Raw genomic sequence first — 461,373 nt, 5'->3', positions numbered from 1 at the left:
CGGTCCTGTGGTAGTCGACTTACCCAAAGATATTGTTAACGTTCAAGATTCACATCCTTACGTGTTTCCTACCGATGTGACGATGCGTTCGTATAACCCAACGCTTAAAGGGCATAACAAACAAATTAAGAAAGCCGTGAGTACTTTGCTTGAAGCGAAGCGCCCGGTCATCTATGTAGGTGGCGGTACGATCATTGCTGAAGCCTGTGATCTTGTGACTAAAATTGCTGAAAAGCTACAGGCACCTGTAACCTCTACGTTGATGGGCCTAGGAGCCTTCTCCAGTGTTCACGAGCAATTTGTTGGTATGCTTGGTATGCACGGACGCTTAGAAGCGAACAAGGTCATGCACAACGCCGATTGTATTCTTGCCCTAGGTGCACGTTTTGACGACCGTGTGACCAACAATGTCGAAAAATTCTGTCCATATGCCACCATCATTCATGTAGACATTGATCCTGCTTCTATTTCGAAAACGGTAGCGGTGCATATTCCCGTGGTCGGCAGTGTCGACAAAGTCGCAGAACAATTACTTGAAAATATGGGCAAAGTCGACAGCAAAGCACAAAAAGCTAAGTTAGCTGATTGGTGGGAACAAATTGAACAATGGCGCAGCCGTGAATGTTTGGCCTATAAAAAAGATGACAAACTGATCAAACCGCAAGAAGTAATTGAAGCGTTGTACAAACATACCAATGGCGATGCTTATGTCAGCTCTGATGTGGGTCAACACCAAATGTTTGCAGCCTTGTATTATCCTTTTGCTAAACCTCGTCGCTGGATAAATTCAGGCGGTCTGGGCACCATGGGATTCGGTTTACCTGCTGCTATGGGCGTGCAAATGGCGCATCCAGAATCTACCTCTGTGGTAGTGACTGGTGATGGCAGTATTCAAATGAATATTCAAGAATTAGCCACGTGTTTGCAATACAACTTGCCTATCAAAATTATTTCTTTGAATAACCGTGCACTCGGTATGGTTAGACAATGGCAAGATATGATCTACAAAGGTCGGCATTCTCATTCTTACATGGACTCGATGCCTGACTTTATTAAGTTAGCTGAGGCCTATGGTCATGTCGGGATTCGGGTCACTGATCCTGCTGACTTAGATGATGCCATGGCACGTTGTTTTGCCATGAAAGATCGTTTGGTATTTATGGATATCGAAGTGGATCAAAATGAACACGTTTACCCCATGCAAATTAAATATGGTGCAATGGATGATATGAGACTTAGCAAAACGGAGCGTACCTAATGAAACGTATTTTATCAGTTTTGATGGAGAATGCTCCCGGGGCTTTATCACGTATCGTTGGGGTATTCTCGCAACGTGGCTATAACGTTGACTCTTTGTGCGTCGCGCCAACCGATGATAAAAGTTTGTCACGATTGACGATTACCACACAGGCCGACGATAAAGTGATTGAGCAAATTACCAAACAAGTTAACAAGCTCATCGATGTACTCAAGGTGGTTGAATTAACAGATGGTACTCATGTTGAACGTGAATTAATGTTGATCAAAGTGGCAACTCGTAGTGAGGTTGTGCGCTCTGAAATTCATCGTAATGTGGATATTTTTCGCGCTCAGATCGTTGATGTAGATAGCAATAATTACACCATTCAAGTGACGGGAACGAGTGATAAGCTTGACGCTTTTGCCCATACTTTAGGTCAAAGCACTGAAATTATCGAAGCGTCCCGTACGGGTATTTGTGGCTTAGCTCGCGGTGACAAGGCCTTGCGTCCTTAAATTGGAAGCTAAAGCACCAAACTAAAAAGGCGCCACTGTTGGCGCCTTTTTGCTATGGTATTTTTACGACCACACAAGCTCTCTGAAGTGCTTGCGGCACATTGATTCATAGCGGTCATTTCCACCCACTTCAACTTGTTCGCCTTCTTTGGCGGCTTGGCCATTTTCATCAATACGCACCACAAAATTGGCTTTTCGTCCACAGTGGCAAACTGTTTTAAGCTCAATTAACTTATCTGCCCAGGCTAACAGATAACGGCTACCTTCAAATGTTTCACCTAAAAAGTCAGTGCGAAGGCCATAGGCAAGCACCGGAATATCCAGCTCGTCAACCACGGCAATCAACTGCTGGACTTGTTGTTTATTAAGAAATTGTGCTTCGTCGATAAATAGACAATGAATGGGATTTTGATTGTGTAGTTCTTGTATTTCATCCCACAGTTGGGTCTGCGAGTTAAACAAATGGGCGGTGGCTTTTAAACCAATACGTGAGGCCACTTGACCTTCACCAAAGCGGTTATCAAGGGCTGCCGTATAAATTTCAGCGTTCATACCTCTTTCGGCATAGTTATAGGCAGATTGCAGCAGTGATGTCGATTTGCCCGCATTCATTGCTGAATAATAAAAGTAGAGTTGTGCCATAAGGTATCCAAAGTGTAAACGTTAGCCTGCCAGCAGGTTTGGTAATCAGTCTAAGCGGGATTGTTTTATTAGTTTAAAAAGCTCGAAATGGGGTTTTGCCACACAATTAAATCTTCATTTTTCATGGGCTTGGCAAAATAGTAACCTTGTAAAAAGTCAACGCCCATGGCCGCGAGTGCGATGGCTTGCTCTTTGGTTTCAACACCTTCGGCGACGGTAAGGCAGTTTAGCTCGCGAGCAATAAATAAGGTTGCGCGAATAATCGCATCGCCTTTACCTTCGATATTATCTACAAAAGCTTTATCAATTTTGACGTAGTTAACAGGCAACGTTTGTAACTGTGACAACGACGAATAACCCGTACCAAAGTCATCGATAGAAACATGAATATTGCGCGATTGAATCTGTTCTAACTGCGTGCGTATTTTCTTTTCGTTATCAACAAAAGTTGACTCTGTGATTTCTAAATGTAAACGTTCGGGCGGCAGACCACTACTGCGTAGAATATTATCTAACAAGCGGATAAAACCATCATCCATCAGTTGTATCACTGATACATTTACCGATACTGCAGCGGTTTGGTTAAACTGCCAGTGTTTAGCATCCATACAGGCTCTATTCAATACCCAAGCACCTATCTCTTTTATTAAGCCAGATTTTTCAGCTAAAGGAATAAAAATATCAGGACCAATAAATTTGCCATTAAAATTCCAGCGTAAGAGCGCTTCAAATGACCATGAGGTGTTTTCTTTGGCACACTGAATAGGTTGGTAACACAAGTACAATTCTTTTTTCTCTAAGGCGTGTTGTAGACCTTCAAGGATCAGTTGCGAGGCTTCAATTTTACCTTTTAATTCGGTCGAAAAAACGCGCGGTTTACGCTGCCCAGATTGCTTTTGTTCACACATGGTCAGGTCGGCTAATTGGATTAAATCTTCGGCACTTAAACTATGCACTGGCGCAAGAGCAATTCCGATTGATGCGGTAAGATAGAGCTCATTACCGCTGACAATGATAGGTTGAGCGATACTGGTCATCATGGCGCTCGCAATAGACATGGCAGTGCCTTGGTCACTGTAGGGCAGGGCAACTAAAAATTCGTCGCCGCCCCAACGTCCTGTGCGCTCTCGATCAGAAAAAGCCGACAGACGATTGGCTACTTCTATAAGCGTGTGGTCTCCGACCCGATGCCCCATGGTGTCGTTAATCTTTTTAAAGCCATCTAAGTCAATGAATAACAGCGCGACGGGATTGCCGCTGGCAACGGCTTTTTCGATTAAATTATCCAATTGCAATGTGAACGCTTTGCGGTTTTTTAGGCCGGTTAAGCTGTCTAAATTGCTCAGTTGGAATATCTTTTCGGTACGTTTTTGCACTTCCAATTCTAAGTTGTGATTGATTTCGTTAAGCTGCTTCGTTGCCTGCTTTAACTCAGTATTCACATTAGAAAATTGATTGCCTTTACTGGTGACTTCGTCACGAAGTGCTAAATTTTGATTTTTAGTGCGTATGGCCTCGCGCGTAAAACGCGCCGTTTTTAAACCGGTGATTGACATAATTACGCAAAAAACCAGCCCCAAAAAACCGAGTAGATTTCGATATTCCTCGTCGTCTAACACTCCTATGATGGAAAAGGGCAAAAGTAAAATAACCGAATAAACAAGTGCTAAATAACGGCCTCCTGCCAGCACTGAAGAGCCGCCCCCGGCCATAGCTGCAATGATGATAACAGTGGTTGAAAATTCAATGACGTCCATTTGCTGGTTAAACAGAATGACATAGCTACACCAGCCTAATGCGGTCAGCACACAACCGATAGAAAACCGCCAAATACCAGCAAGGCCATCCACCTCTGGTGCTTTTTCACACTGGCGATACCATAAAAATATGTCAAAAGAGCGCACTAAAATGATAAAAAACATCACGGCCCACCAAATGACTTTCTTATCAGCCGACACGTCAGTGATAAAGCCAAAAGCGAGAACCGAAATGGTGAGGATATTAGTCAACATACCCGAGATGCCATTGCTGTATAACAGCTTGGCTGAATCTATGTAGAGTAATTGATTGAGATTATGTTCGGTTTTGATCTCTCACTACCTTAACTTAACAGGGTCTACAACATTATGAGATGGCGGAGAGTGTAACTTTTAGCTCCGTTGTGACTCAAATTGTAACCAAATTTATCAATTAAGCTAGCAATTTTAGTTACGCAGTCCACGTTGGTGGACAGCCTGTTACGCTTAGTATGATGTAAAGCATTATAGCGAATTTGCTGTTAACCCAAAACTACCTCGCTTTTAACAGGCTTTTACATTGCTTATTAAAGATTGATGTCTGACGCCGGTCTAATTCAACCAATGACGACAAAACTCACCCTGGGCATCATAGCGTTCTGCTTGCGAGACCACGTTGAAATGTCTAGGACCGTTCGGAGATTTTATGCCTGCAATGTACTGCCAATTGCCTACGTTGCTGGCGAAATCAAAATCGATAAGCTGTTGTTCAAACCAAGCAGCGCCAAAACGCCAATCAATATTGAGCTCATTAATTAAATAGGAAGCCACATTTTGTCTTCCTCGGTTGCTCATAAAACCAGTCAGTAACAACTCACGCATGTTTGCGTCAATAAAGCGATTACCTGTTCGGCCGATGCACCAACTGTTGAATGTCTGCTGTTGATGAGGCTGTAGGGGCTGCGCTGACGTTTCAGCAACGCCCAAGTTTGTTTCGTCACGCTGTGCGGTAAAGGCAAAATAATCGCGCCACAATAATTCAAAAATCAACCAGTACGTGGAGTCATTTGCGCCGTGCCGGTCTTCGAACAGTTTAACCTGAGCATAAATGTATTTTGCTGATAAGCAGCCTGTCGCTAACCAGGGTGAAAACTTGCTTGAGTAGTCTTCGCCGAGCAACTGATTACGAGTTTGTTTATACGAGGCAATGGCCTTGGTCTGCCAGATGTAATGTTCGAGTCGCTTTTTTGCTTGCGATTCGCCACCGATAAAATTTATCGCCGGCCTTACTTCAGATGAATGCGCTTCTGGCAATGGACTGCTCTGTAACGTGTTAAGTGTCATGTGAGGTTTTGGCGGTAATATTAACGGGTTACTCAGGGGGCTAATGCGTGGCCAGTGTTTTTCTACTTTGTTTCTAAAGTGGGTAAATACCTTGGGTAGTGCAGCAAGAGCAAAAGGCAAATCGCTTGGGTCGAGTAGGGTACTGCCGGGCAATAATTGACAAGGTACTTGCGCGGACAGTCTCTTTAACTGCTGATATTCTCTGCTGTCGCTGGGCGTTTGCGCATAAAGATACAGCTCAGGGAGCTGTTGCTGAATCTGTGTGATAACCGAGCACAGTTCGCCTTTTACAATATAAAGGGTCTGCCCTAAAGTCTGTAAAGTGGCTTGCAGGTCTTGCAAACTTTGCCACAAAAACTCGGCTCGAAATGGCCCGCACTGATTCAGTCCAAAAGATGTGTCAAATTGCCAATCATCATAACAATATAGGCAGATTAATGTTTCATGTTTGGCTGCTGCAACAAGAGCTGGATTGTCATGCAGGCGCAAATTATGTTGAAACAGTACAACCGCGCTTGAATTCGTAGTTATCTCAGTGTTCAAAATAAACTCATTTGTTTGTGGTTAATAGCAGGTTTACGTTGAGCCGGTGTTCGCTTTCGAGTTGCCCGACTGGCATGTACTTGAACAACGCGGGCCGTTTCAGTTTTTTCAACGTGATTTTTATAATATTCAAACAAGGTGTTGCGGGCTAACCGAGCCGCCTGCATGGGCTCCAGTTTCGGCACGGGATAGTTAGCGCGCTTTGTTTGCGTGGTTAGCCAAGGTTGATGAATATAGGCATCACTTATTTGCGCCAACTCTGGTACCCAGCGCCGAATAAATTCTCCTTTAGGATCAAAACGCTCACCTTGCTTTACGGGGTTGTAAATACGAAAAGGGTTGATACCCGTAGTACCCGATTGCATCTGTATTTGTGGGTAATGAATGCCTGGCTCATAGTCGGTAAACAATTGAGCAAGATGTTGTGCTGGTTGTTGCCAAGGCAACCAAAGCTGGTAGCTAGAAAATGAAATTAACATGGCGCGCATGCGAAAGTTTATCCAGCCATAGTGCTGTAACATACGCATACAAGCATCAACAAAGGGTACCCCAGTCAGCCCTGCTTTGTAGGCATCAAAAGCGGCTTGCTCAAAACTCTCCGATCGTAAACTTCGCAAACTACTGTGCAAAGCGTGTTTTTCAAGTTGCGGTTCGGTTTCCATTTTTTGAATAAAATGGCAATGCCAGTGCAGACGTGATTTAAATGCCGTTAACGCACGCTTGTGACTTGTGGTCGGCAATGCAGCAATAGTGGTGTGGATCACTTCACGCAGACTGAGGTTGCCATAAGCCAGATAGCAGCTTAAGCGACTGCTATTTTGTTGGCCCTTTATGGGGCTTGATACGGACATCAGGTAGGCTTTGTGGCGCTCTTGTATAAAACTGTTCAGCACCCGATTTGCAGCCAAACTGCCCGCGCGTTGGGGTTGTATGCAACTTAAGGTGTCGTTACCCGGATAGCGTATTTTTTCCGGTTCGAGCACCATTGTTGGCAGCTCATTTACTGCTAACTCAGTCCTTGAAAACTGAGTCGCTGGCTGGGGCAAAGCACGATGCAAATCAGGCAGCGCTAAGGTAGGCTGCGACATAAATTGCTGCCACAAATTATCCCAGTTATCGCGGTTGAGCTTGCCTCGTTTCACCGCAAATTGTGGCCATTCTTGCCATTTTATCTCCTGTGCGGCGCACCACTGCAAAACTCTTTTGTCTCTGTGATAAGTCCAATCATTGCCCGTTTCTTGGTGGCTGAAAATATGTTTGATGGTAAAGCGCTGGTGGATTTGACTAAAACAGTGCTCAACCTCTCCTAGCATTATCCATACATCACCACCTAAGCGTTGGGCGTGAGCTTTGAGTTCCAGCAGACTTTGATGCACAAACTGCCACTGTCTGGCGCTGGTGTCAGGCAAGTGCCAATAAGTGGATTCGATTACATAAACAATGGCAAAGGGCAGCTCATGTTGCACGGCTTGCCACAAAGGTTGATGGTCAGTGAGCCTCAAATCTCGTTTTAACCACACGACATTAATCACGCTTTGTCCAATTTCTCTATCAAGGTGGCGGCCCATTGCGTGATGGCAAGTTGGTCAGCGCTGCTTTTCTTTTGCCACTGTTTCACCATTAGCGCCATTCGCGGATTTTTCGCAAAGCGCTCTTGGTGGCGCTGAATAAAGTCCCAGTACAAAGCGTTAAAAGGACACGCTTTAACACCAGTGACCAACTTGGGGTTATAGCGACATGAGCTACAATGATTCCCCATTTTGTTGATGTAATTGGCACTGGCAGCGTAAGGCTTGCTGGCTAGCTTGCCATTGTCTGCATATAACGCCATGCCCAATGTATTAGGAAGTTCAACCCACTCAAAGGCATCGATATAAACTGCTAGGTACCAATCACAGACCTCAGTGACATTCAAACCTGCTATTAATGAAAAATTACCGATGATCATCAGGCGCTGAATATGGTGTGCGTAAGCATCATCTAAGGAGTGGCCAATGGCTTTTTGCATGCAGCGCATGTTGGTTTTGCCATCCCAAAACCAATTGGGTAGCGGGGTTTGTGCGTTTAAGGCATTGTGCTTTTTGTACGACTCTCCCTCATACCAATACAAACCTCGTACATATTCACGCCACCCTAAAATTTGCCTTACAAACCCTTCGACCGCATTCAGCGGTGCGTTCTGTGCTTGATAAGCCTCTATGGCAGCTTCACACACCTCCTGTGGGAGCAGCAGTCCAATATTTATATAGCTGGCGAGTAAACTATGAAAAAGGGTGTTGTTATTGTCTGCTAAGGCGTCTTGAAAACGGCCAAAATCTGCAAGTTTGTGTTTGATAAAATGGTGTAAGGCCGCAAGCGCTTGCTCTCGATTTACTGCAAAATTAAAGTGCACTAGTTTACCGGGAAAGTCAGTAAACTCTTGTTCGACTAAGGTCAACACTTGCTTAGTAATGTCATCCTGCTCATGTTTCAACATGGGCGGTAAAGGGGTGTCAGATTGCCACGCGTTACGGTTTTCTTTATCAAAATTAAATCGACCGCCAATGGGCTTGCCGGTTTCCATTAACAGACCTGTCTGCTTTCTGGCAAACTGGTAAAAATGCTCCATTCGCGGCTCTTTGCGTTCACTAAACCAATCGTGCATTTGCGCAAGAGTAAAATAAAAGCGATTGTCTGATTTGATGATGACATCAACAGCCAATTCTTGTTGCCAACGTTTCATTTCGTTCAGAACCCTATATTCCCCAGGTTCCGTGCAAATCACTTGTTGGTAGCTGTGTTGACTGAGTTGAGCTCTGAGTACATCAGTAAAACTTTGATGGTGGTCTTTCGTGGCGGTGAAGTCGTAGTAGTCTACATGGAAACCCTCGTCTCGTAGTTGCTTGGCAAAATGGCGCATCGCCGAAAACAGTAAGGCGATTTTCAGTTTGTTATGTTTTACGTAGTGGGTTTCTGTGTAGAGTTCTGCCAGCATGATATGATCGCTGTGCTTATCTAACGCCTGCAAGGCATCCAAAGAAAGACTTAATTGGTCGCCCAATATCAGGCAGAGTTTTGTCATAAGGTGATAACAGTTTTATTTAAATGCATGGGTACTATTCTGCTATCAGGCTGAATTGGATCACCCTGTAGGTAAAAACTTCTGTCATACAAATCGATGTAAGCCTGTGAAAATAACCTTGAGGTTCAATCAATGAAAAACGAAATAGACAGTAAATTTATTCTCAAAGTGTTCGAAACGATTCGTTTAAAAGGTAAAAAGAAAGATGAGGCCTATTTTCTTGAGGGCGTAGAGGCAAGTACTGATTTTGACGGCTACACCTTATTTATGAAAGATGCCTTGGTTGAGTTAAGTTTTGGCTTTCACAACCAGTACCATTTTAATTATGAAAAAGAAGAGCACGCAGAGCAGTTTATTCGTAAGTTACAAGCTATTGCAGCCCTGTAGCCGAATCGCCAAATGTGCGGCTGGTCAGGGTGGTTTTATAAAGCCATTAGATTAGAATAGCCAAAATTTTAATTGTGAGGATAAGGTTTGCGAGATAAAAAGGTGAAGGCACCTAAATTGAGTTGGTCTTTTTTATTACCTAATTATTGGTTGACGTGGGTAAGTGTTGCACTGCTGTACACCATATCATGGCTACCTTATCGCTTGCAGTTGTGGTTGGGTAAGGGGCTCGGTAAGTTAATAAAATTATTGGCGCCCAAACGTTACCAAATCGCTAAACGAAACCTTGAGCTATGTTTTCCTGACTACACCGACGCGCAACGTGAAGCCCTGTTAGCCGCCAACGTTGATAATGCAGGTATGGCGGTGCTTGAAACCAGCATGGGCTGGTGGTGGCCAACATGGCGGGTGGCCAGAAAAGCCGAATTTGAAGGTTATGAACATGTTGAGGCCATACTTGCTAAAGGTAAAGGGGCATTGGTGTACGCCATTCATAATATGAATCTTGAGTTTTCTGTGCGTGTCGCGGGTTTAAAAAAACCCTCAGTGGCCTTTTATCGCAAGCACAACAATAAGCTCATGGATTACATGCAATACCATGGGCGTAATCGTTCTAACAAATACATGGTGAATAAAAAAGACGTTCGGGGTTTGATATCTGCCTTAAATGATAAAGAGGTGTGTTTCTATTTGCCCGACCAAGATTATGGACGGAATAAATGTGAATTTACCCCATTTTTTGCTGTGCCAGAAGTTGCCACTACGACCGGTTCGTTGTTGTTTGCCAAGCAGGCTAATTGTGAAACTCTATTTTTAGCGTCAGTACGCACCAAAACAGGGTACAAAATTAAAATCGTTCCTGGACTTGAGAATTTCCCCAGTGGAGACGATAACTATGATGTAGCCAGAATGAATAAAAAGATTGAAGAAATGATACTGATCGCGCCAGAACAATACCTGTGGATGCATAAACGCTTCAAAACGCGCCCTGATCCAAACGGCCCTTCTTTGTATGGCTAGCGCTAATCAACAGAAAAAGGTTGCGGCCAACAGAAAAAAAATGGCCAAGATGGGCAATTCAGGCTTGGGTGTGCCCAATCATTCTGAATCCGTCTTTTGGGCCAAACATGTGGCTTTAGCGCTATTAATCATTGTTGTCGGTGGCATTGTGATTTTCTTGCAACAACGCAATGAATCCAAACCCACGCCTGAGGGTGAGGTTAAATCAAAGTCTATTTCAGACAATATGAGCAAGTTTTATTCTGAATATCGGTTGTCTTCGCGCCATCCTCGAGAAGATGGTTTAGGTGATTTTGTCTTAGAAGTAAAAGAATCTGATGTGCCATTGAACGAACGTCTGCAAAAAATGGAAAGTATTCAAAAGCCGATATCCGGGCGTTGGGTGGGTGAGTATAAACATCGGACCTTTAAGGCTGGTACCACTTTGCGAAGTGCTATTACGAATTACGCGCAAGCAGAAGGTATGCAGGTTATCTGGGAGCTAGATCAAGATTTCATCGTAAAACACCAGTTTCAAATGGAAGACACCATCTTAGGTAGCTTGCAGAGTATATCTAACGCCATTGATTCAAACTTTGATGGCAAGGTAAAAGCCTACGTGTGCCCCAAACAGCGCTCCTTAGTGATTACCCAAAAAAAATCAGAATATCTAAACCAAGAATGTGTTGAAGCTAGAATGTAGGGGGTTAAGACATAATGCGCCGCCAAATGTCGCTTACCTGTGATTTATGTTGCTGTAACTCTGCGGTGTAAGATGCGTAACTTCTATTTTGTAAGCTTAAACGATGATTTTGGTTACGATAGCTTAAATAGGCATTTTTTAATTGTTGAGCATCATCCGAGCTAATCGAGCCCGTTTCTACTAATGACTCCAACACCCGAACATTATCTGTCCACGTAGCAATTGAATGCGCTTCATGACAATACGCTAGGGTTAAATATTGCACTATAAATTCAATGTCAGCGATACCACCACTGTCTTGTTTCAGATCAAATAATTCTGCTGTTCCTTTGGCTAAGTGTTGGCGCATTTTTTCGCGCATCTCTACCACTTGTGTACGTAACTCTGACGGTTCGCGCTGACGTGAGAGTATGCTTAAACGTAGTGTGTTAAAGTCGCTGAATAATTGTTTATCACCGTAAATAAACCGTGCGCGACACAGTGCCTGATGTTCCCAAGTCCAGGCTTCTGTTTCTTGATAGGTAACAAAGCCATTGAAATGACACACTAATAAACCTGATTGACCCGCAGGGCGCAAACGCATATCAATGTCATACAACATACCTAGGCCTGTTTTAGTGGTAAAAATATGTAAGATGCGTTGCGCTAATTTAAAATAAAATTGACTACTTTCAATCGGTTTAACTCCGCTGGTCAGTTGATTTCCTTCACAGTTATGAATAAAAACCAAATCCAAGTCCGAACCATAACCTAGCTCCCAGCCACCTAATTTACCAAAACCTAAAACCGCAAAACTTTTGTTTTGTAAGTCCCGTGGTCCTGCGTTTTCACAGTGAGGCTCTCCGTGTTTTTCGGCCAGCTGTTGCCAAGCGATGTCAATAACATGGGCAACGATAGCCTCTGCCAAAAATGTGAGATGATCGCTGATTTTCATGATGGGTAAGGCGCCCGCAATATCGGCAGCGGCGATTTTAAGTTGCTGACTCAATTTAAATTGGCGTAAGGTTTCCATTTGTAATTCAAGATCATCGGCTTCTACCCGCAACAAAGCACGGCGCAGCTCACTAGGGTACTCGCGCAGTTCAGTGGGATTATACAAGGTTGCGGGATTAATCAGCTCGTCCAGTAGCAGCGGAAAACGAGATAGCTGTTCAGTAACCCACGGACTCGCACTACACAGATTCACTAGCTGTTTTAGCGCGCCCTGATTCGCCAATAATAATTCTAAGTAAGCCGTACGTCCCAATATAGCTTTGAACACCTGTAATACCCGTTGCAAACGCTCTAAAGCGGGGAGTTCGGTGCAATTCAACACATTAACAATTAGCAGGGGCATTAGGCTATTTAGGGTGTTATAACCCCGTTGGCCGATTCTGCTGGTTTTTAGGCTTTTACTAAAATCAATGAGCTGCTCACGAAACTTACTCGCATCTTCGGGCGCCAGCCATTGAGCCAACAGGTTTTGGCACTCTGGTTCATCTAAATCAAGTTGCCATAAGTCAATCGCAGCTTGCTCGGTAGCGCTAATGGGTTCGTCTTCTTTTGCGCTGTCGTCACCGATAAGAAGTAAAAACTGGCTATGAATAAAGTCACAACAATTTTGCAGTTCAGCTAAAAACTCTGGGTAAGTGCTAAAGCCCATGACGTATTGTAAGCGCAATTTATCTTGATCGTTGTCGGGCAAGACTTGCGTTTGTTTATCAGCAAATTGTTGCAAGCAATGTTCGACTTTGCGCAGCCATAAATAATTCACTATCAGTTTATTTCCCTCATTTTCGGGCAATATCTCTAGGCTAATAAGCTGTTTGACCGCTGCCAACAAACTGTAGAGTTGCAAGCTGAGTTCTCGTCCACCGCGGATGAGTTGCAAACTTTGCACGATGAATTCTGCTTCACGAATACCACCTTGACCCAGCTTAATGTTGTCTACTAAGCCTCGGCGCCTCACCTCTTGTTGAATGAGGGCCTTCATATTGCGTAGCGATTCAATTGCGCTGAAGTCAAGATAGCGGCGATAAATAAAGGGTTTTAGGATGTGTTGCAGTTCATCGCTATAAGCGCAAGGTGGATTGAGTATACGGCCTTTTAATAAGGCATAACGTTCCCAGTCTCGGCCTTGCTCTTGGTAATAATCTTCAAACGCGCCAAATTGCATGACCAAAGGACCGCTATCGCCCAGCGGACGCAAACGCATATCAACGCGATACACTTGGCCATCGGCAGTAATGTTATGTAAGGAGTTTATTAAGCTTTGCGCTAGCTTTGTAAAAAACTGCTGATGCTCAATGCTTTGGCGCCCGCCCGAGGTTTCGCCTTGTTCAGGATACGTAAAAATAAGATCGATATCGGATGAAAAGTTAAGTTCGCGTCCACCTAACTTACCCATACCAATAATAAGAAGAGGTTGAGGGCCAAATTCACCTTGCGGCACGCCATATCGCTCGGTTAATTTTTTGTAGAGCCAATCATTGGCTTGCACGATAAGCTGATTAGCTAACTCAGAAACCTGCAACAATGACTGCTCGATCTGCTGCAAATTAAGCAAGTCTCGCCATGCGATAATGGCCATTTGTTTGTTACGAAACTGGCGCAAACAGCGATTTAACTCTACTTCACTTGTTACGGCGCTTATCTCATCTGTGAGTAAGCGGCAGTAATCGACGTTGGCTGAGTTGTGATCTTTTATTAAATTATCGACTAGCTTAGGGTATTTTAAAATTTGCTGGTAAATAAAATCACTGAGGGCAAAACCGTGTTTTATCGTGGATTGATGTGCATGCCATGCGGGGTTAAATTCTGCTAATTGGCTTAATTCGTCCCAGCGTTTTTGACCCAAAGCATCAAGAGAAGTAGCAAGAACGGAAGACGATGGCATGATAGATTCCTTAACATAAGTCAGCAATAAAAGAGGGCGGTTGGCGTTCGTGGGCGTTTGGATAAACGAGCATGTCGGCGACTAAATGTAATTTGTCTGCTTTAGTTAGTTTTTTTATCCATATTTCCATTTTTAAGGCAGCAGAGTGATCACTCATTCGACAACAATAACGTAAGGTTAATGGGCCTTTACCTTTTAAGGCTTTTGCGCATTTTGGTCCGCTGGAGTTGTGCTCGTTAAAACGCCGAGCCATGTCTTTGCAGATCCCAGTATAAAAGTGGCCAAATTTATTTTCTATAATGTAAACAAACCACATTGCATGAACAGCTTAGTTGGCTAAAACCGGTAAGTTACCAGATTGCCTGCAGATGTTAAGTGTAAATGATAACAATTGTTGGTGAATACAAGGACTGGTTAAGAGTAACAACATGAAGCACTCTGTCATACTTCAGTATACATGTGTACGCTCAAAATATATGATTGTTATTCTCCTTCATTCAAGAATTTTTTATGAACCAAAGTAACAGTAACAGACCCTATTCTGTGATTGAAGAATGGTTAAATGCTAGCACCCACGCCTTAGGATTTTTTGCTGCCATCGCCGCTTTAGTCGCCCTGTTGGTGAAGGCACAAGATTTATATGCGCAGGTGGTCGTGACGGTTTATGCCCTTTCGATGCTGCTGATGTTTTTATCTTCAACCCTTTATCACTCGGTCTCTCAACCTAATTTAAAGTTAATATTAAAGGTCATAGACCATAGCGCTATATATCTGTTGATAGCAGGTACTTACACTCCTTTCATGTTACTCAGTGTGGGTGATGGGATTGGCTTAGGTGCCACTATCATGATTTGGGTGATAGCTTTAAGCGGTATTGTGTTTAAATGTTTTGTAAAAGGCCGGTTTCAAAAACTATCGGTAGCCCTGTATGTGGTCATGGGTTGGTTAGCGCTTTTCTTTATCTATCCCCTTTATCAAGCCCTACCTAGCGGTGGTTTATGGTTGTTAGTATGCGGCGGACTAAGCTACACCATTGGGGTATTGTTCTATGTTGCTAAAAAAGTGCAATACACTCACGCTATATGGCACGGCTTTGTTGTGGCCGGATGCATGTGCCATTTTTTCGCAATTTATTATTATGTTTTATAAAGCTGCATAATCAGACTACAAAGCTATGGTATAAAGGGAGTCAGTGAACTCAACTTAGTGCTCAAACCATTAAGCATGAGTTGTAATATATTGCCTAGTTTTTGCCAAATGGCTTAAGCTAGCTTTATTTTTAGCCAGTTATTTGGAGCAAGTGATCATTAATTATGTATGAGAATTATTACGGACTAACTTCTAAGCCATTTCAACTAACGCCCGACCCCAGCTTTTTCTTCGGCAGCAAATGGCATAAACGGGCCATGTCTTATCTACAATATGGCTTATCTCAGGCAGAGGGATTTATTGTTATTACTGGTGATATTGGTACCGGTAAAACCACTATTGCCAATAGTTTACTTGATCAAATGCAAGCCGATATTGTGGCGGCGCAGATAGTGACGCCAAAACTAACACCAGATGAACTGGTAAAAATGGTGGCAAGTAAATTTCATATTAATGTACAAGGCAGCACAAAAGCCGATATTTTGAATGATTTAGAAGCCTTTTTAATGAGTTTACACAAGCAAGGAAAGCGCGCTTTATTGCTAGTTGACGAAGCACAAAACTTACCGCTAGAAACCATTGAAGAGCTCCGTATGTTGTCTAACTTTCAGGCCGCGGGAAAGCCGCTTTTGCAAAGCTTTTTGCTGGGGCAAGAGGAGTTGCAACCCATTTTGCGCGCACCCAATATGGAACAATTCAGGCAACGTATTGTGGCATCTTGCCATTTGGCCCCCCTTACTGATAGCGAGTGTCAGGGTTATATCGAATACCGCATGCAACATGCAGGTTGGGCGGGTGGTAAGCTATTTTCAGAAGGCGCTTACGACAGAATTTTTCAGTTCACCCACGGCGTACCGCGAAAAATCAATACCCTGATGGATCGTATATTGTTGTACGGATTTTTAGAAGAATTAGAAACACTTGATGAAAACGCTGTTGAAAACGTGATCAAAGAAGTGACTGAAGAAATGTTTTTACCGGAGAAAAAAGCTCAAAGTTCTGCCGAGCCAGCTAGCATTTTGGATGCCCCTATAGAAGAAGGTCAGGTAAAAGATGTTGAATATTATAAAACCATGTTAGCTGAATTAGTTGAAGCACTGGATAATGCCATCAGTCAAAAAATTAAGTTAACGCGCTACATCGATCGCCTACTAAAAAAGAAATATAAAACGTATATCCGATTAAAATCTGACGATTAAGCGATCTGTTTAGCAAAATTGTTCATATAAACGCCAAGTAGTTAAAAGGTTAAGTATTTGTTACAAATTGTCGATACTAACATTGAACTAATAGGTTAGTATCTTATCCAATCTGTGCAATACTTAATTTAGCAATCAATTATTTGGAGGGGGTTATGAAACGGTCGAGGTTTGATAAAACAAGTTACGGGGATGTAGTAGATTTTCATGCAATGAAGGATCGTCGTAAAGCGTATTATCATGGCAAATATAATAAAGAAATTTTTTCAATTGTAGTTGTTGCCGCAGGTGTAGCAATGTTTATGCTACGCCAAGGTGCCTAGTTAGCGTTTCTGTCCTTTGCAGACACCAACCACCTGTGAGACTTATTCTAAGCCCAGGTGGTTTTTTGTCTCTCCTGTAGTCATTTCTTGGTTTATCCTGCCAATCGAGATTGAATGAACTCTGCTAGTTTAGCGCTGGCTTGGGGATGTTCAGAGTCTTTATGAAACAAGCATATTTTAATTCTACCCAATTGCGGCAAATTAGCGTGCTCAATAATATCTAATTGTGCTGGCACGCTGCTTCTGGCCAGCGCACTAATGCCTAGTCCTTGTTTAATGGCTGCGGTAATGCCCGTTAAGTCAGCATTGGTATAGCTAATTCGCCATGTTAGGGTTTGCATTTTTAACTTACTGATCACGCGGCTGCGGTAAACGCAACCATCAGGGGCCAGCACCAACGATAAACTGTCTTGCGCCATCGGCCGGTTTTTATCACCCACCCACACTAAATCGTCGTTGAGTATCAGTTGCCCATCGGTATTCGTATCGGGATCTATCAGAGCCATAACTAAATCAAAGCCGAGATTATCTTTGCTTAATAAGGATTTGCTTAATGCTGACGTGACCTCTAAGGAGACATTGGGATAGAGCTGACTAAACTCGCCGATAATATTTGGCAGTAAAGTGGTGGCAAATTCGCTTGGTATACCAAGGCGTAAACGCCCTTTTAACGACACAGGTTGAAACTGGTTGAACACCTCATCGTTGAGAGCTAAAAGTTGCTGAGCACTTTTATATAATTTTAAGCCATCGTGATTAACTAAATGACGTTGCCCGACTTTATCAAAGAGCCGAACATCAAGCTGCTCCTCAAGTTTTTTTATTTGCAAACTGATGGCAGGTTGTGAACGCCCCAGTTTTTCACCCGCTTTGGCATATCCCCCTAAATCGATGACCGTCACAAACGTACGTAAATTGTCCAATGAAAGCTGTTTCATAACTAAAATAGCGATTATTTATCAATAAGGTTAGTTAATCATTATTGATAGATACATAAGTTTTGTAAATGTAAATATTAATATTATCAATTTGTTGTGCACAGGAGTGCTGCCTATACTCGAGGCACTTAATTCACTTAACAGTCGCAATTATCATGTCTAATAAAACCGTTCTCTTTGCAAAACATATCGAATCTGGCGCCAAAATGGTTGACTTTCACGGCTGGGAAATGCCCATCAATTACGGCTCTCAAATTGAAGAGCACCATGCTGTGCGTAAAGACGCAGGCATGTTTGATGTGTCTCACATGACTATTGTTGATGTGGTTGGCGCTCAAGCGAAAGACTACTTGCGTTACTTATTAGCCAATGACGTTGAAAAATTACAAGACAAAGGTAAAGCCCTATATAGCGGCATGTTAAATGAAACTGGCGGTGTAGTAGACGACCTTATCGTTTACTATTTTGACGTGACTAATTACCGCTTAGTGGTTAACTCAGCCACCCGTGAAAAAGACATGGCTTGGCTGACCTCTAATGCTGAAGGCTTTGCTGTAGACATCATCGAACGCCCTGAGTTTGCCATGATTGCCGTGCAAGGCCCTAATGCCAAACAAAAAGCCCAGAGTGTGTTTTCAGCGGCGCAAATTGAAGCTGTTAACGGCATGAAAGTCTTTTATGGTGTGCAAGCTGAAGACTTGTTTATTGCTACTACCGGGTATACAGGTGAGGCAGGCTACGAAATTATCGTGCCCAATGACGAAGCCCCTGCATTATGGCAAAAGCTGCTTGACGCTGGTGTTGCACCATGTGGTTTAGGCGCCCGAGATACCTTGCGTTTAGAAGCCGGTATGAACTTGTACGGTCTAGATATGGACGAAACGATATCGCCCCTTGCAGCCAATATGGGCTGGACAATTACGTGGGAGCCACAAGAACGTAACTTTATTGGCCGTCATGCCCTGGAACAGCAAAAAGCAGCCGGCACAGACAAGTTGGTTGGTTTAGTCATGACTGAAAAAGGCGTATTGCGCTCCGGCTTAAAAATCATGGCTGATGGGGCAGAGGGCGTCATTACCTCAGGTACGTTTTCTCCAACTCTTGGACACAGTATTGCCATGGCCAGAGTACCTGCTGCGGTCGGTGCAACTGTTGAGGTGGAAATGCGCAAAAAGTGGGTTACAGTAAACGTGGTTAAACCCAGTTTTGTCAGAAATGGCAAAAGCACCTTATAAACAACAAACTAATCAAACAACTTCGCATAAACATATTTAGGAAACGTTATGAGCAATATACCAACCGATTTACGCTTTGCTTCAACTCACGAATGGGTACGACACGAAGGTGGCAATATTTATACAGTGGGCATCAGTGACCACGCTCAAGAATTGTTGGGCGACATGGTGTTTGTTGAATTACCTGACGTAGGTGCCGTTGTTGGTGCTGGTGACGATGTTGCTGTTGCCGAATCAGTAAAAGCAGCATCTGACGTGTATGCGCCTATTGGCGGCGAAATCTTGGAAATCAACGAAGAGCTTGAGCATTCACCAGAGCTTGTTAACAGCGATCCTTATGGTGAAGGTTGGATGTTTAAGATTAAAGCAGAAGATCCAGAAGAAGTTGAAGGCTTATTCGACGCTGAAGGTTACGAAAATAGCATCGACGAAGAGTAAGTAGCAGACAAAGCGAGACCAGTATTGGTTTCGTTTCGTGCCGGGTTTTTAATTCAATTACTTTGTAGATAAATGTCAGTTTATCTACGAAGCATCTTATTAGGAAATTGTAGTCCGTTATGTCATTAGCAAATTTTTCACTATCACAACTTGAGCAAAGCAAAGACTTTATTCGCCGCCATATTGGTCCTAGCGAGTCAGAGATTGCCTCTATGTTAGACACAGTGGGCGCCAAAAGCCTCGACGACCTAATTCAGCAAACTGTGCCAAGTAGTATCTTGTCTCCATCCCCCCTCAAAGTAGGTGAAGCGCAAACTGAAGTACAAGCGCTGGCTTACTTAAAAAGTGTGGCAAGTAAAAATAAGCTAAATAAATCATTTATTGGGATGGGCTATTATGACACCCTCACGCCCAATGTTATTTTACGTAACGTACTTGAAAACCCGGGTTGGTATACCGCTTACACGCCTTACCAGCCAGAGATAGCTCAAGGTCGCCTTGAAGCCTTATTGAATTTTCAACAAGCCACTATTGACTTAACCGGTATGGAGCTCGCTTCTGCCTCGTTATTAGACGAAGCAACCGCAGCAGCTGAAGCCATGGGCTTGGCCAAGCGTGTGTCTAAAAACAATAAAGCCAATGCCTTCTTTGTGGCTGATGATGTGCACCCACAAACCTTAGATGTGGTATCAACTCGTGCCGCCATGTTTGGTTTTGATATTATTGTGGGCAAAGCCGAAGAGGCCAGCCAACACGATATATTTGGCGCACTTTTACAGTATCCAGGCACCAGTGGTGCCGTCGTTGATTTAACCGAGATCATTGACGCCGTGCATGCCAAAAAAGGCATTGTTGCCGTCGCCGCTGACCTACTCAGTTTAATGTTACTTAAGCCACCGGCTGAAATGGGCGCTGATGTCGTACTTGGTTCAGCCCAACGTTTTGGTGTACCTATGGGCTATGGTGGCCCACACGCGGCGTTTTTTGCGACCCGTGACGATTATAAACGCTCATTACCTGGCCGTATTATCGGTGTATCAAAAGATACCCGCGGTCGCCCAGCCTTGCGCATGGCCTTACAAACTCGCGAGCAACATATTCGTCGCGAAAAAGCCAACTCAAACATCTGTACAGCTCAGGTATTGTTGGCCAATATGGCCTCATTTTATGCGGTCTATCATGGTCCAGAGGGCCTGCGTACTATTGCATCACGTATCCACCGGTTTGCAGACATTCTTGCCGCCGGTTTACACAAAGCGGGTTTCGAATTAGTTAACTCAACGTGGTTTGATACCCTTGCCGTGAAAGTAGGCAACAATAAAGACGCCATCGTAGCCAAAGCCTTAACTTCTGGCATCAACTTACGCACTGACATTGACGGCGTATTGGCTATCAGTTTAGATGAAGCCACTACACGCGCTGATTTACAGGCTGTGTACAGCGTGTTTACTGGCGCAAATGTAGAACTGGATATTCAGGCTTTTGATAAAGAAATTATCGCCTTGGGCAGTCAGTCAATTCCTGCCAACTTAATGCGTGAATCAAAAGTACTTACTCACCCTGTTTTCAACAGCTATCAGTCAGAAACTGAAATGCTGCGTTACATCAAGTCATTAGAAGATAAAGACTTGGCACTTAACCATTCAATGATCTCATTGGGCTCATGTACCATGAAGCTCAACGCGACGGCTGAAATGATCCCCGTCACGTGGCCAGAGTTTGGTAAGTTGCACCCCTTTGCCCCTATCGACCAAGCACAAGGTTACAAGCAAATGATGGATGAGCTAAGTGAATGGCTTATCGACATTACCGGTTATGATGCCTTATCGATGCAGCCAAACTCAGGCGCGCAAGGTGAATACGCAGGTTTGGTAACCATCCAAAAATACCATCAGAGTCGTGGCGAAGGACATCGAAATATTTGTTTGATCCCAAGCTCTGCCCATGGTACCAACCCCGCGACCGCACAAATGGTGAGTTATAAAGTAGTGGTGGTTAACTGTGATAAAAACGGCAACATCGACGTAGCCGATTTACGCAAAAAAGCCGCTGAAGTCGCCGATAAACTAGCGTGTGCCATGATCACTTACCCATCTACTCATGGTGTATACGAAGAAACCATCAAAGAGATTTGTAATATCGTGCATGAATTTGGCGGCCAAGTATACATGGACGGTGCCAACATGAACGCGCAAGTGGGTATTACTTCACCGGGCTTAATTGGCTCAGATGTATCACACTTAAACTTACACAAAACCTTTTGTATTCCGCACGGTGGTGGTGGACCAGGCATGGGCCCAATCGGTGTCAAAGCGCATTTAGCGCCGTTTTTACCTAACCATAAAATCATTGGTGTTGAAAACGTGGGTGACGGTGAAGTACGCAGCAATGGTGCGGTATCAGCAGCGCCTTGGGGCAGTGCATCAATTTTGCCAATCAGTTACATGTACATCAAAATGATGGGCAGTGAAGGCCTAAGAAAAGCCACAGAAGTCGCTATTTTAAACGCCAACTACGTTGCTAAAAAGCTTAGCGGCCACTTCCCAGTGTTATACCGTGGCCGTAACGAGCGGGTTGCCCACGAATGTATTATTGACTTACGCCCACTTAAAGAATCATCAGGTGTAACAGAAATGGACGTAGCCAAACGGTTAAACGACTACGGTTTCCACGCGCCCACCATGAGCTTTCCGGTCGCGGGCACCTTAATGATTGAGCCCACTGAATCAGAAGCCAAGGCAGAACTTGACCGTTTTATTGAGGCCATGCTCAGTATTCACGCTGAGATCGCAAAAGTAGAATCAGGCGAATGGGACGCCATCGACAACCCACTGCACAATGCACCGCATACCCTAGAAGATATCTGTGACAGCAACTGGAACCGCAGTTACGATCGCAAACTCGCCGCATACCCAGTCGCCGCAGTCGCCAGAAATAAGTTCTGGCCGTCGGTAAACCGTATTGATGATGTGTGGGGGGACAGAAATTTACAGTGTTCTTGTCCGTCGATAGCGAGCTATATCGAGGAATAATGACTATGATCACAACAGATCTAGTTTGAAACCGAACAGATCTAGTTTGGGTCTGCAAATCAAGTTGGAAACTAATAGTAGAAGGTGATCGAAAGGTCACCTTTTATATTTTCAGAATAGACTATGACTTAAGCTATAAGCCTTGCATTAGTTGGCTTCTGGTTAATAAATGTGCTAGTTTTACCATATGTTATATTTCGATTCTAAGGTTGCTGATATGCAAAAAGTTAAAAATTCATTCAATGGCACAGATGAGTTAGGCATTTAAATATCAATCAATTTTTTCAAGTGCACGACCTACATTAGGTGAGCTTTGGCTCACCTTTTTTGTTTAAGTAAGGTTGCCAATAATATTTAATCTTGGTAACTTAAACCGAAGTTTTATCACAGGCAGATATGTCTGATAATAGCATTAACGCGTCAGACTTGTTACGAGGAAGCGCGGGGCTGGCAGCCTTTTCTATTAGGTACAAACCATTAGGTTGTATGGTGATAATTAATTGGGAGGAATTCGTTACGAATACTCTGCTCGCAAACAGAAAGCCCTTATCTGGCATGCGACATCAATTTTTTATCGGATATCACTATGCCTGTCAAAAACGCAAACCGCAGTATTCCCGCTTTTCAGCACTATAAACAAATATCTTTTGAAACCTTAGCCGCTAGTTGGTTTACCTATGATGGATGGGAAGTTTTTCTTCCTGTAATTGACCATGATATGAAAACTGATTTACTCGTTAGTGATGGAGAAAACTTTTATCGCATCCAGATAAAAACGATAGAGTCTGATGATGAGACTCATATTGTTGAGAATAAATGGGGAGATGCGCACATCGACTATGTTATTTACTTCTCTAGAAGTGCGAACTGGGGGTATGTGGTTAAACCCTTTTCTCAAAGAAAAAAACGATTAAATTCTCCTGAGAATATTCGATTTCATCAGCATCCTAAACCTTTCATCAAGGCATTTAATAGAATTTAAGCAAATTAATAATTACCTGTGCGAACGCTAAAAATTCCAGAGTAAGCGAGAGGTGCGGTAACGCATCTCACTTTATCCTTTAAATACCCTTTAGTTGAATATCTTCATCTAACTATATATATGTAATTAATATTTATTAATGTAATATTAGTTACAGTTATATGGATGGGATTTAGTTCAATGAATACACTACTCACCTGGCTTGGCAAAACGGACATTTCAACAGCTCAGGAAGACAAAGAAGCAGCCATCGCCACTATTGCCCTTAATAGTATAAAACCATTTGATCGGATTGTGATTTTAGCGAATAACTGGGAAGGCGATTGGAATAACTACCTGAGTTGGTTAAAAACCAGATTAGCCGAGGCTAAAAGACCTTTTACCAATGTTGCTATAAATAAAGTAAAGATCAAAAACCCTATCGATTATAAAACGATTTTTGAAGAGTCAAAAACGTGGATCAATCAGCTATCTAATGATAGTGAAAATCTTACCATCAGCTTAACTTCAGGTACGCCAGCAATGATCTCGACTGCCGTACTGTTAGGAAAGTCGAGAAATAATGTGCGTTTTATCCAATCCTCTCAAGAAAAAGGCATTGAAGACGTAGCAATACCTTTCGATTTTGCCAAGGAATATGTCAAGTCAGCCGCCAAAGGCGTGGCTAACAAAGCCGTTAAAGATCCTAACGCTCGTAAAAGTCTAAACCAAATTATCGTTAGATCACCAGAAATGCTCGATGTGATTAACAAGGCAAAGATATTGGCTGAGTCTGAATTACCTGTTCTGGTGCTTGGCGAAACAGGAACAGGTAAAGAAGTTTTGTCTAATGCTATTCATATGGGTAGTTTGAGGGCAGATAAACCGTTCAAAGCAGTAAACTGCGGCGCTTTACCGCAAACCTTGGTTGATTCCATTTTGTTTGGGCATGAAAAAGGTTCATTTACTGGCGCTGAACATCAGCACAAAGGCTTGTTTGAACAAGCCACTAGCGGCACTTTATTCTTAGATGAGGTAGGTGAGTTGCCACTTGATATCCAAGTAAAATTACTCAGAGTCTTGCAAGAAGGCAGTATTACCCGTGTTGGTGGCAGCGAGTCTATTAATGTCGATGTACGCATTATCGCAGCGACACATCGCAACCTAATTAACATGGTCGAAGCCAACGAATTTAGAGAAGATTTATTTTATCGTCTGGCTGTAGGTGTCATTCAAATTCCGAGTTTACGCGAAAGAACGGACGATATTCCTTTGCTGGTTAACGAGTTAATGGATGAAATTAATGCGTCCACATCCACTCAACCAAACGCAAAAAGTAAGAATATTTCCGAAAAAGGAATGAAGTTTATACTTAACCAGCCTTGGCTGGGCAATATTCGCGAACTTTGGAACACCCTCAATCGAGCCTTTTTGTGGTCAAAAACTGCCGAAATAAGCGAGAAAGAAATTAGTGAAGCGATGATTATCAGGAACAAATCTCAAGTTGAATCAGAGATAGTATTATCACTTGGTCAAACCGTTGATGCTAAGCAGCTAATTGATAATTATAAGAAAAAATATATCTTGGCAGCGCTTCAGGCTTCTGGAAATAATTTGACCAAAGCAAGTCACATGTTATCTTTGAAAAGTCATCAAGCTTTGAAGGTTTGGATGGAAAGCGTTGGTGTAGAATTACCTAAATAACTCAAATTTCATTATTTGGCATAGCGATTGATAGGACAGGCTAAGGAAGTAACTAGGATGAAACAATCAGTGAATTTTGAGTTTTTAAGAAAAGACTGGCCTGAACTGGCTGACTTCGGTGGCTATGCCGAAGAATATGCTTACACAGATCCGCAAAGCGCGTTGATTAAATTGCGTTCTTACGGTGAGTTTATGGTTAACTTTATCTATCAAAAACTTAATCTGCCTTGCTTACCTAAAGCCTCTTTTCACGAAAAATTGAAAGGCGAAGATTTTGCTTCACTTACTCCTTCTGTTGCCATGACAAGCTTTTTCACCATTAAAAATTTGGGCAACCGTGCTGCGCATGATGCCAAAGGCACAGACAAAGACGCCGTTTTCGCTATAAAAGAAGCCCATCATTTGGGGGCTTGGTTGTATTGTGGTTATCACAATGTGAAAGCTGATGTAATTCCAGAATACAAAGCAGTGGATATAAGCGCCAATTCAGCAGTTAGACTCAAGCAGAAATTAGACAATACAGCCGCACTTTATCAGCAAGCTATGGCAGAGTTAGCACAGCAGCAAAAGCAATTTGAAGAACTGAGTATTGCTAGCCATCAGTCAACAGCAAAAATGAATGTGCAAGTGGCTAATAATTTTGCAGCCTTTAGCACTGCTGCGGCTAAAACGATAGACTTCGATGAAGCTAGAACCAGAAAGTATCTCATTGATATTGAGTTACGTGATGAAGGTTGGGATGTAGGTGATGATGGTAAGTCTACTGAACAAGTCGGGCAAGAAGTCCCTGTTACTGACCAACCAACAGCAACAGGCAATGGTTATGTTGACTATGTATTGTGGGATGATGACGGATTACCCCTTGGCGTAGTAGAAGCCAAAAAAACCGCAACCGATGCTGTACTCGGTAAAAAGCAAGCGAAAGACTATGCCAACGCGCTAGAAAAACAGTATGGTCAACGTCCAGTTATGTTTTATACCAATGGACACGACATTTACATTTGGGACGATATACAAAAATACCCACCCCGCAAAATATACGGTTATTACTCAAAAGGCTCCTTGCAGCATTTAGTAAAGTTTCAGCGCAAGGAAAAGCTAAAACTCAGCGATGTAAAAATTGACAGTGATATCGCAGGGCGGCGTTATCAGCTTGAAACCATCACGCGTGTCCACGAACGTTTTGAGGCCAAACGCCGCAAAGCCTTAGTCGTGCAAGCCACAGGCACAGGTAAAACCCGTGTGTCCATCGCCCTGACAAAATCGTTGCAAGATGCGAAGTGGGCAAAACGTATTCTGTTTTTATGTGATCGCAGAGAACTACGCAAACAAGCCAGTAGTGCCTTTGTCGAATTTTTAAATGCCAAACCTTATGTAGTGGGTGTTAGCGACAAAAAATACCAAGATACCGCTCGAATTTTTATTTCAACCTATCCAGGTATGATGAGTATTTATGAAGACTTCGATGTAGGTTATTTCGATCTCATCATCGCCGACGAGTCCCATCGTTCGATCTACAACGTATTTGGTAATATCTTTAAATATTTTGACTGTTTGCAAGTCGGTTTAACCGCTACCCCAGTTGAAATGGTATCGCGTTCAACCTGCTCACTTTTCGATTGTGGCTACAAAGATCCGACAGCCAATTACCCGCTTGAAAAAGCCATCGAAGAAAATCACTTAGTACCATATGAAATCATGACCATGACAACCAAGTTCATGCGTGATGGTATTAATCAAAAGTCACTCAGTGATGCGCAAATTGCCGAGCTTGAGGCTAAGGGTGAAGATCCTAACGAGTTTGAGTTTCAATCGGCTGATATTGACAAAGCCATCATGAACAAAGACACCAACCGTCAAGTTCTGCGCAACCTCATGGAAAACGGCATCAAAGACAAAGACAACCAATTAATTGGTAAGTCGATAATCTTTGCTCGTCGTATCGATCATGCGCGTTTACTCAAAGAACTGTTTGACGAAATGTATCCAGAGTTAAGTGATGGATTTTGTGAAGTTATTCATTCTGACGAACCCCGTGCAGAAGCATTAATCGACCAGTTTAAAGTCACCGAAGCCGAACGCGAACAAGACCCGTCTTTGCCCAATCCCATTACCTTGGCTATTTCTGTCGATATGCTCGACACAGGTATCGATGTGCCCAGTATTGTCAATTTGGTCTTCGCCAAACCTGTAAAATCCAAAGTTAAGTTTTGGCAGATTATTGGCCGTGGCACCCGCCTATGCGAAAACCTTTTTGGTGAAGGTAAACATAAAAGTCGTTTTTTGATTTTTGATCATTGGGCTAATTTTGATTATTTTGAATTTGACTACACCGAAGTCGAACCCAGCAATAGTAAATCCTTGGTGCAAAAACGTTTTGAGTTACGTTTAGCTCTGGCAATAGCTGCGTTGAATGCTCTTAAATTAGACAACTTCGACACCGCTATCAATCTAATAAAAGCCGATATTGATGCCCTGGATACCCGCAACATTAACGTGCGTGATAAGTGGGCCTTAGTCGAGCAGTTAAGCAACCTAGCGCTGTTGAAGCAATTTGCCAAACCCACACAAACCTTACTCGCCAACGATATCGCCCCGCTGATTCAATGGCTTGATATTCGTAATCAAAGTAAAGCCATACGCTGGGATTGTTTAATCACCCAAACGCAATTGGCGTTGATTATCGAGCCTGATGGCATAGGTGAGTTAAAGCATAACATACTGGCTGTGCTTACCCGTTTGCCAAAAAATATGGCACAAGTGCAGGCCAAAGCCGCTGATATTATTTGGCTGACAGACGATAAAAACTGGCTAACCATCAATGTTGCCGAGCTGGAACATGCCCGTGTCTCGTTGCGTGAAATCATGTATTTGTTAGAAGCAGAAATACAACCACCCAGTGGCCCCAAAGTATCCGATATTATGGAAGACGCAGCGCTTTATCAGTTAAAATCCCGTGCCACTAAAATCGAAACCATTGACTACAAAATTTATTTACAAAAAGTGCAAGAAGCCCTCACACCATTATTTGATAGCAATCCTGTGTTGATAAAAATTCGTAATGGTGTTGCGGTAACTGAACAAGAAATTGAGCAGCTTAATGGTGTGATCCACATTAAATATGCTGATATCGACATTAACACCCTCAAACAGTTTTACCCCGAAACCACCAAAGATCTCAGTGTACTGCTGCGCTCCATTGTTGGCATGGACCCTAAATACGTTGAAACCCTATTTACCCAATTACTGCAAAAGCATCGCCTAAGTGCCGATGCCCAGCGTACCATTGATATGTTGGTTAGCTTGGTGCAAAAAACGGGGGGCATTAAATGGGCAGACTTAGACAAAGCCCCCTATCACCGTATTTACGAACAATCACTGGGTAGCAGCGAAAATGAGCTGTTTGCCCTACTTAAAACCTTAGAGTTGCCAGAGCCAAGCAGCACTATACAAGGAAGACCCAATGTCTAAAGTAAGTAACGACAAATATTGCCTTAAATTAAAACTCCATCATGAGTCAGGTGATGTTTTATACCCAGTCAAGATGAAAAATACCGATACAGGCAAAGTCGCCTTTCGCGTCTCTCCTGGTGGTAATACCAAACAACACTCACTTGAAATCGAAGACGAACTAAGCATGCTCGAATATGTGCTAAAACAAGACTATCAAGTACGTGCTCAGTCGTTAAACTCTGCTACTGACAGCAGTAAAAAGCGCAGTGGTTTGTATCGACTATCACAGCGCAGCATTTTAAAACACGAATACATATAAATTTACGCCTGCTCATATTGTTGGAGCAAATAAACAAAAATAATAAAGAGAAGTAAATGATAACAGGACAACTTAAAAGCAATATCGACAAACTCTGGACAGAATTTTGGACAGGTGGCATTGCTAACCCACTTACCGTGATAGAGCAAATCACCTTTTTGATGTATGCCAGGTTATTAGACTTGCACGAACAGCGCGACGAAAAGCGTCAGCAACAAACGGGCCGCAGCTTTACTAAGCGTTTTGCGCCCGAACAGCTGCACATCCGCTGGCACCGTTTTATGCACGAAGAAAAAGAGCAAATGCTCAAAATCGTGCGTGACGAAGTATTTCCGCAGTTCAGAATGATTTCGGGTGAAGGCTCGGTGTTTGCCGAATTCATGAAAGATGCGCAGTGCATGATCCAAAAACCATCCTTGATGGAATCGGCAGTGGAGATGATCAACAAACTGCCTTTGGAGAATAGCGATACTAAGGGTGACTTATATGAATATTTATTAAGTAAACTCACAACCGCAGGCATTAATGGGCAGTTCCGTACGCCGCGCCATATTATCCGCGCCATGGTCGAAATGCTTGACCCTGATGTAACAGACAGAATTGCCGACCCAAGTTGTGGTACAGCGGGTTTTTTAACGGTTGCCTACGAATATTTAGTGCAAAAATACAGTTCACCGCAAAGTGTGCATACCGAAACGGTGATTAATGAAAAAGGTGAAAAACAAGAATTCCAAATCTATAGTGGTGATTTGTTATTAGAACATCGCGAACACGTAGACAAAGACATGTTCCATGGCTTTGACTTTGACGCAACCATGTTGCGTATTGCTGCCATGAACCTGGTGATGCATGGCGTAGCAGAGCCAGACATTCACTATCAAGATACCCTTAGTGGTCGTTTTGCCGAACGCTTTCCAAAACAGAGTAAAGACGCCTATTCCATGATTTTAGCCAACCCCCCCTTCAAAGGCTCGTTGGATGAAGAAGATGTCGACCCAGCCATTTTGCGCATGGTGAAAACCAAAAAAACCGAATTATTGTTTGTCGCACAAATCCTACGCTTGTTAAAAAATGGCGGCAAGACGGCCATTATCGTACCTGATGGGGTGTTGTTTGGCTCATCCAAAGCTCACCAACAATTGCGCGAGCATTTAGTTGAAAATAACGAACTAATGGGGGTTGTTTCACTACCTTCAGGAGTATTTAAACCCTATGCAGGCGTATCGACAGCGATCTTGTTTGTCACCAAGGGTTCGGTCACTGACCATGTGTGGTTTTACGATTTACAAGCCGACGGCTTGAGTCTCGACGACAAACGCACACCAATCAAAGACAACGATATCCCAGACTTAGTCGCTAAATTCAAAACTCGCAAAAAAGCGGATGCTAAAACAGAAGTAAACGATAAAACCCAAAAAGCCTTTTGGGTCAGCAAAGCCGATATCGTGACGAATAAATATGACTTGTCGATCAACCGCTACAAAGAAACGGTGCATAAAGAAGAGCTGTATGACGATCCCAAAAAGATCTTGAGTAGATTAGTTACATTAGAAAACGAAATTCTGACTGACCTAAAAGCGTTGGAGAGCATGCTGTGAGTTGGCCTTTAGTGAATCTTGGTGATGTTTGTTCATTTGTTAGAGGGCCTTTTGGCGGGGCTTTAAAGAAAGATAGTTTCGTCGAAGATGGTTTCGCAGTTTATGAGCAACAGCATGCAATTTATAATCAATTCACTAGTATTCGATATTTTATTGATGAGGCTAAATTTAGTGAATTAAAGCGTTTTAAGCTTAATCCTGGCGATTTGATTATGAGTTGTTCTGGCACCATGGGGAAAATAGCTATTGTTCCCCAAGATATTAAAACGGGAATAATTAACCAAGCCTTACTTAAACTTACACCCTCCTTAAAAGTGGATTTAGATTATTTAAAATATTGGTTAGAAAGCGAATCTTTTCAATTCACGCTAAATGACAACACTCATGGAGCTGCAATTAAAAACGTTGCTTCTGTTGCAGTATTAAAGTCGATAAAAATCCCACTACCGCCATTAAACGAACAAAAACGCATAGCCGTAATTTTGGATAAAGCCGATGCCATTCGCCGCAAACGCCAACAAGCCATCCAACTCGCCGACGACTTCCTCCGCAGCGTCTTCCTGGATATGTTCGGCGATCCCGTGACCAATCCTAAGGGGTGGAGGAAAAAGCAGCTACAAGAGGTGTGCCATAAAGTGATTGACTGCCCACACTCCACACCTAAATGGACAGAAGTAGGCATTATAGGTCTTCGAACCTCAAACCTCACAAAAGGCGATTGGAACTGGAATGATAAGAGATTTGTTTCTGAGGCAACCTACAAAGATCGGACTAGAAGAGCAGAATTAGAAGAAAACGATATTATATTGAGCCGTGAGGGAACCGTGGGAGTTGCAGCGTTAGTTCCTGCTAATACTAAAATGTGTATGGGGCAGAGACTTGTTCAGCTTAGAGCTAACACGGATTTAATCTGTCCAGAATTTTTATTGTTTTTTTTACTCTATGAATTGGAGCCTGAGAGAATATCAAGAGTAATGGCTGGTTCAACATCAAAGCATCTCAATGTTAAGGATTTGAAGTCGCTTGAAGTCTTTATACCTCCAATAGATCAGCAGGAAAAATTTGCTTCAATATTTAGGCATAAAAAGATCGTTGAACCTAAATTTGGAAACTCAACCTACCAAAGTGATCTCAACTTTCAATCGCTAAGCCAAAAAGCCTTTGCGGGTGAGCTATGAGCCAAAAAGCCTTCGCTGGTGAGTTATGAGATGTAAAACCGACATAGGTAGATTCCCTGACTTTCAAGCGTCAAGTCAGCATAAAGCCACTCAACAGAATGAGTATCGTCTAACAACAATTGTCAGTTGTACTGACAAAATTTAAAAATAATAACAACAGGGACGTATGAGATGAATATTAGTGGTTTCTCTATAAACAATGTTTTATGGAACGGCTTGAGACACTGCCAACAACAAAGTATTCAAACTGGCCTTAATTATTTAAGAAAACCGCTCGCAGAAGATGCCAAGTCTTGTTTAATTAGTTTGCCCACAGGGGCTGGCAAATCTGGCGTTATTAGCGTTCTTTGTCACAAAGCTTCGCAAAAGAAGATATTGGTTCTTTGCCATCGTAGAGCCGTTTGTAATCAACTGTATTCGGATATTAATGGTAAATTTTTTGATGAACGTGCCGAAGGGGTAGATATACCTTTAAAGCATGTTTTTAAAAAAGTAGATGATACGGCTTCGAACGGTATTTATGTTTCTACTTTTCAAACGCTGCAAAAATTTAGTCCCGTACAATTAGATAAATTAAAGCAAAATATTGATCTCGTGATAATTGATGAAGGTCATGCTGAACCATCACCTATTTGGCGAACACTGGTGAGAGGAGTGGGTGCTCATAAGATTATTATCACAGCAACACCATATCGTAATGACCTCTTTCAATTTGATATCACTCCTGACTCCAGTTACATCTATACCTTTGAAAAAGCGCTAGAAGATGAAGTATTACGAGAACCAACTTTTGAAACCATCGAATTCGTTAATTTGAAGACCTACATCCGACACTTTTTAGACAATAATCCTGATACTAAATGTATTTTAAAATGCAACAAATTTAGTGATGTTAAGCGATATTATGATGAGCTGAATGGGGAGTTCAATTTATTGGCGATCCATGAACAATATAAAGGCGACACGCGAGACAATGTAAAAACGAGAGTTCCCAGCAACCTAAAAAATTCTGATTATCAAGTGATTATTCATCAGCGTAAACTTGATGAGGGCGTTGACATTCCCCAAGCCAAATTGTTGGTGTTAACTTATGCTGTTAGCAGTGGTAGAGAACTTGTGCAAACTATTGGCCGTATTGTTCGTTTGTATGGTGATATCGAGCCTAAAGTATTAGAGCTAAGTCATAATAATAATGAGGCAATGTGGGAAAACTATCGGCGATTTGATTCCTCTCTAAATAGTGCCAGTGCGGTTAATAAATTCATTGCGTCTTTGGATGCAAACAAGTTGATAGAGCTTTACTTGGAGGCATTTCCAGATGTCAGTTATTACGGAAGCCGTTTTTTAAGTAAGTTTGATCTTAATGCTTTTGATCCTGAAAAATCGTTAAATATTCCAACTGCATCCATTTGCTTTTTAAATGCTGCGGCTGGTTTTAGCGTGGAGTTTTTGTCAGATATTTTATATTGGCGCTGTAATAGCGACGGTGAACTTGCTAAGCAATTTTTGACGTCTTTTGGAATACATATCGTTGTTTCAATCGCTTTCAATCGTTCTAAATTTCTAAAAGATGAGTTCTTTTTTGAGCCTTCTCTAGAAATAACCCTGTTTAAATCGCTATCAAACAATATTGTTGCGATTTATGACAGCAGAGGAAGACGCTTTGCTAGGGATAAAGATTTAAAACTAGGCTCTGCTGTACCGCAAGATAAATTGTTTAAGGTTTTATCTCTTGGTGTTTCTGCGATCACGAAAGAGGCAAGCAGTAAGTCTGTCAGCTCAGCTAGAAAACGTCCAGATAGCATCATGGTAAAAGGGCAAAATTTGGATCAAATGGCGGATCAACAAGGCAATGCCTCATATAGACTTGCTACGGCAAGGTTGGATACTTATGACCAGTTACAAACTAAGTTAGGAAGCTATTATGTTGGGGTTGATTCTGGGCGAATATCTGACCAAAAGGAGAGTGCATTTAGTTTAAAAGACATAAATGATTGGCTGGAAAACATGGACGCGGTGATTTCTGGTGATGCTGCTATTGATAATGCCCTCTTGGATTCTTTTGCTAAACAAGTTGCTGTTGATACAAACTTAAATGTCGAAAGTATTATTTTCGATTTCAGTGAATTGGATGCACCAATTCTCCTTTCAATTGATGGTGTCCAATATACGCTCGACAATGATTTTATATACCACGAATGTGAAGGCGGATTTCTACTTGTACCCGAAGTTGAAGAGAGTCGAATAATTGTCGAGCTTAGCAATGAAGAGCCGTATCTTAACTTGCTTGCAAATCACCCAATTCATTACTCGTTGGCTGTAGATGATGAATTCAATGAAGGAATTGAGGCCTTTTTAGTTGAGCATTTACACAAGGCTTTGTTAGAAAATGGAGTTGGATATGCTCAAGAAAAATTTTATCAGATTAAATTGCCTGTCGAAAATGCGTTTGATTTAGCTAATTCAAACCTTTCAAATGTTGTAGTAGGAGTAAAAGAACTTTTAGGTAACAACTTGGACGAAAAAGGCTGTCAAAACAACGTATATCAGGTTGTAAACCAAGAATTTAGCCCTAACTCCGTGTTCTACGTTCTAGATCAACTTAAAGCCAATGGACTACCAAACCCCACCCGTTCAGAGTTGGGGCCATTCAACACATACATTCCTGACGTTGACCTCATCATTAACACCGATATGGGAACTGAACCCGCTGATTTTATCCTCTCCTCTAAAAACAAACTTATCTATGTGCACGTGAAATGCGGCTCGACTGGTAATCCTCAATCGTCAGCAGGGGGATTGGCAGAAGTCGGTTCTCAGGCCATTAAGAATATAGAAATGTTAATTAGTAGCAACGAGCTGTTGAAACCAGGCAACTGGAATCGGTTACATACCGCTTGGCCGACTGTGAATGCTGCACAGTTGATGCATGAAAGAATCCGCTTGTTTGAGGGACAACATTTTACCGCAGCTAATCCTGTAGAACGAGCCGCTAAACTGACGGAGGTGTGGAAACTGATTTCCCAAAGACGACAGTCAACTGCTGTTCAAAAGGAAATATGGATTGTTGCAGCAAATAGTTTTTCTGTTCAACACTTTCGGAATCAATTGTTGCTAGGCCCAAATGCTAACAGCGAGACGTTGCAGGCATTCCAATTGATCAATAGCTGGGTATCTACCCTGCATCGCAACGACGTTGAGCTAAAGATTTTTGTGTCACCTTAAAAGTAATGATCCAATGTGTTGAAATAATACCTAGCAGGAGTGCTAGCAGAGCCATGAGGCAATTTTCAGTATCTACTTATTGATAATTAACAAACGAAATGTAAATTAGTCCATGCTGTTTTTTAAGAGCTTGTCCACAATACACACGTGATGTTAAAACAGAAAAGGCAGGTTTATCGCCGTTTTGAATACATAATCCGACAATGAATTACCCAAAGAAATATCAAATGAGCCATTCATGTCATTTGAACTAGAACCTACCAAATAACATTCCTATGCCCTCTAAGATAAAAATATTAGAAGTTGTTTTTTAAAGTTTAATTTGTCACAGCACACACCAACAGTTCTTTTAGAACAATAGCTAATTACCAAGAGCCACTCTGAAATAACGTCAATTTATCAAACTAGATTTAGGCCTTAAAGCTGGCTGATGCCTTAGAAATTGCTGATCAGTTATTAGATAGATATCAAGCAAGCTTGATGTTTGTCGGTATTAACAGGTTAACGACAGAAACTGAGACGTTTATCAGTTCAACAACATTCATTGGTTTTCTTAACAATACAACCCCCCGATCTTATTAGATCAAAATATGTTGCAATAAATATTACTTTTATGTAATATTTATTTCGTTAGGGTGATTTAGATAGTCATAGCTCATAGAAAAACATTATTAATCAATGAGAAATTATTTATGCGTGAAAGCTTATTTCTAAATTTCACTCAGTAATAAGGGACTATTCCGACATTAGACGAGCAAAGGACTAAACGAGCTTTAGTTGTAAAGGGAATTCAGCCGTACAGCGAATCTTGATGATGCGCGAAATGACCAGGATTGTCGTAGGGAAGCATGCCGCGACTTGACGAAATTTCAGCACTGGATAGCGTCATTTAAAGGCAAATCGGTTTGGCGAGGCTAATTCTGGCTCCGCCAAACCAACACTTTTAGCAGTAAAAACAGAAATAACTTAGTTAGTCGTCAATTTTTTTTCAGAATGTATGAGATTTTGATAACGGATTGAATATTAAGTGAATTATAGATTTTGGTTATTTAATTGAATATTAATAACGAATGCCCCATTTTTGTAAACTAAATCATAAAAAATGGCCGTTTTTCAATTAGATGTGTCTTTCAACCTTACCGAAAAGGGAGGTGAATAATTAATTAAAGTTAAAATAAGTCATTGAATTTAAACAACTAAAAAAGTTTGCAAGTTTTTATTGAACTGCTATAGGTTAAAAAACAACCATTATGGAGAGTTTCAATGAAAAAAGTTAAGCAACCTACAATTTTTAATGAAGAAATTGTTAAAACAGAGATGTATCTAAAAGAAATAGCCAAAAATGGTTATAAGCCTTGGGTCAGCATTAGAGAATCTAAAACCCATGGTAGAGCACACCAAATTTACAGTTACAAAACGGGGCGTAGTCATAAGCTTCTAAGCGATGGAGAAGCTGGATTGTTCTATATTTTAGAGCGACAGCCTGATGTTATCGATATTCTTGAGCAATTCCCACTCAACATCGCAACAACGATGGAAATTGCGGTAGAGCAAAATACTTTTCATCCCTCGCGATTCAAAGATAGAAAAAAATACAACAACGTGCTTCCAGCCTGCACTATGACGACTGACATGTTAGTCGTCAGACAAAACAAAAATAAATTAAATTCTGAGGCGTATAACTTCAAATATTCAAAAAGTTTGGACAGTACAAAAACATCCCCGATTTCAGTCGCTCGAACTGAAAAGAAAATAGCGATCGAGCGAGAATACTGGAAGACGGAGCGTATAAAGTTTATCCAGGCGACTGAAAAGTGTTTGAACAAGGCGCTAATTCACAATTTGATTTATCTGCGAACATTTTATTTGAACTATCAGCAAATAAATATTTCTGCCGACTTCGAGCAAGTTATTTGCCAAAAGCTATTTGATGTTTTTCAAACTCAAAACGCACTCACAATTAAACAGGGACTAGAGCTGGTTGCTGTGCAATTAAATATAACCGTTCAAGAATGCGAGTGTATTTTTAAGAAATCTATTTATGAATATAAGTTGCCAGTTAATTGCTACAAACTCCTTGTATTAGACCGACCGCTTTCTTTTGTAGCAAATGCAAAGGAGATGATCACTTATGTTGGTTAACGACAGAATTGTTTCAAATAATAAAAATGCTAGTGCAGAGCTAATTGTTCATATTAATCGAGAGCTACAGTTAATAACCGTTACGGACTTGTTGGCTAAGCCTTTCAGACGTCCCTATGTTATTTCTTTGCCAGAGGTGGAACAAAAACTTAAGAGAAAAGAAATACGGATTGAAGAACATAAATTTCCTCCGCAATTCATTATGCTGCAAGGAAACTTGCCAGCAGGTTGGGTTGAAAAAAGAGATGCAGCTTATTCGTGTATAGTAGATTTAGTTGAAAATCCACACATGCTTTTTGAGTATTTTTACGGTGATAGCTCAGGTATTTTGCGCTCTTTAGTAAAAAAATCAGGGAAAGATAAAAAGTTCGTTCAAAAATCAATAAATAAATATTTTGCTGGTGGTGGATTTAAAAACGCACTACTTCCGACTTATTTTAACTGCGGAAAGTTCTACTCATTACCCCAAGAGCCTAAATTTACTAAAAATAATGAGATTTGCCACAAGTCAAAACCAGGTCCGTTAACGTCAAAAGGCCTTCTTTTTCGCCAGACTACTTTGATAGATAAAGAGAATGTGCGGCAATTTGCAAAAAAAATGAAGATCACTGGGAAGGTAAACTTAAAAAACTTATATGGAGATTATTGTAAAATATATCAATCAGCAGAGGTTGCTGCCGTAGCACACAGTAACGCTGCGGAAAAAGTCACCTCAATAATCCCCTTAAACCATACGCTCAGAATATCTAAACGTTCATTCGCTAGGCTATTGAAAAGCGAAGTAGAAGACATTGAGTTTATTAGAAAATGCGTCGGTGAAACGGCATATCAAAAGGATCACGCTGGAAAGCCAGGCATGGCAACAGATGGTGTGACACGTCCAGGTGCCCGATACGAAATGGACAGCACAACAGCTGATACCTACATCCGTTTTGAGTACTCGAAAGATCAGTGGCTCAGTATCGGTCGGCCTACCATTTATATGGTAATTGACGTTTGGTCTTCTATGATAGTCGGATTTCATGTGGCTTTTCATGGCCCTGATTGGCAAGCCGCGTCTCAAGCTATTTACAATGCATTCTCTGACAAAGTGGAATTCTGTAAGCAGTTCGACATTGATATTTCGGAGAAAGACTGGCCGTGCCATCATGTATGTGAATCTATAGTATTTGATCGTGGGACTGAAAATAGTGAGCATAATTTAGATTCTATTCTAAAAAGTAAATTTGGTGTGCACTCTGGGCTATTTGCGGCGCTATACAGAGGTGACGCAAAAGGCACAGTAGAAAAAACTTTTCACACAGTCCAAGACTATGCAATACCAGTAAACGCGGGAAAAGTAGAAAAAGCGCCCCGTAGAGAAGATCAACATGCTTCGAACAATGCGCTTTTGACTTACAAACAATTTGTTCAAATCCTAATCCAAACCATTTTAGTGGTTAACAAAACAAAAACGCGTGTTGAAGCGCATTCATCACAAATGTTAAAGGCACAGGTGAATTACACCCCCCTAGATATGTGGAATTATGGCTTAGAAGAGTTGGTCATTAAGCAGACTAAAATTTGTGACTTAAAACGCAGATTGTTCCTACTTCCAGAAGCTGAGGCACGCATCACGCCACAAGGAATCTTATTCAAGGGGTTGTATTACTGTAGTAATGAAATAATAGATTTGAAGTTGCTAGACAAGGCTAAAAGTCGCGGGAGGATCAAAATTTCTGTTCGTTACTTTAACGGTAGTACAAATCATATTTGGTTTTATCAAGAAGACACTCAAGATTTTATTCGGTTGGAACTGACTACAAGAAGTGAACGTTACAGTAACATTCTGTGGGATCAAGTTCTTGGACATATCGAACTGATGAAACCTGTTTTGGCAGCAAATGATGAAGATCGTTTTCTCTCTGAATTTGAATTAGAAATGTACAAAGATGGAGTGGTCGATATCGCTAAAAATGAAGTTAAGAATCTGAAAAAGTCGACAAATAAGGGCATGCAAAAAGATACAAAAGAACGTAAACACCAAGCTGGGAAAATACAGAAACGGCAGGCTGCTAAGGATTTTACCTCTCTTCAAGATCAAGCAACCAATGTAGTCGCAGTTGAAAAAACAGTTAGTAAAAAACGTAAGAGTTTGACTAATACGTCTAGACGTAAGGTGGTGGCTCATGGTTAAGGCAAACTATTTTTATCATCCATCTAAAATGCTGAAGGGAAACCCACTTGCGGAGGGCCTTGGCAAACCGCTTACAGATATTGAAATTGCGAACAGAGTTGAGACCAAATTCGACGCGGGTTTGGACTTATCGAAAATTGATGCTGAGTACCACACGTACTACAAAATGCTGTCTTTATATAACCTCGAACAAGTCTACACGTTGCCAGACGAAGCATGTACCATCTACAAAAAAATCCGAATGATGATTGAGTTTGGATATATGAATCGGAATCCACTGTTGGGTGGTCAATTGGCTGGCTTACTCTTAAGTATAGATTCTGATTCTGAAAATAATCCTGTCAGCATTAATAATGTACGGAGTGTAGAACGTGATACTACACATTCTGTTATGCCGAACATGAGCTATTTACTCACAGGGTTAAGTGGCCGTGGGAAAACGACGTTAATCAAAAAACTGCTGAATTGTATCCCCCAAATTATTCAGCACGAAACCTACATTTCAGAGGACGGGACAAGAACAAACTTTCAGTTTATTCAGATACCGTACTTATATGTTGAATTGCACGAAAGACGAGGTCAAAAGGCTTTTCTAGATTCAATTTTGTTGGCACTTGATCATTTGACCGATGAATCATATTCCAACAGAACAAAAAATCTTAGTATCAATAAGTTAATAACAGCCGTTCGCAAGGCGTTTGTCGTGCATGGTGTGGGAATGCTTATTATTGACGAAGCACAAAATCTGGCGAATATAAAAGCAGATGTTGCATTGGGAAACAATGAAAAAACCACGGTGAAGTTTGTCGAAGAAATTTTCAATCGATTTGGCATTCCATTATTTTTTGTTGGGACGTTGAAAACTGAAAAACTCTTTGGCAGTGAAATGACAATTATTCGCAGAACTATTAATCAGGGGGCAACTAGAATGCTCGGCTGCGATGTGGATAGTGATTTTTGGAATGACTTCTGTGACCAAATTACGCCGACTGAACTTTTAAATAATCAAGTCACGTCACAGGGTATAATAAATCGACACCTTCATAATCTCAGCTGTGGAATACCCGCAATTGCAAAAGCTATAGCGAAAGCAACTATTTCTGCATTATTGAATGTTGATGAAGAAGATGATTTGGAAGGACAGGACTTAAGCATTGATGCAATGAATATGATCATGGATGAACAGTTTCATATGTTAATCAAACCACTTTTAGCTTTGACTAGAAAAAAGTACTTCGAATATGAAGATTTTGAAGCGCTTAGTAACTTAGACGAAGCTGCAAAATTAGCATTACTTAATTATAAAATGATTCAAGAGGCAAAAACTTCTGGGGATGATGGTATTAACTCTTCAGACGGTCTTCTTGGGGTAAATGATGATAAAGCTAAAGTAAATCGGCCAAGTAAAACTATTCACTTCGACCCTGCGATTACAGAGCCTGCTAAAGTAAAAAGGGTGTCAGTCGGTAAACTATTAAAAGCTGCTGGTCATAATGCTGTTGGGGCAGGTTGATATGCGAAATATAGATTATTTACTTCCAGGAGAGGATGCTACTGCTTTTATATTTAGGTTATTCAAACTGTCACCGTTTGGGAAAATAGAAGACGTTTATGAATATCTCAATTTAAAGCGTCTGAAGTTAGTACCAGGTGATTTTCAGTCTCCGACTGAGCAAGCATTGCTTAGGCATTTTGCTCAGGATATCGATGAGCTACAAGCTAATCATGGGCATTGGAAACGGTTTGACTACTGTTTGACAAGCCATCAATCAATAGAGCGTGTTACAAAAGCTGAAATAGGCAAATTCAAAAGGCTTACCTGTAACGGCTCAAATGGATTTTTAAATAAGCCGTGGCGTTGGTGTAATCGCTGTGCGATAGAAGATGAAGAGCATTTTGGCATTTCTTATTTCAAACGAGACCACCAGGTTCAAGGTGTCTTTTCTTGCCACAAACATAACACCGAGCTACTTGATGGCTGTGACAATTGCGGCTGGCAACCTACTACACTGAGAATTTTTAACCACCCTCTGCGACATTGCCCTTCATGCGCAGCCAGTTTTGTCGACAGGCCTGCGTGTGTTCCAGAAAAGTTAAAACAAGTGCAGGATTTCTCGTTAGCAATGGCTTATGGGGCACTTACGCTCTCAAGTAGAGAGATTATTGAGTTGTTTAAACAATACATCGGCATCGACGAAATAGAGGAAGGCGATGGGGACTACTTCGTATTAGTGCGAGAATTTCATAGAAGATTGGCTGCTTACTTTTCAATTGAGGAGCTTCAACAATGTTTTAGTGGGATTAATGTCACTAGAGCTGAAAATCGAGTCCGAGCATTACGTTCAAACAAGTTCTTCAGCGAAGCAGCTCAGAGCGCATTGCCATTAGCGCCTGTTGCATTATCTTATGGATTAGCCTTTCTGGATAGCCAAATGCCAGACCAAAGCATAGCTAAAGCGGCTTAAAGATGAACAACTTGGGAAGCCTGTTTTGCTATGCAAAATTTGAGTCTGCATACAGTATTATGGCCTCCCTCAGTGTCATGTCTCCAGAACATTCGTGGAAAAACTTAAATGAAAAGGTTTTGGGTGCTGCTCACTATAGGCTGCACCCCGTGCTTACGTCTCATATTGGGGCTATTTCAAAATTTATTGGCGTATCTAACGAGTCTCTATTAATCCATGGCACTGGATATGTTTTGTATGCCATGGCCTTATCAAGGCATGACAAGGAAAGATTGAAGCAAGAAATGCTGTGGGGCAGCGGCAATAAAATCGGCGCAATATCAAAGCAGACTTCTTCCTCCCTTGTGTTACCGAAAGTGTATAAATACTGTTCTCAGTGTGTTTGTGAGTCGACAGCTAAATATGGGTTACCCAAATGGCATATCGAACATCAACTATATGGGGTAACGCATTGCACAAAGCATAAAGTGAGACTGGACTTTTTAGTTGCAGGAGAGGGAGGCGTAAATCGAGAATACGTGATGCCCAAAGGCGGTGAGCCTATTGCAATTTCTGCGGGAAATGAGAAGGCACTATATCTGTCTTCATTCATCACTGGATTGTTTCATTTCTGCCAACGGAGTGAAATTCAAAAGGATTTGCCTCACTATTACCGTCAAAGGTTAGATAATAGAGAATTATTAACCCAAGCAGGTCAACTACGTTTTCAATTGCTGTCATCCGAATTAAAAGACTTTTGGAAACCTCTATTCTCAGATTTGACGCTCAGTGCACCCACAAGTCATCGTAGTGAATTTCAACATATTCCAACAGTGCCATTAGATTTTTGCGATTTTCGTTATGTCCCGTCTTTGGTCCATGGGCGTTCTAACATGCACTACTTGAAGCATGTGATGTTGATGGCGTATTTAGCAAAAGATCCCGAACAATTTTTTCATGAAAAAAGCGAAACCATTTCCAAAGAAGCGCTACCTCAACGCAATCCCAAAATAAATAATGAACACCTTATAGTAGACAGACTGCGTGAAGGTTTATCTATGCGAAAAATATCTCAGATCGCTGGAGTATCCGTCAGTTATATTCAGCAACTCGCTGGACGTAACAATATCAACGTTGGTAAGCGCACTAAGTTTATTGACGAAAGTATAAAGCGAGACGTTTGGCGAAAAGCGTTTTTTGGTTTTCACCGAAACAGTATCGCAGAACATTGCCGTATTTCGGTCAAGGCGGTAGAAAGTATAATCCAGAGCCATACACGTTTGTCTGCGTGGCGACATCATCTTAGACGAGTCGATGGTATTAGAAGCAATCGCAAAATGCTTCTGACTCATCTACAGGCAAGGCCAGAGGCAACTAGAAACCAAATTAAAACTGCGTGTCCAAGTTATATGTATTTGTATAAACATGACAAGGGATGGCTATATCAACAATTACCCGAAAGCTGTTTTCAAAATAAAGGCTTGATAATGGATTGGTCTCAAAGGGATGTGTTTCTTGCTATTAAATTAAGATATATGGAGATATCTGCAAATTCTATTTCTGAAGTTGACCGTTACTTGGGTGGGCATGGATGGTTGATAGGTAACGCAAACAAGTTGCCGCGTACATTGCGAGAAGCTCAAAATAAATTAATAAAAGCTTCATAAATATGCACATATAAATCAGATGTTTATTTTTGTGATTTTTACCAAATGTTCAAGTTTTGCTTGATGATTAATTAAGTTAATATTAATGAAATCATGCACTTAAGTTTTCCTTTGATAACGTTATCACGTTCTTTTGTGAAAGACTATATGTTCACAAGCTGAGAATAAAACAATCCTTCTAAACCATTCACTTTATTGATAATTTTCTCCCAACGGAGAAAAATATGATCAAAGTTGAGTACGCCTTAATAACCAAATCAGTCGAACTACTAACTAGCCAAGGCATTAGCCTGTTCGAAACATTGTCCATTGTAAGCTTTCATGGCGAAAAAGGTGTGCCAGTCGAAAGTAGAGTCTTTTTATCTATTGAAGGTAATGAGTATACCTACCTCTATTGTTGCAATAACAAGAGCTACAGATGTCTGACAAGCGCATTAATCTTTGAAAATCATCTCGTAAATTTATAGGTGGTCAAATGGACGAACATGAGCAAACGCAATTGATACTTGGCAGAGTGACGAAGTGGGCAGGTAGCCGAGAAAATGCTCAAAAATGGTTTGACCAAGAGTTTATTCCAGCACTAGGCAGCACAACTAAACATGCAGTTGAACATGGCTATTATGAAGCAGTAAATGACTACTTAGATGCAATAGAGCTAGGTGGGTTTGCGTAAGTTATAAAACGTTTAATAACATCAAAAAACAAACGGAAATTGACGAAGCAATTTCAAGATATGAAATTGGAACGCCACTTAAGTCAGTCAGCTGTTTTATCTGGATCAATAGTTCAAATAAATTCTGAACTAGACGCTTATCAAACGGTTAGAGAATTCAAGCTAATAGGCCAAAAGGCGCATCAGCAGCGAGTAGCAAAATTTCTGAAGAAAAACAAAAGACAAAGAAAAAAATACATGAAAGATAGGTCCTATCTCAGCAGCTCACTAGGGCCGATCACAATTCCATTTATAGAAAATAGAGTGATTGTAGATCTTTGAAAAAGCGACTTTATAGAAAATTTTTGCAAGCCACAGGCAACAAAGAAAAGCTGGCCTTGCTATTTTTCCTCTGTGCAATCAACCAGAATCAGGTGGTCACATAATGAGTACAAAAGCGTGGGTATCGAATCATGATTACGGAGCTAGTTTGTATCAAGAGTGCTCTTATGACTATACAGCAAATGAGGTTAACCCCAATCCAGCGACGATTCAGATAGCAAATCCAACTGACTTTGTCATCAGCAGTGAAGCAAGCAACGGTGTTAAAGTCAGGTCTCAACTTGTTGTCGAAATTCCCGCGAAACGCTTTGATGAGCTTGCCAGGGCATGGATAAAGCACAGGGGTATACAAATCAAGCCCTGATCCTAAAGTCAACTACCTGATCATACGGTTTACTTAATAGGTGTGATTACCAAGGGATCGTGTCGGTCTAATTAACGAGCGATTTTGTCGTAGTTAGAACATCAGCCAGTTACTAAACTGGCTATGATTTAGGTGTTAACATTCAGTTTAGATGTAGCTTAGGCTTGATCTGACATTTAAAAGTAAGTGCTCTTTATCTAATCTACAGTCAACGTTGTGCCAAAAGCGGGTCTAAGAGTGACAGTTGCCGAACTTGCTTAGGTTTCTAAGTAAAAGTTTACATAGATAGGGGAAGATCAGTGAGCCAATTTCAAACAGTTCAGCCGCTCGATAAGTTACTTATCTCAAGATTTGAGGGTGAAAACGAGCCTGATTTATTCATTGCTATGTCAGATCTTGTTTTTATGATGAGCGAAGGTGCATCAGGCGCTATATTGAAATCAATATGTAAAAATGTACCTAAGTCTATAATAATAAAAACGGTAGGCTCCGATAATGCCAATTTTTCAAAACTTTTTAGACGTAAGCTATCGAAAAAACAGACGGATGATGTTTACGATCTTTCTACGCTATGGGTTGAACTACGTCGCTTTTTTAACAACGATAGCGATATGATTGCAGAGTGGCTAAATACCCCAATTCCCGCCCTTGAGAATAATAAACCAGAAGATCTATTAGATACGTCCTTTGGTAGGCATCAAGTAAAGTTATGCTTAGAAACAATGAAATTTTGTGACTTTGCTTGATCTTGTTCAAGGTGCAACATCCAAAACATACCTTGAACCTAATTTCAGAACTAGTCTGAGTTACTACAGTTGAGAGCTAATAGTTCAAACTTCAGTTTTTCGATAGCTTCGACTTTGTTAGCAAATTGAGTTCGCTTATCTATATTGCGAACAGTAATGTTGGAGGGTTTATGGGTGATTTCTACGCCAATATGAGCACCTACAGGTGGATCATAAAGCGATTCACAAGTATTTTTTTCTAATTCATCTTCATTCATTTTGCAGTTCCTTCGTTTGACCACCAAGCTTTTACTTTGAAGTATTGAAATTTTACTAATTATTATGTGTTCTAATATTTGACCATATTTTAGTCGCTATCGTTGTTTTAAAAGATAGTTATCCGTCATGTGATGTTGTTGATGGAGCTTTTTTATTACCAAGCGAATGTTCGAGTTGAGCTGATTTTAATCTTACTGGGGATAAGTTTTATTGCTACAAAGTGTTCTCATTCTCTATTCTCATCATAATTGCATCATTTCTGATGAGAATAGGTGAGTTATTCTCATCAAGCTCAGAATTCAACTACTTATATCTGATATTGATCAGGAACCTAAACGAGAAGTTGACAACAAAATCTTAAAGGTTTTCGGCAGCGTTGAAACTACTTTTATCAATATGTATCAGGGTAGATAAATCCTTAATGTGTTTTTTAGCACCAAAAAGCGATCTAGTTTTAGATGGTATTTACATCAAACATTGATCCACAATTGATAACTTGAACTAACGTTAATACTGGCTTGAACTTACAATTAAGTGGATCACTTTTTCAACGCAATGGTGAAGCCGTTTTGATTCAATTCAGCAATTGGGTAAAAAGTTATAAAAAAAGTTGATTTATATTGTAAATCAATGCGAAGCTGCCATTAGAATGCAACTAATCGTGCCCCAAAATGACTAGAATAATTAAGGAAAAAAGTAATGGATTACGACCTCGATGCACTAATTGAAAAAGCAAAAAAAAACTATCGAGAAGGTAACTATTTTGACTCTATTGAAGCAGCAAATGAAGCTAAAAATATTGATCCAGAAAAACCTGAGGCTTGGTGGTTTTTAACTTTAAGCCACTTCGCCTTAAATCAGCTCTATGATGCTTATGAATCTGCCTCACAAGTAATTGAATTAGCCCCCAATTTTGCTAATGGCTGGGCTAGATGGGGGGCGATTTTACAAAAATATTATGAAAATGAAGTAGATGAAGAAGCAGTAATTGCATTCGAAAGAGCAATAGAAATAGAACCCAGCCACCTTTCCGCTCTGACATCATTAAGTACTATTTATAGACTTAATGATTCAAACGACAACTCAGAAAAATACAAAGAAATTGCTATTTTAAATAAAATTGACGAATTAGAAGGATTAACCACTCATCAATTGAATCGTTTAGGGATTTTGCACTTCAGTACTAAGAACTTTTTTGAAGCAATTAAAATTTGGGAGAGGAACGTATCTGACCCATCTGGTATGAGTCTTTTTAATTTGGGACTAGTTTTTAATCATACTGAGGTATCACAAGACGCTGATGCTATTGATATTTGGCGGATAGCACTTGCGAGAAACGTATTGACAAGTAATGTTGAAGAAAGACTTTCTGAGTTATTACCCAGACTTCTTGATTTGGCTGAGGATGCAAATAATACATGTACCACTGTATTAGATGATAATTTTTATTACGACATATATTTAAATCCATTCGAGTTATTAAATTGGGAAGATTCCATTGATCTTACCCAAGAATTTGATTTCAAAAAATCACAAAAACTTCGAAAACGTTTGATACAAGAAATTGAGCTAGAAGATGGCGAAATATTTTGGCTAGATGGTCTTAAAGTTGGCAAGTCTCAGGCTATAAAAATATGTGATGAACTGCACGATGAAGCTAAACGAAAGTTTCATGCATTAGTGTTTAATAATAAGCCATTGTTAAAATTTTTATCAAAAGGTGAGCATCAACACTTTTGTGTTGATATGAATGAGTCTCCAATCGAACTTATAAAAATACTTGATGATGTTAGTAGCAACTTTAAGGCTTGGTTAAGTGAACCTTTCAGCATTCAATTCGATAGAGTTTTAGCTACAGCAATAAGGAAAAGATACTTCTTTGTTATTGAAGTGCTTTTAGATGGCAGGAGATGGGTAGAATCGAAATATAACGAAGACTGTTTCAAATCTGCCAAGAAAGAATTAAATATAATGTTATCTGCATTTGAATCTTTGGAACAAAAGTCAGATGTTCTTAAAATATCTATTGAAGACATTAGGGAAGTTTTTGAATACAGCGGTTTACTTCGTATTCTCAATTTATTGCCGTCATATTTTTGGGAACAGCAAGATCAAGCTGTCAGAAGCATAAGAGACTTAGCAATTGATTGTTGTAATCAACATGACGATGCTGAGTTATCTAAAAAGATTATTGAACTTACTAATTTATTTGAATTTAAATCAGAGATGTTTAAACAAAAAATAGAGGAAGACGTTCAAGCTATTGAAGATATTATTGCTCGAAAAAAAGAAGATGAAGTTCATTTGGTTGTTGGCTCAAAAAAAGAACCGTTTTCAATAACCGAGAAAGGTGTAACAAGAGGAAATAGCTTCATATCTACTAAAGATTTAACTTCATTGAGGTGGGGAACTTTGTTAACCCGTGAGAACAATGTTATTTCGAATGATTCTTTGTATTCGTTCACTTCAATAAATGGTTCTAATATTTCATTGCAAAATACTTACTTAGAAACTGACAAAAACGCAGAGGCTATGAACAATGGTATTGTGACAGCTATCTTAACTTATCTTTTGCCATTAGTACTTTCAAGAATACAAGATAGTTTAGACAAAGGAATTAATGTTCAAATTGGAAATTTGACTCTGACAAAAAAAGGTGTTCAGTTCGAGAGTGGGTGGCTAATATTTGCAAGTATTAAGGAAATTTCATGGAGAAATTATAAGGCTGAAGCAAAAAACGGTCAGATAACAATTTATGATAAGCAAAACACGTCTATCTCGACGGCTATAAAAATCAGAGAAGTTAATAATGCATTTATGCTGTTATTTCTCGGTAAAGACAGGGAATAAAATGAAAGCAACTAGCAATGAAATTATTGTAGATAAAAAAATACTAACTATTTTAAATCAACTATTTGAAATTGAACGTAAATTGGATGGAAGCGAAGATTTCAACAAAATTTCAAGAAATATTTCTCGAATAAAGGATTCATTGTCTCAAGATGCAAACGGTCAGGAGATATTTTATGAAAATCCAATGGGGCAGAAATATACGGATACGCGAAATGACTTAGAAGCTCATATTATTGGTGAAAGTACTGAAAATTTAGTTGTTGTAGATGTTATTAAGCCCATCATTCTATTTGGAAATAGACAGTTAGGATTGACACAGGTAGTTCAAAGAGGTGTCGTATCAGTTGAATCAAAATCTATAAACAAGGAAGAAAAATAATGTCAAAAATGATTAATTTTGGAATTGATTTAGGAACAACTAATTCACTCATTGCCAAGTTTAATAGTGGTGTCGTTCAAGTATTTAAAAATCCAAGGGGCCATAAAGAGGGCTTGCCATCAATTGTTGGATTTCGAAAAGATAAGATTTTAGTTGGAGATAAAGCCAGAGATTACGCAACCAAAGATCCTAAGAATGTAAAGAGTCGTTTCAAAAGAAAAATGGGGACAACAGAAACTTTCAAAATTGATTCTATTAATAGTTCTAAAACACCAGAAGAACTTTCCGCATTCGTTTTAAAGGAATTGAAAGGATTTGTGCAATCGGGGGAGATTGTTGATTCCGCAGTTATTACTATTCCTGCCTCATTTGATACGATTCAGTCAAACGCAACTAAAGATGCAGGTATGTTGGCTGGTTTAAACGAGGTTTTGTTGCTGCAAGAACCCATCGCTGCTAGCCTTGCCTACGCTAATAAAGACGGCTCGGTTGAATTAAAAAATAGCCAATGGATTGTATATGACTTAGGTGGTGGTACGTTTGATGTAGCTCTGGTTAAAATAGTTGAGGGAGAACTAACAGTTATTGACCATGAAGGTGATAATTATTTTGGTGGAACAGATCTTGACGCTTTAATCGTAGAAAAAATTCTTGTTCCACATATTGAAACAAAAGGTTCCTTTGATGACTTATTGGGTGAGATGAAGAGCGCATCAGGAAAACATGAAAAAAGTTGGTATAGACTTTTAGATGCGGCTGAAACTGCGAAAATAGAGTTGTCTTCTGACTCATCGACCGAAATTGAGTTTCAAATTGAAGATGATGAAGGCGAAGAGTTAGAAGGTACAATTTCGGTTACACGATCTCAATTTGAAAGTCTTATTAAAGATCGAATTGAAGAAACAACAAAGAAGCTTAAAAACATTCTTACAAGACAATCTTTGCAGCCTAAAGATTTAGAATTTGTATTAATGGTAGGAGGCTCTACTTACATTCCTTTTGTTAGGAAGCAAGTCCAAGAGCTTATGAATATTCCAGTAAATACTGATATTGACCCTACAAACGCAATTGTTATTGGCGCTGCATATTATGCGGGGAGTCGCACTAAAAGTGTTATTCAAAGTCAAAAATTGAGTAATAACAATGCGAACATCAAGGTAAAAGCAACTTATGTGTCTAATACACAGGATTCTGAAGAGCTGTTTGCTGCAAAAATTGACGGTGATATCGTTGATCTGACATATAGAATTCATAGCGCGAATGGTATTTTCGATTCTGGTATCAAACCACTTTCGGCTAGGATAAACGAAGAATTACCTCTTAGAGAGGGGGAGTTTAATATCTTCGAATTTACTATTTTGGATTCAAATGGAAATAAAATTAACCATCTCCATGAACAAATTCAAATTGCTCAAGGCAGGTACAGTGTTGCTGGACAAATGTTGCCAGATGAGCTTAGTTTGGTAAAAGACGACTTATCTACCAACGATACTAAGTTAGAAAAAATATTTGAAAAGAATAGTATTTTGCCTTCAAGGGCAAAAAGAACCGTTGAAGTAGCAAAAACTATTATAAAAGGCGGTGTTGATGGCTCTTTAAAAATAATGGTTGTTGAGGGTTCTTCAGACAATCATGCCCTGAGCAACAAACCGATAGGTGTCTTAGAAATTAATGGTGAAAAACTGACAAAGGACCTATTGAAAGGTAGTGAAATAGACATTACTTTCGAAATTTCTGAGTCTCGCGACCTAACCATTTCTGCCTATTTAAATGGAACTGATCAGGAGTTTTCTCAAATATTTAACCCACAAAAGAGAAACGTTTCACCTAAGCAACTTGGTGCTGATATTCTCCAATTAGAAGAAACTATTTATTCAGCAAAAGAAGATACCTCTGGAAATTCTGAGGTTGAAAAAGAGCTTTCTAGCGTTCTTAAAGAAGTTCAAGACTTAATTTTGGTTGCTGGAAATTTATCTGAAGATTCAATTACAGATGAAAAATTTAAATTAGAAGACCAAAAGAGACTCGTGGCTCAAAAGTTACATCAGATAACATCAAGTAGAAGACTAGAACAAAGTAAATCCTCATATAAAGAAGCTAAAAAAATAATAGGTGAATTAGTTGATGAGGCTGGTAATGATCAAGAAAAACATCGCTATAGAGAGATTATTCGAAGAGAAGAAGTTTTTCTGACATCTACTAATCATTTGAGTATTGAAACCGCAAAACGTGAACTTAATTCCATTGAGAGCGCAATTTTATTAAGAACTCCAGCATTCTTAGTAAATGTATTTGAGTATCTAATTGATAACAGAGTATCCATGAATGATCAATTCCAAGCAAATTCGTTAATAGATACAGGGAAAAACTTAATTCAAAATCAACAATGGAACGAATTAAGTATGGTTAACGGTAGACTCTGGGATTTGATGCCCCAAGAAAAGAGAGATGTAGATCAAACTAAGTTTTTTACGGGTATCGTTTAAAATTAAGAATTTTTTATGAACCCCAAAGCAATACCTCTGGGGTTCTAAAAATAAAGTCTTGAAATTAATTTGTTAGGAGTCATTGCAGGATGGAGTCATGGCAAAAGTTATTGCATCCTAAATTATTAAAGCGAAATTTGATAACCGCCTCCCTGTATTTATCTGCCTACGAAGTTTGTAAAAATAGCATTATTGAAAAACCCAAAATTTTCTTCTCCGATGGCATAGTAGAGGAAAAGCTAAATTTAGAAGAATATAAGAAGGAAGTACTCTCATTAGCTAAGTCACCTTTGGAAGCTACTTTACTGTGGTTTAAATCTCACGGTGCTATTGATGATAATGACATTAACGGCTTTAAAGAATCACGTAAGTTAAGAAATGATATAGCACACGAATTGCCGCTTTATATTTCAGAGTCTGATCGTAATATAGATCAAAGTGCATATGAGTCACTATTAGAAGTAACTCATAAAGTTGGTGTTTGGTGGTTAATAAACTTTGAATTACCAATAAACCCTGACTATGACTGTCAGGAAATAGACGAAAATGAAATTAAAACTGGTACTTTGATCATGTTACAAATGATCATGGATATTGCATATGATAATGAACCTGAAGAGGGATATTATTACAAAAATGCAGTCGAGCGAATGAACTCCTAACAAGGTTTTTTACTTTTTTGGTTGAAGAGTTGATGTAAGTTCTTTATGAAAGGGCGTGACTTGCTGACATAGTTGAGTGCACTCGCTAGCCATTTACTTAAAGGATAGTAAAACATGCTCCCAACCCAACTAACTGTTTCCAATTTGTACGAAGCTGTGTGGCATGAACCACTTAAATCGCTCGCTGAACGATGGCAATTGCATCCTCATGCTTTGGGACAATTACTCGACAGACATAGCATCCCGCGTCCACCTAATGGTTATTGGACTCAAAAAGCATTAGGCAAAGAAGTAGCTATTACGCCATTATCAAAGGATATGTCTCCCTCACGATTAATTGATTTAGTCGCTTTGCAAGGGAGCAAACGTGAAAAATCTAAACGACAAGCTTTACCTCTGCCGCCGCCTATAAAGACATTAGGTCGATATCCATTATTGAAAGCAATAAAAAGCTCACTTACTAAGTCGCGTCATCAGTACGATTTCATTCTGACTCAAGCGTATGACGATAATAGTGTACTTCGTTTGGACGTGTCGTCTGAACAACGAGATAGGGCGATAGCAATCTTACATAGCTTAATGTCTGCATTCGACGAAAGTGGCTGGTCAGTTAAGGTGGAAACGCGTAGCTATGAAAAGCGTTTGATGAACATTGTCACCGTGGACGATGTGGATATTCAATTTCGGTTGCGTGAGCGATTAAAGCAACAAAAACGCGAACTCACCGCCAAAGAGAAGATGGAAAAAGCGCGTAAGGAATGGGTATGGAAAGAGAACATCAATGTGCCCAGTGGGGTACTGCAACTTTATATTGAAGGACCATTACCGCAAGGCATGAAGTCACTGTTCGAAGACAGAGCGTTGCTGTCACTTGAAAATCAATTGGGCACCTTTGTCGAGCATTTAAAAGTGAGTGCTGCACATAGCAAGGTCTTGGAAGAGGAGCGCAAAGTTCGTGAGCGCGAGTGGGAAGAAAAGCTTATTCTACGTGAAAAATACGAACGTGCTGTAAAAGTTGAACAACAGCAGATTCAGGCGTTTCTGGATATGTTCTCAAAGTGGCAGCGTGCCAACGAATGTCGGGCCTTTATTAACGAGGTGATGGCAAGTGATCAGGCCAAAGCTTTTTCCGAAGAAGAGTTGTGTAAGTGGAAGGTCTGGAGTGAACGAATAGCGGATACAATTGATCCTTTGAAGACCTCAGATTTAAAGAATCAGGTTAGTCACGGGAGAGTGTTTGATGCCGCCATATTCGAAGCGGCATTACTTAGGCAACAATGATTCATGCACAGCCCTTGTTCTATAAGGGCTTTGGAGTGGTTTCCAACTTGAATTGATTTTGGTTTTCTTGATATACACTGAAAAGAAGTGAAAGTTTCCATCTTGATCTGTTTTTAGACTACTTATAAGTGATTGAAAAATAAAGGCGTTGAGTTTCCAACTAGATCTGTTGTGATCAGACTACTTGTGTAGATTAACTAAGTTCCCCTACGGAAATAATGGGTTACCCCATGGGAATTAAGTTCCCCGTTGGGGATAAGTTTTTTTAAAAACTTGATTACTAAGTACTATGTGAAAGCCCGCTCCTTTGAGTGGGCTTTTCTTTTTGTGTTTTTGAGTTAATTCTGAATCTCAATTAACTTTGGATTGTAGATAATTCCATCGCCACATAAAATTGTCAGTTTAGGTTGAGGATAATTCAAAAATTGACTTGGTCTATAGAATTTTATAATCGTTAAATTAAAGTTTATAAACAATGAAATGTTTACTAAGGGATACCAATTGTAAGCTTGTGATATTGTTTCTGGTAAGGGAAGCCTCACTCCTTTTTTGTAAAGTTTTTTACAGGTAGTCAATGGATATATATTTGAATTGTCAAATATTCGACACTCTCTCATCTAAAGAATATGACGTTCAACCTAAACACATACTGAGCATGCGAAAAGTTACACTGGGAAATTATTGATGATTAAAATAAAAATGTACCAAGCTGAACAGGGAGATGCATTTCTACTTAGTTTTGATAACGAAAATACCAATATGATAATTGATATGGGCTTACAGAAAACCTACTCGGATTATATCAAATTAGATTTAATTGACCTTAACCAGCGAGGGCACAGCATTGACTTGTTAGTGGTGACTCATGTAGATAACGATCATATTGAAGGTGTTGTTAAGTTTATTGAAGAGAATGGTGAAAATAGTGAAGTTATTAAGGTTAAGGAAGTTTGGCATAATTCTTATAGGCATTTACAATTTTCTAAAAAAGACAGAGTGTTAGAACAAGAAGAAGTGTCTACTTTAAAGCAAATTTGTTCTCAAAATATGGCTTTGGCTGAACAATCAGGTTTACGAGACATAGGAATTATTGAAGGAGTTGCTTTAGCTGGCTTGTTGTATGGATTTAATTATTGTTGGAATGAGAAGTTAGATGGCAGAGCTGTTTTCAAGCAAAGTAAAGTGATCGATATATCATCAGATGTATCAATTAGAATAATCTCTCCAGAGACTAAAAAACTTGATGCTTTAGCTACTAGGTGGAAATCGAAATTAGAATCAGAAAAGTATGATTTTACCCTAAATAATGATGAGTTATTTGATGATGCTTTTGAGCAATATATGAGAATGCCAGAGTTTCATTCTGAAATACAAGATATCGCTAGAAATGAAAAGCAATACAGTTTTGATGAATTGGTGAGTTTGAAAGGAAGAGATAAGTCAGCAACTAATGGATCATCTATAGCATTTATCATCGAGTATAAGGGATATAAGCTTTTATTTTTGGGGGATGCTCATGAGGACAATGTATATGATGAGCTTTGTTCCCTTAATGGTTTAGGGTATGAATTAGATTTTGAAGTAGTAAAAGTATCTCACCACGGTAGTAACAATAACATTTCTAAAAGATTGTTAGAGTTGATTTCATCAAAACGTTTTTTGATTTCTACTAATGGGAGACACTCTCATCCAGATTTAGGTGCTATTGCAAAAATAGTTGATAGTGGTCAAAAAACAGAAATAATCACAAATTACCCTCATGAAAAATTAGAGGTATTTCAGACTTCCATAGCACGGAAACAACACCAAGTTAAGTTTATAACTACTAATGAATTTATAGTTGAGTAACCAAATGGAATTAAGCGAATTAGTCATTAAAATGGAATGCGGCACTAAAAGTGGTACTGCTTTTTTTATAAGTAAGAATAGAGCGTTAACAGCTTACCATATTGTCATCGAGTCTAATGACAATGAAATTATTTGTATTGATAATTCAGGGAAGAAAATTAAGGCAAAACTAAGTGCTAAAGTAACTGAACAGTATAAAAAACTAGACATTGCGCTGTTAGAATTAGAAGAGGATGTGCAATTTGCACATGAGTTTAGTTTTACTAACTATAAAGAAATAAAAAGTGGAACTAACTGGATTTCTAGAGGCTTTCCTTCGGCAAAGAAAAATTCTGGAGATAATATACTGCATAGTGATAGTAATATTGTTAACCAACAACTTAAGTGTTTGAGAAACAATAAAATTGATATTGAGTTAGAGCACTCAAAGAAATTATCGACATATGCAGGTTTCTCAGGTTCACCTTTAGTTATAAATAACTCAATTGCGGGAATTATCAATCAAGAGTTGTTAGAGAATGGAGAGTCAAAAGAGCTAACTGCGCTATCTATCAAACATTTTCAAGATTTACTAAAATCAGAAGGTGTTGATGTTATTGAGAAAGAAACATCACTATTTAATCCATTGCGCAAGATACTCTCACATAACTGGTTTGAGCAACACATAGATAAGGGGATTGAGAGTTTAGGCGTCCGTTATACACCAGAAGTAAATGTTAAGATTGATGTAACAAAAAAAATTGATGCCTTACTGAAAAATAAAGGTTTTTGTGAAGACGCTCGATCTCAATTTCATAACTACTTACTAGCTCTTAACAAACTTATCGAAAATTTTTCTAGTTATTCTGACTTTGAACAATTATCAAGTGAATATTCAACTCAGATTAGTTTAATTGACCAAATAAGCCTAACTAAACAAGAAATACAGACGCTGTTTGAAGAGTATTGCGATGACAAATGTACCTTGTTGAATCTTGACGAGTTAGGTAAACAAGCTGAGGTTATTCATGGTTCAATAAACAAACTAGCGAAACTCTATTTAGGTAATGGTTTTTCTGACGAAAAAATGCTTGATGCTAATGGCGCTTCAGTGAGTTTCTTTTCTTTTTTAGAACAGCCGGATATTCATACTTTAATCGCAAACCAGCCCTATTTGCTTTTAAAAGGGAAGGCGGGAACAGGTAAATCTCATTTATTAGCAGATGCTGCTGCCGCTCAACAGAAAATAAATGCTCCAGCTATATTGTTACTTGGACAACATTTTACAACAGATAAAGCCCCTTGGACCCAGATTTTATCGGATATTCTCAGGCTAGAAGGGACTGAGCAGCAGTTTTTGGGAGCATTAAATGAAATTGGTCAAGAAAGAGGACAACGAGTTTTATTTTCTATTGATGCTATTAACGAAGGTAGAGGAAAATTTTTCTGGGCGGAACATTTTGTATCGTTTGTAAATGATTTCAAAAACTATCCTTGGATAAGCTTAATTATCTCAGTTAGAGACACATATTTTCCAAAATTAATTCCCGAACATTTTGGCGATAAAACAGCAATGAAAATAACGAGCCATATGGGGTTCGTAGGTTGTGAGTATGAAGCTGTTAAAGTATTTTTTAATCACTATAAGATTAGACTACCCAAAATACCCTACATAAACGCAGAGTTTTCTAACCCTCTGTTTTTAAAATTATTCTGTGATGGGCTACACAATAGAGGGTTGCATGAAGTACCGGAAGGATACGGTGGTATTTCGAGCGTGATGAACTATTTTATTGATAATATTGATATGAAATTAGGAGATCCTCAATTTTATGAATACGACAGTTCAGGAAAAGTTTGTCGAAAAATAGTCAATGGTTTAATAAAGCATAAACAAGCAAGTAACTTAAGTTATGTGCCATATGATGATGCATGTGATATTGCTAATGGTGTTGTAGCAAGGTACTCCAGTAAAAGAGGAATTATTGAAGATCTAGTTCATGAAGGTTTGCTTTCTAAAAATCTCTATTGGCTTAATGATGGACAAGATGAAGAAGGGATCTATTTCGCCTATGAAAGACTTGATGACCATTTCTTAGCTGATTTTTTAGCCAGAACAATCGTAACTTCAAAAAATATATCTCATGTATTCAAAGTAAATGGGCAGCTATTATATTTGTTCGAGAATGAATACCGATATCAAGGCGTATTAGAAGCACTATCGATATTATTGCCAGAATTGTATGGCAAGGAGTTATTTGAACTTGTTGATGAGAATTATCAGGAAGAACGAACAATTATTAATGCATTTATTAATAGCTTGATATGGAGAAAATTGGACACAATAAAAACCAACTGTACTGATTACATCAATAAGACTGTATTTCAGTATGAAGATTCGTTTAAAAGTTTCTTAGAGTTTATGTATACCGTATCCGGGGATGTAAAACATCCATATAACGCTAATAAGCTGCACAATATGTTAAGTGAAATGCCTCTAGCTGATAGAGATGGTGAATGGACTACTCATTTACAAGATGTAGATGATCCCGAAAACTCAATTGGTAGAATGTTAGAATGGGTTCCTCAGTCTGATATGCACAAAAAATTGTCAGATGAATCCGCCTTGCTGTTATCAATTTCAATATCTTGGCTTTTGGTTTCTACTACTATCGAATTGAGGAATAGAGCTACACAGGCGCTTTCAAATATTTTGATAAACAGGCTTAATATCGGGCTTAAATTGTTGAAATTATTTAACGAAATAGATGACCCTTATGTGCATGAAAGAATATTTGCAGCGGTTTACGGTGCTACGTTGAATACTGCTCAATTGAATGACCTATCTGATTTAGCCGAGTATATTGTTGAAGAAATTTTCTTAAAGGAAGAAGTTTATCCGAATGTTCTGGTTAGGGATTATGCTAGGAATATCGTAGAGTATGCACTGTACAAGGAAAAAATTGAGTTAGCTAATACAGAAGTCATTCGCCCACCCTACAATAGTTCAATTCCTGAAAACTTCCCTAGTAATGAAGAGACAGACTCTTATAAATTTGATGCGGATAGTAAGGGTTTAAAGAAAAACTACTACTCACAAAATAGAATACTAAGCTCAATGGTGACTGAATATGGTAGGGGAATATGTAGCTATGGCGATTTTGGTCGATACACTTTTCAATCTGCATTGTGTTTATGGAAGAACATAGATCCCAACCCTCTAAGTAATTTTGCGTGTAAGCTTATCTTTGAAAAATTTGGATATAATGTTGATATTCACGGTCAATTTGATCTGCACGCTGGCGAAGGCAATAGGTTCGAAAATAAAGTTGAACGTATTGGGAAGAAATATCAGTGGTTGGCACTATACGAGGTTGTGGCTCGGCTAGCTGACAATGTTCAATTAACAGATCGGAACGGTAATGAAATTGGTTATTTCCAAGGGCCGTGGCAAAACAGCTTAAGGAACATAGATCCAACATTCCCACCCCAAGAAACAAATAGAAGAGAGTTACCAGTTCCAGTCAATACTGTTTCTTATAATTCTTGGTCTGACGAGGATGGCGCATGGATTACTTCAGAGCATAACCTACCTGATCCAAAAGAAATGATTGATAATCGTGAGTTTTTGTCTTTGGAAGCTAATTTTTCTTGGCATGAACCAGAAAGGTTAGGTGTTGATCGAAAAAATAGCGATAGAAAAAACATGTGGTATCAAATTCGTAGTTATTTAGTAAAGGATTCTGAATATGAGAATCTAAAAAGTTGGTTGAAAAATCAAGATTTTATGGGGAGATGGATGCCTGAAAGTAATGATAATTACTCAGTGTTTAGTAAAGAGCATTATTGGTCTCCAGCATATAAGGATGAAGTTGCAGATAATGACGAGCTGCGTTGGCAATTCATTCATAAAAAACAAAATGAGAGGCATGACGAAGAAATTATTGCAGAAGTTCTGCCAACTGCTGAAGAACATAGGTGGGAGGGAAGTGAAGGCACTTCTTTTTTAGCGCCACGATCTGAGATGTTTGATGGTATGAGTTTAAGCTCTTCAGAGATACCAAGTTGTTGGTTTAATTATGATGGCCAATTAGCTTGCTTTGATCCTCACGTATTTGGTGAAGAAAGATCTGAGTTATTAGTGAACAAACAAGTGCTTGAAAAATTTCTGAACGCTAAAGGGTTGAAGGTTATTTGGACTGTTCTAGGTGAAAAACAAGTGCTCGGCTCTTCACATGCACCTGAATGGATAGATATGTCTGGAGTATATTGCTTAGAAGATGGTTCTGTTGAAGGAAGCATGACAATCGACTTAAAAGGACTTGGCTGGAAATCTAAACAAGATAATGAAAAGGTAAATTGAGATGTAGTGGCTCAGATTCAATCTGACAGTTTGGAATGATAGGCTTTGTGGAGATGGATTCTATCAAGTTATAAATCCTAATAGTTTTCACACACACTGAGCGAAAATCGGTCGTTTGAGTCATATGGTTTTAATGCTTTTGCCAAGGGGAAAATACGAAAGTTGTTGGGCGAAGTCTTGTGAGTATTTGTTCCAGCCTCGCAGTTTGCAGCGAACTTAGGCAGCTTGTTAGCTGCCTATTTAAAAAATTCAGTCATTAAACCAGAAGCTACACTAAAGGGTAAAGAAGATAACCCATTATTAAAAATTTCTTTAAATGACTTTTTATCACCAGTAATACTTGGCGATTTATTAATAGCTTGTAATCCCTTTTGACTAATTACAACAAGATAAGAATCATTATTACTATCTTCAATTACACGTATAAACTCTTCATCTCTTTGATGCATTAGCTCAATCGACGGTCATGGCCAAGCGCCAAACTGAGTGTGACGGTAATCGTCAACAGTCGTATTAGCTCTCTTGTTGGGTATTTCTTAAACAATTGAGACCTGGAGCGGTGCGAATTATCTGTATTTTCTTACGCGAATATTTATGGATACACCCTGAGGTCTTCGAGGTTTAGAAACGTTTCGTTTGCTCGCGCCCTATTGCCATTTTGGGTTCAAACGCTTTTGTCTTTTGCTGTCGTTTATTTGCTGTTAGAAAACATCTGCTAAGACTAGGCTTGTTAGCGGGATCGCCTTCAAAGCGCAACTCTCTTCAGAGGGTCTTTGCTACCAGAATTCCAACAAAAGTAGTTTTCGCGTGGTTTATTTATGGGCTGAGGTGCAATAAATTGCAGGCAAAAAAATAGCCTAATAAATTATCAGGCTTAAAATGAGAACACACCCAACTTTATACTCACAGAACTAGAGAAAAGTTTAACTCAATTTATCGCTCAACTATTTTTCTTCTTGTGGTTCAGCGCTCATTTTACTCAGTCTCTATGATTTTTATTGCTTGGATTATGTTCTGTTGTTGAGTTCATCGAGGCTCAGGTGCTTTCTTATTTTAAGCTCGCCATTGTATCCAACTGCTTTTTAACCTTTTTTTATCGATAAACCTTGTTGCCTGAGAAAATATAGCAATAATCGGCCTAGGTTTTATTTGTTGAGTTGATGGTGTGCAATTATTAGCAGTAGAGTGTTTAGGTAAAACACTTAAGTTAGAAGGTTCGATGGCAGGCTGGCAGCAACTGTTTTGGGGCGAACAATGCGTTTCGCAAATCAGTGCCAACTCCGACAATGATAATTTTTTACATCAATTTTCATTGCAAAGTGAGCAGGGTGTGATTGAAGTAACTCTGAGTGGCGCCTTGCAATGGCAGCCGTTTACCCTGCAATTCCGGCTTTTAGTTAACGATGAGTTAGTGCATGAAAATACCCTGACTGAGAAAGACATCGAACAAAGGCAAGTTGTTCAAGGTGAAAAACAAGGGATGAAATTTAGTGCTCTTGGTATGGCGGGCCTAGGATTAAAGCTATTTAAAAGTGCTAAGGTGATTAAGGTGCTGTTTGCGGCAGGTAGTCTCGCTGCTTATAGCTGGTTGTTTTCTATCGAGTTTGCTATTGCTCTGATCCTTTGTTTAGTGTTTCACGAGTATGGCCATATCAAGGCAATGAAGTACTTTGGTTTAAAAACCAAAGGTATTTATCTTATTCCGTTTGTGGGCGGTTTAGCGCTCAGCGACGACAAAATTAATACACGCTGGCAAGACATAGTGATTTCAATTATGGGCCCATTTTTTGGTTTGATATTGTCTGTTGTATGTTTGGTGGGCTACTGGATTACTGACTTAGAAATACTTGCAGGTTTAGCAGTATTTAATGCGCTACTTAATTTATTCAACATGTTACCTGTGTTGCCGCTCGATGGCGGGCATGTGCTTAAAAGTATCGCATTTTCTATTAACTCTCGAGTAGGCATCGTCGCCTGCGTCTCAGGGGCAGCCTTGGGGGTTTATGTGAGCTATCACTTTGGTTTGGCGCTATTAGGATTTTTACTGGCCATCGGCAGTGTAGAAATATTCTTTGAATATAAACGTAGGCACCTCAGTGAGCTTTTGCCCCTTAATCGTTATGCGCAAATCGTGTCTATCGTTTGGTACGTGCTTACCTTAGGTGGACTGAGTGCCATTATTTGGCTGTTGGGGCAATCCGATAACGGTGCCTTGTCCTTACCACTAAAGATATTGAGTAGTTAGGGCAAGCTATCTCGCTCTGCTACTTTTATGCTTGAATTCACTGGCCGTCAGTGATGGTTAAACTGGCGGCAATGACCGCTGCGATTGTTAACGGCTGCGATATGTTTTATCTTTTCCAAATTCGAAGTAAAAAGGTAAGGCGCATTTGCAACAAGCGTTAACCTATTTAGGCACCTTCCAATGGTTTTAATGACGACATTGGCAAATAAGTTAGTCATAACATGATGCAGCTAAAGCGAATATGAGGAAGGAGCCGATGGAAACACAGGGATCATTGACGGTAGTAGGTACGGGTATCAGTATTTCGGGGCAGATGACGCTACTCACCGAGAGTGTGATCAAAAATGCTGATATTGTGTTGGCGGTGGTTACCCAATCAGCGCTGTTTAATTTGAAAAAACTGAATGCCAACACTGTTTGTTTACGTCAATATTATGATGTTAATACTTCGCGCCTTATTTCCTATCAAAAGATGCAGCAGCATATTGTCCAAGAAGTACTGTCTGGCAAACGTGTCGTGGCGGCTTTTTATGGTCATCCTGGTGTGTTTGTTGTTCCGTCTCATGAGGCAATTACTGAATTGCGTCATCTAGGTTTTAAGGCAGAGATGCTGCCTGGTGTTTCAGCTGAAGATTGTTTGGTGGCCGATTTAGGTTTAGATCCATCGCGATTTGGTTGTCAGTCTTATGAGGCAACACAATTTGTGTTTCGTCGTTACACAATTGACCCTCATATGATGCAAATTATTTGGCAGATAGGCAGCATTGCCTATTTTAATGAGGCTAAAAACAAAACTAAACATCCTGGCTTAATAGTATTGCGAGACGCATTGTTAACGGTCTATCCGCCTGAACATAGGGTGATCATCTATGAAGCTGCAACAATACCAATAGTGCCTCCCCGCATCGACGAGATTATATTGAAAAACCTATCTGATGTGGTGCCCTCAGGTATCAGTACATTAGTTGTACCTGCGCTTGGATTACCAGAGTACGATATTGAAACGATGGCTAAATTTGGCCTTACCCCTGAGTTGTTTAAACAGAAATTAGCGCAAAATAATCTGATTACAGAGTAGTAATCTGAGTGCACTTGTTAAATTAAGGAACAAAAATGACTGATCGTTTAATCGAATTTTTAACCGTGTTAGATAAAAATGACGAATTAAGACAGCAATATTTATCTGATAAGAAGGGGACTGCTGAAGCCTATGGTCTGAATGCGGATGACGTGAGTATCTTAGTTAACAATGATGTTGAAGCCATTAAAAAACGAGCTGATGCAGAAGGTGCCGATATGATTAATATTAGCTTGGCTAACTAAGCTTGACAAAACGAGCATCTGTTTATGAAAAAAGTTAGCCTCTATTTAACATCAATCATGTTTGTATTGTTGTTTTACTGTATGTCGGTTTTTGCCACTGAGGCGGAATTGCATGCTGTGTTGGATAAAGTAGAGGCTAACCTTTTAATTAATAAAGAGTTGGCAAGAAAATTACTCAGTCATGCCGATGGCTTATTGGAAGAGTTACCTCAATCGAAGGAGGGCGCGAGGTTGCTTAATTTGCAGGCGCAAATAAACATCCTTGACCATCAATTGAGTGAGGCTTTTGCCAATGCCAAAAAAGCAGAGCAACGTGCTCTTAGCAGTGACAATAAGTTGCAATTGGCAGAAGCCATCCGAAAACAAGGAATTATCAGCTTTTTATTGGACTTTGATGCAGATGCATTGGAGCTATTAACTAAGAGCTTGAGCTTGCATCAAAAACTTAATAGTGACTATGTACTCAATAATTTGCAGGCTATTGGTAATGTGTATGCCAGAAACACCAATTGGGCGGAAAGCTTAATTGAGATAGGCGAGGAGTTGCTAGAAAAAGCCATTATTCGTCAAAATAGTTATTATGAGGAGCAGGGTTACGGTTTTATTATTTCAGGTTTGATTAACCAAGAGAGTTATGCAAAAGCCAGTGAAGTGGCTAGCCAGGCATTAGCGGCTTTGGAAAACGAAGGAATGCTGATTTATTATTATGCCGCGCAAGCAGAGTCGAAACTCAATTATTACCAGAGCGCCCTATCTTATATAGACCAGCAACTCTCCTCGACTCAAAACCACTCGACACCACTCATTAACTTGTCTAGCAAGCTATTAAAAGCCGAAATATTGATGCTCGACAATCAATATTCCGCTGCATTGCCCATATTGCAAGACGCACTGAAACAAGCCAATGAGATCCATTTCAGTACCTATCAAAAAGAAGCATTGTATAAACTTGCCAATTATTACCAACTTACCGGTGACGCTGTACAGGCCCTCGATTATTTCAAACAATATGAGGCGCTCAAAGAGCAGGACCTTCATGCCAAACAAACTAAGCAGTTAGCGTTTAGCCGAGCGCGTTTAGAAGTAGAACAAAAAAATCAACATATCACCGAATTAGAGTTATCCAGGCAACTGGCGCAACAACAGAATACTTATCAACTGTATTTTATGGTGTTAAGTTGCGCCATTATACTTTTACTCATATTCATGTATCGGCGCACCGCTTTACAAAAGCGGGTATTGAGTCAGTATTCTCGAGAATTAAAGTCGGCATCGGAAGCAAAATCCGAGTTTTTGGCAAGGATGAGTCATGAGATCCGCACACCAATCAATGCCATTATTGGTTTGACTAAACTCAGCCAAAAATCACTTTCAACGCCGCGTCAGCAAGCCATTAATTTGCAACAAATAGAGGAGTCTTCAAAAACTTTACTTGGGGTGATTAACGATGTTTTAGATTTTTCCAAAATTGAGGCGGGTAAATTAGACATTTGTCATGCTGATTTCGAGCTAGACAAAGTCATCGAGCAGGCGATGCGCATGCAATTCTTAAAGGCACAGGAAAAAAATCTTGAGTTTAATCAATACATTGCCAAAGATGTGCCGTTTTTTTTAAACGGCGATGCCTTGAGAGTTCAACAAGTGTTGAATAATTTATTGAGTAACGCGGTTAAGTTCACCAAACAAGGTACGGTGTCTGTCTCGGTCAATAAAAAGTATGCAGAGTCAGGTATAACCCTTGAATTTGCTATCAAGGATACCGGCATAGGATTGACTGAAGAACAACTTGGTAGGCTATTTGACGCGTTCACTCAGGCCGATGAGTCTATTACTCGTCGATTTGGCGGTACGGGATTAGGGCTGACAATTTGTAAGCAGTTAGTTGAGCTGATGGGAGGGAAAATCTGGGCTGAAAGTCGAATCGGTCAGGGGTCGACATTTTATTTTACCATTAATGTGCAAGCATCAAGCACAACGGAGCAGGGTAAAGCACTGTCGAACGTCCAACTGTCCAAATTAAAAGTATTGATGGTTGATGATGTGGAGCTATCACGACAGGCGGCGGCCAGTGCCTTGCTGCGACTCAATATCAATCCTGATGTGGCAGAAAATGGAGCAATAGCAATTGAGAAAATTAGACTCGCTGTTGAAACAAATACTCCCTATCAAGTGATTATCCTCGATTGGAAAATGCCTGATATCAGCGGAATCGAAGTGGCGTCTATCGTTCAGCAGGAGTTCTCGCCCAAACCACAAATCATTATGTTATCTGCTTATGATTTAGATATTTTGCAAGACTTAGGACGCCCCCTTGGTATTGAAGGATATTTACAAAAACCGGTCAATAGCAGCAGTCTGTTAAATGCCCTTCTTCAGTCTCTAGACCTACAAAAAAGCCCAATGAAAACCGTTGTGCAACGTAGCAACCTTGTACCTGATTTGTCCGATGTAAAGGTACTGTTAGTTGAAGACAATGAGCTTAACCGCAAAGTAGCCAAAGGGTATTTGGCCGATACTCGTGCTGATGTGACAGTGGCTGAGAATGGTCAAATAGCCTTGCAGATGTTAAGAGAGCACCCATCTCGCTATGGTTTGATCTTAATGGATATTCAAATGCCGGTAATGGATGGGCTGATTGCTACTCAAAAAATACGTACGGAGTTGCAGTTGCAAACCCCAATAATAGCAATGACAGCGCAAGCAATGGCAGGGGATGTTGATAAAAGTTTGGCGGTGGGTATGAATGCTCACGTTATTAAGCCCTTAGACCCCGACTACTTATATCGGGTGCTGCATAAAGTGCTAGCACCACGAAATGTTGTTCAAGCCTTAGCGTTAACAACAGGTGATGGAGGCCATTTAATATATGAATCTCTGACTAATATTGATACTGCGTCAGCGATGCATCAATTGAGGGTTGACGAAAAAACCTACTGGGAATTAGTCGGTGATTTTATAAATTTAGAAGAGCAACTAATTGAATTGCAGCAAGCACTCGATGAAAATGACAGTGATAAGATAAGTTCAATTCTGCATGTCTATGGCCCCGCTTTGTCATACATTGGCGCATATGGTTTAGCTGAGTTAGCGGTTCAAATACAAGCTGCTTTAAAAAATGTGGCAGGCTACATACCCGAGCAAAATCTTGTGGCAATTAAGCGTTTCCAGCACGCAACGCTCAAACTCATTGCAATATTAAAGCAAAATGATTTTTAAACGAGTGCTCCTGCCATAGAAAACGGTTCAATACACCAGAGCTATCGCTTTTAATCTTGCCACCGATATGACCTCGCACGGCTAAACTGCTAATATTTCGCATCTTTTTAATCGGCAACATTCAAACATGAAACATAAAGTCTCACCAGAAGTTGAAATCCAAGCGATGAAAATAGCCAAAGGCAGGCAAAAAGAAGGGCAAACGAAAGAGCAAACTAAGTCGATCGCTCAGGGGATACAAAAGGGCATTGCTGAATATAAAAAACAACACAATATAAAACTGCGTGCCATTGATAAACAGCGCAAACAAAAAATCAAACAGCAAGAACATGACAGTAATGAAACCTCGCTAGAGATCGTCGAAATACGTAATACAAACTATTTGCCTTGGATCTTATTAGGCTTAAGCTGGCTCAGTTTTGTGGCATATGTGCTTTGGCCGTTTAATTAAAGCAAAAACTAAATTTGGCACTGGTCTTGTGTGAGGCATTTATTGCAGTAACGACAGCTTATTACTGAAAAACTTGATCTCGGTCAAGGTTGCCTAAGGGTTCTCGTTTATACCTATTGGTGTTGTGAAGTACGGATATACCGACAACATATTATCAACAGGCGAATAAGGACTGCGATGAATATCATGCATAAGAGTTTAGTTTCAATTGAGCAGCATACTTTCAGCGATAACCGTTTATTTGCAGCACTTTGCCAAGACAGTTTTCTGAACTTATTGCCTCATTTGTCAGCAGTAGATATTAAGCGCGGTGAAAGCCTATGTGGTTGCCTTAATCATGCTCAGTATGTGTATTTTCCGACTACTTGTATGATTTCGCTGATCTATGATTTGGAAGATGGATTGTCAACCGAGGTGGCCGTTATTGGCAACGAAGGGTTGGTAGGCAGCTCATTGTTGATGGGAGGAGACTATTCGTATTGCCGCACCATTGCGCAAACATCGGGCGGGGCTTTTCGTATTAAGCTTAGCGTTTTGCAACGGGAGTTTGACAAGGGAACTGAGCTACAACAACTCCTGCTGTTATACATTCAAGCTCAGATTACACAAATTTCGCAAACGGCGGTGTGCAATCGTCATCATTCAATAGAGCAGCAGTTTTGTCGCTGGTTATTGCTCAGCCTTGATCGCTCGTCTTCAACGCATCTGCATATGACGCAAGAACAAATTGCCCATAACCTTGGCGTTCGCCGAGAGAGTGTTACTGATGCTGCACGGGCATTGTTGGCTGAAAATCTTATTCAGTATGCTCGTGGTTTAATCTCTGTTTTAGACAGACCCCGATTAGAGGCGCGCGTGTGTGAGTGTTATTCGGTAGTAAAAAACGAATACGACCGTCTTTTGCCGCAAAGGGTAAGGTAACTGATAAGCATCGAGTGTGCCGAGAATAGTGCGCCTATTAGATTAATGAAGTTACTATGAGCTGTCATAAAACAAGTAGGCCAATGCCTACTTGTTTTTGGCGTTTTTCATCAACTAGGCGTTGATATAGCGTGATAAAAACTCATCATGAGGCAGCATTTTGGCTAAAGGTTGTAATTTGGCGTGGTAAATTTTGTTCATGATCGCGAGCAGTTCTTCGTCACCATGGACTTTGGCGGCGGGGTGATAATCCACAGGTTTAATGCCCTGGCCCAGCATCACTTGTAGCCACGAGGCGTCTTTAAATATGTCGTTGCTATCATTAAAAATAGCGGCCGTCTCTTTAAATGCGGCTAGCTTTTGCTGCAAGCGCTCAGGAATAGGCATGTTGCGCATATCTTGCCAAAAGTCAGAGTCGCTGCGCTCATTAACATGATAGTGCAGGACGATGAAGTCACGAATGGTTTCAAATTCTTGTTTTGATTCTGCGTTGTACAGCTCAATCATGGCTTGCGAAATGCCCTCGTTAGGAAACATTTTTAATAGTCGCACTATGCCAGACTGAATAAGATGGATACTTGTTGACTCCAAGGGCTCTAAAAAACCACTTGATAGACCAATGGCAACCACGTTTTTATGCCATTGCTGCTGGGTTCTGCCGGTTTCAAAGGTGATTTTTCGGGGATCACCTATGGCGGTACTATCCAAATTGTTTAACAGAGTTTGTTCTGCTTGTTCGTCGCTCATGTATTTCGAGCTATACACAATGCCATTTCCGTTTCGGCTGGTTAGTGGTATGCGCCATTGCCAGCCCACTTTGTGGGCAATGCTGCGAGTATAGGGTAGGGTATGAGCAAAACGTTCTGAAGGTACAGCAAGCGCACTATCAGCGGGTAGGAGGTGTTCCCAGTTTTCATAGTTTACGCCTAGGGTTTTACCAATCAGTAATTTACGGATGCCGGTACAATCGATAAACAAATCACCGTCAATTTGTTTGCCACTTTTTAATTGCAGCTTTTCGATGTAGCCGCTGTCTGCATTGACTTTGATGTGTTCGATTAACCCTTCTGTTCGTGTAACTCCCCAGCGTTCAGCGAGCTTACGCAAGTATTGACCATATAGGGCCGAATCAAAATGATAGGCGTAAGGCATGTCATAGACCGGGTTTTGGGTATTAATTTTATTAAATTTACCTTGCTGACAGCTTAAGAAATTTAGGTCAAAATCCCACAAAGAACGCTGTAAACCGGCCCGTTGTGCTTTTAACCAAAAATGTTGAAAACTACAAAAGCCCAAGTTGGCGCCAGGGGCCCCAAAAGTATGAAAATAACTTTCACCAGAAATGCGCCAATTCTCAAATTGAATCGCAAGTTTGATGGTACCGTTGGTTTCTCTAAGAAACTCTTTTTCGTCCAAACCTAGATACTTATTAAAAATTTGAATCGGTGGGATCGTCGCTTCACCAACGCCAACGATACCAATTTCTTGTGATTCGACTAACTCGATTTCGATATGTTGCTGCAGTACTTTACGTAGCAGAGCGGCTGTCATCCATCCTGCAGTACCACCACCCGCAATTACGACTTTGCGTATTGGATTTGTCATTATTTAGTGCCTTGTTAAATCAACTTCATTAGCAAAATGCTTGGATAACTCCTTTATACCATTGCATCTAACGAACGAAAACAACTACCAGACTGATGCACTTGTAGTTACACTCTTGGTTTTATTGCCATTCAAATAATTATGACCACGCCATTTTCTTATTCAATTACCTATACCCTAGATAAAAGCCACTATCTTGAAACTTACGACGCTTCAGCGGTGGCCATTAATCCTAAAAAAGCCTATCTCATCGCTATCGGTTTGGCCGCTCTGGGGTTCGCTATTTTGCTTTTTACCCAAATTGAACCATTTGCTGCGTGGTTTCTGATTGCCTTGGGCGGGCTTGAGGTATTCAGTATTCGCTTCCGTCGGTCTTGGTGGTTAGCAAGGCAATTAATCAGTAAAGCGGCCAGCACTGACTTAACGCTCACGATGGATGAAACTGGGGTTACCAGTGAGTCGATTCATGTTGAAAGTCATATTTCATGGGACGATATCTCTAAGCTAGAAAAAACCTCGCAAGGCTGGTTGCTCTATCATTCGGGTGGTAAAACGTATGTGTCGGATCGCTGTTTATCTGCTGAGGCACAAGCCTTTATTGAAGCAAAAGCCGTATTAGTATCTGAATAGGCTGAGGTTTTTTTAGCTGCGGGCGAGGTTAATTTAACGATAATGACTCGTCCAAGTGGTAAGGTGCTACACAACATCTTTCCCTTGGACGAGAACTTAATATTTAAGCTGCCACTACTTGGGTGAGTGATTTATCCCCGTTAAATAACTCAATGATGGTGCTGTTTTGCGGTTTAATTTGCGTAGAAATATACACAATAGCCTGGGCGACATCAGCACGTGTTATTACCCAATCTTCCTTATTTTTTGGCCGCTCACTGGTAAATCCGGCAAGGGCATCATCATTGGTTAATGTGCCTGGACGCAGTATTGTGTAAGCCAGCCCGCTGTTTATTAAGTGCTCATCGGCCATGTGTTTGGCTACAAGATAGGGCTGCATTTTATCAGAGCCTTGACTTGGGTCATCGGCGCCAATTGAACTGACCATGACAAAGTGTTTAACCTTGTGCGCTTTAGCATAATCTGCTGCTTTGCACGCCGCCCAAAGGTCAATTAACAAGGTTTTGTCAGCGCCTGTGTTGCCGCCGGAGCCTGCGACAAATATAACGTTTGAGCAGTCAGTAAACGCGTGGCTAAAGTCTTTTTCTAAGTCGCCTTCAATGATTTGTAAGGTGTCTGCTTTAATATCGGCAAGCTTGGTTTTATCACGCACTAGCGCGTTGACCACATGACCGTTGTTTACCATGAGTTGAGTGACCTGTTTTCCTATTTGACCACTTGCACCGATTATCAGTGTACGTTCCATTTACGCCTCCTTTTTAAATTAATGTATTTATTTACAATAACTTAGTATGTTTTTAAGCTTAAAAAGTTCACATTTACTTGTAAGTCAGTCGCGCCTAATCGCCTAATACCTATTAGACATGGACACGAATATTGAGATTTAAACCGTTGTAAAAAATAATTAAAGAATGCTTTAGTCAAAATCCACTGCTGATAAACCAATTTTAATAAAGTTTTGCTCGGCGCTGATATGTTTAAATTACGTTAATTAGGCGAGGCTGCGGTCGGTAAAATACATCGAGACTTAGGGTGTTAACTGAACGTGGTTTTATAGTTTACCTTAGCTACTTCGAGCAGGTTTTAAACATGACACTATCTAGCAACTCTCGATTTTTAACATGTGTTTTAGTCTTGATGTCTTTTTCCACATTTGCACTAAGCGAAGTGCCTTCGGCAATAGCAAAGCAACAAAATCACCGCATGGTGGTATTGAGCGATATTGAAGCCGATCCCGATGACGCGCAGACCTTGGTGCGCTTGTTGTTATACGTCAATCAAATTGATATTGAAGGGCTGGTGGCAACAACGTCGGTGCACCAAAAATTAATGGTGGCACCTGAGTCGATGCATAAAATTATCGATGCCTACGGCCTGGTTCGTGACAATCTTGAGCAGCATGAAAAAGGCTTTCCAAGTGCTAAACATTTGCATGACTTAGTTAAAAAAGGTTTGCCCATTTACGGCATGCAAGGCGTTGGTGAAGATAAAGATTCGCCTGGCTCAGATTGGTTAATTAAGGCCATTGAGAAGCGCGACCCGAGACCTCTGTGGGTGACAGTGTGGGGCGGAGCGAATACCCTAGCCCAAGCACTTTTTCGCTTACAACAAACTAAAAGCGCAGATGAATTAGCCGCGCTCGTGAGTAAGTTGCGGGTGTATACCATTTCTGATCAAGATGATTCGGGGGCATGGATCCGCAAGCAATTTCCTACGCTTTTTTATATTGTCAGTCCCGGCGGATATGGTGCTGCCACATGGACAGGGATTAATACCTATGTTGATGGTATCGATAACACCACCATCAGTAATCCATGGCTAGCAGATAATATTCAACAAGGTCATGGGCCACTTGGTATGCAATATCCAGATGTGGCTTACGGCATGGAAGGAGACACCCCAACGTGGTTAAATTTAATATTAAATGGCTTGAGTGATCCAGAACATCCTCAATGGGGTGGTTGGGGAGGACGATATGAACTATACGTACCCAAATTAGCTGACATGGATCCGAAGGGATTTACGGGCGGGGTACCCGTTGAACCAGAAACCAGAGCGATTTGGACGAATGCCACTGATACCTATATGCCCGCGTTATCCAGCGAGTATGGCCGCAGTCTTAAATTAAGCGATAAAAGTTATACGGGCTATCGCACAACATTATGGCGCTGGCGCGATGAGTTGCAAAACGATTTTGCGGCGCGAATGGATTGGACTACTAAGCCCTATGCCGAGGCAAATCATCCTCCGGTACCCGTGCTTAATCACGAGCAAACATTAACGGTACAGTCTGAACAGTATTTTAATCTCGATGCCCGCAACTCTTTTGATCCAGACGGTGATAGTTTGCAATTTTGGTGGTTTAACTATCCTGAGGCAGGCTCCTTACCTGATGAATATATTAAGGTGACAAGTGCAGAGAATATGAATCGCGTGGCGGTCAAAGCGCCCAAAGTGACCAAGCCCCAGCAACTGCACTTTATTCTAAAGGTCACTGATCGTGGTACACCTGCTATAACCCGTTACCAGCGTGTGATCGTTAATGTAAATCCGTAACCGTCTTTAGCGCCCTATGTCAACACCTGTGGTTGAAAAAGTAGGGCGTCTGCAGCCCTTGGCTCTTAGCGCTCGATATCCGATGCCCGGCATCCGATGCTCGGCATCCGATGCTCGCAGATAGCGTTTCGTATTTGTTTTAATCAGGCTTTTGGAGTCATTTTCTCTACAGCCGCGCGCTCTTTTCAAGAGCACTCATCAAATAGCTGCCTGAATTAAACGTAGCGCTTTTAGTTGCGCTGGCTAAAAGTGGCAAGCCTAGTGCTACGTTAGTGTACCAGCACGCTAAACCCTACCCGTTTACAAGGGATTTCAGATGTTAATAAAGCGGGAAAAACAGCTTTAAAGATGGTTTTTTACCGGATTATCCTCTACTATTTTGCGTCAATTCAGCGAGTAGACAGCCCCAGCGTGCGAACGCCGCGACTTATGAAAGTTGATGTTTGAGTAAGCTATTTTTTGAGTTAAGGATGGATGATGAAATCACGTTGTAAGCTGCTGTTCTCTTCTTTTTTGCTATTGTCGCTCGCTGGTTGTGGCGGCGGAGGGGGGGCTTCTGGCTCTGGCTCAGGAGGCTCAACACCACCACCGCCTACACCCAGTCAAATTATTCAAAATGCCCAAGCGTATTCGGCAGTTCAGCTGAAAACCGCTGCGACTCAACTTGCAGAAGAGCGTTACACTGGGCTGACATCAGCAGCTGCACTGAATGCTGAAGTTGCTCAACGGGTGTATTACTACTTATTTTATGATTCATTAGCCGCTTTTCCTGAAGTGGGTAACGAAAATTTTCAAAGCCAAGTTGATAGTAATGGCAACATTGACATTAGTTTTGCCTGCGATTACCAAGGTACGGTGAGATACAAAGGCAAGATAGATTCGGCTTCAAAAGGAACCTTAACTCTCACCTACAGTAATTGTGAGCAGGGCTATATTGGCTACCCAATATCGGGTACGGTTGCGATGACTATTGGTGAAATCAGTGATAGCGCGGAAGACTATACGCTTTATTTTGATAATCTTAGTTGGCAGACCAATGGTCAGGCGGTGCGATTGAGTGGTTACTCAACCGTAAAAGCCGAAGAATTTTTAAGTACAAATCGATTTACCTACCTTGTTGAGCAACATGTTTTATACGTGATCAACAATGACGAACAAGCCTTGATGGATATTGTGCTTGAAGTGGAAGGCCGGGGCAACGTGCTGAGCTTTGATATCTATGGTGATATGGCTTTTGCTAATGCCGGTAAAGTGACTTTTAATTTTGAAGATATCGATGGGTTTCCACCCTATATTTGGCAAGGAAAAATGCTGTTAAACGGCCAACAATCTGCTGCCTTTGAATTCGGCCCTGAGCATATTCGTTATGTTCAAGACTCTGATAACGACGGTGAATTTGATGTTGGTACTTATTTTTCTGATATTACCGAGTTACTTGAGGGTAACGCTAGCGCGAAGCAATTGGTTGCCTTGGCTAACCTTTCACTCCCACCTAGAGTGTACAGTCCTAACTGGAATTATTACGGCGATACACTCAATACCACCGACACCATCGAAGTGAGCGAAGGTTATTACGAGGATCCTGATTCGCCCTACGAAGACTTAATTGTGAGTTATAGATGGTATGTTAATGGCGAAATTGTTCCTGATCTTAATACAGCCGTTTTCCCGCCTTATACTGCGTTTTTCGGCGATGTAGTCAGTGTATCAATGTTAGTGTCTGATGGAGTGAACGTTGTTGAAAGTTCAACCCTTGATATTGAGTTGGGTGATGCGCCTGCTGAAATAAAAATATCTAATTTTCCTGATTCAGTTAAGCCGGGTGATCTTGTCCAGTTTTTAGCTGAAGTATCCGATCCAGATTTAATCCAAGCCAATGTAACAAGCAGCATGATATCGGGCCCCGACGGTGCACAAATTGATGAGTCAGGTGTGGTGACTTGGAATGTGCCGAGCGACTTGTTGTTTCCTTTTCAGTTTTATCAATTTACCTTTGGTTTACCTGATGCGAATGGCCATATCAGCGACAAGATGGTTGTGCCAATAAAGATTGAATCAGACAAAGCGCTGCCTCTCGCGCGTTCGGGCATCAATGTACCCCAGTCAAATCAATCAATGTGGATAGGGGATTTTGATGGGGATGGTAAAAATGAAATTTTATCCACTGATGGGCGAAGCAGTGTCTTTTTACTGGCATTTGATGGAACACGTTACCAACAAAGTTGGGTTTACCCTTTTAAAGTGGGCGCTGACGCCAATATTAAACAAGTATTAGCGGCAAACATTGATGATGATGCCCAGCAAGAGATTATTGTTATTACCGGCAACACGATTAGTGTTATCAATGGCCTCGATAGTACCGCGACAACCTTGTTAACCAGCGAAAATGAACTGCACTTTGCTGCCGTTGGCGACATTGATAAAGATGGCCGTCCTGAACTTGCCTATCTGTCGTCTAGCTATCAATACCCTGATAATAATATGCTACTGAATGTTATTTCGTTTGATGCTCCCGCAACAAGTCTGTTTAGCACCAATGTGTCAGAAGCAAAACAAATCCAGTTTGCCAACGTTGATGCTGACAGCAATCTTGAACTAATAACTAATAATGGTTTGGTTTACGATACCGCAACATGGTCAAACCAATGGTTTAGCGGCACTCAATTTGGTGACAATAACGTGACCAGCGGCGATTATAATGGCGATGGTATTGACGAAATTGCTGGCGCTAATACGTGGGGGAGCCTTGCGGTCTATTCTGCGGTGAATAAAGCCCAGCTCGATAGCTTTGATAACTTTAATACATGCAGTTTGCATAGCGCTGATTTAAATGCTGATGGCAGAGATGAACTGATTGTTGGAGACTGTCAATGGGGCAATATTAGCGTCTATCAAATGGTGAATAACAAGCTCGCATTATTGTGGCAAGTGAACTTGCAAGACCACGGTTCAGTGTCCCTTATCAGTGGTGATTCTGATAACGATGGCAAATTAGAACTGCATTGGGGAACCGGCATTAGCCACTCTGGAGAAAATAAATTTATTGTTGCTGATGTTGTTAGTGCTGGCTTAGAGGTCAAAGAAGAGGCTATAAGCTCTCAGCTTGATGGTTTCAGCAGCGCTGGTTGGGCGAATGTGACTGATAATCAAGAACGTGCGGTATTTTTTGTCCCCAGCTCGCAAAATGGCTACGGTGGTAGCCACATCGTAACCCTTAATGAGAACGGCAGTTATGAGGTCAGCGAAGAAATTTCTTCCAACTGGGATAACAGCGCTTATGCTGCTGTCACCGACTTTAATAACGATGGCTTAGGCGATATCTTTTTGCCTAGCACTTCTACCTACGATGGCGCATTTGCTGCCATGCAGTTAAACGATAACAGTATTCATTGGCAAACTAGCGGCAGTTATGATTCTAATATTGGCATGATTAGGGCATTTGATTTAAACGCAGATGGCTCTGACGACGCTGTTTATGCTGATAGTCGAGTGCTCAAGGCTATCGATATCTCTAACCAAAATATTATTGCCAACTATACCTTTAGCAGCTTTATCAATGATTTTGTTCCAGTAAGGATAAACAACACGGCTACAGTATTGGTTTCCGTTGGCGACAAGTTGTCATTTTTGCAAATTGACGGCGCAGCATTTTCAGAAAAGAGCTTTATCAGTCAAACTTGCTCACGAATAGAACTGCTTAATTATGATACTGATGCTGAGTTAGAGCTGGTTTGTTTGCAGGGGGATAATGGCTATTATTCCAGTCAAGAGTTGGTAGTATTTGATCTGGATGGCAATACTTTTACCGAGCTTGCGCGCAATGCCTTAACGATTAATGTACTCGATATTGCAGTGGATCCTACTAAGACAGAGCAGCAAAACCTATTTTTAATCACGCAAAAGGGAAGCGATTTTAGTTATTGGGATGATACAAATGAATATCAAATCGCACAGGCGAGCGCCTTGGGTAATATCATTTGGTCAAGTCCTGCTTTAGTCGGATTACCTACCTCGCACGGCTTGAAAATACGTCAAACAAGCGAAGGTAAAATAGAACTTATGTTGTCGACAAGCAGTTTAATGTATTGGATTAAATAGTCCCGCGTGAGCGGGTTCTCATCGTTTTATCAATAATCAAGCCGCTAAATTAGCGGCTTGATTACTATGAAATCCACTTATGCTTGAAAGTAGTGTTCGAGTGCCTCTAGATGACTTTGATAATTTTTCCACTGTTCCATCGCTGAGGTATAAATGGGCTGGCGAACCTGCTCGGAACTAGGCGTTTTAATGTTACGTTTTGTCTTATAAAACTCGATACAAGACTGTTCAAAGGGAAGACCGCAGAAATCTAACAAACGTCTGACTTGGCTTTCTAGGTCGTTGATAAGCTCTTCATGTTGTACTCGTAAAACAAAACCCGGCAAAACTTCATCCCAATGGGCCATCATCTGCAGATAACTTTGATAATAATGACCTAAGTTGTCCAAGTTGTAACTGAACTCTTGGCCTTCTGCGAAGAGTTGTTTGTAACCGCTAAAGCAGCAAGCCATCGGCTCTCTGCGTGCGTCTATTATTTTAGCATTGGGTAAAATTCGCTTAATTAAGCCAATATGCAAAAAGTTGTTGGGCATTTTATCAATAAAAAAGGGCGCACCTTGACGATAATATTGTGTTTCATCGAGGTACTGCTGGCCGAATTTTTCGAAATAATCAGGGGATAGGGACTCTACTATCTTGGGATATTGGCCTTTTTTTCCGCCTAAACGGCTTACCAGGCTCAATACATTGTGTAGCTCCATCGTGCCATCAACCTGCGAATGTGAGGCGAGAATTTGCTCAAGTAGAGTTGAACCTGCCCGTGGTAAGCCTACGATAAAGATGGGATCAGGTGCTTGGCAGCCCCCATTATTTTGAGTGGTAAAATAGGTTTTTGAGTAAACGCGTTGTTGTTGCTGAATTTGCTCTTCAAGGGCTTTTTTATCGTAGCGACTGCGGGTGTTTTTTAACTCATTACCCATGCGGTAATAGTCAAATGATAGGTCGTATTTGTGTCGATCTTCAAAGGCTTTACCTAAAGCAAATAAACATTGGATCCGATCTTCAGTGCTAATTTTTTGCTCTGTGGCTAGGGCTTGCATATCGCTCAATTCTTGGGGAGTGAAGGTATACGTTTTGGTATTCGCTAAACTCCAATAGGCATCACCACTATCAGGCTTGTGATGATAGGCTAAACGATAAGCGTTGATGGCATTATCCAGCTGACCTGCGGCTTTGTAGGCGTGTCCTGCCATCAATTGTATGTTGGCGAGAGTAGGGTGTTGTTGCAAAATAGACTGATAGATCGCAATCGCTTCCTGCGTTTCGCCAATACCTACCATGGCACCTGCTTTTGCTGCTAAAAAATGTCTATTATCAGTTTGTTCATCCAGCAGTGTCTGGGCGACATCTTTCGCTTTGGCGAACTTACCCAATTTTGATAAGAGGTGTATGTATTCAATTTTAGCTTTGGTAAAATCTGGATGCAGTTCGATACAGCTTGCGAGTAGAAATTCAGCGTCATGATACACCTTTAAACGTACGCCAATCTCGGCTAACAAGAGCATGGCCTCGGCATCGTGTTTATTGGCTTGTAAATACCGCCTACACACATTATCAGCAACAAATAATTTGCCTTCATACATTAAATCACGCGCACCACATATTGCCTTTGGTAAGCCTTGCAAAAACCGAATTTGTTGTACGCAGTAGTCAACAGCAGGTACTTCATTGCGTTGCTGGTATAGACTTTTTAATTGTAACCAACTCGACAGCAAAGCGGGGTTTAACCGCGTTGCAGTTAAGAACGATGAAATAGCATGGTCAGTTTGCTGTTGTGCTAAATGTAAATAAGCTTTTTCTTGATGAGCGCGAGCATAGTCTGGTTGACGCTGGATTAAGAGTTGCACTGAGTCAAAGGCTTGAGGTATTTGGCCTTGTAAGCGATGAGCCACGGTGAGCATATAATACAGTTCATCAATTGATGCTGGCTCTGATTCATTGGCTAAGCAATGCTTAGTAAGCGAAATGGCCTGTGCATAATTACCTGCTTGTAGGGCATGTTTTATGGTGTTGATGTTGGACTTGTCCAATGGGGGGAGTGCTCCTAATACGTCGTCCGATAAAAAAGGCAGGCTCTTAGGCCTGCCCTAATACCTTAGGCTAAATTAATAGAAGTCGTAGGACAAGCGAACTCCCAAGGTGCGGGGGCGATTCGTCACCACTTTGGGCGTAAATTGTTGCGTATCGATATACAGTACTGCACTTTCGTCAGTCAGGTTGTCAATATACAACTCTGCTTTCCAGTCATTTTTCATCACACCAATCGACACATTCGCAATGGCATAACTTTCTTGCACATAGCGGCCACCTTTAAACACCTCGCCATTTGAGTCTGTGTAAGATGCGCCTGCATACGCAGCGGCTTCTTGTTGAATGGGTAAGCCAGAGCCCGTACCGTAGATTAATTGCGTAGCATCTTCGGTGACGTATGCATCCATTGCCATACCAGCTAAACGATCACCGGTATAACTGACAGAAGCATTAAAGTAGCCTTCATAACCGTCATTGAGCTCGAAATAATAACGAGCTCGAATATTGCCTGAAAACTCTGCTGAGTAAGGTAGTTGAGCCCCCACTTCTGGCGCAATACCAGCGAGCTCGGCATTCACACTGGTTAACTCAGTATCAAGTAAACTAAAGGCGGCATTAATCACCAAATTTTCTGAGGCTAACCACGTAATGTCGGCATCAAGACCTTTTATCTCGGCATCACCTACGTTATCCGTAAATACTAAGAAACTGATATTGGTGGGATCGTACCGTGAGGTCTGTAAATCAGAAATTTCAGAGTAGTAGGCGGTTGCATTTACACGTAAAACGCCATCTAAGAAATCACCTTTTATTCCCAGCTCGAAATTATCCAAGCTATCAGTGGTTGAATAAACCGGGATCCTGAAACCGTCAAAGGCGCCACTTTGATTGGTTGCCAACCCCCCGCCCACGCGATTAGTCACCGGTGGTCGAAAGCCCTCAGAGTATGTGGTAAACAGCAAAATATCGTCATTTACTTTCCAGTCTAATGACGCTTTGTAAATTACGTCATCTACCGTCAACGTGCCGTCATCATCCAATAAACTCACTTTCAGCTGGCCGCTATCGATGGCAGCCTGAACTAACGCAGGATCTTCACCTACTGCGATTAACTCATCAGGATCAAGGGTGCCAAATGCGCGGATACGACGACTAACGTCAACGGTTGAAGTCGATCCTTTATAAATATCATCGATTTGATACCAGCGGGCGCCAAGCGTTGCAGTAACCGCATCTGATAAGTCAAACTCAAGCTGACCAAATACGGCTATTTGCTCAATGGTATGGGTAACATCATTTACAAAGCTGACTTCTGATTCAAAAGGCCCACCGTTTGAGTTAATTCCTTCGCTACCTTTAAGCGTTGCGGCTAAATTAGGGAATTTTTCAGTACTGGCAATTTTGAATTTGCCAACGGTACCTAGCTCTTGGTCATCATAGAAAATACCTGCTGTCACTCGCCATGCTTTGTCGGCGTCTGTATTAACGCGGAGTTCGTGCGTAACACGAGAGGTGTCTGTTTGTTCTTTATAAAACTTAGTGGGGTCTAAACACACTTCGTCTGCTGCTGCTACATCGCCGCCATAACTACATACGTAGTAAGCTGAGAATAAACCGCCATTGGTGTAGCCGGTATAATCGATGGTTGAACTGATTTCCCGGTCTAAATAACCGCCGGTATACACCAATTCAAGTTTGTCTAAACGCCCTTCTAGGGTCCAGGTTGTTAGTCCAAATTCATCGTCATTGTCTTCCGGCACAAAACGGTTGACTGAACTTTCACCTTCAAGGTTGGGGTCGTAAGCAAACACCCCTTCTGTATCCAGAGATTGTTGAGTGTGCTGAACAAGTAATTTCCAATCTTCGTTAATGATATAAGAGGCACCAAAACGAAAACCTGCGTAAACAGCATCGTTTTGATCGTCTTCTACTAAGGTATCATTTTTAGGTGAAACGATTGGTGTATTGGCGGGATCACTCAGTACGCCACCAGAAATACGGTCGATAACAACCGCACTGCCGGTATAGCCGCCTTGGCCAGGTTGGTTTAAGACATTATCAATCCAGCCACCTTGTTTGTCGTTGTAAGCCACGATGCGTAATGCAAGATTATCAGTAGGGACGAAGTTCATAAAAGCTTCAACGGAGTTACTGCTTTCCCCGCCTTTGGTAAACCCCATATTGATATCAAGCCCACCACTGAATCCACTGTGATCAGGCTTTTTAGAAATCATGCGTACTGTGCCTGATTGTGAACTTGCCCCAAATAGGGTGCCTTGTGGTCCGGGTAAGACTTCAACGCGTTGCATATCCGCAGCGTACACGTCTAGGTTACGGCCTTGCATTGATACCGGTTGTTCGTCGAGGTAAAAAGCCACTGAAGGCTGAAGTGCCTGCACCGATGAGACTGAAATATTGGTTTGAGAGGTCGCGGCACCGCGAATATAGATCTCGTTTTGACCAGGGCCGGTGCCTTGAAATACCACGTTAGGCAAAAATTCGACATAGTCGTTGAAGTTGTCCACGCCAAGATTTTCTAGAGCATCACCATTTAATGCGGTTACAGAAACAGGAATATCCTGAATGGAAGCCGTTCGTTTGGTGGCTGTCACTTCAATTGTTTCTATTGATGCTTTACCTGTTGACTCTTGCGCCTGCACGCCTTGTATAGAAAGAGCTGCAATAATTGCGCAATTCAATTTGGTTTTTTTCATTGATAGAACCTTTTTAGTGTTTATGTGTCGTGCACATGATAAATGATCTGGTGTAATTCGCAAATATGGTTGAATTCTAACTAAATATTTTCGCATGATTTCATTTTTGCATTTGAAAATATTAGGTTTTTTATAAATTGTTTGTTTTTTGTTGGCTAAATAAATCGTGCTCTAATTATTTGTATTGAAGTTTATTTGTCGCCTTTTCTACGATATATTCTATGCAATTGTGATTAAAGGAATTCCCATGTCGGAATCAAACCGTTTGGGCTCAGCGTTAAACCCGCCCGTTTTTTATGTTTCTTCGTTCGCCATACTGCTGATTTTAATTGTTGCGGTTTTTATGCCAGAAGGCGCGAGTGTCTTTTTTACCGAATTGCAGTCGACCATTGTTAATAATGGCAGCTGGTTTTATGTTTTGTCGGTTGCAATTATTTTGATGGCGGTGCTGTATTTGGGCTTCTCTAAATACGGCGATATCCGCTTAGGGCCTGACCATGTTAAGCCCGAGTATTCTATTGTCAGTTGGTTGTCGATGTTATTTGCGGCAGGGATGGGTATTGGCTTAATGTTTTTTGGGGTGTCAGAACCCATCATGCATTTTTTGGCTCCACCGACGGCTGAGGTCAATACCACTGAAGCGGTTAGGGAGGCCATGAAGATAACGTTTTTTCACTGGGGACTTCACGCTTGGGCAATCTATGCCATCGTTGCTCTTGTGCTTGCCTATTTTAGTTTTAGGCAAAATTTACCCTTAACTCTGCGTTCGGCTCTGTATCCAATGATTGGCGATCGTATTTATGGCTGGCCGGGCCATGTGGTGGACATTCTCGCGGTGGTGAGTACCATTTTTGGTATCGCTACTTCCCTAGGGCTAGGGGCATCGCAGATCAACTCTGGCCTGCATTACTTATTTGATATGTCAGTGTCGACCAGCAACCAAATTTACTTAATGGTGGGCATTATTGCTATTGCGATTGTGTCGGTTTCTACCGGATTAGATAAAGGGATACGTATCTTATCTGAAGTGAATATGTTGCTGGCAGTGGCCTTGTTATTGTTTGTTATTATTTTAGGTCCCACAGTGTTTTTGCTGACCGCCTATGTGCAAAATACGGGGGCGTATTTATCTGATATCGTACGCAATACCTTCAACCTATTTGCCTACGAAAAAACCGACTGGATCGGTGGTTGGACAATATTTTATTGGGGATGGTGGCTTGCTTGGGCGCCTTTTGTTGGTTTGTTTATTGCGCGTATTTCTCGCGGTCGCAGCATTCGTGAATTTGTACTAGGCGTATTAGTTGTGCCCACCGCCTTCACCTTATTTTGGATGACTGTGTTCGGTAATTCAGCTATCGATTTGGTGTTTAATCAAGGTCAAGAGTTGCTAGGGCAAATGGTGAATGAAAACACTGCAGTCGCCTTATTCGTTTTTCTAGAAAACTTTCCGTTTAGCCACGTGCTATCGTTTATCGCTACTCTGATGGTGGTTATATTTTTTGTGACCTCTTGCGATTCAGGGGCCATGGTGGTTGATATGTTGTGCTCGCATGGGAATAATAATACGCCATTATGGCAGCGTGTGTACTGGGCCATATTAGTAGGTGTTGTGGCTGCTGCCTTGTTGTACGTTGGAGGCTTAAGTGCCTTGCAAACCATGACCATAGCAACCGCATTGCCCTTTTCTATTATACTTTTACTGGCGATAGTGGGTTTGTTCAAGGCTTTACGAGTAGAGGCTTATAAACGTGAAAGTATGCTGTTTCATGCCTCTCCACAACCCGCTGGTGGTGAAGATTCATGGAAACAACGATTACAAACTATCGTGCATTTTCCCAGTAAACAAGCGGTACAGTCCTTCATTCATGACCGTGTTAAACGTGCTTTCGAAGCATTACAACTTGAGTTTAAAGCACAACATCTTGAGGCTAATATTGTCGAAACAGATCTGGCTATTACCTTAGAAGTGCATCAAGGAGAAGAGCAGGCCTTTGTTTATACCGTTAACTGCGACAAAAATATAACGCCGACTTACGCCTTGGACGAAGAAGAATTGCACGATGATGACGAGCATGCTTACTACCGAGCGGAAGTGCATTTAGCCGAAGGTGGGCAAAATTACGACATTATGGGCTGGTCTGAACAGGCGGTTATTCATGATGTTATTGATCAATACCACAAACATCAGCACTTCTTACACCTGATGCGCTAATAAAAAAGCGGCGTATTTTACTACGCCGCTTTTTGACTTCATTGTGACCGCTTTGTTGCAAACACCTAGTGCCATTACTGATGGGTTAGAGGCTTCATGGCTTTTTGTATAGCGGGTTCATCTTCGGCATTACGTAAGTATTTAGGCTCGATTCTCCGTTTTGATTGTTGTTCGTAGGCGTAAGCGTAAGCCAAAATATCGGCATCGGTATTTGCTGTGCCGATAAATGATAAGTTTACAGACAAAGAGTGAATTTCACCCATTGGCACAGTTGCATGAGGATAACCTGCTTGAGCGGCATAAGAGCCAAACCCAGGCCAACTTGAGGGCCAGATATCACCATTAATCGGATCGACCCGAGGTACAACGGGGCCGGTTGGGGCGATTAACACTTGCACATCGTAGTCTTGCAATAGTTTGTCTATACCATCCGTACGAGTCGCCTGCTGCATGGTTGTGAGGGCGGTTTGATAATCATCACTTTCTAATGAGTCCATCGCTTGTGAAGCCACTAAAATACTTTGATCAAACAAGGCTAATTCGATATCGGCATTTGCTTGATTAAAGTCTATAAGCGCTTGTAGGTCGCGCGTTTTGACTAGCTCTGCTGAGGTGGATGCTAAATAAGCGTTTAAACCATCTTTAAACTCGAACTTGAGGACATCGTAACTCATTTTACCCAAACCTTCGGGAGCCTTGGGGCGTTCATCAATATTGATTAACACGGCACCCGCAGCCTCTAAATCTTTTAAGGCTGTGGCAAAATGTTGCTTGATTTGACTCGAATTGCCAAGAGCAAAGTTCAGCACGCCAATACGTACGCCTTTTAGTGCTTCTTTATGTAAGCCTGCAACATAGTCTACTTCAGGTGTTGTGCTTGCCATGGCGTTCATCATCATCGCAGCGCCTTCTACTGTTTTGGTCATGGGGCCGGCGGTATCTTGAGATGCAGAAATAGGAATGATGTACTGCTGCGAGACGATGCCTACTGTTGGCTTAAAACCAACAATTCCATTTGCATTAGAAGGGCAGGTAATCGAACCATTTGTTTCAGTGCCTACGGTGCCTGCAGCCAACGATGCCGCCGCCGCCGCACCAGATCCAGAGCTTGACCCACAAGGATTTCTATCTAGCATATGGGGATTGCGAACTTGGCCTCCTAAGGCGCTCCAGCCGCTCATTGAGTCTTCAGAACGAAAGTTTGCCCATTGGCTCAAATTGGTTTTCCCAAGAATAATAGCGCCCTGTGCACGGAGCCCTGCAACTAAAGGGCTGTCTCGGCCAGTGATGTTATCTTTAAGGGCGAGTGCCCCGGCTGTTGTTGCAAGATTATCTAGGGACTCGATATTGTCTTTCAATAAAATCGGCACACCGTGTAAAGGGCCTATAATCTTTCCTTCAGCGCGCAATGCGTCTAGTTCTTTTGCGGTATTTAGCGCTTCGGGATTAATGCTTAAGACAGATTGCAGGGTTGGGCCTTGCTTATCAATTGCTGCAATACGTTCAAGGTATAAAGTTAGCAGTTGTTCAGCGCTCACTTCACCTTTACGCAATGCCAATGCAATTTCAGGCAAGGACTTCGCAATAATCCCCGTCGCTTGATTGCTCGCTGCTATGACGCTGATTTCTGCTGTTTTCGTGTTTGCTTTTGTTTGTTCAGGCGGCGTACATCCGCTTAGAGCGAGCCCAATTGCTAAGGCTAAGATAGAGTGCGTTTTCATTATTTTTATTCACATTAAATCGTCTTAAGCGATTGATTAAATTATTAAAATTACCACTGATTTGCAAGTGTATTTACACTGATTGGGAATTTACATGGATACCCATGTAAGTTTATGAATGTGGAAAACGGTCAATGTTTGAGGCCCAAACTTGCTTTGACAGTTATCAAGTCTCTCCTGATAGCAGGCCTTTGAACGGTAGTTCAAGATAAAAAGTGCGAGCCCTGAGCTTTTTGCCTGTGGTTTGCGCGCGCTCAAACTATGCTGCGTTTTTTGATAAAAACATCATCCTTTTGTAGAGAAAATGGCAAGTTATGGCGTTATTGGTTAACCAATTTGTTTGGCTTGGCTGTGTTTATTGATGAAGTAGCAATAAATCGCTATTTATTTACAGCTTGTAGTGACACTATTCACATCTAAGGCATATTTGATTGGTTTGTACAAAATACAATAAATTCAAGTGTTTAATTCAGTAATTATTTTGTTTTAGCTAAATATTGTGGTAAAAATACATATTGGTAAGTCATTATGTTGGTTTTTTGGGTGTTTTTGGTATGTAAATTTGGTTGACCTTTCGGTTTAATCTTGTAACTATATTGTAAATTCTTTGTGAGTGTTAAGTGGGTTGCTTGTAGAGAATGGTTGGTTCGAAGGGCGTTTATCGCTTGGTGACAATTAATATTTATTACAGATGCGGCTTACAGGGCGTGACACCTCACCCACAAAATAGCTGCACAGGAGAAAACAATGGGACACAAACTATCAAAAATTACCTTAGCAATGTTGTCAGCGACAACGCTGAATTTTGTCACACCGGTTTTTGCACAAGTTGCGCAATCAGAACCAGATGATGATACAGAGATTATTGAAGTCTCAGGTATCCGGGCATCATTAACCAATGCCTTAGCAGAAAAACGGTCTGCCTCGAGCCTAGTTGAAATAATTCAGGCTGAGGACATTGGTAAACTGCCTGACCAAAATTTGGCTGAAGTACTTGAAAACATCACGGGTGTTCAGATTACTCGTTCTGCCGGTGTAGGCACGGGTGTACAAATCCGCGGAACTGATGCAAACCGAACTGAAATCAATGGTGTCTCAACGGTGGGGTCTGGCGCAGGAAGAAGTGGGATTAATTTTGAGGATGTGTCTGCATCTATTATTGCTGGTTTAGAAGTAACTAAAGCTCCGGTTGCAAAAACAATAGAGGGGTCGGTTGGTGGTACGATTAACTTAAGAACTATTCGTCCACTTGAATTGAGTGAAACCTTGGCCTCTGTCAGAGTGCAAGCGGAAGACAGCAGTCTTTCAACTGATGGTGCAACACCCAGACTATCCGGTACATTTGGTGATAATTGGGAAACTGATCATGGCGAGTTTGGTGTTGTATTTAGTGCAAGCTACGCTGAACAGGATGTGACGGCTTTTCGTCCCCGCGCCGACCGCGATAATATTGTTCGCTCAGATAGTGGTTTAGCTAGTGCGCAAAGTTTCAGTTATCTGCCTATTCAGTTTCTCATTCAAGATTATGACAACTACGAGTATGAAACGGTGAACTTCGCCGGTTCATTTGAATGGGCACCCAATAGCAATACAAAGTTTTGGTTTGATGCCATCGTTAATGATCAAGACCGTAGAGAAGAGAGCTCAAGAGTTCAAGCTTCTGGAGTGAGTGACCTTATAGGTGTGTCGATTCCTACTGAGTTTGAAACTGTTGATTTTGGTTCACTTGATGGTGTTGATCTTGGTGATATTCAAGCTGCAGTCAAAGGAGTTATTCCTGTTGATTCAGATGGATTAGATCCTAATTTACGCCTTTCGAGTGATACCAGTTCACGTAAAACAAAAAGCAAAATATTCAGACTAGGTGGTGAATACTACGGTGATAATTATAAGATAAGTGCTGAAGCATCATCTTCTACTTCAGATTCCTCTACGCCAAGAATTGACACCACATTAAACTTTCTTAACCCTAACGCAACTATTGGTTCTGCCAACGATAACGGTACACCATTTGAGTATGACTTAAGCGGTGGTTCATTGGCTTTTGGTATCGCTTACGATGCTGCAAATGCCCCTACTAGAGCAGACTTGCTTAACCCTGCCAACTACCGGTTACAAGCGGTAGCCATTGCTCAAAATACCAACGAAAACACCGAAGATGCCATGCGTTTTGATGTAACATACGACCTCAATCTGTCAATATTTACTACGATTGATGCAGGTTACCGCTACAACAAAACCTCTAGTGTTTCAAATGTCATTGGTTCAAATTTAAGTATCTCTAGTTTAGCTGACTCACCCGATGGCTCGTTGTTTTCTGATATTCTCACAACTGGCCCTGATAACTTTAATGCGGCTGATGGCAGGGAGTTATTTGTTAAAGATTTCTTGTTAGTTGACCCTGAGATAGTGGCTTCAGATCCTGACCGAGTATTTGAGACATTAGCAAGCGCAATTACGACATATGGTGGCTCAAGACAGCTATCACAACCTACCTCATCGGTGGCTGGATTTTATGACATTAGCGAATCAACTAACGCGTTATATGCACAAGCTAATTTCGAGTCTGGCATATTCCGCGGCAATGTTGGCATTCGTTACGTTAAGACTGATTTAGATTCGACCGGTACTCGCAGTGTAAACGGCGACACCGTCGCAGAAACTACATCAAGCGATTATAGTTTTGTACTGCCGCGAATTAATGTCAGCGCAGATGTCACTGATGACGTAGTTTTGCGTGCAGCCTGGGGTAAGGATATTCGACGTCCTAATTTTAGTGACCTTTCAAGCTCATATACTTTTAGTACGAGTCCTAACCCGGCAGTGTCTGGTGGCAATCCCAACTTGAAACCTGAGTTAGTTACCTCGTTTGATATCTCAGCCGAGTGGTATTTTGCTGAAGCAGCGTTGGTGAGCATCGGCTACTTTCATAAAACCCGTGAGGATGTGCACGTTGGTCAACAGGTTGACCCTTATTCAGAACCAGGCACCGGATATCGCGATATCGTAGGTCCAGTTTGTGAGCAAGGTGGTATTTGGAACCCAATCGCACTTATCAACGTGTTTGGTCCAGTGTCATCGGATACTGGCGTGTGTGTGCCATTTTCAAGTGTGATAAACGATACTAAGGATACAACGCAAAAAGGTATCGAAATGGCCTTTCAATATGACCTTTCAGCGTTTGAGAGTGACTTAGGTTGGGCTTCTGGTTTTGGCGTGGTGGCAAACTATACCATTCAAGAATTCTCTGGTGGTGAAGCGTTTAATACATCATCAAGCCGAGCAAGCCAAGTGTTCGCTGCCTCAACAGGCTCTTCAGACACCTCTGTAACGGTTACAGCAGTGCAAGGACTACTGAATCTATCTGAAAATGCTTATAACTTTACCTTGTACTACGAGAAATTCGGCCTTTCAGCACGTATGCGTTATACATGGCGTGAAGCTTTCCGCTCAGACGACTTTGGTAGTACGTCTTCTTATCCTTGGGGCTTCCCCGTCATTCAAGAGGATAGAGGTCAGCTTAATGCCAGCATCTCTTATGATGTAAACGAGCAACTCAATATTGGTATTGAAGGCGTTAACTTAACCGAATCAGAAATAAAGCAGTCTTGTGTAAATGAAGGCGCTTTACTGTGTTTTCAAGGTCTTACTGACCGACGCATAACAGTGGGTGCGAGCTATCGTTTCTAGTTTGCTCAGGCAAACTATCAAGCACTAGCACGTCATCATTATGACAGGCTATCCCTCGCTATTGTGGCTTGGGATAGCTTTTAACCGCCTTATTTGGGCTTATCAAAGACCTAAATTGGCAATGAACAAAATTAACAGATAGATAAACAGGAGTTAAATATGACCTTACCTACCATAGGCTTTATTGGCCTAGGCCTTATGGGCAGCAACATGGTTGAAAACTTACAGAAAAAAGGTTTTAAACCCATTGTTATGGATCTTAATAAAGACGCTGTTGCTGCAGTGGTCGCTCGTGGCGCGACAGAAGCGAGTTCGGCTGCCGAACTTGCTGCTGCCAGTGATATCATTATGCTCTGTTTAACCACGTCTAACGTTGTAGAAAAGTTGGTTTACTCTGATGATGGAATCTTAGCGGGTATTAAGGAAGGCGCGGTACTGATCGACTTTGGTACGTCTATCCCTGCTTCTACTCGCAAAATTGGTGCTGATCTTGCCAAAAAAGGTGCGGGTATGGTTGACGCGCCGTTAGGACGTACTCCAGCTCATGCTAAAGACGGTTTACTTAACATCATGGCTTCTGGCGACCAAGCGACGTTTGATAAGGTTAAGCCTATATTAGAGATGCAGGGCGAGAATGTCTTTTATCTTGGTGCACTAGGTGCTGGCCATACAACCAAGCTTATTAATAACTTTATGGGGATGACCACCGTGACAGCTATGTCACAGGCTTTTGCAGTTGCAGAATTAGCGGGTGTTGATCGTCAGCAGCTTTTTAACATTATGTCGACGGGACCGTCTAATTCACCCTTTATGCACTTTTGTAAAAACTACGCCGTTGACGGTGTTAGCGATTTAGGTTTTTCAATCGGTAATGCAAATAAAGACTTAGGTTACTTCCTTGAAATGGTAAAAGACTTAGGCACTCGAGCACAAATTGCTGAGGGGACGTCAGCCAACCTTCAAGCAGCTTTTGATGCGGGTATGGGCAATGGTAACGTGCCTGAGATTTACGATTATTTTCTTAAATTAGAAAAATAGTTGATATGTTAGCCACAGCGCTTCAACACATATGCTTGAACAACGCGTTGCTAACACTTACAAGCAAGGTCCACACAAAGCAAACTTGTATTTAAAATTTATAGTTAACAAGCCTCTTTTTAGGGGCTTTTTGCTGCCGTTACGTTATGCGAGCTAACTGTCAGTTTACCAGTAAAGTTAGATGACTAGACACTGGGGCTTTTTAAACTTAAGAGACTATAACGTAGGGTTTGTATCAAATAGCGGATCAAAAAGGAGCTTATTATGAGCCAAAGTGAGCATTTTTTATTTGGGAATGAAACCGAGATTGAAGATATCGGCGGTGGATTAAAGCGCCAAATGTTAGGTTATAACCAAGAATTAATGGCCGTAAAAATATGGTTTGAAAAAGGAGCAATCGGCTATAACCATGCACATAGACATTCTCAGGTGACCTACGTGGTTGAAGGGGAGTTTCATTTTAATATAGATGGTGTGACTAAAATATTAAAACCAGGCGATAGTTGTTTGATCCCTCCTTATGCGGATCATGGTGCAACGTGCCCAACAGGTGGCATTTTGATAGATACCTTTAGTCCTGCCAGAGAGGACTTTGTAGAAGGGTTGTCAGCACCTAAAGACCTATAACATTGTTATGGGGCGCCCCGCATTATTATCTGGCTCAAGGGCTTAAATGATGCTCTTTCGTTCAGGGGGGATAGCGAATTGAGCGATGTTCAGCAAAATTAGTGATGTTTTGCTGACATTTATTTCATCTACGCTAGCAAAAAATTTGCATAGGGTTGTTCACTATCTTGTGCACTGCAGGTGAGGTGTTACTTTCACCTTGGCGTGCATTATTCAATGAGATAGTTCAAAAAAATATCACTGACTCTTCCTAATCGCTTCGACATTGGCAAGTGATGACATTGTTAGACAAGGACATGAAAATGCACTTTAGAAAAATGATTAACGTAATGTTATTGGTGTGGGTATCCTTCACATCAACCACTCAGGCACAGGAACACCCTAACCTCATAATGACGCAGGCTGGGGTAGAAAAAATGCGTAATAGCTTGGGCAAGGTGCCCTTGTTTGACGCGTCAGTGCAGCGGGTAAAACAACAAGTAGATGCTGAAATTGCCCTTGGGATTGACACGCCTATTCCTAAGGATTTTTCCGGTGGTTATACTCATCAAAGGCATAAACAAAATTTTATCATCGCACAACAAGCGGGTGCGCTGTACCAGATACTACAAGACAATAAATACGCGACCTATATCCGCGATATGCTTTTTCAGTACGAAGCGATGTATCAATCGCTACCTGTTCATCCCCAAGAACGTTCCTATGCTAGAGGTAAACTTTTTTGGCAGTGTCTGAATGACAGTAACTGGCTGGTTTACATGAGCCAAGCCTATGATGCGATTTACGATACTTTGTCAATTAAAGAGCGCGAACGCCTAGAGAACAATTTATTTCGCCCCTTCGCTGATTATATCTCTATCGAAAATCCGCAGTTTTATAATCGTATTCATAATCACAGTACTTGGGGTAATGCCGCGGTTGGGATGATCGCTTTGGTGATGAACGATGAAGCATTATTACAACGGGCTTTATACGGTATCGAAGATGATGGTCTTGAAGTTGGCGCCAGAGACAATGATGGCGGCTTTATTAAAGTAGAAGGACAAAAAGCAGGTTTTCTCGCAAACCTTGAAGACCCTTTCTCTCCCGATGGATATTATACTGAAGGCCCTTATTATCAGCGCTACGCCATGTATCCCTTTTTGATTTTTGCTTTGGCAATGCACAACGTTAAACCCGAAATGAAGGTGTTTGAACACAAAGATAATGTGTTGTTGAAAGGAGTCGATGCACTCCTTAATTTAACCGACGCGGCGGGGAATTTTTTCCCGCTAAATGATGGCCAAAAGGGCATGTCATATTTTACCCCTGCGTTAGTTTCAGCGGTCGACATTGCTTTTCACTACGGCACACAAAATCCGCAATTACTGAGCATTGCTGAAAAGCAAAATGAAGTCTTGCTGGACGAATCAGGTTTGTCAGTGGCTCTGGGCATTCGAGATGGCAAATCGCAGCCCTTTACCAAACAATCTATTAACCTGACTGATGGACAAGATGGTCAGCAGGGGGGCGTGGGCATTCTGCGTTATGGTGATGAAGATCTAACTCTTGTATTTAAATATGCCGCGCAAGGGCTGAGCCATGGGCACTATGACAAGTTATCCTTCTCTTTGTACAACAAAGGGAATGAAGTACTGCAAGATTATGGTCTTACTCGATTTGTCAATATCGGGCAAAAAGGTGGTGGCAATTATCTAAAAGAAAATAAAACGTGGGCTAAGCAAACGATTGCGCATAACACCTTAACCGTCAACGAAACATCACATTTTAATGGTGACTATGAAATCGGTAGCCAACACCACTCGCAATTGTATTTCTTTGATTCGACCAACGAAAATCTGCAGGTAGTCAGTGCTAAAGAAAGCAATGCTTACCCCGGTACAGAAATGCATCGAACGATGGCAATGATTAAGCTAACTGAATTCGAAAAGCCATTTTTGCTCGATATCATGAAAGTTGATTCAAAGAGTCAAAATCAATATGACCTACCATTTTACTTTATGGGACAGGTCATCAGCACAAATTTTGACTATGACTCTCCTCTAAGTTTGAGCCCTCTTGGTAGAGATAACGGTTATCAACATCTGTATTTAGAAGGAAAAGGCAAACCGGCAGTAGCATCAACGCAGTTTTCGTGGTTGGGCGATGGTACATTTTATACCTTAACCGCTTCTACAAATGTCAGTGATGAGTTGCTGTTTACTCGCCTTGGCGCTAACGATCCGGACTTTAATTTACGTCGAGATGCAGCGTTTATGCTTCGTAGAAAAGCCACCGCAAATACGGTTTTTGCCTCAGTGGTTGAAGCGCACGGCAGCTATAACCCTGTCTCTGAATTGTCGGTCAACTCTTACAGCAGCATTGCCGAACTTAAGGTGATATTGGACGATAAAAATTACACTGCGGTTTTGATAAAAGGGGTAAATCGACAAACCAAGACTTTTATTATGGCTAATCAAGATGCCTCTAGCTCAACTAAGCATCAGGTTACAATCGAGGGTAAGTCATATAAATGGAAAGGGGCTTATCAGTTGTTTTAGCGCTTTGCTAGTCACTTTCAGACGATTGCCATTTTTGGCAATCGCTGTTAGGACTCAACTCAAGTTCTCCCAACTTCCCGCTGTGCGAGCAGTAACTCAGCTCATGCAGCTTCCTAGTTTTAGTAAGTCAGCTAGCCAAACAATCGCTGCGCTTGGGTGACTAAACCAGAGGTGACACTACCAAAGTGATCGCCAATAACAATTTCACTGTCAGGAAAAGCGCTGTTTATCCACTGCTGCACTGTAGGCGAAAGTGCGGTTCCACCGGTCACATAAATGGCATCCGGCTGTGTGCCTGCTTGGGTTATTGCATCGGTCATCAGGGTTTCGAATTTCCGTAATTCATCAGCGATGGCATCGCCAAGCTCTTGTCTACTGATGGTGATATCAAAGTTTGCTTCAATGTAGGGTAAGGGCAGTTCAATGTGCTGCTGCTCTGACAGTAATATTTTGGCTTGCTCGGCGCTACGGCTGACTCGTAAACCGTATTTTTCGTCTCGTAAGGTTTTTAATCGTTTTAAACGATGATCTTTGGTCATGGTCAAATAACGTTCTATTTCTTTGGTGGTGCGGCTCGAATTAAAATCTTGCTGGGCACTGACATCATTTAAGGTCACGGCTTGTTTAAATAAATGATTAGGGACCGGTAGCCCGTTATTCAGTACGATATTTTTACCAAAGTGAGGCATGAGTGTCATTAAAGCGAGTTTATTGTCTAAATCAATACCACCAATCCGTTGCCCAGTGTGGCTCAAAATGCAGTGTTGACGATCCATCAGCTTACGATAACTAGGGCCAATTTTAATCATAGAGCAGTCTGTAGTGCCACCACCCAAATCAAGAATAAGCACGAGTCTATCTTGGCTAAGTTGACGTTCATAATCATAGGCTGCTGCCACGGGCTCCATTAAAAACTCGATGTGCTTAAGGCCGATGTTTTTTGCTGCGGTATCGATAATACTGAGTGCTTGTTGATTACCATCATGACCCAAGAGTCCGTGAAAATTGACGGGGCGGCCAATGACTAATTGAGTTAATTCAATTTCTTTAACGGCCTCGGCTTCTTCTTTAATAAATGCCAGCATTTTTTCAACGATAGCTGTAAAAACCCCTCGTTGTGCGCTATTGATGTCGGCGCCTAAAAATGATTTTGGCGACTTAATGTAAAAGCCATTTTCAGGATCATGAATGTGCATTTGAGCAGCATGTTCTCCCACTAAAATATCGCTACTCGATTTTAAGGCTTCAACAATACTTTGTGCTCTTTTCGTCGCTGGTGCGCTGATTCGATGGGCTTTTCGAAGTTGTTGGCGGGCGAGGTTAATTAATGCTTCATGGGACAACTCAGTGGCAGGCTGACTCTGGATCGCTTTCATTGTGCTACTAAGTTGCGCATTTGAAATAGTCGCAGGGGCAAAACAATCTTTGTCGATATATAAACAGGAAGGTAAACGGGGCTTGCCATCTTCTAAGGGAATAAGCACTGGCTGCCCATGCTCCATAACGCCAATTAAACAATTAGAAGTACCAAAATCTAGGCCCGCATACATAACGCTTTTCCTTACAACAAAATAAAGCGGCGGATTCTAATCTAAATCAACCTTTAATGGGCAGTTAATTGCTGACAGATCTGATTTATACCCGCGTACGTATAGCTGAGCTAGGTTGGTCAACATCAAAACAAATGAAAAAGTCTTTACTGCCCAGCAAAATCTGCCCAGTCTGCCATCGACCTTTTACATGGCGTAAAAAGTGGGAACGCAATTGGCCAGATGTTAAATATTGTTCTAAACGCTGCGCTGGCGATAGAACGGCTAAGTCTAAGGAGAGTCAAGACTAAGTTGGCCAACAATAACAACGATTAAGTCTGTTCGATAAGGTTTGGAATCACGTAGCACGCCACCATTATGATAGCGAACCAAAGTAGCATAAAGCATACATCGCGTTTGTTTAACACGCTTGGATGACGCTGTACTTTTAGGGTTCCAGGTTGTTGAGGCCTAAGGAAATACGCGCAGTAGCTTACGCTTACTGTAAATACAAAACCTACAACGTTCCACCAAAACCAGAATAACTCTTTGACTAATAGCCATAGGGCGATATTGCTTAGAACGCCTACTAATAAGCCTGTATTTACATGGCGAGCTGAAAGCTTCTTAGTCAAAATAGCCAGTAAAAACATAGCTAAAACGGGGCCGTAAAAAACCGAACCGACTTTATTTATGGCTTCAATGATAGTGGGTGCAATATCACCGGCATAGAAAGAAAGCAGTAATGTAGCAAGGCCCCAGCAGGCGCCACTTATCTTGGCATAACGTAAATATTGGTGATTACTTAACTGTTTATTACGGTAGCGGCAGTAATCTTCAACACTGACAGCTGCCAAACTATTCACAGCTGAACTTAACGATGACATTGCCGCCGCTAGTATTGCCACCAATAACAAGCCGATTATCCCATGAGGTAAATAGTTTACGATAAAAATAGGCATCATCCAGTCAGGATGTTGCTGTGGAATTTTGGCTAAAAAATCAGCTTGAGTTGAGGCCAAGGTGCCTATTACCAATCCAGCAAAACAATAGATTAAAGTGATTGGAAAGCGTAAAAAACTCGCCGTCATAATCATCTTTTTCAGTTCAACTGGATTTTTTGCTGCCAACGAGCGCTGCGCTTCAGACTGATCGCAGCCATAATACGAGGCATACAAAATAAAACCGCCAAAGAGCATCGGTAATAAACCGAAGTCTGACCCATTAAAACCCGCAGTATCGATGTTTAAAGTTTGTAATCTGCTTGGTTCTACTAGCGCAACGAATTGGTTCCAACCACCAATATGATAAAGCCCAAAACCGAGGCAGGTGAGGGCACCTAAGATAATAAATATCATTTGTATCGCATCACCATACACTACTGCTTTCATCCCTCCCTGTAAGGAATAAATAAGCGTAATAATGCCAATACACAATACGCTTTGCCAAAACGCGAGGCCGATGGTGCTTTGTAAAATAATGGAGATTGCGTAAATCATTATGGCGGTGGCAAATGACCGACTTATTTGAAAAACCAAGCTAATCAGTAATCGTGAAGAACGGTCGAAACGGCGTTCTAGAAAGTCATACACACTGATAACACCGCTACTATGGAGTGTAGGTAGCACCAGCCATAACAGCAATAACATGGCGAAGGGCACGGCCAATTCATAGGAAAGCCAAATTAAGCCGCCTCCTTCTCGCAAACCAACAAAAGCTGGGGCTGAGATGAAACTGACCGCCGAAAGTTGGGTTGCCATGATAGATAAGGTCAGGGGCTTCCAACCTAAGGTCCTACCGGCTAAAAAGTAGTCATCTTTATTTTGTTGGTTGCGCAACACAAAACCAAGCACTAATAAGCCGACGAGATAAGTAAAAACGATCAGGTAGTCTACGTAGTTCATAATCAGTACATTTTTCTTTCCACCTTAGCAATCCGTTAAAATGAATGCAAAAAAAAGCCCCGCAAAGTGCGGGGCTGTTTGTTGTTTTACCAGACTCTATTCGTCTAAGAAGCTTTTTAATTGCTCTGAACGACTTGGATGACGCAATTTACGCAAGGCTTTAGCTTCGATTTGACGAATACGCTCACGTGTAACATCAAACTGCTTACCCACTTCTTCCAAAGTATGATCAGTGTTCATGTCGATACCAAAACGCATCCTCAACACTTTAGCTTCGCGGGCCGTTAAACCAGCTAACACTTCTTGAGTCGCATCTTTCAAACTGCCGCCTGTTGCAGAATCAAGGGGCTGAATGATAGTGCTGTCTTCAATAAAGTCACCTAAATGTGAATCTTCATCATCACCGATAGGAGTTTCCATTGAGATCGGCTCTTTGGCGATTTTCAACACTTTACGAATTTTGTCTTCTGGCATCATCATGCGTTCTGACAATTCTTCAGGGGTTGGCTCGCGGCCCATCTCTTGCAACATTTGACGACTGATGCGATTAAGTTTGTTAATCGTTTCAATCATATGCACAGGAATACGGATAGTACGTGCTTGGTCGGCAATTGAACGGGTGATTGCTTGACGTATCCACCACGTTGCATAAGTTGAAAACTTATAACCACGGCGATATTCAAATTTATCAACGGCTTTCATCAGACCGATATTACCTTCTTGGATCAGATCCAAGAATTGTAACCCTCGGTTGGTGTATTTTTTAGCGATTGAAATAACCAAACGTAGGTTAGCTTCAACCATTTCTTTTTTAGCGCGGCGGGCTTTCGCTTCACCGATCGACATACGTCTGTTGATGTCTTTAATATCAGCAATACATAAACCAGTTTCTTCTTCGACTTGGTTCATTTTACTGACGCTACGTTCTAATTCTTCTTGATGAACACGCATTTCTGCGGCGTAAGGTAAATCAGAATCTAAAATTTTGAACAACCACTTTGTGCTTGTTTCATTACCAGCAAAGGCTTTAATAAAGTCTTTCTTAGGCATTTTAGCGCTGATAACACAGTGCTTCATCACAATACGTTCTTGTACGCGGACACGGTCCATCATGCTGCGCATGTTTTTAACCATGCGATCAAATTGCTTAGGCGTTAATCTAAATTCTTTAAATATTTCACTTAAATCAAAAATCTGTGCACGAGCATCTTTGTGTGAACGGCCTTTCTTAGCAATCACATCACGAGTTTTCTCGTATTGGATGCGTAAAGCGGTAAATTTTTCACGAGCTAGTTCAGGATCTGGACCGGTATCTTCTTCTTCGTCAGAGTCAGAATCATCATCATCATCACCGTCATCATCTTCATCATCTAATTCTTTTTCAGACAATTCAGAACCGATATGGGTAGCAGTAGGAGCAATATCTTGTTCATTTGGGTCAACAAATCCGATAATGATGTCGCTTAAACGAATTTCTTCAGCTTCGAATTGATCCCACTGATCAAGTAAATAGGTAATCGCTTCAGGGTATTCAGCAACAGAACACTGAACCTGATTAATACCTTCTTCGATTCGTTTAGCGATAACAATCTCGCCTTCACGAGTCAACAGTTCAACTGTACCCATTTCACGCATATACATACGTACGGGGTCAGTTGTTCGGCCTATTTCACTTTCAACTGTGGCAAGGGCTTGGGCGGCTGCTTCGGCCACTTCCTCGTCCGTGTCACTCTCTTGCATTAATAGCTCATCGGCATCAGGAGCACTTTCGAAGACCTTGATACCCATGTCATTTATCATGCGTATAATATCTTCTATTTGGTCTGAATCGACTATATCTTGAGGAAGGTGATCGTTAACCTCCGCAAAAGTCAAATAGCCTTGTTCTTTACCTTTAGCAATGAGGAGTTTTATCTGCGACTGCTTGCTTTGCACCATATACCTTACACTTTTTGAATTGGTTGAAAATGTACCAAATCAATCGTGAACATTGATTTGGTACCAGTAAATTAGCCGATTTGCATTTGCTTTAGGGCGTTAGCGAATTAGCCAGTATAGCAGACTTCGCCTCTCTACTGCTAGATGTTGGGCTATTTTTGTTCTTTTACAAGTAGGTTTAGCTCTTGTTTTTCTTCTGTGCTCAGTTTTCTTAAACGAGCCTTCGACATTAATTCGTCCATGCGGCTCTGTAAATGCCACTCTAATAACTTACTAAAGCTATCTTGGAACACTTTTAAAGGACTTTGTTCCGTATATTCAGTATTCAATAATTTTGCTAAATGATTCACTTGTGGGTGATGACGAAATTGTTCTAAAACACTGGCAGTATTCGCTTGCGGCCGACTTTGGCAAAAAGAAAAAACTTCATTTAATAAATCAATTCCTGCTATCTGTGCCCCAGCAAGTAGACGTGGATCGGCGTCTGCACATTCAGATGCGATGGCTGGATTATCCAATAGTAGTCGGATCATCATTCGAATAGGCGACATACTGCTTTTATTGGGAGTAGAAAAATCAACTTTTCTCACCCCAGTGTGGGCGTTCGCCTTAGCGATATCGCGCTCCAACTTATGACGATTTTGTTCGCCCATATGCGCACTCAGATCATTGGTCAGGATAACCCGCTGATTTTCACCCACTATTTGCTCTATCAGTGGCATAGCTTGGGCTTTTAGTGCTGCTTTTCCTTCTGCGCTACTTACATGATGGCGCTGCAATAAATTATCAAAAAAGAAGCGTGACAAGGGCATGGCCTCTTGTTGCATTTTATCTTCAAATGCCTCTTTACCAATTTGACGAACCAAGGTGTCTGGATCTTCGCCATCAGGTAAAAATAAAAACTTCATTTCTACCCCATCTTTTAAATAGGGTAGAGCGTTTTCGAGCGCGCGCCAGGCGGCTTCGCGACCTGCCCGGTCACCATCGAAACAGCATATAATTTCTGATGTTGCCCGAAAAAGCATTTGGATGTGTTCAGCGGTGGTTGCTGTTCCTAATGACGCAACTGCGTAATCAATGCCGAATTGAGCGAGGGCTACTACATCCATGTAACCTTCGACTATCATTACTCGGCTTAAGTTACGATGGGCCTGCTTGGCTTGATAAAAGCCATATAATTCATGACCTTTATGAAAAATACGGGTTTCTGGTGAGTTTAAATATTTAGGCCCACCGTCTTCTAGGACTCGACCACCAAAACCGATAACACGTCCACGTTTGTCGCGAATGGGAAACATAATACGATCACGAAAAAAATCGAAACGTCGACGATTATCATTTTCGGTAATCAGTTTCAAATCTAATAATTGCTGTGTCGCCTGCGGCGTTGAACCAAAGGCGCGCAGTACACTATCCCACTCAGGTGGTGCGTACCCTATTCCATAGGCTTTGACGATGTCACCGCTTAAGCCTCGGCCCTTCAAATAATTGATAGGTTTGTCTTTTTCCGTATGTACTTTCAATTGCTGAGCAAAAAACTTGGCTGCTTTTTCCATTAACTCATAGTCGTCTTGGATCTGCTGTTTTTGCTGAGCAGAGGGGGCAGGAGCGCCACCTTCTTCTCTAGGCACTTCAATACTATGGTATTGGGCTAACTCTTCTACTGCTTCAGGAAACTCTAATCTGTCATGTTCCATCAAAAAAGATATGACATTGCCATGGGCACCACAGCCGAAACAATGATAAAACTGTTTATCTTGGCTTACCGTAAACGAAGGACTTTTTTCATTATGAAAGGGGCAACACGCTTGATAGTTTCGTCCGGCTTTTTTTAAGCGAACGCGGCTGTCTATCAATTCGACAATATCAGTACGGGCGATAATGTCATCGATAAATTCGCGCGGAATACGGCCAGCCATTTAACTACTCTTTGTTACTTTAACACGAAGCTTATGATGCCATAAGCGAGGTAGGTTTTGCTTAAGTTAAAAACAAACAAACCGCAAAATAACGATTAGGTCATCTATGCGGTCTATTGCTTTAAATCTGAGTATAACAATTAAGCGTTGAGTGCTGCTTTAATCTTACTACTTACCTGACCCATATCAGCTCGGCCTTGAACCTTGGGTTTTAACCAAGCCATCACTTTCCCCATGTCTTGCATGTTGGAAGGATTGGTTTCTGCTATGGCTTGCGCAACTAGAGAGGATAACTCATCTTCAGTTAGTGCTTGGGGCAAAAAGTCTTGTAAGATTTCAATTTCAGCTAATTCAACGTCAACTAAGTCTTGACGATTGGCTTGTTCAAACTGAGCCGCCGCATCTTTTCTTTGTTTAACCATTTTGGTTAACAAAGCCAATACGTCGGTATCGTTTAGCTCAATACGCTCATCAACTTCACGTTGCTTAACACCAGCAAGTAGCATACGAATAGTGCCAAGACGAATTTTGTCCTTAGCGCGCATTGCATCTTTCTGTGCTTCTTTTATTGTATTTAACAAAGACATGGTATGACTCAAAGCAAATCTTACATCACAGGGCGCGTTATAAATAACGCGCCAAGGGCGAGATTAGTATAATCTTATGCGACGTGCGTTTTCGCGAGACAACTTTTTCAATAAACGCTTTTTAGCAGCTGCTTTTTTACGTTTACGTTCCCAAGTAGGCTTTTCAAAAAATTCACGACGACGGACTTCAGAAAGTACACCTGCTTTTTCACATGAACGTTTAAAACGACGCAACGCTACATCAAAAGGTTCGTTCTCTCTAACTTTAACGATTGGCATTAAAATCTCACCTCAAAATAAAAACTTGATTTGCCAGCTCAAAAGTTAGCCAGCGCGGTTAAAAATGGTGCGGAATTCTAATCATATCCGCCAGTGATGTAAAGGCTTGATAGCTTAAATATTCAATAAGCAGCAAGAAATTAAGTAAAATTTGGTGGATTCAAGGCAAATCAGTACAATGCAGCCCAAATATTTAAGTCAGTGGGAATATAAATGCGAATTTTGGGTATAGAGACCTCATGTGATGAAACGGGGGTGGCTGTCTATGATGACAAATTAGGTCTACTTGCCCACGAATTGTATAGCCAAGTTAAGCTCCATGCTGACTATGGTGGTGTCGTACCTGAACTGGCCTCTCGCGACCATGTTAGAAAGTTATTGCCTCTAATAAACAAAGCTATGCTAGACGCTAACTGCCAGCCTGATGATATTGATGGTGTGGCCTTTACCAAAGGGCCAGGCTTAGTCGGGGCATTGCTTGTTGGTTCTTCAGTTGCGCGCAGCTTAGCTTACGCTTGGGGCGTGCCTGCTGTGGGGGTGCATCACATGGAAGGGCATTTGCTTGCGCCCATGTTAGACGACCCAGCCCCTGAATTTCCATTTGTTGCATTGTTGGTTTCTGGCGGTCACTCCATGCTTGTGAATGTGCAGGGGATTGGCCAGTATCAAATTTTGGGCGAGTCAGTTGATGATGCCGCCGGTGAAGCTTTTGATAAAACCGCTAAGTTACTTGGCCTTGATTATCCTGGTGGTCCCTTATTAGCGAAACTCGCTGATAGCGGTGAGCCAGGCCATTATAGTTTTCCTCGACCAATGACCGATCGTCCGGGTTTGGATTTTAGCTTTAGTGGCTTAAAAACCTTTGCGGCAAATACAATCAGAGCTGCTAATGATGACCCCCAAACTCGTGCAAACATTGCCTATGCGTTTCAAGAAGCAGTGGTCGATACGCTCATTATCAAATGCCGACGAGCACTTAAACAAACGGGGTTAAAACGTCTAGTGATCGCTGGTGGGGTCAGCGCCAATCGCCAATTGCGCAGCGCATTGCAAGATATGATGGGAAAGATGAAAGGTGAGGTATTTTATCCGCGAATGGAATTTTGTACTGATAACGGAGCCATGATTGCTTATGCGGGGATGCAACGTTTGAAGGCTGGAGAAGTAGAAGGCTTAGCAACTAAAGCGCAGCCAAGGTGGTCGTTAGAATCGCTCAGTGCCTTATAAATTACGCTCTTTTATTTTAGGCTCTTGACCTTTCAATAGCCTGATTAAATTACTTCTGTGTTTAAACAGGATCAGTAATGAAAGCATGGCAACAGGTAAGGCATACTCAGCTTTGATATACCAAGTAAGCAGTGGAGCTAAAGTGACAGTAACGATAGCGGCTAAAGATGAATAGCCGCTAATAAACAAAATACTCAACCACACTATGATGAGTAAAGCAGATAGATCCAAGCCGATTGGTAAGAATGCACCAAAGGCGGTGGCTACGCCCTTACCGCCAGAGAAATTAAAGAATAACGGGAAAATATGTCCCAAGCAGACAGCGATTGCCACAAGCCCTAACTCTACCGGCGCCAAATTTATAAAGTAAGCCCCCCAGACCATTACGGTCCCCTTTAGTACATCAAAGACTAAAACCAATATTGCCGGTATCTTGCCCGCTACGCGCAGAACATTTGTTGCGCCTGGATTGCCTGAACCTTGGGTTCTGGGATCAGGGGCGTTAAAAATGTGGCAAATGATGATCGCGCTTGATACAGAGCCTAACAAATAGGCGCAAGCAATAATCAAAATCGTCAATCCTGTCATATACTTGTCTTGGGCAAAAAGGTTACAATTTGACAAGAATATATGAAAGCTCAATAAAAAACAGTGCGGATCACCTATGGACAAAATTTATATTGAGGGCTTAGAAGTATTCTCATTAATAGGCGTATATGACTGGGAAAGAGTCGCAACCCAGCGTTTGATAGTCGATATCACGCTTTTCACCGATTTATCAAAAGCGGCTTTGTCCGATAATGTTGGCGATACACTGAATTATGCTGATGTGGCCAATTGTGTCGATAAACTAGCTAAAAGCAGTGAATTTGAGCTAATAGAAGCCTTAGCTCATGCTATGTTAAAAGCCATCTTTGCACAATTTCCAGTCACAAAAATAACCCTCAAGCTAAGCAAGCCCGATATTTTAGATAATGCACAAAATGTTGCAGTAGAACTTACTCGGGAAAATCCAAATTGATCCAGAGTAACGCAATGCCACATACCATCTATATCAGTATCGGAAGTAATATAGAGCGTGAAAAATACACCAAAGCGGGTTTGCAGGGGCTGTATGAAAATTTTGGTGAGCTGTTGCTATCTCGTGTATATGAAAGTGAATCGGTAGGCTTTCAAGGTAGTCATTTTTATAATCTCGTGGCCAAGGCGCAAACGAACATGAGCATTGAAGCAGTGTGTCAGGTGCTCAAGCTGATAGAAGAGCAAAATAAGCGAGAACGAAGCACTGAAAAATTTTCACCGCGTACGCTGGATTTAGACCTGCTGTTGTTTGACAAAGTAATCAGCAATGATTCAGTTGAATTACCTCGCCCCGAGATACTCTATAACGCTTTTGTATTGCAACCTTTAGCCGAAATTGCGCCGCACGACATTCACCCCATTGCAAAAAAAACGTATGCCGTTTTATGGCAAGAATATGATAAAACACAACAACACCTTTGGCCGATTGAATTTAACTGGAGACCGCTTTAAACATGACTTTATTTGAAATTATTATTTTGGCCATTATTCAAGGGTTAACTGAATTTTTACCTATTTCTAGCTCTGCGCATTTGATTTTACCCTCAGCGGTTTTGGGCTGGCATAATCAAGGATTGGCCTACGATGTGGCGGTTCATGTGGGGAGTTTACTCGCTGTAATGATCTACTTCAGACAAGACATTGTTAGATTACTAAGCGCATGGTTTACCCATGGCTTTAGTCAACAGCAAAGTACTGACAGTAAATTAGCATGGTGGGTAATACTAGCCACTATTCCTGCCGTAGTATTTGGTTTTTTACTGAAAGACTTTATCGAAGTCTATGCTCGAAGCGCCTTAGTCATCGCCATCACAACGATTGTTTTTGGTTTATTGCTTTGGTACGCAGACAAAAAAGCCACCATGGATAAGACTATCGAACAAATCACTTGGAAAAATGCCTTAGTGATTGGTATCGCCCAAGCGATTGCTATTATTCCAGGCACGTCCCGTTCAGGTATCACCATGACTGCGGGCCTGATGTTAGGTCTGAATCGTGAAAGTGCAGCCCGTTTTTCGTTTCTATTGTCTATTCCAGTCATTTTAGGAGCGGGCTTACTCGCAACACTTGATTTAGTGCAAAGTCCCGACCCGGTACAATGGATGGAACTCTTAATCGGAGCGGTTTTCTCTTTTGTGTGTGCCTATACCTGTATTTACTTATTTCTTGCCTGGATATCACGTATTGGCATGTTACCTTTTGTGATTTATCGCCTTATTTTAGGTGTTTTACTCCTTATTTTTGTCTTTGTTTAACCTTAAGGAAAACAACATGAGCGAAACAATTTTTAGCAAAATTATCGACAAAAGCATACCGGCCGATATTTTATATGAGGATGAATTATCCTTGGCATTTCGTGATATTAATCCACAGGCGCCGATTCACTTTTTAGTGATCCCTAAAAAAGCCATCGCCACTATTAACGATATTGAAGAACAAGATAAAACATTAGTAGGGCACTTATATTGGGTCGCGGCTAAACTAGCCTCAGAACTTGGTTTTGCTGAGCAGGGCTACCGCGCTGTGATGAATTGCAACGAAGATGGTGGTCAAACGGTCTACCACATTCATTTACATGTTCTGGCTGGTAAGCCATTAGGATGGCCGCCTTACCAAGAAAAATTGAAACGCTAAGGGTGTAACACGGATAAAAACAAAGCCCTGATATCAAATTTGATATCAGGGCTTTTTCACTTATAAGCCCAGTATGCCGGCGCCTTGTTCAAAGTCGATATCAACGGGTATCGCTGCATCCGTTAAACGCTGTAAGTCGCTCTCAAGTTGCCCTTTAATAGTCCCTTTATCAGCTACTAGCTCGGCAACACCTGCGTAATTGCCATCACCTTGTAAGGTTAATATTAGGTTGGATAAAGCATCAACCGCTTCACTCATCTTTTCCATATTCACTTGATAATAGCCATCTTCGTTACGGCTAAAAGCGTTGTGCTCATTAAAAAAGTTAAAGCGAATCATATTGGCTTTACCATGTGCACTTGAGGCGCCAAATCTAACAGAGCGAAAGATACCGGCCATAAAGGTGACGTAATAATCTTCAAGTTGCCCCTCGGTAATCACGCCTTTTTCCAGCAGTTGTTTAACCATATACACACCAAGAATATCGGCTTTGCCCTCTTCTAGTGCCGAAGCATGTTCTTTCAATGCTTGCCTGACGGTTTCTTCACTGTTTAAAACAGATTTAACTCCCAGACCATGGGCAACCTCATGAAACATGGTATTGGCAAAAAAAGCGTTAAACGTTATGTGTTTGCGCTGTTCAGGCACAATCAACTCATCAGCGATAGGTAGCATGATATTGTCGAACTTGGCTTGCATGGCGTTTTTAAGTTGCAAACGTCGTGTGCCTTTTTGCAGTTGCACTTCTTCGTCGTTGGGCAGATTTATCGCAATGGTTTTGCTACCCGCATTAGAATGGCCGGCATAATAAATAACATCGTAGGCATTTAAGTCCGCATCGGTACCAGGCATTTGCGCTTTATATTGTTCTGCTACTGGCAAACCTTGTTGTAACTCGGGTAAAAAGGCCGCGTATTTACTGAGTTTTTCGCTCCAGCTTAAATCTTTAACAAGCACATAAGCTTCAAATGCTGCGCGGTATCCGAATAATTGGTCTTCATACGTTTCGATAGGACCGATGACTAACTCGATGGGATTGGTTTTCATGTCCATCCAAGCAAAATCTGATGGCTGATAATCGTTACTCAGCAAAGCTTTAGCACGTAAACTTAAATAATGCGCAAAACTACTGTCTTGCGCCAGGGATGCCGCTTTATTGAGTAGGCTTGCGACTTCGGTAAGTTCAGGTTTAAATATTTCAGAGTAGGGGATAGCCACTAATTTGCCGTTACCATCACGTTGTACCATTGAATATAAACCTTTTTTATCACTAAATTCGGCCTGCTCAAATTCTTCTTTAGTCATATCCTTTGGATAAAATTGAGCTCCCAATGGTTTTTCTTCAGTTGCGGTCAGGAAAGGTGCATCACCCGCTAATCTGTCCCACGGACCATAATTTAGCGCTGCAAATTCGCGGACTTTAGGGTCAGGGATCGACGCCAAAAATTCTGATTTATTATCGCCAAAGGCCTGACGCCAAAATAAGTCGTCCATAATGCTAGCTGCTTGTATCAGTACGCTGAGCATTTCACGCTGTTGAGCGGAATATTGGCTCAAATCACTGGTTAATTTTACTTTTTTATAAATATCTAAACGCTCAGATTGTGCTGCTAGAAGTTGCAAATCTTGAGATTTAGCCGCACTGGGTTCTTTACCCACAGGCGGCTGCGCTGGACTGCATGCCATTAGGCCCGCAGTGATAAGTGCAATACAAATCTTTTTGGGAATAAATAAAACTGTCATTGTTAAACCTTATTTATCATTTAATGTGGGGAGGCTTAGTGGCTTACAAACGCAATATAACAAAATTGAAAGACGTATCACCTGATATTCCTCTGAATTGCCCTAAATTAGCATTTTTTTAACTTTTTGTTATTTAAAACATAATTGACTAGCGTTACACTCATTGAACAATAATAAACATTCTACAAACCATGGTTTTGTTAAGAATTTGAACAGGTAATTACATGTCTACTGAAAACGCATTACTGACAATATTGATAGATAAGATCAATAACGATACTTTGGTATTGCCTACCCTTCCTGCTATCGCACTCAAAGTACGAAAAGCAGCTGATAATCCAGATATAAACTTAAATGCAATGGCTGATGTTATCGGGCAAGATCCTTCTCTTAGTGCTCGCATGATTAAGATTTCTAACAGTGCTTATTTAGGCCGAACAGTAAAGGTAACCTCTACTACTCAAGCCGTTACGCGCATTGGCTTACGTCAAATCAAAAACATTGCGACTGCCTTAGCAATGGAACAACTATTTGTGTCTAAAAACCCTGTTGTTAAAGCGTACATGGAAAAAATCTGGGCTGATACAATTGAAATTGTTGCTAGCTCCATAGCAGTGCTGCAAGTGCATACCAAAGCGACAAAAAACAGAGCGCTCAATCTTGATTCTATGATGTTAGCTGCCTTAGTCGCCAATATAGGTGCACTACCTGTTTTGACCGAAGCTGAACGTCATGCAGAAGTGTTTGCTAATCCGACGTTTCTTGATGTATCCATCAACAGATTATCTGGGAAAATTGGTGAAGGCATAATGAAAGCGTGGGGTTTTGAACCTGAATTTATTCAAGTAGCCAAAAGCTGGCAAGATCTGTCTGTACAAACCGAAACGATCTCTTATTTAGACCTTATTCGTTTAGGTGCGGTATTAGCAGGTAAGTTTGACAGCGGTGAATCAGAATTGTTTGAAGCTGCGGTAGCAAAGAAAATTGTACCGAATGTTTCTTTACTCTTGTCGGATGAATTTAAAGAATACCGAGATAGTGCTAAACACGTATTCGGTTAACATTGAGTTAGTCTAACGAAGCCCCGTTTGCAGATTAGCTGCTAACGGGGCTTTTTTGTTAGCATATTTTATTCTGCGTTATTAAGATCAAACATTTCTTTTAAGCGCGCAGCAAAACGTACAATCTCACCCGACATAAGGGCAAAATTAGCATCCATTCTGGCGAGTTGCTGATCTTTGGGAATGTCATCGTTTTGTTCACGCACCACATCGGTAAATTTTAGGCGTTTAATGGTTAAGTCTTCTTGAATCAGCGCAGATAAAGTTTCATCCCACTCTACCGCTAATTTTTGCACGACTTTGCCACCTTCGATATGGTTAATGATCTCTTCACTGCCTAAATCTTGATTTTTACAACGTAAGATAGCACCGTCTTCTTCTAATGCTTTTAGCTCAGCTTCTTCAAGAATAACAATGTCTTTAGGTACATCTAGGTTTTGTAACCACGCAGTAAGCTGTGCTTGCACCGTTTGGCGTGCTAAAGGAACTACCGGTAACGAGCCAATAGCTTTGCGTAACATGGCTAAAAAGGCTTCGGCTTTTCCATCGGCAGAAGCATCAACGACCACCAAATTATCTTTGGTTGATATAAAGCCATGGGTAAAGCTGTTTTTGGTAAAGGCCATGGGCAGCAAACGATGCACAATTTCTTGCTTCATATCTTGTTGAGCTTTTTTGCCAACAGGAGAGCCTGTTTCAGCCTCAATTTGCGCCACTTTTTCTGCTAATTCGGCGTTCACTACCGCAGCAGGTAAAATACGCTCTTGTTTCTTTAGGGTAAGCCAAATACGACCTGCAGCGGCGTGTATTAAGGTTTGACCACTATTAATAGGTGAAGAAAACCCCATGGTTGCAAGATCTTGGCTGCCACAAGGTCGAAAACTGAATTCAGCTAGTTTGTCTTCAAGATCCTGTTCTGCAATGTCTAAGGTCTGGGTAAGTGCATAAAGTTTTAAATTTTTAAACCACATAATTGTTCCGCTCAGATAACAAAGTCGAATAGCGCACAGAGCTATTACAAAAAAAGGGCAGTGAGACTAACAGTCTTTGCCCTTATTCGCTACGTTGACAATTGATTTTTACGATTTTAGTCGCCTACAAAGGTATGGTAATCAAGTAGCGCAGGCCTTGATTCACTTTACTGAATGCTTCTATGTCGCCTTTCAGTGTTTGGGTGACTAAGTTGTACATGATGTGGGTACCTAAACCGCTTCCTCCTTTGCCACGACGGGTGGTAAAAAACGCATCGAAATGACGCTCCAGCGTGCCTTCAGGTAAGCCCTTTCCATCGTCTCGGTAGTCAATTGTCAGGGTGTCATTGCTGCGGCTGATATCAATTTTTATCGTACCTTTTATCTTATTCTCAAAAGCATGTATTAAAGAGTTCATGATCATGTTGGTAAATATTTGTGCTAATACACCTGGCGCGCACAATATGATTAAGTCATCTGGACAGTGTATTTCGATATTATGCTGGGTTTTTTTCAAGTTAGGCGCTAACGAATGCACCACTTCGCCTAGATACTGACGAACATTAATTTCCCGTTCTGCCTCGCTTGCTTGATCAACCGCGACTTGTTTAAAACTCGAAATAAGATCAGAGGCTCTGTTTAAGTTATTCGTCAGCAAAGTAATCGTTTGCTGCGCGTCTGTTAAAAAAGAACTCATGGTACTGCTAGTCAGCTTTTTTTCTTCAAAAGCATTTTGTAAATTGACCACGCGCTCTTGTAAAAAGCTGGTTGCGGTTACGCTCACACCTAAGGGGGTATTTACATCATGAGCAATACCTGCGACTAAACCACCAAGCGAAGCCATTCTTTCTGACTCAACAAGTTGGTCTTTGGCCAATTGCAGCGTGTCCATCGATGTCGCCAGTTCAGAATTACGTTTTCTTAATTCATCTTCGATAAATTGACGGTTTTCGTTCTCTTGGCGCAGCTCGCGCTGATTTATTAATAGCTCATCTTTTTGTTGTTCTAAGTCCAACATAATTTTACTGAGTGTGGCGGTTTTTTTAGCCACTTCTTCTTCAAGTGAAATATTTTGATCATCCAACCTGCGATTGGCTGCTTGCAGATCTGCTTGAGCGCCAGCTAGTTTTGACTGAAAACTGATCAAATCGTCAATCAGATTGTTGTAAGAATTCTGTAATAATGTCAGCTCATTGTCATCATCCACGCTTAAGGCTAATTTTGATGATTCTGGGTCGTCTAGATTAAATTCTGAGATTTGCTGGGTTAGTTCAGTAAGCGGCTTGGTCAACATGTTACGAAAGGCATTCATGAATAAAAACACTAAAAAGGCGGTTTTAATTAATGCATTACCTACTAAGAAAAAAATCCCTACCTCAATACGGCCTAAAATGATGGTGGAGCTAGAGTACAAGGTCACGTCACCCACTAAAGACGTTCGACCTGAAAACTCGAAAATAAGCGGAAAGCCATAGCCGAACGTCCCACCAGCGTGGTCGCGCACCACCCCTTTAGTAATCGGCTCAATGGTTTGCTTAGCGGTTAAGCCTAAATCAGCAATATAATTGCCATTTTCATCTCTTATTTGCACCCCTTCAACGATGGGTAGCTCCATCAAGCCAGTTGCTATAGACTTAGCCTGAGGCGTGTTTAGTTCCCAAATTGCTCGAGTCAAGCTGGTACTGAAGGTGTTTTTTAGGGTTTGAAGTTCGCTTTCAATATGCCTTTTAGCATTCAGATATTCAGCAAAAACTTGGCCAACGGTAACGACTAATGTCAAGACAAAATAGACTGATAGCACCCGGGCTAATAATCTTTTGGACAAACCTTGTTTAATATTAGCCATCAATAAATCACTTTCCCTAATGGTAAAATAGTGTTCAAAGAATATGCGTTATCTCGTAAATTAACAAGGATTTAGCATATAACAACCTTGCTATAATCTATCGTAAACTTGCATTTAAGTATAAACATTTAAGACTCATTACAGAGACTTTAATAAAAGTGTCACATATACAGCTAATAATTGCCGACTTTGAAGTAAAAGGATCTCAATATAATGGCGAAAAGAATATTGTTGGTAGAAGATGAAGCGCCAATTCGGGACATGCTTAAGTTTGTTTTGGAGCAATCAGGCTACGAGACGATTGAAGCAGAAGATTTTAATATAGCACTGGAACGCGTAGTTGAACCTTACCCTGATTTAATTTTACTTGATTGGATGTTACCCGGTGGTTCGGGTGTGCAATTAGCTAAAAAACTAAAACAGCACGAGTATACGCGGGATATCCCAATCATTATGTTGACTGCTCGTGGTGAGGAAGAAGATAAGGTACGGGGTTTAGAAGCAGGGGCAGATGATTATGTTACTAAACCTTTTTCTCCTAAAGAGCTTATTGCTAGAGTCAAGGCAGTAATACGCCGTGTGACGCCTACGTCAAGTGAAGATATTATTGAATATCAGGGGCTTAAGTTGGATCCTGTGTCACATCGTGTGACCGCGAACGATGCACCGCTAGACATGGGCCCGACAGAATTTAAACTCCTACACTTTTTTATGACCCATGCAGAGCGGGTTTATAGCCGCGAGCAACTGTTAGATAACGTGTGGGGCACTAACGTTTATGTAGAAGACCGCACCGTTGATGTGCATATCAGGCGCTTAAGAAAAGCCATATCAGATTTTGGTCACGACAACATGATCCAAACTGTTCGCGGTGCGGGATATCGTTTTTCCACAAAAGTGTAATAGTTCTCTGGCATACTAAGCCAAATATGACAGGCTTAGCCGCCTAACCAAGGAGACGTCGTTAACGATGGAAAAACCGTATCTATGGCTATTCAATATAGTCGCAATATTTGCGCTTTTTGCCTTAGTTGGTGCAGTTGGTAGCTACTTCTCCCATTTTTGGCTGAGTATCAGTCTGCTTGCTTTAGCGATAGTAGCGTGGCAAAGCTGGTTGTTGTTTCAGTTAAATTTGTGGGTTTGGCACAGTAAAAAAATGTCGCCTATTACCACCTTTGGTATTTTTGGTCAGCTCTATCAAGGTATCCACGCTAATCAGTTAAAAAGCCGTCGCAAGCGTAAGCAGTTAAGCCGAATAATTAGTTCATATAAAGCGGGTTCTGAAGCACTGCCAGATGCCGTGGTGATTATTGATCATGACAGTAAAATTGTGTGGTGTAATCGCTTGGCTCGCATTGAGCTAGGCTTAACGTGGCCAGAAAAACAAGCTGGCAGTATTGTTGAAGCGATTAATCGACCTGACTTTACGACCTTTATTACTGGCAAGCGTTTTGATAGCCCTTTAGAGATTCCGTCTCCAGCCAATGGGCAGAAAATCTTAGAGTTTAGGGTGGTTCCCTTCGTCGACAATAACTTGATGTTATTGATCCGCGATGTGACTCGCTTGAGTCAGATTGAAAAAATGCGCAAAGATTTTGTTGCGAACGTGTCTCATGAGCTAAGAACACCGCTAACCGTTATTAATGGCTATTTAGAAATGTTGCCTGATGCGGCAGATATGCCACCGCTAATGATGAACAAAGCCATCACAGAGATGCGCACTCAGTCCATTCGTATGCAAACGTTAATTGAAGAGTTATTGCAACTGTCGCGCATTGAAGCGAGCAATGAGCGAACCTTCGATAAGTTAGTGAATGTGCCCCAACTGCTCTGGCAAATTCAATCAGAGGCGCAAGCGCTTAATCGAGATAAACAGCATAAATTGTTTTTTGATATTTCCCCGCGCTTGCGCGTTTATGGGATTGAGTCGGAGTTACGCAGTGCTTTTTCAAATTTAATCTTTAACGCTATTCATTACACGCCAGACAAAGGGGTGATCGAGGTGAAATGGCATGTAAACCAAAACAGTGCACGATTCAGCGTCAAAGATAACGGTGATGGTATTGCTGCTCAGGATATCTCTCGTATTACCGAACGGTTTTATCGCGTGGACAAAGCGCGCTCACGTAAAACGGGTGGCTCTGGTTTAGGATTGTCTATTGTTAAGCATGTGCTGACTCATCACAATTCAAACCTAAAAATTGCTAGTGCTATTGGCGTGGGTAGTGATTTTTCATGTGAGTTTTCTGCTGAATTGACTCACATCTCCAACACGTAGATGTGACATAAATGTTACCTAACAACTGGAATAATTGGATTGTTCAAAACCTCCTTCAAGGTGTGCCTGCGCCAAAGTTGTTGGCCACTTTGTTAGATAACGGTTTTAACTATGAAGATTGTAAAAAAGCCCTTGGCGCCAATCTACCTGCACACCACACTTTTTTTAAAGACCGCGGATTTTATCAGTCGGTTGCCAAGCCTGGCATCTATCAACACCTTGGGCAAATACATGCCATTGAGGTTGAACAAGAGCGGGCGCAACTTATTCAAATTGATGATTTTTTAACAGGCCACGAATGCCAAGAGATTATCAATCTTGTCAAAGGCAAATTACGACCATCAACGGTAACCCAACCAAAAGACGGTGAAGAGGTAAGAACTTCAACCACCTGTGATTTGGCTTTAGTTGGGCAGGGCATCGTTAAGCAACTAGAACAAAAAATACTCAGTACGCTGGCACCTTCTGTGGGAAACGGTGAGTTAATTCAAGCGCAACATTATGCGCTCGGGCAGCAATTCAAGTCTCACACTGATTATTTCGAACCGGGTACTCAAGAGTATCTTAAGTTTGCCAAACAAAAGGGGCAGCGCACTTGGACCTTCATGGTCTATCTCAATCAAGAATGCGAGGGAGGGCAAACCGAATTTCCCTCGTTACAACGTTCGTTTAAGCCAACTCAAGGCAGGGCTCTGCTGTGGAATAACGTGACAAAAACCGGTCATCCCAACCCTAATACCCTACATCATTCGCTGCCAATTACCGAGGGCGAAAAGATGGTCATCACTAAATGGTTTAGAGAGCACTAAGGGGCTCCGTCCAACCCATTCTCTGAGTTTTACAGCCAAATATTAAAGTTTTGTGACGCTGATTATATGTAACAAAACTGTCACACCCTTTGTTTACCCTTTGCGGCGTTTTCATAACTAATAACTTGACTCGCATTCGGAGAGCACAATGGAACTTAAACGCATATTCAAGGCTAGCGCGATTGCAACAGCATTAATTTTGGCTGGCTGTGGGGGTGATATCAATATTACTGAAGGTAACATCGATAACAGTGTGACCAACAACAACACTGGTGGTTCGACTCCCACGCCTACTCCGACTCCAACAGAAACATTGCCAGGTGAGAGCAGTACTTTCCTTTCGACTCAAGTATCAGCCGCGCTTGGGCAAACGGTTGAGGTTCGCACACTGTCTGGTCGCCTAATTGATTCAATGGCCGATAGCAGCGGAAAAATTACCTTAACAAGCGACACCGTATGGGCGCTTGAAGGTGCCGTATTTGTTGGTAATGATAAAGCAGACAGTGTGACCTTAGCTATTGAGCCTGGCACCATTATTTTTGGCCGTAACGGCAGTGATTACCTAGTGGTAAGCCGTGATTCTAAAATTGAAGCACAAGGCACCGCTGCAGCTCCCATTATCATGACCTCCTATTCTGATGTGATAGGCGACCAAGTTGGTGCAGGTCAATGGGGGGGGATGGTGTTGTTGGGCAACGCTAAGTCTAACAAATGCCCTGCAACAGGTGATTGTGCTTTGCAAGTTGAGGGTGTTGAAGAAGGTGCCGTTTTCGGTGGCACGGATGACACAGATAACTCAGGTATTCTGAAATACGTGGTGGTTAAATATGCAGGCTTTGAAATCGCGCCTGACAACGAATTAAACGGCATTACTTTTGGTGGTGTGGGGTCAGGTACTGAAGTGGATTATATCCAAGTTCATGCTAACGCTGATGACGGTATCGAGTTTTTTGGTGGCGCAGTGAATCTTAAACACGTGGTGTTAACCAGCAACCAAGACGACAGCGTTGACTGGGACAATGGCTTTCGCGGTAAACTTCAATATGTGTATGTTGAGCAAGATAAGTCATCTGGTGATGCCAACCGTGGTATCGAAGGTGACAATGACGGCTCAACGCCTGATGCAGAGCCTCAATCAAATCCCATGATTGCTAACATGACCATCATCGGTAATAACTTTGACGGTGAAGATGATTCCGAAGGCGTTTATTTACGTGAAGGCTCAGGGGCACAAATTTACAATATGGTTGTCACTGGTCCTGCTGGTATGGGTGAGTGTTTTGAAGTTGAAAATTCAACTGAATCACAAGCTAACTTGGCTGATAGCACCATCACTATGTCTAACTCAGTGTTGGGCTGTACCAATGATGAAAACTTTAAGTTTGATGCCACTGGTGTAGACCTCGAAAACTGGTTCTTAAACACTCAAACGGGCAATCGCGTTGCTGCACCCATGCTTAATGCAGACGGCACGCCAATGGCGGGCTCGCCATTATTAACCGGCGCTGCTGATGCTTCTGCGGTGGATACATTCTTTGATGCGACTGATTATATCGGTGCGGTTAAATCAGGTAGCGACTGGCGTGACGGCTGGGCCTTTGGGTTTGGCGGCGGCGATATCAAAGTAGTACAAAGCACCTCTGGCTGCCCAAGTGGCACGATCTCTATCGCCGAGGCTGATGGTACAACGACCACTTGTGAAGTGTCTGGCCGTATCACTGCTGATTTACATTTAACGTCAGGCAACCTGTATGCCTTATCTGGTGCTGTTTTTATCGGTAACGATAATGCTGATAGTGCTACGTTAACGATTGATGCTGGTGTGACGTTGTACGGCGCATCAGGCAACGATTACTTAGTAGTAAGCCGTGGCTCTAAAATTAGCGCGATAGGAACTGCGGCCGCGCCAATTACCTTCACCTCTATTCAAGATGTGCAGGGTTTAAATACTGCTGCTGGTCAATGGGGTGGGGTGGTATTGCTGGGTAATGCACCTTCAAACAAATGTCCAGCTACTGGTGCATGTGCGCTTCAAGTTGAAGGTGTACAAGAAGGGGCGGTATTTGGTGGAACAAATGAAACGGATAACTCTGGCACCTTAAACTACGTTCGTGTTATGAACGGTGGTTACGAGATTGCGCCTGACAATGAGTTAAATGGTATTACCTTTGCCGGTGTGGGCTCGGGTACTGCAGTTGACTACATCCAAATTCACCAAAATGCCGACGATGGAGTTGAGTTCTTTGGTGGTAATGTTGATGTTAAACATTTAGTACTGACGGCTAACCAAGACGACAACATTGACTGGGACAACGGTTACCGTGGTCGAATTCAATACGTGCTAATTCGTCAAGCGCAAGATAATAGCGACGCCAACCGTGGTATTGAAGCCGACAACGACGGCTCTACACCCGATGCACAACCCCAATCTAATCCTACTGTTGCCAACGTAACCATTATCGGTAATACCTTTGACGGTGAAGATGATTCTGAAGGTGTGTACTTACGTGAAGGGACTGGCGCTCAATTAGCTAACTTCATTATCACCGGTCCTACTGGTATGGGGGAATGTTTTGAAGTAGAAAACTCTGCTGAAAGCCAAACGAACTTGGGTGATGGCACAATTACCTTCACTCATTCAGTGGTGGCCTGTGGTGAAAACTTTAAAAATGACACTGGTGCAGTTGACCTTGAAAACTGGTTTTTGAGTGTTCAAGCGGGTAACGCTGTTGCTGCTAACAGCGCTGCAGTGCTTAACGGCATCTTCTCTATCAGCACGGTAACGCCAAAAGACTTCTCTGGCGAAACGTTCTTTGACAACACCGACTTTATCGGTGCAGTAAAAGAAGGTGATAACTGGACTGCTGGCTGGACAGTGGGTCTAGAGTAACCATCCATATTAACTTTCGAATGCGCTACGAGTACGTAGCGCATTTTTGTGTAAGTAGAGACCGCAAGAACCCTTAATTATTGACGGTTTCACCTTTGCTTGTTTTAAGAGGTTAATAATGAAATCACCTGTGCAAAAGTTCCCGTTAAGATGTTTGTCAATGGCCGTTGTTGCTGCCATGACCCTACATGCACCTGTTTATGCTCAGGAACAAGACGAAGAACAGGTATTAGACGAAGTAGTTACAACGGGTACGCGCCTAAAAGGCACCGCGACTGCGGTGCTACAAGAAAGAAAAAATCAGGCTTTTGTTGCTGACATCCTAGGTGCTGAGCAAATATCCAGAACCGGTGACAGCGACGCGGCATCAGCCCTTAGACGCGTGACAGGCTTGACCCTCGTTGACGGTAAGTTTATTTATGTTCGTGGTTTAGGTGAACGCTACTCAAGTACCCAGCTCAATGGTTCTGCGGTGCCGAGTCCCGACCCCTCACGTTCGGTTATTCCATTGGATTTATTTCCTTCGGATATTATCGAGTCATTATCAGTGCAAAAATCATTTTCGCCTTCTATGCCTGCAGCCTTTGGTGGGGGTAATGTTGATATTCGCCTAAAAACTATCCCTAGCGATTTTGTGTTTAATATGACAGGAAGTCTTGGCGGAAATAGCGAAAACTTTGATGACGCCATTCAATACAACGGCGGCAGTGATGATTGGTTTGGTAAAGATGATGGAACGCGCGCTGCGCCGCAAGAATTTGAGGAGCTGTGGCAAAACAAGCAGTTTTTTAATCGTGAGTTGGGCACCACCGAAGCCAAAGAACTCTTAAAAACCTTAAATCGTGATGTAGATCCGCATATGTCATCTGTTGATCCTGATTTTGGTTTAAATATGACATTAGGTAATATTTACGACTTTAATCAAGATATTAGCTACGGCTTTTTAATGACCGCTGGTTACGATAACAGCTGGAGTGTTGCCGATGAATTTATCGGTGAAGATGCCCAGCGCAACGGTGAAGAAATTCGCTTAGTCCGCTTTTTTGATGAAGTACAAAGTACCGAACACTCCGTTAAATGGTCAGGCATGTTTAACTTCGGTATTGATTACAACAAACAACATCGCATTGATGTTAGCCAAGTCATACTTAATGATACCGTTGACGAAATCAGAGAAAAAATCGGTAACTCAAATAATATTCAATTGAGTGATGGCCAGCGTATTCGTGATATCGAAACGGTTTACGAAGAGCGCCGACTTTACACCACACAGGTAAAAGGCACCCACACCTTTACCGCGCTTAACTTTTTAGCCTTTGACTGGCGCTATTCACTGGGGCGCTCTGCTCGTTATGCACCTGCAAATGTCGATGTGCGCTTTATTTTGACTGACGCAAATGGTGATGGTTTGTATGACAAAGTCAACGAAAGCAGCTTAACGAACGCTAAAACCGCCGCCCGTTATCAGTTTCAAGACTTAAACGACCGGGTTGAAAACGCGGGCTGGAATATGAGTTATCCACTGACCCTCGATAAATGGGAAGTAGAGCTAAAAACCGGTGCAGATTTTGTGTCTAAGTCGCGTACTGCAGACAACCGTCGATTTGATGTTAATACCCGTGGTTTTACTGACAGTTCAGTGCTGGTGGGCTCATCCCTTAACGACATTCTTGGTAATGACGTACTGGATGCTGCCGCGCTAAATTCAACACCGTTAATCTCGAATACTACTATTGATGGTGATGATTACGCAGCCGCGCAAAAGGTTGACGCGTACTACCTTGAAGCCGATTTGTTTTATAACAATCAATGGCGCATCAGTGGTGGTTTGCGCTGGGAAGACTTTCGTCAAGCTGTTGTGCCTTTTAGGCCCAGCTCAAACCAAATCGATATCGATGAAACCGATCCCGATGCATTATCCAAGCTGACATTTCAAGAAGACGATATTTATGCCGCAGTAGCCCTGACCTACTTAATGAGCGATACAATGCAATTTAGGTTTAGTTATGGCGATACCGTAGTACGTCCTGATTTGCGTGAAGTGTCGAACTCTACCTACATTGACCCCTTAACTGACTCGCCAGTGCAAGGTACTCCGGGCCTGCGCACCACAGCGATGAAAAATTACGATGCGCGTTGGGAATGGTATCTCGATCAAGGCGATAACGTATCGATTGGTTTATTTTATAAAGACATGGCCTCACCCATTGAATCGGTGCAGTCACCTTCACAAGATGGTCCACCGTTAATTCGTATTGCAAACGCTGAAACGGGCGAATTAACAGGTATTGAAGTTGAGTTTTTGAAAGGTTTAGGCTTTTTAGGTGGTGAAGTTTGGAACAGCATTTTTGTGTCAGGAAACGTCACGTTATCTGATTCGAAAATCGTTTTGGATCGTCAAAACATCGTTGAACAAACAGGGGTATCTGCTGCCATTACAAATTTAGAGCGCCGTTTAACCGGTCACTCTAAGTATGTGGCTAACCTACAGGTGGGTTACGATGCGCCAAACGGAAATCACTCTGCTTCGCTGGTGTACAACGTGTTTGGTGATCGAATCTTAATCCCTGGTATCGACGGCTTTGATGACAGCTATGAAGCCCCTTTCCATTCAATTGATTTGGTTTACACCTATTACCCTGATTTTAATTCAACGGTAAAGGTAAAAGTCCAAAATGTATTGGATGAACAACGGGAACTTGAGTTTGAAAACACCTTGTTTCGTTCTGAAACAAAAGGAATCGGTTTTAGCCTGTCATATAAACACGAGTTTTAATTGTCATAAAAGTTTAACAAGAGCCGTGCAAGCGGCTCTTGTTGCCGCTTTGCTTCAAATTAGCCATGGGCTTTATGTCAGTCCTGTAATATTTTTGTCACACATTCCTATTATTCTTCGCGCAGTTTTATTGGAGCAGCATCACGCTGTAAAATTAATGTAGGGTTTTAAGAATGAAACGAGTGAGCATATTCACCGGTAAGTTTCGGGCGACAATGATTGCCGTTACTGTGGCTTCGGCTTTTACCGCTAGTACCAGCTTTGCGCAGGAAGATAAAGACCTTAAGCCTGCCGTTAAAACCGCAACTCAAATCAACGAGTCAGCGGCGAATTCTCAGGTCAAAGTGAATAATCTAACTGACCAAATCGACAGCAAATTACAGCAATTTAAAACCATCAATAAAGAAATTGAAGGCTTAGACGTTTACAACAGCCAGTTGCGTAAGCAAATCGCCAATCAAGTGCAAGAAATGGCAGATTTGAACCGCTCCATTGATGATGTCAGTGTTATTGAGCGTCAAATTACGCCTCTTATGATACGCATGATTGACGGCCTTGAGCAGTTTGTTGCCTTAGATGTGCCATTTTTGCAAGAAGAGCGCAGCAATCGTATCACCGACTTAAAAAATATGATGGATCGTGCTGACGTTGCCCCCTCTGAAAAGTTTCGTCGGGTGATGGAAGCGTATCAAGTAGAAATGGATTATGGACGCACCCTAGAAGCCTACGCAGGTTTGCACACCATTGATGGGCAAGAGCGCAACGTGGATTTTTTACGCATCGGTCGTACCGCCCTGATTTATCAAACTCGAGATGGCAGTCTACAAGGTATCTGGAACAAAGAATCTAACAAGTGGGAAGCGCTATCATCTGACTATCGCACCCAAGTGACTAAAGGTTTGCGTATGGCCAAAAAACAAATGGCGCCAGACCTGTTAATGCTTCCAGTTGCCATCACTGATTAAGAGAATGATGAACATGAAATTCACTTTTAAACACACTTGTACCTTAATTTTTGTCTCTGTTTTAAGCATGTCAACGGCCTTCGCCCAAGAGTCAAAAGCCTTGGATTTGGATGCCTTATTGAAGCAGCTCGAGCAAGGTAAATTTCAACAAAGCAAACAAAATTCAGCCCGTGAGCAAGCATTCACCCAAAAGCGCGCTGAGCAAGAACAGATGCTCAAGTCAGCTGGTGCACAGCGTGATGCCGCGTTAAAAACCTCTGAAAAACTTGAAACTGAATTTGAACAAAATGAATTCAAACTAGCCGATTTAAATGGCGCTTTGGATAAACGCCTTGGTTCATTAAAAGAATTGTTTGGCGTACTGCAGCAGATTGCGGGTGACACCAAAAACAAATTTTCAAACTCGGTTATTTCAGCGCAAATTGAGGGCCGCTCTGCGTTTTTAGATGGCCTAGCCCAGTCAATGGGTACCAGCTCTAAATTAGCATCCATTGAAGAAATCGAACGTGTGTGGTTTGAAATTCAACGTGAAATGACTGAATCTGGCAAAGTCACTCGCTTTAACCGCGATGTGGTTGAGGCCGGTGGCGCCAAAGTCAATAAAGAAATCGTGCGAGTTGGGCCATTTGCTTTAGTTGCTGATGGCAAATACCTCGATTACGAAGGCGAGACGGGAACGGTGAATGAACTGATTCGTCAACCCGCTGACCGTTACTTAGACAGCGCCGCAGCCTTACAAAAGTCAAATGGTGAGTTAGTGCAATTTGGTTTAGACCCTACCGGTGGCTCGATCCTTGGCTTATTAGTACAAGCGCCAAGCTTAGAAGAACGTGTGCATCAAGGTGAGCTTGTGGGTTATATCATCATTGCCGTCGGTGCTGTGGGTATATTGGTCGCGTTTTGGCGTTTCTTTGTGCTAAGCAGCATTACTGCCAAAGTGAACCGCCAATTAAAATCTGACACCTTTAAGAGTAATAACCCGCTTGGCCGCGTTATGCAGGTCAAAGACAAGTATCCCGATGTTGATACAGAGGTGCTCGAGCTGCATTTAACCGAAGCTATTTTAGGCGAAGTACCAAAATTAGGTCGCTTCTTGACCTTAGTAAAAATGATTTCGGTCGTCGCTCCTTTAGGTGGCTTGTTAGGCACAGTGACCGGTATGATCGTGACTTTCCAGCAGATTACTTTATTTGGTACCGGTGACCCAAAAATCATGGCGGGTGGTATTTCATCAGCACTTATTACCACCGTACTGGGTTTGGTGGTGGCTATTCCTACTACCTTGCTTTACGCATTATTAAGCACTCAAAGCAAAAACATCGTGATGATTTTGCAAGAACAAGCCGCAGGCGTTATTGCCGAGCGCGCTGAAAGACACGCTAAAGCAAAGGCCTAAGACCATGTTTGTTGAGATCTTTGAATCAATCCGAGACTTCACCGAAACCGGCGGCACGGTGCTGCTGGTTATTGGTGGCCTCATCTTTGTGATGTGGATTTTGATACTGGAAAGGATCCTCTACGTGTCATTTGGTCATAAACAATTAAAACGCCAAACGATCGCACAGTGGAAAAACCGCAGCGACCGCACCTCTTGGAATGCAGAACAAATACGACAAGCGATGATTTCGCGTATCAGCCTGAAATTGCGTTTTAGTTTGCCGATCATCCAAGCCTTAGTGGCGCTTTGTCCGCTGCTCGGCTTAATGGGTACGGTCACCGGTATGATTCAAGTGTTTGATGTGATGGCCATGTCAGGTGGCGGTAACGCTCGGTCAATGGCTGCAGGTGTATCGCAAGCGACGGTGCCCACTATGGCGGGTATGGTTGGCGCTTTGTCGGGTGTATTTGCCTCAACCTGGTTAACGCGTTTAGCCAAAACTGAACGCATTCATTTAGAAGACGCATTAGAAATTCAACGCTAGCGCTGGGCGCCTGCTGAAAGGTAAATACCATGAAACAACATTTTCAAAATTTAGTAGAAGAAGAAGAAGCCACAATCGATATGACACCCATGTTGGACGTCGTATTTATCATGTTGATCTTCTTTATTGTGACGGCGTCTTTTGTCAAAGAGTCGGGTATTGACGTCAATCGTCCTGAAGCAGCGACGGCAGTGAAAAAGGATCGCGCCAATATTTTGGTTGCCATCAGTGACAAAGGTGAGATCTGGATCAACAAACGGCGTATCGATGTGCGTGCGGTACAAGCCAATATTGAACGTTTAAAGGCTGAAAACCCACAAGGTTCCGTGGTGATCCAAGCAGATAGAAAAGCCAACGTTGAAACCTTAATTAAGGTGATGGATGCCTCCCGTGCAGCCGGTGTGTTTGATGTTTCTATTGCGGCACAAGAGTAGCAACACATGTTAAGACTGCTTTTATCTATTTTCCTGGCTGCGCTAATCACGCTTAGCTTGTTTTTGTTAATGCAAGCTTTGATCAAAAGCGCAGACCAAGAACTAAGCGAGCCACCCGTTGGTTCGGTGCTTGATTTTGTGCGCTTAAAACAAGAAGAAGCGGCGCAAACTAAGGATCGTAAACCCCGCAAACCACCGCCCCCAAAGGCGCCACCACCGCAAATGGAACAGCCACAGATGGAAGCAGCCAATCCCAATACTGCCACCAGTGGTATGGACTTTGGTGCTGATGTGACCGCAGATTTAGCCTTAGACGGTGGCCTGGCCTTGGACTCTGGTGACGGTGAGTATTTACCTATTGTTCGGGTTGCTGCGGTGTATCCTCGCCGAGCATTGCAACGAGGTATTGAAGGCTATGTGGATCTAGAATTTACCGTAACCAAGCAAGGCTCAGTGCGCGACCCTAAAGTGGTAGCTGCGTCGCCAGAGGGCATTTTTGAGCAAGCCGCCATGGATGCCGCCTTAAAATACAAATATAAACCTCGCGTAGTTAACGGTGATGCTGCAGAAGTGTCAGGGGTTGAAGTACGGGTTACCTTTGAGATTGGGGGTTAAGAGTCATGAATAAAGCAAAGCTAAAAAATACAGTCAAAGCCATCAGCGTTGTTATGGGATTAAGTGTGTCGATACTGGTTGCAGGGTTTTCTACGGCCTCTTTTGCCCAAGAGAACGGCAACGAACGTAAAACGCAGCGAGTACCAACCTTACGTGGCAAGGTGTATGAGCAACTTTCTCGGGCGCAAAATGCGGCTGATGCGGGTAAACCCAAAGAGGCTTTTTCAATCCTGGATGAAGTGAAAGATAAAGCCAGTTCGATGAACAGTTATGAATTGGCCATGATGTATAACTTTTATGGCTTTATTCACTACAACCTAGAGCAATTTGACGATGCCATCGCTTCGTTTGAGGAAGTGGTAAAACAACAGCCTATTCCTACCTCATTTGAACAGGCAACGTTATTTAGTCTGGCGCAATTGCATATGATGCGCGGTAACTACGATAGCACCATTGAATTTATTGAAAAATGGGAAGCGATACAAAGGCAGGTCACGCCGGGCGCTGACATACCGGCAAAAAACCTTGTTTTAAAAGCGCAGGCTATGTACCAAAAGCAAGATTATGCCAAGGCATCAACTTATATTAACGCCGCGGTTGAGCAGCAAGAAAACAGTGCAGAAGGGTTTCAGGTAGATGAAAACTGGTATGTCTTGCAGCGCGCCGTGTACTTCGAACTCAAGCAGCCAGAGAAAGTGAAAGATGTATTATTAAAGTTAGTTAAGCAGTATGAAAAGCCTGCTTATTGGATCCAGCTGGCGGGTATGTATGGTGAATTAGGTGATGAGAAACAACAACTTGCTTATATGGAAATTGCATACCAAATGGATTACATCGCCACGGGTTCTGATATTTTTAATTTGTCTCAGTTGTATTATTACCATCAAATTCCTTTTAAAGCGGCTTTGTTAATGGAAAGCGGCATGCAGCAAGGTAAATTAACCAAAGATGAGCGCAATTTAACCTTCCTTGCTCAAGCGTGGAGTTTTGCTAAAGAAAACGAAAAAGCGGTTCCGGTGATGATGGCCGCAGCGAAATTGTCAAAAGACGGTGAGCTTGATTCACAATTAGCCCAAACCTACTTGAATATGGAAAAGTGGCAATTGGCCATTGAGTCATCCTTAACTGCGCTTGAAAAGGGCAATCTACGCAATGAAGGGACAGTGCATTTAGTCTTGGGTATGGCGCATTTTAATCTGGGTGATTATACCGTGGCGCTAAATGAATTAGCTGAAGCAGAAAAGCACACGAGTAGCCGAGGTATGGCCAAGCAATGGCTTAAGTTTGTGCAAACGGAACAAGCCAGCACTGAGCGCTTACAAGCTCAACTGGGGAGCTCGGAACCCAGCGGCAACACCTATTTGCCCTAAATAAAAAGTCAAGGATACAAAAGCAGCTTCGGCTGCTTTTTTCGTATTGGTCAAGTGGCGCGATAGGCTCTTATAAACAAAGCCTGCTCACATCTTAGAGGGGCTTAAGTCGCGATTTCTTATGATACTTGTGTACGGGCGAGAGTAACTAGGGGCCGTTTACTATCCTGTTGCGTGCAGTTTAAACTCTAAACATCATTTTCTAAGCTCAAGGTCATATTTTTATTTATCTTGATATTGTTATGTTATAACATTTCTTTATGGTTGGTTTTTAGGAGCTAGAAAGTGAAGTTATATAACAAGGTGATCGTCACAACACTGAGTATTGCAGGGACAAGTGTTTCTTTCTCCCTTGTTGCAGGGCCAAAAGAAGGCGAGGCTGACCTTGATTCAGCTCCCATTGAAAAGATAGAAGTAGTGCAGCACAGACAACCTTTTCGAGGGGATATTCCACTAAAGGAATTACCTCAATCGATACAAACTATCTCGAGCGAACGGCTGCTTGATGCAGGCATAACTGACTTTCAGTCATCACTCAGCTTGAGTAGTGGTATCGCAGCGCAAAACTCCTTTGGTGGCTTGTGGGACAGCTTTGCCATTCGTGGTTTTGCCGGTGATGAAAATTTGCCCAGCGGCTACTTAATCAATGGTTTTAGTGCTGGTCGGGGATTTAGTGGTCGTCGAGATACGTCAAATATTCAAAGTATTGAAATACTAAAAGGGCCAGGCTCGGCTCTATACGGCCGCAGTGAACCTGGTGGCACCATCAATATACTCACAAAAAAGCCCGTTTTCAGTGAGCAGGGTTATTTGCAAGCTTCAGTGGCAAGTTATGATAACTATCGTGTCGAAGGCGATTATTCCAACGCGTTAAATGAGCAACTTGCCTACAGAGTAAATGGCGCTTACAAAGACGCAGACAGCTTTAGAGACACGATAGACAGCCAAAGCTTATCTTTGACACCTTCCATATTATTCAAACTTTCCGACACCTTGCAGCTAAATTATGAGCTAGAGTTTTTGGACCAAGAAACCCCATTTGATCGTGGTATTGTGGTGCTGAACAACGACTTTGATACAGTGCCCCGAGAGCGATTTTTTGGTGAGCCAAATGACGGCCCTATGCAAGTAAAAGCCCTTGGCCACCAACTCACCGTTGAGCAAAAATTCAATGAAAATTGGGATATGTTGTACGGTTTTGGCTATCGAACTTCATCATTTGACGGCTATTCCACAGAGGTCGAATTATCTACAGGCCGACAAATTCTGTATTTGGACAACAAAACGGTTTCTCGCCAGAGACGATACCGAGATTACGATGCAAGGGATTCATCCGCCCGTTTCGAACTCAGTGGGCATATTCAAACAGGGGAACTTTTACATCATGTGCTCATTGGCGCAGATGCCTATGATTATAGCCTCGATCAAATTCAACAGCGCTGGCGCAGTACCTGGGGAGGACAAGATAGCACTTACTCTGTTAACCTTAATTCTCCTGTTTACGGACAGGCTCAGCCTGAGGTAAGCCCCAACACCGATAGGCAAGAAAAACAAAGTGCATTTGGCGTATACCTGCAAGATCAAATTGACCTAAGTGCCCATTGGAGAATGTTGGTGGGCTTTCGTTTTGACAAATTTGAGCAAAATCTGCTTGATCGTTTACATGCGAGCAAAGAGGCGCAATCACAAACTGCCACCAGTCCAAGATTGGGGCTAGTTTATCAAGGCTCAGCAAGCTATTCCATGTACTTGAGTTACTCTGAGGGTTTTAGACCCAATTCCGGCACTACTTCTGAAGGTAAGGCGTTTAAACCCGAACACAGTCAATCCTATGAAGCAGGGATTAAATTTGGCGACGATGCAACAGGTTTCAGCGGCACGTTTGCGATGTTCAAAGCGCAAAAATCTAATATATTAACTGCTGAGCCTAATGGTAGTGGCGAGTCTTTTGCCCTTGGAGAAGCGCAAAGTCAAGGGCTTGAACTTGACTTGCAAGCCGCCTTAGGCGCTGATACCAGTTTACACTTTGCGTATGCGTACACAGATGCTCAAACAGGTAACGACATGGTGAATTTGGACTGGGGTGTCACGATTCCTAGAGGGAGTCAGTTAATTAATATTCCTAAAAATAGCGCCAACTTAACGTTGCAACACTTTACTCAACTGGGCGGCTACGACGCTAAAATCGGCACAAGTGTCAATTATGTAGGTGAACGTTTAGGTGACACTATCGAGCCGAACTACATCTTACCTAACTACACAACAGTGGGTGTTTTTACCTCGCTTAATATAAGCAATAATTTGGTGGCAAGTGTCAATATAGATAATCTATTTGATGCAGAATACTTCGTTAGCTCTTACTCAGCCTTGTGGACCATGCCGGGCACTGCACGCACGATTCAAGCCAGTCTTCGTTATGAGTTTTAATGCTCTTTGTGGATGACATTTGTTAAATGCAAAGTGGTCGGGTAGTGGCCGCTTTGCGTATTCTATTTAGGTTAATTTATGGATATATCGCTGCAACTTACTCAAGAAAATATCAAAAAACGTATAGCCTCTATCGATATTGTTAGAGGCTTGGTGATGCTCCTTATGTTGGTAGACCATGTTCGAGAGCGTTTTTTTTATCATCAACAAGTATCTGATCCAATGGAACTAGATACTACCAGTCCTCAACTGTTTTTTACTCGCTTATCGGCGCATTTTTGTGCCCCAGTTTTTGTGTTTTTAAGCGGATTGTCAGCGTGGTTATACGCGCATCCTGCCAATAAGCCTCAACGTTCACCTCGTGGATTTTTATTTAAACGGGGTGTGTTTATCATCTTTATTGAAATAGCTGTCATCAATTGGTTGTGGATGGGCAGCTATGAGACGTTATGGCTACAAGTTATGTGGGCTATCGGGATAAGTATGCTGGCTCTATCTTTAGCGAGTGCTTTACCTTATAAACTTATTCTCGCTATTGGCTTACTCATCGTGGCAGGGCACAACGCGCTAAGCACGATTCATTTTTCACCCAATGAGTGGGGATACACGATTTGGACTATTTTGCACGATCGCGGTTTTATCTACACCAGTGAGCATTTTGAAATAAAAGCCTCGTATCCTGTGTTACCGTGGATTGGGGTAATTTTGTTGGGGTATTGCATGGGGCCATTGTATTCATCTGTTGTGGCTAGCGCTAAGCGAAAACGTATTTTGCTACTGGCTTTTGCTGGCGCGTGGTTTACCTTGTTAGTCTTGCGTTCATTCAATCTGTATGGTGAAACATTGCCGTGGTCGGTGAGTCTTGATCCCTTCTTAACTGTTATGTCGTTTCTCAATTACACTAAGTATCCACCGTCTTTGGATTTTATATTGCTGACCTTAGGCGGCTTGTTTCTTGCCCTGGCATTGCTAGAAAATGCAGATAATGCGTTCACCAAAGCAATTGAAACCTTTGGCTCTGCCCCAATGTTTTTCTACATTGTGCATCTATTAATTTTGCTCGTGGGATACGAAGTGTTACTTACCACACTAGGCCCTAATCAGGGCGAGTTATTTGCAGTGGATCATGTATGGCAAATTTGGCTCATTGCTATTGGCTTAGCCTTACTGCTGTTTATGCCTACAAAAGCTTTTGCTCAATTCAAACATAGCAGTCGGTCGAACTTGATTAAGTATTTTTAAGGCTGCGCCCTCAGCTCTGCGGCTTAAACGCAGAGTTGCGGCTATTTAGTTTGGTTAAGAAGATGCTGCACAATATCGCTTTTACCGGTGCGGTCTGTACAAATAGCGTAGTACCGTTCAGTAATGTCTAGAGTTTCACCAATGCAACTGACCCCATAACGCTGACTGATGTGCTCAGCAATGCTGCTTGGGGCTGCAAATACTCCGTGGCCTTCTTGACCAAACATTTTCAGCAAGGCGGTGTCGTCGAATTCGGCGACAATTCTAGGACTCATTTTTAAGCGTTCAAACCACGCTAATAAGTTGTATTTCATTGAGGATTTCTCACCCGACATCAACATGCCCGCGTGTTGGAGTGATTGCGGAAAGCCTTTGCGTAGGACTTCGGCTTGACTGTGACTGGCGAAAAAGCTTAAGCCCGATTCTCTTAGAACGTAGCCGTAGGCTTTGATATTACTGCCAGGTATTAAGTTACGATCGGCAATAATCAGGTCGAGTTTATTAATGGCTAAATCAGCACACAAGGTATCAAACTCGCCTTCCTTATAGATAAAGCGGGTTGAATCAAACTTTTTGCTGGTGGAGTGAATTAAGTCAAATGCCAATACTTTAGGCACAGCATCAGTAATGCCTATGGTAAAAGTACGCATGCGTTGCTCGCGTTTTTCTAGCAACATATCTAGTAACTCATGGCCTGAGGCAAAAATCTCTTCTGCGTACTCATACGCGACTTTTCCTAGCGAATTAAGAAACAATCGCTTGCCTATTCGATCAAATAAGGCGGTTCCCAAATAGCTTTCAAAGGTACTAATTTGACCGCTTACCGTTTGCGGTGTGACATGCAGCACTTCTGCCGCTTTAGCCACACTGCCTTCTCTAGCGGTCACAAAAAAGTAGTACAAATGATGGTAATTGAGCTGCGCCATTTTAGTCAGGTATTTCCGATGTAATCGTAAGTTATAATCGACTATATCTTATATTGACGTCATGGCAAGCTTGCCTCCAAATTATATTGCGCTTCACAGGAGTTAGGTTTTATGGGGCATTCGATTACGGCATTGTTTAAACATGAAGCCGCTGGTGGGGTTATTCTTGTCGCGGCGGCTTTGTTTGCGCTCATTATTGCAAACAGCCCTGCCTTTGGCTTATACCAGATGGTATTTGACATGCCAGTCACCATTAGTATTGGTGCATTTTGTATCGATAAACCCATGCTGTTGTGGATCAATGACGGCTTAATGGCCATCTTTTTCTTTTTAATTGGTTTGGAAGTCAAGCGAGAAGTGCTTGACGGCCACTTAAGTTCGCCACAAAAAGTTGCCTTGCCCGCCATCGCCGCAATTGCAGGTATTATGGTGCCCGCTTTATTTTATGCCGCGTTTAACTATCACGACGCGGTTACCTTTAAAGGTTGGGCAGTGCCTGCGGCCACTGACATTGCTTTTGCCTTAGGTGTTTTTAGCTTATTTGGTCGAGCCTTACCTATTACCCTTAAATTATTCCTTCTATCGGTAGCCATTTTTGATGATATCGGCGCCATCATTATTATTGCGCTTTTCTACTCAGCTGATATGTCATTGCTCTCTCTAAGTGTTGGTTTAGCGGGCCTATGTATTCTGTTTTTATTAAATCGTTTCAATGTTGCAAAACCTGCCGCTTATTTAGTAGTGGGTGTTGTCGTGTGGGCGGCAGTCTTAAAGTCTGGAGTGCACGCTACCTTAGCTGGTTTCGCTATTGCGTGGTTTATTCCTTTGAAGCCCACTTTTGATGGCTCAACTCAAAGCTCAAGCTCTATGTTGCTAAAATTAGAAGAGGGTTTGCATACCTGGGTGGCCTTTTTAATTTTACCCGTGTTTGCCTTTGCTAACGCAGGGGTGAGGTTTATTGATGCAGACGTTATTTTACTGCCAGTGGTCATCGGCATCATCGCAGGTCTATTTGTGGGTAAGCAGTTGGGTATTTTCGGCGCCTGTTGGTTAGCCGTAAAACTCGGTGTGGCTAAATTGCCCGCGGGCGTTACGTGGTTGCAGGTGTATGCGGTGTCTATCTTGTGCGGTATCGGTTTTACCATGAGTTTGTTTGTAGGCTCTTTGGCTTTTGAGGGCTACAGCTCTGAATATCTCGATAGTGTCAAAATAGGGGTGTTGAGTGCGTCCTTACTCTCAGCGTGTTTTGGTGCTGTGATCATATCATTGGCCCGCAAAAAGCAGGAGCAGTAAGCTGCAATATAGAACGATTTCTAGAAACTTTGTTTTTTAACTGAAAGAGGGTGTTGTTATGCAATTAAATATTCAGGCACAAAATCTAAATATCAGTGAGCAATTGAAGGAAGAATTTAACCAAAGAGTTACTGCTATTTTCGAGCGAACTCAGCAAAAAATCCGGAAGGTTAGCGTCATTTTCAGTGATGTAAACGGCCCTAAAGGAGGTGAAGATAAGCAGTGTCGTGTGCAACTTGTTTTGTTTGGTTTACCGACGGTCAATGTGGTTGCTAAACAAGCCAATTTGCACAAGGCTTTAGCAAGAGCGCTAAGTGTAGCTAAGCGCACTCTTAGACGGCGTTACAACAAACTGCGCAAAGTCGAGCATGTCTCTGTGCGGCAATTATCTCATGGCGAATTAAGTTTAATTTTAGATCAATCTGGAGTGTCATATGTCTAGTCAAATGCAATTTTCTCACACTGCTACTGGTAGAGTGGAGGTAGGCAGCGTCAACAAGGTGCTGCGTAATACTTACGCTTTGTTAGCAATGACCTTATTGTTTAGTGGTCTTACGGCGAGTTTGGCGGTAGTTTTGAATATGCCACCACTGGGCCTATTACTTACATTGGGTGGGTATTTCGGCCTGTTGTTTTTGACCCATAAAACCCAAAACTCTGCCGCTGGTCTCCTTAGTGTCTTTGCGTTGACAGGATTTATGGGGCTTACGTTAGGACCATTATTAAGCGCTTATTGGGCTGGGGCGCCTACTGTAGTGATTAAAGCAGCGGTAACAACAGCTGTGGTGTTTGTTGGTCTATCAGCTTATGCCGTCTTTAGTAAGCGAGACTTTTCCTTTTTACGTAGCTTTTTGGTGGTTGGCATCATCGTTGGTTTTGTATTGGGCCTCACTGCCTTCTTTATGGAATCAAGCGCTTTATCATTGGCGGTTTCAGCGATGTTTGTGCTGCTGATGTCTGGCTTAATCTTGTATGAAACCAACAACATAATAAAAGGCGGAGAAACCAATTATATTATGGCTACGGTGAGTCTTTTTGTGGCTATTTTTAATTTGTTTACTAGCTTATTGCATCTACTTGGCGCCAGTGGTGACTCAGAGTAAGGATGCTTTTCACGACAAGGCGAATGCTGTCAATTCTGAAGTATCTCGCTCGTCTTGACACATTAAAAGTGGATAAGCTATTTTCCCCCATGTGCATTAATATTCAATAAACCCACTCAGTAGTGGGTTTATTGTTTGTCTGCCTAACTGTTCAGTGAACACTGGTCGTACTATCGCTTTTACAAATATGGTGTTACTTTTCAGTATCAACGTTTACGTCAGTAGTTGAGATGCAACAAACTAAAGTAAAATTATCGCAAAGCGATATCAGAAATGGTCTAACCAATATTGTTATCGCCAGTACCTCCGTTTTAACCATTTTTGCCTTACTGGCGTCTTTGTCACGTTATCAACAAATTGGGTTTCAGCCCGTAATGGCGGCTCATGTCATATTGTCTTTATTGGTCACTTTGTTATTTTTGTTTAGAAAACATATTTCTTTGTCCATACGTGCTTACACCATATGCAGTGCCTTTTTTGTTGCAGGGCTTGTTGGTTTGGTGTCTTTCGGTCTAGCGGGGGAAGGCACTATTTTATTGCTTGGCGCCTGTATTTTTGCCAGTTTATTGGTGAATATGAAGTTAGCCGTCGCATTTGCTATTGTTGCCTGCCTGCTGAAATTGGCAGGGTTTGTTTTAGCCCTAAAAGGGCAGTTGAATTTTAATATTGACGTCGGTCCTTTTTTGCTTTCGCCTGCAGCATGGTTAAACAGTGCAATCACATTCAGTTTTATTGTGACTATCAGTTTGTTATTGATTAAGCGCTTTTCTGCTTATCTCAGAGGCTTTTTAAGTTCGCAAGCCAACATTATTCGTTCTCAAACTAAACAGTTAGTCACCTCAGAAAGTATTTTAGAAGCCGTGGTTAATTCGTTGCCTTACGGCGTATTGTGGAAAGACACTGAGCTTCGCTACTTAGGCGCTAATCAACGATTTTTAGATGACGCTAAAATACGAGATTTATCGAAAATATTGGGCAAAAACGATGCGGAGATTTTCCCAAAAGCCTTGGTTGATCAGTTTGCACCATTAGATCAAAAGGTTTTGATTAATGGACAAAATACAGAGAACAGCAAAGAAAGACACAAAGATAAAGAGGGCAATACCGTCTTTCTCGCTGCGACTCGTAAGCAGTTAGTGACAAACAATGGCGAATTATTGGGAATTTTAAGTGCCTATCATGATGTAACAGAACGAACATTAATGGAGCAAGAGCTTAGGGATGCAAAGCAGCTTGCTGATCAAGCCAGTTTAGCTAAGTCGCTGTTCTTAGCAAATATGTCACACGAGATTCGTACCCCTCTTAACGGTATATTAGGCCTTATCGAATTAAGCCTCCAAACCAAACTTGATGGGACACAGACAGATTATCTGAGCAAGGCTAAGTTGTCGGCCAATCTACTCTTGCAGATCATTAACGACATCCTCGATATCTCTAAGATTGAAGCCAACCAAATGGACTTAGAAGTTATTCCCTTCAATATCAAAGCCATATTAGCCAATGTGAACGAGCAGTTTCACTATATTGCACAAACTAAAAATATCCGCTTTAGTGTCCAGTATCATGGTCCTCAGTCTATCTGGCTTGCGGGAGATCCAACCCGTTTAATGCAGATCTTGATTAACTTGTGTTCGAACAGTATTAAGTTCACTGAACACGGCGAGGTGACCTTAGCATGTCGACTTGTTCAAGAGGGCCTTAACGGGAAGCTGAGCCTTAAAATTACTGACAGCGGTATTGGCTTAAATCAAGACGCTCTTGCCATATTGTTTAGAAAATTTACTCAGGTAGATAGTTCGATTAGTCGCAAGTTTGGTGGTACAGGTCTGGGCTTGTCCATTGTTAAGGGCATAGTAGACATGATGTCTGGCAGCATATCGGTAACCAGCGAACCCAACAAAGGCAGTTGTTTTACCGTTACGTTGGACTTGCCAGTGGTCACTGCACCCGGATCTGTGCATCAACCTGTTAAAAAAGCCGATTTGGCTGGCAAACGGATCTTGGTGGTAGAAGACAATGAAATAAATCGCGTCATTGTTGAAGAGCTACTTGGAAAGGTGGGTGCAGAAGTGATGTGTGCTGAAAATGGCCAGATTGCCATAGATACATTGGCACTAGGCGTATTTGATTTGGTGTTGATGGATATTCAAATGCCGGTTATGGATGGTTGTTCCGCCATTCGCACTATTCGGGCGATGGATAAATACCAGTCATTGCCAATAATCGCCTTAACTGCCAATGCCATGAAGCACGAAATCGAGTTATATAAAACCCTGGGTTTTAACGCCCATGTAACCAAACCGTTCAATTTCGATTCGTTACTGGGGCAAATCCATCAGCAGTTACATTAATACCTAATCGTATCACTTATGAACTAACAAACTGTTTGCGTTCAATCCATAGGGCAGTGCAGGCCAGTAAAAATACCAACAAGCTCCAACGTTTATTCAAGGCTTCACTTTGTTCTGTGGGCCTTGGCGCAGTCAGTGCCTGACTGCGTTTAGCTTGGTATAAACTCGCTCTTTGTTTGCGTTGCTGTTGCCAGGCTTGCCAATCATCAGCTTGATAGACATAGAGATATTGTTCATCAATTACGGGGGCGGTTTGAGCGTCTTGCTCAGTCGCTGGTTGCGGCGCACCATCATAAAGTGAAAACCTTAGCCAAGTTGAGGTGTCAGGCCAAATTTGCCCACAGTATTTTTCTGTCTGGAAGGGGGCACGCGCCAGTGGAAATGTTTGTCGTTGTATTCCATGCAAAGAAGCTAGCTGCGATGTTTGCTTCACAAAGGGGGTCTTTGCTGTTGTTAAGGCGCACAGAGACATGCGTTGCTGGACAATGGGTAAGCTATCCCTTGCTTGCTCTAACCAGTATCCTAAGCCTGAGGTGGTCGCAAGTTGAGCACTTAAGTATTGCCAAAACTGCGAATAGTGCTCACTGGCGCCCGATAATTGCCATTGATAACTACTGTTTATCAAACTCAGGGCTACATAACCTTTACCTATGGCAACAGAGCTGACTAAGGCTTGCCCCTGTGTTGTTGTAACCCATGTTTGCCCTTGGTCAGTTTCGAGGATGAACGGTTGTACGTCGAGGGCCTTTGAAGGTTGTTGCTCTGCCCACTTTACGAAAACCTCATTTTTTTGCACAGGCGAGATTGCACTGAGGCTAAAGCGACTGAGTAATTCATCATTAGGCTGCGCAGTGCTTTGCACGACGCTAGCATCAGCTAAAATCAGTAAACCTAAACCCTGTTCAACCGCACTGTGAAGTGTTTTTTTCTGGTCTGACTCAAGAGCATTGTATGCACGCCCATCCATTAACATTAAATCAAAGCTACTCAAGGTTTTATTGTTGAGGTTGAAGGTCGCAGAAGGTTTGTCAGCATAGTTATAATGTTGTACCAAGTGCTTGGTTTTGCTGATTTGGCTTACCACACTAACCGCTGCGTTGAATGCAGTTGCCCAATCTTTGACATTGCGTGTTTCAAAAGAGGGGGCCGATTGGTAAATGAGTAAGTTAAAGGGTTGAGGAGACTCAACCGACAATGCAATTGTTTCTGATATCATTGGACTGTCATCGACATTTTGCTCGGCGCTTTTATATACCTGTACTTCGTAATGCCAATTACCTGCTAATTGAGCGGGCAACGTAAATTCGAAATCGTCACCGTTACGCAAAGTGTGACTTTGCAGTGTTTGTTGAGTGGGATCCAATAAGGAGAGTTTGTACCACGTTGACTGCGCATCTTGCTTATCTGCGATAAAGAGTTGTCCGCTGATAGTAATAGGTGCGCCAAGCTGTGGATGGCGAGGCCACGACATATTGAGTAAACCAGAAATCGGTTCAGATGGCACATACTCAATAAGTAACTCAGGGAACTGTGCTACCAATGATTGCCATTGTTCAGCGCTCAAGCCATCACCTACCACGGTGAGTTGTTGAAGCCTAGGTTGCCAATCAGCCAGCTGTGAAAGATGACTGAGTTGGCGCATGTTTGAGCTATCGATTGCAGGTGTTAAACGCTCGCCTTGCAATACATAAGCGGGATCTTCACCCTGTGCATCTTGAATCGTTTTTCGATTCACTTCAGACAAGTGACCAGCGGTCAGCAGCCACGCTTTTGACAATTTTTGCTGGCTTATTTGCACTTCAGTAAGTAGCAGCATAAGGGCGACGGCAGCAATCACGTTTAGCCCCATAATGGTAAATTTGTAAATTGCTTTCTTTGATTTTAAACGCTTGTAGCTAAAGTATATGCTTACTAGCATTGCTATGCTTAACACGCTAATTACCGTTAAGCTGGTGGTGAAAGTTTGGCTATTAAGGCTCAATGCTGCAAACACCTTTAGGGCTCCTGCTGTAAAAACTTCTGATAGTTGCTTACCGCAGAATTGCTATTTAAGTACGCTTTTTTCAGTGTGCTTGGACTAGCTACAGGTGCTGGTAAACGTTGCCAAAGCTGTTGGCTTAACGCAACAATACAACGACGGCATTGCAATTTAAGTTTGTCGGCATTGAGCTGGAGCTGCTCCAGTGTGGCGACAAAACTAATGGCATCAGTATTCTGAGAGGCCTCATCCAAAAAAAGCTGTTTTAATGAAGTAAATTGCTCTGAATTAAGAGTTAATTGTGTTGCAGTATCGGCGCTGAATAACCAAGTGTTAAGCGCTCTAAGTGCATCTTCAATCAAGGTGTTAGTTTGAATAAGCGTGGCAAGGTCCTTGTTCTGAGAGCGAGCGACGATATCGTTTAGCTTGCCTTGATAACGGCGAGCTTCACTCACTGGAGGCGGTTCAAATCCCAAACGTTTGACGTAAATACGTTCGGCTTGTTTCGCTCTATTTAAATAGCGTAAGGCTTCTTTTTCAAAAGGTAGGGCCAGCTCTGGTGCCGCTTGTAATAAGTGGCGTTCGGCGTCCCACATATTGGCAATTGACCGTTTCATTAAGGCTACAGGGCTGGGTTGTTCAGGTTTACCAATATACCCTAAATCAGCTTCGCCATGGTTATGACCGTATTGGGCGATCAATTGACCGTAGGCATCTTGGTTATTGGTCTCTGATGACGCTTCTTCATGCCCGTGCGCATGTTGCTCGGGTTTGTTTGCTTGTTCATCATGCTTATCTGCGTCATCGTGGTCTTGCTCGTCTTCATGAGCATGCTCAATAACGGGGCCTGATTCCATGCTGTGTAGAGTAGCACCTTCAAATTCATCACCTAAAAATTCGCCGTATTTCTGTTTCAAGTCGCTTTGTGCTTGGCCTAAGGATTGAGACGTTTGTTTAAATTGGTCGTCGCTAAGTAGGGGCTTTTCAGCGATTAACTGCTCGGTTTCAATAATAATTTGCCGCTGACTTTTGAAATAGGCTGGGAGCACACTTTGCAACAGACCTTCGCTGGCTAATTCATTTTGCTCTTCTTCTAACCAGCGCACTATCTTGCTTGGTGAGCGAGTTTGCTGGGGCTGAGGTTGCCGATTATCTGTGGCAATAATGGTGAAGTACATTTCATCACCAGGCGCCATATCAAGTTCGCTCAATGTCCATTTTTTAAAGTAATGAGACTTGCCTTCGATAAGTTGTTGCTGATCAAAATGAAACTGCTGGTCGCGAAACTTAACCGCCTCGCCAGAGCCTTTGGCAATAGATGCCACTATATCAACGGCAGTAATAGCATAATCGTCGTTCACCACCACCTCAACATCAAGTACTGGTGAAGTGTCTTTTGCAAATTCTGTGGTGGTGAGGACGGGTTTGATAAAACGAATAATGGGCGCAAGGTCGGCAGTCACCGCCACGGTATTGAGTTCACCTATTTGCCCCTCAGGGCCAATGATAGAATAGACAGTGGATTGAGTGAATATAGCGTCAGCTCGGTATGTGTGATTCGAGAGATATTCAAATTCAATTTGTTGGCCATCACTGAGTTGTAATAGGTAAACATTGCTCGTGTTTTGTTCTTCAAATTGCAATAGCCATTCAACCTTTGCACCCGCTACTACTTGCAGGCTTAGTTTAGAGCCTGTTTCACTAGCAAGTTGAGTGTAGGGCGGCGGCGTAATCTGTACTTGGATAGAAGCCAGTGTTGGGGGTAGCACCTGCTTTGCCTCTGCGCTTACCTGCTGCGGGGATGCTGAATTATCGCTTTGTAGCGATAAATTTATACCAGCTAAAATGATCAACAAACTCATAATACTGAGGCTGATATATTTGTTTAAATGCAAAGAATGCCACAAAAAGCGCTGCTGTGATAATAGCGCAGCTACACGAGGCATAATTTTATCTCGTTGCATGCTTTGTAACACATTGAGCTGGGCTGGTGTTTGTAGCACCAACTGAGCGCTTTCTTGTAGTTCGGGATAGTGGCGATTGTAATGCAATAGCAGATTAGCCGGGGTGATGGCTTGAAAAGCGGGTGATTTGCTGGTCAGCAAGAGCCTAGAAATCAGCAGTACTAGGCTGATGAAACTAAGCATCAGGGCAGGTAAATTAAGATAATAGCTACCAAAGGCTAACAGTAATAACAGCAAGGGTAAAAGGCTTAATAGCGCGCGCAGCAAGCGAACCGCTTTGTATTGCTTTACAATTTTTGCTAGTGCTTGGTCAATGTGGGTTTGCTGCTCACTCATTGCGTGCTGCTCGATGTAGACTGTTTTTCACTCAGTAGTCTTTCGGCTAAAAACAGCAAACAAATCAACCAGATTAACCACGTAAGATCTGAATCGCTCCGAGCGGCCTTTTGTTCGGATCTCAGGTCTAAAGCACCTGCGGTATTCTGACTCTGACCTAAGGCTTGAATATATTCAGCAGAATAAAATTCAACAGTGTTGTCGGCGCTAGGAAACATCATTTCAGCTAGCAATAGGGGCAAGGTGACTGATTCAAGGGCATTGCTCCACCGGGGTTCAAAGCGGCTATAAAACTGCACGATGCTGCCAGCTTGCTGTTCCGACTCACTGAGTAAAGGCTGCGATGCTGTGGTATGCCAGCGATGTTTTGCTCGAGTTTCAGGAAAACTGATATGGGGGACTATCGCTAAACGGGCGCCTGACAACCCAAGCCCTAAGTCACTTTGCCACAAGGCTGCGTTACCATCACCTGGGGCTTGTAAGATAAGGCGACGTGAGTCGTTAATTTGCTTGAGCAGCCTATCTGGCACAGGACTGTCGCTTAACCAAAATATCACTTGGGCCTGCTGGGGGGCATCCTCTGATGGCAGCGTTTCTGATGGGGTCGCGCTGACGGGGCCCCCTTGCGAGGCTAAATTTGCAATGGCTCTGACGTCGAGTGTCACATCAGGGCGGTCTTGCTTTTTCAATGCATTAATGGCGCCAACCAAATAGCGCTGACTATGTGCGGTTTGTGCTTCAAAGTACACAGCGATAGTGACGTGTGGTTTGTCAATGGCCTTGGAGATGGCACTGAGATCTTTGACATGCCACTCAATGGCTTGGGCTATCGGTACGCTTGGGCCACTAAACTGCGCAGCTCGATTAGTCACGTACACAGTCAAAGACTCATGCGCTGCAAGCTGGCTGCTGTAACTACTCATCTTAGCCCAGATATTCACTGGGGCCACAGGGCTGGCTACTGGGCCATTGAGAATTTGTGTGCTGTCTAAAGTTTGTTGTAAGTCTATTCTCGCCGGGCTATCAAGCAGCGCGACTTTTTTGTGTTGAGCCTGACTCGCAAGTGCTTGCCTTTCTTCTATAGAGCTGGCTTGTAACCAATCTTGACTCACCAGTATGAGGCCCTTGTCTTCTCTATTATGGTTGAGTTTTGGGGCAGCCAAAAAAAACGCAAGAAGCAGGCATATCAGCACTCGAAGTAACAACAATATTCGCTGGTGTAATGTAAGTTGGCGACGCAGTTGGTTTTTTTGTTGGGGCAGCAAGGTGACCGGAGCAAAATAAATCAAACGCGCCCGATATCGATTAAACAAGTGAATAATTATAGGGATTAACGTCGCCAGTGCCGTCAGCAAATACCAGGGATTAGCCAGTTGCAACCAGCCTGGTTGACTGAGCCAATCAAACATAAGGGCTCGCTATCTCAAAGACGACGTTTAGCATTAGGCTCATCGAAGTCGCCGCCTTAAGCTTAAAATTTGATGCAAGGTTGCATCCAAAGGTTTATCAATATTGGCTATTGTATGGCCAATCTGGGCTTGATTGAGCTGTGATGCTAGAACGTGGTTAAACTCAGCACGGGCAGCTAAGTAGTCACGTTTTGCATCTTTTGCCCACAATAAGCGGCTTTGATGACTTTCTAAATCTTCAAATCGAATCAGCCCTTCATAGGGAAAAAGTACCTCGTCATCTGACTCTAGCTGTATCGCCATCACCTCGGTTTTACTGCCATTTAACTTGCGCATAAAGGCTAAAATATCTTGGTTATGTTGATAAAAGTCACTAACAACAATGACTAAGGCATTGTCTTGTAATCTGGCTAAAGGTTTGAGCAAGGTTTGGGCCGCAGGAAAGGTGCCCCCCGCTTTTATTCGCGCCAGCGCAAGTAAGACCTTGCGCCAATGCTGTGCCCCATTGTGGGCCGGTAAAAACTGCGGATTGTCTTGCGATAAATTCAACAAACCAATGGCGTCGCCTTGTTGCTGAGCCAAGTAGGACAGGGTGGCCAACAGAGTACGAGCATAATCAAGTTTATGCCAAGAGCGTGGGTCATCAGGTTGACTATGCACGGACTGTTGCAACATAGAATTGCTGCTATCAATCACCAGCCATACATTGATATTGCTCTCACGCTGCGCTTCTCGCACAAAATATTTATCGGAGCGTGCATACAATTTCCAATCTATTTTGCTTAACGCATCGCCTGGCTCATAACTACGATATTGACTGAACTCTACCCCTGTACCCTTTTGAATACTGTGTTGCACGCCCTGCAAAAAGCCCTGAGCGAGGCATTTCGCCAATAAAGGTAAGTCTTTAATCCGCGCTAATGCACTCGGGTTGAGCAAGTTAAGAGACTGCGAAGTGGTATTAGCCATGGGTTGTCATTTACACCAAAGGGCTAACGGGTAAACTAAGAGCTTGCAATAAGTTATCAATAACCTGATCGCTTTGCATATTATCGGCTTCAGCTTGAAAATTGAGTAAGATGCGATGGCGCAATACGCTGTGTGCCACCGCTTTTATGTCGTCTACGGTCACCGCAAAACGGCCCTGTAAAAAAGCCCGCGCTTTGGCGCAAAGGGTCAGTGCTTGTCCGGCTCTTGGGCCAGCTCCCCAGCGCACAAACTGAGTAATGGCAGCAACGTCGCTGGTTTCTGGGCGGGTTGCTCTGACTACACGGCTCACATAGTCAAGCAGTGGCTCAGCCATTTCCACTTCACGCACTAAGCTTTGTAAGGCGATAATATCTTGGGCTTGTAATACTGCATTGATATGCGTTGAAACATTGCTGGTGGTGCGGCGTAATATTTCTATTTCTTCTTCTGCACTGGGGTAACCCACACGAATAAACAGTAAAAAGCGGTCGAGCTGTGCTTCAGGCAGCGGATAGGTGCCTGACTGTTCTACAGGGTTTTGGGTGGCTAAAACGAAAAAGGGCTTTGGCAGGGCATAACTGTGACCAGCGTAACTGACCTTTTTTTCTTGCATGGCTTCAAGCAAAGCCGCTTGGGTTTTAGGTGGTGTACGATTAATTTCATCAGCTAGCAACAGATTGGTGAAAACAGGGCCTTGTTGAAATTTAAAAAAGCGTTTACCACTGTCGTGGTCGGTTTCTAAAATTTCGGTACCAATGATGTCGCTAGGCATTAAATCAGGGGTAAATTGCACACGTGTAAAGTCAAGGTCTAAGGTCTGTGCCAAGGAGCTCACCATTAAGGTTTTTGCCAAGCCTGGTACGCCTTCTAATAGGCAATGACCGCCAGCCAACATACCCATTAATACCTGTTGAACCACATCTTGTTGGCCTACAATGACTTTGCCGACTTCATCTTGTACCAGGCTTAATTTTTGTTGAAGTTCGCTAACTTGCTGGGCGCTTATTGTTTGGTCACTCATTTTCATTTTTCCTTGGTGCGCACTTATTAAGTTTCGAGCTACGACTTTCGAGCTTTATGTTCGCAGCTAAAGCAGCTCCTACAAATATAAATCATCGACTTTGTAGGAATTCCTTTGGTGGCAAATAAATTAACCGCAAAAGCTAAATTTATCGGCATTGTGTCATTATCGATGTGTATCGATTGTTCCAAATAAACGCTTCGCAGCTAAAGCAGTTGCTACAAAAAGATAAACTCTCTGTCTTAATTGTTTCTGTAGCGCGCAGTTCGTAGCTGCTTTTATGCTGTCATTGCATAAATCACGATATTAACCGCAAATTTGGTGTTATCTACTCGTAAAAAGCGCTTATTGCGAAAATCATAATCCCATTCACAACCTAAATCTTTGTTGCTGTATAACACGGCGATACGACCATTAACTTCAATGGCTTTTAAGTAGTTATGCACTAAATCATCGCCCCAACCGTTTAATTCTATAGAAGTACGCGGAGGGCCATCAAACTCAAAAAAACACGAGTAAAGAGGGTGATCATTGGGTATTTTTTGTAAGGCTTCATCACCAAACAACTCGGCCATTTGCCGCTCAAAAGACGTGGCAAACATGCCGTCTATATCGTGGTTACAATCGTCAACAAATACAAAGCCGCCATTTTCCACATAGCGTTTAAAGTTGTCTTTTTCTTCACTTGAAAATTGGACTAAACGATGTCCCGCCAAATAACAAAAGGGGGCACCTAACATGGCAGGATCTGCCAAGGGGACCACTCTTTCTGTTAAGTCGACTCTCAGACTGGTGTACTCAATTAGTGAGTTAAGCACGTTGGCTGGCATTCGTTCATCGACTTCCCAGTTACCCGATTCATAACTTAAGCGAGTAAATACAAAATCATACTCAGGTTTTGACAGTGCCCAACTTAGCTTGGAAAATAACAAACCAGAGGAGAGGGCGCTACAAGCCTGAATAAATTCACGTCGTGTTATAGGCATTACAGTGTTAACTTCTAAGGGCTAGGCCCAGACTCTAATGAGCTGGGCCATAGGATGTTTATACCGCGTCAGACAAACTGCTAAAGGTAAAATCACGGATCTTCATTGGTGGGATCATGTCGCCATCAATGCGTTGTGGCTCACCTAAGGCTTCAATATTATTTAACATCACGATGGGACTTTCATTAAAACGGAAATTCTTAATTGGGTATTTTATTTTACCGTTTTCAATGTAAAAAGTGCCGTCACGGGTCAAGCCTGTATAAAGCAGGGTTTGTGGATCCAAAGAACGGATGTACCACAAGCGCGTTACTAATACGCCGCGGCGCGTACTTTTTATCATGTCTTCCAAAGATTGGCTGCCACCGGACATGATGATATTGCCACCGCTAGGTATGTAAGGCATGCCGGTCTTTTTTGCCCAATAGGGGCTATTAGGCATGTTGACAACAGTACCATCTTTAATCCAGTCGATGCGTTGACGTGGAAATCCATCGCTACCAAAGGGCGCGACCGGTGCAATAGGGTGTTGAGGATCAGAGTAAATATGCACTCTTTCATCAAACATTTTCATGCCGAGCTTATTTTTAGGGGCTTTTTCAAGATCTTCGCCTTCTTTAGGTTTGTAACTTAAAAAGCTACGTCCTTCGTCGGCGCCACGTTGATTAAAGCTTCGCATCATGTTGCTGATTAAGGTATTGCTGGCAGCAGGCTCCAATATAACGGTGTATTTACCCGGCTCCATTTCTTTGGCATCAACAGATGACTTGGCTTTGTGAATCGCAATGCTTGAAGCTTTGGCGGTATCTAGCAATTTTACGTCGCTATAATTCCGTGTAACCCAGCCTGAGCCTTTGCCATCTTCAGTACGAATGGTCACTGAAAAGTCGACATTGGTAGAGGTATTGTACGCAAACAAGCCACTATTATTCATGATGGCAGTAAAGCGTGTGTTTTCTTCTAAAAAGCCTGCGGCAACGAGTTTGTCTTTTTTCGAAGGCGCGATACTGTTTTGCGCGGCTTGTGCTCGGTCTTCTGGTGTGACCTTAGAGGTAGACTCAAAAAAGGTCTTAGATTCTAGGTACGTTTGTTTGCCAAAATTTGGCATCATTTCGTCGTTTTCGGGCGCCAGTTTCGCCAGTTCTTCCGAGCGGCGTACGACTTTTTCGAGCGAGGCGTCATCAAATTCATTGATGGTTGCCACACCCATGCGCTTACCAAAGGTAGATTGAACAGCGAGGGTTACGTCACTTTCCTCGCCTGCAGTTGACACAGTGTTTCGCGCGTAACGAATGTTGCCGCCCACTGAACCGTCTAAGTTACATTCGACAGCGTCTGCTTTTGAAAAAGCGATTACTTTGGTTAACAGCGTTTTAGCTGTTTGTTCAGATAATATGGTCATCTTAGCTAAGTCCTATATTCGTTTTCGTCGGCAGCAATTACACATTACGTGCAGTGTTGATCACGTTAATATTATTAAATCGTGTGGTAGGGCAACCGTGTGACACGGCGCTAACCTGTGAAGGTTGACCCTTACCATCGAAAAACGAACCGCCTAAGCGATAATCTGATTTACCCGCTAACTGTGTGCAGCTATTCCAAAATTCTTGGGTATTGGATTGATAAGCCACATCTTCAATTTGATCAACAATCTTGCCGTCTTTGATTTCGTAAAATAATTGGCCGCCAAACTGAAAGTTATAACGCTGTTGGTCGATTGAAAATGAACCACGACCCGCGATGTATATGCCTTTTTCGACATCTTTGATCACGTCTTCAGCGGATAAGTCTTTTTCATTGGGTTTGAGTGACACATTAGACATGCGTTGGAACTGCACGTCGCGCCAGCTTTGTGAATAGCAACAGCCATGTGATTCATTTTGGTCGATCATGTGAACTTGGTCACGGGTGGCTTGATAATTCACTAAAATGCCGTCTTTGATCAAATCCCATTGTTTGGTTTTAACCCCTTCATCATCGTAGGCCACGTTGCCTAATGAATAATCTTGGGTTTTATCAGCAAATAAGTTGACGATATTAGAGCCATACTGAAAATTACCGCTCTTCCACTTATCTAAAGTGGCAAAGCTCGTACCAGCGTAGTTGGCTTCATATCCTAATACTCGGTCAAGCTCCAGAGGGTGCCCAACTGATTCGTGAATTGTTAACATTAAATGGGCAGGATCAAGGACTAAGTCGTATTTGCCCGGCTCAACGGATTTGGCTTTTAATTTTGCTTTAAGCTGTTGGCCCGCGGCTTTAGCGTCTTCGAGCATGTCATAGGAGTTGCCATAGCCTACGCTAGCGCCAGTGATTTTGATCTTGTCTTTTTCTAGGCCATCTAGGTATTCAAAGCCCATACCTACTGGATTTCCGAGGCCTGTGCGTTGTTTAAAGCCGTTTTCACCAATTGCGGTAGCGTAAAAAGGCGCCCACAAACGATGCACATCTTGGTCAATATAAGAGCCATCTGTCGAAGCAAAATACTTTTGCTCGTTGACTACAAATAAGATAGAAGTGATGTAGTTAGCGCCGTTTTCCATAGCTGCGGCATTAACCCCCAATAATAAATCTACTTTCTCTTTAATTGGCACTTCCATGGCGTTCTTTGTGATCGGGGTTTGCCAACTGACTTCGCCAACACCTTTCACTGGTGCAAGTTGCACGGGAGTGGTTTGAAACTTAGAGTTAGCCATGGCAACGGCTACAGCACGTTCCGCCGTTTTAGCTACGCTGTCTGGGGTCATATTTGACGTAGAGGCAAAACCCCATGTGCCATTGGCAATCACGCGTACACCAATCCCGGCAGATTCTCTGTTAACAATGTTATCAACGCGATTTTCATTAGTGGTAACAAATTGGTTTAGGTAACGACCAATACGCGCATCGGCGTAAGTGGCGCCCTTTGCCTTTGCGGCATTTAAGGCAATATCAGCCAGCTTCTTTTTGTAAGCCACGTCCATGGGCTTATCTAACAATTGTTCTGCAGACACTGCGATACCTGAGAGTGGAAGCATTAAGCCACCCACACCTAAGCCGCCGAGCTTAATAAAATCTCGTCTTTGCATTGTAATTTTCCCCTGCCTAGATTGTATTTTTATAGTATTTTTTATGACACGCTGAATACTCGCTACTTTCTTAGCGTATTGCAACGCTTGAAAAATACACAAGAGATAAGCTGTCGGAATTGTGCGATAAGTACCCCAAGCTCATAGATTGAACTTGGGCAGTAAGAGGATTGAGAGAGCAACAATTATTTGAGTTTATTCGCTAGCGGTAATTTTTAAGAAAATATTTAGGCACTGCCTCAAAAGTACTCAGAGTTAAGTGCATTAAATTATTGTTTTTCAATAGGAAAGGGGCTCATTGCGATTTTAGATCCACCCCTTTACCCAACTAACATTTACCGTGCCTAAATCAAAAATAAGGTACCTAAGCCTAAAAAGGCCACAAAACCAACAATGTCGGTAATGGTGGTCAAAATAACCGAGCCTGAAAGGGCAGGGTCGATTTTTAATTTGTCTAAGATCACCGGCACAAATACTCCAGCACAGGCCGCTGCCAAAATATTAAGCAAGATAGCCACTGCAATAATGCCGCCTAGGGTTGGGTCATTAAACCAAGCAAAGGCCACAGCGCCAATGACCACGGCCCAAATAACGCCATTTAAACCACCCACTTTAAGCTCTTTGGCTAAGAGGGCTTTTAAGTTACCAGCAGTCACTTGCCTCAGGGCCAAACCCCGAATAATGAGAGTTAAGGTTTGACTACCTGCAATACCGCCCATACTTGCTACGACAGGCATCAGTACGGCTAAGGCCACCACTTGTTGCAGGGTTGCTTCAAACATACCAATAAATGCACTGGCTAAAAATGCGGTAAGCAAGTTAATACCCAACCACAAGGCTCGGCTTTGTGCACTTTTGCGCACGGGTGAAAACAAATCTTCATCTTCGTCCATACCCGCTGATGCCATCATTTGGCGCTCGTAAAACTCATTGACTAGCTCACTGGCGGTAGTGATATCTAAACGCCCAACCAGCTTGCCATTGCTGTCGATCACAGGGAGAGAGGCGTACCCGGATTTTTGCACCTCTACTGCGGCTTTTTGACAATCATCGTCGGCTTGCAGCACATGAAAGGTTTCTTCGGCTAAGTCCACCAAGGGGATATGTTCGGGTAAGCCAAATAATTTGGTGAGCTTCACTGCCTCAGAAAATTGTCCGGTGCGATTGACTAAAAATATGGTATCAACATGATCGCTGATTTCACGGCGCATCAAGCGACTTGCATCTCTGACCTTGGCATTGACAGGCAAGATCAAAAGATCGTGGATAGCCCAACGACCAATTTGTTCTTCGTCGTACTCGTTAGCCTGGTTAAAGTATTGCTTTTGCAACTTGTCCATGGCGGCAAAAGCACGATCCATTAAGCCACTGGGTAAGGAGTCAGCTAACTCTAATAAGTCCTCAGCCTCAATATCAAAAAATAGCTCATCCCAATCTTGTTCATCGGTGGCTTTAATTAAGGTTTCACGAGGATCGCCACGCATGGCAAGCAATACGTCGAGCTTTTTATGCTGAGCAATGTTTTGCCATACATCTAAACGCTGTTGTAAGGGCAATGATTCGAGTAATAAGGCAAGTTCATCTTCATCTTTTGCCGCTACTAATTCGGTAACCGTTGGGTTTAGCCCATTTGGTTCTTCAGGCGCAGCGATGATTTCTTCAATCAAGTCGGGCAAAGGGTCTGCCATAATAACTACTCCTAAAATAATAATTCTTGGACGAAGTACAGCACGCTATTGGGCGTTCAAGTACTCAATACTGTGCCAATAAACGGGCTACCGCCTGCATATGGCTAGGCGATTGTCTGGCCACTTCTGCAAATGCAAAGGTACGGTTTGGGGAATAACAGCGAACATTGAGTTGTGAACGACACGTAGGCCCGTCGTGTTGCAACCTGACACATAAGCACAGCGTTGAATACCAATGCTGTATCAAACACTTAGCAAAATATTAGCAGAATATTTGGACTAAAGATATTGAGTCCTTTGGGCACAGCTTATAAAAGCACACGTTGTAAAATCCTTATTATTTTTGTGGTTACTGGCGAAATCATCGATCCAAAAGGATTAACAGCGCGTTTAATACATTGGACATTTTTCAGTTTATAAGCAGGATAAAGGTGTTGATATGTCAAACATAAATAGACGTAAATTTTTAAAGTTTAGTGCGGGCGGTTTGGTCGGCGTAACGCTGGGCGGTGTCAGTTTGCGTGTTGCTGCTGAAGAAAGATTAAGTGAAGACGATGTGACTGCTAAGGCCCTGAAATACGTGCATAAAACCCCGGTAGAAGGGGCTGTTTGTGCCAATTGTATGCAAATAAAAGGCGCTGATGGCGAAGCGTGGCGTGGTTGTAACATCTTCCCTGGCAAATTGGTGAATGCCAACGGATGGTGTGCAGCATGGATGAAAAAACCAGCTTAATCATCAAAACTCAATAAGTTATGAAGGGGGAGGTAAACCCCTTCATCATAGTCAAGCTTGAAACTCGGTTCTCTCTCGTACGGATTAAGTTAGATATTGCTACTCATGGCAAGGTTTTCTCCCCATCAGGTGTGCGTTAAATCAGGATTCAATTACTACTCTGTAGCGATATCAAAAACAATACTGATTCATCGCCCGACTATGTGATTTAGATCAAAGATGGGAGTTTATGCTCATGTCATAGTGAGTCTGACCTTAACGAGCTGACCTGAGGAAAGAGAATGACCATTGAAAAACATGATTTACTAAAAGAGTTTCCAGAACATCACCACACTATTCGCCATCTAAAAATGAACGACAAGCATTTTGTGCGTTTGTTTGATCATTACGAAGCGTTGACCACAGAAATATACAGAATGGAAACAGGAATAGAAACCCCATCTGACGAGGTGTTAGAAGCCAAAAAACGTGAACGAGTGGTTTTAAAAGATGAACTTTATCAATTAATCAAGAGTACTGAAGCGGCTATTTAAGCTTTTTGTTCGCCCTTAGCCATAATGGTTTGCGCTAAGGGTAAAGCCGCACAATGCCGCTATTACCTTGCCAGTCACCCACTAACCATATTTGTTCAAATGGATGGGTGCTGGGCACATCAATACAAGGCTGTAAGGCAACAATTTGCGCAGTATCCCACGCGGGGTGAGCATTTCTGATCACTAACCACACTTTCTTGGTTTTATATTGCTTGTGAGATTTATTTAATAAGATACGGTTAAGTGCTTTTAGCAGGCGTTGATTGGGCAGAGTGCTTTGTTCTAATTGTTGCAACTCTGCTCGGGTTAGCTCACTTAATTCGCGCCCTAAAATTTGCATGGCCTCTTGTTCACTGCCATATAAATGGGCAATTTCTAAATCTAAGCGTTCACCGTCTAATCGGCAACTTACATCAGGTTTATTGGGTTTATTATGCCATAAGTGACGAATATGATGACCCGTGTCGTGTTCGTACCAGCGCATAAAAATCTTAGCGGCTTGATGCTCTAATTCAATTTTTTCATGCTCACTCTGATGCAATGAAGACAATAGTCACAACCTGTTATTGGTAGTCAGTTAAGAAGATAAACGCAATTTCTGTGCTCAACACAGCCTAAGTTTACTGTAATTGCTATGCAGCAAAAAGTCGATATTAGGCGATAAACTAGCCATTTTTGTCTTGATTACCCCCGTTTTTGAAGCCATCCAACGAATCCCTTTAATAATAAGCTTAATCAATTAGTTACGTTTTATTGAGAGTCGAATTAAGGCACGTTACACTAGCCCCTTTTGTTTGATGTCAGAGCATCGCTTCGTCTGATGTAGCCATACACACTTTACTTAATACCGTTCGGAGTCGCCATGTTAGTCAAACCTCGCTGGGTCAATCTAGTGATCGTAGTTGCCATCTTATGTGTTGGCTGTGCAGCCATTGCGCGTTTTGATTTAAACCGTTTATACGGTGAGGCCAAACCAAGCAATCGTGAGGTTAATTTAAGCGAACCACTACCAGAAACGAAGTTTGACGAGGTCAACGCTGTGATAGAGAGCCGGTGCGTGGTGTGCCATGCCTGCTACGATGCGCCTTGCCAACTTAAAATGACGTCGACACATGGTATTGAGCGTGGAGCCAATAAAGACAAAGTGTACCAAGGTTCTCGCCTGCTTGCTGCGCAACCAAACCGTTTGTTTGTTGATGCAATTGAGACTCAGGAGTGGCGCGAACGAGGTTTTTTTCCTGTGCTGAATGAGCGCCAGCAAAGTGTTGAAGCCAATACACAAGCCTCGTTGTTAGCGCGCATGTTAATGCTGAAACAACACCATCCCTTGCCAGCCAGCAAGTTACTAAACGAGCAATTTGATGTCAGTTTAAATCGCACTCAAGAATGTCCAACTATCGAAGAGTTTGAGCGGTATGAAAATAATCAGCCCCTCGCTGGCATGCCCTATGGCTTACCTGGCATAAACGCAAAAGAACATAATGTATTAATCAACTGGATAAAAAATGGCGCAAATATGCCAGCTGATTTTACGGTTTCAACTGAGCAACAGCTTGAAATCGATAAGCTTGAGGCGTTTTTAAACGCTGACAATCTTAAAATGCGTTTGAGTTCGCGTTATATATACGAGCACTTATTTACCTCGCATTTGTATTTTAGTGAACATCTAGAGTCCAATTCGCACGCACAATTTTACAACTTGGTGCGTTCAAGCTCGGCGCCGGGCACGCCGATTAAGGTCATCGCAACACGGCGTCCATTTGACGATCCGCAAGTTGAACGAGTGTATTACCGCTTACTGCCAGTTAGGTCAACCATCGTCAATAAAACCCATCAACCTTATGCCATCCATGAGGAGTTGATGAGCAAATGGCAAAGGTGGTTTGTGGACGCGGCCTATCAAGTTGAGTCATTACCTAACTACGAGCCAGAAGTGGCTGCCAATCCATTAACTGCATTTACACAGTTACCTGTCAATGCACGTTATCGCTTTATGTTAGAGCGGGCTGAAAACACCATAATGGGCTATATCAAGGGGCCCGTGTGTCGCGGTCAGGTGGCCTTAAACGTTATAAACGACCATTTTTGGGTGTATTTTTTAAAGCCAGAATTAGCGGATTCTCCCGATGTAGAAGCCTTTTATCTGGCGCAAAAAGACAATCTGCGATTGCCTGCAGAGCATGAAAGCACTGCTTTTGCGCTTAATTGGATTGAGTATGCCGAGCGGCAAGGGCAATACCTAAAAGCTCGTCATGCTTTTTTAAACAAAACATTGCAAGGTGGGCAGCATCTGCAGTTAGACGGCCTTTGGGATGGCGAGGGTGAAAATACCAATGCAAGTTTGACGGTGTTTCGACATTTTGACAACGCTACGGTCGTTAAAGGTCTTGTGGGTGAGCCTCCTAAAACGGCGTGGATAATCGATTATGCCCTACTTGAGCGTATCCATTATTTGCTGGTGGCGGGTTTTGACGTATACGGCAATTACGGCCATCAACTGTTAACCCGCTTATACATGGACTTTTTACGTATGGAAGGCGAGTCAAACTTTTTGGCATTGTTGCCGCTAGAAACTCGCCGGACTGAAGGGCGCTCTTGGTATCAAAAATCCGGTCAAGAACTGCAAGACTTTATGAACGACTACGCTTTCTCATTTGAGCAGCCTTCAGGTATCAACTTTACCTCAGACAAGCCCAAGGCCGAGCTATTTGAAAAATTACATCAATATTTGAAAAATGTGCAACCGCAAGGCTATGCACTGGCAGACAGTGAGTTGCAGCAGAAAAGTCAGGATATCTTGGCTGAGTTAGGCACTATTAAGGGCCAATCGGCTAGTATTTTTCCTGAAATCACCATGATCATGGTGGAAACTGAAGGTCAGCAAGATGAAATATTTACCTTAATCCGCAACAGTGCACATTTTAATGTAAACAGCCTGTTTGATGAAGAAGATAACCGTGACAAACAACATGACAACATGACCTTAGTGCATGGCTTATTGGGCAGTTATCCCGATGTGTTTTGGCAGGTTAAAGAGGCTGAGCTAAGCACCTTAGTCGCGGCGGCAACTCGGGTTAAAACAGAAAAAGCCTATGCTGCTTTACTAGACCAATTTGGCGTAAGGCGCACGCAAGCTGATTTTTGGCGTTTTAGTGATCGGTTTAATGCGGCGTTCAGGCAACACAGTCCTATCGAAGCAGGCTGGTTAGATTACAACCGCTTAGAAAACCGTTAGGTCGTGTAAACTGCTGAATTAGCACGCAACACTAAGAATCAATGTTAAGTCATTTAAGTGCGATTTCCTGCGCTTTAAATTGATTTAGGTCGCGACAGTCATCACTACTGCTTAATAGGTGTAAGAGCTATTGTCTTTTGTACTGCGAAGGGCAATACGCTCTTGATATGTCCGGTGAGCGCAGTTTTAAATGTTTAGTTTTACGGCCTGATACGCGCTCGCGCCAGTTTTTAAAGGTATTGCTTTTTAAATTCTTGCGCATCAAATTAATAACAGCGCTTTCATCTAAGCCGTATAAGCGCTCGATAGCTTCAAAAGGAGTGCGATCTTCCCATGCCATTTCAATGACACGGGATACATCAAGGTCTGCAAAAAAGGGGCTTGTCATGGCTCAACTCAAACAGCTTATAATCAATAGTAAGTCCATTACGCAGCACCCCATAATTTGTTCACTGCACAGTGCGTTTTATTTTTTTGCCGCGGTTTCTAATTTAATCGGCGCACTATTGGTTTTTTTCATTGAGTCAATAACCGCTTGGATGCCATCAGTGCGAAGAACTGGGGCAAATTCAGTCTCTTTACTTGATAGCAAGCTGATACCCTCGGCCACAATGTCGTACACCTTCCAATCATCGCTTTCTGGATCAATACGCAGTCTAAAGGCTAAATGAATATCAGGCGCTCCGGGATCTTTGATCAAGGCCTTGATGCTAATATCTTTGTCACCTCCCACATTTCTTGCGGGCTCTAATAACACTTCTTGACTAGTGTAGTATGACAAGGCTACAGCCAAACTGGTGACTAAATATTCACGGAATACTTCCGTGTATTCCGGCACTTTTTCTTTGGGCACCGAGCGCAAATTTTTGCTTAGTACCTTCAACGCGGAGTACTGGTAGAAAACGTACGGCATCATCTGTTGCTTGATAATGTCACGTAAAATTTCCGGGTTTTGTTTGATCTTAATCTGCTCAGCCTTAATCTGGCTAAATGTTTTATCCGCAACCGTTTGGAGTAACTGGTATGGGTCGCTTGGGCTGGCAAACACCGAATGGCTTAAACACACACCAACTATAATGCCAAGCACTTGCCTTATAGGCGCTTTCATAATGGTTCCTTAGTCTCTCTTAAAATCTCAGCATCACACTGAGTGCAGGCTGCAATTATATCAACTTCAAACACCAGAGGATGTAAATAAGTGTAAGGGTAAATATTTTTTTAATATAAAAACACCAAGTTTAAACGTATTTCAGTCTGCTTTAGTTCACCTGTGAAATAATCTCTTCGCTAAGCTCAACACTATTTTTGCAAGGAAGTGGGAAATGTTGTCAAAAATGAGCTGGCTAACGCAACGTTTACTTACCACCCGTCACATCAATGATACTGCCGGTAACATAAGAGGCTTCGTCTGATAATAACCACGCAATCGAATTTGCGACTTCTTCGGTTGTGCCACCTCGCTGCAAAGGGATTTGAGGCCTTAAGCGCGCTATGCGATTAGGCTCTCCACCATCAGCATGCATGTCGGTATGGATAAAGCCTGGCCGCACGCCATTAACGCGAATACCTTGTGGTGCAACTTCTAAAGATAAACCTTTGGTGAGTGTATCTATTGCACCTTTTGAAGCCGCATAGTCGATATATTCGTTCGGCGATCCCGACCGCGCGGCACCAGATGATACATTGACAATAGCCGAGCCTGTTTGCATGCGTTGCAAGGCTTCTTTGCAACATAAAAAGTAACTGGTGACATTAGTGCTGAGTATTTTATTGATACGCTGGGCATCCATATCAATTAACTTACTTTGCTGCATTAAGATGCCAACGTTATTGACTAAATGAGTAATTGCTCCCAGTTGTTGATCGATAGCGGCAAATAGCGCTTTTACTTCTTGCTCTTGTGATACGTCAGCTTGAAAAGCGAAGGCCACCCCACCTTGTTGCTTAATTGTATTAACCACCTGTTCAGCCGCTTGGCTATTGTGCTGATAATTGACACAAACACCATAGCCTTGGCTAGCTAATTTAATCGCAGTCGCTGCGCCAATACCGCGGCTTGCTCCAGATACTAAGACAACTTTTTGCATGTTCACTCCCTTTTTCGGGTTGTTTAAAATTCACTTGTTAAAAAATAATTAACATTTAACCTAGCTAACACAGGCATTGAATAAAAGACCCATGTTTTATGTTGAAAAAAGGCTTATTGACGGTTTTGTTGTTTGTGGTAATTGCTCTGATGGCATTGTTTTCTTTTGGTCCGAGCTATATTGAGTCTCAATTTAATCAGATAGCAGATAAAAAATCTCAACTGATAACGCAAAGGGCACTTGATTTACATCGCCAACTTTTTATTGGCGATTGGCATACTGATAGTTTGATGTGGGATCGCGACTTGAATCGTCCTAGTGACTTTGGGCACGTTGATTTCCCCCGCTTGAAAAAAGGCAATGTTGCCCTTCAAATGTTTACTACCGTCACTAAATCGCCCAGCGGGCTCAACTATGAGCAAAACGATGCTGATGCCAGCGACAATGTAACTAAGTTAGCCTTACTCCAACGCTGGCCAGTGGATACGTGGCAAAGCTTGCGAGCCAGGGCTATCTATCAAGCTGACAAATTACATGAGTTTGTAGAGGAGAATCCAGACAAAATTCGTTTTATTGACTCCAAATCCACCTTAACAGATTTTGTTGCCCAACGGGCAGTAGAGCCGTCTTTAGTGGGGGCGTTGCTAGGCACTGAGGGCTCACATGCTTTGGATGAAGACTTAGCCAACATAAAGGTGTTGTACGACTATGGTTTTAGAATGATGAGCCTCCAACACTTTTTTGATAATAAATTAGGTGGCTCCTTGCATGGTACAAGTGGCGATGGCTTGAGTGACTTTGGTCGTGAAGCGGTGCAAATGATGCAGTCTTTAGACATCATTGTTGATGTTTCCCATTCGTCAGAGCAAGTGGTGCGTGATGTCCTTGCCATGAGTCAAAAGCCCTTGGTGATGAGTCACACAGGTTTACTGGGGCATTGTGATTCTCCACGTAATATCAGCGATACACTAATGAAGCAGATTGCTGAGGCGGGTGGTTTAATTGCTGTCGGGTATTGGGATGGAGCGGTTTGTGATATCTCACCGGCCAGTGTAGCTGGCGCAATAGAATATGGTATTACTTTACTTGGTGCAGAACATATTGCCTTAGGTTCTGATTTTGACGGCGCGACTAAAGTGGCCTTTGATACCAGTGAACTAGTAGAATTAACACAGGCATTATTAACAAAAGGTATTTCTCAAGAGGATATTCGCTTAGTCATGGGTGACAATATGCTGCGCTTTTTACAGCAAAACCTGCCTGATTAGGGCAGGCTGTTAGCCGGCGATTACTGGATTATTCTAAGGTTTGTATACCTTGTTCGTTAGCCAATAAAACCACATCGGCGCCTCTTGCCGCAAATAGACCATTGGTCACCACACCCACAATATTGTTGAGTTGTTGTTCAAGTTCAATGGGCTTGAGTATTTCAAGGTTATAAACATCTAATATGACATTGCCGTTGTCAGTCACCACACCTTGGCGATACACTGGGTCACCACCGAGTTTGACAATTTCTCTGGCTACATAAGAACGTGCCATCGGGATAACTTCAACCGGCAGAGGAAAGCTACCCAGCATGCCGACTAATTTTGAGTCATCAGCAATACATATAAATTTTTTAGCTACAGCCGCAACAATTTTTTCGCGAGTCAGTGCAGCTCCACCACCTTTAATCATGTGTTTGTGTTGAGTGACTTCATCAGCACCGTCCACATATATATCAAATGAACCAACGGAATTAAGGTCGAATACTTCGATGCCTAACGCTTTTAACCTTTTGGTAGATGCTTCAGAGCTCGACACCGCACCTTGGATGTTATGAGCGAGCGTACCTAGGGCATCGATAAAATAGTTAACGGTTGAACCCGTGCCCACCCCGATAATAGCGTTATCTTGCACATATTTTAAGGCGGCTTGTGCCACAGCGTGTTTCTTTTGATCTTGAGTCATCATAAGTATTCAGTCACTTTTACAAGTAGAAAAGCGCGTAGTGTAACCTAAGATAAGCTGAATAAAATGGCTTAGAAGGTAAAAATTTGGCTAGGTGTAACAATGCCATGTAAGGGAATGTCCCAGCTTTGCACAGGCAATTTTTCAATCAGTTGGCAATCGTGTGCCACACCAATGATCAAAGGTTGCTTGCCGTGATCGCTTAATGTTGCCAGTGTTCGGTCGTAGTAACCTCCGCCCATGCCAAGACGATTCCCGCTGCTATCAAAGGCCACTAAAGGAGTGAAAATAATATCAATGTTGTGCAGTTCAACTAGGTTCTTTTTTTCGAATTGGGGTTCGGCGATACCATATTTATTGTTGTGCATCGCAGATTGCGCCTGATACACCGCAAACAACAGATGGCCAGGTGTAAGCGGGTCAAGTACAGGTAGTGTGATTTCAATATTGTTCAGCCAGCAATAATCAATCACCTTGTGGGTATCAAGTTCGCCGTCATTACTCAGATAACAGGCGATACGAGATGCTTTCCTGAAAGGCGCCCATTTCAGGCAGCGAGACAATAGCCCTGTCGCAGCAAGTTGTTGCTCTTTTTCTGTTAAACTATTACGCATGGCGCGAAAGGTTTTGCGCAACTCAGCTCTGCTTGGCTCATTTTCTAACATCAGGTAAACACTACTTTAAATAAACGTTAAGCATTTTTGCGAGCGCTTCTTTTTCGACAGGCTTCGTTAAAAAATCATCGAATACTGAGTGGTTGTTTTTCATTTTTTCATATTCAAAACTGTCGGCGGACAAGGCGACAATAGGAAGCGTGGGATATTGTTGGCGAATACATTGACTGGCTTCAATACCATTCATGCCAGGTAGGTGTATGTCCATTAAGACTAAATTAAAGTCATGCTGGCTTATTTTTTCTAGAGCTTGTTCACCGCTATCAGCAAATATTGGCACTAATTGAAAGGTGGCTAGCATCGCTCCAATAACCACTTGGTTAATTTCATTATCTTCAACGACTAAAATAATATTATTGGCGCTGAAAATGTGTGTCTGGTCTTTATTTACAAGGCCTGCTACTGGTTCATCTTTCGCTAAAGTCAAAGGTAAACTAACAGTAAAAGTACTGCCTAGTTTGGGCTTACTTTTTACTGTGATGCTGCCACCCATCAAGTTAACCAATCCTTGACTTATTGCTAGGCCTAAGCCTGAGCCTTGTTGACCTTGGGATTTACCTAATTGCTGAAATTGCGTAAATAACTTGCTTAGATCAGCTTCAGAAATACCTTCACCCTCATCTTCAACTTCCACAATAAGACGATTGTTGTCAGCGTGGATCCGCATCGTAACCTGCTTATTGCTTGGCGTAAATTTTATACCGTTACTGACTAGATTGATTACGACTTGACTAAATTTGTCTTCATCAAGCAATAAAGACGTTGGCAATGAATCGGCAAGTTGATACTGAAAATGAACACCCTTTTCAAGCGCGCTGTTGCTGAGCATGCCAGCGATTTGCTCAATCGTCAGTCTGACATCGATGAAAGTAGGTGACAGCGTCATCATGCCCGCTTCTATTTTGTTGATGTCTAAAATTGAATTGATAACGCCGAGTAGTCGTTTTCCGCTGTAATCAATGTGCTTTAAATACTCTACACTTTGGTCGGTTGCACCGCGGTTTGCGGCATCATCCAGTAACAAACGGCTGAAGCCAATAATAGCGTTCATCGGAGTGCGTAACTCATGACTCATTGAAGACAAAAAGTTTGTTTTATTTTTGTCGATTTCTTTTAGTACTCTTATCTTCTTGCGCAACTCCATTTGTGAAATGACATTTCTTCCCAGAATTTCTAAAGCATTAATCTGAGTTGAATTTAAGCGATGAGGCTTTGAATCTATCGCACACAAGGTGCCAACGGCATGACCTTGGGGTGTCACTAACGGAGTACCTGCATAAAAGCGAATTTTAGGCCCTTCAGTCACCAGAGGGTTATCAAAAAATCGCTCATCTAACAGGGTATCTTCGACCTGAAAAATCTGTTCTTGATGAATCGCGTGGGCACAAAAAGCGATATCTCTTGGTGTTTCTGTCGCATCAATCCCGATAGTTGATTTAAACCATTGCCTGTTTGGATCAACCAGGCTAATTAGTGCAATGGGGGTGTTGCATATTTCAGAGGCAAGTAGGGTAAGATCATCAAATACTTTTTCGGCTTCGGTATCAAGAATGTCATAGTCATACAAAGCTTGAAGACGAGCCGTTTCGTTTTTAGTTAGCGGAGCAGATTGCATAATGACCCAATCAAGGTTGATTTTTGGTGACTCAGTAACGCCTAAGACAGACTTTAGATGAAAAGTTTGTCTTAAGCTACTTTCAATATTGGGTAAATTATTTTATGTAAGCGGCTTATAAAGCGTAGGTATCGGTATACAGCTTAGTTAACCTTTGGCTATCAACTTTCACCGCAACGTTAACTTGTTGCGCGTTTAACCAGTCTGGGCTCGTTGTGGTGTTAGGTAAGGCAACTGACGTTTGACCAATATTTAATGGATCCGTGGATACTCGGGCATGGCCTCGTTGCAGTTCAAATAAACTCGGATCAACTAAGTGTGCAATCGGCATGGCATCGTGGAAAAAACACACTCTTTCTTCACGATTCTGAGAATAAAAGTCCACGTAAAATTGCGCAGCATCATGCACAAAACCACCACATTTTTGGTTGTTTTGCTTCAAGGTGTTTAAAAATTCCAAAGAGAAAGGTACTGTCATCGTGACATCAAGGCCAAACATGGTCACTTCCCAGTCGGCGCCAAAAACGATCTCTGCCGCATAGGCATCGTTCCAAATATTGGCTTCAGCAACGGGAGTTACGTTGCCACGCACGAACGCGGCGCCACCCATAATCGATACTCCCTTAATTAACTTAGGTAACTCAGGCTCTAAACGTAAAGCCAAAGCCAAGTTGCCTAAAGGACCAATGGCAACAAGGGTGATTTCACCTGGGTACTGACGCGCCATATCAACAATAAATTGCGCTGAACTGCGCGGATCAAGTTTGCGATTGCTTGCTGCTGGAAAATTGATGTTACCAAAGCCATCGTCGCCATGTACAAAGTGCGCATAGGCAGACTCTTTGCCAACCCAAGGCATGGCGACACCTTTACATACTGGAATATCTTGTCCTGCCAATTCGCACAATGTGAGTGCATTTTGTGCAGCCATCTCAACTGGCACGTTGCCATATACGGTTGTTAAACCAAGCACGTCAATATCGGGCGATTGAAATGCAAAAAAAATGGCCATCGCATCATCAATGCCCGGATCGGTGTCTAAAATTATTTTGTGGCTCATAGTATTCTCGCTATTCGTTTAGTTTATTGTCTTTTGGCCAAGAATCGATTGACTTCTTCTTTAGTAGGGATTGATTGTGCAGCGCCCATTTTTGTTACTGCCAATGCTGAAGCCGCACACGCTCGGGTCAATGCGGTTTTAGAATCACTATGGGCAGCATAGGCTGACAAAAAGAAACCGATAAAGGTGTCGCCAGCAGCAGTTGTATCAACTGCGGTCACTTCAAATGCTGGCACATCGATGGTTTTTTCTTTTTTAAGCATTCTCACACCGGCTTTACCAAGCGTAATCAATACTTCGGCTTGAGGCCATTCTTTGCGAAAATAGGCTTCAGTTTGTTCAAGATCGCTATGGCCAGATAATTCTTCAGCCTCCACTTCGTTAACAATCAATAAGTCAATACAATGCAGGGGTAAGTGCTTCACTGACTCAGTCATCGGTGCAGGGTTGAATGCCACTTTCAAGCCTTTTTCTTTCGCTTGCAGCAATACCTGATCAATAGCACTAGTTTCGTTTTGGGTTAACACCCAGTCGCTTGACTTAGCGTTATCCAATGCTTGCATGATGTCTTTGTCATCTAACTCATGATTTGCGCCACCAAATAATACAATGGCATTTTCACCCGAAGGAACGACTTGAATAATTGCGTGGCCAGAGGCTGTCTCTGTGCAATTGACGTATTTGCAATTAATATTTTCGCGGATCATCGTTTGCTTAAAACCTGCATCTGCCTGGTTTATTTTACCCACGTGCCACACATCAGATCCGGCGCGCGCAAGCGCTATGGATTGGTTCGCACCCTTGCCTCCTAACAATTGCTGATAAGAGGTAGAGGCTTGTGTCTCGCCCGGTTGCACAAAATGATCAACTTGATAAACGTGATCAATGTTGATGGAGCCAAAATTTATAACGGCCATGGTACTGAGCCTCATTGTTATTCGTAGCCGCTTTAATCTGTAATAGTCTGTTTAAGCGCGACGGGTTAAAACCAAAGGTCAAATATAACGCAAACCAGACCATCTGGTCTAGTCTAGGAGAAAATGGCTGTCAAACGTTGTAAAAGACCTTGTTTAGGTTGGTATTCACTCGTATTGGTTAAAAATAAACGGACTGAAACCGTTGCGCCATGTCCCCACGGCCACCACGCCACCATTATTTTGGGTTGTGTTAGGTAATCAGTGCTGAGTAATTTTTGATTTTTAACGAGTTTAGCGAAAAAACCGGCTAAATGTTTGACTTCATCAGGGGCTTTTTTAATGGATTTTGCGTCCCACTGACAAGGCAGTATTTGTTCGAGGGTAGTCATAACTTGTTGTTGTTTGTCTACTGAGAACTCAGCCAACATAACCTGATGAAAATCGTTGTATTGCCACTTTACTAAGGGTGATAAAGACTCAATCACCACCTTTCCTTCAGTTTGTAATTGTTGTTCTTTATTCATTCATCCTGCTACCAGTGAACATTATCCATAAATAGGGTGCCTCCCAAAATCCCGCTGTTTAGTAATCGCCCGTGAACCGAAAGTTCAGGGCGGAAGTATCATCACTACCGTAGGCTTCTCGATACGAGCCGAGCTTGCGCAATAGTAGTGGAATCAACTTCCAGGTGGTAAAGCATCGGCCAGGGACACAACTAAACTGGCAAAGACCCCAGGAGGCATAGAAAAAGTGCACGAGACTAGAAAAACCACATCATTTTCTAGTGCGCCTTATTATAAACTGTTATTGCCCTGATATACCATGATGATTTTCAACAATCATGGCTACATCTGGGCATCACAACGTCACAATGGTAGCATTAGCGCAAAAATCAAGTGAGAGTTAATTTTGAAGACAAGCAGTCAGTTATTCGAATCAGTAAGTGTTATTTTAGAGCGCAATAACATTCTGACCACGGCGTCAGAGGTGCAGGGCATGATGTGTGGCATGTTAGGTGGCGGTATGCCGCTTGAGTGTCAAGATTGGATGGAGCCCTTAGCCGACGTGATTAATCAGGGCGAGCCCTTATCTAAAGACGTCCTTGAGGTATTTAAAGCATTATATGACTCTACCTGCCAGCAATTAGTGGCCAATGACTTTGCTTTGGTGCTGTGTTTGCCCGATGATGCTGCGCCAATCAATGAGCGTGGACAGGCTCTGATTCACTGGATACAGGGGTTTATGCTCGGCTTTGGATTGCATCAAGCCGATTTAACTGGTTGTTCAGATGACGTAAAAGAAGGGCTAGAAGATTTTGCCGAGATTGCTCGTATGGATGACGAAATGTCAGAAGATGAAGAATCTGAACAAGCCTTATTTGAAGTAATGGAATATGTCAGAGTGACGGTGATGCTGTGTTTCAACGAATTAGGTAAATCACCAGAACAGCAGCAGGGCGAGCCTAAGATCGTTCACTAAGTTAAACTCAATTTTACTCCACAGAAGTATAGGCCTTATGCTAGCCATGAAAGAATTTTGCACTCGCCGCCAACGTTTATTGGACATGATGCAGGACAACAGTATTTGTATTATGCCAGCCGCTAACTTAGTGACACGCAGCCGAGATACGGAATATGCCTTTCGTCAAGACAGTTATTTTCATTATTTATGTGGGTTTCCTGAGCCGCAGGCATGGCTGGTGTTGTCTAATCAAAGGCGTTCAAGCGCACGGTCAAAAACCAGCTTAAGTGTGCTTTTTTGTTTAGATAACGACCCTACAGCAGAATTGTGGCAAGGTAAGCGCATTGGACCCCTGCAAGCCAAAAAAAGCTTCGAGCTTAATTTAGCGTTTAGCCTTGATGAACTTGATGAGCAATTGCTAACGTTACTTGATGGTCACGATCATCTTTATTTTGCTCAAGGTCATAATAGTGAGGCAGACGAGCTGGTTTTTTCGTTGCTAGAAGCCTTACGAGACGCCCCCAAACAAAGTATGCAAGCGCCAAGCAGCATAATTGATGTGCGCCCTTTGTTAGATGAAATGCGTTTATTTAAATCTGCGGCTGAAGTTGCCATAATGCGCCGTGCTGCTGAGATTTCTGGGCAAGCACACCAGCGGGCTATGCAGCGCTGCCGAGCAGGGCTTAATGAGTATCACCTTGAAGCTCAATTGCACTACGAATTTGCAATGAATGGCGCGAAACATCCTGCTTATGGTTCTATTGTTGGGAGTGGCGCAAACGCGTGTATATTGCACTACACGCAAAATGATCAGCCCTTAAACGATGGTGATCTGGTGCTGATTGATGCGGGCTGTGAATTACAGGGTTACGCCGCCGATATTACGCGCACTTTTCCTGTTTCAGGCCGTTTTTCTCCAGCGCAAAAAATCTTGTATGAATTGGTACTTGAGGCGCAACAAGCGGCATTTGCACAAGTCAAGCCTGGCAATACCTTCAAACAAGTCAGTGACGCGGCAGTTTCTGTGTTAACGCAAGGATTGATTAAACTGGGTTTATTATCAGGTAGTTTAGTCTTTAATTTGCAAAAACAATTGTATCGAGAGTACTTTATGCATGGCATTGGCCATTGGTTAGGCCTCGATGTGCATGATGTAGGCAGCTATAAATTCGCCGGCGAAGACAGACCATTTGAACCGGGTATGGTGCTGACCATCGAACCTGGTTTGTATGTGGCACATGATGCTGATGTAGACACGCAGTGGCAAGGCATTGGTATTCGGATAGAAGATAACCTTCTAGTTACCGAGCAGGGCTATGACAATCTAACCAAAGATACCCCAAAACGGATTGCTGAGATCGAATCGTTAATGGCGCAACAATCAGTATGAATTTGACAACACTTAATCGGAGCTAAAACCAACATGCAATCTTTTGATATTGTGGTGATCGGCGCCGGCATCGTAGGACTGGTTCAGGCCTTGAGCTTAAAAAAAAGTGGTCTGAGTGTCGCGATCATCGACCAACAAAGTGCGATCACTTCACCCACTGGTGAACCAAAACTGCGAGTGAGTGCTTTAACCTTAGCGTCGCAACGTGTATTGCAAGCCATTGGTGCGTGGCAACATATAGATGAAAAGCGCAAAACGGCCTATCAAGGTATGGAAGTATGGGAGCAAGATAGCTTTGGACATATTGCTTTTAATAGCAAAGATGTAGATCAGCCCTATCTAGGTTACATCCTCGAAAATCAGAGTATTCAGGCCAGTCTGTGGCAACAAGCCACCGAAGAAAGTTATATAACCTTGTTTAGCCAATGTCATATCAGCAAATTGGCTTTATCCTCCAACGGTAATTTTATCAGTTTAAGTGATGAGCGCATGGTGTCGGCGCGCTTAGTTATCGGCGCTGATGGGGCAAATTCTATGGTGAGGACGCAAGCGGGTTTTCCGCTGACGTTTTGGGATTACGACCAGCATGCTATCGTTGCAACTGTCAAAACAGCGAAAGGTCACGATAATATCGCTCGGCAAATCTTTACGCCCAGCGGTCCTTTGGCTTTTTTACCTTTGTGGCAACAAAACTATTGTTCCATCGTGTGGTCACAAGATGAACCAGAAGCAAGACGCTTGTTAGCTTTATCAGACGCTGAATTTAATAAGGCCTTGATGGCCGCTTTTGATGGGCAACTTGGTCTTTGTGATCTTGTCAGTGAGCGTCAATCTTACCCCTTAAAAATGCGTTATGCTCGTCAATGGCTTGCTGATGGCGTGGTTATTCTTGGAGATGCGGCCCATACTATTCACCCGCTCGCCGGGCAAGGCGCCAACCTTGGTATTCTTGATGCTGCGGCCTTAGCAGAGCAAATTATTGCCTTGGTGAATAAAGAAAAAGATTTCTCTTTGGCTAAAAATCTGCGCCCATTTGAACGCTGGCGTAAAACCGAAGCGGTTAAAATGATTGGCGCGATGGAAGGCTTTAAACGCTTATTTAGTGGTAACAACAGTGCAAAAAAGTGGCTTCGTGATCTGGGTTTAGTTAGTGTTAACCGTTTTTTTGGCACCAAACATGCCATTATTAAACAAGCGATGGGTTTGACCGGTGAGTTACCGAGTTTGGCTAAGGCGCCAAACGCGTAAATTTTTGTTTTAAAAGGATAAGTATGCGAATCCCTCTGCTGTTTATCAGTATTATTGTATTGTCGTTAACGGCTTGTGCAGAATCAAAAGTGGCCAATGCCGACCCCGGTGAAAACTCAGGTCAGCGTGACAAGCCACCGGGTAAAAAATGCGAAGACGCCAAATACCAGTTAGATAAGGCGGTAGAAGAAGGCCAGTTATCTGATTTACGCGAGCTGAAACGCAATATTGAACTATATTGCGTGTGGCGCAGAAATTAGCGTTCTTAGCAACTAACATAAATCAAACCAGCGAAACAGAGCCTAAAGAACATGACACCTGCCGTGAATTTGCTCAATAAACTCAACATAGCTCATCAAGTGCATGAATATTCCCATGATGCTCAGCATGAAAGTTATGGTTTAGAGGCCGCTGAAAAATTGAATCTACCGCCTGCCAAAGTGTTTAAAACCTTAGTGGTTAAACTCGATTCAGGGCAACTTGCGGTGGCAATTTTGCCGGTTAATCAAATGCTTAGTATGAAAGCAATGGCAAAAGCGCTCAGTGCTAAAAAAGCCGTGATGGCCGATAAAATTGATGTGCAGCGCAGCACGGGTTATGTGTTGGGTGGAGTGAGTCCTTTAGCGCAAAAGAAGCGCCTGCCAACGGTGATTGATGAGACCAGTCAGGAATTTACCACTATCTTTGTAAGCGGCGGGAAGCGAGGCTTAGAGATAGAAATTGCAGCACAAGCCCTTGCCAAAATAAGCGCTGCCACATTTGCGCCACTAAGCGCTTGATTGTTTGCACGGCTAGTGAGTTAAAACCTACCTTGTTAAATTGCAAAGTCGCTCGGCATTGTCGTAGATTTTTCTAAGGTATTGCAGCAAAACGCATATACATTAGGCATCAGCTGTTTTACTCTTTTTGTTTTACTAAATGAGTTTCTTGATATGTATAAAGTTATATCGCTTGTTGTTTTAGTCTTGAGTCTAGGTGCTTGCCAATCTCCCTCTATTGATGATGAAAAAATGCCTACGGCAGCGGAAGTTGCAAAAGCCGCTAAAGAAAGTCAAATCAAAGCAGAAAGCCAAGATAAAATACCAAATCCAATAAAGTGCCAACAAGCCAAACTGAATCTAGTTGAAGCTGAAGGTACTCAAGATGTGGGCCAAATTAACTTTGCTAAAGATGCGGTGCACCAGCACTGTGACGATTTTGAGTAAACCTTCAGGCCTCATAAACTAAGCCTTGCTAAAGCTTGATAATGTGGCACCGCTCTAGTGCCGCGTTACCTTGCCTGCAGTGTACTGGGCACTTGGAGTTCGCAAGTTTTACATGATAGAACTATTTGGATATACCTTAAGTTACAGCACCTTAGCCTTGTTGTTTGTGGCGGCGTTTTTTATTGGTATGGCTAAAACAGGGGTGCATGGTAGTTCGATGTTTGCTGTGCCACTACTGGCTATTATTTTTGGTGGCAAAATGTCGGCGGGTTTAATGCTCCCTATGCTTATTATGGCCGATCTATTCGCGGTTAAATATTACCATCGACATGCCAACTGGAGTTATCTATTAAAGCTGTTCCCCTCTGCGGCAGTCGGAGTGGTCATTGGTACGTGGCTTGGTAATATCATTGACGATGAGGTTTTTCGCTCAGTCATGAGCATTATTATTTTTATTAGCTTGGCCATTATGTTGTGGATGGAAAAAGCTAATAAAGAGAACATTCCTGACTATCTATGGTTTGCGATTTTAATGGGCACTCTAGGAGGGATTACTACCATGATTGGTAACCTTGCCGGATCCGTCATGGCCTTGTATTTACTCAGTATGCGCCTACCTAAAAACGAATATATCGGCACAGCGGCATGGTTCTTTTTAGCCATAAATCTATTTAAAGTCCCCTTTCATATTGCCAGTTGGCACAGTATAACCGTGGATTCCTTTATGCTAAACCTGTTGTGTTTGCCCGCTATCGCGATTGGCGCTTGGGCAGGGATTTGGGTTGTAAAACGTATTGCAGAAAAATATTACCGCTGGTTAGTTATCGCCATGACTGCTATCGCAGCTGCTGTTATGTTGGTATAGGCCAATAAAATAGCCTTGATTGATTCATCGTTTTATCTAGTAAGTTAAATAGGGTATTTATGTTTAAACAGTGTGTTTATATGGGTTTTCTACTGCTGTTTGTTAGCACACTTTGTTTGGCGCAGCAGCAACAGGCTAAGACTGAGCTATTAGATGCGTTCATTATTGATGTTCGAACACAAGCAGAATGGCAAGAAGGGCATTTGGTGCAAGCAAGGCTGATTCCTTGGCAGGAGATCGTCGAAGAAGTAGCAAGCCTAAAACTCGACAAAAACCAACCTATAGCGCTATTTTGTCGAAGTGGAAATCGGGCGTCAAAAGCAATGGCTTTGCTAAACGAAGCAGGTTATAGCAAGGTACGTAATTTGGGGAGTTTAGAGCAAGCGGCTGAAGTGTTAAACCAAGATATAGTTAAATAATCGATTTCATCGCCAATGAAAATTTTAGCGCACGCCTTAGTTGGTACGACAGATAGGCCAACTAAGGAGAGCTAAAATACCTCATCAAGCTTTTAGTGCGCCGCTACTTGGGCAATGACCGCAGCGTCATGGTATTTACCGTTAGTAATAAAGTGATTAATTTTGTCAGCGTCTTTACTGTATTGCGCGACAAATTCCACAAAATTAAGCTGATTGCACTGTATTTTTGTTTCGACGTAGCGTTTGCTCAAACCGGCATCTTTGATGGTGCTCATCAACTTAAACTTTTTCCCTTCTGCCGCTGCCATGCATATTTCAGTGCTGGTACCTTTGTCCGATGCAACGAAGTCACTTTCTGCATGAGCCAAGCCCATAGAGCCACAAATTAGGGAAACAATAGCAATTGATTGAGTTAATTTTTTCATGATGTAAGCCTCTTAAGTTTATTTGATTTGATTTTGGTGTCACCTGAACTAGCTAGAGCAATGGCAGTGCCAAGTTTAAAAATGTCTTATAAATCAGTAGTTTGATGGTTTTTTATAGTTTTGGCTATGACTGGGTGTCGTGGGAGTTTCCCCAGTTTTAAATAATTGACTACTTTTTGGTGAATTTGACCATGATGTTTTTTGTGGCTTAATGCTGAGACGAAATAAGGCGCTGAGGGCAGTCGGTTCAGTAGCAAGGGGTAAAGCACTAAGATGGATTTGTGCGGTAGGTGAGCTCTCATTAAATAAATCGATTAAATCAATCTAATACATCAATTTTAATAGTATTCGTCAACGTCATATTATCCTTTCCGAGATTTACTCCAAGCCAAACTAATTATTAAGGAATCAACATGACTCAAACTATTATCAATACTAGCTTGTTACCATTCAAAGCAACTGCATTCAAAAACGGCGAGTTCGTTGACGTCACTGAAAAAGACGTTTTGGGCAAGTGGGCAATTTTTATGTTTTACCCAGCTGACTTCACCTTTGTATGTCCTACTGAACTAGGCGATTTAGCTGACTACTATGCACAATTACAAGAGATGGGCGTTGAAGTATATTCAGTGTCAACTGACACTCACTTTACGCATAAAGCATGGCATGACACTTCAGACACCATTGGTAAAATTACTTTTCCAATGATCGGTGACCCAACGGGCAGAATCACTCGTAACTTCGGCGTGATGATTGAAGAAGATGGTCTTGCTCTACGCGGTACCTTTGTACTTAACCCTGAAGGTGTTATTAAAGTTGCTGAAATTCATGACTTAGGCATTGGTCGTTCTGCTGCTGAATTGTTACGTAAAGTACAAGCAGCTCAATACGTAGCCAGTCACGATGGTGAAGTTTGTCCAGCAAAATGGCAGCCAGGTAGCGAAACACTTGCTCCTTCACTAGACCTTGTCGGTAAAATTTAATAAGCAATACGCTTTGATACTGGTGGCCAAGTGTCACCAGTATCAAGGTTATTTTTCAGCAGTCTTTAGCTCAAAGGAGTACACACATGTTAGACGCTAAATTAAGTGCTCAATTACAAGCCTATTTGCAGAACTTAAAAACCGAAGTGCAATTACATATTGCCTTGGATACTTCTGCCCATCCTAAAAAATCAGATGAAATAAGTGAATTGGCTAAGGAAATCGCACAGCTATCAGATTTAGTCAAAGTGCTACCACAACAAGACAAACATGTGCGAGTGCCTTCGATGCAGGTGGTTTCTGCTGTTAATAACACTAAAATAACCTTTGCTGGTGTTCCGTTGGGGCATGAATTTACCTCTTTGGTGTTAGCACTGCTGCACAGCGGTGGTCATCCTCTTAAAATTACCCAAGAGCAAATTGAATTTATTAAAGGACTTGAAGGTGAATTCGAGTTCGAGACTTTTGTCTCACTAAGTTGCCAAACCTGTCCGGGCGTGGTGCAAGCCCTTAACATGATGGCGGCTCTCAATCCTAATATTCGCCACACCATGATTGATGGGAGCTTGTTTCAAGATGAAGTCACCGAACGTAACATCATGGCTGTGCCCAGTGTTTATTTAAACGGTGAAGTTTTCAGCCAAGGCGGCGTAAGCATTGACCAAGTGTTGAAAAAAATTGACCCCAGTTCGGGCAAAAAACAGGCTGAGCAGCTTAAGCAAAAAGCACCTTTTGAAATGTTGATCATTGGTGGCGGTCCTGCTGGTGCAGCAGCGGCTATCTACACCGCACGTAAAGGTTTACGCACCGGTATTGTGGCAGATAAATTTGGTGGTCAAGTCGCTGAAACGGTGGGGATAGAAAACTTTATTTCGGTCAAAGCCACTGAAGGTCCTAAGTTGGTTTCAGGTTTAGAAGAGCATGTTAAAGACTACCCTGTTGATATCATGGCGGACAATAAAGCGGTTAAACTAACTAGAGTAGCTAGCGAACTCGGTAATGTGATTAAGGTTGAACTTGCCAACGGCGCAACTTTGAGCAGTCAAGCCGTTATTTTAGCGACAGGCGCCAGATGGCGCGAAATGAATGTGCCGGGTGAAAAAGAGTATCGTGGCAAGGGAGTCGCTTATTGCCCTCACTGTGATGGTCCCTTATTTAAAGGTAAACGTGTAGCGGTTATTGGTGGCGGTAACTCTGGAATCGAAGCGGCTATTGATCTTGCCAATATTGTAGAGCATGTCACCGTATTAGAATTTGACAGTAAATTACGTGCCGACAAAGTACTGCAAGATAAAGCGAACTCAATGAAAAACATTGAGATTATTCTCAATGCTCAAACTACCGAAGTGGTGGGAGATAAAGAACGGGTTACTGGTTTGAATTACACAGACAGAACCGACGCTAGTAGCAAACATATTGAGCTTTCAGGCATTTTTGTGCAAATTGGTTTAGTACCAAACTCTGAGTGGTTGAAGGGCGATATCGATATGAATCAACGCGGAGAAATAGTGGTCAACAATAAAGGTGAAACCTCTATTCCCGGCGTTTTTGCCGCCGGTGATGTGACGACCTCTCCTTACAAGCAGATTATTATCGCGATGGGTGATGGTGCCAACGCAGCCCTTGGCGCCTTTGACTACCTGATCCGCCAAAGTGTGCCGGTCAAACAAGAAAAGGCCGCCTAATGAGGATGGTGTGGCAAATGTTCGCTGTAAGTGGTGGGCGTATAGGTAAACAGTAGTTATAAGCGGAGCACCGATGTGCTCCGTTTTTATTTATGCATTTTTCCATCGTTGCTTTTCAAAAAAATTTATGACTAAACTTTCCTAAAGGGCTTCATTAATCTACTTTTTGAACTATCTTTGCTTTGATGTCTTACCTTTTTAATGCTGTAAATAGGACTATTAATATGCCAATACCGGTAACCATTGCGGATGATTCCGCCCTCTCTCGTAAAAATGTTCGTCGCGCTATTCCTGAAGACTGGGATGTAAGTATTTCTGAGGCTACCAATGGGCAGGAAGCCATCGATGCGGTGGAGGCAGGATTAGCTGATATTCTCTTTTTAGATTTAACCATGCCAGTGCTAGATGGATTTGATGTATTGCGATATGTAAAAAGTCATCATCAAAAAACGATAGTCATCGTCATCAGTGCGGATATTCAACCTAAGTCAGTAGAATTAGTTAATTCTCTTGGTGCATTTCGTTTTTTGCAAAAACCTTTAAAAGCCGAAGAGCTCAGAGAAACCTTACATGAAGTAGGTCTCCTATGAATCAGACATTATTATCAGAAGACCAAAGAGATGCCCTGCAGGAGATGATGAACATTTCCATGGGCCAAGCCGCCCGCTCTTTAGCGCAGTTAATTGACACACAAATTACCCTTTCAATTCCAACTATCAGTGAGGCAAGCCCCAGTGATTTAGCGGAAATATTCAGCTTTGGAAAGGTGACGTGGTATGCACGACAGTCTTTTTTAGGACAAATCAAAGGTGAGGTGCTGTCTTTAATCGGTAAAAATGGTTGTGAAGCCCTGGCCGAATTAATGGATTACGATATGCCACTGACGGAAGTGCAAACTCAAGAATTGATCCTTGAACTAACGAATATTCTGTCTGGTGCGTGTTTAAGTGGATTGTCTTCACAGCTTGAACTTAAAACTAACCTCAATATGCCCACGTTATTCAACCCTTCTGCTTCAGAAAAGTCGGTGTATAGCTGGAGTACTGCTTTGCTGGTTGAAGTGACCTTTAGCATTGAGAGTTTTAGTTTTAATGCAAGAGTGATGATTTGTATGGAAGAAAACTCTATCTTGACCCTGAAGAAAAGCTTAGATGTTTTGGTAGGATAATCCCGCATGCACAATCCCGAGTTGTTGGAGAGTTTACTACGCAAACTACCCATGGGGGCCTGTATTGTCGATGCTCAGTACCAGATCGTATTTTGGAATGATTTTTTTTCTGATCGTTTAGACCTACAAGAAACCGATGTCATCGGCAAATCAATTTTGGAGATATTTCCCGAACAAGCTCGCTTTTTAAAAAAGAAAATTCACAGTGTTTTTATTCTGAAAAATGAGAGTTTTTCTTACTGGGAACAACGCCCCCATATTTTTGAATTTCAAAGCTCTCGTCCGATAACAGGTGAAGAGACCCTGATGTATCAAAATATGGAAGTGTTACCCCTAATGGACGAACAGCAAGAGGTGCAATATGTTTGCATCACCATTCAAGATGTCACCGCGCAAGCCAGTTATTATTCCGATTTATCCAGAGCGGCAGAAGAGCTCGATAAAGAGCATAAAGAACAAGCAAGGCTTATTCGAAAATTGGAAGAAGCCAAGACCCAACTTGTTCAGTCAGAAAAAATGGCTTCAATAGGTCAGCTAGCCGCCGGTGTTGCCCATGAAATTAATAGCCCCATTGGTTTTATTTATTCCAACTTACAGAGCTTGCAAGACTATGCCGAAAAGCTTATTAAAGTTGGCACCTTTGCCGCAAAGTTAATAGACAAAAGCGGTGAAATGAAATTCAAACGTTTAAAAAATGATTTTTATGAACGAGCAGAATTTGATTACATTAAAGAGGATATTGTTGATTTAATTAGTGAGTCTTTAGATGGCGCGGTGCGGGTCAAAGAAATCGTAAAAAGTTTAAAAGAGTTCTCACATTCAGACACCAATGAATGGGCTGTATCTGATGTCGTTGAGGGGATAGAAAGTACCTTAAAGATCATTAACAGCCAATTTAAATACAAGGTGGAATTAGTAAAAGACTACCAAGAGGGTATCCCTCCTCTTTATTGTATGGTCATGCAACTCAATCAGGTGTTCATGAACTTAATTCTTAATGCTGCCCAAGCGATTGAAGGTAGTGGACACATTTATATTCGGGTTTTTACAGATGGTGATTGGCAAAAAGTAAGTATTCGAGATACCGGTCAAGGCATCAGTCCCAACAATTTGTCTAAGATTTTTGACCCATTTTTTACCACCAAACCGGTGGGCAGTGGCACGGGTTTAGGCTTATCTTTGTCGTACAATATTATCAAAAACCATGGTGGTAATATCGATGTAAATAGTACCGTTGGTAAGGGCACCGAATTTATTGTTTCGTTACCACATAAATCGGCAATTGAGCCAACTGAGAGTCCTGAGTCTTAGGCAGCCTACCCGTGCGCGGCAACAACCCGTTTCAGTCACTTCTGTGCTAGTTCGCTTATTAACTGCGCACTTTATCGTTTATTTTCTGCCTTCTTACTGAATTATGTATATTTTGGTGGGCAAGCTTCGTTGAAGTTTGATATCTTCGCCACATTATATTTAAAAAATGTAGGGAGACAGTGTGTTAAACGTACTATTGGTTGATGACGACAACGATTTTACCGATGTAGCCAGTCAGATAATTGAATTTCTGGGCCATGATGTTACGACGGCACAAAATCTAGCCGAAGCGTATCAGATATTAGAGTTTAATGAATTTGATCATATCTTCCTCGATTTTATGTTGCCAGATGGTAGTGGTCTGCACCTCATCGATCACGTCAAAAAGCTGAGCTCCTCTCCTTATATCACCATGATTACAGGCCATCCCTCGGTGAAAACCATGTTGGCTGGACTGTGTGGGCCCAAAGTGGATTATCTTCTGAAGCCACTGCAACGTGAAGATCTTGAGTCAGCCTTATCGCGCAAGTCAGCAAAAAAGAAAACATCTAATGCAACTTCAGCTGGTCCTACTTTGCATTTTGGTTGCCTCATTGGCGAATCAAAAGTGATGCAGGCGCTTTACACTATGATTGAACGAGTGGCGCAAACGCCAGCAAATATCATGTTAATGGGTGAAAGCGGTGTAGGTAAGGAAGTGTTTGCGAAAGCGATTCATGAGGCCAGTAAAGTGAAAGGGCCACTGGTAGCAACTAACTGTGGAGCCTTATCTAAAGAGCTAATAGGCAGTGAATTGTTTGGTCATGAAAAGGGCTCATTTACTGGGGCAGTTGGACGAAAAATAGGGGTATTTGAACGCGCTGAAAATGGCACCTTATTTTTAGATGAAGTGACCGAAATGCCTTTAGATATGCAACCCACACTTTTACGAGTACTCGAGTCTAAAAAAGTTGTTCGGGTAGGTGGTACCACTGAAATTGACGTGAACTGTCGCGTAGTTTCGGCAACCAACCGTAATCTCAGTGACTTAGCACAAAGCAAAGCCTTACGCGAAGACATCTATTTTAGATTGGCAGTGTTTCCTATTGATATTCCCCCACTGCGTGAGCGTAGTGATGATATACCTCTTTTAGCCGAGGTTTTTTTAAGGGAGTTGAATGAAGAATATAATGCCAATTTAACCTGGTCTGGCGAGCAATTAAATAAGTTGTCTGCTTATCATTGGCCCGGAAATGTGCGTGAACTGCGTCATGCCGTGCACCGCGCGTTTATTATGTCAGACATGCAAGGCAGTAAAGTGGAATTGCCAGCCCATTTTGAGTCACCTTTTGCTCGCGAAGAAACCAAATCAAGTGGTATTACTGCGGGTCAAACAATCGAAGATGTTGAACGTTTATTGATTAGCGCCACCTTAGAAAAAGTAGATGGTAATAAAACCCTAGCGGCAGAAATGCTTGGGATCAGCACTAAAACGTTGTATAACCGTTTGCATGCGTACGGAGACTTTGATGCCTAAGGACAACAAAGACTTGAGAAAATTAGTGCATGATGTTCGAGGGCCACTAAATAAAATTTCGATGAACGCTGAATTGATCAAATTGGTGTTAGAAAACGATATGCCCAAGGAAAAAGCGTTGGCGGCTTTGGATAAAATCATTCAAGGCTGCCAAGAATGCAGCCAGCACTTACAACTCATTGCCGAGCACAAGGATAGTGAGTAGGCCATGCGCAGAATAAGTTGGTTAGAAAACACTAAAATAACCTGGACCTTGATCTCTATCATTACCTTGAGTGTGATTGTAGGTAATGCCGTACTAACCCGAAATATCATTAACAAACTCTCGATCACGCAAAGTAGCTTAGTCAACTCAGGTAATGTGCTGAATGCCCTCAACGATCTGCATGTGCTAGTTTTATCTGCTGAAACGGGTCAGCGTGGTTATTTACTTACCGAGGACGAGACTTACCTTGTTCCTTACACTGAAGCGCTTAATGAGCTGGCGATGCAACTTTCTTCAGTTGCAAACCTACAACCCGAGTTACCTGAGCAAGAAAATCGTATTGCCACCCTGTTAACGCTAATCAAAGACAAAATGAAAGAGCTAAAAGACACCGTTGATTTGGCTTTGTCTGATAAAGAAAGTACGGCTTTGAAAATCGTCTTGACCGGACGAGGAAAAAATATCTATGCGAGTATTCGCGAACAATTTGCCGAGATAGTAGAAGCCGAAGAGTTTTTTAGGTTAAGTCTGTTTGCCAATCTGTCCAGTGCGGAAAGTGAAGCGCGTGTGACCTTCGTGATTTCAGCTATTACCAGTTCTCTATTACTGTTAGGCATGGTGTTTTTAGCGATTTTGAATATCCGTATAGATCGCCAAAGTCGAGCAAGACTAGAGTATCAAAACGAGCGTTTAGCCGAAGAAGTGCAAGCCCGAACGGCCGAATTAGATATTTATGCTGAAGAGCTACAACGCAGTAATCGTGAATTAGAAGATTTTGCCTTTGTCGCGTCTCATGATTTACAAGAGCCCTTACGTAAAATTAGAGCGTTTGGCGATCGACTACGCTCAACCTATGCTAATCAAATTGATGCGAAAGGCGCAGATTATATTAGCCGTATGCACAATGCCGCTGAGCGAATGTCAGACTTAATCAACGACTTGTTAGAGTTTTCGCGCATTACCACACGAGGGAAAGACTTTGCCGAAGTTGACTTAAATGACACCATAGCAACCATTATTGATGATTTAGAAATTGCCATTAAAGAATCAAATGCCCAGATCATTTCGTGTGAATTGCCCACGATCGATGGTGATTCTAGCCAAATTTATCAGCTCTTACTCAATCTCATCTCCAATGCCGTTAAGTTTAAAAAAGCCGATGTTGCCCCCCTTATCACCCTCAATTATGAATTAGTTGATGCCACGCCTGAGCAAGCTTTGGTCAGTGAAAAATGGCACGTTTTAACCATCAGCGATAACGGTATCGGCTTTGCTCAAGAATACGCAGATAAGATATTTTCACCGTTTCAACGATTGCATTCACGTGAAGAGTACAAAGGTACCGGCATTGGTTTAGCCGTGTGTCGACGTATTGTTGAGCGCCATCGCGGTGAAATTTCAGCCCTTAGTGTAGAAGGTGAGGGTGCCAAATTTATCATTAAGCTACCTACTATTCTTACTCCTTTAAACCTAGAGAGAGACTAATACCATGCCCTTTAGTAAAAGCCGTAGCATTACCATATTGATGGCAGACGATGATGAAGATGATCGTTTATTAACACAGGATGCGCTAAATGAGAGTCGAGTACTCAACCGCCTTTTTTGTGTTGAAGACGGCGTTGAGTTGCTGCAGTATTTGCGCAGAGAAGGTAAGTATCAAGACAAAGATTTGTATCCACGTCCTGGGCTTATTCTCCTAGACCTCAACATGCCCCGAATGGATGGACGTGAAGCCTTACAAGAGATAAAAGCCGATCCTGATTTGCGCAGCATTCCCGTTGTCATTCTAACCACCTCAAAACAAGAAGAAGACATGATTAAAGGATATGGGTCGGGTGCCGCATCCTACATCACCAAACCGGTTAATTTTGAAGGCTTAGTGGGTTTAATGAAAGCCATTGGTCAATATTGGGTTGAGTTTGTCGAGTTGCCGCTGGCAGATAATGACTGAACCAACAGGTCTTGGTATGAGTAAAGTCGCACGCATTTTGATGGTTGAAGATGATGAGGATGATTATATTCTCACCAGCGATTCTCTCGAGCAACTTGATTCATACCAATTCGATATTCACTGGGTAACCAACCCTAAAGTCGCCGTTGAAAAGCTAAGCCAAGAAGAGTTCGACATCTGTTTGTTAGACTTTCAACTTGGTGCGCAAAGTGGCTTAGATGTCTTACGTCAAGCCATCAAGCTAGGTTGCATGACGCCCATTATCATGCTGACTGGGCAAGATGACGACAATCTTGATAAGTTAGCCCAAGACGCGGGTGCAGTTGATTACATCAATAAAGAAGATATTTCGACTGGTCGCTTTGCTCGAGCAATTCGCTATGCATTGGCTCGCAATGAAGTGGCGTCTGAGCGTTTAGAGCGTCTAAAAGCTGAAACGCAAAATCGTTCAAAAGACCGATTTTTAGCGCATTTAAGTCACGAATTACGCACACCCTTAACTTCAATTCTTGGTTATACCGAGCTGCTTTTGCAAGGTGAAAAGGCAAAAGAGTCACGCTCTGAGTTAAATATTATTTTGAGTAACGGTAAACACCTTTTAAGTTTGTTAAACGATGTACTCGATTTATCCAAAATTGCCGCTGACAAATTAGAATTAAATCCTAGTGAGATTAACCTAGACAGTTTTATTGCAGATGTGTTTTATTTGCTGCAAATTAATGCGCAAGACAAAGGCTTATCTTTGGTCATTACTGCGCCACAAGCCCTACCAGAAAGAATCCGTGCTGACAGTACCCGCTTACGCCAGATTTTAATTAACCTAAGCTATAACGCGATAAAATTTACCGATCACGGTCAAGTCGCCATCAAGTTATGGACTGAATGGGTCGAGCAAAAAGAGCTGCTATTTTTTGAAGTGGCTGACACAGGCATCGGTATCCCCGCAGAACGCTTGGCATCAATATTCAAACCCTTTGAACAGGTAGAAGATATCGTTACCCGTAAAGAAGGGGGAGCCGGTCTTGGCTTGGCAATTTGTACTGAACTGGCCAGACGCATGGGCGGTGAATTAAGTGTCGAATCAGAGCTGGGTAAAGGCAGTCGCTTTCGTTTTGCAATAGAGCCCGGTGATATCAGTGACGTTCCACGCTCTGAATTACACTTTGTAAAGGCAGATACTAATCAAGACAATGAACACTATGACCCATTGCAAGGGCGTGTTTTAGTGGTTGATGATGCACCGGATATTCGTCAGTTGGTCCAAAAAATATGTGATGGCTTTGGTTTACAAGTGGTCACCGCTGAAAATGGTTTGCAAGCCGTACAAATGTGTAATGAGTCATTAAGTTTAGATACACCATTTACGTTGGTTTTGATGGATATTCACATGCCCGTATTAGGCGGCAGACAAGCTATCGCACAAATTCGTGAAGCGGGCTTTACTGCGCCAGTGATCGCGCTCACCGCAGCAGCGCTCAAAGGGGTTAAACGTTCTTTAGTGGATATCGGTTTTTCTGATGTATTACACAAGCCCATCAATAAAAAGGCCCTTTATCAATGCATGAGTATGCATTTAGCGGCGCAAGAAAGCGGTGAGCAAATCGACGAGGTAGAGCCCCACATATTGTTGGTCGAAGATGATGTTGACGCGGCAGAAGTCAGTAAGATGTTATTAGAAAGTTTAGGTGCAAAGGTCACCTTAGCGTTTACCGGCGCCGAATGTTTAGCGGTCCTACAATCCTCCTTACCAGTATGTAAGATACTTTTAGACTTACACCTTCCTGACACCGATGGTTTATCCCTCGCGGCACAAATTCGAACTATTAGCCCAGAATTAGAAATTGTGGTGGTCAGTGGGGCGCAGATAGAAGCATCTCAACTTAGTGCCTTAAATATCAGTCGCAGTTTGCTTAAACCCTTAAACTTGTCCACTCTGCAAAGTCTTATCGATTAGTTGCCGATTAGCTCGTCATATTCCTAAGGTAATAGTTGCACATTGACTGTAAATATTTCCTATCTTGTTACTCCCTCATCCTGATTATTATTTCAATTATCTTAAATTTAACTTATTTATCAATGGGTTAAGTTAAATTAATTACTTGGCATATTCTTCGCTATAGTTACGTCACGGATAGAAAATATCAAACAGCACCTGATGCTGAGGAGTAACAATGAACATTTTTGAAGCAATACGTGAAGACCATGACATTCAACGAGAATTGTTAGATAAGTTAATGGATACCTCCGGAAGCAGCGAAACACGCAAGCAATATTTTGCAGAACTTAAAGCAGCCTTGACCCATCATGAAGTAGCCGAAGAGCGTTATTTTTACGCTCCGCTGATGGAGTTCGACAATACCATGGAGCCTTGTCGTCACGCTGTTGCAGAGCATCACGAAATTGATGAGCTCATCGAAAAAGTTGAGGAGGCAGATATGAGTTCTGCAGCTTGGATGGCGCACATGAAAAACTTACAACATAAGGTTCTTCATCACCTCAAAGAAGAAGAGCGCGAATTTTTTCAGCAAGCAGGCAAAGTATTGACCGGCGATCAAAAGCAAGAATTAGCCGATGCCTATCAGCAAGAGATGCAGGCACAAAGCAAGTAAAAATTTACCCCTACTGGTAAGCCTTGGCTTGGCATAAACTTAAATGGTTCCATTGGGTTTGTGTCAGGTCTTTTTTATGCCTACCTTACGAGACTATCTTCAAGAGGTTACTCAGCCATGTTCATCATTAAATATTATATTGCAGGCGCGTTACTGGCATTGCTTTTAGCCGTTATCAGCCCCTTCCTGATCTTGAAAGTGGGATTTGGCTGGATTGCTCTATCGATGGCAGCGGTAAGCTCGGCCTATGTCTTACAAAAACCCAGCATATTTCGTAAAAAGCAAAACGGCTCCATTCCTCTTTACAGCCGTTGGCTTTTTGTTCCCTTTTTACTAGGGGTGCAAATATACAACCTATGGTCTAGAAAAAATGACAAGGTCCCTGCTATCCAACAAATAGAAGACAAGTTATTTTTAGCCTGCAGACTATTTTCAGATGATGTACTCGACCTACAAGGCCGCGGAGTCAAAGCTATTCTGGATGTTACCGCAGAATTTGACGGCTTAGATTGGTCAGCACAAGATCAAGACCTTGCTTATCTTAATGTGCCTGTGCTGGATCATCAAAGTCCACAAGAAGAAGAGCTTGTGCACGCTATCCACTGGATCCAAAACCAAATCAGTGCTGGGCGCGCGGTGACGGTACACTGTGCGTTGGGCCGCGGTCGCTCAGTTTTAGTGGTTGCAGCGTACTTGCTAGCAAAATACCAAGATTTAAGTGTCGAAGATGCATTAAGCAGGATTAATGATATTCGCCAAACTGCAGCCCTAAATCACACTCAACTCAAAGCACTAAAAAAATATCATGCCGCAGGTATTCTAAAATTGAGTTCGCCTATTTGGGTGATTGCTAACCCAGTGTCTGGCGGCGGCAAGTGGCAGGAATATAGAGAACAAATAGAACAGAATTTGGCGCCCCATTTTCAATTGCATATCGAAGAAACTACCCAAGAGGTGAGCGCTTCAATGTTGGCTAAAAAAGCCATAGAGCAGGGTGCAACGACCCTTGTTGCCTGTGGTGGAGACGGGACTTTGTCTGAAGTTGCCGCAGAAATCGTGGGTACTGATTTAACATTGGGTATTATTCCCCTAGGTACAGCAAATGCGCTCGCCCATGTGTTATTTGGCACAAAAAGCAAGGTGTTGCCAATTGAAACGGCCTGCGAGCACATTGTTGCAAAACACGTGCAAACCATTGATACCGCAAGCTGCAACGACAAATTAGTCTTGTTAGTCGTGGGTTTAGGTTTCGAGCAACAAATGATCAAAAGTGCCGATCGCGACCAAAAAAACGAAGGGGGCCAGTTTGCCTATTTGAAAGGCTTATGGGATGCGGTGCATACCAATGAAACCCAACACTTGCGCGTTTCAATTGATCAGCAAGAAGAACAAAGTATTGAAGCCAGTAGTTTCATCGTTGCCAACGCTGCCCCTTTTGCCACCGTGCTTGCTCAAGGTGGCGGCAGTCCAAACTATCAAGATGGTTTACTAGATATCACATGGATGCCACAACAAGACAATCCAAATGACCATTTACTAACAATGTCTGAATTGGCCATCAGTGGTTTAACAAAAGAGTTTAAATCTGAAAATGTTAAGTATCTCACCGCTAAGCAAATCATTATCCGCGCTGAACATCGCTTAAGCTATGTGGTGGATGGTGAAAATGCCGAGGCAGATGAACTGGTCATTAAAATAAACCCCAATTCGTTAAATGTGCTGAGTTTACCCCTCGATAACGCTGATCAAAAAGCCACGTAGCCATAGAACAAAAGCAGGCGTAAAAGACAATAAAAAGCCAAGGCGAATACTACCTTGGCTTTTTTATCGGCTATTCAAAGTAGTTAACACGACTATAGGTTCAAGACATAAAGACCAATAAGCGTTGAAAGCCTGTGACTAAAACGGTTTAATCGCGCTGTTGCAATCTCACCCATGCCTTTTTCCCTCCTAATTCTTAGCTAATAATACCGCTTAAAGATAAACAGCATCTAAGCTGGACTGGGACGAAAGGCAATCGTTTGTCAGGCGCTTTATCATACAATATTGGGAGCAGCTAATCGCTGTTAAGGGGCAAGGCAACGCGCCACGCCATCCATTGCGAGGCGCTTAACAAGCACGGTTACTTATCTAAAATTTCTCTGATTTGCTGTAAACGGTAATTAATATCGGCTTTGTCTTTCTTGCAAAAAGTGCTTTGCTCACAAGCCTGTCCAATCATGTCACTTTGCTCTTGCACAAAGCCTTTTTGATTGTCGTTGGCAGCATGTTCGGCTATCAAGATTAAGCTTTCCAATAGTCTGATGGTGACCGCGATACTGTCTTTACCATATTGCCTAATTTGATTAAATGACGCGTTGGCAATTTGTGAAAATTCAAATGAACGAGTGCACACTCTAATCTCACCTTCGTCATCAGTATGCAAACTGGGAGGGAAAGGACGCTGCGATAGGTCACAGAGCATGGCACACAGTTTATCGGTGCACGTAATCGCTGTGTAAGGATCGTTGATCCCAGGCGATAAGGCTCTCACGGCAATTTCAACTAATTGACGTACGGCAAACTCGGGGTCTTGTAGCGGCGTGCGCTTTGCGCCCAGCATAATACAGTTTCGCAGTGCAGCGTCATCAGGCAGTGACTTAACTGTCTCCACACTTAACTCAAGCAAGGTCGAACTTTTTACAATGGCATCGCCTGCTTTGGCTAATACATTAATTTTGATGTCATGCTCTTTGGCGATAGCAACCAGTTTTTCAAAATCTACCGTTTGCACATAGCCGTCCTTCCCTGCCTTTACCGCTCGGCTAAAGTTAACGTTGTCCATAAACAATGCTTTAGGTTCGCTTTGCTTATTCCATTCAGTTTGATTTGGAAATAAGCGGTCGATGTCTTTTTGTAACTGACAATGCACTTTATCAACCACGTCATCCGCTTGAATTGCATAAGACACATGGTGAATAAAATAGATCAAAACGCCAACGCCAACAAAGGCGAGTAGTACGGCAAAATAGGTAGCCATACCTGGAATAAATTGCAAGTCTTCAACCGACTTAGTGGACTGCAAAACCAGTAAGCAGTAAATAAAAATGGCAACAAACACACCAAGAACCGATTGAGTGCCGCGATCAGACATGAAATTGCGGATCAGTCTTGGCCCAAACTGCGACGACGCTAAACTCAATGCCACCACGGTAATCGAAAACGCAATACTGGTTACCGTCATCATTGAGCTAGCGATGGTAGTCAATATTGCCCGAGTAGATTCAGGTGAGGTGTGATAAATAAATTGTAGAAATTCTGGGGTGTAATCTTGCCAATAACGGTCATAACTCAGCACTAAGCTGGCTAGCAGGGTAGCTGAAAAGACCAGAAGAGCGGGAATAAACCAAAAGCTGGTGCGTATGGTTTCGAGTAGACTTAGGATCCTGTTATTCATCCTTAATCCTTTAACTGATTGTGAGAGCGGATATTGCTGACCAATGTAACCTTAGCCAGTGAGAAACGATAGCTTAGTTGTTCAACCTTTGCGTTTAGACTTTTTCATTAATGAAATAAGGGCGAAAAAACCGATGAAAACAAAAAGACCAAGAGCCACTAAAAACTGCATTAGTAAACCAAATCGCTCAGTCGTAATGAATGAAAACAGAAAACCTACGCTGATCACCACAACAATGATGAGAATAGAAACTTTCATATTAGTGGTCCTTCTTTTGGTTAACTCATGAATTGGTCTTGACCAAACACTAAAAAAGGGGGCAAGCCCCCTTTATTTTCTGGTTGCTGCTTAACAATCGGTATCGTCAGCATCAACACCTTCTTTTACGTCTTCACATGCATCTTCAACGGCATTGCCAGCATCAGTCATAACTTGGTCAACTTTCTCACCGGCTTCTTCAGCATTGTCGTCGCCGCAACCTGATAACAAGGTCATTGCAGTTAGTAAGATTGATAATATTGTAAAATATTTAATGTTTTTCATGATAAATCTCCATATTAATTAAAAATGATTAAACTCTTGGACCCTTGCCTCTAACGGCATTGGCAATCAATGAGATAACAAGTAGTACAACAAAAACGAAAAAGATAATTTTTGCGATACCCGCTGCAGTTCCTGCGATACCACCGAAACCAAATACTGCGGCTACGATAGCGATTACTAAAAATGTTAATGCCCAACCTAACATAATATTTCTCCTTTAAATTACTGTTTAGTTCACTTCGATTTGTTTAATGCTTGAACTGTGCCAAACAAGTTGGAATGATTTAACCTGTTGAAATGTAAGAGGTATTTTTAATTTAAAAGGACTTGTTGCTGGTGTTTTAATATAATGCTCGTGCAATTTTTACCGAGCAAAATGTAGATGTTGCAAATACTACCCTTGGTATAGGTAACGATTACATCGCAGGCCTCAATCCAAAATTTTGCTAGCTAAAAGCAATTACGCAATGATGGACATCCGTTTTTACTATTGCATTCAAGCGGTATTTACATAAACTCAATGACCACTGCGTTTATTTAAATTTTTTACATGTCAGACATATTCACTGCGTTATTTGATTATCCCCAAGACAACCTTCTGGTATTTGGTAATTTTGACCCGACCTTAGTCGTGCTCTCATTTGCTATTGCTATTTTTGCTTCATTTATGGGGTTTCAAGTGGCCTCGTATGCGTCTCATAGTCGTACGGAATTTGGGCGCCAACTGTCATTAATGACCGGAAGTGTTGCTTTAGGTGGTGGCGTTTGGTCCATGCACTTTATCGGCATGTTAGCGTTCGAATTGTGTACTGTGGTGGAATACAACTGGCGTATTACGGCACTGTCGATGCTACCTGCACTCGTTGCATCGTGGGTTGCAATGAGCCTAATTACCCGTTCAAGCATTGATTTTAAACGACTACTACTAGGCGGGCTGTTAGTCGGTGCCGGTATCGGTACCATGCACTATGTTGGCATGGCCGCCATGAACATGTCTTTATTATTGCGCTACGACCTAAGCACCTTTTTCATATCCATTATAGTGGCCGTCATTTTAGCCATGTTAGCCTTGTGGATTCGGTTCGGTTTAGAGGCGGTCATGCAGTATCGCCTTACAACAATGAGCAAAACCCTTATCGCCAGCATTGTGATGGGAATGGCCATCACCGGAATGCATTATACCGGCATGGCTGCTGCGCGATTTGTACGTCCTCCCGGATTTGAGTTTTCAGAGCAAAGCAGTGAGATGTCGATTTTTTTAGCCATCGGCGTAACGCTGATCACTATTATCATCACCAGCTTAGTACTAGCAGCCAATTTAGCCATGCGTTACAAAGAAACGTCTATTAAGGCACGCTACAACGAGCGCCGTTTACTGGCCACCATGGATACGGCGCACGATAGTATCGTAACCATAGATGAACGCGGCATTATTACCAGTATTAATAAGGCGGTTGAGCGGCTACTGGGCTGGCGCAGTGCCCAACTACTCGGTAGCAATGTGCGCATGATCATGCCCCAGTTAATGTCTGATGAGCAAACTCATAGCGTGCAAGGTTATTTGAGTCGTTTCGAAGAACATGACTCACAGGGCGCAGGGCAAGAATGCAACGTACTGCACAAAAATGGCGAGTTAATTCCGGTTAGGATCGCTGTGGGGCACGTAGAAACCGAGCATGAAAACTTATACGTTGCCTTTATTTCAGACCTCAGACAACGTAATAAAATGGAAGCTGATTTACGGGACAACGAAGCCAAATTTCGTTCACTAATAGCTAATATACCAGGCATTGCTTACCGCTGTTTAATCGATAAAACGTGGCCAATGGAATTTGTCAGTGATGAGATAGAGCACGTCACTGGTTATCCCGCAGAAGACTTTTTGCTGCCTAACCCAAAACGCAGTTTTGCTGACTTTTATCATCCACAAGATTTACCGACAATAATGTCAAGTGACGCGAGTGAGGAACAGGGCTTTCAGCTTGAATATCGTATTATCGATAAAAACGGTAACGAAAAATGGTTGTTAGAGTTTGGCCGCAAAGTAAGCAGTCCAGATAAAAAACAGGTATGGCTTGATGGGTTTATTATGGATATTAGCCAGCGTAAAGAAATGGAAGTGCAACTGATTGAAGCGAAAGAAATTGCCGAAGCCGCGGCGGCGTCACGGGCGGCATTTTTAGCTAACATGAGCCACGAAATTCGCACACCCATGAACGCAGTTATCGGTTTTAGCGATATCCTACTAGACAGCGCGTTGACCCTTGAACAGAAAAAATACCTCAATACCATTAACCAATCTGCTAAATCCTTAATGCATCTGCTTAACGATGTGCTCGACAGTGCCAAATTAGACAAAGGTAAAATTGAGCTTGAATATCGTGATTTTTCGTTGGTAGAAGAAATTGACGCCGTGGTTTCAACCCTGTGGCTGCAAGCCAAAAATAAGGGTTTGGATATCGAATTACGGTTTGCCGAAAATCTTGGTCACTTTTATCACGGCGCGCCTGACAGACTGCGTCAGGTATTAACCAATCTTTTAGGCAATGCAATTAAGTTTACAGAAAAGGGCCAGATCCTCGTGGCCATCAACTTGCTTGCTGCACAAGAGAAAGGGCGTGAACAGCAAATTGAGTTCGTGATCCAAGATAGCGGCATAGGCATGACGCCTGAGCAAGTAGCAAACGTATTTGAGGCATTCTCTCAGGCTGACGCCACCATGAGTCGCCGGTTTGGCGGCACTGGACTGGGCACCACCATCAGCAAACAGCTGGTAGAATTAATGGGCGGCAGCATTGATGTTGTAAGTGAGCTAAACCAAGGCTCTACTTTTTCTTTTATTTTGCCTTTACAGCCCATTGATATTTTCAAAGAAAAATCCACGCAAGTTATGCATGAATTGCCGCCACTGAATTTATTGATTGTGGATGACATCGAGCAAAATTTAGACTTACTAACGGTACTATTGAAACGGGCGGGGCATCAGGTTCAAACCGCCCGCGATGGCGAACAAGCCTTGCTAAGAATGCAAGCAAGCCGCTTCGATGTCGTCCTAATGGATGTGCAAATGCCGGTGCTGGACGGACTCAGTGCCACCGAAAAACGTCGAGAGTACGAGCTCGAAAATGCGCTTGCGGCTTTGCCAATTATTGCGCTTACCGCTAGCGTGTTACCGGAGGACAAAAAGGCGGCTTTTGATGCGGGTATGAATGGCTTTGCCAATAAACCAGTCAACATGGATATTCTTAACGCTGAGATTGCACGGGTATTAAATATTACTGAGTTTAGCGACACGCAACAAACCATTATCAAAAAGCCAAGCTTGGTAATAGATGAAAACATGGGCGTGATGTTGTGGGGCAGTGCAGAGCTATTATTTGCCGAAATCAAAAAGTTTTTGCATAAGCAACATGAGGTGCTTGAAAAGTACCAACTTGCTTTGAATTCTCTCGATTGGACTGAGTTGAAATACCTCGCTCATTCAATGAAGGGCTCTGCGGGCAATTTGGCCCTGACTTATTTGCTGGAAATTGTCACCGAATTTGAGATTAGCATCCATAATCAAAATGAGTTTGTTGCCAAGCGTTTAATCAATGAGATCAAAGAACACCTTGAACAAATCTGGCAGAAATTACAAGAACTAGACCAAGCGTACAGTGAACCAAGTTCGCAAGATGTAAGGTATAATGCTGCAGAATTTTTGCGTTTGGCAAAAGCCATACATAAAATGGTGGCGCAGAATGAGTTTGATGAGCCCTTGTTTGCCAAACTGCAACAAGCGGCGCCACAAAAATATGAACAAGAGGTCACTGCGGTATTTCAAGCGCTGAATGATTTTGATTTTGAACATGCGTTAACAGGCTGCAACACACTTGTTGCAAGGCTTGAAGAGGAATAATAATGGATAGTCGAGCAACCTTATTGTTAGTTGATGATGAACCGGTCAATTTACGTGTTCTCAAGCAAACTTTGGGTGATGAATACCGACTGATATTCGCTAAAAGTGGTGCTGAAGCCCTTAAGTTAGTCAAACAAGAAAGTCCAAATCTTATTTTATTAGATGTCATGATGCCGGGCATGACGGGTTTACAAGTGTGCACCACGTTAAAAAGCGACAATGCCACAAAAAACATTCCTGTTATTTTTGTCACGGCCCTTAATGATGCCGTTGATGAAGCAAATGGTCTAAATGCAGGCGCCGTTGATTACATTTCAAAACCTATTTCACCTGCGGTCGTGCGGGCCAGAGTAAAAACGCATTTATCACTGGTTCAAGCCGATGAGCTCAAACGTACCCGTTTACAAGTGATCCAGCGTTTAGGCAGAGCCTCAGAATATAAAGATAATGAAACAGGTATGCACGTGATGCGTATGAGTCATTATTCGCAGGTGCTCGCCTTAGCCATTGGATACTCCGAACAACAGGCCGAAAACTTATTGCATGCTGCGCCCATGCACGATATCGGTAAAATTGGCATTGCCGATAGCATTATGCTTAAGCCTGGCAAGTTAAGCGATGAAGAATTCAAAATCATGCAAAAACACCCGGAAATAGGCGCCGAAATACTCGGTGATCCTGATTCTGACTTAATCAAATTGGCCATTTCGGTTTCCTTGACCCACCATGAAAAATGGGATGGGACTGGCTATCCCAAAGGCCTCAAAGGCGAAGAAATTCCTATTGAAGGTAGGATTGTCGCTCTGGCTGATGTATTTGACGCATTAACCAGTGTGCGTCCGTATAAAGAGGCCTGGAGTATCGAGGCCACCATGGACTTTCTTGAATCCCAAAGTGGTAAACACTTCGACCCCTATTTAGTGACGGTATTTCAGCAAAATATCGACAAAATACTCAACATTAAAAATCGTTGGGTCGATTAACTCACATTAAGCAAGTAGGGCGAGGAGTGCAGAGCAAATTGACGTGACAAGAAAACCTCGCCCTGGTTTTTTTCTGCTCATTCGAAAGCTGTTTGTTACGATCTTCTGGCGTTTTTCTTTACTCTGAATTATGTTTGTCGGCAATTGAAGTAGCGATATCTAGGGCATGCATGTTTAAGAAAGTAAGTATTAAAGGGATTTTATTAGGCTTTTTATTAACCTTGTTTGTACTGATTGGCCTTTTTCATACCAATGTATGGCGCCTGTATAAAGCCATTACGCTGTATGACGCAGACAAAATAGCGCATAATTTTTTAAACATGTACACCATGTTTGACTCAAGCACGATTGAGGCGAGCCAATCCACTTACTACTTTCCGGTTAATTATCAGGCATTGCCTTATGACTTTTCCGTCGAAGGCGAAAGCATTGTGGTGCAAGACTTTTTAGCGCAAAGCGCCACACATGCAATGATGGTCATCAAAGACGGCGAAATTGTTTACGAGCAGTATTTTCTAGAAGATAGCCCCGAAAAACAGCATATTTCATTTTCAGTGGCAAAGTCATTTGTATCCGCGTTATTTGGTATCGCCATAGACGAAGGTCATATTAAAAGTATTGAAGATTCAGTAACAGATTATGTGCCCGAATTAATTGGCAGTGGTTATGAGGGAGTCAGAATAAAAGACGTGCTGCAAATGTCTTCAGGGGTAAAATTTAATGAAGATTACGCTGACTATAATTCTGATATAAATCGTTTTTCGCGGGCCATTGCCTTTGGTACATCGCTAGATAGTTTTACTGCCTCACTGCAAGGTGAGCGTGAGCCTGGCACCTTTCACCACTATGTCAGTATTGATACGCAAGTGTTAGGAATGATTTTGGTGCGCGCTACCGGTGTTAGCTTGAGTGAGTATTTAAGCCAAAAAATTTGGCAACCAATGGGCATGCAAGATGCCGCATATTGGATGAAAGACAGCAATGATATGGAGCTAGCCCTAGGCGGCCTTAACATTACTTTGCGCGACTACGCCAAATTTGGCTGGCTGTATTTACACAAGGGGCAATGGCTCAGTGCGCGTGGACGTTCCTTACAAATTGTGCCCAAGCAATGGGTGATTGATTCTGTCACGCCAGATGCACCGCATCTTATGCCAGGCTCTGATAATCCTCAGTCAGATTCATCATATGGTTATGGCTATCAGTGGTGGATCCCGCCTGGAGCAGAAGATGAATTTATGGCACAAGGAATTTATGGCCAGTATATTTATGTCGATCCGGACCAAAACCTGGTGATCGTAAAAAACTCTGCTAATCCAAATTACACCGATCAATCTGCGCAATGGGGACCAAAACATTTGGCCATGTTCCGAGCTATTACTGAGCATTTTGTGCGTGCTCCTGAGCCTATTGTGCCAGAAATTGAAGAGCGTATTCCTGACCTTACACCTGAGGTGCCTGCAGAGCTGTTGCTTGAATTAACCCCCGCACTTGCACCACAACCATCTGTGGATCTCTCATTCGAAGAGGTAGAACTTGATGTGTCTTTGCTTGATTCTGTTGAGGCATTGTCATCGAAAAAAGAGCCACTTGTCAGTAAGGAAACCTTGCAAAAGCAAGCCCAAGCTATTATTGAACAGGGGAGTTCGGCCCATTTCGAGCCGTTGGATAAACCCATTCTTGAACAAGAGCCCGAAGCATCCGTCGATGAATCGAGCACCAAAACACCCGAAACGCCTACCCCGTAGTGAGATATGTTAGGTGTAGTCAGCCCTTCGCAGTCAACTTCTGTTTACGCTTAAAAGTTGACTGCCTTTGTGTGCTCATTGGCGCTGTGTTAACGTTGTAATACGTTTGTGTTTTCAACACTCCCCGCTATCGCACTTTAATTTTTGAGGTTAGCTATGTTATTTAACGGTACATTGATTACCGCCAGTCCCCTTCGTCAAAAAATCAGAGATTTCTATCGAATAGAAGAAAACCTCGCCGTAAACCACATTTTACCCGATGCTGAAATAAACATGCTGGCCCGCAGTCGAGCATGGGAGCGCGCCCGTACCACGGTATTGCGCATCAGGCGTGAGCAAGAAGGTCACGGTGGTATTGATGCCTTATTAAACGAATATTCATTGTCGACCGCTGAAGGCGTGGTGTTGATGTGTTTGGCCGAAGCCTTGCTGCGGGTGCCAGATAAAGAAACTCAAGATGAATTGATCCGCGACAAATTATCCAAAGGGCAGTGGACACCGCATTTAGGTGCCAGTGATTCAATCTTTGTTAATGCCTCATCGTGGGGCTTATTGATGACCGGTAGCATGGTGAACTATGCTGATCAGCGTCAAAAAGAAAATTTCGGCATATTGAAAAAACTAATTGGTCGCTTAGGTGAGCCCGTTATTCGTAAAGCCATGAACATTGCCATGAAAATCATGGGTAAACAGTTTGTCATGGGCGAAACCATAAAAGATGCGGTAAAACGTGCACAAGAAAAAGAAAAAAATGGCTATGTGTATTCCTACGACATGTTGGGCGAAGGAGCCCGCACCGCAGAAGATGCCCAGCGTTATTTTGACTCATACGCGAAAGCCATCGATGTTATCGGTAAGGCTGGCGCGGGACGTGGGCCACGTTTAAGCCCAGGTATTTCAGTAAAGTTGTCTGCTATTCATCCCCGCTACGAATTTACACATCGTGAGCGAGTGCTTGAAGAAATTCCCGCTAAGTTAAAACAGCTTTGTCTGTTGGCCAAAAAATATGACATTGGCTTAACGGTTGATGCGGAAGAATCAGAACGCTTAGATATTTCCCTCGATATCATCGAAAAAGTCTTCAGTGATCCAGAGCTTGAAGGCTGGAGCGGCTTTGGTTTAGCGGTACAAGCTTATCAAAAACGCGCGTTATACGTGATTGATTGGTTACGCGAGTTAACGCAAACAGTTGGTCGTAAAATGATGGTGCGTTTGGTGAAAGGGGCGTATTGGGACACTGAAATCAAAAATGCCCAAAAAGACGGTTTAGACCACTTTCCGGTGTTTACCCGCAAGTCATCAACAGACGTGTCTTACCATGCCTGTGCCAATCGCTTGTTGGACTATCGCGATACTATTTATCCCCAATTTGCTACCCACAATGCCTATACCGCTTCAGTTATCATTGAATTAGCCGGTGATGACAAAGAGGGCTTCGAGTTTCAATGTCTGCACGGTATGGGTGATACCCTATACGATCAAATAGTGAGTAACGATAAAATTCAATGCCGAGTGTATGCGCCAGTGGGTGTGCACGAAGACCTACTCGCCTATTTAGTCAGGCGTTTACTCGAAAACGGCGCTAATTCGTCATTCGTTAACGCCATTGTTGACGATAGCCGCCCAGTTGAAGCGTTGTTAGAAGATCCGGTTGAAAAAACCCAGCGCTTACTGCGCAAATATAATAATCAAATTGCTAAGCCAATTGATTTATATGGCGACGAGCGTTTCAACTCTAAGGGCATGGACATCAGCGATATTAATACCATCGACCCGCTAAAAAATAATCTAGAGCGCTGGTTTAATAAAACGCGTTTGCGTGAAGACCAAGTGCCCGCGAATGGTCATGCCGTGCGCAACCCTGCTCAGCCAAATGAGATTGTTGGTTTTCATATTTATGACAGCAAAGAAAGTATGTTGGCAAAGCTGGATGCCGCTGATAAAGCCTTTGCCAACTGGGCAGAAACGCCCATAACAGAACGAGCAAGCTTGTTATTGCGCACCAGCGATATATTAGAGCGCCACATGGACGAGCTTATCGGCCTGTGTATTAAAGAAGCCGGTAAAGTCACCCAAGACGGTATTGATGAAGTGCGTGAAGCGGTAGATTTTTGTCGTTATTACGCAGCACGAGCACATGAGCTAGCCCAAGACGAACGCTTGGCGCCGCGTGGTGTAATCTTATGTATCAGCCCTTGGAACTTCCCACTCGCTATCTTTTTGGGCCAAGTGGCGGCAGCACTAGTGACCGGCAATACCGTGATCGCCAAGCCAGCAGAACAAACCAGCTTAATTGCCCTGCGTGCCCGTGAATTAATGATTTCAGTTGGAATGCCAGAAGACATCATGCATCTAGTCATCAGTCCGGGCAAAGATGTGGGTGAGGTACTCGTGCCCGATGAGCGTATTAAAGCGGTAATGTTCACCGGCTCTACGCAAACAGGCACATTAATTTCGCAAATTTTAGCCAGTCGTGGCGGCGATCAAGTCCCGTTGATTGCTGAAACCGGTGGACAAAACTGCATGATTGTTGACTCAACCGCGCTACCTGAGCAAGTGGTTGATGATGTAATCGCCTCTGGTTTTCAAAGTGCAGGGCAGCGCTGTTCAGCCCTACGTATTCTGTTTTTGCAAGAAGACATCGCAGATGACGTCACTAAAATGTTGATTGGAGCGTTGAGCGAATTACACGTGGGCGATCCTGCGTATCTATCGACCGATATTGGCCCAGTTATTGACAAAAAAGCCTTGGATACCCTCAACAATCACGTTGCAGATATGCAAGATAAAGCGACCTTGCTGTATGAATGTAAAGTAGAAAACGTGCCTGAAAACGCCACCTTCTTCGCACCGCGTTTATATCAGATTGACAATATTAACGTGTTAAAACGCGAAGTCTTTGGCCCCTGCGTGCATATCGTGCGTTTTAAAGCGAAAGAGATCAACAAGGTCATTGAGCAAGTCAATTCAACTGGTTTTGGATTAACGATGGGCATTCACTCGCGCATCGAGGAACGGGCGCTAGAGTTCGCACGTTTATCCAGAGCGGGTAATGTATACATCAATCGTAATATGATAGGCGCCATTGTTGGTGTACAGCCTTTTGGGGGACGCGGTTTATCGGGCACAGGTCCGAAGGCGGGCGGTCCACATTATTTATCTCGTTTGATGATTGAAAAAGCCACACCTAAAATAGTCGAAAGTGACTATGAACCCGAGCAAGATCGAGCAGTGCTAAGTGATGATGAAGGCCGCAAACAAGCCTCAGTTATTATGCAAAAAGCCGTTGCTGCTGAGCAAGAGTGGCGCATGACCGTACTAAACACGCGAGTGTCGGCGGTAAGGCAGTTGCTGGCCAAAATAGCCAAAGTCGATATCATGGAAGAACTTGCTGAAGATTTAAATCGCACCTTGTCTACCGCGCGTAGTCAGTTGATCAGCATTGAAAAACGCTTACGCAAGCCTAAGGTATTACCAGGGCCAACCGGCGAATCAAACCTACTGTATTTAGAGCCTCGCGGCATATTAGTGTGTTTTGCTGATAAAAACGTGACCTTCGAATATTGGGCATTGTCGATAGTGACCGCTCTGGCAACGGGTAATGTGGTTATCTCAGTAGTGTCAGATTTATTTTATGACGAAGCCATTGCCTTTCGCAATCAGTTTATCGCTACCGGCTCGCCTGAAGGGGTATTGCAGGTAGGTAAATTGAATCAGTTAGAGTCGTTGTTAAGCGAGCCACAACTGGCTGGTGTAGTTATCGACAGTAACAGTGAGCGAAGTGCATTTATTACTCATAAACTAGCACAACGTGAAGGGGCAATATTGCCGGTGATCAGTGCCGAATATAACGACAACCTGATTCAACGTCTGCTAACCGAAAAAACCGTGAGTACCGATACTACCGCATCAGGGGGTAACACCTCGCTCATGACACTGGTAGAAGACGACGAATAACCTAGGCAGCGACCAGCAGCAAGTCACGCGCGCCGAGCGCAGGCGCTGCTCGTCGCACTTTTTAACTTCGGCCCTAAAGGACCTCCTACATATGGTTTATTTGTCTTTTGTAGGAGCTGCACGGTGACCGGCGCAGTTTAGGCGCGAAGCCTTACCTACAGCACCAAATGTCGATTAAAAAAAATGCCTACTTAGTAGGCATTTTTATTTAAGAAACCGTTAAATACAGTTTTCAATATTATTTTTATATCCAGCCACACAGACCAGCGGTGAATATAATCTAAATCGTACTCAACCCGTTTAACCATTTTGTTAATGGTCTCTGTTTCGCCGCGTAAACCATTGACCTGTGCTAAACCGGTAATGCCAGGTCGCACCTTGTGTCTCAACATATAACCTTCAATTAATTTACGATATTGCTCGTTATGCGCGACGGCGTGAGGGCGGGGGCCAACAATCGACATTCTGCCTTGCAATACATTAATAAACTGCGGTAATTCGTCCAGAGAGGTACGTCGCAAAAATGCGCCCAATGGGGTAATTCTGGAGTCATTTTTAGTTGCCTGTTTTACTACGTCACCATTGTCCATGGCACTCATCGAGCGAAATTTATAGACGGTAATTTTTTTGCCATCCAAGCCATAACGATTTTGTTTAAAAATAACGGGCCCAGGCGAGGTGAGTTTTACTGCCGCAGCAATGATTAACATGGGAACCGCAATCAACATTAATATCAATGTAGAAAAAACCACGTCTTCGATGCGTTTAAGTATTTCACTGCCACCTTGAAAAGGTGTGTCGAATACGCTTAATGTTTGAATCGAACCAACACTCTGCCAACGAGCATTGATTAAGTTATACATAAAGAAGTTAGGAATAATATACACAGTAGCGGTGGTATCACTGCACAAATTTATTATATGCAAAATACGTTTTTCAGCACTCATTGGCAACGCAATGTAAACGTAATCTACCTCGCCGCGTTTAGCTTTTGCGATAGCATCATTAATGTTTCCCGCGATTTGATTGGCGACTTCATGCGGCAATCTATCGGGCGTTCGATCATCAAACAATCCGGTGAATACAATACCTAACCGTTCGTTGTCGATGATTTGATTGCATAAACTGTAGCCGGACGTTGTTGCACCAATAACAATCGCTTTACGAGTATTGTGTCCTTGCCGACGGTAATAAAAAAGGATTTGTCGGAAGACCACTCGCCAACTAGCTAGCAGAACAATACAGGCAATTAACCAACAGCCGACTGCAAAGTTATGCAGATTAACGATAGTCGGAAACATATACGCAAAGGTAGAAGTCACAAAGGCTGAGATCATCCATCCAATTGAGACACTTCTTATCATGATAGTAGTAGAGGCTGTACGCCACGAGCGATACAAGTCAAGTGCTTCAGCGCAGAGGTTATAACAGACTATATTAACAAAAAGAATCGACATGACCTCAGGGCCAATATTCTCGTCTAGAAACCTTAAAATAGTAAAAAAGGCGGTTGAAATGACAATAACATCAATTATTCGGTACAAAGTAGAAAAACTACTTTTATTGCTATGGATGATCCCTCTATTACCCGTGTTATTTGGCCTTTCAGCGTCCATTGTAACCTCAACCTTTCTTTAATGTCATGCAACTTACTGATTTAACTAAGAATCTTGCGCAAAATTGAAATAAGCAATTCTATTGTACCGTGATTTTGTTCTGTCGCTTTACTTTTTTTTATGAGAGTCAATATACAGATATTCCTCATAGACCTCGGCGTAATTTACTATGTCTACATTAAAATTTTGAGACACCGACTCTTTATCGAGGGAGAACAATGGCACAAAATATTACATTACGATTCTCGCTCAAGATCGCTTAGCAAATTTTATTCCTTGATTTTGACTAATTGTATTTTTTGATAAGGGGTGTTTATTCTGAAACACATTTTTTAATCCACCTACGAGTTCGAGCATACGCAGCAACATTTTAATTGATGATATTTTGATGAAATCTCGGCTGACAAGAATGATTATTACCTGTCGTTACGTTATAGTGCGCACTATTATCGTTCTGATATTGTACAAATTTAGGGCATTTGTATTTTTGTTAAAAAGTAATGGCTGTTATTTTCCTGTTAATCCTTGGAATGGCAGCTTAAAAACGTTTGTTTAACAGAGATTTATGAACGGATATTGCAGAAAAGTAGTTAAGCAGAGTGGCATGAAAATAGCTTGTCGTACTAAAGATAAATATATCGTATTCTTCCGTAAAATATCACTTAAATGATGGCTAGTTGCAGAAGAATGACAGAGGGTAACAATTGAAATTAATGTTGAGGCAATGGAATGAGTAGGTTTAAAAATACAATTCTAATCAGTGTAAGCATGACCAGTATTTTAGGTGGTTATGCTCAAGCGCAAGAGAAAGCAAGTCTTCCTGTTGGAACTTTTGAGCTGACGCCAACGTTAAAAGTGACGCTTTTAAAAGACAGTAATGTATTGCGAACTAACGACAATAAACTAGACAGTTGGGTTACCGTTCTTAATCCTGAGCTTAAGTTAGGTAAACAAGTAGGTGAAAATAGCATCACTGTTGGCGTAAGCGCCAGTAAAGGTATTTATCATTCGAGTGATGCAGATGATTATGACGATTATAGCCTTTTTGCCAATGGCGCTATAGAGTTTGACCGACGTAATCGTCTTTCTGGTTCGCTGGTACATTTATCCGGACATGATGCTCGAGGCACATCTTATTCCAATGGCGCAGGTGAACAGCTAACCAGCCCAGATCAGTTTACAACCAATACATTTGATGCCACTTATTCCTACGGAGCACTTACCGCCAGTGCCAACATCGATGTTAATATGCGATTAAGAGATATTGACTACGATCTTGATATACTTCCAATAAACCCAAACAGACTGAGAGACAGAAAAGAGAAGTCTCTAGGTTCGACTTTTTATTATGGTGTTTCGCCGACTACTGATTTATTAATTGAAGGTCGGTATTTAATAACCGATTACCTTGAAGATATAATCGGCGTTTCTTCACTAGATAGTAACACAAAATCAATACTAGCAGGCGCCAAGTGGGAAAGCACCGCTGCTACTTCCGGCTTTGCTAAAATCGGTTATGAAAAACGAGAGTATGATGAAGTGAGCCGAGATGGTTTTTCCGGATTAAAGTGGGAGGCGGGAGTCGCTTGGAACCCAATCGAACGAGCAGTATTTGAGTTCTCGACTGCTAGCGATACACGAGAGACGAATGGTCAGGGCAACTATATTCGCCGTATAGACTATGTCGTTGATTGGCGTCATGAGTGGCTTGAGCGTTTTGATACTGTGGCAACATTTGCTTATTCTGACGATAGTTACGAGGGTACTACAGTTCTTCGTAATGATAAAACCAAAGAATTTAGTATAGCCGCCAATTACCAATTTAGACGTTGGCTTAAATTCATCACAGCGGTAAGTTATTTCGATAGAAATAGCGATAGCGAGACTACTAACTTTGATTACAATAGAAGCCTCGTTAGTTTTACAGCGCAAATTTCGTTATAAAAGGTTGTATATTAGATGAAGTATAAGGTCTTGGGTTTTCTTATGTGTTGTTTAATCAGCACGCTTAGTTTTTCACAACAAATCAATTTAAGTCAATATCGCCTAGGTTCGGGAGACGTAATTAAAATTTCTGTCTTTGGCCAAAGTGATTTGTCGTTAACCACCAGAGTGCCCCATATGGGTGTGATTAATTATCCATTTTTGGGCGATATTCAAGTGGTAGGCTTAACCGCCTCAGAACTTGAATCAAACATTTATAAGGGATTAAAAGGTGATTATTTAGTCGAACCCTCTATTTCGGTAACAGTGGAAGAATATCGTCCTTTCTTTATTGACGGTGAAGTTAAAAAATCAGGCGGATATCCCTATCAACCAGGGCTGTCTGTAGATAAAGCCGCAGCTTTAGCGGGAGGCTACACAGAAAGAGCGTCGCGCACTAAAATTCTGATAAGACGTGATATTTCAGGTGAGCAAAAACTAATAGAAGCGAAGCCGACCGATACCGTATTACCTGGTGATATTGTCACCATTCAGCAAAGTTTCTTTTAGGCAAGGATGATTAATTAAGTGAATGCTCAAACGAATGTGGGACAAATAGAAGCTAAACTGCTTGAACAAGAGACAATCGATTTAGGTCTGTATTGGCATATTGTTATGCGCTTTAAATGGCGCATTATTAGCTTGTCAGTGTTGATAACGATTCTTGTGGCTCTAATCGTGATGTCAATAACGCCAAGGTATATTGCTACAGCAAAATTATTGATTGAATCAAATGAAGCCAAAGTACTGTCAATTCAAGAAGTCTACGGCTTAGATGCCAGCCGTAAAGAATATTTTCAGACTCAATATGAAATTCTGCGTTCGCGCAAAGTGGCAGAAAATGTGGTCGAAAAACTTAATTTAACAGAAGAAGCTAATTACAATTTTGAGCTTAGAAATGAAGACACTTTAGACAAATGGAAAACCAGCGTAAAAGAACAACTAGCAGGTCTTTTGCCTTTTATGCCGCAAAAGCCACCTGTAGCTTACACCCCTGAGCAGTTACAAAGCATCAAGCAACGTTATGCCGTTGTTCAGGTCATGAAAAATTTACAGATTTTGCCGATTTCCAATACTCAAATTGTCAATATTTCTTATGAAGACGAAGATCCTGAATTAGCTGCACTGATAGCCAATACCGTGGGTGATGTTTACATTGAAAGTTATTTGCAAGCCCGATTCGAAATGACCGAAAAGGCCACTACTTGGTTGAACGAGAGCTTAGAGGGCTTACGCGCAAAATTGCTCGCGGCAGAAAAACAATTATCTGATTTTTATGAAACTGAGCAATTAGTTAACATCGATGGCGTTGTGGGCTTAGCGTCTGAAGAGCTGCAAAAATTAAGTCAGCAATTGTTAGAAGCACAAACTAATCTAAAGCAAAACGAAGTTATTTTTAATCAGGTGAAACAAAGCGGAGCAAACATCGCTGAACTTTCTACCTTAAATGAGGTGATCAACCATCCTTCTGTGGTCTCAGTTAAACGTGAAGAAGTCAAAGCGCAAAGCCGAGTATCAGAGATTAGCAAGGTTTACGGACCCAAACATCCTAAAATGATTGCTGCGAACGCTGAGTTAGAGTCGATTCAATCTAGTTTAGCGGCGCAGATTAGAGAGCTAGTTTCAGGCATAACCGTAGATTATCGTAATGCTACTCAAAAAGTCGCAGAGTTAAAAATTGAAGTTGAGCGAGCCAAACAGCGTTTTCGTCAGCTCTCTAATTTAGATAATCGCAGTAAAACTTTACAGCGTGAAGTGGATGTTAACCAACAGCTGTATAGCTCTTTTTTTACTCGCCTGAAAGAAACGAATGAATTGGGTGGTTTCGAATCGGCCAATGCACGTTTACTTGATGTTGCAACCAAACCAGGTGCTCCGGCAAAACCGAAAAAAGCGTTGATTATTGCTGCAGCTTTAATTGTTAGCTTAGGCTTTGGCGTATTTTTAGCTATAGCTTTAGATGCCCTTAATAGTGGAATTCGTACCCTCGATGATGTTGAGCGTAAGTTATCGCAGCGCATGTTAGGCCTTATACCTTGGGAGGCGCATAAGAAAAAAGAAAATGTTCCTCTTCGACATTTCTTCGATTCTAAGCATCATACCTTCAGTGAATCCGTTAGGACTCTGCGAACAAGCTTGCAGCTATTGAATATCGATAAACCATCAAAAACCATATTAATAGCCTCGAGTGTGCCAAAAGAAGGTAAAAGTACCGTAGCAATTAATTTAGGTTTTGCTCTGGGGCAATTGCACAAAGTACTGATAGTCGATACTGATTTACGTAGGCCTACCTTAGGTAAGCAGTTCGATTTGCCTGGATTTCAACCGGGGATTGCCAACCTAATTGCCGGAACTCACAAGTTAGATGAGTGTATCGTGCATGATGAGTTTTCAGGTGTTGACTTAATTTGTGCGGGTACTGTGCCTAATAATCCTCAAGAATTATTGGCGTCTGATCAGTTTAAAAATATTATGAAAAGTTTTGCAGAGACTTATGAGTACATTATAGTTGACAGTGCTCCCATACAAGCTGTTAGTGATGCTGTCGTGGTATCAAAAGTATGTGACTCAGTGATTTATGTAGTTAAATCTGACAGTACCAGTCACAAAATGATCAACAGCGGCTTAAGTCGTTTTATTAGTTTAGGTCACAGGGTCGACGGTATTGTATTGAATCAAGTTGATTTGAAAAAAGCCAAGAAGCAGGGAGAATACGCTGGTTTTTACGATCAGTACGGGTACAACAATTATCAAACTGATACAAAACAAGTTTGATAGACTTACACAACCATATATTGCCGGGCATCGATGATGGCTCGGCTTCCTCAGAAACATCCCTAAGGATGGCTGAACAAGCCTTAGAATGTGGTGTTACCCATATCGTGTGTACACCACATATTCATCAAGGCTATTTCGACAATGACCAAACTACTATTCTTCAGGCTACCGAAGCATTTTCACAATATTTAGTCGAATCAAGTTGTAAATTAAAAATAGCGTGTGCTGCTGAGTTACGAATTTGCCCCGAAATTATGGCGTGGTACAGTAAAAAAATCTTACCTTATTTAGGCACATGGCAAAATAAAAACGTTATTTTGTTAGAGTTACCCCACAGCCATGTTCCAGCAGGCACTGATAACCTAATTAGATGGTTATTAAACAATAACGTACAGCCGCTAATAGCCCATCCTGAACGAAACCGAGATATCCTCGCTGACTATCGTAAGTTTGAGATGCTTAAACGCGTTGGTTGTATTTTCCAACTCACAGCGGGGTCAGTCATTGGTCGTTTTTCGGCACCAATTCAAGAATTAGCCCTTAAAATGTTGCATGAAAAATCCATTACAGTTATTGCATCTGACTCGCATAATTTAGAGCGCAGGCCCAATGATATGGGACGCTGCAGAGAATTCATGCTTAATGAATTTGATGGCGCATATGTCACAAGCTTGGTTGATAGTAATCCTCGCGCGATGACCCAATCACTAGAGTGGATGTAAGTGGATCATGAGTCGCTATCATTACTTTTTAAATTCAATACTGGTCGTTATCGGCGTTTATGGTATAGCAACAGCTTATGATTATGGTATTGCCAGTCTTAATTTCTATAACGTTAAAAATAACATTGAAAAATGGCATGCAGATTCACATGATAGCGCATTAATACCCTATTTAAGGGCCAAAAATAATAGCCTCGTTGCCAATAAGTACCACCCCAATAATGCGCTATATCTGGACCTGATGGCGCAAGTTGATGAATGGGGTGTGATATTTGAATTTGAGAACGAAGCAGAGGGCTTAAATTCGGCTAAACAACGGTATCTTAAAGCAACTCAATTGCGCCCTTTGTGGCCGGTTACATGGGCTTCATTAGTAAAAGTAAAATGGCGCTTGCAGGAATTTGACGACGAAATGCTTTATTTTATTGAAAGAGCTCATACACTTGGGCCTAAGAAAGCAGAAGTCAGTATACTCATTGCTGATCTAGGCTTAGCACTTTATACAAATAACCATCCAATGTTATTTAAGATAAGACCAATATTTTATGAGCGTTTAGCTCAAGGGCTTTTCAATCCCCTCAGTCGTGACGCCATCAGAAATGTTATTAAAAATTACGATGCCGAATCTCTAGTTTGTCGTTGGTTACGGGATAAACCTAATGCGACAAAATGGTTACCTTCAAAGTGCAAATAAGCTAATAACAAGGCTATATTTAACCTCATGTATTTTTAAACCAATCCCATAAGCCAAGTGAAAACCCTTCAAATAAATTAATACCTAAGGCAGATTTTATTAGGTATAAAAGTAACAGACCCAAGGCTACCGAGATCGTTAGGAAAGCAGCTAAAAAAGTTGCATTAATTAATCTGGAAGCTTTTTGTTCGGCACGGCTTAACTCCCGTTTATTTTTACCTGCAATTACCACATAGTAGTAGCGGTATTTAAACCAAGGTATGGTGCCGCGCACATCTACAGGGTGATTGCGCCACTGGCGATTAACAATGGCGTTTCTAAGATAAGACAACTGCTCTTCGGTAAAGGTGTCTTTTACTCGCTCGGGCACATTCGCAAGCAAATTTTGCAACGCAGGGTCTTCGTGAATCGAGGCTGGACGTCTAATGGCCATGGGGTGATCTTATACTTGAACGTGAACGTGTGCTCAAATTTGCGCTACTAATTAATGCTATCGCCAGAAAAACGATGAAAAAGCCGGCGTTAGCGGCAGCCTGCAAAGGAAAGTCGACCGTCATATGGATCAACATACCGATAATGGCCATTAAACTGGCGAATGCAGCGCCTTTATACACTGAGCTTTTTCGTTTTCGAATAGCCGCTACAGCGCTTATAAAACACAGTGTGACAATGGCGGCTAAGCAGGTAAAGCCCACAAGTCCATATTCAATCAATGTTTGTAGATAGTCGTTATGTGCTTGGTCATAAAAGGGGTAAACATCGGCCTTCTTGTAGGATGGAAACACACTATAAAAGCTGCCTCCACCGCTGCCAGTTAGAGGAAAGTCAGCCACGATAACTGAGGCATCAATAACGACTTCGTCACGTCCCTCTTGTGCTAAACTTGTCTCAGCTAGCCGCTCTTGCACTTTATCTAGCCCAAACCATGAGCTGACGATCAATAAATCAATAATAATCATACTCACAACGAGTATGCTTAATCCCCTAGAACGCTTTTTATCAGCAAATAAAGCATAAATCCCAACAAGGGTTAACGCAGCAAAAAAGGCAGTATTGCCCATTCTTGAACGTGACATAACCAAAGCGATAACCATAATAGCAAGGCAAATTCGCACTAAAGCTTTATTACCAAGCAAGCTCGATACAATCGCCCGAGACCAATCACGGCGAGACATAGATTGGTTGTTATTTAAACTCGCAATAATTAACCCAGTACCTGCCGATAAACACAGCATAAGGAAATTGGCGAAATGGTTTCTATATACAAATGTGCCTGTGGCTGATTCCGCAATAGGGATGTTGAACACTAAGCTGAATTTAGCGCCAAGTAAAATTTCTAATATGCCATAAAGGCCCTGCAACGACCCCACAACCAACATAAGAGTGAGTGCCTGCTTAACTCTTTTCTCGTTATTGATTAACACTAAGCTGCACAAAAACAAACAAAAATAGGCATAGCTCTTAAGCAAGCTCACCTTAGTCTGACCGATGTCGGTGCTAAGATACATATCCTGAGCATCCGGCGATAAGTTAGCATTAGGTGAGAGCAGGTCAATGATAAATTCAGGCAAGGGGATAACTTGGAAGGTCGCAAAAATCAAAAAAACGGCCCAAATAGCAATGACGGTTTTAAATTTTTGCAGGCCTAAATAGGCGACATCTTTTTTTAAAAACACACAGCCCAGCAGAAGCGCAAATATGGCTACCTCTAATATGCTCCACGCCCAAGGCCGGTTTGAGCCTAATGGCAAGGGCGCCCAAAACAAAATAGCTAAGAGTGAAAAAAACAAAATCGAATGGAATGAATATTTCAAAGTAAAAAAGTAACTTAAGGTTGTCTATTTTTATCGATTCTAACCGTTTGTCCTACAAAAAGGCCAGATTAATCAAAGTGATTATTCTTGAAGATGAAAGTAGGAGGTCCCGGTAACCGGCGTAGTTCAGGGCCGAACAGCCAATTTCGACATCCTGTTTGTTAATCAATACAAGTTTACCCTATGCCAGGCATAAAAAAGCCAGGCATAAGCCTGGCTCTTAAATTTGACTATTTAACGATTAATTGGTTGATGCCGTTGCATCACCACCGCCCGTGCCGCCAGCACCAACACCAACGCCCACTGGGGCGGCTAATGCAAGAGCAACAGGGCCACCCGCTGCGGTAGCTTCACCAACTGTCGTTGGATCGGCACCAGCCGTAATTGCGGCGAGTAAGGCTTGGTCTGAATCCATTTCGCCGGTCATAACTGCCGCGTTAATAATTTCTTGAGCATAATCTGGGTACAGAGCTATGGTAATTTCGATAATCCTAACGATATTTTCTGGTGCACTTTCAATGGTTGCCTTAGTTGCTTCAAACAAGCTGTTGGTTGCCACCATGTTGCGCATAAATTCAATTGTTGATTCTTTATCTTTAGACACAGCTTGTGAGGCAGACGGTGAAAGCACAGCGGCAGAACCAGATAGGGCATTATTGACAACTGTTTCACTCGACTTGAGTAGAGTTTCGCCATTTAGCATAAGCGCTTGAATTTCTTCATGTACACGAGTACCTGATTGGTTTTGATTTCCATAAACAATCACACTGGCAATTTTATCTTGGGCAATCGCAACATTGCTGACCAAACCACAAACAAGTAAAACTGCTGCAAATATTTTTTTCATGGAAAACCCCTAGATATACAAAAATTAAGAATTCGTTTGGCTTATAAAGGATAAAACACTCAACGAACGAAAGATAAACTAATTAGCAAGATAAAGCATTATACATGCCATATGCTGAATAGTCTCATCAGTTTAGATAAAAACCTTTTAAAACAGGGGGTGCACGGCCTCAGCAGAGCAAGCGCTACAGAGCGACTTTACCTGTATGTAAAAAAAACTGACGTTATGTGGGGTGAAGTTTGTCTCTATTTATAGACTATAGAGTAAACAGTATCCCCGTTATCCCTTACCTTCAGCTCCAAAAACAAAACACCCTCCTGTAGAAGGTCCCGGTAACCGGCGTAGTTCACGGCCGACTAAAACAACAACCCGATCGAATAAAAACGGTCTTCCTTACCCTACAACCCTTTCTGGTTTGCCAACAAAATAACCCTGAATATAATCAAGCTTCATTGTTTTTAATATTTCTACTTCTTCTGCGGTTTCTATTTTTTCGGCGATGACTTTTATGCCGAGGCCGTGTGCAATGTTAACTAAGGAATGCACAAACAACTGGTTGTCTTTTTCTTTATCAATATTTTTAGTAAAGCGGCCATCTATCTTTAAATAATCGGGCTTAACCGTACGAAGTTGCGTAATCGATGCCACTTGTGCACCAAATCGCTCAACGGTAATTTTTACATCTAGACTTTTCAATTGTGCGATAAACGCTAAAAAGTGAGCGGTATCGCCCAGCAAGCAACGCTCAGGTATCTCAAGCACCAAATTAACACGTTGTGCACCTAATTGTGTCAGTTGCAACAACAACCATTTTTGAAAAGCGGGCTTTAACAAAGACAGGCGAGAGATATTAAGACCAACTTGACCACTATGTTGCATTAATTTTTTAAAGGCGCAGCGCACCAATAATTCATCTAATTTTTGTGCAAAATCCAAGCGTATGGTGGCCGGAATCAATTCCGCCATGGGCAAATATTGATCGCTTTGCGGATCGGGAAAGCGCGCTAACCATTCTTGGTAAGCCAGCTCACCTGAAAAATCTTTAATAGGCTGGGCTAAAAAGTCGGCGGTATCTTTAGCCAACAAAGCCTTGATTTGCTCACGCCAGGTATCATTGCTTTTTATGCTTTGCGCTTGGTCAACCGCTTGCCATTTTAACTGACCAAAATTAGCTTGGGTGAGGGCATTATCGACCTGTTCTAACACGGCTTTTTTATTATCGCCGTAATTAAAACTGCCCACACCAATGTGGGCAGTACCTGATTCATACTCAGACTTTTCAATGGCATTACATTTATCAATCAGTTGTTGGCAAAGAGCCAAACAATTTGCCTCGTCAATATCTTCAATAATCACCGCAAAGTCAGCGCCCACTAAGCGGTAAAGGCTATAACCAATTTTTTGCTGACGTAAGTGCTCGTTAATAAGCTCACAAACGGTTTTTATATAAGCGTCGCCTTCTAAAAAGCCAACGTTGCGGTTTATTTGATTTAAACTGCTCAAGCGTACAAACATCAAAAAGCTGCTAGTTTGATGCTCTGCGTCACCCAAAATTTGTTCAAACGCTAAATCAAATGCACGCCTGTTACCGACTTTGGTTAAGCCATCAGAATACGCAAAGTCGCGGTAACGCTCTGTTTGATTCGACAAGCGGCCAAATAAATCAGCAAGCCGTTCTGACATCAAATTGATCGCATCAACAAAAATGCGCAGCTCCAAAGTTTTGGGTTTTAAATTCACTTTGTCGAATTTTTGTAGGCTAATGGCCTCGGCTTGTTTTACCACCGCCATGATAGGAATGGTTACCATGCGCACTAAAAACCATACCAGTACTAGCCCCACGGAAAACACGAATAAAAATAATCTAAATGAATCAACCGCGTTATCCCACAATTGCTCGTAACCAATGCCAGGGTTACTTTGTACCGACAGCTCACCGGCAATGGTCCAGCCGTCGTTAATTTCGGTTTGACGAATCGGTGGTGACAAGGGAAACAAGTTAATAAACCACGTTGGTACATGCTCAAGAGATACCGGATTACGCCGCTCTAAAATCACCTCGCCCTCAGTATTTTTTAACACAATTGCACTGTAATATCCGCGGTCAAATATCGCGTTCAACATGGTTTCGATTAAGGGCAAATCGTCATCGCCAATATAGGGTGTAATCGACATGCCTAAAGACGTCGCCGTATCTTGCGCATGAGAGGTAAGCTGTTGTTCGATATAGTCTTTTGTATTGCTAACACTTATCCATACGGCACCAATAAACAGGGCTAAAAAGATAGAGAACAAGCTCAGAACAAGTTGTCTCGACAAGGGCATATCAGTTATCCTCATTATTATTTAATTCTTGCATCATGCGTTTATTTAAATCTTCCCACAGGCCGTTATTACCGCCTTTTTGCACCTGTTTGCCTTGGCCTTGCTCTTTGGCCAACCACAACCCATCACCGTTAAAACTATAAACCGGCTGTAAATCTCGGCGTTTATTAGCCGGTAAAATATCGCGATTTAAATTATCGAGTACCAAAGGAATAGACGTGGGGGTGTCGTAGTAGGCGAGCACCATGTGCGCCATATTGTAACGCAGTGCTTTTACGTACATTAAACGCAGTTTTTCAGTGGGAACGCCCAAAGCACGTAAACTAAAATACTTGGCAATGCTAAAGTCTTCACAGTCGCCGCCATTAGTGGCTAAAAACTCAACCGGCGTGGCCCAGTAATCGTTTTTATTCCAATGGCTTAAGTCATCAACAAACTCTAATTGATTAAAAAAACGATTCACCTCATAAAGCTGGTCTGGTATGCCAGATGTAGAGTTGTCATCGATGAGTTCTTGCCAATCTCGCACCCGTTTAACAGCGTTGTCCCCGTATAGTAATTGCACTTTTTTAAACAAAGCCTCACTAAAAGTAATGTTTGCTTTAGCACTGAATTGAAAAACAACCCAGAGTAAAAGTAAGGCACGAATAACCGTCACAATACGCACGTTAAGATATTTTCAGAGTCGGGTGATTCAAAATTGAGCAAAGCGAATGATAAAACATAATACAACGTAAACTAAATTGTTCATTTAGCATGAATTCTAAATAGCTATTGAGTAGAATCATAGTGTTTATATTTGAATACGTTATATCTATCAGTCTTAATTCTCTGAATGCTGGTCTGGTATTAACTTTGCTTTGTTTTTGACGGTAACAATGCGTAACATTGAACTTATCAATACCTTTCTTGATTGACTAACAAGAATACAAGAAATGAAATGGTTTTATTGTTAAAGGAATAATGAATGGATTTAAACGAAGTAAAAAAGACTAATGTGGGTGGTTTAGTCACGGCATGTATAAGCCGACTTGATCTTGTAAACTTGATGGTAACTAAAGCTAATCAGAGTAAAACCTTAGAAAGTTCAGAATTCATTAAACCATTGGTTATTTTTTCGACTAATGGTCATAGTATTTCGATAGCTAACAGCGACCCTAAAATGCGTGAAATGCTGAATCAGGCTGATATTTTGCATGCAGATGGTCAGAGTGTTGTCACGTTTTCAAAGCATTTTAGTGAATTTCCAATTCCAGAGCGTAGCGCTACGACCGATACCATTCATGACGTGCCCATGATGTCAAATGAGGTACTCACGCACTTTTTGCTTGGGGCCAATAAAAATACTATCGAAAAATGTGCAGACATCATGAGTCGTAAATACAGCAACTTTAAGATAGCTGGCACGCAACATGGTTACTTTTCTGAGCAAGATGAGCAGGATATTGTTAAGCAAATAAACCAATCTAAAGCAGATGTCCTTTGGGTAGGCTTAGGTAAGCCCAAAGAACAACTTTTTATCATTCGTAATCGAGAAAAACTAAAAGTGCCTGTAATCATTTCTTGTGGCGGTTGCTACAACTTTGTGACGGGTGACTACAAACGGGCGCCTGAAATATTTCAAAAATTAGGCCTAGAATGGTTACATCGTGCCTTTACCGAGCCTCGTAAACTATTATGGCGCTACATAACAACTAATCCACACGCTATTTATTGTGTCATTAAACATAGACACAAGAAAAATGGATAGAGTAAGGGAAAAGCAGTGTCAGTAAATATTCAAATTTTTCATAAGTGGTTTACTTACTGTCATTTCCCATCGAGTGATATGGCAGACTATTCATCAGCAAATTTACAGCGGCTAATGCAGCAACATCATAGGCAGCTTTAATTAAATGAAAATGAGTTCTGTACACAAGTTTATTTTATTTTTGAGTGTCGCTTACTATGTGGGTTTTGTTAGCTTTTTTGAACGAATTATAAAAGGTGGTCGAAGTGGTGGTGATTTTGAAAGTGCTGCATCGGGTAACTTAATTAATCAGCTTGTGGGTGTGCTCTTACTCGGTTTATGCTTGTTCATTTTATACCGGCAGCTAAGTAATTTTATAAAACAAAGTTTATTAGAAAGTTGGCCGTTGCTAGTTTTATTGAGTTTATTCGCATGCTCAATATTTTGGTCATATGAACCATCAGTCTCTTTTCGACGGTTAATTGCATTTACGACATTAATCATTGTCGCTTACTATTTGGCAGTTACGTATTCCCCCAAATCGCTATTTAACTTACTGGTGAATGCTATTTTATTAGCCATTGCCATCGGTCTCGTCTATGAGATTGCTAGCGGTAAGGCCTTAGCAATTGGGCTGAGTGATAGAAGTAGTGCACTTCGAGGTATATATAGCGATAAAAATGGTGCAGCTCGTGTTTATGCCTACGGATTAATTGTATTTATCGCTATTACCGATAAATTTACCAAGCTAGATTATATTAAGCTAAGTGTTTTTGTGCTCGCGTTGTCACTATCTCAATCGGCCTCTGCAATTATAATGGGTATATTGGGTATTGCCATTATTACCCTTATCCGGCTAGCTAGAGGGCGCGGTAATCAACAAAGCTTTAACCGACTGGCAGTGCTCATTATTTTTTCGATTATAGGTATCGGCCTACTGAGTGTTGTTTATGAATACGTATTGGATTTAATGGGCCGAGATGCAAACTTAACTGATAGGGCGATAATTTGGCAGTTACTGGCTCCATCGTTAGAAGATGAGTATTGGCTTGGCTTTGGCTTTGGTGCCTTTTGGGCTAGCGATGCAGTTAAAGGCTTTTTGCAAGTATGGCAGTTTTTAGGCAATGCCCATAGTGGATTTATTGAAACCAGATTGAACGCAGGTATGTTGGGGCTCGCTGCCTTATTTTTGTTGCTTATTTCGTTTCTTCGCAAAGCATTGCAGTTGTTTTTTAACACCAATACATCAAAAATATCAGTTGTGTTTTTTGCAGTATTAATTGTGCAAACGGTCATAAACTATGCTGGCTACGTAATCTTAAATCACAACTCATTTGACATGTTTTTGTTCTCGGTAACCTATTTTTGTGCAACTTCACTAACGACACAATTGAGAATAAAAGGGACAGCAACAATATGAACAAGCGCCATGACAAAATAAAATTTTCAGTCGTTATAACTACCTACAATCGACCTGATTACTTAGCCGAATCATTAGCAGGGGTTTTGCAACAAACATTACCACCTTTTGAAATCATTGTTATTAATGATCACTCAACTACCTCTTACGAGCCGATTATCGTTAAATTAGAAGCCGCTAATGTTCATTATCACGTAAATACAAAGTCTTTTGGGGCTAATTACTCTAGAAACAAAGGTATTGAACTCGCTCAAGGTGATGTTATTGCGTTTTTAGATGATGACGATATTTGGTTTCCCGAGTATTTAGCCACAGTAGAACAGACCTATTTCAAAAATAGTCATGCGGTAGGAACAACCTGCGGCCGACGTTTAATGCACGACCACTCGATAGATGTTGTTAATAAGCTACACGAAGTACAAGAAGATGAACTTAGGTTGGGTAATACCTATTGTGGGATGAGTGGGGTGACAGTGTTAAGCACTGTAGCTGCAGAAACGCTTTTTGATGAGGACCTAGAAAACGGGCAAGATTGGGACTTTTTTGTGAGAATTGTACAAAGTGGTAAAACAATAATCAATATTACGGCGCCTTTATTCTTCTACCGTGTGAGTATTAATTCAGGAATTTCTGGAAGAGTCAGAACCATGCATCCTTCTGAAGCTGAAAGTCGATTAGTATCTTCGATTAAACACAAAGCTTGGCTGGGGCAAGAGGCATTTAATGATAGGGTTGCACACCAGCTTTTAGTCGGTATTTTTAAACGCTCTTACAAGTTTGGTTGGATAGCTTTGTGCATAAAAGTAATTGGTTTAAAAGCTACTTTAAAGTATTTAATCAGCCGATTCCGTAAGTAAAAATCAATGAGAATCAAGCCCATTGTTATTCTTAGCATTGTCGTGATCAGCCTAATTAAGACAAGGTTAAAAAAATTTTCAATTTTGGGCTTGAAGTGGTTAAGGTGATTTTTGTATTCGAAGCATAACTAATACGACAAAGACAAAGTTCAATTAGTGTAAATTTACAACATAATGTTAGTAAGTCAAACGTGCTGAAAGAGTCCCTTGAAATGGGAGAGACAATTGTTGATAGGCTTAAAGTCCTATAATGTGTTATTTCAAAACTTACAAAAAGCACTGTTTTTAACTGTTTAGGATATCAAATTGAAAGTTAGCGTAATTGTTCCTGTATATAATGATGAGTATCGAATCATTAAGTGCATCGAGGCTTTAAAAAAGCAGACTTTGGATGCGGCAGACTACGAGATTATTATTATTAATAATGCCTCTAACGATAATACTCAAAATATATTAAATAGCATTGAAGGTATTATAAAATTAGACTGTCCTGTTCCGGGTTCTTATGCGGCACGAAATATGGGCATTAACAGTGCTAAAGGCGAATACTTGGCTTTTACTGATTCTGACTGCATACCTGATCCAGATTGGCTAAGGCAAATGCTCTCTTCAACTCTTAATGCTTTACCCAATACTATTGTTGCAGGTCAAGTTGACTTTTTTATTGATGCTGAAAAAAATACTGAACAAGAGGCTTTGTTGTTTGAGCGGCATTTTTCGATGGACCAATCGAAAAATGTAGAAAATGGTCAGTGCATTACCGCTAATCTTTTATGCGAAAAAGAATTGTTTGATAGAGTTGGCCCTTTTAATCAACAGTTGAAGTCGGGTGGAGATGTAGATTTTACTAAACGTGTATCGCAATCAATAGGCCAGATTATATTAAATCCTAACGCTGTCGTTCGTCATCCCTCTAGAAATACAGCAGAATTGATACTGAAACGCCGAAGAGTTATTGGTGGCTCGTGGGATAAAAGTTTTAAATCAAAACATTTTCGCGGGTTGTTAACCTTGAGTTGGCGAGCTTTAAAACAACTTATGGAAAGAACCTTAACATTGTTAACTGAATCTTCATTGCCACTTACTATGAAGTGGAAAGTCGAAGTGCTTTTATTAAAGTTGTTTTTTATAAGTGTTGCCGAAAGTTTTAAATTAGCATTAGGTAAAGAATCGAGCCGAGTATAAAATTTACCTTTTGTAAAAGCTCAATATTACAAAAATCTGTTCGTTACTCTCTACAAACATTTATTTTTGGGCTAGCAAAGAAGTGTTATTTTGCACATTGAAGTAAAAACATAAGTTTAAAGGATACATTAAGCAAATGGCTAAAATTGTAATAGTAATGCACGATCTTAGAGGCGGCGGAGCCGAAAAAATGATGGTCAGGCTTGCTAATCAGCTATCTGCCAATGGGGACAGTGTGCATTTGGTGCTGACAGCTGAAGGGGGGGTCAATAGAAAGTTTCTTAGTGACACGGTTAATCTAGTCGAACTTGGTTGCGAAAGAACGCTCTCGTCTTTTGGCAAGTTACGTAAAACATTAAAAGCGATTGAGCCCGACTCAATTCTTTCAGTGTTGACTCATATCAATGTAATTGCTGCTATTACGTGTTTTAGTCTTGGCTGGCAACACAAGTTATCTGTCAGTGAGCGCAATGCTTTTTCGTTAGATCGCTCACTGAAAACGGATACGGTAATGAAATTGGTGTATTTTATTGCGCCGCTTATTTACCGATTATTGCCTAAACCAGTGATAGCGGTTTCGAATGGAGTTGCAGATGATTTGGTGGCGCACACCATAGTTAGGCGCAAAGATGTGACAAGCGCAAGCAATCCCGTTATTACAGATGAGACAATAGAAGCTGCGAAATCTGCACCCCAGCACGAATGGCTGAAACACAGCGATGTACCAGTATTATTGAGTATAGGTCGCTTATCTCATCAAAAGGGTTTTGACCTGTTGCTGAAAGCCTTTAGCCTTGTGCAAAGTGAAATTAAGTGCAGATTAATCATATACGGAGAAGGTGAATTAAAAGAAGGTTTAGCTAAGCAGGCGAAAGAATTATTGGTAAGCGAAGCGGTTAGCTTTCCGGGCTACATAGCCAATCCGCTAGCAGAGATGAAAGCCGCAGACTTATACATACTCTCATCTAGGTTTGAAGGAAGCCCTAATGCCATCGTCGAAGCCATGTCGGTTAATACCCCAGTAATCGCTTTTGATTGTCCCCACGGACCTAAAGAAATACTCAAAGACGGCTCTGTGGCACCTTTAGTTGAGTACTTGAATGTAGATGCCTTAGCTAAGGCTATTGTGTCAACGCTAAACTCAAATAAGTCAGTAGACTATACACAGGATGTGGCTAGGTTTAGTTCGGTCAACTCAGCAAACGAATACCGTCGGATCCTCTTAGAGCTCTAGTTTCTATTTTAAAAACTCAGTTCAATTACACATAGCGTAATCAAAAACAGTAGTGCTGGCTATAGCCAGCACACTTTATCAAATGGATGCTGGACTAACGCATCTTTTCCCCCTACACCAAACTTTTGCGCTTCAGCAAGTGTACACAAGGCACCAGGGAAGCCATGCGAATTATCATATTGCGCAAGATTATCTCTACGCTCAAAAAATGTGGTCACTGACTTATAGTTAAGCTCAATAAACGCATTAACGTCGGCAAAAACCGCTTTTTGTTGGTCTTCTGGCAGGTCAAAGTAGGCCCGGCACAGAATATTCACAAAATCAAAGTCGATACAATAGGGCTTTTCTTTCAACAGGCCGGACTCGGTCTGATGGCGTAGGCAACTTTTGATAAGTGCTACCTTCGATTGTTTATCGGCATTAATTGCATCGTAAATCCAGAAGAAATGGGCGGCTCCGCCTACATCTCTAACGGTCGCATCTTTAATAAATACATCGTGAAAGCCCTTTTTCCACAAACCGGTTTTGGGGTCAACGCGTTGGTTTAACTCAGATATGGCATTTTCAAAAAAAGTACTCATCTGCGCTTCTGAGACCAATCCAGCTTCTATATACATATCTTGCGACATTTGAATTGCCGCGAGCGCTCCGCCACCAATGTGTGATGCGGGCCAAATATTATGCCATCCCAAATGCCAAGCGCTTTTCTTTATGCTTCCCATCAACCCTTTACCTTTGTAAAGCCTTGGAAAACGCAAGCCCATTTGGGCGATAAACTTGGTGAGTTTCGCTTTGGACTTTATTAGCTCAACATATTCACTACAAGGGCGTAAATCTTTAATATAGTTCTCGTCTCTGGATAGCAGAATCAAGCCAGAAATGGCGTAGGCAGTAGCATGCTCTTTACCATGCGCAGTGGCATTTTTTTTGGTGAAATAGCCGTTTTCATCTTGGCATGACAAGATCTTTTTTGCCCATTTCTCTCTGCTATTTGCGTTGGTGTATTCGTATAATAATCCCATCACATATAAGGTAAAGATGATGTCGACAGAGCCATAAAAATCCCAATCCGTATAGTGGTCTTTATAGGCAAAGTCGCCAGCCAGAGTGCTACTAGAAATACACTCAGATAAGGCTACATCACCACAGTAAAAACGATTAAGGTAATCCATTACTATTTCATTCGATACGATTTGCATAATTTATTCTTCAGTTAATTTAAGGTAAGAACGGGCAGCGTTCGAGAATTCATAGCCTTCGACCACAGCGGTGTCAATGGGTCGTGGGTTGGCAAGATTGGCCATAATTTCTGCAGCGAGTGCTTCGTGATCGCCCACCTTCACTAGATTGACACCATCAATGTGACCGATTAACTCAGATGGTCCGGTTGGACAGTTAGTAGCAACTATCGGAACGCCCAGGGCTATGGCTTCAACCAGCACCGTGGGCATACCTTCAAAGCGAGAAGAAAGCACAAATAGCTTTGAATTTTTCATGTATTTATAAGGGTTGTTGGTGAAACCAACAAATATAACGCTATCTTCAAGCTTCAGTTCGGCTCTAAGTTTAATTAAAGCATCATGATCGGGACCATCACCTACTAATACTAACTTAGGTATATCGGCTTTTGCATTAACGCACACTGAGTAGGCCTTCATCAATATATCAAAGCCTTTTTGATGTTTAAGCCTACCTACACCGCATATGTAATCACCTTGTATGTTTTCGTCATTCAGGGGCGTTAAGCCTTTCTCTATCACATTTTGATTAAATACCGCGTTTTCGACAAAGCTCACTTTTTTCTGTTGCACAAAGGGCATGGCTTTAATTTCATTTGCCAAGTCTCTAGATACACAAACGATGCTAAGTTTCGCCATTGAGTACAGTGCGTACATGACTTTTAATGTGAGCGCGCCTAATTTTTGCCCACTGCCTTTAAAGTCGACATGCCTGGTTAAAATGAATGAGGTTTTTGAAGTACTTAAAGCTGCCAAAAAAGCAATAATGTTAGCGGTTTCCTTGGCCGAAATTACAATATCGATGTCTTTTTCTTGCAAAAATGCCTTAAACCGAGAAAGGGCTGCTGATGTTTTTTTTACTTTGTTATCCGAGTTGCGCGGTTCAACAATAACATTGTTACCGTATAATTCTTTTACAACTGTTTCGTCTTCCCATAGGACATAATAATAAACCTCAAAACCGAAGCCTTCGAAAGCGTTACCTAGATTCGCAGTGACTCTCTCAACGCCGCCATCAATAATTAATTCCTTTAGTAAAAAAACAACCTTTTTCTTTTCCACAACTCGCTCCCAGCAGACTTGAAAATTACTCACTCGCAACGTTAGCACTTATATTTTCTTAAGTTTAATAAAAAGTATGTGAGATAGGTAGCTTTATCAATAAAACACATGATGCTTGAATATTAACTATAAATATGAAACAAGCAGTTAACATTTGAGTCATTAACTTAACATTTAAGTGGCTCATTTAGAATTATAAGGCGTTATGTTTATTCACTTAATGTTTGTTCTGGCTAGGATGAATTAGTCATTTTTTCATGATAATGAAGATATTTAAGAGCGTTCGCTGAATTTCGAGAATCACAAATACTTAATTTACGTAAAAGCATCAAACGTGACGTAAAAACCATATAGTTTTATATGTTGCAGTTACTACGTGTACACCTCAAATAACTATAAATATGAAACCACAAATTGTAGTGTCGAGATAAAAGATTAAACTGATGGATAAATTTTAGCTGGCACGCCCAATAAAGTAGAATTTTCTGTATCACAGCTTTTATTAACCACTGCATTTGCACCAATTTTTACGCCGTTTGCAATAATAACCGCACCAAATATTTTGGCACCAGGCGCAATGTAACAATCGTCACCAATTACGGGGGTCGCTTTTGAATTATTGAAAGCAGCACCAATATTAACACCAATGTGAATTTTACAGTTTTTACCTATTTTAACCCCAGGGTTAATGACAATATTTCCATAGTGAGGTAAACACAGGCCTGGGCCGCAGGTATTCGGTGGAATGGTGTAACCAAGCTTCTTACTTAATTTATTAAATCTATATTTAGTAAAGAGTGTGTAAAATTTCCAAAAGACACCTGATTTGGTATTTTTTAAGTATTCAAGTCTGCGGAGTAATCTTAAAAACCGCCACGTATCACTGAATAAATAACTGCTGAATGAAGTCGAAAAGTAACCTTTTGATTTATCCGATTCTAAGTACTCTCTGTATTCATTATGATTGGTGATCATTTTTCAAAGCCACTAAGTTAGTTATATTTAACGCCGTATATTCATTATTTCGGCATCTAGTAGTAAAAATTGGGTTGAAAGCAAGGCGGTAAAACCCAGGTCGCTTAAACAGTATCGTTTGTTATATTCAGCAAAAGTAAATTAAACCAATAGCCAAACCTATGCAACAGCCAATTAGGGCGATGTGGTTTGGATGATTTAGTTAAATAATACAGATTAACGATAACCAATGATGAATTAAATTGACGGAATCGAATAAATTGAGTCTTGGTTGTAGAAACGTCAATTACTCTCTTGCACAGTGATTTAATTTTTTCATAGTATAGTGTTCTCACTGCGTTCTAAGAAAAAATTTATAGTAAGCCAAACTTTATTAAGGATAATGAATGGAGTACAGGTATGATATCGATAAGTTGTAGGCTATAGCGCTATTAGTGTTGTGCAATTTTATTTGGGTTTATCACCGTCATCTATTGGAAATCACGCTAGTGAAATGTTGGCTTTACTATTTTGACGCAGTCACTCTTTCTCATGTTTATGCTCACATAATTTTAAAAGCTTACACTACGCTCAGGGCAAAGCTTTTTAAATATTGATACTCTTTTTTTCTTTGCCAAAAAATAACTTGAAGTAAAAAATTGAATGCAACAAGTTGTGAGGACATAATCCGGTTGAGTGAGTGCACCTGCTAAACGTTTAAAAATACAATTCGATGTAATATATGCTTGGCATTAAAGGTATAGAGCGACAACATAGCCGCTTGAGAGATGTGATTAGTTAAAAATACAAGATTGAAGGAATAAAACAAAACAATGAGAATTATGGGATGTCGTTAAAAAAGCAGTCTGCTAAAGGTAGCCTTTGGATTTCACTTACCCGCACTGGCATGAATATTGTTGATTTTGCCGTGTTTGCTTATCTTGCCCGCATTCTCAGCCTAGAAGACTTTGGCTTAGTAGCGTTTTGTATGCTTTTTATTGAATTTGCTAATATTGCGGTCAACGCAGGTGTTAACCAAAATATTGTGCAACGAAAAACATGGGATGAGGGTTATGCTTCTAGTACGCTAATCTATGTGGCAGGGTTGGCGGTTTGTTTGGCTTTGATTTTGGTATTGATTGGTGCGCCAATTGCCCATTATTCATACTCAACCTCAGCGGCTTATGTATTAATGAGTTTAGCGCCTATAACCGTACTCATTAGTTTGCAGGCCGTGGTAAACGGCAAGCTGATTAGAGATTTTAAAAACAAACAAATGGGTATTGCCAAGTTTATCGCTTCAGTGATAGCCGGTATCATCATAATCATCTGTGCAGAATCTGGCTTAGGCTTATGGTCGCTTGTCATTGGCAAGTTAGTTAACGCGCTATTTGAAGTTATTTTTCTATTCTATCTAGCGCGATTTAAACCCAAACTTTATTACAATAAGGCAGATACGGCTGAGTTGGTTCAGTTTTGTATGCCCTTATTAGGCTCAGCATTGCTTACCATGGCGCATCAGCGCGTTGCTAGTTTATGTACCGGCTTGGTGCTTGGTCCTGCGAGTTTTGCCCTATTAAATGCGGCGAAAAAGGGCGAGCAGATGGTGAGCCAAGTGACTATGAGTTCAATTAATTCAATGGTGGTGCCGAGTTTTTCGCGAGCGAAAGAAGGGGCAAATATCGGTGATTTATACATCAAGCTTGTGGCAGTGACTTCAACCTTAGTTTTGCCGATTTTTATTGGTTTAGCGGCAATTGCAGACCCTTTTGTAACCATCGCTTTTGGTGACAAGTTTAGCGATAGTGCAGTATTTATGAGCATATCTGCCTTTGCGATGCTCCCAGGCTTGATGACATGGTTTTTACCAACCTTACTTATTTCACAGGCCAAAACGAAAGAAGCATTCAATCTAACCTTGCTAACGGTGTGCAGTAATGTATTGGTGGCAGCCTGTACTATTTGGTTTGGTATTACAGTGATGCTCAGCGCACTTGTTTTAGTTAATTTTATTATCTTGCCAATACGCTTTAAAATCGTGACAAAATATGTACCGATTGATTTTAAGAAACTGTTTATCGCTTTATACCCTCAGTATATTTCTGCCCTTCTTATGTTTGTGTTTGTTTCAATCTGTAAAAGTTACTTAAATGGGCTTATTAATAACGAAATATTATTGTTGTTCGCATTAGTCTTGCTTGGTGGTAGTAGCTATGTGCTGTTTAGTGTTCTGTTGTTTTATAAACATACAATGCGCCAATTACACGAAATAAAAACAATGTTTTTCAAGGGCAAAAAGCCGAATAAATAAAAGTAAACGTGTTTTGCGATAGTGTTAAATAGACTATTTTATAGGGTGTTAATCTTGGTATTGCCAACAGAACAATTAACGTTTAAGCAGATATTTTCTGTTGTAAGTTCAAGATATTGGTGACTTTCTTTAAGATTTAATAATTGAATGGGATTTGAATATGAAAGGAACACCAAAAGTCAGTGTGATTCTGCCAGTGTACAACGTCGAATTATACTTAGCTGAATGTTTAGACTCAGTATTGACACAAAGCTTTCAAGACTTTGAATTGATCGCTGTCAATGACGGTTCGATCGATAACTCTATTAATATTCTATTAGAATACGAAGAGCGTTTTGCTGGCAAATTAAAAATTGTTGAGCAAAAAAATCAAGGGTTGTCTGCGGCTCGCAATACAGGGCTAGAGAACGTTGCTGGGCAATTTATTTACTTTCTTGATAGTGATGATTGGATTTTGCCCAACACATTAGAAACATGCGTAAATGCCTTTGAGAAAAATAACGCTGACTTAGTGATATTTAATGCCAAAGCATTTTGTGATGGTATGCCCGAAGATTTGTTGCTTAGACTTGACTATACCCGCAATTTGCCACACCAGTCTTATACTAACGGACATGATTTGTTTGAAGACTCCAAGGGCGTCGGTAATTACATCGTACAATCTTGTTGTTATATGTATCGATTTAGTGCACAGATGAATTTGCGATTTATACACGGCATACTGCACGAAGATAACTATTTTACTACCATGCTGTTTGTTAATTCATCAAAAATCCAAGTATTAGCGGAGCGTTTTTTTCAACGGCGCATTCGTCAAAATTCCATAACAACCAGCGCACTATCGATAAAACACGCGATAGGATATTATAAAACGGCGTTAGTATTGCGTGAACATTTACTAAGCCAATCAGCCTATTCGAAAGAGCTCTCGAAATACTGCAATTACTTGTTTCAACGCGGGCTCAAAATTGAACAAGAAGTCTCTCAAGGTAATATTAAATTATCTCGAAAATGGGCATTGATAACTAATTTTAAAGCATTTATAAATTATAAGCTTTTTATCAGAATTCTCTTTCCCACAGCTCACAAACTCTTAGTGAACTTACGTAAAAAAAATAACTAGTAGGAAGAGTGAAGCGCATATCTAAACTAGGACTCGTTAGCTAGATTGGCTGTCTTAGTCATACAAACGAGCACTGGATGCTAACAAGCCCATATTAACAAAGTAACCTGACAGGGCCTAAACACAAACTGTGTACTGTCAGGTTAGATACTTTATTAAAGACTTTTTACTTTTCAGTTATGACTTCTACAAGATTGGTGTCGTTAATCCATTGTTTGAAATAATTCAAATTTTTTCCATAAGAGTTGTCCATGAGTTTAATGTTTTTACCGAGTAAGTAAGACAGAATGAAGCCATGTAGCCTGTCGGTATAAACCGTATTATGAAGATTAAAGTAATTGATTGCTCTAAAGACTAAGCTATCAGAATGCATTTTCCAGCTCCGCACTAATCTAGGTGTTAGAAACTTAAAGCGCTCTAGTTTAGTAATATATTTACGGTATGTATGATCCCACGGTGTTAACATATTTTCCCAGTCAAATGACTTTTTCTGTATATCCAGCGCTGCCGATACCTTTTCAATGTCGACCCTTCTTAAGTTAAGGATCTTGGGTGTGCTAACTTCAAGAGGCTCTACCTCTGAAGCATCGATTAAAGGATGCAGACTGTGGGCCATGTCTGGCATTAAAGATGAGTTTTTTGAAAAATCCTTAGCAATACCAAGGCTCTTTTGGTCTCTTAAAAACATATGTAAATCAGTGTGGCGTGAGAAAATGTCGCAGCTCTTTTTCATTTCAGTATCATTAGAAAAATGTATGGTTTGCGGCAAAATGATAATTCGCTTATTCGGAAACTTTTGGATCATCGATTCACGCAAACGTTGATGTCTTGGATAAAGGTCGCCAAAATTTCCGCCACCATGAAACATAATGATGTCACACTTCTCAATCGCTTTAATATCTACATTTCGGTCAAAGGCGCGATAAACAACATCAATTTTGTGCTCTTTGATAAAGGCTTCTGTACCTGCGTATATAAGATGGTCACCGACATTAAAATGTAAAGCAATATCGATGTATGCGACCTGCTTTCCATCGCATAGCACAGCAATATCTGCGTGCATAGTTTTCAGTTCATCGAGTTTATTATTCCAACTTGTTTTATATTGTAAATTCATAAGAATCCGAGTTTGAAATTAGAAGAAGTTTAAGAAACAATGTTGAGGAGCGTCCAAATTCAGTTAATTAATTTCGTTAATTATTCATTATCTTTCAACTAGCATGCTTCAATGGTACTTATCATAGTTTTGTTACGCTGAGATGGTAGCCGTTCCTAAAACCTATTTTCAGGTTAATTTAATTAATTTTTTCCCAAGTTTGATACCTTTCAATTCAATAAAACGGTAAATAATATATGAAAAAAGAAAAGTCCCAAACAATAGCATAGTTGTAAACGCAGTCCAGCTCACAAAATCTAATTTTCCTCGATTTAATACTAATGCAAAAAATGGGATCATTAAGATTAAGTGCGCGATGTAGACTGAATAAGACATCTCTGCTAAAAATTTAGACACTCTATGTCCGATTATATAACTAAGTGTCTGTATCAAAATATTTTCTTTTTTAGAATCGAAACAAATCCACCACCAACTAAACAAATACAAGAATGGGATGATTATTGTTTTGTTCCCGACAATCAAAAAGAATAATGTAACACAGGAAATGAAGATACTCTCAAAGGATATCTTGGATTTGTTTAAGAACAAATAGGCTAATGCAATCCCACCGGCAAAATTTTGGAATTTAAGTGGTAAGTAACTTGGCATAGGGAAAGTAAAATTTATCAGGTTTGAAATCCACCAAATACAGAACATACCTACTAAAGAAATAGTAAAAAATAGCGTGAAGTTCTTTTTATAAAAAAAATAAAGAAACGGAAATATAAAATAAAATTGCATTTCTAATCCAAGACTCCAATCTGGTAGTGGAGTGCTAAAAGAATATTCTGGAATTACACCAAAGATAAAAGATGCATGAATAAAAAAGCTTTTAATTGGTTCGTTTATATAATATCGATCCATACTGGTCGCTGAGTTTGGCAAAACCTCTGCGATTAGTTCCCTACATTCGCCGAGATAATTAGATAGTAGTAATGCAATAAACAAGCAAAAGTAGTATGCCGGGGCTATTCTGAAAAACCTCCTAATGAAAAAGTTTTGTATTCCAATCTTATTAGTTAATTGTTGATAAGATTTGCTAATTGAGCATTGATAGTAGATTAAAAAGCCAGAAGCTAACATGAAAGCATTTACTGCTTCTTGACCTAGAAAACCTCTTAGGATCGAGGGGCCGCCACCTAATATCGCTGCATGGTGAAAAAAAACAAAAACAGCTGACCACCCCCTCAGAAAGTCTAAGAATGATACTTCATGTTTAATAGTTGATTGCATTAGGGTTCCTTTACTCCCATTATTTAAGTGCAGGTAGTCTCGTTAATAATGGATTCGATTTATACCGGTAATTAAATTTAAAATAGTCACTTAGCTAATTAAAGCATCCCTTGTCTTTTAGGAATAAAGCCCTATATCGGTTCGCTATTGAGTTATCTCATATTTGCTAGACTTTTTAAAATATAAATTATCTTAAGATCTATTATATTCTCTGAGGGTAAACAAAAAAGCCAAACATAAATGTTTGGCTTTTAATATCAATTTTCTAAATATTTAAAAAGATTTTCTGCGGAGCGCTACTAATGATCCAGCCCCCAACAAAAGCAATAATAGAGAACTGGGTGCTGATACGACCGCAGCTTGTGTTGCTGATACTAACGTAAATCTGACAGCATCTGCCATAACATATCTACCAACTGTAGAGTTAGTGTCATCAATTTTTACTGTTGCTCCTGCGGCAGCAAAATTATAAGAACCTAATTCAAACCAAGCACCACCATTTATGGTTTGATCAACAAACAATTTGGAGATTGCAGAACCCGAATCAATTGAAACAGCAGAGCTTTCGGCACGATTTGAACCAGCAGCCCAAAACATCTCGACTTGCCAGATTCCCGCCAACCAATCAGAACTACTAGTTGGGTCCCAAATAGCAAAGTCACCAGACTTGTTAACTCTGTCAACCATATAGTTGCTCCCAATGAAAGTTTTAACAAACGAGCTGTTTGTAAACCCGCTCGAAATAAAACCTGCATCAGAGTTATCTATGGTGATGACTGTGGCGTTAGCTACAAACGGTGCCGACAATAAAACACATAGGCTAATACGAGCAAAAAAACCTTTTAACTTCATAAATACATCCTAAATTTACTCAACTTGATTACTATTTAGCATTAATCATGCCGAATATTAAAATCTGATTATTATCAATGCTTTGCTTTTTTTATCTTTATGCAACTTTTAACTACTGTAAAATTTTTTGACACTTAACACCATTAGAAATTTATTTAATTATAATTTTTACTAAAACTACTCTAAGAATACTTCATCCAGATACCTTAAGCTTTTTATCGCATACCACGGACGCATGTGACTCCCGTCCCTATAGAAAAAACCATTTACCCCATCTCTAGTTTTGCATATTCCGTCATTACACAGGTGATGTATTGGATCAATGATGTTTACTCCGTCTAATTCGCTGAGCTGTTGCAGGGCATACTGGTGAACCGTATAGTAGCTTCTAACTTGATCTTCACTTATATGGTCGGGCAAGCCCTGCCTGGCTGAAAGAACCGGGTCAAATTCGTCGCCTCTGGGCTCGCCTAAAATAAGATAAACGTGATTTATTGTTGTTTTTATGTGTTTTAAAAAATAGTCAAATTCTTTAATTCGATTGGCGATTTCAATGGCTTGTTCTTCATTATTTGGAGAAAGGTAGGAATTAAAACTGTAAAAAGGTAATACAATTTTGTCAAAACTATGGGTGTCTAATAACTGTTGATAATTTTGTATATTGGCACATGACCATTTTGGGTTTTTCATCGAAGGAGTAACAAAACAGCCAGATCTGGTGAGAAAGTATACGTTGTAAGGGCTTTGCAGATTTGCCACATAAGGATAAAGCTGCTCTGCATGACTTGCGCCTAAAATTAATATGTTGTTACTAGACTCACCAGCTATCTTTCTGATTTTAAGTGAGCCTACTGTTAGATTGGCCTTTGGATAATACCAATCATCTTTGGCTGCAAGAGCCATGGCGACAAGTGGCCTTTCAGCCTCAGGTAAACGATTAACGATTCCATTGGTCATAAAAACCGCTAAACCTGCAACAGCTAAAATACTTGCTGCTGGTAATGGGCGTAACACAGAGCCCAACTTAACTAATCGATAATCACTTAACTGTTTTGACTCAATAAAGGTATAGCTGAGGGCACCTAAACCTACAGATAAAGGCAAGCCAATGTACCACCAATTTTCACCAAGCGAAAAGTAAACCCCCGCTACAACAATCGGCCAATGCCACAAATAAATAGAATATGACCATTTGCCCAAGGCATGACATAATCGATTATTTACTAAAAAACTTTGCCCCTTGTTGGCTTGTAATACCAAACAAGCACCTATTATAGGTAATAAAGCAGCAAAACCAGGCCATGGCGTTTTTTCGTTAAAGATAAAAAACGATATAAAAATGCTGGCAAGACCAAGAATTTGCAGAGTAGTTTTTGCTTTTTCATTTAATGTCAGGGGGTATAAAAATACTAAACCGCCAGCAAGCATTTGCCACGCTCTGGTTGGCAATAAAAAATAGGCGGCACTGCTCGATTTAAATGTCACCAATACCGATAGTATTAGGGCCGCTATCGTGCCTAATACTAAAACCAACTTTATTTGTTTAAGGCTTAAGAATTTTTTTAGGGCGACCAAAACTACTGGGTATATTAAATAAAACTGCCACTCAACCGATAAACTCCAGGTATGTAATGACCATTTTTCGATAGATGAAGCGTCAAAGTAGCCTGATTCGGCCCAATACACCATGTTAGAAATAAAGGTTAAGCTGGCTGCGACGTGCTTACCTAAACTCAGGTAATCGAGAGGTGGCAGAGTAAGGTAGCCAACAACTAACAAAATAAAACTTAAAAAAGCCAGTGCAGGGACAATACGCCTAACCCTAGCCGCATAAAACCCTAAGATTGAAAACGTTTGTTTTTCTAGCCCTTTAACAATAATCATGGTCATTAAAAAACCAGAGATAACAAAAAAAACATCGACCCCAGCGAATCCCCCTGGTAACCACTGATGATTAAAATGAAATATTACGACCGCCACTACTGCAATAGCTCGCAGCGCATTGATATCTTCTCTAAATTTCACTAGCGTTTAACTTTCCCTGAATGTTGATAACTTGTATTTGGCTAAAACTGTCGCGAACTAAAACGTAGCTTTTGGTACCATTAATTGCTGTTCTAGCTGACCTGCCACCTCAAGTGCGCCCTCATGAGTAAAATGGCCATAGTCAAAAGTGATGGGCGCCCCTTTTTCTGTTAAAAACTCACACGATATTGTTTTTGTGGAGCAGATTACATCAATTAGTGACACGAAATTGACGCCATCTAGTGTGTCAATTATTTTAAATTTATTGTCTAGTCCTTTTAAATATGAATAGCGGTTTTGTTTGTCGTTTTGGATATTTTGAATGTCCGTTGTTGCTAAAATTTTCGGTAAATCTTGTCTATATTCTAATGTTCTGCCAATCACTACTATATCGTCTGTAAATTTTTTTACATACTCAACGGTTTTAACCAGAGAATTAACTTCATATTCTTCCCATCTACCCGCAATAATAATCCGATCGAAATGATTTTGGGTAATTAGTTGTTCAAAACCAAACTTCATCAAATCAGTACAACGTCTTTCCCCGCGGTAACTAAGTAAGGGGCGACAGCCTGAAGCCGTCACTTGGCTGACAGTTTGGTTGTTCGTTTTTAATGCTTGTAAAGTACTATTCCAATGTGCAGCGTGACTATCACCAATTAATAAAACATTGTATTTGTTTTTGTCAACATCAATACATTTATCTTTATTAAAGTATTTTATGTCGTTTGTGGTAGGCCCAAGCAAGCAGATATCATCATCTGCTCCTCCGTTACCTCTTCTGAATCCGCTTAAATCATAATCCATGTATGAAAGGTAAAAAAGTTGCTGTTCGCTGAAGCGATCGGTTAAACCTTTATTGAAAAAAAGCATCAGTAAGATTAAAGCGCTGCTTACTGCCACTGCAGCAGAAAATGTTTTACGTTTTTTATCGGCTGAATGACTACTGCTAAAAGGTAATTCGATAAATTTCCAGCTTAAATAACCCAGTAAAATAGAGGCAAGCAACATAACTGTGCTGTTGACCATTCTCGGTAAGTCATTATCAAAGGCCAACTGATAAAATACGATGACAGGCCAGTGCCAGAGGTACAGTGAGTATGAGATATTGCCAAAAAAGCGATTGATAGGTAGCGACATCATCGTGGTAAACAGACTGCTTGTGCTACCAGCTAAAATCACGCAAAGCGAGGCAGCGGTGGGAATGATCGCGTTTACACCCGGAAATAATGTGTGTTCAGTATAAACAAACAAGCATATTACTAAGGTAAAAAGGCCCGTGGATCCGATCAGGTTGCCTGAGCGGTTTGATAGTTTAATTTTGTCGATATTCAGGGCTAATAAGCCCCCTACAATAAACTGCCAAAAACGAGTCGGTGATATAAAGAATGCTAATGATGGATCAAGGTTGACTAAGTATTCACTGAGTATAAAACTCGCAATTGCAATGATGGCGAGTGATATTTGCAGCCAGTGCGCTTTAAACTTTATGATGGCTATGAGCAAAATAGGAAACAGAATGTAAAACTGCTCTTCGACCGAGAGTGACCAAGTATGTAACAGCGGCGCTAGTTTTAAGTCGGCAGCAAAATAGTCTGATTGGGTGTAAAAAAAAATATTTGATACGTACAGCAGTGTGGATATAACGCTTTTAGCGAAAGCGGCAGTTTCTACTGGAAGTAAATAAAAATAGGCTACGACGATGGTAGCGAGAATAGTGGCAAGTAGGGCAGGGAATAGACGTTTGATCCTTTTTACATAAAAACCCGCCAAGCTAAATTTATTGGCAAAGATGTCGCGACAAATAAAGCCAATAATTAGATAGCCAGAGATCACAAAAAATATATCAACACCTAAGTAGCCACCCGGGAGTTTTTCCGGTGCAATGTGAAAAATGACAACTGCTAATACAGCTAAAGCTCTTAATCCTTGTATATCCCAGCGATAACGTTTTTTTTCTAACATGACTTTCCCTTATTAACGCTTCAATCAACTCTGCGCTATTTTTGCGTGTTTACTTGATAGAAACAACCAAATAAGCAATCCAAAGGCCATATTTAGTTGATTGGCGTTAAGTTGTTGTTTTAGGGTTTTTAGTTGATGTTATTGATTTTAATTTTACACAGGGGTGCAAAGTTGTCATATTTTTACTAATGTATTGCACCAAGTTGGTTAGTTGTGATGGTTTATAAATATTATTTAATATTGAGATGATTAGAGTGACGACATATCAATTATTTGATTTAAATATCATGATGCGGAGTTTGCTTTTTTTATTTTTGCTCAAAGAATATAAATACAATGCCTGTTGAAGGGCTAAGTTGTCGATTAAGAGTCATTAAATTTGCGAAGGCAGTCTAATAAAATTCAAAAGTGCTTTTGAAAAAAGCGTTGTGTAAAAAGCTATGGAATTATACTGGTAAAAAGCGGCCATCAAAATGTGGTGTTATTATCTGTTAAATGATGATTTTTTTTCGTTCCAGTTCGCTTTTATAATTTTAATAACGTTAGCGAATTACCCTAGTCGATGGCCACATTCAAAAGATACTGGCTCGAAAACGAAAGCCTGCATAACGAGCAATTAACATGACTCATAAAAGAATAAACAAGCTTACTGTATTTTTTTGTGTATTTACTTTACTTAACCTAGTCGTTATTTCATTTCTTGTTAACACTTTGGTTAAGAATAGTTTGTACACACATTTATCAAGGCTTGATCCCATTAATCTGCGTTTTTACGAGCAAGCTAACACAATGCTGAGTTTTAATCCTGATGTCGTTTTAATTGGCGATTCGAGAATTGAACAATGGGATGTGTCAACTCTCGGTTATAACGTTGATGATATTGTAAACAGAGGTATAAGCGGTCAAACAAGTGAGCAAATAGTATATCGAATTAAACAAGATCTGATAGATTTAAAGCCGCGTTTGGCAGTAATTCAGTTTGGGATCAATGATTTGAAGCTACTAGCGTTTGCCCCTAAACGGGATAAAGATATTATTCAACAACTCAAAAATAACTATCAAAAAATAGTGTCTGAGATAGAGAGTGCCAATATACAGGTAATTGTCACCACTATTATTCTGCCTTCAATATACTTAGACGAATGGTACTTTTATGACTTATCTGCGACGGTTAAGGCAACAAATACGCTAAATGCCTTTATTTTAAAAGATCTAAAATGCAATTGTAAGAGAGTTGATTTTGCTAGCCTATTATCATCTGATGGGGAATATACACATGCTAGATTCGCTGCAGACACCTTACATATAAACGAATTTGGATACAGCATATTAGCCAGTAACTTAACTAAACACATTTTTTCAACAAACTAAAAGGGGGCAAATTATTCAGTAATACCCTGTCTGTCACTGAAGATAATTTTACCTATTTGTTCGTGAGTTTCATCATATAACCAACGGCTGCCATATACAGATAGATGATCAAAATCTGAATAGTAAAATTGTTTACCATCATGGGTGATTAATGGATTAGGTAGGAATTGAAACGGATCAACAAATATGCCTCCATTTGAATCTACAAGTTTTTTAACAAGTTCGTTATAAGCAGGGTAGCCAGACGAGATCGTAATATTTTCACCGCAATCAAAGCCCAGTCGCTTACAGTTAGATATTTTAGCAGGGTTTGCATTTAGTAGAGGTGGTTGTGCTAAAACAAAGACTTTCTTTTTCGCCTGCGTTAATCTTTTTATTAATAATGCCAGCTCATTTAGCTCCGTAGGCTTTCTGGACAAGGTGTCATGTCTATAAGCGATTAAAATAGTGTCACTGAGGTGTTTGTTAGCCTCAAAGCTTTCATTTACGCTTGTGCATCTGTAACTTGGGAGCGCAATTGAACAACCACCTGCTGCGTACATCCTCAATTTAAATTTATACTCTTTTGCTAAGTTTGAGGCTAAGGCAAAGTAATGCTCTGCGTGACTATTTCCATATAGGATAATGGTCTCTGTCGCTTGCGGATCGCCTCCTTGGCACCCAAGGTTTATAAGCGATGGACATTCTTTTTTATTAATATGGCTATATTGAAACTGTGCTTCGATATTTGAGTCACTCACGCGCGAGGGTAGACCTTTCGTGCTAATGATAAACAGTGCGATACCCAATAAACATAAGCTTGGAAGCACAAAATAGAACAAAAACACTTTTAAAGGCTTAGTTTTGAGAGCGCGCAAGGGCTTTTCAATGAGATAATACGAGACCAATGCAACAAAAACCATTATGAATAGAAGAATAATTTGTAAGGCAAGGGAAAAACTATAACTCCCTTCAGATGTTGTAAAGATGTATCTGCTGAACGCAAGTACCGGCCAGTGTGCCAAGTATAAAGAGTAGGATATAAGCCCAACATATACTAAGGGTTTAACAGCAAGAGCTTTATTTACTGAGGTGTTTTCTGAGTTAATAATAATCGCGACTGGAACACATAGAACGAGAGCAACGATACCTGGAAAGGGAATATGTTTATTAACAAAAAACAGTAGGACGAAGATAACAATGAAAGAAACTATCGATAACACCTCTGAGGAAAAAGTTTTTAGTCGGTAATTTAGCTGCAGGGTGGCTAGGATCGAGCCCACTAATAGTTCACCCATTCTTGTGAAAATCAAATAGTAGCTAATCGAACTATAATCAGCAGATCTGGATAAACTTTCAGCTAAAACAAAACTCAGAGCAGCTACTATGGCAAAGCTCCATAAAAGTTTTTGTTTGATAAATCTAAAAATGGCAAAAATCATGAAGGGCAGAATAAAATAATATTGTTCTTCAACTGCTAACGACCACGTATGAAGCAATGGCCACTCTGATGAGTCACCTGAAAAATAGTCGCCCGTGCGCAAGGCATATTGCATATTAGCCATAAAAGTCAAAACACTGGCTAGCGATATGCCAAATTTGTAGAAATCATAAGGGAGTAATATAACGAAAGCAGTGCCAGCAGTGAGCAGTAACACAAAAAACAGAGGAGGTAAAATTCGCTTGGCCCTACGAACATAGAACGAAGCAAAGGAAAATCTTGATTCGTTGATCTCTCGCAAAATTATTTTAGTAATAAGAAATCCGGATATCACAAAAAAAATGTCGACGCCTAGAAAACCACCAGACAAATAATTAGCATCAAAATGAAATAAAACTACGGACAGAACGGCGACTGCGCGAAGACCATCAATATCGGGGCGGTACGAGAGGGTTGACATAACAATACTTAAAAAATCCATTTAGGTGATAACGACTTTACAGCAAAGACAAACAGGTAATCAATCGAAAATTTTTAAGAGCCTCAGTTCGAGTCACTTGAATATTACATCTAGTTTCTACATCAGGTAAAACCGATACTTTAAATATTGTTTAGCTACGCCTGTGAGTTATTTAACAGTGACATTCAAAGGAATTGCTGCTCAACGATCTTGTTTTTAATATGATTAATCTCAAAAGTAATCATAACGAACTACACGTTACCCTAATAAATCTGAGCGCAAGTGTTTATTAGGGGCATGATTCTTTTAAAAACAATAAAGCGAAAGCGCCATTATGTATATCACGCAGTTGACTTAATGAGTGCGCTATTGCGCAGTAGTTGCTTTGACTGCTTAACGCAATGTGTCAGAGATATATTGTGTTTAAAATATTTTAGGCGTCCTTGCCCTTTTTCTAACGCTCAACAATATTTACGTTTTTAAAATAACTATTGCCATTTGGTGATATTACATCATCGTCCATGGCAAAAAATAGATAGGTTTTACTGCCGGTGTAGTATGCCCCGATGGGTATACTGTAGTGCTCGTATTCGCCTGAGCCAGTATAACGATAATCTTGTAAACCGTAGCTTTGGCTGCCATATAAATTAAAGGTTGTGCTTGGGTCGAGGTTTAAATTGTTGTCTAGACCAATGCCGTGGATCTCGCCTTGAGACGTGGATTTAAAGTCAAATTCTAGAACGGTGTTGGGGGTGATGGTGTAATTAAGAGCTGCCGCCTGCCATCGATTGCCAAGTAATTCTAGCGTTGTGCCGGCATCTAGCACGGTGATAGTGCCTTGGGACGTATCTTGGAGGCTGCCATCCTTATTGATGCCGTAACCTTGAAATGAGAGCGAATTAAAATCGATGGCTATCTCTCTGGCCTCATTTACCGTGATGCTAAATTGTTGTGTGTCGGCACCAACATCATTAGTAGCAATAATTCTTACATTTTGTTGGCCTATTTGCTCGCTGGTGGGTGTCCATGTAATTACGCCAGCACTATTTATTGTCATGCCCTCTGGAGCAGACTCTAAGGTAAACTGCAGCGCTAGTGGGCTGTTTACTTCTACAGTGTTATCGTCGTCATAATGATAAACAGAGCCTACAATACCGTTAACATTGGGGGTTGAGGTAATAACAGGCGGACTGTTGGGTTTTTCATAAATCGTGATGTTACGAAAGGTGCTCGTCGCATTAGGTGATTCAACATCCTGATCCATAGCGAAAAATAGATATTGGCTATCTCCACTTAAATAGTCGCCCAGTGGGATTAAAAAATGTTGAGTGGTACCTTGAGTGGTATATCTATACTCTTCAATGCCATATGTTTGCATACCAAATAAATTTAACGTTGTGTTTGGACCTAGTACTAAGTCTTTGTCTAAACCGATACCGTGGATTTCGCCTATTACACTGCTGCTAAAATCAAATTCAATAATGCTATTGTTTGTTATTGAGTAGGGAAAATTGATCGCAACCCAGCGGTTACCAATTAATGTAATGCTGTCGCCTGCTGAAGAAACACTCACTGTACCATTGTTTGTATCGCCGTTGATACCCCCATAACTTAGCAATGAAAAGTGGTTGAAGTTAATAAGCTCGCCAAAAGGCTGAGATACCGTCACGGTGTAGCGTTGGATATCTTGCCCAATGTCATTCGTTGCTACAATCTCAATGGTGTGTTCGCCCAATTGCAGATTGCTTGGCGTCCAGTTTATTTGCCCCGCCGTGTTTATGGTCATTCCTTCAGGCGAGTCATTTAGAGCATAAATGATAGGTTTTGCTCCAATTGTTTCAACAGAATATTGGTAAGTTATTCCGATCTGGGCTTGCAATCTTGGTGCAGAAATGACGCTTGGTGCGATTTGACCTGGCTCGTAAATACGTACATTTCTAAAATAGCTTTGTGCTGCCGGATTAGGTACATCATGATCCATGGCAAAAAATAAATACGCTTTTGCACCTGTATAATATTGTCCAACCGGAATGCTAAAGCGCTGGTAGTCAGCGTTTTCAGAATACACATAGTCCTGTATTCCGTATTTTTGTGTGCCTAAGACCGTAAAGGTTGCGTTTTCCGATAAGGCTAAGTCGGTATCAAAACCTATACCGTGGATTTCGCCCTTCATGCTTGATTTAAAGTCAAATTCAATGACCGTAGTGGGGGTTATGGTATAAGGCAGATTAATGGCGCGCCAGCGATTGCCAATTAAGTGTAAGGTTGCGCCGTTATCTTCCACCATAACTGTGCCATTTGCGGTGTCTTGTGCACTGCCGCCATAACTAAAGTTAGGTGATTCATTAAAGTTAATTAGGCGTTCTGTGTTTGCTGAACTTACTTTAATGTCGAAGACTTGAATGTCTTCACCGGCTGCATTGCTTACTCGTAATTGCGCTGAGTTAAGGCCTATTTGCGCTGCATTTGGTGTCCAACTAATTAAGCCATCGCTATCGATAGTCATGCCATCTGGTGCGTAGTCAAAACTGTAGCTTAGCGGTGTGCTGCCGCTTGCTTCTACAATATTGTCACTGTCGTATTCATAAGCTTCACCCACTGTTGCCTCAAGCCCTGCAACTGAAGTGATGCGCGGAGCGATAGAGCCGGGTTCACTAATATCAACCACACAGGCATTGCTGTACCAAGTATTGGCTTTGGTAATGCCAAGTTCGATGTTTGTTAAACTACAGGCTGAGAATTGATTACTGCCGTTTATGTAGGGGTTCATCAAAAACGAATTGGCTGTGCTTGAACACAATGAGCCTGATTGTGCATCGTGCGGCGCACCAAAGTTGTGGCCAATTTCGTGGGCAACGACCAAGGCGGTTTGGCTACCGAAATGTTGTGATAAACCGACACCGTACGAGCTGCATAGTGCATCAACAAAGGCGATACCAACGGTGTTGTCGTCGAGTTCTTTGCCGGTAAACAAATGTGTGATGCCTTGATTACCAATTGTTTGCGCCACTTGGGTGCGCAGGTTGTAAACCAAATCCGTCGCATTGGTGGTATTAAGGTTGCCGTTATCGCTTAGTACAATGGCATCGGTAATATTAAGTTCAACGTTGACTTGTTCTGAAAAAATACCGTCTACCACGTTCATTTCGCTGAGCATTTTTTCGTAAGCAGCGCCGTTATGAATAGTGTTGTATTCAGTGTCGGCGAGCACTTTAACGTTAATGCTGCGATCCGCTGCCGCAGCGGCCATGCTTGAAAGGTTTGAAACAAAATTTGAGTAATCAAAGGTATCAGCCGCATTAGGGTTGGGTATTTCTAGCGCACAAGTGGCGTTTAGCTCAACATCGGAGGCTTTATATATCACTTGCTTGGTGCGAGAGCTCATGACTCGTTGGTTGTTGCTATTTGGTACAATAATGTCTGCAATTGATGATTCAGGATCAATAAAAAACAGTTCAGTACCATCAAAAAATGCGCCTGAATACAGGCCATCTTTCAGGGTTAGTCTTACCCACGAATTGGGCGTGTCTTTTATTGTGCCTTTTAAAATACTCAGTGCACTGCTTTGTTTTTTACTTAACTTTTTAGACAACTTCTGGTTGGGTTGTAAAGCAAAGGTATAGGTCACACCATCGACGCTGAGTTCGATATCAAAAGCAGAGGCTTTTGACTGAGTTTTAGGGCGTATTTCTAAAGCGGATATCTTTTTAATACTTCGGTGGTTTTCATGGTCGTGAGTTTTACTGGTCGCATCGCTTGCTGTCAGTAAGGTGAACAAGAGGGTTGAAATAAAAAAACTGAACGCAGTGGTAAGAAACGAAAGGGTTTTCATGTTAATGCCTCATTACGCAACGACTTAAATAACATAGCTGTCTTTCGATTAAATAACCATGTGGCCCACGATAAACAGATAGGATATTACGGTAATGTTGTTTGCTGATGATGAAGGGCTAATAGTAGCAGAGAGTTTGTGAATGGTGATATTGAAGTTACCAGACCTTAGCTATTTAGTTTTATAACCTAGGGTGGTTTTTTATACCGTTTGGCGGCAAAGTTTTTATCATTGTGGTTGATTTATTCGGCCCTGAACTACGCCGGTTACCGGGACCTCCTACAAGGGAGGTAATTTAAGGATTTATCAATTGTACGAATATTCTAATGATTATTCAAAATGCCTATGTTTATTGAACTTGCACTAGCATCTTGCGGGGCAGGGCTCGAATCTAGTTCGTAAAATCTAACATTGCTAAAGGTGGCTTGTGCTTGAATTTCGGAAGGTTTGTCGTCGTCCATGATAAAAACCAATCGATTAATCTCTCCAAGTGAAAGCATGCCAATGGGTAATCGTACCGTTTCGAACTCACCAATATTACTGTATTGGAATAAGTCGTTGGACCATTGCTGAGAGCCTGAGAGCTTGTATAACCTTGAGTTAGTTAGCGTATTATCATTTTCAAATGCAATGCCCGCTATTTCACCTGCTCCGTTGGTTTTAATTTCAAACTCTAAAATGGTTCTTGGACTTATCGTTTTATTTATAGCAACGCTCTTCCAAGTATTTCCAAAGAGCGAGAGCGATGTTCCTGCATCGGTGATTTCATAATTATTATCTACATCTTGATTACTGAATGACGTAATAACCCCTTCTGAAAAATCTAAGATAGAGGTGCTTGCTTGCAGTAGCCCTCGGTTGTATTCGTTAATAGTGTCGTACACACTGACGTTTTTAAATTGTACTTCTGCTGGTTTGCTGCCGGTTTTGTCTTCGTCTAATACAAATACTAAGCGATTTATTTCGCCAGCCATATATTGGCCGATAGGCAGGGTTATTGTTTTAAAAGTGTTTGCTTGGTTATATTTGAATGTATCTTGAGACCAAGCTTGCGTTCCAGCAAATTTGAATAGCCTACTTGAGGTTAATTTATTGTCGTTCTCTATCCCTAGGCCAATAATTTCACCCACACCATTAGTGTTTACATCTAATTGAATCACCGTATTCATGTTAATGGTGTAGGGAAAATCAATACTTTTCCACGCATTTCCAGCTAAAACCAGGGTATCTCCGCTATCCTCAATACGATATTGTCCATTTCTATCTTGGTTATCGAATGCGCTTATTTCGATTTCATTAAAATTAATTAATCCTTTAATTTCAGTTTTTGCGAACGATGAGCTCAGTTCGGGAGAAGACTCGGATGGTAGTACTTTTGAAAAATTGGGAATTATAAAACGGTCTTCAATATCTAATTTAAAAGACGAACCTGCATCGATGATTTCGTCAATTTTGTCACTTTGCTCTGACCAGGGATGATAAAAATCGTCGTCAATAGTTGCATCCACATACGATGCCCCATAAGTCGTATTAAAAATTAGATTATTTTTAAATACTGACCCCTCGTAGAATTCTTTGTCATAAATACCACGACCTCCCCGAATCTTACTGATAATGATGTTATTCTGCGCATTGAGCCAAAATGTGGAATCTCCCTCGACTCCTGATCTAGCAACCCCGTTATTATTAACGACAATGAAGTTTTCGAATAAATTAGTTATGCCGGCGGGTCTGGCGAACAATCCGCCCATTTTAATGGCTGTCCAGTCTTTGCCTCGATCATCTCCGAGGTCATGAATGTAATTATTAAATATATAACTTGGGCCGAGCATGTTTGGTGCGGTACTTACTCCTACGTAACCCTGAGTTAATTCATTGTCGTAAAACAATACATTACTTTGTCCACCATCTAGTTCTATTAAGTCGTCGTTTGCATAGGCTAAATAGTTATTGTAAATCGCTGAGTCTCTACCAAAACTGCCATCGCGCCTAAAGTTTCTGAGGCCTTCTATTACATCGTTAAAGCGATGGTCTGGGTTGCCATAAAAACGATTATTACGAATGATGTACTGTCCTCGGTATTGTTCAGTAGGGTGATAAGCCCAAACTAACATCGCATTTGGACCATTGGGGTGGCCGCTAGCCCAATTATTTGCCTTACCATTAGGACTGTGTATTGCACAATCTTCGACTGTGACTACACCGGTTTTTGCGAGATAAATACCCGAATCGTAATTAATTGGACTAGTGCTTTCGCTGTTTTCGTAGGCAACGCCGTTGCGCATGTCTTCACCCGTGCGTCCATAACCGGATATGTCGCAGCCTCTAATCCAAATATGATGGGCTTCGTTGGCGCTAATTGCAAAGCGACGACCGCCTTTAACTGTAATATTTTCAAACATGATATAGCTTTGGCTGCCAATATTTATTGCTGAAGAGTCATCTTCACCGGCAATGACTTCGGTTCCATCACCAATAATAAGCGCCCAGCCATCTTCTGAGCCTTCGATGCCTAGCGTTGTTAAGTTGAGTTGACCACCGGTATAAATATCAGAGAGGTAATAGGTTTTTTCTGGGTCGATTGGCGGTGAGTTAGGGCGAGTTTTAAAGCTATATAAATGCTCTTCCGTGATTTCTGCGTTGTCTAAATACTCAAGTTTGATATCGTAAGCTGTATCTGCTTGAAGTCGCACAATCGAGCCTGACAAAGCGCCCATTATTGGCTCCCACTGCAAGCTTAACGCCGGTAGCCATCTGTCTGAATCACTGGGCTTAAACCAAAGTCGTGTGGTGGACTCTTCGTATTGATTGTAAACGGTTAAGCTGGCTGAATGAATTAGTGGGACAATTCGATACTCTAAGTCGCTTGAAGCGGTAGGAGGAAATATCCTTGAGGGCTCAAGCCCTGCGGATAAAGCGGCCGATTCAAGAGTGGATTCTTGAATGGTTGCGCTCGCGTATAATTGATCGACAACTTGATATGCATCTATAGGATAAAGCTGTAGTGCTAAACTTACCCATTTTTCAGTCTTATTTGGCTGCGTTGCACTTAATCGCGTTACGGCTTGGCTGACATCTTGGCTTTGACTGATGGTATTTAACAGCATAGCGGTGTCTTGCACTTCTTTAACTAAATATGATTTTGTTTTTTTTGACTGGTAATGAGGGTGTTGCAACATGGCAACAATTTCTTGTTGGCTGCTAAGGTGTTGCTCTTTAATCTGCTTTACAAAATAATCACCCGGTTGCCCTTTTATCGATAAGCGCTTGGGGGCATCAAATTGTGCACAACTTACAAGGCTTAAGACTAGACAGATTACGATGAAATGTGTACCGAGGCCCATGATTTTACGCAATTGAGTCATAATCAATTCTCCTTCAGTGACTTAAATAGAAGCATCGTTTACTGCTAGACAACAGTAGAGTCTTTAACTCTAGAGCAAAGCGCTGTACTTGTCTTTGCGACATGACAAAGTTCAATAAATTTTTGCCTTTAATTTTTACCTAATCATTCATTGCATATCACGAACCAAGTTGACAATATTTAAAAATTATTGATTTTACAATGGCCTTTGGTAGGCGCTGCCGATGGCGGTCGAAGTTTTAGCGCAATATTTTCAGGCGCGTTTAACCGCTACGGAAATTGGTAATATCAAGGTTGGTTTATTCGGCCCTGAACTACGCCGGTTACCGGGACCTCCTACAGGTGGTTATCCATCACTCTGTAGGAGCTATCTTTAGGTTAAGCGACTAAGCCAGTTTGTAATATGCTTTAAACCAGTCAACAAACTGCTGCATACCATATTCAATATCCGTATCCGGCGTAAACCCTACTGCTTCTTTTAAGCTATCAATGTCTGCGAAGGTTGCTGGTACATCGCCCGCTTGCATCGGCATGAAATTCTTTTGGGCTTTTTTGCCTGCGGCTTTTTCAATCGCTTCAATAAAGGTCATTAACTCAATTGGGTCATTATTACCTATATTAAACACTTTATAAGGTGCTTTGCTTGATGAGGGTGATGTATTGGGGTTTTCTGCATTACGCACCGGCACTACGGCTTGAATACGAACAATTCCTTCAACAATATCATCGATATACGTGAAGTCTCGCTTCATTTTTCCGTGATTAAATACTTTTATTTCTCGGTCATTTAGTATGGCATCGGTAAATAAGAAAGGCGCCATATCAGGGCGTCCCCATGGACCATATACGGTAAAAAATCTCAAGCCTGTGGTGGGTAGATCGTATAAATGGCTATAGCTGTGGGCCATCAATTCATTTGACTTTTTAGTGGCGGCATAAAGAGACACAGGATGATCGACCGCATCCTCGGTTGAAAATGGCATTTTTTCATTCATGCCGTATACCGAGCTAGACGATGCGTAGACCAGATGCTGCACGTTATTATGACGACATCCCTCTAAGATTGTCGCCATACCGACTAAGTTTGAGTCAATGTAAGCCATTGGGTTTTCAATCGAGTAACGCACCCCAGCCTGGGCGGCTAAGTGTATAACTCGGTCAAAATGCTCGTCACTAAATAGTTTTGCAATGCCGTCTCTGTCTGCTAAATCCATTTTTATAAAAGTGAAATTATCAAAATGTTCAAGTTGCTTTAGGCGAGCGAGCTTTAGCTTGGGGTCGTAATAGTCATTTACGTTATCGAGCCCAATAACCTGATGACCTTGTTCACATAGCTTTTTAGCGACAAAGCAACCAATAAAGCCCGCAGCGCCGGTGACTAAATATTTCATTACTTAGCTCCGCTTTTTGATGAAGAAACCGACAGGCCTCGGCCTATACTGTAATAAGCAAATCCTTTTTTCTTCATTCGTTCGGGGTCAAACATATTTCGGCCGTCAAAGAAGGCATTGGTTTTGAGTTTTTCTTTTATTAGATCGAAATCAGGTGCTCTAAAATTTTGCCACTCTGTGCATATTACTAACGCATCGGCGCCATTTAGTGCGGCTTCCTTGGTGCCCATTAACGATAAGTCATCACGGCTACCACAAATACGCTGGGTTTCTTCCATTGATTCTGGATCAAACGCTTGCACTTTGGCACCCGCAGCCCATAGCGATTCCATCAATACTAAACTAGAGGCAGCACGCATATCATCGGTATTGGGTTTAAATGATAAGCCCCAAATTGCGAAGGTTTTGCCTTTTAATGCATCAGGATCTTGATCAAGCTTAAAGAATCTTGAAATGTATTCAAATAACTTGTTCTTTTGACGAAAGTTAACGTTTTCAACCGCTTTGAGTATTTCTGAGTTGTAGCCAATGGCATCGGTAGTTCTTACCAATGCTTGCACATCTTTCGGGAAACAAGACCCACCATATCCACAACCTGGGTAGATGAACTGATAGCCTATGCGTGGATCTGAGCCTATACCATGACGAACATGTTCTATATCCGCACCCACTAATTCAGCGATATTCGCCATCTCGTTCATAAAGCTTATCTTGGTGGCCAACATGCAGTTTGCTGCGTATTTGGTCAGCTCAGCACTTTTAATGTCCATGACAATAATTTTTTCATGATTACGATTAAATGGTTGGTAAAGTTCGCGCATCAAGTCTTCTGCTTCAGTTGAGTCTGTGCCGATAACGATACGATCTGGGCGCTGGCAATCACTGACTGCAGCCCCTTCTTTGAGAAACTCAGGGTTTGAGACAATAGAAAATTGTAAATCTGACTCTCTGTTGTCTAGCACTTGTTGTACTTTTAGACGGACTTTATCAGCTGTACCAACGGGTACTGTAGACTTGTCGATGATGACTTTGGGTGATTGCATGTAGGTAGCAATGGTTTCAGCCACTTTTAACACGTATTTTAGATCGGCTGAACCATCTTCATCTGGGGGAGTGCCCACTGCAATAAACTGTAATTCGCCAAATTCAACGCCAAATTTTGCATCTGTGGTAAAAATCAACCGACCTTCAGCATGATTTTTTTCAACTAATGGAGTTAATCCTGGTTCAAAAATAGGAATCACACCTTTCTTAAGGTTTTCTATTCGAGTTTCGTCAATGTCTACACAGCAGACATCGTGACCTGCATCGGCAAGAACCGCTGCTTGCACTAAACCGACATACCCAATTCCATAAAACGTGACTTTCATTTTTAAATCCTTATAACTAATTAAAATGTATTTTTATCATTCAAATATTTAAAAATCGCAAACATGACTTTATTAAAATAAAAGTAAAGTGCCCCGTTTTTGCTGTATTAACGGTTTACACGCTGAAAGTTACCATATTTTCACCCAGAGCACCGCGTAGGTAATTACTGCCACACAATACCGTACTTCTATATCAATCATCGCTTCTTTTGCTTGGCGAGTGCTTTTTAAAATAATCCCGAGAGTTGTAAACAAAATTTTATTTGGAAACCACATTATTGCAAAACACGCTCCTATTTGTCAGTTTTTTATATTTTTTTGCTTTATTCATTATTTAGGTTGAAAACCAGAAATTTCTGGGATTATGTTACTGAAGAAATAGCGTTTTAAAACACGTTTTTTTAGTTTAACTTGTTGATATAAAATATTTTTTAATAGTTTTACTGAACAGTATGATCTAAAGGTCAATATTCTCTGCAAGCCATTTAATGGGTTATGTTTAAATACGACCTTGTGAGTTGCACTATATTGGGATTTTGATTGCACGATATATGAGCGCTTTTTGGTCAAAGCTACCAGAGGCAGGTGCAATTGGTTATTTTATCACCCTGTAGGAGCTGCCCGGTGACCGGCGCAGTTTAGCTGCGATCTTTTCATGCTCATTTAACCACCACGGATATTTGTAATATCAAGGTTGATTCGTTCGGCCGTAAACGACCTCCTACATGTTTAGGCCTTACGGGCTTCTTACGTGGTTTCATCAAAGCAGAGACAAATTCTGGCTTTTTTTTTATTGGGTTTGTGGTTATGGTGAGCGTCTAAAAACAATAAACGGGGATGGCTTAAATGGGTGTTAGATTTTTATGTATACCGCTACTGGTACTGGCCTTGTATAGTGTTGCTCGGGAAGATACTGCGAGTAAAGATATCTCTGCTTTTACCCAAGATATGCAACACCAAGGTGGATTTTACGATTTTTACTATCAACTTGAACAAGACAAAATCTATCTAAAAATTAATGAATTTGATCAAGCGTTTTTGTTTCAAAGCAGTATGCCGCAGGGCATTGGCTCGAATGATATTGGGCTTGATCGTGGCCAATTGGGTGAAACCCGTTTAGTTAAATTTGAGCGCTATGGTAACAAGGTATTGCTGAAACAACTGAATACGGCTTATCGCGCCTCATCTAGCAACCTGGCTGAACAAGCCAGCATTGATGAAGCCTTTGCCGATTCGGTGATTGTTGGTTTGCCTGTTGTGGCAACCGAGGGCGGTGCGGTACTGGTGGACTATACGGCTTTTTTGCTGTCAGATATTCATAACATTGGTGCACAATTGGCGTCGACTAATCAGGGCAGCTTTAGCCCTGACCCTATGCGCAGTGGTGTGTATTTACCGCGCAGTAAAGCCTTTGTTGATAATACTGAACTTGAAGCACTTGTGACCTTTGGTGGCAGTAAGGCGGGCGAGTATGTACGCCAAGTAACGCCTGATTCGAGCAGCATTTCGGTGCATTTACATCATTCTTTGATTCGCTTACCTGATGATCAATACCAAACGCGGCAGTTTACGCCCTTTTCAGGCTATTGGTCTGTGGCTTATCAAGATTACTCGGCACCACTGGGTGAGAGCATGACGGTTAGCATGATCCCGCGCCACCGACTTCATAAAAAAGATCCAACTGCAGCACTGAGTGAAGCGGTTGAGCCCATTATTTATTATCTCGACCCGGGTATTCCTGAGCCGGTGATGAGTGCTTTAAAAGAAGGGGCGCTGTGGTGGGATCAAGCATTTAGCGCAATTGGTTATAAAAATGCGTTTCAGGTTAAGGTTTTACCTGAGGGGGCAGACCCAATGGATGTGCGTTATAACGTAATTCAATGGGTGCATCGTGCCACCCGTGGTTGGTCTTATGGGTCGTCGGTAATTGATCCACGTACCGGTGAGATCCTAAAAGGCCATGTGACCTTGGGCTCATTGCGTGTTCGCCAAGACTATTTAATTGCGCTCGGCTTAACCAGCCCGTTTAGTGAGGATGCCAGTAAGGATAAAAACGTTAATACTCAAGTGCAAAAAGACATGGCGCTTGCTCGTATTCGCCAGTTGTCTGCCCATGAAGTAGGGCACACCTTGGGTATTGCCCATAATTTTTCTGCCAGTGAATATGGTCGTGAGTCGGTGATGGATTATCCACACCCGCAAGTGTCGATTAAAAATGGGCGGATAAGTTTAGACGATGCTTATGCCATAGGCATGGGCGCGTGGGATAATTATGTAATCGCTTACGGCTACCAAGATTTTCCGGCAGAGGTTGATGAATATTCTGCGTTAACCGCTTTAGTCAAGCAGGCCAGAGAAAAAGGCTACCGTTATCAGTCTGATCCCGATGCACGACCTTCGCATGCCGCTAATCCTTCAGGTAATTTATGGGATAACGGCGCTGATGCAGTTGCCGAACTGGCTCGAATCAATGAAATACGTGAGCTTGCTTTAAGTAATTTTGGCCTGAAAAGTCTCAAAGCAGGGAGTAGCTTGGCCTCACTTGAAGAAACACTCGTGCCGATTTATTTATTGCATCGTTACCAGTTAGACGCGGTGGCTAAGTTGGTGGCTGGAGTTGAGTATGAGTATGAGCTCAAAGGTGATTATTCAACTCCTAAAGGCGCGGTGCCAGTTGGCCTAGACCAGCAAAAAGCAGCCATTAAAGCCTTAATTGAAACGATTGATCCGACGTATTTAGCGATCCCTAACTCTGTGGTGCAACTCATTACACCAAAGGCTTATGGCGAGTCTCGTAATCGCGAGAGCTTTAAAGGCCGCAGCGGCTTAACCTTTGATCCAATCAGCGCTGGTGAGTCTGCGGCAAGTTATACCCTTGGTTTATTATTAAAAGCTGAGCGTTTGAACCGTTTAGCCCAACAGGCTGAGCAACAAAGAGGCTTACCTGATGTACATAGTGTGTTAAGTCAGATATTTGCGGCAAGTATTCAAGGCAGAGCTAGCAGCGAATTGGCCCAGCGCATTAATTTTGTAGTACTCGATGCCGTGGTGAAAGCGAGTTTACAAAGCAACTTAGCGCCTGAAGTACGGGCGGATGTCGAATTGCAATTGACTAATTTGTACGGATGGCTGAAAAACAATAAACGCAATCCGCACAACAAAATTATGGCTAAACAGCTTGAGCAATACTGGCAAAGCGGCGAGTGGCAATCGCTATTTAGCGTATTACCTTTACCGCCAGGGTCACCCATTTAAATGATACAGTTAAACAATAACCTACGTTTTTGCCCCCAGTGCGGGGCACAATGTTTTTCGCAGCGCTGCGCCAAGTCATTAGTGTGCAGCGAATGTGGCTTTACCTATTTTCATAACGTCGCAGCAACTGTCACTGGCTTTATTTTTTATCAAGATAAGCTGTTATTGGTTAAACGCGGCCAGCAACCTTGCTTGGGCATGTTGGACTTGCCTGGAGGGTTTGTCGACCCTGCAGAGTCTAATGAAGAGGCTTTAGCCAGAGAGCTGATGGAAGAGCTGCAATTACCGCTTGAGTCGATGGCGTATTTGTTTTCTTACTCGAATACTTATACCTACAAGGAAGTGACATACCCCACCTTAGACAGCTTTTTTATGATCAACCTTAATGCCTTGCCTGAACTGATAATACAAGAGTCTGAAATCAGCGATTTTTGCTGGTTAAAGCCTACTGATATTGATCCTGAAAGGTTGGCCTTTGATTCACATAAAAAAGCCTTAAAAGCAGTGATGGCAAGGTTGTTTTGAATTACGAATATTGGCACATGTTAGGTAGATCTTATCTTCGGCCGTAAACGACCTCCTACATATGGTTTATTTGTCTTTTGTAGGAGCGGCCTAGTGACCGGCGCTGTCTAGCTGCGAACATTTTCACGCTCATTTAACACCACGGATATTGATAACATCAAGGTTGATTCGTTCGGCTGTAAACTACGCCGGTTACCGGGACCTCCTACATATGGTTATTTCATCATCCTGTAGGAGCTGGTTTAGGGGCTTGAAATTGGCTTAGTGCTTTGACTAAGCCAATTGCTGTTGCGTATTTTAGGGTTTAAAACCGAATAGGCGTTTTTCTATAATTTCTTCTACAACGGGTTCTGGTAGTGATTTTTCCCATTCTCCGCGTCCATTTTTCAGCTGTTTTAAGACTTCACGTGAGTAAATTTTAAACAAACTGGCGTCGCTACTTTCGATGCCGGCTAAAAAGCCATTTTCAAGTAAGTGACGGTATAAAAAGCGCAAATGTTCTTGTACTTTTACCGCAGTAAAGTCACTCATTTCACCTTCGGCGGTGAGCTCAGGATAGATGAATAAACGGGTGTTATCGGGGAACAGCTTACCAAAACCTTCTAATATGCCGCCTTCTACACCGCGATAGGTATCTTCATCAAAAATTTGTTTGATATTGACCATTCCCACCACAATACCAATTTGCATTTTGGTGTATTGGCGGAAATAGGCGCGTAACGAGAAATAACGGGTGTAATCCGAAATCATCACGTTGTAACCAAGTAGGTTAAGCAACTGCACTCGTTGGATAATATCTTCTTCGGGCACTTTAGCATCATGGCCTTTGGCGTCATTTAATGAGATTTCGGCAATGGCGATGGTGTTTTTGTCATTGACGTCAGGCAAGGTAAAAAAAGACTTTTTGCCTTGCTCAATCATGTCAACGTTTAGTTTGGTGACTGGCCTGAACGAACCACGGATCGTCAATACATTCTTTTTGTACAGCATCTCAGCAGGAACAGCTACTGAGCCATCTGGACGAAACATGATGGCACGGGTTTTCCAACTTCTGATCAAGTGCAAGTTGATGGCGCGGTTGTCTAAGTCTTCAAAATAAGGGCCTAAAAATTCGATTGAATCTATTTCAATGCGGCCCGCCTTGATGTTGTCGGTGAGCGAATCAATGATCTTTTTAGGATCTTCAAAATAATAGTAAGCAGCGTATATTAGGTTTACGCCTAATACGCCCAAAGCTTGCTGCTGAGCTTCTGCATTGTCATCAAGCATACGTGCGTGAATCTTAATATTGGAAGGTTCAGCACCTGGATACATTTGAATACGAATGCCGCACCACGCGTGGCATTCATTTTGACGATTAAAACTTTTTGCAGCTACGGTTGCAGCGTAGGCAAAGTAACGAGATGATTTAGAACGAATATCTCCGACACGCTCTAATACTAAATCAAATTCTTGATGCATCATGGCTTTTACGCGGGCTTTACTCACGTAACGGCCGTCTTCTTGTACACCATAAATTGCGTCAGAAAATTTCATGTCATAGGCTGACATGGTTTTGGCGATGGTGCCTGCGGCGGCGCCTGCAATAAAGAATTGTCTGGCCACTTCTTGCCCCGCGCCTATTTCAACGATGGTCCCGTACTTTTTTTCATCTAAATTTAATCGTAGGGCTTTTTGCGACGTGGTACGTGCGCTGACGTTTTTATCTTTGTCCATGTTGACTCCTAGTGCGAAAGTAGTGGCGTTACATGGCTATTGTAGCCTTAATTGGCACCATCAATAAATCTAATTTTTGTCGATAAAGCAGACTAATTCATTGAATATGAAAGGTAAAAGTCAAAATAGCAATGAGACTTGAACAAGGAATGCTGAGCAAAAGTAAAAAACGATGGATAGTGCCATTGTAGGCACCGCCCATGATAAGTTTGCGGGACTCAGAATGCGCTGTTCGGCCTGCGATGCACAGCATGCGATGCGCAGCATGCGATGCACGTTGTCATTTAGCCTAGACATGTCAATTTTCGGCCGTGAACGACCTGCTACAACAGGTTGATTTGGCGCTATCTCCAGTAACAACATGCAATGATGTTTTGTTCGGCCGTAAACGACCTCCTACAGGTGGTTTATTTGTCTTTTTTAGGAGCTGCCCGGTGACCGGCGCAGTATAGCTGCGATCTTTTCATGCTGATTTAACTACCACGGATTTTGATCAAATCAAGGTTGTTTCGTTCGGCCGTGAACTACGCCGGTTACCGGGACCACCTACAGGTGGTCGATTTAACTATTGGATGGGCTGCTGCATAACGGGACGTTCACAAGGAGCTTGACGTTCAACTGCCTTGCTTGCCGCTATTCTTCAACAATGCGCTAATTTTGCACTGGGTTTGATGCCGAGAATAAGCCCTGTTTTATCAAACATCATTTCTACCTTGTCGCCGGTACTAAACGTCCCTTCAATTTGATGTATGTTACGCAGGGCGTTGATTAACTCTTGCGATACTTTAACCACTTGTTGATCGCAGGTTTGCAATTGCCAACCATCGTCCATCTGTTGTAACACGGCTTGTTTTTTGTGATGAAAGGCCAGTACTTGCTGCTGAGTTAGGTAGTTATTGTAATGTTTGGCATAGCGTTCTGATATCGCATCTGATTGTTTACGGGGCGCTAATGAATGCAGTTCAATGGTGGTGTATTGCTCAGCCGCTAATTGTGGCTCTAAATTTTGCCACGAATATTGGTGCCAAAACACTAAACCAAAGAGCAGTAAGGTACTTGCGGCTAATGCTACTTGAGTCAGGCGCCGCCATACTTTTTCATGGTTTATGCTTGATTGATGTTGAGCCAAAACGTGTCTTTTTACGCCAGCCGGTGCCGGATTTTGGGTTTTGCGTTGCTGGTATAAACGCTTGAGTTCGTCGTCTGAGTAGTTATCGGAATTAGACATGCTCATCCTCGATGATGTGATGTAATTGTTTACGTAAGCCATCTTTGGCATAACGAAGACGGCTTTTAACTGCTTCGATATTACTGTGGGTAATGACTGCAATATCTTCTAGGCTAAAGTCTTCTTGTTGCAAGCAAAAGGCCTCACGCTGGGCAAAAGGCAAATTAACTAATGCGCGGTTAAAGCGCGAGAGCAGGGCCGCATCGTGTGCTTCGTCTGCTTGCTCTGCAACTACGTTTGCCAAGTCTGCAGTGGTATTTTTTTGTCGGCGTATTTCATCTATTAACTGGTTTCTGGCTAGGGTAAATATCCATGCTTTAAACGAGCCTGAATCTTTGTATAAGTGTTTTTTTTCAATGACCTTTAACCATGTGGATTGGGAAATATCTTTGGCCAATGTGGGGTCTGATAAACTTAAGATAAAATGATAGAGGTCGTTGCCACATGCATCATAGAGTGTGCTTAGCGCGTGGCTGTCGCCAGAGCTGGCGTAACGCAGCATGAGCGCTTCGTTACTCCAGCTTGCGTCACTCGACAAACGGGTGAACCACGTTTTTAATGACAAGCCAATACTCATAGGCACTCCTTGGTAATGATTGCTTTGCCTGCTTGTATCATGCGTTTACTTAGCGAGTTTGAAATCAAGTACCACCATCATGCCATCTTGAGCTTGTGGTGCGCCAGCAACAATTTGTGGTTTATATTTCCATTTACTTAAGGCTTGTTTTGCCGCACGGTCAAATACCCGATTTGGCTCGGATTCGACCACCTGAATATTGGCTACTTGGCCAAGTGTATCAATCGAGAACAATAGTTTTACCCAACCTTCAATGCCTTCACGGGCTGCTTCTGGTGGATATTTGGGCTCCATTCTTACTATAGGGCGTGCATCACCCTCACCAGTCGACATTTGCGTTGATATCCCCAAACCAATACGCCCAATATTGATATCTGGCACAAATTTAGCCACAAGGCCTTTATTATCTGGCGTTTCTTCCAGTATCCGCGTTTCAGGTTTTGGGATGGGATTCGTCTTTGGCATCTTTTTTAGCGTGGGGCGCTCATTGATTGGTATGTCTTCAATGGTTTGCAAAAAGGTCAAAACAGGTGGTGGGCTCGGTTCAACAATAGGCATGTCATTGTTATTGATAAGCTTTTGCATCATCACAAAAAGGCCAAAGGTTATCGTTGAAGCAATGACAACAGAGCCTACACGTTTAGGGATCGAAATAGCGGTTTGCGGCAGTACAAGATTTGTATTCATGGTTTCTCCAGTGTTGAGCAGATAGGTGCTTTGTTGGAGTAACGCTACAGAAATAGAAAAGGGGTTAAATAAAATCAAAAAAGTATTGTGTTCGGTTGTTTTAACCGACACGGATATTGATAACATCAAGGTTGTTTCGTTCGGCCGTGAACGACCTCCTACAGGGGCGATTTGTCTTTTGTAGGAGAAGCCGGTGACCGGCGCAGTCTAGCTGCGAACATCTTCAGTTACTTGAACTACCACGGATATTGATAACATCAAGGTTGTTTTGTTCGGCCGTAAACGACCTCCTACCATTTCGGCCGTAATCACATCCGTTATGGATAACGCGGTTACCGCAACCTTCTACAAATAGATGATCTCTTTACGTGTTGGGACCATCTTAGCTAATAATTTGTTTTGCACTGGGTGGGGGACCTTGGCTTTGTTCATGGCTTGAATAAACAAATCAACGCCAAGGTTAAAGTCGGCTTCGGTGATATTCATCCCCGCGTGTACTTGCTCCATGGTATCGCCGGTGTACTCGCAAGGGCCCTTCGCTAATACGCACAGGTGTTCGTTCAGTTTTTCTCGAAATCGTGCAATGTCTGATTCAGCAAAATAACGAAACAGGGTCTCGTTAAATTCTATTTCATGAATAAAATTATCTACCACAGAGGCAATGGCTTGTTTACCACCTAGTTCGTCATACAAGGTGGTTTTGCCGGTATTTGTACAGCCACTAAGCGCACTTAATAAAAGTAAAAGACTGAATATTATTTTCATTTGTTTACCACAACTGTCCGTTTAACGAGAGGTACAAGCCATCTTGACCTGGCGCGCCAGCAATCGAGCCTAATTTAGCCCACGCTAGTGTGAGGTTGATATGTTTTGAAGGAATGTAGCTGACAAAATAATCGGTCCAATCATCTTCGCCTAAACCCAGATTATCGGGCTTTTGCCGATACTCAAGTCCTAGAGCGATATGACGAGAAAATAATATGCCGGCCGATGCTTCTAACATCAGCTCGTAGTCGTTATTTTGTGGACCGCCAAAGCCTAATATGCCCATTTGATTGGCTTTGGTCGCACGAGCCGTCAGATTCCAAACGGCGTTAAATCCTGCGATGGCACCCAAGTGGACTTTAGTGGCGGCGATATAAAAATCTGTGCCAGACGTGCTATTTTGTGCACCCACCGAGCTGGCTACCGCCGAGTCTTCAAGATGTTTGTACTGCATGCCCACACTGACTTGTGGCCATTCAGAGTAAACGACGTCGCCATATAGCTTGTATTTAAGGCCAACAATGTTCTGTTTAATATCGACGCCTGCGCCTTTTATTTCAAAGTGCTGCTGGGCAATGCTGACTTCTACTTTGTCATACAACGAAATCGAAGCGCTTAACATACTCAGCCTAAAATCATCCACATCTACCCGGGATAGCGTAGCGCCGACTGATATTTGCTCGCGGCTATCATAACCTGCAAGGGTTGCCCAAGGCACAATGCCGCCACCACCACTGCCTTCAATTTGCGTTAAACCAGCGGTGCCGATCAGTTTACCGTCGGCCGCTGCACTTGGCATGGCTACACTGCCTACTACAGCTATCCAGGCTATAGCGAAACCGGCGACTTTTATTGCGCGTGTATTCATAGGCTCTCCAACCAATTTTGATCGATGTGGGTGTGGTACCAATCTATTAGCGCACTGACCGCAATGGGTTTACAAATATGATAACCCTGAGCGTATTCACAGCCCCACTCTTGCAATAACGTTAAGGTTGCTTGGTTTTCAACACCCTCTGCAACCACATCCATACCGAAGCTTTTGGCTAACTTCAGTACGGTCTGCACAATATGTTGATCGCCCACTTGGGTGTTTAATTTAAGAACAAAACTCTTGTCTACTTTTAGGGTATCAACTGGTAGGTTTTTCAAGTATGCCATGGAAGAATACCCCGTTCCAAAATCATCAATTGCCACCACAAAGCCATATTCTCTGAAAGCCGAAAGATGCTTGATGGCTTTGGCCGGATCTTTGACCACGTCGCTTTCGGTGATTTCAAAGGATAGGGCACTTCTGGGCAAATTATGTTGGTCGAGTAACTGCACTACAAAGGGTAATAAGTCTTCATTCATTACATCGTGGGCCGATAAGTTAATGGCGATACACAGCTCAATGCCGGCGGCTTTAATCACTAAGGCATCGCTGACGGCGCGCTTGATCACCCACTCGGTTATTTTATCGATAAAACCCGCTTGTTCAGCAATAGTAATAAAATCTTCTGGTGATACAAAGCCTAAAGTCGCGCTGTTCCAGCGGATCAAGGCTTCAACACTTCTAATCTTATTAGCGCCAATATTGAGTTTGGGCTGATAGGCTAGGCTTAATTCTTGTTGTTCAGTGGCGAGGACTTTTTTCAGTTCAACAATGATGGATAAACGTCTTAGATAACGCTGCTCAATGGCGGGATCAAACTTTAACAGTAGCTGACGGGTTATCTGGGCCTCATCTAACACGATATTCATCCGTCTAAACAGCAATTGTGCACTATCAGCTTGCATGGGACATTCGATTACGCCAATGGCGATTTTTAAATTGATCACCACCCCAGCGTCGTCAATAGGTTGCTCAAGTTGCGTTTTAAGACGGGCTAAGTGCTCAAAAGATTGTGCTGAATCAGGTACCCACAGTAATTCACCACCGGTTAAACGCGCCGTTAGCCCTCCTAATTCTGCCACCCGACTGGCTAAGATTCTTAAGCAGGTGTCGCCGCTTTGGTAACCAAAAATATCGTTGATGCCGCGAAAGCCAAAGATGTTGATGCCAATAGCTTGAAAGTTTTCATTGAGTTGTAGCTTGTCATCGAGCAGCTTTTCGATGTGGTAGCGGTTGTTCACTCGAGTCAATATGTCATGATTGGCTTGGAAAATGATTTTTGATTCTCTGGCTTGGATGTTGTCTTGCATGGCTGAAAATGCGGATGACAGCGCCTGCACTTCAGCGAGTTCATGTTGCTCGTGATTAAAACTTTTTTGATAGTCACCGTTGGAAATGCGCTGCGCAATTCGGGCTAACTTACCTAAGGGTTTAGACAAGCGCCGAGAAAACATTGCGCCAAATATCAGCGTAATAAGCATCGATACAAACGCCACGACAGAGATAGTGGTTTGTAATTGGTTAAACTCAGAAAAAACGTGTTCGATGTTTTCAGACAGCACTACCCATACTGCTTGTTCGTTTATTTCTGAAATAACAAAAGACTTGGATATGTAATCTTGTTTTTGCAATAACACGGTGTCAAACCAGCTAAAATCTTGGTTTTGTTGGTCAAATACCTCAAAGGCTTGCATGGGCTTGAGAGTTGATTCTGAAAAAATTAGCAGCGCATTTTGTCTTACCTGCAAACTGATTTCTAATTGGGTAATGTTTTTAAGCTGCGCCAAAAGCTCGCTTTCAAGCTCAAAGCCGACTAAGGCCAAGGCAATGGGCCTTGGGGCATCAACAGTGAGAATAATGACTTGATAAAGTTTGTCGTCAAGTAACATTAAGGTGGTGCCGCCACCTTCTTGTACTGTGCTTTTGATAAAGTCTGGATAAGCAAAGGGGGTGTTTTTTTCTAAAGCATCATTGGTGCTGGAAATTAACTGGCCGTCGAGCGAAATCAAGGCCATTAAATCCGCTTCGATGCGGTCACCATGATTTTGCAATACGCTTTGTATGGTGGCCTCATCCCGTGTTGCTACCGCGCTTCTAAAAGGAAAATCCAGGGTCAGGGCGTTGGCGCTTATATACAATTGCTGTTCACGACTGGCCAATACTTGTGTTAGTACATTTTGCGCTACATTGAGATTTCGATTGAGCTGTTTTTGAGCATGGCTTGACGTAGTGGCCCACATACTGACTAACACGCCCACAGTGGTAAATAACACTGTGCCAACCACTAGCCTAAAGATGCTCTTGTTGAGCGTAATCACTGCCATTAATTAAATTTTTTCTTAAATTTAGATGTGCTCTTTGACTCGGTTTCACTGGGCATTGGTGCATGCAATAAGGTTAACGAAATAGTCAATACATCGCTGTTAGGTAAGGGGTTAAGCGCGGTGAGATTAATGGTTTCACGTTGGCTATTTTGTGCTGACAAGTTGGCCTGCCACAGGGTAATTTCAGTGGTGTTTTCAGGAAGTTCGACGATACCCTGTTCATTACTCAAATAGCTAGTTTCGTTTTGTGCCACGTAAATATAGCCCAGCATTTTGTCGTGTATATTGCAGCCAAGCACAACGATACCCGGTCGCTCAAATGTCACGGGCTCGGTGACGGCCCCTTTAAACAATTTAATTTCAAAGGGTTTTGGCGCGGAAAAGCTGTAAACATGATGACGAATATCGTCACTATTTGGAAAGCTGACTTGTTGACCTTGCTGAATAACCAAGACCTGTGGCACAAATTGTTTGTTCATTTGATCCATGACGGCAATATCAGTGGGGACTATATGGGGCTTTTGTTCTTGCGCAATAGCGACAACAGCGTTGGTGACTGGCTGGCCATATTGGTCAATTAGCTTGATGGTTTGCGCTAAGGCCAAGGCAGGGCAAGCAAGGCACATTGCGGCGAGTAGCTGAATTGTGACAACGCGGCCCACTAGCTGATTGACCAGTGTGAATATGACTGCCATGTTTTGCCGTAATCCAAGGATAATTTTCATACTTTTTTCGTTATTTTTCTCCATCACTCATCCATCCTACATGATAGGATCACACTTATACAATGCTGCAAGTGCAATCCCTAGGCATAAAAGACGTGTTTTGGTTTATGCAAGAGAGATGTGATCAAAAGTAAGCCTTAGTATGTGTCAAATCAAACCTACCGAAGGTTAATTTTTGTGAATATAGAAAAGAATAAAGGGTCCTAGCGTGGAACTAGTGTTAAATATTGTCAGTAGTCAGTTTTTTCTGACCCTCATCATCCCTTCGATTGCCTTGACCATTAAGTTTCTATTGGTGAGTTGGTGCCGGCGCCGGGCAAAAAGTAAAGGCGATGATAAAAGGGACCTAATTAATAATATTAAAAATTTTATTAATTTTACGCTGATTATTTCTTTGTTAGCCCTGTGGGCGCCTGAGTTGCAAAAATTTGCGCTGTCAATAGCGGCGTTTGCTGTCGCTATTGTGTTAGCCACTCGAGAATTTATTCAGTGTATTATTGGTTTTTTCTATTTATTGTCTACACGTCCTTTTCGCATTGGCGATTGGATTGAAGTTGAAAACCAAATAGGAGAGGTGTCTGCCACCGATTGGATAAAAACCACCTTGATAGAAGTGGAGCCTCGTACTTACCAATACACCGGTAAAACCTTGTTTATTCCTAATAACAAGTTGATTGCCAGCCCCATCAAAAACTTTAATTTTTTAAAGCGTTATGCCTCCCATAAATTTTCGATTATTCGAGACCAGAGTGTTAACCCCTATGTATTTATGGCGCAGCTGCAGGCTAAAGCGCAAGAGTATTGTGCTGATTTTTATGAGGTTGCAACACGCTATAACCAAATGATTGAACGTCGACTCGATGTGAAAATCACCGGCCCTGAGCCCGAAATTACCGTATCAACCACATCAGTGGGCGACACCGTGGTGTCGTTTACCTTATTTTGTCCTACTCAACGTGCGGCCGAATTAGAACAAGCCCTGACTGGCGATTTTATGAACCTTTGGTTTGCGCAGATCAAACCTGATTAGTGCTTATTTTTAACTAACAAGCGGTAACTTAAGGCGAGGGTAAAACAAATGGCTATCGGCGCGCTAAAGGCGATAAATCCATAGTGGTTAAATAGCATAGCGCCAGCGGCGCCACCGCTGATAAACCCTAAAATAATCAACATAAATAATATCATCTTACGATTATCAATGGTCTCGCCGCGCACCCTTGCCCCCAGCATAATGCCAAGATCGGTAAAAATGCCGGTAACGTGAGTTGTGCGTACAATTGCACCGCTGTAACGTGTCGCGAGTGCATTTTGAATGCCACAGGCACACGATGCTAAATAGTGGCCAATGAGCGAATTGTTTTGCATTAAAAACATCGCTGCTAATAACAGTAGCCCTTCAATAACCAGTAACGAGTCATAGTGGCGCCCCGCATTGATTGAACGGCCGGACAAAAATAGACCCGATATAGCCGCGCCCGCAAGAAAGCTCAACAAAATAACCAGTAAATGGAATAGCGCAGGGTGTTGATTGAAAATGGCACTGCCTACTAAGGTTGCCGTGCCGGATAAATGAGAAATAGATTGGTGCTCAACACCCAATAAGCCAATGACGTTGATGCAGCCGGCACTAAACGCCAAGATAAACGCCCCGTATTCAATCCATCTTGGTAGTTTTGTACTCACAATCGCTAGTATTCCAGCTCTAAGCCTTGTGGAGATAGGGTGACTGATGTGGGTTCGTTGCTGAGCGTATTGACATCAAGGTGCTCAAAGTTAAGTAAGATAATCGGCGGTAGAGAAGGGCCAATCGATTGTTTGACGACCTTGATGGCTTCGGTCGAATCACTCATATTATCCTGTACCACATAAAACTCATCTAGGATGGGGCGGTCAAATCTCAGTGAATTAGTGGCTTGCTGAAAACTGGTTGTGCCTTTTATGAGTCCATCTGCCTCGAGTGTTTGCCCTTGGTAGCTGACTTTCACCTTAAGTTTAATGTCAATCTCGTTGTCCAAATATTTTAGAATGACCTTAGGATTATAAAAGGTTGCTTCAACCTCTTCATATTGCCGGACAAGTGGAAAACGTTGCTGAACTTGTTGATTTATTTGTGCTGCTGAAATAGTGAATTGTTCAGCGTACAGCGCGCTCGAATAGCACCCTAAATAAACCAATAAACCGCTCATTATCCTCTTCATGTTTACTTCCTTTATCAATAAATTGCAGACCAAAATACGCAATTGAACGACAAAAGTCTTTCATTTGCATGACTCTACTAGCAACATACTACCCCTTTATTATGGTGCACACACCGATTTGCATCATTTCGCTGATACTTTTCTTAGCCAATGATGCTTAAAGTAGGATAATTCATGCTCAAGCAAAATAATGAAACCGCCAGTGTTGCTGGCCCCGATGGTTTACTGTGGTGTTTTATCATTGATGCAGCGCATAGCCGGCGCTGCACGTTTGCTGATATTCACGCTTATCAGGGCCACGGCTTTACTTGGGTTCATATGCAAAGTGATGAGATCAACTCAGCCCAGACGTTGAGCCAACTTGGGTTAAATAAACCACAAATTGACGCGTTGTGCGCCCTCGACACGCGGCCAAAGGCGCAGCAATTTGACGATGGCATGCTAGTGTATTTGCGCGGCATTAATCGCAACCCTGAGGCTGACCCAGAAGACATGGTGTCTTTGCGTATGTGGGTAAAAGACAAACAAATTATTTCTTTACGACGCAAAGATCGTCGCTTGCTGTCTATCTTAGATGTGCGAGAAAGTATCGAACAAGGCATGAGCCTAAGTTCACCGCACGAACTGATGGTTAATATTGTACGCCGTATCACTGATCGCATTAGTGATACGGTGGATGAATTAGACGACGAACTCACTCAGTTTGAAGCTTTGGATGTGCCGCAAAACGAATCTCGCTTACGTTTAACCTGTGCTAGGCGTCAGGCGGCAGCTATTCGGCGTTATCTTGCTCCGCAGCGCGATGCCTTAGATGCCATTACACGAATTTCGAAAAATTTAAACGATGAGCAAATCCATCAACTGCGTTTTGAATATGATCGCATGACCCGTTATGTAGAAGATTTAGATTTAGCCAAAGAACGCGCCATGGTGCTGCAAGACGAACTTCGCAACCGGATTGCTGAGCAACAAGGCATGCGGATGTACGTGCTCTCGTTAGTGACGGCTATCTTTTTACCCCTGTCTTTTTTAACCGGTATTTTTGGTATGAACGTCGCAGGCTTGCCCGGCACCGAAAACCCTCAAGCGTTTACGTGGTTAGGTTTTAGTATGGTGGGCATAGCTGTAGGAATATTTGCATACATGCTGTGGAAAAAATGGATGTAAAAAGCCAGAGAGCCTAACCTTTTTGTAGGGCCGACGTTGTAGGAGGTCGTTTACGGCCGAATAAAACCACCTTGCTGTTATCAATATCCCTGTCGGTTAAATCAACAGAACATATGCGCTTCGCGGCAACCTTTGCTGTTCACACTGTACCTTTGGCGCATTCTCTATCAAGGTAATCGCTGTTGATATTAAATTGGCGTTTTAATGTGGTAAATTTTACTGCCGACACTGCTTGGCCTGTAACTTTATCTTGGAGCCATATATAACTCTTACGATCTTTGTCTCGGCGCTGAATCGTCACTGTTTGGCCAGCCGTTAACGTCGCATTCAGCATTAAATAACTGCCTTTTTTGATGTTACCTCCCCACTCGGTGCGATCGCGAAGGGCAGGGAGCATATAGGCATAATCTACGACTCTAATAAAAATCTCATGCTCTGCAGGCGGCACATTTCGGTCGATTTCGATGTAAGGAGCAAGATGGCGTTTAAAACACATGAGTTGGGCGACTGAGGTGCCTTTATCACTGTCTGCTTTAAAATTAACAATGGTGGCTGAACTCGCTTGCTCTTGCGCGCGGTCAGAGAATCCCGCACAACCTGACAGGGTAAAAAGAACTAGCAGTTGGATTAAGACGTTTCTGCTTGTCATAAGACCATCCTTGTAAACGTGATTTATATTGTGGCTTTACGCAACTTACAGCATAGGCATTGTGAATAGCAAATTGATAAACCTAAAGTAACTTACGGGTAAAGACAAACTTGGTTTCGTGTAACTCACCATTTTCTTCCATGACCACAAAAACATGTAATTCGTTGGGGCTGACCAATCGATAGGTGTAACCGTCAAAATACGCGCTATTATCGGCCAATTTAACTAATTTAAATTCCATGTACTGGTCTTTGTCTTCCCAACCTTTTAGCTCGGCTGAAAAATGTTTTAGGCGTAAGACGAGGGTCTCGTCTTGTTCAAACAAAGTGATTATTTCATAAAAGTTCACTTCGTTATCCGCTGCAAATTTAAAACTTGCCATCATGCTACCTGCTGAAGGGCCTGACCACAGCTCTTCTGCTTGGCCTCCCCAAATTTGACCTTTCCAGTATCCTTCTAACCACTTCACATCGCTTATTTTGGCCCGAGGAGAGCCCTGTTCCGCTTGGAATGTTAGGGTGTTCTTCATGTCTGCATTTGCCCATATTGGGAAGCAAAAACACAGGTTAATAAGGGTGAAACTAGTTAGAAATATACGTTTCATTGGCATAACCCTATTCATTTGATTTTCGTGTTGGTTGGCCGCGAACCCTATCCTAATTGATTCAGCGTAATTTCAAAACTTGATTACTAAAAATAAAACTAGCATTGTTGTTCTGATGTGTATTCAATCTTTTGTTTAACAAAACAGTAACAATTTTCAGGTGGTAAAAATAGTATGGATACCAGTGTCATTTTGACTGAATCAAGTTATTTACTACTGGTTGCACTGGGTGCCGTAGCGGCCTTGTTGTGGCTTATTGTCTTTGTAAAAGTACATGCATTTGTGGCACTTTGTGTCGTTAGTTTAGTGACCGCTGCAGCCTCGGGTATTGCCTTAGATGCGATTGTGCCCACTTTACTGTCGAGTTTTGGTGGCACCCTTGCTTCAGTGGCACTGTTGGTGGGACTTGGCGCGATGATTGGTAAATTGCTTGAAGTGTCAGGCGGTGCGCAAGTACTAGCAGAAAGATTAGTCAGTTTATTTGGCCCATCGAAAGCGCCATTGGCCTTAGGTGTTGCGTCTTTGTGTTTTGGTTTTCCGATCTTTTTTGACGCGGGGCTAATTGTGATGATGCCGATTATTTTTAGTGTTGCGCGGCGCTTTGGCGGCTCTTTGTTACTTTATGCTCTCCCTGCGGCTGGCGCATTTGCAGTGATGCATGCTTTTGTGCCGCCTCATCCAGGTCCTGTTGCTGCCGCTGATTTTTTAGGGGCTGACATCGGCTTGTTATTGATGGTTGGGCTACTTATTGCTATTCCCACTTGGTATGTTGGGGCCTATCTTTTTGCCCTCTATGCGGGTAAAAAATTCTTGGTTGAACTTGATAATCGTTTGTTTGCGCCAAGTGTGCATGAGAGCGCTCACCCCTTGCCAGCATTTTCCAGCGTGATTATGATCTTGCTGTTACCCGTGTTACTTATATTTTTGGACACAGGCTTGAACACCTTGTTATCAGCTGGTCTTATCGAATCAAACTCTCGTTGGATTGATTTTTTACGTCTTATTGGTAAAACCCCTGTGGCCTTGCTGATCACCTTGATGTTGTGCTTATGGTTATTTCATAAACGCTTTGGTATGAAACAAATGGAATCTTGGTGCGGTGAATCCTTAGCGCCTATTTGCGGCATTATTTTAGTCACGGGTGCGGGAGGCATGTTTGGTGGTGTACTGCGGGCCAGTGGCATTGGCGAGGCATTAACCACCTTGTTAAGTGGTATCGGCTTGCCGGTAATTGTTGCAGCTTTTGTTATTTCAGCTTGTTTGCGGGTGGCTCAGGGGTCAGCAACGGTTGCATTAACCACCGCGGCGGCACTTATTTCACCGATGGTGGCGGCCAGCACGGGTTTATCATCCTTAGATCTTTGTTTTATCGTGATTGCCATTGCGGGTGGCGCAACGGTGTTATCGCATTTTAATGATTCAGGGTTCTGGTTGGTTAGCCGTTTATTTAACATGGATGAAAGCACCACGCTAAAAACATGGACGGTGATGGAAACACTCTTGGGTACCATTGCCTTTATTTTAGCGTGGGTGTTAAGTCTGATCTTTTAAGTGGCTAATAAAAACCCGCTACAAGAGCGGGTTGAGTAAAGAAAACTAGGCTTTGGCCAGCGCGGCTTTCACATCATTAGGTGTCATCGGTAGAGAGCGTAAGCGCACTCCCACGGCATTAAATATGGCATTTGCGATAGCGGGAGCCACTGGTGTTGTGGCTGGCTCACCCAAACCTGCTGGTGCCGCTGTGCTGGGGATAAACTCGACTTTAACCTCAGGTGTTTGACTCAGGCGTAGTGGCGTATAGGTATCAAAGTTGGCGTCTTTGATTTTACCGTTTACAAACTCAGTTCCTTCGTACAATGCCATAGATAAGCCCCACAAGGCCGCACCTTGACACTGTGCTTCGGCACCGTCTGGATCCACGATGATGCCAGCGTCAACCGCAACATGCAGTTTTTGCACAGTCACCAAGCCATTGCTTTTATTGACATGCACTTGAACAGCAACCGCCACCCACGTTGGCATGTCGCGTTCTTGGCCAAAAGTAGAGGCAATACCTAAACCGGTATCGGGCGCTTGGGCTTGACCCCAACCAATCATTGCTGCGGCTTTTTTCAAGACGGCCGCTTGGCGCGCTGCTCCACCGATTGATATAGGCTCAACGCCTGCATTGCGCCCTTCAGCAATAAGATGATCTAGGCGAAAAGTCAGAGGATCAGCGCCCACATGATGAGCGGCTTCGTCCATAAAGCTTTCCACAGCCCAGCCCGTCCACCCCGGGCCTACTGAGCGTAGCCAACCTGGTCTAAAGGATGAATTAGCTAGCTCGTTTGAGATAGCTCGTACTTTTTGCGCTCCCACACTGTACCAATGATCGGCCCCAGAGATTGAAAAGGGATCATATGACTCGCCATTCGTGCCTTTGGGCATAAATACCGGCACCATCACTTTAGTGGGCCAACCTGCTGCTGCATGATGCTCCATGGCGCTGACTTTTTTGTCTTGGTCAAACGCCATTTTTAGAAGCTGAACGGAGGACGAACGGGGGCTGTCAAACTGTAAGTCTTCTGGGCGCATTAATACCATTTTAACCGGTTTGCCGCCTAAGGCTTTAGATGCTAATGCAGCAGGTACGGTATAGTCGCCGTTTAATCGACGACCAAAACCACCGCCAAGTAAATAGCTGCGAATAATAATATCTTTTTCTGTGACGCCAAGCGCCGCAGCGAGCGAAGGCAAGGTCAGTGATTGCCATTGACAACCTGAATGCACTTCCCAGATCTTATCGCTATTTAAAAAGGCTAAGGCGTTTAAAGGCTCCATTTGGGCATGTAAGACAGTATGGGTCAGGTATTCTTGCTCAAGGCTTGACGCTGCTTGGGTAAAGGCTGTGTCGGTGTCGTGACTGCCCGTGTCTAAAATAGCGCCTTGTTTGGGGTCTTGAATTAATTTCCTTCCCTCGGCCATAAAATCTGCTTCTGACACAGAAGCCGCTGCACCAGCTTGCCATGTTACTTTGACTTTTTTAGCCGCCTTTTGCGCAGCATAAAAACTGGAAGCGATAACCATGACCCAACCGGGTGCGGTCTCACTCGGATCGTCAAGAGCGAGTGTTTGTTGATAGCCTTTGATTGATTTGGCTGCGCTGTCATCGATGCTAGCAACTGATGAGCCATTACGAGTCGGCGGTAAGATAGGGCAGGCGTAAACCATGCCTTCGATCTTCGCATCGATACCAAATAGGGCATTACCATTGGTTTTGTTAACGATATCTAAGGAGGTGACGTGATGTCCCACAAGGCTTAGGTCTTTATTCGCTTTTAAAGGTAAGGCTTTAAGTTCATCCTCGCTGAATTGGCGGCTTAATCCTGTGGCGACTAACTCCCCATAACTCAGTGTTTTATTCCCATAAACTATCTTGCCTTTAATGGCCTGACACTTACTCGGTGATATGTTCCATTGTTTGGCGGCGGCTTCGAGTAAGGCGGTTTTACCTGCCGCACCCGCTTGACGGTAAACTGACCAGCTTTGCGACACAGACCAACTGCCGCCTGTGACCATGAGCCCCCACTTTTCATTGCTGTCTACGTGAATGATTTCAATGTCTTGCCAATCGGCTTCCAGCTCCTCTGCCAATATACGGGCAATAGAGGTACCTACGTGCTGACCCATTTCAGCTCGAATGATGTTTACTTTAATTTTTCCGGCGCTATCGATGGAATACCATAACGAAGGCTCATACACTTGGGCGGCATCCGGTAGCACTGCACCGTTTGGTGTTGCTGGATCCATGGCGGCCCAAGTACGTGGAAAACCAAAACTCACGCCCGCGGCTGTCATACCAATTAAGAATCCACGGCGAGTCACGCCAGTTGCGCCGGTATGTGTGTTACCTAATTTACGCATTGTTATTCTCCTTCTCTGCCTGAGTGGTCGCGGCAGCGGCATCGTGTATGGCTTGACGAATGCGAACATAAGTCATGCAGCGACATAAATTTCCACTCATAACAGCATCAATTTCAGCATCAGTCGGATTTGGGATATCCTTGAGCAATGCGGCCGCCTGCATGATTTGTCCAGATTGACAGTAGCCACATTGTGGCACTTGCAGCGCTTGCCAAGCGACTTGCACTGGGTGGTCGCCATCTGCTGATAAACCTTCGATAGTGGTGATGTTTGCCCCTTCTACCGCGACGACAGGGGTGATGCATGAGCGAGTTGATCTCCCACCCACATGCACAGTGCAGGCCCCACAAGTGCCGATACCACAGCCAAATTTAGTGCCGGTAAAGCCTAATTCATCGCGAATAACCCACAATAGCGGCGTGTCGCTTTCTACGTCTGCCGTAACTGTTTTACCGTTTAGATTAAATGTTGCCATCTTGAGTTTCCTTGCGAATTAGTGAGCAAATTGGGGCTGACGTCTGACTTCCCCCACTTTACTGATAAGATTGGGCCAAGCTTTTTCGCCTGCTGATTGACGCAGATAAGCCGCGATAGTTGCAATGTCTTCATCAGTAAAGGCTTGTCTAAACGCGGGCATTACGACGCCATGAATACCTTGGTCTGCGCGAAAGCCGTCTAAAATAACATTGATTAAATTGGTTGGTTCATCCAAATGCAGCGAAGAGCCAAGAGCCAGTAAAGGTCGACCTTTTACCATATCTTGACCACTATAATGGCAGGATTGGCAAGCGGCGGCATAGAGGTTAGCCCCCTTATCTAAACGCAAATCAGGCAGGGCTTGTTGCGCATTAATGGCACTTAATAAGGCCTCGTTGTTCTTAATGTTTTGCTCAACACTGCCTGCTTTATCCGCAAAATAGAGGCTAATAGCCATAAGATCGTCACTGCTTAATGCTGATAATCCAGCGTGAACAACCGGCGCCATGGGGCCACCCGCACTGTCATGGTAAGTAGAGTTCCCCGTGCTTAAATATTCGTAAAAGTCTTCAGCCTGCCACGGTAAGGGGGCGGGATTACTTGCAGTTAAAGATGGCGCATACCAGCCGTCTATCGCTGCACCGGCGTACATGTTGTCATAATCTTCAGCGCCAACTGCGTTGCGCGGTGTATGGCATGCTCCGCAATGCGCTAGGCCTTCAGACAAATAGGCACCGCGATTCCAATCTTCAGACTTATCACTTTGTTTGGCAAATTCAGAGGTATCGGCAAATAATAATTTCCAACCCGCTTGTAACCAGCGGATATTCAAGGGAAACGGAATACCATTTTCTTCTTTTACTTGGTTTACTGCTGGAATAGACGTCATGATGTAGGCGTAAATGGCCTTAATATCTTCAGCGCTCATCTTATTAAAATGCTCGTAAGGAAAGGCAGGTAAAAGATGATGACCATCACGGCTGACACCACTTCGCATGGCTCGCTCAAAGGCTTTTAAAGACCATGAGCCAATACCGGTTTTTTCATCGGGGGTAATGTTACTTGTATATATCGTGCCAAACTCAGTATGCATTTGGTAATTGCCAGCGTATTGCTGGCCGTCAGGGGCGGTATGACACGTACCACAATAGCCTGCCGAGGCTAAGGTTTTACCCAGGGCAATTTCTTGTGGCGTAAACGCCGAGTTTTGCTGAGGGTTAATTGGCTCAATAGGTGAATGCCAGGCATAAATGCCAAACAAACCTACACCGGTGATAAGCGCTAAGCTGATGATGATACCTTTGTGCATCGTATTTTACCCTTTTAGTGAAGGATGTCCTTAAAACGAAGTAAGCATGTGTTGAGCGCAACTACAGACAAGTCAGTCTTTAGTGAACAAAAAGTGACTGAAAACGCTACCTTGCTACCGTGTCTTATTACCCTAATCCCATGGCCGGTAAATATCCAGTGATTCATTTTATATCGACCAAAAAATGTGATTGAAGCTAGCGCTTTAAGGTTTCTTAATCATTAACCACACCGCCACCATCACCAAACTTAGGCCCGCAAGATGGTAATAGGTGAATGCTTCGTCTAACCACAGCACCGCAACAATAGAGGTGATCACCGGACCACAGGTGCCCACCACGCTAGTGCGCTCAGGCCCCATACGGTTAATGGCTTCTGCCACCAAAAACGAAGGAATGACAGTGGCAAATAATGCAATTGCAGCACACAGTAATAGTGCATCGTTGCCCACTTGCAGATCTTCAAATGAGTGGCTGAGCGCAAAGTGAAATAAAAAAAACAGACTGGCCGATATCATGGCGATGCAGGTAAACATTAAACTGCCGACCTTGCCAATTAGAGGTTTGCTCCACAAGGTGTAAATTGCAAAACTCACGGCGCTGATAAAGACCAAGGTGGTACCAAAAAGGACTTCATTGCCTAAAGTCACCATGTCGTGGGCAAAAATCAGCAAAATACCGGCATAAGAAAGCGCTAATATGCCCCAAATATGACGAGGCAATGCAGTGTTAAATACCCAGCGAGATAACAACACAACGAGAGTAGGGAAGCAAAACAGCACCACCCGCTCTAATTGTGCGCTGATGTATTGTAAGGCCCATAGGTCAAGAAAACTGGCCACATAATAACCTAGTACCCCTAACACTAAAATCATTGCTGCGTTGCTTTTATAGGCCGGTTGCAGTTGCGGATTTTTGCGCCACAACATCGCGCCTACTACCAAATAAATAGGCGCAGCAAAAAGCATTCGCAAGGTGATAAGTTGATTACTGTCGATGCCTAATAAATACACTTGTTTTACCAAGATAGGTTTCATCGAAAATAAAAAAGTACCCGCAAAAGCCAGTAATAATGCCGATACAAAAGAATGTTGTGCTTGCTCGGTATGCATTGTTGTTGACTCTTATTTATTAAAGGCAATAAAAAACGACCCTAGGGTCGTTTTAATAAAACACCAGTAGGTCAGTTTGACTCAGCTTTGCTGCCAATTGGGTCGACTGTTTTCAAAGGCGGTAATCTTGTCATTGAGCTCTAACGTAAGCCCTATGGCATCTAAGCCTTTCAATAAACTGGTTTTATGTTGCTCAGCGATATCAAAGTGAAAACTCAGGTTGTTGACTTTGACACTTTGCTCTTGCAAGTTAACCGTCACTTGTGCGTTGGCATCACTTTGTACCGCAGCAAAGAGCTGGTCAATTTCGTTGCTGGCTAATTGCACCGGCAGCAATTGGTTGTTAATACAGTTACCATAAAAAATGTCAGCAAAGCTGGTGGCGATAATCACTTTAAAACCATAATCATCTAAAGACCAAGGCGCGTGTTCACGACTGGAACCACAACCAAAGTTTTCACGAGTCAATAAAATACTGGCGCCTTGATGCTCTGGTTTATTCAAGGCGAAGTCGGGATTTAATACTTGTTCGTGCTCATCTAAATAACGCCAATCATGAAACAAGTGTTTGCCATAACCACTGCGCGTAACCGCCGTTAAAAATTGTTTTGGGATGATTTGGTCTGTATCGACGTTAGCCTGATTTAATGGTGCGACACGGCCACTGTGTATATTAATACCGGCATCTGTTGTTTGTGTTTGCATAATAATTCCTAAACTATTGGTAGTCGCGTACATCAGCGAAATGACCCGCTAATGCAGCAGCAGCTGCCATCGCAGGGCTAACCAAGTGTGTACGAGCCCCACGCCCTTGACGGCCTTCAAAGTTACGGTTGCTGGTTGACGCACAGCGATCTCCAGCTTGTAAAATGTCATCATTCATACCCAAACACATTGAACAACCCGGTAAGCGCCACTCAAAACCTGCTTCGATAAATATTTTGTCAAGTTGTTCTGCTTCGGCTTGTTGTTTCACTGCCACAGAGCCAGGTACCACAATTGCCGTTACGCCGCTGGCCACTTTGCCGTGTTTGGCAATCGCAGCAGCTGCGCGCATATCTTCAATACGACCATTGGTGCATGAACCTATAAATACGTTATTAACGGCTAACTCTGATAACTTTTGACCGGGGGTTAAGCCCATGTATTTTAATGCTTTAAGCGCTGAGTCTTGGTCGATAGGATCGCTAAAATCTTCTGGTGCAGGCACGGGATGATTCACGCCTACGACTTGGCCTGGGTTTGTGCCCCACGTTACTTGTGGGGTGATGTCTTTGGCTTCCAATACAACGACGGTATCAAATACCGCATCGTCATCAGATTTCAAACTCTGCCAATAGGCAACAGCCTGTTCCCAGTTGTCACCTTTAGGTGCGTATTCACGGTTTTGCACATAGTCAAAGGTGGTTTGATCTGGTGCAATTAAACCGGCTTTTGCACCCGCTTCAATACTCATATTACATACCGTCATACGTTCTTCCATGCTCAAGGCTTGGATGGCTTCACCGGCGTATTCTATTACGTAGCCCGTTGCGCCTGCATGACCAATTTTACCTATAATCGCGAGTATAAGGTCTTTGGCAGTTATACCGATTGGCAGGGCGCCGTTAACTTGCACTTTCATGCTTTTCGCTTTGCTTTGTTTTAAGGTTTGTGTGGCAAATACGTGCTCAACTTGTGAAGTACCGATACCAAAAGCCAAGGCACCAAAGGCACCGTGGGTTGCTGTATGTGAATCACCACAGACCACTGTCATACCGGGTTGGATCAAACCTAACTCCGGGCCCATCACATGCACAATCCCTTGTTTTTGGTGGCCTACAGGGAATAACTCAATGCCGTGTTTTGCGCAGTTATCTGCCAAAGTTTGAAGCTGTAATTTATTAGTAGGACCGCAAGCATCAATTGCCAATGAACGGGTAGATATACTGTGATCCATGGTGGCAAATGTCCGCTGCGGGCAACGGACTTTACGTCCTTTTACCTCAAGGCCTGCAAAGGCTTGCGGCGACGTCACTTCATGAATTAGGTGACGGTCGATATATATCAAGCCTTCTCCGCCGGTGGCGGAAACGTCTTGAGAATCTATGATATGGGCTTGCCATATCTTATCGTATAAGGTTGTTGCCATATTAATTTACTCTTTACTTAATGCTTAATGTCTTAGCGTTCAAAACGCAACTTACGCTAATAAACTGACAATATAATCACCAACTTCTTTGGTGGACTTAGCCAAGTGACGCTGATCAGCGGCTAATAATTCGCCGGTGAGTATGCCGTCTGCCAATGTTTGTAATACGGCTTGATCAATGGCATCTGCGGCGGCGGTTTCATTTAAACTAAAGCGCAATAACATGGCCGCTGACAAAATTTGTGCGATAGGATTGGCAATGCCTTTACCCGCGATATCAGGCGCTGAACCACCAGCAGGTTCATACAAGCCAAAGCCCTTACCATTGATACTGGCAGAGGGAAGTAGACCCATTGAACCGGTGATCATGGCGCATTCATCAGAAATAATATCGCCAAATAGGTTAGAGCACAGCATGACGTCAAAGCTATTGGGGTAACGCAATAATTGCATGGTCGCGTTGTCGATGTAGATATGTTCAAGGGTCACATCTGGGTAGTCTAAGGCGACTTCTTCGGTCACTTCACGCCACAAACGGCTGCATACTAACACGTTTGCTTTATCAACTGAGGTGACTTTTTTGCCACGCTTACGCGCAGCTTCAAAGGCGCTAATGGCAATTCGGCGAATTTCACGACGGCTATAACGCATCGTATCAAAGGCGTTTTGTTCTTCGCCTTCACCTTCTAGTCCTTTGGGTTTCCCAAAATAAATACCACTGGTGAGTTCGCGTATGACTAGTACATCAAAACCGCTGGCGGCGATGTCGGCGCGTAAAGGAGACAGCGCTTCAAGACCTGGATAAATTTTGGCTGGGCGTAAGTTACTGAATAAATCAAAATGACCACGCAAAGCAAGTAAGGCTGCACGCTCTGGTCGTTGTTCTAAAGGCAGGGCATCCCACTTGGGGCCACCAATTGAGCCAAATAAAATAGCATCTGCGGATTCACAGCCTTTGAGTGTGGCATCAGGAAGAGCATGGCCGTGGTTGTCGATGGCAATACCACCCACATCGAATTCATGTAAGTGAAACTGTAAATTGAATTTGTTACTGACCGCCGCCAATACCTTTTTGGCTTCAGTCATCACTTCTGGACCAATACCATCACCGGCTAACACTGCAATGTTGTATTCAGACATCTTGTTTTATACCCCTGCTATCTTGACTTGTTTTTTTTGCTGATCAATTTGGTCAGCCAAATGGGTGTTATTGAGTACGTAAATCAAGGCTTTAACCCCTGACTCTACGATGTCAGTGGCCAAACCAATGCCATTAAAACGACGGCCATTGTATTCAGCGATGACACTGACTTGGGCAAGTGCATTAGCACCTTCACCTTTAGAATCTAATTTAAAGTCGACAATCTCGATTTTATTATGCCCTAAGACCTTAGTGATGGCGTTATACGCGGCATCAACGGGACCATTACCGATGGCCGTTTCGGTGACTTCTTTATCACCGACCAATAAACTGACGGTAGCACTGGGAATTATCTCTTTACCTGAAGTGGCGTGCAGATATTTTAGCTCGTAATAGGCGTGATCATGTTTTTGTTGGCTAAAAAACAGTAACGCTTCTAAGTCATAGTCAAACACTTGGCCTTTTTTGTCGGCTAATTTTAAGAAAGCTTCGTACACGCTTTCAAGGTCAAAATCGCTTTCTTTATAACCTAACTCCATAAGGCGATGCTTAATAACATGACGGCCTGAACGTGAGGTTAGATTTAAATTGTTTTTGTTAATACCCACACTTTCTGGTGTCATGATCTCATAGGTATTTTGCGCTTTTAAGACACCGTCTTGGTGAATGCCTGACGAGTGGCTAAAGGCGTTTGCCCCAACAATGGCTTTATTGGCTTGAACGGGCATATTACACAAGTTACTGACTAACTTAGAGGTGCGAGAAATTTCCTGACTGCGGATGTTAGTTGTTAAGCCCAACATGGCCTGACGGGTTTGCAAAATCATGGCGATTTCTTCTAACGAACAGTTACCTGCGCGTTCACCCAAGCCGTTAATGGTGGCTTCAACTTGACGTGCGCCTTGCTCAACTGCGGCTAATGAGTTAGCAACAGCTAAACCCAAATCATTGTGACAATGCACCGATATGATCGCTTTATCGATATTTGGCACGCGATTGAATAAGTTTTTGATGATGCCGCCAAACTCGGTAGGGGTGGTATACCCCACGGTGTCAGGAATGTTCACCGTCGTTGCGCCAGCGTTAATGGCGGCTTCTACCATGCGGCACAAGTAATCGATATTAGTTCGGCCAGCATCTTCACAGGAAAATTCAACATCATTGGTATAACGACGCGCGCGTTTTACGGCTTGTACCGCCATTTCGACTACTTCATCTTGGGATTTGCGTAATTTTGCACCCACGTGAATTTCTGAGGTAGCAATAAAGGTATGAATACGGAAATGGTCAGCGACTTTAAGCGCTTCGCCGCAAGCATCAATATCTTTGTCTAAAGCGCGAGATAAACCGCATACGGTCGCATTTTTAATTTCACGCGCGATGGTTTGCACCGATTGAAAGTCGCCGGGTGACGACACGGGGAAACCCGCTTCAATAATATCGACGCCAAGACGTTCGAGCGCCAGAGCAATTTTCAGTTTTTCTTTAACGCCTAAACTGGCGGGTAAAGCTTGTTCGCCGTCCCGCAAGGTTGTGTCGAAAATTTTGACTTGGTTTGACATACCTTCTCCTATTGCTCCATTGCTGATGTTGAATACTTGGCTTATGCCAATTTGTTTAAAATCCCAGATACAAAAAACCCGTGCTGTGCACGGGTTTTGTAAAACGTAAACTTGTTTAGTTTGCTTACAATCTACCCGTGCAGTCTTGCTGCCAGAAGGAGTAGAGTAGAGAGAAATAACGTTTTCATGACGTATTGATTCTTCATTTATGTAAGGTTGAACTAAGAGCGGTATTTGTAACCTTTCAAGGCCAGCCGGTCAATACTAAAGCAGATTTAACTTTATAACTTAATGATATAAAGCCAAACGATGATCACTGCTTGCAAAGCAAATGTAGCCTTTGTTTCTTTTACTCACGCCAGCTAAATTTTACTGCCGGAATAGTAAGAGCCGGTTAACATGCGTTTTAATAAGCGAGTATTAACTTTCCAATGGGTTTTAAGCTCGTTTTTAATACTTCGCCATTTCCACGTTTCAAACCCCTTTTTTTGCGATGTTAATTTGCATTGCGCGCTATGCGCTAAATTAAAGTTGTCGATCTCATGCCAGTCTACCCGCCCAAATCCCAAAAATTCGTTGACCTTATTTTCTCTGTGTATCACTGACATCCACATGGGTTTGTGCCGCACTGTGGTAACGTGTTTTATTTTGCTCCATTGGCCATGCCGATTAATAAACCACACTGTTTTAAAATCAATGCTGCTTTCAATTAAACTTAAAAAAGGGTTATGGGTATGTGCGCGTTTTGCAAAACGAACATGTGGCTCAATCTGCAAGGTATACCCATCGACAAAATCTATCGCCATAAAGCGTTGTTGTTTGAAATGACTTTGCACTTCTTTAATGTAGTCTTGATGCAAACTATCATCGTTATCTAAACGCGAAGTAATAACAAAAGGTTTATTGAGTCTTTGTCTGATTTCTCGCTTAGATTGTTCATAAAACGCATCCATTCCATCAATAAATACAGGGGTGAAATTAGCGCATTGTTGCTGCAGTTGCCTGATGATAGAGTGATATTTTTCTGGTGTGGTGATATTAAAAAACACTAGGGCGTGTGGACCTTTTATGTATGAATTTTGTTCAAATCCAAAGCGTTTTGATCGCGACGACGGATTACAGGCCTAGTGGGCTAAGTCAAAATCCGGCAACAAAGAGCAAAACGCTTTAGGTTGAACCCTTCGGGTCCGTAACGGATGTTAAGCGTTTGTGCAGCATTTCTACTGCTTCATCACTCGCTCATGTAGAATAACTACACCGCGCTCGTGCTTTATTGTATAAATACCGCACAACACGCTGCAAAAACACACACCAAAGGTCAACACGCCCTAGCCAAGTGAAATTTTGTGTACTTTGCTTGAGTAAAGAAGGAAAACAATAATGGGAGAACAAGGTTAAACGATTTTCCATCCATTCATCAGTTAATACTTCGTTATTGCTTTTTGAAGCAAGCCAGTCTTTTTGACGTAAATTAAAACGGGTAATGACATAATGTTGAAACATATAAATTCCATTTTATAACTGAGTTCAGATAAGGCTGTTGGAGTTTTGACGAGGTAAGTAAATAACTCTCGAATTGGTTAGTAAATTATACGCAGATTGTGACGAGTTATTAAGTATTTAGTTCAGTATCAGCGGTAATTTATTTTTCAGATAATAAGGCTAAGAACGCTATCTAAAGGTTTGCCAGTTTATTGAAAAAGACAACATTAGCTCTCGTAAGGTCAATAAACGAGGTTGTGAGCGGCCTTTATGATTCCAGCTATGGCCACAGCAGGCGGCGGTAAGGCAGGAATTACTGGGTTTGATTAATTGGGTTTTGCTTGTCTTTGAATCGCTTTGATCAGCTAAGGCTTGGCCATAAAAGTTAAACCAGCCAAACTTATTTAAATGCAATTTTGCTTCTTCAAGGTCAAAACGATCAATTGAATCAAGTTCAATATGCTCAACGCCGAGCTCATTAACATAGACGGCGGCGCAAACACCCAGTTCAAAGGGGCGGTTATACCACGCTAGCGTTTTGTCTTGTTCTTGTAGCTTTGCAGGACATTTTGCCGCTTGTTTGTGTTGCCAACTGGCATTATGTATATCGATGTCAAGGGGGGCTTGGTGTTGCAATAAGTTATACGCGGCACGTTTAATGTGATGTTTTAATCCGCCAATTTCACGTTGCAGTAAACCGATGTTGGTGGTGTTTTTTTGGCTTAGACGGTTGAGTTCTCGCTCATAAAGGGCGTTACACAACTCGGCAAAATGCAGCTGACGCAGATCGTCAGAAAAAATATTAACTTGGCGACCTAAATCGATGGAGTCAGAGTTCATTTAAGTTGTTAACGAGACTGTAATTTAACCGTTGAGGTCAGTGCTTAATTGCCCTGACCTCAACAATTTTCATTACTGACCTTTAATTTCTTTACGGCCGTTATAGCTTACTGCACCACCAAGGGCTTCTTCGATACGAAGTAATTGGTTGTACTTAGCAACGCGATCAGAACGACACAACGAACCGGTCTTGATTTGACCCGCTGCGGTACCTACCGCCAAATCAGCGATGGTAGCGTCTTCTGTTTCGCCACTACGGTGTGAAATAACTGCAGTGAAACCCGCGTCTTTAGCCATACGAATGGCTTCAAGCGTTTCAGTTAACGAACCGATTTGATTGAATTTGATCAGAATAGAGTTACCTACGCCGTTATCAATACCACGCTTAAGAATTTTGGTATTAGTCACAAATAAATCATCACCGACCAATTGGATTTTGCTGCCCACTTTTTTAGTTAAGTAAGCCCAGCCATCCCAATCACTTTCGTCTAAACCATCTTCAATAGAAATGATGGGGTACTTTTCACTTAGCTCAGCTAAATAATCACTGAAACCTTCAGAACTGAAGACTTTACCTTCGCCTTTCAGATCGTATTTACCATCAACATAAAATTCAGATGCAGCACAATCCATGGCTAGGGTTACGTCTTTATTCATCACATAACCCGCAGCTTCAACCGCTTGAATGATAACGGTAAGGGCTTCTTCGTTGGAGCTTAAGTTAGGGGCAAAACCACCTTCATCACCGACAGCGGTGTTAAGGCCTTTGGCACTTAATACTTTTTTCAAGCTGTGGAAGATTTCAGCACCCATACGTAGCGCTTCTTTGAAATTTGCGGCGCCAACGGGCTGCACCATAAATTCTTGGATATCAACGTTGTTGTCAGCATGCTCACCACCGTTGATGATGTTCATCATCGGTACTGGCATTGAATATTGGCCCGCTGTACCGTTTAATTCTGAGATGTGTTGATAAAGCGGGATTTTTTTATCAAGGGCAGCTGCTTTAGCCACAGCAAGTGATACTGCCAAAATAGCGTTTGCGCCGAATTTTTCTTTGTTTTCGGTACCATCTAAGGCAATCATGATACGGTCAATGGCTTCTTGTTCGTACGCAACTTGGCCAATTAGAGCGGCTTGGATGTCATTGTTAATCGCGGCTACAGCTTTTAATACGCCCTTACCTAAATAACGGCTTTTGTCACCATCACGTAGTTCTAGTGCTTCACGGGAACCGGTAGATGCGCCAGAGGGTGCTGCTGCACGGCCCATTACACCTGATTCTAAATATACATCTGCTTCTACTGTTGGGTTACCGCGAGAATCCATGATTTCACGGCCAATAATCTTACTGATCTTTGACATTAACATTACCTTATATAGTCTGGATAAATGAGTCTAATCTTTGTAGGTGAAGTAGACCCCTTGTTATTTATATTATTTTAATTATTTTGTTTAAAATACTCACCAGCGGCTTTTACAAAGCCTTCGAACAAAGGATGTCCGTCTCGAGGAGTAGAGTTAAATTCTGGGTGAAACTGACCCGCTACAAACCAAGGATGATCGGCTAATTCAATGACCTCAACCAACCGTTTGTCGGTTGATAAACCTGTCACTAACAAGCCTTTGGCTTCTAATTCAGCACGCAATTTATTGTTGACTTCATAGCGGTGTCTGTGACGTTCGTAAATTTCGCTTGAACCATACAGGGCATGCACTTTACTCCCGGGAATCAAGTGACACAACTGACTCCCTAAGCGCATCGTGCCGCCTAGGTTAGACGACTCGTCACGTACTTCTGTGCTGCCATCGGCTTCAAGCCATTCAGTAATTAAACCAACCACCGGGTAGGGCGTTTCAGGGTTGAATTCAGTACTGTTTGCCTCTTCCATGCCGGCCACATTGCGGGCAAACTCAATCAGGGCTACTTGCATACCTAAACAAATACCAAGATAAGGAATTTTATTTTCGCGAGCATACTTAGCCGTAGCAATTTTACCTTCAATTCCGCGTTCGCCAAAACCACCTGGGACTAAGATAGCGTCAAGGCCTTGCAGCATTTGCTCGCCTTTGCTCTCAACATCTTGTGAGTCGATGTGTTTGATATTAACTGCTAAACGGTTTTTTAAACCCGCATGTTTTAGGGCTTCATTCACCGATTTATAAGCGTCTGGTAATTCAACGTATTTACCCACCATACCAATGGTGACTTCACCGATGGGGTTAGATTCAGCAAATAATACCTGCTCCCATTCTGTAAGGTCTGCTTCTGGGCAGTCATAACCAAAACGGGTCACCACTAAATCATCCATGCCTTGCGCTTTTAGCGCCGCTGGAATTTTGTAAATGCTGCTCGCATCTTTTAGCGAGATAACGGCTTTATCAGCAACGTTTGTAAATAAGGCAATTTTTGAACGTTCGTTAGAGGGTAGGGCATTAACTGAACGGCACACCAAAATATCAGGCTGAATACCGATTGAACGCAGTTCTTTCACTGAGTGTTGAGTGGGTTTGGTTTTTACTTCACCCGACGCAGGCATATAAGGCACCAAAGTTAGATGCATATACATCGCATGTTCACGACCGACTTCTGTGCCTAATTGACGAATCGCTTCTAAGAAAGGTTGTGATTCGATATCACCTACCGTGCCGCCAATTTCAACAATGGCAATATCTACGCCTTCAGCGCCTGCAATAATGCGGCGTTTAATTTCGTTGGTAATGTGCGGGATAACCTGGATGGTGGCACCTAAGTAGTCACCGCGACGTTCGCGTTTAATGACTTCTTCGTACACACGACCAGTGGTGAAGTTATTGCGTTTGGTCATGCGGGTACGGATAAAACGTTCATAGTGACCTAAATCGAGGTCGGTTTCAGCGCCATCGTCGGTTACAAATACTTCACCATGTTGAATAGGACTCATGGTGCCTGGGTCAACATTAATATAGGGGTCAAGTTTAAGCATGGTAACTTTTAAGCCACGTGCTTCTAAAATTGCAGCCAATGAAGCAGCAGCAATACCTTTTCCAAGTGATGAAACGACACCACCTGTGACGAAAATATAATTTGTCATGAGAACCCTAAGGCGTTGGAGTTGAAAAGATTTTTACTTTTTTGGGGCAAGGTACAGCGTAATGTCGCTACTCCTTAATAATCAGCCCCAGACGGGCAAATAGTATACTTAAAAGAGGGCTGTCTCACAATTCAAAAGCTCGGATTAATGGAATTATTTTAGCGCGCAGGGCAGGCGCGTTACTTACAAAGCAACGGCATTCGCTTTGCGCACTGGCAGTTCTTGTCGTTTTTAAAAGCATCGCTGCGCGACACAGATTATGCGCTACGCATACAAAGCAACAGCATGTGCTTCGGCACGCCAAGCATGCGCTGGCGCTTATGGCATCCATGCCGTATTTCAAACCACGTCCCGTGGCTCGCCCTACTTCTTTTCAACAGCTAAAAGAAGTAGGCAAGAAAAGCCGCTCTCCAACCAACTTACTATTCCACTTCAAGCCCCAACGTGTTGATCAAACCGGTGCGGATAGCACGTCCGTATGCTCGCCTCACCTTGCCAGACATCCTGTCTGGTCATTTGACAAGTTGTGTCTTAAATCGGGTAAGTTGGAGTCGAGAGTATATGGCCTGCGGCCACTAAGATTATCGCTGCGCGACATAGCATGGCCTCCATCCAAAAAAATAAGAGCTTTGCACAATTCCATCGAAGTTCTTTTGTAGGAGGTGCTTTAGCTCCGAGGCTTTTGCTTTTCGATGCCAAAGACTCAAATCCAACCTACAAAAGTGCAAGATCTTGATGTTTTGTAGGTCGCCTTCAGGCCGTCATAATACCGCAAGCGCAACTCAGGGTACGTTTATGAAGGGAGGAAAAATACCCGCTTATATTTTTCTAAAAGCATGTATATTAGACAAGATTTGATGTGCATTTTAGCATCACAAAGTTATGTTTAATTTTGGTTTCCTATGAAAGCTGTTTCGTGATTTTAATATAGTAAGGATGTATCTGGTGGGTATTTTAGCCAATAAATTTGTAAGGCCGGTTATAGCTTTAGGCTTATTCATCGTTATTTTTATCAACGCAAATCGGTATTTCAAAGAATATACGTCGGAGTTTACTGATATTACCCTATATTCCTCGGTTCTTGATGAAAATAGAAAGCTTTTTATCAGACTTCCGCAACATTATGATAAAGCTAAAAGCTATCCTCTTATTATCAAAACTGATGGTAATTTTAATTTAAAGCGCTGGGATGAGTCGTTATCTCAGCTGTCAAAAAATGAGGTGATAGAAGATTCGATTATAGTAGCCATCCCTAATTTATTTTGGTTCGACACACGCAATAGGGATTTAGTCCCGCCTTTTGCTCGAAAAGACGTTCAAATAGGCGCGAGAGCACCATCTGAAAACGAGCCAAATGTATTTGGTAAAGCAGATCTTTTTTTAGCGTTTATTGAAGACGAAGTTATTCCTTTTATAGAAGAACGTTACTCAGTTAACGATAATAGAGTGCTATCCGGTTTTTCTGCTGGTGGAAGTTTTGTTTTATACACAATTATCACTAAGCCGAAATTGTTTACGGGATACTTTGCATTTAGCCCAGCAGCTTGGTACGACGAATCAGTTGTTGTAAGTGAATTTAAAACAGGACTTCAACGTATAAGCGGGAGGCCCTTGTTTCTATATTTGAGCATTGGGACTGCGGAAAATGACATTATTACGGGCTCTTTTAAGCAGTTGCTATCAGGAATTGAGCAAAATGCACCATCTAATTTATATTCTGATTACAGTTATAGTGAAGGAGCGGGTCATTCAGAAAATCCCTATATTTCTGTACCAAAAGCCTTGAAAGCATATTATGAATTTAGAGCGAAGAATCAGTAAGTTAAGCATGCTGGCTTGGCAAATAGGGGGTTGGTTTTTTTTAGATTAATTTATTCTTAATTCGAAGAAAGGGCTTTTCTCCTTGACTCATAGCTCCCCGAGTACCGCAGATTAAAACAGGGCAAATTGCAGGGATGCAATTTGAGTGACTTCGCGTCGGGAACGCGTATTCACCACAACGGAGTTGCGACCTGTTGTAAGCTAGGAACGCAAGGGATAAGAGCAATGCTGGAGAGCGGCCTTTCTTGCTTACTTCTTTCGGCTGTTGGAAATAAGTGAGTTGGACGACATGGATGTCGTTTGAAAAAAGGCAGGGACTGCCAGTGCGCTTTGCGCATGTCCTGTGCTCGAAGTACATGCCCCATCGCGCAGCGATACTTTTTGCTGTTAAAAGCTCAAAGCTCGCCAAAGCTGTTCTTACTAATCCTCTGCCAACTTCTTCAACTGATACAAATAATCTAACGCCAGCTTTGGTGTCAGTTCATCTGGATTGATCTTTTGCAAAGCCATACGTAACTCATCACTTTGGGTAAGCATATCAAACTGCTTAACGGTGCGAACCGGTGTTTCAACCACACCTGTGCTGCTGTTTTCCAGTTCATGTAATTTGAGCTTTGCTTGTTGAATAACCGGTTTGGGCACACCTGCAAGTTGAGCGACTTGCAAGCCGTAACTCTTGTTGGCCGCGCCTTCTTGGACGGCATGCATAAAACGAATGTTATCGTCGTGCTCAACCGCGTCTAAATGCACATTGGCGAGCTCAGGTAGGGCATCGGCTAGGCGGGTTAATTCGAAATAGTGGGTCGCAAACAAGGTATAAGATTGCAGCTTTTGCGCCAAGTACTCAGCGCAGGCCCAAGCCAACGATAAACCGTCGTAAGTGCTGGTTCCACGGCCTATTTCATCCATGAGTACCAAACTATTTGAGGTGGCATTATTAAGGATATTGGCAGTTTCGGTCATCTCTACCATAAAGGTTGAGCGGCCAGAGGCGAGATCGTCAGAGGCGCCGATACGCGTAAAAATACGATCGATAGGGCCAATCTGTGCATTTTCAGCGGGTACAAAACTACCAATGTAAGCCATTAAAACAATCAGCGCTGTTTGACGCATATAGGTTGACTTACCGCCCATATTTGGACCGGTGATAATCAGCATACGGCGTTTGGGGTTAATCGCAATAGGGTTGGCGATGAACGGATTTTTCATCACCTGTTCGACTACTGGATGACGGCCTTGGTCAAAGTGAATACCGCTTTGCCCGTTTAAATTAGGGCAATGGTAATCTAAGGTGTCGGCGCGCTCAGCTAAGTTAGTCAGCACGTCAAGTTCGGCTAAGGCGTCGGCACTTTGCATCAAGCGGCCAAGCTCTGGCATCAAAATATCAAATAGCTCGTCATATAATCGTTTTTCTAAGGCCAGTGAGCGGCTTTGGCTGGTAAGGACTTTGTCTTCGTGTTCTTTTAATTCAGCCACGATAAAGCGTTCGTTGTTTTTTAAGGTTTGACGCCGAATATAATCAGCGGGCACCAAGTGCGCTGAGCTGCGACTGACTTCAATAAAAAAGCCATGCACTTTGTTGTAACCGACTTTGAGACTAGAGATGCCGGTGCGATCTTTTTCGCGTTGCTCCAACTCGTCTAAATAATCGGTGGCGCCTTGGGATAATGCCCGAAGCTCATCTAATTCTGCATTGTAGCCGGTTTTTATTACCCCACCATCGCGAATCAATATCGGTGGTGACTCTTCAATGGCGGCGTCGAGTAAATCAGCGAAACCAGGAAACTGACTAATGTCAGTGGCTAGTTGCGTTAGCCCAGCGTTGGCATGTTGCGCTGACTCGTCGCTAATAAAACATTGTATCTCAGGCAGTAATCGAAAGGCCTGGCGTAAACGAGCAAAGTCCCGCGGCCGTGCAGAACGCAGTGCTAAACGTGCTAATACGCGCTGCATATCACCAACTTGCTTAAGTAACTGTTGCAGCTGGGGATAATCGATATTGATTAATGAACGGATAGTGTTTTGTCGTGTTTTTAATTTTTGTACATTAGTTAATGGCCGATGCAACCAGCGCTGTAATAAACGGCTGCCCATGGGTGTTGAGGTATTGTCGAGCACACTGGCTAGGGTATGTTCACGGCCACCTGAGAGGTTTTGGGTTAGCTCAAGATTTTTGCGCGTAGCCGCGTCCATTAATACAGTATCACTGGCCACTTCTAACTCAATTTTACGAATATGAGGTAGGGCCGCGCGCTGGGTGTCTTTAACATATTGCATAACGCAGCCAGCGGCGCATAGCGCAGTTTGGCTGTTGTTTACCCCAAAGCCGCTAAGCTCTTTGGTGCCAAATTGCTGGTTTAGTAGTTTAAGTGAGGTGTCGTAATCAAATTCCCACTGTGGGCGGCGGCGCAAACCTTTGCGTGCATCTATCAATGCAGGGTAAGCAAAATTTTCTGGGTAGAGTAATTCAACCGGATTGGTGCGCTGAATTTCCGCAGCGAGGGCTTCGATATCTTGCGGTTCACAGATGGCAAAGCGTCCGGTTGTTACATCTAAAGTGGCATAACCAAAATACTCTTTTTGAGCCTGCTTTACTGCCACGATGGCGGCCAGAATATTATCTTGTTTATCTTCTAATAAGGCCTCATCAGATACCGTGCCTGGGGTCACAATACGCTGTACTTGACGCTCGACTGGGCCTTTGCTGGTGGCAGGGTCGCCAATTTGTTCAACAATAGCCACCGATTGGCCGAGTTTTACCAATCGGGCTAAGTAGTTTTCAACCGCATGATAGGGCACCCCAGCCATGGGGATGGCGTTACCGCCTGATTTACCCCGTGCGGTTAGAGAAATGTCGAGTAATTCAGAGGCTTTTTTGGCGTCGTCAAAAAACAATTCATAAAAGTCGCCCATACGATAAAACAGGAGTATGTCAGGATGCTGAGCTTTGATACTCAGGTATTGCTGCATCATCGGTGTGTGGGTTTGTAAGGCAGGACTGATTTGGCCTTGCTCTGAACTTTTATTCAACGTCATAATATGAATACTTTCTTATTGTTAAGGGGCAAACAAATAACCTGCCCACTGACTAGCGACTTAGGCGTGCACTATGAATCATGAAATAGACCAACTTTCTGCATTGTTGGGCCAAAAATTACTGGCCAAAAACTGGACAGTAACATGCGCAGAATCCTGCACCGGAGGGGGCATAGGATACGCTATCACCAGTATTTCTGGAAGTTCAACTTGGTTTAAACAGGCATACATTACCTATTCAAATGAAGCAAAACAGCAGCTATTGGGCGTGTCTGCTCAGACCTTAAACGATTTTGGTGCGGTATCTGAGCAAACCGTGTTAGAAATGGCTGCAGGCGCGGCAAAATTAGCCCAAGCACAGCTTGCCGTTGCGGTTAGCGGTATTGCAGGCCCAGATGGAGGGAGCGCAGAAAAACCAGTGGGTACGGTTTGGTTTGGTTTTTATGTGGATGGAAAAGTGACTGCGCTCAAACAACTATTTAAGGGGAATCGTCAACAAGTGAGAGAAAAATCAATTGAGTTTTGCTTGTCAAAAGTGTTGAAGATGATTTGAGCCGCGGGACATATTCCATTAGCTAAGTGCAAACCTAAAGGCTAAGTGACCGTCACCGCCCCATGAAAGTCGAGTTAATCAATACGACCTTCAAAGGGCGATGTTGGATACTTTTAGCCTTCTTTTTCAATGACGGCAATCCACTGCGGCCAAATGCCCAATTGGCCAATGGCTAATTTAATACAAACTAACAATGGTACGGCTAACAGCACGCCAAACGCGCCCCATAGCCAACCCCAAATCACCAGCCATAGCACCACAACAAGTGGGTTTAAGCGCATATTGCGGCCGAGCACCGTAGGGGTCACAAACTGTGACTCGATGAGGTTTAAACCAAAATAAACCGCGGGCGGCATCAAAGCCATCCACTCTAAACCGTACTGAGTAACGCCGGCTAAAGACAATATAGCCATACCAATCACACTGCCTACGTAGGGGATAAAGTTTAATAATGCCGCTAATACCCCCCATAACAAGGCATCTTCTACACCCAATAGCTTTAATACAACGGCAGTACTGGCCCCTAAGGCTGCATTAATCAAACTGATTGTGCCGATATAGCGCGATAGTTCTACTTGGATGGTGGTGGCTAAATGAATGGCTTGCTCACGCTTACTGTCTTCATTCAGCCCGTTGACATAAGCTTGAAACAAACCTGGGCCAAATATCAGCAAAAATAAAATAAGGACTAAGCCCGTGAACACTTGGGCTAAAAGCAGCGGTGTGGCGGCTAACATGCTGACTAATACTTCTAAGCTTCCTTGCTTAATGCGCTCGGTCACCATGTTTTCTTCTTCTATTTCTTTTTGCTCTTCGGTTTCATCGTCTAGCCAGCCAAAAAACGTAAACCGAGATTTTTCTTTAGGAGGGGGCGTGGTGCCTTGGGTTTCTTCACCCTGAATCGCTGAATTAATCGACTCTAATTGTTCATTCAAACTCTTTGAAAGTTGCGGTAGAAGTTGTGCCCATTTTTGCACCGGTTGGGCTAATTGCACCCCTAAAAAGCTAAAAGGTGCAATTAATAACGTGACAAGTAACAGCGCAGATACCAAACGCGGCACGTGAGCGCGTTTAAACAAGGTGACTAAAGGACTGATCAACAAGGCGAGTAAAAAAGTCGCAATCAAGGTCAGCAATAAGGTTTGCGCAAAATATAAGGTATACAGTATGGCTAATACGGCTAACCAATTAAGGGCGGCTGTGCGGCTGAGTTTTTTGGCTAAGGCCTGTTCGTTTGCAGTGGAACCTTGCTCTGAACTTTGCATATTCATTCAAATCCTAATTTTGATGGTGTATTCGCTTAAGGGGCTTGGTGGAGTATCTACGAATAAACACTAAACAAGAAATATGCCGTCATTGAAAAATGCCATGACTGGTCTTTCTCCTCTTATAATCCGTGTGCTGTGCGAAATCTGCATCAATATATAATTTGAGCACAGCGCGCAGTTATGCATATATTACAGACTCGTGTGTAGAAAAAATGCACAGTGCAGTAGGAAGGCGTCAAAAATTGGTAACTGGATATGACGCTGGTATCAGTAAAATATCGCAAGAAGACGAAAAAATTATTAAATCTGCTTGTAACTGTATAACCATACAGTATACTTCCGCCATAATTTAAAATAATGAGCAACTCTAATCGGGTTGTGCACAGACAGCAACAAGGATTTTTTATGGATGACAATAAAACTAAGGCGTTAACTGCGGCTTTAGGTCAAATTGAAAAACAATTTGGTAAAGGCGCCATTATGCGTCTAGGCGATAATAACGCACTAGACATTGATACCATTTCAACGGGTTCACTTACTATTGATATTGCCCTTGGCATAGGCGGTTTACCTTGTGGCCGTGTGGTTGAAATTTACGGTCCAGAATCTTCAGGTAAAACAACATTGACTTTGCAAGTTATTGCAGAAGCGCAAAAAGCCGGTAAAACCTGTGCTTTCGTTGATGCTGAGCATGCTCTTGATCCCTTATATGCCAAAGCGTTGGGCGTAAACATCGACGATTTACTCGTGTCGCAACCTGATACGGGTGAGCAGGCATTAGAAATTTGTGACATGTTAGTGCGCTCGGGTGCGGTAGATGTGGTGATTGTTGACTCGGTTGCCGCATTAACACCAAAGGCTGAAATTGAAGGTGACATGGGTGACTCACATATGGGCTTGCAAGCTCGGTTAATGTCACAAGCCTTACGTAAACTAACTGCCAATATTAAACGTTCGAATACCTTGGTTATTTTCATTAACCAAATCCGGATGAAAATTGGTGTGATGTTCGGTAGCCCCGAAACCACAACGGGCGGTAATGCACTTAAATTTTATGCTTCAGTGCGTTTAGACATTCGTCGCATTGGTTCGATTAAAGAAGGCGATGAAGTGGTTGGCAGTGAAACCCGTGTAAAAGTCGTCAAAAATAAAGTGGCACCGCCCTTTAAACAAGCTGAATTCCAGATCATGTATGGCCAAGGTATTTGTAAAGAAGCCGAGTTAATTGATTTAGGCGTTCAGCAAAAAATGGTTGAAAAAGCAGGCTCTTGGTACAGCTACAACGGTGAGCGTATCGGCCAAGGTAAATCAAATGTCATTAAATTTTTAAAAGAAAACGTAGCGATGTCGAATGATATTGAAAAGCGTTTACGTGAGACTTTGTTGTTATCTAAAACCATCAAACCAGAACCACCTGCGGCAGCTGCAGAGGTATTATAAATATTTCATCAATGTTTAAGCGTTATGCTGTCTTTTGCCCCACCTTGAGTGGGGCTTTTTTGTTATAGGAAGATGCAATAAACGAGTGCTACAAGGCCGAGAATAAATGGCGCGTGGCTAACAACTCCGTTGGGGCAACACCGTTGGGGCAGCCCCACAAAAGACAAAGCAACCCCCTGTAGGAGTTCCCTTCAGGGACGAACAAATTAGCCACAGATGCTGACCCTAAAACCAATACCTGTTTATCAACGTGTGTTGAATATTTTAAATAAAAGCTTCGCAGCTAATACCATCCCTTACGGCCGTGCCGGTCATTGGCAGCTCTTACAACATCAAACAATTTTCGAAACTTTGCCAAAGTCTTTAGCCCAGCTGTCTGGAAACTTACCTTGTAATACATATGAGAACGCGATGAGCTCGGCAATAATATGATAGAGCTGATCAGGTATTTCCTGGCCTAAATCCAATGTGGCTAAAAAGTCACTTAGGTAAGGATCTTCATGCACCAACACCCCATTCTGTTTGGCTAGTTCAATAATCTCTTGCGCTAGTTCACCAAAACCTTTGGCTATTACAGTGGGCGTAGCCGAGGCTTCACCTTGCTGGTATTTAAGAGCGACGGCACTTTTGTTTTTTGTTTTATTGGTCAATTTTTCACCTGGTAAATGTGCTTCACGGCCTAGGCCTGTGTTTGAAATATATGATAGGGTCGGTCTGCCAAGGTGTCGGGAATTTTACCCAATTGGCATTGGCTTTTTGCTACTTCGATACCTAAGGAGGCTAGGCGTTTTTTCAATAAAGGCATAAAGTTCATCACCTGGTGTTTGACACTATCATTTGAGGCATAAAAATCGATTTCTACTTCATCGGGACGAAGTTTTGCTTTGGTTAACAATTCACCTAATTCGCCAATGTTCAATTTCATGGTGAGTTGCCATGTTTTAGGTGTTGATGCATTTTGTGCCTTATCTTCTTTATGTTGTTCTTCACGTTTTACTAGCAATTCGATGTTATTAAACTTGTCACCCAAAAGACTGGGCAGGTTGTAATAATAGGTTTCTTGCCCTTGCAGTAATTTTTCGCTATTCGCCAATTTGTTGCTTTGATGGTCGGCTAGTAAGCGGCTTATCTCTCGTATTAGTTGAGAGCGTTGCTCTAGCTGAGAAAATTCTTGTAATGCCTTAGCTGGGTTGGCCGGTACATCACCTTTAGTCGGCTCGCTAAAAATAGAGGGTAAGATTTGGGCCAAACGTTCTGCTTGACTGGGTTGATTACGCAATAGCCTTGAGGCTAACGAGACTTGTAATAAGGTGACCAAACCACTGAGCATGCCCTGAGTGGCGGGTGGCGAGATGATCTGCACAGCGGAAAGTGGCAAAGATGGCGCGCTCATTAACTGTTTAATATTAGCCGCATCTTGCTCTTTACCTTGAGGCGTTGCTTGCCGAATTTCTTGAGCAACTTGTTTTAACCAGCTTTGCGTAGCAGGCTCTGCCAAGGTTTTTTGCGTTGCAGTCTCAGTGAGTAATTTTTCGAAATTGTTCAGCACAACACTCGGTAATTCAGCCTTAGGTTGTGCAAGCCGCAGTAAGTTTTGCAGCATGGTCAGTTGAGCAGGTTTACTGTTCACAAACTCGTTAGTGACCACGGTTTCGCTGCTAGTTTTATTTAGTATTGCATCAATGATGATTTTAAAATCAGGCAAGGTAGCGGGGTAGGATTTGGCGTTTAAAGTACCAGCGTGAGGACTAAGATGACTGAGTCCTGAAGCACTTTGGGCGCTAGCTGCCGGTAACGACGATGACATTGAACCTATGTCGATTGCAGAACTTGCTCGTTTTGCACTTTGTGGTTCATTTCTGGTTTTTAGGGTTTGAGCCTCTAACATCTGTTCGGGTTTTATGGGATTTCCAAGTAAAGCCTTACCGAGTAAATCCTTACCGGGTATGTCCTTACCGGGTAAAGGTGCATCACCCGCTTGTTTAAGCTGCACTTGTTGTTTTAACTCGACCAAGGTTGCTGGAGACACGGGCGCTAGCTGACCAGTAGAAGTCCTATCAGGAGCTTGATGTAAGTGGGTATTCACATTCATTTTGTCAACAATTTTTAATGCACTTAAGTGTTCTAATTGGCTAGAAGTTAATGGTATGTTTGCCACGAGTTTAGGGTGCTGAATGTGTAAATTAGCGTTGCCATTGGCGCTAAACTGTAAGCTTATTTTTTCTGGTAACAAATTAAGCACTTTAGCTAATATGGCTTGATTATTCGGGGTGTTATGTTGAGTTAATTGGTTAATAAGGGTTTTAAGCGGCAGCGGTATGTCGATGGGTTGCTTAGTAGCTTGCTGCTGCATAACTGTTTTAACTAGTGCAGCCGCATCTTCTGGCGTAAGAGTGAGCTTGGCCAGCGCGCCAAGATTAGCGCTGGGCTGGTTTGTGCTTAGCATTTTGGCTGACAACTCCTCGCGCTGCAGGCTTCCCTCTGGTGAGCCGAGCCTTGTTTTAATGTGCTCGTGTAGCTTCCGGTCACTCAAAGAAACCTGTTCGGTAGCCCGAGATTGCAATGACGGATTGTTTTCTAAAGGCTTGACGATTAATTGCCAGTTTTTGCCTTTGACCAGCATATCGATACTGACGGAATCGCCTTTTTGCGCCGGTACATTGGATGACAGTGGTAGAGTAATCGTTTGACTGGGTTTACTGCCGATAAGATTAATACTTAATTGCCTCGTGAGTTGCTGGTCAGATGCAGTATTGGCAATCGTACCTTGTAACACGGTGAACAAATTTGCACTTTTGGCGGTATTGGCACCTGCAAACTCCAGTTTATACTGACCTAATAAGTGATTGAGTTGATTGGCTGGTAATTTTAACAAAGTTAGGCTGAGCGGGTCTGTTAGCGGCAATTTGCTTATCTCACCGGTTGCCGTTTTACTAAAAAATTGCAACAAATCCGTAGAAGCCTGCTTGAGGTTGACCTGATATGTTTGGCCGCTATTAAGTGAGCCTTGTAATTGCTTGGTTGGCAATAACGCAGCTTTTACTTGAGCACTTGTTGTGGGGCTTAAACTAAATTGATTGCCCTCTAAGTGCCGAACAACGACTTCAATCGCTTGACGAGCGACATCCGAATTTGGCGCCGCTTTTGCCAGTTGGTTTAAGGCTTGATTGAGCTGAATATTTGAATGTAAAGGTATCTCTGTCATAACAGCGTTATCGGCCAAAAGTCAGATTTATTAGCTTACGCTAAACATTAAAAGCGCAGCAAACAAGTTTTATCGAAAGCCAACAGTGCTGATATGCTTATTATTCTCAACCTTCTGTTACAAATTGACCTTTCATATTGCCAAGAAATTCTCGGCTCTTGGTAGGTATCGATATGGCAATATGCTATCATCGCCCAGTTTTGGTAATTCTATAATAAGGTTTAATTTGAGCGTACTAAGTGCCGATAATTTGTCAGTAGTAAAAAACGACAGGTTATTGTTTGATAAGGTGAATTTTACATTAGCCGCCCATGGCTTGCTCTACGTTAAAGGGCCGAATGGTGCGGGTAAAACGAGCCTACTCAGAGCCTTAACTGGTTTGTTAGAAACCGAAGACGGTGGGGTGTATTTTTTAAATCAAAAAGTCGCCTTGCAGCGTACGTTATTTCATCAGCAATTAGTCTATTTTGGCCATAAATTAGGGCTCAATTTGCGCTTAAGTGCGCTCGAGAATTTAGTATTTTGGTGTGAGCAACAAAATATACAGGTCTCACAGGATGATATTTACGGTATTTTAGGTGAGCTTAGTTTAGTTGGTTTAGAGGATGTTCCAGTAGGGCATTTATCGGCTGGTCAGCAAAGACGAGTCGCCTTAGCCCGTTTATGGCTGAAAACAGCGGCAAGTCTGTGGGTACTAGATGAACCGTTTACTGCCTTAGACAGTAATGGTATTGCACTATTAACCAAAAAAGTTATGGATTTTCTACATGCTGGTGGAGCGGTCATTATGACCTCTCACCAAGAGTTGCAAATAGAGTACCCGAGGCAAGAACTGGTGTTGGAGTACCGAATTTGATGACGCCTGTCATGGCTTTGTTAAAGCGTGATTTAACACTGGCTTTTCATCAAAGGGCAGAATTACTGCAACCGGTCATTTTCTTTTTGTTGGTTATTACCTTGTTTCCGCTGGCGGTGGGCCCGAATGCGTCCACCTTGCAGATTATCGGGCCTGGAGTGATATGGGTCGCAGCAATATTGTCGTCGTTACTGGGTCTTGAACGCTTGTTTCGTGACGATTATCAAGATGGCTCCTTAGAGCACTTGATGTTATCCGCTACGCCATTGCCCTTAATTGCTTTGGCAAAAGTAACAACCCATTGGCTGACCAGTATTGTTCCATTAATTGTTTTATCGCCTTTGCTTGCCATTTTTTTGCATTTATCTGAGGCGATGTATTGGGCGTTATTAGCGACTTTATTACTGGGTACTCCTCTGCTTAGTTTAGTGGGGGCGATTGCGGTGGCCTTAACCGTTGGCTTAAATCGCGGTGGGGTTTTATTGGCACTATTACTTGTTCCAATATTTATTCCTTTGTTGATTTTTGCTACCTCAGCGGTGGATTCCGCCGCAATGGAACTACCTTATACTGCGCAATTAGCCTTTATTGCTGCAATGTTGTTGTTTGCTCTTGCTTTGGCGCCGTTCGCCATTGCGTATGCTTTAAAAGTGAGTCAAAACTGATGTGGAAGTGGTTACATCCTTATGCTAAACCAGAGCGAAGTTATCAGCTCTGCCAAACATTATTACCTTGGTTTGCGGTACTTGGCGGCCTCAGTTTGCTGGTGGGAACCTTTTGGGGACTGGCGATAGCGCCTGCTGACTATCAGCAAGGCGAGGCTTTTCGCATCATATATATTCATGTGCCAAGCGCTATTTTATCTAAAACCTTGTATTGCACCATGGCGGTAGCGGCCTTTATCGGCTTAGTTTGGCAAGTAAAAACGGCCTTTATGGCCATGGTGGCTGTTGCTCCTGTTGGTGCCATGATCACCTTTGTGTCGTTAATTACTGGTGCTGCATGGGGTAAACCGATGTGGGGCACATGGTGGGAATGGGATGCAAGGTTAACCTCACAGTTAATCTTAATGTTTTTATTTATCGGTGTGATGTCTTTGTATAAATCTTTCGAAGACCCTCAACAAGGCGGCAAAGCTGCTGGCGTTATGGCAATGGTAGGTATTATTAATTTGCCGATTATTCATTATTCGGTTGAGTGGTGGAATTCACTGCATCAAGGCGCAACATTGTTGAAAATGGACAAACCCTCTATGGCCACCGAGATGCTGTGGCCATTACTGGTGTGTATTGTGAGTTGGGCCTTAGTCAGTGGCGCGATTTTTCTGCTGAGATTACAAAATGAGTTGTTGCGCCGCGAGATAAAACGCCCTTGGGTTGTGGCATTAGTTTTAAATAATAATGAGTCAAACAATACCGCAAGTGCTGTAAATAAAGAGTAAATACCATGCATTTTGATAGTTTCAATGAGTTTTGGGCCATGGGTGGGTATGGCATCTACGTCTGGTTGTCCTTTGGTTTGGGCTTGTTAAGTTTAGCGGCGTTGTGGTTATCTGCTTGGTTCACCAAAAAGCGTCTATTTAGGCAAGTTACCGTGGAACAAGCTCGTCAGCAGCGTATCCAACAAGCCAAACAACAGTCTGTTTAACCGTAAACGAGTGGAATTTTAAAATGAATCCTAGACGACAAAAACGCCTAATGGTTGTTTCAGCTATTGTACTTGTACTTGGCGCTGCCATTGGCATGACCCTATACGCATTGAGCCAAAGCATTGATTTATTTTACACGCCTTCTGAAATTTTTGATGGCAAAGACGGCAACGTACCACAAGTTGGCCAACGCCTTCGGATTGGCGGTATGGTCGTGCCTGGCAGTGTTAAAAGGGATCAAGAATCGTTAGCGGTCAGTTTTGATTTAGTTGATACCGGCCCCGCTGTCACAGTGAGTTATCATGGCATACTGCCTGATTTGTTTCGCGAAGGTCAGGGCATAGTAGCAACTGGCGTTCTGACTCAAAGTAATCATATTGAGGCCCATGAAGTGTTGGCCAAACATGATGAAGAATATATGCCGCCTGAGCTCGCTGAAAAAATGAAAGGTATTAAACATGTTAAACCTAGCGAAGCGGCTTATGGCGCATCAGCTAGTGATAATTAAGGGGCGTTGAAATGTTAGCTGAATTAGGTAATTTTTCACTGATCATGGCTTTGTTAATGTCGCTGTTATTAGCGATTTATCCGATGTGGGGGGCCTATAAACAACATCCTCAACTGATGGCAATGGCCAAACCTTTAGCCGTTGGTATGTTTTTATTTACCCTCTTTGCCTATGCCTGTTTAACTCAGGCCTTTTTATATGACGATTTTACCTTGGCGTATGTGGCGAATACGTCTAACAGTACCCTACCCATATACTACAAAATAACCGCGGTGTGGGGTGGTCATGAAGGCTCCTTTTTATTGTGGGTGATGATCTTTTCTATTTGGACCGTCGCGGTCGCGATTTTTAGTAAAGCAATACCAGCCAGAATGGTGGCGCGGGTTTTAGCCATCTTGGGTGCGGTAGGCTGTGGTTTTTATTTATTTATGTTGCTCACCTCTAACCCTTTTGACCGCTTATTGCCGTTTTTCCCCATTGACGGCAAGGATCTCAATCCCTTATTGCAAGACTTCGGCATGATCATTCATCCGCCTATGTTGTATATGGGGTATGTTGGTTTTTCGGTGGCTTTTGCCTTTGCTTTAGCTGCGTTAATTTCTGGCGAATTAGATTCTACCTGGGCACGCTGGTCAAGACCATGGACCATTGCAGCTTGGTCTTTTTTAACGATTGGGATCGCGCTGGGCAGTTGGTGGGCCTATTACGAGCTTGGTTGGGGTGGTTGGTGGTTTTGGGATCCGGTAGAAAACGCGTCGTTCATGCCTTGGCTAGTGGGCACTGCACTATTGCACAGCTTAGCGGTAACTGAAAAGCGCAAAGTATTTAAAGCGTGGACGGTACTGTTAGCTATTGCTGCTTTCTCCCTTAGTTTGCTTGGCACATTTTTAGTCCGCTCAGGTATCTTGGTTTCAGTGCATTCATTTGCCAGCGATCCAAGCCGTGGATTATTTATATTGGGTTTGTTGGTGGTCATCATTGGTGGCTCATTGGCGTTATTTGCTTTTAGAGGGCAACAGTTGCGTGGTACTGGGCGCTATGAATTAGTCTCTCGAGAAGTATTACTTATGGGCAATAACATCTTTTTGAGTGCGGCTACATTGGTGGTCTTATTAGGCACGTTATTGCCCTTGGTGCACAAAGAGCTTGGGCTTGGGTCGATTTCTATCGGGGCGCCTTTTTTCGACACTATGTTCACCTATTTAATTGTCCCCTTCGTATTTTTTATGGGCATTGGCCCTCTATCTCGGTGGAAAAGTCAAACACCTCAAGCCTTGTATAAACAATTGCTGTTGGCTTTTGGTTTGGCTTTAAGTGCCGCCTTATTGGTTAATTTTAGTTTTGATGAAATATCTTATGTTGCGGTATTAGGGATGGTGCTCAGTGTATGGATTGTGATCACTACTATCATGGAGATTCAACAACGTATTGGGCCCCTTCAGCAGTCAGGTCAACTGACCATGGTGCAGAGTTTAGGTAAGTTAACGCCTAGTCATTGGGGTATGGTCTGTGGTCATTTAGGCTTTGCGGTATCACTCATCGGTATCAGTTTAGTCAGCGCTTACAGTGTTGAGCGCAACGTAAGAATGGCGATAGGTGATAGTGTGCAGATTCAAGGTTACGGATTTACCTTTGATGAAATATCACAGGAGCAGGGGCCTAACTACAGCGCAGATAGGGGGCACTTTGTGATCACCTACAATGGTAAGGAAATCACAGAATTATATGCCGAAAAACGCTTTTATCCGGTGCAGCGCAACAGCATGACTGAAGCGGGGATTGACTCAGGCATTACGCGAGACTTGTTTGTTGCCTTGGGCGAACCCCTTGAAAATGGTGATTGGGCGATTCGTATTTATGTTAAACCCTTTGTTAACTGGATATGGTTAGGCGCATTTATCATGGCCTTTGGCGGTGTGTTATCAATGAGTGATAAACGTTATCGCATGAAAAAATTAGCGACTCAATCGAATCCGCAGGCCCTAGCTCAAGCCAAAAGTACAGTAATGGAGCAAGCTTCAAGATGAAAAAGTGGTTATTATTTTTACTACCTTTAATCGCCTTTGCAGGCTTGTTGGTGTTTTTGTATCAAGGCTTGTTTTCTGATCCCCGTGAACATAAATCGACCCTATTAGAGCAATCAATGCCGCAATTTAGTTTGCCTGATTTGATGCAGCCTGAACAACAATACACCCAAGCGGTTTTTAAGGGTCAAGTGACCTTATTAAATGTGTGGGGCGTGTGGTGTATCACCTGTGCAATCGAATTGCCTTATTTAACCCAGCTGCAACAAGAGGGTAAACATATCGTTGGTTTGTATTATGACCAAGATATTGATCCTGATTTTGGCATCAAAACAGTGTCTCGGGTGCAACAAGAGGTCAGGCAAAAACTCGCGCAACTAGGTAACCCTTATGCTTTTAATATCTTCGATGTAAAACGAGATTTATCCTTGGATTTGGGCGTAACTGGCGCACCAGAGACATTTTTAATCGATCAACAAGGCAAGATTCGTTTACATCACATTGGTGATTTAAATCCGCGAGTGTGGCGCAATAAATTTGAACCTGTGTATCAATCTTTAGTTGGAACAACGCAATGAAGGCATTAATCATTGCTGGGTTGATTTTGCTTAGTACTGCAAGCGCCTTAGCCACTGAAGATAAGTACCAATTTGATAGCGAAGCCCAACAAGATTTGTTTTTTGAGCTCAGTAAAGAGCTGCGCTGTCCTAAGTGTCAAAATCAAAACTTAGCCGACTCCGATGCGATGATCGCAGCTGATCTGAAGCGCAAAGTGCATGACTTGGTAAAACAAGGCCAAAACAAAGATCAAGTGATTGCCTACATGAAGCAGCGTTATGGTGATTTTGTGTATTATCAGCCGCCGGTCAATAGCATGACCATCTGGCTTTGGTTACTACCTGCACTGTTTGTGGTATCTGGAATGTTATGGTTAGTGTTGAGTCGCAAGTCGAACAAAGTTGAAATTAATCTCGATAATGCTCAGCAAAAACGGGTCGATGAATTACTGGAGCGTGACGAGTGAGTGAGTTTTTAATTGGCGCCGGCGTACTCAGTCTCGGCGCTCTACTACTGGTTAGTTTACCGTGGTTAATGCGCAGCAAAAGGGCGCAGCAAGATGTATTAACTAATACGCGTTTAATCAAACAGCGTTTAGCTGAACTAAACATCGAGCAAGCACAAGGTTTACTTACCGAAACAGACCGCCAGCAAGCAGAGCAAGAATTAAAATTAGCCCTACTTGAAGAGGTTAATGAGAAAACTCAGGCTACTACGCAGTCTCGATGGGTCCTTATTATTGGGTTGTCTATCGCTTTGTGTATAGCAGGAGCAGTCTATTACAAATCAAATCAGTTAAGCCAAATCACCCATTGGCAAAACGCAGTGGGGCAGTTGAGTGCCTTGGGTAAGTCCATCAACAGTGGGCAAAATATCGAAGCAAAAGATTTACGGGATTTTGCTTTGGGCTTGCGAACGCGCCTTTATGAAGAGCCTAATGATGCCACAGGTTGGATGTTACTTGGACGAGTGTGGGGTGCCTTGAATCAACCCGAAACCGCAAAAGAAGCGTTTGAAAAGTCGCTCGCTATCGAGCCCAACAGTGTGGGTACTTTACTCAGTTATGCCCAATCGTTAATTTTGATAGGTACAGAAGAAGAGTTGCAGCGCGCTCGAAGGGTATTGGAACGTGTTATCGCACTTGAGCCTGATAACATCAATGCAACCGGCACCTTAGCAATCGTGAGCGCCGAACTTGGCGACAATCAAGCGTCATTACAATATTGGCTAAAATTACAACGCTTTTTGCCAAAAGACGATCCAAACTACGACGCAGTGCAACAAAAAATCGATGAAATTACGGGTATTGAGCAAGGTGCTGGTGAAATTGCTTCAAGGGCCGATTCAGAAGCTGCATCGTCAAAACGCGTGCAAATTACTGTTCAGATTAGTGATGACATTCAGCAAAAACTCCCTTCCAGCGGTGTGTTATTTGTATTTGCGCAAGATCCAACAGGGCAAGTAAGAATGCCCGCTGCGGTGGTGAAATTACCTTTGAGTCAATTTCCGGTGACCGTTGAGCTTTCAGACACTAACGCCATGATGCCAACGTATAAATTATCTAACCTATCGCAGGCAAAATTAGTGGCACGAATTTCTCGTGATGAAAATGTGGCCCAAGCTCCCGGTGAATTGCAAGGCGAAATTACGGTTAAGTTAGTTCCGAATGAACTCAATATTCAAACTATTTTGATAAACAAGGAAATCTTGTGAAAAAGCTCTCATTTCTTTTACTCCCATTGTTGCTATTGGCCTTGGGGGGCTGTGCCTCAAATCCTAGGACCAAGGCGGATGCTGAGCAAGTCCAGCACTATACTGATCCCAAAGACCCCTTTGAGTCAGTTAACCGCAGCATGTGGGATTTCAACTATGATGTACTGGATGCCTATATTCTGCGTCCTACAGCGGTGGTATACGCTGATTATATGCCGCAATTTGCTCGTACTGGCTTGTTGAACATGGCTCTTAACCTCGAAGAGCCATCAAACTCAGTTAACAATGTACTGCAAGGTAAAATGGGCGACGGATTTATTAGTCTTGGACGTTTTTTGCTGAATTCCACCGTCGGCTTACTTGGCACTATCGATGTGGCCACTAAAATTGGTTTAGAACGCAAAGACGAAGAATTTGGTGAAGTATTAGGAAAATGGGGAGTCGCAACTGGCCCTTATTTGATGATACCCGCCTTAGGCCCAAATGATCCCCGCAGTGGGGTAGGTGATTATGTTGACAGCGCCTACGGACCATTAGACAGCTTGAATATCTATTTCAGTGTATTGCGTTTTGGCATAAAGGCTTTAGAAGCAAGAGCCGCATTAATTCAGCAAGAGCAACAACTCGACAACTCAGCCGATCCCTACGGTTTTGTAAAAAATGCGTATTTTCAGAACTTAGAATTTAAAGTCAAAGACGGCCAAGTAGAAAAAACAGCCGAAGAAGAAGCCCTGGACGATGATATTGATGCATATTTGGAAGGTTTGTAAAGTATATAATCTTTAACTTGTGAGCTTGAATCAGTTTATAATTTGCTTAGTAAATTCAGTAAACCTAATTTTTTTGTTTGAATTGGCTTAAGGTAGTCAATACAAGGAGTTTTTTTGGCCAGTTTTCGATGTTTAACCTTAGCCCTATTTCTTGTTTTAACAACAGCTGAGGATGCAAGTGCTTCACCGTGGATTGGGACTATAGACCCTCAATTACACGGTGATTTACAGATATTAAGTGAATGGGGTTACATTGACGTTGCCCTCACCAGTTTTCCTGTTCCTTGGAAAGGAATTTCGGAGCAGTTGGATAAGTTGAGTGAAAGCGAATTGCCTCCTGTCGCCGTTGTTTCATTGCAACGACTTAAACATTACCTAAGGCAAATTCGAGGTAAACAACAGCACTCTTATGTCCGATTATATGGAGCAACAGACACTAATAGGTTTACGACCTTAGATGGCGCCGAGGGCTCTGATGCAATCCTAAGTTTTAATACTGAAGTTTTTTATGGAAGATGGGCGGGTAACCTGGCGGTTAATTATCTACCAGGAGGGGAGAAAAATTTAGACAACAGTTTTATTGCATACCAGTTTGGGGATTGGAATCTTCGCTTAGGCGCTATTGAACAATGGTGGGGGCCCGCTAATTCAAGCAGTTTGATTTTGTCTAACAATGCCCGTCCTATACCAGCTGTCGCTCTGTCGAGGGCAGAAGCTGATAGCTCTAAAAATAGCTGGCTTAGCTTTCTTGGTCCTTGGTATTTTACGACTCAATTGGGCCAACTTGAGAGTAACCGCTATATCTCTGACGCTAAGTTATCCATGACACGTTTTAATTTTAGGCCAATAGATGAGCTTGAGATTGGGACTTCTTGGGTCACTATGTGGGGCGGTGAACAGCTTGGTAATTCAGTGGAACATTTTTGGCATGCAGTTACGTTAAAAGCAGAGTGCTTAGACTCTCAACCATCATGCTCGAACCTCGATAAAGTGACTAAGGCTAATAGCCTTGCTTCATTAGACGTCAAATACTCCATGAAAATGTTTAGTGTGCCTTTCAGTATCTATGCACAACTCGTCGCTGAAAGTCGGGACTCTGATTATGCGCACTTGTACGGAGTAGCTTCTTACTTTAAAGGTTATCGAGTATATTTTGAAGCAAGCGATACCGAGGTCGCATGTTCGACGACGGCACAACAACACTGTATTTACGAAGATGGTATATATCAATCAGGCCTTCGTTATCATGACAGAGCCATTGGTAGCACCTTTGATAGTGACGCTAAATCGCTAAGTGTTGGGTTAAATAAACACTATGCGGATGGTGACGTTGTAGATGTCGTATTAAGACAAATCGAGCTTAATAATGACGGAATATCACCTCCACCATCACTTCAAGGGCAGTCTGAAAAAGTACGTCAACTGAGTGCTTTTTATCAAACTAATTTGCGGAACTTTCAACTGAAAGTAGGAAGTCAATTTGAACGCAGTCGTATTGACAATGCATCTTGGACTACAAATACGCTAATTTACGCCGATCTCAAATATGTGTTTGATTAGCATTGGTTGGCAAATTTTAACGAAGCGACGTGATACCTTGATTAGATGTTGTTTGTCACGTGCTCCAATATTTATTGGTGTCACCCCAACAAAGACGAAACATCAGCCTGTAGGAGGTCGTTTACGGCCGGTTAAATCAACATCATGGATGCTTATGGCTAGCTTGGCTAATGTAACCTTTGAAAATTCGCGCCTAGATACGCCCCTACAAAAGACGAAACATCACCTGTAGGAGGGCGTTACGGCCGGTTAAATCAACATCATGTGATGCAAATGGCTTGCTTGGCTAATGTGACCTTTTAATATTCGTGCCTAAAGGCGCTCCTACAAAAGACGTAACATCACCTGTAGGAGGTCGTTTACGGCCGGTTAAATCAACATCATCTGATACTAATGGCTTGCTTGGCTAATGTAATCTTTGAAAATTCGCGCCTACAGTGGCTATCTCTGCAGGCAGTATGTTCGTCGCTTAATACCCGTTTGGATTACTTGATTGCCAGTTCCATGAGTCTTTGCACATTTCGGCAAGGCCTCGTTCAGCTTTCCAGCCTAGCGCTTCGTAAGCGGTTTGCGGGTCTGCATAACAAGCGGCTACATCACCACTGCGTCTAGGTACTATTTTAAATGGAATGGGCTGGCCGCTCTGTTTTTCAAATTCTTTAACCATGTCTAATACACTGTAGCCTTGGCCAGTGCCTAGGTTGTACGTCACAATACCAACGTTTTGAGCCAGTTTTTCAAGGGCTTTAAGATGGCCTGCTGCTAAGTCTTCAACATGAATATAATCACGAACGCCAGTACCATCGTGGGTAGTGTAGTCATCACCAAATACCGACAAAAACTCACGTTTACCGGTAGCGACTTGGGTAATAAACGGCATTAGATTATTTGGAATGCCATTTGGGTTTTCACCTATACGTCCTGAAGGATGTGCCCCGGCAGGGTTAAAATAGCGAAGAATAGCGATATTCCACTCGTTGTCTGATTTGTATAAGTCTTGCAATACGTGCTCAACCATTAGCTTCGACATACCGTAAGGATTAGTTGGCTGACCAGTTGGCATATCTTCTCGCAGAGGCAAAGAAACAGGGTCGCCATACACCGTAGCAGATGAGCTAAATACAATATTTTTAACGCCTGCTTGTTGCATGGCCTCACATAAAACCAACGTGCCATACACGTTATTGTTGTAATAATTGAGTGGCATCTCGACCGATTCGCCCACGGCTTTTAAACCAGCAAAATGAATAACAGAATCGATTTTGTTTTCATCAAAAATAGTCGCTAATAGCTGAGCATCTCGGATATCACCTTGAATAAATCGCGCTTGTTTGCCAGTTAAGGCTGCCACTCTGAGTAATGACTCTTCAGAAGAGTTACATAGGTTATCTAGCACAACGACATCTTGTCCGGCCTCTAACAACTGTAAAACAGTATGACTGCCAATGTAACCAGCTCCACCAGTAACTAAGATTGTTTGCATGTTTAATGTCCTTGTGGTTTAACGAGTGAGATATATTTTGCGCTTAAGCTAAATTGTATCGGCTTTACAACAATGGGATAAAGTAAAAAAATCAATAAAGCCCAAGCAAGCGCCCACCAATTTTCGCTAATTTGTAGAATCATGACAAATGCAGGGATCAGGAGTAGCAGCTTTAGAACATTGAGTAGCACCTTTTCGGGGCCCGTTAGGTGCTTTTGTGCCTCTCTTAGTATTGTTAAGCGTTCTAATAATGGCAGAGCTTGAAGCTGCGGTATTTGTTTACTGGAAAAATACAATTTCATATGGCTACCATTGTTGCTAGATCAGAAAAATTCAGGGCTCTGAAAGTAAAACGCCTGATACATTCTCTATATCAGGCGTTAATTATACTATAATTAATATTTATTGCTAAAGCGGTATTTAAGTCACTATCTCAACTCACTTTATCACTTAAGCTTTCTCCGCAAGTTTTTCCCATTTGCCTGTCTTAAAAGACAATAACAGTAAAACAATGCCAATCGCTATACTGAATAAACTGATTTGCATATATAGTCCTGGCATTTGGTCAACTTGCTCTGGGTCGAACTGTCCGGCTAGTAAGCCTGCTATTACACTGCCCATAGAATAGGTTAAAACAAATACACCCATCAACTGTCCGCCAAAACGTTTAGGAGACAATTTACTTACCGCACTTAATGCCACTGGGCTTAAACATAACTCGCCAACCGTATGTAAGAAATACGTCATCACCAGCCAATAAGGCGCAACTTTCAAGCCTGTTGCTGCAATTCCTGCGGCAAAAAACATGACGATAAAGCCAGTGGCCATAATAATTAAGCCTAGGGCACATTTTACGCTATAAGACGGCTCGATCATGCGTTTACCCAAATTAACCCATAAAGCAGCAAAAAAGGGCGAAAGGATAATTATGAAGATAGAGTTGGCTGATTGAAACCAAGCCGCTGGAATTTCAAAGGTGCCCAACATGCGTTGTGTATAATCTTGACCGAACAAGTTTAAGCTAGAGCCTGCTTGCTCAAAACCGGCGAAGAAACACGCTGATGCTACACAGATAAGAAATAATGCGCCCATGCGTTTTTTCTCATCAGGGTTTAACTTGCCAAGAAAAAATATACCAAAAAAGTACACTAAAAAGGTAAAAACAAATACCACGGCAACTTTCTGCGCCATAGCTACTGGCTCAATAACAATACTGCCTTGGAATGTAAGGGCTGTGATTACGGCGATAACCGCTAAGAAAATGGCGATTACAGCCCACGCTATTGTTGCGCCTTGGGGTGACAACGGTACGACGGGTTTTGGAGAAACACCATCTAGATTTTTTTGAGTTAACTTAAATTGAATTAAACCAATTAACATACCTACAGCAGCTGCTGCAAAGGCATAGTGATAACCGTAATTGACTTGTAAGTAACCACAGACCCCGTAACCGATCAACGAACCAATATTAATGCCCATATAATAAAGGGTATAACCCGCGTCACGGCGTGCGTCTTTGGCTGAATACAATTCACCTACCATGGCGCCGATATTGGGTTTTAATAAGCCGGTGCCCAATACAACAAAAATCAAACCAATGAAAAAGCTCGCATCATGCGGAATAGCCAAAATAATATGGCCAATCATGATGATCACCCCACCAAAGAACACTGCATTTTGCCCCCCAATTAAGCGGTCAGCAATCCAACCTCCCGGAAGGCCAGCAAAATACACCGAGCCCGTGTATAAACCGTAAATAGCACCAGCTGCAGCAACGGTTAAACCCATCCCACCTTCTTGCAAGGCTGCAGTCATAAATAACACTAACATGGCCCGCATACCGTAATAACTCATGCGTTCCCACATTTCAGTCATTGCAAGAGTAGATAAACCAATGGGGTGACCGAGAAAACGCGTATCGTTTGTTCGGTCAATTGTTGTTTCTGTCGTCATCAAAATTGCCTTTAATTTTTATTATTAATGTACCTAGCGTCGCCGCTTAAAATGAATGTTGCTTCCAAGGGCATCTGGATATCATGCTGCGGAGTTTAATAAGGGGGCATGCTAGGCGTTGCGCAATTTATACTAGAGCTTACAAACGAACACAACTTTTCTAATTGATTGTGCTTAAAAATCAGCCAAAGAGGGGAATAATATTTGATTTTGCATTTAACTCATGGGGTAATTCAGTTATCATCCGGCGCCTTTGAAGAAGCTCATTTACGAGCATACTCAGCCTTCGCCTTTTATGGATAATAAGCATGTTAAGAAAGTTTAAAATTCAAGTAACAATATTATTAGTATTTGCTTTTATGCAGCCTGTTTTTGCTTTCACTCCTACCGCTCAGCAAATTGAACAGTTTAAAAACATGCCAAGAGCTCAACAAGAAGCGCTTGCAAAGCAAATGGGTATCAACTTGTCTGACTTTCAAATGGGTAATCAGAATCCCAGCACATCAGATACACAGCAACCTAACGAGCAAGTTCAACGAGACGTGAACGAAAAAGCGATATCACAAAGATTGTCAGAGCAAAGTGCGACAAAAGATCTTACAAAAGAATTAAAACCGTTTGGCTACAGTTTGTTTGCCACATCAGCTGAGGGTAATAGTGTTAATTTTGCACCAGCAAATAATATACCAGTGCCTGCTGATTATGTGATGGGGCCTGGAGACAGCATAAACGTACAGTTATTCGGCAAGGAAACATCGCAGTTTGAATTGTTCGTCAACAACGAAGGTACTATTCAAGTTCCCGAGTTAGGCCCATTATCTGTAGTCGGACTCACTTATCAACAACTTAAAAAAGAACTAACTGCAAAGTACAGCCAACAAGTTATCGGTGTTACCCCTCATATTACGATGGGTACACTTAGAACTATCCAGATTTATATGGTGGGTGAGGTATTCAGACCCGGCGCATTCACCTTGAGTGCATTATCGACAATCACGCACGCTTTATTTGCCAGTGGAGGGGTGAGTGAAATTGGCTCTCTTCGCAATATTCAATTAAAACGAGCAGGTAAAACAGTTGGTGAGTTTGATTTTTATGATTTATTAGTATTTGGTAATACGCAGGGTGATTTGCGTTTACAGCAAGGTGATGTGATTTTTGTCCCAACGGTGCAAAAGTTAGTCAGCATCGATGGAAGCGTTCGGCGTCCAGCTATTTACGAAGCAAAAGAAGGCGAGAACCTCAGCAAATTATTAGAGATCGCCGGTGGCGTCTTACCATCCGGTGCGGCAGATTCGATTCAAATTGCAAGAAAAACACCCAACAATGGCTTAGAAGTTAAGACGATTAATTTTCTTACCGCGGCAGGTAAAAGTTTAGCGATTAGTAGTGGCGATTACATTACTATTCCTGATTCAAATAACGAATTCACTAATGCCATCGTGATAATGGGGGCTTATACCTCTCCAGGTTTAATGCAGTGGCGTGACGATCTCAAATTGTCGTCTATCATCAAGCAACATACCTTACTTAAAAACGCAGACTTAAATTACGGACTTGTTATTCGAAAAGAGCGTTTTTCAAGTTCAAGCGAAGTGATTCAGTTTGAGCCCGCTAAAGTCTTAGATGGTAATTTTGACTTAGCCTTGCAAAAGTATGATCAAGTAACAATTTTTAACCGCTATGGAGTGGACGATAGTTTCGCAGTTTCAGCGGCTGAAACTGCGACAGAGCTTAAAAAAGAATCGAGTGCAGTGCGCGAGTATAATTCTGTACAGCGTGAGCTCGTAGAAGGCGATTTAAAAGGCGCGCAAGATAGTCTCGATGGTAAACAAGGCAACTTTTTACAAAAAGTCGAGTCAGCTTCTTTTACAGATAAGCAATTATTACTAAAAGAAACCCAAAATTATTCTCGGGCTCGTTTGCTTGCGCCAATTATCGCCAGGCTCAAGGAAGAAGGCACACAATCCAACCCGGTAAAACTGGCTGAAATTACGGGCCAAGTAAGGTATCCCGGGATTTACCCAATCCCTAAACAGGGAAGAGTAAAAGATTTACTGCTTGCCAGTGGCGGCTTAGTCGAATCAGCTTTTGTGCAAAAAGCAGAGTTATCCAGAACGCAACTTGATAATGAAAATTCTTACAAAATTAATCATATACAAATTAATTTAATTGATGCCTTGAATGGTGACTTGGCATCCAATCAGTTGCTAACAAGCAAAGACACCTTAAATGTACTACGAGCACCTGATTGGTATGACAATAGAAGAGTTGAATTAATCGGAGAGGTGGTATTTCCGGGTATTTATCAAATTAAAAAAAATGAAACCTTAGCTCAAGTCATTGAACGTGCAGGCGGTTTTACCAGCGAAGCAAGTGTTCGAGCCGCTATTTTTACCCGTGAAGAGCTCAAAGAACGCGAAAAAGCCAACATGGATAAAACAGTTGAAGAGCTTAAACAGCAGATTATTTCAAGTAATGTATCAGGCAGTCAAAACGTTAAAACAATAGACTACAAAGAGGCCAGTGAAATACTCAGTGAATTAATGTCGGTAGAGCCTGTTGGCCGATTGGTTATCAATTTGCCTGATATTGCTAATGGTGTTCAAACAGCCGACGTTAAACTTAAAAATGGCGACAAACTTTTTGTGCCCAGTATTTCTGCTTCTGTATCGGTAATCGGTGAGGTTTTTGTACCCACAACTCACATACTTGAAGAAAATCTCACGTTTAGTGATTACATCGAACGTTCTGGTGGATTAACAGAGCGTGCAGACAACGGTAAAATATACATAGTAAAAGCGAACGGTTCGGTAAAAGTACCAAATAATAATTTTTGGTTTGATGATAAAAGTATCATGCTTGAACCGGGTGACACCATCGTAGTCCCAAGAGATGTTGTTAACTTTGAGCGCCTTGGGTTGTGGCAGACTGTTACAACAATATTCTATCAGTCAGTAGTGGCACTTGTCGCGATCGGGAGGCTATAACTCTTAAAAGAGTATTAGTAAATTTAGTATGACTGATAATAATTTAAACGAAGTAAATAAAGACAATATACGCTATGTAATGATAACTCCTGAGAATTTGCAGAATTCAGATGCGGACAATGATGAAATTGATTTTCGAAAACTGTGGAATGTAATTTGGTCAGGCAAATGGATAATTATTGGGGTGACGGCCATATTCACCATCGCCTCTATTTTTTATGCTCTAAGTTTGCCGAATATTTATAAATCAGAGGCGTTACTTGCACCTGCAAACAGCGAACAACAAGGTGGGCTTGGAGCTTTAGCGAGCCAGTTTGGTGGCTTAGCCTCATTAGCTGGAGTTAATTTAGGCGGGGCAAAGGCGGATAAAACCGATATGGCAATCGAGATACTTAAATCTCGAGAGTTTTTTAGTCAGTTTGTAGACAGGCATAATATTTTGCCTGATTTAATGGCGGTCAAAGAGTGGGACCGAATAAATAATTCAGTAATCTATGATACAGAGATATATCTGCCGAAAAGTGATGAGTGGGTGCGCCAAGTTAAACCACCTAGGCAAATTAAACCCTCTATGCAAGAGGCCATTGAGACATTCAAAAATCTACTGAATTTAGCGAAAGATAAGGAAACTAGCATGGTGAATATCAGTATTCAACATTATTCACCTTATATAGCAAAGCAATGGGTAGATTGGTTAATACGAGATATTAATCTCAACATGAAGAGCCGCGATAAACAAGAGGCCGAGAAAAGTATTGCTTATTTACAATCTCAAATTGAAAAAACCACAATAACTGAGCATAAAACCCTTTTATATCAATTGATTGAAGAACAAACAAAAACATTGATGTTTGCTGAGGTTAGAGATGAGTATGTGTTTAAAACCATCGATTCGGCTTTAGTTCCAGAATTAAAAGCTAAGCCCAAGCGTGCTCTAATTGTGGTGTTAGGCGTATTATTAGGCGGTATGGTAGCAGTGATGATTGTGTTGATACGTTACTTTGCGAGTAATAAAACCACTAATGGCGACAGATAAACTCAGCTTTAGCAGTAGTTACTTTCGATCCTGCTGTTAAAACACATTTTACTTGGATAGCGTATAAGCAAGTGAATCCTGCATTAAAAAATAACAATTAAAATTACCAATAATTAAGTATTAGAATTAAGAGACTTTGCACGTGAGAAATTGATTTTGACTTAATTTTTGTAATGGTAATTAGGAAAAGTTCGGATGTTAAGCGAAGAATTGTTTAAAACGGTTGTGGCCTCTACCCCGCTCATATCTATTGATTTACTAGTGAGAGATACTCAGGCTAATATTTTATTAGGAAGACGGGCTAATCGACCGGCCAGAGATTTTTGGTTTGTTCCTGGGGGGAGAGTTTTAAAAGATGAGACTATTGAGCAAGCATTTACACGCTTACTAAAAGCAGAATTAGGAATGGATAAGACCTCAGGCTGTTTTAAAGGTATTTATCAACACTTTTATGAAGATAATTTTTTTGAAGAAAACTTCACAACACATTACATTGTAATGGCCTTTGAAGTCATTTTTACCGCAGATATGTCAGTATTGCCTCTTGATCAACATCGTGATTATCATTGGTTTTCAGAAACAGAACTATTAAATAATGATGAGGTACATATCCACACCAAATGGTACCTACAGTCAAATAAGCAAGCTGATAACCTAATTACTGCTTTTCAACCTTAGGAATTTACATGAAAAAAAATAAAGTTGCGTTAATCACTGGTGTTACAGGGCAGGATGGCTCTTACCTTGCAGAATTTTTGTTAGAAAAAGGTTATGAAGTTCATGGTATTAAACGTCGGGCTTCATCGTTAAATACAGAACGAGTTGATCATATTTATCAAGATAATCATGATAAAAACCAGCGGTTCTTTTTGCATTACGGTGACTTAACCGATTCATCTAACTTAACTCGTATTATAAAAGAAGTGCAGCCTGATGAGGTATACAACTTGGGGGCGCAATCACACGTTGCTGTGTCTTTTGAATGCCCTGAATATACTGCCGACGTCGATGCGATAGGTACTCTGCGTTTGTTAGAAGCCATTCGCTTTTTAGGGCTCGAGCAGAAAACAAAATTTTATCAGGCTTCAACGTCTGAGCTTTATGGTGAAGTCCAAGAAATTCCCCAAAAAGAAACTACGCCATTTCACCCGCGTTCACCCTATGCAGTGGCAAAAATGTATGCCTATTGGATAGTCGTTAATTATCGTGAGTCATATGGAATGTATGCCTGTAACGGTATATTGTTTAACCATGAATCTCCTCGACGGGGTGAAACTTTTGTTACACGTAAAATTACCCGTGCAATTGCTAACATTTCTCAAGGTTTAGAAACATGTTTATATCTAGGTAATATGGATGCACTGCGTGATTGGGGCCATGCCAAAGATTATGTGCGTATGCAATGGATGATGTTGCAACAAGACACTGCCGATGATTTTGTTATTGCAACGGGTAAACAAATATCTGTTCGTGAATTTGTGTCATTATCAGCGAAAGAAGTAGGTGTTGAATTAGAATTCACCGGTAAAGGTATTGACGAAATAGCGACAGTTAAGGCTATCGCAGGTGATAACGCACAAGCACTAAAAGTTGGCGACGTGATAGTGCGAGTTGACCCACGTTACTTCCGACCAGCGGAAGTTGAAACCTTACTCGGTGATCCTTCAAAAGCAAAAGAAAAGTTGGGCTGGGTACCGCAAATCACAGTTGAAGATATGTGTGCTGAAATGGTGCAGAATGATTTAAGTAAAGCAAAACAGCACGCATTACTTAAAGCACACGGTCATAACGTAGCTATATCGATTGAAAATCAGGGTTAACTGCATGGTAGCGTTAAATACTAAAATATTTGTCGCTGGACACCGCGGCATGGTTGGTTCAGCTATTGTTCGTCAACTTAAGACAAGTGGCCATACTAATATTATCACCCGCACGCGAACTGAGTTGGACTTAACTAACCAACAAGCAGTACTTGAGTTTTTTCTAACAGAAAAAATAGAACAGGTGTATCTAGCCGCAGCTAAAGTGGGGGGAATAGTTGCAAATAATACTTATCCTGCGGATTTTATTTATGAGAACCTAATGATCCAGTGCAATATTATTCACAGCGCGCACTTAGCTAATATTCAGCAGTTATTGTTTTTAGGTTCTTCGTGCATATATCCTAAGTTAGCTGACCAACCAATGAAAGAAACAGCTTTGCTAACTGGTACATTAGAAGAAACGAACGAACCTTATGCAATAGCTAAAATAGCGGGTATTAAGCTTTGTGAAAGTTATAACCGGCAATATGGGCGTGACTACCGCAGTGTGATGCCAACTAACCTTTATGGAGCACATGATAATTTTCACCCTGAGAACAGCCATGTAGTACCTGCATTAATCCGACGTTTCCATGAAGCTAAAATTAATGGTGTTAAAGAAGTAGTTGCATGGGGCAGTGGCAAGCCAATGCGAGAGTTTTTATACGTTGATGATATGGCTGATGCTTCAATTCATGTAATGAATCTAGATAAATCTACTTATGATGAAAATACTGAATCTATGTTAAGCCACATTAATATAGGCACAGGGGTCGATTGTACTATTAAAGAATTGGTTGAAACGGTTGTTAAAGTTGTAGGATTTACAGGTAATGTGAAATTTGATTCTACTAAGCCTGACGGAGCCCCACGTAAGTTAATGAATGTAGACAGGCTTAAATCTTTAGGCTGGGAGTATACAGTACCGTTAGAAAATGGCCTCGCTAAAGCTTATGAGTGGTTTTTAAACAATCAAGATAAGTTTAGAGGTTAACAAATAAATGAAAATATTAGTCACGGGGGGGGCAGGTTTTATAGGCTCTGCCGTTATTAGACACGTTATTAACAATACCAATGATTTGGTGATTAACCTAGATAAGTTGACCTATGCAGGCAATTTAGAATCTTTATTAGATATTAGTGATTCAAAACGTTATAGCTTTGAGCAAGTTGATATCTGTGACCGCATCGAATTAGATCGTGTTTTTTCAAAGTACAAGCCTGATGCTGTCATGCATCTAGCTGCAGAATCACATGTTGATCGTTCAATAGATGGACCTAAGGCATTTATTGAAACTAATATTGTTGGTACTTATCAATTATTAGAAGCAACCCGCAAATATTGGTTGGAATTAGGTGAAGAACAAAAATCAGCTTTTCGTTTTCATCATATATCAACGGATGAAGTATACGGAGATTTAGAAGGTACTACGGACTTATTCACTGAAACTACCTCATATGAACCTAGTAGTCCATACTCAGCATCAAAGGCGTCAAGCGATCATCTAGTGAGATCTTGGTTTCGTACTTACGGTTTGCCAACCATTATTACTAATTGCTCAAATAACTACGGTCCTTACCATTTCCCTGAAAAATTAATTCCATTAGTTATTTTAAATGCCTTAGAAGGTAAACCTTTACCAATATATGGTAAAGGAAATCAAATTCGTGATTGGCTATATGTTGAAGACCATGCTCGTGCTTTATATAAAGTTGTTACTGAAGGCAATGTTGGGGAAACCTACAACATCGGAGGTCATAATGAAAAACAAAATATTGAAGTGGTTAAAACTATCTGTCACTTATTAAATGAATTAGCGCCACAAGAAGCCGACTACCAAGATCAAATAGTTTTTGTTAAAGATAGGCCAGGTCATGATCTGCGCTATGCGATAGATGCAAGTAAAATTGAGCGAGAGCTTGGCTGGAAACCAGAAGAAACATTCGAAACTGGTCTAAGAAAAACGGTCGAATGGTATATAAAAAATAAGACTTGGTGTCAACATGTACAAGATGGTTCGTATCAACGACAACGCTTAGGAGTTTAACATATGAAAGGAATAGTTTTAGCTGGCGGTTCAGGAACACGACTTTATCCAATTACCCAAGGTGTATCGAAACAACTACTACCCATTTATGACAAACCAATGATCTTTTATCCTATTTCAGTGTTGATGCTTGCAGGTATACGAGATGTTTTAATAATAACAGCACCAGAAGACTTTAAAAGTTACCAACGATTGTTATCTGATGGCTCTCAATTTGGTATTAATATTTCATACGAAATCCAACCTAGTCCTGATGGTTTAGCTCAAGCTTTTATTATTGGCGAAGAATTTATAGGCAATGACTCAGTATGTTTAGTTCTAGGGGATAATGTGTTCTATGGCCAAGGCTTTTCTCTACAACTTCAAAAAGTTGCCAAAAATATAGCCGGGGCAACTGTTTTCGGTTATCAAGTTAAAGATCCTGCACGTTTTGGTGTAGTAGAATTTGACGATGAAATGCGCGTACTTTCAATTGAAGAAAAACCGAAATGTCCTAAATCCAATTATGCTGTTACAGGTTTGTATTTTTATGACAGCGATGTTGTGGAAATAGCTAAGGGAATTAAACCATCGGATAGAGGTGAGTTGGAGATTACTTGTATCAATAATGAATATTTGCGAAGAGGTAGCTTAAATGTTGAACTATTAGGTCGTGGTTTTGCATGGTTAGATACAGGTACCCATGATAGCTTATTAGAAGCTAGCCATTTTGTTCAAACTATTGAGCATAGGCAAGGGCTAAAAGTTGCCTGTTTGGAAGAAATCGCATATTCAAAACAATGGTTAACCAAAGATCAAGTTCTAAAACTAGCACAGCCAATGCTAAAGAATAATTATGGCAAATATTTGTTGGGGTTAGTTAGTAATGATTAATAATGGTTGGAATATTACAGCAATTGATCATATCCAAGATGATAGAGGTGCCTTATCTGTTGCTGAACTTGGCAAGCATTTTGACTTTAAAGTAGAGCGAATATTTTATCTTACCAATATTGGCAAAGATGAACAAAGAGGTGAACATGCTCATGAACAGCTTAATCAGTTCATACTGTGTGTTGCAGGGAGCTTTGATATCATTCTCGACAACGGTAAAGTAAAAGAAACTTATAGTATATCGAACAACGGGAAAGGTCTTTTTGTCGATGGCTTAGTTTGGAGGACAATGAGTAACTTTACAAGTGATGCTGTAATGTTGGTACTATGTGATCGTATTTACCAAGATGATAAAGTTATTAGAGATTACGATGAATTTTTAGTTAAAGTTAAAGTTAAAGAGAATAATAATGAAAAACAATAACTATCAAACTTGTCTAAAAACCTTTGCAGAATGTTATAAATCGCTCGGGGGCAAGGAAAGTAATGTTTCATTAGAGTTTAAGTTCGAGCGTATGATTTCTCATGATGAAAATAATGAATTTGAATCTATCCTATCTTGGTATAAAGAACAATGTTCAAAATGTAACATGAAAATAGACATTATCCCATTGAAAGACTGCCGAGAATGGGACTTTGACGAATCAACAGGTTCTTATGTTCACTCTTCAGGGGAGTTTTTCAGAGTAGACGGCTTAAGAGTGTCTAATACTGCTACAAGGGAAGTTACTGGCGGTTGGGATCAACCCATACTAACTCAAGCTGGTTATGATGGTGGTATATTAGGGCTGCTTCGTCAAAGAATTAATGGTGTTCCGCATTATCTTGTAGAAGCGAAGGCTGAACCTGGCAATTATAATTTAGTACAAATTAGTACAACAGTTCAAGCCACTTTCAGCAACTTAAAACGAGCTCATAAAGGGAATGCAACTCCCTATGCTGAGTATTTTCTTGATACAGATAAAATGGGGGCTAAAGTATTATTCGATGAATGGATGTCAGAAGATGGCGGGCGTTTATACAATAAACGCAATCGCTCTATGATAGTCGAGCTTCCTGAAAGCATTTATCTTGATGTTGTAAGTGAACGATACCGTTGGGTAACGTTATATCAATTAATTCAGCTTATAGCTACACAGGACGCAATTGTTGCACCACATATTCGTGGCATTCTGGCAGGGATATAATATGTTAGCAATTATAGGTTTTGGAGATCATGTACAACGTAATATTTTACCTGCATTAGAAAAACTTCAAGACGTTGTGGTGAAATATGTCGTTGTAAGAGATTTGGATAAATATAAGCATCAAACTACTTTCTTTTTTATAACAGACTTTTCTGAAGTCCTAGCAGATAAAGATATTACTTCCATATATATTGCGACTCCTATCAGTAGCCATTATAAGTATGTAAAAGAAGCATTAACAGCGGGTAAGAATGTACTTTGTGAAAAGTCTCTATCAGTTAGTTTTGAAGATAGTGAGGAGCTAGTTAATCTTGCAAAAAAAACGAATGTAAAACTTCATGAAGTAGTCATGTATCAATATCATGATCAATTCATATGGCTTAAAAACTACTTAAAGAATGAATGCAATGGGAGATTAGTCAAAATATATACTAGTTTTCAAATTCCTCATCTATCACCGGATAATATCAGGTATTCAAAAAACCTTGGAGGAGGGGCGTTACTTGATGTTGGTTTTTATCCATTATCGATGATTATTTCGTTACTAGGTATGCCTAATATGGTGAAATCAATAATTACAGGACAGCCAAGTTATTCTGTTGATCTATCTGGTATCGCCATTTTTAGTTATAAAGAACTATATGCTGTTGCTGAATGGGGCATTGGGCGATTATATAAAAGTGAAATAATCCTTGAGTTTGAGGATAAACAAGTGACTGTAGGAAGAGCATTTTCTAAACCACCATCATTACAAACAGTAGTAACAATTACAAAAAACAACGGGAAAAGAGAAGAAATTTTAATTAACCCTTGTGATCATTTTTATAGGTTATTTTCTGATTTTTTTAATAGTGGCCATGGCGATTTAGAACATCTTGAAGGTATTCTTGAAAGAGCTAAAATAATTGATGCTATTAAAAACAACTTATAATAGTCTTCACTCTTTGGAAAATATTACGTGAATATCGAAAGAAAAACGGTATTTTATAAAGCTTTCTCCTCCTCATTATTGTCCAAGTTAGTTAGTTTTATTTATCAGATACTATCAATACCTTTGTTGATTTCTATGATTGGTACCTATAATTTTGGCCGTTTGGCAATATTAATGTCAATGATAGGCTGGGTTAATATTTTATCTGGTGGAGTTAGTCCGTTCGTCACAAAAGTTATGTCTGAGAATCAAGGGCTATTAGAACAACAAAGTGTTATTGCTGGAAGTCGAACTCTGCTCGTTTTAGGTAGTTTAGTGCTAACAGCTATTTTTTTAGTTATTGGTCTATTTGTATATCAAAATAACCAAGATTTAGTTATTTCAGCACTTATTTTATTCGTAATATCTATTTTAACTATTAACTTTACGATTGCTGATTCTATTAGGCAAGGAACTAAACAACAGCATATTAATAATTTATTTATAATGTGTGCAAATATCACGATAATTGTCTCTATTTACGCTGCTTATCAACTCCCTTTAGCTGAACAAACTTTACTGCCACTTGCTGTTATTATATTGTATTTTCCTCTCCTAATATCGAAAATTATAAATTTTTTCACATTAGACAAAAGCTTTTTTGTGAAAGGCCTTTACTTACCTTTTAAAACTAACAAATTTCTGTTTAGAAAAATATATCACTTTATGTTAGCCAACCTTATGATCCAACTTTCTGTTGTTATTATAAAGTCATTTGCGATAATTTATTTAGGGACTAATGACACACTTGCAGCAGCTAAAATGGAAATTATTTTTCGTTACTTACTTATATCGGGTACATTTTTTGCCGCCATTCAATTACCTCTATGGCCATTAATTACAGAAGCTAAAGCAAAAAATGATCTGCTTTGGTTAAAAAAAGTTAAAGTCTGGCTCGGTCTTGGTTTCTTAGTATATGGTTTAGCCAACTTTGTTATTATGATTAATTTTGGCTTGTTAGTATTTGAGCTATGGCTAGGGAAAGCGGTGATATTTACTCAGCAAGAGCTCGTACTTGCCGGTTCGTACTTCTTAGTTATATCAATGGTACAAGCGCCGGTTATTATATTAATGGGCCTTGGAACTTTTAGTTATATGGGAAGAATGTTAATGGCTGAGGCATTATTATTTCTAATTTTTATTTTAATTGGTTTTATGTTTTCCATTCAAATCGATTTAAGTGCGGTACTTGCTGTTATGACAAGTCTTAGAGTGGTTGTCTTTATTTTATTATACCAAAGGGCTTATAAGTAATTACTATGGCTAAAGTTATCTTCGTTTCATATGCCTCGGGAACCTATAAATGTAATATTTATTGGAATAAGTTTTTTGTTCGATTTTTTATTAGACCAGATAAAATCATCTTTTTAACTGATGAAGACCTTAAGCAAGATCCTATATACCATGAGTTTTTGTCAATTTTTTCAGCTAAAACTGGGGCTGGGTTTTGGGCGTGGAAACCTTGGGCTATATTAAAAGCAATGGACCTCGCCGAGAATGACGATATTGTTATATATCAAGACTGCGGACAAGGTCTTCGATATAAAAATTTTATGAAGCCAAAGAATATCATATTATATGCAAAAAAATATAATGTTATGCCCGGGGTGTTGATACCAGAACACGGTACGAATAAAGAATGGACACACCAAGAGTGTTTTAACCTAATGGAATGTAATTCGGAAAAGTTTTATAATACCCCGCAAGTTGAAGCGGTTATTTCAGCTTGGAAGGTAAATGATGAAACAAAATCAATCATATCGGAGTGGTTAAATTTTTGCACTAATGAAAACATAATAAGTGATAAATATTTCGATAAAAACTCCTGCTTTGCGACTAAAGGTCATCGTTACGATCAATCGGTACTTACAAATTTAGTTGTTAAACATAGCTTAATTCCTATAAGTCACAATTTAGGTGGCTTACATTTATTTAAAAGTATGTCTTTTTTAAATTTATATCTTGCTAGAGATGTGTGGTATTCAAAAATTATATTTACCATAATATATCAATGCGTAAAATTGTTGAGAGTAATTAGAAAAACAAGCAGTTTAAAAGCATAAACAGAGAAAAAAATGTCATTTAGTATTATTACAGTCAATTATAACAACGCTAAAGGTTTATACAAAACTATTAGCAATTTTGAAAAAGTAAAAGCAAGTACCATATCACCTGTAGAACTTATTGTTATAGATGGCGGCTCAACAGATGATAGTGTCAATTTTATAAAAAATAGTTCGACAATAATTAATAAATGGGTCTCTGAAAAAGACGAAGGTATTTTTGATGCGATGAACAAAGGTATAGACTTAGCCAGTAATGACTGGCTGGTTTTTATGAATTCGGGAGATACTTTTTTTGATGAAAATATATTCTCTATTTTTCAGTCAGAAAATATTGATGATTCAATAAATTTTGTTTATGGGAATAAAATAGAAAGTGGTACAGTTTATTTTGCAAAAAACATTGATTTATTAAACGTTGGAGTGATGCATGCGTGCCATCAATCAATGTTTTTTAAAAAAAACTTGAATATAAAATATACTAAAAATATTAAGCTATATGGTGACTATGGCTATGTAGTTGACCATGTAAAACCAAACCCGGAAAGTATATATTATCTGAACCATATTATTTCTGAAACGGAACCAGGTGGTGTTGGCTCAAAAGTCTCTATTAGAAAACGTTATGAAAAATATCAGCAGGTGATTTCTCGATTTGGTTTAGTGGGTTTTGTGTTATCAATTTTTCACCGGGCCAACCTAGCGTTGGGAAGACTTAATAAAAAATGATTTACCATTGCTTAACTTACTTATGGCAGCGAAGTAATACAAAATGAAATCTTTTAGACTTCCTAATAATGGCAATTTTTTCCTTTTTTATGTCTCTTTCTCTTTATTCGGTTATAGCTTGGCTGCACCTTTATCAGAACTTATATTCCCCAATGTACTATCTTCACCATTAACGATTTTATATCGTATGTTTGTTTTAGGAGGGGCATTTTTATTTATATTTCAATTAATGTTTATTAAAAAGAAAACTTTTGTTAATGAGCAAGGTAAAATTATCTTTCTACTATTTATATTTTTTTGGTGTATTTATACCACACGTTTAATTTATGACAGTATGTTTCAATCGAACTTATTAGGTGAAAACACGATAATTTCGTATATTACTATGGGATATTTATTTGTTTTTATCCCAGCGTTATCTCTTATTCGATCATACAATGAAACAGACTTGAAATATCTATTTCAAATGAGTTTTTATATTTTATTTTTCGGTGTTTTACTAACGTTATGTATTTCTGCATTTCAAATTCTTAGTGGCAGTTGGCAAGGAGGGCAGCGACTTTCCCTAGAACGATTAAACCCTATATCTTTAGGGCGGTACTCAGCAGTCCTATTTTTTTTAGCCTTAGGTTTGATGCAATTACAGAGTAAAAATAAAATATTAATGCTGTGTGGTATTTTTATAGGTATTTCCGGTGTTTTATTGTCAGGGTCTCGAGGGGCACTGGTTGGTACTTTGTTTATTCTATGTATTAACTTTTTATTGCAAGTTAACTTTAAAAACTTGTTGTTTATTACTGGTCTTCTGCCTATTGCCTTGATGCTTGGTGTTTTTCTTCTCTCAATATTGGTGCCCGATATTGATGTTGTCGAAAATTATTTGAGGATGGGAGGTAAAAGCGATGAGAGCGCACAAATTCGTTATCAACTTTATCAGGGAGCGTTTGAGCAATTCTCTAATAATCCAATTTTCGGTGATCTAATTATTGAAAGAAGTTTTAAGTATTATCCTCATAATCAATTTTTAGAGATATTGATGGCAACTGGAGTATTTGGATTTTCTATTTTTGTAATTTTAAATTCATTGCTTTTTTATAAATTGAAGTGCTTATTAAAGCAAAATAAGAGTAAAGAAGTGGCAATTAGATTACTAATGTACTTATTTATTTTCTATTTTGTTGGCGGTGTTTTTTCTGGAACTATTATTGGCTCACTCGAATATTGGTACTTGGTTCTTATTATTTCATTTACGTATTTCAAAAAAGCTGATTTTTTCTACGGAAAAGAGGTTATTAATTGAAAGTATAATTCATGATCCTCATTATAGTTACTTCGAAATATTAAGTTACTTTTTACATGCTTTTTTGCTTTGAATATTTATAGGAAGTTTATCAATGTTTTCAAATAGTCACACCGTTATTAAGTTGAAGAGCATTCTTAATGACATCAGGAATTTCTTGAATATTAAAGGTAGATATTCATTTGTTAAATATGGCAAGAATGTTCATATTCAATGGAATGTGGAAATATTTTCTCCTAATAAAAACGTAGTAATTGGTAATAATGTTGGTATTAATAGCGGTACTGTTATTATCAGTGATCTAGTGGTGGGAAATGATGTGTTAATTGCACCTAAGTGTGGTTTTATAAATAGAGGAGAGCACACTTATGATGTATGTGGCCAAACAATTTTTTGTGGTCCTCGAGCAAGGTCGGAAGTTATTATTATTAAAGATGATGTCTGGATAGGATACGGTTCAACGATTCTAGGCGGAATTACTATTGGTGAAGGTTCTATTGTCGCAGCTGGATCTACCGTTATTAACGATGTGCCAGAGTATTCTATTGTTGCGGGGAACCCTGCCAAACTGATAAAAATGCGATTTAATAAAGAAGAAATTATTGCACACAAGGATATGTTAAGAAAAAGAAATGAAAAAAAATAAATTAGTCATAATACAACCTGCACTTGGGAGATATCGAAAAGGATTTATCGATAGCTTAGTTAGCGAAAATGACAATGAATTTGATATTTGTATTATTTGCTCGCAAGTTGATAATGCAGGGGTTAAATCGATGGACAGCATTCACCCATCTATTAGATACAACCTAGTTAAGATGACAAGTATATTTAAAGTGTTTTTTTGGCAGCATTTATTCTTCAGTGTTTTAAAAATGAATCTTTCGAAAGGCGATTCATTGGTCATAAACGGAAACCCCAGGTTTCTAAGTAGTTTAGCTATTAGCCTAGTACTTAAATTAAAAGGTGTAGAGGTTTTTTGGTGGGGACATGCATGGTCATCGACTAGTTCAAGAATGGGTAGTTACATTCGATTTAAACTAATGAATTTTTACAAGATTATACTTTATACAGACGAAGAAATTCGACTGACTAAAGGATTAATTACATCGGATATAGTTGCATTAAACAACGGATTAGATGTTACAAGTATTAGAAAAGGTATTCTTTTTAATAAAAAAAAATTTGAGTTTAAAGTCTTTAAAATAGCCTTTATTGGAAGGTATACAAGCAAATCAAATTTTGAGCTTTTGATTACAGCATTAAGCCAAGTACCCGCCAATGAGTTAAAATGTATCCAGCTAAATGTTATTGGCAATATACCTGAACAAGAAATGTTGAAATTGTATCCTTATTCAAAAGATATTGATATAAACTACCATGGTGAAATATGGGATGAGCATGAGATTTCAATCCTGTTAAATGATAATCATGTGTTTGTTTATCCTGGCTCTGTGGGGTTGAGTATAATCCACGCATTTGCTCTTGGTTTACCTGCAATAGTACACAGTGAAAGAATGATGCATATGCCAGAAATAGGTGTGTTTGAAGACGGGGTCAATGGTATTAGCTTTACAAATGGTTGTTCAAAATCTTTAGCTGAAAAAATATTATATTTAAAACATAATGTTAGCGAATTAAGGCGATATTCAGATAATGCTTACTCAAAAGTTACTAAAACTTATAATACTCATGACATGGCAACGAGATTTATAAATTTTATTAGGAAAAACTAATGACTTTGCATTGAGTTACAGGGCCTGCAACTAGTTAACACTCTTTCCTGAAGTATAAATAAACGCGCTCTTTATGGGTATACAATAGTTAACTACAACCGTAGCGGTTAGCTGGCGAGTGAGTATGGGTGATGTGGCACCGTGTTTGACAATTTCCGGATAGGCCATGGAACGCTTCTTCGGCAGCTTGAAGTATTTTTGGTGCTTAAGGACCGCAGCCAACAAAAGAATTTATAAGGCAGGATGTTGCAACTTAAATAAAGTATTACAGCATGGAACGAGTGCATACCGCTAATATTATCCAGCCATACGTTGCTTATTAACATTGTTTTAGAAAAGTGTCCTGTTTAAGTTAACCAGAATAATGAGTTTCTAGCAGCATAAACAAATTGAGCTATTGGTTGTTTTTTTATGCGCAATTGAAAGCACTGTGCACGGCTTTAGTCGTTGTTATTAATTTAGAGAGAAAGATGAAAGTTTCAATTATTACGGTGTGTTTCAATAGTTCAGCAACTATTCGTGACACCATTGAATCAGTTTTGGCGCAAGATTACCAGGATATTGAATACATCGTCGTTGATGGTGGCTCGAAAGACAGTACCATGGACATCGTCAATGAGTATCGTGATCAGATTGCAACTATCGTCAGCGAGCCCGATAAAGGTATTTATGACGCAATGAATAAAGGGATTCGTCTGGCAAGCGGGGATGTGGTTGGTATTTTAAATTCCGATGATTTCTACACCTCCAACGAAAGTGTTAGTCAAATTGTTAGTGGTTTCGATGAATCAACGCAAGCCGTTTATGCCGACCTTATTTACGTTAAACAAAACGACACAAGTAAATTTTCGCGACTTTACACTTCGGCCACTTTTAGTCGCTGGAAGGTTAGATTTGGTTTTATGGTTCCGCACCCCACTTTTTATGCAAGAAGAGAGCTTTTTGAGCGGTTGGGCTTTTATAAACTAGACTATCGTGTTGCTGCCGACTTTGAATTAATGGCACGATTTTTCAAAGCTGGCATTACTACTAATAGGGTAAATTCGATTATTGTTTCTATGCGTGAAGGCGGCATAAGTTCTTCAGGAATTAAATGGCGTATCCATCAAAATATGGAAATATCCAGAGCTTGTAATGAAAATGGTATATGGACAGCCTTTCCAATATTGATTATAAAAATACCCTTTAAATTTCTGAGCTTTTTTAAAAAGCCTAAAACCATTAATGATTCTTTGCATGACTAAAATATTAGTAACAGGAGGCTCAGGTTTTGTTGGTCAGGCATTATTATCACGCCTAAGTACGCAGTACTCAATCGTTGCTCCAGTGCGTCGTCCATTATCTTGCGCTCTTAATAATGTGGTTTATCCAATTATCAATGGATTAGTGGATTTAATTGAAAATGACGGGTTTTTCTCAGATTGTGATGTAATTGTGCATGTGGCAGCTAAAGCCCATGTTATGGGAGTGTCTTTATCCGAATTCAGACAACTTAATTCTGAAACCACTTTACGCTTAGCGACTACGGCTGCGATAAATGGGGTGAAGCGTTTTATCTTCCTGAGCTCAATCGGCGTTAATGGTATTAGCAACACAAGGCCTTTTAATGTTGCAGATAAACCCGGTCCGGTAGAAGACTACGCTGTATCAAAACTTGAAGCCGAAGTTGGCCTTAAGCAAATCGCCGCCGAAACTGGAATGGAAGTTGTGATACTTAGACCCCCCTTGGTTTATGGACCAAATGCTCCAGGGAACTTTGGAAAACTTGCAAATCTGGTTCGAAAAAATCTACCTCTGCCATTAGGTGCTATTCATAACAAACGTAGTTTGGTCGGCATAGATAACTTAGTTGATTTAATTTTTACCTGTATCGATCACCCTGCGGCTGCCAATCAAACGTATTTGGTTAGTGATGATCACGATGTCTCAACGACTGAATTGTTAAAAACCATGACTCGTGCGGCTGGCAAGCAACCTTGGCTATTGCCTGTGCCTATGAGTTGGCTGAAATTTGCTGGCAAAATTACTGGTAGAGAGTCGGTAATAGACCGATTATGTGGTAATTTACAGGTTGATATAACTCATACTAAAAATACCTTGGGCTGGAAGCCTGTTGTCAGTTTTCAAGAGGGAATAGAAAAATGTTTTGTAGAGGAAAAAGTTTAAAATGTTGATCCGGTTTATGGATGTTTTATTTGCGTTATTTGGTTTGCTTTTTGGTTTACCTGTTTTACTTATTTTAATTTTAGTCGGTTTTTTTGATACGGGCTCACCACTTTTCTTTCAAATCAGAGTAGGACGTCACAAAAAGCCCTTTACTCTCATAAAATTTCGCACCATGAAGCCCGATACCGCCCATGTAGCTAGCCATTTAGCCAGTGCATCAGCTATTACCCCCTTTGGTGGTTTTTTGCGTAAAACTAAACTTGATGAGTTGCCACAATTGTGGAATGTTTTGCTGGGTGATATGAGTTTAGTTGGGCCAAGACCTTGTTTATTTAACCAAGAAGATTTAATTTACCAGCGCGAAAAACGCGGGGTATTAAATTACCGTCCTGGTATTACTGGTTTAGCGCAGGTAAATGATATTGACATGTCGACTCCTGAGCTTTTAGCAGAAACAGATGCGAAGATGCTGGTTGGATTAGCAACTATAGACTACTTTAAATACATTTTTATGACATTAATAGGGAAGGGGAAAGGCGACAGAGTGAAAAAACTCTGAGGCTTTCTGAGTTAAACGATGAGTGTTACCTTAAATTTAAAGCAAATTTAAATGGTCGTGTTGATTACAGATTGTTACCATTTTTTTGCAGAAGATTGTTAAGATAACGAGCTTAATTGAAGAAATTGGACTTTATGCAGATATTTTTTTCGATGCCTCGCGCGCAAAAACGACTTGTAAGCGTGCTGGCGGATACCATATTTATATTAGCGGCTTTTTTTGCCGCGTTGGCCGTGAGACTAGACAACTTTAGTGTGGTATTTGAGTCGCACTATTGGATGTTTTTGTTAATCGTATGCCCACTGAGTATTTTTACTTTCATGCGGCTTGGTTTATACCGGGCCGTGTTGCGCTACATGGGTTTGCAAGCGTTAACGGCTGTTATTTTAGGCGTGGTTGTATCAACTCTTTCTATGGTACTGACTAGTTACTATGGAGGCTTGTCTCTACCCAGAACCGTGCCGATTATTTATGCCGCCTTTGCTTTGGTGCTGATTGGTGGCTCTAGGGCCATTGTACGTTCAGCATTTGGCAGTGGTATTAAGCGAGTAGGCGAGCACGTTATTATTTATGGTGCTGGTGTTAGTGGGCGGCAATTAGCCACTTCACTTGCGCAGAGCCATGAATTCCGCACAATGGCCTTTGTTGATGATGATCCAACCCTACACGGTACGGTTATCCAAGGTGTTTATGTTCATTCACCATCCATTATTAAGAAATTAGTAAAACAGTACGGTGTTAGAAAAGTGCTATTAGCTGTTCCCAGCGCTAGCCGCTCTCGACGCAAGCAGATATTACTAACCTTAGAGCCATTAGCTGTTCAAGTGCTCACGATTCCGTCAACTAATGATTTGGTTAGCGGTAATAAACTTTATTCTGATGTGAAACATGTAGAGGTAGAAGATTTATTAGGACGTGACTCTGTTGTGCCTGATGCTAAATTAATGTCTGCCAATATAAAAGGTAAGGTAGTGATGGTCACGGGGGCTGGTGGTTCGATTGGTTCTGAGCTTTGCCGTCAAATTTTAAATTATTCCCCGAAAAAATTGGTGTTGTATGAATTGTCTGAATACTGCTTGTACAGTATCGAAAGTGAGCTCAAAAGCATCGCACATTCAAAAAGTATTACTGTTGAGATCATGCCCATGCAAGGGTCTATTCAACGAGAGAATAGGGTTTTAGCTGTTATGCAGTCTTTTGGCGTGCAAACGGTTTATCACGCAGCAGCATACAAACATGTACCACTGGTTGAGCAAAACGTGGTTGAAGGGGTAAGAAATAATGTATTTGGTACCTATTACACCGCCCGAGCCGCCATTGCGGCTAAAGTTGAAACCTTTGTTTTAATCTCGACTGATAAAGCTGTTCGGCCCACCAATGTCATGGGCGCAACTAAGCGCATGGCTGAGTTAGTGCTTCAAGCTTTGGACAAAGAAGCAAAACACACGCGCTTTTGCATGGTGCGCTTTGGCAATGTTTTGGGGTCATCAGGCTCTGTAGTACCGTTGTTTCGAAATCAGATTGCCAATGGTGGGCCGATAACGGTTACTCACCCAGAAATCACGCGATTTTTTATGACGATACCCGAGGCTTCGCAGTTGGTTATACAAGCTGGAGCCATGGGGGAAGGTGGTGACGTATTTGTATTGGATATGGGTGCTCCAGTTAAAATAGTTGATTTAGCCTACAAAATGATTCACTTGAGTGGTCTTAAAGCAAAAGATGATAAAAATCCTGAAGGTGATATCGCCGTTGAATATACGGGGATGCGCCCTGGTGAAAAGCTCTATGAAGAATTACTTATTGGTGATGATGTGAGTGGTACGGCTCATGAAAGAATTATGACTGCTCACGAAGTGTATCTGCCCTGGGATAAACTTGAAGTCATTTTAGATAGACTTGATGTGGCTTGTCATAACTTTGATCATCAGACTATTCGTGAAATTCTACTTACATCGCCAATCGGTTTTAATCCAACAGATGGTATTTGTGATCTAGTATGGTTGGAGAGAATGAAAGAGTCTGAGAATAGCAAAAATGTTGTTTCTCTATCAGTGAGAAATCTAAAACAATCGTAAAACCCCTTCATTGATATCAAAGGTCATTTGTTTTTTATCATTGTTTGAGTGATGCCTATTTGGATGTCAATCCAGATAGGCATCAAATCTATTATCCATATATTTTTTGCTATTTGAGCCACCTGTCTTGTTAAAATTTTTCATTGGCTTGTTAGTTTTTATCGCCACTCTATATTTTAGTTGTTGCTTTTAGCCAAGATTAATATTTAAGCGATAATTTTTTTTACTCCCCTTAATCTTTTGCTTGTTCTGCCCCGCCTAATTGGTATCCTAAACCTAGTTTAGCCTCAGGAGATTTGACATTGAAAGTTACAGTATTTGGGATCGGTTATGTTGGCTTGGTGCAAGCCGCAGTCATGGCAGAAGTCGGTCATGATGTGGTGTGTATCGACGTAGACCAAGCTAAAGTTGATAAGTTAAAACAAGGCCATATTCCTATTTTTGAGCCCGGTTTAACGCCTTTAGTCACTTCTAACTATGAAGCGGGTCGTGTAGATTTTACGACTGATGCCGCGCGCGGTATTGAACATGGAGAGGTTATTTTTATTGCTGTTGGTACTCCGCCTGATGAAGATGGTTCGGCCGATCTAAAGTATGTGTTGGCAGTGGCAGAAACTATTGCTACTCATATGAATAAACACAAAATCATTATTAACAAGTCAACCGTTCCTGTTGGTACTGCTGACCGGGTTAAAGCCAAAGTATCTGAAACATTGGCTAAATTGGGTAAAACCCAAACTTTTGATGTGGTTTCAAACCCAGAATTCTTAAAAGAGGGGGCTGCGGTTAATGACTGCATGCGCCCTGATCGTATTATTTTAGGAACAGACAGCGCTAAAGCAGAAAAGAAACTTCGCGAGTTATATTCACCGTTTAACCGTAATCACGACAAAATAATCGTGATGGATATTCGCAGTGCCGAGTTAACCAAGTATGCCGCTAACTGTATGTTAGCAACCAAAATTAGTTTTATGAATGAAATGGCCAACCTTGCTGAACGTTTTGGTGCTGACATTGAAAACGTGCGCAGAGGTATCGGTTCGGACCCGCGTATTGGCTATCAGTTTATTTACCCAGGCTGTGGCTATGGTGGGTCATGTTTCCCCAAAGATGTGCAAGCCTTAGTCCGTAGTGCTCAGGGCGTAGGTTACACTGCCCAAGTATTAGAAGCGGTTGAAGCGGTTAACTACGCGCAAAAAGAAAAACTATTTGAATACATTCTTCGACACTTTGGTGGCGATGTGTCTGGGAAAACCGTGGCATTGTGGGGTTTGTCATTTAAACCCAACACGGATGATATGCGCGAGGCTTCTAGCCGCGTATTGATGGAAAGACTATGGGCTGCTGGCGCTAAGGTTAAGGCCTATGATCCAGAAGCAATGGAAGAGACTCAACGTATTTATGGTAATCGTTCAGAGTTATCTTTGATGGGGACGAAAGAGGCAGCTTTAGAAGGCGCTGATTTCTTGGTGATTTGTACAGAATGGCAATCATTTAGAGCACCTGATTTTGATTTAATTAAGAGTAAATTGAGTTTACCTCTGATTTTTGATGGCCGTAATTTATTTGAGCCACAGATGATGATGGAACACGGTTTGCATTACTATGCAATTGGACGCGGACTTTCAGTTAAGGAACATTAAAAAATGAGTCAAGTTAAAAAAGCGGTTATCCCTGTCGCAGGGTTGGGAACAAGAATGTTGCCGGCAACGAAAGCAATTCCCAAGGAAATGCTACCTGTTGTTGATAAACCTCTTATTCAATACGTAGTAACCGAGTGTATAAACGCGGGCATAAAAGAAATTATCTTAGTGACTCATGCCAGTAAAAACAGCATCGAAAATCATTTTGATACCAGTTTTGAGCTTGAGGCCACATTAGAAAAACGGGTTAAGCGCCAGTTACTTGAAGCGGTTCAGGGCATTTGTCCAAAAGACGTGACGATAATGCACGTCCGCCAGGGCGTAGCGAAAGGTTTAGGCCACGCTGTGTTGTGTGCTCGCCCTATGGTAGGTGATGCGCCCTTTGCCGTGGTGTTACCTGATGTCATTATTGATGAATACACGCACAATCCGAAAAAAGAGAACTTGGCAGATATGGTGGCTAAATTTAACACCAGTCGTGTAAGTCAAATTATGGTTGAGCAAGTTCCTCAAGAAGATGTGAGTAAATACGGTGTAGTTGATTTAGAAGGCTTAGTACTAAAGCCTGGCGAATCCGGTAAAATTTACGACATGGTTGAAAAACCTGCACTAGAAGATGCTCCATCTGACCTAGCAGTGGTGGGGCGTTACGTGCTTTCTGGTAAAATTTGGGATTTATTAGAACTGACTCCTCCAGGTGCTGGTGATGAAGTTCAATTAACCGATGCTATTGCATCGCTAATGAAAACTGAGCAAGTTGATGCTTACTATATGAAAGGCCGTAGCCATGATTGTGGTAGTAAGTTAGGTTATATGACGGCAAATGTTGAGTTTGCACTGCGCCACCCCGAGCTAGGTGAGCAATTTAAAGGCTTTTTGAAAGGCTTAGAGCTGTAGTCGTACCTTTTAAAAAATAGCTCGGCAATGATAGTTGCCGAGCTATTTTCCTCAAAGACTAACGTGGTCTTTCATCTTCTCAAGCATTTTTTTACCAATTCCTTTTACATCAGCTAATTGCTCAAGTGACGTAAATTTACCCATCTTGTCACGGTATTCAACAATAGCTGCAGCTTTCTTGGCTCCAACACCTGGCAATGCCATTAATTCGTCTAACGTCGCGGTATTAACATTGATTTTCTGTATTTTCATCTGCATCGTTTGGGTTTTATCAACCACTGAATTCGCTAAAACCACAGGTGAGATTGAAAATAAAATTGTGCTGGATAACAGCAAAAGGGGAATGATCTTTTTCATAACGAGTCCTTATTCATATTTCCATTAGGATGCGAATGCATCAAAGAAAAAGTAGTTCAGACTTAGCGATTGGTAAAGAAAGTAGGGTAAAAATTTTCTGAAAAAACTCAGATGCTGGAATAATCATCCAGCACCTTCTTGTTGTTTATAGACGTTCTAATAGTGCCTGAGTGAAGTCACTTGTGCCATGTACGCCGCCAAGATCGCGGGTTGTGCGGTCGCCAGACTCAATGACATCTTTAAGTGCATGTCTTATCTTATCTGCCTGTTCACCCATTTTTAGATATTCTAACATTTGTACAGAAGCTAAAATGACAGAGGTAGGATTCGCCAAGTTTTTACCAGCGATATCAGGTGCTGAACCATGTACAGCTTCGAATATTGCGCAATCAGTACCTATGTTAGCGCCTGGAGCCATTCCCAAACCACCCACTAAACCAGCACATAAGTCTGATAAAATATCACCAAATAAGTTGGTGGTAACGATCACGTCGAATTGGTGAGGGTTCATCACTAACTGCATACAGGTGTTATCAACGATCATTTCGTTTGATTCTATATCAGGATAACGCTGTGCGACTTCACGGGCGACCTTCAAGAACAAGCCAGACGTTGATTTCAATATATTGGCTTTATGTACCGCGGTGACTTTTTTACGTTTATCGCGGCGCGCCATTTCGTATGCGTAAACTAAAATGCGCTCTGCGCCTTCACGAGTGATCACGCTCTTTGCTTCGGCTCGACTGCCATCTGGCGAGACTATTTGGCCTAAACCACAATACATGCCTTCTGTGTTTTCGCGCACAGTCACAATATCAATATCTTGATACCGCGCTTTGGTCCCTTTAAAAGAGATCACCGGGCGTAAGTTAGCGTAAAGCTGGAACTTTTTACGTAAGCTAACGTTAATTGATGTGAAACCTTCTCCCACTGGTGTAGTGAGTGGACCTTTTAATGCTACTTTATTTTTGGCAATTAAATCTAAGGTTTCTTGAGGTAATAACTCACCGTGATTTTCTAAGGCGACTAAGCCTGCATCGGCGAAGTCATATTCAAAATCACACCCTACTTTATCAAGTACCTGTAAGGCTGAATCAATAATATCTGGCCCTATACCGTCTCCACGGATAACGGTTATTCTTTGCTTAGTCATAAATGTTCCTGTCGTTTTAAAAGGTTGTCGATGTAGGGTTTTATTATTTTTACGGCGTAAGCCAATTTTAGGGCGCGTTTATACCACAAATTCCTATTTTTTTCTAGTTTGCCACTAAATCGTTTAAAAGCTAAGGCTGCAATATACTTGGTTTTTTAATGCAAGGTCTTTGAGCAATTCGTCGAATAGGGTTTGACTAAATTTTAACTGTTTAAAAGCGTTTTGTTTAAATAATTCAGTGTGTTCACAGCTCGCATTTTCTTGAAAATAAATGTCCCTGCTTGCGATAAGTGCTAGGCCAATAACAAGGCAAATTTGAGAAGCGCCTATGTGGCTATCGCCCATCGATAGCTGCTTTAAGGCAATAATTACCTGTTTAGGTTGTTGCCATGCTTGGGCCAACTTTACCGGAAATTGCTTGAACTGCTCTGGATGTTCAAGTGCAAAAAGGTGACTGAGTTTGTAATGCTCTACTGGGATTGGTTGCCACATGTGCCGAGTTCTGATCATTGGCGAAATAAAAAAATACGATAAAGCGAATAGACAAACCGTAGAAGCTAAGTCGGAAGCTTTACTTGCGAGACGTTTTGAGATTTCATCTGCCGTAAAGCAAAACAACTGCGTAAAGTTAGCTAATCTATTTTGCAGAGGAAAGGTTTCTTGCGTTAAACGAGACAATAAACTGTGCTGTAGTAAGCTTTGATATGAGCGATCAAAGCCATTCATTAATAGCCCATGGCGAGAGCTAACGATAGGTAACATAAGCCGACTATTGGCACTTGCAATGTGTTGCAACTGCGTGGAAAAAGCTTGTTCTTTTTCCAGTATCGCGACAATTTTATCCACATTAGGTTGAGGTGTATTCAGTTCAAGCTGAATGGCGACTAAGCTTGATGGTACAGAGCTTAGGCTGGTCTTTTTATTCCAAAGGCTTATGGTTTCGGATTTAGCCGCTCTGATTTGTTGAAATTTGGGCCCCCAATACTCATCTAACTTAATAATGTTAGGCAGTTTTTGCACTGAAAAAACCTGTTTCACTTTTGCTGTTTCTATTATTCGAATTGGTATTTGCTTGATGGTGTCGTTGGCAGTTAAAAGTGGGTAAATAATTGTTTTTTCAGGCTGGAGCGCGAGACAAAGCTGTAGGTCGTCATGTTGATCTTTTAAAGTAGAGCCCGGCGGTATTAGTGATGGATAGAACATCAAGGGCCTGAGTAGGGCGTACCAATGCTGCGGGGCGTCTAGACATATTTTTTTCAGAGCGTGCGCAAAACTTAAAGGCGCTGTTTTTCCGTTATTTCGGGTCAAGCTAGCGAGTTTGACGGCAATAAATAGCAAGGATTGTAGGGTATCTAGTTTAGCCAGTTTGTTAGAATTTTTGTGTAAGTATCTTAAAGCATATTCTTTGACTACTAACATACGGCGGCATAACTTCCAGCGAGAAGCAGCAAACAAGGTTAACTGTGCATGCAGTAAACTGGTTTTAATCTCGGTTTTGTTGTTAGATGCCTGAGGCGAGTCAGCGCTAGAGCTTACGCAGATGGCTGCAATTAACAGTTGCTGTAGAACGGTTTCATCGAGTTTATTGCGGCTTGCTATTACACTTAAGTAAACCAAGGTATTAAACATCACGTTTACTTCAGGGGAAAACTGCGATTTATATAGGTGGGGCTGAGCGCTAAACACGTCAGGGTGTTTTTTAGCGAACAATAAAAATTGATTGGTAAAAACAACTAATTTGCTGGTAAGTGTGGCTTGAAATGGTGGATTTTCCAACTCGGTGCTTATTTGTTCGAGTTGTTGATATAAGTTAAAAAGGGATGAGTAATTTAACTCATCCATCGATATAACTTTGGTAAGCGCTGTCTCCCCAAGCGATTAATTGCCCATCCACAAATAACAGTGGGGTGCATTCATCTTGAGTCGTAATGCCATCGGCTTGTTTATGTTGGGTACGATAAAACATCACCTGCATCTCTTTGTCAGCTAATCTTTTGGCTTCAGTGATATCAGGGTTCCCTAATAAGGCTAGAATGTCTTGTTTATTTAGGCCCAGTTCAATCTTTGCGATTTGGATCTTGTTGTATTCTTCACGATCTTTCCAATCCATGTCTTCTGGTTTATCGGGATAAAATAGAAGCACTGCCACCACAAAAAATCCATACAACAACACACCGATACCAATTCTTATAGCTATTTTATTATTCATTTTTATCTAACTTAGTCATTGTGATCTTAGAAATTATATTTTATTTCGCTTTAAACAGGTAACGCTTAAGCGTAAAAATTTGTGAATCTACCTTAGTCTTATTTGTGGTTTACTTCACGACTTTATAACAAGGTTGATATTCTGAACCTGGTAATTTCATACGTTGTTGTTTTACAAAGGATTCAAGTAAGGTATCCATTACTTCCATCATTTCGGAGTCGCCGTGTAATAAGAATGGCCCTTTTTCTCGAATAAGTTTTACCCCTTCAGCTTTCACATTGCCGGCCACAATGCCTGAAAACGCTTTACGTAAGGATGCTGCTAGTTCAGCCTTGGGTTGCTCAAAATGTAAATTCAAGCCTGACATGTTTTCATGATTCGGAATGAAGGGTAATTGAAACTCAGGTGAAATTTTTAATGACCAGTTATAGTCAAAAGAATCGCCTTTTTCTTTTCGATAATTTTTTACGACGCTTTGTTTTTGTTTAATGGTGCTGGCAACCAACGCCGCATCGCCGACGATAATTTCGTAAAGATCTTGTGCCTCTTTGCCTAAGGTTAAACCAATAAAGTTGTCGAGTGCCTCAAAATACCCCTTACTTTGCTCTGGCCCTGTTAAGATAATGGGCAGTACCTGATCTTTGTTTTGTGGATTCAGCATAATACCAATTAAATATAATAATTCTTCAGCGGTACCCGCGCCGCCAGGGAAAATAACAATGGCATGCGCCATTCTAACAAAGGCCTCTAGGCGCTTTTCGATGTCAGGCATAATCACAAGCTCATTCACGATGGCATTAGGCGGTTCAGCGGCAATAATGCTGGGCTCGGTAATGCCAAGGTACCGACCGTTCTTATAACGTTGTTTGGCATGGCCGATGGTGGCACCTTTCATCGGACCCTTCATCGCACCAGGTCCACAACCGGTACAAATATTGAGTTCTCGCAAGCCTAATTGGTAGCCCACTTCTTTGGTATATTGATATTCAATTTCGCCTATTGAATGCCCGCCCCAACACACAACCAAATTGAGTTCTGCGGTATTTTTTAGTACTTGAGCATGTCTGAGCATATCGAATACGGAATTGGTTAAGACGTGACTGTCTAATTTTCCAAGCGATGAGGTAAGTGCATACTTCGCACCTATGTGCAGTAAATCTCTAAGAACAGCAAAAATATGTTCGTGCACGCCTTTGATGAGTTTGCCATCCACAAAGGCGAGGGCCGGTGGGTTAATTAACTCAATTTTAACGCCACGCTCTCTGCCGATAAGTCTTATGTCAAAGTCACGGTGAGGCTCAAAAATATTTTCACAGTTGTCAATTTCAGCACCACTATACAGAACCGCTAAACAACAATTTCTGAATACGTGATAGAGATCGCCATCGGCTGATTTACTTAATGAATCAACTTCTATCTGTGACAATTGGCTCATCGATCCTAAGGGGTTTAGTTGAATACTATGCATATTTCGTTCTCTTTTATTCTGAGTCATTGTTGTGTAAACAATGGCGCTAAGCGTTGCCTTATTTAGCTACTGTCGAGCTAATCTAAACTCGGGATAAATCTGCTCAAAGTTGCTGCGAAATGGATTGATGTCCAAGCCTCCGCGACGAGTATAGCGCGCATAAACCGTTAAATGTTGTGGTGAGCAGTGTTGCATAATGTCACAAAAAATCCTTTCTACACATTGTTCATGAAATTCGTTATGCTTTCTGAATGAAATCAAATACCTGAGTAAAGATTCATGATGTATTTTTTTTCCTGCGTAGCGGATCAATACGCTACCCCAATCGGGCTGATTGGTAATCAAACAATTTGATTTTAATAAGTCGCTACAAAGGGTTTCTTCTATCCATTGCTCTTCTACAGTTAATAAAGCAGGGTTTAGCTGGTATTCGTTAATATCAATGTCTAACTCGTCTATGGAATGAGCATGCAAAGGCGACATCACTAAGGTGTTAAATTCTCTCGGGCTAACCAGTTTAACCATCACTTGTTCGTTGGCGCACAACGATAAGTCTTGTTGGATCGTTCGCTGGACCTGTTCTAATGAATCAAAATGGCTTTGGTTAAAGCTGTTTAAATATAACTTAAATGATTTGGACTCAATCAAATGAGAGGATGACGCTGGTACCTCACACTGTAGAATTGCAATCTGGGGTTTGCCTTTGGGATTGAGCCATGACAACTCATAGCCTGTCCATCGATCAACGCCAGTAAAGGGCAAGTCATGCTGAAGCTGAATCTCTTCTCGATTAAGACTTCGAGGCACACCTTGTAACAGCTCTGGGGCATAATTTTCTTGGTATTCGGTTATTTTACCAAGACTCAAATTGCTTAAAATAGCAGTTTTATCAGCGCTACTCGCCATATCTGTACTCTTAAATCATTGTTTGCAAAGTATTTAGTAGTTTAGCGTACATCAGAAATGACTAGAACATGTGGATCGGTTATTTTGTTCGTTATATTGGATTTAATGCAGAGAAACGTGATGTCCCAAGAAGTAAGTGATGCAATAGATGGTTTTATTCATCGACTATTACAAAAAGCCCAAAGCGATAAATCGGCGTTATTGATTGAGTTTGACCCAGAATGGCCTTCGGCGTGCTACCTAGATCGAGCCGGTAACGGTGGCAACGTAAATTGGCAACCAGTGCGTCAGAGTCAAGAAAATGATTGGTCAGACTTCGAAAAAGCGCTAAATATACAAGTGCACCCTAGCATTAAAAGTTTCTATCAATGTTATTGGAGTGATAACTTAGCCGCGCAACATCATTTTGGGCCATTAGAATTAATCCAAGTGTGGAACGAAGCGGATTTTGAGCGTCTTCAACAAAACTTAATTGGTCACATTCTAATGAAAAGGCGCTTAAAGCAAAGCGAAACCCTATTTTTTGGCCTGACCGACGAGGAAGACGAAATTCTGTGCGTGAATAATCAAACCGGAGAGGTGGTATTAGAACAAGTAGGAATGGAGGCCAAAAAAGTGATTGCTCCAAACCTAGCCCAATTTTTATTGTCAATCGACCCCGTCATTATTGTGAATTCCGATTAAGTGGCCGCTCGCATTAGGCTGTCTAATTTATTACTTAGCTCAACTACGTGTTTTTCTAACATTTTTACGCGCTCTTCTAGGTTATCTGGGGCGCTTAATTTAGTTTCTTTAGGCTCTTCTATTACTATTTTGGGATTGTTTTTCCACATTTGTATGGCTTTGACTATTTCTGGGATGGTTAATGATTGACTTGAATATTGACGAACCAATGCCACGGTAGGCGTTTTACCTAAACGGTGTATTTTTTGACATGCAGCTAAGGCGTGGTTTGAACTGTGCATTATTGGTTAATCTCCTTAAAAAGTTAGCGTTTTCGCTATTAAATACCAAAATAAATCGTCTGGTTTTACCGTTAATTCTTTAAATTCAGTAACTTAACGTTCTGGCTTCATTTTTGAATAGAGGCCTCTGGTTGGCTTAATTATTCTATATTCCAGCAATTTAAAACACTAATTAATGATAAAAATGGGAGATATTCATGCGTAAGCTAGTATTCGCGGCGATGTTAGGGACGTCACTTGCTTTAAGTGGTTGTGTTATTTCAGTTGATGGCGATAGTGATCATGCTTATCAGTCTGATTGGCAAGACAAAGAACAAAAGAATCGTCGTGGGATTAATGCGTTGTCACCACTTCTTTCGTTTAAAGAAGTCACTTCGCGAATGGGAACACCAGATTTTAATGAATATTATGAAAATAAAGGTAATACCTACCAGGTACTATACTTTCGCACTCAACGTTTAGAGGGCGATGGGGTCACAACAAAAGACGAGTGTACGCCACTCATCTTTAAAAATGGAGAACTCGCAGGGTGGGGAGACACTGCGTATAAATTGATGGCGGCCTCGGTTAATTAACCATTCCCCCTATTCGATACAAGGTTACCTTAAAGCATTGCTGAGTTGGTCGATAACTTCGGCCCACTCACCGTCTTCAGCCAAAGCTGTTTTTAAAAATGCTGCTTGCGCTGGAGTCCAAAACCCAGCACTTTCAATTTTGGTGTTTGCTGCCAAACCTGCATGGTTTTTAATAAACGCCTGCATCTCGTTGGCTTCATTCGGTAAGCCTAGTTGAGCAAAAAGCTCACTCATCGCGGTATGATATTGTTCCATTCGTTATCTCCTCAGGTTATTGGGTAACTGCCGCTCGGTATGAAAATATTGTGATTGAGCCCATATAAGCGATAAACAGAGTATTAAATTATTCTATAACACATTGTTTCTTAGTAAATATTAAGAATAAACGGCTATTTTATTCAGTGTCGAGTCTAATTATTAATAAAATGTTAACGAATCAGTTAACAAGTTTATTCGCTTAGGATACAGTAGTTAAAAATCACAAGGATTTTGTCAATGATTGTATCTGTGAGGCTCAAGTGACTGATAATAGCAAAATAAAAGCAATCTATTTAACTGCAGAAGATTTAAAAATAGCCGCCTCGATACTCTACTTAGCCTACCACGACGACCCTCTATTTATTGATATTTTTGAAGTTGAAAAAGAGGGTTATGAATCCCGCTTACGCTCTGCAATACGTGAAGAATTAAATGCGTTTTGGCAAGCTAAGCAGCCGATGATCGGGTTGTTTGATGAAGACCGACTAGTGGCGGTGGCATGCTTAAACTTACCGAGTACTTCTGTAGGTTCAAATCGGTTTTGGCATTGGCGTTTAAAAATGCTGCTTACAGCGGGTTTTATGGGCACCAAACAAATGCTTGAAAAAGAATCAGTTGTTCGTGAACACATGCCGAGTCAGTATTTTCACATGTTGTCTTTTATTGGCGTTCATCCTGACCATCAGCATAGAGGGCTTGGACATATATTGATGGGAGCGATTGAGAGCGTCATGCTTGAAGATCCAAAAAGTGAAGGCGTAGGTATGTTTGTTACACTACCTAAATGTTTGTCATTTTTTGAAGATGGCAATTATACCTTAATTGAGGCAGTCCAAGCAGGCCGAATTAAAGGTCATATTATGTTTAGGCACAGATAAATGAGTTTATCTATTTTTCAGTTTTTATTCTTTCAAGCATTAAGCCAGTCAATCTCCTCTACTTGTTGTAAGAGATCTCTTACAACTCTGTACGTCATTACGTAAAATCGTAGTCGCTCTTTTCATACGGCACTTTTAACCAATTGTTTTTTAATAACTTTTGTTTGTTACTCTCCTTTATTTGCCATATTTCTTGTAAAGATAATTTTCCCTCGCTAGTAAAGTTTACGGATTGATTTATAGTTACTGCGTCACAAGGAAACACGACGAGTCAGGAAGACACAAGGAAGAACTTGGACAACTTCAGGATTGAAGAGTTAGGTAATAGTATTTACTTAAAAATGGAATTAGGAAAAGCAGGATGCTTTATTTGCTCGGAGAGTAAATTAGGGAAGGGATAGCTAGGACGGCTGCTTGCATTGGATGTAAGTTAGGATAAAGGACGTGCAAAGGATGGTATCTCGCAAAGGATTGACGAGGCGAATGGATTCTAGGACACACAAGGGATGGTGCCTCATTAGGAAGAATGAGACTTGATGGAAAGGGCGTAATAGGGATATTTTCAGGATAGATTTTGCAATGGATAGCAGAGAGGGACTCTCAAAATTCAGTAAAGAGGCGCATTTTGAATAGACATTCATAATGCGCCTTTTTTATTTACACCGAAACAAACTTCCCCCATATATTCAGCGCAATACTCCACATGAAATTGGTATCAAAAATCGTATAAATATGAAAGTTAAAAACAGGGTACCTGTGTGGTTTTTAATCAGCTAGACTGTTAGTGCGTTTGCATAAATATCAATGTGATTAAGGAACATTTCAATGCCTATGTGTCAACACGCCTTCGTCATCATCGACGATAACCATCACGATTTAGCTGTTTTACGACGCACAGTCGCTTGCTTAGGCAACACCTTACAAACCATCAAGATATATCGACATACGGAGCAATGTGACCCTAAAAATACTGAGTTGTGGCTGCAGTGGCAACGCTCGCAAATCGCCGAGTTCACCCATTTATTAACTGAATTTAACTTAGATATTGAGGTGAGTTATCTTTTTACTCATCAACATTTTCACCCTGAAGAATTTGAGCAAACGATAAAACAACATCAAATAGACTTGGTGTTGAAATTGAGTAGTGGCATGCACTTTTTTGATGGTATATTTGGTTCACGTCTTGATCATTATTTTATCGCGAACTGTTCTGTACCAGTTTGGATAGTTAAATCACGTGTGTGGGATACCGATATTGAAGTATTAGCTTGCCTCGATGTTGATGATCGCAGTGAAATTAATCATAAGCTTAATGTCGACATACTCAAGTTGAGTGAGTGCATGGCGCACCACCTAAAAGGGCAATTGCACGTTATAGATTGTTTTTGGGGTGAGGTGGCGTCTATGTCTTTTGAATTAGATAAATCAGGCCGCTTCAAACGTACTGCAAGTATACTCACTCACCATCAAGCCTTATTAGAAGGCTACGTGGAACAATATGCACTAGCGCAACAATCCTTGCATATTGTGGAGGGGACGCCAGATTTTGCCATCCCTGATACCGCGGCGCATCTAAATGCTGAATTAGTTGTGATAGGTAACAATGCAGATCATGGCATTTTGGATCGATTGTTTGGCGATACCGCAGCCAACTTAGTCAACACTATTGACTGCGATGTATTAGTTGTCAAACCCTAAGGTTGTATGTGGCTTAGGGCATACGACAGTTATTAGTAGCTTGCTTATTGAATTCGATAGGCTGGGGTGTATAAATCTAAAGCTTTTAATCCCACCATGGTCAGTACACCCTTGTAGCTGTCTTCACCATTGCCAGAAAATTCAAATGAAAATTCACTGTGCAAATCGAGTTTCCCCCGATAGCTACCTATTCTGGTTTTAATTCGAGCAATACTTAACAGCTGCAAATTTTGTCTTTCGCAATAATCATGTAGATGCTGATTCGCAGTTTCTGCAATTGCGCGAAACCGCCAAAACATAATAGCAGTTAACACAATCAGCAATAACACAATCAAATCAAATAAGTTCATCGGCTTTGAGTCTCAAAAAGGGTGCTGATACGCAGCACCAATGCAGGTTCTTTTTCTGGCCAACGGAGTACGTTTAGCATGATTTCGCGGCAGTCAGGAATTTGCACTAAATCCCGAAATAGCCCGGTAAATAATTCTATCGGCGCGCTAGAGAGTCGTTGGATAAATAGAGTTAATACTTGCTGATCTTTTAATTTTTGCCAATGCCGAGCGCTGATTAAGATTAACAAATCATGAGTAACGAGGTTGTCTTGTTGTAACACATCAATTAATAATTGAGTGATTTGCGCCTCGTCGTCACTTTGGCTTAAGGCGCGCAGAATCGCAATTAAATAGCTAGGCTCTTTGCCTTTGCGCCGCCACTCATCTATTAGTCGTTCACCCAAGCGAGTGCTTACTGGATGATTTTCTAAGGCTTCGCAAAGTGCCATTTGAACTTCGGGTGCCAAATTTGAAAATTGTTGAATGACTAAATCGTGTGTAGGCGCTTCGCTGATTTTCGCTGTAAGATCAGCGATACCTTGCAGTGATAGTTGTTGCCAATTGGTGTTCTGGGGGCTACGCAAATATTGCTCTGCAAATTCCAAATATTGCGAGGGGGCCAGTGCGAGATTTTGCCTCGTCAGACTATTAAAGCTGGCCAGTTGTGATTGCTTGGGCACAAAGGTAAATGGATTTTCTGGTAAACCCTGTTTTGCATTGTGACTTTTTTCCATTTCAGCACCAAGTGCCTCTACCACAATTTGCAAAAATTGATTACGTGCCGCACTGATTAACTTACCTTGTTCATCTAAAGGAAGTTTCACAAACCAAATATACTGTTCTTGACTGAGTCCTTTATTAAAAAACACCAGGCCAAACCAAGCATGTTGTTGGCGAGGGTAGGGCGCTGAAATATGATTTAATTCAAAATCTAAAAATGTTTGACTCGATAAGGGGCGTATCGCTCTGCCCATATCAAAAATTCGGTAATCGGTACCAGCATGCAGCAGAAATTCGCTGATTGTATTTATACGACTCATGTTATCCTTGACGCTAAAGTAAGGTGTTACCACTTAAATAAATGTAGTCTAAAAGAATGGTGATCATGCCACGTAGTGTTGTAGAAGTCGAAGCTCAGTTGCAGCAACTCGAATTTGTATTAAGAAAAGCAGGCTTGTGGTCTATGCAGCAACCGTCCTTAGAGGCATTGCAAAGTGCGGCGCCCTTTGCCTGTGATAAAATGCCATTCGAGCATTGGTTACAATTTATCTTTATTCCACAATTAACCATCTATTTGCGTTCAGATAAACCATTGCCTAATACCATGGGCTTGTACCCTATGGGCGAACAATGCTTTTCTGAATCCTCAAGTCGAGAGTTGGTATTACCTGTACTGGCGCAAATTGATAAGATTTTTAACCAATAGATAAACCATGCATTTAAATATAATTTACCAAGACGAATACCTTGTAGTCATTGATAAACCTTCAGGATTATTAGTACACCGCAGCATGTTAGATAAACATGAAACTGAATTTGCGGTGCAGCTGGTGAGGGATCAAATTAATCAACATGTTTTTCCCGTTCACCGTTTAGACCGTCCCACTTCTGGAGTGCTGGTTTTTGCCCTTAATCCCGACATAGCCCGATTATTAGGAGAGCAGTTTAGTACTCAGCAAATCCTAAAACGTTATATCACTATTACGCGCGGTCATGCCCCTGAATTGGGCGAAATTGATTATGCCCTTAAAGAACAGTTGGATAAAATTGCGGACAAAAAAGCGAAACAAGATAAGGCCGCCCAAGCGGCTTTTACTACGTTTACAAGACTGAAAACCTTTGAGTTACCCTTTGCCGTCAGTCGTTACCCCTCGGCCCGATACTCATTATTGATGGTTGAACCTAAAACGGGGCGAAAACATCAAATAAGACGGCATTTGGCCCATATCAATCATCCCATTATAGGTGATACCACCCATGGCGATGGTAAACATAATCAATTTTTGAAACAGCATTTCGATTTTTCGGGTTTAGCCTTAAGTTGTTTAACAATGAAGTTTAAACATCCGGTTCATCAAAGTGATTTATCCTTGCATTGTCAACCTGCTGACCATATAACACGTTTATTAGCGGCGTGGGATATTGACCGGACAAGCTTAAATACAATGATCAAAGATAATGAGGAAAAACAGCGCGATGAGTAATATTGGAATTTTTGTTGGTAGTGTATACGGCAATGCACAGCATGTGGCGGATGAAGTGAAAGCGGCTTTGGTAGACGAAGGTCTCTCTGCAACGGTGTATAACGATCCCAGTGTTAGTGATTTTCAACAAGCCAGCAGTGTCATCGTAGTGAGTTCGACAACCGGTATGGGTGATGTTCCACCAAACTTAGAGTTTTTTATTCAGGATTTACGCGACCAAATGCCACTTATGGCAAATAAACCTTTTGCTGTTGCCGGTTTAGGTGACAGTAGTTATGGTGAAACCTATTGTGGAGCCGGAATTCAGATCTTCAGCCTATTAGAAGAATTACAAGGTAATCCTATTGCCGATCTATTAGAAGTTGATGCCTGTGAAACTCTTGAGCCAGAAGTTGAAGTGGTTGAGTGGATTAAAGGCTTGGTTAAGTATATGGTTTAAAATACTGCCGTTTAATTACAGACATAAAAAAAGCGCCTTCAGGCGCTTTTTTTGCTAATAACCGACAAATATTAAGCTAAGGCTTTAATTTGCGCAGACAAACGGCTCTTATGACGAGCAGCTTTGTTTTTGTGGATTAAGCCTTTAGTTGCCATGCGGTCAAGAATAGGTGTAGCAGCAGCATATGCAGCTTGTGCAGCTTCTTTATTACCGGTCGCGATAGCAGCGATTACTTTTTTCAAAGATGTACGTGTCATTGAACGACGGCTAGCGTTGTGCTGGCGACGCTTTTCCGATGTAATGGCACGTTTCTTAGCAGACTTGATGTTAGCCAAGTTGTAACTCCCAAAAAATTCTAGTCAAAATTCAAGGGTGCGGATTATCCAGATTGAAGGGCCTTATGTCAAATGCTTTTGCGGGTTTTATAAGCAAAGTTTGTTGTTGTTTTTATATTCGGCCGAAGGCGGGATAGTTGAAGTGGCGATAATGGGGTTTAATGCTTTGGTTTCAGCTTATTTCTATGAAGTCATAGACTGTCGCTGAGGAGTTAACGCATACTATGCGTTTTTGTTAGAAGGGATCACTAAGTGTCGAGAAAATTACTGAAATCAGGTGTGATTGTGAGTGTCATGACCTTTATTTCTCGGATCTTAGGCTTAGTGCGTGATGCTGTAGTGGCTAACTTATTGGGGGCTGGCACGAATGCGGATGTATTTTTATTAGCCAACAAAATCCCTAATTTTTTACGTCGTTTGTTTGTTGAAGGCGCATTTTCGCAAGCCTTTATACCCGTTTTAACGGATGTAAAAAATGCAGGTGATGAGGCTCACTTAAGGCAGTTTATTGCGAAAATTTCTGGGACTCTGGGTGTTATCGTCAGTATCGTTGCAGTGCTTGGTGTTATCGGCTCACCCGTTTTAGCGGCTTTGTTTGCTTCAGGATGGTTTATTGAGCATTTGGAAGGCCAACCGGGTGGTGCTAAATATGAACTGGCATCGCTTATGTTGAAAATTACGTTTCCCTATATTCTCTTTATTTCTCTGGCCGGTTTAGCTGGCGCCATCCTTAATACCTTGAATAAATTTGGTGCGGCCGCTTTTACGCCAGTTCTACTAAATGTCAGTATTATTAGTTGTGCCATTTATTTGTCTGAACAGTTCTCCCAACCTGGCTATGCCTTAGCGTGGGGCGTTTTTATTGGTGGCTTAGCGCAACTGCTATTTTTAATTCCATTTTTGATTAAAGCAGGCGTGATGGTGCGGCCAAGGTGGGGCTGGTCTGATCCTGATATTATTAAAGTAAGAACCTTAATGATCCCCGCTTTGTTTGGTGTTTCAGTAGGGCAACTGAACTTGTTGATGGATACAGTTATTGCCAGTTTTTTAGGTACCGGTGCCATTTCGTGGTTGTATTTTTCTGATCGCTTATTGGAATTTCCGCTGGGTCTGTTTGGTATTGCCATTGCTACCGTTATTTTGCCTACGCTTTCACGCAATCATGTGACTAAAGATGAAGTCGCTTTTAGAAATAACATTGATTGGGCGATTAAGATGGTGTGTGTACTGGGTATTCCTGCTGCAACTGGCTTGTTTGTGTTAGCTGAACCTATGCTACTGACTATTTTTCAACGGGGTGCTTTTTCGCCCATGGACGCAGCGCGCTCAGCTGCAAGCCTACAGGCTTATTCTTTTGGCTTACTTAGTTTTATGTTGGTTAAGGTGCTGGCACCTGGCTTTTACTCCCGTCAAGATACTAAAACGCCAGTGAAATTTGGGATTTGGTGTATGGCAGCCAATATGGTGTTTAACTTAATTCTTGTCTGGCCTTATGACTATGTTGGTTTAGCTATGGCTACCTCGATGTCGGCTGCGATGAATGCGGCTTTACTATACTGGGCCTTGCACAAAAGTAGGGTTTACTTTGTTAGTAAACAAACCCTTAGCTTGGTTGTAAAAATATTCGTTGGCGCCATATTAATGGCCACCGTTATCATGCTAATGAGTCCTTCAATTCAGCAGTGGGTTGCTTTTAGTTTGTGGGCAAAAGTCACTGAATTGTTTGTACTTATTTTGACAGGATTTGGCACGTTTGCCTTATCTTTAGTCATTATGGGTGTACGTAAACACAGTTTTGTTGCTCATGTGTAATGTAGCCTTGTATCGTTTAATGACGAGAGATGTTTATTGATGGCAGTAAACTAAGGCGGTAAATATTAATAAGTAGGGCTAAGCACTTTCAATCATGACGCAGTTCGATATAATCCGCGCCTTTGAAATAATTATCATCTTCAATTTTTTGCGCTTTTAGCTCTAAATTTTGACAAGTAAGAACGAGAAACTAGGTGGAATTGATCCGCGGACTACACAACCTGAGAGAAAAACATCGGGGCTGTGTTTTAACCATTGGAAAATTTGATGGTGTGCATTTAGGTCACCAAGCTGTACTGAGCCAAGTATTGGAAAAAGCCAAAGCACTTGGCTTGCCTGCGACAGTCATGGTATTTGAACCACAACCAGAAGAGTTATTTACTCCATACCATGCACCTGCACGGTTAAGTGTGCTGCGCGATAAGTACTCGCAGTTGCAGGCCTTGGGCGTTGACCGCTTGTTATGTATCAAGTTCAACCATGAGTTTGCTGGATATAGCGCCGAGTATTTTGTTGAAAAATTATTGGTTGAACTATTGGATGTTAAGTTTCTGGTCGTCGGCGATGATTTTCGTTTTGGAAAAGGTAGGGTTGGTGATTTTGCCTATTTGCAAAAAGAAGGGACGAAGTGCCATTTTGATGTCGCCAGTACTCAAAGCTTTCGGGTAGAAAATTGTCGGATAAGCTCTACTGCTGTCAGAGAAGCATTAGCAGCGGGTAACTTTAGTTTGGCTGAACAGATGTTAGGTCGAGCGTTTACTATATCTGGCAAGGTATTACATGGTGATAAGCGGGGCAGAACCATTGGTTTTCCGACGGCTAATTTGCTGTTAAAACGCATAAAAGCGCCGGTTAATGGTGTGTTTGCTGTTGAAGTCTTGGTGCAGGGGCGTACTTATAATGGTGTGGCGAATATTGGCCATCGTCCCACTGTCAACGGCACACGCTCGCAATTAGAAGTTCACCTTTTTGATTTTGATAAAACAATTTACGGACAAACTATCTCGGTTGCTCTAAAGCATAAAATCCGAGAAGAAATTAAATTTGATTCATTCGAATTACTACACAAACAAATTCAACAAGACGCACAAAAAGCTCGACATTTGTTAGGCATGTCTTGATACACTTTTAGTCAACCCAATGACCAACTTGGATTAAACCAATAATGAGCGATTATAAACCTACTTTAAACTTGCCCGATACCGCGTTTCCGATGCGTGGTGCTTTAGCTGAACGTGAGCCTAAAATGCTCCAGCAATGGATTGATAAAAACCTGTATCAGCAAATTCGTCAGGCAAAAAAAGGTAAAACGCCCTTCGTCTTACACGATGGGCCCCCTTATGCGAATGGAGACATTCATATTGGTCATGCGGTTAATAAAATTTTAAAAGATATCATTGTTAAATCAAAGACTTTGTCAGACTTTGACGCCCCATACGTACCAGGTTGGGATTGTCACGGTTTGCCTATCGAGTTGATGGTTGAAAAGAAAGTTGGCAAGCCTGGACATAAGATCAGCGCTGCTGAATTTCGTCAAAAATGTCGCGAATATGCTGAAAAGCAAATTGAAGGTCAGAAAAAAGACTTCATTCGTTTAGGTGTTCTAGGTGAATGGGACAAACCCTATAAAACCATGGATTTTAGTTCTGAAGCAGACATCATTCGTGAATTGGGCAATATAGTTCGCTCTGGGCATCTTGAAAAAGGATTTAAGCCGGTGCATTGGTGTACCGATTGCGGTTCGGCATTGGCCGAAGCTGAAGTGGAATATCAAGACAAATCATCGCCATCAATCGATGTACGTTTTGAGGTAGTGAATGAAGCTGCGGTGCTGAGCTGTTTTGCTCATCCAGAAAAACTGCTCGGTGAAGGTCCCCTGTCAGTCGTGATTTGGACCACTACGCCATGGACGTTACCTGCAAACCGTGCGGTGTGTTTAAGTCCAAAATTAGAATATACCTTGGTGCAAGTGAATGCCGAGACAGGTAAAGAGCGTTTAATTATTGCTTCTGACCTTGTCACTGAATGCATGGCGCGTTTTGGCATTGACCATTATCATGCCATCGGTTTTTGTCATGGTGATGCTCTAGAAAACCAAGCATTACAACATCCCTTTTATGATTTTCAAGTACCGCTCATTTTAGGTGATCACGTTACCACTGAGTCGGGTACGGGTTGTGTGCATACTGCGCCGGGTCATGGCGTAGAAGATTTTAATGTGGGTCGTCATTACAATCTTGAAGTCGCTAACCCGGTTGGCGCGAATGGTGTATACCTTGAAGGCACCGAATTTTTTGCCGGTGAACACGTATTCAAAGCCAATCAACATGTTGTTGATTTGTTGAAGGAAAACGGTGCTCTGGTTCATCATCATGCCTATGTCCACAGTTATCCTCATTGTTGGCGACATAAAACACCTATTATTTTTCGTGCAACGCCGCAGTGGTTTATCAGCATGGATAAAAAAGGGTTGCGTAGCGCTTCTATTGAACAAATCCATAAAACCCAATGGATCCCTGAATGGGGCCAAAACCGCATTGAGTCTATGGTAGCAGGTCGCCCTGATTGGTGTATTTCACGTCAAAGAACATGGGGTGTACCTATTGCTTTGTTTGTGCATAAAGACAGCGGCGAATTGCACCCTAATACCAATGAGTTGTTGGAAAAAGTCGCCGCATTAGTTGAACAAAAGGGCATTCAAGCGTGGTGGGATATAGATGCGAAGGAATTCTTAGGTGAAGATGCCGATACCTATGTAAAAGTCGCTGACACCTTAGATGTGTGGTTTGATTCTGGCGTAACGCATTACTTTGTGGTTGATCGCAGAGATGATATTCCGGCTATGGCCGACCTTTATTTAGAAGGCTCAGATCAGCATCGCGGCTGGTTTATGTCATCGTTGATGACGTCGGTTGCAGCCAAAGGATGTGCGCCCTATAAACAAGTCCTGACTCACGGTTTTACCGTTGATGGTGAAGGTAAAAAGATGTCTAAGTCATTGGGTAATACCGTTGCACCGCAACATGTTATCAATAAACTTGGCGCAGATATTTTACGTTTATGGGTAGCATCAACAGATTATCGCAGTGAAATTGCGGTATCAGACGAGATCTTAAACCGTTCAGCTGATGCGTATCGCCGTATTCGTAATACCTCCCGTTTCTTGTTGGCCAATCTAAATGGCTTTAAACCAGAAACGGATTTGGTACCGCTTAATGAATTAGTTGAATTAGACAGTTGGGCCGTGGCGCGTGCAGCGAAAGTACAAGAAGAAATCATTGCCGCTTATGAAAAGTATGATCTGTTGGTCGTGACACAAAAGCTGATGCACTTCTGCTCGATTGAATTGGGCAGTTTTTATTTAGATATCATTAAAGACCGTCAATATACGGCCAAAAGTGACAGTCATGCTCGTCGTTCATGTCAAACTGCTTTGTATCATATCATCGAAGGTTTAGTCCGCTGGATGGCGCCCATCATGAGCTTTACGGCACAAGAATTGTGGCAAGAATTACCTTGGCAGAAAAAAGAGTTTGTTTTTACTGATGTTTGGTATGAAACATTGAACAATTTGCACATTGACTCAAGCTTTGACAACGATTTTTGGTTGGCGGTGTTAGATGTTAAAGAACAAGTCAATCGCAGTATTGAGGGAGCACGTAAAGCGGGTGTGATTAAAGGCTCTTTGCAAGCCGAGGTGACGATTTATGCCACCGCTGAACTTGCTGCACTTCTTAACAAGTTAGAAGATGAGTTACGTTTTGTTTTGATCACTTCTGCAGCAAACGTGGTACAAGTGGAACAGGCGCCTGAGCACGCTAACAAAACAGAATTAGCCGGCTTATGGGTTGAAATAACGGCGTCTGCAGGACAAAAATGTGCTCGCTGTTGGCACCATCGTGAAGATGTGGGGGCAAACCCCGCTCACCCTGAAATTTGTTTACGTTGTGTAGATAACGTTGAAGGAGAGGGCGAAAAACGCGCTTATGCTTAAGTTGTTAAGTCAAACGGGCTGGCGTTTTTTGTGGTTGTCGCTGTTGGTTTTTGTGCTTGATCAATACACCAAAGGGTTGATTGTCGAGCACATTGAGCTGTATCAAGCGATACAAATTACGTCATTTTTTAATCTAACCCACGTTTACAACTATGGTGCCGCCTTTAGCTTTTTACATGATGCAGGAGGTTGGCAACGATGGTTTTTTACTGCCATAGCACTAGGTGTCGTTGTTTTGATGATGTGGTGGTTAAAACAGTTATCTCGCTCGCATATTTTATTGCCTTTGGCATTTTGTTTGATTATTGGTGGTGCCTTAGGCAATGCCTATGATCGTTTGGTTCTCGGTCACGTAGTAGATTTTCTAGTAGTTTACTATCAAGAATGGGTGTGGCCTGCTTTTAATGTGGCAGACAGTGCTATTTGCGTAGGTGCTGCACTGATGATCGTTGATATGGTTAAAAATAAAGAGCAAAAAAATGACTGATGTATCGCAATTTGTAACTGAACAATCGTTGGCATTTATCGAGCAGGGCAGTGAGGTTGTTTTACATTTTGACCTTAAACTGTCTGATGGCTCTGCGGCTGACAGCACTCGGGTTGACAACAAACCTGCTAAATTAGTGATAGGCGATGGCAATCTAACTCCCAATTTTGAAGCCTGTTTGCTGGGTTTGAAATGTGGTGACAAAAAGTCGTTTACCTTGGCACCCATCGATGCCTTTGGTATGCCTAATCCCGATAACATATATTATTTGGACAGAAGTAAGTTTTCTGCTGAAACTCCTGCTGAAGAGGGGATGATTATCGCGTTTACTCAACCAGATGGAAGTGAGTTACCTGGTATTATTCGTTCGGTTGCAGGTGATTCGGTGACAGTGGATTTTAATCATCCCTTAGCAGGTCAAGAGATTACTTTTGAAGTTGAAATCTTATCTGTAAACTTACATTCATAATCGACGTTTTTTAGGACAATTAACATGCAAATTCATCTCGCTAATCCTCGCGGTTTTTGTGCAGGGGTTGATCGCGCCATCACTATAGTAGAACGAGCGCTCGAGTTGTTTTCGCCGCCGATATTTGTACGTCATGAAGTTGTGCATAACCGCTTTGTGGTGGACGGCTTAAAAAGCCGCGGTGCGGTTTTTGTAGATGAGCTAGCTGAAGTGCCTAACGACAGTATCGTTATTTTCTCAGCACACGGTGTATCTCAAGCTGTTCGTAATGAAGCCGACAGCCGTGGTTTGAAAGTATTTGATGCTACATGTCCACTAGTCACCAAAGTCCATATGGAAGTCATGCGCGCCAGCAAAAAAGGCACCGAATGTATTTTAATTGGTCACCATGGTCATCCTGAAGTGGAAGGAACCATGGGGCAATATGACAATCCCAAGGGCGGAATTTATTTAGTTGAATCGGTTGCGGATGTTGAAAAGCTGCAAGTTAAAAATACCAAACACCTTTATTACTGCAGTCAAACAACGCTGTCTGTTGATGATACTGCGGAAGTGATTGATGCCTTGCGTGAAAAGTATCCGGCTATTGAAGGGCCTCGTAAAGATGATATTTGTTATGCCACGCAAAATCGCCAGGATTCAGTGCGAGAGTTGGCGGCTGACTGTGACGTTTTGTTAGTAGTAGGCGCACAAAACAGTTCAAATTCAAACCGTTTGAGAGAGTTGGCTGAAAAAATCGGCGCACAGGCTCACCTAATTGCCGATGCCAATTGTATACAACGTGAATGGTTAGAAAATGCCAAATGCATTGGCATTACCGCCGGTGCTTCTGCACCTGAGGTTTTAGTGCAAGGCGTGGTCAATAGACTCAAAGAGTGGGGAGCAACTCAATCAATTGAACGCCCTGGACGTCTTGAAAACATTGAATTTGCGGTGCCCAAAGAATTACGAGTGAAGCAAATAGATTAACAACAGATCCAGTATCCTATTTATCACCAGCACGTTGACGGCGTTTTGTTCATAGATTGGTCTAAGGCCAATGTTAGACAAGCGCCGTCGTCAGTTTGTGAGCCCTTCGCAATTGCTACTAGTGTATAAGTTGTAGCGCTGACGCCCACCACGGAAAAATCATAATATTCATTTACCGGTAAACTTAAATCCGATGCTTCTGCATAACCAATGTGATTGAGACGATACGACTCTTGCTGCATTTTTATGCGCAGTAATTGAGTGGCACCGTCCGCCCGTCTTGATTCCATAACGTGTTGTCGGTAGCTTGGGTAAACAAGAATAATTAATAAACCGATTATAGCGAGCACGATCATCAGCTCTACCATGGTCATTCCTTTTAGGTGTTGCGGCGATTTTTGGGGAGCAATATTTGTAATAGAGCTAGTCATCGAAAATTCCTTTTTTCCATTTTTAGAATTTGAACTATAGTTAATTGAACGGATTTTGCGATTAGTTTTTTAGCCATAGTAAGGATACTAAAATGCGTTATTGCATTGGTTTAACCCTTCTTGAAGTTTTAATTACTGTCTCAATTATTGCCCTAACTCTCACTTTGGGTGTGCCATCTGTGCTCAACGCACAAAAAAATATGCAACTTAAAGGTGCTGTCGAAGTCAGTTACTTTGCTTTACAAAAAGCCCGCTCAACAGCCATATCGAATCAAGCAGACATTACCGTTGTATTTAATGCGACTAACCCTTGGTGCATTGCCCTAAGCGATAGTGGCTTATGTGATTGCCATATCTATGAAAATTGCTCTGTTGAAGGTGTTGAGTCTGCCGTTAAGGCCACTGATTTCAATCTAATAGCGCTGCAAGACATTTCTTTTGGTGGTGATGATGCCACCAATTTTGATGGCGTCAGAGGCTTATCTATTGGCCATGCCGGCTCAGCGGTATTCAGTGATGGCAGTAACGAAGTTAAGCTGATTTTAAGTAATATGGGCAGAGTCAGACTCTGTGTAAAATCGGGGCAATTAGGCGCGTATAAGCCATGTTAAATCGTCTTTTATACCAAACAGGTACTTCTTTGGTTGAATTGATGATCTCGATGGCCATTGGATTTGCTTCGTTGACCGCTATGGCATCGTTGGTTGGTCATGGAATTGGCTTAAACAGTCAATTAATGGCTAAGTCTCGTCTGGATGAAGAAGTGAATGCGGTAGCTGCGCTCATGATTCGCGACATAAAACGTGCTGGTTACGATGGCAATATTGCTATTGTTGTAAACGATCCCAATCAGTTTGTTTCAGTCTTTGATAATTCTTTGGCGGTCTACAGTTACCCCGGTGAGGCTGCCAGTAGTTGTGTAGAATTCAGCTACGATCGCAATCAAAACGGTGTGTTAGATGTGGTCAGCGGTAATGAAAACTTTGGTTATAGATTAAAAGACAATGCCATCGAAATTCGCATAGACGGCTTATCTTGCGGGGCGGGTGGTTGGCACGATTTAACCGACCCAGACATAATTAAAGTCAGTCATCTTAAGTTTGTACTGCAACAACAAAACAATCATGGGGTGAATACCCACCGTATCGCTATTGAACTGCAAGCAGAGTTAAAAAGTGACTCGAGCGTATCTAAGCGTTTCAGCACTTCATTTTTAGTTAAAAATTATGACTAGCGTCCATACTTCGCCCCTTTTGCCTCACAAACAACACGGCGCTATTATCTTGGTCACCGTGGTGTTGATGTTGGTGATGATCACTCTAGTCACCTTGTATACCGGTAAAATTCAGTCTTTCGAACATAAGATTATATTGAATAGCCAAAATAAAAAATTGGCTTTTGCAGCCGCCGAGTCGGGCCTCATGCGTGGTTTCGCAGAATTACAGCAACATAAAGAGTGGTCTATTGGTGCGATTAATGAGGTACTCCTTAGTCAAAACAGCTATACCGTTACTGCCACACAACAGCTCATTAACCGCCATGATAGAGAGTTAGCACTCATACAACTTACATCTACAGGCGTTTCAGCTGATGGCTTAGCTACCTCGACTGTGACACAGCAGGCCTTAGTCTATCCCTTGATTGTGCAGATACCAAAAGCGCCTGTATTAGTTGCTGGAGGGCTCAATGATCAAGTGAGTTTTGAACTTGCAGCAAATCCAAATGGTGGGGGAGAGAGCGTGCCCTTAAGTATTTGGTCGAATGCGCAAGTTGATATGGATGCTATTGTTGGTTTTACCTGCGCCCTAGAAGAATATTCTTCTGGCATCTGTCCGCTTAACGCTTACTCATTTTCGATGAATCAAGGCAATGATATTTTATCAAATGATGCAAATTTTCCCGTCGATATTTTTGCTTATTTATTTAATGTTTCTTTGCAACATTATTCAGCCATAAAGAGTGAAGCAGATTTGGTTTTGAATGATTGTCTTTTGCTCAATAACAGTCACTTTGGAATCGTTTGGGTTGATGGGGATTGTCATATTAACAACGGCTTAAATATAGGTGATGCTGCGTATCCTATATTGCTATTTGTCAATGACGGTAGCTTACATTTAGGCCTAGGTTCTACACTAAATGGACTGGTGTTTATGCTTAAACAAAACAGTACTTTGGCCACTTTTGATGTATTTATACCGCCTTCGAGTTCGATAAATGGGGCTTTGCTCGCTAACTACGCCCTAGGTGATTTAGCTGGCAGTCTGAACGTGAAATACGATCAGGCAGCCTTGGCGACACTTACCGAATCGCCGACTTTTTTACGTGTCGCTAAGATCCCTGGGAGTTGGCATGATCTATAACATTAGGCGTCACTGTGGATTTTCACTTATCGAAGTATTGATTGCGTCGTTGATGATTATGTTGGGTGTGACAGGCTATGTGACACTACAAAGTGAATTTGTATTGGCAGATTCAAAGATAAATTTACGCAATATTGCTTTACGATTAGCCCAAGAAAAATTTGATGATTTAGCCAGTTTTAGTCAAGTTGTAAGCGCCGCTAATGGACTTGGTTACAATGATATACAGACAAATACTGGTGGTGAGTTAGCAAGTGGTCAAGTTGAGGTGTCGTTAGGTAACAATGCGGCTAATATTCGTACGTTTACCCGAACTTGGTTGGTCAATAATCGCTATTTTGTGGATCTCGATAATGACTCGTATGCTGATACTTGGGTGGATTCGACTCATCCTAGCCTGATTATGCCCCTTCCGACCATTGCAGGGCAGAAAAGTATTCGGATACAAATTGATTGGCTTGATTATCAAGGGGACAATCAGTCTATTATCTTGGCGGGCTCTTTAACTCCCGTTGCCCCGAGTCGCAGTTTATTGGCTTTTTCAGATTTACCCAGTTCAAACAAGATACCCCAAGTAGTGTTTACACCGAGCAGTATTCCTGACTCTCATACTGTTGAGGTGGGGAATAATGAGTTTAAACAAAGTGCCAGTCCTATTATTGTTAGCCCTGAGCGTATTGAGTTGTCGATTGAAGATTATCGGCACGAAGATGGGCAATACATCAAAAGTAGCCAAGCGGATTTTACCACGGTGAGTTGTCGATGCGAGTTAGCCGGAATGGGGCAGGGTATGACCCCCTCGTTTACTACAATCAGCAATGGCAGAAGCCATATTGAAGCGGGCCAACTGCAATATAAAATGACAGGAACACCTTCTTCAACAGGGCAGTCAACTTTATGTTCGCAATGTTGCCAAGATCATCATGACAGCACGCAAACAATCGCGGATGAGCGCTTTTATCGAAACGACAGTGGCGTACCTCATTCCCACTTTCAACTGGTAGGCGGAACTGGCTATCAACAGGCTTTGATACCTGGTGACCAATATGATGAAGCCTGTCGATTTCGCAGAGTCGATGGCTATTTTGTGTTGTATCCTGACTGGCATTTAGTTGAGTTAGTGGCGTTTAGTCCAGATTATTTTTTAAACCCCAGCAATTTAACTGCGTATGCTGCATTTAGCCAGGCGGTGATGAGTGGCCTGATCAATCATGCAAGTTTGCCGACAAAACCCATTAACAGAGATGTAGATGCCATGAACGGCGGCGGTCAGCTAACGGTAAGGGGGATTTATTTGGATCCCTTGACGACAAGTGATAGGTCTTTGTTGCAGGCAAAAATTGCAAATGGCGATGCAGATTGGTTGGCTCTTACTCCTTTTTATGACGTGAATTTGACATTATTGGCTAACTGGAGCACTGCTGACCCCTCTATTGCGGTGATTTCCAATGAGCCTCTTAGTCCTTTCCCCTCGAATACGTTTCAATATTACCAAGAATTTAGCAGAGGAGAGTTAACTATTATCAGTTCTGGAAGCACTCAAATTTCAGCTAGCGCGTCGGTGCACAACAGCACCATGGCAGGTGTGCCTCCGATTACGCCCACAGAACTTGCCACTGTGCAGAAGGATGACAGTGTTTTGCTACATTAATTTATGCCAAAGCCGCTAAACAGGATGACGGGCAGTGAATAACGACATATCACCAAACCATCGAAAATATATACCTTTCGTTAAGTAAAAATAACCAAACTTCAGGGAATTTAGCTAACATACACCAACCACCAAAGTAATTTGTTCATAGGTATGGGGTTATAGTGTTAGAGAGTCTACCAGTCGTTCATCGAATTCATAAGGTGCCACTTCATGTGCGCGGTGTGGGTATGATTGAAATTTTAGTCACTCTATTTATTCTCTCTGTCGGGTTATTAGGTGTTGTTTATTTGCAATTTGTCGGTTCATTTACTAACTCTGAATCTCTAAATCGATCCCAATCCGTATTGGTGGCTCAGCAAATGTCGGAGCGACTCAGAGCCAGCGCCACCTTCTCCATTCGAGGAGATGGCTTGGTAGTGGACAATGAATACTTTGATCCAGATAACTATAATTTTCAAACCCTCACATGCTCGGGTAGTGAGCAAGCCTACGAATGTTTTTGTAAATCACGGCCGTCGGTGATCCCTAATTGTAACGACAATATTTGTTCTGCTAGTGATCTAGCAAAGTTTGATGCTTATGAGCTGTCGTGTGCGGCGGTGATCACCAATCCCGATGTGACTATTTCATTGGATTGCGAAGACAATGATTTAATGGATTTACAAAGTTGTAGTGTCGGTTCCAAACATATCGTTACGCTCAAGTGGCCTGTAGAGAATTGGCAAAATATCAACAGAACACTCAATGCAAAATGCATGGTAGGTGAAACGAGCCCCCATGATTGCGTATCAGTAGATGTCACACTATGAAAACCCCTAAGCAACAACACGGTTTTAGTCTAGTTGAGTTGATGATTTCTTTGACTATCGGTTTGATGATCTCAGGTGCGTTGATTCAAGTTATGTTAGGCAACAATGTCACTGAAAGATTAAATCAAGCGGTGTCATCGGTCCAAGAAAGTGGTCGTTTTATTATTACTCGTTTGCGCAACGATTTATTGATGACAGGCCGTTATGATAATTTATCCCCTGATCTTAACCGAGATGTGGATGTCGCTGTCGAAGCGGCCATTGTGCAAAATAATCCTGTGCCTTTACCTGGTGATTTTGTCAATGATGCCACAGTGGGGTCGCTTGAAGGCGCTAGTGGCGCAAGTGATACCTTAGTCGTCAGCGCTCAAGCCAGCACTGATTGTCGAGGTTATAAATTAGGTTACGCCGCCAACGAAGAGTTTTATGTGGTTAATCAGTATTTTGTCACGGGCACGACACTACAATGCAGAGGTTTTGACGGACGAGTTCTGAGGGGGCAAAAAGTCGCTGTTGGCAATGACAGTGATAAGGCTTATACCTTACTGGACGACGTCTATAGCTTTCAAGTGCAATACGGGGTGTCTAATACTCTGTCTGTAGGCGACAACTCGTCGCGACCTGTAAGATTTGTTACAGCAGACGCTTTGGCAGCGCTTCGGACTGCCGGAGCGCAAGTTGTTGCAATACGTATCGCGGTGCTACTTAAAGCCGATTCTGATGTTCTGATTGACCCGGTCCCCTCCTTTAAATTACTGGACGAAGCAGTGTACCAGCCCACTGACAAACGTTTATTTAAGCAATTTGAAACGACGGTTACGTTACGAAATGTAAAAAACTTTATTCGCAGTAGGAATATATGAATCATACAAATATGCACAAAAATTCAGGCATGGTGATGGTATTTGCCTTACTGATATTACTCAGTTTAACCATCCTAGGTGTTACATCTGTCGCCAGTAGTTTGATGCAAAGCAAAATGGCGGTGTCGATGGAGCGAAGCTCTCTTGCATTTGACGCTGCAGAGTCAGCGATTGCAGGTGTCATTTTTGAGGCAGAAGATAAAGTTGTCTTAGCAGATGCAAATATAAATGACCCCTTGTCTGATGCACGAGGGGGTAACCAATTGGATTTAACTGTGCAGTCTTTAAGTTGTTTTGAAGAAAATGATTGGACCAATCGTAGCGTGACATCAGCAGGATTGAGTAAAGGAAGTCGTCACGTAGGGACAGGAGATTATGTCGCGCAACCTGCTATTGATAGTTGGTCTAAAACCGCCTTTTTGCGCGAGCAACCTTGTGTTGGCTCTAGCAATGTTATTGGTGGTAGTAATATTAGTTGTCACGTATTTATTGTGCGTGGCTGCGGCCAATTAAAAGACAGCAACTTTGTAGTCGCAAATACCTTGAATGCCTCGGTCTTTGCACCTGCTGCCCAATAGAGGGGGCTTTTATGAATACATTACGTCAAATAAATCGGGTATTTTTGTTACTTTCGGCTTTGTGTTGCGCTCATGTCGCACTGGCAGACGACCTTGAAATTTACTTAGGCACATCCGGCTCGCAAGTGACTTACAATCCAAATGTACTTTTTATTATGGACACTTCGGGCAGTATGACAGGTAGGGACGATGGCTCTCAGTCACGCATGTTGCGGGTTCAAAATGCCCTCAAAGAAACACTCTCTTCCGTTACCAACATTAATGCAGGTTTAATGCGATTTTCTGACTACGGTGGGCCTATTCTCTATCCGGTTCGCCCCATTGATGACGCTGTGCGCCCAGAAATTATTACCTCAATTAGTCAAGGCAGTGACGATGCTTTCGAAATTAGCTCAAGTGTCACTGTAGGTGCTAACACCCTAAAATTGTCTGAAAGTACTACGCCAGTAACTGTGGGTATACGTTATCAAAATTTGAATATTCCAAGAGGGGCCACCATTACTAGTGCTTTTGTGCGCTTTACCTCAAATAATTACAATGTAGCAAGCACTGAATTTACGATCAGCGGTGAGTTAGTTGGTAACGCCAGTGAGTTTTCTAATACTGCGAGTAATATCACTAGTCGTGCCAAAACCGCCAACTCTGTGTTGTGGAATACGGACAACGATTGGCCAGTGTCTAACGAAACAATTTCAACGCCAGATATCACCAGTATCATCCAAGAGATCGTCGATCAAAGCACGTGGTGTGGCGGTAACGCGCTAAGTTTATTGATTGAAGGTGTGGGCAGTTCGAGTAGTAGTGCAAGACAAGCAAAAGCCTATGAAGAAGGCTCTGGTTTATCACCACAGCTAGTCATCACTTATGATGACACAACGGCTACAGGCTGTGTGAAAGGCGGTTATACTTATCAAGTTAGTTCGCAGCGATACAATGCTGAAGAGCGCTCAAATGGTTATGAGTCAACGGGTAGTGAACTTGGCTTTTCAAGTGGCTCAAATGACTATGTAGGGGTGATTTTTAGAAATGTCGCCCTACCAAGAAATGCTGCAATATCGAATGCTTACCTAGAATTTACCGCCTATCAAACTAGCTCTAGTAGCTATGCTTCAATGAATATTTATGGTGCCAATGTTAATGATGTAGGCAACTTCAATAATTATGACCGCTATGAACTACGTAACATCGCTAAAACTGCTGCGGTAAATTGGGCTGACATCCCTCGTTGGTACCGAAACTATACGTATCAGAGTCCTGCCGTCACCAATATTGTGCAACAGATTGTTAATCGCAGTGGGTGGAATGCGGGCAATGAAATGATGTTTATTATGGCTGATTTCAACGGTACTCGAGGCGCATACAGCTACAATGGACAACCCTCTGGCGCCGTTAAATTAGTCATTGAATTTGAAGGTCAAGCCACGCCAGGGCAAACATCAACGGTGCGGGACCACCTCATAAGCCAAGTCGACTCGCTCAGCGCGGAAGGTTTTACACCGATTGTTGATACCCTATATGAGGCGGCCAACTATTATGCCGGTTTCAATGTGGACTATGGCTTGAAACGAGGCGATAGCTCAACTTCTTCTTCGGTAAGACGAAATACCAGAGTAAGCAGTCGTTTAAGTTATATTGGGGCCGACTCTGTGTTACCTAGCGGTTGTACCTTGGATAATCTCAGTAGTTCATCCTGTGTGGGTGAATATATTCCCAGCGGCGCACAATATGTTTCACCGATTACTGACAGGCAATGCCAAACCAATAACCATATTGTATTGTTGTCCGACGGCGAAGCGAATAACAACCACAGCGTGAGTAAAATAGAAAGTATGTTAGGTTTATCTTGTCGCGGTTCCGGCGGAGAAAAGTGCGGGTTGGATTTAATCCGTAATATCGGTGATGCCGATGAATCGGTGATCGACTCAAAAATCTATACCCATACCATCGGTTTTGCCGCCAATAGTACTGCAAATGCATTTTTAAATGACTTAGCAATTAATGGGAATGGTGGCTTTTACACGGCATCGAATACCGAAGATCTAGTTGATGTGTTTGCATCCATTTTGAAGACAGTAAAAGATGTTAACGCCACGTTCGTCTCACCCGGGGTAGCAGTTAATCAACTCAACCGATTGACCCACAATGATGAATTGTATTTTGCACTATTTAAACCAGCTGAAGGCACGTTGTGGCCTGGAAATGTAAAAAAATACAAATTAGATGGCGCAGACATACTCGATAAAAACGGCAACAATGCGGTAGACAGTTTAACCGGGTTTTTCAGCGACAACGCCCACAGCTATTGGTCAGTGTTAGCTGATGGCAATGATGTCCGCGATGGCGGAGCGGCAAGCCAAATGGGTTTGCCCCGCAATGTCTACGCGTTTTCTGGTCCTGGCACGATTATGACCACAGCGAATTTAGTCCATGAAGACAACAATAATTTTACGGTGAGCGATTTGGCCCTTGGTTCGGTAGCCAACTCAAGTACGGTCAGAGAAACCTTACTAAAATGGGCTCGGGGCGTGGATGTTCGAGATGATGATGGGGATGGACTTGATACCGATGCCCGTTTGCAAATGGGCGACCCGATTCATTCGCAGCCTGTTATTGTTAACTATTCTCTTACTGAGAGCGCTGTCTTGGTCGCAACAAATCATGGTTATCTGCATTCGTTCGACCCTGAAACAGGCACCGAAAATTTTGCCATTATGCCCAAAGAATTAATGGAAAATTTGTATGACTTTTATCGTGATAGCTCGACCTTTACTCACATATATGGCTTAGATGGCGACATGGTGTTGCGTTCAGTAGGTAACAATAAATATCTTTATCTGGGCATGCGCCGAGGAGGTAAAAATTATTATGCTCTTGACGTTAGTAACAAAACATCCCCCTCTTTATTATTTAAAATAGAAGGCGGTGCAGGGGAGTTTGCTAAGCTAGGGCAAACATGGTCGAAACCCACTGTCACAAAAATTCGAGTAGGGAGCACGGCTAAAAATGTGCTGATTTTTGGTGGTGGCTACGACGCCGACCAAGACAGCAAATTGACGCGCAGTGCCGATAGCACAGGTAACGCGGTTTTCATTGTTGATGCTGATTCTGGTGCGCTCATTTGGTCTGCGAGTAACAGTGATGCCAATTTAAATCTCAGTGATATGCAATACAGTATTCCCGCCAGAGTATCGGTCATTGACCGAGACAATGACGGCTTTGCCGATCACATGTACGTGGTAGATATGGGCGGCCAATTGTTTCGTCTCGATATTCATAATGGAGAGGCTATAAGTGACTTAGTCACCGGTGGCTTAATGGCTGATTTTGGTGGTGATAGCAATACGGATAACCGCCGGTTTTATTATGGCCCTGATGTCACTGAGATTAGTTTAGGTGCAGAGCACTATTATGCTGTTGCTCTTGGCTCAGGCTATCGAGCTCATCCTTTAAACAGTGAGATAGAAGACCATTTTTACATGATAAAAGACACTGGCGTTTTCACTTTTGACGAAGACGGCAATTACAGTCTACCCAGCCCTGTGTTGAGTATTTCTAGTTTGTATGATGCAACTGATCATCTGTTAAGCTCCTCTGACAGCACCTTACAGCAAATTGAGGCGAATAATTTTGCACAACTTTCCGGTTGGATGATCAGGCTTGGGGCTGGTGGTGAAAAAGTGCTCGCTTCGCCCTTGATATTAGATTATCAAATTATCTTTACCACTTACTTACCGGCTACGGCGAGCACAAGCTCTTGTGCACCGCCATCAGGCAATAGTCGCGCATACTTGGTTGAGCTAGTTAACGGCAACGCGGTCACCGACTTAAATCAGGATGGGGAGCAACAGCATCAAGATCGGTACGCACAGTTAAAACAAACGGGTATTGCGCCCGATACCAAAATCTTGATTGAAGATATTATTAAGCCCATTGTTTGCTTAGGCACTGAATGCGCTTCAACGGTAATCCAGCGAGACAGTAATGGCGATCAAATTGCCTGTAATTCAGATTTTGAATGTTTAGCCGAAAATATCTACAGTAACTTTGAACGAGTACAAAAAAGCAGTTGGAAAACTGAAATAGAAAGGCAGTAACAATGTATTCAAATAAAAAAAATAAGAGTGCGGGATTTACCTTAGTTGAACTGATGATCGTGGTAGCCATTGTTGGCATTATCAGTATGTTGGCCTATCCGAGTTACCAAGGCTTTATCAAAAGCAGTAATCGGTCTGCTGCACAAGCTGATTTAATGTCATTGGCAGCAGCAATGGAGCGCCACAAAGCAGCGAGTTATAGTTATAAAAAAGCAGCAGTCTCTGGAGCAGATACTGGCAGTCCAGCCAACTTTCATAAACACAGCCCTTCTGCTGAGCCTTATGCTAATCGCAAATATGATCTTCTTATCAGCCAAGCAACAGGTAGCACGTATTTAATCGAGGCAAAACCAAGTTCTAGCAGTGCACAAGCCGGTGATGGCAGTTTGTTTTTTTACAGTGATGGTCGACGTGCGTGGGATAAAGACAATAGCGGCGCTATTAGTGGTGCAGAATATTGCTGGACTTGCTAACTAAAGCGAATAGAGACGTTTGTGACGTGCTTGGTTACACAACCTTAGTTTTCACGTCTCTTGGTCGCTGAAACTCTGTTTCCGTCTCAAGTTAACAAGGTGATAAGAAGAGCAGTAGCCGATGAGCCTAACAAGCTAAACGTATAAAAACGTTTAACGTTGTGTCCATTTGAGTCCGTTTGATTTCATTATCCAGGCTGGGAGCACCCCTTCAGATTAGGGACAACTGAGTTCAGTACCAGTGGTGTCTTCATGAATACCATTTCTATCACTATCAGTGCTCATTTTTACTCGACCTTGAAGAGTAATTGTGATTTGCCTAGCGTATTCTGCTTCTTTGTCGGTATGACAAATTAACAACGTATAGTTGCCTGATGCCTCACCATTTGGCAAAAACATCAGTGAATTTGCCGGGCCAGTTACATAGTTATTTGGTGAAATTGCTTCAGTGGTGGCGATTAGCTCTTCGTCTGAACCCCTATCTCCATTTCCGTCAATATCAATAAAAACGATTTTTGGGGCGTCCCAATCGTTGCTGCAAACGGAATAGTCAGATGAGGGGCACACGACCGTGCTGATTTGTTGATCAATTGAATTATTTCGAGCAAACTGAATAACCGCACTTAATTCATTGATTTGTGAGGCTATTTTATTTTTTATTAAGATGCTCTGAATACTGGGTGCCACAGCTGTCATAATAATTGCTACGATCGCTAAACTGATCAGGATTTCGATGAGGGTTACCCCTTTTTGATTCGCCACTGCCGCTCCTTTTAAACTTATTGAGATAACATAAACTAATTTAAGAAAAATTTGGTATAAATTGTGTTGTCATGGTTAGAATTGCTATACACAAGGACAAACCGATGATTTGATCGGTTTACAAAATATTGAGAAAAACGATAGGTATTACACGATGTTAGCTGCCACAATAATTGAACAAATGCGAGTTCTCTCGCACATTGAGCCTGCTTTTGAAGTTAGACGTAGGGTCGACTTTATAAAAATGCATTTACTGAATAGCGGGATGAAGAGTTTAGTATTGGGTATCAGTGGCGGTATAGATTCCTGTACCTTAGGAAAGCTGGCACAACTTGCAGTGAACGAGCTAAATGAAGAAAGAGATGAAGGCTTTCAATTTGTTGCGGTCCGTTTACCCTATAACGTTCAGGCCGATGAAATAGACGCCCAAGCATCAATTGACTTTATCGAACCTAGCCATAGTGTTGCTGTTAATGTTCAACCTGGCGCTGATGCTATCGACCAACAAACTAGCTTGGCCTTGAGTGCACATGACTTACTGCCCGAAAGTGAAACAAAACGTGATTTTGTTAAAGGCAATGTTAAAGCTCGCACACGCATGGTGATTCAATATGAAATAGCAGGCATGTTAGACGGCCTAGTCCTTGGAACCGATCATTCAGCAGAAAACATTACGGGTTTTTACACCAAGTACGGTGACGGCGCTTGTGACTTAGCGCCTCTATTTGGTTTAAACAAACGACAAGTTAGGCAAGTTGCGGCATTTCTCGGCGCACCACAAAACGTGATCACTAAGGCGCCAACTGCCGACCTTGAAAGTCTTGCGCCGCAAAAAGCGGATGAACTCGCTTTAGGCCTCAGTTATGATGAAATTGATGACTTTTTAGAGGGCAAGGATGTTGCTCAACATGTGTCAGATAAACTCATTAGCATATTTGTAAAAACGCAGCATAAGCGCGTACCAATTCCAACTATTTACGATTAATCTAACCTGCAGGGATATAAAGATGAAAAAATTAGAAGCCATAATCAAACCGTTTAAGTTAGATGATGTTCGTGAGTCTTTAGCACAAATTGGGGTAAATGGGATGACAGTAACCGAAGTAAAAGGCTTCGGTCGTCAAAAAGGTCATACAGAGATGTATCGGGGTGCAGAGTATAACGTCGATTTTTTACCCAAAGTTAAGTTGGAAATCGTGATTGTTGATGAGCTCGTTGAAAGAGCCATTGAAGCAATAATGAACACCGCGCAAACAGGCAAAATAGGTGATGGCAAGATATTCGTCTATGACGTAGAACGCGTCATTCGGATTCGTACTGGCGAGGAAAACGAAGAAGCCGTTTAGCGTGTAATGGCTTAATAAATATTCTGTTTTTAGTGACTTTGTGAGGAGTTAACAGAAATACAAATTAATTTGTATTTAATGTGAAATAAAGTTGAGTGGGCTATGGTCTATGTTATTGACGTTATCAACCCCGCAAATTTTGTTGTTAAATTAAAGGATAAACCAATGAATCAAATTAAAAAAACGGCCATCGCATCGACTATTGGTGCCGTAGTGATAGGCTCGCTTGCTTCTGTGAGCTTGCAAGCCAATGCAAACCCTTTTGAAATGCAATCTCTTGAGTCTGGTTACATGTTAAGCCTCGCTGAGGGCAGCTGTGGTGGTGACAAAGCTGCCAAGGTTAAAGATAAAGAAGGTAAATGTGGTGAAGGCAAGTGCGGCGGCGATAAAGCGAAAGCCATGGCCAAGGACATGAAAGAAGGTAAATGTGGCGAAGGCAAGTGTGGCGGCGATAAAGCGAAAGCCATGGCCAAAGACATGAAAGAAGGTAAATGCGGCGAAGGCAAGTGCGGTGGTGATAAAGCGAAAGCCAAGGTTCAAGATAAAATGAAAAAAGAAGGTAAATGTGGCGAAGGCAAATGCGGTGAAGGAAAATGCGGCGGCCAAGCGTAAGCTACTACAGCAATAAAAAGGCCAGCCAATGCTGGCCTTTACTTTTTTAAGGAGCCTTTATGTCTAATAAAATTCCATTTCCTGGTGCGGGTTTAGGGCTCAGAAGAGAAATGTTGGACCAACTCAGCCCTGTTCCTCAACAAGTTGATTTTTGGGAAATAGCACCAGAAAATTGGATCCCATTAGGCGGTAAATATCAAAAAGTGCTTCGTCAACTTACCGAACATCATTACTTTACCTGCCATGGGCTGTCTCTTTCCATCGGCAGTCCGGCGCCTTTAGACGTAAACTTTGTGAAGAGTGTTAAACATTTTTTAGACGAGCATAACATTCAATTTTACAGTGAGCATCTGAGTTATTGTTCGGGTGAAGGTCATTTGTATGATCTTATGCCTATCCCTTTTACAGAGGATGCAGTGAAGCACGTGGTTGCCCGCATTAAACAGGTTCAAGACATTATTGAACGACCGCTCATTCTAGAAAATGTGTCCTATTATGCGTCGCCCGGCCAAGAAATGACTGAACAGGCGTTTACCTTAGCCATATTAGAAGAGTCGGGCTGTTCGCTCTTACTTGATGTAAATAATATTTACGTCAATTCAATTAATCATGGTTACAATGCGGAGCAGTTTTTAGCGGCGATGCCGAGTCATAAAATTGCTTATGGGCATATTGCAGGGCATTTTGATGAAGCAGATGATTTGAAGGTAGATACTCACGGCGCTGATGTCATTGAACCTGTCTGGCATTTATTGCAGCAGGCTTATGCACTTCACGGTGTATTTCCAACGCTATTAGAGCGGGATTTTAATATTCCACCGATGCCCGTTTTATTGCAAGAAGTCGAAAATATAAAATCAATCCAAGCTCAGTTTAGGCCCACGACGGCTTCACAAAGGTTGGCGTAATGACCGACTTTAAAGCGATACAGCAGCAATTTATTGCTCATTTGAAAGACCCCGATAATGTGGCTTTTGATTATGGTATTGAAGACCGCAGACTTAAAATATATCGTGAATTGTTTTTTAATAATATCCTTGGTTTTCTCAGTTCTGGATTTCCGGTACTCGCTTCGATTTACCAAGAACAAGAATGGTTAAGACTCGCTCGCCAGTTTTTTGCTAGCCACCGTTGTCGATCACCTTACTTTACCGACATTAGTTTGGAGTTTGTTGAATATTTAAGCAGCGAACATCAAGCAACAGATTACGATCCGCCTTTCCTGAGTGAGCTTGCACATTACGAGTGGCTAGAATTATCTATTAGTATTAAAAAATGCTCCGAACCTTTAGTCGTTTGGGAGCAAAATAATGATGATTTTCCCACTCTGATACAGTTTTCACCCTTGGCAACCTTAGTCAGTTATCACTTTCCAGTCCATCGCATTAGCGTGGATTTTCAGCCCCATTTGGCGGAAGAGCCCGTTTATCTCGTGGTATATCGAAATAATAAAGACGACGTGAATTTTTCTTTAATTAATCAAGTCAGTGCTCACCTGTTAAATGTGATCCAGCAAAACGCGCACATAGGCATGTCAGAGTTGTTAGCCCAGATGCAATCTGTTTTACCGCAAATTAATCCTGCACAACTCAACTTGTCAGTGCAAAATATTGTTGAACAAATGTTGAGCAAAGAAATATTGCTGCCAACAAAATGTGATTAGTTTTGTTGTCAAAGGACCTTTGGCAAGGTAAAAGCTACCATTTTGAGGTGGTTTGCATTACCATCTTGCCCCTTATATAAAATGCTATTTATTTGCTTCTTAGGAGTTTGGTTATGCAAAATGAAAACGAAGTCATCGACCCATTCAACTGGTCCTATGTTTTTGCCGCATTAATCGTTTTATTAGCCTTTCCATTGTTAAACGCCATTGTCGGTTGGTTTGTTTTTTATCTATAAACCGCAATAAATTTTTTACTTACTACGGGGAAATTCGTGTCCGCCGCTTATATAAAGTCGGTCATTAAGACCGTGCCTGATTATCCTAAACCAGGGATAATGTTCCGTGATGTCACCTCAGTATTAGAGGACCACACCGCCTATTCGCAAACCATTGCATTGTTAGTTAAACACTATGCACCAATGGGATTCGATAAAGTTGCTGGTACAGAAGCGCGAGGTTTCCTTTTTGGCGCACCTCTAGCGATTGAGCTTGGCATTGGGTTTATTCCTGTGCGCAAGCCTAGAAAACTGCCGAGAGCCGTGATCAGCGAAAGCTACGAATTAGAATACGGTACTGATTCTCTTGAAATTCACCAAGATGCGGTAAAGCCCGGTGAAAAAGTTTTGATGTTAGATGATCTTCTGGCAACGGGTGGAACAATGATCGCTACGGCAAATTTAATCCGTCGTTTGGGGGGGATTGTTGAGCACGCTGGTTTTGTTATCTCTTTGCCCTCTCTTGGTGGTGAGCAAAAATTAACACAAAACGGCGTAACCAGTTTTTCAATTTGTGAGTTTGAAGGCGAGTAACAAAAAAGCATGAGTTATCAGGTATTAGCCCGTAAATGGCGTCCCAATAGTTTTGCCGAATTAGTTGGGCAAGAACATGTTGTATCCGCTATTTCGAATGCCTTAGATAACGATAGATTACATCACGCTTATTTGTTTACAGGCACCCGAGGAGTAGGCAAAACTACCATCGCGCGCATTTTTTCTAAAAGCTTAAACTGTGAATTAGGTCTAAGTGCAACACCATGTGGAAAATGCAGTACCTGTGTAGAGATTGAGCAGGGCAACTTCATCGACATGTTGGAGATCGATGCGGCCTCGCGTACTAAAGTCGAAGACACTAGAGAGTTATTAGATAACGTGCAGTATCGTCCAAGCAGAGGGCGCTACAAGGTGTACCTTATCGATGAAGTTCACATGTTGTCGAAACACAGTTTTAATGCTTTGCTTAAAACGCTAGAAGAGCCGCCTCCTCATGTGAAATTTTTGCTGGCCACGACGGATCCACAAAAGTTACCTGTCACGATATTATCTCGCTGTTTGCAGTTCAATCTAAAAGCCTTATCGCGCAGTCAGATATCACAGCAGTTGGCCTTTATTCTGCAACAAGAACATCTTGAGAGTGAAAGCGAAGCGTTAAATCAGTTAGCTCGGGCTGCACAGGGCAGTATGCGCGATGCACTCAGTTTAACCGACCAAGCCATAGCCCAAGGCAATGGGGTTGTTAGTCTATCCATCGTGACGGATATGCTTGGCTTGATGGACAAAAATGTTGTACTCAAGTTACTTAATGCCCTCTTGCAAAAGCACAGTGATGAGGTCATGGCATCGGTTGACAAAATGGCTATGCAAGCAGCTGATTTTAGTCAGGTCTTAGCTGAGTTGATGAGTCTGTTGCATCAAGTTGCTTTGACCCAACTCGTTCCAGACGCCTGTAAACTTGAAACTATATCGGCTCGTGCGATTTATCAAATTGCAAAAGGTGTTGCCCCAGAGCATATCCAACTACTTTATCAAATCGCGCTATTGGGCAAAAAAGACTTACCCCATGCTGCGGATGCTCGGTCTGGTTTAGAAATGACCTTGCTTAGAATGCTAGCCTTTTGCCCAGATAATATCAGTTTAAATCCTGAAGACATCAATTCGCTGGGCACACAAGCTCTGACAAGTCAGCCTGATGTAACGCTTGCGCCTGAAAAAAAGGTGACAGTTGCTCAACCGTCTCCTGAGACAATCTCAGAGCCAGAGCAACCAAAGGCGGTTGATATACATACTCAAGCTGAAATACACAAAAACCTTGAGCAAGGTATCCAAACTCATCCAGAGGCTCATCATGCTAAAGTGGAAGCAGATCATAATGATGATTACCCCCACGTCGACTACGGCATGGATGAAGAACAACAAAATTTAGCTGACAGCGCCTATGAACAAGAATTGTTTGCTCAACAACAAACCATTGTTGAACAGGCTGAATACTTTGGACACAGTGAGCAAGTCGCCACACCTGACGCAGCTCAGTCAAGCCCTCAATCCTCTTTAAGCACCACTGAAACAATGATTGCTTTGCGTAAAAAGCTGCAGCAGTCACAGGCGGCTATGGAGGAAAAGTCACAGGCTGAAAAAAAGCCAGTAAAGACTGATGTTCCTAATTTAGCCTCAATTCGCCTTCCGAAAAGTAATGATAGCCTTACAGAATTAAAGAGTATTACAGCGGCTGTTGAAGTAAACACTGAGCCACGTTCTACTGCTGTTAATCTTGAAATAAGCGAAAATCCGCTTAATGGCGTTATAGTGCCAGTGTCAGTGAACCATGAAGTGGCGCCCCCTTGGGATGATGATGATCGCCCCAGAGAAACAGAACCAGAGCACACTATTACTACCAGTGAAATAAGCTCAGATGTAAAAACAGACAGTGTAGTAGAAGCTTACCAAGCCCTTGATGCTCATGGTCATTTAGGCTTAGACGAGTTAGGCGAGGTGACAATTGAAATCCCGCTCTTTCTAGCAGATCAACAAAAAGTCATATCGGCCATTCAAGTGGATGAATGGAGTCAGTTAATTGATAGTATGCAAATTACCGCTTTAACCAAACAGCTTGCTTTGCATTCTTCTTTTGAAAAAAACGCTGATACTGTGAAATTAACCCTGTTAGCAAGTAAAGAGCACTTGGATACTCCCTCAGCTAGGGAGCAAATAGGCAATGCGCTCAAAACAGCTTTAAACGCTGACATAGTGCTTGAAATTGAATTGGGCCACCCCATTAATACACCTTTTGCCATACAGCAAAAAGTGAATACCTTACGACAAGAATACGCCGAACAAGTTATTAACAATGATGCAAGTATCAGATTCATGCAAGAGTTGTTTGCGGCTAGAGTTGATAACAACAGTATTGTTGCAAAATAAGCCCTTACAGGCTGAATATTTCATTTAAGAAGAGAGAATTATTATGTTTAAAGGCGGTATGGGTAACATGATGAAACAGGCTCAGCAGATGCAAGAACGCATGCAAAAGAGCCAAGAAGAACTTGCTTCAATCGAAGTCACTGGTCAATCAGGTGCTGGTTTAGTAAAGGTAACCATGACCTGTAACCATGCTGCTCGACGAGTAGAGATTGATGAGAGCTTGATGCAAGACGACAAAGAAATGATTGAAGATCTCGTTGCTGCTGCAATCAATGATGCTGTGCGTAAAGTGCAAGAAACCACAAAAGAAAAAATGGCTTCCGTTACCGGTGGTATGCAGATGCCTCCCGGCTTCAAGATGCCTTTTTAGTAAAAAAGAATATATTAATCATATAGTTAAAATATTTTCTTGAAGGGTGGGACATAAAGGGGACAAATCTCATAACAATCATACCTTTCTGAGAAACCACCGTGATTCTGATTCAAAGTTTAAGTAAAACAAAAAAGACCACTCAATGTAGTGGTCTTTTTTGTTAAGCGATTTAGTTATTTGTACTTCATTTGAATTCGAATCATCCTATGTGACTCGTTTGTCGGGAATGAGCGAATTGCCGCCGTTGGGCATATTTGATGTTCGATTGAGCTATCACTCTAAAGCGGACATTAACGTTCCAGTGAGCGCCGAACAACTAAACTAAAGCGGCTTGTTAGGTTTTACCGGAGTTCCTAATACGAAGTTATAAACTGGCTCAGGACACGAACCCTTCTCAGGGCAAAACCAACCAGCTACTACCTCCTCTCCCACGAAGCCAAGCTCGTCTACTGTACCATGAACATCCATTCCTCCATCGCAAATGTTTGCCCTAAGCGCAAAATGAAAGCGGCTTCCTAAGACCGAATAAGCCGCAATTTCAGTTGATTCAGGAAATATAGGTTTTCTGACAGGTTGCTCAGATAAAATTTCCATTTTGAGAGCATTCTCCATTGAACAGGTGCGAACTTTCTCATTAGTTAGTCTTACGGTTATAGTTCGAATTATTTCTTTTTTAGTGTTTAGGTAGGCAAAGTTAAAAACGGCCCCAGCATTAATAATTCTGGGAGTTGGTTTTTTAATTGCGGTGGTGTAGTCCTCTACATATTTCCAGTATTTTTCTTCAGCCAGACGTTCTTCTTCAGAAATGTTAGAACATCCTGAAATAAATATAATTAAAGTAAAAAGCGAGAGTAATTTCATAGAAATCTAACGCCCCAAGCAACTGTAGCTGCAGTGGAGTTTATTTTTATGTGATGCTTTTTCCGCATAAAAACAAACGGAGTGTAAGCTGTCAGATTGCCTTGCCTTGTTATAAATCACTTGCTCGGTTTCTCCTGAGCTTCTGGATTACCACCTTGTACAAGATATGAATCCCATAAAAAACACGCCCCAGAAATAAATGCATTGCCAGTTCCACTTAAAGTACCAAACAGATAGCCTTCATACTTTTTTAGTTTGATCGATAGCTCACACCCAGAGCTTCCAAACACCGACCAATAAGATTCGTCATTCCCTGATGTCGTAAACTTATCTTCGAACGAATCGAAATCACCAGATTGATACGAAGCTTCAATTATTGAGCAAAGCTTTGGTAACAAGCTTTCCCAATCAGGTAAGCATATCGTGTAATTCTGTTGTCTATCCATTTACCGCTCTGATTTATAACGAGGCTGTAGAAAAAGTCGGTTTTGACATTGCATTTTCTACTACCCTTCTTCATTTTTAACTTTTGCTACTTTGCCTTGAAGATGAGGATTTTTCAATTTTATTGATGGGATTTTGGGATAATTTTCTTTTCGGCGATTTTGTATTTGTTATGGCCTGATTTTAGGGGCTTCAAAGAGCGGTATTTACCGTCATGTGATATTAGCTTTATGCCGCTAACTGTCCGTAATTCTTGAGTTTCTCAATATTGTGTATCAAGCAGAACAAATACCACTGGCCTTGCACCTTATTTTTGCCACGCAGGCTGAAGCGTTTGAGATTCTTGTTGGTCCCTATGTTGCCGAACACAGGTTCAACCACGGACATGCGGTGACTGTAAATTTGTTTGCCCTTGGGACTATCAACGCGCAGTCTCATCCAGTCGGTATAATTGGGCGGTCGCGGTTTGTCATCAATTAAAAACGATACTATCCGTCCATGTCCTTTAGGTTTATCGGGTGATTCAGGGTTACGTAAACATTGCTGCTTTTTCTCACAACCTCGGCAGGCGCGTATTTTGCCTTCAAAGCCTATTCGTGTGCCACCAGAGGGTTCAGTGCGACGCCAGGTCTCCCACATAGCTTCACCCATTGGGCAAACGCAGGTCATGTTAATGGGGTCGAAATTAAATTCATTAGCAGGGATTAACTCAACCTTACTCTCTTTATTATCTTGATGACGTTTACCGTATTTTTGCTTTTGCTCATTGAACTTGGGGTCACGGCTTCTAAATTGGTTGTCAGGAATGTAGGCATTAATGTCATTGTCATGCAGATATACATTGTTCGCTTCGTTCGCAAAACCCGTGTCTGCGGTGATGATAGTTTGCGCTTTTAAGATGTCTTCGCTAATAGCTAAACGCTTAAACCGCGCTTGAATACTTTCAAGTACGGGCTGCAACGTGTGCTGCTCTGGGCCGCTACCAAACACTTGGGCGTCAACGATAATTTGGTGCTTTTTATCCACCGCTGCCACCCCGTTATAGCCTTGAATAGTGCCTTTACTGGTGGTCATCTTGGCTGATTCATTATCGGTAATATTACTCTTCACTTCTTGTGGACGTTTACCTGTCCCCATCCGTGGTGCGGCGTCAGCTTCCTTTAGAAAAGCATTTATTTTGTCATGCGCTTTATTCAAGGTATCGATAGTTTGCGCGGTGCGCTGTTTGCGTACTTCATCCACAGACTCACACTTATCAAGCTTCTCATGCTGGTCCATCTGATAGCGGATTTGGCGTTTAAGTTTATCGCGTTTTTCTTCCAACTCTTTAAATGTGCCAGACCATTCTTTGGACGCATTTGATGACATTTTACATCCATCAATAGCAAACAATTCATTGCCCAATAAACCTTGGGTATGACATATCAACAGCACTTGCTCAAAGACGCTTTCAACCTCTTTTTTACGACCACTCACAAAGCCTGCAATGGTTGTAAAATGCGGTACAGAGTCACACGACAAGGCTTTAAATATCACATTAGTGTCACAGCACCACTCAATTTCGCGGCTTGAAGTAATGCCTTTGGAATAGGCAAACAAAATGATTTTTAACAGGGCTGCGGGATCATACGCAGGACGGCCAGTGGCATCATTTTGGTACTTCGGATAAAACACCGATAAGTCCAATTTTTCATCAATCAAATGATGAATAGCATATTCAAACGTACCTGGCTGTAATTGGTCGAGGTAGTTGATTATAACCATTGAGTTTTGTTGATAATTGAGTGGGATAAAACGTGGCATCACCAAGGCTCCTGTGCCTACTTGATAATACCTATTGGATCACAAACGACGATCTGTGGGAAGTGAATAATGATGGTTTTTTGAACTATTTTAGGGTTTTTCTACAGCCTCAACGCTTAACATATGGGGATTTTATGAGCGTTTTTGAGCTAGTGAAATTACCGCTGGCTTGGCTTGTCATATACAATGTTTTAAACGCTTTAGATACTTTGTGTCAATCTTTAAATCTTCCCCTGTTTTATCTCTTTCTGATGGGGTTTCTGGGCTTATCCACAAGCTGGAACTATGAGACCAACAGGATGGTAGCTCAATTCTTGCGTTCGGAAAATTCATAGTGCTAAAAAACACCTTCCAACAGTGCCCATTAGCTCCATCAGAAAAATGGATTACTTCAGTTATTTTTATTGTCTCGTTGACACGAACCTTAGCAACTATTTTATATCTTTCTTCAAAATAAGTTGATAAAACAAAACTCTCTTTGGTTGATACAATGTAGGAATCGTAAGGAATTTGATCAATGGCAAATATATTGAATTCTTCCTTAACCTCAAAACATGAATTAGCAAGTTCAGTCACAAATGGTTCATTGGTAACAACTGAAGAGCAACCGATGAAAAGAAAAGTGGCTAATAGTATATATAACCTCGTAACTCTCCTTTGCATATAACGCTTATTAACGAGCATTTCGCATTTGTCGCTGCTCGATTTGATTGTTCTTTTCGTCATTTTCAGTGCTTACCTTCTGATTTTATTAAGTATTTTTTACTTCAATTAAGCTAAAACTGCGGCAGTTCTAAAAAGCAAAAGAAGCCTGACTTTAACGAGACTTTTTCCCCTTCCTATTAAAAACCATGCGCAAAATATTTTCCATAATTAAATTAATAACTTAGCAATAATCGGAAAAACAAAGTGAGACCTAGGAAATTTATTTAATAGGAAGCGATATTGGCATTATTCACCAAACTTCATTATACCTAATTTTTTATACAGCATATTTAAGTAAGAAATATTTAACCAGTCACTTAATCTATAGTCCGCTTTGGTCGGAACTCATAATGCAGACTATGCCAATAGCGAAGGTCGGCTTTTGGCACTTAACGGCCCTATAGTGGCCGTCAGAATAATGATATATGAATAAATATTTATGGTAATTGTGCCAACTTGCTTGGCAGTTATTAAGACATTTCCCCCTAGGATTGCCACCAATAAAATTAGTATTGGCTTTCCAGTTTAAAGCTGTTTCTAATCGCATCAAATTGCGATTCTTCATTATCCTTAATAACTTTTCCGTAAATTTTTGTGATCATTGACCAGTCTTTGTGGCCCATTTGTTTGGCTAAAAAGTTAAGTTTTGCGTTATTTTCTAACATCAAAGAGGCATAGGTATGGCGCAGTTGATAGGCTGGCCGATGGGCTAACTTCGCTTCTTTTAACCAATTGCTCCATTGATTTGGTGTTGTTGTAATCTCTGGTCTTTTATATGGAAGATCACCCCGACTCAAAAATACACGACGTCTAAATACCGTTTTACTTTTTTGATTCTTGAAATGCAGTGTTTCTTGTAGAGCCGGTTTGTCATACGTTTCTAGCTTTTGCTCCTGAAGAACATTAATAACATTGGGGAGTAACCAGACCTCTCGTTTACTGGTTTTTGTTTTTGGTGATTTGATATTACCTTTTCGTGTTAGGTTATGTTTGACTGACAATATTCCTTTTTTTAAATCGATATCTTCCCAAGCTAGAGCACTTAATTCACCATGTCGCAAGCCTGTATAAGCAGCTATTTCAATCATACGTCTTGTTTGGCGAATATGTACAACTCCTAACAATCTTTCTAACTCAGATTTCGAGAATGGATCAATAGTATAATCGTCGTCGATGTCACAATCGTCAGCTTCAAGTGGAAGAAGATTTTTAATCGGGTTTATTCGAATGTACGATTTTTCTAGTGCGTATTTAAAAATCCGGTTAAGCGTTATCGTATAGTCGTGCACTGTTGACGTTCTGCAAACGGTCACTTTATCTGCTCTAAGTTCGTCGAGTTCTTCTCTAGTAATTTCTGCAACGAATTTTTTTAGAATCTTTTCATCTCTGAGCCAATTCTCCACAGTTGTTAATTTTCCCAGAAATGAGTCAGTTATCTGATTTTTTCTTTTTTCTCGGTATTCATCAAAACAGTCTTGTAAAGTCATCCTCGCATTGTGCATTGCATGGATCGGAAAGTGTTTTTGCCAAAATTCGTCGGGCGCGTTTTGGTAAGTGAAGTTATCGATATCCTGCTTTATGTTCGCGAGTTTGAGTCTTGCTCTATCAATGTTTTCTAAAGTTAGCTCCCAACCCAATGATCGTTTCATTGGCACTGTTTTACCTGGCACTTTAAACTGCAAACGCAACAAGTTTTTGTGTAAATGCACACCACGTGCTTTCGATAGTGCATCTAATAATTTTGGGTGAAAAGACTCTCGCATATAAAATGGTCCTCGACTAGATGAAAGGGCGTAATTCTTTAAGGTTTACTCTCATTTGCGCGCCTGGTCTTTCTTGCTTCCAGGCTTTATTTTCTGGAATTAGATTTTTAGGATCTTTGATTCTTTGATACAAAGCACGTGTTGTTTTATTTACTCGACCTGCGGCCTCTTTCAGGCTCATCCACTTGTCTTCATCTGAGTTGCGCAGATCAGAGATAGACTTTTCCATTAATAAAATCTTTTGCTCAAGATTTTCGATTTTTTCTGCTGCGGTCATTACATCTGCTAATTTCAAAAACATTTGTTTGTAGTCTTTCATTTCGATTTCCTGTGTAGTTAAGTAGAGAAGACATCCTTAAGTTACAAAAAAAAATTCAAATCAAGAAATTTTAGCGATTTTTCAAAACCGGCTTATTTTTATTTTTTTATACGAAATTTAAATTCTCCGAAGTGCAAAATGAAGTTTCAAAAAAACTATTTAAGGTATTGATTTTAATGAAAAAATAATATATAAAAAGGAATCTTCGATTGTGTTCACAAACTAAATTCCTTCAAAATTTAAAGGCGAGATTGAATATTTTTTTCAAAAACTTTATCTTTTATCGAAGATATGTCTTGGCATAAAAGTGATTGAACCGAAAAAAGTCGTAGTGTATTTATCATTTAAGAGCTAAAGGACTGCTTGAGTCAGTTTGATTTTCGGCGCTGATCTAATTATTTCGGTTTAAGTTTCAATACTTACTCTCAGTATCGATGGATTGTTTAATTTCACTCTTTTACCTTCATCTAGGTATACTAATTTCACCATTGATAAAATTAACGTCTCAGTTTAAACACCAGAAATGTAAGGGATCTCTTGACGTTATTTAGCCATTCGAACATAAAAATAGAGAACAAATAGATGGAAACAATTCAGTCATATTGGTTTGTCGGTGCTAGCTGGGATGATGTTGACCAGACCCAACGCTTTGTTGCAGAAGGTATGTGGGAAAACGGGTACGACGATAAATACGTGGAGCAGGTTAATGCCGTTAAACCTGGTGACTTAATTGCAATAAAAGCCGCTTACATTCGAAAATCTGGGGTTCCATTTAATACACGTGGAAACGTGGTTTCAACCATGGCTATTAAGGTGATTGGTCGGGTACAGAAAAATTATAAAAATGGTAAACGTTTGGACGTCGAGTGGCAAAAACCTTATAGCCAACCTCGTGAATGGTATTTTTATACGAATATGAGAACTATTTGGCATATTCAGCCAGGTGATTGGAAAACGGATGGCTTAATTGCTTTCGCCTTTGAAGAAAAACAGCAAGATCTTGACAAGTTTCGTAATAATCCGTTCTGGAGAGAGCGCTTTGGTGATATTGCCGAGGAAGATATTCGCTTTAAATGGACCGCATTTTACGAAGCAATGGCAACTAAACTTGTGGATTTTGAGTTTCAACAAGAAAGTTTAATTAAGTTTGTCAATGAGTTGGCGACCAAACATAACTTATCCTACATGCAGGGTAAGGAACTTGATCAATTAGATCCGTTTACTCTGATGGGTATATTCAACCGCTCACAAACTGCTGAAAACAGACGACTAATTGCGGCTGATATGGCGACATTTTTTAGTATAGATGTTGCTGTACCTGAGACTTTTGAGGCGATTCCTTTGCTAAATAACCAAAAGTCTTGGTTCTTTTGGGGTAAAGACGATGGGCGAGGGGAGCATGACATAAACAACCTATGGGCATTGTTTAAACTAGCAATTCAGTTCGCCGATGATACCGAGTTAACGACCAATGAAAAATTTTGCCAAGCGTATGATACGGTGACTTTGCAAAAAGGGATAAGGTGGAATATTACTATGGGCCTTTTCTGGATACGCCCTTGGTTTTATCCGACACTCGAAAATCAGTCGATGGACTATTTGGGGACGCTTTCTTGCAAACCAGATTGCACTGGCCCTAAACGCACCTGTACGGGCGAGGAATTCCTTACGCTCAGAGATAACTTACTCATCCGATTTAGTGAAGATACCTTCCCTGTTCATTCTTTCCCTGAGCTTTCTTTAAATGCCTTTTCGCGGGAGTTAAAACATGAGAAAAAACATAGTAATTCAGGCTCATGGAGGAATTTGGTCTTAGATCGAATTCGTGATTTGTGTTTGAGACAGCAAAGCCCTGACTTTTCTCGAAAAGAGTTTCAGGAAAATTATTTGGAAGAGTTTGCCATCTTATTTCCAGACAATAATACTCCTGACATGTCTATTGATCGCACTACTCAAAGCTTAAGGGATGAGGGTGAACTAGAATTTGTTAGCGCTGGGCAATATAGATGGCTTGGTTATGGTGAGGATTCAATTGTCGAAGAACCTACTCCGGTTATGGTTGAAAAGCGAATAGAGGCTTATGATCTTTCCAATATAAAAAACGATGGGTGTTTTCTTGAAATAGGGGAACTGGATAGCATTTTGCGCACTTTGCGTGACAAGAAAAATATGATTTTGCAAGGCCCGCCTGGTACTGGGAAAACATGGCTCGCTAAAAGACTTGCCATGGCGTTAATAGGTGAAAAACAACCTGCTCAAATAAAGGCTGTGCAATTCCATCCTAACTTGGCGTATGAAGATTTTATTCGTGGATGGCGACCATCAGGTAATGGTCTACTGACACTTTGCGATGGGCCATTTCTTGAATGGGTGCATTTAGCGCAAAAATATCCGGCTAAAAAATACGTCGTTGTAATAGAAGAAATTAATCGTGGTAATCCAGCCCAAATTTTTGGTGAAATGTTAACTTTACTTGAAGCTGACAAACGCACTCCAGAAGAAGCGCTGCAACTTTCATATACCAAAGAAGACGATGAGCCGGTCTATATCCCAAGTAATTTATATGTGATTGGCACTATGAACGTTGCTGACCGTTCATTGGCACTGGTTGATTTGGCTTTACGTAGGCGATTTGCATTTGTAAACCTAAGCCCGTTATACGGAGAAACTTGGCGTAATTGGGTCAGGGATAAAAAATCGATAAGTGTTGAATCCCTAAATATTATTCAACTTCAAATGAATAAGCTCAATCAAGCTATTGCTGATGATAGTCGCTTGGGTGCCCAGTTTCAGATCGGCCATAGTTTTTTTACACCGGCAAAAGGGCATGAAGTTTCAGACGAGAAAAAGTGGTATCGACAAGTTGTAAAAACTGAAATTGCCCCGTTATTAAATGAATATTGGTATGACGACCCTGAGACAGCTAAAAAGCATGTTGATGAATTAATTCGTGTGATGTAGAGCATGGGAATACCCGCTGTTAACACATGCCAAGGCATACCGCTGCAAAACCTTTGGTTACTTATGTTGTATGCGTCAGATTTTCGATATCAGGCGCAAAGCTATGTGGGTAGTGAAAATATGGATGAACATTTGGCTGATCTGGTTGCAGATGTTTTATGTAATCAGGTATCGCAACGATTGCGACGTCAACTATCTCATGGATATCGGCAAACACAAGCTCATTTAACTCGGGTAAGGGGCAGAATTAACTCTCTCGAAACCACTCGAAAGATGTTGTTGTTACAAGGTAAGGTCGCGTGCGAATTTGAAGAGCTTTCATCGGATACACTTCGAAATCAATATGTTGCCTATGCGCTCAATAAAAGTCTAAAAGTGGTGAGAAATCCGGTACTGAAGAGCAAAGCAAAAAAGCTACTGGCGGACTATGTTGGACAAGGTGTTTCAGTTGGTCATTTTTGCGCTTACAGACCACAAAATGAACGTTTTTCACGACACGAACTGGAGGACAAAAAAGTTGTCGCAACGGCTGAATTAATGCTAAATCTCGCCCTGATTAATGAGTCGGTGGGACATCAATTGCTGCCTAGTCCAGATAAACAGGAACATTGGGTTAGAAGGCTTTTTGAAAAAGCAGTACATGGCTTTTATTCACTAAATTTAGAGACTGAATGGACAGTTAAAGGCGGTAAAAAACTCGCCTGGCAGATAGAAGATATGACTTCAAATATTGCCAATTTACTGCCAGGAATGAAACTAGATATTTTGCTTGAAAATGAGACTCAAAACCGCCGATTAATTATTGATACAAAGTTTACTTCAATCACGCAAAGCGCTCAGTTTGGCGGGGAGTCCTACAAGAGTAACTACATTTACCAATTATATAGCTATTTACGTTCGCAAGAAGAGCAATCAGATTTGTTGTCGTTAAAGTCCGAAGGGATGTTGTTACATCCGTCAATGGGGGTAACACATCGTGAATCGGTTTTAATCCAGGGCCACAAGTTGAAATTCTGTACTGTTGATTTAAGCCAATCCTCTGGTAGCATTAAACGTGAGCTAAATAGCATCATTGCTGATCTTTAATATTTCTATTAGGAGTTAGATTTATATATTTTCTATTGAGCCTCGAATTTATTAAACTGCTCTTACAAAAGAATTAACTGTATGGGAGTAATTAACTAATGAGTTCGCCTTCCTTGGCAATGAGGACATAAAAATGATCTATTCCTTGATAGCTATAGCCTTAATTTCAGCAGTATTACTAGCGACCTATGTCTTTTTACCTAAAATTATGTTGCGTTTTATATCAAAAGAAAAATAGTTTGAAGTGGCTAGCGTTTTAACTTTTTGACTAACCAGAATCCACCGACAATAAATACAAATAGCGGTAATAAAAACCAAAGTTGTTCCATTTCAACTCCTACTTTTTAATAAAATCTCAATAGTGAATAACTCAATAAAGTCCAACCAGAGCGTTCAAATTCGCGAAGTTCTACCTCTTTTTCGTATCTCACAATCCCGAAGTGAATTTTCCAAAAAAAGCCTATATTTACAAATACATAAATAAGGCTTTGGGCTTCTAATTTATCTAGGCTTGCAAGCAAAAATGAAGGCAAACAAAAGGCTGTAATGACTGACAATAGTGTTAGCAAAACTCTATGCGCTATTACTTCACTCATTATTTTTTATTCGTAGATGACTTTAAAATTACATTAATGATTGAGTTTTCAAATGCAATCTTTTTTATTTGATTGTTTGATTTGTAATCTATTAAAGCTTTGTGAAACCAAGATTGGGTTAGATTCGCTTTTTACTGAAAGTGACTGTCGCAGTTGTTGTCAGCATGACAAACTGCAAAAATAACGTTTGTGAAACAAACCAGTAATTCGCGTAGTCGATAAAAAACAAAGTTTTGTTCGACGAAGTCCGGCGCGTGCGGCTTGCCCGTACTACCCCCAGAATTGTTTTTGCCTTCGCAAAAATTTGTTGGAAAGTTGGCACAACTTATCAGCAAACCTTTTATTTTCGAAAGAAAATTAAGCGTCAGCGAATGCTGAAACGACATGTTTGAAAAACGTCGTTCTCGCTGGCGATTTTGGGGGTAGTACGGGCGAAGCTCGTATGCGCCGATTTGGCTTGAAGGGCTAGTGGCGACAGACACGTAAAGTCAGCTCGTCACGAATGTGACATCAGAGATGACGGGCCTTTTAAGACTGTTGGGCTATTCCAAAGGAATATCCTAATGCTTTTTTTTGTAGCGATTAAACTATCGTATTACGTGTCGACAAAAGAGTTTAAGTCGCAAGAAACAAAAAACGACAGTTTGCGAGTTGGTAAACGAACATATTTCGCAAGCGCTGCTTCTATTTTTGATTAGTTGTAATCAAAAAATAGGAATGTATATGACGAGTAAAAGTAATACTTTAATGAGTAATGATTGGGCTTCTACATATGACCGTTACTTTAAAATTTTAATGCGACGTGAGTTTGGCAATAACAATAATGAAATTGGCCGTAGTAGACTCATTTTAACTGTATTGTTAGCAGCGCGATTTGGCCTTACGTCCCCAACGGTTATCGCTAATCTTTACAAGATATCCAGGCGACAGTCACTGGAGCATCTCAATAAGCTAGTAAAACGAAACTTATTGATACTCGTTGAGACTCATCGTTCGACAGATGGACGCATCTACATTTGTGATAACGACGGTGCCAAATTTGCTGAACAAATGGTTGGGATTTCGATACCTTTTCGGCGCTTTAACCCGCCGGAAGCTGGAGTAAACCAAAATTCAATAATGCATGATTTGATGAACTCCCACATTTTAATGCGCTTGATGCATGAGACAGCGAGGCATGATCCAAAGCTATTTAGGTACAATGGGTTTATGACAGAAAGGGAATTTAAAAGACAGTTAACTAGAGCAGACACTCGGATCGTAGACGGTTTAATAGTAGAAAAAACAGGCGAAGGTGATCATATTATTGCGGTTGAGATAGAAAACTCATTTAAGACCAAAGCGCAAAGAAGCACCATCTTACTCCGATATCTTGAAGCAATTAAAGCCGGATTTTATGAAAAAGTGTTTCTGATTTCGCAATCTAAAAAAATTTTAGATGATATTAAGCGTTTTCATACTCAATTATTTGATGAATTGACTGAAGTGAGAAGCGCAAAAACAAAACAGCCACTTATGTCTGTAAGTGACGTTCAGTTACTCAAACAAACAATCGTTTATCGTACAAAGTATTGCGATGAATTAACAGAAATGTTCTACCGTTAAAACCAAAGTGGCGCTCATTATCGAGCGCCATTTTTTTAATCCAGGATGACGTTCCTAGAAATGGATTTAAGCCTGTGAAAGCCAGTTTTCTTTAGACTTTTAAAAGAAAATAGTCAATTGCACACATCGTTATCAACGCTGCTCACACTCTCAATATTTTCTCAGCGGTCTCCCGCTGAATCAGCCATTTTCATAAGATAAGAGCACAAACTGACTTCAAGTAACTTGTTACTCGCAGTCATTAATAAGTAGTCTTGCAATATGAAAAATATGCCGATTTTTCTTTTGACTTCGGCTTTTTTATTATTAAATTAAGATGTTCATCGATTTTAGGAAAAGCAGATGGACAACTTTAAAAGCTCTAAACAAGACAGACAAACCCGAAAAGATTTAATGATTGAACATGTTTTAATCGAATTAACGAAGACGTTTTTACTCATTTGTATATCTATATTTTTATTTTTTCATGGCACATTACTATATGGCTTTTTGGTTGGCATATTTGCTTATTTCTATGTTTTTTATGGTTTATTTGTAAAAGCTCCTGTCGAAGTAAAGCCTTATCCTTACATTGGAGGCTCAGCGTTTTATAAGCAAGAACAGCGCAGATTTGAAAATGATAGACGTATAAAAATAGAGAAAATTAAGGGGGCTAGACAGCGCTCACATTCACCAAGAACCAATGTAAAATCATCGGCTATTGAATACTATGGGTACGCTAGAAATCAAGTGGGGCTTGGTTTAGATAATGATGATGATTGGGGAGTAAATCCTGCGACTGGCCTGCCGATGACTGGATGTATAGATGTTGCTGGTAACCCTTATGGCAGCGACATGAGCCATGATGTTGACATATTTAGTAATGATGATCTTAACTCTAGCGTTATTGATGATTTTGAAATTAGTTCAACAAGTGATGATGATTGGAATAGCTAATTTGATGCTATGCAGCTATAAAAAAAAAGCGAACCAACTGGTTCGCTTAAAGCTTAATATTAAGCATCACTTATTTTCTCAAGCCAATATTTTTCAGCAAGGGTAAAATAAGTCAGAGGTGGTATTAAAAACATATCAATAAACTCATCCCTGAAAAATTCACAAAATGCTGCAATTTCTTCGACATAAAGCAATAAAAACGCATACATTTCAACACCTACAAGATGACGAAGTTCAAATTCTGGATTTTCTGAAAGCATCTTTTTACTGATACTAATTCCGCAAATAGAGCCATCGCTTTCACGATGCACATAGATGTAGCGTTCGAAATCCAGATTTAGTTCTTCATCATTACCGCCAGCTACTGCAGCGAGCCATAGTAAAGTTGAATGATCGTCGAATGGCGATTGACTACTTCTTTTGTAAACTCTAGCAAATTGACTTTTTTTCTTACTCATAGTGCTAATGATTAACCTCGTTTTTTAATGTTCTCGAAGTTAATTAAGCTTTTAGTCAGGAAAATAATCCGCTTTATGAAGTTTTTTGACTAAATCAATCGCAGGCTTCACAAGTTTCTCTATGCCGATGTTGTTTCTGAGATGAAATATAATTTGAGCCTCGCGTTCTTCACTTGAATTAACAAAATCTTGTTGAATTTCGTTTTCATCAAAATTGTGCATGACGACTGCTTCGTAAAGCACCTCAACAACAGAAGTGAGAGGCGGCTTAAAAGGTTCAAGTTGTAGGTTTAATTCTGTTTTTATATCTTTCATGATTTTTCCTGTTCTGTTGTTTAAAACAGTAAATAGTCAGTGGTGATGGTAAAAAAGTGGGTTGGAGTGATGGCATTGAGTGTTAAATTTGAAAAATATCCAAATTAAAACGCGATCACTTCTACGCGAGTAACTAAACAAAGGATAATTTCGCGTAAAATCTCCACCTTAAACAAGGGGGATAAAAAAGCCAGCAAAGCTGGCTCAAAAATACTATTTCAAGTTTAAGAATGGACAGCAATTGAGTTAAAAAATGCTGTAGTTGTCATTCTAAAAAAAGCATGAAATAGCGCTATTCTGTTGTCTTTAAACTGATATAGCTGAATTTTATTACGATGATTCAGTAATAAGTGATATTCATTTAACTCCAGATAACTTTTAGTTAAACGAATATTTTCAGCAGTATGGATTAAGCTCGGTGAAAGCAGTACATATTCAATTTGCCGAATCATACTTCTGAACAACACGATGCGTTCAGTTTTATCAGTCGACTCATAAAGTATGATGTATTCATCTGTTTCGTCCACTAATCCAATTTTTAAATCATCTATTTCAAGAACTTCAGTCATGATAGTTTCCTATTTTTGTTGGCCTCAACCTTAAATAGGTCAACTAAAGGCGGAATTTTTAATTACGTTATCAATTTTCGGGTTAGTTTTAAGAGTTAGCGGGGATTTGTCAGTCGGCAGCTTTGAATTGTCTTATTCAATACTAAGGGGGCTGACATTAGGCGATATACGCGTTTATATCTTTTTGTTGTTGTATAACCCTATGATAAAAAAGAAAAATATCGTCGTTTTAATGTCTTTTTGTTGTTTTAAGATTACAAACGTTTAATTAATGGGTAATATCAATTAACAAAAAATAAAACTTGAAGTGGCAGTATGGGAAAGAAGTGGATAGGGATTTTTTTATTTTTTATTTCAGTTAATCTATTTGCTCAAGCACAAAGCACTTTGCCATTAGTGCAAGAATCGTTTAATGAAAAGTACAATTCCAATGTCCCTGTTAGTGGGCGTGTTATTGCGGGTATTATGTTTCGCTCTGCGATAGACAACCACAATGAATTATCAATATTTTTAGCTCCTCTAAAGTCAGATTTGATTTGTTTTAAAGTGCAATCCAAGGATGGTACTTATTATTCTGCAAATGAATATAAAATACCTAAGAGCGGTATATCAGGCAGTATTTCCCCAGAATACCCCACAAAATATAAGAAATTATTAAACGAATTTGATGAAACTGAATTGGCTTTGTTAGCATTTTCTGGCAGTTGTGATAGCAAACATATTGATACAATACTGATTAGTGCAAGAACGCAAACTGATATTCAAGAAGACGTGGTTATTCTGGTTAGTTCTGGTCGAAGTGACGTATTCCTAATTACCGAGCAAGAATCAGGTAAAAAAAATACGACAAGGTGTAAACGTATTATTGAGGGTAAACGAACGGCTTATGACACTCAATGTGTCATCGAGGTGGATTCTTTACTTGAGGGAACAAACGAACTCAGTATTATACGCCGAAAGCCAACTGGTAACATGCCTTCAGTTAAATTCAATGTGCTGTTAAGTAAATGATCAAAGCCTCTCTAATTAGAAATAAACTTGTATTGTTGCCTGCTGTTATCGTTGCTTTACTGAAACGTAAACCACTGCCCGTTGGGGCGCGTAATATTTTAGGGAAATGGCTTTTTATACTGTCGATTTTACTATTTATTGGTTATGTATTATTAGCACAAAGAGAGAACATCTTTACCGTTAACGGTGACACACAAAGTATAACAATAGCATTCTCAGCGAATAATATTAATCAATGGAATGTGTCCTACGCTAAGATTTTACTTGATGTGACAGAACCTGAAAATCTACTTGAATTGCCGAGTGAAAGCTATTTTTTACCCCAGAATTTAACGACAGCAAGGATTGTCATAAAGCCATATGGCAAAGAACAATATGCTTTTGTTATCAGTGCAGAAACCGACAACGCTAGTTTGGGACAAATAGAAACACCTTATGAGGTAATTGACTTACCTGCATACGCAGAAATTACCGTTCCAATCACCTCTTCTCAAATACTTCCGTTTGATGGCAAAGTTCGAATTGGCGAAGATGTTGGTATAGGTGTTGAAAATATTCTGCTAAATGCCAATGTTCAGATCGTTGAAAAACAATTTTTTAGAGAAGATCGTTATATAGCGGCTGCTTTTTCACTTGACGCTGGTGATCGCGTAACCTTATTTCAAGATTCTTCAAAGCGCCAACTAGCAGATACCCGTGGTTTTCTTAGAATGAAGCAGTCTGATGCGTTCGCTTTTACAATACATGGAGAGGCGGAAGTGTTGCGCGTTGATAGACTTGGCAGTAATGGATACGGCATATCACCCTCTATTTGGCCTAGATTAACAAGTGATCCTATTATGGCCGCAATTTCAACGTTGCTTGCTACGTTATTCTTGTTGATGGAATTCATTGAGCTTTTTACAAAATTTATATCTAGAAAAAGGGTCGAAGATGCGCCGAATACTAAGTAATGCCCTATTTTTAGGGCTTGGACTATTTGTTAGTGGCACTTTGTCAGCGGCATCAAATGATTTAACCCAAGTCTATGTTGACGCAGGAGAAGTAGGGCAAGGCTTTTTGATCAGCCGACTAAATAATTGTTATTTAGTTACCCCTGAGCACGTATTAGGAAATGAATTTTACGCCAATGTCATTACTGGAACAAAAAGTCGTGAAATGGGTGAAGCAGAAAGAGTACAGACTTTTGGTTATGACTTAACTTTATCTGCGATAACTGGCGCTGCAAAAAACGAGTGTAATACATCGATTAACAGTTTTGCCCCACTAGATATGCTGCTGAAGTCTTCAACTGCTTTGACAGTATCCTCCGTTAATACAAATGGTTCTAAGTCATTAACACCCGTCAATATGATAGATTTGGGTTTGGTCTATTTAACTATTCTGTCTTCAGTTGATTTTCCTTTATACAAGGGCTTGAGTGGAAGCGTTGTTTATTCTGGGGATGAGCCTGTAGGTATTTTACAATCGATTGATGCTGAAAGTGGTAATGGTAAAGTTTTGCGGCTTGATCGAGCAATTGAAACAATTCGTCCTTTTTTTGCTAGCGGATTTGCAATTGACTCTACTAATACAACGCTAAAAGAAAATGCAGCCGAAAAATCTGCGTTTACTCATGAGATTGCTTATGAATTTACGGAGTGGAATCATCAGCCTTTGAGTGCCAATGAACGTCTTAGTAATTTGCATGATGAGGATGTAAAGTCTGTTTGGGCGGTTAAGCCCGCACAAGACACCATCGAAATAACTCTTTCATTTGGAAAAATAACGGCTATATCAGGTGCAATATTTCAGGTCGAAAAAAGTATGAGTTCATCTCAGCCTAAAGACTTTGAGATATTATCAAATAGAAGAAGCGAAGGTGACAGGGGATGGGTATCAGTTTATTCCGGCACATGGCTAAATAATACCAGTGAACTAGCTATTAATATTAATCCAGTCAAAGCGAATCGACTTAAAATCGTATTTCGCTCTAACTGGGGAAGTGCTGATAGGTTATCCTTTTCTGAACTTTACTTACGTTAGTTTAATTGTATTTTTGCGGGAAATGCTTGTCCTTTGCATGACAGGGTTCCCTCAAATTCAGAAGCATCATTTAACATAAACGATCCGGCGCATCTGTATTCTTCAAAATTAAGTTTTAATCCGGCTACTGAGCCTAAATAACTTGAGCCAGAATTTTGGGTTCTAAAAGTAAAGCTACCTGTTGCTTCCTCATATTTTGATATTTTAACAGTTAATATTCCACCATTAAGGTATTCATTAAACGCTTCTTTACTTTTATCAGTTGCTTGATCTGGTAATTTAGCTTCGACTGCCAAAATATTGGTTTCATTTAATTTATTTCTTACGGTAACCGCACGCAAGACATCATCCGCGCTGTTTAAACCCGTTGCATAAGCAAGTTCACGCATTGCGGTATCTTCGGATTTTAACATTACATCCAATGCAGCCGCTCTGGTGTTTGGATCTGCGTCATTTAACAAGGCTTTAACTTCAGCGATTTGCCCTGCACGTTTTTTGATTTGTTCGACCAAAGACTCTTGAGCAAAGCTAGTTGTTGAAAGTAATGCTGATGTAAGAAGCGAAAGTGTGAGTATTTTTATTTTCATATTAGTCCTTTAAATAACTACGTTGGAAGTTAAAAGTATCTGATTTTACTAGGATTCTGTCAGTTGATGAAAGTTACGTCAACGTGTTTTATTAAATGTAAATACTATGATTTAAAGTGAAGTATTTTTATTTCTTTGCTTTAAATTTAAACTTCATTTTAAGCATTGGTATTCTCTTTTTATTCGTGGCATATTAATCGAATACGCTGCATTAGAATTTTTGATATCGATGATATCTAACCCTGCGTTGCCCTAATCATTGTGTATACCCAAAAAGATGGGGGGACAAATAGGGGACAAAATGACAGCAAATATCAGTACTTATCAGTAAGTTTGAATTTAGGAATACCTCTGAACATGCCATTCCATAACACATCAGTAAATTGCAGTATCCAAGCCGCATTAGGCTTCAAGATGCCGTTTTAAGCACGCTGACACTCACGCCATGCAATTTAGTCCTTTGATAAAAGAGTTAATTGACGCGCTCAAGATACTCCCTGGAGTGGGCCCTAAGAGCGCACAACGTATGGCGTTTCATTTGCTGGAGCGTAATCGTAAAGGCGCGCTACAGTTGAGCTCGGTCTTGCATAATGCCATGGAACACGTAAAACACTGCCAGCAGTGTCGTACTTTTTGTGAAAATAGCTTGTGTGAAATTTGTGCCAACCTAGAGCGGCAAAGCTCGCCTTTACTGTGCATTGTCGAGTCGCCACAAGATGTATTGGCTGTTGAACAAACATCTGAATTTAAGGGCCGTTATTTTGTATTAATGGGGCATTTGTCTCCGATTGACGGTATTGGTCCTACTGATATTGGGTTAGACCAACTAGATAAAATTTTGCAAGTGGGCGACATTAGTGAAGTCATCCTCGCCACAAATCCTACGGTTGAAGGGGCAGCTACGGCCCATTATATTGGTCAAATGTGTAAGACCTTGCAGATTCAGGCTACCCGAATAGCCCATGGTGTTCCTGTGGGCGGCGAATTAGAATTTATTGATGGCAATACACTCACGCATGCTTTTAGTGGTCGTCGCGCAATCTAGTCACAGACTAAACGCACTTTTTATGCAGTAATCGCACATTCTTAATGACTTAATGACTTAATGACTTGAAATAAATAAGTTCATCCCTATCTCCTGACTATCAAAATTTGTAAACAAACCCTAGGAGATTTAGTCCATGACTGATGCTGTTCATCAAGAGACTCACGGCTTTCAGACTGAAGTAAAACAACTTCTTCAGCTGATGATCCATTCACTTTATTCAAATAAAGAGATCTTTCTTCGAGAATTGATATCTAATGCTGCTGATGCAGCGGATAAACTGCGTTTTAGAGCATTATCAAATGACAGTTTGTATGAAGGCGATGGTGATTTACACGTTAAATTAAGCGTTGACAAAGAAGCGGGTACCATCACTATTGCAGACAATGGTATTGGTATGAGTAAAGCCGATACCATTGAACATTTAGGGACTATCGCAAAATCGGGTACCAAGGAATTTTTCGGTAAATTATCAGGCGACCAAGCTAAAGATTCACAGCTTATTGGCCAATTTGGTGTTGGTTTTTATTCAGCCTTTATTGTTGCGGACAACGTAACGGTGCGCACACGTGCGGCGGGTGCCGATAAATCTGCAGGCGTTGAATGGCAATCAGCAGGTGAAGGCGAATTTACCATCGCAGATATCGAAAAAGCTGAACGTGGAACCGAAATAATCTTACATCTTAGAGAAGATGAAAAAGAGTTTTTAGATGATTGGCGTCTGCGCTCTATTGTCAGTAAATACTCTGATCACATCAGTATTCCGGTTAAGATGTATAAAGAAGAAGTGCCTGCGCAAGAAGCGCCCGAAGTAGACGGCGAGAAGGGTGAATCTATTCCTGCAGTACCTGCGCATTGGGAAGCAATTAACAAAGCTACAGCTTTGTGGACACGTGACAAATCTGAAGTGTCAGATGATGAATACAAAGAGTTCTACAAGCATATTTCACATGATTTTGCCGACCCAATGGTGTGGGCGCACAATAAGGTAGAAGGTAAAACCGAATACACAAGCTTGTTATATATTCCAAGCAAAGCTCCATACGATTTGTGGAACCGCGAGCAAAAGCATGGTTTGAAATTGTACGTGCAACGCGTCTTTATTATGGATGACGCAGAGCAAATGCTGCCTAACTATCTGCGTTTCGTGAAAGGCTTGCTTGATTCTAACGATCTACCTTTGAATGTCTCTCGTGAAATTTTACAAGACAACAAAGTGTCGCAAGCAATGCGTCAAGGTTGTACCAAGCGTGTGCTACAGATGCTTGAGAAAATTGCCAAAAATGACGCTGAAAAGTATCAAACATTTTGGGGCGAATTTGGTAACGTGTTGAAAGAAGGCCCTGCTGAAGATTTCGCCAATAAAGATAAGATTGCTGGTTTGATGCGCTTTGCCTCTACTCACAATGATTCTGATGTGCAAAATGTATCTCTGGCTGACTACATTGGCCGTATGCAAGAGAAGCAAGAGAAAATTTACTACATCACCGCAGATAGTTATAAAGCGGCAAAATCAAGCCCGCACTTGGAGATCTTCCGTAAGAAAGGCATCGAAGTATTGCTCATGTCAGACCGCATTGATGAGTGGTTGATGTCTCATCTCAATGAGTTTGAAGAAAAATCTTTGCAATCAATCACCCATGGTGCATTAGATTTAGGTGATTTAGATGATGAAGAAAGTAAAAATGCGCTAAAAGAAGCAGAAAAGCAAGTTTCAGGTTTAGCTGAGCGTGTTAAAGCTGCATTAGGCGACAGAGTAAAAGACGTTAAGTTTACGCATCGTTTAACTGACTCGCCTGCGTGTATTGTTGCAGATGAGAATGGTATGACAACCCAGATGATTAAGTTGATGCAAGCTGCAGGTCAACCAGTACCTGAGGCTCAGTACCATTTTGAGCTAAACCCAGAGCATCAATTGGTGAAGTTATTAGCGGATGTCCAAGATGAAGAGCAATTTGGACAGTGGACAGAGGTGCTATTTGACCAAGCTGCATTGTCTGAACAAGGCAGTTTAAAAGACCCAGCCACCTTTGTGCAGAATTTAAACAAGCTACTAATGAACTTAGTTAAATAGTGCATTAAAAGCGATGTTTGTGTTATTAAAAGCGGGCCTTAGTGCCCGTTTTTGTTTCAAATAGGTAAAACAAAAGAAATTGTCAATTGAATGCTGCTTGTAAGCTTAATATTCTTGTAACATCAAGAGTGAATGTGTAAAGTTGCGGGCTTATATTTTTTGCAGGGTTACAGCAGAGGACACAGTATGCGCATTATCCTTCTCGGAGCACCGGGTGCAGGTAAAGGAACTCAAGCTCAATTTTTAATGGGCAAATATGGGATCCCTCAAATATCTACTGGCGACATGTTACGTTCAGCCATTCAAGCAAAAACCGAACTTGGACTTGCCGCAAAGCAAGTTATGGATGAGGGTAAACTTGTTTCTGATGATCTGATCATCGGTTTAGTGAAAGAGCGTATCTCTCAAGAAGATTGTGCCAAAGGGTTCTTGTTAGACGGCTTTCCTCGCACGATCCCACAAGCAGATGCCATGAAGAACTCAGGGATCAAAGTTGATCATGTTATTGAATTTGACGTTGATGACGAAATTATTGTCGAGCGTATGAGTGGACGAAGAGTGCACCCTGGTTCTGGTCGTGTATATCATTTGCGTTATAATCCGCCAAAAACTGAAGGTATCGACGACGAAACTGGTGAGGCTCTGGCTATCCGTCCTGATGACCAAGAAGAAACAGTGCGAAAACGTCTTGGCATTTATCATGAACAAACTAAACCCTTAGTTTCTTATTATACGACTGAGGCTCAAGCGGGTCACTGTCAGTATCATAAATTAGATGGTACGCAAGCTGTAGAGCAGGTAAGCCAACAACTGGCGGAACTACTCGGTTAAGTACAATTGTATTACTGTAGTTGAGCCCACGTTTTGTGGGCTTTTTTATATTTAATTATAAAGAGAGCGAGACATTAGCATGCATACTCCTGTGACAGCTTTTTATGGCGGCCTGTTGGCGCTATTCTTTTTTTATCTCACCATCCTTGTTATCAACGGTCGTTTTTCTAAAAAGATAGCGCTAGGGGATGATGGAGATAAACATTTTTTACAATTGATACGCTCGCACGGTAACTTTGCTGAATATACGCCGCTCATCTTAATCTTGCTGCTGGTGGCAGAGTTAAACGCCACTCAGCCTCTGTGGTTGCATATTATGGGGAGTAGTTTACTGTTAGGTCGCATTTTGCATTCATTTGGCTTACGTAGACATGCTGGCACAAGTTGGCAGCGAATTTCAGGTATGTTGTTAACGTTTGTTGCATTGATATCTGGTGCGGTCCTCAATCTATTGCTGTTGTATTGAGTTGCTCGGTTCATTTTTTACTACATAACTAAAAACGGCGCTTATCAGCGCCGTTATTTTTTCCACCTTCAATCTTTACTGATTGTTTTCAAGTAACTGAGAGCCAATCTCAATTTTTCTAGGTTTCTTTGCTTCAGGTACGACGCGCTCTAGTTCAACATGAAGTAGGCCGTGTTCCATATCAGCTGACAGCACTTTAACGTGGTCTCCTAGTTGGAATTTACGTTCGAAACTGCGTTCTGATATCCCTTTATGTAAAAACTTACGCTCTTCGTCTTTGCCTGGTTTTGTTCCAGTAACTTGTAGCGTGTTTTCGATGACTTCGATGGTAACTTCGTCTTTTGAAAATCCAGCGACAGCCATGGTAATTCGGTACTTATCTTCTGCTAACAACTCAATGTTATAAGGGGGATAAGTGGATTGTTTTTCGTTTCTGCTCGCATTGTCGATCATAGAAGCTAAGTGATCGAAACCAATGAATGAGCGGTATAGTGGAGTGAGATCGATGTTACGCATGGTTATATCCTCGTATTTAAGCAATATATAAATGTTGTGCCCCGACTAGCGGCGGCGGTTTAGTTTTTTACGTTGTAGACCCTTTCAGCGACTACATAATCTATATATGTTTGAGTCGATATTTTTCAATGCAAAAATAAAATTATTTTTAAAATTATTTTTAAGTTATTGAAAAATATCGTTTTTATTTTTTAATGTGCGCTTTGCAAATGCAGTTAAATGAGGGGTTTTAAAAAACGTGTTTTACGGGGCAAGTAGCTATCGTTTGGATCAAGTGAAACTAGCACGCGAACGGCCTTACCTTGAATCTCATGTTCTGAAAAAAAGCCAAATACTCGAGAGTCTGCGCTGTTATTTCGATTATCACCTAGTAATAAAAATTGGCCCGGGGGAACACGTACCGCGTCAAAGTTGTCCATTGGCTCTGCAACAGGCTTTAGTTGTACAGCATGAGATTTTTCAGCTAATTGTTCGATCAAAACATGACTCGAGGCGGTATTCTGATAAGCAACCATCCTACCATTTACAACAAGTTTGTTATCTCTCATTGCTATCATATCGCCTGGCAAACCAATCACGCGTTTAACTAATCGAGTATCGGCAGCGCTAGAGTTGAGGGTGACAATATCCCCGCGCTTAGGTTTATCGATATCGAACACAGTCATATTGGTAAACGGTAATTCTAAACGGTATGCCATCTTGTTGACTAAAATCCGATCGCCTTCAACGATGGTAGGCTGCATGGATCCCGTTGGTACTATATACCAATCTGCCAGACTGCTACGTGAGGCGAAAAGAGCCAGCAGTACCATAAAAAAGCTTAGATTTTTTTTAAGTGATTTTGCGATTTTTATGACTAGGTTCTTCAATTTATCTTCCTTTTTAATTCAGTAGTTGAGGCTATATGCTGCACAAAGTAACACACTTAGACTGGTTTGAAATTGGTATGCAGGGCTAGTAATTTGTCTACTGTAGTGCTTAAAAAGTTCGAGTAAAAACGTAAGGAGATGTGTGTTGTCCTGAGCTGGTTTTTATCAAAGGTAATTTATGATAAAAACCAACTGCCAATTTAGGGCGTAATTAAGGCAAACTCAGCGGCTTTACTGGCGTGAATTGCCGCCGTGTCAAACAGACGAGCAGGTGTCATGTTTTGCTGTACTAACAAACCTATTTCAGTACAGCCCAGTATGATTGCTTGCGCCCCATCGTTTACCAAGTCATCAATGGCCGTTAAAAAAATGTCTTTTGACACAGGTTGGATAATCCCTAAACACAGCTCTTGGTAAATAATAGAATGCACTAACGATTGTTGGCGTTCAGAAGGTACAACGACCTCTATGCCAAACTTATCGACTAAGCGGTTTTTGTAAAATGTTTCTTGCATGGTAAAGCGCGTACCCAAAAGACCAACTTTGGTAATATTGTGTTGTTGCAGTTCAATGGCTGTTGAGTCGGCAATGTGGATAAGTGGAATGCCTACTGCAGCGCTAATGTCATCGGCTACTTTATGCATGGTATTAGTACAGATCACCAAACAGTCAGCGCCTGCTTTTTCAAGAGTGGTCGCGGCCTCAATCAACACTTTTGCGGATTGTTCCCAATCACCTTGTTTTTGCATTTGTTCAATTTCGGCAAAATCCAGACTGAACAAGATAATTTTTGCTGAATGAAACCCGCCCAGCGTATTTTTAATGTCGCGATTAATCTGCTGGTAATAACTTACGGTAGATTCCCAGCTCATTCCACCGATTAAACCTATGGTCTTCATTTACGTTTAATTACCAAATATAAGCCAATACAAGCAGCGACAACACCACCAATTAAATAACTCATTGTTTCATCACTGTACTTACCAGTTAGGGTTTCTGAAATTTTTTCCACTGCTGAATCGGCCTGATTAAATCCAAAATACAGCAGAAATGCCGCCACTATAAGCAACAACAAGCCTGTTATTTTAACGTGTGGCACATGTATTTCCTTTTGATATTATCAAGCAACTCGCTTATTAAGCGCTGATTTGAGCACATAAAAAAGCCCGTCTCAAGAACGGGCTTCGAATAATATTAAGAAAAAGATATTCTTCTACTGTTTGATACCTTCAACGTTCAAAATAAGGTCAACATATGTTGAAGCAGGCCCTAAATTATACGTAATACCGTAGTCAGCCAAAGCGATACGAGTGGTGCCTTCAAAACCGGCACGGTAACCACCCCATGGATCTTTACCTTCACCGATTTTTTGGGTATCTATCACAATCGAATTAGTTACACCGTGTAAGGTAAAATCACCCATAATTTTAAGGTTACCATCGCCCAAGTCTTCTACTTTGGTGCTAACAAACTTTGCTTGAGGAAACTTACTTACATGCAAGAAGTCGTCTCCTTTAATGTGTTTATCACGATCAGCGTGATTAGAATCAAAGCTTTCTGTATCAATAGTCACTGCCACTTTGGATGCTTCGGGTTGGGCCGCATCATAGCTAAAGGTGCCATCAAACTTGTTGAACCCACCGGTTAACCAAGAATAGCCCAAGTGCTTTATCTTAAAATTGATCGAGGCATGCGCCCCTTTTGTATCAATGACGTAGTCGGCAGCAAGGGCACCAAAGCTTAAAAGGCTGAGTAAACTGGCTGCAATGAGTGTTTTTTTCATGAGAGATCCTTTTTTTGATTAATGGGTTTTATCATTCGTTTGAGCGTTAAATCTTTATCTATAAAATGATGTTTTAAAGCCGCTAGGGCATGCAGTGAAACAAGAGCAATAAGTGAATAGGCTACCCATTCGTGAATCTCTCCGGCTAAATCTTCTTGATTGGCAAAAAGCTCGCCCAAGGAGGGCACAGTAGCCCAATTAAAAATATCAATTCCCCGGTCATCAGCAGTTGAAATTAGATACCCACTGATAAATAGGCTGAATAAACCAAGGTACAATAACAAATGGACAAGCTTGGCGGTTTTTTGTTCCCAACGTTTACCTACGCCTTGTGGTGATATTTGCATCAGCTTTGCTACTAAGCGAATAGCAATAAGCAGCGCTAATAATATTCCTACACTTTTATGGTAATGAGGCGCGTCTTTATACCAAGCATTATAAAAGTCTAAATCCACCATCCATAAGCCTAAAATAAACATGCCAATAATAACGATGGCACTCAACCAATGTAGGGCGATTGCCAACCAACCATAGCTTAGGTGTGAATTTTTAAACAATGTGACCTCCATGCGATTGCAAATGTGAATTATTACTATATTCATATTATTGCCATAAATAAACGGCTAATTTTGAGATTATTTGTTCGATTAATTCGAACTAATTGCTTTAAGATGTTGGACTGGCAAAAAAAAGAGAGGCAGGCTTGACTGATTTTTATACAACTATATACTGTATAAAAAAACAGTTGTTATGTATTGGAGTTAATATGCCTTACACTCAATCTAATCAAAACAAATCGTATCACCTTTTGGATACCGTCCCTGTGCCAAGGTTCAATGCAGCGAGCCCTTCTTTTATTGCTCATGAATCAGGCAAAGTTTATGATGATATTTTGGCTCGCATGGACAAATTGCGAGCACTGGCAAGATTGCAGCAGAAAAGTCAAAGCCCCTCTGAACGTCAGCAATTCAGTTTTAGCTTTAAATGAATTGCGCAATATTAGCTAAGTTTTTTGCAGCGTATTACGGCACACTTCGTGTCTTGATGTAGTTTTATGATGTATAGGGGCGACGGTGTTGAAGGCGTATTATCAAAGAAGGCTTGATAATGTCTTAGGGTATATTGATGCTAATTTAAGCCAAACAATCGGTGTTGCAGAACTCAGTGTCTTGGCTAATTTTTCTAAGTTTCATTTTCACCGGTGGTTTTTTGCCAATCTGGGCGTGAGTGTCGGTAAGTATTTACAGATAAAACGCTTTAAATATGCGTCTTATCAGCTTGTTTTTCGCTCTCATATCAGTATCACCGCTATAGCCTTGGATGTCGGATACGCAAGCACAGCCAGTTTTTCTAGAGAATTTAAAAAAATCTTAGGTTGCAGTCCTTCGTCCTTTCGAAACCAGCCTAATTGGGAGCACTGGCAACACATTTTTGATCCGATGTATGGGCCAATCAAAACCTATTTAATGCAAAAAGATGAGAACGATATGCGCTCTATTCAAACCTTCAAAGAAGTTAAAATAGTTAATTTTCCGCAAACCGCCGTTGCAGTTAAAGAACATCTTGGTGCCCAGCATCACGTTATGGATTCAGTGGCGAGTTTTATCGAATGGCGAAAGGCTCATGGTGTTTTGCCAAATAAAAGTGCAACGTATAATATTTTTTACGATGATCCTGCGCTAGTGAAACCGCAAGACTATCGGCTGGATATCTGTGCAGCGACGGAGATAGAAATTGCTGAAAACCCGCAAGGTGTTGTTGCTAAGATTATTCCTGCTGGCCGCTGCGCTGTTTATCGTCACAACGGCCCTGAGATTTTGTTAGGCCAAAAAATTCAGTATCTCTATAGTCAATGGTTAGCCGCAAGTGGTGAAACCCTGCGTGACTTTCCTTGTTTTATTGAACGCGTCAATTTATTTCCAGATGTGGCCGAGCAACAATCGATTATTGATATCTACTTGCCTATCGAATAACAAACGCTTCTACTGACAACTACTCCACGGTGTTGCTGAATTGATGAAGCTGTTTTTTTAAATAGCGGCTATAGGCCCAGACCATCACTAACAACCAGATTGCTCCAATAGGTACAGTCCAAAAAGCCGTGTTGATTGAAGAGAAGCTCGCCCAAAAACCCGTACCAAATGAGGCCAGTTGCACGCCCACTGACGAGCCGATAACACACATCCCCGACAATATTGGCCCTTTGTCACTATCGATATCCATTGCACTTGATAACATCAAAGGAAATAATGCCCCTAATCCTAGGCCAACCAATAGGTTACCCAAAGACATAAGTTGAGGCTCAACCGCTAATTTAATAATAAAGGCGCCTAGTGCCATAATACCTGCCAATATCAACATCAAGCGATGAGGTGACAACCAGCGCAGTAAAGTAGAAAAACCCAAACGGCTGATAACCATACCCGCGGTAAAAAAGGCGAATACCATACGCGCCTCTTCACCGGTAAAGCCTCGACCTTGTTGAGCGTAACTGACAAACCAATTTGCATTACCAAATTCAACTGCACCATAGCCTACCGCCGCTAATGCCAAGAAAAAGAAAATGGGGCGTTTAATAACTTCGCCATAAGACAAGCTTTTTCGCAGTTGTGGTTGGGTGGGAATGGCGAACTTTTTACCGCGTCGTGCAGCATACCAAGCGTATGCCGCTAAACCCACCATGGCAATTGCTAGCCATCGCAAGGGCCATCGCCAATCATGTTCGAGTAAGTATAGGGCTGAGATATAAAATGGCGCTGCCAGCGTGCCCAGACTAAACATAAAGTCCATTAAGCCCATCATAGTGGAACGACGGCTAGCATGCAGACGTGCAATCATGGTGTGGCCGATGGTGAACAAACTGGAGCTAATAAATCCCAATAAAAATGCACCGACTAGCAGCCAATGCCAGTGACTCACACTCGCCATAAATAATAATAAACCTGCCACAGAGAGCGATAAACAGGCAAACAGCGACATAAAGTCAAATTTTTGAATGTATTTTCCGCCGACAAAGGCACCAGCAATTGCACCGATAGAAATAAGCGTAAAAAACGCGCCACTGACCAACTCATTCATGGCCAACGTTTTGGCTAGGTCAGGCAGCATTATTCCCCATAGGATAAACACCATACCTAAAAGGAAAAAACCAATAAAAATGACAGATGTAGCGGTGCGACGATTCATATACCCTCCAAATTAGGCCGCTATTGTATAGATCTGAATAAGCAGTAGATAGGGGAGTCAAAATACTAAGGAGCCTCTTTTTCCACTTCGTTAATAGTAAGTCAAAAAAGCTTAGGTAAGGCGTTACTAATTTGCGTAAAGGCTGTTAAAAAATCGGCTTTTTTCTGCTTTTTTGCGGCAAAGGGAGTGTTTTTCATAATCGGATTTTCTAAGGTCTATATTAAAAATCTATTAAACTTTTGGGTTTTGATAGCGAACGTGTTGTCGATCGTTATCCTACCGAGAGTGAATCAGTACTAAGTGGCGCGAAAGTACTATTTTAAATAAGATAGTAGAGTAATTTTCTGCAAAGAACGTAAACTACAGCTAATTATTGACGGTCGCATGTGGCGACCTATTTTTAGGAAAATTATGATTAATAATGATGTGATGCGACGCGTTCGTTACATACTCGATTTTAACGATAAGCAAATGATTGAGGTCTTCGGTCAAGCAGATTATCCGGCAACGGTCGAGCAACTGCATGGGTGGTTGCGCAAGGACGATGATCCTGCTTTTGTGGCCATTAGCGATTTACAGTTTTCTTTGTTTTTAAATGGTTTAATTAATTTAAAACGGGGCAAACGTGAAGGTGTTGAAGCGCCTGTTGAACGTCGTTTAACCAATAATATTATTTTTATGAAATTGAAAATAGCTTTTAATTTACAGGCCGAAGAAGTACTCGAAATGATGGCCTTAAGTGGCTTTAAAATTAGCAAACCAGAGCTGAGCGCATTATTCAGAAAGCCTGAAAACCGCCAATATCGTTTATGTAAAGATCAAATTTTACGTAACTTTTTGAAAGGCCTGCAAATCAAAATCCGCGGCAACGGCGAGGAATAATAAAGTTTGAATTAGGCGACGTAAGTCGCCTTTTTGTTTGTGCGCCGGGCACGGCGCGCAGCGTCTTGACAGGCGCTATCTGTTGACTGTGGTGGTTAACAGATGACTTGGAGGTGGGAGTCCTCTACACACCCGGCAAGGGGAAGTGTTAACTGAACGGCAAGGGTGTCCCTCGCGAGGTGAAATCTGAAGGAAGCCGAAAGCAAAATGCTGGCCTGCCGAACAGGAGGCAGTTAAGGCGTTGTAGCAGGGTAAGGTGGCAAATATCACTAAAGCCCAATACTTGCACGGAATGTTGCAACGTAAAGTCGACAGTTATAAGCAGGAAGGTCGCGCGAATTACTCCGGGAGGTCTGAACACCTGCCGCTGTGCTACTGGCATCGGGAGGTGTCGGGATGGATGTTCAGAAGTCAGCCGAGGCCGTAGTAGTGCTTTTAACCAATAGCATGAAGGGCTGAACATAGTTAACCGTGATTAGGACTCTGGATCTCGATGTTGATTGATGATGCACAAGCGCAGGCTACTGCGGCCATGAACAGAGGACGCGAACATAATTCGCCGGTGCTGACTGATGGTGTTGAAATTGACACGACGGCCAATGGGCGAACGAAAGCGGAAATGTCGTTAACGATGGACGCAGTGATTAGTCGCAAGAACCTGATGCTGGCGTATCAGAGGGTGGTGGAAAACAAAGGTGCAGCGGGAGTTGATAAGCTCACTGTGCAGGAGTTAAAGCCATGACTGAAACAACACTGGCTCAGTGTCAAAGGCACATTGATAGCAGGTAGCTACCTGTCGCGGGCGATATGCAAAGTGGACATCCCGAAACCGAACGGTGACGAGAGAACACTGGGCATACCCACTGCGGTGGACCGGCTTATCCAGCAAGCGATGGCGCAAACATTAAGCCCTTGTGTAGATCCAAGCTTCTCAAATTCCAGCTACGGCTTCAGACCCCACCGCAATGCGTTGCAAGCGGCGCGCCATGCGCGGCAGTACATTCAAAGTGGCAAACGCTGGGTTGTGGATATGGACTTGGAGAAATTCTTTGATCGGGTAGACCACGATATTCTGATGTCGATGTTGGCCCGATCCATCAAAGATAAGCGGTTACTCAAACTAATCCGCCGTTATCTGGAAGCAGACATGGTGGAAGGAAAAGAGGTGATAAAACGGGATAAAGGCATGCCGCAAGGCGGGCCGTTATCGCCGCTGCTATCAAATATCCTGCTGGACGAACTGGATAAAGAGCTGGAGCGACGGGGCCACAGCTTCTGCCGCTATGCCGATGACTGAAACATTTATGTCAGCAGGCAAAAGGCGGGCGAGCATGCACTAAAGGATATCAGCGAGTTCTTAATTAACACCCTGAAATTACATGTGAATGTACGTAAGTTTGCAGTTGCACGGCCTTCAAAGCGCAAGTTTCTTGGCTATAGCTTCACATGGCATAAAGAAGCCCGACTGAAAATTGCCCCCGGTAGTATAGACAGGCTGAAAGATAAAATCCGAAGCCTGACCACGGGAAATGGTTCAAAATCAGTGAGAAAAGCTATTAGTGAACTGACACCAGTGCTGCGTGGTTGGATAAGCTACTTCCGACTGACACAAGTCAAAGGCGTGTTGGAAGAGCTGGATGGGTGGATAAGACGCAAACTGCGTTGCCCGTACTGGCGACAATGGAAGCGAACGTTTACCCGAGCCAACATGCTGATGAAAGCTGGTCTTACTGAAGTCAGAGCATGGGCGTCAGCATGTAACCAGCGCGGTCCGTGGTGGAATGCGGGAGCCAGCCATATGAATCAGGCGCTAAAGAAGAAGTGGTTCGAAAGGCTGGGACTGATATCACTGCTGGACTGCCACCGACTAACATGAACCATCGTATGCGGAACCGCACGTACGGTGGTGTGAGAGGACGGCGGGAGTGATCTCGCCTCCTACTCGATTGTAGCTGAATAATTTTGCATTTAAATTTAATTCAACAATTTAAAGAACAATCACCACTTGTGTTTTTTGCTTAGAAAAAAATCAATAAAAGCACGTACTTTTGGCTGTTCATATTTAACTTGATGGTAATAAATGTATGCGTTTACGTTTGAATACCAGTAATTCTCAAGAACAGGTAAAAGTGTACCACTTGCCAAACAACGGATAATATCACCGTTATCAGTTACAGCATTAATTAGACCTAAGCCTGCTGCCGCCAGTGCCGAATGACCCGTCACGGTTTTTATTGGTGCAGGAATTGTTGTTGTTTCAATGACAGTAGATTGGCTATTTGGACTTTGATTTACGACTAACATATTATCAGGTTGATCATGTAAGTAGCTAATCATTCTATGATTAGCAAGCTCTTGCGGATGTTTTGGTATACCGTATTTTGCAAGGTAAGATGGGGCCGCAAATATGCCATATTTCGCTTGCCACATTAATCGCCGCTTCATGTTTGGAAACCGTAAGCCGAGGTAGTCACCGATCCCCCAATAGATATCAAAAGGATCTTTTTCGATATCGATTATTTTTTCTTGAATATCAAAGGACAATTCCAGTGCTGGGTAAAGATTGCAAAACTCCGTTAGGAATGGGAAAACGGTTTCTTCTAACGTCATCGCCGCCTGGCAAACCACTCTTAAATCACCGCTGAGTTTACCTGCTCGTTGTTCTAACCATTGGTCTAATGCTTCATGTTTTACCAATATATTGTTTACTTGGCCAAAAAATGACTCACCAAATTCCGTCAATCTGAGGTTTCGGGTACTTCGTTCAAATAAGGGTTCACCTAATACCGATTCCAATCGTGAGATCTGCTTACTCATTGCCATTGGAGTTTGATTACGTGCATGAGCAGCAGCGGTAAAGCTACCTTGCTTAGCGACCTCAACAAAAGCTAATAAACTCTCTGTTTTAAACATGGTTATTTTTCTTCTAAAGAGGGAATTGTAATTCATTATAAACTTTTAGTTTACATAATTCATATTTTCATACTGTTTTTCTTTTGTGTCACCCTAAATATACTTCAACTTTATTGATGAGCAGGAGTGTATAAAATGGTGTGGTTAGAATATGCATTATGGATTTATTTTTGTATTTATCCGTTTTACATCGCTTTCACTTATAAACAAGAGAAAGCCTTATTGTTGAGTAATCCCAATCGTAAAATTGACTATTATTGCGTGACAATTGCTCATTTATGGTTTCCTACTGTTCTTTTGTTACTGTTAGTTTTTGGGCAGGCAATTAGTTTGGAAGCTATAGGAATTGTCTGGCAATGGAATTGGCGTACACAGCTTGCTATCGGCGCTTTTACTTTAATTGGCGCTTACATTTATATATCCTTAAAGCAACTGCGAAGCACACCTGTTTTAAAAGACGAGGTTATTGGTAAAACTGAAGATTTAGCGTGGATATTGCCGAAGACAAAACAAGAGCATAATTATTTTGTTTGGGGTGTTTCTGTATCAGCGGGTATTTGTGAGGAGTTATTGTTTCGTGGGTATCTAATTCCATTAATTAGCGCACAGTTGCCTCTTTACATGGCTGTATTTTTATCTTGCGTCATGTTTGGTTTATTCCACCTTTATCAAGGTTGGCAAGGCGTAATAAAAACCTCTGTATTGGGAGGTGTATTCGCTTTGATTTACATCGCTACAGGCTCAATTATTATTCCTATTCTTTTTCATATCTTGGTTGATGTATATAGCGGAACACTGTTTTACGTGGTTCGAAAATAACTATTTAATCACACCCTAGATTCAGTATGGTTTGCTGTTTAATGAGAACATGCCTGCCTATGTGACGATTAAGATACAAAAGAAGAGGATTTATTTTCTTCTCTGGCTGATTTTAGTTGGCGTAAATCACGAAAAGTCAGTGCGCCTCCCACAGCGATGAATAAGGCGCAGGTTCCACCTAACATAGCAGCATTAACCGGTCCCATTGCGGCAGCTAAACTGCCCGCTCTAAAATCACCCAATTGATTTGAACAGGCAATAAAGATTGAATTGACCGCGCTGACACGGCCACGAAGTTTGTCTGGTGTATTGTGTTGGACCACCGCACTGCGAATAACAACACTAAACATATCTGAGGCACCATAAACAAACAGGGCAACCGCCGAAAGCCACAGAGTGGTTGAAAAGGCAAAGGTTATGACGGATAACGCAAAAATGCCTAAGGCAATAAATAGCGTGTGGCCCGTATGGGCAAATTCACTTTTAAAATGCGATAGATACAAGCCAATTAATACGGCGCCTATCGCTGGCATGGCCCTAAGCATACCTAAGCCAGTAGGGCCTACATGCAGTATGTCTGCTGCATATATTGGCAATAAGGCCACAACACTGCCAAGTAGTACAATACATAAATCAAGGCTGAGGCTACCTAATACAATTGGATTAATTTTTAAGAACCGAAATCCACCCAGTAAATCTTTACGCCCTGCCTGCGAATGATTGGCTGGACCTATGGCGGGCAGCCTTAGAAAACTGATGAATGCAACAAACGACATGACCACTAGCAACCAATACACAAGAAGGTCAACCCAGGCAATCATTAATCCTGCCACAAAGGGACCGACAGTCAGGGCAATATTCCATACTGTACTAGTAATAGCTAATGATTGATTGAGTTGATTTTTAGTGACTAAATTGGGCAGTATTGCTTGTAAAGCGGGCGACATAAATGCTTTGCCAGTGCCATAAACACTGATTAATAACAGTAAGTGCCATTTATTGAATGTGGGGTCTTGCATGATGACTGCAATGCTTATTACCACTGCAAGTTGCACCAAGGCCCCACAGATTAAGATTTTCTTACGAGAAACATGATCGACCACCCAGCCAGTGACTAAAAATAATGCAAGAACAGGGGTAATTTGAAACAGTCCGACTAGGGCCAAATCAAAAGGATCTTTGGTCGCTTGATATAAATGCCATGCTAGTGCCACCGACATCACAGAGTCGATAAAGCTAAATGAGGCTCTGCCCAGCAAGAAATGAAGAAAAGGCGGATGTTTAAATATGCTGGATTTCATGTGTTGTTACCCTGAGATAAGGTCATATAAAATGAAGTCATGATCTCAGAAATATCTTCTTGCCTATAAAATTAAGCATGCATATTAATGAGTAAATTTGAGGTTATTGAATGATTGAATCTTTGTCTAAATATTTAAAAAACTGCGTATTTCATCTTTTCTGGCTAAACCATCCTGATATCCGAGTTCAATTAACTCGCGGCAAAATTCTTTTTCAAATAATAAATAACTCAACAAGCTAGAGTCCGCTTTGTCGTGTAAACCTAACATACGTAGTAGTAATTTTATGCCTGAGGGCATGGTAGTAAAATGTCGCGCGGCCATTTCATTAAAGCTAATGCTGGGATTAATCACTAAACACTCTATGGTTTTCAAAGAGGTTTGTTGGCGCTGCTGGTAGGTCATGTGGGCGATTGTTTGATTAATGCGTTCCATGCGCTCTAAATCTGAGCGCAAGGTATCGGCAAAGATCGTATCAAGTAAATGACCGGCAATAGCAATACTGCTGGGAAAACGTTTCATATCAGTGAATCGAGACATTCTTTGAGGTTGTTCAACGCCCACGACCATTATTTTTCTCGCCCCTAAATGAATAGCTGGACTTAAGGGAGAGAGTTGGTGCACCGAGCCATCACCTAAATATTCTCCGCCCATCTTTACTGGCGGAAACAGTAAAGGTATGGCTGATGACGCCATTAAGTGTTCTGAGTTAATGGTGCACGCCATTCCTCTGCGCTGCTCTCTGTACCACGCTTGTAAATCGTGATGACCTTGGAAAAAGCTAATAGAATCGTGGGTGGTATAACTGGATGCATTCACACATATGGCACGTAAATGTTCTGAGGCGATGTTTCGGTCGATGCGATGAAAGTCTAAATAGTGTCTGATCAGTCGGCGCAAAGGTTGGTTATTTAATAAACTGGCCGCTTTTTTTTGATGCTGTTCGGATTGAAAACTGCGTAAAAAGTTACGAGAAAGATGAAAAAATACATCTCGAATACCACTGTCATATACATGACGAGTGTTAAAGTTTTTCCAAACAGATTCGAGTTTTTTTACCCCTAAATGGTAGCAAGATGCATAACAAGCAAGGCCTGTGGCATTAAATGCGCCAGCCGAGTTGCCACATAGTATAGGGAAGGGCAGGCCATGGTTGCGTGCTAAATAGGTGGATATCGATTTAAGCACACCCAGTTGATATGCGGCTCTTGCGCCACCGCCAGAGAGTAATAAGGCGTATTCATTACGTTTTAACGTGGTTTCTGTACTCACAAACTTACACACTGTCCTTCTGCTGCGGCGAATAAAGAAAGGTCTGCTTCGGCTAACGCTATCACGTCTTGGCAATGTTCTTCAATGGCTTGAATTTCAATATCGGTACGAATGTGGTCATGACTGTATAGTGCCATGCGTTTCGCTCGACTAGCGAGAGCGAGTTTTACTGCTTCTTCTGCTACCGAATGCCCCCAGCCTGCTTTTTGTGGCATATCCGCGATCATGTATTGGGCGTCGTGAATAATTAATTCTGCGTCTCTGGCAAACTCAACCCAATCGAGAAAATCGGTGGCTTTTTTGTAAGGGGGATACAATTCGTTGTCGGTAATGTAAACCATCTTTTTGCCATTCTCTTCAATTGAAAAAGAGCTACCACTGCCTGGATGATTCATTTGCAATCGACTAATTTTAGCTGAGCCAATTTGCCATGTGTCAGTACCTTCGGGTTTGACTACAATCTGAATGCTGGAGGCCAGCGTGGTGTAGTCTACAGGAAAATAGCTGCCGCTCATTTGTTTAAGGATTGCGTCATGTTCAGCCAGTGACGTTTGCCCCGGTGTGATAAATATATTGCGTTTAGGCTGATAAATAGGCGAGAAAAAGGGAAAGCCTTGAATATGGTCCCAGTGATTATGAGACAGTAATAGATTGATATCACCACTCTTGTTAATGAGTTTTTGACCTAGATTTTTAATGCCGGTGCCAGCATCAAGGATAATGTCAGAGCCATCCTCAAGTTCAACATGTACACAGGCTGTATTACCGCCATACTTAATGAAATTCGCACCCGGTGAGGGACAAGAGCCGCGAACGCCATAAAAGGTCACTTGCATAGGTAGTTCTCTCAACTTGGAACGTTAGGTTAGCGTTAAGTCAGCTTACGATGTGATAAACAATAACACCTGAGATCAACAGTATAAGTATATTTTACCTATCATGGGTATTTTAGTTGAACAAAACCGCCGTATGTTGACGACGGTCTTATTTTATCAACAGTGTTACAGTTGGCTAACAAATTCGTTAACGGCACTTAGGTCTAACATTTGTTTTTCGCCGCTGCGGCGATTCTTATATTCAACCTTTTGCTCGTCTAAGTTCCGCTCACCAATAACAATAGTATGGGGAATACCGATTAGCTCCATATCATTAAACATTACACCAGGACGTTCTTTTCTATCGTCTAGCAATACGTCGATACCGGCCGCTTTTAAATCAGCATACATCTTTTCTGCCACTTCTTGGATACGCGGTGACTTATGCATATTCATTGGAATGATGGCAAGTTTAAAAGGGGCGATAGCGTCTGGCCAAATGATGCCATATTTGTCGTGGTTTTGCTCAATGGCTGCTGCAACGATACGAGACACGCCAATACCGTAACACCCCATGGTTAATACTTGAAATTTGCCATTTTCGTCTAACACGCCACAGTTCATGGCTTGCGAATATTTATTTCCCAGTTGGAAAATGTGGCCTACTTCAATACCCCGTTTAATATCTAGTGTGCCTTGACCATCAGGTGATGGGTCGCCAACTTGTACGTTGCGAATATCTGCCACAGTAAATGAGGCTACATCACGGCCCCAGTTTGCACCGCTATAATGATAATCGGTGTCATTTGCGCCACACACAAAATCAGCCAGATGTGCCGCACTGCGATCCACAATCACCGGAATAGTTAAACCGACAGGGCCGATAGAACCAATGGTACAATTTAAACTTGCTTCGATTAGGGCTTCGTTTGCCATGGTCAAAGGGCTAAAAACGCCCGCCTGTTTTTCTGCCTTGATTTCATTTAATTGATGATCACCACGCACGACCAAAGCGACTAAACCTTGTTTACCTTGCTCATCTGGTGTACCGAGTACAATAAGGGTTTTCACTGTTTGAGCCGCACTAACATCTAAATAGGCACACACTTCTTCGATAGTGCGCTGTTTAGGGGTCGCGACCTTGCTGAGTTCTTGTTGTGCATCTGGGCGCTCACCAGCAGGGGCAAGTGCTTCAGCCATTTCAATATTGGCAGCATAAGTTGAAACCGTGCTAAAGGCGATATCATCTTCACCTGATTCTGCCAGTACATGAAATTCGTGTGAGCCCGTTCCACCGATTGAACCGGTGTCTGCAATAACAGGACGATAATCAAGGCCGATCCGCTCAAATATGTTGCAGTAGGCTTGATACATATCTTGATAGGTGAGCTCTAAACTGTTTTGGTCCATGTGAAATGAATACGCATCTTTCATGGTGAATTCACGACCGCGCATAATGCCAAAACGGGGGCGCACTTCATCACGAAACTTCGTTTGAATTTGATACACATTTAAGGGAAGCTGTTTATAGCTGCTTACTTCGTTTTTAATTAAGGCGGTTACCACTTCCTCATGAGTTGGGCCCAATACAAAATCACGGCTATTACGATCTTTTATACGCAATAACTCTGGACCATATTGCTCCCAGCGTCCTGATTCTTGCCATAGATCAGCAGGTTGCACTACTGGCATTAGAATTTCGATAGAGCCGGCTTTGTTCATTTCATCACGCACAATCTCAGCCACTTTGTTCAACACTCGTAAGCCCGTAGGAAGCCAGTTATATAAACCCGCTGCGACCTTGCGCACCATACCTGCCCTTAACATTAACTGATGACTAATGACTTCTGCATCAGCGGGGGTTTCTTTTTGAGTTGCTAATAAATATTGGCTTGTGCGCATGCGGTTCTGTATCTCACATAAAGGATTGAAAAAACGGCGGCTATTCTATCAGCAGCAACCCAAGGGCTAAAGGCAAAAATAGCCTAATTATGGGTTTTGCTGAATATCAATGACTTGGCACTTGTCGTCTATGACGTGCCATTGAATATTTAAGTCATACAAACTCATGCCATACACCTTATGTTGCTGTGATTTACCGTGGTAGGCCGGTCTGGGATCTTGCCCTAACACATCGCTGATCGTAGCCTTTAAGTTGGGATAGAGGTTCTGCCAATGCGCTAATTGCGCTGCCGCTTTAGTGCTAAAGTCGACTTGCACTAGTTCAGGCTGGCTTTGGGCAAATCCCCCAGTGGCATGGGGTAAGGCGTCAGCGTAAGGCACATAAGGCTTTATGTCTAATATAGGGGTGCCATCGAGTAAATCCATGCCACTGACCACCAATGTTAATTTCCCTTGGTGGTGTTCTACTCTGACGAATTCCACTACCGACAAGCCCATATTGTTGGGTCTAAACGTGCTGCGGGTGGCAAATACGCCAAGTTTTTTATTCCCACCTAAGCGAGGCGGGCGAACCATGGGCGACCAACCTTGCTCTGCTGTTTGATGAAATTGAAAAATAAGCCATAAATGACTGAACTGCTCAATTCCCCTTAAACAATTAGGATCAGCATATTCAGCTAAAAACTCGATAAATCCTTCGGTATGTTTTGCTAGGCCAGGCTGTCGAGGGATGGCAAACTTTTGTTTGTAGGGTGTACGAATAACAGCGATGGGTTGCAAGGCGAGGCTCATAGGGACAACTTATGGAAAACTGCTTAGTTTATATTATTGTTTATGCGCCTATGGTTGCGCACGTTGAGTGGGAATTCAACTTAAATAGCGAGCATCTCAGCACAGGCCAGTGCTTAACCTTCAATATTAAAAAGCATAGGTAACTCATAACTGAACTAAAAGGTAGATAGAAAATCCTCAGCCCTTTGGTTAACATGCTCAGCATCACACCTAGCTGTAAGTCGCTAGCGTATTTATTGGCTCGTAAGCTGAGCTACTTTTTAAGGATCGTGTATTTGTGTTTGTACTTTCGTTAACACCCTCGCAGTTAGTGTCATCCGCATTTTTAACGCAGCTAGTGGAGCAGGGCTTAGCTCAGTTTACACTGACAAATTTGCAGCTCATTAGTTCTGCCGCTGTAGCTGGCAGCATTGAGCAAGAGGGCAGTAACACGGTATTTAAAACAAAGCCTGATAAGCAAACCTTAGTGGTATTTACCGAAGGTTTGAATCTACAATTAATAACGCAGCTCAGCGAGCAGTTAAACGCCCAACTCAATATTGCCTATTGGTATGTGGTAAAAGTGGACGGCAAACAAGATTTTGCACTCGCGGCCAAAGTGGCTGTAGTGAATGACGATGAGCTTAAACAGCAATGTGAACGCATCGCAAACCATTTTAGTGTGGAACTGTGCTTGGTAAAGCAAAAGCCAAGTTTAGACGCGGCGGGTTTGTTGCTTATGGACATGGATAGTACGGTTATTGCTTGCGAGTGTATCGACGATATTGCAATGCTGGCTGGTGTAGGTGAACAAGTTTCAGCGGTGACAGCACAAGCTATGCAAGGAAAGTTAGATTTTGCCCAAAGTTTGCGTACCCGTGTTGCGTGTTTAACCGATGCCGATGAAAGCATCTTACAAACAGTGCGTGATGCCCTGCCTTTAATGCCTGGCGTTGCTAATTTAGTTAAGGTGCTAAAACACTATAATTGGAAGGTTGCTATTGCATCCGGTGGCTTTACTTATTTTGCTGATTATTTGGCAGAGCGCCTAGAGCTTGACGCCGCAATGGCCAACAAGCTTGAAATCATCGACGGTAAATTAACGGGGAAAGTGGACGGCGATATCGTTGATGCCCAAGTAAAAGCGCACACCTTACTAGCGTTAGCAGACAAATGGTCAATTCCCCACAGTCAAACCATTGCAATGGGCGATGGCGCAAATGATTTAGTCATGATGGATGCCGCTGCCTTAGGTGTTGCCTTGCACGCCAAACCTATTGTAAGAGAAAAAGCAGACATAGCGATTCGCCGTGGTGGTTTAGATACGCTTCTGTGGATTCTCGCAGCGTAATCCTGTTTTAGCTTTAGCAGGCCACTGCCTTATAATTGCAAAAGGCAGTGGGCTGCTAAATGTGCAGTGTAATTTTTACCTATCGCAGCAAACTTTTCACTTTTTCATCCTATCTATTGTCAAAATTTTAACGTTGATGATGAATCACGTTGACCCTTTACTCGTTGTAAACCGGACCTTAACCTAGGGCTAATAGCACCAACTGTTATGGCTTATCCAGCCTAATAAGGTTAACTAGGCGTGTGGTAGTACTCTGGCATCTACCTTGCAAACTGTCCTGTTCCACAGATTTGAATGTGTGGCCAAATGCCATCAAATAAATCTAATTTAAGGAGAACAGTCATGGTATTAACGGTAAATGATGAAAAACACCCAGGTAAAGTGGCCGGGGTATTTGAACAAGAGTCGAGTGCTCAGGCGGCAATCACCCTGCTTAAAACTAAGGGGGATTTTACTGCAGAAGAAGTCGCTTTAGTCGTACCCAAGGATGAGAGATTTGCGCAAAAGGTTGAACCCGACTACAAAGGTATTGGTCGTACGCTCATAACATCTCATTTAAGATTCGGCGCGGTTGGTTTAGCACTTGGATTGATTGTAGCGGCTATTTTGAGTCAATATGGTCCAGCGCTCACCACCTCCAGTCCAGTGATGGTTTTTATTGCCCTGGCGATGGGAGGCACATTTCTTGGCTTAATGCTTGCGGGTTTAATGACCTTACGCCCTGACCATGATGGTGTTATCAATAAAACCCGCCAAGCGACCAACAATCATCAATGGACGGTTATAGTACAAACCAAAAATGATGACCAAAACAAACGGGCTAGAGAACTCTTGGGTAGCGCCGCACTTTCAGTCAGCGATACGTTTTAAGGCCTACATCTATCTAAGCCTAATTACGTCAAACTGGTTTGGCGCGAGTAGGTTGTAAAGCCTGTTTTTTAACTTCTTAACAATTGTTCAATGCCGACTTTCTGAATTTTGTGGGTGACTGGAAATTTATGATTATCGGCAATTTTTTCTTCGTTAAATTCGTAACGTCGCATTACTTCATCCGTTACATCGACTAAATCGCCAACACCGGTCACACTCCACAGCTTTTCTTCCAGTTGTTTGGCTTTATGCAGGGCATAAACGCCGACGTAATTTAATTCTGACTGCATTTTTTCAATATCTGGGCGCCCCGTTTTTGCAACAAATACTTTTAAGGCGATAAATTGCCCGTGTAACAAGGCTTGGGAAATAAATTCGCGGCGTTTCTCATGTTTAATAAATTGCTCTGATACCAAGCTTTTTATGGCATCACTTAACTGCTCTTTACTTGGATCAAAGGCGACAAACACCTCACGCATAATGGGTTTTTCGTTGGGCTTTAAGTTATGCATGGCGCTGGGAATAAAATCGTGTTTACTCATGGTGTTGCGATATAAGGGATAAAGATTTAAAAAACCGCTTTCTGACTTATAGTGCAACAAATTCGTTAGGCGATTGGTAGTGGCCCAAGTTGCGGTAGCGTCGGGCACAAAATCTATATCTTCTTTACGTAAAAAATACGCTACGTTCATCACATTTCGGGCGTAAATGTTGCGCAGCGCTTCACCAATGCCAGGTACTTCTTCTTCGTCACGATAAGCCCGTAATTTAGAGCGGTTAGCTTTTATAAGCGCATCAAAAAAGTGTTTAGCGGTAGTGTTGTGTTCGTTCACTAAGGCCTGTAGGTGCAGCACGCTGTTATCTCTAGACAGCTGACGAACATAGTAAGGCAAATCTGCTAATGCATATTTTGTGGTGACTTTCTGTAAGTTTGGAAACGTGATTTTGATTAAGCTATTTTCTTTGGATTTAAAGGGAGTATCTAACTCGATACGCAGGCCCTGGGTAGAAAAATCTTCGGTGTTTCCTTCGTAATTATGTCCATCAATATTCACTGTGATGGGAGTGCGCAACAAAAATCGCGTTTCTCGTCGTTGGTTAAAATATTTAAAACGATACACCGTCACTGTGTCGGGTAAGCGATTGCGAGGGTGGCCAAACATTTTTAACTGAGGAAGTTGGTCACGACTTATTTTTAAACGTTGATAATATTCGGTGCTGGTGTCGTCAGTGATATTCGTTAACAAGGCGACATGACTTATATTTTTTAAACGCGACATCAAACGCGGTGCGGGTTTTTGATTTTGCCTTTTTACTGACTCGTTAATGGTATTGGCAATAGACAAAGGTTGATAGCTTTGCTCGGGCGAAATGTCGGTCAGTTGTAATTTATAAATACGCCAACTGACTTTACGCGAACCATAGGCAAAAAAGAGATGTTTAAGATGGGGGGCAGCATCAAGCTCTTGTATTGTGGCCGAATAAAAATAAATTTTGTCGCCTTTGACATGATTAAACACATAAATAAAGGTCTCTTGTTGACCTTTGGGTAAAGATAAGCAGTGTTTAATACGCGCATCTGATAATAAGTAGCCAATCTTAAGATCTTGAATTTCGTTTGCCCAATATTGAATTTCTTCGCGATTACAGTCATTGGCTAAGGCGTATTTGGGACGATAGCCCTTTTCACTCTTTTCGATAAATACCGGAATAGAGGTAAAGTTAGGAATATAATATTGCTCGTAGGTTTTGTTTTGAATTGCCTGAAAGGTGTTGTCTAAATTCACCTTATAACGGCGTTTATTGCCGTGAATAAAACTCTCAAAAAACTTATCAAATGTGGGGTTAGGTGCATCTTGTACCCTTTGTAAGTTTAAGCGTTGATCATCTTTGGCTCGTTCAATACTGCCAACGGTATACGCAATGCCTTGGCGCTTATCAAGGGAGTACTCTTTTTCAAGCCCTCTGAATTGCACAGTGAGTTTTTCACCTACTTTAACTAAATGCTCTTTCCCTACTTTTACTTTTAAGCCACTGACTGAAATATCAATCGTGGTTGCCTGCATGCTTTTGTTGGCATCATTAAATATTTCGATATTGACAGAAAAATTCATGCGCTCTTCTGCACGTTGAGGAATATTGCCAAATTCAATGAGTGGCGCTAAATAAAACTCTTTTTTGATGGCCTGAGGCGCTGTTTGCGCTTTTTTTTGCTTGGCTAATTGTTGTTCTTTTCTATGCATCACCCTGAAGTTATTTTCAGTATTGGTGACCGCTTCGTATACCCCAATGGTGTATTCGCCAAATATTCTCACCTGCCTCTCTAAGGTTTCTATGGCGATTTCATCGAGGTAGTGGTCTCGACCTTCATGCGTGTACAACTGGCACTTCCCGTCAACTAAACCCCGTAAGTCAATTAATCGAATGCACGGTCTGGCTAAACGTTTTAGCTCCATCTTGAGTAAAAAACGCTTTTGTGGTGGCACATTCGCTGCAACTTGCAACAACACCTGATTAAATTCAGGTTCATTGATCATTGGCTTCAGTGCTTCAATAATTTCGTGATATTCTTCTAGGTCTTGGCTCATATCATCTTGACGTAGGGTTAATGCATTAGAATGTGCTTTAAATGTGTTTATCGGCCAGTAAACTAAATAGTTGAAAAACCTTGTAAATCGTCCATTTAATTTGCGTCCTTTAGCAATCTAAAATACGCCAACCTATAGATGATAATCAACCTGTATTGAGTACTTATTATCATGGCAAAACGTAAGACTTCTTTTGTATGTTCTGACTGCGGAGCAGAATTTCCCCGCTGGCAGGGGCAATGCAATGATTGTCAGGCATGGAATACTATCACTGAGTTTGTGGTCTCATCCGCTAAAAGTTCTGCCGTGAGGCAAGGTGGCGGTTATTCGGGGCAAACTCTGGCGCAAGTCGAAAATTTACAAGACATTGATTTACAAGCGTTGCCACGGATTTCTTCTGGTTTTAAAGAGCTTGATCGGGTTCTAGGGGGGGGCATTGTGCCTGGCTCTGCCATGTTGATAGGCGGTTCGCCGGGTGCGGGCAAAAGTACCCTCTTGCTGCAAGTCATGTGTTTAATGGCGGCAGGGCGAAGCGCACTATACGTAACAGGTGAAGAATCTTTGCAACAAGTTGCGATGCGGGCAGAGCGATTGGGCTTAGCAAAAGATAAGTTAAAGCTACTGGCCGAAACGAATATCGACACTATTTGCGAATTAGCGCTGCAGCACAAACCTGACATCATGGTGATTGACTCAATTCAAGTCATGCAAGTGGCTGAGGTCCAATCAGCGCCGGGCAGTGTGTCGCAAGTGCGTGAAAGTGCCGCTTATTTAACCCGTTTTGCCAAACAACATCATATTGCGATGTTTTTGGTAGGGCATGTAACCAAAGACGGTAGCTTAGCCGGTCCGAAAGTTTTGGAGCATTGTATTGACTGTTCAATGATGCTCGAAGGAGAGAGTGATAGTCGCTATCGCACTTTACGCAGTCAAAAAAATCGCTTTGGTGCGGTGAATGAGTTAGGCGTTTTTGCCATGACAGAGCGCGGTTTACGAGAAGTCAGCAACCCTTCGGCGATATTTCTGAGTCGCGGCGAAGAGCAGTCTCCCGGAAGCATCGTGATGGTGGTGTGGGAAGGGACGCGTCCATTATTAGTGGAGATTCAGGCGCTGGTGGATTATTCACAGATGGCAAATCCTCGAAGAGTCGCGGTGGGTTTGGAGCAAAATCGCTTGGCCATGTTACTCGCTGTCTTGCATCGTCATGGCAACGTCCAAATGAATGACCAAGATGTATTTGCCAATGTGGTAGGTGGCGTTAAAGTGGCAGAAACCAGTGCAGATTTGGCGCTGCTATTATCTATTGTATCGAGTTTTCGGAATAAGCCCCTAGATAAAGAGTTAATCGCCTTTGGCGAAGTGGGGTTGGCAGGGGAAATTCGCCCTGTTCCGAATGGCTCAGAACGCATAAGTGAGGCGGCCAAGCACGGTTTTAAACGTGCTATTGTGCCTAAAGCCAATGTGCCAAAACAAAAAATAGCTGGGATTGAAATAGTCGGTGTATCACGTTTAAGTGAGGCCTTAGAAGCTCTATAAGGTGATTGTCTGCGAAGCCAGTTGTGTTGCAACGCTTATATGATGGGTATTAAAGCACCGGGCAAGTTAAAAAAAGTCCTACCACTCCAGCGAATAGGCCATAGATGAGCACCACCAAAGCAGTCCGTTTTAAGATATATCCTTCTTGATGAGTGAGGGATAAAACAGAGGCGACCGCTACAATGTTGTTTATGCAAATCATGTTGCCCATTGCTGCCCCTACCGATTGCATTGCTAAAATAGTGCTGACATTAAGGCCTTGCTCGGTCGCAATGATTTGTTGCACTGTAGCAAATGTCAGGTTAGAAACGGTGGCTGAGCCTGAAAAAAAGGACCCTAAGGCGCCTAAAAATGGAGCGAACCAAGGCCAATGTTGTCCACCCAAACTCGCCAAGTGTCGACCAATTTGATTAACCGCAGACGCTTGCTCACCCAGCATCATTAAATTGACAAACACCAGAGCGCCCATCAAGGCAATGACCGGTTTTAACATACTTGTTTGGGTTTGTTGAATAACCCTAAGAAAAGCCTTTTTTCTAAACCACACAAGGCTCAGCGTGCCGACAACTAAAAAAGGAATAAAGGATGGTACGTACAAAACGCTATGCTGCCATGTGACTGCAGTGCCTAAAATATGTTGTAGATTAAGCACTAAGGCCGCGCTAATACTGAAATCTCCCATAATGCCTAAATTAATATGCCAGGCAGGTTCGGTAAGTTGTAACAAAGGTTTTAGCCCTAACTGGGGAATGCGGGTCAGCACCAAAACCAATATCGTTCCCCATAGAGGAAAGCTAGCCTTGAACAATACGTAAAACGAAATGTTACTTTGTGGTTGAACCTCAATGGCTTCAGGCCCCTTAGACAAGCCGATTTTATACTTTGCTAATAGTAAGGTGATTACTAAGCCAAGTAAGCCGCCGAGCAAGGAAGGAAATTCAACACTTATTCGGCTCAATGCTAAGTAGGGTAAGGTACAAGCAAAGATTGAAAGTAAAATAAAACCTACGTTTTGCCATAGGAGACGTTTTTGCCTCAGTACCAACGATAAGGCAATCAGCACAATAAACGGGGCAACACTGGTGTTGATAAGTGCTGACTTCCAGCCAACATCAGCAAGTTGTTGTGGAAGGAGGTCGACAAGAGAAAGGCCAAACCAAATCGGGGTTCCAACGGCGCCGAATGTCACCGGAATAGAATTCAAAATAAGGCAGCATATTGCCACCCGTAAGGCTGGAAAGCCTAGACTAACTAATATTGGTGCGGCAATGGCCGCGGGGGTGCCAAAACCGCTGGCCCCTTCAATTAAAAATGCAAAGGCCCAAGCAACGATCATCAATTGCGCAACGGGGTTGCTACTAATTTGATTTAGCCATTGCCGAATAATATCTAAGGCACCCGTCTCTTCCATACAGCGAAACAGAAAAATCGCCCCCGCGATGATAAGAATGGGTGTCCATGCTTTTAATAATCCAGCGACTACGTTGGCGTTCACCAAAGTGAAGTCTTGGCCAAACATCAGCAATACAACAAAATAGGCAACCACCGCGCATAGTGGCAAAGCGTAATTGGCGGGTAAGTTATTCTTTTTGCTCATTAAATAAATCAGCAAAAGGATAGGGAAATAGGCAAATCCAAGCGTTAGCATATCTACCGTTTTACCCCCTTATTTGTCGACAATAAGAATTGCAGAGAGGCTAAATCAGTTTTTAGCCCCGGAGTAAAGCGGCAAGATCCCGTTGCAACAGATGCTCATCACTGAGATTAAGCGCGATAAGGCTGCGCAGGGTAGTGGCACTATCGATATCTAACAAGGTGCAGTGAAAGCCTATTTGTTCTTTATCGATGTGGCTAATGTGACCCTGCATAACGATAGATGTACTTGAATCTTGCAAGGTAAAGGACAATGTCATTTCGTCACCCGTTTTTAATTGGGCACCCGCAGGCACGTTAAGTAAGGCGCCTTTAAATGAAAGATCAATGATCTCCGTCTGCCATTGTAAACCTGCAGTGAAGAGAGTTGCCTCAGTACAAAAGGGGACTCTGTTAAAATGTCTACGTTCCATTTTGTGAGCACCTATCAAATTGAATACTATGAGCATAACGGTTTTTGACCGCTATGTATTGTTTTATGCCATCAAATTGTTGTCGCTTAAACGTCTTTCATTTGCAAACTAATACACAACGCTGAAGCACTAGATAATGCAAATATTGCAAACACAGCCGTCAGTGAAAATTGCGCCAATAGCGCACTGAGTAAACCCAGTAGCAGAAGTAAAAATCCTATGATGGTATTGCTCACCGCCACATAGCGGGTACGTTGATTACCGTTAGCCATATTAACCAAATAGGTTTTGCGGCCTAATCTGACGCCTTGATGAGTCACGGACAATAGAAAAAATAAAGACATCACCAACCAGCTATTATTTGATAGACCTAATGCATCTATAACACCACCACTTAGGCACAATAAAGTGACAAGTAGTGCAGTAATCACAATAACGCAGCGACTAGAATTGTCGGCTAACTTACCCCACACAGATGCACTAACAAAACTGGCTAAGCCGCTGATTACGATAAATAAGCCCAAATTCGTGTAGTGGTTATCTTGTTGATTGGACTGCGCTAAAATAATGAAATAGGGAGCACTTAAGCCAGAACTCATGAGTAAACAGCGGGTAACGACAAATTGCCTAAATTCCTTATCGTCTTTGACTATATTCAGGCTTTTTAGGGCATGTAAAAAACCGTTGTCACTGCCTTCGGTTTCACCATCAAATTCCCTAACCAGCTGATAAAGCGCAGCGGATATAAACCAACAGGCTGCGGCGCCTACCAATAACCACGGTAAATTTGTTTGCATATTAAGATCAAAAAGCAAGACAAAACCTACGACCATGCCAATAGCGCCCGCCGCTGTCGCTGCATAGCCTGACAGGCTACCTCGTTTTTGTTTAGCAATGGTTTTGCCTAATACATCTTTAGACGCAATTGAGCATAGGCCCCTGGCCAGACTGAAAACAGACAACAATGCAACAATAGCTAAACCACCGGTTAAGTCCCGTAGGTTCACTATTACCCACGCCATTCCCGCGATACTAAGAGCTTGAATACAGGCACCTAACACATAGAAGGTCTTGCGTTGAGCGAAACGACGGATAACACCACCGATAAACAGTTGTGGAATAAGTGAGCCTGACTCTCGTATCGGAACCAACAAGCCACTCAGAAACACCGGCGCACCGATACTGGTCATCAACCACGGCAAAACAACCTTAGCACTCGCCAAGGCATCCGCTAATTTACTAAAAAACTGACTACACAAAATCAAGGTAAAATTACCGCGAACTACCTTGCAGGCATCTTCGCTAATGTCTTTACAGACTCGTGCGTCTTCTTCATCGTTGAAGACTTCGGTTAGTCGTGAAAGGTGATCTGTCATTACCGATCTGATATTACTGATTAAAACACCTATAGTGCCGATAATTTGAAAGTGTGTCGATGATATATTGTGGCTCGTCTGACAGGCTTGCATCCGAGTCATAAACGGCAGAATACAGCCCCAATGAAGTGGGGCTGTATTTAGTAAAACTTAGCGCGAACAGGGCTTAATGAATCAAACCACGGCGTTTTAATAAAGCATCGGTACTGGGTTGTTTACCTCTGAATTCGGTATAGCTTTGCATTAAGTCTTTACTGTTACCGATAGACAAAATTTTCTGACGGAAATCATCGCCGTTCTCTCGTGTCATACCACCTTTGTTTTGAATGTGGGCAAACGCATCTGCGGCAAATACTTCAGTCCATAAATAGGCGTAGTAGCCAGCAGAGTAGCCTCCTGCAAAAGTATGACTAAAATAAGCCGATTTGTAGCGTGGCGGGATAGGGGCGTAATCTAGGCCATGTTTGGCAAGGGCTTGTTGCTCAAAACTAGCGACATCACTTATGTTTGTATCAGCGCTGAGCATGTGCCATTCCATATCAAGTAGAGCGGCGGCTAAATATTCAACGGTGTCGTAACCTTGGCCAAATTTTACTGAGTCGAGCACCCGCTCGAGCAACGCTGGTGGAATGGTTTCGCCCGTTTTATCGTGTAGGGCATAGTTAGCAATAACGCTTGGCTCGATATCCCAATCTTCATTGAATTGTGAAGGAAACTCAACAAAGTCACGGGCAGTCGAAGTACCCGCTAAGCTGGGATATTTTACCTCTGAAAACAAACCATGGGCAGCATGACCAAACTCATGAAACAGTGTGGTGGCTTCATCAAAAGACAGTAGAGTAGGTTGACCACTGGTCGGTTTAACAATATTGAGTACATTAAACACCACTGGTTTTTCATCAAGTAAATAACTCTGACTCACAAAGGCATCCATCCATGCACCACCGCCTTTTCCTTCACGAGCATAGGGGTCAAAATAAAATAAACCTATGCTGCTGTTATCTTCATTGAAGACTTCAAAAAGGCGCACATCTTCATGGTAAACCGGTAAGTCCGTGCGTTCTTTAAAGTGAATGCCGTAAAACTTTTCCATCGCGAAAAACAAACCATTTTCTAGTACGGAATTGAGCTCGAAGTATGGTTTGACTTGGCTATCATCCAAGTCAAACTTGGCCTTTCTGACTTTTTCCGCATAGTAAGCCCAATCCCACGCTTGCACTGGGCCATCAATTCCATCCGCTTTCATTTGTACCTCAATATCAGCCGCTTCAATTTTAGCTTTTGCGAGTGCTTGAGGGGCGAGGCCGTCAAGAATAGCGAAAATAGCGTTTGGCTCTTTGGCCATTTGATCGGCCGTGGCATAGCTCGCCCAATTGGGATAACCCAATAAACTGGCTTTTTGCGCGCGTAATTTAACTAACGCTAATAATACCGGACCATTACTGTCCATGGCGCGATTAGCTGAGGTTTGCCAAATTTTTTGACGCATTTCACGATTAGATAAACTGGATAAAATGGGTTGGCGAGTAGTATTAACCAGAGTGATCAAATAGCCCTCTTTACCAACGGCTTGGGCCGCTTCGGCTAAACCATTGATATCAGCGTCTGATAAACCTGCGAGCAAGGCTCTGTCTTCAACGATGATCACATCATTTTTAAAAGAGGCCATGAGGTTTTGTGAAAATTCCGTTTGCAGCGTAGAAATCTGTTCGTTAATGGCGCGCATTTGGTTTTTTTCTGCGTCAGTTAATTTAGCGCCAGCCCGCAAAAATTCATTGTAATAAAATTCAACCAAGTGTTGATCTTCTGCATTTAAGGCGGCTTTTTCGGCGTAAATCGCTGCAACTCGCTCAAACAGATTCGGGTTTAAATAAATATTATCTGAATGCGCCGATAACTTGGGGGCTAATTCTGCTTCAATTTTTTGATATTCAGGGGTAGAGATGACACCTGATAAAGGAAAAAATACCTGAGATACACGCTTAAGCAAGGTATCAGAACGCTCCATCGCTACTAGGGTATTGTCAAACGTCGCGGCTTTGGGATTATTCGCGATGCGGGTTATTTCAGATTGTTGTTGTGCCATGCCTTCAGTGAAAGCCGGCAAATAATCCGCCATCGTAATTTTGTCAAACTGAGGAGCTTGGTCAAATAGCGGACTTGGGCTCATAAAAATATTCGTGTTTTTGATTTGCATAGCGCCTGCTTGTTGTGGCTGATTAACAGCATCGGTGGAAGCTGAAGGGGAACAGGCTGAGATTGTCAAAGCGGCACTGATCGCCGTGGTTAGAAGAGCTTTACGCATAGTTACTCCATCGCATAAGCACCGTTTTATTTCGATTACGGTTTAATTATTTTTTACGAAGCGGCACTCTAGCACGCGTTGGTGAAGTGCTCAATTACCGAAAATAGCCCGAGCTAGCACGCCCCTTAAAAGCGCAAAGGTTTACAAGCCGCGGTGCAGACAACGCCTCATTAGCTGTTAATTAAACTATTGATTATTGGAGCAAAGGATAGATTTACCAGCAGCAGGCGGGCCTGAATTGGGGGCAACCAAAGACCCACAAGCTTTGTAACACAGTATGTCAGACCTAAACCTTACAACATGTTGGTTGACATCCTTTTTCCAAAGGGACATAAAAAAAGGCCAATAACTGGCCTTAAATCAATACGAACTGAAACTTAGTTAGCGGCATCTTGCACTGCTTCACCCGCACTTTCGATATCTTCACCTGCACCTTCCATTGTTGCGCAGCCTGCCAAGCCAACAAGCATAACCAGACCAAGTGCTAGGGTTTTTAAAAAGTTTGCATTTAATAATTTCATGATAAGTGTGCCTCTTGTTTAAGTGTTTTACTCTACTGTTTACGGTAGTCTTTAATCACACCTATGTGCTTGCAAATAGTAGACCAGAGGTAGAGGCTTATTTTTAAAGGCTTGCAGAGCGATGGTGCGTGGAGATTGGATGTTTGAGTGTAAACTTTACAGCAAAATTACGTAGGCTTTACACAAATTAGTACGGTGGCTGGCTAATGCAGGGCTGTAGCTAAAAAAGGGGATGGCACAGCAAATTCAGCGCCGCGTGAATCGCTAAATTTGCTGCATAGCGGTGTGTTTTATTCTTTTCGTTTATTGGCAATTTTGTTCAAACTTTGAATAACTTGGATCTCATGCTCAATGGTGTTCATTTGCACATTGGCATCGTCGGCTCTGGTTATTCCTTGGTTGGCTCTTTGTGTTGATTCTTTAGATAAAACAGACAAGTCATTGAGATCTTGGTTTAGGAATTTTGAACTGGTTTCAATTTCAACCAATAAATTGTTAATGTTATCGATAGCCTGTGAGATCCCTTTGATGGAGACCGATACGCCATCAATGGTTTCTCCGGTTTCTTTGAGGCTTGACTGGGTACGCTTCGACAAGGCCCTTACTTCGTCAGCAACCACTGCAAACCCCCGGCCCGCTTCACCTGCTCGAGCGGCTTCAATTGCCGCGTTAAGTGCCAGTAAATTAGTTTGTTCAGCGATGCCGCCAATTGATTGAATAATGTTAACAATTTTTTCTGCGCTGAGTTTGAGCTGCTCCATACCTGCTGTTAAAGAGGCACGTTGTCCCTCTTGTTGGCTGATACGAGTCATAAAGTCGACAAACTGTTTACCGATTTCTAATTGTTTACTGCCTGAAATACTTGCTTGTGATGCAACGAATCTCAGCTCTTCTGTGGATTGTTCTAATAAGGGACGAAATTTTTCACTTTGGTGTATAAGTTTGGATTGCAGTTCACCAATTTTTTGGCTACTGACCAGTTGAGTGCTCAGGTGATAACTGGAGAACGATGCCAAATGAAATGGAAAGTTGGTGACGTAGTTGTCATAAAACGTTTCATTAGGTTTGACTTTAAAAAAGGCGACGGCAGTTAACGTTTGATTTTGGTGAGTGCCGAGGAATTCTCCAAAGGTAGAAAAACCACACACGCCAACGCCTTCGAACGTTTTCACTTTATTCAGTGCATTAGGATTGTTTACCCGTCGTAAAATACAGTCGTTGGCAATGATGGTTTCGGCTTGCGACGGTTTTCCTTCCATGAATTTTTTGTAATCTCGCTGGGTTGACTCAGCAAAGTCTTTTGCTTTAACCAACAGCAGGTTTTCACCAAAGCTAAGATCACTGAAAAAATGAATGCTACCGTCTTCATTCACTTTTGAAACAGAGCGTATGTAAATACTTTTTTCAATATCAATACCGAAGGAGTAGTTGACTAATTTTTCTTCGAGTTGGCCGATGGAGCATTTGAAATGCTGACTGAGAAATTCAGCGGGCGGTTTAATTTCCATGTTGTGGTCAAGCACAGAATGCAAGGTTCGAGTCAAGGGGTCAAAATCAACCACGGTATAACTCAGGCCGGTCGGCTCGAAGTTATGGCTTTTCATTAAGCCAAAACGGTACTCTGCTGATAATTTACAAAAACACAAAACCACTTTGTTGGTTTGTAATTGGCCGTCTAAGCTTAAATCGGCCACTTTAAAATCTAATTTTCCGCCGGCGCTACCACCAACAAAAAAACAGGGGAAGCTTTTGCTTTGATACAGGGCTTGAGTAAAAAAATCTTCGCTGGCCGTTACGCCATCAAAATAAGTAAGCGCAAGTGTATCGTCACTGTGAATATCAAATGGCAAGCGTATTTGCCTAAGTTGCTGTTGGATTTTTTCAATTCGTTGTTTGACGCTAAATGTGGGATGACCCGCTTTAATATCGGCGCTATGCAAATCTACCGAATGAACTGAAACCTGAGACAACATCCCTTTTGAAAAACTTTGTAGTAAAATGGTATCCCAACGATCAGGGGTATCGTGATAAAGACTCGTTTTGCCACCTAATTCACCGGCCGTCATAATACTAATTAGGTGTTTAGCAAACGGCATCGCTTGTTTGAGACTTCGTGAGACCTGCTCAAAATTACAATGAGGCGAGACATATGCAAGAACCAAACTTGTGCCTTCGGCGAAACTAAGGCTGCTTAGTTTTTCGGGGCTTATTTCTTTACTCGAAATGATTAATGACGCGGAATTTGTGACTTTAGCATTTGATTGTTCGGTATTTTTCTTACGTTTAAAAAACATCATTTCATCCTAGCAAAGAAAATTTTAGTAGCGCTCCCCCTCAGTGTAGAGCCTATATAAAAAAAAACGCAAGCCTAAGCTTGCGTTTTTTGTTTGGCATAATAGCCGCCGCTTATTTGCTGATTTTCTTGTATTTCAAACGGTGCGGTTCAACCACGTCTTTACCGTACGTCTCTTTCAACCACGCCGCATATTCGGTGTAATTACCTTCATAGAAGTTAATTTTGCCTTCGTCGCGGTAGTCCATTATATGGGTGGCGATACGATCTAAAAACCAACGATCGTGCGAGATAACCATGGCACAGCCAGGAAATTCTAATATCGCGTTTTCCAATGCACGCAAGGTTTCAACGTCTAGGTCATTGGTAGGCTCATCCAGAAGCAATACGTTGCCACCGGCTTTTAGTAGCTTGGCTAAGTGAACACGGTTACGCTCACCACCGGATAAGTCTTTCACAAACTTTTGTTGGTCCACCCCTTTGAAGTTAAATCGGCCACAGTAAGCACGGCTATTTAACTCAAAATTACCAATGCGGATAATATCGGAATCGTCTGATATTTCTTTATAAACGGTGTTGTTACCGTCCATATGATCGCGGAACTGATCCACACTGGCGAGCTGCACAGTGCTACCCACATCGATAGTGCCTGCATCAGGTTTTTCAATGCCAGTGAGCATTCTAAATAGCGTTGATTTACCCGCACCGTTAGGACCAATAATACCCACAATAGCGCCTTTGGGCATTTTGAAATTTAAGTCATCAATTAATAGTCTGTCGCCATAAGATTTTTTAAGACCTGTGACTTCAAACACTTTTTCACCTAATCGCTCACCGGGTGGAATGAATAACTCGTTGGTTTCATTACGTTTTTGGTAATCGCCAGTGTTAAGCTCTTCAAAGCGCGCCATACGAGCCTTGCTTTTTGATTGACGACCTTTAGCATTAGAGCGTACCCACTCTAATTCGGTTTTGATTGATTTTTGACGGGCGCTTTCGGTTTTTTCTTCTTGCTGTAAACGGGCATCTTTTTGCTCTAACCAAGAAGAATAGTTACCTTCCCACGGAATACCTTGTCCACGGTCAAGTTCGAGTATCCATCCGGCTACGTTATCTAAGAAATAACGGTCGTGAGTAATGGCTACCACAGTACCTTCGTAATCGTGTAAGAAACGCTCCAACCAAGCTACGGATTCAGCATCCAAGTGGTTGGTGGGCTCGTCAAGTAGCAACATGTCGGGCTTTTCAAGTAGCAAGCGGCACAAGGCAACACGGCGGCGTTCACCACCTGATAATTTGCTAACGTCTGCATCCCAAGGGGGTAAACGCAGGGCATCGGCGGCACGTTCTAAGGCATTTTCTAAGTTATGGCCATCTTTTGATTGAATGATCGCTTCTAATTCACCTTGTTCTTTGGCAAGTGCATCAAAGTCAGCATTTTCCTCGGCATAAGCGGCGTACACTTCGTCTATGCGTTTTAGGGCATGGGCTACATCAGCGACGGCTTCTTCAATGTTGCCACGTACCGTTTTTGTTTCGTCAAGCTTGGGCTCTTGCGGTAAGTAACCAATTTTTAAACCCGCTTGAGGATTCGCCTCGCCTTCAATGTCTTTATCGATGCCCGCCATGATGCGCAGCAGGGTCGATTTACCTGAACCGTTTAAACCCAAGACACCAATTTTGGCACCGTGGAAAAAGCTCAAAGAAATATTTTTAAGAATATGTTTGCCGGGTGGGACAACTTTACCCACACGGTGCATGCTATAGACGTATTGCGCCATGTTTAAAACAACTCCGTAGATTTTTCGCCATTGTATACTCAAATCACCTCAAATGACGAGTCATTACCATATAAACAAAGGCAATTTGAGGAGCGCTAGTATAGGGCAAAATGCGTATTTAAACACGGGGCGAGCGTCGTATTTATGGCTATGCTAAACACATAAAATCATCAGGGGCGAAAGTAACGTGGAATAAAAAAGGCGACTGATTGTCGCCTTAATAGAGGAATATTTAGAAGTTATAGGTAAATCGTGCACCAAACTCGCTGGCGTCATTACTCATCACCACTAAGATGTAGTCGCCTGTATTTAAACGAGCATTGTCATAGCGTTCGTCAAAAATGTTAGCTCCATACAATGACGCTTTCCAATCACCCTCTGCAGGGGTATATGAAATATCAACGTTGACTAATTCACGGCTATCGATTTGCGTTAAACGGCCGGGGTCTGAACTTGGCTCACCGTACATTTTGTCGCGAAAAGAATAGTCTAAGCGCATATTTACGCTGGCACCGTTACTGAGTTCAAACTCGTAAGAGGGGCTAATTGAGGCCGTGTATTTAGGTGAAAGCGGCGCAACGGGCTTAATACCGTCTTGTTCTTTTACATCCACGTCGATATAGCCAACACTGGTATGCAGTTTGAAGTTGTCAGTGAAATACGCGGTGCTTTCAAATTCAATACCACGAGAGGTTTGTTCAACCACTAAGTTAGTCGTATTAAAACCGCCTTCTGAAGTCGTGCTGACTTGATAAGGTAAATCGTCAAACTCAGTGTTAAATACCGCAATACTCATGCTAAAAGATTCTGTTACGTTGCCCTTTAGACCCATTTCATAGTTTACCGCCGTGATGTTTTCAGAGGCGATAAAGCAAGCGGGATTACCAAATAAACAATAAGGACGGGCAGGGAATTGACCAGACTGATAACCGCTTTGTACGGTGCCGTAAACGTTTAGTCCGTTTTCTAAGGTGTAGTTGGCCGAAAGGTCGTAACTCACTTCATTCCAATTATCTTTAGCCAACGTGGGGCCAATACCGACATTGGCACTGGCTTCTTTTTCATCTTGGGTATACCGCAAACCTGCTGATACTCGGAGGCTATCCGTTGCATCGTAACCCACGTTGACAAATACTGCTTTGCTGGTGGTTTCTTGTCTCATATCCAATAAGTTGCCACCGGCATTGAAACTCGAATCCTCACCCTGTAAGTTGCTGCCTTCTTCGTTAAACCAATACAAACCAGAAACAAAATCCACATCACCTACGTAACCATTGAGTTGAAATTCGATAGAGGTTTGATCAGCCTCACCTTGCTCAGGGTAATGATCAAGGGCATAGATAGTGCCGTCATCATCCAGACCTGCTTTGTACTCAGAGCTTCTGCTACTGACCACAACTTTTGACGCTAGCGTATCAGACCAATTCCAATCTGCCGTAAGTGATAAGCCACTGGCCTTGTTGCTAACGGTTGTAATGTCTTTGGTGCCGGTGGCGTTGTCGTAGGGGTCTGCCGCCACGTCGGCGTTGCGTAAAGGTCCAGAAGGTAAAGGTGCGCCAAATCGAACACCGGTGTAATAGGCCCCAGTGGGGACTTCATCTATTAATGTAGTGTAGGGCCTTAAGCCACCTTCACCATCATTGGCATCAGCGGTAAACACTAAACTAAAATCGCTGCTTGGCGCGTATTTTACCGACAGGCGACCATATAAGTCTTTGGTTTCACCCACGTCATATTCAGCATCAGGTACATTGATGAATTCGCCTAATCCATCTCGCGCGTTGTAGCCTGCGTTCAGATTGAATGAGAAGTCATCATTCATGGCACGATTTACAAATACATCGGCTTTCATGCGACCGCGCGTGCCAAGTTGGGTCACTACTTTTGCCACAGGCTTGGCATCGGGTTGTTTGGTGATGATATTAATGGCACCACCGATAGAGTTACGACCGTAGAGTGTACCCTGTGGCCCACGTAACACCTCAATACGCTCGATATTGTTTAGGTTCCAGTTCTGTCCCACTTGACGTCCCAGATACACACCATCCACATAAACGCTTACGCCAGGATCGGTGGTAATCAAATGATCTTGTAAACCAATACCCCGAATAAAGGGGTTGGCTGAAGACGTGTGGCCGGCAGAAAAACCAGTGACGTTAAGATTAGGAACGAATTTACCTACGTCAGTTAGGTCGGTAATACCCTGAGCTGCCAATGCTTCGCCACTAAAGGCGCTAATAGCGATGGGGACTTCATAAATGACTTGTGCTCGCTTAGTTGCTGTAACGGTAATCGCTTCTATTGCGTTATCTGCTTCTTGATTTGGGGTTTCTTGCGCAAAAGCATTACCGTTGAGTGCCATAATTATACTGACACTGAGTAGGGTTTTGGTGGTTAAAGGTACTATGCTAGATGTGAGTTTGGTCACAGTTTACTCTCCATGTTTATTTTTATAAGTGTTCGTGTATCGAGCCTTTGCAGGCCACGTTATTTTGCGAGCCTTGAGGCTCCTGTCGTTACAATGAGAGCGGTTTTTGCTCTAAAATAGTAGCGCGAGTCGCTTTTAAAAATCCACTAATTTTAAACACTTAGGATGTAAAATTCACTAAATGTTGCGAGTGTCAGCTTTTATAAGGTGTCATCAGAACCACTAAATGGGCTGAGTGGATCAAGTCGTCTACTTTACGCGCTGCAAGCGAAGGGGGGATGGGGCAATGACATTGACAGGGTAAACAAATTTTTAGTTCAACATCAGGCTATGGCCATAAAAAAGCCCCGCAAGGTAAGACCTTGCGGGGCGAGTAATGTTGAATGCTAACGATTAAAACGACATATTGTACTGAGCACTTAGCAGAACAGCATTGCCTTCAGATTTAAACTGCCACTGACCGCCTAAATTGTCCATTTCGGTAAAGTGTTGTTTTTCACCCTTTAAATACGCAATGCCTACATCAATCGATGCGTCGTTAGCTAGCGTATAGTTTGCACCAGTACTGAGCCATAAGCGGTTTGTGTCGGGTATAGAGATAGACATGTGTTTATCAGCAGGGCTTTTGTCATAGGCGATACCCGCACGTAAGGTGACGTCTTTGTTTAGGCGATAGTCAGCACCAAGGGCATAACGCATGGCGTTTTTAAAGCCTTCTTCTTTGGCAAAAACTTGCGTACCGTTTGAATAAGCCTCAAGCGATTCAAAGCTGCTCCACTGCGTCCATAACACACTGTAGTGAAGCGCTAATTCTTCATTTAGTTGGTGTGAACCTGAGAATTCAGCGCTTGCTGGTAGTTCAATATCAACTGTACCTGGAATACTGCTTCCAGCTAAACCACCGATGACGCTGGGCAATTCATTTGAATAGTTCCCCTCGAAGGTGATATCGGTTGCTGCGCGGTAGTGCAATCCTAAGCGATGGCCAGGAGCAAGCTCATAGGCAAAGCCAATGTTCCAGCCATAACCATAATCATCACCTTCTAGATTTACCGCTTCGTCACTGGTTGATACACCTAAGGTCGAACCATAAGCCGATTGCAAATAAGCAGGCAACCCGGCTCCGGCATGACGAGTAATCTGAGCATCAGCATATACGTAGCTCACACCAGCGGCGACAGTGAATTGTTCAGTAACTTTATAAGAAAGTGCTGCATTTAAATTTACCGTGGTAATTTCTGTTTTACCGGCGAGCTGGCCAGCCGCGTAGTCATTTTCAAATTCAGTGGCCAAACCAAAATTAGAAAACAAACCCAAGCCAAAGGCGAATTGGTTATCAATGGGCATCACAAAATAAGCCGCAGGCACAAGTGCAGAAGGGGCAATGCTGTCATCGTTCATGGCGCTTGGCGTTGAATAAGCGGGGGCGCTTTCGCCTGTTAAGCTGACATCTGGAATAACGTAAGTGGCGGCAATAGAAACTTGCTTTGTGCTAAATTGCGACATCAAAGCAGGATTGCGAGCGATGACTGACGCATTTTCAGCAATGGCTGCTTCACCTGCAAATGCGCGACCAAGTCCAGAGGCACTGTGTTCTGCTAATTGGAATGCGGCAGAATATGACTGCGTAGCAAAGGCCGATAAAGCCACTGCGATTAAAGAATAACGAAACATTAACTCACTCTCTTACTGATTTTAGTTGAATATGGGGATGAAAAAATAGCGCGGCATCCTACCGAAAATTAAAATTATTAGTAGTGTTTTTATGCTGTTTTTACGCTAATTTTAGGTAACAAAGCATGTTTTATGCGATTTTCCTAAGCAAGGTCGACAAGCGAGCAATGAATTTTTACTGATGTGTCAGTAGGCGTGTTCAGCATTACGCATATTTTTCATAAATTGATTGAGGAGTAATTAATGGAGCAAGGTTTATTAGAAAAAACCGGAAAAACGCTGCAGCAATGGAAAACCATATTAGCTGCTCAGCCTGTTAGCAAACACGGTGAGATAATGGCTTTTTTAAAAGGTGAGTGCGGTTTAACTCACGGCTATGCAAATTTTATTGCCCTTAAATTTAGAGGTGCCGATGCCGCCAGTACGAATGCTGATGAATTAATTGCTCAGCAATACCAAGGCAAAGAAACGTTGATGCCTATTTATCAAAAATTGCATCAATACATCAGTCAACTTGCCGATGATGTTGATGTTTCAGCTAAAAAGTCGGCGGTGTCTTTTAGGCGCAAACGCCAGTTCGCGCTTGTTCAGCCAAGCACCAAAACACGGATCGATTTAGGGCTTAAATTTAATGATAGAGCGATATCTGGGCGCTTAGAAGGTTCAGGTCCGTTTGGTACAATGTGCAGCCACCGAGTTCAGCTCACCGACATCACGCAAGTTGACTCAGAGTTATTTGCCCTAATTAAAGCGGCCTATGTTGAAGCCGGATAAGGTCTCCCTTGGTATTTATCACCCCACAAAAATGCATGTCGATAGTGTGAGTTTGAGCTAATCAACTTGGTTTTAATTTTCTTGCCGCTACAATGCCTGCCTAAATTATGATGAGCTGGTTGGAGATTTGAATGAAGTTGGTTTCGTGGAACGTAAATGGTATTAGAGCCGCAATGAACAAGGAGTTTGCTGAGTCTTTTGCCAACATGAATTGCGATGTGTTGTGTTTACAGGAAACAAAAGCGCAAGACGAGCAGGTACAAGTGGCACTTGCCGAAATCGATGGGTATCAAATATTCACTAATTCTGCGGTAAAAAAAGGTTACTCTGGCACCAGTATTATTACCCGCGTGGCACCTTTGAGTGTCACTCTGGATATGGGCATTGAAGAGCACGACCAAGAGGGCCGAGTTCTGTGTGCCGAGTTCAGTGATTTTTACTTGGTCACGGTGTACACCCCTAATTCAGGCAGTGAGTTAAAACGTTTGGCATATCGCCAACAATGGGACGCAGATTTTTTAAGCTATTTGCAAGCGCTAGAGAGTCAAAAGCCGGTGGTAGTATGCGGTGATTTAAACGTAGCGCATAAAGCCATTGATTTAGCGCGGCCCAAAGCCAATTACAATAAAAGTGCGGGATTTACTCAACAAGAAATCGATGGGTTAGATAATCTGGTGAAGGCTGGATTTATCGATAGCTTCCGCCACGTCTACCCTGAGCAACAAAAATTCAGTTGGTGGAGTTACCGTGCGGGTGCCCGCGAGAAAAACGTTGGGTGGCGCATAGACTACTTTCTTACCTCATCCAGTTTGGCCAATAAAATTCAAGATGCAGAAATCTATAACGATGTTTTTGGATCGGATCATTGTCCGGTTGTTTTGCATCTAGCAGATTAAATTTAGCCAAATAGTGGGGATGCATCTTGGTAAGGGCTAGCGTAGTATTTAGGTTTAGTCCCCGATAAGAGCGCCCTATAATGATAAAAAAAGCCGCCTTGGCAATGCTTTACTGTTGCTTTACTTGCTGTATTGCGCACGCACAATCCAGTGTAGAAAAACAATTAGTTGAGTCGGTAAACCAGCAGCTTAGTCAATCGCAAGCGCTATTAATCGAAGCGGTTAATATTAATAGCGGTACGCAAAATTTTGCCGGGGTTAAACAGGTTGGTATGCTGTTTAAACAGCAATATGATGCCCTAGGCTTTACCACTGAATGGCTTGACGGTAGCGAGTTTGAGCGCGCCGGACACTTAGTGGCTACCTACGAATCGGCGACGCATCCATCAGCAGCCAAAATAATGTTAATAGGGCATTTGGATACGGTCTTTGCCAAGGACGATAGCTTTCAGCACGCCACCATTATCAATCAAAATACGATTGCTGGCCCCGGTATTACCGACATGAAAGGAGGCAATGTCATTATGTTGGCTGCGTTACAAGTTTTGCATCAACATGGCTTGCTGTCAGCGATGAATATTAAAGTGGTCTTAACCGGTGATGAAGAAGCCAGTGGCCGTCCTTTGGCTCAATCTAAACAGGCATTAATTGACGCGGGAATATGGGCTGATATTGCGCTGGGGTTTGAAGATGCAGACGGTGATATTAATACTGCTGTTACCGCAAGAAGAGGTTCGGTCGCTTGGACCTTAACAACAACAGGCCAAGCAGCACACTCGTCACAAATTTTTACCGAAAAGGTTGGTTTTGGTGCCAATTTTGAATTAGCTAGAATTCTGAATGCTTTTCGTGAACAGTTGTCAGACATTCCCTTACTGAGTTTTAATCCTGGCGTGATGGCAGGGGGAACACGCCTTAAAGAAACGGCTGCCTCTACATTTGAAAGCTTTGGCAAAAGTAATGTGGTTGCCCAAACTGCTATGGTCAAAGGGGGATTGCGCGCCGTTTCTCCAAACCAATTAACTGAAACAAAAGAAAAAATGCAAGCCATTGTGGCACAGCATTTACCCCAAACTGATGCCAGCTTGGTATTCGATGATGGTTATCCTCCGATGCAGCAAACCCAAGGCAATGTGGATTTGTTAGGGATGTACAGTCAGGTAAGCACTGATCTTGGTTTTGCGAAAGTGAATGCGGTTAATCCGCGTAATGCTGGCGCTGCCGATATTTCTTTTGTGTCTGATCATGTCACCATGGCCATTGATGGTTTGGGTTTGATGGGCACCGGTGGTCACACAAAAGATGAAACGGCCGATATGACAAGCTTTGCACAGAATATTCAAAAGACCACTGTGCTGTTATATCGTTTAAGTACACAACAACAATAACTAAGGCACCTCAATGACACGTATTAAATGGGGCATCATTGGCCCCGGTAGTATCGCTACTACCTTTGCTACTGCACTTGAGCAATCGAAACAAGGACAGCTCTATGGCATTGCTAGCCGCTCAGCTGAGCGCGCAACCGCCTTTTCTCAACGTTTTGCGGTTTCTAAAATTTACCATCAATACAGTGACTTAATTAATGATCCTGAGGTCGATATACTCTATATCGCCACGCCTCATAGTCATCACTATCAGATTGCCAAAGCCTGTCTTGAAGCCGGTAAACATATACTGTTAGAAAAACCGCTAACGATAAATGCAAGCCAAACTCAGGTTTTAATTGAGTTGTCACAGTCCAAAGGCCTCGTATTTCAAGAGGCCTTGTGGAGCCGTTTTATGCCTTGTTTTGCCAAAGTAAAAGACTGGCTGAAAGCAGATAAAATTGGGGCCTTACAATATATTCAATCCGATATCGGTTTTGCCTTTGCTGACAAACCCCAACATCGATTAAATGACCCGCTATTAGCTGGTGGTGCTCTGTTAGATCTTGGCGTCTATAGCATCAGTATTAGTCAGTTTTTATTAGAACAAACCCCTATTCAAGTGCAAGCCACCAGTCAACTTGCGGCCAACGGGATCGATAAAACCACCCAAGTTAATATGCGGTTTGCTCAAGGTCAGTTGTCACAATTTAGCTGCTCAATTACGGCAAAATGCACTAACACCATGACCCTTGTGGGAGAGCAAGGCCGAATTCATTTACCTGAGCACTTTTGGGTAGGACAAGAAGCGCAATTATTTCAAGACGGCGAATTAGTTGAATGTGCGCGCTTCACTCACCCTGTTAACGGCTTTGAATATCAGATTGAAGCGGCCATGCAGTGCATCTTTCAGGGTAAGGTATGCAGTGACTTGATGCCTCACGCCGACAGTTTAGATGTTATGCGCGTGATGGATGAAGTACGTAAACAAATTAATTTACGCTACCACGATGATATTGAAAATGTATAAAAAAAGGCGCTAATAAGCCTATTTAGTCAGCGAATTTCCTCTTAATAACAAACGCTTAATTGATTATGCCGGTTGTGGCCTAACTATTGAATAAGAGCCTAATTATTCAATAGTTAGCGCTATTTCTGCGTAATCTGCACTCCTAAAGTGCGGATATCTGCTGTTTTACCAAAGCTTGGTTTGTTCTGGTGCATGCCATCTCCCGCTTGGTTTTTGAGAGGTTATATGGAACAAAATTTATGGCTTTTGCTGTCGACTATGCTGGTTTTCTTAATGCAAGCGGGCTTTTTGTGCTTAGAAACAGGGCGCACTCGCAGTAAAAATAGTATCAATGTTGCTGCAAAAAACATCGCCGATTTCTTAGTCTCTGCCGCCGTTTTTTGGGCCGTAGGCTTTGGTCTTATGTTTGGTGATAGCGTGCTGGGGCTAGTTGGTAGTAGTGAGCTATTTTTTGGTGACACACAAAATGTCAGGCAAATTTGTTTTTTCTTATTTCAAATGATGTTTTGCGGCACGGCAGCTACTCTTGCCTCAGGGGCTGTTGCTGAACGAATGACCTTCAATGGTTATCTTGGTATTACTCTCATTTTAAGTTTAGTTATTTATCCTGTGACCGGCCACTGGGCCTGGGCATCTGCCTATATGGGGCAACCAGGCTGGTTGCAAACTATTGGTTTTATCGATTTTGCCGGTTCTACAGTCGTGCATTCGGTTGGGGGCTGGGTGGCGTTAGCGGCGATTATTGTGATTGGCCCAAGAGTAGGTCGCTTTCAAAGGGGGTTGCGGTTGCCACAAGGGAGCAATCTACCGATGTCTGCGTTGGGCACTCTGCTTATTTGGCTCGGATGGTTTGGTTTTAATGGTGGAAGTACCTTAGATCTGAACGAGCAAGTGCCCATTATATTATTGAATACCACGGTATCTGCCCTTTTTGGAGGCTTAATTGCAGGATTATTTTATTATGTAAAACACCGCTATTTCGATGTGGCTGAGATGCTAAACGGCATAATTGGTGGGCTCGTTGGTATTACGGCATCGTGCCACGCAGTGAGCCCTGCTGAGGCCGCGCTAATCGGCATGATTTCAGGCATTATCGTGATATATGGCTCTGAGATGATGGTGCGTTTGGGATTAGATGATGCCTTAGGTGTGGTTCCTGCTCATTTAATGACGGGAGTATGGGGAACGTTAGCCGTGGCATTTTTCGGTGCGCCAAGTATGTTGGGCACTGACCTAAGCGTATGGCAGCAAATTGGGGCACAATTACTGGGCATCGGAGTTATTGGTTTTTATAGTTTTGTTATCAGTTACTTGTTGATGCGGCTACTCAATTATTATGTGCCCCTGCGCGTTTCTAATGAAGACGAAGAGCGAGGGTTAAATGTCAGTGAACATAATGCTAATACTGAACTCATTGATTTGCTCAGTTCCATGCATCAACAGGAAAAAGAGGGCAACTTTACAACGCCCGTACCGGAAGAGCCGTTTACTGAAGTCGGGCAAATCGCCCGCCGCTACAATCAAGTAATCAACCGCGTTAAACTTGAAATTGGTGAACGAGATAGTGCAATTAATCAATTTCAATCGAGTGAAAAACGCAAAAGTGCCATTCTTGATTCATCAATGGACTGCATTGTGTCTATTGATCATCAAGGGCATATTCTTGAATTTAACCCTGCGGCTGAACGCACTTTTGGCTGTTTAAAACATCATGTGCAAGGACGTAATTTTTTTATTATGTTCTTGCTTGAGAAAGATCAACAGCAAGCCTTAGATAGCCTTGAGCAAATGTTTACCTTATCTCAAGGTTTGCTGTTAAATCGGCGGAATACAATGCAGTTGCAACGTTCTTCAGAGCATAGTTTTCCTGCTGAAATCACCATAACAACTACCCCCCTTAATAATGGGTTGATAACGGAATATACCCTGCACATTAGGGATATTACACGGCAAACAAAATTGCAGTCTCGGCTGAAGTTTTTAGCTTATCGTGACCCGTTAACCAGTTTGTACAACCGCACTTTTTTGATGGAAAAATTAAACGAGGCCCTGAACACAGCCCAGCTCAATGGATTATCCGTTGCCTTACTTTTTTTAGATTTAGATAAGTTTAAAAAGATTAACGATACCATGGGCCACAAGGCGGGAGATGAATTGTTGTGCGAGGTGGCGCGGCGCCTCAATCTTGTTTGTCGTGAGGCAGATATTATCGCCAGATGGGGCGGTGATGAATTTGTGGTGCTGATGAGTGGTACGATTGATCAAGCACTCGTTAATGCCAGAGCCGCTAGTATTTTAGAGGTACTTCGCGAGAGTGTTAGCGTGCAAAATAAGTCCTTTAATATTCCTACTAGTATTGGCGTTACCTTGGCGGTCGGGACCGAAATTACCGCAGATAAAATGATTCAACATGCTGATATCGCCATGTATCACGCCAAGCAAAAAGGGCGCGACAATTATCAAGTATTCGAGCCTGAAATGGCGCAATTGGCCAGCAAGCAGTTTAATTATGAACGTGAAATGCGTGAAAATTTAGATTCTGAGCAATTCTACTTGGTGTACCAACCGAAAATTTATCACACAAAAGATAACGTTGTGGGCTTTGAAGCGCTGATTCGCTGGGCGCATCCTGAGGAAGGCTTTATTCCTCCCAACGAATTTATTTCAATTGCAGAAGATTCGAATTTAATTATTCAACTAGGTGAGAAAGTTATCCGTGAAACGCTCAGGCAGTTATCGCAGTGGCGCGCCCAAGGCCTAAATATCGTGCCAATATCAGTCAACTTATCGGGTAAGCATCTGATTTCTGAGGTGCTTGTGCCCTTTATTCGCGAGCAGCTTGAACATTTCGATATCGCTGGGCACTACCTTGAAATAGAAATAACCGAAGGCGTATTAGTGCATGATATTGAACGATGTATCCAGGTTATGGCAGAGATTAAATCGTTGGATATTCGGATTTCCGTTGATGATTTTGGCACAGGCTACTCATCACTCAGCTATTTAAAACGCTTGCCTTTAGATGTCCTTAAAATAGATCAAACTTTTGTGCAGGAATGTGACGTCACCGAGGAAGACAGAAAAATTTGTGCCACGATTATTAGTCTGGCCACTAGTTTAGATCTAAATATTGTAGCGGAAGGTGTGGAAACACAAGGCCAACTTGAGCAGCTTAAAAGCATGAATTGTGACGTATTTCAGGGCTATTTATTTTATAAACCCTTGTTTGTTGAAAAAGCCGCGGCATTATTGATTTCATCTGATGCAGCTATTGAAGTCATCGACTAGGGTTTCTTGCGTAGAACCAGCGTGCAAAAGAAGCATTCAAATATGAAACAAGGGATGCTTTTTCTGCGTGTGTCACCATTGCTTGGGTGTAAAGTCGGGCTATTCATCCTCTACCGATAGTCTTTTATGTCAATTAGCACATTATCTAGAGCAACTCTCAAACCGTTGCTTGTGACCACCATGGCTTTTTTATGCGCTCAGGTTTTAGCGCAAAATCCATTAGATTTTGGCAGTAGTATTAAAACCGCTGATCCCTCTGGCCACGTATGGCAAGACGGCAGAATGTATCTGTACACCTCTCACGATCAAGAATGCCAAGCAGATTTCTGGATGAAAGATTGGTACGCGTTTTCGTCCACTGATTTGGTTAATTGGACTGATCACGGCCCTATACTAACAGTGGATGATCTTAGCTGGGCTGACAACTATGCTTGGGCACCCGATGCGGCCTACAAAAATGGCAAATATTATTTAATTTTTCCTGCAGGGACAGGCCACAAAGATCGCGTAAATCCTGAACGCAGTACTAAGTGGATGGGGATAGGCATCGCGGTCAGTGATTCACCTACTGGGCCTTTCAAAGATGCCATTGGTGCACCGCTATGGACAGAGCCTTATGCCAATGATCCTAGTTTATTTATTGATGATGATGGCCAAGCCTATTTGTATTTTCACGGTAAGAATGCCGATTATCAGGTGGCTAAGATGGCCGATGATATGCGCAGTGTTGAAGGTGAGTTAATGAAAATGGACATGGGTGGCTACGAGCCTAAAATGGAAGGGCCTTGGGTATTTAAGCGTCAAGGACTCTACTATTTTACGATGCCTGAGAATAACCGAGAGCTTGCCTATTATACGGCTACGTCACCCACAGGCCCATGGCAGTACAAAGGGGTATTCATGCAAAGTGAGGGGGGTAACAATCATCACTCTATCGTTGAATACCAAGGTCAATGGGTTTTGTTTTACCATCGATGGTTAAGCCGCAATACCCAATGTGCAAACAGGCAGAAACAGCGTCACAGCGCGGCAGAGTATTTATACTTTAATGAAGATGGCACGATCCAAGAAGTTAAGCGTACGGAGGAAGGTGTTGGAGATTTTATGAATAAAGTGCTTAACGATTAAACCAAAGGCTCGGTTTTCGAGTAATTATTATTGGTGAAGTTAGCTGTTTACGCGCTTAGATAGAAGCGCCAACAATGCGTTACAACATTTGGTTATGGTTCATGGCGCTTTGCAACTATACAAAGCCATGAAAATGACTAGAATATGCGCTTCTTTTTTCGCCCCGTCTTTTTTGCCAAAATGAGTTAGAGGATAGCCGATGCTGACACGTAACATGAATATTGCTGATTTCGATCCTGAATTATATCAAGCGATTCAAAACGAAAACCAACGCCAAGAGCATCATATTGAGTTGATTGCTTCAGAAAACTACTGTAGCCCACGTGTACTTGAAGCCCAAGGCTCTCAGTTAACCAATAAGTACGCTGAAGGTTATCCTCATAAACGTTATTATGGCGGTTGTGAGTATGTTGATATCGCTGAAGACTTAGCCATCGAACGTGCAAAATTATTGTTTGGGGCTGACTATGCAAACGTTCAACCTCACTCTGGCTCACAGGCCAACTCTGCGATTTTTATGGCTCTATTAAATGCAGGGGATACGGTTTTAGGGATGAGCTTAGCCCACGGCGGCCATTTAACTCATGGTGCTTCGGTAAGTTTTTCAGGTAAAACCTACAACGCAGTACAGTATGGATTACACCCTGTAACGGGCGAAATCGATATGGCTCAAGTTGAGGCTTTAGCCCTTGAACACAAACCTAAGATGATTATTGCCGGTTTCTCGGCTTATTCGGGCATTATCAATTGGCAAGACTTCCGCGTAATAGCAGACAAAGTAGGCGCCTATTTATTTGTTGATATGGCTCACGTTGCAGGTTTAGTAGCGGCTGGTTTATATCCTAACCCACTACCTCACGCCCACGTTGTTGCTACCACAACCCATAAAACCCTTGCGGGTCCCCGTGGTGGTTTGATTTTGTCTTCTTGTGGTGACGAAACCATCTATAAAAAATTAAATAGCTCAGTATTCCCAGGTAACCAAGGTGGTCCTTTATGTCATGTTATCGCGGCGAAAGCGGTCGCTTTTAAAGAAGCCTTAGAGCCAGAGTTTAAAGTGTATCAACAACAAGTGTTGCTTAACGCCAAAGCAATGGTGGCGGTAATGCAGGAACGCGGTTACAAAGTGGTATCTGATGGTACTGACAACCATTTGTTTTTATTAGATTTAATCGATAAAGACATTACTGGTAAAGACGCTGATGCGGCCTTAGGTCGTGCACACATCACCGTTAACAAGAACTCCGTACCTAATGATCCTCGTTCTCCTTTTGTCACCAGTGGTTTACGTATAGGCTCGCCAGCTATTACTCGTCGTGGTTTTAAAGAAGAACAAGCCAAACAAGTGGCAAACTGGATTGCTGACGTGCTTGACAACCTAGGTGATGATTCGGTTGTTGAACGTGTTAAAGCCGAAGTGGTTACCTTATGTGAAGCATTCCCGGTATACGGCTAAGCATTAGGTAGTCAATGTGCTGATAGTATAAAGCCCCGTTGCCGGGGCTTTTTTGTAGCGCTATCACTCAGCCCTGCAAAGGACGAGTGACGTGCCAGTGATTAATAAAAATTAATCTTACCTTCAATACCAAAAATGCGCGGAGAGTTAACAATACCGGTTAGGTTGTTGAAATCAATTGCACCTTTCACGTTATGCTCGTTGGTAATATTACGACCAAAAAGAGCAACACTGTAGTTGTTGGTAAAGTTTTCGTAGCCGATACGTAAGCCGCCTTCTACATTACCATTTGTTTTAAATTCAACGGAATCATATAAGAACAGACTGGTTTCACCTTGGTATGCCCAATCGGTATAAACGTAAACCTCACCGTCGTCACCCATAGGCATAGCGTAACGGGCTGTGACGTTAACAATCATTTCTGGTGCTTGCGGGAAGGGATTGCCATCAATCGAGGCTTTAAACCCGTCAGGACGTGGATCAAGCACAGTACAATTACCGGTAGAGTTAAATGCCGGGTTCGCACCGCAAGGTAGTACCGTTAATGTATCATCTTGAATTTCAGTGTGGTTGTAACTGTAACCCGCTGTTAATACTAGGTTGTCACTGACTACATATTGAGAGTCAATTTCAAAACCGTAGCCGGTACCCTTGTTAGCGTTAATCAAAGCGGTATTGTTGCCGTCACCACCAATGGCTGAAAACTGCACATCATCAATCACATAATAAAAAGTAGCGACGTTTAAGCGCAGTGAATTGTCTAACAAGTCTGATTTAAAACCCACTTCGATTGAGTTAATGGTTTCAGGTGCAGCCACTGAAGGTGCGCCCTCAAAAGCCACGTCACGGCCCTGAATTGTTTGTGCTCTAAAACCATTAGCTACACGGGCAAATACCGACGTTTTATCATCTACGCGATAGTTTGCGCTGAGCTCCCAATTGATTTGGTCGTCATCAACATTGATGTCAGCGTAGTCTTGAATGCTGGCATCGCCGGTGACCAAAGCAAAGCCGTTAACGTTTTGCTGGCCCACACGCAATGATTTTTCATCATAGGTATAACGAAGGCCACCGGTGAGATTTAATTTTTCATTTACGGCGTAAGAAAGTTGTGAAAATACTGCCCATGTAGTGTTTTCATGAAACACGGTGGTAGCGCCATAGTAGCCGTCGATACTGGTGACATTGAAGGATGAGTCGTAGTAAAACGCGCCTGCTTGCCAGCTCAATGCATCATCAGTATCGCTGGCAAAACGTATTTCTTGGGTGAACTGCTCTAAGTCATCTAAGTTATCTTGGGTGACCGCACCAAAGGCGATAAAGCCAGGATAAGTGAGTTCTTCAGTGCCATCACCATTGATATCAGCAGGCGCAAATAACGACACGCCACCATCGATGTCTCCAAGACTCAAGCCTTCTGCTTCTTCATAGGCGGTGATAGAAGTCAACGTCATGTTTTCAAGGCCAAATTCTAGCTTAAGCGATGCGCCATAATTTTCGTATTTTTGTGGATTATTGTCTGGGCCATTACCGTCGATATCCGCATCATAATACACCACGTCTCTAACGTAGTTTTCGTTTAAGTCGTTACTGCCTTTCGTGAAAACGTTGGCACGAAATACGGATGCTGTACCATCGAGTTCACGACCATGAACATTCAACAAAGCAGAAAAATCGCTAGAAGGTGAGAACAACAACTGTGCCCGCCACGCTTTTTCGTCAAAGCCACCAAAGGCGTCTTTTTCACCGGTGTAAGCGTTGTTAATCCAATCATCACGGTTTTGCGACAATACCGATACTCGGCCAGATAGGTTATCGGCAAAACCGCCGCCTACCGCCCCTTCAAAATTAACCGTACCTAGATTGCCTAAGCCCATTTTTGCATATGCATCAAAATCTTCAGTGGGTTTGACAGAGTCAAATTTAATAATACCAGCGGTGGTGTTACGTCCAAAAAGTGTGCCCTGTGGGCCACGGATCACTTCAACTTGTTCAACATCAAACAGCGGGAAACTTTTTAAAATGACGTTTTCTTTTACTACATCGTCCATCACAATCGAAACCGGTTGTGATGCCGCAAGATCGAAATCGGTGTTACCCAAACCACGAATATAAAAACGCGGGGCGACGCGGCCATTCGATGTTTCAGCATACAAACCAGGAACGCGTACCGCTAAGGCTAAGATATCGTCACCGCCGGAGAACATGCTCTCAAACTTTTCACCGTTTAGTGTGGCAATTGAAATGGGCACCTCTTGAATGCTTTGAGTGCGTTTTTGTGCGGTAACCGTAATTTGCTCAAGGGCATTATCATTAATTTTTTTGCTTGTTTCTTGCGCTTGAGCAGCGTGACCAAAAAGGGCGGCTTGCACACAAATGGCGGCTAATGCTTTGTTAACGTGTTTCATTTTAGAATACCAATAGTTGAGGAGTGTGATAAATACTGCGTTAAAAACTAAAATATTTGGGGCGCGGATAATACTCGAAGGCACTGCTATTGTAATCTTTTGGCACTATTTATAATTTTTATACATGTCGTTATTTGGCAAATTATTCTTCCAATAGACCCTGCGCTATCACACTTTTTAGCACTTAAAATTGGTCTTGAGGCCTGACAGGGAGGCCAAAGTGGAGAAGCGTAATTGAATTTCACGATTAAAATGCCCACTTATTACTTGGGGTCTGTCACTTTGAGCGTTTTTTTGCTAGTTTATCCTCACTTTTTAAGGCCCTCAGAGATTGCTATGTTTTGTCCATTTTGCGCAGTGCAAGAAACCAAAGTGATTGACTCACGATTAGTCGCGGATGGAACGCAAGTCCGTCGTCGTCGTGAATGCACGATTTGCAAAGAGCGTTTTACTACATTTGAAATGGCTGAACTGGTGATGCCGCGCATTGTAAAACGGGGTGGTTCGAGAGAGCCCTTTAATGAAGACAAGCTGCGAGCTGGTTTACAGCGGGCGCTTGAAAAACGCCCTGTGAGCACCGAACAAATTGAAGAGTGCATCAGCCGTTTGAAATCCTCACTTCGCGCCACTGGCGAACGTGAAGTCGATAGTCAGTTTTTGGGTAACTTGATTATGGATGCGCTTAAAGAAATCGATAAAGTGGCCTACGTACGCTTCGCTTCTGTCTATCGCTCCTTTGAGGATATTCGCGAATTTGGCGAAGAGATTGCGCGCTTAGGCGATTAACGTTGGCTAAGAAGGCGTACCAGCCGTTCATTTTGGACTCAACATGTTAAATCAATTTAATTCAGTCGATGCCCGAATGATGGCCTTGGCTATTCAATTGGCCAAACGGGGTCAATATACTACCACGCCAAACCCAAATGTTGGGTGCGTGTTAGTCAATTCTCAGGGTAATATTGTTGGGCAAGGCTGGCATCAAAAAGCCGGCACTCCTCATGCTGAAGTCCATGCCTTAAAAGAAGCAGGAAGCTGGGCAAAAGGCGCTACAGCCTATGTAACATTGGAACCTTGCAGTCATTTTGGGCGAACGCCACCCTGTGCTAACGCTTTAATAGAAGCGGGAGTGAGTCGAGTTGTCGCGGCCATGGTGGATCCTAATCCCTTAGTGGCAGGCAGCGGTTTGGCCAAATTAACGCAAGCGGGTATCAGTACGGCTCATGGCTTGATGCAAACACAAGCTGAATCATTAAACCGTGGCTTTATCAAACGCATGCGTACTGGGCGACCTTGGGTAACCGTAAAACTTGCGGCAAGCTTAGATGGTAAAACTGCCTTGGCAAACGGCCAAAGTAAATGGATAACGGGGCCTATGGCGCGGCAAGATGTTCAACGACATCGCGCTCGCAGTTGCGCTATTTTGTCGGGCTCGGGCACGGTACTGGCTGACAATCCTGCACTCAATGTTCGTTATGCAGAACTGGGTTTAGACGAAACTGTTCTAACAGAAGCAAACTTAATTCAGCCCCGTAAAGTAATATTAGATGGGCGCAATCAACTTACACCGGATTTAACCTGTTTACAGTCTACTAGCCCGACCTTACTGATAAATAGTCGACCTAATCCCTTGCCATTCTTTGCCAATGTGACGCAATACCAAGCACCTGCGGTAAACAATCAATTGGATTTACATGCTGTTTTTAATTACTTGGGGTCACAGCAAATCAATAACCTGTGGGTTGAAGCAGGCGGCAAGTTAGCAGGGGCATTATTGCAAAGTAAATTGATTGATGAGTTGATTTTATATCAAGCGCCCAAACTTATGGGTAGCAAAGGGCAAGATTTATTTGACATTGCGCCTTTAACTAGCATGCAGCAAGCGTATTCTTTGTCGTGGTCAGATGTTCGTCAGATTGGTACTGATCTGAAGTTAACAGCAACGATAGCTTACGAATAGTGGCAAAACATTATAGAAAGAGAAACTATGTTTACGGGTATTATTGAAGATATAGGCGTGATCCAAAGTTTACAGCCAAGTGGTGAAGATATAAGGCTCACCATTAAGCCACACAAACTTGATTTAAGCGATGTGGCCTTAGGTGACAGTATTGCAAATAATGGGGTGTGCCTAACAGTGACAGCCCTAACCGATGCAACCTTTAGTGCTGATGTGTCTCACGAAACAATTAAACGCACGGGCTTTGCTCACTACCAAGCCGGTAGCAAGGTTAACCTAGAGAAAGCCTTGCAAGCTAATGGCCGTTTAGGCGGACACATTGTCAGTGGTCACGTTGATGGTGTGGGTGAAGTATTATCGATTAATAATGTGGGCCGCTATGTCGAAATTTGGTTAAAAGCCCCTGCATCATTAGCTAAATATTTGGCTGAAAAAGGCTCAATCACCGTGGACGGCGTGAGTTTAACGGTCAACAAAGTAGACGGTAGTCATTTTTTGATCACCTTGATCCCCCATAGTTTGCAAGAAACCATCATCGGTTTGTATAAAGTGGGTACTAAAATCAACTTAGAAGTTGACGTTATTGCACGCTATCTCGAACGCCTGATGCTGGGTGATAAAGCGGCCGAACACAGTAAACCCGCTCAGAAAAAAGACATCAGCATGGCGTTTTTAGCTGAAAACGGTTATTTGCGTTAAGTACCGCAACCATTAATTGAAACACAATAAGAAAATATCCTATGCCCTTAAATACCACCGCAGACATTATTGAAGATATCCGTCAAGGCAAAATGGTCATCTTGATGGACGATGAAGACCGAGAAAACGAAGGCGACCTGATCATGGCTGCTGAGCATGTCACGCCCGAGGCAATCAATTTTATGGTGACTCACGCACGTGGCCTCGTGTGTATGCCTATAACCGCAGAACGTGCCAAGCGTTTAAATTTACCGCTAATGGTTGATAATAATGGTGCGCAGTTTTCCACTAATTTTACCGTGTCTATTGAAGCGGCCGAAGGTGTCACTACGGGTATTTCAGCCGCTGACCGCGCTAGAACAGTATTAGCAGCGGTAGCAGCGGATGCTAAAGCCAGTGATATCGTCCAACCGGGTCATATTTTTCCACTTATTGCAAAAGAGGGTGGGGTACTAAATCGCGCTGGTCATACTGAAGCCGGCATTGATCTACCCCGTTTGGCGGGTTGCGAACCTGCATCTGTTATTGTTGAGATCTTAAACGATGATGGCAGTATGGCCCGCGGGCCAGAGTTAGAGGTGTTTGCCAAAAAACACCAACTCAAAATTGGTACAATTGCCGACTTGATCGAGTATCGTAACTTATACGAAACCACCATTGAGCAAGTGGCTAAATGTAAACTGCCCACTGAATACGGTGATTTTGATCTAATCACCTTTAAAGATGTGATTGATAATCAAGTACATTTTGCGATGTGCAAAGGTGAAATTAACGGCGACAAGCCTACCTTAGTGCGTGTGCATTTACAGAACAATCTTAGCGACTTGCTCGGTTCAAACCGAGGCATAGAACGCAGCATGAGTTTACCACAGGCCCTTAAGCAAATTGGTGAACAAGGTGGTGTGCTCGTATTATTGGGCAAAGAGCAGGATGTATTGGGGCAACTCAAGCAGTTTGAAGCAGAAGATAAAGGTGAATTGCCCACCGCCGCACCTCGCCAAGGCACATCGCGTACTGTTGGTGTGGGCAGTCAAATACTGGCTAGTTTAGGGGTTAAAAAGATGCGTTTACTCAGTCGACCTAAAAAATACCATGCATTATCAGGATATGGCTTAGAAGTAGTTGAATATGTTGAGTAACAATTCCACGCTAAAAGTGTCAAATGTGGCTTGCAACTCAATTAATGGGCAAAAAATCGATTAAATCTTAATACGGTTGTGCTAAACTGCGCGCCGTTTTTTCAAGTAAGGCACAGTACATGAATATCATTGAAGGTAATATCCGCGCAACAGGCAAAAAATTTGCGCTAGTTGTTGCTCGTTTTAACAGCTTTGTTGTAGAAAGTTTGGTTGATGGTGCATTGGATGCGTTAGAGCGCCATGGCGAGGTCAACGAACAAGATATCACCTTGGTGCGTGTACCCGGTGCATATGAATTACCCCTCGCTGCACAAAAGCTCGCTCAGTCTAAAAAATACGACGCCATTATCGCCTTAGGTGCAGTAATTCGTGGTGGTACGCCGCACTTTGATTTTGTTGCTGGTGAGTGTAACAAAGGCTTGGCTCAAGTATCTTTGCAGTATGGTATACCCGTAGCCTTTGGTGTGATTACCACTGACAGCATTGAACAAGCTATTGAACGTTCTGGTACTAAAGCAGGTAATAAGGGCGCTGAAGCCGCTGTCACTGCCCTAGAAATGGTCAATGTGCTTGCGAATATCGAAGGGACCAACTAGGTGAAACCTAAAGCCCGTAAACTCGCCAGAGAGCTTGCCACGCAAGCCATTTACTCTTGGCAGATGTCGAATAATCCGGTTGAGCAAATCGAATTGAGCATCGTCACGAGTAACGACATGAAAAAAGTCGATATGGAATACTTTCTGGAATTATTACGTTCGGTGGTGAAAGACTGCGCTGAACTTGATAAAAAAATTAAGCCTTTTTTAGGGCGCCTTCCCGAAGAGCTTGATCCAGTTGAAAAAGCTATATTGCGTTTATCAACCTACGAGTTAGTAGCCCGTATTGATGTGCCATACAAAGTGGTTATTAACGAAGCAATTGAACTTGCGAAGACCTTTGGTGCCGAAGAAAGCCATAAGTTCATTAATGGTGTGTTAGACAAAGCCATCAAAACCTTACGTAAAGATGAGCTGGCCTAACATCAAACTCAAGAATGCGGCTCATCGCATTCTTGTTTTATTTCCTCACTAAAAAGTTGTAAAAGTGAAAGAATTTTCGATCATAGACTCCTTCTTCAAAGCGCAAAGTCACCAACGCAAAGATGTTATTTTGGGTATTGGCGATGACGCCGCTCTGACTACGATACCTCAAGGCCAGGCATTGGTGACAACCACTGATACCCTGATTGCGGGTGTGCATTTTTTAGCGAATGCCAACCCCCACGCTATTGCGCAAAAAGCCATTGCGGTTAATTTAAGTGATCTCGCCGCCATGGGAGCAGAGCCTGCGTGGATCAGTTTATCTCTCAGTTTACCCATTGCTAACGAAGAGTGGCTTAAAGCATTTTCGCAGGGTATTGCTGAAATGACGCAATTTTATTCCATTCAGTTAATCGGTGGCGATACGGTACAAGGGCCTTTGGCCATTACTATCACTGCTCAGGGTTTTGTTCCACCAGAGCAAGCTCTGTTGCGCAGTAAAGCAAAACCGGGCGATTTTATTTACGTGACCGGCTGTTTAGGTGATGCCGGAGCGGGCTTAGATATCTTGCTGGATAAAGTGACCCTGAATGACCCAGACAACGCGGATTATTTACTGTCACGTTTGCATTACCCAACGCCGCGATTATTAGCCGGAACAAGTTTGCGTAGATTAGCCAACGCGTGTATCGATTTATCAGACGGTTTGAATTCTGACATCCGCCATATCCTAAAAGCCTCAAATTGTGGCGCCACTATCCACGTTGATAAACTGCCCTTGTCTAAAGCAATGCGCGAGAGTATTGACCCGCAAAAAGCCAGACAATACGCCTTAAGTGCGGGTGATGACTACGAGTTGTTGTTTACCGTAAGTGAAGAACAAAAAGGAAAGTTAGAGCTGGCTATGGCAAGCACTAACGTGGGTATTACTTGTATTGGGCAAATGAATGGTTTAGCTAATAAACTTGAACTGCGTCTTAACAATGCCTTACTAGAAGAGCAGCCCAGTGGCTATCAACACTTCTAGTCGTATTTCAGTTTTTCTTACAACAAATTGGCCTGCATATGCAGGCTGAACTGCGTCAAAGAGTCTCATTGAAAAATCCTGTGCATTTTTTAGCACTTGGGTTTGGTAGTGGTTTAGCGCCTAAGGCGCCTGGTACCTTTGGTACTCTCGCGGCCTTACCCTTGGTGCTAGTGCTCGGTTTATTTACCAGCTTACCTATTTATATCGCGCTTTGTGTGTTGTTTAGCCTTGCGGGAATTTGGTTGTGTGGCCGCACCGCCGAAGATATGCAAGTGCATGACGATTCGTCTATCGTATGGGATGAAGTTGCTGGCATGATGATCACCATGATTGCAGTGCCGCTTACTTGGCAAAATGTCGTGCTTGGTTTTATCTTATTCAGACTATTTGATATCGCCAAACCGTGGCCAATAAGTTACCTAGATAAACATGTACACGGGGGCTTTGGTATCATGGTTGATGATGTATTGGCCGGGGTGTTTTCGTTAGTCTGTGTGCACCTTTTTCTTGCCTCTCCTTGGTTCTAGTTCAGATTTTAGTTTCGTACAATTCATTAATATTTTTGTTTTAAGCTTAGTTTTTTCTCTCTTTATTGAACTAGTTATGTGCATTTGCATCAAATGTAACTATAAGGTTAATAAGCCTTTGCAACTTTCCCTTTTAACTGAAGAAACTAAGTCATGGCAACGTTAAGTAATTCAACTCTCCACTCCACAGCACCTAAAAATGGGTTTGAGCCAGCGAAACCCATTTTGTATATTCTGTTAGATATTTTGGGTGTGTTAATGATATTTCTCGGTTTAGCTCAGCAATTTGGTAAGGGAAACGTACTCCCTGACGTGATGAATATTCACTACTCTGGGCTAATTATGATGAGTTTAGGGTTGGCCTTAACCCTGCCATTTTTTGCATGGACAGTAAAAACCTGTAGTAAAATTCTGAATAATATTTCAATTTAAGACCAGATGAGGGCCAAAATCGTCGTAACTAGAGTGTCCCAAATTTCCTATGAGTAGCGTGCAAGTTTGCCCATTCTGCCAACTACATAATGCATGTGGCATTGATAAAATTGAACAATGTTGGTGTGTGGTACAAACCATTCCGGCTGCTATGATATCTCTGTTGCCCGCAGAACATCAAAATACGCACTGTATCTGCGCCTCGTGTGCAGGCATTCAATGCTAACCCAGATACTTTTTCACTGGTATCGCACAGTAAGTAAGCTCAACTTAGTGAGTGCAAGCCAAACATATTTCCTTCGGTGTCGACAGCTAAGACAATAAACCCGTATTCACCAATCGACATCTTATCACGCTGGATTTTACCGCCGGCTTTTTCAACCCGTGCAGCATTAGTGGCACAATCATCAACGTTAAAATACACCAAGGTGCTGTTGCCGCCTGATGGGAACCCCGGCATGTATACCAGAGCACCACTGGCACCGTAGATATCCATATTAGAGGCAAAGCCGTACATGTTGATTTCTGCAGGCCCCATGGGCTTGAGTTCAGTTTCTAATACAGTTTCATAGAACTGTTTCGCTCTAGACATGTCTTGTACGTATATTTCAAACCATGAGACGGGATTTCTGATCAGTGGATTAGACGCCATACTCTATTTTCTCTTAGGGTAAAAAGGTATTTCTAGAGTATCACCGCGTGTTTGTCGAATTTAACTCAGTTTTAGTTCATTGCAGCAGAATGTATTGAGAAGGCTCAAGCTTAAATAAAACGTTCATACAAAGATGCGATGCTTAATGGTTGAAAAATTAGCCCAAGGCAAACAACCACTATGAAACTTAATTCCATTAAAACGCGCTTAGTTCTGATTATTTCAATCTGTTTATTTGGCATGCTGATCTTGGTTGTAAACCAAATTTATAACACACAGCGCTTAGTTAAATTAAACAATCAAAATAAACAGTTACTAAAATTGAGTCAGGGTTTATTGCAACTTCGTCGTCACGAAAAAGACTTTATGCTGAGATTAGATCCTCATTACATCGAGATGTTTCGACAACGAGCAGAGCAGTTTAGTGAGCAGATTGAGCAGATAAAATCATACTTTGATGAATTTACCCAAAGTGAAAGGGCGTTCAACGAGTTACACTCCAGTTTTGTGTTGTATCACAGTCAATTTCTCGCGTTGTCGAGATTGCAACAGCAAATTGGACTTGATGAAAATCAAGGTTATCAAGGGCAATTTAGGCAGGCCACCCATGCGCTTGAACAAGAGTTAATTGCGCAAAAGCGCGTAAATATGCACATCGTCTTACTGCAAATTCGCCGCAGTGAAAAAGACTTTTTACTGCGTAAAAATAGGCAATATGTTGAGCAAGAACAGCGTCTTTATCAGCAACTTCAAGCCGCCATGCACTCACTTGAGCCAAATGACGAAGCCCTATTACAAGGTCACTTAGATACCTATCAGCAAGGCTTTATGCAATTAGTTGCCGCTTATCAAGAAATGGGCTTAGACCATAATTCGGGTTTACAAGGTCAGTTTCGTCAGCAGGCGCATGAACTAGAAGCTCAACTGAATGAGGTAAGCCATCAATTTGAAATTTTGATTAGTGAAGCTGAGTATCAAGTTGAGCGAAACAGTTTGCTGATCATGGCTGTGACGTCGTTGATACTCATGGTGGTATTACTCAGAAGTTATCTTACTTTTCAGCGCGCGTTTCTAAACTTCGTCATGTTTTTTTATCGCTGTAAACGGGAGTATCAGCACATGGACAGCAACAAACTGGGCTTTGCAGAGTTTAAATATTTAGCGACTATTGCTAATGAAATGATTGACGCTCGGCGTGATATTGAACGTCAGCTGCAAGCAGCTCATCAGCATATTGCCAAACTCAAACAGGAACCTGAACAAATTTAACTGGGTCAAGTTGAGTGAAATGTTGAGTACAAAAAATCCGGCATATGCCGGATTTTTAAAACTGACTTAAGCTAGCTTTATAATTGTTTAGCGACCCATGACTCTATTTTTGTTTGAAGTAAATTCAGTGGTACTGGGCCATCTTTAAGCACTTGGTCATGAAAATCTCGGATATTGAATTTATCGCCCAATTTGTTTTTGGCGTATTCACGTAATTCCATGATTTTCAGCTTACCGATCATATAGGCAGTAGCTTGGCCGGGCATGGCAATATATCTTTCGATTGCTTTCACCGAGTCATTTTCTGGATTAGGGGTATTGGCCACCAAATATTCAATGGCTTGTTCTCGACTCCATTTTTTAGCATGGATACCTGTGTCGACCACTAAGCGACATGCGCGCCATAACTCCATCGCTAAGCGACCAAAGTCAGAGTAGGGGTCTTTATAAAAGCCCATATCTTTGGCTAATTCTTCTGAATACAAACCCCAGCCTTCAGTGTAAGCAGTGAACGAAGCGTATTTTTGGAATTCAGGGATCCCATCTAGCTCTTGCGCAATCGCTCGTTGCATGTGGTGACCGGGAATACCTTCATGGTAGGCCAGCGCTTCCATCTGGTAGGTTGGCATGTCCTTAGTATTGTACAAATTTGCGTAATAGGTGCCTGGTCGAGAGCCGTCTTTTGAGGGGCTTTGATAAAAGGCTTTACCAGCGGATTTTTCTCTAAAGGGTTCAACTTGTTTAACGACCATGCGGGCTTTTGGCAACAAACCAAAGTAATCCGGTAGCATAGACTCCATGGTATCAATCAAGGCTTTGGCTTCAAGTAAATAGGCCTGCTTACCCTCATCGGTATTGGGATAGTAAAACTGCTCACTACTACGCATGAATTCGAAGAATTCAGTTAAGCTGCCTTCAAACTTCACGGTTTGCATAATATCTCGCATGGCATTGTGAATACGCTCTACATTTTGCAAACCGATGTTGTGCACCTCATCAGCGGTTAAATCTGTCGTGGTAAACCATGCTAATCGATTAGCGTACCAACTATCGCCATCGGGTAATCGCCATACGCCGTCACCTTCTGGCGTGAGCGCTCTTTGAGTGTTAAGTGCTTCAATCAAAGATAAGTAGGCCGGTTGCACTGTCTCCAGTAAGGCGCTTTTCGCTTGTTGTAAAAATTGCTCTTTTTGCGCTGGCGCGATATCAAGCTTAGCTACTTTGCTTTGAAAATCTTGCCAAATGGTTGACGTATTATCTGAATCATCAAACGGGCTACCACTGATCACATTTTGTGAGGCTTGGATCATTTGATCATAAGACCAGCGAGGCGGAAATACGCCCAACTCTTCACGAATTTTTAATTGGTCGATCGTTTGTTTAAAAAGCTGCTCTGTGCCTCGTAAACGCGATACATAGTCTTGTGCATCTTTTGGGGTTTCGACTTTATGTATGTTTATCAAGAAGCTGGGTACCATGGTATGCACAGCACTGAACTGATGCATAATATAGGTGTGATGACGAAATTTATCGTTTGCCAGTTTGCGCTCTAAATCGATTTTAGCAATGGATAAACTCAGTTGTTCTAACTCTGTGAGTTTTGTCTCATCAAAGCCTTGTAACTCGGCTAAACGCTGTATTCTAATTTTCTGGGTTTGATCATTAGCTGCTTCATCAATTTGATCCCAACTATCGTAGTTCCACTTATAGCCGAGATAACTTTGAGACTGGGGTGAGCGTTTGAGGTCTTGTTCAAACATATCTGCAAAATACGTCGCTAAACGGGTGGATTCGCTTTCAGCTAGGGTGCTCACTGCGCTGGTAGCGTTGGCTGTATGGCTTTGATTTGATGTGCTATTTTCACTGCAACCGAGCATAGATAGTGCGAGTAAGGTCATGGGAAACAAAGTATTGATCTTTTTCATTTTAAAAGCCCTTTCATCGTTTTTATTGTAATGGTGTTTATCCGCTCTGCGTTTTTGGCCCCCTAGCACAAAACACACAAGCTGGATGATCGCCAAGACTTTAGCATTGCCAGTGTCGCTTTACTGCCGAAAAAAGATAAAGTGACAGCGCCTTGCGTCCAATTCAATCAGCTAAGTCGATTTTACTTAATTGAATGATGCAATAAGGGGGAAGCGTAAATAATAAGTTGCAGAGAAAGAGCTGAAACTCTGTGACTGAGCCCCAGCTCAACAAGATTGGATCAAACCAACTAAAAGACCATACTTTGCCCGAGGCTTGGAACGAGCGCTCTGATGCCTTTATCAGTCCATAATTTTTGCGCCAGTGTTTCTAGTGCCTGTGGCTCGCCATGCACTAACACTACTTTAGGTGAGGTGTCGAAATGGCTGAGCCATTCAATTAATTCGCTTTGACCGGCATGTGCAGAAAAACCACCCAGTGTTTCAATCTGAGCCTTAACGACGTAATCATCGCCAAACAGTTTTAAGCGCGATAGCCCATCCACTAATAAGCGCCCTAGCGTACCATTTGCTTGGTAGCCACAAAAAATAACAGTGTTACGGGCATCCCATATTCGTTGTTTAAAATGATGCCGTATGCGGCCACCTGTGCACATTCCACTGCCCGCAATAATGATTGCGCCTTTTTTTATTTTATTCACCAGCATGGATTCATCCGGTGAAACCGATAAAAACAAACGGGGAATAAAATCGCTTAAAATAGAGTGAGCATGAGGGCTGGCTTGCTCAATTTCGCTGCGATCAAGGGCATGAAACCATTTGTCATATACACGAGTAACTTCAATCGCCATAGGGCTATCTAACACCACTTGCCAGTTATCTAGTAAGCCCTCTTGATGTAAACAACCCAAGTAAAACAAGATCTCTTGAGTGCGCCCTACGGCAAATGCGGGGATCATAATATTGCCGCCCCTAGCCTCAGTGTCGTGCAAAACCGTTTTTAATTGATTAACGGTATCATCGATTGACTTGTGGTTGCGATCGCCATAAGTTCCCTCCATCAGGACTACGTCAGCCTGCGTGAGAATGCTAGGATCTTTCATTAATACCGCGCTTTTGTTACCTAAGTCACCGGAAAAAACCAAGGTTTTTTGTTCTTCGCGTTCAGTAAACTTTAACTCGACTATAGCTGAGCCTAGAATATGCCCTGCATCGTGGAAACAAACTGAGGCATCATCGGCTACGTGAAATGGTTTTTTATAAGGATGCGCGACACATTGACTCAGTGTTTGCAGTACATCTTGCTCGCTATATTCAGGTTCGAGCAAGGGCTTGCCTTTTCGGGCGAGGCGGCGATTTTCCCGCTCCAGATCGCTCATATAAATACTGACTGAATCACGCAACATGACCACTAACAAGTCAGCGGTTTCTAAAGAGCAATAAATCGGTCCGGTAAAACCGTCGTGTACTAATTTGGGCAACATGCCACTGTGATCAAGATGAGCATGAGACAGTATCACCGCATCAATAGAGGCAGAGTTAAAAGCAAAATGACCATCGCCTATACGCGCAATTGAATTTCCACCTTGATGCATACCACAATCAAGTAATAGCTTTCCAAAACTTGCTGACTCGACTAAATGACAAGAGCCAGTCACTTCTTGCGCCGCTCCCCAAAAATAAACAATGGCCATCGTAGTTACCGCGAAAAGTTAACAAAATGTAAAATAACTATATCGCGCAATAAAACGGTGACTTTGTTTTAGATCAAGTTTGCCGGCTATATTGCTTGGCTTTGAGCACGGGCAGGTAGTTGCCGCTAAAGGCAACCTACCTTGCTGAATTAGTGCTTGCTTCGCTAAGCCCCAAGGTCTGCTTTAGCTCTTCGAAAAAGGGTGTTGCCTCACCACGAGCGTTATGGTTTAGCCGCTGATTGGATAAAGTAAAACTATCGATATTAAATAAATACTCGCGTGCTTGAGTTAGATAAGCCACCACATCAGGCTCACTGATATCCGCTTCTTGTAATTGTTTGGCGTACTGCTGCGATGTGCCCAACTCGATTAATTCAGCCAACTTATTAAGGGTATCTAATTGCTTTTGCAGGGTTTTATTACGATCCAAGTACGTCTGCAACTGCTGCATCGCTCGGTCATCGGGTAGAGCCTGATGTTGTACTTGCCAATACCCATCGATATGTTTAAGGTCTACTGACCCCTCAATCCCCAAATCTTGCGCGACTTGTTGTAAGTCTTTACTCACGCTAAACATGTTAAAATTGAACATGTTCTCTAGGCTCTGTAGGTTTAAGCTGGTATCTCCACTTTGAATTTGCGCTAAGGTGCTGTCCAAATCACCCGTGGCAATATCACGTTGCAGGTTGCGGATATCATTACCGACATCTTGTTTTTGTTTGGCGGCTAAACTCGCTAAGCTTGAGTCAGCTTTACTTGAATTTGAAATGTAATCAAAAAGTGAGAGCGGCGTGTTAAGTACTTGCATGTATCGTCCTAGGGTAACGCTTGTGACTTGCTTTGAGAAATACAGCAAAACACAGGCCATTACGCTTAATTAAGTCAAGCCCTCTCTTAAAAACGATCTAAATCGTAATCTAGCGCTTACAAGAGCCTTATTAGCCAGACCTTATTTGTTTTACCTTTATTAGGACAATGACAACTGTGAATAGAGTTAACCCTAAAAAATTACTCAATACCAAGTGGACTGCAGTGATGCCAATAAATAAAGAAAAGCATTTTATCATCACCAAGGTCGAGTTTGACGAAGAAGGTGAAGTACTTGGATGTGTAATTGAAGCCATTATGAATAAGCGCGAACAAGCCATTCAATGGCAAAACTTACAAGACTCAAATGTGTGGTTGCAAGGTTGGAAATAAGTGTTCTGCCATTCAGTACAATATGATGGATTTACGGCTTTAAACTAGCTTAGGCTTTGCTTGAATTCGTCTTTATAGCGTCGCGATAGGTTGAGTTTGTGGCCACTTTTTAATTGAATTTCGCCGTCGCCGCTTGGCACATAACTGATATGTTCAATGGCATTATGGTTTACGGCATGACTGCGGTGAATACGGCTAAAACCTTTGCTTTTTAAGCGTTCAGTCAAGTCTGCGAGGGTGGCACGTAAAGGGTAAATTCTGCCGCCACTATATAAATTAACGTAGTTGCCAGAGGATTCCATCCATTCAATATCCGCCACTTTGACTAAAAACTCTCGGTCGAGTTTTCTGACTAACAGATGCTCTGGCACCTCGACTATGTCATGTTCCGGTGGTTCTGAGTCTATCAAGTTGGCTTCGCCTTTTAAGCGCCGATAAATAAACTGATATAGCTGGTACAGAATGACAAAAAACACATAGCCCCAGACATCTTTGCGGTATTCATAAAAAAACTCGCGCAGGACTGGTCCAAAATTGTAGTTACCATCGGCTAGCCAATATGCCCCTTCGCGCATTAACACCATTAAACTGACATGGGCTACAGAATATAACAATGAAATAAACAGATGTTGTGCGAGTTGTCGTTTGATATGGCTTAAACGTAAGGGAATACGTTGCCATATATAAAATACCAGTGGTAACAATATAATGTTGCTCAAGGCGCTAGAATATTCCCAAATAAAGGGTTCCCACATGGCAAAATCAGGTGTGCCTTCGCGCGTGGTTTCCATCCAGTCAGAGGTGGCATTGATGGTATTGTTAATCAACAAATAGCCAATAATGAGTACGCTAAGATAGATTTTTTTATTGGCATCGAACCGTTCAAATAAAGTCACTCAAACTCATCCCTATTATCCACCACTTGTCCCTAAGGCTTAACCGTTGGGCCTCTAGCTCTGTGATGTTTGTGTTTATGTCTACAAAATTACCACAGTATTTAACTGCAGGGACTGTTATGACTCAAGAACAAGCGTTACAAAATGTACGTCGTTACGATATCGATTGGCTGCGCACTTTGGCCTTTGCTGTATTAATTTTATATCACGTAGGTATGTATTATGTATTCGAGTGGGGCTGGCACGTGAAAAGTCCGAATCAGAGTGAGTGGTTGCAAGACTTGATGATAATGACTAATCAATGGCGCATGTCCTTGCTATTTTTTATTTCAGGTTTGGCACTGGCTTTAGTCAGTCATAAATACGCTGGCTGGCGTCTGGCTAGGCTGCGCAGTAACCGCCTATTTGTGCCCCTCATTTTCTCTATGTACTTCATCGTAGCCCCGCAATTATTCTATGAATTACAGCAAAACGCGGGACTGACAATGGATTACTGGTCGTTTTTGCAAGAATACTGGAATGTTGATACCGCTTTAGCACCAGAGAAACATACATCCATCGGATTGCTTACATGGAATCATCTTTGGTTTTTGCCCTATTTGTGGGTGTACAGCATGCTGTTTTTGATGGGGCGGCCATTAATCAATTTACTCTTGCTGCGCTGGGGGCCAAATTCTATTCCTCTGTGGATTTTTGTCAGTGTTTTACTGATTGTTAGCGCGTTTACTTGGCTTACCTTAAGTCGGCATTTCCCCAGCACGCACAACTTATTACATGATTGGTACAACCATGCCCATTACTTTTTTGTTTTTCTCGCAGGTGCACTATTAGTTAATTTTGGCGCTTTATGGCAAAGCTTAATTGCGAAACGCCGAGTCTTTGCGCTGTTTGCCCTTTTGGGATATGTGTGGTTAATCATGGATCGTCACGGCTATTTAGATGTGGGCGATGAGCTTGATCAACTTTGGCTTATTCAATTTGCTCATGGCCTATTACTTAGTATTAATCATTGGGCATGGATTTTTGCACTGATTGGCTATGCGGGACGTTATTTAAATTTTTCAAATCGCTTTTTGTCCTATGCCAATGAAGCGATTTTACCTTGGTACATCTTTCATCAAACATTGATTATTATTTTTGCCATGCAGCTTTTGCCGTTTGATCTGCCTGCAATCTTAGAAGCACCAATCCTTATTTTGCTTACGTCACTAGGTTGCTTAGTCGGCTATGAAGTGGTGCGCAGAACCTGGCTTACGCGTTGGTTATTTGGTTTGAAAGTGAGCGTTACTAAATCTCATCATGCAGTTTTAACAATTGAAGGAAAATGACTTTTTTAATCATTGCATCAAACTTCCAATTGGATATAAATTAAACACTCAACATAGAAGGTGTATTCATTTTATTTAAAAATAAAGGATAGAAAGATGCAAATAGAGGATTACGCGGGTGTAAGCAAAAAATCCTCCATGCAGCTAAAAGGGGATTTTGTTGAACTAGATGTGCAAGACGATGTACGTCTGAGCCCCTTATATAATGAGGATATTGCTCCCACTAAAATAGCGCAGCGAACTTGGCACAAAACAAATGTGGCGGCGTTATGGGTTGGCATGGCCATTTGTGTGCCGTCCTATTCCTTGGGCGGTGTATTAACGGCTTACTTTGGTTTGTCGGTCACCGAGGCACTGATAAGCATTTTAGTTGCCAATTTGATTGTGCTTATACCGCTTACGCTCAATGCCTTTGCTGGCACCAAATATGGTATTCCCTTTCCGGTGTTACTGCGATCTTCCTTTGGTTTGTATGGCTCTAATGTCCCTGCTTTAATTCGTGCTCTTGTCGCTTGTGGTTGGTTTGGTATTCAAACCTTATTTGGTGGTTTGGCTTGTCATTTGTTGTTTTCAGCCTTACTACCCTCATGGGCTGAACTTGGCAGTGTAGGGGAGGTATACGGTTTTTTTATCTTCTGGGCTCTTAATATCTGGGTGGTGTTAAAAGGTGAAAACGCCATAAAACATTTGGAGAATTGGTCAGCCCCATTGTTGGTTATAGTCAGCGCTGGCTTAATGTGGTGGGCGTTGCCACAAATCGATGTGCCAGCCTTATTAGCGACACCGGCATCAAGGCCTGAGGGTGAGCCTGTGTTGGGATATATGTTGGCCGGTGTGACCGCGATGGTAGGTTTTTGGGCCACCCTGAGTTTGAACATTCCAGACTTTAGTCGTTATGTTAAATCACAAAAGGATCAAGTTATCGGTCAGGTGGTGGCGCTGCCTTTGACCATGTTTTTCTTTGCCGCTCTGGGTGTCATTTTAACCTCTGCTTCCACTGTATTGGTGGGTGAAACGATCTCGGATCCCATCAACTTAATTAGTAAAATTGACAGCCCCTTATGGGTGGGATTGGCTATGGTAATGATTATCATAGCAACCTTATCCACCAACAGCGCAGCGAATATCGTATCGCCTACTAATGATTTCCAGAATATGGCACCCCAGTTTATCAATCAGTCCAAGGGCGTGTTGTTAACTGGTTTGATTGGTATTGCTTTAATGAGCTGGGAGCTGTTAAAAAAGTTACATTGGATCGAATCTGATCGCAGTGTCGAAGCGCTGTATTCAAACTGGCTGTTAGGGTATTCGAGCCTTCTTGGGCCGATAGCAGGCATTATGATTGTGGATTATTTTATTATCAGGCGTCAGCAATTAGACTTAGTCGATTTGTACAAACAAGGCGGGCGTTACCCTAACTTCAACCTAGCAGGCTTATTGGCTTTCGCTATTCCCGTTGCATTGACCTTAGCGTCACTGTTTCACTCATACTTTGTATGGTACTACCAATATGGCTGGTTTACCGGTTCGTTTACTGGCGCGGCTATTTATTATGGTTTAAAGCGCAATAGCCGCACTTCGTAAACCTCATTGCTGACATTAATACCCAGCATTGAGGTCAACCACACCCACCATCGTATCTTTGTTTATGTAACGTTGCACGTTGGCAAGCAGGGCTTGGCCCGCACTATCATTTTGGGTAATGGCCGCGATATGTGGCGTAACCCAAATTTGCGGGTGTTGCCAAAATGGATGGTCTGCTTGTAGCGGCTCTTTGGCAAAGACATCGAGTACTGCATAGCGTAAATGTTGCTGGTTCAATAAGTTAAGTAAATCATGTTCAACAATATGTTCGCCACGTCCGACATTAATCACGCTGGCGCCTTTTGGTAAACAAGCGAGGGTGTGTTGATTCAAAATGCCGCGGGTTTCATCGGTAAGAGGCAGTAAACACACCACAATGTCACTTTGTTGTAAAAATACCTTAAGCTGGTCGTTGCCATGAAAGCACTGCATATCAGGGAGAACCTTTGGGCTTTTACTCCAACCGTGAACGCTAAAACCTAAATTTTGTAAACCGAGCGCAGCAGCTTGGCCTAAATTGCCCAATCCCATGATGCCTATTTGACGCTTTGCTGTGCTTACGCCAGGTAGTTGCTGCCACTGGCCTCGTTGGTTCATATTCACATAAGCGAGTGTGTCTCGGTGGATATTCAGTACCGACATTTGTACAAATTCTGTCATGCCTTGTTGAATACCGGGATCTAACATTCTGACCACTTGTAATTCTTTTGGCACCGTAGCGATATTCAGTTGGTCAACGCCGGCGCCTACAGAAAAAAGTACTTTTAAGTTGGGATAATCCTGTTGGTAGTCTCTAGGTGGGATCCAACAAACCAGCATATCAATGGCTGATTTGTCCTCTATTTCTGGCCAATTGTGCCATTTTACTTGCGGCAAATGTTGCGCAAACAGGGTTTGCCAATGTTGCCCGCGTTCAGCGGGGCCACGATAGAGAATGTTGAGTGCCACCTAGCGGTCTCCTTACTTGCTATTTAGTTTGGGTAACGCTGTTTTAAGCCGCTGTATACCTGAGTGCTGTAGTCTGCAAGACTAATATCTAAGCTGTTTAATACATCTACTAAATGTTCGTTGTCTTCGCGGCCCTGCCAAACTTTGCGATAAGTGCCTTCTTTGTAGCCATGGTCTTGGCGGAAAAAATTCAACACATTTTTGCCCACATATTGGCGGTATAACTCGTTTGAGTCCATTTCAGCCTGTTCGACAATCTTAATGAATAAGGGCACATCAAAGCGTTTTGCCGCGCACAAACCGGCCATCAATTCAAGGTTATCAAGTATTGATAAGCGACTAAAATCATAGTCTTGACCATCAAACACTAGACTTGTGCGTTTAGATTCGAGTTGCTCGGCAATGGTTTGCGCAGACTGCTCGATGTTGCCGTTATACTCGATAATGATGTGTGACAAAGCAAAATGCCAAATGTCGACTAATTCCATTTGCAATTGGGCTAGATCTTTGTGCTGGGCTTTCCACCACTTCCAACCATGATGTTCAATCCCCTCTACTGATTCAATCATCGCCGCACGAAGGTAAGCGTAACCTGCTGTTAACCAATTGGGATTGACTTTGATGTTCATGCTGTTTTGAAGTGCGAGCATGGTGGCAAGTTGCGTGGGTGTTAGCATAGTGGGTCCTGTTCATCATTGGAGTGTTCAAAAGACTAAAAAGCAAAAGGCTAAAAAAGCAAAAAAGAGGGCGCTGTACTGCCCTTTTCTTACTGTCTTAAGTTAGCACAAGGCGGTGTATTGGGTCACGAAGTGTGTTCGATAAAAGCGATTTTTTAATTGTAACGATATCGGCGCTTTCACTGAAGGTTGATTGCGAGATATTTGATCTCTAACGCGACTTCGTTAAATAGCTTGCGAGTCTGTGCGTTAAATTGTGCAGGTATCAGGTTTCTGATGACCATCTTGCAATAGTGAGGCTTGCAGGCCTAGTTGAGATACCGTTTGAGTCATGTTGTCTAAGCCATAATTAGCGGATATCTAGCGAGACAAAAAGCATGCGCTATACACTATTGAATTTCAATACCCAAAGGTTAGGAACCAAAACCTGTATGACCGAAAACCTAGGAATTAAAAAAGAACATTTAAGCAGTGAATGGTAAACGAATTATTGCGCGGAAAAGCAAGGATGACGCCCTAGAATGCTACATTAGAAAGGCTTTTACATTGAGCGGTGTAGCAAAAAAGCATTTAACAAACCTGCTGTGCTATACCGCACAGCAGATTCAGTTAAATTAGGTCTTATTTAACGTTTTTGATGAAATCAATAACGTTAGTCGCTTGGCGAGTTTCAGAGAACTCAGCGATGCTTTTTCCATCACAGCTTACGTTTTCTAGCACTAGGTCTAGAGCACGTTGTCTTGAGTTAGCAAAAACGCCAACTTGCTTAGATACAGCGCGTTTGAACAAACTAGCATCATTGTTAACAGCTGCTTTGCAGAAACTAGCAAATTCAGTGTCACCAACAAACTTAACTTTTTTGGCGCTATCTAAAGCAGCAGTAGCATTGAATGACAAGCTAGCAGCGGCAACAACAACAGAAACAAGTAACTTTTTCATATTCAATACCTCGTTAATTAATTAGTTCAATCATATGAGTTGTTTAATGCATCAACTCTCGGAACAAATAGTAATTAAGTTACAAAAAAATGTTGTTTTTTCTTTGTATAGCTTTAATTAAGCTTTTGTAAATTAGGGTTGTTAATGCGTTAACATTATTTAAGCTTATGATTTTTATGTATTTTTGCTCTTGTTATATTCCTTATTGATATAAGTATATTTAAAAAAAGACTTAATAATTCTGTAATTTAATTACATTTTGGACTTGAGTACAGGTGAGAAGCAACATTTGTTACATTTAGCGGCGGGTAATAGCGGTATTCTCGATTTATGACGGCAGAATTGCGCAGGATAAATCGAGGAACAACTCACAGTAATCTTGACTTAATGCTGATAAGTGGCTTTTAAGTGGCTAATTGCCTTTATTCTGTATTCAGTTAAACGCTGTTTGATCGCCTCACCTTTTAATCCTGATTCAACAATGGCTTTTACATCAACCTGTAAAGCAACTTGATAGGCTTGCCAAATAAAATCCGCATTGGGGTAGGGGCGATTTTCAAAACCGGTACGCCCACGAGCATCCGCTTCACAAGCCAGTAAAAATTCTTTAAAGCGCTCAGGCTTGCGCCAGGGATCGCATTGACTGAACATTTTTACGATAGTGCTGGCTTTGAGTTCAAAGGCACGATGAACATGGGTATGGTATTCGCTCATTATCATCGCTAATTCTCGGCAATCATTCGGAGCCTTGATCCGTTCACACAAGGTTTTGATGGCGGATAAACCGGATTTTTCGTGGCCAGGGTGGGAGGGCAGGTATTTTTCTGGTGTAAGCCCTTTGCCAAGGTCATGAACCAACGCGGCAAAGCGCACGGTGAGTTTTTCGCTCAGCTTAGCCGCCTGTTGTAACACCATGAGGGTATGGACACCTGTGTCAATTTCGGGATGCCATTTTTCTGGATTAGGAATCCCCCATAGTGTAGCGAGTTCGGGAAACCACACATTAAGTGCGCCACATTGTTTTAATACATCAATATAAATCTCTGGTGAGGGACCAGATAGACTGCGTGCGGTTTCTTGCCATACTCGCTCTGCACTTAAATGCTGTATCTCGCCAGAGTGACAAATCGCTTGCATCAGCGCCATGGTTTCATCAGCTATAGTAAAGCCCAGTGCTGCATAACGGGCAGCAAACCGAGCGACCCTGAAAACTCGTAGGGGGTCTTCTATAAATGCAGCTGAAACATGCCGTAGCTTTTTGTCTACTAGGTCCTGTTGCCCATGGTAGGGGTCAACAATGTGATCATGCTCATCTAAGGCCATGGCGTTAATAGTGAGGTCGCGACGCAGTAGGTCTTGCTCTAAGGTAACGTCTTGGGCGGCATAGCATTCAAAACCGTTGTAGCCTTGGCCTGTTTTTCGTTCAGTACGAGCCAGGGCGTATTCTTCTTTAGATTTAGGATGCAGAAATACCGGAAAATCAGCCCCTACTTGCTGATAGTTAAGATCCAGCATCTGTTTTGGCGTAGCACCTACAACTACCCAATCGCGATCTTTGATTTTAAGGCCGAGCAGTTTATCGCGCACTGCACCACCGACTAAGTAAACTTGCATGTTGTTGATTTTATTTTTAAAGGCTTGACCCAAACATTATGCCTTAATCAAGGCTAATTGCATCAATCTAAGGGGATAAAAAGATCGTAAATCAAGGTCTTGTCCCTTTGACAAGCGCAGCCTTACTGGTTAGTTTAGCTGCGCAACTTTCACACGGGCTGGCCACAGTAAAACTATGTATTTGAGTTATTTTGGATTATCGGATAATCCCTTTTCTATCGCACCTAATCCTGATTATTTATACATGAGTCCACGCCACAAAGAAGCCTTAGCTCATCTGATTTTTGGCCTGCGCGAAAGCGGGGGGTTTGTGATGTTAACAGGTGAGGTCGGCACCGGAAAAACCACTGTATCTCGCAAGTTAATGCAGCAACTCCCGCAAAATACCCAAGTGGCAATGATACTCAATCCCACCTTGTCAGCTATCGAGTTGTTGGCCACTATTTGTGATGAATTGGGCATTGAACACGAAAATAAGCAAGTAAGCCTCAAGTATTTTACCGATTTGATTTTGGCAAAACTCGCAGCAAACCATCAGTTAGGAATGAACACCGTTCTGATAATAGATGAAGCCCAGCATTTACAACCCGAAGTTCTAGAACAACTTCGTTTACTAACGAACCTAGAAACTCATCGTGAAAAACTGCTTAAAGTGGTGTTGATTGGTCAGCCTGAATTACAGCAGCTCCTCAAGCGTAATGAGTTACGCCAATTAGCTCAGCGGATTACGGCTCGTTATCATTTGTTGCCCTTAACCGCCACTGAAGTTAAGTCATATATCGGTCATCGACTCGGGGTCGCTAATGGCGATATTAGTATCTTTAGCCCCGCCACACTGCGGGCTGCGTTTCAAATTACTGGTGGTATTCCAAGAGTGATTAATTTGCTTTGCGACAGAGCCTTAACGCTCACCTTTACCAAACAGTTACCTGTAGTTCAAAAGCATATTTTTTACGCTGCGGCTGAGCAAATACTGGGGGATGATGTGGTTAAGCAGCGTGTTGGCAAGCCTTGGACATATATTATGCTGGCCAGTTTTATCGGCGCTGCCATCTTAGGTTTTTGGGTAGGGCGACTTTATGCATAATAACTGTATTGCAACAGCGTCCCTTGTGCCGGGAATGGTTATTGTACAAGTGACTAAACAAAATGGCCCTCTTAAAATTCGCAAGTCAGGTTTAGTTACCAGTGTTGAGATGATCCAAGGCTTAATTGAAATGGGTATTCAGGAAGTGCAAATTGATCCGACCCAAACCGTTGAAATTGAAACGCCCGTGGTCCATAGCTCAGCGACCTTACAATTATTGCAAAGTGGTTCAGGTATTCAAAATAGGCAAGACAGCCAATTGCATGATCAATTTAATCGCAGTTTGTTTTTGCCTTCTGTGCAGGACATCCCGTCGGCGTGGCAAGTTTACGCTAAACGTTACACTTTGCTGTTGGCGATGATGCTGGGCGGTTTTGCCTTTGGCTTCGCTATTGCCTATATACCAAATGTGCTGAGTTTACGTAGCCCCTTGGTGGTCACAGATGGCCGACTCACTTCAACAACTGCGGCCAATGTTGAGGTTCACAACGATGTTGACCTTCAACACGCGGTAAGCGCCAGTGATGCCACTCTCATTGAGAGCGCTCAAAATAATGAGCCAGTCGTTAACCAGTCCTTGCCCTTAGCGGCTGAGCCAGTTCAGAAGGTGCCAAAGGAGCTAACGCCAGTTATGCAAGCGCCTGTTGTTCAGCAGACAAAGCCGGTAAAACAAGATGTTGAACCAGCCATTGTTCAAGAGAGCGTGCAGCCTAAAGCCGAGCCTGAGCCTCAACCTCAACTCTCCCCTGAATTGCTCAAGCGTTTTGAAACTGTCATTAAACAGATGGATAAAGAAGCCGCAAACGGGCAAAGTAGTCGCGAGTCCCTTGAGCGCTTTAACCAAGCGGATAGTCAGATCCAGCGCTCACCAGCCCTGACACCACCAACTCATCAATCAGGCTCACAAAATGTACCCCGAATAGATCAATTACCAGCTTGGGTGATGAATGAGTTGCCGAGTATGTCGTTTTCAGCACACATGTTCGCGTCTAACCCAGCTGATCGCTGGGTCAGAGTCAATGGTCAAAGAATGTTAGAAGGGGATGTGATCGACAACAAAGTTCGCATCATTCAAATTGCCTCTCAGCATGTGATACTGAACTATCAAGGCCACGAATTTAGCATGATGGCGATGACAGATTGGTAGAGACTTGCGGCTATTTTGCGCTGAAGGTTTGTATCAAAAACTGCTGTAAATTCACCCCAAAATCGGCAGGATCAATACTGCCTTTGATGACATCTTCAGACTTTGCTAAATCTAAGGGGTAAGGTTCACCGCTTTGCTTAGTTTGCAAATCATAAAACACCATGACAATCGGTTTAAGTGGATTACGTTTATTGCGATTTAACACGATCGCTAACTTGTCACTGGATAACTTAACCAGTGAGCCAACGGGGTTTGCACCTATACAAGAAATAAACGCTTTTAATAGCTTTTGATCAAGGCCTGGAATGTCATCCGTCATCAACAGAAGAGCACTGGCAGGTTTGTAGGCATCGCGATAGGGGCGTTTGGTGGTGAGAGAATCATAGACATCAACAATTGCGGCCATCCGACCATAAACCGATATATGTTGTTCGGTTAAGGCCTCAGGGTAACCGGAACCATCCAACCGTTCGTGATGCAGCTCAATAACTTCACGACTAATATCAGAGATATCGTCTAGTTGGCCTACTAAGTCCAACGCCACTTTGACGTGCTTTTGCATTTTTTGAGTGTCGGCTTGGTTAAAACTCTCTGGTTTTTCGGTTAACAACAAGGGCAATTTAAGCATGCCGATGTCCATCAATAATGCCCCAACTCCCAGCGCTTGCATCACCTCTTCGTCATAACCTAGGTGACGAGCAAACAACATAATTAAGATCGAACAATTCAGACTATGCTCGATAAAGTATTGGTCGTTTTCACTGACAAGGGTGACAATGCTCATCGTATCTTCATTATCGAAAATACGTTCTAACAAGTGGTGAGCCAATTCGTCTACCGCTTCTAAGTTTGCAATTTTTCCTTTGGAAATCCGATCCATCAAACGGCTTTGAATATCTTTTGCTTGCTCAAATATTTTTAAAGAATGCTCAAGTTGCTGCCCATAGTCTTTACTAAACTCTTGCATACTCAAGTCATGTAAACCGCTTTGTTCACCCAGGCTTTTGCTCAGGTCAATCTCAAGTTCTAGGATCCCTTTTTCTTGTAGTTTGGTGATTTCTTCTTCTCGCTTGACCGTTCCGCTGGAAGCTAACCTTAATTTTCCCTTTTGTTTCACCACGCGAGTCACAAACATGCCCGTTTGTAATTCACTAATTTCAATGATTTTTAACATGAATACTTGGTCTCGTTTATGTTCGAATACACTTCGCTGATATAGTCTTAATTAACTTATGACTTGGCTCAAGTTGTTGTTTAATCCGATGCTTTTATGGTCCTAAATAAAATACAAATTTTGGTCAAAAATTGCGCCTGTTGTGATAAATTGCGCACGCATCGTTTTTACCCTTCTGCGTGTAAGCAAAACTACCATGTTTTGCAAAGAAAAATCTTAAAACAGGACGCTAAGATTGATACAAAATATAACTAAAGGGCATAGAGCAGTAAATTTGATTCTGTTTGTCTTACTACTCGTGCTATACGCTCCGCTTAATGCAAGTCAGGCTCAAGACAAAACTGAGCCCACGGGCGCTAGTATGATAAACATTGCCACAGGCGATGGCTACTTTCCCTTTGTCGATTCATCATTTATGTATGGTGGCTGGTCTAAGGCTTTGCTTGAAGCAATTTTTTCAGAGATGGCAGTCAAAGCGCATTTTGAAGTGCTGCCTTGGGACAGAGGCCTAAAATGGACTCAGGAAGCTAAGTTATTTGGCGCTTTTCCTTATAT

The 461,373-nt window shown here is 41.9% G+C and carries 386 protein-coding genes, 1 other RNA gene and 3 pseudogenes (2 of these 390 only partly in view); 229 read left to right on the top strand and 161 right to left on the bottom strand.

Translation table 11 applies throughout. The features are described from left to right. Both ACEN2L_RS05915 and ilvN read left to right on the top strand, forming a co-directional pair. A protein-coding gene (locus tag ACEN2L_RS05915) for an acetolactate synthase 3 large subunit (RefSeq protein WP_306023394.1) crosses the window boundary here: on the top strand, window positions 1-1,258 show its 3' portion. It extends 461 nt beyond the left edge of the window; only the last 1,258 of its 1,719 coding nucleotides appear in the window; its start codon lies beyond the left edge, outside the window; the stop codon is at window positions 1,256-1,258. Beyond that, window positions 1,258-1,755, top strand: coding sequence for an acetolactate synthase small subunit (gene ilvN, locus ACEN2L_RS05910; protein WP_306023393.1), 498 nt, complete (start codon window positions 1,258-1,260; stop codon window positions 1,753-1,755). Before ACEN2L_RS05915 ends, ilvN begins: the two co-directional genes overlap by 1 nt. Window positions 1,756-1,818: 63 nt before the next feature. Here the strand turns inward: ilvN and ACEN2L_RS05905 are convergent, their stop codons facing one another. The 5 genes from ACEN2L_RS05905 to ACEN2L_RS05885 all read right to left on the bottom strand — a co-directional run bounded on the left by ACEN2L_RS05905 (window position 1,819) and on the right by ACEN2L_RS05885 (window position 9,081). Continuing rightward, window positions 1,819-2,397 (bottom strand): thymidine kinase, encoded by a 579-nt coding sequence (locus ACEN2L_RS05905; RefSeq protein ID WP_441742469.1) that lies wholly within the window; start codon window positions 2,395-2,397, stop codon window positions 1,819-1,821. 68 nt (window positions 2,398-2,465) lie between these two features. Continuing rightward, window positions 2,466-4,409 carry a putative bifunctional diguanylate cyclase/phosphodiesterase gene (locus tag ACEN2L_RS05900; RefSeq protein ID WP_441742467.1) on the bottom strand — a complete coding sequence of 648 codons (1,944 nt, stop codon included), beginning with the start codon at window positions 4,407-4,409 and terminating at the stop codon, window positions 2,466-2,468. Between the two features lie 336 nt (window positions 4,410-4,745). Then, complete coding sequence (locus ACEN2L_RS05895; protein ID WP_441742465.1) at window positions 4,746-6,020, bottom strand: DASH family cryptochrome; 1,275 nt, start codon at window positions 6,018-6,020, stop codon at window positions 4,746-4,748. Next, complete coding sequence (locus ACEN2L_RS05890) at window positions 6,017-7,552, bottom strand: deoxyribodipyrimidine photo-lyase/cryptochrome family protein (RefSeq protein ID WP_441742463.1); 1,536 nt, start codon at window positions 7,550-7,552, stop codon at window positions 6,017-6,019. The genes ACEN2L_RS05895 and ACEN2L_RS05890 overlap by 4 nt, the downstream gene beginning before the upstream one ends. Continuing rightward, entirely contained in the window at window positions 7,549-9,081 is a 1,533-nt protein-coding gene (locus ACEN2L_RS05885) for a cryptochrome/photolyase family protein (RefSeq protein ID WP_441742461.1), read from the bottom strand. Before ACEN2L_RS05885 ends, ACEN2L_RS05890 begins: the two co-directional genes overlap by 4 nt. A 132-nt stretch (window positions 9,082-9,213) precedes the next feature. Here ACEN2L_RS05885 and ACEN2L_RS05880 point away from each other — a divergent pair, with 132 nt between their 5' ends. The 3 genes from ACEN2L_RS05880 to ACEN2L_RS05870 all read left to right on the top strand — a co-directional run bounded on the left by ACEN2L_RS05880 (window position 9,214) and on the right by ACEN2L_RS05870 (window position 11,170). Continuing rightward, window positions 9,214-9,468: a DUF3081 domain-containing protein gene (locus tag ACEN2L_RS05880; RefSeq protein WP_306023387.1), complete on the top strand. Its 255-nt coding sequence runs from the start codon at window positions 9,214-9,216 to the stop codon at window positions 9,466-9,468. A gap of 87 nt (window positions 9,469-9,555) precedes the next feature. Then, window positions 9,556-10,488: an LpxL/LpxP family Kdo(2)-lipid IV(A) lauroyl/palmitoleoyl acyltransferase gene (gene lpxL / locus ACEN2L_RS05875; protein WP_441742459.1), complete on the top strand. Its 933-nt coding sequence runs from the start codon at window positions 9,556-9,558 to the stop codon at window positions 10,486-10,488. Continuing rightward, entirely contained in the window at window positions 10,481-11,170 is a 690-nt protein-coding gene (locus ACEN2L_RS05870; RefSeq protein ID WP_441742457.1) for a toxin co-regulated pilus biosynthesis Q family protein, read from the top strand. Before lpxL ends, ACEN2L_RS05870 begins: the two co-directional genes overlap by 8 nt. Before the next feature lie 4 nt (window positions 11,171-11,174). Here ACEN2L_RS05870 and glnE read toward each other — a convergent pair whose 3' ends face one another. Continuing rightward, on the bottom strand, window positions 11,175-14,045 hold the full coding sequence (gene glnE, locus ACEN2L_RS05865; protein WP_441742455.1) for a bifunctional [glutamate--ammonia ligase]-adenylyl-L-tyrosine phosphorylase/[glutamate--ammonia-ligase] adenylyltransferase: 2,871 nt from the start codon (window positions 14,043-14,045) through the stop codon (window positions 11,175-11,177). Window positions 14,046-14,055: 10 nt separating this feature from the next. Then, a complete protein-coding gene (locus ACEN2L_RS05860; RefSeq protein ID WP_306023384.1) occupies window positions 14,056-14,361 on the bottom strand; it encodes a GIY-YIG nuclease family protein in 306 nt (101 codons plus the stop codon). A gap of 194 nt (window positions 14,362-14,555) precedes the next feature. On the opposite strand from ACEN2L_RS05860, the gene trhA reads away from it, so the two are divergent. From trhA to ACEN2L_RS05845, 3 genes are all read left to right on the top strand, one after another. Further along, window positions 14,556-15,194 (top strand): PAQR family membrane homeostasis protein TrhA, encoded by a 639-nt coding sequence (gene trhA, locus ACEN2L_RS05855; protein ID WP_441742453.1) that lies wholly within the window; start codon window positions 14,556-14,558, stop codon window positions 15,192-15,194. Between the two features lie 164 nt (window positions 15,195-15,358). Next, window positions 15,359-16,393 carry an XrtA/PEP-CTERM system-associated ATPase gene (locus tag ACEN2L_RS05850; protein WP_441742451.1) on the top strand — a complete coding sequence of 345 codons (1,035 nt, stop codon included), beginning with the start codon at window positions 15,359-15,361 and terminating at the stop codon, window positions 16,391-16,393. A 155-nt stretch (window positions 16,394-16,548) separates the two neighbouring features. Then, the gene (locus tag ACEN2L_RS05845) at window positions 16,549-16,716 is read left to right on the top strand and encodes a hypothetical protein (protein ID WP_306023381.1); all 168 of its coding nucleotides are present in this window, start codon (window positions 16,549-16,551) and stop codon (window positions 16,714-16,716) included. 92 nt (window positions 16,717-16,808) lie between these two features. Here ACEN2L_RS05845 and ACEN2L_RS05840 read toward each other — a convergent pair whose 3' ends face one another. Next, window positions 16,809-17,654, bottom strand: a complete 846-nt coding sequence (locus ACEN2L_RS05840) for a LysR family transcriptional regulator (RefSeq protein ID WP_441742449.1) — start codon at window positions 17,652-17,654, stop codon at window positions 16,809-16,811. Window positions 17,655-17,809: 155 nt separating this feature from the next. Here ACEN2L_RS05840 and gcvT point away from each other — a divergent pair, with 155 nt between their 5' ends. From gcvT to ACEN2L_RS05750, 18 genes are all read left to right on the top strand, one after another. After that, window positions 17,810-18,889, top strand: coding sequence for a glycine cleavage system aminomethyltransferase GcvT (gene gcvT, locus ACEN2L_RS05835; RefSeq protein WP_441742447.1), 1,080 nt, complete (start codon window positions 17,810-17,812; stop codon window positions 18,887-18,889). Window positions 18,890-18,937: 48 nt separating this feature from the next. Beyond that, window positions 18,938-19,327 carry a glycine cleavage system protein GcvH gene (gene gcvH / locus ACEN2L_RS05830; protein WP_306023378.1) on the top strand — a complete coding sequence of 130 codons (390 nt, stop codon included), beginning with the start codon at window positions 18,938-18,940 and terminating at the stop codon, window positions 19,325-19,327. Between the two features lie 119 nt (window positions 19,328-19,446). Beyond that, the gene (gcvP, locus tag ACEN2L_RS05825; protein WP_441742445.1) at window positions 19,447-22,359 is read left to right on the top strand and encodes an aminomethyl-transferring glycine dehydrogenase; all 2,913 of its coding nucleotides are present in this window, start codon (window positions 19,447-19,449) and stop codon (window positions 22,357-22,359) included. Between the two features lie 586 nt (window positions 22,360-22,945). Continuing rightward, window positions 22,946-23,341: a hypothetical protein gene (locus ACEN2L_RS05820; protein ID WP_441742444.1), complete on the top strand. Its 396-nt coding sequence runs from the start codon at window positions 22,946-22,948 to the stop codon at window positions 23,339-23,341. 180 nt (window positions 23,342-23,521) lie between these two features. Next, on the top strand, window positions 23,522-25,024 hold the full coding sequence (locus ACEN2L_RS05815) for a sigma-54 interaction domain-containing protein (RefSeq protein WP_441742442.1): 1,503 nt from the start codon (window positions 23,522-23,524) through the stop codon (window positions 25,022-25,024). A 57-nt stretch (window positions 25,025-25,081) separates the two neighbouring features. Continuing rightward, complete coding sequence (locus ACEN2L_RS05810; protein WP_441742440.1) at window positions 25,082-28,495, top strand: type I restriction endonuclease subunit R; 3,414 nt, start codon at window positions 25,082-25,084, stop codon at window positions 28,493-28,495. Further along, window positions 28,488-28,796: a hypothetical protein gene (locus ACEN2L_RS05805; RefSeq protein WP_441742438.1), complete on the top strand. Its 309-nt coding sequence runs from the start codon at window positions 28,488-28,490 to the stop codon at window positions 28,794-28,796. Before ACEN2L_RS05810 ends, ACEN2L_RS05805 begins: the two co-directional genes overlap by 8 nt. 56 nt (window positions 28,797-28,852) lie before the next feature. Further along, window positions 28,853-30,394, top strand: a complete 1,542-nt coding sequence (locus ACEN2L_RS05800) for an HsdM family class I SAM-dependent methyltransferase (protein WP_441742436.1) — start codon at window positions 28,853-28,855, stop codon at window positions 30,392-30,394. Beyond that, complete coding sequence (locus tag ACEN2L_RS05795) at window positions 30,391-31,572, top strand: restriction endonuclease subunit S (protein WP_441742434.1); 1,182 nt, start codon at window positions 30,391-30,393, stop codon at window positions 31,570-31,572. Before ACEN2L_RS05800 ends, ACEN2L_RS05795 begins: the two co-directional genes overlap by 4 nt. A gap of 171 nt (window positions 31,573-31,743) precedes the next feature. Then, window positions 31,744-34,797, top strand: a complete 3,054-nt coding sequence (locus ACEN2L_RS05790) for a DEAD/DEAH box helicase (protein ID WP_441742433.1) — start codon at window positions 31,744-31,746, stop codon at window positions 34,795-34,797. 1,263 nt (window positions 34,798-36,060) lie between these two features. After that, the gene (locus ACEN2L_RS05785) at window positions 36,061-36,939 is read left to right on the top strand and encodes a TnsA endonuclease N-terminal domain-containing protein (protein WP_441742431.1); all 879 of its coding nucleotides are present in this window, start codon (window positions 36,061-36,063) and stop codon (window positions 36,937-36,939) included. Further along, window positions 36,929-39,115 carry a hypothetical protein gene (locus tag ACEN2L_RS05780; RefSeq protein WP_441742429.1) on the top strand — a complete coding sequence of 729 codons (2,187 nt, stop codon included), beginning with the start codon at window positions 36,929-36,931 and terminating at the stop codon, window positions 39,113-39,115. The genes ACEN2L_RS05785 and ACEN2L_RS05780 overlap by 11 nt, the downstream gene beginning before the upstream one ends. Next, the gene (locus ACEN2L_RS05775; protein WP_441742427.1) at window positions 39,108-40,628 is read left to right on the top strand and encodes an ATP-binding protein; all 1,521 of its coding nucleotides are present in this window, start codon (window positions 39,108-39,110) and stop codon (window positions 40,626-40,628) included. The genes ACEN2L_RS05780 and ACEN2L_RS05775 overlap by 8 nt, the downstream gene beginning before the upstream one ends. Window position 40,629: 1 nt before the next feature. After that, a complete protein-coding gene (locus tag ACEN2L_RS05770; RefSeq protein WP_441742425.1) occupies window positions 40,630-41,580 on the top strand; it encodes a TniQ family protein in 951 nt (316 codons plus the stop codon). Between the two features lie 2 nt (window positions 41,581-41,582). Further along, the gene (locus tag ACEN2L_RS05765; protein WP_441742424.1) at window positions 41,583-43,226 is read left to right on the top strand and encodes a TnsD family Tn7-like transposition protein; all 1,644 of its coding nucleotides are present in this window, start codon (window positions 41,583-41,585) and stop codon (window positions 43,224-43,226) included. A gap of 475 nt (window positions 43,227-43,701) precedes the next feature. Next, the gene (locus tag ACEN2L_RS05760) at window positions 43,702-43,899 is read left to right on the top strand and encodes a hypothetical protein (protein ID WP_441742422.1); all 198 of its coding nucleotides are present in this window, start codon (window positions 43,702-43,704) and stop codon (window positions 43,897-43,899) included. 424 nt (window positions 43,900-44,323) lie between these two features. Beyond that, window positions 44,324-44,584, top strand: a complete 261-nt coding sequence (locus ACEN2L_RS05755) for a hypothetical protein (protein ID WP_441742420.1) — start codon at window positions 44,324-44,326, stop codon at window positions 44,582-44,584. A gap of 299 nt (window positions 44,585-44,883) precedes the next feature. Next, window positions 44,884-45,330 carry an antitoxin Xre/MbcA/ParS toxin-binding domain-containing protein gene (locus ACEN2L_RS05750; protein ID WP_441742418.1) on the top strand — a complete coding sequence of 149 codons (447 nt, stop codon included), beginning with the start codon at window positions 44,884-44,886 and terminating at the stop codon, window positions 45,328-45,330. A gap of 50 nt (window positions 45,331-45,380) precedes the next feature. Here the strand turns inward: ACEN2L_RS05750 and ACEN2L_RS05745 are convergent, their stop codons facing one another. Next, window positions 45,381-45,587, bottom strand: a complete 207-nt coding sequence (locus tag ACEN2L_RS05745) for a peptide chain release factor family protein (protein WP_441742416.1) — start codon at window positions 45,585-45,587, stop codon at window positions 45,381-45,383. Between the two features lie 700 nt (window positions 45,588-46,287). Here ACEN2L_RS05745 and ACEN2L_RS05740 point away from each other — a divergent pair. The 7 genes from ACEN2L_RS05740 (at window position 46,288) to ACEN2L_RS05710 (ending at window position 59,439) form a co-directional block, all read left to right on the top strand. Continuing rightward, entirely contained in the window at window positions 46,288-48,438 is a 2,151-nt protein-coding gene (locus ACEN2L_RS05740) for a tetratricopeptide repeat protein (RefSeq protein WP_441742414.1), read from the top strand. A gap of 1 nt (window position 48,439) precedes the next feature. Beyond that, window positions 48,440-48,820, top strand: a complete 381-nt coding sequence (locus tag ACEN2L_RS05735) for a hypothetical protein (protein WP_441742413.1) — start codon at window positions 48,440-48,442, stop codon at window positions 48,818-48,820. Then, a complete protein-coding gene (locus ACEN2L_RS05730) occupies window positions 48,820-51,306 on the top strand; it encodes an Hsp70 family protein (protein WP_441742411.1) in 2,487 nt (828 codons plus the stop codon). Before ACEN2L_RS05735 ends, ACEN2L_RS05730 begins: the two co-directional genes overlap by 1 nt. Window positions 51,307-51,395: 89 nt before the next feature. Continuing rightward, window positions 51,396-51,968, top strand: a complete 573-nt coding sequence (locus ACEN2L_RS05725) for a hypothetical protein (protein ID WP_441742409.1) — start codon at window positions 51,396-51,398, stop codon at window positions 51,966-51,968. A 114-nt stretch (window positions 51,969-52,082) separates the two neighbouring features. Beyond that, window positions 52,083-53,249: a hypothetical protein gene (locus tag ACEN2L_RS05720; RefSeq protein ID WP_441742407.1), complete on the top strand. Its 1,167-nt coding sequence runs from the start codon at window positions 52,083-52,085 to the stop codon at window positions 53,247-53,249. 684 nt (window positions 53,250-53,933) lie between these two features. Beyond that, window positions 53,934-55,097 carry an MBL fold metallo-hydrolase gene (locus ACEN2L_RS05715; RefSeq protein ID WP_441742405.1) on the top strand — a complete coding sequence of 388 codons (1,164 nt, stop codon included), beginning with the start codon at window positions 53,934-53,936 and terminating at the stop codon, window positions 55,095-55,097. 4 nt (window positions 55,098-55,101) lie between these two features. Next, window positions 55,102-59,439, top strand: a complete 4,338-nt coding sequence (locus tag ACEN2L_RS05710; RefSeq protein ID WP_441742403.1) for a trypsin-like peptidase domain-containing protein — start codon at window positions 55,102-55,104, stop codon at window positions 59,437-59,439. 236 nt (window positions 59,440-59,675) lie between these two features. Here the strand turns inward: ACEN2L_RS05710 and ACEN2L_RS05705 are convergent, their stop codons facing one another. Then, complete coding sequence (locus ACEN2L_RS05705; protein ID WP_441742401.1) at window positions 59,676-59,888, bottom strand: hypothetical protein; 213 nt, start codon at window positions 59,886-59,888, stop codon at window positions 59,676-59,678. Between the two features lie 716 nt (window positions 59,889-60,604). Between ACEN2L_RS05705 and ACEN2L_RS05700 the strand changes: the two genes are divergently transcribed. The 6 genes from ACEN2L_RS05700 to ACEN2L_RS05675 all read left to right on the top strand — a co-directional run bounded on the left by ACEN2L_RS05700 (window position 60,605) and on the right by ACEN2L_RS05675 (window position 67,595). Continuing rightward, window positions 60,605-61,684, top strand: a complete 1,080-nt coding sequence (locus ACEN2L_RS05700) for a metalloprotease (RefSeq protein WP_441742399.1) — start codon at window positions 60,605-60,607, stop codon at window positions 61,682-61,684. Between the two features lie 256 nt (window positions 61,685-61,940). Next, window positions 61,941-62,762 (top strand): SAM-dependent methyltransferase, encoded by an 822-nt coding sequence (locus ACEN2L_RS05695; protein ID WP_441742397.1) that lies wholly within the window; start codon window positions 61,941-61,943, stop codon window positions 62,760-62,762. Window positions 62,763-62,797: 35 nt separating this feature from the next. Then, window positions 62,798-63,007: a hypothetical protein gene (locus tag ACEN2L_RS05690; protein ID WP_441742395.1), complete on the top strand. Its 210-nt coding sequence runs from the start codon at window positions 62,798-62,800 to the stop codon at window positions 63,005-63,007. Window positions 63,008-63,031: 24 nt separating this feature from the next. Continuing rightward, a complete protein-coding gene (locus tag ACEN2L_RS05685; RefSeq protein WP_441742393.1) occupies window positions 63,032-66,223 on the top strand; it encodes a response regulator in 3,192 nt (1,063 codons plus the stop codon). Window positions 66,224-66,350: 127 nt separating this feature from the next. Continuing rightward, window positions 66,351-66,674 carry a DUF2956 domain-containing protein gene (locus tag ACEN2L_RS05680; protein WP_441742391.1) on the top strand — a complete coding sequence of 108 codons (324 nt, stop codon included), beginning with the start codon at window positions 66,351-66,353 and terminating at the stop codon, window positions 66,672-66,674. Window positions 66,675-66,851: 177 nt separating this feature from the next. Next, window positions 66,852-67,595, top strand: a complete 744-nt coding sequence (locus ACEN2L_RS05675; protein WP_441742389.1) for a Crp/Fnr family transcriptional regulator — start codon at window positions 66,852-66,854, stop codon at window positions 67,593-67,595. 114 nt (window positions 67,596-67,709) lie between these two features. Here ACEN2L_RS05675 and ACEN2L_RS05670 read toward each other — a convergent pair whose 3' ends face one another. Further along, window positions 67,710-69,200, bottom strand: coding sequence for a tryptophan halogenase family protein (locus tag ACEN2L_RS05670; protein ID WP_306021252.1), 1,491 nt, complete (start codon window positions 69,198-69,200; stop codon window positions 67,710-67,712). Window positions 69,201-69,341: 141 nt separating this feature from the next. On the opposite strand from ACEN2L_RS05670, the gene ACEN2L_RS05665 reads away from it, so the two are divergent. Further along, window positions 69,342-69,830: a YcxB family protein gene (locus ACEN2L_RS05665; protein WP_441742387.1), complete on the top strand. Its 489-nt coding sequence runs from the start codon at window positions 69,342-69,344 to the stop codon at window positions 69,828-69,830. Window positions 69,831-69,933: 103 nt separating this feature from the next. Here ACEN2L_RS05665 and ACEN2L_RS05660 read toward each other — a convergent pair whose 3' ends face one another. Continuing rightward, window positions 69,934-70,575: an SDR family oxidoreductase gene (locus tag ACEN2L_RS05660; protein ID WP_441742385.1), complete on the bottom strand. Its 642-nt coding sequence runs from the start codon at window positions 70,573-70,575 to the stop codon at window positions 69,934-69,936. 344 nt (window positions 70,576-70,919) lie between these two features. Here ACEN2L_RS05660 and ACEN2L_RS05655 point away from each other — a divergent pair, with 344 nt between their 5' ends. Continuing rightward, the gene (locus ACEN2L_RS05655) at window positions 70,920-72,386 is read left to right on the top strand and encodes a DUF1593 domain-containing protein (RefSeq protein ID WP_441742383.1); all 1,467 of its coding nucleotides are present in this window, start codon (window positions 70,920-70,922) and stop codon (window positions 72,384-72,386) included. Window positions 72,387-72,863: 477 nt separating this feature from the next. Beyond that, window positions 72,864-76,484, top strand: a complete 3,621-nt coding sequence (locus tag ACEN2L_RS05650) for an FG-GAP repeat domain-containing protein (RefSeq protein ID WP_441742381.1) — start codon at window positions 72,864-72,866, stop codon at window positions 76,482-76,484. A gap of 77 nt (window positions 76,485-76,561) precedes the next feature. Here ACEN2L_RS05650 and ACEN2L_RS05645 read toward each other — a convergent pair whose 3' ends face one another. Continuing rightward, the gene (locus ACEN2L_RS05645; protein ID WP_441742379.1) at window positions 76,562-78,514 is read right to left on the bottom strand and encodes a sulfotransferase; all 1,953 of its coding nucleotides are present in this window, start codon (window positions 78,512-78,514) and stop codon (window positions 76,562-76,564) included. 75 nt (window positions 78,515-78,589) lie between these two features. Continuing rightward, the gene (locus ACEN2L_RS05640) at window positions 78,590-81,229 is read right to left on the bottom strand and encodes a TonB-dependent receptor (protein ID WP_441742377.1); all 2,640 of its coding nucleotides are present in this window, start codon (window positions 81,227-81,229) and stop codon (window positions 78,590-78,592) included. Window positions 81,230-81,476: 247 nt separating this feature from the next. Between ACEN2L_RS05640 and ACEN2L_RS05635 the strand changes: the two genes are divergently transcribed. Beyond that, a complete protein-coding gene (locus tag ACEN2L_RS05635) occupies window positions 81,477-83,444 on the top strand; it encodes a BCCT family transporter (protein WP_441742375.1) in 1,968 nt (655 codons plus the stop codon). A 74-nt stretch (window positions 83,445-83,518) separates the two neighbouring features. On the opposite strand, the gene ACEN2L_RS05630 is transcribed toward ACEN2L_RS05635, so the two are convergent. Then, a complete protein-coding gene (locus ACEN2L_RS05630; RefSeq protein ID WP_441742373.1) occupies window positions 83,519-85,165 on the bottom strand; it encodes an amidase in 1,647 nt (548 codons plus the stop codon). Between the two features lie 747 nt (window positions 85,166-85,912). Between ACEN2L_RS05630 and ACEN2L_RS05625 the strand changes: the two genes are divergently transcribed. From ACEN2L_RS05625 to ACEN2L_RS05610, 4 genes are all read left to right on the top strand, one after another. Then, window positions 85,913-88,855: a TonB-dependent receptor gene (locus tag ACEN2L_RS05625; RefSeq protein ID WP_441742371.1), complete on the top strand. Its 2,943-nt coding sequence runs from the start codon at window positions 85,913-85,915 to the stop codon at window positions 88,853-88,855. A gap of 159 nt (window positions 88,856-89,014) precedes the next feature. Then, on the top strand, window positions 89,015-89,893 hold the full coding sequence (locus ACEN2L_RS05620; RefSeq protein WP_306020968.1) for an NAD(P)-dependent oxidoreductase: 879 nt from the start codon (window positions 89,015-89,017) through the stop codon (window positions 89,891-89,893). Between the two features lie 264 nt (window positions 89,894-90,157). Then, a complete protein-coding gene (locus ACEN2L_RS05615) occupies window positions 90,158-90,520 on the top strand; it encodes a cupin domain-containing protein (protein WP_372340889.1) in 363 nt (120 codons plus the stop codon). A 302-nt stretch (window positions 90,521-90,822) separates the two neighbouring features. Continuing rightward, window positions 90,823-93,060, top strand: a complete 2,238-nt coding sequence (locus ACEN2L_RS05610; RefSeq protein WP_372340888.1) for a heparinase II/III domain-containing protein — start codon at window positions 90,823-90,825, stop codon at window positions 93,058-93,060. A 131-nt stretch (window positions 93,061-93,191) separates the two neighbouring features. Here the strand turns inward: ACEN2L_RS05610 and yegD are convergent, their stop codons facing one another. Beyond that, a complete protein-coding gene (gene yegD, locus ACEN2L_RS05605; RefSeq protein WP_441742368.1) occupies window positions 93,192-94,610 on the bottom strand; it encodes a molecular chaperone in 1,419 nt (472 codons plus the stop codon). 134 nt (window positions 94,611-94,744) lie between these two features. Here yegD and ACEN2L_RS05600 point away from each other — a divergent pair, with 134 nt between their 5' ends. Then, window positions 94,745-94,900 (top strand): DUF2256 domain-containing protein, encoded by a 156-nt coding sequence (locus ACEN2L_RS05600; RefSeq protein WP_441742366.1) that lies wholly within the window; start codon window positions 94,745-94,747, stop codon window positions 94,898-94,900. A gap of 21 nt (window positions 94,901-94,921) precedes the next feature. Here the strand turns inward: ACEN2L_RS05600 and ACEN2L_RS05595 are convergent, their stop codons facing one another. The 5 genes and pseudogenes from ACEN2L_RS05595 to rpsU form a co-directional block, all read right to left on the bottom strand. Continuing rightward, entirely contained in the window at window positions 94,922-96,493 is a 1,572-nt protein-coding gene (locus tag ACEN2L_RS05595) for a sodium:solute symporter family transporter (protein ID WP_441742364.1), read from the bottom strand. 96 nt (window positions 96,494-96,589) lie between these two features. Then, a pseudogene (rpoD, locus tag ACEN2L_RS05590) lies at window positions 96,590-98,440 on the bottom strand (RNA polymerase sigma factor RpoD); the annotation flags it as partial. A gap of 143 nt (window positions 98,441-98,583) precedes the next feature. Continuing rightward, window positions 98,584-100,350, bottom strand: coding sequence for a DNA primase (gene dnaG / locus ACEN2L_RS05585; RefSeq protein WP_306020963.1), 1,767 nt, complete (start codon window positions 100,348-100,350; stop codon window positions 98,584-98,586). 140 nt (window positions 100,351-100,490) lie between these two features. Then, window positions 100,491-100,937 (bottom strand): GatB/YqeY domain-containing protein, encoded by a 447-nt coding sequence (locus ACEN2L_RS05580; RefSeq protein WP_306020962.1) that lies wholly within the window; start codon window positions 100,935-100,937, stop codon window positions 100,491-100,493. Window positions 100,938-101,000: 63 nt separating this feature from the next. Next, window positions 101,001-101,216: a 30S ribosomal protein S21 gene (gene rpsU / locus ACEN2L_RS05575; protein ID WP_006991319.1), complete on the bottom strand. Its 216-nt coding sequence runs from the start codon at window positions 101,214-101,216 to the stop codon at window positions 101,001-101,003. Window positions 101,217-101,429: 213 nt separating this feature from the next. Between rpsU and tsaD the strand changes: the two genes are divergently transcribed. Next, on the top strand, window positions 101,430-102,443 hold the full coding sequence (gene tsaD / locus ACEN2L_RS05570) for a tRNA (adenosine(37)-N6)-threonylcarbamoyltransferase complex transferase subunit TsaD (RefSeq protein WP_441742361.1): 1,014 nt from the start codon (window positions 101,430-101,432) through the stop codon (window positions 102,441-102,443). Here the strand turns inward: tsaD and plsY are convergent. Next, entirely contained in the window at window positions 102,438-103,031 is a 594-nt protein-coding gene (gene plsY / locus ACEN2L_RS05565; RefSeq protein WP_441742359.1) for a glycerol-3-phosphate 1-O-acyltransferase PlsY, read from the bottom strand. The genes tsaD and plsY overlap by 6 nt on opposite strands. A gap of 76 nt (window positions 103,032-103,107) precedes the next feature. Here plsY and folB point away from each other — a divergent pair, with 76 nt between their 5' ends. The 4 genes from folB to ACEN2L_RS05545 are packed head-to-tail and all read left to right on the top strand — an operon-like array spanning window position 103,108 to window position 105,158. Beyond that, entirely contained in the window at window positions 103,108-103,464 is a 357-nt protein-coding gene (gene folB / locus ACEN2L_RS05560) for a dihydroneopterin aldolase (RefSeq protein WP_441742357.1), read from the top strand. Between the two features lie 14 nt (window positions 103,465-103,478). Further along, window positions 103,479-103,976, top strand: coding sequence for a 2-amino-4-hydroxy-6-hydroxymethyldihydropteridine diphosphokinase (folK, locus tag ACEN2L_RS05555; RefSeq protein ID WP_441742355.1), 498 nt, complete (start codon window positions 103,479-103,481; stop codon window positions 103,974-103,976). Between the two features lie 2 nt (window positions 103,977-103,978). After that, complete coding sequence (locus tag ACEN2L_RS05550; RefSeq protein WP_306020953.1) at window positions 103,979-104,779, top strand: undecaprenyl-diphosphate phosphatase; 801 nt, start codon at window positions 103,979-103,981, stop codon at window positions 104,777-104,779. A gap of 16 nt (window positions 104,780-104,795) precedes the next feature. Continuing rightward, window positions 104,796-105,158, top strand: a complete 363-nt coding sequence (locus ACEN2L_RS05545; RefSeq protein WP_441742353.1) for a histidine triad nucleotide-binding protein — start codon at window positions 104,796-104,798, stop codon at window positions 105,156-105,158. Window positions 105,159-105,218: 60 nt separating this feature from the next. Here ACEN2L_RS05545 and ACEN2L_RS05540 read toward each other — a convergent pair whose 3' ends face one another. Next, window positions 105,219-106,901: a dipeptidyl-peptidase 3 family protein gene (locus tag ACEN2L_RS05540; RefSeq protein ID WP_441742351.1), complete on the bottom strand. Its 1,683-nt coding sequence runs from the start codon at window positions 106,899-106,901 to the stop codon at window positions 105,219-105,221. Window positions 106,902-107,125: 224 nt separating this feature from the next. Here ACEN2L_RS05540 and ACEN2L_RS05535 point away from each other — a divergent pair, with 224 nt between their 5' ends. Further along, entirely contained in the window at window positions 107,126-107,962 is an 837-nt protein-coding gene (locus ACEN2L_RS05535; RefSeq protein WP_441742349.1) for an HDOD domain-containing protein, read from the top strand. Between the two features lie 68 nt (window positions 107,963-108,030). Here the strand turns inward: ACEN2L_RS05535 and rdgC are convergent, their stop codons facing one another. Together rdgC and ACEN2L_RS05525 are read right to left on the bottom strand one after the other, a co-directional pair. Continuing rightward, the gene (rdgC, locus tag ACEN2L_RS05530; protein ID WP_306019895.1) at window positions 108,031-108,933 is read right to left on the bottom strand and encodes a recombination-associated protein RdgC; all 903 of its coding nucleotides are present in this window, start codon (window positions 108,931-108,933) and stop codon (window positions 108,031-108,033) included. Window positions 108,934-109,057: 124 nt separating this feature from the next. Continuing rightward, window positions 109,058-110,779 (bottom strand): ATP-binding protein, encoded by a 1,722-nt coding sequence (locus ACEN2L_RS05525; protein WP_306019893.1) that lies wholly within the window; start codon window positions 110,777-110,779, stop codon window positions 109,058-109,060. 213 nt (window positions 110,780-110,992) lie between these two features. On the opposite strand from ACEN2L_RS05525, the gene phoB reads away from it, so the two are divergent. The 13 genes from phoB to ACEN2L_RS05460 all read left to right on the top strand — a co-directional run bounded on the left by phoB (window position 110,993) and on the right by ACEN2L_RS05460 (window position 128,507). Beyond that, window positions 110,993-111,682: a phosphate regulon transcriptional regulator PhoB gene (phoB, locus tag ACEN2L_RS05520; RefSeq protein ID WP_306019891.1), complete on the top strand. Its 690-nt coding sequence runs from the start codon at window positions 110,993-110,995 to the stop codon at window positions 111,680-111,682. Between the two features lie 67 nt (window positions 111,683-111,749). Next, window positions 111,750-113,057, top strand: a complete 1,308-nt coding sequence (phoR, locus tag ACEN2L_RS05515) for a phosphate regulon sensor histidine kinase PhoR (RefSeq protein ID WP_306019890.1) — start codon at window positions 111,750-111,752, stop codon at window positions 113,055-113,057. An 11-nt stretch (window positions 113,058-113,068) separates the two neighbouring features. Continuing rightward, on the top strand, window positions 113,069-113,866 hold the full coding sequence (locus ACEN2L_RS05510; protein ID WP_441742346.1) for a prolyl hydroxylase family protein: 798 nt from the start codon (window positions 113,069-113,071) through the stop codon (window positions 113,864-113,866). Window positions 113,867-114,014: 148 nt separating this feature from the next. Further along, a complete protein-coding gene (locus tag ACEN2L_RS05505; protein WP_441742344.1) occupies window positions 114,015-116,756 on the top strand; it encodes a hypothetical protein in 2,742 nt (913 codons plus the stop codon). Window positions 116,757-116,874: 118 nt separating this feature from the next. Continuing rightward, the gene (locus tag ACEN2L_RS05500; protein WP_441742342.1) at window positions 116,875-119,532 is read left to right on the top strand and encodes a TonB-dependent receptor domain-containing protein; all 2,658 of its coding nucleotides are present in this window, start codon (window positions 116,875-116,877) and stop codon (window positions 119,530-119,532) included. A 173-nt stretch (window positions 119,533-119,705) separates the two neighbouring features. Then, on the top strand, window positions 119,706-120,497 hold the full coding sequence (locus ACEN2L_RS05495; protein WP_441742340.1) for a DUF3450 domain-containing protein: 792 nt from the start codon (window positions 119,706-119,708) through the stop codon (window positions 120,495-120,497). A gap of 13 nt (window positions 120,498-120,510) precedes the next feature. Continuing rightward, window positions 120,511-121,893, top strand: coding sequence for a MotA/TolQ/ExbB proton channel family protein (locus tag ACEN2L_RS05490; protein WP_441742338.1), 1,383 nt, complete (start codon window positions 120,511-120,513; stop codon window positions 121,891-121,893). A gap of 4 nt (window positions 121,894-121,897) precedes the next feature. Continuing rightward, on the top strand, window positions 121,898-122,419 hold the full coding sequence (locus ACEN2L_RS05485) for a MotA/TolQ/ExbB proton channel family protein (protein ID WP_306019884.1): 522 nt from the start codon (window positions 121,898-121,900) through the stop codon (window positions 122,417-122,419). A 29-nt stretch (window positions 122,420-122,448) separates the two neighbouring features. Then, the gene (locus ACEN2L_RS05480) at window positions 122,449-122,853 is read left to right on the top strand and encodes an ExbD/TolR family protein (RefSeq protein ID WP_306019883.1); all 405 of its coding nucleotides are present in this window, start codon (window positions 122,449-122,451) and stop codon (window positions 122,851-122,853) included. 6 nt (window positions 122,854-122,859) lie between these two features. Next, window positions 122,860-123,468, top strand: a complete 609-nt coding sequence (locus ACEN2L_RS05475) for an energy transducer TonB (RefSeq protein WP_306019882.1) — start codon at window positions 122,860-122,862, stop codon at window positions 123,466-123,468. 5 nt (window positions 123,469-123,473) lie between these two features. After that, window positions 123,474-124,838, top strand: coding sequence for a tetratricopeptide repeat protein (locus ACEN2L_RS05470; protein WP_441742335.1), 1,365 nt, complete (start codon window positions 123,474-123,476; stop codon window positions 124,836-124,838). A 285-nt stretch (window positions 124,839-125,123) separates the two neighbouring features. Beyond that, window positions 125,124-127,265 (top strand): TonB-dependent siderophore receptor, encoded by a 2,142-nt coding sequence (locus ACEN2L_RS05465; protein ID WP_441742333.1) that lies wholly within the window; start codon window positions 125,124-125,126, stop codon window positions 127,263-127,265. Window positions 127,266-127,343: 78 nt separating this feature from the next. Continuing rightward, window positions 127,344-128,507 (top strand): DUF1624 domain-containing protein, encoded by a 1,164-nt coding sequence (locus ACEN2L_RS05460; RefSeq protein WP_441742331.1) that lies wholly within the window; start codon window positions 127,344-127,346, stop codon window positions 128,505-128,507. Between the two features lie 41 nt (window positions 128,508-128,548). On the opposite strand, the gene ACEN2L_RS05455 is transcribed toward ACEN2L_RS05460, so the two are convergent. Further along, window positions 128,549-129,433 carry a LysR family transcriptional regulator gene (locus ACEN2L_RS05455; RefSeq protein ID WP_306019878.1) on the bottom strand — a complete coding sequence of 295 codons (885 nt, stop codon included), beginning with the start codon at window positions 129,431-129,433 and terminating at the stop codon, window positions 128,549-128,551. 111 nt (window positions 129,434-129,544) lie between these two features. Between ACEN2L_RS05455 and nhaA the strand changes: the two genes are divergently transcribed. The 4 genes from nhaA (at window position 129,545) to ACEN2L_RS05435 (ending at window position 134,180) form a co-directional block, all read left to right on the top strand. After that, a complete protein-coding gene (gene nhaA, locus ACEN2L_RS05450) occupies window positions 129,545-130,726 on the top strand; it encodes a Na+/H+ antiporter NhaA (protein ID WP_441742329.1) in 1,182 nt (393 codons plus the stop codon). A 58-nt stretch (window positions 130,727-130,784) separates the two neighbouring features. Further along, window positions 130,785-131,168 carry an HPF/RaiA family ribosome-associated protein gene (locus tag ACEN2L_RS05445; protein WP_306019875.1) on the top strand — a complete coding sequence of 128 codons (384 nt, stop codon included), beginning with the start codon at window positions 130,785-130,787 and terminating at the stop codon, window positions 131,166-131,168. Continuing rightward, window positions 131,161-131,829: a Bax inhibitor-1/YccA family protein gene (locus ACEN2L_RS05440; RefSeq protein WP_441742327.1), complete on the top strand. Its 669-nt coding sequence runs from the start codon at window positions 131,161-131,163 to the stop codon at window positions 131,827-131,829. Before ACEN2L_RS05445 ends, ACEN2L_RS05440 begins: the two co-directional genes overlap by 8 nt. Before the next feature lie 230 nt (window positions 131,830-132,059). After that, window positions 132,060-134,180 carry an ATP-binding protein gene (locus tag ACEN2L_RS05435; RefSeq protein ID WP_441742325.1) on the top strand — a complete coding sequence of 707 codons (2,121 nt, stop codon included), beginning with the start codon at window positions 132,060-132,062 and terminating at the stop codon, window positions 134,178-134,180. Between the two features lie 16 nt (window positions 134,181-134,196). Here ACEN2L_RS05435 and ACEN2L_RS05430 read toward each other — a convergent pair whose 3' ends face one another. From ACEN2L_RS05430 to ACEN2L_RS05390, 9 genes are all read right to left on the bottom strand, one after another. After that, window positions 134,197-136,098, bottom strand: coding sequence for a hypothetical protein (locus ACEN2L_RS05430; protein ID WP_441742324.1), 1,902 nt, complete (start codon window positions 136,096-136,098; stop codon window positions 134,197-134,199). A 77-nt stretch (window positions 136,099-136,175) separates the two neighbouring features. Continuing rightward, entirely contained in the window at window positions 136,176-138,458 is a 2,283-nt protein-coding gene (locus ACEN2L_RS05425; RefSeq protein ID WP_441742322.1) for a hypothetical protein, read from the bottom strand. Further along, window positions 138,455-139,867, bottom strand: a complete 1,413-nt coding sequence (locus ACEN2L_RS05420; protein WP_441742320.1) for a BatA domain-containing protein — start codon at window positions 139,865-139,867, stop codon at window positions 138,455-138,457. The genes ACEN2L_RS05425 and ACEN2L_RS05420 overlap by 4 nt, the downstream gene beginning before the upstream one ends. A gap of 39 nt (window positions 139,868-139,906) precedes the next feature. Continuing rightward, window positions 139,907-140,836: a DUF58 domain-containing protein gene (locus ACEN2L_RS05415; RefSeq protein WP_441742318.1), complete on the bottom strand. Its 930-nt coding sequence runs from the start codon at window positions 140,834-140,836 to the stop codon at window positions 139,907-139,909. A gap of 10 nt (window positions 140,837-140,846) precedes the next feature. Then, window positions 140,847-141,857, bottom strand: a complete 1,011-nt coding sequence (locus ACEN2L_RS05410; RefSeq protein WP_441742316.1) for an AAA family ATPase — start codon at window positions 141,855-141,857, stop codon at window positions 140,847-140,849. 278 nt (window positions 141,858-142,135) lie between these two features. Beyond that, window positions 142,136-142,843, bottom strand: coding sequence for a DUF4159 domain-containing protein (locus ACEN2L_RS05405; protein ID WP_441742314.1), 708 nt, complete (start codon window positions 142,841-142,843; stop codon window positions 142,136-142,138). Window positions 142,844-142,901: 58 nt separating this feature from the next. After that, window positions 142,902-144,245 carry a TldD/PmbA family protein gene (locus ACEN2L_RS05400; RefSeq protein ID WP_441742312.1) on the bottom strand — a complete coding sequence of 448 codons (1,344 nt, stop codon included), beginning with the start codon at window positions 144,243-144,245 and terminating at the stop codon, window positions 142,902-142,904. A 37-nt stretch (window positions 144,246-144,282) separates the two neighbouring features. Then, window positions 144,283-145,911 (bottom strand): TldD/PmbA family protein, encoded by a 1,629-nt coding sequence (locus ACEN2L_RS05395; protein ID WP_306024102.1) that lies wholly within the window; start codon window positions 145,909-145,911, stop codon window positions 144,283-144,285. A 344-nt stretch (window positions 145,912-146,255) separates the two neighbouring features. After that, on the bottom strand, window positions 146,256-147,599 hold the full coding sequence (locus ACEN2L_RS05390) for a magnesium transporter (RefSeq protein WP_306024103.1): 1,344 nt from the start codon (window positions 147,597-147,599) through the stop codon (window positions 146,256-146,258). Between the two features lie 439 nt (window positions 147,600-148,038). Here ACEN2L_RS05390 and ACEN2L_RS05385 point away from each other — a divergent pair, with 439 nt between their 5' ends. Together ACEN2L_RS05385 and ACEN2L_RS05380 are read left to right on the top strand one after the other, a co-directional pair. Then, window positions 148,039-148,332 (top strand): high-potential iron-sulfur protein, encoded by a 294-nt coding sequence (locus ACEN2L_RS05385; protein ID WP_306024104.1) that lies wholly within the window; start codon window positions 148,039-148,041, stop codon window positions 148,330-148,332. 281 nt (window positions 148,333-148,613) lie between these two features. Further along, window positions 148,614-148,865 (top strand): YdcH family protein, encoded by a 252-nt coding sequence (locus ACEN2L_RS05380; protein WP_306024105.1) that lies wholly within the window; start codon window positions 148,614-148,616, stop codon window positions 148,863-148,865. Window positions 148,866-148,899: 34 nt separating this feature from the next. Here the strand turns inward: ACEN2L_RS05380 and ACEN2L_RS05375 are convergent, their stop codons facing one another. Further along, on the bottom strand, window positions 148,900-149,415 hold the full coding sequence (locus ACEN2L_RS05375; RefSeq protein WP_306024106.1) for a hypothetical protein: 516 nt from the start codon (window positions 149,413-149,415) through the stop codon (window positions 148,900-148,902). A gap of 312 nt (window positions 149,416-149,727) precedes the next feature. On the opposite strand from ACEN2L_RS05375, the gene ACEN2L_RS05370 reads away from it, so the two are divergent. Continuing rightward, complete coding sequence (locus ACEN2L_RS05370) at window positions 149,728-152,100, top strand: fatty acid cis/trans isomerase (RefSeq protein ID WP_441742309.1); 2,373 nt, start codon at window positions 149,728-149,730, stop codon at window positions 152,098-152,100. Window positions 152,101-152,227: 127 nt separating this feature from the next. On the opposite strand, the gene ACEN2L_RS05365 is transcribed toward ACEN2L_RS05370, so the two are convergent. The 3 genes from ACEN2L_RS05365 to ACEN2L_RS05355 all read right to left on the bottom strand — a co-directional run bounded on the left by ACEN2L_RS05365 (window position 152,228) and on the right by ACEN2L_RS05355 (window position 154,187). After that, window positions 152,228-152,488 (bottom strand): TIGR03643 family protein, encoded by a 261-nt coding sequence (locus ACEN2L_RS05365; RefSeq protein ID WP_441742307.1) that lies wholly within the window; start codon window positions 152,486-152,488, stop codon window positions 152,228-152,230. Window positions 152,489-152,566: 78 nt separating this feature from the next. Further along, window positions 152,567-153,208, bottom strand: a complete 642-nt coding sequence (locus ACEN2L_RS05360) for an MlaC/ttg2D family ABC transporter substrate-binding protein (RefSeq protein ID WP_441742305.1) — start codon at window positions 153,206-153,208, stop codon at window positions 152,567-152,569. A gap of 247 nt (window positions 153,209-153,455) precedes the next feature. Further along, complete coding sequence (locus ACEN2L_RS05355) at window positions 153,456-154,187, bottom strand: SDR family oxidoreductase (RefSeq protein WP_441742303.1); 732 nt, start codon at window positions 154,185-154,187, stop codon at window positions 153,456-153,458. A 98-nt stretch (window positions 154,188-154,285) separates the two neighbouring features. Between ACEN2L_RS05355 and ACEN2L_RS05350 the strand changes: the two genes are divergently transcribed. Continuing rightward, entirely contained in the window at window positions 154,286-155,455 is a 1,170-nt protein-coding gene (locus ACEN2L_RS05350) for a dipeptidase (RefSeq protein WP_441742301.1), read from the top strand. A 28-nt stretch (window positions 155,456-155,483) separates the two neighbouring features. Here the strand turns inward: ACEN2L_RS05350 and rpiA are convergent, their stop codons facing one another. The 7 genes from rpiA to ssrS all read right to left on the bottom strand — a co-directional run bounded on the left by rpiA (window position 155,484) and on the right by ssrS (window position 161,148). Further along, on the bottom strand, window positions 155,484-156,143 hold the full coding sequence (rpiA, locus tag ACEN2L_RS05345; protein WP_441742299.1) for a ribose-5-phosphate isomerase RpiA: 660 nt from the start codon (window positions 156,141-156,143) through the stop codon (window positions 155,484-155,486). A gap of 68 nt (window positions 156,144-156,211) precedes the next feature. Further along, window positions 156,212-156,805, bottom strand: coding sequence for a 5-formyltetrahydrofolate cyclo-ligase (locus ACEN2L_RS05340; RefSeq protein ID WP_441742297.1), 594 nt, complete (start codon window positions 156,803-156,805; stop codon window positions 156,212-156,214). A 10-nt stretch (window positions 156,806-156,815) separates the two neighbouring features. Continuing rightward, entirely contained in the window at window positions 156,816-158,429 is a 1,614-nt protein-coding gene (locus tag ACEN2L_RS05335; protein WP_441742295.1) for an ATP-binding protein, read from the bottom strand. Between the two features lie 115 nt (window positions 158,430-158,544). Beyond that, window positions 158,545-159,489, bottom strand: coding sequence for a nucleoside hydrolase (locus ACEN2L_RS05330; RefSeq protein ID WP_306021179.1), 945 nt, complete (start codon window positions 159,487-159,489; stop codon window positions 158,545-158,547). 23 nt (window positions 159,490-159,512) lie between these two features. Continuing rightward, a complete protein-coding gene (locus ACEN2L_RS05325; protein WP_306021180.1) occupies window positions 159,513-160,406 on the bottom strand; it encodes a ribokinase in 894 nt (297 codons plus the stop codon). A gap of 113 nt (window positions 160,407-160,519) precedes the next feature. After that, on the bottom strand, window positions 160,520-160,930 hold the full coding sequence (locus ACEN2L_RS05320; RefSeq protein WP_306021181.1) for a hypothetical protein: 411 nt from the start codon (window positions 160,928-160,930) through the stop codon (window positions 160,520-160,522). 36 nt (window positions 160,931-160,966) lie between these two features. Continuing rightward, window positions 160,967-161,148, bottom strand: a non-coding RNA gene (gene ssrS, locus ACEN2L_RS05315) — 6S RNA. A 167-nt stretch (window positions 161,149-161,315) separates the two neighbouring features. Between ssrS and ACEN2L_RS05310 the strand changes: the two genes are divergently transcribed. The 8 genes from ACEN2L_RS05310 to ACEN2L_RS05275 all read left to right on the top strand — a co-directional run bounded on the left by ACEN2L_RS05310 (window position 161,316) and on the right by ACEN2L_RS05275 (window position 166,994). Continuing rightward, window positions 161,316-161,885 carry a UPF0149 family protein gene (locus tag ACEN2L_RS05310; protein ID WP_306021182.1) on the top strand — a complete coding sequence of 190 codons (570 nt, stop codon included), beginning with the start codon at window positions 161,316-161,318 and terminating at the stop codon, window positions 161,883-161,885. 46 nt (window positions 161,886-161,931) lie between these two features. After that, a complete protein-coding gene (pepP, locus tag ACEN2L_RS05305) occupies window positions 161,932-163,257 on the top strand; it encodes a Xaa-Pro aminopeptidase (protein ID WP_441742292.1) in 1,326 nt (441 codons plus the stop codon). Window positions 163,258-163,290: 33 nt separating this feature from the next. Next, entirely contained in the window at window positions 163,291-164,505 is a 1,215-nt protein-coding gene (locus ACEN2L_RS05300; protein ID WP_441742290.1) for an FAD-dependent oxidoreductase, read from the top strand. Window positions 164,506-164,528: 23 nt separating this feature from the next. Beyond that, complete coding sequence (locus ACEN2L_RS05295) at window positions 164,529-164,765, top strand: hypothetical protein (protein ID WP_306021185.1); 237 nt, start codon at window positions 164,529-164,531, stop codon at window positions 164,763-164,765. Window positions 164,766-164,816: 51 nt separating this feature from the next. Further along, on the top strand, window positions 164,817-165,284 hold the full coding sequence (gene ybaK, locus ACEN2L_RS05290) for a Cys-tRNA(Pro) deacylase (protein WP_441742288.1): 468 nt from the start codon (window positions 164,817-164,819) through the stop codon (window positions 165,282-165,284). Window positions 165,285-165,437: 153 nt separating this feature from the next. Continuing rightward, on the top strand, window positions 165,438-165,710 hold the full coding sequence (locus ACEN2L_RS05285; RefSeq protein ID WP_306021187.1) for a hypothetical protein: 273 nt from the start codon (window positions 165,438-165,440) through the stop codon (window positions 165,708-165,710). Between the two features lie 112 nt (window positions 165,711-165,822). Then, window positions 165,823-166,575 carry a sulfite exporter TauE/SafE family protein gene (locus tag ACEN2L_RS05280; RefSeq protein WP_441742286.1) on the top strand — a complete coding sequence of 251 codons (753 nt, stop codon included), beginning with the start codon at window positions 165,823-165,825 and terminating at the stop codon, window positions 166,573-166,575. Between the two features lie 59 nt (window positions 166,576-166,634). Continuing rightward, entirely contained in the window at window positions 166,635-166,994 is a 360-nt protein-coding gene (locus ACEN2L_RS05275) for a rhodanese-like domain-containing protein (RefSeq protein ID WP_441742284.1), read from the top strand. Between the two features lie 92 nt (window positions 166,995-167,086). Here the strand turns inward: ACEN2L_RS05275 and ACEN2L_RS05270 are convergent, their stop codons facing one another. Beyond that, window positions 167,087-167,419, bottom strand: coding sequence for a DUF3718 domain-containing protein (locus ACEN2L_RS05270; protein ID WP_306024388.1), 333 nt, complete (start codon window positions 167,417-167,419; stop codon window positions 167,087-167,089). A 413-nt stretch (window positions 167,420-167,832) separates the two neighbouring features. Here ACEN2L_RS05270 and ahpC point away from each other — a divergent pair, with 413 nt between their 5' ends. The 12 genes from ahpC to ACEN2L_RS05210 all read left to right on the top strand — a co-directional run bounded on the left by ahpC (window position 167,833) and on the right by ACEN2L_RS05210 (window position 180,608). Next, window positions 167,833-168,402, top strand: a complete 570-nt coding sequence (gene ahpC, locus ACEN2L_RS05265; RefSeq protein ID WP_306024390.1) for an alkyl hydroperoxide reductase subunit C — start codon at window positions 167,833-167,835, stop codon at window positions 168,400-168,402. 86 nt (window positions 168,403-168,488) lie between these two features. After that, window positions 168,489-170,087, top strand: a complete 1,599-nt coding sequence (gene ahpF, locus ACEN2L_RS05260) for an alkyl hydroperoxide reductase subunit F (RefSeq protein ID WP_306024391.1) — start codon at window positions 168,489-168,491, stop codon at window positions 170,085-170,087. Window positions 170,088-170,311: 224 nt separating this feature from the next. After that, complete coding sequence (locus tag ACEN2L_RS05255; protein ID WP_306024392.1) at window positions 170,312-170,677, top strand: response regulator; 366 nt, start codon at window positions 170,312-170,314, stop codon at window positions 170,675-170,677. Beyond that, window positions 170,674-171,255: a chemotaxis protein CheC gene (locus ACEN2L_RS05250; RefSeq protein WP_306024393.1), complete on the top strand. Its 582-nt coding sequence runs from the start codon at window positions 170,674-170,676 to the stop codon at window positions 171,253-171,255. The genes ACEN2L_RS05255 and ACEN2L_RS05250 overlap by 4 nt, the downstream gene beginning before the upstream one ends. Window positions 171,256-171,261: 6 nt before the next feature. Continuing rightward, window positions 171,262-172,566 (top strand): PAS domain-containing sensor histidine kinase, encoded by a 1,305-nt coding sequence (locus ACEN2L_RS05245; RefSeq protein WP_441742282.1) that lies wholly within the window; start codon window positions 171,262-171,264, stop codon window positions 172,564-172,566. Between the two features lie 181 nt (window positions 172,567-172,747). Next, window positions 172,748-174,082: a sigma-54-dependent transcriptional regulator gene (locus tag ACEN2L_RS05240; protein WP_306024396.1), complete on the top strand. Its 1,335-nt coding sequence runs from the start codon at window positions 172,748-172,750 to the stop codon at window positions 174,080-174,082. Continuing rightward, a complete protein-coding gene (locus tag ACEN2L_RS05235; protein WP_441742280.1) occupies window positions 174,075-174,287 on the top strand; it encodes a hypothetical protein in 213 nt (70 codons plus the stop codon). Before ACEN2L_RS05240 ends, ACEN2L_RS05235 begins: the two co-directional genes overlap by 8 nt. Before the next feature lie 3 nt (window positions 174,288-174,290). After that, window positions 174,291-175,772: a sensor histidine kinase gene (locus tag ACEN2L_RS05230; protein WP_441742278.1), complete on the top strand. Its 1,482-nt coding sequence runs from the start codon at window positions 174,291-174,293 to the stop codon at window positions 175,770-175,772. A 4-nt stretch (window positions 175,773-175,776) separates the two neighbouring features. Next, on the top strand, window positions 175,777-176,238 hold the full coding sequence (locus tag ACEN2L_RS05225) for a response regulator (protein WP_441742277.1): 462 nt from the start codon (window positions 175,777-175,779) through the stop codon (window positions 176,236-176,238). Beyond that, a complete protein-coding gene (locus ACEN2L_RS05220) occupies window positions 176,231-178,192 on the top strand; it encodes a response regulator (protein WP_441742275.1) in 1,962 nt (653 codons plus the stop codon). Before ACEN2L_RS05225 ends, ACEN2L_RS05220 begins: the two co-directional genes overlap by 8 nt. A 217-nt stretch (window positions 178,193-178,409) precedes the next feature. After that, window positions 178,410-178,847: a hemerythrin domain-containing protein gene (locus ACEN2L_RS05215; RefSeq protein WP_306024401.1), complete on the top strand. Its 438-nt coding sequence runs from the start codon at window positions 178,410-178,412 to the stop codon at window positions 178,845-178,847. 117 nt (window positions 178,848-178,964) lie between these two features. Further along, window positions 178,965-180,608, top strand: a complete 1,644-nt coding sequence (locus ACEN2L_RS05210; protein ID WP_441742273.1) for a diacylglycerol kinase family protein — start codon at window positions 178,965-178,967, stop codon at window positions 180,606-180,608. A 361-nt stretch (window positions 180,609-180,969) separates the two neighbouring features. Here the strand turns inward: ACEN2L_RS05210 and ACEN2L_RS05205 are convergent, their stop codons facing one another. The 4 genes from ACEN2L_RS05205 to ACEN2L_RS05190 all read right to left on the bottom strand — a co-directional run bounded on the left by ACEN2L_RS05205 (window position 180,970) and on the right by ACEN2L_RS05190 (window position 183,031). Next, on the bottom strand, window positions 180,970-182,283 hold the full coding sequence (locus tag ACEN2L_RS05205; RefSeq protein WP_441742271.1) for a DUF2254 domain-containing protein: 1,314 nt from the start codon (window positions 182,281-182,283) through the stop codon (window positions 180,970-180,972). Between the two features lie 81 nt (window positions 182,284-182,364). Next, window positions 182,365-182,541, bottom strand: coding sequence for a hypothetical protein (locus tag ACEN2L_RS05200; protein ID WP_441742269.1), 177 nt, complete (start codon window positions 182,539-182,541; stop codon window positions 182,365-182,367). 90 nt (window positions 182,542-182,631) lie between these two features. Continuing rightward, window positions 182,632-182,826, bottom strand: a complete 195-nt coding sequence (locus ACEN2L_RS05195; protein ID WP_306024410.1) for a hypothetical protein — start codon at window positions 182,824-182,826, stop codon at window positions 182,632-182,634. A 28-nt stretch (window positions 182,827-182,854) separates the two neighbouring features. After that, entirely contained in the window at window positions 182,855-183,031 is a 177-nt protein-coding gene (locus ACEN2L_RS05190; RefSeq protein WP_306024405.1) for a DUF1328 domain-containing protein, read from the bottom strand. 345 nt (window positions 183,032-183,376) lie between these two features. Between ACEN2L_RS05190 and ACEN2L_RS05185 the strand changes: the two genes are divergently transcribed. The 4 genes from ACEN2L_RS05185 to putA all read left to right on the top strand — a co-directional run bounded on the left by ACEN2L_RS05185 (window position 183,377) and on the right by putA (window position 193,412). Continuing rightward, a complete protein-coding gene (locus tag ACEN2L_RS05185; RefSeq protein ID WP_441742266.1) occupies window positions 183,377-186,724 on the top strand; it encodes an MHYT domain-containing protein in 3,348 nt (1,115 codons plus the stop codon). 2 nt (window positions 186,725-186,726) lie between these two features. Then, on the top strand, window positions 186,727-187,707 hold the full coding sequence (locus ACEN2L_RS05180) for an HD domain-containing phosphohydrolase (protein WP_441742264.1): 981 nt from the start codon (window positions 186,727-186,729) through the stop codon (window positions 187,705-187,707). 170 nt (window positions 187,708-187,877) lie between these two features. After that, window positions 187,878-189,455: a serine hydrolase domain-containing protein gene (locus tag ACEN2L_RS05175; protein ID WP_441742263.1), complete on the top strand. Its 1,578-nt coding sequence runs from the start codon at window positions 187,878-187,880 to the stop codon at window positions 189,453-189,455. 156 nt (window positions 189,456-189,611) lie between these two features. Continuing rightward, on the top strand, window positions 189,612-193,412 hold the full coding sequence (gene putA / locus ACEN2L_RS05170) for a bifunctional proline dehydrogenase/L-glutamate gamma-semialdehyde dehydrogenase PutA (protein ID WP_441742262.1): 3,801 nt from the start codon (window positions 189,612-189,614) through the stop codon (window positions 193,410-193,412). Between the two features lie 191 nt (window positions 193,413-193,603). Here the strand turns inward: putA and ACEN2L_RS05165 are convergent, their stop codons facing one another. After that, window positions 193,604-195,028, bottom strand: coding sequence for an undecaprenyl-phosphate glucose phosphotransferase (locus ACEN2L_RS05165; protein ID WP_441742260.1), 1,425 nt, complete (start codon window positions 195,026-195,028; stop codon window positions 193,604-193,606). Between the two features lie 729 nt (window positions 195,029-195,757). On the opposite strand from ACEN2L_RS05165, the gene ACEN2L_RS05160 reads away from it, so the two are divergent. The 5 genes from ACEN2L_RS05160 to ACEN2L_RS05140 are packed head-to-tail and all read left to right on the top strand — an operon-like array spanning window position 195,758 to window position 201,205. Beyond that, window positions 195,758-196,972 carry an outer membrane beta-barrel protein gene (locus ACEN2L_RS05160; RefSeq protein ID WP_441742258.1) on the top strand — a complete coding sequence of 405 codons (1,215 nt, stop codon included), beginning with the start codon at window positions 195,758-195,760 and terminating at the stop codon, window positions 196,970-196,972. 15 nt (window positions 196,973-196,987) lie between these two features. Further along, complete coding sequence (locus ACEN2L_RS05155) at window positions 196,988-197,521, top strand: polysaccharide biosynthesis/export family protein (RefSeq protein WP_441742256.1); 534 nt, start codon at window positions 196,988-196,990, stop codon at window positions 197,519-197,521. Between the two features lie 18 nt (window positions 197,522-197,539). Next, on the top strand, window positions 197,540-199,786 hold the full coding sequence (locus ACEN2L_RS05150; protein ID WP_441742254.1) for a GumC family protein: 2,247 nt from the start codon (window positions 197,540-197,542) through the stop codon (window positions 199,784-199,786). Then, the gene (locus ACEN2L_RS05145) at window positions 199,783-200,511 is read left to right on the top strand and encodes a tyrosine-protein phosphatase (protein ID WP_441742252.1); all 729 of its coding nucleotides are present in this window, start codon (window positions 199,783-199,785) and stop codon (window positions 200,509-200,511) included. The genes ACEN2L_RS05150 and ACEN2L_RS05145 overlap by 4 nt, the downstream gene beginning before the upstream one ends. Before the next feature lie 7 nt (window positions 200,512-200,518). Beyond that, window positions 200,519-201,205, top strand: coding sequence for a VpsP family polysaccharide biosynthesis protein (locus ACEN2L_RS05140; protein ID WP_441742251.1), 687 nt, complete (start codon window positions 200,519-200,521; stop codon window positions 201,203-201,205). 25 nt (window positions 201,206-201,230) lie between these two features. Here the strand turns inward: ACEN2L_RS05140 and ACEN2L_RS05135 are convergent, their stop codons facing one another. The 5 genes from ACEN2L_RS05135 to ACEN2L_RS05115 all read right to left on the bottom strand — a co-directional run bounded on the left by ACEN2L_RS05135 (window position 201,231) and on the right by ACEN2L_RS05115 (window position 206,849). Then, window positions 201,231-201,638, bottom strand: coding sequence for a hypothetical protein (locus ACEN2L_RS05135; protein WP_441742249.1), 408 nt, complete (start codon window positions 201,636-201,638; stop codon window positions 201,231-201,233). Beyond that, entirely contained in the window at window positions 201,628-203,019 is a 1,392-nt protein-coding gene (locus ACEN2L_RS05130) for an O-antigen ligase family protein (RefSeq protein ID WP_441742247.1), read from the bottom strand. The genes ACEN2L_RS05135 and ACEN2L_RS05130 overlap by 11 nt, the downstream gene beginning before the upstream one ends. Before the next feature lie 241 nt (window positions 203,020-203,260). Further along, entirely contained in the window at window positions 203,261-203,866 is a 606-nt protein-coding gene (locus ACEN2L_RS05125) for a hypothetical protein (RefSeq protein WP_441742245.1), read from the bottom strand. A gap of 393 nt (window positions 203,867-204,259) precedes the next feature. Beyond that, window positions 204,260-206,191, bottom strand: a complete 1,932-nt coding sequence (locus tag ACEN2L_RS05120) for a bifunctional diguanylate cyclase/phosphodiesterase (RefSeq protein WP_441742243.1) — start codon at window positions 206,189-206,191, stop codon at window positions 204,260-204,262. A gap of 1 nt (window position 206,192) precedes the next feature. Next, a complete protein-coding gene (locus ACEN2L_RS05115; RefSeq protein WP_441742241.1) occupies window positions 206,193-206,849 on the bottom strand; it encodes a transglutaminase-like cysteine peptidase in 657 nt (218 codons plus the stop codon). A gap of 309 nt (window positions 206,850-207,158) precedes the next feature. Between ACEN2L_RS05115 and ACEN2L_RS05110 the strand changes: the two genes are divergently transcribed. The 5 genes from ACEN2L_RS05110 to ACEN2L_RS05090 all read left to right on the top strand — a co-directional run bounded on the left by ACEN2L_RS05110 (window position 207,159) and on the right by ACEN2L_RS05090 (window position 212,616). Next, entirely contained in the window at window positions 207,159-207,941 is a 783-nt protein-coding gene (locus tag ACEN2L_RS05110) for a WecB/TagA/CpsF family glycosyltransferase (protein ID WP_441742239.1), read from the top strand. A 145-nt stretch (window positions 207,942-208,086) separates the two neighbouring features. Beyond that, window positions 208,087-209,340 (top strand): O-antigen ligase family protein, encoded by a 1,254-nt coding sequence (locus tag ACEN2L_RS05105; RefSeq protein WP_441742237.1) that lies wholly within the window; start codon window positions 208,087-208,089, stop codon window positions 209,338-209,340. After that, entirely contained in the window at window positions 209,337-210,197 is an 861-nt protein-coding gene (locus ACEN2L_RS05100) for a glycosyltransferase family 2 protein (RefSeq protein ID WP_441742235.1), read from the top strand. Before ACEN2L_RS05105 ends, ACEN2L_RS05100 begins: the two co-directional genes overlap by 4 nt. Window positions 210,198-210,503: 306 nt before the next feature. Beyond that, window positions 210,504-211,382, top strand: coding sequence for a glycosyltransferase (locus ACEN2L_RS05095; RefSeq protein WP_441742233.1), 879 nt, complete (start codon window positions 210,504-210,506; stop codon window positions 211,380-211,382). Window positions 211,383-211,518: 136 nt separating this feature from the next. Then, entirely contained in the window at window positions 211,519-212,616 is a 1,098-nt protein-coding gene (locus tag ACEN2L_RS05090) for a glycosyltransferase (protein WP_441742231.1), read from the top strand. Between the two features lie 59 nt (window positions 212,617-212,675). Here the strand turns inward: ACEN2L_RS05090 and ACEN2L_RS05085 are convergent, their stop codons facing one another. From ACEN2L_RS05085 to ACEN2L_RS05075, 3 genes are all read right to left on the bottom strand, one after another. Next, the gene (locus tag ACEN2L_RS05085) at window positions 212,676-213,815 is read right to left on the bottom strand and encodes a hypothetical protein (protein WP_441742229.1); all 1,140 of its coding nucleotides are present in this window, start codon (window positions 213,813-213,815) and stop codon (window positions 212,676-212,678) included. Window positions 213,816-213,818: 3 nt separating this feature from the next. Continuing rightward, the gene (locus ACEN2L_RS05080; RefSeq protein WP_441742228.1) at window positions 213,819-214,916 is read right to left on the bottom strand and encodes a glycosyltransferase; all 1,098 of its coding nucleotides are present in this window, start codon (window positions 214,914-214,916) and stop codon (window positions 213,819-213,821) included. A 435-nt stretch (window positions 214,917-215,351) separates the two neighbouring features. Beyond that, window positions 215,352-215,891, bottom strand: coding sequence for a serine acetyltransferase (locus ACEN2L_RS05075; protein WP_441742226.1), 540 nt, complete (start codon window positions 215,889-215,891; stop codon window positions 215,352-215,354). Between the two features lie 826 nt (window positions 215,892-216,717). On the opposite strand from ACEN2L_RS05075, the gene ACEN2L_RS05070 reads away from it, so the two are divergent. Together ACEN2L_RS05070 and ACEN2L_RS05065 are read left to right on the top strand one after the other, a co-directional pair. Continuing rightward, window positions 216,718-218,181 carry an oligosaccharide flippase family protein gene (locus ACEN2L_RS05070; protein WP_441742224.1) on the top strand — a complete coding sequence of 488 codons (1,464 nt, stop codon included), beginning with the start codon at window positions 216,718-216,720 and terminating at the stop codon, window positions 218,179-218,181. A 160-nt stretch (window positions 218,182-218,341) separates the two neighbouring features. After that, a complete protein-coding gene (locus ACEN2L_RS05065) occupies window positions 218,342-219,304 on the top strand; it encodes a glycosyltransferase family 2 protein (protein ID WP_441742222.1) in 963 nt (320 codons plus the stop codon). 166 nt (window positions 219,305-219,470) lie between these two features. Here ACEN2L_RS05065 and ACEN2L_RS05060 read toward each other — a convergent pair whose 3' ends face one another. The 5 genes from ACEN2L_RS05060 to ACEN2L_RS05040 all read right to left on the bottom strand — a co-directional run bounded on the left by ACEN2L_RS05060 (window position 219,471) and on the right by ACEN2L_RS05040 (window position 226,535). Beyond that, window positions 219,471-220,421: a polysaccharide pyruvyl transferase family protein gene (locus tag ACEN2L_RS05060; RefSeq protein WP_441742220.1), complete on the bottom strand. Its 951-nt coding sequence runs from the start codon at window positions 220,419-220,421 to the stop codon at window positions 219,471-219,473. A gap of 168 nt (window positions 220,422-220,589) precedes the next feature. Then, window positions 220,590-221,693 (bottom strand): acyltransferase family protein, encoded by a 1,104-nt coding sequence (locus ACEN2L_RS05055; RefSeq protein WP_441742218.1) that lies wholly within the window; start codon window positions 221,691-221,693, stop codon window positions 220,590-220,592. A 273-nt stretch (window positions 221,694-221,966) separates the two neighbouring features. Next, complete coding sequence (locus ACEN2L_RS05050) at window positions 221,967-222,545, bottom strand: golvesin C-terminal-like domain-containing protein (RefSeq protein WP_441742216.1); 579 nt, start codon at window positions 222,543-222,545, stop codon at window positions 221,967-221,969. Between the two features lie 177 nt (window positions 222,546-222,722). Next, the gene (locus tag ACEN2L_RS05045) at window positions 222,723-224,570 is read right to left on the bottom strand and encodes an acyltransferase family protein (RefSeq protein ID WP_441742214.1); all 1,848 of its coding nucleotides are present in this window, start codon (window positions 224,568-224,570) and stop codon (window positions 222,723-222,725) included. 57 nt (window positions 224,571-224,627) lie between these two features. Next, the gene (locus ACEN2L_RS05040) at window positions 224,628-226,535 is read right to left on the bottom strand and encodes an acyltransferase family protein (protein WP_441742212.1); all 1,908 of its coding nucleotides are present in this window, start codon (window positions 226,533-226,535) and stop codon (window positions 224,628-224,630) included. A 621-nt stretch (window positions 226,536-227,156) separates the two neighbouring features. On the opposite strand from ACEN2L_RS05040, the gene ACEN2L_RS05035 reads away from it, so the two are divergent. Beyond that, complete coding sequence (locus ACEN2L_RS05035; protein ID WP_441742210.1) at window positions 227,157-227,906, top strand: SGNH/GDSL hydrolase family protein; 750 nt, start codon at window positions 227,157-227,159, stop codon at window positions 227,904-227,906. 11 nt (window positions 227,907-227,917) lie between these two features. On the opposite strand, the gene ACEN2L_RS05030 is transcribed toward ACEN2L_RS05035, so the two are convergent. The 5 genes from ACEN2L_RS05030 to ACEN2L_RS05010 form a co-directional block, all read right to left on the bottom strand. Then, window positions 227,918-229,807, bottom strand: coding sequence for an acyltransferase family protein (locus ACEN2L_RS05030; protein WP_441742208.1), 1,890 nt, complete (start codon window positions 229,805-229,807; stop codon window positions 227,918-227,920). Window positions 229,808-230,240: 433 nt separating this feature from the next. After that, window positions 230,241-233,618, bottom strand: coding sequence for a putative Ig domain-containing protein (locus tag ACEN2L_RS05025; RefSeq protein ID WP_441742206.1), 3,378 nt, complete (start codon window positions 233,616-233,618; stop codon window positions 230,241-230,243). A 323-nt stretch (window positions 233,619-233,941) separates the two neighbouring features. Further along, entirely contained in the window at window positions 233,942-236,983 is a 3,042-nt protein-coding gene (locus ACEN2L_RS05020; protein ID WP_441742204.1) for a hypothetical protein, read from the bottom strand. A 385-nt stretch (window positions 236,984-237,368) separates the two neighbouring features. Then, a complete protein-coding gene (locus tag ACEN2L_RS05015; RefSeq protein ID WP_441742202.1) occupies window positions 237,369-238,373 on the bottom strand; it encodes an NAD-dependent epimerase in 1,005 nt (334 codons plus the stop codon). Then, on the bottom strand, window positions 238,373-239,743 hold the full coding sequence (locus tag ACEN2L_RS05010) for a UDP-glucose dehydrogenase family protein (protein WP_441742200.1): 1,371 nt from the start codon (window positions 239,741-239,743) through the stop codon (window positions 238,373-238,375). The genes ACEN2L_RS05015 and ACEN2L_RS05010 overlap by 1 nt, the downstream gene beginning before the upstream one ends. Window positions 239,744-240,589: 846 nt before the next feature. On the opposite strand from ACEN2L_RS05010, the gene ACEN2L_RS05005 reads away from it, so the two are divergent. Continuing rightward, window positions 240,590-242,998, top strand: a complete 2,409-nt coding sequence (locus ACEN2L_RS05005; RefSeq protein WP_441742198.1) for a zinc-dependent metalloprotease — start codon at window positions 240,590-240,592, stop codon at window positions 242,996-242,998. Further along, window positions 242,999-243,523 (top strand): NUDIX hydrolase, encoded by a 525-nt coding sequence (locus tag ACEN2L_RS05000; protein WP_441742196.1) that lies wholly within the window; start codon window positions 242,999-243,001, stop codon window positions 243,521-243,523. A 297-nt stretch (window positions 243,524-243,820) separates the two neighbouring features. Here ACEN2L_RS05000 and ACEN2L_RS04995 read toward each other — a convergent pair whose 3' ends face one another. The 8 genes from ACEN2L_RS04995 to ACEN2L_RS04960 form a co-directional block, all read right to left on the bottom strand. Beyond that, window positions 243,821-245,239, bottom strand: a complete 1,419-nt coding sequence (locus ACEN2L_RS04995) for a TonB-dependent receptor (RefSeq protein ID WP_441742194.1) — start codon at window positions 245,237-245,239, stop codon at window positions 243,821-243,823. Between the two features lie 640 nt (window positions 245,240-245,879). Continuing rightward, on the bottom strand, window positions 245,880-246,467 hold the full coding sequence (locus tag ACEN2L_RS04990; RefSeq protein ID WP_441742192.1) for a hypothetical protein: 588 nt from the start codon (window positions 246,465-246,467) through the stop codon (window positions 245,880-245,882). Further along, window positions 246,460-247,044, bottom strand: a complete 585-nt coding sequence (locus tag ACEN2L_RS04985; RefSeq protein WP_441742190.1) for a sigma-70 family RNA polymerase sigma factor — start codon at window positions 247,042-247,044, stop codon at window positions 246,460-246,462. Before ACEN2L_RS04985 ends, ACEN2L_RS04990 begins: the two co-directional genes overlap by 8 nt. Window positions 247,045-247,089: 45 nt before the next feature. After that, on the bottom strand, window positions 247,090-247,731 hold the full coding sequence (locus ACEN2L_RS04980; protein ID WP_441742188.1) for an energy transducer TonB: 642 nt from the start codon (window positions 247,729-247,731) through the stop codon (window positions 247,090-247,092). 345 nt (window positions 247,732-248,076) lie between these two features. Further along, window positions 248,077-248,496, bottom strand: coding sequence for a group I truncated hemoglobin (locus ACEN2L_RS04975; protein ID WP_441742186.1), 420 nt, complete (start codon window positions 248,494-248,496; stop codon window positions 248,077-248,079). Between the two features lie 4 nt (window positions 248,497-248,500). Then, the gene (locus tag ACEN2L_RS04970; protein ID WP_441742184.1) at window positions 248,501-249,364 is read right to left on the bottom strand and encodes a DUF3034 family protein; all 864 of its coding nucleotides are present in this window, start codon (window positions 249,362-249,364) and stop codon (window positions 248,501-248,503) included. Then, a complete protein-coding gene (locus tag ACEN2L_RS04965) occupies window positions 249,361-251,694 on the bottom strand; it encodes an EAL domain-containing protein (protein WP_441742182.1) in 2,334 nt (777 codons plus the stop codon). Before ACEN2L_RS04965 ends, ACEN2L_RS04970 begins: the two co-directional genes overlap by 4 nt. After that, on the bottom strand, window positions 251,694-252,419 hold the full coding sequence (locus tag ACEN2L_RS04960; protein WP_441742180.1) for a methylamine utilization protein: 726 nt from the start codon (window positions 252,417-252,419) through the stop codon (window positions 251,694-251,696). The genes ACEN2L_RS04965 and ACEN2L_RS04960 overlap by 1 nt, the downstream gene beginning before the upstream one ends. A gap of 208 nt (window positions 252,420-252,627) precedes the next feature. Here ACEN2L_RS04960 and ACEN2L_RS04955 point away from each other — a divergent pair, with 208 nt between their 5' ends. Continuing rightward, window positions 252,628-253,449 carry a mechanosensitive ion channel family protein gene (locus ACEN2L_RS04955; RefSeq protein ID WP_306024000.1) on the top strand — a complete coding sequence of 274 codons (822 nt, stop codon included), beginning with the start codon at window positions 252,628-252,630 and terminating at the stop codon, window positions 253,447-253,449. Here the strand turns inward: ACEN2L_RS04955 and ACEN2L_RS04950 are convergent. Together ACEN2L_RS04950 and ACEN2L_RS04945 are read right to left on the bottom strand one after the other, a co-directional pair. Further along, complete coding sequence (locus ACEN2L_RS04950; RefSeq protein ID WP_306024001.1) at window positions 253,446-254,102, bottom strand: YoaK family protein; 657 nt, start codon at window positions 254,100-254,102, stop codon at window positions 253,446-253,448. The genes ACEN2L_RS04955 and ACEN2L_RS04950 overlap by 4 nt on opposite strands. Window positions 254,103-254,107: 5 nt before the next feature. Then, window positions 254,108-254,617 (bottom strand): hypothetical protein, encoded by a 510-nt coding sequence (locus ACEN2L_RS04945; protein WP_306024002.1) that lies wholly within the window; start codon window positions 254,615-254,617, stop codon window positions 254,108-254,110. Window positions 254,618-254,791: 174 nt separating this feature from the next. On the opposite strand from ACEN2L_RS04945, the gene ACEN2L_RS04940 reads away from it, so the two are divergent. Continuing rightward, window positions 254,792-255,784 (top strand): zinc transporter ZntB, encoded by a 993-nt coding sequence (locus tag ACEN2L_RS04940; protein WP_441742178.1) that lies wholly within the window; start codon window positions 254,792-254,794, stop codon window positions 255,782-255,784. A gap of 139 nt (window positions 255,785-255,923) precedes the next feature. Here the strand turns inward: ACEN2L_RS04940 and ACEN2L_RS04935 are convergent, their stop codons facing one another. Together ACEN2L_RS04935 and ACEN2L_RS04930 are read right to left on the bottom strand one after the other, a co-directional pair. Further along, on the bottom strand, window positions 255,924-256,433 hold the full coding sequence (locus tag ACEN2L_RS04935; protein ID WP_441742176.1) for a hypothetical protein: 510 nt from the start codon (window positions 256,431-256,433) through the stop codon (window positions 255,924-255,926). A gap of 82 nt (window positions 256,434-256,515) precedes the next feature. Then, a complete protein-coding gene (locus tag ACEN2L_RS04930; RefSeq protein WP_441742174.1) occupies window positions 256,516-256,962 on the bottom strand; it encodes a DUF6265 family protein in 447 nt (148 codons plus the stop codon). 249 nt (window positions 256,963-257,211) lie between these two features. On the opposite strand from ACEN2L_RS04930, the gene ACEN2L_RS04925 reads away from it, so the two are divergent. Then, a complete protein-coding gene (locus ACEN2L_RS04925) occupies window positions 257,212-258,588 on the top strand; it encodes a GntP family permease (RefSeq protein ID WP_441742172.1) in 1,377 nt (458 codons plus the stop codon). Window positions 258,589-258,633: 45 nt separating this feature from the next. Here ACEN2L_RS04925 and ACEN2L_RS04920 read toward each other — a convergent pair whose 3' ends face one another. The 13 genes from ACEN2L_RS04920 to ACEN2L_RS04860 all read right to left on the bottom strand — a co-directional run bounded on the left by ACEN2L_RS04920 (window position 258,634) and on the right by ACEN2L_RS04860 (window position 274,066). Beyond that, window positions 258,634-260,940: a molybdopterin cofactor-binding domain-containing protein gene (locus tag ACEN2L_RS04920; protein WP_441742170.1), complete on the bottom strand. Its 2,307-nt coding sequence runs from the start codon at window positions 260,938-260,940 to the stop codon at window positions 258,634-258,636. Next, window positions 260,933-261,415: a (2Fe-2S)-binding protein gene (locus ACEN2L_RS04915; protein ID WP_441742169.1), complete on the bottom strand. Its 483-nt coding sequence runs from the start codon at window positions 261,413-261,415 to the stop codon at window positions 260,933-260,935. Before ACEN2L_RS04915 ends, ACEN2L_RS04920 begins: the two co-directional genes overlap by 8 nt. A gap of 18 nt (window positions 261,416-261,433) precedes the next feature. Further along, window positions 261,434-262,726, bottom strand: coding sequence for a c-type cytochrome (locus ACEN2L_RS04910; RefSeq protein ID WP_441742167.1), 1,293 nt, complete (start codon window positions 262,724-262,726; stop codon window positions 261,434-261,436). Between the two features lie 204 nt (window positions 262,727-262,930). After that, window positions 262,931-263,836, bottom strand: a complete 906-nt coding sequence (locus ACEN2L_RS04905) for a DMT family transporter (protein ID WP_441742165.1) — start codon at window positions 263,834-263,836, stop codon at window positions 262,931-262,933. Between the two features lie 81 nt (window positions 263,837-263,917). Beyond that, window positions 263,918-264,541: a 3-isopropylmalate dehydratase small subunit gene (gene leuD, locus ACEN2L_RS04900; RefSeq protein WP_306021575.1), complete on the bottom strand. Its 624-nt coding sequence runs from the start codon at window positions 264,539-264,541 to the stop codon at window positions 263,918-263,920. A 13-nt stretch (window positions 264,542-264,554) separates the two neighbouring features. Further along, window positions 264,555-265,967: a 3-isopropylmalate dehydratase large subunit gene (gene leuC / locus ACEN2L_RS04895; protein ID WP_441742163.1), complete on the bottom strand. Its 1,413-nt coding sequence runs from the start codon at window positions 265,965-265,967 to the stop codon at window positions 264,555-264,557. A 51-nt stretch (window positions 265,968-266,018) separates the two neighbouring features. Then, the gene (gene leuB, locus ACEN2L_RS04890; protein ID WP_441742161.1) at window positions 266,019-267,107 is read right to left on the bottom strand and encodes a 3-isopropylmalate dehydrogenase; all 1,089 of its coding nucleotides are present in this window, start codon (window positions 267,105-267,107) and stop codon (window positions 266,019-266,021) included. A 6-nt stretch (window positions 267,108-267,113) separates the two neighbouring features. Then, entirely contained in the window at window positions 267,114-268,670 is a 1,557-nt protein-coding gene (gene leuA / locus ACEN2L_RS04885) for a 2-isopropylmalate synthase (protein WP_306021578.1), read from the bottom strand. Between the two features lie 362 nt (window positions 268,671-269,032). Continuing rightward, complete coding sequence (locus tag ACEN2L_RS04880) at window positions 269,033-269,719, bottom strand: glycosyltransferase (protein ID WP_441742158.1); 687 nt, start codon at window positions 269,717-269,719, stop codon at window positions 269,033-269,035. Window positions 269,720-269,909: 190 nt separating this feature from the next. Beyond that, window positions 269,910-270,173 (bottom strand): glycosyltransferase, encoded by a 264-nt coding sequence (locus ACEN2L_RS04875; RefSeq protein WP_441742156.1) that lies wholly within the window; start codon window positions 270,171-270,173, stop codon window positions 269,910-269,912. Window positions 270,174-270,341: 168 nt separating this feature from the next. Continuing rightward, window positions 270,342-270,992, bottom strand: coding sequence for a hypothetical protein (locus ACEN2L_RS04870; RefSeq protein ID WP_441742154.1), 651 nt, complete (start codon window positions 270,990-270,992; stop codon window positions 270,342-270,344). Window positions 270,993-271,064: 72 nt separating this feature from the next. Then, a complete protein-coding gene (gene eno, locus ACEN2L_RS04865) occupies window positions 271,065-272,357 on the bottom strand; it encodes a phosphopyruvate hydratase (protein ID WP_306021581.1) in 1,293 nt (430 codons plus the stop codon). A gap of 77 nt (window positions 272,358-272,434) precedes the next feature. Further along, a complete protein-coding gene (locus ACEN2L_RS04860; RefSeq protein ID WP_441742152.1) occupies window positions 272,435-274,066 on the bottom strand; it encodes a CTP synthase in 1,632 nt (543 codons plus the stop codon). Between the two features lie 945 nt (window positions 274,067-275,011). Between ACEN2L_RS04860 and ACEN2L_RS04855 the strand changes: the two genes are divergently transcribed. Next, window positions 275,012-275,887 carry an alpha/beta hydrolase gene (locus tag ACEN2L_RS04855; protein WP_441742150.1) on the top strand — a complete coding sequence of 292 codons (876 nt, stop codon included), beginning with the start codon at window positions 275,012-275,014 and terminating at the stop codon, window positions 275,885-275,887. 420 nt (window positions 275,888-276,307) lie between these two features. On the opposite strand, the gene mutS is transcribed toward ACEN2L_RS04855, so the two are convergent. Further along, on the bottom strand, window positions 276,308-278,923 hold the full coding sequence (gene mutS, locus ACEN2L_RS04850) for a DNA mismatch repair protein MutS (RefSeq protein WP_441742148.1): 2,616 nt from the start codon (window positions 278,921-278,923) through the stop codon (window positions 276,308-276,310). Window positions 278,924-278,996: 73 nt separating this feature from the next. Between mutS and pncC the strand changes: the two genes are divergently transcribed. Beyond that, entirely contained in the window at window positions 278,997-279,476 is a 480-nt protein-coding gene (gene pncC, locus ACEN2L_RS04845; RefSeq protein WP_441742146.1) for a nicotinamide-nucleotide amidase, read from the top strand. A 113-nt stretch (window positions 279,477-279,589) separates the two neighbouring features. Here the strand turns inward: pncC and ACEN2L_RS04840 are convergent, their stop codons facing one another. Next, window positions 279,590-280,747, bottom strand: a complete 1,158-nt coding sequence (locus ACEN2L_RS04840) for an AI-2E family transporter (RefSeq protein WP_441742144.1) — start codon at window positions 280,745-280,747, stop codon at window positions 279,590-279,592. A gap of 402 nt (window positions 280,748-281,149) precedes the next feature. On the opposite strand from ACEN2L_RS04840, the gene recA reads away from it, so the two are divergent. Beyond that, complete coding sequence (gene recA / locus ACEN2L_RS04835; RefSeq protein ID WP_441742142.1) at window positions 281,150-282,184, top strand: recombinase RecA; 1,035 nt, start codon at window positions 281,150-281,152, stop codon at window positions 282,182-282,184. Between the two features lie 332 nt (window positions 282,185-282,516). Here the strand turns inward: recA and ACEN2L_RS04830 are convergent, their stop codons facing one another. Together ACEN2L_RS04830 and fliK are read right to left on the bottom strand one after the other, a co-directional pair. Next, window positions 282,517-282,834 (bottom strand): EscU/YscU/HrcU family type III secretion system export apparatus switch protein, encoded by a 318-nt coding sequence (locus ACEN2L_RS04830; RefSeq protein WP_441742140.1) that lies wholly within the window; start codon window positions 282,832-282,834, stop codon window positions 282,517-282,519. A 29-nt stretch (window positions 282,835-282,863) separates the two neighbouring features. Next, complete coding sequence (gene fliK, locus ACEN2L_RS04825) at window positions 282,864-285,389, bottom strand: flagellar hook-length control protein FliK (protein ID WP_441742138.1); 2,526 nt, start codon at window positions 285,387-285,389, stop codon at window positions 282,864-282,866. A 226-nt stretch (window positions 285,390-285,615) separates the two neighbouring features. On the opposite strand from fliK, the gene ccmA reads away from it, so the two are divergent. The 11 genes from ccmA (at window position 285,616) to ACEN2L_RS04770 (ending at window position 295,026) form a co-directional block, all read left to right on the top strand. Further along, window positions 285,616-286,245, top strand: a complete 630-nt coding sequence (ccmA, locus tag ACEN2L_RS04820) for a cytochrome c biogenesis heme-transporting ATPase CcmA (protein ID WP_441742136.1) — start codon at window positions 285,616-285,618, stop codon at window positions 286,243-286,245. Next, window positions 286,245-286,910: a heme exporter protein CcmB gene (gene ccmB / locus ACEN2L_RS04815; protein ID WP_441742134.1), complete on the top strand. Its 666-nt coding sequence runs from the start codon at window positions 286,245-286,247 to the stop codon at window positions 286,908-286,910. Before ccmA ends, ccmB begins: the two co-directional genes overlap by 1 nt. Next, complete coding sequence (locus ACEN2L_RS04810) at window positions 286,910-287,686, top strand: heme ABC transporter permease (RefSeq protein ID WP_306022941.1); 777 nt, start codon at window positions 286,910-286,912, stop codon at window positions 287,684-287,686. Before ccmB ends, ACEN2L_RS04810 begins: the two co-directional genes overlap by 1 nt. A 5-nt stretch (window positions 287,687-287,691) precedes the next feature. Beyond that, on the top strand, window positions 287,692-287,892 hold the full coding sequence (gene ccmD, locus ACEN2L_RS04805) for a heme exporter protein CcmD (protein ID WP_441742132.1): 201 nt from the start codon (window positions 287,692-287,694) through the stop codon (window positions 287,890-287,892). A gap of 23 nt (window positions 287,893-287,915) precedes the next feature. After that, the gene (gene ccmE, locus ACEN2L_RS04800; protein WP_441742130.1) at window positions 287,916-288,401 is read left to right on the top strand and encodes a cytochrome c maturation protein CcmE; all 486 of its coding nucleotides are present in this window, start codon (window positions 287,916-287,918) and stop codon (window positions 288,399-288,401) included. 11 nt (window positions 288,402-288,412) lie between these two features. Beyond that, window positions 288,413-290,428 carry a heme lyase CcmF/NrfE family subunit gene (locus tag ACEN2L_RS04795; RefSeq protein WP_441742128.1) on the top strand — a complete coding sequence of 672 codons (2,016 nt, stop codon included), beginning with the start codon at window positions 288,413-288,415 and terminating at the stop codon, window positions 290,426-290,428. Then, a complete protein-coding gene (locus ACEN2L_RS04790; protein WP_441742126.1) occupies window positions 290,425-291,003 on the top strand; it encodes a DsbE family thiol:disulfide interchange protein in 579 nt (192 codons plus the stop codon). The genes ACEN2L_RS04795 and ACEN2L_RS04790 overlap by 4 nt, the downstream gene beginning before the upstream one ends. Beyond that, on the top strand, window positions 291,000-291,449 hold the full coding sequence (locus ACEN2L_RS04785) for a cytochrome c-type biogenesis protein (protein ID WP_306022936.1): 450 nt from the start codon (window positions 291,000-291,002) through the stop codon (window positions 291,447-291,449). Before ACEN2L_RS04790 ends, ACEN2L_RS04785 begins: the two co-directional genes overlap by 4 nt. After that, entirely contained in the window at window positions 291,446-292,696 is a 1,251-nt protein-coding gene (gene ccmI / locus ACEN2L_RS04780) for a c-type cytochrome biogenesis protein CcmI (RefSeq protein ID WP_441742123.1), read from the top strand. Before ACEN2L_RS04785 ends, ccmI begins: the two co-directional genes overlap by 4 nt. Then, window positions 292,693-293,466: an MlaA family lipoprotein gene (locus tag ACEN2L_RS04775; protein ID WP_441742121.1), complete on the top strand. Its 774-nt coding sequence runs from the start codon at window positions 292,693-292,695 to the stop codon at window positions 293,464-293,466. The genes ccmI and ACEN2L_RS04775 overlap by 4 nt, the downstream gene beginning before the upstream one ends. Before the next feature lie 114 nt (window positions 293,467-293,580). Continuing rightward, window positions 293,581-295,026 (top strand): capsule assembly Wzi family protein, encoded by a 1,446-nt coding sequence (locus ACEN2L_RS04770; protein WP_441742120.1) that lies wholly within the window; start codon window positions 293,581-293,583, stop codon window positions 295,024-295,026. A 469-nt stretch (window positions 295,027-295,495) separates the two neighbouring features. Here ACEN2L_RS04770 and galE read toward each other — a convergent pair whose 3' ends face one another. The 3 genes from galE to ACEN2L_RS04755 all read right to left on the bottom strand — a co-directional run bounded on the left by galE (window position 295,496) and on the right by ACEN2L_RS04755 (window position 298,462). Next, entirely contained in the window at window positions 295,496-296,509 is a 1,014-nt protein-coding gene (gene galE / locus ACEN2L_RS04765) for a UDP-glucose 4-epimerase GalE (protein ID WP_441742118.1), read from the bottom strand. Between the two features lie 2 nt (window positions 296,510-296,511). After that, window positions 296,512-296,811, bottom strand: a complete 300-nt coding sequence (locus ACEN2L_RS04760; protein WP_441742116.1) for a DUF6170 family protein — start codon at window positions 296,809-296,811, stop codon at window positions 296,512-296,514. 148 nt (window positions 296,812-296,959) lie between these two features. Continuing rightward, window positions 296,960-298,462, bottom strand: coding sequence for a peptide MFS transporter (locus ACEN2L_RS04755; protein WP_441742114.1), 1,503 nt, complete (start codon window positions 298,460-298,462; stop codon window positions 296,960-296,962). 308 nt (window positions 298,463-298,770) lie between these two features. On the opposite strand from ACEN2L_RS04755, the gene ACEN2L_RS04750 reads away from it, so the two are divergent. The 22 genes from ACEN2L_RS04750 (at window position 298,771) to galU (ending at window position 322,539) form a co-directional block, all read left to right on the top strand. Further along, entirely contained in the window at window positions 298,771-301,452 is a 2,682-nt protein-coding gene (locus ACEN2L_RS04750; protein ID WP_441742113.1) for an SLBB domain-containing protein, read from the top strand. A gap of 28 nt (window positions 301,453-301,480) precedes the next feature. Further along, entirely contained in the window at window positions 301,481-302,488 is a 1,008-nt protein-coding gene (locus ACEN2L_RS04745) for a Wzz/FepE/Etk N-terminal domain-containing protein (protein WP_441742112.1), read from the top strand. Window positions 302,489-302,683: 195 nt separating this feature from the next. Continuing rightward, on the top strand, window positions 302,684-303,166 hold the full coding sequence (locus tag ACEN2L_RS04740; protein WP_441742110.1) for a GDP-mannose mannosyl hydrolase: 483 nt from the start codon (window positions 302,684-302,686) through the stop codon (window positions 303,164-303,166). An 8-nt stretch (window positions 303,167-303,174) separates the two neighbouring features. Continuing rightward, window positions 303,175-304,308, top strand: a complete 1,134-nt coding sequence (gmd, locus tag ACEN2L_RS04735) for a GDP-mannose 4,6-dehydratase (protein ID WP_441742108.1) — start codon at window positions 303,175-303,177, stop codon at window positions 304,306-304,308. A 4-nt stretch (window positions 304,309-304,312) separates the two neighbouring features. Continuing rightward, window positions 304,313-305,284: a GDP-L-fucose synthase gene (gene fcl, locus ACEN2L_RS04730; RefSeq protein ID WP_441742106.1), complete on the top strand. Its 972-nt coding sequence runs from the start codon at window positions 304,313-304,315 to the stop codon at window positions 305,282-305,284. Window positions 305,285-305,291: 7 nt separating this feature from the next. Beyond that, a complete protein-coding gene (gene rfbB / locus ACEN2L_RS04725; RefSeq protein WP_441742103.1) occupies window positions 305,292-306,338 on the top strand; it encodes a dTDP-glucose 4,6-dehydratase in 1,047 nt (348 codons plus the stop codon). Between the two features lie 3 nt (window positions 306,339-306,341). Then, window positions 306,342-307,211 carry a glucose-1-phosphate thymidylyltransferase RfbA gene (rfbA, locus tag ACEN2L_RS04720; protein WP_441742101.1) on the top strand — a complete coding sequence of 290 codons (870 nt, stop codon included), beginning with the start codon at window positions 306,342-306,344 and terminating at the stop codon, window positions 307,209-307,211. Next, complete coding sequence (locus tag ACEN2L_RS04715) at window positions 307,204-307,635, top strand: sugar 3,4-ketoisomerase (protein ID WP_441742099.1); 432 nt, start codon at window positions 307,204-307,206, stop codon at window positions 307,633-307,635. The genes rfbA and ACEN2L_RS04715 overlap by 8 nt, the downstream gene beginning before the upstream one ends. Then, window positions 307,622-308,398 carry an NDP-hexose 2,3-dehydratase family protein gene (locus ACEN2L_RS04710; protein ID WP_441742097.1) on the top strand — a complete coding sequence of 259 codons (777 nt, stop codon included), beginning with the start codon at window positions 307,622-307,624 and terminating at the stop codon, window positions 308,396-308,398. Before ACEN2L_RS04715 ends, ACEN2L_RS04710 begins: the two co-directional genes overlap by 14 nt. Window position 308,399: 1 nt before the next feature. Further along, window positions 308,400-309,329 (top strand): Gfo/Idh/MocA family protein, encoded by a 930-nt coding sequence (locus ACEN2L_RS04705; protein ID WP_441742095.1) that lies wholly within the window; start codon window positions 308,400-308,402, stop codon window positions 309,327-309,329. Between the two features lie 27 nt (window positions 309,330-309,356). After that, a complete protein-coding gene (locus tag ACEN2L_RS04700; RefSeq protein ID WP_441742093.1) occupies window positions 309,357-310,622 on the top strand; it encodes a hypothetical protein in 1,266 nt (421 codons plus the stop codon). 5 nt (window positions 310,623-310,627) lie between these two features. Beyond that, window positions 310,628-311,431, top strand: coding sequence for a hypothetical protein (locus ACEN2L_RS04695; protein ID WP_441742091.1), 804 nt, complete (start codon window positions 310,628-310,630; stop codon window positions 311,429-311,431). Window positions 311,432-311,443: 12 nt separating this feature from the next. Then, window positions 311,444-312,160, top strand: coding sequence for a glycosyltransferase (locus tag ACEN2L_RS04690; RefSeq protein WP_441742089.1), 717 nt, complete (start codon window positions 311,444-311,446; stop codon window positions 312,158-312,160). 43 nt (window positions 312,161-312,203) lie between these two features. Next, a complete protein-coding gene (locus ACEN2L_RS04685) occupies window positions 312,204-313,460 on the top strand; it encodes an O-antigen ligase family protein (RefSeq protein ID WP_441742087.1) in 1,257 nt (418 codons plus the stop codon). Between the two features lie 157 nt (window positions 313,461-313,617). Then, window positions 313,618-314,106: an acyltransferase gene (locus ACEN2L_RS04680; protein WP_441742085.1), complete on the top strand. Its 489-nt coding sequence runs from the start codon at window positions 313,618-313,620 to the stop codon at window positions 314,104-314,106. Next, window positions 314,093-315,196 carry a glycosyltransferase family 4 protein gene (locus tag ACEN2L_RS04675; RefSeq protein WP_441742083.1) on the top strand — a complete coding sequence of 368 codons (1,104 nt, stop codon included), beginning with the start codon at window positions 314,093-314,095 and terminating at the stop codon, window positions 315,194-315,196. Before ACEN2L_RS04680 ends, ACEN2L_RS04675 begins: the two co-directional genes overlap by 14 nt. Before the next feature lie 470 nt (window positions 315,197-315,666). Continuing rightward, a complete protein-coding gene (locus ACEN2L_RS04670; protein ID WP_441742081.1) occupies window positions 315,667-316,440 on the top strand; it encodes a glycosyltransferase family 2 protein in 774 nt (257 codons plus the stop codon). After that, window positions 316,433-317,362 (top strand): UDP-glucose 4-epimerase family protein, encoded by a 930-nt coding sequence (locus ACEN2L_RS04665; protein ID WP_441742079.1) that lies wholly within the window; start codon window positions 316,433-316,435, stop codon window positions 317,360-317,362. The genes ACEN2L_RS04670 and ACEN2L_RS04665 overlap by 8 nt, the downstream gene beginning before the upstream one ends. 1 nt (window position 317,363) lies before the next feature. Next, entirely contained in the window at window positions 317,364-317,921 is a 558-nt protein-coding gene (locus tag ACEN2L_RS04660) for a sugar transferase (protein ID WP_441742077.1), read from the top strand. 134 nt (window positions 317,922-318,055) lie between these two features. Beyond that, window positions 318,056-319,999 (top strand): polysaccharide biosynthesis protein, encoded by a 1,944-nt coding sequence (locus ACEN2L_RS04655; protein ID WP_441742075.1) that lies wholly within the window; start codon window positions 318,056-318,058, stop codon window positions 319,997-319,999. Window positions 320,000-320,301: 302 nt separating this feature from the next. Beyond that, a complete protein-coding gene (locus ACEN2L_RS04650) occupies window positions 320,302-321,642 on the top strand; it encodes a UDP-glucose dehydrogenase family protein (protein ID WP_441742073.1) in 1,341 nt (446 codons plus the stop codon). 3 nt (window positions 321,643-321,645) lie between these two features. Next, on the top strand, window positions 321,646-322,539 hold the full coding sequence (gene galU / locus ACEN2L_RS04645; protein ID WP_441742071.1) for a UTP--glucose-1-phosphate uridylyltransferase GalU: 894 nt from the start codon (window positions 321,646-321,648) through the stop codon (window positions 322,537-322,539). 51 nt (window positions 322,540-322,590) lie between these two features. Here the strand turns inward: galU and ACEN2L_RS04640 are convergent, their stop codons facing one another. The 6 genes from ACEN2L_RS04640 to queF form a co-directional block, all read right to left on the bottom strand. Then, window positions 322,591-322,896: a ComEA family DNA-binding protein gene (locus tag ACEN2L_RS04640; RefSeq protein WP_441742069.1), complete on the bottom strand. Its 306-nt coding sequence runs from the start codon at window positions 322,894-322,896 to the stop codon at window positions 322,591-322,593. Between the two features lie 145 nt (window positions 322,897-323,041). Next, window positions 323,042-324,049 carry an isocitrate dehydrogenase gene (locus ACEN2L_RS04635; protein WP_441742067.1) on the bottom strand — a complete coding sequence of 336 codons (1,008 nt, stop codon included), beginning with the start codon at window positions 324,047-324,049 and terminating at the stop codon, window positions 323,042-323,044. Window positions 324,050-324,172: 123 nt separating this feature from the next. After that, window positions 324,173-325,891 carry a hypothetical protein gene (locus tag ACEN2L_RS04630; RefSeq protein ID WP_441742066.1) on the bottom strand — a complete coding sequence of 573 codons (1,719 nt, stop codon included), beginning with the start codon at window positions 325,889-325,891 and terminating at the stop codon, window positions 324,173-324,175. Then, window positions 325,884-326,258, bottom strand: coding sequence for a DUF3192 domain-containing protein (locus ACEN2L_RS04625; protein WP_306022622.1), 375 nt, complete (start codon window positions 326,256-326,258; stop codon window positions 325,884-325,886). The genes ACEN2L_RS04630 and ACEN2L_RS04625 overlap by 8 nt, the downstream gene beginning before the upstream one ends. A gap of 109 nt (window positions 326,259-326,367) precedes the next feature. Beyond that, window positions 326,368-327,726: a nucleotide 5'-monophosphate nucleosidase PpnN gene (gene ppnN / locus ACEN2L_RS04620; RefSeq protein ID WP_441742063.1), complete on the bottom strand. Its 1,359-nt coding sequence runs from the start codon at window positions 327,724-327,726 to the stop codon at window positions 326,368-326,370. A 66-nt stretch (window positions 327,727-327,792) separates the two neighbouring features. Beyond that, window positions 327,793-328,632 carry an NADPH-dependent 7-cyano-7-deazaguanine reductase QueF gene (gene queF, locus ACEN2L_RS04615; protein WP_441742061.1) on the bottom strand — a complete coding sequence of 280 codons (840 nt, stop codon included), beginning with the start codon at window positions 328,630-328,632 and terminating at the stop codon, window positions 327,793-327,795. Between the two features lie 120 nt (window positions 328,633-328,752). Between queF and syd the strand changes: the two genes are divergently transcribed. After that, window positions 328,753-329,316 carry a SecY-interacting protein gene (gene syd, locus ACEN2L_RS04610; protein WP_441742059.1) on the top strand — a complete coding sequence of 188 codons (564 nt, stop codon included), beginning with the start codon at window positions 328,753-328,755 and terminating at the stop codon, window positions 329,314-329,316. Here syd and ACEN2L_RS04605 read toward each other — a convergent pair. Next, complete coding sequence (locus ACEN2L_RS04605; RefSeq protein ID WP_441742057.1) at window positions 329,313-329,597, bottom strand: hypothetical protein; 285 nt, start codon at window positions 329,595-329,597, stop codon at window positions 329,313-329,315. The genes syd and ACEN2L_RS04605 overlap by 4 nt on opposite strands. Window positions 329,598-329,794: 197 nt before the next feature. Between ACEN2L_RS04605 and ACEN2L_RS04600 the strand changes: the two genes are divergently transcribed. Next, a complete protein-coding gene (locus tag ACEN2L_RS04600; RefSeq protein ID WP_441742055.1) occupies window positions 329,795-330,172 on the top strand; it encodes a DUF3192 domain-containing protein in 378 nt (125 codons plus the stop codon). A 24-nt stretch (window positions 330,173-330,196) separates the two neighbouring features. On the opposite strand, the gene ACEN2L_RS04595 is transcribed toward ACEN2L_RS04600, so the two are convergent. Next, the gene (locus ACEN2L_RS04595) at window positions 330,197-330,427 is read right to left on the bottom strand and encodes a DUF2789 family protein (protein WP_441742054.1); all 231 of its coding nucleotides are present in this window, start codon (window positions 330,425-330,427) and stop codon (window positions 330,197-330,199) included. Window positions 330,428-330,690: 263 nt separating this feature from the next. Between ACEN2L_RS04595 and ACEN2L_RS04590 the strand changes: the two genes are divergently transcribed. Together ACEN2L_RS04590 and ACEN2L_RS04585 are read left to right on the top strand one after the other, a co-directional pair. Next, window positions 330,691-331,308: a GNAT family N-acetyltransferase gene (locus tag ACEN2L_RS04590; protein ID WP_306022629.1), complete on the top strand. Its 618-nt coding sequence runs from the start codon at window positions 330,691-330,693 to the stop codon at window positions 331,306-331,308. A gap of 825 nt (window positions 331,309-332,133) precedes the next feature. After that, window positions 332,134-333,006, top strand: a complete 873-nt coding sequence (locus ACEN2L_RS04585) for a universal stress protein (RefSeq protein ID WP_441742051.1) — start codon at window positions 332,134-332,136, stop codon at window positions 333,004-333,006. 44 nt (window positions 333,007-333,050) lie between these two features. Here the strand turns inward: ACEN2L_RS04585 and ACEN2L_RS04580 are convergent, their stop codons facing one another. Together ACEN2L_RS04580 and ACEN2L_RS04575 are read right to left on the bottom strand one after the other, a co-directional pair. Then, the gene (locus ACEN2L_RS04580) at window positions 333,051-333,356 is read right to left on the bottom strand and encodes a DUF3301 domain-containing protein (RefSeq protein ID WP_306022631.1); all 306 of its coding nucleotides are present in this window, start codon (window positions 333,354-333,356) and stop codon (window positions 333,051-333,053) included. Further along, entirely contained in the window at window positions 333,353-334,378 is a 1,026-nt protein-coding gene (locus ACEN2L_RS04575; protein ID WP_441742049.1) for a DUF3549 family protein, read from the bottom strand. The genes ACEN2L_RS04580 and ACEN2L_RS04575 overlap by 4 nt, the downstream gene beginning before the upstream one ends. A gap of 65 nt (window positions 334,379-334,443) precedes the next feature. Here ACEN2L_RS04575 and ACEN2L_RS04570 point away from each other — a divergent pair, with 65 nt between their 5' ends. The 3 genes from ACEN2L_RS04570 to ACEN2L_RS04560 are packed head-to-tail and all read left to right on the top strand — an operon-like array spanning window position 334,444 to window position 335,981. After that, window positions 334,444-334,764, top strand: a complete 321-nt coding sequence (locus ACEN2L_RS04570) for a YqcC family protein (RefSeq protein WP_306022633.1) — start codon at window positions 334,444-334,446, stop codon at window positions 334,762-334,764. A 7-nt stretch (window positions 334,765-334,771) separates the two neighbouring features. After that, entirely contained in the window at window positions 334,772-335,542 is a 771-nt protein-coding gene (truC, locus tag ACEN2L_RS04565; protein WP_441742047.1) for a tRNA pseudouridine(65) synthase TruC, read from the top strand. Further along, complete coding sequence (locus ACEN2L_RS04560; RefSeq protein WP_441742045.1) at window positions 335,535-335,981, top strand: flavodoxin domain-containing protein; 447 nt, start codon at window positions 335,535-335,537, stop codon at window positions 335,979-335,981. Before truC ends, ACEN2L_RS04560 begins: the two co-directional genes overlap by 8 nt. Before the next feature lie 71 nt (window positions 335,982-336,052). Here the strand turns inward: ACEN2L_RS04560 and rpsT are convergent, their stop codons facing one another. Next, entirely contained in the window at window positions 336,053-336,316 is a 264-nt protein-coding gene (gene rpsT, locus ACEN2L_RS04555; protein WP_306022636.1) for a 30S ribosomal protein S20, read from the bottom strand. Window positions 336,317-336,568: 252 nt separating this feature from the next. Between rpsT and murJ the strand changes: the two genes are divergently transcribed. The 6 genes from murJ to ispH all read left to right on the top strand — a co-directional run bounded on the left by murJ (window position 336,569) and on the right by ispH (window position 344,047). Then, window positions 336,569-338,128 (top strand): murein biosynthesis integral membrane protein MurJ, encoded by a 1,560-nt coding sequence (gene murJ, locus ACEN2L_RS04550; protein ID WP_441742043.1) that lies wholly within the window; start codon window positions 336,569-336,571, stop codon window positions 338,126-338,128. A 194-nt stretch (window positions 338,129-338,322) separates the two neighbouring features. Continuing rightward, window positions 338,323-339,249: a bifunctional riboflavin kinase/FAD synthetase gene (ribF, locus tag ACEN2L_RS04545; protein WP_306022638.1), complete on the top strand. Its 927-nt coding sequence runs from the start codon at window positions 338,323-338,325 to the stop codon at window positions 339,247-339,249. A 44-nt stretch (window positions 339,250-339,293) separates the two neighbouring features. Next, window positions 339,294-342,122: an isoleucine--tRNA ligase gene (gene ileS, locus ACEN2L_RS04540; protein ID WP_441742041.1), complete on the top strand. Its 2,829-nt coding sequence runs from the start codon at window positions 339,294-339,296 to the stop codon at window positions 342,120-342,122. After that, window positions 342,115-342,609 (top strand): signal peptidase II, encoded by a 495-nt coding sequence (gene lspA / locus ACEN2L_RS04535; RefSeq protein ID WP_306022640.1) that lies wholly within the window; start codon window positions 342,115-342,117, stop codon window positions 342,607-342,609. Before ileS ends, lspA begins: the two co-directional genes overlap by 8 nt. Further along, window positions 342,602-343,078, top strand: coding sequence for an FKBP-type peptidyl-prolyl cis-trans isomerase (gene fkpB / locus ACEN2L_RS04530; protein ID WP_306022641.1), 477 nt, complete (start codon window positions 342,602-342,604; stop codon window positions 343,076-343,078). The genes lspA and fkpB overlap by 8 nt, the downstream gene beginning before the upstream one ends. A gap of 24 nt (window positions 343,079-343,102) precedes the next feature. Next, on the top strand, window positions 343,103-344,047 hold the full coding sequence (gene ispH / locus ACEN2L_RS04525; RefSeq protein WP_441742039.1) for a 4-hydroxy-3-methylbut-2-enyl diphosphate reductase: 945 nt from the start codon (window positions 343,103-343,105) through the stop codon (window positions 344,045-344,047). A gap of 23 nt (window positions 344,048-344,070) precedes the next feature. On the opposite strand, the gene ACEN2L_RS04520 is transcribed toward ispH, so the two are convergent. After that, window positions 344,071-344,478: a type IV pilin protein gene (locus ACEN2L_RS04520; protein WP_306022643.1), complete on the bottom strand. Its 408-nt coding sequence runs from the start codon at window positions 344,476-344,478 to the stop codon at window positions 344,071-344,073. A gap of 92 nt (window positions 344,479-344,570) precedes the next feature. Between ACEN2L_RS04520 and ACEN2L_RS04515 the strand changes: the two genes are divergently transcribed. From ACEN2L_RS04515 to ACEN2L_RS04475, 9 genes are all read left to right on the top strand, one after another. After that, window positions 344,571-345,089, top strand: a complete 519-nt coding sequence (locus tag ACEN2L_RS04515; protein WP_441742037.1) for a pilus assembly FimT family protein — start codon at window positions 344,571-344,573, stop codon at window positions 345,087-345,089. After that, window positions 345,083-345,712 carry a hypothetical protein gene (locus ACEN2L_RS04510; protein ID WP_441742035.1) on the top strand — a complete coding sequence of 210 codons (630 nt, stop codon included), beginning with the start codon at window positions 345,083-345,085 and terminating at the stop codon, window positions 345,710-345,712. The genes ACEN2L_RS04515 and ACEN2L_RS04510 overlap by 7 nt, the downstream gene beginning before the upstream one ends. Continuing rightward, window positions 345,705-346,838: a pilus assembly PilX family protein gene (locus ACEN2L_RS04505; RefSeq protein WP_441742033.1), complete on the top strand. Its 1,134-nt coding sequence runs from the start codon at window positions 345,705-345,707 to the stop codon at window positions 346,836-346,838. Before ACEN2L_RS04510 ends, ACEN2L_RS04505 begins: the two co-directional genes overlap by 8 nt. After that, window positions 346,828-348,489 (top strand): type IV pilus modification PilV family protein, encoded by a 1,662-nt coding sequence (locus ACEN2L_RS04500; protein ID WP_441742031.1) that lies wholly within the window; start codon window positions 346,828-346,830, stop codon window positions 348,487-348,489. Before ACEN2L_RS04505 ends, ACEN2L_RS04500 begins: the two co-directional genes overlap by 11 nt. 164 nt (window positions 348,490-348,653) lie before the next feature. Then, on the top strand, window positions 348,654-349,301 hold the full coding sequence (locus ACEN2L_RS04495; protein ID WP_441742029.1) for a type IV pilus modification PilV family protein: 648 nt from the start codon (window positions 348,654-348,656) through the stop codon (window positions 349,299-349,301). Continuing rightward, window positions 349,298-350,164 (top strand): PilW family protein, encoded by an 867-nt coding sequence (locus ACEN2L_RS04490; RefSeq protein ID WP_441742027.1) that lies wholly within the window; start codon window positions 349,298-349,300, stop codon window positions 350,162-350,164. Before ACEN2L_RS04495 ends, ACEN2L_RS04490 begins: the two co-directional genes overlap by 4 nt. Then, window positions 350,161-350,742 (top strand): PilX N-terminal domain-containing pilus assembly protein, encoded by a 582-nt coding sequence (locus ACEN2L_RS04485; RefSeq protein ID WP_306022649.1) that lies wholly within the window; start codon window positions 350,161-350,163, stop codon window positions 350,740-350,742. The genes ACEN2L_RS04490 and ACEN2L_RS04485 overlap by 4 nt, the downstream gene beginning before the upstream one ends. An 11-nt stretch (window positions 350,743-350,753) precedes the next feature. Further along, window positions 350,754-354,836 (top strand): PilC/PilY family type IV pilus protein, encoded by a 4,083-nt coding sequence (locus ACEN2L_RS04480; RefSeq protein WP_441742025.1) that lies wholly within the window; start codon window positions 350,754-350,756, stop codon window positions 354,834-354,836. Between the two features lie 2 nt (window positions 354,837-354,838). Continuing rightward, window positions 354,839-355,309 carry a type IV pilin protein gene (locus ACEN2L_RS04475; RefSeq protein ID WP_441742023.1) on the top strand — a complete coding sequence of 157 codons (471 nt, stop codon included), beginning with the start codon at window positions 354,839-354,841 and terminating at the stop codon, window positions 355,307-355,309. A 216-nt stretch (window positions 355,310-355,525) separates the two neighbouring features. Here the strand turns inward: ACEN2L_RS04475 and ACEN2L_RS04470 are convergent, their stop codons facing one another. Beyond that, window positions 355,526-356,071 (bottom strand): GspH/FimT family pseudopilin, encoded by a 546-nt coding sequence (locus ACEN2L_RS04470; protein ID WP_306022652.1) that lies wholly within the window; start codon window positions 356,069-356,071, stop codon window positions 355,526-355,528. A gap of 109 nt (window positions 356,072-356,180) precedes the next feature. Here ACEN2L_RS04470 and nadE point away from each other — a divergent pair, with 109 nt between their 5' ends. From nadE to ACEN2L_RS04425, 9 genes are all read left to right on the top strand, one after another. Next, window positions 356,181-357,056 carry an ammonia-dependent NAD(+) synthetase gene (gene nadE / locus ACEN2L_RS04465; RefSeq protein WP_441742021.1) on the top strand — a complete coding sequence of 292 codons (876 nt, stop codon included), beginning with the start codon at window positions 356,181-356,183 and terminating at the stop codon, window positions 357,054-357,056. A gap of 22 nt (window positions 357,057-357,078) precedes the next feature. Further along, entirely contained in the window at window positions 357,079-357,417 is a 339-nt protein-coding gene (locus ACEN2L_RS04460) for a P-II family nitrogen regulator (RefSeq protein ID WP_306022654.1), read from the top strand. Between the two features lie 165 nt (window positions 357,418-357,582). Continuing rightward, entirely contained in the window at window positions 357,583-358,029 is a 447-nt protein-coding gene (locus ACEN2L_RS04455; RefSeq protein WP_306022655.1) for an HvfA family oxazolone/thioamide-modified RiPP metallophore, read from the top strand. A 59-nt stretch (window positions 358,030-358,088) separates the two neighbouring features. Continuing rightward, on the top strand, window positions 358,089-358,937 hold the full coding sequence (locus ACEN2L_RS04450; protein WP_441742018.1) for an HvfB family MNIO-type RiPP peptide maturase: 849 nt from the start codon (window positions 358,089-358,091) through the stop codon (window positions 358,935-358,937). Then, window positions 358,937-359,692 carry an HvfC family RiPP maturation protein gene (locus ACEN2L_RS04445; RefSeq protein WP_441742016.1) on the top strand — a complete coding sequence of 252 codons (756 nt, stop codon included), beginning with the start codon at window positions 358,937-358,939 and terminating at the stop codon, window positions 359,690-359,692. The genes ACEN2L_RS04450 and ACEN2L_RS04445 overlap by 1 nt, the downstream gene beginning before the upstream one ends. A gap of 113 nt (window positions 359,693-359,805) precedes the next feature. Next, entirely contained in the window at window positions 359,806-359,928 is a 123-nt protein-coding gene (locus ACEN2L_RS04440) for a hypothetical protein (RefSeq protein WP_306022658.1), read from the top strand. A 36-nt stretch (window positions 359,929-359,964) separates the two neighbouring features. Continuing rightward, window positions 359,965-360,501, top strand: coding sequence for an adenine phosphoribosyltransferase (gene apt, locus ACEN2L_RS04435; RefSeq protein ID WP_306022659.1), 537 nt, complete (start codon window positions 359,965-359,967; stop codon window positions 360,499-360,501). Between the two features lie 9 nt (window positions 360,502-360,510). Next, on the top strand, window positions 360,511-362,886 hold the full coding sequence (gene dnaX / locus ACEN2L_RS04430; protein WP_441742014.1) for a DNA polymerase III subunit gamma/tau: 2,376 nt from the start codon (window positions 360,511-360,513) through the stop codon (window positions 362,884-362,886). A 43-nt stretch (window positions 362,887-362,929) separates the two neighbouring features. Next, the gene (locus tag ACEN2L_RS04425; RefSeq protein ID WP_306020014.1) at window positions 362,930-363,256 is read left to right on the top strand and encodes a YbaB/EbfC family nucleoid-associated protein; all 327 of its coding nucleotides are present in this window, start codon (window positions 362,930-362,932) and stop codon (window positions 363,254-363,256) included. A gap of 324 nt (window positions 363,257-363,580) precedes the next feature. Here ACEN2L_RS04425 and ACEN2L_RS04420 read toward each other — a convergent pair whose 3' ends face one another. The 6 genes from ACEN2L_RS04420 to ACEN2L_RS04395 all read right to left on the bottom strand — a co-directional run bounded on the left by ACEN2L_RS04420 (window position 363,581) and on the right by ACEN2L_RS04395 (window position 369,154). Continuing rightward, entirely contained in the window at window positions 363,581-364,120 is a 540-nt protein-coding gene (locus ACEN2L_RS04420) for a hypothetical protein (RefSeq protein ID WP_441742012.1), read from the bottom strand. Between the two features lie 116 nt (window positions 364,121-364,236). Continuing rightward, window positions 364,237-364,566, bottom strand: coding sequence for a hypothetical protein (locus ACEN2L_RS04415; protein ID WP_441742010.1), 330 nt, complete (start codon window positions 364,564-364,566; stop codon window positions 364,237-364,239). A 226-nt stretch (window positions 364,567-364,792) separates the two neighbouring features. Next, window positions 364,793-366,367: a transposase gene (locus tag ACEN2L_RS04410; protein ID WP_441742008.1), complete on the bottom strand. Its 1,575-nt coding sequence runs from the start codon at window positions 366,365-366,367 to the stop codon at window positions 364,793-364,795. Window positions 366,368-366,544: 177 nt separating this feature from the next. After that, a complete protein-coding gene (locus ACEN2L_RS04405) occupies window positions 366,545-367,093 on the bottom strand; it encodes a hypothetical protein (RefSeq protein ID WP_441742006.1) in 549 nt (182 codons plus the stop codon). Between the two features lie 485 nt (window positions 367,094-367,578). Continuing rightward, window positions 367,579-368,835 (bottom strand): tyrosine-type recombinase/integrase, encoded by a 1,257-nt coding sequence (locus ACEN2L_RS04400; RefSeq protein WP_441742004.1) that lies wholly within the window; start codon window positions 368,833-368,835, stop codon window positions 367,579-367,581. 16 nt (window positions 368,836-368,851) lie between these two features. Continuing rightward, complete coding sequence (locus tag ACEN2L_RS04395) at window positions 368,852-369,154, bottom strand: hypothetical protein (RefSeq protein WP_441742002.1); 303 nt, start codon at window positions 369,152-369,154, stop codon at window positions 368,852-368,854. A gap of 582 nt (window positions 369,155-369,736) precedes the next feature. Between ACEN2L_RS04395 and ACEN2L_RS04390 the strand changes: the two genes are divergently transcribed. Both ACEN2L_RS04390 and ACEN2L_RS04385 read left to right on the top strand, forming a co-directional pair. Then, the gene (locus ACEN2L_RS04390; RefSeq protein ID WP_441742001.1) at window positions 369,737-372,115 is read left to right on the top strand and encodes an AAA family ATPase; all 2,379 of its coding nucleotides are present in this window, start codon (window positions 369,737-369,739) and stop codon (window positions 372,113-372,115) included. 3 nt (window positions 372,116-372,118) lie between these two features. After that, the gene (locus ACEN2L_RS04385; protein WP_441741999.1) at window positions 372,119-373,201 is read left to right on the top strand and encodes a 5-methylcytosine restriction system specificity protein McrC; all 1,083 of its coding nucleotides are present in this window, start codon (window positions 372,119-372,121) and stop codon (window positions 373,199-373,201) included. A 344-nt stretch (window positions 373,202-373,545) separates the two neighbouring features. Here the strand turns inward: ACEN2L_RS04385 and ACEN2L_RS04380 are convergent, their stop codons facing one another. After that, complete coding sequence (locus ACEN2L_RS04380) at window positions 373,546-373,797, bottom strand: hypothetical protein (protein ID WP_441741997.1); 252 nt, start codon at window positions 373,795-373,797, stop codon at window positions 373,546-373,548. Window positions 373,798-374,520: 723 nt separating this feature from the next. On the opposite strand from ACEN2L_RS04380, the gene ACEN2L_RS04375 reads away from it, so the two are divergent. Together ACEN2L_RS04375 and ACEN2L_RS04370 are read left to right on the top strand one after the other, a co-directional pair. Continuing rightward, entirely contained in the window at window positions 374,521-375,402 is an 882-nt protein-coding gene (locus ACEN2L_RS04375; RefSeq protein ID WP_441741995.1) for a hypothetical protein, read from the top strand. Between the two features lie 342 nt (window positions 375,403-375,744). Then, window positions 375,745-376,338, top strand: a complete 594-nt coding sequence (locus ACEN2L_RS04370) for a hypothetical protein (RefSeq protein WP_441741993.1) — start codon at window positions 375,745-375,747, stop codon at window positions 376,336-376,338. A 59-nt stretch (window positions 376,339-376,397) separates the two neighbouring features. Here ACEN2L_RS04370 and ACEN2L_RS04365 read toward each other — a convergent pair whose 3' ends face one another. The 3 genes from ACEN2L_RS04365 to ACEN2L_RS04355 form a co-directional block, all read right to left on the bottom strand. After that, window positions 376,398-376,796 (bottom strand): hypothetical protein, encoded by a 399-nt coding sequence (locus ACEN2L_RS04365; protein ID WP_441741991.1) that lies wholly within the window; start codon window positions 376,794-376,796, stop codon window positions 376,398-376,400. A 51-nt stretch (window positions 376,797-376,847) separates the two neighbouring features. Then, window positions 376,848-377,111, bottom strand: coding sequence for a hypothetical protein (locus ACEN2L_RS04360; protein ID WP_441741989.1), 264 nt, complete (start codon window positions 377,109-377,111; stop codon window positions 376,848-376,850). 224 nt (window positions 377,112-377,335) lie between these two features. After that, a complete protein-coding gene (locus tag ACEN2L_RS04355; RefSeq protein WP_441741987.1) occupies window positions 377,336-377,680 on the bottom strand; it encodes a hypothetical protein in 345 nt (114 codons plus the stop codon). A 315-nt stretch (window positions 377,681-377,995) separates the two neighbouring features. On the opposite strand from ACEN2L_RS04355, the gene ACEN2L_RS04350 reads away from it, so the two are divergent. From ACEN2L_RS04350 to ACEN2L_RS04340, 3 genes are read left to right on the top strand one after another with little or no spacing between them, the layout of a single operon-like run. After that, window positions 377,996-378,691: a hypothetical protein gene (locus tag ACEN2L_RS04350; RefSeq protein ID WP_441741985.1), complete on the top strand. Its 696-nt coding sequence runs from the start codon at window positions 377,996-377,998 to the stop codon at window positions 378,689-378,691. Beyond that, window positions 378,688-379,644 carry a hypothetical protein gene (locus tag ACEN2L_RS04345; protein ID WP_441741983.1) on the top strand — a complete coding sequence of 319 codons (957 nt, stop codon included), beginning with the start codon at window positions 378,688-378,690 and terminating at the stop codon, window positions 379,642-379,644. Before ACEN2L_RS04350 ends, ACEN2L_RS04345 begins: the two co-directional genes overlap by 4 nt. Further along, on the top strand, window positions 379,583-380,716 hold the full coding sequence (locus ACEN2L_RS04340; RefSeq protein ID WP_441741981.1) for a discoidin domain-containing protein: 1,134 nt from the start codon (window positions 379,583-379,585) through the stop codon (window positions 380,714-380,716). Before ACEN2L_RS04345 ends, ACEN2L_RS04340 begins: the two co-directional genes overlap by 62 nt. On the opposite strand, the gene ACEN2L_RS04335 is transcribed toward ACEN2L_RS04340, so the two are convergent. Continuing rightward, window positions 380,713-381,303: a hypothetical protein gene (locus ACEN2L_RS04335; RefSeq protein ID WP_441741979.1), complete on the bottom strand. Its 591-nt coding sequence runs from the start codon at window positions 381,301-381,303 to the stop codon at window positions 380,713-380,715. The two genes, ACEN2L_RS04340 and ACEN2L_RS04335, sit on opposite strands and share 4 nt — an antisense overlap. Window positions 381,304-381,748: 445 nt before the next feature. Here ACEN2L_RS04335 and recR point away from each other — a divergent pair, with 445 nt between their 5' ends. From recR to ACEN2L_RS04315, 4 genes are all read left to right on the top strand, one after another. Beyond that, complete coding sequence (gene recR / locus ACEN2L_RS04330; RefSeq protein WP_306020013.1) at window positions 381,749-382,348, top strand: recombination mediator RecR; 600 nt, start codon at window positions 381,749-381,751, stop codon at window positions 382,346-382,348. 136 nt (window positions 382,349-382,484) lie between these two features. Then, on the top strand, window positions 382,485-384,422 hold the full coding sequence (gene htpG / locus ACEN2L_RS04325) for a molecular chaperone HtpG (RefSeq protein ID WP_306020011.1): 1,938 nt from the start codon (window positions 382,485-382,487) through the stop codon (window positions 384,420-384,422). 186 nt (window positions 384,423-384,608) lie between these two features. After that, window positions 384,609-385,253, top strand: a complete 645-nt coding sequence (gene adk / locus ACEN2L_RS04320) for an adenylate kinase (protein WP_306020009.1) — start codon at window positions 384,609-384,611, stop codon at window positions 385,251-385,253. A gap of 79 nt (window positions 385,254-385,332) precedes the next feature. Further along, on the top strand, window positions 385,333-385,719 hold the full coding sequence (locus ACEN2L_RS04315; protein ID WP_306020008.1) for an MAPEG family protein: 387 nt from the start codon (window positions 385,333-385,335) through the stop codon (window positions 385,717-385,719). 75 nt (window positions 385,720-385,794) lie between these two features. On the opposite strand, the gene ACEN2L_RS04310 is transcribed toward ACEN2L_RS04315, so the two are convergent. The 6 genes from ACEN2L_RS04310 to ACEN2L_RS04285 all read right to left on the bottom strand — a co-directional run bounded on the left by ACEN2L_RS04310 (window position 385,795) and on the right by ACEN2L_RS04285 (window position 389,444). After that, window positions 385,795-386,235: an Hsp20 family protein gene (locus ACEN2L_RS04310; protein WP_306020006.1), complete on the bottom strand. Its 441-nt coding sequence runs from the start codon at window positions 386,233-386,235 to the stop codon at window positions 385,795-385,797. A gap of 215 nt (window positions 386,236-386,450) precedes the next feature. After that, entirely contained in the window at window positions 386,451-387,104 is a 654-nt protein-coding gene (gene lepB, locus ACEN2L_RS04305; protein ID WP_441741975.1) for a signal peptidase I, read from the bottom strand. 200 nt (window positions 387,105-387,304) lie between these two features. Beyond that, a complete protein-coding gene (locus ACEN2L_RS04300; RefSeq protein ID WP_441741973.1) occupies window positions 387,305-388,003 on the bottom strand; it encodes an aspartate/glutamate racemase family protein in 699 nt (232 codons plus the stop codon). Beyond that, window positions 388,000-388,203, bottom strand: coding sequence for a DUF3185 family protein (locus ACEN2L_RS04295; protein ID WP_306021204.1), 204 nt, complete (start codon window positions 388,201-388,203; stop codon window positions 388,000-388,002). Before ACEN2L_RS04295 ends, ACEN2L_RS04300 begins: the two co-directional genes overlap by 4 nt. Before the next feature lie 114 nt (window positions 388,204-388,317). Next, window positions 388,318-388,887 (bottom strand): YceI family protein, encoded by a 570-nt coding sequence (locus ACEN2L_RS04290; RefSeq protein WP_306021205.1) that lies wholly within the window; start codon window positions 388,885-388,887, stop codon window positions 388,318-388,320. Beyond that, window positions 388,884-389,444 carry a cytochrome b gene (locus ACEN2L_RS04285; protein WP_306021206.1) on the bottom strand — a complete coding sequence of 187 codons (561 nt, stop codon included), beginning with the start codon at window positions 389,442-389,444 and terminating at the stop codon, window positions 388,884-388,886. Before ACEN2L_RS04285 ends, ACEN2L_RS04290 begins: the two co-directional genes overlap by 4 nt. 209 nt (window positions 389,445-389,653) lie before the next feature. Here ACEN2L_RS04285 and ACEN2L_RS04280 point away from each other — a divergent pair, with 209 nt between their 5' ends. Beyond that, complete coding sequence (locus tag ACEN2L_RS04280) at window positions 389,654-389,875, top strand: hypothetical protein (protein ID WP_441741971.1); 222 nt, start codon at window positions 389,654-389,656, stop codon at window positions 389,873-389,875. Window positions 389,876-389,960: 85 nt separating this feature from the next. Further along, window positions 389,961-390,860, top strand: coding sequence for an AraC family transcriptional regulator (locus ACEN2L_RS04275; RefSeq protein WP_441741969.1), 900 nt, complete (start codon window positions 389,961-389,963; stop codon window positions 390,858-390,860). Between the two features lie 19 nt (window positions 390,861-390,879). On the opposite strand, the gene ACEN2L_RS04270 is transcribed toward ACEN2L_RS04275, so the two are convergent. Next, window positions 390,880-392,073, bottom strand: a complete 1,194-nt coding sequence (locus tag ACEN2L_RS04270) for an MFS transporter (RefSeq protein ID WP_441741967.1) — start codon at window positions 392,071-392,073, stop codon at window positions 390,880-390,882. A gap of 411 nt (window positions 392,074-392,484) precedes the next feature. On the opposite strand from ACEN2L_RS04270, the gene ACEN2L_RS04265 reads away from it, so the two are divergent. From ACEN2L_RS04265 to ACEN2L_RS04250, 4 genes are all read left to right on the top strand, one after another. Next, window positions 392,485-392,955: a DUF1456 family protein gene (locus ACEN2L_RS04265; protein WP_441741965.1), complete on the top strand. Its 471-nt coding sequence runs from the start codon at window positions 392,485-392,487 to the stop codon at window positions 392,953-392,955. Window positions 392,956-393,448: 493 nt separating this feature from the next. Next, window positions 393,449-393,697 (top strand): hypothetical protein, encoded by a 249-nt coding sequence (locus ACEN2L_RS04260; protein WP_441741963.1) that lies wholly within the window; start codon window positions 393,449-393,451, stop codon window positions 393,695-393,697. A gap of 72 nt (window positions 393,698-393,769) precedes the next feature. Next, window positions 393,770-394,252, top strand: coding sequence for a reverse transcriptase domain-containing protein (locus tag ACEN2L_RS04255; protein WP_441741961.1), 483 nt, complete (start codon window positions 393,770-393,772; stop codon window positions 394,250-394,252). Window positions 394,253-394,336: 84 nt separating this feature from the next. Next, window positions 394,337-394,831 (top strand): group II intron maturase-specific domain-containing protein, encoded by a 495-nt coding sequence (locus tag ACEN2L_RS04250; protein ID WP_441741959.1) that lies wholly within the window; start codon window positions 394,337-394,339, stop codon window positions 394,829-394,831. Window positions 394,832-394,953: 122 nt separating this feature from the next. Here ACEN2L_RS04250 and ACEN2L_RS04245 read toward each other — a convergent pair whose 3' ends face one another. Then, a complete protein-coding gene (locus ACEN2L_RS04245) occupies window positions 394,954-395,868 on the bottom strand; it encodes a LysR family transcriptional regulator (RefSeq protein WP_441741957.1) in 915 nt (304 codons plus the stop codon). Between the two features lie 222 nt (window positions 395,869-396,090). Between ACEN2L_RS04245 and ACEN2L_RS04240 the strand changes: the two genes are divergently transcribed. Next, on the top strand, window positions 396,091-396,687 hold the full coding sequence (locus ACEN2L_RS04240) for a CPBP family intramembrane glutamic endopeptidase (protein ID WP_441741955.1): 597 nt from the start codon (window positions 396,091-396,093) through the stop codon (window positions 396,685-396,687). Window positions 396,688-396,755: 68 nt separating this feature from the next. On the opposite strand, the gene ACEN2L_RS04235 is transcribed toward ACEN2L_RS04240, so the two are convergent. The 5 genes from ACEN2L_RS04235 to tsaA all read right to left on the bottom strand — a co-directional run bounded on the left by ACEN2L_RS04235 (window position 396,756) and on the right by tsaA (window position 402,769). After that, window positions 396,756-397,988 (bottom strand): MFS transporter, encoded by a 1,233-nt coding sequence (locus ACEN2L_RS04235; RefSeq protein WP_441741953.1) that lies wholly within the window; start codon window positions 397,986-397,988, stop codon window positions 396,756-396,758. Between the two features lie 126 nt (window positions 397,989-398,114). Then, window positions 398,115-399,260 (bottom strand): patatin-like phospholipase family protein, encoded by a 1,146-nt coding sequence (locus tag ACEN2L_RS04230; RefSeq protein WP_306021212.1) that lies wholly within the window; start codon window positions 399,258-399,260, stop codon window positions 398,115-398,117. After that, window positions 399,257-400,096 (bottom strand): MBL fold metallo-hydrolase, encoded by an 840-nt coding sequence (locus ACEN2L_RS04225; protein ID WP_441741951.1) that lies wholly within the window; start codon window positions 400,094-400,096, stop codon window positions 399,257-399,259. The genes ACEN2L_RS04230 and ACEN2L_RS04225 overlap by 4 nt, the downstream gene beginning before the upstream one ends. A 165-nt stretch (window positions 400,097-400,261) precedes the next feature. Continuing rightward, window positions 400,262-401,977, bottom strand: coding sequence for a proline--tRNA ligase (locus ACEN2L_RS04220; protein ID WP_306021214.1), 1,716 nt, complete (start codon window positions 401,975-401,977; stop codon window positions 400,262-400,264). Between the two features lie 87 nt (window positions 401,978-402,064). Then, window positions 402,065-402,769, bottom strand: coding sequence for a tRNA (N6-threonylcarbamoyladenosine(37)-N6)-methyltransferase TrmO (gene tsaA / locus ACEN2L_RS04215; RefSeq protein ID WP_441741949.1), 705 nt, complete (start codon window positions 402,767-402,769; stop codon window positions 402,065-402,067). A gap of 277 nt (window positions 402,770-403,046) precedes the next feature. Between tsaA and serB the strand changes: the two genes are divergently transcribed. After that, entirely contained in the window at window positions 403,047-404,099 is a 1,053-nt protein-coding gene (serB, locus tag ACEN2L_RS04210) for a phosphoserine phosphatase SerB (protein ID WP_441741947.1), read from the top strand. A gap of 342 nt (window positions 404,100-404,441) precedes the next feature. After that, window positions 404,442-404,969, top strand: a complete 528-nt coding sequence (locus ACEN2L_RS04205) for a hypothetical protein (protein WP_441741945.1) — start codon at window positions 404,442-404,444, stop codon at window positions 404,967-404,969. A 68-nt stretch (window positions 404,970-405,037) separates the two neighbouring features. Here the strand turns inward: ACEN2L_RS04205 and ACEN2L_RS04200 are convergent, their stop codons facing one another. Next, window positions 405,038-407,557 (bottom strand): PilZ domain-containing protein, encoded by a 2,520-nt coding sequence (locus ACEN2L_RS04200; RefSeq protein ID WP_441741943.1) that lies wholly within the window; start codon window positions 407,555-407,557, stop codon window positions 405,038-405,040. A gap of 171 nt (window positions 407,558-407,728) precedes the next feature. Here ACEN2L_RS04200 and radA point away from each other — a divergent pair, with 171 nt between their 5' ends. Beyond that, window positions 407,729-409,093: a DNA repair protein RadA gene (radA, locus tag ACEN2L_RS04195; RefSeq protein ID WP_306021219.1), complete on the top strand. Its 1,365-nt coding sequence runs from the start codon at window positions 407,729-407,731 to the stop codon at window positions 409,091-409,093. A 49-nt stretch (window positions 409,094-409,142) separates the two neighbouring features. On the opposite strand, the gene ACEN2L_RS04190 is transcribed toward radA, so the two are convergent. From ACEN2L_RS04190 to ACEN2L_RS04145, 10 genes and pseudogenes are all read right to left on the bottom strand, one after another. Continuing rightward, on the bottom strand, window positions 409,143-410,741 hold the full coding sequence (locus ACEN2L_RS04190) for an L-lactate permease (RefSeq protein ID WP_441741941.1): 1,599 nt from the start codon (window positions 410,739-410,741) through the stop codon (window positions 409,143-409,145). 61 nt (window positions 410,742-410,802) lie between these two features. Further along, the gene (locus ACEN2L_RS04185; RefSeq protein WP_441741939.1) at window positions 410,803-411,159 is read right to left on the bottom strand and encodes a PilZ domain-containing protein; all 357 of its coding nucleotides are present in this window, start codon (window positions 411,157-411,159) and stop codon (window positions 410,803-410,805) included. Between the two features lie 86 nt (window positions 411,160-411,245). After that, a complete protein-coding gene (locus ACEN2L_RS04180) occupies window positions 411,246-412,535 on the bottom strand; it encodes an MFS transporter (protein WP_441741937.1) in 1,290 nt (429 codons plus the stop codon). A gap of 166 nt (window positions 412,536-412,701) precedes the next feature. Then, window positions 412,702-414,840, bottom strand: coding sequence for a M3 family metallopeptidase (locus ACEN2L_RS04175; RefSeq protein WP_441741935.1), 2,139 nt, complete (start codon window positions 414,838-414,840; stop codon window positions 412,702-412,704). Between the two features lie 377 nt (window positions 414,841-415,217). Continuing rightward, window positions 415,218-415,361, bottom strand: a complete 144-nt coding sequence (locus ACEN2L_RS04170) for an entericidin A/B family lipoprotein (RefSeq protein WP_306021224.1) — start codon at window positions 415,359-415,361, stop codon at window positions 415,218-415,220. A 290-nt stretch (window positions 415,362-415,651) separates the two neighbouring features. Beyond that, window positions 415,652-416,083, bottom strand: a pseudogene (locus tag ACEN2L_RS04165) (methyl-accepting chemotaxis protein); the annotation flags it as partial. A gap of 408 nt (window positions 416,084-416,491) precedes the next feature. Continuing rightward, window positions 416,492-417,655: pseudogene (locus ACEN2L_RS04160) on the bottom strand (FIST signal transduction protein); the annotation flags it as partial. A gap of 112 nt (window positions 417,656-417,767) precedes the next feature. Next, window positions 417,768-419,435, bottom strand: a complete 1,668-nt coding sequence (gene ettA, locus ACEN2L_RS04155; RefSeq protein WP_306021226.1) for an energy-dependent translational throttle protein EttA — start codon at window positions 419,433-419,435, stop codon at window positions 417,768-417,770. 232 nt (window positions 419,436-419,667) lie between these two features. After that, window positions 419,668-421,863 (bottom strand): TonB-dependent receptor, encoded by a 2,196-nt coding sequence (locus ACEN2L_RS04150; protein WP_441741932.1) that lies wholly within the window; start codon window positions 421,861-421,863, stop codon window positions 419,668-419,670. A gap of 393 nt (window positions 421,864-422,256) precedes the next feature. Continuing rightward, window positions 422,257-423,537, bottom strand: a complete 1,281-nt coding sequence (locus ACEN2L_RS04145) for an outer membrane protein transport protein (protein WP_441741930.1) — start codon at window positions 423,535-423,537, stop codon at window positions 422,257-422,259. A gap of 243 nt (window positions 423,538-423,780) precedes the next feature. Between ACEN2L_RS04145 and ACEN2L_RS04140 the strand changes: the two genes are divergently transcribed. The 7 genes from ACEN2L_RS04140 (at window position 423,781) to glyA (ending at window position 433,476) form a co-directional block, all read left to right on the top strand. Beyond that, window positions 423,781-424,311, top strand: coding sequence for a DUF5655 domain-containing protein (locus ACEN2L_RS04140; RefSeq protein WP_306021228.1), 531 nt, complete (start codon window positions 423,781-423,783; stop codon window positions 424,309-424,311). Between the two features lie 131 nt (window positions 424,312-424,442). Next, a complete protein-coding gene (locus ACEN2L_RS04135; RefSeq protein ID WP_441741928.1) occupies window positions 424,443-425,207 on the top strand; it encodes an exodeoxyribonuclease III in 765 nt (254 codons plus the stop codon). An 80-nt stretch (window positions 425,208-425,287) separates the two neighbouring features. Then, the gene (locus tag ACEN2L_RS04130) at window positions 425,288-426,595 is read left to right on the top strand and encodes a M20/M25/M40 family metallo-hydrolase (RefSeq protein WP_441741926.1); all 1,308 of its coding nucleotides are present in this window, start codon (window positions 425,288-425,290) and stop codon (window positions 426,593-426,595) included. A gap of 13 nt (window positions 426,596-426,608) precedes the next feature. Further along, complete coding sequence (locus ACEN2L_RS04125) at window positions 426,609-427,604, top strand: Gfo/Idh/MocA family protein (RefSeq protein WP_441741924.1); 996 nt, start codon at window positions 426,609-426,611, stop codon at window positions 427,602-427,604. A gap of 225 nt (window positions 427,605-427,829) precedes the next feature. Further along, window positions 427,830-430,892, top strand: a complete 3,063-nt coding sequence (gene amt / locus ACEN2L_RS04120; protein WP_441741922.1) for an ammonium transporter — start codon at window positions 427,830-427,832, stop codon at window positions 430,890-430,892. A gap of 126 nt (window positions 430,893-431,018) precedes the next feature. Then, complete coding sequence (locus tag ACEN2L_RS04115; protein WP_441741920.1) at window positions 431,019-432,020, top strand: family 43 glycosylhydrolase; 1,002 nt, start codon at window positions 431,019-431,021, stop codon at window positions 432,018-432,020. A gap of 199 nt (window positions 432,021-432,219) precedes the next feature. Beyond that, window positions 432,220-433,476 carry a serine hydroxymethyltransferase gene (gene glyA, locus ACEN2L_RS04110; protein WP_306021234.1) on the top strand — a complete coding sequence of 419 codons (1,257 nt, stop codon included), beginning with the start codon at window positions 432,220-432,222 and terminating at the stop codon, window positions 433,474-433,476. A gap of 101 nt (window positions 433,477-433,577) precedes the next feature. On the opposite strand, the gene ACEN2L_RS04105 is transcribed toward glyA, so the two are convergent. Beyond that, a complete protein-coding gene (locus ACEN2L_RS04105) occupies window positions 433,578-435,884 on the bottom strand; it encodes a TonB-dependent receptor (RefSeq protein ID WP_441741917.1) in 2,307 nt (768 codons plus the stop codon). Window positions 435,885-436,220: 336 nt separating this feature from the next. Here ACEN2L_RS04105 and nrdR point away from each other — a divergent pair, with 336 nt between their 5' ends. From nrdR to ACEN2L_RS04055, 10 genes are all read left to right on the top strand, one after another. After that, a complete protein-coding gene (nrdR, locus tag ACEN2L_RS04100) occupies window positions 436,221-436,670 on the top strand; it encodes a transcriptional regulator NrdR (protein ID WP_306021236.1) in 450 nt (149 codons plus the stop codon). Between the two features lie 43 nt (window positions 436,671-436,713). Further along, complete coding sequence (gene ribD, locus ACEN2L_RS04095) at window positions 436,714-437,841, top strand: bifunctional diaminohydroxyphosphoribosylaminopyrimidine deaminase/5-amino-6-(5-phosphoribosylamino)uracil reductase RibD (RefSeq protein WP_441741915.1); 1,128 nt, start codon at window positions 436,714-436,716, stop codon at window positions 437,839-437,841. 27 nt (window positions 437,842-437,868) lie between these two features. Beyond that, window positions 437,869-438,540, top strand: a complete 672-nt coding sequence (locus tag ACEN2L_RS04090; RefSeq protein WP_441741913.1) for a riboflavin synthase — start codon at window positions 437,869-437,871, stop codon at window positions 438,538-438,540. Window positions 438,541-438,581: 41 nt separating this feature from the next. Beyond that, on the top strand, window positions 438,582-439,679 hold the full coding sequence (gene ribBA / locus ACEN2L_RS04085; protein WP_306021239.1) for a bifunctional 3,4-dihydroxy-2-butanone-4-phosphate synthase/GTP cyclohydrolase II: 1,098 nt from the start codon (window positions 438,582-438,584) through the stop codon (window positions 439,677-439,679). A gap of 119 nt (window positions 439,680-439,798) precedes the next feature. After that, window positions 439,799-440,275, top strand: a complete 477-nt coding sequence (gene ribH / locus ACEN2L_RS04080) for a 6,7-dimethyl-8-ribityllumazine synthase (protein WP_441741911.1) — start codon at window positions 439,799-439,801, stop codon at window positions 440,273-440,275. Further along, window positions 440,276-440,698 (top strand): transcription antitermination factor NusB, encoded by a 423-nt coding sequence (nusB, locus tag ACEN2L_RS04075; protein WP_306021241.1) that lies wholly within the window; start codon window positions 440,276-440,278, stop codon window positions 440,696-440,698. It abuts the gene before it with no gap. A 64-nt stretch (window positions 440,699-440,762) separates the two neighbouring features. Next, window positions 440,763-441,725 carry a thiamine-phosphate kinase gene (thiL, locus tag ACEN2L_RS04070; protein ID WP_306021242.1) on the top strand — a complete coding sequence of 321 codons (963 nt, stop codon included), beginning with the start codon at window positions 440,763-440,765 and terminating at the stop codon, window positions 441,723-441,725. A gap of 68 nt (window positions 441,726-441,793) precedes the next feature. Next, window positions 441,794-442,252: a phosphatidylglycerophosphatase A family protein gene (locus ACEN2L_RS04065; protein ID WP_441741908.1), complete on the top strand. Its 459-nt coding sequence runs from the start codon at window positions 441,794-441,796 to the stop codon at window positions 442,250-442,252. A 153-nt stretch (window positions 442,253-442,405) separates the two neighbouring features. Then, window positions 442,406-442,684, top strand: a complete 279-nt coding sequence (locus tag ACEN2L_RS04060; protein WP_306021244.1) for a hypothetical protein — start codon at window positions 442,406-442,408, stop codon at window positions 442,682-442,684. Window positions 442,685-442,733: 49 nt separating this feature from the next. Next, on the top strand, window positions 442,734-442,910 hold the full coding sequence (locus tag ACEN2L_RS04055) for a cysteine-rich CWC family protein (RefSeq protein ID WP_441741906.1): 177 nt from the start codon (window positions 442,734-442,736) through the stop codon (window positions 442,908-442,910). A gap of 39 nt (window positions 442,911-442,949) precedes the next feature. Here ACEN2L_RS04055 and ACEN2L_RS04050 read toward each other — a convergent pair whose 3' ends face one another. Continuing rightward, window positions 442,950-443,336, bottom strand: a complete 387-nt coding sequence (locus tag ACEN2L_RS04050; protein ID WP_372340894.1) for a VOC family protein — start codon at window positions 443,334-443,336, stop codon at window positions 442,950-442,952. A 180-nt stretch (window positions 443,337-443,516) separates the two neighbouring features. On the opposite strand from ACEN2L_RS04050, the gene ACEN2L_RS04045 reads away from it, so the two are divergent. Beyond that, window positions 443,517-444,605 (top strand): hypothetical protein, encoded by a 1,089-nt coding sequence (locus ACEN2L_RS04045; RefSeq protein ID WP_441741905.1) that lies wholly within the window; start codon window positions 443,517-443,519, stop codon window positions 444,603-444,605. Between the two features lie 77 nt (window positions 444,606-444,682). On the opposite strand, the gene ACEN2L_RS04040 is transcribed toward ACEN2L_RS04045, so the two are convergent. The 3 genes from ACEN2L_RS04040 to ACEN2L_RS04030 form a co-directional block, all read right to left on the bottom strand. Next, on the bottom strand, window positions 444,683-446,530 hold the full coding sequence (locus ACEN2L_RS04040; RefSeq protein ID WP_441741903.1) for a DUF885 domain-containing protein: 1,848 nt from the start codon (window positions 446,528-446,530) through the stop codon (window positions 444,683-444,685). 290 nt (window positions 446,531-446,820) lie between these two features. Continuing rightward, on the bottom strand, window positions 446,821-448,224 hold the full coding sequence (locus ACEN2L_RS04035) for an MBL fold metallo-hydrolase RNA specificity domain-containing protein (protein ID WP_441741901.1): 1,404 nt from the start codon (window positions 448,222-448,224) through the stop codon (window positions 446,821-446,823). Between the two features lie 136 nt (window positions 448,225-448,360). After that, a complete protein-coding gene (locus ACEN2L_RS04030; RefSeq protein WP_441741899.1) occupies window positions 448,361-449,032 on the bottom strand; it encodes a hypothetical protein in 672 nt (223 codons plus the stop codon). Between the two features lie 176 nt (window positions 449,033-449,208). On the opposite strand from ACEN2L_RS04030, the gene ACEN2L_RS04025 reads away from it, so the two are divergent. After that, complete coding sequence (locus tag ACEN2L_RS04025) at window positions 449,209-449,424, top strand: TIGR02450 family Trp-rich protein (protein WP_441741897.1); 216 nt, start codon at window positions 449,209-449,211, stop codon at window positions 449,422-449,424. Between the two features lie 44 nt (window positions 449,425-449,468). On the opposite strand, the gene ACEN2L_RS04020 is transcribed toward ACEN2L_RS04025, so the two are convergent. After that, window positions 449,469-450,320: a LytR/AlgR family response regulator transcription factor gene (locus tag ACEN2L_RS04020; RefSeq protein ID WP_441741895.1), complete on the bottom strand. Its 852-nt coding sequence runs from the start codon at window positions 450,318-450,320 to the stop codon at window positions 449,469-449,471. Window positions 450,321-450,439: 119 nt separating this feature from the next. On the opposite strand from ACEN2L_RS04020, the gene ACEN2L_RS04015 reads away from it, so the two are divergent. Continuing rightward, entirely contained in the window at window positions 450,440-451,648 is a 1,209-nt protein-coding gene (locus tag ACEN2L_RS04015) for an acyltransferase family protein (protein ID WP_441741893.1), read from the top strand. Between the two features lie 96 nt (window positions 451,649-451,744). Next, entirely contained in the window at window positions 451,745-453,232 is a 1,488-nt protein-coding gene (locus ACEN2L_RS04010; RefSeq protein WP_441741892.1) for an NCS1 family nucleobase:cation symporter-1, read from the top strand. Between the two features lie 15 nt (window positions 453,233-453,247). On the opposite strand, the gene ACEN2L_RS04005 is transcribed toward ACEN2L_RS04010, so the two are convergent. From ACEN2L_RS04005 to ACEN2L_RS03990, 4 genes are all read right to left on the bottom strand, one after another. After that, window positions 453,248-454,180 carry a 2-hydroxyacid dehydrogenase gene (locus tag ACEN2L_RS04005; RefSeq protein WP_441741890.1) on the bottom strand — a complete coding sequence of 311 codons (933 nt, stop codon included), beginning with the start codon at window positions 454,178-454,180 and terminating at the stop codon, window positions 453,248-453,250. A gap of 23 nt (window positions 454,181-454,203) precedes the next feature. Continuing rightward, window positions 454,204-454,857, bottom strand: a complete 654-nt coding sequence (locus ACEN2L_RS04000) for a dUTP diphosphatase (protein ID WP_306021427.1) — start codon at window positions 454,855-454,857, stop codon at window positions 454,204-454,206. 621 nt (window positions 454,858-455,478) lie between these two features. Beyond that, complete coding sequence (locus tag ACEN2L_RS03995) at window positions 455,479-455,796, bottom strand: hypothetical protein (protein ID WP_306021428.1); 318 nt, start codon at window positions 455,794-455,796, stop codon at window positions 455,479-455,481. Window positions 455,797-456,180: 384 nt separating this feature from the next. Then, window positions 456,181-457,443: a multifunctional CCA addition/repair protein gene (locus ACEN2L_RS03990; RefSeq protein WP_441741887.1), complete on the bottom strand. Its 1,263-nt coding sequence runs from the start codon at window positions 457,441-457,443 to the stop codon at window positions 456,181-456,183. A gap of 142 nt (window positions 457,444-457,585) precedes the next feature. Between ACEN2L_RS03990 and ACEN2L_RS03985 the strand changes: the two genes are divergently transcribed. Continuing rightward, window positions 457,586-458,497 (top strand): ExeA family protein, encoded by a 912-nt coding sequence (locus ACEN2L_RS03985; RefSeq protein ID WP_441741885.1) that lies wholly within the window; start codon window positions 457,586-457,588, stop codon window positions 458,495-458,497. After that, complete coding sequence (locus ACEN2L_RS03980) at window positions 458,490-459,644, top strand: general secretion pathway protein GspB (protein ID WP_441741883.1); 1,155 nt, start codon at window positions 458,490-458,492, stop codon at window positions 459,642-459,644. The genes ACEN2L_RS03985 and ACEN2L_RS03980 overlap by 8 nt, the downstream gene beginning before the upstream one ends. Window positions 459,645-459,654: 10 nt before the next feature. On the opposite strand, the gene ACEN2L_RS03975 is transcribed toward ACEN2L_RS03980, so the two are convergent. Further along, window positions 459,655-460,818 carry an HD-GYP domain-containing protein gene (locus ACEN2L_RS03975; RefSeq protein WP_441741881.1) on the bottom strand — a complete coding sequence of 388 codons (1,164 nt, stop codon included), beginning with the start codon at window positions 460,816-460,818 and terminating at the stop codon, window positions 459,655-459,657. Window positions 460,819-461,179: 361 nt separating this feature from the next. On the opposite strand from ACEN2L_RS03975, the gene ACEN2L_RS03970 reads away from it, so the two are divergent. Then, window positions 461,180-461,373, top strand: partial view of a substrate-binding periplasmic protein gene (locus ACEN2L_RS03970; protein ID WP_441741879.1) — the 5' portion only. Its footprint extends 493 nt past the window's final position; only the first 194 of its 687 coding nucleotides appear in the window; the start codon lies at window positions 461,180-461,182; the stop codon falls past the right edge of the window.

The organism is Flavobacterium sp. W21_SRS_FM6, assembly GCF_052119645.1.
Lineage (GTDB): Bacteria > Pseudomonadota > Gammaproteobacteria > Enterobacterales > Alteromonadaceae > Paraglaciecola.
Note: the sequence above shows the minus strand (reverse complement) of the source record. Positions and strands in the feature narration are given on the sequence as shown.

Coding starts and splice junctions, on each gene's coding strand:
- ilvN (WP_306023393.1), top strand. CDS start 1,258: ATGAAACGTATTTTATCAGTTTTGATGGAGAATGCTCCCGGGGCTTTA.
- ACEN2L_RS05905 (WP_441742469.1), bottom strand. CDS start 2,397: ATGGCACAACTCTACTTTTATTATTCAGCAATGAATGCGGGCAAATCG.
- ACEN2L_RS05900 (WP_441742467.1), bottom strand. CDS start 4,409: ATGTTGACTAATATCCTCACCATTTCGGTTCTCGCTTTTGGCTTTATC.
- ACEN2L_RS05885 (WP_441742461.1), bottom strand. CDS start 9,081: ATGACAAAACTCTGCCTGATATTGGGCGACCAATTAAGTCTTTCTTTG.
- ACEN2L_RS05880 (WP_306023387.1), top strand. CDS start 9,214: ATGAAAAACGAAATAGACAGTAAATTTATTCTCAAAGTGTTCGAAACG.
- ACEN2L_RS05870 (WP_441742457.1), top strand. CDS start 10,481: ATGGCTAGCGCTAATCAACAGAAAAAGGTTGCGGCCAACAGAAAAAAA.
- glnE (WP_441742455.1), bottom strand. CDS start 14,045: ATGCCATCGTCTTCCGTTCTTGCTACTTCTCTTGATGCTTTGGGTCAA.
- ACEN2L_RS05860 (WP_306023384.1), bottom strand. CDS start 14,361: ATGTGGTTTGTTTACATTATAGAAAATAAATTTGGCCACTTTTATACT.
- trhA (WP_441742453.1), top strand. CDS start 14,556: ATGAACCAAAGTAACAGTAACAGACCCTATTCTGTGATTGAAGAATGG.
- ACEN2L_RS05850 (WP_441742451.1), top strand. CDS start 15,359: ATGTATGAGAATTATTACGGACTAACTTCTAAGCCATTTCAACTAACG.
- ACEN2L_RS05845 (WP_306023381.1), top strand. CDS start 16,549: ATGAAACGGTCGAGGTTTGATAAAACAAGTTACGGGGATGTAGTAGAT.
- ACEN2L_RS05840 (WP_441742449.1), bottom strand. CDS start 17,654: ATGAAACAGCTTTCATTGGACAATTTACGTACGTTTGTGACGGTCATC.
- gcvT (WP_441742447.1), top strand. CDS start 17,810: ATGTCTAATAAAACCGTTCTCTTTGCAAAACATATCGAATCTGGCGCC.
- gcvH (WP_306023378.1), top strand. CDS start 18,938: ATGAGCAATATACCAACCGATTTACGCTTTGCTTCAACTCACGAATGG.
- gcvP (WP_441742445.1), top strand. CDS start 19,447: ATGTCATTAGCAAATTTTTCACTATCACAACTTGAGCAAAGCAAAGAC.
- ACEN2L_RS05820 (WP_441742444.1), top strand. CDS start 22,946: ATGCCTGTCAAAAACGCAAACCGCAGTATTCCCGCTTTTCAGCACTAT.
- ACEN2L_RS05815 (WP_441742442.1), top strand. CDS start 23,522: ATGAATACACTACTCACCTGGCTTGGCAAAACGGACATTTCAACAGCT.
- ACEN2L_RS05810 (WP_441742440.1), top strand. CDS start 25,082: ATGAAACAATCAGTGAATTTTGAGTTTTTAAGAAAAGACTGGCCTGAA.
- ACEN2L_RS05805 (WP_441742438.1), top strand. CDS start 28,488: ATGTCTAAAGTAAGTAACGACAAATATTGCCTTAAATTAAAACTCCAT.
- ACEN2L_RS05800 (WP_441742436.1), top strand. CDS start 28,853: ATGATAACAGGACAACTTAAAAGCAATATCGACAAACTCTGGACAGAA.
- ACEN2L_RS05790 (WP_441742433.1), top strand. CDS start 31,744: ATGAATATTAGTGGTTTCTCTATAAACAATGTTTTATGGAACGGCTTG.
- ACEN2L_RS05785 (WP_441742431.1), top strand. CDS start 36,061: ATGAAAAAAGTTAAGCAACCTACAATTTTTAATGAAGAAATTGTTAAA.
- ACEN2L_RS05780 (WP_441742429.1), top strand. CDS start 36,929: ATGTTGGTTAACGACAGAATTGTTTCAAATAATAAAAATGCTAGTGCA.
- ACEN2L_RS05775 (WP_441742427.1), top strand. CDS start 39,108: ATGGTTAAGGCAAACTATTTTTATCATCCATCTAAAATGCTGAAGGGA.
- ACEN2L_RS05770 (WP_441742425.1), top strand. CDS start 40,630: ATGCGAAATATAGATTATTTACTTCCAGGAGAGGATGCTACTGCTTTT.
- ACEN2L_RS05765 (WP_441742424.1), top strand. CDS start 41,583: ATGAACAACTTGGGAAGCCTGTTTTGCTATGCAAAATTTGAGTCTGCA.
- ACEN2L_RS05760 (WP_441742422.1), top strand. CDS start 43,702: ATGGACGAACATGAGCAAACGCAATTGATACTTGGCAGAGTGACGAAG.
- ACEN2L_RS05755 (WP_441742420.1), top strand. CDS start 44,324: ATGAGTACAAAAGCGTGGGTATCGAATCATGATTACGGAGCTAGTTTG.
- ACEN2L_RS05745 (WP_441742416.1), bottom strand. CDS start 45,587: ATGAATGAAGATGAATTAGAAAAAAATACTTGTGAATCGCTTTATGAT.
- ACEN2L_RS05740 (WP_441742414.1), top strand. CDS start 46,288: ATGGATTACGACCTCGATGCACTAATTGAAAAAGCAAAAAAAAACTAT.
- ACEN2L_RS05735 (WP_441742413.1), top strand. CDS start 48,440: ATGAAAGCAACTAGCAATGAAATTATTGTAGATAAAAAAATACTAACT.
- ACEN2L_RS05730 (WP_441742411.1), top strand. CDS start 48,820: ATGTCAAAAATGATTAATTTTGGAATTGATTTAGGAACAACTAATTCA.
- ACEN2L_RS05725 (WP_441742409.1), top strand. CDS start 51,396: ATGGAGTCATGGCAAAAGTTATTGCATCCTAAATTATTAAAGCGAAAT.
- ACEN2L_RS05720 (WP_441742407.1), top strand. CDS start 52,083: ATGCTCCCAACCCAACTAACTGTTTCCAATTTGTACGAAGCTGTGTGG.
- ACEN2L_RS05715 (WP_441742405.1), top strand. CDS start 53,934: ATGATTAAAATAAAAATGTACCAAGCTGAACAGGGAGATGCATTTCTA.
- ACEN2L_RS05710 (WP_441742403.1), top strand. CDS start 55,102: ATGGAATTAAGCGAATTAGTCATTAAAATGGAATGCGGCACTAAAAGT.
- ACEN2L_RS05705 (WP_441742401.1), bottom strand. CDS start 59,888: ATGCATCAAAGAGATGAAGAGTTTATACGTGTAATTGAAGATAGTAAT.
- ACEN2L_RS05695 (WP_441742397.1), top strand. CDS start 61,941: ATGGAAACACAGGGATCATTGACGGTAGTAGGTACGGGTATCAGTATT.
- ACEN2L_RS05690 (WP_441742395.1), top strand. CDS start 62,798: ATGACTGATCGTTTAATCGAATTTTTAACCGTGTTAGATAAAAATGAC.
- ACEN2L_RS05685 (WP_441742393.1), top strand. CDS start 63,032: ATGAAAAAAGTTAGCCTCTATTTAACATCAATCATGTTTGTATTGTTG.
- ACEN2L_RS05680 (WP_441742391.1), top strand. CDS start 66,351: ATGAAACATAAAGTCTCACCAGAAGTTGAAATCCAAGCGATGAAAATA.
- ACEN2L_RS05675 (WP_441742389.1), top strand. CDS start 66,852: ATGAATATCATGCATAAGAGTTTAGTTTCAATTGAGCAGCATACTTTC.
- ACEN2L_RS05670 (WP_306021252.1), bottom strand. CDS start 69,200: ATGACAAATCCAATACGCAAAGTCGTAATTGCGGGTGGTGGTACTGCA.
- ACEN2L_RS05665 (WP_441742387.1), top strand. CDS start 69,342: ATGACCACGCCATTTTCTTATTCAATTACCTATACCCTAGATAAAAGC.
- ACEN2L_RS05660 (WP_441742385.1), bottom strand. CDS start 70,575: ATGGAACGTACACTGATAATCGGTGCAAGTGGTCAAATAGGAAAACAG.
- ACEN2L_RS05655 (WP_441742383.1), top strand. CDS start 70,920: ATGACACTATCTAGCAACTCTCGATTTTTAACATGTGTTTTAGTCTTG.
- ACEN2L_RS05650 (WP_441742381.1), top strand. CDS start 72,864: ATGAAATCACGTTGTAAGCTGCTGTTCTCTTCTTTTTTGCTATTGTCG.
- ACEN2L_RS05640 (WP_441742377.1), bottom strand. CDS start 81,229: ATGAAAAAAACCAAATTGAATTGCGCAATTATTGCAGCTCTTTCTATA.
- ACEN2L_RS05635 (WP_441742375.1), top strand. CDS start 81,477: ATGTCGGAATCAAACCGTTTGGGCTCAGCGTTAAACCCGCCCGTTTTT.
- ACEN2L_RS05630 (WP_441742373.1), bottom strand. CDS start 85,165: ATGAAAACGCACTCTATCTTAGCCTTAGCAATTGGGCTCGCTCTAAGC.
- ACEN2L_RS05625 (WP_441742371.1), top strand. CDS start 85,913: ATGGGACACAAACTATCAAAAATTACCTTAGCAATGTTGTCAGCGACA.
- ACEN2L_RS05620 (WP_306020968.1), top strand. CDS start 89,015: ATGACCTTACCTACCATAGGCTTTATTGGCCTAGGCCTTATGGGCAGC.
- ACEN2L_RS05615 (WP_372340889.1), top strand. CDS start 90,158: ATGAGCCAAAGTGAGCATTTTTTATTTGGGAATGAAACCGAGATTGAA.
- ACEN2L_RS05610 (WP_372340888.1), top strand. CDS start 90,823: ATGCACTTTAGAAAAATGATTAACGTAATGTTATTGGTGTGGGTATCC.
- yegD (WP_441742368.1), bottom strand. CDS start 94,610: ATGTATGCGGGCCTAGATTTTGGTACTTCTAATTGTTTAATTGGCGTT.
- ACEN2L_RS05600 (WP_441742366.1), top strand. CDS start 94,745: ATGAAAAAGTCTTTACTGCCCAGCAAAATCTGCCCAGTCTGCCATCGA.
- ACEN2L_RS05595 (WP_441742364.1), bottom strand. CDS start 96,493: ATGAACTACGTAGACTACCTGATCGTTTTTACTTATCTCGTCGGCTTA.
- dnaG (WP_306020963.1), bottom strand. CDS start 100,350: ATGGCTGGCCGTATTCCGCGCGAATTTATCGATGACATTATCGCCCGT.
- ACEN2L_RS05580 (WP_306020962.1), bottom strand. CDS start 100,937: ATGTCTTTGTTAAATACAATAAAAGAAGCACAGAAAGATGCAATGCGC.
- rpsU (WP_006991319.1), bottom strand. CDS start 101,216: ATGCCAATCGTTAAAGTTAGAGAGAACGAACCTTTTGATGTAGCGTTG.
- tsaD (WP_441742361.1), top strand. CDS start 101,430: ATGCGAATTTTGGGTATAGAGACCTCATGTGATGAAACGGGGGTGGCT.
- plsY (WP_441742359.1), bottom strand. CDS start 103,031: ATGACAGGATTGACGATTTTGATTATTGCTTGCGCCTATTTGTTAGGC.
- folB (WP_441742357.1), top strand. CDS start 103,108: ATGGACAAAATTTATATTGAGGGCTTAGAAGTATTCTCATTAATAGGC.
- folK (WP_441742355.1), top strand. CDS start 103,479: ATGCCACATACCATCTATATCAGTATCGGAAGTAATATAGAGCGTGAA.
- ACEN2L_RS05550 (WP_306020953.1), top strand. CDS start 103,979: ATGACTTTATTTGAAATTATTATTTTGGCCATTATTCAAGGGTTAACT.
- ACEN2L_RS05545 (WP_441742353.1), top strand. CDS start 104,796: ATGAGCGAAACAATTTTTAGCAAAATTATCGACAAAAGCATACCGGCC.
- ACEN2L_RS05540 (WP_441742351.1), bottom strand. CDS start 106,901: ATGACAGTTTTATTTATTCCCAAAAAGATTTGTATTGCACTTATCACT.
- ACEN2L_RS05535 (WP_441742349.1), top strand. CDS start 107,126: ATGTCTACTGAAAACGCATTACTGACAATATTGATAGATAAGATCAAT.
- rdgC (WP_306019895.1), bottom strand. CDS start 108,933: ATGTGGTTTAAAAATTTAAAACTTTATGCACTTACCCAGACCTTAGAC.
- ACEN2L_RS05525 (WP_306019893.1), bottom strand. CDS start 110,779: ATGGCTAATATTAAACAAGGTTTGTCCAAAAGATTATTAGCCCGGGTG.
- phoB (WP_306019891.1), top strand. CDS start 110,993: ATGGCGAAAAGAATATTGTTGGTAGAAGATGAAGCGCCAATTCGGGAC.
- phoR (WP_306019890.1), top strand. CDS start 111,750: ATGGAAAAACCGTATCTATGGCTATTCAATATAGTCGCAATATTTGCG.
- ACEN2L_RS05510 (WP_441742346.1), top strand. CDS start 113,069: ATGTTACCTAACAACTGGAATAATTGGATTGTTCAAAACCTCCTTCAA.
- ACEN2L_RS05505 (WP_441742344.1), top strand. CDS start 114,015: ATGGAACTTAAACGCATATTCAAGGCTAGCGCGATTGCAACAGCATTA.
- ACEN2L_RS05500 (WP_441742342.1), top strand. CDS start 116,875: ATGAAATCACCTGTGCAAAAGTTCCCGTTAAGATGTTTGTCAATGGCC.
- ACEN2L_RS05495 (WP_441742340.1), top strand. CDS start 119,706: ATGAAACGAGTGAGCATATTCACCGGTAAGTTTCGGGCGACAATGATT.
- ACEN2L_RS05490 (WP_441742338.1), top strand. CDS start 120,511: ATGAAATTCACTTTTAAACACACTTGTACCTTAATTTTTGTCTCTGTT.
- ACEN2L_RS05485 (WP_306019884.1), top strand. CDS start 121,898: ATGTTTGTTGAGATCTTTGAATCAATCCGAGACTTCACCGAAACCGGC.
- ACEN2L_RS05480 (WP_306019883.1), top strand. CDS start 122,449: ATGAAACAACATTTTCAAAATTTAGTAGAAGAAGAAGAAGCCACAATC.
- ACEN2L_RS05475 (WP_306019882.1), top strand. CDS start 122,860: ATGTTAAGACTGCTTTTATCTATTTTCCTGGCTGCGCTAATCACGCTT.
- ACEN2L_RS05470 (WP_441742335.1), top strand. CDS start 123,474: ATGAATAAAGCAAAGCTAAAAAATACAGTCAAAGCCATCAGCGTTGTT.
- ACEN2L_RS05460 (WP_441742331.1), top strand. CDS start 127,344: ATGGATATATCGCTGCAACTTACTCAAGAAAATATCAAAAAACGTATA.
- ACEN2L_RS05455 (WP_306019878.1), bottom strand. CDS start 129,433: ATGGCGCAGCTCAATTACCATCATTTGTACTACTTTTTTGTGACCGCT.
- nhaA (WP_441742329.1), top strand. CDS start 129,545: ATGGGGCATTCGATTACGGCATTGTTTAAACATGAAGCCGCTGGTGGG.
- ACEN2L_RS05445 (WP_306019875.1), top strand. CDS start 130,785: ATGCAATTAAATATTCAGGCACAAAATCTAAATATCAGTGAGCAATTG.
- ACEN2L_RS05440 (WP_441742327.1), top strand. CDS start 131,161: ATGTCTAGTCAAATGCAATTTTCTCACACTGCTACTGGTAGAGTGGAG.
- ACEN2L_RS05435 (WP_441742325.1), top strand. CDS start 132,060: ATGCAACAAACTAAAGTAAAATTATCGCAAAGCGATATCAGAAATGGT.
- ACEN2L_RS05430 (WP_441742324.1), bottom strand. CDS start 136,098: ATGCTAGTAAGCATATACTTTAGCTACAAGCGTTTAAAATCAAAGAAA.
- ACEN2L_RS05425 (WP_441742322.1), bottom strand. CDS start 138,458: ATGAGTGAGCAGCAAACCCACATTGACCAAGCACTAGCAAAAATTGTA.
- ACEN2L_RS05420 (WP_441742320.1), bottom strand. CDS start 139,867: ATGTTTGATTGGCTCAGTCAACCAGGCTGGTTGCAACTGGCTAATCCC.
- ACEN2L_RS05415 (WP_441742318.1), bottom strand. CDS start 140,836: ATGGCTAATACCACTTCGCAGTCTCTTAACTTGCTCAACCCGAGTGCA.
- ACEN2L_RS05410 (WP_441742316.1), bottom strand. CDS start 141,857: ATGAGTGACCAAACAATAAGCGCCCAGCAAGTTAGCGAACTTCAACAA.
- ACEN2L_RS05405 (WP_441742314.1), bottom strand. CDS start 142,843: ATGCCTATAACACGACGTGAATTTATTCAGGCTTGTAGCGCCCTCTCC.
- ACEN2L_RS05400 (WP_441742312.1), bottom strand. CDS start 144,245: ATGACCATATTATCTGAACAAACAGCTAAAACGCTGTTAACCAAAGTA.
- ACEN2L_RS05395 (WP_306024102.1), bottom strand. CDS start 145,911: ATGCAAAGACGAGATTTTATTAAGCTCGGCGGCTTAGGTGTGGGTGGC.
- ACEN2L_RS05390 (WP_306024103.1), bottom strand. CDS start 147,599: ATGGCAGACCCTTTGCCCGACTTGATTGAAGAAATCATCGCTGCGCCT.
- ACEN2L_RS05385 (WP_306024104.1), top strand. CDS start 148,039: ATGTCAAACATAAATAGACGTAAATTTTTAAAGTTTAGTGCGGGCGGT.
- ACEN2L_RS05380 (WP_306024105.1), top strand. CDS start 148,614: ATGACCATTGAAAAACATGATTTACTAAAAGAGTTTCCAGAACATCAC.
- ACEN2L_RS05370 (WP_441742309.1), top strand. CDS start 149,728: ATGTTAGTCAAACCTCGCTGGGTCAATCTAGTGATCGTAGTTGCCATC.
- ACEN2L_RS05365 (WP_441742307.1), bottom strand. CDS start 152,488: ATGACAAGCCCCTTTTTTGCAGACCTTGATGTATCCCGTGTCATTGAA.
- ACEN2L_RS05360 (WP_441742305.1), bottom strand. CDS start 153,208: ATGAAAGCGCCTATAAGGCAAGTGCTTGGCATTATAGTTGGTGTGTGT.
- ACEN2L_RS05355 (WP_441742303.1), bottom strand. CDS start 154,187: ATGCAAAAAGTTGTCTTAGTATCTGGAGCAAGCCGCGGTATTGGCGCA.
- ACEN2L_RS05350 (WP_441742301.1), top strand. CDS start 154,286: ATGTTGAAAAAAGGCTTATTGACGGTTTTGTTGTTTGTGGTAATTGCT.
- rpiA (WP_441742299.1), bottom strand. CDS start 156,143: ATGATGACTCAAGATCAAAAGAAACACGCTGTGGCACAAGCCGCCTTA.
- ACEN2L_RS05340 (WP_441742297.1), bottom strand. CDS start 156,805: ATGTTAGAAAATGAGCCAAGCAGAGCTGAGTTGCGCAAAACCTTTCGC.
- ACEN2L_RS05335 (WP_441742295.1), bottom strand. CDS start 158,429: ATGCAATCTGCTCCGCTAACTAAAAACGAAACGGCTCGTCTTCAAGCT.
- ACEN2L_RS05330 (WP_306021179.1), bottom strand. CDS start 159,489: ATGAGCCACAAAATAATTTTAGACACCGATCCGGGCATTGATGATGCG.
- ACEN2L_RS05325 (WP_306021180.1), bottom strand. CDS start 160,406: ATGGCCGTTATAAATTTTGGCTCCATCAACATTGATCACGTTTATCAA.
- ACEN2L_RS05320 (WP_306021181.1), bottom strand. CDS start 160,930: ATGAATAAAGAACAACAATTACAAACTGAAGGAAAGGTGGTGATTGAG.
- pepP (WP_441742292.1), top strand. CDS start 161,932: ATGAAAGAATTTTGCACTCGCCGCCAACGTTTATTGGACATGATGCAG.
- ACEN2L_RS05300 (WP_441742290.1), top strand. CDS start 163,291: ATGCAATCTTTTGATATTGTGGTGATCGGCGCCGGCATCGTAGGACTG.
- ACEN2L_RS05295 (WP_306021185.1), top strand. CDS start 164,529: ATGCGAATCCCTCTGCTGTTTATCAGTATTATTGTATTGTCGTTAACG.
- ybaK (WP_441742288.1), top strand. CDS start 164,817: ATGACACCTGCCGTGAATTTGCTCAATAAACTCAACATAGCTCATCAA.
- ACEN2L_RS05285 (WP_306021187.1), top strand. CDS start 165,438: ATGTATAAAGTTATATCGCTTGTTGTTTTAGTCTTGAGTCTAGGTGCT.
- ACEN2L_RS05280 (WP_441742286.1), top strand. CDS start 165,823: ATGATAGAACTATTTGGATATACCTTAAGTTACAGCACCTTAGCCTTG.
- ACEN2L_RS05275 (WP_441742284.1), top strand. CDS start 166,635: ATGTTTAAACAGTGTGTTTATATGGGTTTTCTACTGCTGTTTGTTAGC.
- ACEN2L_RS05270 (WP_306024388.1), bottom strand. CDS start 167,419: ATGAAAAAATTAACTCAATCAATTGCTATTGTTTCCCTAATTTGTGGC.
- ahpC (WP_306024390.1), top strand. CDS start 167,833: ATGACTCAAACTATTATCAATACTAGCTTGTTACCATTCAAAGCAACT.
- ahpF (WP_306024391.1), top strand. CDS start 168,489: ATGTTAGACGCTAAATTAAGTGCTCAATTACAAGCCTATTTGCAGAAC.
- ACEN2L_RS05255 (WP_306024392.1), top strand. CDS start 170,312: ATGCCAATACCGGTAACCATTGCGGATGATTCCGCCCTCTCTCGTAAA.
- ACEN2L_RS05250 (WP_306024393.1), top strand. CDS start 170,674: ATGAATCAGACATTATTATCAGAAGACCAAAGAGATGCCCTGCAGGAG.
- ACEN2L_RS05245 (WP_441742282.1), top strand. CDS start 171,262: ATGCACAATCCCGAGTTGTTGGAGAGTTTACTACGCAAACTACCCATG.
- ACEN2L_RS05235 (WP_441742280.1), top strand. CDS start 174,075: ATGCCTAAGGACAACAAAGACTTGAGAAAATTAGTGCATGATGTTCGA.
- ACEN2L_RS05230 (WP_441742278.1), top strand. CDS start 174,291: ATGCGCAGAATAAGTTGGTTAGAAAACACTAAAATAACCTGGACCTTG.
- ACEN2L_RS05225 (WP_441742277.1), top strand. CDS start 175,777: ATGCCCTTTAGTAAAAGCCGTAGCATTACCATATTGATGGCAGACGAT.
- ACEN2L_RS05220 (WP_441742275.1), top strand. CDS start 176,231: ATGACTGAACCAACAGGTCTTGGTATGAGTAAAGTCGCACGCATTTTG.
- ACEN2L_RS05215 (WP_306024401.1), top strand. CDS start 178,410: ATGAACATTTTTGAAGCAATACGTGAAGACCATGACATTCAACGAGAA.
- ACEN2L_RS05210 (WP_441742273.1), top strand. CDS start 178,965: ATGTTCATCATTAAATATTATATTGCAGGCGCGTTACTGGCATTGCTT.
- ACEN2L_RS05205 (WP_441742271.1), bottom strand. CDS start 182,283: ATGAATAACAGGATCCTAAGTCTACTCGAAACCATACGCACCAGCTTT.
- ACEN2L_RS05200 (WP_441742269.1), bottom strand. CDS start 182,541: ATGAAAGTTTCTATTCTCATCATTGTTGTGGTGATCAGCGTAGGTTTT.
- ACEN2L_RS05195 (WP_306024410.1), bottom strand. CDS start 182,826: ATGAAAAACATTAAATATTTTACAATATTATCAATCTTACTAACTGCA.
- ACEN2L_RS05190 (WP_306024405.1), bottom strand. CDS start 183,031: ATGTTAGGTTGGGCATTAACATTTTTAGTAATCGCTATCGTAGCCGCA.
- ACEN2L_RS05185 (WP_441742266.1), top strand. CDS start 183,377: ATGTCAGACATATTCACTGCGTTATTTGATTATCCCCAAGACAACCTT.
- ACEN2L_RS05180 (WP_441742264.1), top strand. CDS start 186,727: ATGGATAGTCGAGCAACCTTATTGTTAGTTGATGATGAACCGGTCAAT.
- ACEN2L_RS05175 (WP_441742263.1), top strand. CDS start 187,878: ATGTTTAAGAAAGTAAGTATTAAAGGGATTTTATTAGGCTTTTTATTA.
- putA (WP_441742262.1), top strand. CDS start 189,612: ATGTTATTTAACGGTACATTGATTACCGCCAGTCCCCTTCGTCAAAAA.
- ACEN2L_RS05165 (WP_441742260.1), bottom strand. CDS start 195,028: ATGGACGCTGAAAGGCCAAATAACACGGGTAATAGAGGGATCATCCAT.
- ACEN2L_RS05160 (WP_441742258.1), top strand. CDS start 195,758: ATGAGTAGGTTTAAAAATACAATTCTAATCAGTGTAAGCATGACCAGT.
- ACEN2L_RS05155 (WP_441742256.1), top strand. CDS start 196,988: ATGAAGTATAAGGTCTTGGGTTTTCTTATGTGTTGTTTAATCAGCACG.
- ACEN2L_RS05140 (WP_441742251.1), top strand. CDS start 200,519: ATGAGTCGCTATCATTACTTTTTAAATTCAATACTGGTCGTTATCGGC.
- ACEN2L_RS05135 (WP_441742249.1), bottom strand. CDS start 201,638: ATGGCCATTAGACGTCCAGCCTCGATTCACGAAGACCCTGCGTTGCAA.
- ACEN2L_RS05125 (WP_441742245.1), bottom strand. CDS start 203,866: ATGAAAAAAATATTTGCAGCAGTTTTACTTGTTTGTGGTTTGGTCAGC.
- ACEN2L_RS05120 (WP_441742243.1), bottom strand. CDS start 206,191: ATGCCCTTGTCGAGACAACTTGTTCTGAGCTTGTTCTCTATCTTTTTA.
- ACEN2L_RS05110 (WP_441742239.1), top strand. CDS start 207,159: ATGGATTTAAACGAAGTAAAAAAGACTAATGTGGGTGGTTTAGTCACG.
- ACEN2L_RS05105 (WP_441742237.1), top strand. CDS start 208,087: ATGAAAATGAGTTCTGTACACAAGTTTATTTTATTTTTGAGTGTCGCT.
- ACEN2L_RS05100 (WP_441742235.1), top strand. CDS start 209,337: ATGAACAAGCGCCATGACAAAATAAAATTTTCAGTCGTTATAACTACC.
- ACEN2L_RS05090 (WP_441742231.1), top strand. CDS start 211,519: ATGGCTAAAATTGTAATAGTAATGCACGATCTTAGAGGCGGCGGAGCC.
- ACEN2L_RS05085 (WP_441742229.1), bottom strand. CDS start 213,815: ATGCAAATCGTATCGAATGAAATAGTAATGGATTACCTTAATCGTTTT.
- ACEN2L_RS05075 (WP_441742226.1), bottom strand. CDS start 215,891: ATGATCACCAATCATAATGAATACAGAGAGTACTTAGAATCGGATAAA.
- ACEN2L_RS05070 (WP_441742224.1), top strand. CDS start 216,718: ATGTCGTTAAAAAAGCAGTCTGCTAAAGGTAGCCTTTGGATTTCACTT.
- ACEN2L_RS05065 (WP_441742222.1), top strand. CDS start 218,342: ATGAAAGGAACACCAAAAGTCAGTGTGATTCTGCCAGTGTACAACGTC.
- ACEN2L_RS05060 (WP_441742220.1), bottom strand. CDS start 220,421: ATGAATTTACAATATAAAACAAGTTGGAATAATAAACTCGATGAACTG.
- ACEN2L_RS05055 (WP_441742218.1), bottom strand. CDS start 221,693: ATGCAATCAACTATTAAACATGAAGTATCATTCTTAGACTTTCTGAGG.
- ACEN2L_RS05050 (WP_441742216.1), bottom strand. CDS start 222,545: ATGAAGTTAAAAGGTTTTTTTGCTCGTATTAGCCTATGTGTTTTATTG.
- ACEN2L_RS05040 (WP_441742212.1), bottom strand. CDS start 226,535: ATGTTAGAAAAAAAACGTTATCGCTGGGATATACAAGGATTAAGAGCT.
- ACEN2L_RS05035 (WP_441742210.1), top strand. CDS start 227,157: ATGACTCATAAAAGAATAAACAAGCTTACTGTATTTTTTTGTGTATTT.
- ACEN2L_RS05030 (WP_441742208.1), bottom strand. CDS start 229,807: ATGGATTTTTTAAGTATTGTTATGTCAACCCTCTCGTACCGCCCCGAT.
- ACEN2L_RS05025 (WP_441742206.1), bottom strand. CDS start 233,618: ATGAAAACCCTTTCGTTTCTTACCACTGCGTTCAGTTTTTTTATTTCA.
- ACEN2L_RS05020 (WP_441742204.1), bottom strand. CDS start 236,983: ATGACTCAATTGCGTAAAATCATGGGCCTCGGTACACATTTCATCGTA.
- ACEN2L_RS05015 (WP_441742202.1), bottom strand. CDS start 238,373: ATGAAATATTTAGTCACCGGCGCTGCGGGCTTTATTGGTTGCTTTGTC.
- ACEN2L_RS05010 (WP_441742200.1), bottom strand. CDS start 239,743: ATGAAAGTCACGTTTTATGGAATTGGGTATGTCGGTTTAGTGCAAGCA.
- ACEN2L_RS05005 (WP_441742198.1), top strand. CDS start 240,590: ATGGGTGTTAGATTTTTATGTATACCGCTACTGGTACTGGCCTTGTAT.
- ACEN2L_RS05000 (WP_441742196.1), top strand. CDS start 242,999: ATGATACAGTTAAACAATAACCTACGTTTTTGCCCCCAGTGCGGGGCA.
- ACEN2L_RS04995 (WP_441742194.1), bottom strand. CDS start 245,239: ATGGACAAAGATAAAAACGTCAGCGCACGTACCACGTCGCAAAAAGCC.
- ACEN2L_RS04990 (WP_441742192.1), bottom strand. CDS start 246,467: ATGTCTAATTCCGATAACTACTCAGACGACGAACTCAAGCGTTTATAC.
- ACEN2L_RS04985 (WP_441742190.1), bottom strand. CDS start 247,044: ATGAGTATTGGCTTGTCATTAAAAACGTGGTTCACCCGTTTGTCGAGT.
- ACEN2L_RS04980 (WP_441742188.1), bottom strand. CDS start 247,731: ATGAATACAAATCTTGTACTGCCGCAAACCGCTATTTCGATCCCTAAA.
- ACEN2L_RS04975 (WP_441742186.1), bottom strand. CDS start 248,496: ATGAAAATAATATTCAGTCTTTTACTTTTATTAAGTGCGCTTAGTGGC.
- ACEN2L_RS04970 (WP_441742184.1), bottom strand. CDS start 249,364: ATGAATACACGCGCAATAAAAGTCGCCGGTTTCGCTATAGCCTGGATA.
- ACEN2L_RS04965 (WP_441742182.1), bottom strand. CDS start 251,694: ATGGCAGTGATTACGCTCAACAAGAGCATCTTTAGGCTAGTGGTTGGC.
- ACEN2L_RS04960 (WP_441742180.1), bottom strand. CDS start 252,419: ATGAAAATTATCCTTGGATTACGGCAAAACATGGCAGTCATATTCACA.
- ACEN2L_RS04945 (WP_306024002.1), bottom strand. CDS start 254,617: ATGAAGAGGATAATGAGCGGTTTATTGGTTTATTTAGGGTGCTATTCG.
- ACEN2L_RS04940 (WP_441742178.1), top strand. CDS start 254,792: ATGCTCAAGCAAAATAATGAAACCGCCAGTGTTGCTGGCCCCGATGGT.
- ACEN2L_RS04935 (WP_441742176.1), bottom strand. CDS start 256,433: ATGACAAGCAGAAACGTCTTAATCCAACTGCTAGTTCTTTTTACCCTG.
- ACEN2L_RS04930 (WP_441742174.1), bottom strand. CDS start 256,962: ATGAAGAACACCCTAACATTCCAAGCGGAACAGGGCTCTCCTCGGGCC.
- ACEN2L_RS04925 (WP_441742172.1), top strand. CDS start 257,212: ATGGATACCAGTGTCATTTTGACTGAATCAAGTTATTTACTACTGGTT.
- ACEN2L_RS04920 (WP_441742170.1), bottom strand. CDS start 260,940: ATGCGTAAATTAGGTAACACACATACCGGCGCAACTGGCGTGACTCGC.
- ACEN2L_RS04915 (WP_441742169.1), bottom strand. CDS start 261,415: ATGGCAACATTTAATCTAAACGGTAAAACAGTTACGGCAGACGTAGAA.
- ACEN2L_RS04910 (WP_441742167.1), bottom strand. CDS start 262,726: ATGCACAAAGGTATCATCATCAGCTTAGCGCTTATCACCGGTGTAGGT.
- ACEN2L_RS04905 (WP_441742165.1), bottom strand. CDS start 263,836: ATGCATACCGAGCAAGCACAACATTCTTTTGTATCGGCATTATTACTG.
- leuD (WP_306021575.1), bottom strand. CDS start 264,541: ATGCAAACACAAACAACAGATGCCGGTATTAATATACACAGTGGCCGT.
- leuC (WP_441742163.1), bottom strand. CDS start 265,967: ATGGCAACAACCTTATACGATAAGATATGGCAAGCCCATATCATAGAT.
- leuB (WP_441742161.1), bottom strand. CDS start 267,107: ATGTCTGAATACAACATTGCAGTGTTAGCCGGTGATGGTATTGGTCCA.
- leuA (WP_306021578.1), bottom strand. CDS start 268,670: ATGTCAAACCAAGTCAAAATTTTCGACACAACCTTGCGGGACGGCGAA.
- ACEN2L_RS04875 (WP_441742156.1), bottom strand. CDS start 270,173: ATGTTTCAACATTATGTCATTACCCGTTTTAATTTACGTCAAAAAGAC.
- ACEN2L_RS04870 (WP_441742154.1), bottom strand. CDS start 270,992: ATGAACTCTGACTCCATCGATTTAGGTCGCCAAGTTAATATTTTTTCT.
- eno (WP_306021581.1), bottom strand. CDS start 272,357: ATGTCAAAGATCAGTAAGATTATTGGCCGTGAAATCATGGATTCTCGC.
- ACEN2L_RS04860 (WP_441742152.1), bottom strand. CDS start 274,066: ATGACAAATTATATTTTCGTCACAGGTGGTGTCGTTTCATCACTTGGA.
- mutS (WP_441742148.1), bottom strand. CDS start 278,923: ATGACGTTGAATAAAAGTTCAGAGCAAGGCCAAATCAGTCCTGCCTTA.
- pncC (WP_441742146.1), top strand. CDS start 278,997: ATGAATCATGAAATAGACCAACTTTCTGCATTGTTGGGCCAAAAATTA.
- ACEN2L_RS04840 (WP_441742144.1), bottom strand. CDS start 280,747: ATGAATATGCAAAGTTCAGAGCAAGGTTCCACTGCAAACGAACAGGCC.
- recA (WP_441742142.1), top strand. CDS start 281,150: ATGGATGACAATAAAACTAAGGCGTTAACTGCGGCTTTAGGTCAAATT.
- fliK (WP_441742138.1), bottom strand. CDS start 285,389: ATGACAGAGATACCTTTACATTCAAATATTCAGCTCAATCAAGCCTTA.
- ccmB (WP_441742134.1), top strand. CDS start 286,245: ATGACGCCTGTCATGGCTTTGTTAAAGCGTGATTTAACACTGGCTTTT.
- ACEN2L_RS04810 (WP_306022941.1), top strand. CDS start 286,910: ATGTGGAAGTGGTTACATCCTTATGCTAAACCAGAGCGAAGTTATCAG.
- ccmD (WP_441742132.1), top strand. CDS start 287,692: ATGCATTTTGATAGTTTCAATGAGTTTTGGGCCATGGGTGGGTATGGC.
- ccmE (WP_441742130.1), top strand. CDS start 287,916: ATGAATCCTAGACGACAAAAACGCCTAATGGTTGTTTCAGCTATTGTA.
- ACEN2L_RS04795 (WP_441742128.1), top strand. CDS start 288,413: ATGTTAGCTGAATTAGGTAATTTTTCACTGATCATGGCTTTGTTAATG.
- ACEN2L_RS04790 (WP_441742126.1), top strand. CDS start 290,425: ATGAAAAAGTGGTTATTATTTTTACTACCTTTAATCGCCTTTGCAGGC.
- ACEN2L_RS04785 (WP_306022936.1), top strand. CDS start 291,000: ATGAAGGCATTAATCATTGCTGGGTTGATTTTGCTTAGTACTGCAAGC.
- galE (WP_441742118.1), bottom strand. CDS start 296,509: ATGCAAACAATCTTAGTTACTGGTGGAGCTGGTTACATTGGCAGTCAT.
- ACEN2L_RS04760 (WP_441742116.1), bottom strand. CDS start 296,811: ATGAAATTGTATTTTTCCAGTAAACAAATACCGCAGCTTCAAGCTCTG.
- ACEN2L_RS04755 (WP_441742114.1), bottom strand. CDS start 298,462: ATGACGACAGAAACAACAATTGACCGAACAAACGATACGCGTTTTCTC.
- ACEN2L_RS04750 (WP_441742113.1), top strand. CDS start 298,771: ATGTTAAGAAAGTTTAAAATTCAAGTAACAATATTATTAGTATTTGCT.
- ACEN2L_RS04745 (WP_441742112.1), top strand. CDS start 301,481: ATGACTGATAATAATTTAAACGAAGTAAATAAAGACAATATACGCTAT.
- ACEN2L_RS04740 (WP_441742110.1), top strand. CDS start 302,684: ATGTTAAGCGAAGAATTGTTTAAAACGGTTGTGGCCTCTACCCCGCTC.
- gmd (WP_441742108.1), top strand. CDS start 303,175: ATGAAAAAAAATAAAGTTGCGTTAATCACTGGTGTTACAGGGCAGGAT.
- fcl (WP_441742106.1), top strand. CDS start 304,313: ATGGTAGCGTTAAATACTAAAATATTTGTCGCTGGACACCGCGGCATG.
- rfbB (WP_441742103.1), top strand. CDS start 305,292: ATGAAAATATTAGTCACGGGGGGGGCAGGTTTTATAGGCTCTGCCGTT.
- rfbA (WP_441742101.1), top strand. CDS start 306,342: ATGAAAGGAATAGTTTTAGCTGGCGGTTCAGGAACACGACTTTATCCA.
- ACEN2L_RS04715 (WP_441742099.1), top strand. CDS start 307,204: ATGATTAATAATGGTTGGAATATTACAGCAATTGATCATATCCAAGAT.
- ACEN2L_RS04710 (WP_441742097.1), top strand. CDS start 307,622: ATGAAAAACAATAACTATCAAACTTGTCTAAAAACCTTTGCAGAATGT.
- ACEN2L_RS04705 (WP_441742095.1), top strand. CDS start 308,400: ATGTTAGCAATTATAGGTTTTGGAGATCATGTACAACGTAATATTTTA.
- ACEN2L_RS04695 (WP_441742091.1), top strand. CDS start 310,628: ATGGCTAAAGTTATCTTCGTTTCATATGCCTCGGGAACCTATAAATGT.
- ACEN2L_RS04690 (WP_441742089.1), top strand. CDS start 311,444: ATGTCATTTAGTATTATTACAGTCAATTATAACAACGCTAAAGGTTTA.
- ACEN2L_RS04685 (WP_441742087.1), top strand. CDS start 312,204: ATGAAATCTTTTAGACTTCCTAATAATGGCAATTTTTTCCTTTTTTAT.
- ACEN2L_RS04675 (WP_441742083.1), top strand. CDS start 314,093: ATGAAAAAAAATAAATTAGTCATAATACAACCTGCACTTGGGAGATAT.
- ACEN2L_RS04670 (WP_441742081.1), top strand. CDS start 315,667: ATGAAAGTTTCAATTATTACGGTGTGTTTCAATAGTTCAGCAACTATT.
- ACEN2L_RS04665 (WP_441742079.1), top strand. CDS start 316,433: ATGACTAAAATATTAGTAACAGGAGGCTCAGGTTTTGTTGGTCAGGCA.
- ACEN2L_RS04660 (WP_441742077.1), top strand. CDS start 317,364: ATGTTGATCCGGTTTATGGATGTTTTATTTGCGTTATTTGGTTTGCTT.
- ACEN2L_RS04655 (WP_441742075.1), top strand. CDS start 318,056: ATGCAGATATTTTTTTCGATGCCTCGCGCGCAAAAACGACTTGTAAGC.
- galU (WP_441742071.1), top strand. CDS start 321,646: ATGAGTCAAGTTAAAAAAGCGGTTATCCCTGTCGCAGGGTTGGGAACA.
- ACEN2L_RS04640 (WP_441742069.1), bottom strand. CDS start 322,896: ATGAAAAAGATCATTCCCCTTTTGCTGTTATCCAGCACAATTTTATTT.
- ACEN2L_RS04635 (WP_441742067.1), bottom strand. CDS start 324,049: ATGACTAAGCAAAGAATAACCGTTATCCGTGGAGACGGTATAGGGCCA.
- ACEN2L_RS04630 (WP_441742066.1), bottom strand. CDS start 325,891: ATGGATGAGTTAAATTACTCATCCCTTTTTAACTTATATCAACAACTC.
- ACEN2L_RS04625 (WP_306022622.1), bottom strand. CDS start 326,258: ATGAATAATAAAATAGCTATAAGAATTGGTATCGGTGTGTTGTTGTAT.
- ppnN (WP_441742063.1), bottom strand. CDS start 327,726: ATGCATAGTATTCAACTAAACCCCTTAGGATCGATGAGCCAATTGTCA.
- queF (WP_441742061.1), bottom strand. CDS start 328,632: ATGGCGAGTAGCGCTGATAAAACTGCTATTTTAAGCAATTTGAGTCTT.
- syd (WP_441742059.1), top strand. CDS start 328,753: ATGTCCCAAGAAGTAAGTGATGCAATAGATGGTTTTATTCATCGACTA.
- ACEN2L_RS04605 (WP_441742057.1), bottom strand. CDS start 329,597: ATGCACAGTTCAAACCACGCCTTAGCTGCATGTCAAAAAATACACCGT.
- ACEN2L_RS04600 (WP_441742055.1), top strand. CDS start 329,795: ATGCGTAAGCTAGTATTCGCGGCGATGTTAGGGACGTCACTTGCTTTA.
- ACEN2L_RS04595 (WP_441742054.1), bottom strand. CDS start 330,427: ATGGAACAATATCATACCGCGATGAGTGAGCTTTTTGCTCAACTAGGC.
- ACEN2L_RS04585 (WP_441742051.1), top strand. CDS start 332,134: ATGCCTATGTGTCAACACGCCTTCGTCATCATCGACGATAACCATCAC.
- ACEN2L_RS04580 (WP_306022631.1), bottom strand. CDS start 333,356: ATGAACTTATTTGATTTGATTGTGTTATTGCTGATTGTGTTAACTGCT.
- ACEN2L_RS04575 (WP_441742049.1), bottom strand. CDS start 334,378: ATGAGTCGTATAAATACAATCAGCGAATTTCTGCTGCATGCTGGTACC.
- ACEN2L_RS04570 (WP_306022633.1), top strand. CDS start 334,444: ATGCCACGTAGTGTTGTAGAAGTCGAAGCTCAGTTGCAGCAACTCGAA.
- truC (WP_441742047.1), top strand. CDS start 334,772: ATGCATTTAAATATAATTTACCAAGACGAATACCTTGTAGTCATTGAT.
- ACEN2L_RS04560 (WP_441742045.1), top strand. CDS start 335,535: ATGAGTAATATTGGAATTTTTGTTGGTAGTGTATACGGCAATGCACAG.
- ileS (WP_441742041.1), top strand. CDS start 339,294: ATGAGCGATTATAAACCTACTTTAAACTTGCCCGATACCGCGTTTCCG.
- lspA (WP_306022640.1), top strand. CDS start 342,115: ATGCTTAAGTTGTTAAGTCAAACGGGCTGGCGTTTTTTGTGGTTGTCG.
- fkpB (WP_306022641.1), top strand. CDS start 342,602: ATGACTGATGTATCGCAATTTGTAACTGAACAATCGTTGGCATTTATC.
- ispH (WP_441742039.1), top strand. CDS start 343,103: ATGCAAATTCATCTCGCTAATCCTCGCGGTTTTTGTGCAGGGGTTGAT.
- ACEN2L_RS04520 (WP_306022643.1), bottom strand. CDS start 344,478: ATGACTAGCTCTATTACAAATATTGCTCCCCAAAAATCGCCGCAACAC.
- ACEN2L_RS04515 (WP_441742037.1), top strand. CDS start 344,571: ATGCGTTATTGCATTGGTTTAACCCTTCTTGAAGTTTTAATTACTGTC.
- ACEN2L_RS04510 (WP_441742035.1), top strand. CDS start 345,083: ATGTTAAATCGTCTTTTATACCAAACAGGTACTTCTTTGGTTGAATTG.
- ACEN2L_RS04505 (WP_441742033.1), top strand. CDS start 345,705: ATGACTAGCGTCCATACTTCGCCCCTTTTGCCTCACAAACAACACGGC.
- ACEN2L_RS04500 (WP_441742031.1), top strand. CDS start 346,828: ATGATCTATAACATTAGGCGTCACTGTGGATTTTCACTTATCGAAGTA.
- ACEN2L_RS04490 (WP_441742027.1), top strand. CDS start 349,298: ATGAAAACCCCTAAGCAACAACACGGTTTTAGTCTAGTTGAGTTGATG.
- ACEN2L_RS04485 (WP_306022649.1), top strand. CDS start 350,161: ATGAATCATACAAATATGCACAAAAATTCAGGCATGGTGATGGTATTT.
- ACEN2L_RS04480 (WP_441742025.1), top strand. CDS start 350,754: ATGAATACATTACGTCAAATAAATCGGGTATTTTTGTTACTTTCGGCT.
- ACEN2L_RS04475 (WP_441742023.1), top strand. CDS start 354,839: ATGTATTCAAATAAAAAAAATAAGAGTGCGGGATTTACCTTAGTTGAA.
- ACEN2L_RS04460 (WP_306022654.1), top strand. CDS start 357,079: ATGAAAAAATTAGAAGCCATAATCAAACCGTTTAAGTTAGATGATGTT.
- ACEN2L_RS04455 (WP_306022655.1), top strand. CDS start 357,583: ATGAATCAAATTAAAAAAACGGCCATCGCATCGACTATTGGTGCCGTA.
- ACEN2L_RS04450 (WP_441742018.1), top strand. CDS start 358,089: ATGTCTAATAAAATTCCATTTCCTGGTGCGGGTTTAGGGCTCAGAAGA.
- ACEN2L_RS04445 (WP_441742016.1), top strand. CDS start 358,937: ATGACCGACTTTAAAGCGATACAGCAGCAATTTATTGCTCATTTGAAA.
- ACEN2L_RS04440 (WP_306022658.1), top strand. CDS start 359,806: ATGCAAAATGAAAACGAAGTCATCGACCCATTCAACTGGTCCTATGTT.
- dnaX (WP_441742014.1), top strand. CDS start 360,511: ATGAGTTATCAGGTATTAGCCCGTAAATGGCGTCCCAATAGTTTTGCC.
- ACEN2L_RS04425 (WP_306020014.1), top strand. CDS start 362,930: ATGTTTAAAGGCGGTATGGGTAACATGATGAAACAGGCTCAGCAGATG.
- ACEN2L_RS04420 (WP_441742012.1), bottom strand. CDS start 364,120: ATGAAATTACTCTCGCTTTTTACTTTAATTATATTTATTTCAGGATGT.
- ACEN2L_RS04415 (WP_441742010.1), bottom strand. CDS start 364,566: ATGGATAGACAACAGAATTACACGATATGCTTACCTGATTGGGAAAGC.
- ACEN2L_RS04410 (WP_441742008.1), bottom strand. CDS start 366,367: ATGCCACGTTTTATCCCACTCAATTATCAACAAAACTCAATGGTTATA.
- ACEN2L_RS04405 (WP_441742006.1), bottom strand. CDS start 367,093: ATGACGAAAAGAACAATCAAATCGAGCAGCGACAAATGCGAAATGCTC.
- ACEN2L_RS04400 (WP_441742004.1), bottom strand. CDS start 368,835: ATGCGAGAGTCTTTTCACCCAAAATTATTAGATGCACTATCGAAAGCA.
- ACEN2L_RS04395 (WP_441742002.1), bottom strand. CDS start 369,154: ATGAAAGACTACAAACAAATGTTTTTGAAATTAGCAGATGTAATGACC.
- ACEN2L_RS04390 (WP_441742001.1), top strand. CDS start 369,737: ATGGAAACAATTCAGTCATATTGGTTTGTCGGTGCTAGCTGGGATGAT.
- ACEN2L_RS04385 (WP_441741999.1), top strand. CDS start 372,119: ATGGGAATACCCGCTGTTAACACATGCCAAGGCATACCGCTGCAAAAC.
- ACEN2L_RS04380 (WP_441741997.1), bottom strand. CDS start 373,797: ATGAGTGAAGTAATAGCGCATAGAGTTTTGCTAACACTATTGTCAGTC.
- ACEN2L_RS04375 (WP_441741995.1), top strand. CDS start 374,521: ATGACGAGTAAAAGTAATACTTTAATGAGTAATGATTGGGCTTCTACA.
- ACEN2L_RS04370 (WP_441741993.1), top strand. CDS start 375,745: ATGGACAACTTTAAAAGCTCTAAACAAGACAGACAAACCCGAAAAGAT.
- ACEN2L_RS04365 (WP_441741991.1), bottom strand. CDS start 376,796: ATGAGTAAGAAAAAAAGTCAATTTGCTAGAGTTTACAAAAGAAGTAGT.
- ACEN2L_RS04360 (WP_441741989.1), bottom strand. CDS start 377,111: ATGAAAGATATAAAAACAGAATTAAACCTACAACTTGAACCTTTTAAG.
- ACEN2L_RS04355 (WP_441741987.1), bottom strand. CDS start 377,680: ATGACTGAAGTTCTTGAAATAGATGATTTAAAAATTGGATTAGTGGAC.
- ACEN2L_RS04350 (WP_441741985.1), top strand. CDS start 377,996: ATGGGAAAGAAGTGGATAGGGATTTTTTTATTTTTTATTTCAGTTAAT.
- ACEN2L_RS04345 (WP_441741983.1), top strand. CDS start 378,688: ATGATCAAAGCCTCTCTAATTAGAAATAAACTTGTATTGTTGCCTGCT.
- ACEN2L_RS04335 (WP_441741979.1), bottom strand. CDS start 381,303: ATGAAAATAAAAATACTCACACTTTCGCTTCTTACATCAGCATTACTT.
- recR (WP_306020013.1), top strand. CDS start 381,749: ATGCAATTTAGTCCTTTGATAAAAGAGTTAATTGACGCGCTCAAGATA.
- htpG (WP_306020011.1), top strand. CDS start 382,485: ATGACTGATGCTGTTCATCAAGAGACTCACGGCTTTCAGACTGAAGTA.
- adk (WP_306020009.1), top strand. CDS start 384,609: ATGCGCATTATCCTTCTCGGAGCACCGGGTGCAGGTAAAGGAACTCAA.
- ACEN2L_RS04315 (WP_306020008.1), top strand. CDS start 385,333: ATGCATACTCCTGTGACAGCTTTTTATGGCGGCCTGTTGGCGCTATTC.
- ACEN2L_RS04310 (WP_306020006.1), bottom strand. CDS start 386,235: ATGCGTAACATCGATCTCACTCCACTATACCGCTCATTCATTGGTTTC.
- ACEN2L_RS04300 (WP_441741973.1), bottom strand. CDS start 388,003: ATGAAGACCATAGGTTTAATCGGTGGAATGAGCTGGGAATCTACCGTA.
- ACEN2L_RS04290 (WP_306021205.1), bottom strand. CDS start 388,887: ATGAAAAAAACACTCATTGCAGCCAGTTTACTCAGCCTTTTAAGCTTT.
- ACEN2L_RS04280 (WP_441741971.1), top strand. CDS start 389,654: ATGCCTTACACTCAATCTAATCAAAACAAATCGTATCACCTTTTGGAT.
- ACEN2L_RS04270 (WP_441741967.1), bottom strand. CDS start 392,073: ATGAATCGTCGCACCGCTACATCTGTCATTTTTATTGGTTTTTTCCTT.
- ACEN2L_RS04265 (WP_441741965.1), top strand. CDS start 392,485: ATGATTAATAATGATGTGATGCGACGCGTTCGTTACATACTCGATTTT.
- ACEN2L_RS04260 (WP_441741963.1), top strand. CDS start 393,449: ATGTTGATTGATGATGCACAAGCGCAGGCTACTGCGGCCATGAACAGA.
- ACEN2L_RS04245 (WP_441741957.1), bottom strand. CDS start 395,868: ATGTTTAAAACAGAGAGTTTATTAGCTTTTGTTGAGGTCGCTAAGCAA.
- ACEN2L_RS04235 (WP_441741953.1), bottom strand. CDS start 397,988: ATGAAATCCAGCATATTTAAACATCCGCCTTTTCTTCATTTCTTGCTG.
- ACEN2L_RS04225 (WP_441741951.1), bottom strand. CDS start 400,096: ATGCAAGTGACCTTTTATGGCGTTCGCGGCTCTTGTCCCTCACCGGGT.
- ACEN2L_RS04220 (WP_306021214.1), bottom strand. CDS start 401,977: ATGCGCACAAGCCAATATTTATTAGCAACTCAAAAAGAAACCCCCGCT.
- tsaA (WP_441741949.1), bottom strand. CDS start 402,769: ATGAGCCTCGCCTTGCAACCCATCGCTGTTATTCGTACACCCTACAAA.
- ACEN2L_RS04205 (WP_441741945.1), top strand. CDS start 404,442: ATGGTATTAACGGTAAATGATGAAAAACACCCAGGTAAAGTGGCCGGG.
- ACEN2L_RS04200 (WP_441741943.1), bottom strand. CDS start 407,557: ATGAGCCAAGACCTAGAAGAATATCACGAAATTATTGAAGCACTGAAG.
- radA (WP_306021219.1), top strand. CDS start 407,729: ATGGCAAAACGTAAGACTTCTTTTGTATGTTCTGACTGCGGAGCAGAA.
- ACEN2L_RS04190 (WP_441741941.1), bottom strand. CDS start 410,741: ATGCTAACGCTTGGATTTGCCTATTTCCCTATCCTTTTGCTGATTTAT.
- ACEN2L_RS04185 (WP_441741939.1), bottom strand. CDS start 411,159: ATGGAACGTAGACATTTTAACAGAGTCCCCTTTTGTACTGAGGCAACT.
- ACEN2L_RS04180 (WP_441741937.1), bottom strand. CDS start 412,535: ATGACAGATCACCTTTCACGACTAACCGAAGTCTTCAACGATGAAGAA.
- ACEN2L_RS04175 (WP_441741935.1), bottom strand. CDS start 414,840: ATGCGTAAAGCTCTTCTAACCACGGCGATCAGTGCCGCTTTGACAATC.
- ACEN2L_RS04170 (WP_306021224.1), bottom strand. CDS start 415,361: ATGAAATTATTAAATGCAAACTTTTTAAAAACCCTAGCACTTGGTCTG.
- ettA (WP_306021226.1), bottom strand. CDS start 419,435: ATGGCGCAATACGTCTATAGCATGCACCGTGTGGGTAAAGTTGTCCCA.
- ACEN2L_RS04145 (WP_441741930.1), bottom strand. CDS start 423,537: ATGTTTCGTTATTCTTTAATCGCAGTGGCTTTATCGGCCTTTGCTACG.
- ACEN2L_RS04140 (WP_306021228.1), top strand. CDS start 423,781: ATGGAGCAAGGTTTATTAGAAAAAACCGGAAAAACGCTGCAGCAATGG.
- ACEN2L_RS04135 (WP_441741928.1), top strand. CDS start 424,443: ATGAAGTTGGTTTCGTGGAACGTAAATGGTATTAGAGCCGCAATGAAC.
- ACEN2L_RS04130 (WP_441741926.1), top strand. CDS start 425,288: ATGATAAAAAAAGCCGCCTTGGCAATGCTTTACTGTTGCTTTACTTGC.
- ACEN2L_RS04125 (WP_441741924.1), top strand. CDS start 426,609: ATGACACGTATTAAATGGGGCATCATTGGCCCCGGTAGTATCGCTACT.
- amt (WP_441741922.1), top strand. CDS start 427,830: ATGGAACAAAATTTATGGCTTTTGCTGTCGACTATGCTGGTTTTCTTA.
- ACEN2L_RS04115 (WP_441741920.1), top strand. CDS start 431,019: ATGTCAATTAGCACATTATCTAGAGCAACTCTCAAACCGTTGCTTGTG.
- glyA (WP_306021234.1), top strand. CDS start 432,220: ATGCTGACACGTAACATGAATATTGCTGATTTCGATCCTGAATTATAT.
- ACEN2L_RS04105 (WP_441741917.1), bottom strand. CDS start 435,884: ATGAAACACGTTAACAAAGCATTAGCCGCCATTTGTGTGCAAGCCGCC.
- nrdR (WP_306021236.1), top strand. CDS start 436,221: ATGTTTTGTCCATTTTGCGCAGTGCAAGAAACCAAAGTGATTGACTCA.
- ribD (WP_441741915.1), top strand. CDS start 436,714: ATGTTAAATCAATTTAATTCAGTCGATGCCCGAATGATGGCCTTGGCT.
- ACEN2L_RS04090 (WP_441741913.1), top strand. CDS start 437,869: ATGTTTACGGGTATTATTGAAGATATAGGCGTGATCCAAAGTTTACAG.
- ribBA (WP_306021239.1), top strand. CDS start 438,582: ATGCCCTTAAATACCACCGCAGACATTATTGAAGATATCCGTCAAGGC.
- ribH (WP_441741911.1), top strand. CDS start 439,799: ATGAATATCATTGAAGGTAATATCCGCGCAACAGGCAAAAAATTTGCG.
- ACEN2L_RS04060 (WP_306021244.1), top strand. CDS start 442,406: ATGGCAACGTTAAGTAATTCAACTCTCCACTCCACAGCACCTAAAAAT.
- ACEN2L_RS04055 (WP_441741906.1), top strand. CDS start 442,734: ATGAGTAGCGTGCAAGTTTGCCCATTCTGCCAACTACATAATGCATGT.
- ACEN2L_RS04050 (WP_372340894.1), bottom strand. CDS start 443,336: ATGGCGTCTAATCCACTGATCAGAAATCCCGTCTCATGGTTTGAAATA.
- ACEN2L_RS04045 (WP_441741905.1), top strand. CDS start 443,517: ATGAAACTTAATTCCATTAAAACGCGCTTAGTTCTGATTATTTCAATC.
- ACEN2L_RS04040 (WP_441741903.1), bottom strand. CDS start 446,530: ATGAAAAAGATCAATACTTTGTTTCCCATGACCTTACTCGCACTATCT.
- ACEN2L_RS04035 (WP_441741901.1), bottom strand. CDS start 448,224: ATGGCCATTGTTTATTTTTGGGGAGCGGCGCAAGAAGTGACTGGCTCT.
- ACEN2L_RS04030 (WP_441741899.1), bottom strand. CDS start 449,032: ATGCAAGTACTTAACACGCCGCTCTCACTTTTTGATTACATTTCAAAT.
- ACEN2L_RS04015 (WP_441741893.1), top strand. CDS start 450,440: ATGACTCAAGAACAAGCGTTACAAAATGTACGTCGTTACGATATCGAT.
- ACEN2L_RS04010 (WP_441741892.1), top strand. CDS start 451,745: ATGCAAATAGAGGATTACGCGGGTGTAAGCAAAAAATCCTCCATGCAG.
- ACEN2L_RS04000 (WP_306021427.1), bottom strand. CDS start 454,857: ATGCTAACACCCACGCAACTTGCCACCATGCTCGCACTTCAAAACAGC.
- ACEN2L_RS03995 (WP_306021428.1), bottom strand. CDS start 455,796: ATGAAAAAGTTACTTGTTTCTGTTGTTGTTGCCGCTGCTAGCTTGTCA.
- ACEN2L_RS03985 (WP_441741885.1), top strand. CDS start 457,586: ATGTATTTGAGTTATTTTGGATTATCGGATAATCCCTTTTCTATCGCA.
- ACEN2L_RS03980 (WP_441741883.1), top strand. CDS start 458,490: ATGCATAATAACTGTATTGCAACAGCGTCCCTTGTGCCGGGAATGGTT.
- ACEN2L_RS03975 (WP_441741881.1), bottom strand. CDS start 460,818: ATGTTAAAAATCATTGAAATTAGTGAATTACAAACGGGCATGTTTGTG.